The organism is Microbulbifer maximicatervae (SeqCode), assembly GCF_052467695.1.
Map to the genome: position 1 here is coordinate 1,236,057 of NZ_CP174320.1, position 461,373 is coordinate 1,697,429.

At 50.0% G+C, this 461,373-nt stretch carries 423 protein-coding genes, 2 tRNA genes and 1 riboswitch (2 of these 426 running past the window's edge); of the genes, 222 read left to right on the forward strand and 203 right to left on the reverse strand.

Features of this window, described 5'->3' with window-relative positions; translation table 11 throughout:
• Both ACJJI8_RS05335 and ACJJI8_RS05340 read right to left on the reverse strand, forming a co-directional pair.
• Window positions 1-2,030 carry the 5' portion of an efflux RND transporter permease subunit gene (locus tag ACJJI8_RS05335; protein WP_444934473.1) on the reverse strand. The gene continues 1,102 nt to the left of window position 1, outside the view, so the window shows 2,030 of its 3,132 coding nt (coding positions 1-2,030); the start codon lies at window positions 2,028-2,030; its stop codon lies off the left edge, out of view.
• Window positions 2,030-3,280 carry an efflux RND transporter periplasmic adaptor subunit gene (locus ACJJI8_RS05340; RefSeq protein ID WP_444918566.1) on the reverse strand — a complete coding sequence of 417 codons (1,251 nt, stop codon included), beginning with the start codon at window positions 3,278-3,280 and terminating at the stop codon, window positions 2,030-2,032. The genes ACJJI8_RS05335 and ACJJI8_RS05340 overlap by 1 nt, the downstream gene beginning before the upstream one ends.
• A 294-nt stretch (window positions 3,281-3,574) precedes the next feature.
• Here ACJJI8_RS05340 and ACJJI8_RS05345 point away from each other — a divergent pair, with 294 nt between their 5' ends.
• Window positions 3,575-5,929, forward strand: a complete 2,355-nt coding sequence (locus ACJJI8_RS05345) for a Tex family protein (protein WP_444935143.1) — start codon at window positions 3,575-3,577, stop codon at window positions 5,927-5,929.
• 64 nt (window positions 5,930-5,993) lie between these two features.
• Here the strand turns inward: ACJJI8_RS05345 and ACJJI8_RS05350 are convergent, their stop codons facing one another.
• The gene (locus ACJJI8_RS05350; RefSeq protein ID WP_444911789.1) at window positions 5,994-6,659 is read right to left on the reverse strand and encodes a pseudouridine synthase; all 666 of its coding nucleotides are present in this window, start codon (window positions 6,657-6,659) and stop codon (window positions 5,994-5,996) included.
• Window positions 6,660-7,264: 605 nt separating this feature from the next.
• Here ACJJI8_RS05350 and ACJJI8_RS05355 point away from each other — a divergent pair.
• Complete coding sequence (locus ACJJI8_RS05355) at window positions 7,265-10,498, forward strand: TonB-dependent receptor domain-containing protein (RefSeq protein ID WP_413663781.1); 3,234 nt, start codon at window positions 7,265-7,267, stop codon at window positions 10,496-10,498.
• Between the two features lie 64 nt (window positions 10,499-10,562).
• A complete protein-coding gene (locus ACJJI8_RS05360; RefSeq protein WP_413663782.1) occupies window positions 10,563-12,524 on the forward strand; it encodes an alpha/beta hydrolase family protein in 1,962 nt (653 codons plus the stop codon).
• Window positions 12,525-13,062: 538 nt separating this feature from the next.
• On the opposite strand, the gene metF is transcribed toward ACJJI8_RS05360, so the two are convergent.
• From metF to ACJJI8_RS05380, 4 genes are all read right to left on the reverse strand, one after another.
• Window positions 13,063-13,902 (reverse strand): methylenetetrahydrofolate reductase [NAD(P)H], encoded by an 840-nt coding sequence (gene metF, locus ACJJI8_RS05365; protein ID WP_413663783.1) that lies wholly within the window; start codon window positions 13,900-13,902, stop codon window positions 13,063-13,065.
• Window positions 13,903-13,966: 64 nt separating this feature from the next.
• On the reverse strand, window positions 13,967-15,343 hold the full coding sequence (gene ahcY, locus ACJJI8_RS05370; protein WP_369974263.1) for an adenosylhomocysteinase: 1,377 nt from the start codon (window positions 15,341-15,343) through the stop codon (window positions 13,967-13,969).
• A gap of 107 nt (window positions 15,344-15,450) precedes the next feature.
• On the reverse strand, window positions 15,451-16,671 hold the full coding sequence (gene metK, locus ACJJI8_RS05375; RefSeq protein ID WP_282930687.1) for a methionine adenosyltransferase: 1,221 nt from the start codon (window positions 16,669-16,671) through the stop codon (window positions 15,451-15,453).
• A 72-nt stretch (window positions 16,672-16,743) separates the two neighbouring features.
• Window positions 16,744-17,700 carry a metalloregulator ArsR/SmtB family transcription factor gene (locus ACJJI8_RS05380; RefSeq protein WP_108734975.1) on the reverse strand — a complete coding sequence of 319 codons (957 nt, stop codon included), beginning with the start codon at window positions 17,698-17,700 and terminating at the stop codon, window positions 16,744-16,746.
• A 258-nt stretch (window positions 17,701-17,958) separates the two neighbouring features.
• Between ACJJI8_RS05380 and tkt the strand changes: the two genes are divergently transcribed.
• Together tkt and gap are read left to right on the forward strand one after the other, a co-directional pair.
• Complete coding sequence (gene tkt / locus ACJJI8_RS05385) at window positions 17,959-19,959, forward strand: transketolase (RefSeq protein ID WP_444934474.1); 2,001 nt, start codon at window positions 17,959-17,961, stop codon at window positions 19,957-19,959.
• 109 nt (window positions 19,960-20,068) lie between these two features.
• Window positions 20,069-21,073 carry a type I glyceraldehyde-3-phosphate dehydrogenase gene (gene gap, locus ACJJI8_RS05390; RefSeq protein WP_444934475.1) on the forward strand — a complete coding sequence of 335 codons (1,005 nt, stop codon included), beginning with the start codon at window positions 20,069-20,071 and terminating at the stop codon, window positions 21,071-21,073.
• 43 nt (window positions 21,074-21,116) lie between these two features.
• Here the strand turns inward: gap and ACJJI8_RS05395 are convergent, their stop codons facing one another.
• From ACJJI8_RS05395 to ACJJI8_RS05410, 4 genes are all read right to left on the reverse strand, one after another.
• Complete coding sequence (locus tag ACJJI8_RS05395; protein WP_444934476.1) at window positions 21,117-22,715, reverse strand: YncE family protein; 1,599 nt, start codon at window positions 22,713-22,715, stop codon at window positions 21,117-21,119.
• A 133-nt stretch (window positions 22,716-22,848) separates the two neighbouring features.
• Window positions 22,849-23,799: an IS5 family transposase gene (locus tag ACJJI8_RS05400; protein ID WP_444932661.1), complete on the reverse strand. Its 951-nt coding sequence runs from the start codon at window positions 23,797-23,799 to the stop codon at window positions 22,849-22,851.
• 55 nt (window positions 23,800-23,854) lie between these two features.
• Window positions 23,855-24,703 carry a hypothetical protein gene (locus tag ACJJI8_RS05405; RefSeq protein WP_444934477.1) on the reverse strand — a complete coding sequence of 283 codons (849 nt, stop codon included), beginning with the start codon at window positions 24,701-24,703 and terminating at the stop codon, window positions 23,855-23,857.
• Between the two features lie 1,116 nt (window positions 24,704-25,819).
• Window positions 25,820-26,962: an aminopeptidase gene (locus ACJJI8_RS05410; protein WP_444934478.1), complete on the reverse strand. Its 1,143-nt coding sequence runs from the start codon at window positions 26,960-26,962 to the stop codon at window positions 25,820-25,822.
• 71 nt (window positions 26,963-27,033) lie between these two features.
• Between ACJJI8_RS05410 and ACJJI8_RS05415 the strand changes: the two genes are divergently transcribed.
• Window positions 27,034-27,267, forward strand: coding sequence for a hypothetical protein (locus ACJJI8_RS05415; protein ID WP_413663788.1), 234 nt, complete (start codon window positions 27,034-27,036; stop codon window positions 27,265-27,267).
• A gap of 110 nt (window positions 27,268-27,377) precedes the next feature.
• Window positions 27,378-27,551, forward strand: a complete 174-nt coding sequence (locus tag ACJJI8_RS05420; protein ID WP_282930681.1) for a DUF3149 domain-containing protein — start codon at window positions 27,378-27,380, stop codon at window positions 27,549-27,551.
• A gap of 311 nt (window positions 27,552-27,862) precedes the next feature.
• Here ACJJI8_RS05420 and tatC read toward each other — a convergent pair whose 3' ends face one another.
• The 8 genes from tatC to ubiE form a co-directional block, all read right to left on the reverse strand.
• Window positions 27,863-28,612, reverse strand: a complete 750-nt coding sequence (gene tatC, locus ACJJI8_RS05425) for a twin-arginine translocase subunit TatC (RefSeq protein WP_413663789.1) — start codon at window positions 28,610-28,612, stop codon at window positions 27,863-27,865.
• Complete coding sequence (gene tatB, locus ACJJI8_RS05430; RefSeq protein WP_282930679.1) at window positions 28,609-29,202, reverse strand: Sec-independent protein translocase protein TatB; 594 nt, start codon at window positions 29,200-29,202, stop codon at window positions 28,609-28,611. Before tatB ends, tatC begins: the two co-directional genes overlap by 4 nt.
• 29 nt (window positions 29,203-29,231) lie before the next feature.
• Window positions 29,232-29,495, reverse strand: a complete 264-nt coding sequence (gene tatA, locus ACJJI8_RS05435) for a Sec-independent protein translocase subunit TatA (protein ID WP_444892350.1) — start codon at window positions 29,493-29,495, stop codon at window positions 29,232-29,234.
• 88 nt (window positions 29,496-29,583) lie between these two features.
• Window positions 29,584-29,916 carry a phosphoribosyl-ATP diphosphatase gene (locus ACJJI8_RS05440; protein ID WP_282930677.1) on the reverse strand — a complete coding sequence of 111 codons (333 nt, stop codon included), beginning with the start codon at window positions 29,914-29,916 and terminating at the stop codon, window positions 29,584-29,586.
• Between the two features lie 7 nt (window positions 29,917-29,923).
• Window positions 29,924-30,316, reverse strand: coding sequence for a phosphoribosyl-AMP cyclohydrolase (hisI, locus tag ACJJI8_RS05445; RefSeq protein WP_282934621.1), 393 nt, complete (start codon window positions 30,314-30,316; stop codon window positions 29,924-29,926).
• Window positions 30,317-30,367: 51 nt separating this feature from the next.
• Window positions 30,368-31,978, reverse strand: a complete 1,611-nt coding sequence (ubiB, locus tag ACJJI8_RS05450; protein WP_444934479.1) for a ubiquinone biosynthesis regulatory protein kinase UbiB — start codon at window positions 31,976-31,978, stop codon at window positions 30,368-30,370.
• A gap of 2 nt (window positions 31,979-31,980) precedes the next feature.
• Window positions 31,981-32,610 (reverse strand): ubiquinone biosynthesis accessory factor UbiJ, encoded by a 630-nt coding sequence (locus tag ACJJI8_RS05455; protein WP_413663791.1) that lies wholly within the window; start codon window positions 32,608-32,610, stop codon window positions 31,981-31,983.
• A gap of 55 nt (window positions 32,611-32,665) precedes the next feature.
• The gene (ubiE, locus tag ACJJI8_RS05460; RefSeq protein ID WP_108734987.1) at window positions 32,666-33,415 is read right to left on the reverse strand and encodes a bifunctional demethylmenaquinone methyltransferase/2-methoxy-6-polyprenyl-1,4-benzoquinol methylase UbiE; all 750 of its coding nucleotides are present in this window, start codon (window positions 33,413-33,415) and stop codon (window positions 32,666-32,668) included.
• A 123-nt stretch (window positions 33,416-33,538) separates the two neighbouring features.
• Here ubiE and ACJJI8_RS05465 point away from each other — a divergent pair, with 123 nt between their 5' ends.
• Entirely contained in the window at window positions 33,539-34,351 is an 813-nt protein-coding gene (locus ACJJI8_RS05465; RefSeq protein ID WP_444934480.1) for a CHAD domain-containing protein, read from the forward strand.
• A gap of 55 nt (window positions 34,352-34,406) precedes the next feature.
• On the opposite strand, the gene ACJJI8_RS05470 is transcribed toward ACJJI8_RS05465, so the two are convergent.
• The 7 genes from ACJJI8_RS05470 to ACJJI8_RS05500 form a co-directional block, all read right to left on the reverse strand.
• Window positions 34,407-35,969, reverse strand: coding sequence for an alkaline phosphatase (locus ACJJI8_RS05470; protein ID WP_444934481.1), 1,563 nt, complete (start codon window positions 35,967-35,969; stop codon window positions 34,407-34,409).
• Window positions 35,970-35,985: 16 nt separating this feature from the next.
• Entirely contained in the window at window positions 35,986-37,521 is a 1,536-nt protein-coding gene (locus ACJJI8_RS05475) for an alkaline phosphatase (protein ID WP_444934482.1), read from the reverse strand.
• A 265-nt stretch (window positions 37,522-37,786) separates the two neighbouring features.
• Entirely contained in the window at window positions 37,787-38,161 is a 375-nt protein-coding gene (locus tag ACJJI8_RS05480; RefSeq protein WP_444934483.1) for a gamma-butyrobetaine hydroxylase family protein, read from the reverse strand.
• A 4-nt stretch (window positions 38,162-38,165) separates the two neighbouring features.
• The gene (hslU, locus tag ACJJI8_RS05485) at window positions 38,166-39,482 is read right to left on the reverse strand and encodes an ATP-dependent protease ATPase subunit HslU (protein ID WP_444934484.1); all 1,317 of its coding nucleotides are present in this window, start codon (window positions 39,480-39,482) and stop codon (window positions 38,166-38,168) included.
• A 73-nt stretch (window positions 39,483-39,555) separates the two neighbouring features.
• Window positions 39,556-40,095, reverse strand: coding sequence for an ATP-dependent protease subunit HslV (gene hslV, locus ACJJI8_RS05490; RefSeq protein ID WP_108734993.1), 540 nt, complete (start codon window positions 40,093-40,095; stop codon window positions 39,556-39,558).
• Window positions 40,096-40,260: 165 nt separating this feature from the next.
• Window positions 40,261-40,839, reverse strand: coding sequence for an SPOR domain-containing protein (locus ACJJI8_RS05495; protein WP_413663797.1), 579 nt, complete (start codon window positions 40,837-40,839; stop codon window positions 40,261-40,263).
• Window positions 40,840-40,921: 82 nt separating this feature from the next.
• A complete protein-coding gene (locus tag ACJJI8_RS05500; RefSeq protein ID WP_444934485.1) occupies window positions 40,922-43,135 on the reverse strand; it encodes a primosomal protein N' in 2,214 nt (737 codons plus the stop codon).
• Between the two features lie 353 nt (window positions 43,136-43,488).
• Here ACJJI8_RS05500 and rpmE point away from each other — a divergent pair, with 353 nt between their 5' ends.
• From rpmE to rsd, 9 genes are all read left to right on the forward strand, one after another.
• Window positions 43,489-43,701: a 50S ribosomal protein L31 gene (rpmE, locus tag ACJJI8_RS05505; protein WP_108734996.1), complete on the forward strand. Its 213-nt coding sequence runs from the start codon at window positions 43,489-43,491 to the stop codon at window positions 43,699-43,701.
• Window positions 43,702-44,083: 382 nt separating this feature from the next.
• A complete protein-coding gene (locus tag ACJJI8_RS05510) occupies window positions 44,084-45,337 on the forward strand; it encodes a malic enzyme-like NAD(P)-binding protein (RefSeq protein WP_108734997.1) in 1,254 nt (417 codons plus the stop codon).
• Between the two features lie 130 nt (window positions 45,338-45,467).
• Complete coding sequence (locus ACJJI8_RS05515) at window positions 45,468-45,899, forward strand: hypothetical protein (protein WP_444895679.1); 432 nt, start codon at window positions 45,468-45,470, stop codon at window positions 45,897-45,899.
• 40 nt (window positions 45,900-45,939) lie between these two features.
• Window positions 45,940-47,568: a glutamate--cysteine ligase gene (gene gshA / locus ACJJI8_RS05520; RefSeq protein ID WP_444934486.1), complete on the forward strand. Its 1,629-nt coding sequence runs from the start codon at window positions 45,940-45,942 to the stop codon at window positions 47,566-47,568.
• 34 nt (window positions 47,569-47,602) lie between these two features.
• Complete coding sequence (locus ACJJI8_RS05525; protein ID WP_413663801.1) at window positions 47,603-48,205, forward strand: acyl carrier protein phosphodiesterase; 603 nt, start codon at window positions 47,603-47,605, stop codon at window positions 48,203-48,205.
• On the forward strand, window positions 48,202-48,693 hold the full coding sequence (locus ACJJI8_RS05530; RefSeq protein ID WP_282930663.1) for a disulfide bond formation protein B: 492 nt from the start codon (window positions 48,202-48,204) through the stop codon (window positions 48,691-48,693). Before ACJJI8_RS05525 ends, ACJJI8_RS05530 begins: the two co-directional genes overlap by 4 nt.
• Window positions 48,694-48,729: 36 nt before the next feature.
• Entirely contained in the window at window positions 48,730-49,116 is a 387-nt protein-coding gene (locus ACJJI8_RS05535) for a CidA/LrgA family protein (RefSeq protein ID WP_444934487.1), read from the forward strand.
• Window positions 49,113-49,799, forward strand: a complete 687-nt coding sequence (locus tag ACJJI8_RS05540; protein ID WP_444934488.1) for an LrgB family protein — start codon at window positions 49,113-49,115, stop codon at window positions 49,797-49,799. The genes ACJJI8_RS05535 and ACJJI8_RS05540 overlap by 4 nt, the downstream gene beginning before the upstream one ends.
• 169 nt (window positions 49,800-49,968) lie before the next feature.
• Window positions 49,969-50,436, forward strand: a complete 468-nt coding sequence (gene rsd / locus ACJJI8_RS05545) for a sigma D regulator (RefSeq protein ID WP_413663804.1) — start codon at window positions 49,969-49,971, stop codon at window positions 50,434-50,436.
• Window positions 50,437-50,570: 134 nt separating this feature from the next.
• Here the strand turns inward: rsd and bamJ are convergent, their stop codons facing one another.
• Entirely contained in the window at window positions 50,571-51,359 is a 789-nt protein-coding gene (gene bamJ, locus ACJJI8_RS05550) for an FKBP-type peptidyl-prolyl cis-trans isomerase (RefSeq protein WP_444906864.1), read from the reverse strand.
• Window positions 51,360-51,816: 457 nt separating this feature from the next.
• Here bamJ and ACJJI8_RS05555 point away from each other — a divergent pair, with 457 nt between their 5' ends.
• On the forward strand, window positions 51,817-52,722 hold the full coding sequence (locus tag ACJJI8_RS05555; protein ID WP_444934489.1) for a histidine kinase: 906 nt from the start codon (window positions 51,817-51,819) through the stop codon (window positions 52,720-52,722).
• Window positions 52,723-52,837: 115 nt separating this feature from the next.
• On the opposite strand, the gene ACJJI8_RS05560 is transcribed toward ACJJI8_RS05555, so the two are convergent.
• Window positions 52,838-53,332 carry a TIGR02444 family protein gene (locus tag ACJJI8_RS05560; RefSeq protein ID WP_413663807.1) on the reverse strand — a complete coding sequence of 165 codons (495 nt, stop codon included), beginning with the start codon at window positions 53,330-53,332 and terminating at the stop codon, window positions 52,838-52,840.
• A gap of 108 nt (window positions 53,333-53,440) precedes the next feature.
• Between ACJJI8_RS05560 and ACJJI8_RS05565 the strand changes: the two genes are divergently transcribed.
• On the forward strand, window positions 53,441-55,360 hold the full coding sequence (locus ACJJI8_RS05565) for an ATP-binding cassette domain-containing protein (protein WP_444911803.1): 1,920 nt from the start codon (window positions 53,441-53,443) through the stop codon (window positions 55,358-55,360).
• Between the two features lie 86 nt (window positions 55,361-55,446).
• On the opposite strand, the gene ACJJI8_RS05570 is transcribed toward ACJJI8_RS05565, so the two are convergent.
• The gene (locus ACJJI8_RS05570) at window positions 55,447-56,385 is read right to left on the reverse strand and encodes an outer membrane beta-barrel protein (protein ID WP_282930654.1); all 939 of its coding nucleotides are present in this window, start codon (window positions 56,383-56,385) and stop codon (window positions 55,447-55,449) included.
• 203 nt (window positions 56,386-56,588) lie between these two features.
• Between ACJJI8_RS05570 and ACJJI8_RS05575 the strand changes: the two genes are divergently transcribed.
• On the forward strand, window positions 56,589-57,599 hold the full coding sequence (locus ACJJI8_RS05575; protein ID WP_444934490.1) for a hypothetical protein: 1,011 nt from the start codon (window positions 56,589-56,591) through the stop codon (window positions 57,597-57,599).
• A 73-nt stretch (window positions 57,600-57,672) separates the two neighbouring features.
• Here ACJJI8_RS05575 and trmB read toward each other — a convergent pair whose 3' ends face one another.
• From trmB to ftsY, 6 genes are all read right to left on the reverse strand, one after another.
• Complete coding sequence (gene trmB, locus ACJJI8_RS05580; RefSeq protein WP_444906859.1) at window positions 57,673-58,458, reverse strand: tRNA (guanosine(46)-N7)-methyltransferase TrmB; 786 nt, start codon at window positions 58,456-58,458, stop codon at window positions 57,673-57,675.
• Between the two features lie 84 nt (window positions 58,459-58,542).
• A complete protein-coding gene (locus tag ACJJI8_RS05585) occupies window positions 58,543-58,920 on the reverse strand; it encodes a DUF423 domain-containing protein (RefSeq protein ID WP_444934491.1) in 378 nt (125 codons plus the stop codon).
• Between the two features lie 108 nt (window positions 58,921-59,028).
• Window positions 59,029-59,883 (reverse strand): RNA polymerase sigma factor RpoH, encoded by an 855-nt coding sequence (rpoH, locus tag ACJJI8_RS05590; protein ID WP_282930650.1) that lies wholly within the window; start codon window positions 59,881-59,883, stop codon window positions 59,029-59,031.
• A 222-nt stretch (window positions 59,884-60,105) separates the two neighbouring features.
• Window positions 60,106-61,122 (reverse strand): permease-like cell division protein FtsX, encoded by a 1,017-nt coding sequence (ftsX, locus tag ACJJI8_RS05595; RefSeq protein ID WP_444934492.1) that lies wholly within the window; start codon window positions 61,120-61,122, stop codon window positions 60,106-60,108.
• The gene (gene ftsE, locus ACJJI8_RS05600; protein WP_282930649.1) at window positions 61,103-61,789 is read right to left on the reverse strand and encodes a cell division ATP-binding protein FtsE; all 687 of its coding nucleotides are present in this window, start codon (window positions 61,787-61,789) and stop codon (window positions 61,103-61,105) included. Before ftsE ends, ftsX begins: the two co-directional genes overlap by 20 nt.
• Before the next feature lie 38 nt (window positions 61,790-61,827).
• Window positions 61,828-63,051, reverse strand: coding sequence for a signal recognition particle-docking protein FtsY (ftsY, locus tag ACJJI8_RS05605; RefSeq protein WP_444935144.1), 1,224 nt, complete (start codon window positions 63,049-63,051; stop codon window positions 61,828-61,830).
• A gap of 232 nt (window positions 63,052-63,283) precedes the next feature.
• Here ftsY and rsmD point away from each other — a divergent pair, with 232 nt between their 5' ends.
• The 4 genes from rsmD (at window position 63,284) to ACJJI8_RS05625 (ending at window position 68,001) form a co-directional block, all read left to right on the forward strand.
• Complete coding sequence (gene rsmD, locus ACJJI8_RS05610; RefSeq protein ID WP_444934493.1) at window positions 63,284-63,874, forward strand: 16S rRNA (guanine(966)-N(2))-methyltransferase RsmD; 591 nt, start codon at window positions 63,284-63,286, stop codon at window positions 63,872-63,874.
• Between the two features lie 86 nt (window positions 63,875-63,960).
• Complete coding sequence (gene coaD, locus ACJJI8_RS05615; RefSeq protein ID WP_282930647.1) at window positions 63,961-64,437, forward strand: pantetheine-phosphate adenylyltransferase; 477 nt, start codon at window positions 63,961-63,963, stop codon at window positions 64,435-64,437.
• A 62-nt stretch (window positions 64,438-64,499) separates the two neighbouring features.
• A complete protein-coding gene (ggt, locus tag ACJJI8_RS05620; RefSeq protein WP_444934494.1) occupies window positions 64,500-66,224 on the forward strand; it encodes a gamma-glutamyltransferase in 1,725 nt (574 codons plus the stop codon).
• A 139-nt stretch (window positions 66,225-66,363) separates the two neighbouring features.
• Window positions 66,364-68,001 (forward strand): NAD-dependent malic enzyme, encoded by a 1,638-nt coding sequence (locus tag ACJJI8_RS05625; protein ID WP_444934495.1) that lies wholly within the window; start codon window positions 66,364-66,366, stop codon window positions 67,999-68,001.
• A gap of 49 nt (window positions 68,002-68,050) precedes the next feature.
• On the opposite strand, the gene ACJJI8_RS05630 is transcribed toward ACJJI8_RS05625, so the two are convergent.
• The 7 genes from ACJJI8_RS05630 to radC form a co-directional block, all read right to left on the reverse strand.
• A complete protein-coding gene (locus ACJJI8_RS05630) occupies window positions 68,051-69,652 on the reverse strand; it encodes an amidohydrolase family protein (RefSeq protein WP_444934496.1) in 1,602 nt (533 codons plus the stop codon).
• A gap of 84 nt (window positions 69,653-69,736) precedes the next feature.
• Window positions 69,737-70,285, reverse strand: a complete 549-nt coding sequence (locus ACJJI8_RS05635) for a disulfide bond formation protein B (RefSeq protein WP_444906853.1) — start codon at window positions 70,283-70,285, stop codon at window positions 69,737-69,739.
• 11 nt (window positions 70,286-70,296) lie between these two features.
• The gene (locus ACJJI8_RS05640; RefSeq protein WP_282934619.1) at window positions 70,297-70,449 is read right to left on the reverse strand and encodes a DUF5993 family protein; all 153 of its coding nucleotides are present in this window, start codon (window positions 70,447-70,449) and stop codon (window positions 70,297-70,299) included.
• 71 nt (window positions 70,450-70,520) lie between these two features.
• Entirely contained in the window at window positions 70,521-71,336 is an 816-nt protein-coding gene (gene mutM, locus ACJJI8_RS05645) for a bifunctional DNA-formamidopyrimidine glycosylase/DNA-(apurinic or apyrimidinic site) lyase (protein ID WP_444934497.1), read from the reverse strand.
• A gap of 97 nt (window positions 71,337-71,433) precedes the next feature.
• Entirely contained in the window at window positions 71,434-71,589 is a 156-nt protein-coding gene (rpmG, locus tag ACJJI8_RS05650; RefSeq protein ID WP_020413983.1) for a 50S ribosomal protein L33, read from the reverse strand.
• Between the two features lie 36 nt (window positions 71,590-71,625).
• Complete coding sequence (rpmB, locus tag ACJJI8_RS05655) at window positions 71,626-71,862, reverse strand: 50S ribosomal protein L28 (RefSeq protein WP_020413982.1); 237 nt, start codon at window positions 71,860-71,862, stop codon at window positions 71,626-71,628.
• A 215-nt stretch (window positions 71,863-72,077) separates the two neighbouring features.
• Window positions 72,078-72,752, reverse strand: coding sequence for a RadC family protein (gene radC / locus ACJJI8_RS05660; RefSeq protein ID WP_444892377.1), 675 nt, complete (start codon window positions 72,750-72,752; stop codon window positions 72,078-72,080).
• Window positions 72,753-72,900: 148 nt separating this feature from the next.
• Between radC and coaBC the strand changes: the two genes are divergently transcribed.
• From coaBC to slmA, 4 genes are all read left to right on the forward strand, one after another.
• Window positions 72,901-74,106 carry a bifunctional phosphopantothenoylcysteine decarboxylase/phosphopantothenate--cysteine ligase CoaBC gene (gene coaBC, locus ACJJI8_RS05665; RefSeq protein ID WP_444935145.1) on the forward strand — a complete coding sequence of 402 codons (1,206 nt, stop codon included), beginning with the start codon at window positions 72,901-72,903 and terminating at the stop codon, window positions 74,104-74,106.
• Between the two features lie 65 nt (window positions 74,107-74,171).
• On the forward strand, window positions 74,172-76,535 hold the full coding sequence (locus ACJJI8_RS05670) for a phosphomannomutase/phosphoglucomutase (RefSeq protein ID WP_444915166.1): 2,364 nt from the start codon (window positions 74,172-74,174) through the stop codon (window positions 76,533-76,535).
• Window positions 76,536-76,681: 146 nt separating this feature from the next.
• Window positions 76,682-77,599 carry an acetylglutamate kinase gene (gene argB, locus ACJJI8_RS05675; protein ID WP_444915165.1) on the forward strand — a complete coding sequence of 306 codons (918 nt, stop codon included), beginning with the start codon at window positions 76,682-76,684 and terminating at the stop codon, window positions 77,597-77,599.
• A 111-nt stretch (window positions 77,600-77,710) separates the two neighbouring features.
• Window positions 77,711-78,319, forward strand: coding sequence for a nucleoid occlusion factor SlmA (gene slmA / locus ACJJI8_RS05680; protein WP_108735025.1), 609 nt, complete (start codon window positions 77,711-77,713; stop codon window positions 78,317-78,319).
• A 64-nt stretch (window positions 78,320-78,383) separates the two neighbouring features.
• On the opposite strand, the gene ACJJI8_RS05685 is transcribed toward slmA, so the two are convergent.
• Window positions 78,384-78,980, reverse strand: coding sequence for a hypothetical protein (locus ACJJI8_RS05685; protein ID WP_444915164.1), 597 nt, complete (start codon window positions 78,978-78,980; stop codon window positions 78,384-78,386).
• Window positions 78,981-79,027: 47 nt separating this feature from the next.
• On the reverse strand, window positions 79,028-79,681 hold the full coding sequence (gene pyrE, locus ACJJI8_RS05690; protein ID WP_413663822.1) for an orotate phosphoribosyltransferase: 654 nt from the start codon (window positions 79,679-79,681) through the stop codon (window positions 79,028-79,030).
• Window positions 79,682-79,795: 114 nt separating this feature from the next.
• Here pyrE and ACJJI8_RS05695 point away from each other — a divergent pair, with 114 nt between their 5' ends.
• Complete coding sequence (locus tag ACJJI8_RS05695) at window positions 79,796-80,563, forward strand: exodeoxyribonuclease III (RefSeq protein WP_413663823.1); 768 nt, start codon at window positions 79,796-79,798, stop codon at window positions 80,561-80,563.
• Between the two features lie 66 nt (window positions 80,564-80,629).
• On the opposite strand, the gene rph is transcribed toward ACJJI8_RS05695, so the two are convergent.
• Window positions 80,630-81,349 (reverse strand): ribonuclease PH, encoded by a 720-nt coding sequence (gene rph / locus ACJJI8_RS05700; RefSeq protein WP_444934498.1) that lies wholly within the window; start codon window positions 81,347-81,349, stop codon window positions 80,630-80,632.
• A gap of 109 nt (window positions 81,350-81,458) precedes the next feature.
• Between rph and ACJJI8_RS05705 the strand changes: the two genes are divergently transcribed.
• The 8 genes from ACJJI8_RS05705 to ACJJI8_RS05740 all read left to right on the forward strand — a co-directional run bounded on the left by ACJJI8_RS05705 (window position 81,459) and on the right by ACJJI8_RS05740 (window position 90,754).
• Entirely contained in the window at window positions 81,459-82,346 is an 888-nt protein-coding gene (locus ACJJI8_RS05705) for a YicC/YloC family endoribonuclease (RefSeq protein ID WP_444915163.1), read from the forward strand.
• An 88-nt stretch (window positions 82,347-82,434) separates the two neighbouring features.
• The gene (locus ACJJI8_RS05710) at window positions 82,435-82,992 is read left to right on the forward strand and encodes a rhomboid family intramembrane serine protease (RefSeq protein WP_444934499.1); all 558 of its coding nucleotides are present in this window, start codon (window positions 82,435-82,437) and stop codon (window positions 82,990-82,992) included.
• A 529-nt stretch (window positions 82,993-83,521) separates the two neighbouring features.
• The gene (locus tag ACJJI8_RS05715; RefSeq protein WP_444934500.1) at window positions 83,522-85,261 is read left to right on the forward strand and encodes a S8 family peptidase; all 1,740 of its coding nucleotides are present in this window, start codon (window positions 83,522-83,524) and stop codon (window positions 85,259-85,261) included.
• A gap of 334 nt (window positions 85,262-85,595) precedes the next feature.
• The gene (locus ACJJI8_RS05720; protein ID WP_444934501.1) at window positions 85,596-86,840 is read left to right on the forward strand and encodes a sterol desaturase family protein; all 1,245 of its coding nucleotides are present in this window, start codon (window positions 85,596-85,598) and stop codon (window positions 86,838-86,840) included.
• Between the two features lie 223 nt (window positions 86,841-87,063).
• Window positions 87,064-87,684, forward strand: a complete 621-nt coding sequence (gmk, locus tag ACJJI8_RS05725) for a guanylate kinase (protein WP_444906844.1) — start codon at window positions 87,064-87,066, stop codon at window positions 87,682-87,684.
• Between the two features lie 98 nt (window positions 87,685-87,782).
• Entirely contained in the window at window positions 87,783-88,046 is a 264-nt protein-coding gene (rpoZ, locus tag ACJJI8_RS05730) for a DNA-directed RNA polymerase subunit omega (protein WP_413663830.1), read from the forward strand.
• 51 nt (window positions 88,047-88,097) lie between these two features.
• Window positions 88,098-90,215, forward strand: coding sequence for a bifunctional GTP diphosphokinase/guanosine-3',5'-bis pyrophosphate 3'-pyrophosphohydrolase (spoT, locus tag ACJJI8_RS05735; RefSeq protein WP_282930627.1), 2,118 nt, complete (start codon window positions 88,098-88,100; stop codon window positions 90,213-90,215).
• A 155-nt stretch (window positions 90,216-90,370) separates the two neighbouring features.
• Window positions 90,371-90,754: a Rid family detoxifying hydrolase gene (locus ACJJI8_RS05740; protein ID WP_282930626.1), complete on the forward strand. Its 384-nt coding sequence runs from the start codon at window positions 90,371-90,373 to the stop codon at window positions 90,752-90,754.
• Between the two features lie 47 nt (window positions 90,755-90,801).
• On the opposite strand, the gene ACJJI8_RS05745 is transcribed toward ACJJI8_RS05740, so the two are convergent.
• Together ACJJI8_RS05745 and ACJJI8_RS05750 are read right to left on the reverse strand one after the other, a co-directional pair.
• On the reverse strand, window positions 90,802-91,686 hold the full coding sequence (locus ACJJI8_RS05745; protein WP_282930625.1) for a sugar nucleotide-binding protein: 885 nt from the start codon (window positions 91,684-91,686) through the stop codon (window positions 90,802-90,804).
• Window positions 91,687-91,828: 142 nt separating this feature from the next.
• A complete protein-coding gene (locus tag ACJJI8_RS05750; RefSeq protein WP_108735039.1) occupies window positions 91,829-92,089 on the reverse strand; it encodes a GlsB/YeaQ/YmgE family stress response membrane protein in 261 nt (86 codons plus the stop codon).
• 189 nt (window positions 92,090-92,278) lie between these two features.
• Here ACJJI8_RS05750 and ACJJI8_RS05755 point away from each other — a divergent pair, with 189 nt between their 5' ends.
• Window positions 92,279-93,202, forward strand: coding sequence for a hydrogen peroxide-inducible genes activator (locus ACJJI8_RS05755; protein ID WP_444934502.1), 924 nt, complete (start codon window positions 92,279-92,281; stop codon window positions 93,200-93,202).
• Window positions 93,181-95,286, forward strand: a complete 2,106-nt coding sequence (recG, locus tag ACJJI8_RS05760; RefSeq protein WP_444934503.1) for an ATP-dependent DNA helicase RecG — start codon at window positions 93,181-93,183, stop codon at window positions 95,284-95,286. The genes ACJJI8_RS05755 and recG overlap by 22 nt, the downstream gene beginning before the upstream one ends.
• 10 nt (window positions 95,287-95,296) lie before the next feature.
• Here the strand turns inward: recG and ACJJI8_RS05765 are convergent, their stop codons facing one another.
• Window positions 95,297-96,613, reverse strand: a complete 1,317-nt coding sequence (locus ACJJI8_RS05765; RefSeq protein WP_444935146.1) for a dicarboxylate/amino acid:cation symporter — start codon at window positions 96,611-96,613, stop codon at window positions 95,297-95,299.
• Window positions 96,614-96,687: 74 nt separating this feature from the next.
• Between ACJJI8_RS05765 and ACJJI8_RS05770 the strand changes: the two genes are divergently transcribed.
• The 4 genes from ACJJI8_RS05770 to phoR all read left to right on the forward strand — a co-directional run bounded on the left by ACJJI8_RS05770 (window position 96,688) and on the right by phoR (window position 100,522).
• On the forward strand, window positions 96,688-97,365 hold the full coding sequence (locus tag ACJJI8_RS05770; protein ID WP_444934504.1) for a chorismate--pyruvate lyase family protein: 678 nt from the start codon (window positions 96,688-96,690) through the stop codon (window positions 97,363-97,365).
• A complete protein-coding gene (gene ubiA / locus ACJJI8_RS05775) occupies window positions 97,362-98,243 on the forward strand; it encodes a 4-hydroxybenzoate octaprenyltransferase (RefSeq protein ID WP_444934505.1) in 882 nt (293 codons plus the stop codon). Before ACJJI8_RS05770 ends, ubiA begins: the two co-directional genes overlap by 4 nt.
• Before the next feature lie 110 nt (window positions 98,244-98,353).
• Window positions 98,354-99,058 carry a phosphate regulon transcriptional regulator PhoB gene (gene phoB, locus ACJJI8_RS05780; RefSeq protein ID WP_108735044.1) on the forward strand — a complete coding sequence of 235 codons (705 nt, stop codon included), beginning with the start codon at window positions 98,354-98,356 and terminating at the stop codon, window positions 99,056-99,058.
• Between the two features lie 84 nt (window positions 99,059-99,142).
• The gene (gene phoR, locus ACJJI8_RS05785; RefSeq protein ID WP_444934506.1) at window positions 99,143-100,522 is read left to right on the forward strand and encodes a phosphate regulon sensor histidine kinase PhoR; all 1,380 of its coding nucleotides are present in this window, start codon (window positions 99,143-99,145) and stop codon (window positions 100,520-100,522) included.
• 12 nt (window positions 100,523-100,534) lie between these two features.
• On the opposite strand, the gene ACJJI8_RS05790 is transcribed toward phoR, so the two are convergent.
• From ACJJI8_RS05790 to ACJJI8_RS05805, 4 genes are all read right to left on the reverse strand, one after another.
• On the reverse strand, window positions 100,535-100,894 hold the full coding sequence (locus tag ACJJI8_RS05790; protein ID WP_282930619.1) for a hypothetical protein: 360 nt from the start codon (window positions 100,892-100,894) through the stop codon (window positions 100,535-100,537).
• Window positions 100,895-100,896: 2 nt separating this feature from the next.
• Entirely contained in the window at window positions 100,897-101,508 is a 612-nt protein-coding gene (locus ACJJI8_RS05795; protein WP_413663836.1) for a DUF938 domain-containing protein, read from the reverse strand.
• Entirely contained in the window at window positions 101,505-102,281 is a 777-nt protein-coding gene (gene yaaA / locus ACJJI8_RS05800; RefSeq protein ID WP_444934507.1) for a peroxide stress protein YaaA, read from the reverse strand. Before yaaA ends, ACJJI8_RS05795 begins: the two co-directional genes overlap by 4 nt.
• Window positions 102,282-102,360: 79 nt before the next feature.
• The gene (locus ACJJI8_RS05805; protein WP_444934508.1) at window positions 102,361-102,840 is read right to left on the reverse strand and encodes a DUF4265 domain-containing protein; all 480 of its coding nucleotides are present in this window, start codon (window positions 102,838-102,840) and stop codon (window positions 102,361-102,363) included.
• A gap of 72 nt (window positions 102,841-102,912) precedes the next feature.
• Here ACJJI8_RS05805 and ACJJI8_RS05810 point away from each other — a divergent pair, with 72 nt between their 5' ends.
• On the forward strand, window positions 102,913-104,199 hold the full coding sequence (locus ACJJI8_RS05810) for a M48 family metalloprotease (protein WP_444934509.1): 1,287 nt from the start codon (window positions 102,913-102,915) through the stop codon (window positions 104,197-104,199).
• Between the two features lie 78 nt (window positions 104,200-104,277).
• On the opposite strand, the gene ACJJI8_RS05815 is transcribed toward ACJJI8_RS05810, so the two are convergent.
• From ACJJI8_RS05815 to ACJJI8_RS05845, 7 genes are all read right to left on the reverse strand, one after another.
• On the reverse strand, window positions 104,278-105,129 hold the full coding sequence (locus tag ACJJI8_RS05815) for a putative porin (protein ID WP_444934510.1): 852 nt from the start codon (window positions 105,127-105,129) through the stop codon (window positions 104,278-104,280).
• A gap of 290 nt (window positions 105,130-105,419) precedes the next feature.
• Window positions 105,420-105,734 carry an antibiotic biosynthesis monooxygenase family protein gene (locus ACJJI8_RS05820; RefSeq protein WP_444934511.1) on the reverse strand — a complete coding sequence of 105 codons (315 nt, stop codon included), beginning with the start codon at window positions 105,732-105,734 and terminating at the stop codon, window positions 105,420-105,422.
• Window positions 105,735-105,820: 86 nt separating this feature from the next.
• On the reverse strand, window positions 105,821-106,522 hold the full coding sequence (gene phoU / locus ACJJI8_RS05825) for a phosphate signaling complex protein PhoU (protein WP_282930610.1): 702 nt from the start codon (window positions 106,520-106,522) through the stop codon (window positions 105,821-105,823).
• A 23-nt stretch (window positions 106,523-106,545) separates the two neighbouring features.
• The gene (pstB, locus tag ACJJI8_RS05830; RefSeq protein WP_282934617.1) at window positions 106,546-107,355 is read right to left on the reverse strand and encodes a phosphate ABC transporter ATP-binding protein PstB; all 810 of its coding nucleotides are present in this window, start codon (window positions 107,353-107,355) and stop codon (window positions 106,546-106,548) included.
• Between the two features lie 102 nt (window positions 107,356-107,457).
• Window positions 107,458-108,744, reverse strand: a complete 1,287-nt coding sequence (gene pstA, locus ACJJI8_RS05835) for a phosphate ABC transporter permease PstA (protein WP_444934512.1) — start codon at window positions 108,742-108,744, stop codon at window positions 107,458-107,460.
• Window positions 108,737-110,116, reverse strand: coding sequence for a phosphate ABC transporter permease subunit PstC (gene pstC, locus ACJJI8_RS05840; RefSeq protein WP_444892394.1), 1,380 nt, complete (start codon window positions 110,114-110,116; stop codon window positions 108,737-108,739). The genes pstA and pstC overlap by 8 nt, the downstream gene beginning before the upstream one ends.
• Before the next feature lie 161 nt (window positions 110,117-110,277).
• Window positions 110,278-111,330: a PstS family phosphate ABC transporter substrate-binding protein gene (locus ACJJI8_RS05845; RefSeq protein WP_282930607.1), complete on the reverse strand. Its 1,053-nt coding sequence runs from the start codon at window positions 111,328-111,330 to the stop codon at window positions 110,278-110,280.
• Window positions 111,331-111,514: 184 nt separating this feature from the next.
• Between ACJJI8_RS05845 and ACJJI8_RS05850 the strand changes: the two genes are divergently transcribed.
• The 3 genes from ACJJI8_RS05850 to ACJJI8_RS05860 all read left to right on the forward strand — a co-directional run bounded on the left by ACJJI8_RS05850 (window position 111,515) and on the right by ACJJI8_RS05860 (window position 114,022).
• Window positions 111,515-112,087 carry a TRAP transporter small permease subunit gene (locus ACJJI8_RS05850; RefSeq protein ID WP_444934513.1) on the forward strand — a complete coding sequence of 191 codons (573 nt, stop codon included), beginning with the start codon at window positions 111,515-111,517 and terminating at the stop codon, window positions 112,085-112,087.
• A complete protein-coding gene (locus ACJJI8_RS05855) occupies window positions 112,084-113,448 on the forward strand; it encodes a TRAP transporter large permease (RefSeq protein WP_444934514.1) in 1,365 nt (454 codons plus the stop codon). The genes ACJJI8_RS05850 and ACJJI8_RS05855 overlap by 4 nt, the downstream gene beginning before the upstream one ends.
• 184 nt (window positions 113,449-113,632) lie before the next feature.
• A complete protein-coding gene (locus ACJJI8_RS05860) occupies window positions 113,633-114,022 on the forward strand; it encodes an acyl-CoA thioesterase (RefSeq protein WP_108735392.1) in 390 nt (129 codons plus the stop codon).
• A gap of 69 nt (window positions 114,023-114,091) precedes the next feature.
• Here the strand turns inward: ACJJI8_RS05860 and ACJJI8_RS05865 are convergent, their stop codons facing one another.
• Together ACJJI8_RS05865 and uvrD are read right to left on the reverse strand one after the other, a co-directional pair.
• The gene (locus tag ACJJI8_RS05865) at window positions 114,092-115,225 is read right to left on the reverse strand and encodes a TRAP transporter substrate-binding protein (RefSeq protein WP_444934515.1); all 1,134 of its coding nucleotides are present in this window, start codon (window positions 115,223-115,225) and stop codon (window positions 114,092-114,094) included.
• A 232-nt stretch (window positions 115,226-115,457) separates the two neighbouring features.
• Window positions 115,458-117,662 (reverse strand): DNA helicase II, encoded by a 2,205-nt coding sequence (gene uvrD, locus ACJJI8_RS05870; RefSeq protein WP_444915143.1) that lies wholly within the window; start codon window positions 117,660-117,662, stop codon window positions 115,458-115,460.
• 144 nt (window positions 117,663-117,806) lie between these two features.
• On the opposite strand from uvrD, the gene hexR reads away from it, so the two are divergent.
• Both hexR and ACJJI8_RS05880 read left to right on the forward strand, forming a co-directional pair.
• A complete protein-coding gene (gene hexR / locus ACJJI8_RS05875; protein ID WP_282930602.1) occupies window positions 117,807-118,661 on the forward strand; it encodes a transcriptional regulator HexR in 855 nt (284 codons plus the stop codon).
• Window positions 118,662-118,778: 117 nt separating this feature from the next.
• A complete protein-coding gene (locus ACJJI8_RS05880) occupies window positions 118,779-120,038 on the forward strand; it encodes a multidrug effflux MFS transporter (RefSeq protein WP_444915142.1) in 1,260 nt (419 codons plus the stop codon).
• A 10-nt stretch (window positions 120,039-120,048) separates the two neighbouring features.
• Here the strand turns inward: ACJJI8_RS05880 and gstA are convergent, their stop codons facing one another.
• Together gstA and ACJJI8_RS05890 are read right to left on the reverse strand one after the other, a co-directional pair.
• The gene (gene gstA / locus ACJJI8_RS05885; RefSeq protein ID WP_444934516.1) at window positions 120,049-120,654 is read right to left on the reverse strand and encodes a glutathione transferase GstA; all 606 of its coding nucleotides are present in this window, start codon (window positions 120,652-120,654) and stop codon (window positions 120,049-120,051) included.
• Window positions 120,655-120,768: 114 nt separating this feature from the next.
• On the reverse strand, window positions 120,769-121,164 hold the full coding sequence (locus ACJJI8_RS05890) for a DoxX family protein (protein ID WP_413663848.1): 396 nt from the start codon (window positions 121,162-121,164) through the stop codon (window positions 120,769-120,771).
• Window positions 121,165-121,683: 519 nt separating this feature from the next.
• Here ACJJI8_RS05890 and ACJJI8_RS05895 point away from each other — a divergent pair.
• Together ACJJI8_RS05895 and ACJJI8_RS05900 are read left to right on the forward strand one after the other, a co-directional pair.
• On the forward strand, window positions 121,684-122,985 hold the full coding sequence (locus tag ACJJI8_RS05895; protein WP_282930598.1) for a cation:proton antiporter: 1,302 nt from the start codon (window positions 121,684-121,686) through the stop codon (window positions 122,983-122,985).
• Window positions 122,986-122,998: 13 nt separating this feature from the next.
• The gene (locus ACJJI8_RS05900; RefSeq protein ID WP_444934517.1) at window positions 122,999-124,855 is read left to right on the forward strand and encodes a monovalent cation:proton antiporter-2 (CPA2) family protein; all 1,857 of its coding nucleotides are present in this window, start codon (window positions 122,999-123,001) and stop codon (window positions 124,853-124,855) included.
• Between the two features lie 14 nt (window positions 124,856-124,869).
• Here ACJJI8_RS05900 and ACJJI8_RS05905 read toward each other — a convergent pair whose 3' ends face one another.
• The 11 genes from ACJJI8_RS05905 to glmU all read right to left on the reverse strand — a co-directional run bounded on the left by ACJJI8_RS05905 (window position 124,870) and on the right by glmU (window position 138,015).
• On the reverse strand, window positions 124,870-125,220 hold the full coding sequence (locus ACJJI8_RS05905; protein WP_444934518.1) for an AraC family ligand binding domain-containing protein: 351 nt from the start codon (window positions 125,218-125,220) through the stop codon (window positions 124,870-124,872).
• A gap of 44 nt (window positions 125,221-125,264) precedes the next feature.
• Window positions 125,265-126,884 (reverse strand): Na+/H+ antiporter, encoded by a 1,620-nt coding sequence (locus tag ACJJI8_RS05910; protein WP_413663851.1) that lies wholly within the window; start codon window positions 126,882-126,884, stop codon window positions 125,265-125,267.
• A 365-nt stretch (window positions 126,885-127,249) separates the two neighbouring features.
• Window positions 127,250-128,065: a class II aldolase/adducin family protein gene (locus ACJJI8_RS05915; protein WP_444915139.1), complete on the reverse strand. Its 816-nt coding sequence runs from the start codon at window positions 128,063-128,065 to the stop codon at window positions 127,250-127,252.
• 310 nt (window positions 128,066-128,375) lie between these two features.
• Window positions 128,376-129,392 carry a zinc-binding alcohol dehydrogenase family protein gene (locus ACJJI8_RS05920; RefSeq protein WP_444934519.1) on the reverse strand — a complete coding sequence of 339 codons (1,017 nt, stop codon included), beginning with the start codon at window positions 129,390-129,392 and terminating at the stop codon, window positions 128,376-128,378.
• A 156-nt stretch (window positions 129,393-129,548) separates the two neighbouring features.
• Complete coding sequence (locus ACJJI8_RS05925; RefSeq protein ID WP_444934520.1) at window positions 129,549-130,427, reverse strand: alpha/beta fold hydrolase; 879 nt, start codon at window positions 130,425-130,427, stop codon at window positions 129,549-129,551.
• Between the two features lie 24 nt (window positions 130,428-130,451).
• Entirely contained in the window at window positions 130,452-132,281 is a 1,830-nt protein-coding gene (gene glmS, locus ACJJI8_RS05930) for a glutamine--fructose-6-phosphate transaminase (isomerizing) (protein ID WP_444934521.1), read from the reverse strand.
• Window positions 132,282-132,283: 2 nt separating this feature from the next.
• The gene (locus ACJJI8_RS05935; RefSeq protein ID WP_444906820.1) at window positions 132,284-133,108 is read right to left on the reverse strand and encodes a DeoR/GlpR family DNA-binding transcription regulator; all 825 of its coding nucleotides are present in this window, start codon (window positions 133,106-133,108) and stop codon (window positions 132,284-132,286) included.
• Between the two features lie 119 nt (window positions 133,109-133,227).
• Window positions 133,228-134,445 carry a dihydrolipoamide acetyltransferase family protein gene (locus ACJJI8_RS05940; RefSeq protein WP_444934522.1) on the reverse strand — a complete coding sequence of 406 codons (1,218 nt, stop codon included), beginning with the start codon at window positions 134,443-134,445 and terminating at the stop codon, window positions 133,228-133,230.
• On the reverse strand, window positions 134,442-135,437 hold the full coding sequence (locus ACJJI8_RS05945; RefSeq protein ID WP_444906818.1) for an alpha-ketoacid dehydrogenase subunit beta: 996 nt from the start codon (window positions 135,435-135,437) through the stop codon (window positions 134,442-134,444). The genes ACJJI8_RS05940 and ACJJI8_RS05945 overlap by 4 nt, the downstream gene beginning before the upstream one ends.
• The gene (gene pdhA / locus ACJJI8_RS05950; RefSeq protein WP_444906817.1) at window positions 135,437-136,528 is read right to left on the reverse strand and encodes a pyruvate dehydrogenase (acetyl-transferring) E1 component subunit alpha; all 1,092 of its coding nucleotides are present in this window, start codon (window positions 136,526-136,528) and stop codon (window positions 135,437-135,439) included. Before pdhA ends, ACJJI8_RS05945 begins: the two co-directional genes overlap by 1 nt.
• A gap of 125 nt (window positions 136,529-136,653) precedes the next feature.
• Window positions 136,654-138,015, reverse strand: coding sequence for a bifunctional UDP-N-acetylglucosamine diphosphorylase/glucosamine-1-phosphate N-acetyltransferase GlmU (gene glmU, locus ACJJI8_RS05955; protein WP_413663859.1), 1,362 nt, complete (start codon window positions 138,013-138,015; stop codon window positions 136,654-136,656).
• 226 nt (window positions 138,016-138,241) lie between these two features.
• Between glmU and ACJJI8_RS05960 the strand changes: the two genes are divergently transcribed.
• Window positions 138,242-141,595, forward strand: a complete 3,354-nt coding sequence (locus ACJJI8_RS05960; RefSeq protein WP_444934523.1) for an amidohydrolase family protein — start codon at window positions 138,242-138,244, stop codon at window positions 141,593-141,595.
• Between the two features lie 70 nt (window positions 141,596-141,665).
• Here ACJJI8_RS05960 and ACJJI8_RS05965 read toward each other — a convergent pair whose 3' ends face one another.
• Genes ACJJI8_RS05965 through ACJJI8_RS05985 form a run of 5 tightly spaced genes read right to left on the reverse strand, consistent with a single transcriptional unit; the run spans window position 141,666 to window position 150,360 of the window.
• Window positions 141,666-142,904: a glycosyltransferase family 2 protein gene (locus ACJJI8_RS05965; protein ID WP_444934524.1), complete on the reverse strand. Its 1,239-nt coding sequence runs from the start codon at window positions 142,902-142,904 to the stop codon at window positions 141,666-141,668.
• Window positions 142,901-145,003 carry a glycosyltransferase gene (locus ACJJI8_RS05970; protein WP_444934525.1) on the reverse strand — a complete coding sequence of 701 codons (2,103 nt, stop codon included), beginning with the start codon at window positions 145,001-145,003 and terminating at the stop codon, window positions 142,901-142,903. Before ACJJI8_RS05970 ends, ACJJI8_RS05965 begins: the two co-directional genes overlap by 4 nt.
• A gap of 13 nt (window positions 145,004-145,016) precedes the next feature.
• Window positions 145,017-148,148: a glycosyltransferase family 4 protein gene (locus ACJJI8_RS05975; protein ID WP_444915129.1), complete on the reverse strand. Its 3,132-nt coding sequence runs from the start codon at window positions 148,146-148,148 to the stop codon at window positions 145,017-145,019.
• Entirely contained in the window at window positions 148,138-149,115 is a 978-nt protein-coding gene (locus tag ACJJI8_RS05980; RefSeq protein WP_444906812.1) for an NAD-dependent epimerase/dehydratase family protein, read from the reverse strand. The genes ACJJI8_RS05975 and ACJJI8_RS05980 overlap by 11 nt, the downstream gene beginning before the upstream one ends.
• Window positions 149,116-149,130: 15 nt before the next feature.
• Complete coding sequence (locus ACJJI8_RS05985; RefSeq protein ID WP_444906811.1) at window positions 149,131-150,360, reverse strand: NAD-dependent epimerase/dehydratase family protein; 1,230 nt, start codon at window positions 150,358-150,360, stop codon at window positions 149,131-149,133.
• A gap of 409 nt (window positions 150,361-150,769) precedes the next feature.
• On the opposite strand from ACJJI8_RS05985, the gene ACJJI8_RS05990 reads away from it, so the two are divergent.
• From ACJJI8_RS05990 to ACJJI8_RS06000, 3 genes are all read left to right on the forward strand, one after another.
• On the forward strand, window positions 150,770-152,116 hold the full coding sequence (locus ACJJI8_RS05990) for a methyltransferase (RefSeq protein WP_413663866.1): 1,347 nt from the start codon (window positions 150,770-150,772) through the stop codon (window positions 152,114-152,116).
• A 23-nt stretch (window positions 152,117-152,139) separates the two neighbouring features.
• Window positions 152,140-153,138, forward strand: coding sequence for a hypothetical protein (locus tag ACJJI8_RS05995; RefSeq protein WP_413663867.1), 999 nt, complete (start codon window positions 152,140-152,142; stop codon window positions 153,136-153,138).
• A gap of 180 nt (window positions 153,139-153,318) precedes the next feature.
• Window positions 153,319-154,353, forward strand: coding sequence for an IS481 family transposase (locus ACJJI8_RS06000; RefSeq protein ID WP_444932638.1), 1,035 nt, complete (start codon window positions 153,319-153,321; stop codon window positions 154,351-154,353).
• A gap of 72 nt (window positions 154,354-154,425) precedes the next feature.
• On the opposite strand, the gene ACJJI8_RS06005 is transcribed toward ACJJI8_RS06000, so the two are convergent.
• Together ACJJI8_RS06005 and ACJJI8_RS06010 are read right to left on the reverse strand one after the other, a co-directional pair.
• Complete coding sequence (locus ACJJI8_RS06005) at window positions 154,426-155,064, reverse strand: glutathione S-transferase family protein (protein ID WP_444934526.1); 639 nt, start codon at window positions 155,062-155,064, stop codon at window positions 154,426-154,428.
• 115 nt (window positions 155,065-155,179) lie between these two features.
• On the reverse strand, window positions 155,180-155,608 hold the full coding sequence (locus ACJJI8_RS06010; RefSeq protein WP_444934527.1) for a VOC family protein: 429 nt from the start codon (window positions 155,606-155,608) through the stop codon (window positions 155,180-155,182).
• A 239-nt stretch (window positions 155,609-155,847) separates the two neighbouring features.
• On the opposite strand from ACJJI8_RS06010, the gene guaD reads away from it, so the two are divergent.
• Window positions 155,848-157,242, forward strand: coding sequence for a guanine deaminase (gene guaD / locus ACJJI8_RS06015; protein ID WP_444934528.1), 1,395 nt, complete (start codon window positions 155,848-155,850; stop codon window positions 157,240-157,242).
• A gap of 1 nt (window position 157,243) precedes the next feature.
• On the opposite strand, the gene ACJJI8_RS06020 is transcribed toward guaD, so the two are convergent.
• From ACJJI8_RS06020 to rpmH, 19 genes are all read right to left on the reverse strand, one after another.
• A complete protein-coding gene (locus ACJJI8_RS06020) occupies window positions 157,244-158,230 on the reverse strand; it encodes a hypothetical protein (protein WP_444934529.1) in 987 nt (328 codons plus the stop codon).
• A 180-nt stretch (window positions 158,231-158,410) separates the two neighbouring features.
• Entirely contained in the window at window positions 158,411-158,830 is a 420-nt protein-coding gene (locus ACJJI8_RS06025; protein ID WP_108735087.1) for a F0F1 ATP synthase subunit epsilon, read from the reverse strand.
• Between the two features lie 18 nt (window positions 158,831-158,848).
• Window positions 158,849-160,252 carry a F0F1 ATP synthase subunit beta gene (gene atpD, locus ACJJI8_RS06030; protein WP_282930574.1) on the reverse strand — a complete coding sequence of 468 codons (1,404 nt, stop codon included), beginning with the start codon at window positions 160,250-160,252 and terminating at the stop codon, window positions 158,849-158,851.
• A gap of 53 nt (window positions 160,253-160,305) precedes the next feature.
• The gene (gene atpG / locus ACJJI8_RS06035; RefSeq protein ID WP_282930573.1) at window positions 160,306-161,166 is read right to left on the reverse strand and encodes a F0F1 ATP synthase subunit gamma; all 861 of its coding nucleotides are present in this window, start codon (window positions 161,164-161,166) and stop codon (window positions 160,306-160,308) included.
• Window positions 161,167-161,243: 77 nt separating this feature from the next.
• Entirely contained in the window at window positions 161,244-162,788 is a 1,545-nt protein-coding gene (gene atpA, locus ACJJI8_RS06040) for a F0F1 ATP synthase subunit alpha (RefSeq protein WP_108735090.1), read from the reverse strand.
• A gap of 48 nt (window positions 162,789-162,836) precedes the next feature.
• The gene (locus ACJJI8_RS06045; RefSeq protein ID WP_108735091.1) at window positions 162,837-163,373 is read right to left on the reverse strand and encodes a F0F1 ATP synthase subunit delta; all 537 of its coding nucleotides are present in this window, start codon (window positions 163,371-163,373) and stop codon (window positions 162,837-162,839) included.
• Window positions 163,374-163,385: 12 nt separating this feature from the next.
• Window positions 163,386-163,856, reverse strand: a complete 471-nt coding sequence (locus ACJJI8_RS06050; protein WP_282930571.1) for a F0F1 ATP synthase subunit B — start codon at window positions 163,854-163,856, stop codon at window positions 163,386-163,388.
• A gap of 52 nt (window positions 163,857-163,908) precedes the next feature.
• Entirely contained in the window at window positions 163,909-164,154 is a 246-nt protein-coding gene (gene atpE / locus ACJJI8_RS06055) for a F0F1 ATP synthase subunit C (RefSeq protein ID WP_020413895.1), read from the reverse strand.
• A gap of 59 nt (window positions 164,155-164,213) precedes the next feature.
• Window positions 164,214-165,140 carry a F0F1 ATP synthase subunit A gene (gene atpB, locus ACJJI8_RS06060; RefSeq protein WP_282930570.1) on the reverse strand — a complete coding sequence of 309 codons (927 nt, stop codon included), beginning with the start codon at window positions 165,138-165,140 and terminating at the stop codon, window positions 164,214-164,216.
• 49 nt (window positions 165,141-165,189) lie between these two features.
• A complete protein-coding gene (locus tag ACJJI8_RS06065; RefSeq protein ID WP_282930569.1) occupies window positions 165,190-165,552 on the reverse strand; it encodes an ATP synthase subunit I in 363 nt (120 codons plus the stop codon).
• 202 nt (window positions 165,553-165,754) lie between these two features.
• The gene (locus ACJJI8_RS06070) at window positions 165,755-166,657 is read right to left on the reverse strand and encodes a ParB/RepB/Spo0J family partition protein (protein WP_282930568.1); all 903 of its coding nucleotides are present in this window, start codon (window positions 166,655-166,657) and stop codon (window positions 165,755-165,757) included.
• Between the two features lie 12 nt (window positions 166,658-166,669).
• Entirely contained in the window at window positions 166,670-167,479 is an 810-nt protein-coding gene (locus ACJJI8_RS06075; protein WP_020413891.1) for a ParA family protein, read from the reverse strand.
• Window positions 167,480-167,605: 126 nt separating this feature from the next.
• Window positions 167,606-168,235 carry a 16S rRNA (guanine(527)-N(7))-methyltransferase RsmG gene (rsmG, locus tag ACJJI8_RS06080; protein ID WP_444915122.1) on the reverse strand — a complete coding sequence of 210 codons (630 nt, stop codon included), beginning with the start codon at window positions 168,233-168,235 and terminating at the stop codon, window positions 167,606-167,608.
• 85 nt (window positions 168,236-168,320) lie between these two features.
• The gene (gene mnmG, locus ACJJI8_RS06085) at window positions 168,321-170,210 is read right to left on the reverse strand and encodes a tRNA uridine-5-carboxymethylaminomethyl(34) synthesis enzyme MnmG (protein WP_444934530.1); all 1,890 of its coding nucleotides are present in this window, start codon (window positions 170,208-170,210) and stop codon (window positions 168,321-168,323) included.
• An 865-nt stretch (window positions 170,211-171,075) separates the two neighbouring features.
• Window positions 171,076-172,452 carry a tRNA uridine-5-carboxymethylaminomethyl(34) synthesis GTPase MnmE gene (gene mnmE / locus ACJJI8_RS06090; RefSeq protein WP_444934531.1) on the reverse strand — a complete coding sequence of 459 codons (1,377 nt, stop codon included), beginning with the start codon at window positions 172,450-172,452 and terminating at the stop codon, window positions 171,076-171,078.
• Window positions 172,453-172,531: 79 nt separating this feature from the next.
• Complete coding sequence (gene yidC, locus ACJJI8_RS06095; protein WP_444892426.1) at window positions 172,532-174,202, reverse strand: membrane protein insertase YidC; 1,671 nt, start codon at window positions 174,200-174,202, stop codon at window positions 172,532-172,534.
• 8 nt (window positions 174,203-174,210) lie between these two features.
• Window positions 174,211-174,444 (reverse strand): membrane protein insertion efficiency factor YidD, encoded by a 234-nt coding sequence (yidD, locus tag ACJJI8_RS06100; RefSeq protein WP_108735100.1) that lies wholly within the window; start codon window positions 174,442-174,444, stop codon window positions 174,211-174,213.
• The gene (rnpA, locus tag ACJJI8_RS06105) at window positions 174,441-174,827 is read right to left on the reverse strand and encodes a ribonuclease P protein component (protein ID WP_413663877.1); all 387 of its coding nucleotides are present in this window, start codon (window positions 174,825-174,827) and stop codon (window positions 174,441-174,443) included. Before rnpA ends, yidD begins: the two co-directional genes overlap by 4 nt.
• A 29-nt stretch (window positions 174,828-174,856) precedes the next feature.
• Window positions 174,857-174,991 (reverse strand): 50S ribosomal protein L34, encoded by a 135-nt coding sequence (rpmH, locus tag ACJJI8_RS06110; RefSeq protein WP_020413885.1) that lies wholly within the window; start codon window positions 174,989-174,991, stop codon window positions 174,857-174,859.
• A 511-nt stretch (window positions 174,992-175,502) separates the two neighbouring features.
• Here rpmH and dnaA point away from each other — a divergent pair.
• From dnaA to ACJJI8_RS06145, 7 genes are all read left to right on the forward strand, one after another.
• Window positions 175,503-177,134 carry a chromosomal replication initiator protein DnaA gene (gene dnaA, locus ACJJI8_RS06115; RefSeq protein WP_444915117.1) on the forward strand — a complete coding sequence of 544 codons (1,632 nt, stop codon included), beginning with the start codon at window positions 175,503-175,505 and terminating at the stop codon, window positions 177,132-177,134.
• Between the two features lie 33 nt (window positions 177,135-177,167).
• Window positions 177,168-178,274: a DNA polymerase III subunit beta gene (gene dnaN, locus ACJJI8_RS06120; RefSeq protein ID WP_108731194.1), complete on the forward strand. Its 1,107-nt coding sequence runs from the start codon at window positions 177,168-177,170 to the stop codon at window positions 178,272-178,274.
• A gap of 117 nt (window positions 178,275-178,391) precedes the next feature.
• Entirely contained in the window at window positions 178,392-179,498 is a 1,107-nt protein-coding gene (gene recF, locus ACJJI8_RS06125) for a DNA replication/repair protein RecF (protein ID WP_444934532.1), read from the forward strand.
• 18 nt (window positions 179,499-179,516) lie between these two features.
• On the forward strand, window positions 179,517-181,937 hold the full coding sequence (gene gyrB / locus ACJJI8_RS06130; protein WP_444934533.1) for a DNA topoisomerase (ATP-hydrolyzing) subunit B: 2,421 nt from the start codon (window positions 179,517-179,519) through the stop codon (window positions 181,935-181,937).
• Between the two features lie 235 nt (window positions 181,938-182,172).
• Window positions 182,173-184,386, forward strand: coding sequence for an ATP-binding protein (locus ACJJI8_RS06135; RefSeq protein WP_444934534.1), 2,214 nt, complete (start codon window positions 182,173-182,175; stop codon window positions 184,384-184,386).
• Window positions 184,386-185,501 carry a response regulator gene (locus ACJJI8_RS06140; protein WP_444934535.1) on the forward strand — a complete coding sequence of 372 codons (1,116 nt, stop codon included), beginning with the start codon at window positions 184,386-184,388 and terminating at the stop codon, window positions 185,499-185,501. The genes ACJJI8_RS06135 and ACJJI8_RS06140 overlap by 1 nt, the downstream gene beginning before the upstream one ends.
• Window positions 185,502-185,506: 5 nt before the next feature.
• Complete coding sequence (locus tag ACJJI8_RS06145) at window positions 185,507-185,911, forward strand: very short patch repair endonuclease (protein WP_444934536.1); 405 nt, start codon at window positions 185,507-185,509, stop codon at window positions 185,909-185,911.
• Here the strand turns inward: ACJJI8_RS06145 and ACJJI8_RS06150 are convergent.
• The 3 genes from ACJJI8_RS06150 to ACJJI8_RS06160 form a co-directional block, all read right to left on the reverse strand.
• Window positions 185,905-187,080, reverse strand: coding sequence for a restriction endonuclease (locus ACJJI8_RS06150; RefSeq protein WP_444934537.1), 1,176 nt, complete (start codon window positions 187,078-187,080; stop codon window positions 185,905-185,907). The two genes, ACJJI8_RS06145 and ACJJI8_RS06150, sit on opposite strands and share 7 nt — an antisense overlap.
• Window positions 187,077-188,057, reverse strand: coding sequence for a DNA cytosine methyltransferase (locus ACJJI8_RS06155; protein WP_444934538.1), 981 nt, complete (start codon window positions 188,055-188,057; stop codon window positions 187,077-187,079). The genes ACJJI8_RS06150 and ACJJI8_RS06155 overlap by 4 nt, the downstream gene beginning before the upstream one ends.
• 116 nt (window positions 188,058-188,173) lie before the next feature.
• Window positions 188,174-189,088 (reverse strand): LysR family transcriptional regulator, encoded by a 915-nt coding sequence (locus ACJJI8_RS06160; protein ID WP_444934539.1) that lies wholly within the window; start codon window positions 189,086-189,088, stop codon window positions 188,174-188,176.
• Window positions 189,089-189,185: 97 nt separating this feature from the next.
• Here ACJJI8_RS06160 and ACJJI8_RS06165 point away from each other — a divergent pair, with 97 nt between their 5' ends.
• Window positions 189,186-189,692, forward strand: coding sequence for an SRPBCC family protein (locus tag ACJJI8_RS06165; protein ID WP_444934540.1), 507 nt, complete (start codon window positions 189,186-189,188; stop codon window positions 189,690-189,692).
• 223 nt (window positions 189,693-189,915) lie between these two features.
• On the opposite strand, the gene ACJJI8_RS06170 is transcribed toward ACJJI8_RS06165, so the two are convergent.
• Together ACJJI8_RS06170 and ACJJI8_RS06175 are read right to left on the reverse strand one after the other, a co-directional pair.
• Window positions 189,916-190,596 (reverse strand): phosphoadenosine phosphosulfate reductase domain-containing protein, encoded by a 681-nt coding sequence (locus ACJJI8_RS06170; protein WP_282930558.1) that lies wholly within the window; start codon window positions 190,594-190,596, stop codon window positions 189,916-189,918.
• Window positions 190,597-190,735: 139 nt separating this feature from the next.
• Window positions 190,736-191,182, reverse strand: a complete 447-nt coding sequence (locus ACJJI8_RS06175) for a GNAT family N-acetyltransferase (protein WP_444934541.1) — start codon at window positions 191,180-191,182, stop codon at window positions 190,736-190,738.
• A gap of 230 nt (window positions 191,183-191,412) precedes the next feature.
• Here ACJJI8_RS06175 and ACJJI8_RS06180 point away from each other — a divergent pair, with 230 nt between their 5' ends.
• On the forward strand, window positions 191,413-193,593 hold the full coding sequence (locus ACJJI8_RS06180; RefSeq protein ID WP_444934542.1) for a TonB-dependent receptor family protein: 2,181 nt from the start codon (window positions 191,413-191,415) through the stop codon (window positions 193,591-193,593).
• Window positions 193,594-193,664: 71 nt separating this feature from the next.
• On the opposite strand, the gene ACJJI8_RS06185 is transcribed toward ACJJI8_RS06180, so the two are convergent.
• Window positions 193,665-194,852 (reverse strand): class I SAM-dependent rRNA methyltransferase, encoded by a 1,188-nt coding sequence (locus ACJJI8_RS06185; RefSeq protein WP_444934543.1) that lies wholly within the window; start codon window positions 194,850-194,852, stop codon window positions 193,665-193,667.
• Between the two features lie 273 nt (window positions 194,853-195,125).
• Here ACJJI8_RS06185 and ACJJI8_RS06190 point away from each other — a divergent pair, with 273 nt between their 5' ends.
• Complete coding sequence (locus ACJJI8_RS06190) at window positions 195,126-196,121, forward strand: GlxA family transcriptional regulator (protein ID WP_444926325.1); 996 nt, start codon at window positions 195,126-195,128, stop codon at window positions 196,119-196,121.
• A 369-nt stretch (window positions 196,122-196,490) separates the two neighbouring features.
• On the opposite strand, the gene ACJJI8_RS06195 is transcribed toward ACJJI8_RS06190, so the two are convergent.
• The 4 genes from ACJJI8_RS06195 to glyQ form a co-directional block, all read right to left on the reverse strand.
• On the reverse strand, window positions 196,491-199,472 hold the full coding sequence (locus tag ACJJI8_RS06195; protein ID WP_444934544.1) for a S8 family serine peptidase: 2,982 nt from the start codon (window positions 199,470-199,472) through the stop codon (window positions 196,491-196,493).
• A gap of 302 nt (window positions 199,473-199,774) precedes the next feature.
• Window positions 199,775-200,326, reverse strand: a complete 552-nt coding sequence (gmhB, locus tag ACJJI8_RS06200; RefSeq protein ID WP_444934545.1) for a D-glycero-beta-D-manno-heptose 1,7-bisphosphate 7-phosphatase — start codon at window positions 200,324-200,326, stop codon at window positions 199,775-199,777.
• Between the two features lie 56 nt (window positions 200,327-200,382).
• Window positions 200,383-202,464, reverse strand: a complete 2,082-nt coding sequence (gene glyS, locus ACJJI8_RS06205; RefSeq protein ID WP_444934546.1) for a glycine--tRNA ligase subunit beta — start codon at window positions 202,462-202,464, stop codon at window positions 200,383-200,385.
• The gene (gene glyQ / locus ACJJI8_RS06210) at window positions 202,464-203,420 is read right to left on the reverse strand and encodes a glycine--tRNA ligase subunit alpha (protein ID WP_282930551.1); all 957 of its coding nucleotides are present in this window, start codon (window positions 203,418-203,420) and stop codon (window positions 202,464-202,466) included. Before glyQ ends, glyS begins: the two co-directional genes overlap by 1 nt.
• A gap of 159 nt (window positions 203,421-203,579) precedes the next feature.
• Between glyQ and ACJJI8_RS06215 the strand changes: the two genes are divergently transcribed.
• Window positions 203,580-204,467: a lysophospholipid acyltransferase family protein gene (locus tag ACJJI8_RS06215; RefSeq protein ID WP_444934547.1), complete on the forward strand. Its 888-nt coding sequence runs from the start codon at window positions 203,580-203,582 to the stop codon at window positions 204,465-204,467.
• A gap of 33 nt (window positions 204,468-204,500) precedes the next feature.
• On the opposite strand, the gene ACJJI8_RS06220 is transcribed toward ACJJI8_RS06215, so the two are convergent.
• The 9 genes from ACJJI8_RS06220 to def all read right to left on the reverse strand — a co-directional run bounded on the left by ACJJI8_RS06220 (window position 204,501) and on the right by def (window position 214,573).
• Window positions 204,501-205,688, reverse strand: coding sequence for an ABC transporter permease (locus ACJJI8_RS06220; RefSeq protein WP_444895587.1), 1,188 nt, complete (start codon window positions 205,686-205,688; stop codon window positions 204,501-204,503).
• A gap of 63 nt (window positions 205,689-205,751) precedes the next feature.
• A complete protein-coding gene (locus ACJJI8_RS06225) occupies window positions 205,752-206,912 on the reverse strand; it encodes an ABC transporter permease (RefSeq protein ID WP_444915105.1) in 1,161 nt (386 codons plus the stop codon).
• Window positions 206,909-207,604 carry an ABC transporter ATP-binding protein gene (locus ACJJI8_RS06230; protein ID WP_282930547.1) on the reverse strand — a complete coding sequence of 232 codons (696 nt, stop codon included), beginning with the start codon at window positions 207,602-207,604 and terminating at the stop codon, window positions 206,909-206,911. The genes ACJJI8_RS06225 and ACJJI8_RS06230 overlap by 4 nt, the downstream gene beginning before the upstream one ends.
• A 46-nt stretch (window positions 207,605-207,650) precedes the next feature.
• Window positions 207,651-208,682, reverse strand: coding sequence for an efflux RND transporter periplasmic adaptor subunit (locus ACJJI8_RS06235; RefSeq protein WP_108731210.1), 1,032 nt, complete (start codon window positions 208,680-208,682; stop codon window positions 207,651-207,653).
• Between the two features lie 97 nt (window positions 208,683-208,779).
• Window positions 208,780-210,231, reverse strand: coding sequence for a TrkH family potassium uptake protein (locus tag ACJJI8_RS06240; protein WP_444892443.1), 1,452 nt, complete (start codon window positions 210,229-210,231; stop codon window positions 208,780-208,782).
• Between the two features lie 86 nt (window positions 210,232-210,317).
• The gene (trkA, locus tag ACJJI8_RS06245) at window positions 210,318-211,703 is read right to left on the reverse strand and encodes a Trk system potassium transporter TrkA (protein WP_282930545.1); all 1,386 of its coding nucleotides are present in this window, start codon (window positions 211,701-211,703) and stop codon (window positions 210,318-210,320) included.
• 30 nt (window positions 211,704-211,733) lie between these two features.
• Window positions 211,734-213,041 (reverse strand): 16S rRNA (cytosine(967)-C(5))-methyltransferase RsmB, encoded by a 1,308-nt coding sequence (rsmB, locus tag ACJJI8_RS06250; protein ID WP_413663893.1) that lies wholly within the window; start codon window positions 213,039-213,041, stop codon window positions 211,734-211,736.
• A 2-nt stretch (window positions 213,042-213,043) separates the two neighbouring features.
• Entirely contained in the window at window positions 213,044-213,991 is a 948-nt protein-coding gene (gene fmt, locus ACJJI8_RS06255) for a methionyl-tRNA formyltransferase (protein WP_413663894.1), read from the reverse strand.
• A gap of 75 nt (window positions 213,992-214,066) precedes the next feature.
• On the reverse strand, window positions 214,067-214,573 hold the full coding sequence (gene def, locus ACJJI8_RS06260) for a peptide deformylase (RefSeq protein ID WP_282930542.1): 507 nt from the start codon (window positions 214,571-214,573) through the stop codon (window positions 214,067-214,069).
• 183 nt (window positions 214,574-214,756) lie between these two features.
• Between def and ACJJI8_RS06265 the strand changes: the two genes are divergently transcribed.
• The 8 genes from ACJJI8_RS06265 (at window position 214,757) to ACJJI8_RS06300 (ending at window position 222,162) form a co-directional block, all read left to right on the forward strand.
• The gene (locus ACJJI8_RS06265) at window positions 214,757-215,839 is read left to right on the forward strand and encodes a LysM peptidoglycan-binding domain-containing protein (protein ID WP_444934548.1); all 1,083 of its coding nucleotides are present in this window, start codon (window positions 214,757-214,759) and stop codon (window positions 215,837-215,839) included.
• 78 nt (window positions 215,840-215,917) lie between these two features.
• On the forward strand, window positions 215,918-217,084 hold the full coding sequence (dprA, locus tag ACJJI8_RS06270; RefSeq protein WP_444934549.1) for a DNA-processing protein DprA: 1,167 nt from the start codon (window positions 215,918-215,920) through the stop codon (window positions 217,082-217,084).
• A 126-nt stretch (window positions 217,085-217,210) separates the two neighbouring features.
• On the forward strand, window positions 217,211-218,644 hold the full coding sequence (locus tag ACJJI8_RS06275) for a catalase (protein ID WP_444934550.1): 1,434 nt from the start codon (window positions 217,211-217,213) through the stop codon (window positions 218,642-218,644).
• 291 nt (window positions 218,645-218,935) lie between these two features.
• Window positions 218,936-219,502, forward strand: a complete 567-nt coding sequence (locus tag ACJJI8_RS06280) for an L-threonylcarbamoyladenylate synthase (RefSeq protein ID WP_444934551.1) — start codon at window positions 218,936-218,938, stop codon at window positions 219,500-219,502.
• Between the two features lie 27 nt (window positions 219,503-219,529).
• Window positions 219,530-220,435, forward strand: a complete 906-nt coding sequence (gene hemF, locus ACJJI8_RS06285; protein ID WP_444934552.1) for an oxygen-dependent coproporphyrinogen oxidase — start codon at window positions 219,530-219,532, stop codon at window positions 220,433-220,435.
• A 30-nt stretch (window positions 220,436-220,465) separates the two neighbouring features.
• Window positions 220,466-220,915: a DUF6841 family protein gene (locus ACJJI8_RS06290; protein ID WP_413663901.1), complete on the forward strand. Its 450-nt coding sequence runs from the start codon at window positions 220,466-220,468 to the stop codon at window positions 220,913-220,915.
• A complete protein-coding gene (gene aroE / locus ACJJI8_RS06295) occupies window positions 220,912-221,745 on the forward strand; it encodes a shikimate dehydrogenase (protein ID WP_444934553.1) in 834 nt (277 codons plus the stop codon). Before ACJJI8_RS06290 ends, aroE begins: the two co-directional genes overlap by 4 nt.
• Window positions 221,746-221,760: 15 nt before the next feature.
• Window positions 221,761-222,162, forward strand: coding sequence for a hypothetical protein (locus ACJJI8_RS06300; protein ID WP_282930533.1), 402 nt, complete (start codon window positions 221,761-221,763; stop codon window positions 222,160-222,162).
• 32 nt (window positions 222,163-222,194) lie between these two features.
• Here ACJJI8_RS06300 and ACJJI8_RS06305 read toward each other — a convergent pair whose 3' ends face one another.
• The 3 genes from ACJJI8_RS06305 to ACJJI8_RS06315 all read right to left on the reverse strand — a co-directional run bounded on the left by ACJJI8_RS06305 (window position 222,195) and on the right by ACJJI8_RS06315 (window position 224,287).
• Window positions 222,195-222,713, reverse strand: coding sequence for a carboxymuconolactone decarboxylase family protein (locus ACJJI8_RS06305; protein ID WP_444915096.1), 519 nt, complete (start codon window positions 222,711-222,713; stop codon window positions 222,195-222,197).
• Between the two features lie 85 nt (window positions 222,714-222,798).
• Window positions 222,799-223,713: a LysR family transcriptional regulator gene (locus ACJJI8_RS06310; protein ID WP_444915095.1), complete on the reverse strand. Its 915-nt coding sequence runs from the start codon at window positions 223,711-223,713 to the stop codon at window positions 222,799-222,801.
• A 19-nt stretch (window positions 223,714-223,732) separates the two neighbouring features.
• Window positions 223,733-224,287 carry a gamma carbonic anhydrase family protein gene (locus tag ACJJI8_RS06315; RefSeq protein WP_444892455.1) on the reverse strand — a complete coding sequence of 185 codons (555 nt, stop codon included), beginning with the start codon at window positions 224,285-224,287 and terminating at the stop codon, window positions 223,733-223,735.
• Between the two features lie 65 nt (window positions 224,288-224,352).
• On the opposite strand from ACJJI8_RS06315, the gene ACJJI8_RS06320 reads away from it, so the two are divergent.
• Genes ACJJI8_RS06320 through ACJJI8_RS06330 form a run of 3 tightly spaced genes read left to right on the forward strand, consistent with a single transcriptional unit; the run spans window position 224,353 to window position 227,542 of the window.
• Entirely contained in the window at window positions 224,353-226,401 is a 2,049-nt protein-coding gene (locus ACJJI8_RS06320; protein ID WP_444934554.1) for a M3 family metallopeptidase, read from the forward strand.
• A 35-nt stretch (window positions 226,402-226,436) separates the two neighbouring features.
• Entirely contained in the window at window positions 226,437-226,715 is a 279-nt protein-coding gene (locus ACJJI8_RS06325) for a YheV family putative zinc ribbon protein (RefSeq protein ID WP_282930528.1), read from the forward strand.
• Complete coding sequence (locus ACJJI8_RS06330; RefSeq protein ID WP_444934555.1) at window positions 226,712-227,542, forward strand: hypothetical protein; 831 nt, start codon at window positions 226,712-226,714, stop codon at window positions 227,540-227,542. Before ACJJI8_RS06325 ends, ACJJI8_RS06330 begins: the two co-directional genes overlap by 4 nt.
• Window positions 227,543-227,753: 211 nt before the next feature.
• On the opposite strand, the gene ACJJI8_RS06335 is transcribed toward ACJJI8_RS06330, so the two are convergent.
• The gene (locus tag ACJJI8_RS06335) at window positions 227,754-229,040 is read right to left on the reverse strand and encodes an MATE family efflux transporter (RefSeq protein WP_444934556.1); all 1,287 of its coding nucleotides are present in this window, start codon (window positions 229,038-229,040) and stop codon (window positions 227,754-227,756) included.
• A gap of 952 nt (window positions 229,041-229,992) precedes the next feature.
• Here ACJJI8_RS06335 and coxB point away from each other — a divergent pair.
• Genes coxB through ACJJI8_RS06355 form a run of 4 tightly spaced genes read left to right on the forward strand, consistent with a single transcriptional unit; the run spans window position 229,993 to window position 234,181 of the window.
• The gene (gene coxB, locus ACJJI8_RS06340) at window positions 229,993-231,138 is read left to right on the forward strand and encodes a cytochrome c oxidase subunit II (RefSeq protein ID WP_413663910.1); all 1,146 of its coding nucleotides are present in this window, start codon (window positions 229,993-229,995) and stop codon (window positions 231,136-231,138) included.
• A gap of 20 nt (window positions 231,139-231,158) precedes the next feature.
• The gene (gene ctaD, locus ACJJI8_RS06345) at window positions 231,159-232,709 is read left to right on the forward strand and encodes a cytochrome c oxidase subunit I (RefSeq protein ID WP_282930524.1); all 1,551 of its coding nucleotides are present in this window, start codon (window positions 231,159-231,161) and stop codon (window positions 232,707-232,709) included.
• 3 nt (window positions 232,710-232,712) lie between these two features.
• Window positions 232,713-233,285, forward strand: a complete 573-nt coding sequence (locus ACJJI8_RS06350) for a cytochrome c oxidase assembly protein (protein WP_444934557.1) — start codon at window positions 232,713-232,715, stop codon at window positions 233,283-233,285.
• A gap of 5 nt (window positions 233,286-233,290) precedes the next feature.
• Window positions 233,291-234,181, forward strand: a complete 891-nt coding sequence (locus tag ACJJI8_RS06355) for a cytochrome c oxidase subunit 3 (protein WP_282930522.1) — start codon at window positions 233,291-233,293, stop codon at window positions 234,179-234,181.
• 45 nt (window positions 234,182-234,226) lie between these two features.
• Here ACJJI8_RS06355 and ACJJI8_RS06360 read toward each other — a convergent pair whose 3' ends face one another.
• On the reverse strand, window positions 234,227-234,451 hold the full coding sequence (locus ACJJI8_RS06360) for a DUF2909 domain-containing protein (RefSeq protein WP_413663912.1): 225 nt from the start codon (window positions 234,449-234,451) through the stop codon (window positions 234,227-234,229).
• Between the two features lie 32 nt (window positions 234,452-234,483).
• Between ACJJI8_RS06360 and ACJJI8_RS06365 the strand changes: the two genes are divergently transcribed.
• The 9 genes from ACJJI8_RS06365 (at window position 234,484) to ACJJI8_RS06405 (ending at window position 241,538) form a co-directional block, all read left to right on the forward strand.
• On the forward strand, window positions 234,484-235,260 hold the full coding sequence (locus ACJJI8_RS06365; RefSeq protein WP_444934558.1) for an SURF1 family protein: 777 nt from the start codon (window positions 234,484-234,486) through the stop codon (window positions 235,258-235,260).
• Complete coding sequence (locus tag ACJJI8_RS06370) at window positions 235,247-235,885, forward strand: redox-active disulfide-containing membrane protein (RefSeq protein ID WP_444934559.1); 639 nt, start codon at window positions 235,247-235,249, stop codon at window positions 235,883-235,885. The genes ACJJI8_RS06365 and ACJJI8_RS06370 overlap by 14 nt, the downstream gene beginning before the upstream one ends.
• Window positions 235,886-235,910: 25 nt before the next feature.
• Entirely contained in the window at window positions 235,911-237,002 is a 1,092-nt protein-coding gene (locus tag ACJJI8_RS06375) for a COX15/CtaA family protein (protein WP_444934560.1), read from the forward strand.
• Window positions 237,003-237,039: 37 nt separating this feature from the next.
• The gene (gene cyoE, locus ACJJI8_RS06380; protein WP_444934561.1) at window positions 237,040-237,933 is read left to right on the forward strand and encodes a heme o synthase; all 894 of its coding nucleotides are present in this window, start codon (window positions 237,040-237,042) and stop codon (window positions 237,931-237,933) included.
• Between the two features lie 7 nt (window positions 237,934-237,940).
• Window positions 237,941-238,609, forward strand: a complete 669-nt coding sequence (locus ACJJI8_RS06385) for an SCO family protein (protein ID WP_444934562.1) — start codon at window positions 237,941-237,943, stop codon at window positions 238,607-238,609.
• Between the two features lie 56 nt (window positions 238,610-238,665).
• Window positions 238,666-239,457 carry a CPBP family intramembrane glutamic endopeptidase gene (locus ACJJI8_RS06390; RefSeq protein WP_444934563.1) on the forward strand — a complete coding sequence of 264 codons (792 nt, stop codon included), beginning with the start codon at window positions 238,666-238,668 and terminating at the stop codon, window positions 239,455-239,457.
• Between the two features lie 197 nt (window positions 239,458-239,654).
• Window positions 239,655-240,851: a dipeptidase gene (locus ACJJI8_RS06395; protein WP_444915088.1), complete on the forward strand. Its 1,197-nt coding sequence runs from the start codon at window positions 239,655-239,657 to the stop codon at window positions 240,849-240,851.
• A gap of 85 nt (window positions 240,852-240,936) precedes the next feature.
• A complete protein-coding gene (locus ACJJI8_RS06400; RefSeq protein WP_444915087.1) occupies window positions 240,937-241,173 on the forward strand; it encodes a hypothetical protein in 237 nt (78 codons plus the stop codon).
• Window positions 241,174-241,367: 194 nt separating this feature from the next.
• The gene (locus tag ACJJI8_RS06405) at window positions 241,368-241,538 is read left to right on the forward strand and encodes a hypothetical protein (RefSeq protein WP_444915086.1); all 171 of its coding nucleotides are present in this window, start codon (window positions 241,368-241,370) and stop codon (window positions 241,536-241,538) included.
• An 86-nt stretch (window positions 241,539-241,624) separates the two neighbouring features.
• Here the strand turns inward: ACJJI8_RS06405 and ACJJI8_RS06410 are convergent, their stop codons facing one another.
• The 3 genes from ACJJI8_RS06410 to znuC form a co-directional block, all read right to left on the reverse strand.
• Window positions 241,625-244,264, reverse strand: a complete 2,640-nt coding sequence (locus tag ACJJI8_RS06410) for a TonB-dependent receptor (protein WP_444915085.1) — start codon at window positions 244,262-244,264, stop codon at window positions 241,625-241,627.
• Between the two features lie 203 nt (window positions 244,265-244,467).
• The gene (locus ACJJI8_RS06415; protein WP_444934564.1) at window positions 244,468-245,268 is read right to left on the reverse strand and encodes an iron chelate uptake ABC transporter family permease subunit; all 801 of its coding nucleotides are present in this window, start codon (window positions 245,266-245,268) and stop codon (window positions 244,468-244,470) included.
• The gene (gene znuC / locus ACJJI8_RS06420; RefSeq protein WP_413665908.1) at window positions 245,269-246,060 is read right to left on the reverse strand and encodes a zinc ABC transporter ATP-binding protein ZnuC; all 792 of its coding nucleotides are present in this window, start codon (window positions 246,058-246,060) and stop codon (window positions 245,269-245,271) included.
• Window positions 246,061-246,181: 121 nt separating this feature from the next.
• Between znuC and ACJJI8_RS06425 the strand changes: the two genes are divergently transcribed.
• Complete coding sequence (locus tag ACJJI8_RS06425; RefSeq protein ID WP_444934565.1) at window positions 246,182-247,084, forward strand: metal ABC transporter substrate-binding protein; 903 nt, start codon at window positions 246,182-246,184, stop codon at window positions 247,082-247,084.
• Between the two features lie 55 nt (window positions 247,085-247,139).
• Here the strand turns inward: ACJJI8_RS06425 and ACJJI8_RS06430 are convergent, their stop codons facing one another.
• Complete coding sequence (locus ACJJI8_RS06430; RefSeq protein ID WP_444911862.1) at window positions 247,140-247,433, reverse strand: hypothetical protein; 294 nt, start codon at window positions 247,431-247,433, stop codon at window positions 247,140-247,142.
• Window positions 247,434-247,767: 334 nt separating this feature from the next.
• Between ACJJI8_RS06430 and polA the strand changes: the two genes are divergently transcribed.
• From polA to ACJJI8_RS06450, 4 genes are all read left to right on the forward strand, one after another.
• Window positions 247,768-250,506 carry a DNA polymerase I gene (polA, locus tag ACJJI8_RS06435; protein ID WP_444934566.1) on the forward strand — a complete coding sequence of 913 codons (2,739 nt, stop codon included), beginning with the start codon at window positions 247,768-247,770 and terminating at the stop codon, window positions 250,504-250,506.
• Between the two features lie 410 nt (window positions 250,507-250,916).
• On the forward strand, window positions 250,917-251,885 hold the full coding sequence (locus ACJJI8_RS06440; RefSeq protein ID WP_413663927.1) for a ribose-phosphate diphosphokinase: 969 nt from the start codon (window positions 250,917-250,919) through the stop codon (window positions 251,883-251,885).
• A gap of 734 nt (window positions 251,886-252,619) precedes the next feature.
• Window positions 252,620-253,078 (forward strand): hypothetical protein, encoded by a 459-nt coding sequence (locus ACJJI8_RS06445; RefSeq protein WP_413663928.1) that lies wholly within the window; start codon window positions 252,620-252,622, stop codon window positions 253,076-253,078.
• A 13-nt stretch (window positions 253,079-253,091) separates the two neighbouring features.
• Window positions 253,092-253,304 (forward strand): hypothetical protein, encoded by a 213-nt coding sequence (locus ACJJI8_RS06450; RefSeq protein WP_444895557.1) that lies wholly within the window; start codon window positions 253,092-253,094, stop codon window positions 253,302-253,304.
• A gap of 75 nt (window positions 253,305-253,379) precedes the next feature.
• Here the strand turns inward: ACJJI8_RS06450 and yihA are convergent, their stop codons facing one another.
• Window positions 253,380-254,039, reverse strand: coding sequence for a ribosome biogenesis GTP-binding protein YihA/YsxC (gene yihA / locus ACJJI8_RS06455; protein ID WP_444895556.1), 660 nt, complete (start codon window positions 254,037-254,039; stop codon window positions 253,380-253,382).
• A gap of 124 nt (window positions 254,040-254,163) precedes the next feature.
• Between yihA and ACJJI8_RS06460 the strand changes: the two genes are divergently transcribed.
• The 9 genes from ACJJI8_RS06460 (at window position 254,164) to ACJJI8_RS06500 (ending at window position 262,381) form a co-directional block, all read left to right on the forward strand.
• Window positions 254,164-254,838: a c-type cytochrome gene (locus tag ACJJI8_RS06460; protein ID WP_444934567.1), complete on the forward strand. Its 675-nt coding sequence runs from the start codon at window positions 254,164-254,166 to the stop codon at window positions 254,836-254,838.
• 229 nt (window positions 254,839-255,067) lie between these two features.
• Window positions 255,068-255,754 carry a thiol:disulfide interchange protein DsbA/DsbL gene (locus ACJJI8_RS06465; RefSeq protein WP_413663932.1) on the forward strand — a complete coding sequence of 229 codons (687 nt, stop codon included), beginning with the start codon at window positions 255,068-255,070 and terminating at the stop codon, window positions 255,752-255,754.
• Between the two features lie 125 nt (window positions 255,755-255,879).
• Complete coding sequence (locus ACJJI8_RS06470; protein WP_444934568.1) at window positions 255,880-257,076, forward strand: hypothetical protein; 1,197 nt, start codon at window positions 255,880-255,882, stop codon at window positions 257,074-257,076.
• A 44-nt stretch (window positions 257,077-257,120) separates the two neighbouring features.
• Entirely contained in the window at window positions 257,121-257,585 is a 465-nt protein-coding gene (locus tag ACJJI8_RS06475; protein ID WP_444934569.1) for an ecotin family protein, read from the forward strand.
• A 265-nt stretch (window positions 257,586-257,850) separates the two neighbouring features.
• A complete protein-coding gene (locus tag ACJJI8_RS06480) occupies window positions 257,851-258,330 on the forward strand; it encodes a hypothetical protein (protein WP_444934570.1) in 480 nt (159 codons plus the stop codon).
• Between the two features lie 45 nt (window positions 258,331-258,375).
• Window positions 258,376-259,050 (forward strand): hypothetical protein, encoded by a 675-nt coding sequence (locus tag ACJJI8_RS06485; protein WP_444934571.1) that lies wholly within the window; start codon window positions 258,376-258,378, stop codon window positions 259,048-259,050.
• Window positions 259,051-259,410: 360 nt separating this feature from the next.
• A complete protein-coding gene (locus ACJJI8_RS06490) occupies window positions 259,411-259,821 on the forward strand; it encodes an ACT domain-containing protein (RefSeq protein ID WP_444911866.1) in 411 nt (136 codons plus the stop codon).
• Between the two features lie 14 nt (window positions 259,822-259,835).
• On the forward strand, window positions 259,836-260,579 hold the full coding sequence (locus ACJJI8_RS06495) for a hypothetical protein (RefSeq protein ID WP_444906748.1): 744 nt from the start codon (window positions 259,836-259,838) through the stop codon (window positions 260,577-260,579).
• 176 nt (window positions 260,580-260,755) lie between these two features.
• Window positions 260,756-262,381, forward strand: coding sequence for a M28 family metallopeptidase (locus ACJJI8_RS06500; protein ID WP_444934572.1), 1,626 nt, complete (start codon window positions 260,756-260,758; stop codon window positions 262,379-262,381).
• Window positions 262,382-262,407: 26 nt separating this feature from the next.
• Here ACJJI8_RS06500 and ACJJI8_RS06505 read toward each other — a convergent pair whose 3' ends face one another.
• On the reverse strand, window positions 262,408-263,127 hold the full coding sequence (locus ACJJI8_RS06505; protein ID WP_444934573.1) for a 4'-phosphopantetheinyl transferase family protein: 720 nt from the start codon (window positions 263,125-263,127) through the stop codon (window positions 262,408-262,410).
• A gap of 356 nt (window positions 263,128-263,483) precedes the next feature.
• Between ACJJI8_RS06505 and ACJJI8_RS06510 the strand changes: the two genes are divergently transcribed.
• The 21 genes from ACJJI8_RS06510 (at window position 263,484) to ACJJI8_RS06610 (ending at window position 282,019) form a co-directional block, all read left to right on the forward strand.
• The gene (locus ACJJI8_RS06510) at window positions 263,484-264,209 is read left to right on the forward strand and encodes a beta-ketoacyl synthase chain length factor (RefSeq protein ID WP_444934574.1); all 726 of its coding nucleotides are present in this window, start codon (window positions 263,484-263,486) and stop codon (window positions 264,207-264,209) included.
• The gene (locus ACJJI8_RS06515; protein ID WP_444934575.1) at window positions 264,199-264,984 is read left to right on the forward strand and encodes a lysophospholipid acyltransferase family protein; all 786 of its coding nucleotides are present in this window, start codon (window positions 264,199-264,201) and stop codon (window positions 264,982-264,984) included. Before ACJJI8_RS06510 ends, ACJJI8_RS06515 begins: the two co-directional genes overlap by 11 nt.
• Window positions 264,981-265,238, forward strand: coding sequence for an ApeE family acyl carrier protein (locus tag ACJJI8_RS06520; protein WP_444934576.1), 258 nt, complete (start codon window positions 264,981-264,983; stop codon window positions 265,236-265,238). Before ACJJI8_RS06515 ends, ACJJI8_RS06520 begins: the two co-directional genes overlap by 4 nt.
• An 11-nt stretch (window positions 265,239-265,249) precedes the next feature.
• Entirely contained in the window at window positions 265,250-265,504 is a 255-nt protein-coding gene (locus tag ACJJI8_RS06525; RefSeq protein ID WP_202862844.1) for an acyl carrier protein, read from the forward strand.
• A 47-nt stretch (window positions 265,505-265,551) separates the two neighbouring features.
• Entirely contained in the window at window positions 265,552-266,052 is a 501-nt protein-coding gene (locus ACJJI8_RS06530) for a COG4648 family protein (protein ID WP_444934577.1), read from the forward strand.
• A gap of 9 nt (window positions 266,053-266,061) precedes the next feature.
• Complete coding sequence (locus ACJJI8_RS06535; RefSeq protein WP_444934578.1) at window positions 266,062-267,768, forward strand: ApeI family dehydratase; 1,707 nt, start codon at window positions 266,062-266,064, stop codon at window positions 267,766-267,768.
• Window positions 267,761-268,501 carry a glycosyltransferase family 2 protein gene (locus ACJJI8_RS06540; protein WP_282930482.1) on the forward strand — a complete coding sequence of 247 codons (741 nt, stop codon included), beginning with the start codon at window positions 267,761-267,763 and terminating at the stop codon, window positions 268,499-268,501. Before ACJJI8_RS06535 ends, ACJJI8_RS06540 begins: the two co-directional genes overlap by 8 nt.
• A complete protein-coding gene (locus tag ACJJI8_RS06545) occupies window positions 268,498-269,421 on the forward strand; it encodes a lysophospholipid acyltransferase family protein (RefSeq protein WP_282930481.1) in 924 nt (307 codons plus the stop codon). The genes ACJJI8_RS06540 and ACJJI8_RS06545 overlap by 4 nt, the downstream gene beginning before the upstream one ends.
• Complete coding sequence (locus ACJJI8_RS06550; protein WP_444934579.1) at window positions 269,418-270,977, forward strand: HAL/PAL/TAL family ammonia-lyase; 1,560 nt, start codon at window positions 269,418-269,420, stop codon at window positions 270,975-270,977. Before ACJJI8_RS06545 ends, ACJJI8_RS06550 begins: the two co-directional genes overlap by 4 nt.
• Window positions 270,967-271,401: an acyl-CoA thioesterase gene (locus ACJJI8_RS06555; RefSeq protein ID WP_444934580.1), complete on the forward strand. Its 435-nt coding sequence runs from the start codon at window positions 270,967-270,969 to the stop codon at window positions 271,399-271,401. Before ACJJI8_RS06550 ends, ACJJI8_RS06555 begins: the two co-directional genes overlap by 11 nt.
• Window positions 271,401-272,018, forward strand: a complete 618-nt coding sequence (locus ACJJI8_RS06560; protein ID WP_444906737.1) for a LolA family protein — start codon at window positions 271,401-271,403, stop codon at window positions 272,016-272,018. The genes ACJJI8_RS06555 and ACJJI8_RS06560 overlap by 1 nt, the downstream gene beginning before the upstream one ends.
• Window positions 272,019-272,022: 4 nt before the next feature.
• Window positions 272,023-274,287, forward strand: coding sequence for an MMPL family transporter (locus ACJJI8_RS06565; protein WP_444934581.1), 2,265 nt, complete (start codon window positions 272,023-272,025; stop codon window positions 274,285-274,287).
• A 3-nt stretch (window positions 274,288-274,290) separates the two neighbouring features.
• Window positions 274,291-275,520: an NAD(P)/FAD-dependent oxidoreductase gene (locus tag ACJJI8_RS06570; protein ID WP_444934582.1), complete on the forward strand. Its 1,230-nt coding sequence runs from the start codon at window positions 274,291-274,293 to the stop codon at window positions 275,518-275,520.
• Window positions 275,521-275,555: 35 nt separating this feature from the next.
• Complete coding sequence (locus ACJJI8_RS06575; protein WP_444934583.1) at window positions 275,556-276,056, forward strand: ApeN family LolB-like membrane protein; 501 nt, start codon at window positions 275,556-275,558, stop codon at window positions 276,054-276,056.
• Between the two features lie 2 nt (window positions 276,057-276,058).
• Complete coding sequence (locus tag ACJJI8_RS06580; RefSeq protein ID WP_444934584.1) at window positions 276,059-277,219, forward strand: beta-ketoacyl-ACP synthase; 1,161 nt, start codon at window positions 276,059-276,061, stop codon at window positions 277,217-277,219.
• 5 nt (window positions 277,220-277,224) lie between these two features.
• The gene (locus tag ACJJI8_RS06585) at window positions 277,225-277,671 is read left to right on the forward strand and encodes a hotdog family protein (RefSeq protein ID WP_413663951.1); all 447 of its coding nucleotides are present in this window, start codon (window positions 277,225-277,227) and stop codon (window positions 277,669-277,671) included.
• A complete protein-coding gene (gene fabG, locus ACJJI8_RS06590) occupies window positions 277,672-278,400 on the forward strand; it encodes a 3-oxoacyl-ACP reductase FabG (protein ID WP_282930472.1) in 729 nt (242 codons plus the stop codon).
• Complete coding sequence (locus tag ACJJI8_RS06595) at window positions 278,400-279,626, forward strand: beta-ketoacyl-ACP synthase (protein ID WP_444906732.1); 1,227 nt, start codon at window positions 278,400-278,402, stop codon at window positions 279,624-279,626. The genes fabG and ACJJI8_RS06595 overlap by 1 nt, the downstream gene beginning before the upstream one ends.
• Window positions 279,627-279,662: 36 nt before the next feature.
• On the forward strand, window positions 279,663-280,196 hold the full coding sequence (locus ACJJI8_RS06600; protein ID WP_444934585.1) for an acyloxyacyl hydrolase: 534 nt from the start codon (window positions 279,663-279,665) through the stop codon (window positions 280,194-280,196).
• Between the two features lie 209 nt (window positions 280,197-280,405).
• On the forward strand, window positions 280,406-281,038 hold the full coding sequence (locus ACJJI8_RS06605) for a sulfotransferase family protein (RefSeq protein WP_444934586.1): 633 nt from the start codon (window positions 280,406-280,408) through the stop codon (window positions 281,036-281,038).
• A gap of 465 nt (window positions 281,039-281,503) precedes the next feature.
• The gene (locus ACJJI8_RS06610; protein ID WP_444934587.1) at window positions 281,504-282,019 is read left to right on the forward strand and encodes a hypothetical protein; all 516 of its coding nucleotides are present in this window, start codon (window positions 281,504-281,506) and stop codon (window positions 282,017-282,019) included.
• A gap of 367 nt (window positions 282,020-282,386) precedes the next feature.
• On the opposite strand, the gene ACJJI8_RS06615 is transcribed toward ACJJI8_RS06610, so the two are convergent.
• Entirely contained in the window at window positions 282,387-283,268 is an 882-nt protein-coding gene (locus tag ACJJI8_RS06615; protein WP_444934588.1) for a LysR family transcriptional regulator, read from the reverse strand.
• A 124-nt stretch (window positions 283,269-283,392) separates the two neighbouring features.
• Here ACJJI8_RS06615 and ACJJI8_RS06620 point away from each other — a divergent pair, with 124 nt between their 5' ends.
• Both ACJJI8_RS06620 and ACJJI8_RS06625 read left to right on the forward strand, forming a co-directional pair.
• Window positions 283,393-284,169 carry a ferredoxin--NADP reductase gene (locus tag ACJJI8_RS06620; protein ID WP_413663957.1) on the forward strand — a complete coding sequence of 259 codons (777 nt, stop codon included), beginning with the start codon at window positions 283,393-283,395 and terminating at the stop codon, window positions 284,167-284,169.
• Between the two features lie 139 nt (window positions 284,170-284,308).
• Window positions 284,309-284,872, forward strand: a complete 564-nt coding sequence (locus ACJJI8_RS06625) for a lipocalin family protein (RefSeq protein WP_444906728.1) — start codon at window positions 284,309-284,311, stop codon at window positions 284,870-284,872.
• Here ACJJI8_RS06625 and ACJJI8_RS06630 read toward each other — a convergent pair.
• From ACJJI8_RS06630 to ACJJI8_RS06675, 10 genes are all read right to left on the reverse strand, one after another.
• Window positions 284,861-286,552, reverse strand: a complete 1,692-nt coding sequence (locus ACJJI8_RS06630) for a hypothetical protein (protein WP_444934589.1) — start codon at window positions 286,550-286,552, stop codon at window positions 284,861-284,863. The two genes, ACJJI8_RS06625 and ACJJI8_RS06630, sit on opposite strands and share 12 nt — an antisense overlap.
• Entirely contained in the window at window positions 286,549-288,777 is a 2,229-nt protein-coding gene (locus ACJJI8_RS06635; RefSeq protein WP_444934590.1) for a hypothetical protein, read from the reverse strand. Before ACJJI8_RS06635 ends, ACJJI8_RS06630 begins: the two co-directional genes overlap by 4 nt.
• Entirely contained in the window at window positions 288,770-289,990 is a 1,221-nt protein-coding gene (locus tag ACJJI8_RS06640; RefSeq protein WP_444934591.1) for a BatA domain-containing protein, read from the reverse strand. The genes ACJJI8_RS06635 and ACJJI8_RS06640 overlap by 8 nt, the downstream gene beginning before the upstream one ends.
• Before the next feature lies 1 nt (window position 289,991).
• On the reverse strand, window positions 289,992-290,894 hold the full coding sequence (locus tag ACJJI8_RS06645) for a DUF58 domain-containing protein (RefSeq protein WP_282930461.1): 903 nt from the start codon (window positions 290,892-290,894) through the stop codon (window positions 289,992-289,994).
• 5 nt (window positions 290,895-290,899) lie between these two features.
• Window positions 290,900-291,898 (reverse strand): AAA family ATPase, encoded by a 999-nt coding sequence (locus tag ACJJI8_RS06650; protein WP_444934592.1) that lies wholly within the window; start codon window positions 291,896-291,898, stop codon window positions 290,900-290,902.
• A gap of 2 nt (window positions 291,899-291,900) precedes the next feature.
• The gene (locus ACJJI8_RS06655) at window positions 291,901-292,626 is read right to left on the reverse strand and encodes a DUF4159 domain-containing protein (RefSeq protein ID WP_444934593.1); all 726 of its coding nucleotides are present in this window, start codon (window positions 292,624-292,626) and stop codon (window positions 291,901-291,903) included.
• Between the two features lie 214 nt (window positions 292,627-292,840).
• Window positions 292,841-294,472 (reverse strand): TldD/PmbA family protein, encoded by a 1,632-nt coding sequence (locus tag ACJJI8_RS06660; protein WP_444934594.1) that lies wholly within the window; start codon window positions 294,470-294,472, stop codon window positions 292,841-292,843.
• Window positions 294,473-294,499: 27 nt separating this feature from the next.
• Window positions 294,500-295,831 carry a TldD/PmbA family protein gene (locus ACJJI8_RS06665; RefSeq protein WP_444895545.1) on the reverse strand — a complete coding sequence of 444 codons (1,332 nt, stop codon included), beginning with the start codon at window positions 295,829-295,831 and terminating at the stop codon, window positions 294,500-294,502.
• 35 nt (window positions 295,832-295,866) lie between these two features.
• The gene (locus tag ACJJI8_RS06670) at window positions 295,867-297,498 is read right to left on the reverse strand and encodes a TldD/PmbA family protein (RefSeq protein WP_444892495.1); all 1,632 of its coding nucleotides are present in this window, start codon (window positions 297,496-297,498) and stop codon (window positions 295,867-295,869) included.
• Between the two features lie 196 nt (window positions 297,499-297,694).
• Window positions 297,695-299,107, reverse strand: a complete 1,413-nt coding sequence (locus ACJJI8_RS06675) for a nicotinate phosphoribosyltransferase (RefSeq protein WP_444915068.1) — start codon at window positions 299,105-299,107, stop codon at window positions 297,695-297,697.
• A gap of 735 nt (window positions 299,108-299,842) precedes the next feature.
• On the opposite strand from ACJJI8_RS06675, the gene ACJJI8_RS06680 reads away from it, so the two are divergent.
• The 7 genes from ACJJI8_RS06680 (at window position 299,843) to ACJJI8_RS06710 (ending at window position 305,771) form a co-directional block, all read left to right on the forward strand.
• Complete coding sequence (locus ACJJI8_RS06680; RefSeq protein WP_444915067.1) at window positions 299,843-300,505, forward strand: PspA/IM30 family protein; 663 nt, start codon at window positions 299,843-299,845, stop codon at window positions 300,503-300,505.
• Window positions 300,505-301,158, forward strand: coding sequence for a YqiJ family protein (locus ACJJI8_RS06685; protein WP_444934595.1), 654 nt, complete (start codon window positions 300,505-300,507; stop codon window positions 301,156-301,158). The genes ACJJI8_RS06680 and ACJJI8_RS06685 overlap by 1 nt, the downstream gene beginning before the upstream one ends.
• Window positions 301,159-302,868 (forward strand): flotillin family protein, encoded by a 1,710-nt coding sequence (locus ACJJI8_RS06690; RefSeq protein WP_444934596.1) that lies wholly within the window; start codon window positions 301,159-301,161, stop codon window positions 302,866-302,868.
• Window positions 302,869-302,989: 121 nt separating this feature from the next.
• Complete coding sequence (locus tag ACJJI8_RS06695) at window positions 302,990-303,553, forward strand: TFIIB-type zinc ribbon-containing protein (protein WP_444934597.1); 564 nt, start codon at window positions 302,990-302,992, stop codon at window positions 303,551-303,553.
• 310 nt (window positions 303,554-303,863) lie between these two features.
• Complete coding sequence (locus tag ACJJI8_RS06700) at window positions 303,864-304,232, forward strand: hypothetical protein (RefSeq protein WP_444906718.1); 369 nt, start codon at window positions 303,864-303,866, stop codon at window positions 304,230-304,232.
• Window positions 304,233-304,473: 241 nt separating this feature from the next.
• Complete coding sequence (locus tag ACJJI8_RS06705; protein ID WP_444906717.1) at window positions 304,474-305,445, forward strand: DnaJ C-terminal domain-containing protein; 972 nt, start codon at window positions 304,474-304,476, stop codon at window positions 305,443-305,445.
• 5 nt (window positions 305,446-305,450) lie between these two features.
• Window positions 305,451-305,771 (forward strand): chaperone modulator CbpM, encoded by a 321-nt coding sequence (locus tag ACJJI8_RS06710; RefSeq protein WP_413665909.1) that lies wholly within the window; start codon window positions 305,451-305,453, stop codon window positions 305,769-305,771.
• A gap of 6 nt (window positions 305,772-305,777) precedes the next feature.
• Here the strand turns inward: ACJJI8_RS06710 and ACJJI8_RS06715 are convergent, their stop codons facing one another.
• On the reverse strand, window positions 305,778-306,764 hold the full coding sequence (locus ACJJI8_RS06715) for a glycerophosphodiester phosphodiesterase family protein (protein WP_444934598.1): 987 nt from the start codon (window positions 306,762-306,764) through the stop codon (window positions 305,778-305,780).
• A gap of 138 nt (window positions 306,765-306,902) precedes the next feature.
• A complete protein-coding gene (locus ACJJI8_RS06720; protein ID WP_444934599.1) occupies window positions 306,903-307,883 on the reverse strand; it encodes a calcium/sodium antiporter in 981 nt (326 codons plus the stop codon).
• A gap of 348 nt (window positions 307,884-308,231) precedes the next feature.
• Between ACJJI8_RS06720 and ACJJI8_RS06725 the strand changes: the two genes are divergently transcribed.
• The 10 genes from ACJJI8_RS06725 (at window position 308,232) to ACJJI8_RS06770 (ending at window position 319,910) form a co-directional block, all read left to right on the forward strand.
• On the forward strand, window positions 308,232-308,483 hold the full coding sequence (locus ACJJI8_RS06725) for a hypothetical protein (RefSeq protein ID WP_413663971.1): 252 nt from the start codon (window positions 308,232-308,234) through the stop codon (window positions 308,481-308,483).
• Between the two features lie 274 nt (window positions 308,484-308,757).
• Window positions 308,758-309,837 carry a 4-hydroxyphenylpyruvate dioxygenase gene (gene hppD, locus ACJJI8_RS06730; RefSeq protein WP_444906715.1) on the forward strand — a complete coding sequence of 360 codons (1,080 nt, stop codon included), beginning with the start codon at window positions 308,758-308,760 and terminating at the stop codon, window positions 309,835-309,837.
• A gap of 14 nt (window positions 309,838-309,851) precedes the next feature.
• Window positions 309,852-310,412: a VOC family protein gene (locus ACJJI8_RS06735; RefSeq protein WP_444934600.1), complete on the forward strand. Its 561-nt coding sequence runs from the start codon at window positions 309,852-309,854 to the stop codon at window positions 310,410-310,412.
• Window positions 310,409-311,416, forward strand: a complete 1,008-nt coding sequence (locus ACJJI8_RS06740) for a fumarylacetoacetate hydrolase family protein (RefSeq protein WP_444911876.1) — start codon at window positions 310,409-310,411, stop codon at window positions 311,414-311,416. Before ACJJI8_RS06735 ends, ACJJI8_RS06740 begins: the two co-directional genes overlap by 4 nt.
• 641 nt (window positions 311,417-312,057) lie before the next feature.
• Entirely contained in the window at window positions 312,058-312,795 is a 738-nt protein-coding gene (locus ACJJI8_RS06745) for a YopT-type cysteine protease domain-containing protein (RefSeq protein WP_444906712.1), read from the forward strand.
• A 617-nt stretch (window positions 312,796-313,412) separates the two neighbouring features.
• The gene (locus tag ACJJI8_RS06750; RefSeq protein ID WP_413663975.1) at window positions 313,413-314,150 is read left to right on the forward strand and encodes a YopT-type cysteine protease domain-containing protein; all 738 of its coding nucleotides are present in this window, start codon (window positions 313,413-313,415) and stop codon (window positions 314,148-314,150) included.
• 205 nt (window positions 314,151-314,355) lie between these two features.
• Window positions 314,356-316,140, forward strand: a complete 1,785-nt coding sequence (locus tag ACJJI8_RS06755; protein ID WP_444934601.1) for a DUF885 domain-containing protein — start codon at window positions 314,356-314,358, stop codon at window positions 316,138-316,140.
• 251 nt (window positions 316,141-316,391) lie between these two features.
• On the forward strand, window positions 316,392-317,435 hold the full coding sequence (locus ACJJI8_RS06760; RefSeq protein ID WP_444934602.1) for a DUF5700 domain-containing putative Zn-dependent protease: 1,044 nt from the start codon (window positions 316,392-316,394) through the stop codon (window positions 317,433-317,435).
• A gap of 268 nt (window positions 317,436-317,703) precedes the next feature.
• On the forward strand, window positions 317,704-318,687 hold the full coding sequence (locus ACJJI8_RS06765; protein ID WP_444934603.1) for a glycosyltransferase family A protein: 984 nt from the start codon (window positions 317,704-317,706) through the stop codon (window positions 318,685-318,687).
• Window positions 318,684-319,910 carry a glycosyltransferase family 2 protein gene (locus ACJJI8_RS06770; protein ID WP_444934604.1) on the forward strand — a complete coding sequence of 409 codons (1,227 nt, stop codon included), beginning with the start codon at window positions 318,684-318,686 and terminating at the stop codon, window positions 319,908-319,910. The genes ACJJI8_RS06765 and ACJJI8_RS06770 overlap by 4 nt, the downstream gene beginning before the upstream one ends.
• An 84-nt stretch (window positions 319,911-319,994) precedes the next feature.
• Here ACJJI8_RS06770 and ACJJI8_RS06775 read toward each other — a convergent pair whose 3' ends face one another.
• The 3 genes from ACJJI8_RS06775 to rtcR all read right to left on the reverse strand — a co-directional run bounded on the left by ACJJI8_RS06775 (window position 319,995) and on the right by rtcR (window position 324,015).
• Window positions 319,995-320,777: a TSUP family transporter gene (locus ACJJI8_RS06775; RefSeq protein ID WP_444934605.1), complete on the reverse strand. Its 783-nt coding sequence runs from the start codon at window positions 320,775-320,777 to the stop codon at window positions 319,995-319,997.
• An 88-nt stretch (window positions 320,778-320,865) separates the two neighbouring features.
• Window positions 320,866-322,356, reverse strand: coding sequence for a C13 family peptidase (locus ACJJI8_RS06780; protein WP_444934606.1), 1,491 nt, complete (start codon window positions 322,354-322,356; stop codon window positions 320,866-320,868).
• Window positions 322,357-322,416: 60 nt separating this feature from the next.
• A complete protein-coding gene (gene rtcR, locus ACJJI8_RS06785) occupies window positions 322,417-324,015 on the reverse strand; it encodes an RNA repair transcriptional activator RtcR (RefSeq protein ID WP_444934607.1) in 1,599 nt (532 codons plus the stop codon).
• Window positions 324,016-324,234: 219 nt separating this feature from the next.
• Here rtcR and ACJJI8_RS06790 point away from each other — a divergent pair, with 219 nt between their 5' ends.
• From ACJJI8_RS06790 to rtcA, 5 genes are all read left to right on the forward strand, one after another.
• Window positions 324,235-325,464: an RtcB family protein gene (locus ACJJI8_RS06790; RefSeq protein WP_444934608.1), complete on the forward strand. Its 1,230-nt coding sequence runs from the start codon at window positions 324,235-324,237 to the stop codon at window positions 325,462-325,464.
• Window positions 325,465-325,510: 46 nt separating this feature from the next.
• A complete protein-coding gene (locus ACJJI8_RS06795; RefSeq protein WP_444915049.1) occupies window positions 325,511-325,639 on the forward strand; it encodes a hypothetical protein in 129 nt (42 codons plus the stop codon).
• Between the two features lie 14 nt (window positions 325,640-325,653).
• Window positions 325,654-325,725: transfer RNA gene (locus tag ACJJI8_RS06800), tRNA-Ser, on the forward strand.
• A 369-nt stretch (window positions 325,726-326,094) separates the two neighbouring features.
• Complete coding sequence (locus ACJJI8_RS06805; protein WP_444934609.1) at window positions 326,095-327,255, forward strand: slipin family protein; 1,161 nt, start codon at window positions 326,095-326,097, stop codon at window positions 327,253-327,255.
• Window positions 327,256-327,301: 46 nt separating this feature from the next.
• Window positions 327,302-328,321, forward strand: coding sequence for an RNA 3'-terminal phosphate cyclase (rtcA, locus tag ACJJI8_RS06810; RefSeq protein WP_444934610.1), 1,020 nt, complete (start codon window positions 327,302-327,304; stop codon window positions 328,319-328,321).
• 201 nt (window positions 328,322-328,522) lie between these two features.
• Here the strand turns inward: rtcA and ACJJI8_RS06815 are convergent, their stop codons facing one another.
• The gene (locus tag ACJJI8_RS06815; protein ID WP_444892517.1) at window positions 328,523-328,966 is read right to left on the reverse strand and encodes an SRPBCC family protein; all 444 of its coding nucleotides are present in this window, start codon (window positions 328,964-328,966) and stop codon (window positions 328,523-328,525) included.
• A gap of 378 nt (window positions 328,967-329,344) precedes the next feature.
• On the opposite strand from ACJJI8_RS06815, the gene ACJJI8_RS06820 reads away from it, so the two are divergent.
• Window positions 329,345-330,544, forward strand: a complete 1,200-nt coding sequence (locus ACJJI8_RS06820; RefSeq protein WP_444934611.1) for an alginate export family protein — start codon at window positions 329,345-329,347, stop codon at window positions 330,542-330,544.
• A 121-nt stretch (window positions 330,545-330,665) separates the two neighbouring features.
• Here ACJJI8_RS06820 and ACJJI8_RS06825 read toward each other — a convergent pair whose 3' ends face one another.
• Both ACJJI8_RS06825 and ACJJI8_RS06830 read right to left on the reverse strand, forming a co-directional pair.
• Complete coding sequence (locus tag ACJJI8_RS06825) at window positions 330,666-331,343, reverse strand: CHRD domain-containing protein (protein ID WP_413663990.1); 678 nt, start codon at window positions 331,341-331,343, stop codon at window positions 330,666-330,668.
• A gap of 481 nt (window positions 331,344-331,824) precedes the next feature.
• The gene (locus tag ACJJI8_RS06830; RefSeq protein ID WP_444934612.1) at window positions 331,825-333,675 is read right to left on the reverse strand and encodes a histidine kinase; all 1,851 of its coding nucleotides are present in this window, start codon (window positions 333,673-333,675) and stop codon (window positions 331,825-331,827) included.
• Window positions 333,676-333,995: 320 nt separating this feature from the next.
• On the opposite strand from ACJJI8_RS06830, the gene ACJJI8_RS06835 reads away from it, so the two are divergent.
• The 7 genes from ACJJI8_RS06835 (at window position 333,996) to ACJJI8_RS06865 (ending at window position 343,881) form a co-directional block, all read left to right on the forward strand.
• A complete protein-coding gene (locus ACJJI8_RS06835) occupies window positions 333,996-337,766 on the forward strand; it encodes a nitrate reductase subunit alpha (RefSeq protein ID WP_444934613.1) in 3,771 nt (1,256 codons plus the stop codon).
• A gap of 2 nt (window positions 337,767-337,768) precedes the next feature.
• Window positions 337,769-339,316 carry a nitrate reductase subunit beta gene (narH, locus tag ACJJI8_RS06840; protein ID WP_444918740.1) on the forward strand — a complete coding sequence of 516 codons (1,548 nt, stop codon included), beginning with the start codon at window positions 337,769-337,771 and terminating at the stop codon, window positions 339,314-339,316.
• A 19-nt stretch (window positions 339,317-339,335) separates the two neighbouring features.
• Window positions 339,336-340,058 carry a nitrate reductase molybdenum cofactor assembly chaperone gene (gene narJ, locus ACJJI8_RS06845; protein ID WP_444934614.1) on the forward strand — a complete coding sequence of 241 codons (723 nt, stop codon included), beginning with the start codon at window positions 339,336-339,338 and terminating at the stop codon, window positions 340,056-340,058.
• A 4-nt stretch (window positions 340,059-340,062) separates the two neighbouring features.
• Entirely contained in the window at window positions 340,063-340,752 is a 690-nt protein-coding gene (gene narI, locus ACJJI8_RS06850; RefSeq protein WP_282930422.1) for a respiratory nitrate reductase subunit gamma, read from the forward strand.
• A 54-nt stretch (window positions 340,753-340,806) separates the two neighbouring features.
• Window positions 340,807-341,631 (forward strand): peptidylprolyl isomerase, encoded by an 825-nt coding sequence (locus ACJJI8_RS06855; RefSeq protein ID WP_444934615.1) that lies wholly within the window; start codon window positions 340,807-340,809, stop codon window positions 341,629-341,631.
• A gap of 1 nt (window position 341,632) precedes the next feature.
• Complete coding sequence (can, locus tag ACJJI8_RS06860) at window positions 341,633-342,280, forward strand: carbonate dehydratase (RefSeq protein WP_282930420.1); 648 nt, start codon at window positions 341,633-341,635, stop codon at window positions 342,278-342,280.
• A gap of 1,136 nt (window positions 342,281-343,416) precedes the next feature.
• Entirely contained in the window at window positions 343,417-343,881 is a 465-nt protein-coding gene (locus ACJJI8_RS06865; RefSeq protein WP_444906692.1) for a PraA/PraB family alkane oxidation protein activator, read from the forward strand.
• Between the two features lie 522 nt (window positions 343,882-344,403).
• Here ACJJI8_RS06865 and ACJJI8_RS06870 read toward each other — a convergent pair.
• A complete protein-coding gene (locus ACJJI8_RS06870) occupies window positions 344,404-347,451 on the reverse strand; it encodes a TonB-dependent receptor (RefSeq protein WP_444934616.1) in 3,048 nt (1,015 codons plus the stop codon).
• A 911-nt stretch (window positions 347,452-348,362) separates the two neighbouring features.
• Here ACJJI8_RS06870 and ACJJI8_RS06875 point away from each other — a divergent pair.
• Window positions 348,363-348,836: a hypothetical protein gene (locus ACJJI8_RS06875; RefSeq protein WP_413663997.1), complete on the forward strand. Its 474-nt coding sequence runs from the start codon at window positions 348,363-348,365 to the stop codon at window positions 348,834-348,836.
• A gap of 145 nt (window positions 348,837-348,981) precedes the next feature.
• Here ACJJI8_RS06875 and ACJJI8_RS06880 read toward each other — a convergent pair whose 3' ends face one another.
• From ACJJI8_RS06880 to ACJJI8_RS06930, 11 genes are all read right to left on the reverse strand, one after another.
• Window positions 348,982-349,125 carry a helix-turn-helix domain-containing protein gene (locus tag ACJJI8_RS06880; RefSeq protein WP_444915039.1) on the reverse strand — a complete coding sequence of 48 codons (144 nt, stop codon included), beginning with the start codon at window positions 349,123-349,125 and terminating at the stop codon, window positions 348,982-348,984.
• A 114-nt stretch (window positions 349,126-349,239) separates the two neighbouring features.
• The gene (locus tag ACJJI8_RS06885; protein WP_444934617.1) at window positions 349,240-349,710 is read right to left on the reverse strand and encodes a hypothetical protein; all 471 of its coding nucleotides are present in this window, start codon (window positions 349,708-349,710) and stop codon (window positions 349,240-349,242) included.
• 566 nt (window positions 349,711-350,276) lie between these two features.
• The gene (locus ACJJI8_RS06890; RefSeq protein ID WP_444934618.1) at window positions 350,277-350,606 is read right to left on the reverse strand and encodes a TonB family protein; all 330 of its coding nucleotides are present in this window, start codon (window positions 350,604-350,606) and stop codon (window positions 350,277-350,279) included.
• A gap of 95 nt (window positions 350,607-350,701) precedes the next feature.
• On the reverse strand, window positions 350,702-351,064 hold the full coding sequence (locus ACJJI8_RS06895) for a hypothetical protein (protein WP_444934619.1): 363 nt from the start codon (window positions 351,062-351,064) through the stop codon (window positions 350,702-350,704).
• Window positions 351,065-351,671: 607 nt separating this feature from the next.
• Window positions 351,672-351,968, reverse strand: a complete 297-nt coding sequence (locus ACJJI8_RS06900; protein WP_444915035.1) for a hypothetical protein — start codon at window positions 351,966-351,968, stop codon at window positions 351,672-351,674.
• Between the two features lie 345 nt (window positions 351,969-352,313).
• Entirely contained in the window at window positions 352,314-352,832 is a 519-nt protein-coding gene (locus ACJJI8_RS06905; protein ID WP_444934620.1) for an HD domain-containing protein, read from the reverse strand.
• Between the two features lie 248 nt (window positions 352,833-353,080).
• A complete protein-coding gene (locus ACJJI8_RS06910; protein WP_444906690.1) occupies window positions 353,081-353,497 on the reverse strand; it encodes a hypothetical protein in 417 nt (138 codons plus the stop codon).
• Between the two features lie 8 nt (window positions 353,498-353,505).
• The gene (locus tag ACJJI8_RS06915; RefSeq protein WP_444915032.1) at window positions 353,506-354,198 is read right to left on the reverse strand and encodes a hypothetical protein; all 693 of its coding nucleotides are present in this window, start codon (window positions 354,196-354,198) and stop codon (window positions 353,506-353,508) included.
• Between the two features lie 526 nt (window positions 354,199-354,724).
• On the reverse strand, window positions 354,725-355,264 hold the full coding sequence (locus ACJJI8_RS06920) for an SF0329 family protein (protein WP_444934621.1): 540 nt from the start codon (window positions 355,262-355,264) through the stop codon (window positions 354,725-354,727).
• Between the two features lie 443 nt (window positions 355,265-355,707).
• On the reverse strand, window positions 355,708-356,232 hold the full coding sequence (locus ACJJI8_RS06925) for a hypothetical protein (protein WP_444934622.1): 525 nt from the start codon (window positions 356,230-356,232) through the stop codon (window positions 355,708-355,710).
• Window positions 356,233-356,478: 246 nt separating this feature from the next.
• The gene (locus ACJJI8_RS06930) at window positions 356,479-357,033 is read right to left on the reverse strand and encodes a hypothetical protein (RefSeq protein WP_444934623.1); all 555 of its coding nucleotides are present in this window, start codon (window positions 357,031-357,033) and stop codon (window positions 356,479-356,481) included.
• A 238-nt stretch (window positions 357,034-357,271) separates the two neighbouring features.
• On the opposite strand from ACJJI8_RS06930, the gene ACJJI8_RS06935 reads away from it, so the two are divergent.
• Window positions 357,272-357,988, forward strand: coding sequence for an AHH domain-containing protein (locus tag ACJJI8_RS06935; protein WP_444934624.1), 717 nt, complete (start codon window positions 357,272-357,274; stop codon window positions 357,986-357,988).
• On the forward strand, window positions 357,985-358,560 hold the full coding sequence (locus tag ACJJI8_RS06940) for a hypothetical protein (protein ID WP_444934625.1): 576 nt from the start codon (window positions 357,985-357,987) through the stop codon (window positions 358,558-358,560). Before ACJJI8_RS06935 ends, ACJJI8_RS06940 begins: the two co-directional genes overlap by 4 nt.
• 216 nt (window positions 358,561-358,776) lie before the next feature.
• Here the strand turns inward: ACJJI8_RS06940 and ACJJI8_RS06945 are convergent, their stop codons facing one another.
• The 5 genes from ACJJI8_RS06945 to ACJJI8_RS06965 all read right to left on the reverse strand — a co-directional run bounded on the left by ACJJI8_RS06945 (window position 358,777) and on the right by ACJJI8_RS06965 (window position 361,954).
• Window positions 358,777-359,235, reverse strand: coding sequence for a hypothetical protein (locus tag ACJJI8_RS06945; protein WP_444934626.1), 459 nt, complete (start codon window positions 359,233-359,235; stop codon window positions 358,777-358,779).
• A gap of 102 nt (window positions 359,236-359,337) precedes the next feature.
• Window positions 359,338-360,204 carry a hypothetical protein gene (locus ACJJI8_RS06950; protein ID WP_444934627.1) on the reverse strand — a complete coding sequence of 289 codons (867 nt, stop codon included), beginning with the start codon at window positions 360,202-360,204 and terminating at the stop codon, window positions 359,338-359,340.
• A 901-nt stretch (window positions 360,205-361,105) separates the two neighbouring features.
• The gene (locus ACJJI8_RS06955; RefSeq protein ID WP_172975288.1) at window positions 361,106-361,246 is read right to left on the reverse strand and encodes a hypothetical protein; all 141 of its coding nucleotides are present in this window, start codon (window positions 361,244-361,246) and stop codon (window positions 361,106-361,108) included.
• The gene (locus tag ACJJI8_RS06960) at window positions 361,236-361,418 is read right to left on the reverse strand and encodes a hypothetical protein (RefSeq protein ID WP_444934628.1); all 183 of its coding nucleotides are present in this window, start codon (window positions 361,416-361,418) and stop codon (window positions 361,236-361,238) included. Before ACJJI8_RS06960 ends, ACJJI8_RS06955 begins: the two co-directional genes overlap by 11 nt.
• On the reverse strand, window positions 361,415-361,954 hold the full coding sequence (locus ACJJI8_RS06965) for a hypothetical protein (protein WP_444934629.1): 540 nt from the start codon (window positions 361,952-361,954) through the stop codon (window positions 361,415-361,417). The genes ACJJI8_RS06960 and ACJJI8_RS06965 overlap by 4 nt, the downstream gene beginning before the upstream one ends.
• Window positions 361,955-363,403: 1,449 nt before the next feature.
• Between ACJJI8_RS06965 and csrA the strand changes: the two genes are divergently transcribed.
• Window positions 363,404-363,586, forward strand: a complete 183-nt coding sequence (csrA, locus tag ACJJI8_RS06970) for a carbon storage regulator CsrA (protein WP_444934630.1) — start codon at window positions 363,404-363,406, stop codon at window positions 363,584-363,586.
• Between the two features lie 67 nt (window positions 363,587-363,653).
• On the opposite strand, the gene ACJJI8_RS06975 is transcribed toward csrA, so the two are convergent.
• From ACJJI8_RS06975 to ACJJI8_RS07000, 6 genes are all read right to left on the reverse strand, one after another.
• Window positions 363,654-364,613, reverse strand: coding sequence for a hypothetical protein (locus ACJJI8_RS06975; protein WP_444934631.1), 960 nt, complete (start codon window positions 364,611-364,613; stop codon window positions 363,654-363,656).
• Window positions 364,613-365,014, reverse strand: coding sequence for a hypothetical protein (locus ACJJI8_RS06980; protein ID WP_444934632.1), 402 nt, complete (start codon window positions 365,012-365,014; stop codon window positions 364,613-364,615). The genes ACJJI8_RS06975 and ACJJI8_RS06980 overlap by 1 nt, the downstream gene beginning before the upstream one ends.
• A 129-nt stretch (window positions 365,015-365,143) precedes the next feature.
• Window positions 365,144-365,587, reverse strand: a complete 444-nt coding sequence (locus tag ACJJI8_RS06985) for a DGQHR domain-containing protein (protein WP_444934633.1) — start codon at window positions 365,585-365,587, stop codon at window positions 365,144-365,146.
• 98 nt (window positions 365,588-365,685) lie between these two features.
• Window positions 365,686-366,726, reverse strand: a complete 1,041-nt coding sequence (locus ACJJI8_RS06990; protein ID WP_444934634.1) for a DUF3800 domain-containing protein — start codon at window positions 366,724-366,726, stop codon at window positions 365,686-365,688.
• Window positions 366,727-367,017: 291 nt separating this feature from the next.
• A complete protein-coding gene (locus tag ACJJI8_RS06995; protein WP_444934635.1) occupies window positions 367,018-368,790 on the reverse strand; it encodes a bifunctional protein-serine/threonine kinase/phosphatase in 1,773 nt (590 codons plus the stop codon).
• 101 nt (window positions 368,791-368,891) lie between these two features.
• Entirely contained in the window at window positions 368,892-370,367 is a 1,476-nt protein-coding gene (locus tag ACJJI8_RS07000; RefSeq protein ID WP_282930389.1) for a NarK family nitrate/nitrite MFS transporter, read from the reverse strand.
• Between the two features lie 402 nt (window positions 370,368-370,769).
• Here ACJJI8_RS07000 and ACJJI8_RS07005 point away from each other — a divergent pair, with 402 nt between their 5' ends.
• The 12 genes from ACJJI8_RS07005 to ACJJI8_RS07060 all read left to right on the forward strand — a co-directional run bounded on the left by ACJJI8_RS07005 (window position 370,770) and on the right by ACJJI8_RS07060 (window position 381,053).
• A complete protein-coding gene (locus ACJJI8_RS07005; RefSeq protein ID WP_444934636.1) occupies window positions 370,770-372,080 on the forward strand; it encodes an MFS transporter in 1,311 nt (436 codons plus the stop codon).
• Window positions 372,081-372,223: 143 nt separating this feature from the next.
• Window positions 372,224-373,432: an alginate export family protein gene (locus tag ACJJI8_RS07010; RefSeq protein WP_444926415.1), complete on the forward strand. Its 1,209-nt coding sequence runs from the start codon at window positions 372,224-372,226 to the stop codon at window positions 373,430-373,432.
• A 196-nt stretch (window positions 373,433-373,628) separates the two neighbouring features.
• Window positions 373,629-373,779, forward strand: a riboswitch (molybdenum cofactor riboswitch).
• Entirely contained in the window at window positions 373,768-374,745 is a 978-nt protein-coding gene (gene moaA / locus ACJJI8_RS07015) for a GTP 3',8-cyclase MoaA (RefSeq protein ID WP_444934637.1), read from the forward strand. (Overlaps the previous riboswitch by 12 nt.)
• Window positions 374,746-374,749: 4 nt before the next feature.
• Window positions 374,750-375,349, forward strand: coding sequence for a molybdenum cofactor guanylyltransferase (gene mobA, locus ACJJI8_RS07020; protein ID WP_444934638.1), 600 nt, complete (start codon window positions 374,750-374,752; stop codon window positions 375,347-375,349).
• A gap of 2 nt (window positions 375,350-375,351) precedes the next feature.
• Window positions 375,352-375,894, forward strand: a complete 543-nt coding sequence (moaB, locus tag ACJJI8_RS07025) for a molybdenum cofactor biosynthesis protein B (RefSeq protein WP_108731355.1) — start codon at window positions 375,352-375,354, stop codon at window positions 375,892-375,894.
• A gap of 3 nt (window positions 375,895-375,897) precedes the next feature.
• Window positions 375,898-376,389 (forward strand): cyclic pyranopterin monophosphate synthase MoaC, encoded by a 492-nt coding sequence (moaC, locus tag ACJJI8_RS07030; RefSeq protein WP_444911912.1) that lies wholly within the window; start codon window positions 375,898-375,900, stop codon window positions 376,387-376,389.
• A gap of 21 nt (window positions 376,390-376,410) precedes the next feature.
• Window positions 376,411-376,656, forward strand: a complete 246-nt coding sequence (gene moaD, locus ACJJI8_RS07035) for a molybdopterin converting factor subunit 1 (protein ID WP_282930382.1) — start codon at window positions 376,411-376,413, stop codon at window positions 376,654-376,656.
• Between the two features lie 10 nt (window positions 376,657-376,666).
• Entirely contained in the window at window positions 376,667-377,146 is a 480-nt protein-coding gene (moaE, locus tag ACJJI8_RS07040; RefSeq protein WP_444935147.1) for a molybdopterin synthase catalytic subunit MoaE, read from the forward strand.
• Entirely contained in the window at window positions 377,131-377,913 is a 783-nt protein-coding gene (gene modA, locus ACJJI8_RS07045) for a molybdate ABC transporter substrate-binding protein (RefSeq protein ID WP_444934639.1), read from the forward strand. The genes moaE and modA overlap by 16 nt, the downstream gene beginning before the upstream one ends.
• Complete coding sequence (gene modB, locus ACJJI8_RS07050; RefSeq protein ID WP_444892546.1) at window positions 377,910-378,632, forward strand: molybdate ABC transporter permease subunit; 723 nt, start codon at window positions 377,910-377,912, stop codon at window positions 378,630-378,632. Before modA ends, modB begins: the two co-directional genes overlap by 4 nt.
• Window positions 378,632-379,750, forward strand: a complete 1,119-nt coding sequence (locus tag ACJJI8_RS07055) for an ATP-binding cassette domain-containing protein (protein ID WP_444934640.1) — start codon at window positions 378,632-378,634, stop codon at window positions 379,748-379,750. Before modB ends, ACJJI8_RS07055 begins: the two co-directional genes overlap by 1 nt.
• 100 nt (window positions 379,751-379,850) lie before the next feature.
• On the forward strand, window positions 379,851-381,053 hold the full coding sequence (locus ACJJI8_RS07060) for a hypothetical protein (RefSeq protein WP_444934641.1): 1,203 nt from the start codon (window positions 379,851-379,853) through the stop codon (window positions 381,051-381,053).
• A gap of 54 nt (window positions 381,054-381,107) precedes the next feature.
• Here the strand turns inward: ACJJI8_RS07060 and ACJJI8_RS07065 are convergent, their stop codons facing one another.
• Window positions 381,108-382,721: an MFS transporter gene (locus tag ACJJI8_RS07065; RefSeq protein ID WP_444934642.1), complete on the reverse strand. Its 1,614-nt coding sequence runs from the start codon at window positions 382,719-382,721 to the stop codon at window positions 381,108-381,110.
• A gap of 198 nt (window positions 382,722-382,919) precedes the next feature.
• Here ACJJI8_RS07065 and narL point away from each other — a divergent pair, with 198 nt between their 5' ends.
• Together narL and moeA are read left to right on the forward strand one after the other, a co-directional pair.
• Window positions 382,920-383,585, forward strand: coding sequence for a two-component system response regulator NarL (narL, locus tag ACJJI8_RS07070; protein WP_108731363.1), 666 nt, complete (start codon window positions 382,920-382,922; stop codon window positions 383,583-383,585).
• A 41-nt stretch (window positions 383,586-383,626) separates the two neighbouring features.
• Complete coding sequence (gene moeA, locus ACJJI8_RS07075) at window positions 383,627-384,868, forward strand: molybdopterin molybdotransferase MoeA (RefSeq protein WP_444934643.1); 1,242 nt, start codon at window positions 383,627-383,629, stop codon at window positions 384,866-384,868.
• A 57-nt stretch (window positions 384,869-384,925) separates the two neighbouring features.
• On the opposite strand, the gene ACJJI8_RS07080 is transcribed toward moeA, so the two are convergent.
• The 3 genes from ACJJI8_RS07080 to ACJJI8_RS07090 all read right to left on the reverse strand — a co-directional run bounded on the left by ACJJI8_RS07080 (window position 384,926) and on the right by ACJJI8_RS07090 (window position 386,685).
• Entirely contained in the window at window positions 384,926-385,588 is a 663-nt protein-coding gene (locus ACJJI8_RS07080; protein WP_444934644.1) for a hypothetical protein, read from the reverse strand.
• Complete coding sequence (locus ACJJI8_RS07085) at window positions 385,581-385,925, reverse strand: hypothetical protein (RefSeq protein ID WP_444934645.1); 345 nt, start codon at window positions 385,923-385,925, stop codon at window positions 385,581-385,583. Before ACJJI8_RS07085 ends, ACJJI8_RS07080 begins: the two co-directional genes overlap by 8 nt.
• A gap of 683 nt (window positions 385,926-386,608) precedes the next feature.
• Window positions 386,609-386,685: transfer RNA gene (locus ACJJI8_RS07090), tRNA-Arg, on the reverse strand.
• Between the two features lie 191 nt (window positions 386,686-386,876).
• Here ACJJI8_RS07090 and ACJJI8_RS07095 point away from each other — a divergent pair.
• On the forward strand, window positions 386,877-387,299 hold the full coding sequence (locus tag ACJJI8_RS07095) for a c-type cytochrome (RefSeq protein ID WP_444935148.1): 423 nt from the start codon (window positions 386,877-386,879) through the stop codon (window positions 387,297-387,299).
• Between the two features lie 102 nt (window positions 387,300-387,401).
• Here ACJJI8_RS07095 and rep read toward each other — a convergent pair whose 3' ends face one another.
• Entirely contained in the window at window positions 387,402-389,435 is a 2,034-nt protein-coding gene (rep, locus tag ACJJI8_RS07100) for a DNA helicase Rep (protein ID WP_444934646.1), read from the reverse strand.
• A 153-nt stretch (window positions 389,436-389,588) separates the two neighbouring features.
• Here rep and ACJJI8_RS07105 point away from each other — a divergent pair, with 153 nt between their 5' ends.
• From ACJJI8_RS07105 to ACJJI8_RS07135, 7 genes are all read left to right on the forward strand, one after another.
• A complete protein-coding gene (locus tag ACJJI8_RS07105) occupies window positions 389,589-389,807 on the forward strand; it encodes a DUF3565 domain-containing protein (RefSeq protein WP_444934647.1) in 219 nt (72 codons plus the stop codon).
• Window positions 389,808-389,809: 2 nt separating this feature from the next.
• Window positions 389,810-390,262, forward strand: coding sequence for a YaiI/YqxD family protein (locus ACJJI8_RS07110; RefSeq protein ID WP_282951922.1), 453 nt, complete (start codon window positions 389,810-389,812; stop codon window positions 390,260-390,262).
• Window positions 390,263-390,279: 17 nt separating this feature from the next.
• Complete coding sequence (locus ACJJI8_RS07115; RefSeq protein WP_444934648.1) at window positions 390,280-390,783, forward strand: GNAT family N-acetyltransferase; 504 nt, start codon at window positions 390,280-390,282, stop codon at window positions 390,781-390,783.
• Window positions 390,784-390,795: 12 nt separating this feature from the next.
• Window positions 390,796-391,353 carry a GNAT family N-acetyltransferase gene (locus ACJJI8_RS07120; protein WP_444934649.1) on the forward strand — a complete coding sequence of 186 codons (558 nt, stop codon included), beginning with the start codon at window positions 390,796-390,798 and terminating at the stop codon, window positions 391,351-391,353.
• Between the two features lie 145 nt (window positions 391,354-391,498).
• Entirely contained in the window at window positions 391,499-392,449 is a 951-nt protein-coding gene (locus ACJJI8_RS07125; protein ID WP_444934650.1) for an alpha/beta hydrolase family protein, read from the forward strand.
• Window positions 392,450-392,458: 9 nt separating this feature from the next.
• Window positions 392,459-393,331, forward strand: coding sequence for a subclass B3 metallo-beta-lactamase (gene bla / locus ACJJI8_RS07130; RefSeq protein ID WP_444934651.1), 873 nt, complete (start codon window positions 392,459-392,461; stop codon window positions 393,329-393,331).
• Between the two features lie 213 nt (window positions 393,332-393,544).
• Window positions 393,545-394,579: an IS481 family transposase gene (locus tag ACJJI8_RS07135; protein ID WP_444932638.1), complete on the forward strand. Its 1,035-nt coding sequence runs from the start codon at window positions 393,545-393,547 to the stop codon at window positions 394,577-394,579.
• 40 nt (window positions 394,580-394,619) lie between these two features.
• On the opposite strand, the gene ACJJI8_RS07140 is transcribed toward ACJJI8_RS07135, so the two are convergent.
• From ACJJI8_RS07140 to ACJJI8_RS07150, 3 genes are read right to left on the reverse strand one after another with little or no spacing between them, the layout of a single operon-like run.
• Window positions 394,620-394,769 carry a hypothetical protein gene (locus ACJJI8_RS07140; protein ID WP_444934652.1) on the reverse strand — a complete coding sequence of 50 codons (150 nt, stop codon included), beginning with the start codon at window positions 394,767-394,769 and terminating at the stop codon, window positions 394,620-394,622.
• Window positions 394,766-395,209: a MarR family winged helix-turn-helix transcriptional regulator gene (locus ACJJI8_RS07145; protein ID WP_444934653.1), complete on the reverse strand. Its 444-nt coding sequence runs from the start codon at window positions 395,207-395,209 to the stop codon at window positions 394,766-394,768. Before ACJJI8_RS07145 ends, ACJJI8_RS07140 begins: the two co-directional genes overlap by 4 nt.
• A 7-nt stretch (window positions 395,210-395,216) precedes the next feature.
• Window positions 395,217-395,504: a putative quinol monooxygenase gene (locus tag ACJJI8_RS07150; RefSeq protein WP_444906658.1), complete on the reverse strand. Its 288-nt coding sequence runs from the start codon at window positions 395,502-395,504 to the stop codon at window positions 395,217-395,219.
• 311 nt (window positions 395,505-395,815) lie between these two features.
• On the opposite strand from ACJJI8_RS07150, the gene ACJJI8_RS07155 reads away from it, so the two are divergent.
• Complete coding sequence (locus ACJJI8_RS07155; RefSeq protein WP_444934654.1) at window positions 395,816-396,517, forward strand: YopT-type cysteine protease domain-containing protein; 702 nt, start codon at window positions 395,816-395,818, stop codon at window positions 396,515-396,517.
• An 85-nt stretch (window positions 396,518-396,602) separates the two neighbouring features.
• Here the strand turns inward: ACJJI8_RS07155 and ACJJI8_RS07160 are convergent, their stop codons facing one another.
• Both ACJJI8_RS07160 and ACJJI8_RS07165 read right to left on the reverse strand, forming a co-directional pair.
• Window positions 396,603-398,093, reverse strand: a complete 1,491-nt coding sequence (locus ACJJI8_RS07160; protein ID WP_444934655.1) for a YifB family Mg chelatase-like AAA ATPase — start codon at window positions 398,091-398,093, stop codon at window positions 396,603-396,605.
• 29 nt (window positions 398,094-398,122) lie between these two features.
• On the reverse strand, window positions 398,123-398,365 hold the full coding sequence (locus ACJJI8_RS07165) for an accessory factor UbiK family protein (RefSeq protein ID WP_108735120.1): 243 nt from the start codon (window positions 398,363-398,365) through the stop codon (window positions 398,123-398,125).
• Between the two features lie 426 nt (window positions 398,366-398,791).
• Here ACJJI8_RS07165 and ACJJI8_RS07170 point away from each other — a divergent pair, with 426 nt between their 5' ends.
• The 5 genes from ACJJI8_RS07170 (at window position 398,792) to ACJJI8_RS07190 (ending at window position 402,256) form a co-directional block, all read left to right on the forward strand.
• Window positions 398,792-399,517, forward strand: coding sequence for a TorF family putative porin (locus ACJJI8_RS07170; RefSeq protein ID WP_444934656.1), 726 nt, complete (start codon window positions 398,792-398,794; stop codon window positions 399,515-399,517).
• Window positions 399,518-399,569: 52 nt separating this feature from the next.
• Complete coding sequence (locus ACJJI8_RS07175) at window positions 399,570-399,908, forward strand: P-II family nitrogen regulator (protein ID WP_282930336.1); 339 nt, start codon at window positions 399,570-399,572, stop codon at window positions 399,906-399,908.
• A 54-nt stretch (window positions 399,909-399,962) separates the two neighbouring features.
• Window positions 399,963-401,222 (forward strand): ammonium transporter AmtB, encoded by a 1,260-nt coding sequence (gene amtB, locus ACJJI8_RS07180; RefSeq protein WP_282930335.1) that lies wholly within the window; start codon window positions 399,963-399,965, stop codon window positions 401,220-401,222.
• An 87-nt stretch (window positions 401,223-401,309) separates the two neighbouring features.
• Window positions 401,310-401,648: a P-II family nitrogen regulator gene (locus ACJJI8_RS07185; protein WP_108731383.1), complete on the forward strand. Its 339-nt coding sequence runs from the start codon at window positions 401,310-401,312 to the stop codon at window positions 401,646-401,648.
• 383 nt (window positions 401,649-402,031) lie between these two features.
• Window positions 402,032-402,256, forward strand: coding sequence for a hypothetical protein (locus tag ACJJI8_RS07190; RefSeq protein ID WP_108731384.1), 225 nt, complete (start codon window positions 402,032-402,034; stop codon window positions 402,254-402,256).
• Between the two features lie 74 nt (window positions 402,257-402,330).
• On the opposite strand, the gene ACJJI8_RS07195 is transcribed toward ACJJI8_RS07190, so the two are convergent.
• The 4 genes from ACJJI8_RS07195 to lptM all read right to left on the reverse strand — a co-directional run bounded on the left by ACJJI8_RS07195 (window position 402,331) and on the right by lptM (window position 405,731).
• Window positions 402,331-403,068 carry a DUF484 family protein gene (locus ACJJI8_RS07195; protein WP_444934657.1) on the reverse strand — a complete coding sequence of 246 codons (738 nt, stop codon included), beginning with the start codon at window positions 403,066-403,068 and terminating at the stop codon, window positions 402,331-402,333.
• 123 nt (window positions 403,069-403,191) lie between these two features.
• Window positions 403,192-404,022, reverse strand: a complete 831-nt coding sequence (dapF, locus tag ACJJI8_RS07200; RefSeq protein ID WP_444934658.1) for a diaminopimelate epimerase — start codon at window positions 404,020-404,022, stop codon at window positions 403,192-403,194.
• A 93-nt stretch (window positions 404,023-404,115) separates the two neighbouring features.
• A complete protein-coding gene (gene lysA, locus ACJJI8_RS07205) occupies window positions 404,116-405,369 on the reverse strand; it encodes a diaminopimelate decarboxylase (RefSeq protein ID WP_444934659.1) in 1,254 nt (417 codons plus the stop codon).
• A gap of 11 nt (window positions 405,370-405,380) precedes the next feature.
• On the reverse strand, window positions 405,381-405,731 hold the full coding sequence (gene lptM / locus ACJJI8_RS07210) for an LPS translocon maturation chaperone LptM (protein ID WP_282930330.1): 351 nt from the start codon (window positions 405,729-405,731) through the stop codon (window positions 405,381-405,383).
• Window positions 405,732-405,838: 107 nt separating this feature from the next.
• Between lptM and cyaY the strand changes: the two genes are divergently transcribed.
• Entirely contained in the window at window positions 405,839-406,165 is a 327-nt protein-coding gene (cyaY, locus tag ACJJI8_RS07215; protein WP_444906653.1) for an iron donor protein CyaY, read from the forward strand.
• Window positions 406,166-406,172: 7 nt separating this feature from the next.
• Here the strand turns inward: cyaY and argH are convergent, their stop codons facing one another.
• Window positions 406,173-407,597 (reverse strand): argininosuccinate lyase, encoded by a 1,425-nt coding sequence (gene argH / locus ACJJI8_RS07220; protein ID WP_444906652.1) that lies wholly within the window; start codon window positions 407,595-407,597, stop codon window positions 406,173-406,175.
• A gap of 89 nt (window positions 407,598-407,686) precedes the next feature.
• Between argH and ACJJI8_RS07225 the strand changes: the two genes are divergently transcribed.
• Window positions 407,687-408,844: a sensor histidine kinase gene (locus ACJJI8_RS07225; protein ID WP_444934660.1), complete on the forward strand. Its 1,158-nt coding sequence runs from the start codon at window positions 407,687-407,689 to the stop codon at window positions 408,842-408,844.
• Complete coding sequence (locus ACJJI8_RS07230) at window positions 408,841-409,587, forward strand: LytR/AlgR family response regulator transcription factor (protein WP_444911924.1); 747 nt, start codon at window positions 408,841-408,843, stop codon at window positions 409,585-409,587. The genes ACJJI8_RS07225 and ACJJI8_RS07230 overlap by 4 nt, the downstream gene beginning before the upstream one ends.
• Before the next feature lie 3 nt (window positions 409,588-409,590).
• Here the strand turns inward: ACJJI8_RS07230 and ACJJI8_RS07235 are convergent, their stop codons facing one another.
• The 4 genes from ACJJI8_RS07235 to ACJJI8_RS07250 form a co-directional block, all read right to left on the reverse strand.
• Window positions 409,591-410,199: a LysE family translocator gene (locus tag ACJJI8_RS07235; RefSeq protein ID WP_444934661.1), complete on the reverse strand. Its 609-nt coding sequence runs from the start codon at window positions 410,197-410,199 to the stop codon at window positions 409,591-409,593.
• 11 nt (window positions 410,200-410,210) lie between these two features.
• On the reverse strand, window positions 410,211-410,960 hold the full coding sequence (locus ACJJI8_RS07240) for an SDR family oxidoreductase (RefSeq protein ID WP_444934662.1): 750 nt from the start codon (window positions 410,958-410,960) through the stop codon (window positions 410,211-410,213).
• A 236-nt stretch (window positions 410,961-411,196) separates the two neighbouring features.
• The gene (locus tag ACJJI8_RS07245) at window positions 411,197-412,348 is read right to left on the reverse strand and encodes a PilT/PilU family type 4a pilus ATPase (protein ID WP_108731394.1); all 1,152 of its coding nucleotides are present in this window, start codon (window positions 412,346-412,348) and stop codon (window positions 411,197-411,199) included.
• Between the two features lie 60 nt (window positions 412,349-412,408).
• The gene (locus tag ACJJI8_RS07250) at window positions 412,409-413,443 is read right to left on the reverse strand and encodes a type IV pilus twitching motility protein PilT (RefSeq protein ID WP_108731395.1); all 1,035 of its coding nucleotides are present in this window, start codon (window positions 413,441-413,443) and stop codon (window positions 412,409-412,411) included.
• A gap of 69 nt (window positions 413,444-413,512) precedes the next feature.
• Between ACJJI8_RS07250 and ACJJI8_RS07255 the strand changes: the two genes are divergently transcribed.
• Window positions 413,513-414,217: a YggS family pyridoxal phosphate-dependent enzyme gene (locus tag ACJJI8_RS07255; RefSeq protein ID WP_444906648.1), complete on the forward strand. Its 705-nt coding sequence runs from the start codon at window positions 413,513-413,515 to the stop codon at window positions 414,215-414,217.
• 38 nt (window positions 414,218-414,255) lie between these two features.
• On the forward strand, window positions 414,256-414,543 hold the full coding sequence (locus ACJJI8_RS07260; RefSeq protein WP_444906647.1) for a hypothetical protein: 288 nt from the start codon (window positions 414,256-414,258) through the stop codon (window positions 414,541-414,543).
• A 167-nt stretch (window positions 414,544-414,710) separates the two neighbouring features.
• Here ACJJI8_RS07260 and ACJJI8_RS07265 read toward each other — a convergent pair whose 3' ends face one another.
• Both ACJJI8_RS07265 and ACJJI8_RS07270 read right to left on the reverse strand, forming a co-directional pair.
• Window positions 414,711-415,661: an IS5 family transposase gene (locus ACJJI8_RS07265; RefSeq protein ID WP_444932661.1), complete on the reverse strand. Its 951-nt coding sequence runs from the start codon at window positions 415,659-415,661 to the stop codon at window positions 414,711-414,713.
• Window positions 415,662-415,789: 128 nt separating this feature from the next.
• Window positions 415,790-417,805 carry an alpha/beta hydrolase family protein gene (locus ACJJI8_RS07270; RefSeq protein WP_444934663.1) on the reverse strand — a complete coding sequence of 672 codons (2,016 nt, stop codon included), beginning with the start codon at window positions 417,803-417,805 and terminating at the stop codon, window positions 415,790-415,792.
• A 126-nt stretch (window positions 417,806-417,931) separates the two neighbouring features.
• Here ACJJI8_RS07270 and proC point away from each other — a divergent pair, with 126 nt between their 5' ends.
• From proC to ACJJI8_RS07340, 14 genes are all read left to right on the forward strand, one after another.
• Window positions 417,932-418,765, forward strand: a complete 834-nt coding sequence (gene proC / locus ACJJI8_RS07275; protein ID WP_444934664.1) for a pyrroline-5-carboxylate reductase — start codon at window positions 417,932-417,934, stop codon at window positions 418,763-418,765.
• Window positions 418,766-418,832: 67 nt separating this feature from the next.
• Window positions 418,833-419,441, forward strand: coding sequence for a YggT family protein (locus ACJJI8_RS07280; RefSeq protein ID WP_413664057.1), 609 nt, complete (start codon window positions 418,833-418,835; stop codon window positions 419,439-419,441).
• A 232-nt stretch (window positions 419,442-419,673) separates the two neighbouring features.
• Window positions 419,674-421,641, forward strand: a complete 1,968-nt coding sequence (locus ACJJI8_RS07285; RefSeq protein WP_444934665.1) for a dynamin family protein — start codon at window positions 419,674-419,676, stop codon at window positions 421,639-421,641.
• Window positions 421,642-421,778: 137 nt separating this feature from the next.
• Entirely contained in the window at window positions 421,779-422,963 is a 1,185-nt protein-coding gene (gene metX / locus ACJJI8_RS07290; protein ID WP_444935149.1) for a homoserine O-succinyltransferase MetX, read from the forward strand.
• Complete coding sequence (gene metW, locus ACJJI8_RS07295) at window positions 422,963-423,553, forward strand: methionine biosynthesis protein MetW (protein WP_282930320.1); 591 nt, start codon at window positions 422,963-422,965, stop codon at window positions 423,551-423,553. Before metX ends, metW begins: the two co-directional genes overlap by 1 nt.
• Before the next feature lie 140 nt (window positions 423,554-423,693).
• The gene (locus tag ACJJI8_RS07300) at window positions 423,694-424,143 is read left to right on the forward strand and encodes a DUF4426 domain-containing protein (RefSeq protein WP_413664060.1); all 450 of its coding nucleotides are present in this window, start codon (window positions 423,694-423,696) and stop codon (window positions 424,141-424,143) included.
• Window positions 424,144-424,235: 92 nt separating this feature from the next.
• Window positions 424,236-424,853 (forward strand): RdgB/HAM1 family non-canonical purine NTP pyrophosphatase, encoded by a 618-nt coding sequence (gene rdgB, locus ACJJI8_RS07305; protein ID WP_444934666.1) that lies wholly within the window; start codon window positions 424,236-424,238, stop codon window positions 424,851-424,853.
• On the forward strand, window positions 424,846-426,060 hold the full coding sequence (hemW, locus tag ACJJI8_RS07310) for a radical SAM family heme chaperone HemW (RefSeq protein ID WP_444934667.1): 1,215 nt from the start codon (window positions 424,846-424,848) through the stop codon (window positions 426,058-426,060). The genes rdgB and hemW overlap by 8 nt, the downstream gene beginning before the upstream one ends.
• A gap of 147 nt (window positions 426,061-426,207) precedes the next feature.
• Window positions 426,208-426,537: a thioredoxin TrxA gene (gene trxA, locus ACJJI8_RS07315; protein ID WP_282930316.1), complete on the forward strand. Its 330-nt coding sequence runs from the start codon at window positions 426,208-426,210 to the stop codon at window positions 426,535-426,537.
• 365 nt (window positions 426,538-426,902) lie between these two features.
• Window positions 426,903-428,162 carry a transcription termination factor Rho gene (gene rho, locus ACJJI8_RS07320; RefSeq protein ID WP_108731406.1) on the forward strand — a complete coding sequence of 420 codons (1,260 nt, stop codon included), beginning with the start codon at window positions 426,903-426,905 and terminating at the stop codon, window positions 428,160-428,162.
• A 275-nt stretch (window positions 428,163-428,437) separates the two neighbouring features.
• Window positions 428,438-428,707 carry an RNA-binding regulator gene (gene rbp, locus ACJJI8_RS07325; RefSeq protein WP_020413665.1) on the forward strand — a complete coding sequence of 90 codons (270 nt, stop codon included), beginning with the start codon at window positions 428,438-428,440 and terminating at the stop codon, window positions 428,705-428,707.
• 156 nt (window positions 428,708-428,863) lie between these two features.
• Complete coding sequence (gene ubiD / locus ACJJI8_RS07330) at window positions 428,864-430,330, forward strand: 4-hydroxy-3-polyprenylbenzoate decarboxylase (RefSeq protein WP_444934668.1); 1,467 nt, start codon at window positions 428,864-428,866, stop codon at window positions 430,328-430,330.
• A gap of 584 nt (window positions 430,331-430,914) precedes the next feature.
• Window positions 430,915-431,418, forward strand: a complete 504-nt coding sequence (locus ACJJI8_RS07335) for a hypothetical protein (protein ID WP_444934669.1) — start codon at window positions 430,915-430,917, stop codon at window positions 431,416-431,418.
• A gap of 307 nt (window positions 431,419-431,725) precedes the next feature.
• Window positions 431,726-432,055, forward strand: coding sequence for a hypothetical protein (locus ACJJI8_RS07340; protein ID WP_413664065.1), 330 nt, complete (start codon window positions 431,726-431,728; stop codon window positions 432,053-432,055).
• A 197-nt stretch (window positions 432,056-432,252) separates the two neighbouring features.
• Here ACJJI8_RS07340 and ACJJI8_RS07345 read toward each other — a convergent pair whose 3' ends face one another.
• The 9 genes from ACJJI8_RS07345 to gshB form a co-directional block, all read right to left on the reverse strand.
• Window positions 432,253-433,281 carry an alpha/beta fold hydrolase gene (locus ACJJI8_RS07345; protein WP_444934670.1) on the reverse strand — a complete coding sequence of 343 codons (1,029 nt, stop codon included), beginning with the start codon at window positions 433,279-433,281 and terminating at the stop codon, window positions 432,253-432,255.
• Between the two features lie 88 nt (window positions 433,282-433,369).
• Window positions 433,370-434,620 (reverse strand): heme biosynthesis HemY N-terminal domain-containing protein, encoded by a 1,251-nt coding sequence (locus tag ACJJI8_RS07350; RefSeq protein ID WP_282930312.1) that lies wholly within the window; start codon window positions 434,618-434,620, stop codon window positions 433,370-433,372.
• Window positions 434,617-435,945, reverse strand: a complete 1,329-nt coding sequence (locus ACJJI8_RS07355; RefSeq protein ID WP_444934671.1) for a uroporphyrinogen-III C-methyltransferase — start codon at window positions 435,943-435,945, stop codon at window positions 434,617-434,619. The genes ACJJI8_RS07350 and ACJJI8_RS07355 overlap by 4 nt, the downstream gene beginning before the upstream one ends.
• A gap of 120 nt (window positions 435,946-436,065) precedes the next feature.
• Complete coding sequence (locus tag ACJJI8_RS07360; protein WP_444934672.1) at window positions 436,066-436,848, reverse strand: uroporphyrinogen-III synthase; 783 nt, start codon at window positions 436,846-436,848, stop codon at window positions 436,066-436,068.
• Window position 436,849: 1 nt separating this feature from the next.
• Window positions 436,850-437,767 (reverse strand): hydroxymethylbilane synthase, encoded by a 918-nt coding sequence (hemC, locus tag ACJJI8_RS07365; protein ID WP_444906634.1) that lies wholly within the window; start codon window positions 437,765-437,767, stop codon window positions 436,850-436,852.
• A 77-nt stretch (window positions 437,768-437,844) separates the two neighbouring features.
• On the reverse strand, window positions 437,845-438,267 hold the full coding sequence (gene ruvX, locus ACJJI8_RS07370) for a Holliday junction resolvase RuvX (protein WP_413664071.1): 423 nt from the start codon (window positions 438,265-438,267) through the stop codon (window positions 437,845-437,847).
• A 20-nt stretch (window positions 438,268-438,287) separates the two neighbouring features.
• Entirely contained in the window at window positions 438,288-438,872 is a 585-nt protein-coding gene (locus ACJJI8_RS07375; protein ID WP_282930307.1) for a YqgE/AlgH family protein, read from the reverse strand.
• Window positions 438,873-438,906: 34 nt separating this feature from the next.
• Entirely contained in the window at window positions 438,907-439,818 is a 912-nt protein-coding gene (locus ACJJI8_RS07380) for an energy transducer TonB (RefSeq protein ID WP_444914979.1), read from the reverse strand.
• 92 nt (window positions 439,819-439,910) lie between these two features.
• On the reverse strand, window positions 439,911-440,867 hold the full coding sequence (gene gshB / locus ACJJI8_RS07385) for a glutathione synthase (protein ID WP_444935150.1): 957 nt from the start codon (window positions 440,865-440,867) through the stop codon (window positions 439,911-439,913).
• A gap of 350 nt (window positions 440,868-441,217) precedes the next feature.
• Between gshB and pilG the strand changes: the two genes are divergently transcribed.
• The 6 genes from pilG to ACJJI8_RS07415 all read left to right on the forward strand — a co-directional run bounded on the left by pilG (window position 441,218) and on the right by ACJJI8_RS07415 (window position 451,990).
• Window positions 441,218-441,613 (forward strand): twitching motility response regulator PilG, encoded by a 396-nt coding sequence (pilG, locus tag ACJJI8_RS07390; protein ID WP_020413651.1) that lies wholly within the window; start codon window positions 441,218-441,220, stop codon window positions 441,611-441,613.
• A 235-nt stretch (window positions 441,614-441,848) separates the two neighbouring features.
• On the forward strand, window positions 441,849-442,211 hold the full coding sequence (pilH, locus tag ACJJI8_RS07395) for a twitching motility response regulator PilH (protein ID WP_108731421.1): 363 nt from the start codon (window positions 441,849-441,851) through the stop codon (window positions 442,209-442,211).
• 16 nt (window positions 442,212-442,227) lie between these two features.
• A complete protein-coding gene (locus ACJJI8_RS07400) occupies window positions 442,228-442,767 on the forward strand; it encodes a chemotaxis protein CheW (RefSeq protein WP_444892581.1) in 540 nt (179 codons plus the stop codon).
• A 160-nt stretch (window positions 442,768-442,927) separates the two neighbouring features.
• Window positions 442,928-445,069, forward strand: coding sequence for a methyl-accepting chemotaxis protein (locus tag ACJJI8_RS07405; protein ID WP_444934673.1), 2,142 nt, complete (start codon window positions 442,928-442,930; stop codon window positions 445,067-445,069).
• Between the two features lie 163 nt (window positions 445,070-445,232).
• Entirely contained in the window at window positions 445,233-451,475 is a 6,243-nt protein-coding gene (locus ACJJI8_RS07410; RefSeq protein ID WP_444935151.1) for a hybrid sensor histidine kinase/response regulator, read from the forward strand.
• 35 nt (window positions 451,476-451,510) lie between these two features.
• Window positions 451,511-451,990, forward strand: a complete 480-nt coding sequence (locus ACJJI8_RS07415; protein ID WP_282930302.1) for a chemotaxis protein CheW — start codon at window positions 451,511-451,513, stop codon at window positions 451,988-451,990.
• A gap of 63 nt (window positions 451,991-452,053) precedes the next feature.
• Here the strand turns inward: ACJJI8_RS07415 and ACJJI8_RS07420 are convergent, their stop codons facing one another.
• A complete protein-coding gene (locus ACJJI8_RS07420; protein ID WP_444934674.1) occupies window positions 452,054-454,714 on the reverse strand; it encodes a penicillin-binding protein 1A in 2,661 nt (886 codons plus the stop codon).
• Window positions 454,715-454,862: 148 nt separating this feature from the next.
• Between ACJJI8_RS07420 and ACJJI8_RS07425 the strand changes: the two genes are divergently transcribed.
• The 7 genes from ACJJI8_RS07425 to aroB form a co-directional block, all read left to right on the forward strand.
• Entirely contained in the window at window positions 454,863-455,939 is a 1,077-nt protein-coding gene (locus tag ACJJI8_RS07425) for a pilus assembly protein PilM (RefSeq protein ID WP_444934675.1), read from the forward strand.
• A 1-nt stretch (window position 455,940) separates the two neighbouring features.
• A complete protein-coding gene (locus tag ACJJI8_RS07430) occupies window positions 455,941-456,513 on the forward strand; it encodes a PilN domain-containing protein (RefSeq protein ID WP_444934676.1) in 573 nt (190 codons plus the stop codon).
• 15 nt (window positions 456,514-456,528) lie between these two features.
• On the forward strand, window positions 456,529-457,149 hold the full coding sequence (locus tag ACJJI8_RS07435) for a type IV pilus inner membrane component PilO (protein ID WP_444934677.1): 621 nt from the start codon (window positions 456,529-456,531) through the stop codon (window positions 457,147-457,149).
• Entirely contained in the window at window positions 457,146-457,676 is a 531-nt protein-coding gene (locus tag ACJJI8_RS07440) for a pilus assembly protein PilP (protein WP_444934678.1), read from the forward strand. The genes ACJJI8_RS07435 and ACJJI8_RS07440 overlap by 4 nt, the downstream gene beginning before the upstream one ends.
• Entirely contained in the window at window positions 457,676-459,841 is a 2,166-nt protein-coding gene (locus ACJJI8_RS07445; RefSeq protein ID WP_444934679.1) for a type IV pilus secretin PilQ, read from the forward strand. The genes ACJJI8_RS07440 and ACJJI8_RS07445 overlap by 1 nt, the downstream gene beginning before the upstream one ends.
• Entirely contained in the window at window positions 459,841-460,362 is a 522-nt protein-coding gene (aroK, locus tag ACJJI8_RS07450) for a shikimate kinase AroK (protein WP_282934602.1), read from the forward strand. Before ACJJI8_RS07445 ends, aroK begins: the two co-directional genes overlap by 1 nt.
• A gap of 67 nt (window positions 460,363-460,429) precedes the next feature.
• On the forward strand, window positions 460,430-461,373 hold the 5' portion of the coding sequence (gene aroB, locus ACJJI8_RS07455; protein ID WP_444934680.1) for a 3-dehydroquinate synthase. The gene runs 142 nt beyond the window's last position; only the first 944 of its 1,086 coding nucleotides appear in the window; it begins with the start codon at window positions 460,430-460,432; its stop codon lies off the right edge, out of view.

Below are 461,373 nucleotides of genomic sequence, written 5' to 3' on the forward strand. Positions count from 1 at the left end.
CTCAGGTTCAGGCTCATACCATTACTGCTATTGTTGATGCTCGCATCAATATTCATGTCCTCGACGCTAGCCGGCAACTCGCCAATCAATTCGCGCCAGCGCAACGCTAAAGACTCGGAGGTGACATCGCGCATCTCTCCATCGGTAAGCTGCAAGGTTACATAAATATTGCCACGCCAATTGAAAACCAGGGAGTTTTGCAAGAAAGACTCACCCTTGTTCTGCTCCAGCATTCCCTCATCGGTTTCCAACTTATCAGCGGCAGTGAGTACCTGCTCCATTACCCGTTCAGCTTCACTGAAGGGTTCACCTGAGGCCATAGAAATTCGCAATTGCAATAAATCGGAGGGGACCTGGGGTGAGAATGAAGAGCCCACATAACCACTCTGGAAAACAGCGATCGACAAACCCAGTGCCAACATAAAGCTCATCACTGTGGTGCGGCTATTGCTAAGGGACTTTTCCAGCAAAGGTAGGTAGTACTTATCTCCGGCCGTCTTCATCGCACCGGCAAAACTTCTACGTACGTTTTGTAATTTAATTCCCAAAGTCGATTTGGCAGGTTTCTCTGGCTTCATGCCCACCAAGTGAGCCGGCAGGATCAACAGGGATTCCACCAGGGAGAAGACCAGACACAACAGTACCACCACCGGCAGGGCCAGCATCATCTGTGCGGTAATGCCGGGTAGAAACAGCATAGGGATAAAGAACACCATGGTGGAGGTCACGGCGAAAATTACCGGGGAAGCTACCTGCTTCACCCCTTGCTCAGCTGCAGCTAAGCCAGATTCACCTCTATCGTGGGCAGCATGCACTGCCTCCCCCACAATGATGGCATCGTCCACCACAATCCCGAGTATTAACAGGAAGGCGAACAGTGACAGCATATTTAGGCTGACGCCGGTCACCGGCAACAGCCAGAAAGCACCCAGGAAAGCGACAACAATGCCCACGGTTACCCACATGGCCAGTGCCGGGCGCAGGAACAGCATCAGCATGATAAACACCATGGCAAAACCGCTCAGGGCATTGGTAGTCAGCAGATTCATGCGGCCTTCAAATGCCTTGGAGAAGTCGAACCAGACATCCAGTTCCATGCCCGGTGGCAATTGCTCGCGAGTCTCCTCCAAGAACGCTTTGATTCGCTCAGCGGTTTTCACCACATCCAGGGGCTCGCCCTGAATAATGCGAAGGTTCATGGCTGGATTGCCATTAAAGCGGATGACGTTGTTGTATTCCTCAAAGCCATCACGCACTGTCGCTACATCGCGCAGCAACAATACAGAGCCATCGGCACGGCTAACTACGGGGATACGCTCGAAGTCTTCAGCGGTATAGGCCTGGCCACGAGTTTGCACCTGAATATCACCGCGGTCCGAGCGCACCATGCCGGCAGGCAAATCCAGGGAGGAGCGGCGCACTGCGTCGGCAACCTGGTTAAAGCTCAGGTTGTAACGGCGTAAATCCAGCTCGGAAACTTCAATGGATAACTCGTCTGGTCGATCACCCCAAACATCAACTCTGCGTACACCGGAAATCAGGTTGAGCTTATCACGCAAATCCAGGGTGGTTTCCTTGAGCTGACGCTCAGAAACTGGCCCACCAATGGCGATCATCATTAACTCGGCGTTGGCTTCAATCAAGCGAATAACGGGACGCTCAATACCGTCGGGAAAGGTGTTGATACTATCCACCTGAACCTTAATATCGTTGAGCAATCGCAGCTCGTCGTAGCCATCCATCGCCTGGATTTCAATAGAGGCACTACCCCGTCGGGAAGCAGAATTTACCTCCTTAATACCCTTTACTTCAGAGATAGCCTCCTCAACCCGAACGGTTACCTGCTGCTCCACCTCTGCCGGACCGGCGCCGGGGTAAGAGATGTTAACCTCTACAATTCCCAGCTGCAGCGTGGGAAACACCTCCCGGTCGATACTCATAAGGCCAAAAATTCCGCCGATGATTATCATAATCATCAGCAGGTTTGCGGCTTTGCTATTGCGCGCAAACCACGGGATGATTCCGCTCATTACTTGCCTCCCTGGGAAGCATTGCTAACACCACCGGCATCACCAGCAGCGGATACTGTAGAGGGATCTGCTGAATCCTCAGGAAGACTCCCCAGGCCCGCTGGCCGCTCATTGAGGGGGTTAGCGGTAAGTACCATACCCTCACGGGAGTAGCCCAAGCTTGAAACAATCACTCGGTCACCCATAGCAATATCCCCGCGGAGCCAGATTCTGTCACCGATGGTTTGCAACAGCTCAACAGTTTTGTAGATCAGCTGACTTTCGTCATTCAGAACCAACAGGTGATCTCCTTCATGTAGTGCCTGACGGGGCAGCTCCACAACATCATCAAAGGTTCTACCGGCAATATCTGCCTCAACAAACAGGCCATTCATCAGCGGTACATCCCCTTCATAGGGTTTCTGTACCTGGGCAACAGCAAAAATAAAGCGGCTGTTGGGATCGATACTCGCTTCGGTTCGCACCAATTGCGCACGCCACTCGTGTTCACGTCCAGCCACAACAGCTTTCAGACGCACAGCGGGGCCATTCTCAATAGTTTTACCCAGGGGAAGATCGAGCAACGCCAGTTGCTGGTCGGTCAGAGGGAGGCGGACTTCAGCGATACCGGTGCTGTGAATTTTTGCCAGAGGGGTGCCGGGGGTAATGTACTGTCCCAGGTCGACAAAAGTCTCAACTACACGACCTGCAAAGGGTGCTTTGAGTGATGTGCGCTCCAAATCCAGCTTGGCCTGGTCGCGGTCAGCTCTCGCGGCTTCCACTGCAGCCTGGGCAGCTTCGAGATGGGGTTTGCGCAGGAACAGGGCATTGGCCGCTTCAGATCCCAGGTCACGCCACTCGCGCTTAGCTTGCTTGGCATGGCCCTGCTCCTGAGCCAGGGTGGACTTGGCATTTGCCAGTTGCGATTCCGCGCGAGTGACCTGGTAGCGATAGTCTGCTTGCTCAAGCTGTAATAAACGGGCGTCTTTATTGAAGAAGCCACCGGGAACAAATGCCTCATCCACGCTTTCGATCACACCGCCGACTCGCGCGATCACATCGATTTCATGGCGGGCATGAACGGTTCCCTGGCTGGGTACCAATAGTGTCTGGCGACGGGGTTCTATATAGAGAACATCGGCCATTGGCGGTACCACCACCTCTGGCGGTTTTTCCTCCGGCTTCGGTTTCAATACAACCACCGCAGCAATAACAGCCACCCCGACTAACAATACAATGAATAACAGCTTGTTTTTACTCGAGACTTTCACAGGTACCCTCTACCCCGTTCCCTGACCTGAATTGGTCAAATTTTAGTTAGTACGCATTCTACTGGAGTTCGACGCACATAAGAGGCAATTTGGATGCAGACTGCCGCACAAGTTTGTGTCCTGCCGCAAACCTTCCTCGCTGCGCTCGGGTAACGCATAATGCCGACCCCAAATTACTCCTGTAAGGGCCCTCTCGTTTACCCGCCAAATACCACGGAAACTGAAAGGCTACTTACTGGTCCAACATCGCCCTTAACGGTACGAAATTTCCCGGAAAACGGATGTAAACATCAAATGCTGGATATCAACGTTCGCATCGCCGAAGAACTCAATGTCAGACCACAACAGGTTACCGCCGCAGTATCCCTGCTCGATGAAGGAGCCACAGTCCCATTTATTGCGCGCTACCGGAAAGAAGTGACAGGGGCCCTGGACGACACCCAGCTGCGCACCTTGGAAGACCGACTGCGCTATCTGCGCGAACTGGAAGAGCGCCGCGCTGCCATCCTGAAAAGCATCGATGAGCAGGGCAAGCTGACCCCGGAGTTGTCACAACAAATCAACAGTGCCGACACCAAGAATCGCCTCGAAGACCTCTACCTCCCCTACAAACCCAAGCGCCGCACCAAAGGGCAAATCGCCATTGAGGCTGGTCTGGAACCGCTGGCCGATGCACTGATCAACAACCCCTCCCTCGACCCCGCAGCCGAAGCAGAGCAATACCTCAACACCGACAACGAAGACGCCTCCCTTCACGTCAAAGACATCAAAGCCGCTCTGGATGGAGCCAAATTTATCCTGATGGAACGCTTTGCCGAAGACGCCGAGCTGCTGGGCAAGCTGCGTGAATTCCTCAAGCGCGACGGACAGGTGAAATCCAAACTGCTCGAAGGCAAAGAAGAGGAAGGGGCCAAGTTCCGCGACTATTTTGAATACGCCGAAGATTGGTCCAAGGTGCCCTCCCACCGCGCCCTGGCTATTTTCCGCGGCCGCAACGAGGGCGTGCTCGCCATCAGTGTGGGCCTCGCTGAAGAAGAAGGGGCCTCCCCAACCGCCAGCCATCCCTGCGAAGCCATGATTGCTCGCCATGTGGATATCACCGACGAGGGACGACCTGCAGACAAATGGCTCGGCGAAGTGGTGCGCTGGACCTGGCGAATCAAGCTGCTGACCGCACTGGAAACTGATCTGATGGGTGAGCTGCGTGAGAAAGCAGAGGAGGAGGCCATCAAGGTATTCTCCCGCAACTTGAAAGACCTGCTGCTGGCAGCTCCGGCCGGGCAAAAGGCCACTATCGGCCTCGACCCGGGCCTACGCACCGGAGTCAAAGTCGCCGTGGTCGATGCCACAGGCAAGATACTCGATCACACCGCCATCTTCCCCAACCCACCACAGAATCGTCACCAGGAGTCTGCAGCGGTTATTGCCGCCCTGTGTAATAAATACAATGTGGGCCTGATCGCCATTGGCAACGGCACCGCCAGCCGCGAAACCGACAAATTCGTCGGGGAAACCATTAAACAATACAAGCTGACAGCTCAAAAAGTTGTGGTTAACGAAGCCGGTGCTTCCGTTTACTCCGCCTCTGAATTTGCTGCGCGGGAATTCCCGGATCTTGACGTTACTATCCGTGGAGCCATCTCCATCGCCCGCCGCCTGCAGGACCCGCTGGCAGAATTGGTGAAAATCGAACCCAAATCCATTGGTGTTGGCCAGTATCAGCACGACGTTTCCCAGACTCAACTGGCCCGCTCACTGGACGCCGTAGTTGAGGACTGTGTAAACGGTGTCGGCGCTGAGCTAAACTCCGCCTCTGCACCGCTGCTGGCTCGGGTTTCCGGCCTGACTGCATCTATTGCCAACAATATTGTCAGCTACCGCGACCAGAACGGCGCTTTCAAAAATCGTAAACAACTGATGGAAGTTCCGCGTTTAGGGCCCAAGGCATTTGAACAGGCCGCCGGCTTCCTGCGTATTAATAACGGAGAAAATCCGCTGGATAAATCCGGTGTGCACCCCGAGTCCTATATCGTGGTTAAACGCATTGCCGAGAAAAATAGCCGTGAAATTAACAGCCTCATCGGCGACTCCGGCTTCCTGCGCCGACTGAACCCGGCAGACTATACCGACGAGAAATTTGGTGTACCTACCGTTACCGATATTATCGCCGAACTGGAAAAACCCGGTCGCGACCCACGCCCGGAATTCCGCACGGCCAAATTTGAAGAGGGCGTAGAGGAAATAAAAGATCTGCGTCCGGCAATGGTACTCGAGGGGACAGTCACCAACGTCACCAACTTCGGTGCCTTTGTGGATATCGGTGTTCACCAGGATGGATTGGTACATATCTCTGCACTCTCAGAGAAGTTCGTTAAAGACCCTCACGAAGTCGTAAAAGCCGGTGATATTGTCAAAGTTAAAGTGATGGAAGTGGACGTTGCCCGCAAGCGTATCGGCCTTTCCATGCGTTTATCTGATGAGCCCGGTGAGCAGGGTAGTGGCGGTATCAAAAAGGGTGACCAACGCGAAAACCGCCAAGCCCAGCGCTACAATAAGCAACAGGGCAACCGCTCCCAGAAAGGGGGCCAAGGTAATGGCCGTGGCAGCATGGGTGATATTTTGATGGCGGCGATGAAGAATAAAAAATAACCGATAACAAGGGTGGCCAAATGGCCGCCCTTGTTATATCCCTCTGACAGCCCCTCTTGCCATATTATTCAATTAAAAACTCTCCGGGCAACTCGCTAGTAAAATGCAAAGCTTCTCCACTTACAGGATGAGAAAATTTCAGCTCGCTAGCATGTAACAGTAGCCTCGAAGCCCCCTTCAACGCACCAGGGTGGGCATAAAAAGGGTCCCCCAATATTGGATGTCCTATTGCCTGCATATGCACCCGGAGTTGGTGAGAGCGTCCAGTAACTGGCATAAGTCGAATCAAACTACTGTTTTCAGAGCTGGAGACTTTCTCCCAGCGGGTTAGAGATGGCTTGCCCTCGGCAAAATCTACTTTTTGCCTTGGCCTATTTGGCCAGTCACAAATAAGGGGTAAATTCACTTCACCATTTGCATTTTCCGGTACACCCCATACTCGCGCATAGTAGGTTTTCTCAACCTTACGATTTTGAAATAAAGTACTCAGCGCCTTATGTACCTCAACACTGCGCGCCATTACGATTAGTCCTGAAGTATCCATATCCAGTCTATGAACAGTGAGTGCATCTGGATATTGTGCTTGCGCTCGGCTGGCCAAACTGTCTTGGTGATCAGCACTCCTTCCCGGAACACTAAGAAGTCCACTGGGTTTTTCTAAGATGAGTAGTGCTTCATCCTTATACAGCACTGAAATAAACGGGTCTGCTGGAGGATTATAATCCCGCATTATTCGTACCTAATACCCTCAATAAATTAAGTTCATAGCCAGTTAAAAGAGTCTTTCTTCTGCTTAGAGAATTGGAAGACTTAATATGCAATACAGTTACTTTCAGAAAGTAGATGTTATATTCAAATATAATAAAGAATTATACCCAAGCCAATTACTCCCCGTTTTTAACTGGATACTCTTTAATCTCAAGAGATGCTTCTCTATGCAAAAGTCTGACGAAAGAGAATCTACAATAGTCACAAATGTCAGAAAAGAATCAATATCCTATTTTGTCCTAGTACTGCTGCCAAAAACAGATCAATTAACAGTCAACTTGGCACAAAAAAACTGCCGGGTAGATCAAAAAGAACGTTCTTTCCGTTAAAAAAACACTATGAAGGTCAAAAAAACAGGAAATACATCCTATTCGGACCGGCAAATTAGTGATAAATATTTCACCGAAAGGTAAAGTAAATGATGCTTAGTTTGTTTTGTTTAATTTATATTAAACTACTCGAGACTATCGAATCTAACAGTTAATATCTATCCTCCACTAATAATAAGTGGCAAAAAAGTCACAACATTATATTTAAAATATTAGGCACGTTTCTTTGGAGGGTTAAGTGGAACACAAGTTTAAAAAGAGCTTTTTAAGTCTAGCAATCGCTGGTACTTTTTCTTTAACAGCATTTCCAAGTTTTGCTCAAGAGGGGGAAGATAAGTTAACTCAAGAAGATGTTTCTGCAAAAGAAGTTGAAATTGCAGAGTCCAGTTCTCAGAATGAAGTTGAAGAGGTTATGGTTACTGGATCACGTATCTCTCGTGATACCTTTTCCAGTGTGTCCCCCCTTCAGATTATTGATACAGAAGGGACTAGAGCAGCGGGCTTAATTGATGCTTCGTCTATCTTGCAAAACAGTCAGGCCGCTTCAGGCCAGCAAATTGACTTAACTTTTTCTGGGTATGTACTTGATAACGGGCCAGGTTCATCAACTGTAAGCCTTAGAGGCCTTGGTTCTGGACGTACCCTTGTCTTGCTCAATGGTAGACGCTTAGCCCCTTCAGGTGTAGGTGGTGCTCCTAGTGCTCCAGACTTAAATCTGATCCCCTCTTCCTTAGTTCAGCAATATGACATGTTGCTTGATGGCGCCTCCTCTGTTTATGGCTCAGATGCGGTTGCCGGTGTAACAAATGTCATCCTGAAGAAAGATTTTGATGGCTTTGATTTCGAGTTTTTCTCGACTAATCCTACCCAGGACAGCGGCGAAGAAAACACTTTCAGCCTTAGCTGGGGTAAAAATTACGATCGCGGTTTTATAGGCTTCGGTGCTGAATATTTCGAAAGCGATGCTGTTACTTATGCTGATCGTGAATGGACATCAGGTTGTGAACAGAATATTGAAGTAGGTCGTGACGGAAACATCTATAAAAGTGATGCTTATTACAGCACTAATTATGGAATGGACTGGCAAGGCGGCTGTAATGTCGGGCTTCTCGCCGGTCGTGTAAGTGTACCGGGTGCAGGCAGCATCTACTATACACCAGGCCAAAGCAATGGAGGTTGGAGTAACTTCTCTGAGTCTAACCTTTATGCAGTAGGGGCTGATGGCAATGGGGATGGCGTTACTGACGTTTCCTTCCTGGACTATAGCTTGAACGGTCGCGAAAACTTTGCACATCTCTACCCAGAACAAGATCGTGCAAGCTTCATGGCCTTCGGTGAGTACACTTTCGATGGAGAAATGAACCTTACTCCATTTTTTGAAACCCTATACTCTCAAAGAAATACCTTTGTTAATACTGGAGCCTCCCAACTATTCCCTGATGTTCCAGCTGAGAATCCCTACAACATCTGTAATCCTGATGGGGTAAATGGAGTTGACTGCGGCCTAGCTTATGATGCCCTACTTACTAACCCAAATATCGTAGACGACTTTGCTGCATACTACGGTGGCTCACCAAGTGACTTTGGTCTTTTAAATGGTGCACTCGGTGCTCAGTCAACAACGCCTATCGTTGCGGTGCGTGGAGACAGAAATAAAACTGAAGTAAGCCTGGAAAGCCTTCGTTTTGTGACCGGTCTTCGTGGAGACCTGCCAATGCTTAATATTGGCACTATGTCAGACTGGTCGTTTGAAACTTATGCTTCATTTAGTAAGTCCGATGGTAGATCCACGACTTGGGGGATACGTGAAGACCGTTTGATGCATTCATTGAACACAACTGTAGAAGATCCAAATAATCCTGGAAACTATATTTGTGGTGATGGCACTGATGGCTGCGTACCCGTTAACCTCTATGCAGGTTCACTATACGACGGGGTTATTGGGGATTTTGCTACCCAAGAAGAAAGAGATTACGTATTTGGAGAGCGGAAGTTCCGTACCGAGTACTATCAGACTATTTTATCCGCCTTTGCATCAGGTAATATTTTAAGCCTTCCAGCTGGCGATATGGCTTTGGTTCTCGGACTTGAGTTCCGTAATGACCGTATTAAGTCAATTCCGAACGATGTAGCAGCTGAGGGTTTATTCTTTGGCTATACATCTGATAAGGGTGCTACCGGTCACAAAGATACTCGTGAAGCTTACGCAGAGTTAGAAATTCCTTTGCTAGCGGGTAAATTCATGGCTGAAGAGCTTACAGCTAATTTGTCTGCTCGTTTCACCGATGATGAGTACTATGGCGGCGACTGGACAGAATCTGTTAAGTTAGGGTATCGCCCTGTTAACTCCTTGCTCTTACGGGGTACTTTTGGTACTTCATACCGCGCTCCAAACTTACGCGAGAACTTCCTCAAAGGACAAACAGGGTTTAATGACGTTACAGACCCCTGTGTTATTCCAGAGGCAGCAATTGATAACGTAACTGGTAACGGCTATAACGCTGACTTGGATACACGCGCACCAGAAGTTCTGGCAAATTGTATTGCTAATGGTGTGGACCCCACGGCACTAGACAATAACGGCCTTGCCACCTATTCATCTGAAATTATTTCAGGTGGCTCACTGGAGCTAGAAGCCGAAACTTCTGAGTCTTATACGCTTGGATTCTCTTGGGAGCAGCCTTTCTTTGATGCCTTTGGTCTAACTATTGGCATGACTTATTATGATATTGAAATTGAGAACGCAATTGTTGAGCCATCTCATCAATATCTTGTAAACGACTGTTATACAAGTGCAGTTCAAAGCTCATTCTGTGGTCTGATAGAGCGCAATGACGAAGGCTTTATAACTTCTATTGATGCTGGCTTTATTAATCGCGATATAGAGGTGTCCAGAGGCATCGACTATAACATCCGCTATGAGCAACCAGTAACAATCTTTGGCGCTCCTATCGAGCTATCTGCCAGCATTAATGTTAACCGCATGCTGGAAAGATCATTTACCTACATCAATGATCAAGGCATTGAGGACTTTGAAGACTACTCCGGTGGATTTGGTTATGCTAAGTGGACTGGCAGCAGTCAGCTACAAGCAGAATATGATGATTTCCGCTTCACCTGGAGCTCACGCTATATCAGCTCTGTAGAGCAAAACGCATTATATTTGGATGAGTTTAGTGATATCTATGATACCAATGAAACAGGTTATAGCTCTGATACCTGTATTGGTGAAGCGAATGGTGGTACTGACTGTCGTGATGTTGGTTATGCTGATGATTACATAGTTCATAATGCATCACTATATTATTACGCAGACACCTGGACAGCAGGCATTGGTGTTAACAACATATTTAATGAAGCACCTCCTGAAGTAGATGGCGACGAAATTCTATCCATCAACAATTCACCAATTGGTTATGGCTATGATTTACAGGGCCGCACCATATTTATGAATATGCAAATGAATTTCTAATTTGCTTTAGTTTTTTAGGCCCGCTATGCGGGCCTTTTTTATTTGTATTTCGAGTAAACACCAGATGAATAAACTTAATTACAATATTTGTATATATTTCTCACTACTAACAACACTCTTATTTTCATCGGTCTCTCAGGCCAACTCCCCCTACCCTCTAGAGTATTGGGCACTTCGAGATGTAATAAGAAATGTAGAAATATCTCCTGACGGAAAGCACCTGGCATTAATTAAAATACCAACTAAGGACGGATCTCCAATAATTGAAATCTATGATACAAATTCAATGGAGAAAACGCCCTATAGAGTCAATTCTGACCCAATGGAAATCACACGATTCTATTGGGCCTCAAATGACGTAATAATCATGAACCTCCGACAACAAGTCAGAAAAAAAATCGATGGATTTAACCAGGGGGTCTATGAAGGAATTATTGCATCTCTGGATATTAAAAAGAAAAAATTGAAAAAATATGATCACATGGGGGCAAGAGTAGAGCATCTACTACCAGAAAAGAAAAATAAAATTATATATTCATTTTTTCCGGGCGGGGATAACAATAAGATAAAAGAGGCATTTAGACCACAAACATATTATGAATTAGATCTAAAAACTGGAAGTAAAAAACTTATTTTGCGCGGAAAGCTTGCTCTAGGGGCGGTAGAATTTGATGGGAAGGGAAACCCCTGGCTAGCTAGGGGCTTTGATATTTCCGAGGGTGAATATGTTTGGTATGAAAGAGTAACAAATAAAAAAGAATGGCAAGAAATTTATAGGCTTAGTGAAGACAGTTTTGAGACATTTGAAGTAAATGGCTTCGACGAAAAAAATCCAGAAATTTTTTTCGTAAGAGCAAATAACGGAAAAGATAAAGTAGGCCTTTGGGAATTCAATATTGCCAAAAAGAAATTTTCTGAAGCAATATACTTAAGAAACGATGTAGATATCGCTGGAGTTACTTACCATAGTAATAAATGGACAAATCCAGATACTATAGCGGGTGTATATTACTATAAAGATGGGGTGAAAACTGAATATTTAGACCCCATCAGTTCTGCAATGGCCAACCAAATACAAGGAGTTATACCTAATTCAGAATTCACAAGAATAACTAGCAGAGATCGATCCGGAAACTCTCTGATTATTACAAACACTGGTTCTCATGATCCCGGTTCATTCTATTTATTACATAAAGGAAAACTGAGAAAAATTGGTAGCCGCCAACCTCTACTCGAAGCAGACCAGCTTTCAGAAGTACGTTATATTGAGTATAAATCCCGTGATGGTAAAAATATACCTGCATACCTGACCATACCAAATGGAGAACCTCCTTTCCCTGCTGTCGTAATGCCACATGGAGGACCTTTTGTATCCGAAGTGGTAATTTATGACGAGTGGGCGCAAATGTTGGCTAACAACGGCTACTTAGTGCTCCAACCACAATACCGAGGCTCAATGGGGTATGGAATGGAGCACTACAAATCTGCATTTAAGGATGGCGGTCAGGGTGGCCACAAAATGCAGGATGACAAAGATGATGGGATGCTCTATTTAGTCGATGAAGGACTTGCAGACCCTAAACGAATGGCAATTTTTGGTTGGTCATATGGTGGTTATGCAGCTCTTATTGCTGCGAGTAGAGAGGATCAAATATACCAGTGTGCCATTGCTGGAGCAGCAGTTTCAGACCCTCAAATGCAAGTGAATTACTATCGCTATCGTATGCGAGGAGCTCAGAAAGAGGAACAGCTCACCATGTGGGGAGATAGTATATCCCCGATAGAACACGCTGCCGATGTAAATATTCCCTTGCTAATTATTCATGGAAGTGTAGATCAGCGCGTACCATTGATTCATGCAGAGAAGTATAGAAAGGCCCTAGATAAGCACGAAAAAGATTATAAGTACCTTGTACTAGAAGGTGCCGATCATTTCTCAAATACACTTTTCTTTAACCATCAAAAAGATCTTTTTGAGTCAATGATTAGCTACTTAAATGAGGATTGTAATTTAGCAAAAAAATAAATTCGTAGATACGAGGCCACTCATTATCTAGTGGCCTCCTCTTTTTTAGATATACGAAACCGATCTCATTACAATTGATGATAAAGCCTAGTCTCAAATAATTAAATTCTTTTAAGTCGAAAAGATAAAATCCATCATTGCACAATAGCTGGAGCAGCTGTTCCAGCCACCTTAATGCAAATGAACTAATATCGCTATCGTATACGTACGAAATGTGGGTAGACTGCATTTCGCTACTGGAACATGCAAAATATGTAAACATCCCACTTCTACTAATCCATTTCTGTGTAGACCAGTACGCGCCACCAATTCACGCGAAAAATACCGCAAGGCGCTAGAAAAATATATAGTAAAGACTCAAAATATATTGAACTAGATGGTGCAGATCGCTTTCAGATACTTTTTTCTTCGAGCATCAAAATAAACTGTTTGAGTCAATGATCTCTTACTTTAAGGATAAATAAGGCCCTCAAGACCTCTAGTATTTTGATAGTTTTTTAGATTTTTGCCCGAATTTTATCGGGCCTAAATCTATATTTTATTCTAAAGAAATGCTCAACGCCCTTAAAATTTCAGCGCTCATACCAGCCTGATTCATGGTATAGAAGTGCAGGCCTGGCGCTCCTCCCTCTAACAAAGTTTCGCAGAGATCAGTCACTACTTCCAATCCAAGCTTTCGAATATCATCAGAATTACGATAGCTTTCCATACGTTTAACCAACCATCTTGGGATTTCTGCACCACAATTGCGAGAGAAACGCACAAGGTTAGCAAAATTAGCTATAGGCATAATACCGGGGTAAATAGGCGCGTCTATGCCAGCCTTCTCACACTGATCAATGAAATAAAAATAAGAATCTGGATTATAGAAATACTGGGTAAGAGCACTATTGGCCCCCGCCTCGAACTTGCCTTTAAGATAACGTATATCATCATCATAGCTATTCGACTCAGGGTGTATCTCAGGGTATGCAGCTACTTCAAGATGAAATTGATCACCAGTATGTCGGCGAATAAAAGCGACTAATTCATTCGCATAAACCAGTTGCGCCACCGCCCCCATGCCCGATGGCATATCACCACGCAGTGCAACTATTCGATTAATTCCCGCCTCTTCATATTCATTTAACAAACCCAGTATGGTCTCTTCATTGTCACCACCAAACGATAAATGAGGGGCAATGGAAATACCATCACGTCGCATATTGGTCACAATACTCGACGTTGTATCTCTCGTGGTGCCACCAGCACCATAGGTAACAGAAAAAAATTCAGGATTAAATGCCTGGAGCGCTTCGCGAGTTTTGTATAGCTTCTCGCGACCCTCTGGCGTTTTTGGAGGGAAAAATTCGAAACTTATGCGAATGGAGTCTTTCATTATATTTCTCCAACCCCGCACAATTCAGGTGCCGGCGATACCGGCACCTTTTAGTTAGGGGTGATTAGTACTTATAACTTTCAGGTTTGAACGGACCTTCAACTGAAACACCGATATAGTTAGCTTGTTGCTCGGTCATACGGGTAATAACACCACTAAAACCCTCAACCATATAGCGTGCAACTTCTTCATCCAGGTGCTTAGGCAGCACTTTTACATACAGCGCTGAAGTTTTTTGATCTGCCGGTAAGTCAGCAAACTTTTCTTTGAACAAATGGATCTGGGCGAGAACCTGGTTGGCAAAAGAGCCATCCATGATGCGACTCGGATGGCCAGTAGCGTTGCCGAGGTTTACCAGGCGGCCTTCAGACAGCAGCAGCAAGTGATCATTGGTTTCGCTATTGCGAACCACCTTATGTACCTGCGGCTTAACTTCCTGCCACTCCCAGTTTTCACGCATAAAGGCGGTGTCGATTTCATTATCGAAGTGACCAATATTACAAACCACCGCGCCACTCTTCAGGGCGGAAAGCATGTGGGCATCGCAAACGTTTACGTTGCCAGTTGTAGTAACGATCAGGTCTGTATTGGCCAGCAGCTGTTTGTTAATACCCTCAGCGGTACCAGTATTAACGCCGTCGATGTAGGGGGAAACCAGCTCGAAGCCGTCCATACAAGCCTGCATCGCACAGATCGGGTCCACTTCAGAAACTCGTACGATCATGCCTTCCTGGCGCAGGGATGCTGCGGAACCTTTACCTACGTCGCCGTAACCAATAACCAGCGCTCGCTTACCAGAGAGCAAGTGGTCAGTGGCGCGCTTGATGGCGTCGTTGAGACTGTGGCGACAGCCATATTTGTTGTCGTTCTTGCTCTTGGTCACAGCGTCATTGACGTTGATCGCAGGAATCTTCAGGGTGCCTTCGCGCAGCATATCCTGCAGGCGGTGTACGCCAGTGGTGGTCTCTTCACTCACACCGTGGCAAGCATCGAGAAGTTGCGGGTATTCGCGGTGCAGCAATTCGGTGAGGTCGCCACCGTCATCCAAAATAATATTGGGTTGCCAGCCGGCAACATCGGCACCAATAGTGCGCTCAAGGCACCACTCGTATTCTTCTTCAGTTTCACCTTTCCAGGCAAATACGGGGATTCCGCGCGCAGCAATGGCAGCAGCGGCGTGGTCCTGGGTGGAGAAAATATTACAGGAGGACCAGCGAACTTCAGCCCCCAGTGCGACCAGAGTTTCAATCAGCACTGCAGTCTGGATTGTCATGTGGATACAGCCCATGATACGGGCACCCGCCAGCGGCTGCTCTGCGCGGTATTTCTCACGCAGGGTCATCAGTGCCGGCATTTCACCTTCTGCAATTTCAATTTCACGGCGCCCCCACTCGGCCAGGGAAATGTCTGCGATTTTGTAATCTTTAAATTCAGTGCTCATTTGATTCATCGTTTTTGAGTCCAAAAATTATCTGCTTGCCGAGTGGTACCCAGCATATTTTGTGTGCCCGCGCTTTTGGCGCAGGCATGAATATTTATTTCTGAAACTTAGAGGCCGGCTTGGGAGCGAAGCGCATCCGCCTTGTCGGTTTTTTCCCATGGGAAAGCAGTAAAGCTCTCACTGCGTTCCTGGCCATTGCTGTCGATCCAGTTGTAAGTGTGGGTAAACGGATCGCGACCAAAGTGACCATAAGCTGCGGTCAACTGATACATCGGGTGCAACAGGTCGAGGGATTTGGAGATGGCGTAAGGACGCAGGTCAAAGTTTTCACGCACCAGCTCTACCAGCTTATCCTCTGGTACCAAACCGGTTCCAAAAGTATTAATTGCTACGGAAGTCGGCTCGGCGACACCGATGGCGTAGGAAACCTGAATCTCACAGCGCTTGGCCAAGCCTGCAGCGACAATGTTCTTAGCCACATAGCGACCTGCGTAAGCGGCAGAGCGGTCAACCTTAGAGGGGTCCTTACCGGAAAACGCACCGCCGCCATGGCGAGCGGAGCCACCGTAAGTATCGACGATAATCTTGCGCCCGGTGAGACCGCAGTCCCCAACTGGCCCGCCAATAACAAAGTTGCCCGTCGGGTTGATATGGAACTTGGTGTCTTTATGCAGCCATTCCAGCGGCAAGGTGTTGTGAACAATCAACTCCATCACTGCATCGCGCAGATCTTTTTGGCTGACATCCGGGTTGTGCTGAGTTGAAAGAACAACCGCATCGATCGCACAGGGGCGACCCTGTTCGTCGTAACGGAAGGTCAGCTGGCTTTTTGCATCGGGACGCAACCAGGGAAGCAGACCGGATTTACGCACTTCAGCCTGACGCTCAACCAGACGGTGGGAATAGTAGATCGGTGCAGGCATAAAGGTGGGGGTTTCGTTGGTCGCATAACCAAACATTAACCCCTGGTCCCCAGCACCCTGGTCTTCCGGCTTAGCGCGGTCTACACCCTGTGCGATATCCACAGATTGTTTACCGATCACATTGATAACACCACAGGTCTCACCGTCATAACCCACGTCAGAAGAGGTGTAGCCGATATCGGTGATAACTTTACGCACCAGCTCTTCCAGGTCTACCCAGGCAGAGGTGGAAATCTCGCCGGCAATAACTGCAATACCGGTTTTCACCAGGGTTTCACAGGCTACCCGCGCCTGCTTGTCACGGGCCAGTAGAGCATCCAATACAGCATCGGAAATCTGGTCGGCAATTTTATCCGGGTGCCCCTCAGATACGGATTCTGAGGTAAACAGTCTGTATTCACTCATTTTGAGGTCTCCATTGTCCCGCCGCAGCGGTTGAATATCTTTTAACTTCAGGCTGTGCCTGACAAACCCCCGTCAGGGCTTAATAAACTCTCTTATCTGGATCTGAAAGCCATTGCGCAGGGCGCTGTAAATACTGCGCCCATCTTGCAAGCCGGCAGTCGCGGCCCAGTCACTCAACTGCTCTGGAGCAAAACCCAGCCATAAATCTCCGCAGGCCTCTCTGGCCCAGTCCTGGCTGTGTTCCTGCAATTCTGCAATTAAAAGCTGCCCGCCCTTTTTTAGGGCGCCGTGCAAATCATGAAAAATTTGTGCCGGGTCAGGAGTGTGGTGGAGCACCATGTTCACCACGATGGTGTCGGCACTGGCCGGCCGTGCCGCAGCAGCGCGAGTATCGCTACAGACAAACTCGATATTTTTAATACCCTGTTCATCGGCAAAAGATTGGGCCCGCTCCAACATTGCAGAAGACAGATCCAGTGCTGTCACTGTCGCGAAACGCTGAGCCAACTCCTGTAGAAATTCACCTTCTCCAGGCCCAACTTCCAAGGCATGACGACCAGGTTTGAGCAGCTGAGCCACCTGTGGTCCGTATACGTCATAGCTGGCAATCAATTCCTGCTGCTCGCGAAAGCGGTTGCCGTAATCGGCAAAGAAACGTCGCGATGCTTCCGCTCTCTCTTCAGAAATCCGGGATACCGCCTGCACCCGCACATCGGCCAGAGGCAAATGATCCAGGTTTGTAAATAGCTGTGCCAGCAGTGGAGTAGCTGCAGTGCGCCGGTAGAAAAGGTTATTACCTTCGCGGTGCTTGTTTACCAGACCTGCCTGGGCGAGCACTTTCAAGTGATGACTCAGGGCCGGTTGGCGCAAATCAAAGATTCGGCACAGCTCTAAAACACTGTAAGAATCCTGGCTAAGCAGGCGCAATATTTCGAGCCGCAGGGGATCTCCGGCGGCTTTCAGGGTCAAGGCCAGCTGAGGAATTGCCTCGGCTGGACTCAGTTCGGGTGCTGGCTCATTTTCAGACATGGGGCGAAGTCTAGCAGGGGAGCACACCTATATCAAAATGTTTTGATATAGCTTTATTAAATATTTTTGATATAGATGTTAATGGCGCCGCCTAATGCATAGAATTAGAAGTTTGTTGCTGCACTCAACAACAAATCCCCCACCAAAGCTTTGCGCGGGGCCGCCCTTTACGGGAAAATACGCCACCATTTTGTTGTTGCGGGAATCTGCCGGCAGAGCAGCGCCGCACCCTAGCTAAGAAACCAGAGAGCTCTTCTTATGTCTTCTACTCCCTCTCGCGCTGAAAAGGCCAACGCCATTCGCGCCCTGTCCATGGACGCGGTCCAGAAAGCCAAAAGCGGCCACCCCGGTGCGCCCATGGGTATGGCGGATATCGCCGAGGTGCTGTGGAATGACTACTTAAAGCACAACCCGGCCAACCCCAGCTGGGCCGATCGCGACCGCTTTGTACTGTCCAATGGTCACGGCTCCATGCTGCTTTATTCCCTGCTGCACCTGTCCGGCTATGATCTGCCGATTGAAGAGCTGCAGAATTTCCGCCAACTGCATTCCAAAACTCCGGGCCACCCCGAATACGGTTATGCCCCTGGTGTAGAAACCACCACCGGCCCACTGGGCCAAGGCATCACCAACGCTGTTGGTATGGCAATGGCAGAAAAGATAATGGGTGCCCAGTTCAATCGCCCCGGCTACGAACTGGTAGACCATCACACCTATGTATTCCTGGGCGATGGCTGCCTGATGGAAGGTATCTCCCACGAAGCCTGCTCCCTGGCCGGCACTCTGGGCCTGGGCAAGCTGGTCGCCTTCTATGACGACAACGGCATCTCCATTGATGGTGAAGTGGAAGGCTGGTTCACCGACGACACGCCCAAGCGCTTTGAATCCTACGGCTGGCACGTAATCCCCAATGTGGATGGCCACGATTCCGCCGCTATCAAAGCCGCTATTGAAGAAGCTCGCTCTGTTACTGATAAGCCCACCATTATTTGCTGCAAAACCGTGATCGGCTTCGGCTCCCCGAACAAACAGGGGCGCGAAGAGTGTCACGGTGCACCGCTGGGTGACGAAGAGATCGCCCTGGTTCGCGAAACCCTCGGTTGGGCCCACGGCCCATTTGAAATCCCCGAAGATATCTACACTGGCTGGGATGCCAAAGCCAAAGGTGAAGCCCAGGAAGACGAGTGGAAAGATATCCTGGCCGATTACCGCGAAGAATTCCCGGAGCTGGCAGCCGAATTTGAGCGCCGCATGAGCGGTGAACTGCCCGCAGATTTCCTCAGCAAAGCAGATGAGTACATCAAAGCCTGCCAGGAAAATGCAGAGAAGATCGCCTCTCGTAAAGCCAGCCAAAACGCTTTGAATGCCTACGGCCCGCTGCTGCCCGAATTCCTCGGCGGCTCCGCCGACCTGGCTGGCTCCAACCTCACTATCTGGTCAGGCTCCAAAGGCGTCAGCGCCGAGGATGCCTCCGGCAACTACATCTATTACGGTGTGCGCGAATTCGGCATGAGCGCCATTATGAATGGTATCGCTCTGCACGGTGGTTTCGTGCCCTACGGCGCTACCTTCCTGATGTTTATGGAATACGCCCGCAATGCTGTGCGCATGGCCGCACTGATGAAGCAGCGTGTGGTCTTTGTCTACACCCACGACTCTATTGGCCTGGGAGAAGACGGCCCGACTCACCAGCCGGTAGAACAGCTCAGCGCCTTGCGCGCCACTCCGAACCTGCACACTTGGCGTCCCTGTGACGCCACTGAATCCGCAGTGAGCTGGAAGATGGCTATCGCGCGCAAAGAAGGCCCTAGCACTATGGTCTTTAGCCGTCAGGGCCTGGCTCCTCAAGACCGCGACAGCGTACAGCTGGCTCAGATTGAGCGTGGTGGATATGTACTGTCCGACTGCGAAGGTGCTCCTGAAGCCATTATTATTGCCACTGGCTCCGAGGTAGAGCTGGCGATGGCGGCCCAGGAAAAACTGGTTGGCAAGAAAGTTCGCGTTGTTTCCATGCCCTGTGCCGAGTTGTTTATGGAGCAGGAAGAGGCTTATCGTGAGTCCGTACTGCCTTCTTCTGTACGTGCACGAGTAGCGGTAGAAGCGAGCCACAAAGACTACTGGTATAAGTTTGTCGGTTTCGATGGCGCTATTATCGGTATGGAAACCTTTGGCGAATCTGCCCCTGCCGGCGACTTGATGCGCTACTTTGGTTTCACTGTGGACAATGTGGCTGAAGCGGTAGAAAAACTGCTGAAGTAATACTGTTCTCTCCACTGAATATCATTTAGGTATCAACCCCCTGCGGCACTGGCTCAGCGCCGCGCGGGGACGCTGAGCTGACATTTTTTCTCCTGCCTGAAGTTGTGCTATGACCACTAGAATTGCCATCAATGGCTACGGCCGTATCGGCCGCTCCGTTTTACGCGCACTCTATGAGTCTGGCGCCCGCGATAGCTTACAAATAGTCGCCATCAATGAACTGGCTGACTGCGACACCATTGCACACCTGACAAAGTACGACTCTGTCCACGGCCGCTTCTCAGGCGAAGTTTCCGTGCATAAAGATGTCCTTGTGGTTAACGGAGATTCTATTGCCGTAACTCATTACGAGCAGTTAGAAGATCTGGATTGGCGACGGGATCAGGTAGATATCGTACTGGAATGCACCGGCAGCTTTAAGCAGCGACAAGGCGCGGAGTTGCACCTTACCGCAGGAGCCAAGAAAGTATTGTTTTCCCAACCCGCCAGCCGGGATGTCGATGCCACGATTGTTTACGGGGTGAACGACCATATTTTGACGGGCAAGGAACGGGTAATTTCGGCAGCCTCCTGCACGACTAATTGCAGTGTGCCAGTTATCGCCGCCCTGGATAAAGCCTTCGGCATTGAGGCCGGGGTCATTACCACTATTCACTCTGCGATGAACGATCAACCGGTAAGTGATGCCTATCACCATACTGATTTGAGAAAAACGCGTTCAGCGATAACCTCTGTTATCCCAGTTGATACGGCTTTGGCACGCGGTATTGAGAGAATACTACCCAATCTGGCAGGTAAATTTGAAGCCCAGGCCCTACGCGTTCCCACAGTCAATGTTTCTGCTATCGATTTATCAGTCTCACTACAAAGAGAAGTAAGTCGGGAAGATATTAATGCTTTATTAAAATCAGCTTCTGAGTCTGAGTTTAATGGTGTACTTGGCTTCACCCAAGAACCCCTCGCATCCTGTGACTTTAATCACGACCCCCGTTCGGGGATTATTGATGCAGGCCAAACTCGTGTAGCGGGGAATCGCTTAGCCAAGATTCTGATTTGGTTTGATAATGAATGGGGATTTGCCAATCGGATGTTGGATGTAGCGAAAATCTTATGAAAGTAATAGAGGGGTTACCCCCCTATTACTTCATTTTTAAAGCCTATTTAGAAATAGTTACTTCATCAGAATCTTCAGTTAAATCAAAGCTATGTTGAATAATTTTATATTTAGATGAACCTATAAGCTGATTTTCAGAGGTAAAACCAATATCAAAAACTGAGGAGATTTGAGATGCAGAGCACTCAGATGTTATCGGGTCAAGCTTTAGTAGCCTGCGAGCAACAACATATATACTGGCGTCAAATTCATTGAAAATAACCTGATCTAAACCCTCATAAGGATTCAGATAATCATCTCCATAAATCGAATTACATTTTTCAGAAAGAATTTTCCTATCACCCGAATCAATATTAACCTCGAAGACAACCCCCAAAGTATCATCTGACACATAAGCAGTGTTTTTTGATTTATCTATATCAATTCCAAGTATAGCTTCAAAACCCTCCCCTTCGCCTTTAACTTCACTCTTGGATATTAGTGAGCGCGTTCCGCTATTCAGATCTATCGCTATTATTGCATCGGGATAATTAACCGCGAATAATCGATTACCATCATTATCCAAGGCCGCACTTTTTAGTTCATAGATCAGAGGGCCAGTGGCTATAGAATTATCGGTTAAAACTTTAAACTCTTCGTCTTCAATATGCTTTTTTAAAATTTTATCGTTAAATATGAGATAGATAAAATTTGATTCTCGATCAAAAAAAACATCTTCTATTTTTAAATAACCATAATCATCTTCATCAGGATAAAGTTCCGCTAAAACCTCTCTATCAGAAGTATTAAGATTAACCTTATACAACCTCGCAGGATTACCAGAGTCAGTGCCAAATAGTGTATTACTCTCTACATCAAGATCAATCTCAGAAACAAAACCCAAAGGAGGTCCTGAACCTAGACCATTGGTAATAAGAGTTGACATTAACCCACTATCAATATCTATTTCTTTTATAGTATCAAAAGCTCTCCCAACAAGACTATTATTTCTTGCATTAAACTGTAGCCCCCATAGTGAGTGAACTAGAAATTTTTCATTAACAGCTTGCAAAGCTATACTTAAAACCTCATGTCCATCCACAAGAGAAATGGCTTTAAGATATTTATCTACTAAATAGTAAACCAAATTATTTTCTTCTGCATAAGTGAAGCTTAGAAATCCATCTTCTTCTAAATTAAAATATTTGAGATAACTATCGCCATCAAAAGACAGCAGCCCCATACTTAAATCTCTATTATTTCGAAAATAATAGTTATTTAATATAAGTAACCCATGAGGAGTATACCTAATAGATACAGGGGCAATATTCAGACCATCAATAAGAGCATTATTTACAACGACCTCAATTGCCGAGGAATTTGGTGCTAACTTGACGAGCTTATGTTCAATTTCTTCCCGTGAATTAAGATCATTAGGGATAGCCTGATAAGCAAAATAAATAGAATCTTCAGAAGAAGAATAAGTAAAATTATTTCGACCATTATAATTTAAATACCAGTTATCCGTATCGTACCCCAGAAGATAGTTTTTCACTACATCTATATTACCACTTCCCATATCAATAGAGTAAATGGTGGCAATATATTGATGGCTATCGTCATTTTCTATGATAGATACGGCATTTAAGGACCCTCTGATCAACGAAGCATTTTTCTAGAATTAAGCTACACTGCTTGAAAAATTCACTTTATTACGCTCAAACGCGTAATTTTCGCGTAATAGTCCCCTAATTTTTCATCTGAAATCCTCAATAGGCGGATTTCAGGCGCCCCCCCTAGGTAGCCAAGTATTTTCTCCCTATTAATAAGTTGGTAAAGCCTGCCAGTAAGCACAGCCTCTCAGTATTTTTTACCAGTCCCCGATAGCGGACCTTGTCATAACCAAATACCTGTTTGATGTAGCGGAAGGGGTGCTCGACCTTCGCTCTTATCTGCGCCTTGATCTTTTCCGCTTTACGGAGTGCATCACGCCCTGGAAGAGTTTTTAGCTTGCTCGGCTTCATTGCTATATACCAATCCGCCTCCCGCTCTTTCAACTCTTCACGTTTCTCCGCACCAATGTACCCAGAGTCTCCCCAGATTCTTTTCTCCTCCCCGTGGAGAACTCGCTCTGTGGTTGTGACATCATGCGAATTCGCTGCTGTTGTATCTATGCTATGTATTACTCCGAGCACATCATCAACCCCGATATGCATTTTCATCCCAAAATGCCATTGATTGCCTTTCTTTGTTTGATGCATTTCCGGATCACGTTCTTTCTTTTCATTCTTAGTTGAAGTTGGCGCAGAGATAATAGTGGCATCTACAATCGTGCCTTCACGCAGTACCATGCCATTCTCAGCAAGATGTTTGTTGATTTCATCAAAAAGAGCTGCACCTAGCTGATTGAGCTCCAGTAAGTGGCGAAAGTTAAGAATCGTTGTTTCATCGGGAATTGGGCTACTCAAAGTCAATCCAGCAAAACTACGCATGGATTCAATTTCATACAGTGCATCTTCCATAGCGGGATCACTGAGATTGTAAAATAGCTGCATGCAATGAATACGAAGCATGACACTCAATGGATATGGCTGTCGGCCACGTTTGCCTTGTGGGTAACAAGGAGTGATCTGAGCTTCTAGTCGCTGCCATGGGATGAGGATTTCCATTTGAGAAAGAAACTTCTCTCGCCGAGTTATACGGCGCTTTAGCTTATATTCTGCTTCGGCAAAGGTGACTTGGTGCATGATTCATCGTAGTCTTGATGGGTAGGTGAATATTACCAAATTGACTCAGAATTATTCAGAGGTTCCTTAAATTCCCACTATTTGGATTATAGAAAAAAGCATCAAATTCTTCTTGAATTTCAAGTGGTATAACCTTTCTCTCCCTAGAACTTATATTATAAATGACTAAATTAAATTTATCATATCCATACTCTCTAACGATATATGCAAGTTCGTTACCTTCTGAATTAATCACAAAATAATTAGGAATTTGAGAATCATCAAATGTAATTTGAGACTTATCGGCATATTGGTCAAAATTACCTAAAGAATCCAGGCTAGAAACTGTTATTTCTGTATCAGTTTCTTTACTGACCTGCACCCAAGCAGACCATTTGTAACTATTTAAAATCTCATCTGAAGAATTTTCACTAGTATATTTTTTTAAATCCGCTTCTACACCATTAACAACTATTGAAGTAACTTCATGTTTATCCGTTATAACTCCGCTAGTAAAAACCCAGTTATTTGCCGTTTTAGACTTATTCCACGGAAATATGATTTTGGCTATTGGAGGAGAGTGGTCCCCTGTATCTTTAATTTCTACACTGATTGTACAGTTTTCAAAAATTGATTCTATTTCATATTTAAGCTCCTCAAGATCACCATCACAACCGCTTATATCACTGATAATATGTCCTGGCTCAACAGAAATATTAAAAGTAGCCCGGCTTCCCTTTTGAAGAGTAATTGTTTCTGGTTCTATAGTGCCATTGCCGTCTATAATAGTAGATATAGTAAAATCTTGTATAACTGGCACATCCTCTTTGCTGGTTTTATCCCCACTTCCACCACCGCTGCAAGCAGCTAGAGCCCATATAAAAATAAAAGCAAAAAATAATTTTTGAAAATACTGCAAACTCATATGAATCAATTGAATTCCGTTTAAAAATACTAATGTTTTCCAATTTTAGGCTTAGACTCCCAAAAAATGATCACACTATAGTGCTAAATGAGCTGACTGAGCCTAAAAGAACAATATCAGATAAAAGACCTCAATGGGCATAACTATTACGCTCCATCTATCGCACTACGGTTTGATCCGCGAAATAAGATATCTCTCGCGAACTTATTATTTGCAACCCTTATGGTACCTTGAGTACCCTAGACACTACAAAGGTGATAAAGAGCTTCTTGATACATCAAGCTTAAATTTCCCAAGAAAAAATATATTAACCACCTGCTGAAGAGCTGTAAATCTCACATAAAACACTGGTCAATTGCTACTTAAGCAGAGTACAAACTCGATTTTCTTTTCAATGATTTACCATTAAATCGACAGATTTGACTGGAACCTTCAATTACTTTGAAAAAGCAAACATATAGTAAGCGGGCAGCTTCATAGATGGGAATAAAATTTTCCCAGAGCTCATTGATATTTACCGGAGACCGGCGATTGCTGATAAATATAGAGGTGGATCAATGAAATAGCGACACTATTTTTGGTTAAAATGGCTGTCTGGTTACATCAGTTAAGTAAAAATCCAAATTATTTCTCACTCATAGATTTTCAAACAAGAACAAGAACAAGAACAAGAACAAGAACAAGAACAAGAACAAGAACAAGAACAAGAAAAGTTAATTTGCATATTTTCAATTAACACAATATTAATCTTTTGAGGCGCCTCTTTTTAAAAGAAAGTGGAAACTTTCATGCCACCAAAAAATACTGACATATATTAGTAGGCATGATATACAATAAAAAGCTTTTAAAGTATAGAAAGTGCACTATAGAGATTTAGAAATAAACACTCAATTCCGTTTCTGCATACAGGTTTTGCTGACTTATTAACGAGAATAAATATCTACTGGCCTAACACCAGTGCATCTCTAACCCGAAGACCAAATACTTAAATTAGTAAAAATAAATAAAAGTGTCTATAGACGCTTAAATAGCGTAAAAATTATCGACTTTAATAGTATGAGACTACAGGATGACTTTTCACTCATACAGAAAATAATTTATTTATAACGAATAATTTCAAATTTGAGCGTCATTATGTATACAGGCCTCAGCATCAAAAACAACTACTTTGTTTTGTTCATTACTTGCCTGCCTATATTCAGCAGCCAACTGCAACAGGCTCTGCTCTCTATCTTCCTTGTCAAGCTCACCCAATCTTTCAGCCGCATTATAAAAATCTTCCCAACCATTACTATCAATATAAAGCTGACGAAAAGCTGGAACTAAAGATTCATATTCTGCAGCCAAAGCCAAAGTAGCATTATTGGTTTTCTCTATATAAGCCTGGTAGCGCGCGGGATAAGACCACTCTGCTGCCATACGCCAATAGCAACGCCTCAATCGACTCAGAATTTCCTCCTTTTCTTGGCGCTTTTCCTCGTCCGGCAAGTTGGATTGGTAGACTGGCTGAAGCTCTTTACGCGTCGCTGTCATTAACTGTCGTACCGCCAGTGCCTGAGCCTTAGTCTCCTCAGCAGAACTCGAGAGACCCTGGCTACGAAGCCAATCAGGTAAAGCAATTTCGGACACTGCTGTAGCAAAGCTCTCATTAAAGCGGGTATCACCCGGCACATAAACTCTTCTGTGGGCCAACTCATGAAATAAGAGCCCCGCTAGCCTCTCCGGTGTCCAATTCACAAAGCTTGATAACACAGGATCGTTAAACCAACCCAGGGTGCTATAGGCCGGAACGGCTCCCAGATAGACATCATAACCCTGGTTGCGCAGGCTATTTGCTTTGGCAATAGCCGCTGATTTGCGGAAGTAGCCCCTATAGCTAGCGCAACCGGCTATGGGGTAACACCATCGTTTGGGGCTCAGGGAAAACTCTGGTGCGGCCAAGACATTCCATATAGGGTACTCATCATCGAGCTGAACATAGGAGCTATAGGCTTGCCCCACTGGTAGTTTTAACTCCTGTGCTGCATAGGCACGGATCTCCTGAACGAGCTGTAATTGCTTCTGGAGTTGATCACTGGCATTGCCGTCTTGAACCAGCTCTTCAATCGGCTGCCGGGCAGAGAGTATCCGCAATTGACCGCTTGCAGCCTGGAAGTAATAGCCCGCAGTCTCGCACCCGTAGAGCCCTAACAATACTAATACGAGCAGCCAAACTCTGGGGCGCGCTAAAAACCTAAGATCAGAAATACTGATATACACTCTTTTTCCTATTAGTATTTTTCTTAGAGAAACCCACCAGTCAAACGATTCCATGTGCAAAAGGTTATTCCATGTCACCAGTGGCAGCCGTCTTAACAGTATTTGCGCTGGTTTTAGGTGCTGTTGCCTGGTTGCGACTGCTATTTATTGGTTTTAGTCGCGACCCCTTGTCGGGGCTGATAGCACTATTTATGCCACCTTTGGCGCTTTTGCTGCTTCTGCCTGACAGGCGAGAAAATAGTGATCTTTATTCTTTATGTGGCGCGTCCTTACTCTGCCTGCTAGCAGCCCTGACCCTGCGTTGACCAACCCGTCGTTCTTACAATAAGTCGATCCAGCTTGATTTAGGTCAAGAGATTTCCATTACAGCTCCCTAGACTGCATAGGTGAAGCATTAGCCTATTTGGAGAGAAAAATGGATGCTTTAATTGACCTGTTTACCAGCTTTTCTGGCCTTCTCAGCTTGGCCGTTATTGCCTTTATATTCCTGATGGCAGCGTTTTTCGTTCGCTTGGTTCGCAACAATGTTGAAAAAGCTGTTGCCGAGCAGGAACGCATCGCAGCACAAGCAACCGGTTCCAATAAATAGCTAGGCTTCCATCGTTGTTGTAAGCAACCAAGCACAAGCTAGTTTAGCGTTTATCTCTCGACCTGGTATCTAATAGCGGGCTTTCTACAGCCGGTAGGGTGGTCAACCTCCCTGCAGCTGGGAAATAACCGTGTCATCAAGCTTCTTGTCATGGAAGAGATGGAGTTGATGCTACTGAGAAGAGAGTGCGGCGTTGTACCCGTATAGCTAGCGCTCTCAGGTGAGTAACCCTATCGAGAGCGCAACTGCAATACCTCAAGCGCTGCCTGTGAAGCTAACCGCTGAAAACCCAGTGGTGACTTTTTTATATCTCAGGTAGCAGGCTTATCTTTGGGTGAAGACTTCATCCAACGCCCAAATAAAATGCCAATCTCAAACAATAGCCACATGGGGAAGGCCAATAAGGATTGGGAAATTATATCCGGCGGTGTCAGTAGCATCCCAATTAAAAAGCATCCCACAATCACATAAGGGCGCTTACTTGCCAGGGTCTTGGCATCCACTACCCCACTCCAGATCAGTAGGACTGTCGCAATAGGAATTTCAAAAGCAAAACCAAAAGCAAAAAAAAGCTTCAGCACCAGATCCAGATAACTGCGCATATCTGGCATTACCTTAATATCTTCTGGAGCAGTTCCAACAAAGAAATCAAAAAGAAGGGGAAAGACCACAAAATACGCAAATGCAATGCCGATATAAAAAAGTGCGACGCTACTAATTAATAATGGAATAGCAATACGTTTTTCATTTTTATACAGTCCCGGGGCAATAAATGACCAAACTTGGTAAAGCACAAAAGGGATTGCAATAAAAAAAGAAACTATAAAGGTCGTTTTGAACGGAGTAAGGAACGTGGAAGTCACCTCTGTAGCGATCATTCCAACATCACCCGCCAAACGCTCCTGTAGTGGGTGGGCAATAAAATTATAAATTTCAGACGCAAACGGCATCAAGCAGACAAATAAGACCAATACGACTAAGAGGATTCGCAGTAGGCGATCACGCAGTTCGATCAGGTGGTCGATAAAAGGCTGATGTTTATCTTGGGACTGATCGCTCATGACTGGCTATCTTTTTCCTGTTGCGATGTTTTCTTCTCGCCTTGTTTTTCTTCTTCATCTTCATCGATGTTTTCAGGATGGTCCGGGTTTAAATCCGGGTCCCCAAAATCATGCCAATGCTCCGGGTATTCCGGATCCTGTAACTCCTCGGCAGTTTCATCCTGTTCTGGCAAATAATCCTCCTGCTCTGCACGAGGATGAGCAGGTTCTTCTATCGCCTTTTCAGGCTTTGGTGCCTCAGGATGATTTACTCCAGCTGCCTGTTTTTCTACTGGTGTCCCTGCAACTTGTGGTTTTTCAGGCTGATTAAGCGCGTCGTGAACTTCCTTATTGGCTTCGCTAAAGGTTTGCTCCATCTCACGACGACTCTCCTCAATCTCACGCATAATGCGCTCGTTGTGAAGTTCACGCCGTATATCATCGGCTCCAACCTCTCGCTCCAATTCTTCGCGAGCACTATGTAAGGTCCGCTTCAAACCGGACCACCAGCGGGAAGTGGTACGCACCGCATCGGGCAGTCGCTCAGGGCCAACCACCAACAGGGCCACGGCAGCAACTACCAATAGTTCTAAAAAGCCGATATCAAACACAGAGTGACACTCGCCTTAGTCGTTGCCGATTATTTGTCCTGAGACTGTTTATCTTTATTTTTGACAGTACTGTCTTGGCCTGGCTTCTCTTCCTCATCGTGCTTGAGACGCTCGACATCTTTGTCTTCATCAGCATCCTTGGATTTGTCTTCATCCTTAACCGCTTTGCGGAAACCCTTAATTGCGCCACCCAGATCGCCTCCGAGGTTTTTCAAACGCTTGGTTCCGAACAGTAGTAAGACTATGACCAGGACAATCAACAACTGCCAGATACTAATTCCACCGAATCCCATAATTGTCTCCATTACATTCAATAGGATGGCTTGAGTTTCTTACCGGGCACTCCCGCCATCAGGGGTGGTGCCACAAGTGATTCAAATTTTACTTAGTTCGCGCAGCTTTCTCTTCCAGGCCAGAAAGACCAAATCGGCGCCCAAGCTCTCGAACCACGTCCTGAGAATCAGCGCCCAAGTGAGATAGCATGACCAGCGAGTGAAACCATAGGTCCGCTGTCTCGGCAACCAGGTCTCGATTATCGCCACTACTCTGTGCGTCTTTTGCTGCAAGAATAGCTTCAGTGGCTTCTTCACCGACTTTTTCCAAAATCTTGTTCAGGCCTTTGCTATGTAGACTGGCCACATAGGATTCAGAAGCATCACTGCTATTTTTACGGCTTTCCAACACCGCATCGAGCTGTTGCAGCACATCTTTCATAATTGTTTCACTTATAAATGGACTTCGGGTCCTGAATCACCGGCTGATTCACCTGCCACTCTTCATCTTGAAGGAGGTGATAGAAACAACTACTGCGTCCGGTATGACAGGCGATTCCACCTTCCTGCTCGACCAACATTAATACGGTGTCCCCGTCACAATCCAGGCGCAATTCACGCACCTTCTGCAGAAAGCCGGAGGTTTCTCCTTTGCGCCACAGGCCCTTGCGGGATCGGGACCAATAGACGGCGTAACCCTCACTGGCAGTGAGCGCCAGCGATTCCCGGTTCATCCAGGCCATCATCAACACCCGCCCGGTTTTGAAATCCTGGGCAATCGCAGGAACCAGGCCATCACTGTTCCAGCTGACTTTATCGAGAAAACCGGCCTTTGCTTGAATTTGAGTCAATGTCTAACAATCCTTAGAAGTTCCAGTGTAGGCCGAAGCGCCCTAGGGCCACAGCAGTAGCACTAGTGCAGCAACGCCCAGTACCCAACCAGTCGGCGGCAACTGAGCCAGCCATTCCGGTTTACTGACGGCGATGGCGCCAACGCCCAACACAACTCCGGCGACCCGCCGAATATATTGGCGCAAGCCTCGGCGTTGCGAGCCCGCCAACTGCTCGCCAATTACCTCTAACTGGGGCGCCAGTTCCCGCGACTGCTCCAGAGCTGAGTACACCAGCTGTGGCATCTGCGGGAATTTCTCAAGCCACTCCGGACCGTAGCGCTTTATCTCACCCACAATTGTTTTGGGGTGGATTCGATCGCGCATCCAGCGCTCTAAAAATGGATGAGCAGTCTTCCACAGATCCAGCTGCGGATAAAGCTGTCGACCCAAACCTTCGATATTCAACAGGGTCTTTTGTAACAGTACCAGCTGCGGCTGTACCGCCATATCGAATCGGCGCGCAGTCTGGAACAGACTGATCAACACCCGAGCGAAGGAAATCTCTCCCAGGGGTTTTTCAAAAATGGGCTCACAGACCGAGCGAATAGCGGACTCAAAGGCATTGATCGGCGTGTCGGAGCGAACCCAACCACTTTGCACGTGCAGCTCCGCCACCATACGGTAATCGCGGCGGAACATCGCCAGGAGATTGCGCGCCAAATAGTACTGGTCTTCCCGTGTCAGGCTACCGACGATTGCGGTATCAATCGCAATATATTGCGGGCGTTGCGGGTGCTCCCTGGAAACGAAAATGTTGCCCGGGTGCATATCCGCATGGAAGAAGTTGTACTCGAAGACCTGCTTAAAGAAGATCTCAACACCGCGCTCAGCCAGCCGCTGCATATTGGTGTCCTGGGCGCGAAGCTGGGCCAGGTCGGTGACCGGGATACCGTCGATACGCTCCAACACCAGGACATTTTCGCGGGTGTAATCCCAGTGCACTTCGGGGATATACAACAGTGGGGAGTTGGTAAAGTTGCGGCGGAGCTGGGTGCCGTTGGCCGCTTCACGAGTTAGGTCCAATTCACCTTCAATCGTGTGCCGATAGTCCTCAACCACCTCCACCGGGCGCATGCGGCGCCCTTCGGGCACAAAGCGTTCAATTCCACGGGCGATCACCCCCAGGAGTTTCAAATCTTCCTGGATTACCTCATCAATGCCCGGGCGCAGTACTTTGACGACTACCGATTCGCCGCTCTTTAATTCAGCCGCATGCACCTGTGCAACTGAAGCCGCTGCCAGTGGCTGCTGATCAAATTTGGCGAAGACCTCATCCACCTTGGCACCAAGGGCTTCTTCGATCAGAGCCGTGCACTGGTCACTGGGGAAGGGCGGCACCTTGTCCTGTAAATAATCTAATTGCTCGACAATATCTGGCGGTAGCAGGTCGGGACGAGTGGAGAGAAGTTGGCCGAATTTAACGAAAATGGGGCCCAGCTCTTCCAAGGCTCGGCGCAGCCTTTCGCCCCGTGGCATCTTGGGCTGCGGCAGCAACTTCACCGGAAGTAGCAATCCCCGCAACCACAGTGGGCGCTCCTCGGCTGGCAATAATTGATCGAGACGATAGCGCAGAAAAACCCGCGCAATTGTGAGACTTCGGCGAACAGGCAAAACTACTCGGCCTCCCTGCGGGAAAACTTTTCTTCCAGCAAGCGTACGCGCGCCTCGAGCCGTTCAGCAGCTAGAGAGGCCTCGGCCAGGTCTTCGACAAATGCTTCGAACTGGGCCTGGGGCGGGGTCAGCTGCCACTCCTCACTGATAGCCTCCGCCGCCACTTCAGGCGCCCGATTCAGGTTGCCTCCCAACCAGCGGGCAGCATCGCGCAGGACATTGCCAATTGAGTGGGCGGGAATATCGCCAACCACTTGTGCCAGCGGCGCTTCCCAATCGATATCCAAGTCACTCAAGATCCATTGCAGTTCTGCCAGCAGGGCACTGGAGCCGCTCACTGACACCCCCAATCCGGCAGGAGTTGCATCCGGGTCTTTGATCAGGCGTACAAAAGACAGCGCTGAGCCGCTCAATTGGGTGGTAACTTCCCCCTCCCAGTGCTGGCGCACCCGCACCTGGTCACCCTCGATACACAGGCAAAACTGTAGCTGCGGGGCGGTTAAATCCAGCGCCATGGTCTTTCCATCCAGTGCGGAAAGGCGCTCGCGTGTCGCCGGGTCATACTGGAGGGCAGCATTAATTGTGGTTTCCAGCGCGGCATCAAAGCCCGCGCGAAAAGTGGGGTCGCTCATGGCGGTTTACGGCCTCGTGCCTGCGCTCAGAGAAAAAATAGGCTTATGCAGTTTTTCAGGGCTTGATGCCCCGGTGCAAAGCGACAATTCCGCCGGTCATGTTGTGGAATTCACAATCGACAAAACCGGCATCCGCCATCATCCCCTTGAGGGTTTCCTGATCTGGATGCATACGGATACTCTCCGCCAGGTAGCGATAGCTGTCCGCATCATTGGCAACCAGTTTGCCCATAAATGGCAACAGGCGGAAAGAGTACTGATCGTAGACTTTCTCCAACAGCTTCGACTGGGGCTTGGAAAACTCCAGCACTAACAATCGGCCACCGGGTTTCAACACGCGCAACATAGAGCGCAGTGCCAGGTCCTTATCCGTGACATTGCGCAGGCCGAAAGCGATCGTGATGCAATCAAAGGTATTGTCCGGGAAGGGCAGGTACTGGGCATCCGCCTGCACCGGCACCACGTTGCCGGCGATTCCCCGGTCGAGCAGGCGATCGCGACCCACTCGCAACATCGATTCATTGATGTCCGCCAATACTACCTGGCCGCTGGCACCCACAATACGGGAGAAGCGCGCGGTGAGGTCACCGGTACCCCCGGCGATATCGAGAATACTTTGGCCCCGTCGGGCCCCGGATAATTCGATGGTGAAGCGCTTCCAGAGGCGGTGAACACCTCCAGACATCAAGTCGTTCATTACATCGTAACGGGCTGCTACAGAGTGGAACACTTCTGCCACACGACCGGCCTTTTCTTCCACCGGCACTTCCTGGTAGCCGAAGTGGGTGGTCTTGCGATCCTTCATGCTATGCCTGCTGAGCGAAAACTTTAAAAGGCCATTGTACATTGCCGGGGCCAGTGGGGCACCGCTTGAAATCAAGCAGAGCAGAAACCACTAAAATTTAGTGGGATCACCCGGGACTGTTCTATGAGCTACCAATTCCAATGTGACTCTCCTTTTCCCGAGCAAATCAAATCTATCGCCCAGGCAGAAGTAACGGCGGCAAACGGATACTTGCGCCACAACGGAGGGGAAACTGCCGTCCACGAACTACGCAAACGCTGCAAGAAAATTCGCGCGCTACTGCGCCTGGTCCGCCCACAAATCATTAGCACTTTTCAGCGTGAAAATACCCACTACAGAAAATTGGCAAACACTCTGGCCCACACCCGCGACCTCACAGCACTGCGCATCGCTTTACTGGGATTGGCACCACCACATCACTTTCACCGGTTACACCATCTCCTCGACGAACTGATCCAGGCAGAGCAAAACCACTCAGCAGTTCAAGAGGCATTGAAACTCCTCGATAGAGGTCAAATGAGAATTCCATCGTGGCCGCTTGAACAGCTCGGCTGGCATGATGCGGAAGCCGGTTACCTGCGCGGCTACCGAAAAGCCGCAAGCGCATGGCGTAAAGTACGCAGGCACAAAAATGCAAACCGCCTGCATCTATTGCGTAAAAGAGCCAAGGATCACTGGTACCAGAGCCGCTTATTGAGGAAGCGTTATCCGCTCACTGTGGGCGAGCGCTGCAAGTCACTAAAGGAGTTGGGAGAAGTTCTGGGTGACTGGCGTGATCTCCATTTGCTGGCACGGCTGGTAATCACTCAGGGAGACAAGCTGCAAAGTGAGTTTGGCACGGTGCTAAAAATTATCCGGCACCGACAAAGCCTACTAATGAAAAAGACCGAAGCACTCTGTGAGGCGCTCTTCTCCAAGCCTCAATTCAAGATCTGACCGGGGAAAGTGATGGTGTGGATGAACATGCCATCCACACCGACAGCTGATGGAATTACTGTTCCAATAATCCGCCAGCGCGCGCCATTACGTGAAACAGGAAGTTTTGTTCGTTGGTGCCGCTCACCAGGTGCGCACCCGGTCCGCGCGCCCAAACACCCACATCCTCACCGGCGTGGGATTCACTGCTCATGGGAACCAGGGCATCCTGCTGGTAATCCAGGGCAGCAGTATCTGTGCTCACCAGGCTCGGACGCGCTCCGCTATCACCGGCACTGTAGCCCGGGCCATTGGCATAGCTCAGAGTCGTGTAGGGCAGGCCATCTTCCGCCAGGGCATGAGAGGTTTCCGCTTCGCCATGGCCGTCATTGCCAATCACTTTACCGAGAATCGGGTTACCGCGAGTGGGGTAGCCGGCGATAGTCATCACGTGGCTGTGGTCCGCAGTAACAACAATCAGGGTGTCTTCTGCATTGGTATTATCCATGGCGTACTGAATCGCTTCGGCAAATTCTACCGCATCGGTCAGCGCACGATAGGCGTTGCCGGCGTGATGACCGTGGTCGATACGACCGGATTCCACCATCAGGAAGTAGCCGTCCTCATTTTTCTGCAGCATCTCGAGACCTTTAGCGGTCATCTCTGACAGGGAGGGCTCACCGGCTTTGTCGTCCTCGCGAACAGCCTCGAATTCCATATGTGAGGAATTAAACAGGCCGAACAACTTGTCAGTTGCGGAGGCGTCTACGGCTTCAAAAGCAGTGGTGTCTTCAACGTAGGCAATATTATTTACACCGTCGTCGTAACGGGCCTTCCACTCATCCACCAGGTTGCGCCCATCTTCACGGCGCCCTGCTTCACCTTCGATATCGGTAATATCGCTGGGCAGGAAGTTGCGACGGCCACCGCCCATCACCACATCGATACCATCACCGGCTTCAAACTCTATCAGTTGAGCGGCGATATCGGTGCAGCCATCCGGGGCTGCTTCCTCCCAGCCGCGCTCAGGCACCTTGGCATAAGTAGCCGCCGGGGTAGCGTGGGTGATACGCGCGGTGCTAATAATACCGGTGCTCTTGCCCAGGTCTTCAGCCAGCTCAATTGCCGTCGTCAGCGGGTACTCGAGGCTGGCAGCACAATCGCCGCGCGCAACATTTTCAGCAACACTCAATACACCCGCCTTGGTTTTTACACCAGTTACCAGTGCAGTCATGGTGCCGGCAGAATCCGGGGTTTGCTGGTTGGTGTTGTAGGTTTTGACCAGACCGGCAAACGGCATCTTCTCAAAGCTCAGCTGGTGTTCCTCACCATCGAGGCCCTGCTGCTGACCTGCCAGGATACGGGCGGCGGTCACTGTGGAGATCCCCATACCATCGCCAACGAACAGGATAATGTTCTTGGCGGCACCGGGGGTGTTGTTGATTTCTACAGAGCTCGCTTCTTCGATCGCCTGCTGGGCTTCCTGGAACCAGCTACTGTTGCTCTGAGCAGAGGAAACACCGACATGCTCCTCTTCGGGTAATTCCACTACGTCGTCAGAGTTTGAGTTATCGTCGCTACAGGCGGTGGCCAGTAGGGCGACAGAGAAAGCCAGTACTGTTTTCTTAAAATGTCTCATGGTGAATTACCCCCAGTTATTCTTCTGTCAGCGACAGGTCGGTCGCAGCAGTCATCACGTGGAAGACTGCACTCTGCTCCAGGCTACCTTGTACCCGCTCGGCGCCGGCGCCGATAGCGTGCAAGCTGATATCCTCGCCCGCATGGCTCTCAGACTCCAGGTGCACCATTGCTTCCTGGTGGAAGCCCGGCGCTTCGGTATCCACGCCGGAGAGATCCTTGCGTCCGGTATCGGCGGCGATATCGTAGCGCTCATCCGCGTCGGTATTTTCACCTAAATCGGCATAACCCAAGCCATTGGCATAGCTCAGGGTGGTGTAAGGTTTACCGTCCGCAGCAAGATCTTCTTCCGCTTCTGCGGCACCGCTGCTGTCATTCTCAACCACTTTACCTAATATCGGGTTACCGCGAGTCGGATAGCCGGCGATAGTCATCACATGGCTGTGGTCGGCGGTCACCAGGATCAAGGTGTCTTCAAGATCCACTTTATCCAAAGCAACCTGTACCGCATCCGCAAAGGCGATGGCATCGTGCAAGGCGTTATAGGCATTACCGGCATGGTGGCCGTGGTCGATACGCCCGGACTCTACCATCAGGAAGTAGCCATCGCTGTCTTTTTCCAACAGCTCGATGGCGGTATCAGTCATCTCGGCAATGCTCGGCTCATCGCTGTCCTTAGCGATGCGGTCCGCATCGTAACTCATGTGGCTGCTGGTGAAGAGCCCCAATAACTTATCGGTGGAGGCAATATCGACGCCTTCCAGCTCGGAGCCACTCTCCACGTACACAGCAGTCTGCTCGCCGTCATAGCGCTCCAGCCATTCACTAGTCAGGTCGCGGCCGTCTTCACGTCTACCGTCGTTGTCGGTGGTAACAAAGTTGCGGCGGCCACCACCGAGCATGACATCGATACCGTCGCCGGCAGACATCTCAACCATCTGCGAGGCGATATCGGAACAATCACCCTCGGCGGAATACTCCCAGTTGCGCTCCGGGCTGCGCGAGTAAGTGGCTGCAGGCGTGGCGTGGGTCAGACGCGCGGTGGAAACAATGCCGGTGGCCTTGCCACGGCTCTCCACCATTTCCAGGAAGGTATTTAATTCCTTACCCTCAGTGCTGGCGCAATTAGCTCGCAGTGCATCGCCATCGATATTAATTACACCGGCGCGGGTTTTTACACCGGTCATCATGGCGGTCATGGTACCGGCAGAGTCCGGGGTCTGCTGATTGGTGTTGTAGGTTTTGATCAGTGCGGTATACGGAAACTCTTCAAAAGAGAGTGCATTTTCTTCGCCGCTCTCACCGACTAGCTGGCCTTCAAGAATACGGGCAGCGGTTAAAGTGGAAATGCCCATTCCATCGCCGACGAACAGAATTACATTCTTCGCAGTTTTTGCCTCGCGGGAAAGCGAAGCGCGCTCTTCCAATCGGTCAACACTTTCCGTGTACCAAGCACTATTGGTTTGGTAGTCGGGCAGGGTTGCCGCTGAAACAGCGGAAGCGAGAGGAATCAGACAAAAGGCGCTCAGTGCGCGGACAATTGTTTTTGCCATGGGGGCCTCCGAAACTCGTTAATTTGGCGAGCATTAGAGTTCCAAAATGTGACAAAAGAATTACGCGCCGGTTACGTTGTTAATATCTTTGCTCTGAAAATCAATGAATATCAAAGAATTACCTAGGGGCGACAATATTTGGCGCAGCCGAACCAAAAATTAATTATTCCGGTAATAAATTATTGAGAAGAGTGGGGAGATATTAAAAGAGAAAAGGGTGAAACCGCCCCCTGGGGAGCGGCTGTCATGACCGATCAATTTGCCACTAGCCGATAAACTTCACCACACTCTCATCCGGGTCGCGGCCCTGGCCGGCATCGCGCAGGCGCTGAAGGTAAGCCTCCCAGTTAGACGAATAGTTTTCAGCTAGTTCGTGCAAATACTCCCAGGTAAAAATACCGGTGTCGTGGCCATCGTCGAAATCGATTTTTAGCGCATAGCGGCCAGCCGCCTCCACCGTATCGATACCCACATGCATTTTGCCACTGACCAGCACCGGCTCGCTGGCACCGTGGCCACGCACCTCAGCGCTGGGGGAGTAGACGCGCAGGTACTCTGCCGGCAAGGTAAATTCAGCATCGCCAAATACCAGGTGCAGGCTTTTCTCTACGCGATTTAATCGGATTTTTTGCGGTTTCATTGGTTTACAAAATAAAACGCGACAGGTCTTCGTTCTGGCTCAGCTCGCCCAGATGGCTGTCCACATAGGCGGCATCAATGTTCAGCGAAGTATTGCCATCGCCCGCATCAAAGGAAATTTCCTCCAGCAAGCGCTCTAATACCGTGTGCAGACGGCGTGCACCGATATTCTCGGTGCGCTCATTCACCTCGAAAGCCACTTCCGCGATGCGGCGAATACCGTCTTCACTAAATTGCAGTTCCAGCCCCTCAGTGGCCAGCAATGCTTTTTGCTGCTCAGTGAGGGAAGCGGACGGCTCGGTGAGGATACGCTCGAAATCTGCGGAGCTCAGCGAATTCAATTCCACACGAATGGGCAGGCGACCCTGCAACTCGGGAATCAGGTCCGAGGGCTTGGACAGGTGGAAGGCACCGGAGGCAATAAACAGGATGTGATCGGTTTTGATCATGCCGTACTTGGTGTTAACCGTGCTGCCTTCAATCAGTGGCAGCAGGTCGCGCTGTACCCCTTCGCGGGAAACATCGGCACCGCCGCTCTCCTGGCGCTTGGCGACTTTATCGATTTCATCAATAAATACGATGCCATTCTGCTCAGCAGCGCAGATCGCACGGGTCTTAACATCTTCGTCGTTGACCAGCTTGGCCGCTTCCTCGTCGGTGAGCTGCTTGAGGGCCTGCTTGACCGGCAGCTTGCTCTTGCGAGTCTTGCCCTGGGACATATTGGAGAACATGCCCTGGAGCTGGTTGGTCATCTCCTCCATACCGGGAGGGGCCATAATTTCTACGCCCATGGGCGCAGCGGCCAGATCCACCTCAACCTCTTTGTCATCGAGATCACCTTCGCGCAACTTCTTGCGGAATAGCTGGCGAGTGCTGGAATCCTTATCGGTGGGCTCGGTGGAGCGCGCCGGCGGCAGCAGGGCATCGAGGATGCGCTCTTCTGCGGCGTCCATAGCGCGCTGCTCAACACCAGCCATGGCCTGCTCGCGTTCCTGCTTCACTGCCATCTCAACAAGATCGCGGACAATCGACTCTACATCCCGACCGACATAGCCCACTTCGGTAAATTTAGTCGCCTCTACCTTGATAAAGGGCGCGTTCGCCAGTTTAGCCAGGCGGCGGGCAATTTCCGTCTTGCCCACGCCGGTAGGGCCGATCATCAAAATATTTTTCGGCGTGATCTCGGCGCGCAAGTCTTCACTAACCTGCATACGGCGCCAGCGGTTGCGCAGCGCAATGGCTACCGCACGCTTGGCCTCCTGCTGGCCGACAATATGGCGGTCGAGTTCGTGGACAATTTCTCTGGGTGTCATCTGGGACATACAAATTCCTGCAAAAATTCTTGCGGGGGCCTAAACAGCCCGCCAGCCGGTCACTCTAGGGTGTACCCGGTAATCAATAAGCCAGTTCTTCGATGGTGTGGTTCTGGTTGGTGTAAACACAGATATCACCGGCGATCTTCAGTCCCTGCTCCACAATAGAGCGGGCATCCATATCGGTATTGTCCAGCAGCGCGCGGGCCGCTGACTGGGCGAAGGGGCCACCGGAACCGATAGCAATCAGGTCGTCTTCCGGCTGAATCACGTCGCCATTACCGGTCACAATCAAACTGGCAGTGGAATCGGCAACCGCCAGCAGGGCCTCCAAGCGGCGCAGGGCGCGGTCGGTACGCCAATCTTTGGCCAACTCCACAGCGGCGCGGGTCAGTTGGCCACCGTGGGCCTCAAGCTTGGCTTCAAAACGTTCGAACAGGGTGAAAGCGTCTGCAGTACCACCGGCAAAACCGGCAATAACCTTATCTTTGTACAGGCGACGCACCTTGCGCGCATTGCCTTTCATAACGGTGTTGCCCATGGACACCTGGCCGTCGCCGCCAATCACAACTTTGCCGTTGCGGCGACAGGATAAAATAGTAGTTCCGCGATACTGTTCCAATGGAGACCTCTCGGATTGCGCGTGTACTCTGGCAGCGGGCATCGAAGTGCCCGCGCCGGGGAATTGTCTTCAGACTAGGTAAGTGAGGACGGTACGCGCCGATTTCAATAAGAGAGGTCACAATTACTGAGTGGGGCAACACACCTTAATAAACGGAATTGATGGTCACTGGGTCGCCGGGCGTTTTAGCACCAGCGGCATCAGGCGATGCTCAGCCAATGTTTGGCGCGCTTTGGCCATCCGGGAGCGGTTGCTGTAAGGGCCCACCAATACCCGGTGCCAGGTACCCCGGCTATCGGTGGCCGATTCCACTTTGACATCCAGGTTGGCCAGGGTCAGCTCAACGCGCAAGCGCTCCGCTTCAGAGGCATCGCGAAACGATGCCGCCTGCAGGATATATACCTGTGCTGGGGTGCTGCGATCGGGTTCCGATGAGCTACTGTTCTGGGAACTGTTGGTGGAGTCACTGCGGCGCGCCGGTTGTGCCACTTTGGGCGGGGGTACCGTGACTTCGTTTTCTTTTAATTTTGTATAAAAATCAAAACGCGGTTGAGGCGATGTTTCCTCTCGCTGCTGCACCGCCTTTGGCTTAATGCTGCTTATTCCCCGGCTGTCCTTGTCCATGCCCTGAAGAAACAGTACGGCCACCGCAAAGCCACCGACAAAATTCCCCAGGACAAACCAAACCCATGCGGGTTTGCCTGCGGCTTTTTTACTGCGGCGATTACTGGTGCGACGGCTCATCGAAAATTTCTTCCCTGCAAGGTTTTAGCGGTTTGTGAATTGTACCGCCAATTTAGTGCCAGGCGCGTAACCCAGCGCATATTCACGATAATTCCTGCGCATCCATATCCACGGCCCAGCGCAGGCGGCGATTTTTATTGCCCTCCGCCCAGGCACACACTCGCGCCAGCAACGGCTGTAGGTGGGCTCGGTTTTGTGCGGTGACCTGAATATAAAATCGGAAGCGCCCGGATTTGCGTTCCAGTAGTGCCGGCACCGGCCCCAGATATTGGATCTGTGGCGATGGGGGTGCCAGGGACTGCATAAAGAGTCGCGCATTTTGTAGAAACTCTTCGGCCCAACCGGGCTCTTCACACTCCGCTCTCACCAGCGCCATAGCACTCGCGGGGGGCAACTGTGCAACCGAGCGATCCCTCAGCAACTGGCGCGCAAAAGCGCCATAGCCTTTTTCCAGCAGCAATTGTAAAAGCGGGTGCTCGGGAAAGCGGCTCTGAACCAATACCCGCCCACTGAGACTGCCGCGCCCCGCACGGCCCGCCACCTGTTCCAATAACTGGCCGGTACGCTCTGGCGCGCGGAAATCTGCACTGAACAAGCCGCCATCGGCATCCTGAATCACCACCAAAGTGACCTTGGGCAAATGGTGCCCCTTGGCCAGCATTTGGGTTCCTAACAACAGGCAGGGCTCCCCCTCTCGCGCCGGTGCTAATAATTTATCCAGCGCCTGCTTGCTCGCCGTGGTATCCCGGTCCACACGTATCACCGGGTAGTCGGCAAAGCGACGGGCCAACAGTTCCTCGCTGCGTTCCGTGCCGGCACCCAGGGCCGAGATCGAACGGCTGTGACATTGTGGACAGCTATCAACCAGCGGGCGGCGGTAATCGCAGTGATGGCAGCGCAACTGGCGTTGCCGCCGGTGCATAGTCAGCTTGCTCGAGCAGTGTGGGCAATCCGCCAGCCAGCCGCAATCATCACAAGTCAATGCGGGGGCAAAGCCGCGCCGGTTGATAAACACCAGAGCCTGCTCACCTCGCTCGAGGGTATCACCGATATGGCGCAGCACCTGGGGAGAAAATCCCTCTTCCAGAGGCTCTCGCAGTGTCGGCACTACGTGAATTTGCGGTGGCTTGGCATCACCGGCGCGATAGCGCATACGCAGGTGTTGATAGCGCCCATTCAGAGCGTTGTGCAAGGTTTCCAGAGAGGGCGTGGCCGAACCCAAAACCACCGGCACATTATTATTGCGGCCCAAAACCACGGCCAAGTCCCGGGCCGAATAGCGCACACCGTCCTGCTGTTTAAAAGAGGCATCGTGCTCTTCATCGACAATCACAACGCCGAGCCTGGGCAGGGGAGTCATAATGGCTGAACGGGTGCCGATCACAATATCTGCCTGCCCACCTGCGGCCGCCAACCAGGATTGAGCGCGCTCGCCGTCGGCCAAGCCAGAGTGCAGCGCTGCGATACTGTGCTTGGGAAATCGTGCGGCAATACGCCTCAGCGTTTGCGGCGTAAGCCCAATCTCCGGCACCAGTAACAATGCCTGGCGGCCACTATCCAGGACCCGCTGCATCAGGCGCAGATAAACTTCGGTCTTGCCGCTGCCGGTGGTGCCCTCCAGTAGTGAGGCAGAGAAGCCGCTGCAATCGATACTGTCGAGCACCTGTTGCTGTTCGCTGTTCAGCTCCGGAGCCGGTGTACTCTCTGCTGCGGGTAGCGGCGCTGGTACGGTAGGGCCTGGGATCCACTCCACCAGGCCGCGATCCTGCAGGGCGCGGATCACCGGGGTATTGTGGCCGAGGGTCTTAAGGTGGGTTCGGCTCTGCTTGCCATCACTCAACAGCAACTGGAACAGAGCCTGCTGCTTGGGGGCGCGCGCCAGCGCAGTTTCCGGCAAGCCCTTTCCCTCGGTAGTGAGCTGGAGCCACTGCTCCGCCCAGTGATCTGCCGGCTTACCTTTGCGCAGCGCCACAGGCAACGCTGCGGCGTAGACCTCGCCGAGGGGCGCCTGGTAATAGTCGGCAATCCAGGCCAGCAGCTTGCGGCTGCCATCGCCAAACAAAACCTCCGAATCCACCAGTTCCAGCGCTGGCTTCAAACTGCTGTGCGGCGACTCCTGCACTATATCCAACAGTACTGCCACTAACTTGCGCCCGGCAAAGGGCACCCAGAGGCGCTGGCCGGGCCGCAGTGACTCCGGCGACAGTCCCTCTGGCGGCAAATAGTCAAACAAGCGCCTCAGGGGCACGGGCACTGCCAGCCTTAAAATGACTCTTTGTTGGACTGACTCCTGCACCTGGCCCCCACTCACTCAAACAAAAGGCGCTAGTGTAATAGCAGATGTAGCAAGTTGCAGGGCTTCGTCGGGGATAATGACTGTTAAGGAGCCTCTGAATAACTCCGTAATGCCGAATTGGCGACTTAGGCGTCACAGAGGAATTAGTGAGGTCAATTGTTATCAAAGCTATTGTGCAATGCTAACAAGTGGCCATCCTTAGTTATTTCGCCACCCAATTGTGCTTGAACCGCGACATTAATCTGATAGTATGCGCCGACTTTTTAAACAGCCTGGAACCATACTGGTTCCTGCACCAATGACGATGCCGTGCTCGGCAAAAGATCGAGTGGCGGTTTCGAAAAGAGGCAATCATGAAAGCAGATATCCATCCTAACTACACCGACATCTCCGCTACCTGTTCCTGCGGCAATGTTGTAAAAACCCGCTCCACTCTGGGCAAAGACCTGCAAATCGACGTTTGCTCCCAGTGCCACCCTTTCTACACTGGCAAGCAGAAGCAGGCTACCACTGGTGGTCGTGTTGACCGTTTCAAGAAGCGTTTCGGCAGCCGTATCGGCAAATAATCCGGGCTCTTCGCTCGAATGGACTCGCCACTTGCGGCAGGATCCATTCCAAAAAGGCACCTCGCACTGCGATGGTGCCTTTTTTGTATCTATTCATTCCCCATCATATCCAGCAGCCGTAAGCGTCTGTGTACAAAATCAAAATCGACTTGAATCGCTTAACCTTACCGCTATTGGCGACCATTTTATCCTTATAAATCAAAATATTGCGGCTATTTATCCCGAAAATTGTCGATAGGCACGATAAAAATAGAAGTCCGTACCACATATTGCAGATTTTCACGCTTGTAGCGCCAAGCTTCCCTCGGTTATTCTCTGGCCCCCGCAGTAACCGGGATAACACTTAAGTGTTGCCCACAGTATTCGAGAGAAAAGCCCCCAAATGACGGATTCATTGCGCCAGGCAGCGCTCGATTACCACGCGCTCCCCAGTCCCGGCAAACTTTCAGTAGAACTGACGACCCCTGCCGAAACCCAGGAAGACCTGTCCCTGGCTTACAGTCCCGGCGTCGCCGAACCGGTGCGAGAAATCGCCAAGGACCCAGAAGCAGCCTATCGATACACCGGCAAAGGTAATCTGGTAGCAGTCATTTCCAATGGCAGTGCCATTCTCGGTCTCGGCAATCTGGGCCCGCTGGCCTCAAAACCCGTGATGGAAGGCAAGTCTCTGCTGTTTAAACGCTTTGCCGATATCAACTCAGTAGATATCGAAGTTGATGCCAGCAGCCCGGAACAATTTATTCAGACCGTGGCCTCGATCGCCAACACCTTCGGCGGTATCAACCTCGAAGATATTAAGGCGCCCGAATGCTTCCATATTGAAGAGACCCTGATCGAACGCTGCCCGGTACCGGTTTTTCACGACGATCAGCACGGCACCGCCATTGTGACCGTTGCCGGTATGCTCAATGCTCTGGAGATTCAGGGTAAGAAAATCAGTGAAGTGCATATGGTCTGCCTGGGCGCAGGTGCCGCTGCGACCGCCTGCTGCAAACTGCTGCTGGCTGCCGGAGCGCGCAAAGAGCAGATCACCATGCTCGACAGCCGTGGGGTTATCCACTCAGGTCGAACGGATATCAACGCCTATAAGGGTGAGTGGGCGCGGGATACCGATATGCGCACCCTCGACGATGCCATCGCCGGTGCGGATGTATTCCTCGGGGTATCCGGCCCGGACCTGCTCTCCGCCGAGCAGCTACAGCGCATGGCCCCAAAACCGGTGGTCTTCGCCTGCTCTAACCCCAACCCGGAGATTAAACCCGAGCTGGCTCACAGTGTGCGCGACGACCTGATTATGGCCACAGGCCGCTCCGACTACCCGAACCAGGTTAACAACGTCCTCTGCTTCCCGTTTATTTTCCGGGGTGCCCTGGATGTCCGCGCTGCGCGAATCAATGAAGAGATGAAACTGGCAGCGATCGAGGCGATCCGCAAAATTGCCCACCTGCCGGTGCCAGATTCAGTGCGCGAAGGTTATGGCGGTATCGAACTCAGCTTCGGACCCAACTATATCCTGCCCAAGCCAACCGACCCACGTTTACTGCCTGAGGTGGCTTCGGCTGTAGCTCGAGCCGCCGTAGACAGTGGCTGTGCGCGCCTGCCCTACCCGGACAACTATCCCCTGGAAACCCTGTAAAGATCACAGATTTCCTCACTTAACCCGTTAGAGCAGGCATTTACCGCTTTCGCTCTAACGGAGTTCTTGAGCCATAAAGCCCCCGTCGCTAAACTGCCTTTCTGTCACAGCATCAAAGTTGCCCAACATAATGAGTCATGTGTACGTGCTGACCAATCAGCACCAGCAGTTCCTGAGTAAAAGCGGCGAATGGACCGATGGCCGCGAGCCGAACAAACTGTTTCGCAGCGAGCATAAAGACGTCGCTATCAACCAGATGTTCGAGGCCAATACTCGCAATGTGAGCCTACGCATTGAATTGCTGCTGTGCGAACTCAGCATTAAGGGGCACCCCCAGATCCCCGAGGAAGCTCTGGCACCGGTATCCAGTGATGAGAGTCAGGGTGACCCTGAAATCACCCCCTCAATACCTGAGGAACTGCCAGAGCAGGCCAACCCGGAGATAGAACCCCAGCCTGCGCCTGAAGTCGCACCGGAAGAAGCGCCTGAGGTTGCCCCGGAACCAGCGCCCGCTGAAACGCCCGCACAGCCTGACGAAAACAAATCTGAATCCGCCGCCTGAGCGCCAGAACATTCAGCACCGGCACAGAGAGTCGCCCGAGATGGCAGCGATAAAGAAGCGTTCCGGTAGTACCAAGGAGATTCGAGTGCCCATTTCCCACCTGGCCGCGCTATCGCAAGCCAAACCAGCCCAACTGCTCAAAGGCATCCTCCGCGGTGTCGAGAAAGAGAGCCTGCGTGTCGCTCCCGATGGCGCCCTTGCGCAAACGCCGCATACCACAGCACTGGGCTCCGCACTTACCCATGAGAGTATTACTACCGACTTCTCTGAGGCCCTACTGGAATTTATTACGCCGCCAGTAGCGACCCCAGAGGAAGCGTTACAGGTCTTGGACCGTATCCACCGCTACACCTACAACCAGATCGGTGACGAGCGCCTGTGGGTTAACAGCATGCCCTGTGCGATTGGCGAAGATAAAGATATTCCCGTTGCCCGCTACGGCAGCTCTCACAGCGGCACAATGAAAACTATTTACCGGCTGGGCCTGGGGTTGCGCTACGGCCGCGCCATGCAGACTATCGCCGGTATCCACTACAACTTTTCGCTTCCTGAAGAGTTCTGGCTGTGGCTGCATGAAATCGAAGGCAGCAGTGAGGATTTAAAAAGTTTTAAAACCCGTCGCTACTTCGATCTAATTCGTAATTTCCGCCGCAATTACTGGTTGCTGATTTACCTGTTTGGCGCCGCACCTGCGGTATGCGCTTCTTTTGTCGATGGCCGCGAGCACAGTCTTGAGCCCTTCAATGGGGATGACCACACTCTGCACGTGCCCCACGCTACGTCCCTGCGTATGGGCGACCTGGGCTACAACAGCAACGTGCAGCAGTCACTGGTGGTTTGCTACAATGACCTGCGCAGCTATTTATCGACGCTCTGTTCAGCGATCAGCAGTTCCTACGGCCCCTACCAGGAAATGGGGGTTAAAAATGAAGGCGGCGACTACCAGCAATTGTCCACAGGCATACTGCAAATCGAGAATGAGTTTTACTCACCGATCCGTCCCAAAAACCCCGCCAAACGCGGCGAAACAGCGCTGTCTGCCCTGGATAATCGCGGTGTTGAATATGTTGAGGTGCGCTGTCTCGACCTGAACCCCTTCGCCCCCTTGGGAATTGACGCCCAGCAGATGCGTTTCCTCGATAGCTTCCTGCTGCACTGCCTGCTCACTGACAGCCCCAAAACCAGTGATGCCGATTACCGCAGTACCCAGGAGAACCAACAACGTATCGTCTACCGGGGTCACGAACCGGAACTAACACTGCTGGATAACGGTGGCGAGCGTAAACTGAGCGACTGGGCCACCCAATTATTGGAAGAGGTCGACTCAGTGGCAGAACTGCTGGATAACGCCTGGGGCGGCTCGCAATACCGCGGCTCAGTGGGCGTGCAGAAGGCCAAGGTGAAAGGGGATATCCTCACACCGGCACAGCAGATACTGGCAGAGATGCGCGAACAAAACATTACCTTTTCCCAGTGGGCTATGGATAAAGCCGAACAGCACCGCCTCTACTTCCTGGAGCGCCCTCTGGACAGCGACTATCTGCAAGACTTCTTACAACAGGCAGAAACCTCACTGCTCAAGCAAAAAGAAATTGAAGCGCAGGATAGCGGTACTTTTGAAACATTCCTGAGCCGTTACTATGCCCAATACAACTGCTGCCAGGACTAGCGGCTGATACAGTGCCGCAGCCTGAGCGAGGCTTATGAACTATCTGGCACACCTGTTACTGTCCGGGCCCAATCCGCGCTGGCGACTGGGCGGGCTCCTGGGGGACTTTGTTAAAGGTCCCCTGGATGACAGTTGGCCAACGGATATTGAGCATGGTATTCGCCTGCACCGTCGCATCGATGCCATCACCGATGCTCACCCGGCCTACCGAGATGCCCTGTCACAACTGGACCCGCGCTGGCGTCGCTATGCCGGTATCGCACTGGATATATGGTTTGATCACCTGTTGGCAGAAAACTGGCAGCAGTGGCACTCTGAGGCGCTGGATGAGTTTTGCCGGCGCTGTTGGAGAGACTTTCATTTCGACAGCCGGTATATTCCGCCACGCGCAATGGCATTTATTGAGCGCGCCGAGCAAATTAAACTGCTGCAAAGTTACCGCGAGGAGCGGGTAATCGAGCTGACCCTGGAGCGGGTTGGACAGCGGTTGCGCCGCCCGGTAGCACTGCAGGAGCTACTGCCTGAACTTATCGCCGGGCGGAACAAACTGGAAAGCAATTTCAATAAACTATTAACCGACTTGAATCTCGAAGCGAACCGCTTTCGACAGCACTATTCAGGACCCGAATTACCATGACCTTACCCAACCCGCGTATCACTTTTCTTCTGGTCTTCCTAATGGTGGCCTTTTTACTCGGCTCCGCCTTTTATCTCGAGTACGTGCAGGGGCTGGAGCCTTGCAAATTGTGTATTACCCAGCGGGTAATGCTATTGGGTGTTGGCGTAGTTTCGTTGATCGCATTCCTGCACAACCCTGCCACCATTGGCCGTCGTGTCTACGGCCTGCTGGTATCCCTATGGGCAATGGGTGGTCTCTACTTTGCCGGTCGCCAGCTTTGGCTGCAAAGCCTGCCGGAAGACCAAGTGCCGGCCTGTGGTCCAAGCGTCAGCTATATGATTGAAGTTTTCCCGATGGCCGATGTGCTCAAGGCGCTGCTGAGCGGCGATGGCAATTGTGCTGAAGTACAGTGGACCATGATGGGCCTGAGTATCCCCGGTTGGGCCGCTATCGGTTTTGCCGGTCTGATCCTGTTCGGTGGCTGGCAAGCATTCCGCAGAGCTTAACAATCTCCGGCGGCTTTAACGGCCGCCATCTCCTACATGTCAAAATCCACGCTGCACAACATACTCCACTGGCTGGGTGGAGCTGCCATTCTGGTTGCCTGTACCTGGCTGGGCAATTTCACCAGCTCAAGCCTGTCACTACCCATTCCGGGATCTGTCATAGGGATGCTGATGCTACTGGTGATTCTCGTGTTCAATGGTGGTGCTCCCACAGGCCTTGCCAAAGTCAGCTCACAACTGCTTTATCTACTGCCGCTGTTATTGCTACCGGCGGCTGTCGGGGTATTTTTTTTCCAGGGCCTGACTCTATCCGACTGGCTAGCCTTAATCGCCGCTATTGTGATTGGCACACTGGTCAGTATCGCTATTTGCGCACAGCTACTAAAGAAATTGCTGATTCGCTCTGGGGGTAATCGGGAGTGAATGAATTTCTGGCGAGCCCAATCTTTGTATTGCCCTTGAATGTCATCGCTTTTCTTGTCGGCGTTACCCTTTACCGGCGCTACAAGACTGTTCTGCTGCACCCTATCATCAGCGCTAGCATTTTGACCGCAATAACATTGAGTGTTCTCCATATCCCCTATGAGAGTTACCAGGGCTCCAGTGCATTACTGTACAGCTTGCTAGGGCCAGCAGTTGTTGCCCTGGCTGTCCCTCTCAAACAAAATCTAGTGATTATCCGCAAAGCCGGCTGGCCGCTACTTGTCACTATTTTTGTGGGTGCGATTTTGGCCCCAGTTATAGCGGTATTAATCGCCTTGGTATTTGGCGCGGGCAAGTCAGTACTACTGGCGTTGAGCGGCAAATCTATTACCACACCCATCGCATTGGCCCTGGCGGAAACAATCCACGCTTCTCTCAGCCTCACTGCAGCTATTGTGGTCTTGACCGGGGTGGTCGGTGCTATCGCTGGCCCAGCTCTAATGAGTAGGCTCAATATTCACGATGAGCGCATTGTCGGTATCGTACTCGGCATCAATGCCCACGCGGTGGGGACCGCACGAGCATTAGAAATCAGCGCCCTGTGCGGCGCCTGTGCAGCGTTGGCGATGGGTACCTGCGGTGCGCTCACAGCGCTGATTTTGCCGCTCATTATCAGTGGATAAAACACCCTAGATTTGCTCCACCGAAGATCGCCGCAGGCATCGTTGTATTCTGGCGTAGATCACACTCTGCACCTTGCCGTCGGCGGGGGAATCTCCTATCTTCTTAGGGCCTTCGGGATCAGCAATAAAGCTGGCTATCACGGCAACAGTAACCAAAGGATTCTTGGAGATGCTGGAAAATTGTAAATCTGCGCGCGAGCGCTGGGGTGGTGTCAGTGAAATCATTGACCGCTGGCTACAGTCCCGACAAATCCTGCTGGTAAGTTACTACCATCTGTCTGAGAAGAAAGAGTTTAACGATGGGGATTCGGAGACCGAGAACGGTGTTCGTCATCTTTGCCAGTTGCTGGTGGACTACGTCTCTGCGGGACACTTTGAGGTATACGAACAGCTCATACTGGAAGGCCAGGCTTTTGATGATAAACAGGGGCTGCAACAAGCGCGGGAACTCTATCGGGATATTGATGTGACCACTGATGTCGCTGTCGATTTCAATGATAAGTACCAGGAAACCGACGATCTATCCAGCCTGAACCCAGATTTGTCACAGCTGGGGGAAGCACTGGAAACCCGCTTTAGTTCCGAGGATCGAATGATCGCACTTTTGCACACAGCCCATAAAAACCAGCTGGTCTAAAAAACTGAATTCATCTCTGTAAAGGCGATGGGACGCCGGCGCCTTTAATCGAATATTTTTGCTGTTGATTTTTCAAGGTAAAAAATAAAGGCGCCCATTGGGCGCCTTTATTGAATCCAAAGTAGTAAATTTAATTACTCGCTTTTGGGCTCTTCTTTTTTCTCTTCTTTTTTCTCGGCGCCATCTTCCTTGCCAACATTGGCTTTGTGCAGCTCCACTTCAAAAATCAGCGTTGCGTTAGGGCCGATCTTACCGCCTGCACCACCCGGGCCATATGCCAGCTCGGAGGGGATGTAAAGCTCCCACTTGGAACCCTCTTTCATCAGTTGCAACGCTTCGGTCCAACCCTTGATAACACCATTAACCGGGAACTGGACCGGCTCACCACGGGCGTAAGAGCTATCAAACTCTTCACCATTAATCAGGGTACCCTTGTAGTCCACTTCAACAGTGCTGTTCTCACTGGGCTGGCCGCCGGAACCCTCAGTAATCACTTTGTACTGCAGGCCGGAATCAGTGGTAACAACACCATCTTTCTTGGCATTCTCTTCGAGGAAGGCTTTTCCTTCCTGCAGGTTTTTATCAGCAGTCTCTTTGAATTCTTTCTCTTGCTGAGCCAGCATTTCCTGCTGCTTCTTCTGCATTTGCTCTTGGAAGGCAGCGATAGTTTGCTGCTTTTCTTCTTCAGTCAAACGGGATTCATGGCCGCTGGAGACATCCTTAAGAGCCATCATCACCACTTGGGGATCTAATTTCACATCCTGAGCTTCAAGGCGCTTCGCCATATCTTCGGCAATGATGTAGCTGACCTTCTTCTCCTGGGTGTCCAGGGCAACTTCTTTTTCCTGCTTAGATCCCTGTTCGTTACAGCCGGTCAGCGCCAGGCCAAGGGCAATTGCTGCAGCCAAAGGGTATTTATTCATGGGTGTTGTCTCTTTGTCCGTATTGCGTTGAATGATTCGCGCTTGACCCTGGGTCAATGCCTGCGGCGGCTTATCAAGTAATCCTGACTCGGCCCTTAGCCTCCAGGCGCACCTTTTCCGCCAGTCCGCTCAAGTCTAACCTAAGGCGACTGCAAGTGCATACCGATGACGCGCACACTGTGCAGGACACCACATTCCACCTTAAGGTTCCAGGGACCAGCGAGAAAAAAATACATTTACAGCACTATTTTCGCTGCTTACGGCATACATTTTTTTTAAAAACAGCGCTATTATCGACCAGTCGCCGGTTATTGTTCCGGACTGTTTGAGGTGCTTTTCAGTTTCAGAACAATTTACAGTGTTCAGATCCCCGATTTAAATATGTCTATTACATATAGATCTGATCCGTACACTGTCCGGATGTTCCAATTGATAATAAACGTCAGGACATTTACTCATGGCTGCCAAACAAAGAGCTGTCAATTCAGTCGCAGAACTGGAAGCACAAATTTCCAAGCTAACCGTCAAGCTGGACAAAGCCCGCAACAAGAAAGTTACCGATGCCGGCAAAAGTGTTTTAAAAGCCGGAAAAGCACTGACTTCCGCAAAAGAAAAATTAGCTAAAGCGAAAACCAAACTAGTAGACGCTAGAACTGCAGCCAAGACACGAAAGACAGCTGCCACTCAAAAGCGTGTAGAAACCGCCAAGGCCAATGTAGAAAAGCATAACGAAGTACTCCAGCAAGCAAAGGCATCACACGCCGAAGCAAAGGGTACTGAGTCCCAGGCAAAAGCCGAGCTGAAAGCTGCCGAAGCTGTACGTAAGGCCGGTGTAAAAGCAGAAAAACTGCTAAACAAATCCAAGCCAAAAGCCCGTAAAGCTACCACCTCAAAAAAAGTAGCCGCTCCTAAAGCAACCGCAGCAAAGAGCCGCACTAAAGCAAGCACTACCAGCACCACCAAAACAGCAAAAAAAACAGTGGCAAAAAAAGCCACAGAAAAGAAAACTAGTGCCAAGAAAGCCTCCACTACTGCGAAAAAAGCACCAGCCAAGAAAGCTTCTACTACCGAGAAAAAAACTCCAGCGAAGAAAGCTCCAGCTAAAACTACTGCTGCCAAAAAACCAGCGGCGAGCAAACCATCTACGGAAGCCAAGCCTGCAACAGTCAAGCCAAGCGCAGAAACTCCGAAGGTGAAGGCTGCCAGCAAGCCAGAAACCGTAGAGAAGCCCAAAGACGATTCAAAAACCATGGCTCCAGCTGAACAGCAGAAACCGATGGATACTCCGCGCCCAGCAGCAACGATTACTCCTAGCACCCCGGCAAACAGCCTGTTTTCTTCGGAGCAACCCAGCGGCGAGTAGTCTCGGGACTCCTCGCAGCCAAATACGCTGCTGCTTAATTGAGCTCTGTACTTTTCACGACTGTATTACCGGCGACCCCAGAAAAGTACAGTGCCCAGAGGGGTGTAACAGTGGCTTAACCCGCTGCCCCCCTGTGAGCCAAGTAGCTTTCGATCAGGCCCGCCCAGCGGGCCTGATCTTTTTGCTGCAAACCATATTGCTGGGATGCTAGCTCCAGTGCAGAACGATCCCCCGGCCAGTCCTCAGCATAAATTTTCCACAGCGCAGCCAACTGTAACTGCTCCAGCTTCAATTCATAGCGTTTACACAGTGCGTAGGCCCGCTGGGTATGGGGGCGCAAACTCCCCAACCAACGACGCAGGTGTCGCACACTGCGAATCATTCGCCTGCGCGGCGCAACGCCTCGATCTGCGACTCTCCATCCCTCTTCACTGATTTCCTTGCCACAAACGGCTGTATAGCTCGCCCACAGCAGAAGACACACGTCAGCGCCATTTCTGTCTTGGCAGTCGAGTAGGAACTTCTCAACATCCTGGTAGGCATAAAAGTCCAAGCTGAACTGCCAGAGGGGGTTTTCCTTGGGGGAAGATGGAGGTGAAGTATTTGTCACGTTAAAATCCCGACCCTTTGCTGATCGGCATAGTGCCCCAGTCTCTGTGGAGTCCGGGCCTGTTCAATAGCCTAGCATTCATCGGCCTATTCATATGAGGTTTTTCCAGTGATCAATTTACAAGGGGTTTCTCTGCACCGAGGTGAGCGCGACTTGCTTGACAGCGCAGATTGCAGAATCTTCCCCGGCCACAAAGTGGGAATTATCGGCGCCAACGGCTGTGGCAAGTCAACTCTGTTCAAACTGCTGCTTGGACAACTGGAAACCGATGCAGGGCAGGTAGACCTCCCCAGCACCTGGCGTATCTCCCATATGGCTCAAGAGGTAGTAGCTAGTGAGCAGTCAGCACTGGATTACGTTTTAGACGGCGATAGCGAGTTGCGACTATTGCAAAAGCAACTGGCAGAGGCCGAAACAAGCGACGATACCGACGGTCACAAACTGGCAGAACTGCACGAACGCATGGCCAGTATTGATGGCTACAGTGGCCCGGCGCGCGCCGCGCAACTCCTCGACGGGCTCGGCTTTTCCCACGAAGAGCAACAGCGCCCCGTTCGCAGCTTCTCAGGTGGCTGGCGTATTCGCCTCAATTTGGGCCGCGCCCTGATGTGCCCCGCAGATCTTATGCTGTTGGACGAGCCCACCAACCACTTGGATCTGGATGCCACCCTTTGGCTGGAACAGTGGCTGCAACGCTTCCCCGGTACCTTGCTGATTATTTCCCACGACCGCGACTTTCTCGATGCAGTGGTCGACGGCATTGTCAGTTTTGAACAGCAAAAACTGGTCTTGTACAGCGGCAATTACAGTGCCTTCGAGCGCGCTCGCGCTGAGCGCCTGGCCCAGCAGCAAATACAGTTTGAAAAACAGCAGGCCGAACGCGCACATATGGAAGACTTTGTGCGGCGCTTTCGCGCCAAGGCGAGCAAGGCCAAGCAGGCACAAAGCCGCCTGAAAGCCCTGGACCGGATGGCTCTGATTGCCCCGGCCCATGTGGATTCCCCTTTTCATTTCACCTTGCCATCTTCCGAGAAAACCTCTAATCCGTTAATCGACCTGCGCGAGGCGGATATCGGCTATGCCGAAAAAATAGTGGTGAAGAACGTTCAGCTGGGCATTCAACCGGGACGCCGTATCGGCCTGCTCGGCCCCAATGGTGCGGGCAAGTCTTCTCTAATCAAAACCCTGGCTGGCACACTCGCCCCCCTCAGCGGCGAGCGCCAATGTGGCGAACACTTGGCCATCGGCTACTTCGCCCAGCATCAGCTGGAAGCACTGGATAGCAACGGTTCCCCATTGCTGCACCTGCAAAGGCTGAGCCCCGATGCCTCGGAGCAATCGCTGCGGGATTTTCTCGGCGGCTACGGTTTTATCGGCGATCGGGTTTTCGAAACGGTAGGGGGCTTTTCCGGCGGTGAAAAAGCCCGTTTAGCCCTGGCACTACTGGCCTGGCAAAAACCTAACCTGTTGCTTCTCGATGAACCGACAAACCACCTTGATTTGGAAATGCGCCACGCCCTGACCCTGGCGCTGGCGGAGTTTCCCGGTGCCGTCATATTGGTTTCCCACGATCGTCATCTACTGGCCAATACTGCCGACGAATTTATTCTGGTGGCCAATGGCCGCGCCGAACCCTATAGCGGCGACCTTGATGACTACAAACAGTGGCTGCTCGGCTTTAACCGGGAAAAGAAACGCAAAGAGGAGAGCCCCTCCACTGTTACTGGCACAGAGGAAAAAGCCCCTGAGGATAAGAAGGCCCAAAGGCGCGCCGCCGCCGCTCTACGCGAACAACTGAAGCCCCTGACCAACAAACTCAAGAATATTGAGCGACAGATGGCTACGGCAGAAAAGGCATTGGCCGCAGTACAGGAAAAACTTGCCGATGAAGCGCTATATAGCGGCGGCCAGCAGGAAGAAATAGCTCGACTTAATAAAGAGCAGTCGGAGCAGCAGGAATTAATGGAAGAACTGGAAATGGAATGGCTGGAAATTTCTGAGAAGCTCGAAGAAATTCGCAGCGAGTAATTTTATAGAAAATCATTTTAAACAATATCTTCAGCGGGCTTCAGAACTTTTCTGCCGCCCGCTGAAGAAATCGATTTTAGTTGCCCTTAACGAATACAACCGTATTCATCCACTGCAATACCAATCGGTGTATTTGGGCATTGATCGATATAGCTGGGTACACCATCAAAATCTGTATCCAGCGGGCAGCCATCTAATTGCACATCGATTCCCACTGGGGTCTGCGGACATTGATCAGTGGCATCAATAACACCATCGGCATCTTCGTCATACCAAAAATCCGGATATTCAAGCCATTGATAGCCGACCGCCAAGCTGGCAAAACCATCGACACCACCTTCTTCGACCCCCTGGAAAAGCCGTATATCTGCGCGGGCCTGCCAACGGGGCCCCAGGTGATATTTAATTCCCATTCCCACATTCACCATATTTTGCCGGTCATGCCAGTCACAATGGTAAGGCGGGTAGGGATAATGGTGGCCGTCTGGCCGATCCTCAGGGACATAGAATTTCTTACGACAATCCCAAGGATAGGGATAGTATGGGTCGTAGGGATGATCCGGATCATAGACATACTTTGGGTCATCTGGATGCCAGTGTTTTTTACGGTAACGCCGGTCGTAATTAATACGCATTTCACCCAGGCCAAACGCGACATAGGGCTGCCAACAAAAATTACCGCAGAACTGCCCTCCAAATTGATATAGGAGATCTATGCGGTAGTTATACACATCTACTTTCTCGGGCGTATCCGCAACACTCACGACGAAATAGTCGACAACCCCTTCCATCGCCCAATGATTTGTCATGTTAAAGCCAAAACCGGCACCGACACCTGAGGTATCTCGCATTTCAAAACCGCGAAATGGCGTGCCTTGTAGGCGGTCACCATCAAACCAATGCTTACCCCCATTAACATAGAGGTTTAAAGTTCCAACAAAATCAGCACGGACTTCAGAAACTGTAAAGAGTAAGATAAACGGCAGGCTATAGAGAAATGAAAGCAGAGGGTCACGCCTTCTCATTAGAAACACCAAGATTCCTTCCTTGATCAACCCCCCAAATTATTATTAACATCAATATCTATTAATAAAAATAATTCGGTTTTGTTTTCGCGATGCTTCCTGAATCCGGTTCTTATTGGAAATAAAATTCGATAATCACAGCACCACTAGAAGCATAGACGGCTAGTGGCGAAAAACAGTAATAAAGACAGGAGAGTTAACCCTTGCTGGCACCCAATATCGATAACTATGTTAGGAACTTGGTTCACCCACAAAACATACAAACCACCTGCTATGTCCCCAAAAGTATCCGTGAGTACGCACAGGATTTCCAAAATAATTCCAATAGCAACAGTAAGTGGTATCACAAGCGCAGTAGTGATGGACTAACCCGGATCGACCAATTAGTAAGCCAGGCAGTACAAATTCAAACAAATGATTATGGAAGGATTACCCGTGTCGCCAAAGTACTAGTAGAAACCCTATATACCTGGCTTGCTGGATTTGATCCCTCTACACCCACCAAGCTACTCGATAGCGATGGAATAACACGCCGTAAAGATGCCGTTTTAGCTTTACTCGGTGGAGCTTACTGCTGGTATCGACAGGCCAGTGAAGCTTTCAGCTCTGAGAGGAGAGCAATATCCAACATCGAGGCCCACTTGGACGTCCCTTTCTCACTATTTAATTACCGATTTAGCCGCAGTGGTTTTAACCTGCACACAGTGACAACACTGTTATACCGTGGCGATACCCGCCCACCACAGAAGCTGTGGCAAGCCGGGGGATTCTTTCCCTGGATGAATCAAAATGGCCGCTTTGATCCGCACCTGGGTACCGGAGCATCTAACCAAGTCATCTCAACCACTACCAATGCAAATATTGTTGCGCGCTTTGCCTGGCACAACAAAACTTATTGCCCAAAAAGGTATTATTTTGTGCATGGAACAAATGAGGGTGACTTAGCCACTACCGGTTTTATCTATGAGCTCGATAAAAGAAACCACCAATGCGTAGAGGTTTCCACTGTCACCCAGGGACGTGAAGTTGCCTTTATGGCTATTCCCAACCAATTTATTCGCCGCTTTCGCATGCGTTATTTTGCGGGCACCCAAAATAATATTGAACTGTCGGACTGGATGCCCTATGACAGTAACACCATCCGCAACCTGAATGTTGTCGAAGACAAGCGCCGATGGGAAGCGGCCAAGAAAAACTGGAATGAGTTTTTCTAACAATAGAGGTGGGCTGTTGCATACCACTGGTGCCATGTTAGCACCGGTGGCAAACATCGATCGTCAGTGCGAATTATTCGCCTTTGGACTCTTCAACAGTTGACGCATCTAGGTCAGTGGTAGTTAGCGGCAGCGCTTCACCAGGTAACCTGCGGTATACCAGATCCCAAACACCGTGCCCCAGCCTCTGCCCTCGACGCTCAAACTTGGTCTCTGGGCGCCATTCTGGCCGGGCAACATAATCACCCTCACCGGCGGTATTTTCTAGCAGGTTTTCACCCTGCAATACTTCCAGCATATGCTCGGCATAATTCTCCCAATCTGTCGCCATATGCATAAGGCCGCCGGTTTTTAACTTGCTGCAAATCAGGCGAACAAATTCCGGCTGCACTATCCGGCGCTTGTGGTGCTTCTTCTTGTGCCAGGGGTCAGGGAAGTACAGCTGGAAACGATCCAGACTCCCATCGGCAATACAATCGTTTAGGACATCGACCGCATCGGCCATGTAAACACGCAGGTTTTTGATACCTGCCTTGCCGGCATTATTGATCAACCGGCCAACCCCCGGCGGGTGTACTTCAATACCAATAAAATCCTTATCTGGCTCGGCTTCAGCCATGGCCAACAGGGAATCCCCCATACCGAAACCGATCTCTAACGCCAGTGGCGCCTCGCGGCCAAAGACCTGTTGGCGATCCAGAGGTCCATCAAATAGGGAGAGTCCATACTGCCCCCAATAATTGTCAAAGGCATTGCGCTGCCCCTCTGTCATTCGCCCCGCGCGAATCACATAGCTGCGGATAGATTTCTTCTTAAATTCTGTGCGGTAGGGAAAATCTTCCGCAGATTCGTCTTGCATTATTCGCGACCTCTTATGCGAAACGGTTTATATCTTGATGTTTTGTTCGGGCTCGGTATCTGAGTGTAAGCCCAGTAAAAGTGGCTACTTAGAGAAATTAAATGCGGCAAAAAACAGGGCTACCCAACCGGCAATCATCATCAGCCCACCGAGAGGAGTGATTGGACCTAACCATCGGGGGCCTCCCAGTGCCAAGACATAGAGACTGCCGGAGAAGAAGATAATACCGAAAGTAAAAAGAGCACCGCTCAGGGTCAGCGATAATCGGTTTCCCCAGTTTTGCATTAGCAGTACCACACCAAACAGCGCCAGGGCATGGATCATCTGGTACTGGACTCCGGTTTTATAGGCCTCTAACAGGTTCTCTGCCACTTTACCGCGCAGGCCGTGAGCCCCAAACGCCCCCAGAGCCACACCACTAGCGCCAAAGAATGCACACAGCAGCAGATAGAGTTTGGCCATTACCTTCCCTTTTTGTTTTACCCAGTGGTGACAGGTATGCCTGTAACAGGCGGGACAAAAAAAACCGCGCTACTGCGCGGTTTTTTACCCGTGTACCAGAATGCCGATTTAGGCTTCCATAGCAGCACGCACTTTCTTCATGGCATTTTTTTCCAGCTGGCGAATTCGCTCAGCGGAAACACCATACTTATCAGCCAACTCATGCAATGTGGATTTCTCCTCACTGAGCCAGCGGGCCTGAATAATATCGCGGCTGCGATCATCCAGTTGTGCCATGGCACTGGCGAGGCTGGTCAAGTTGGTTTCCTGCCAGTTATCCCGCTCAAGCTGGGCGGCCGGATCAAAACTGCGGTCTTCCAGGTAGTGAGCCGGTGCCTGCCAGGCGGTATCGTCATCGTCATCGACACCCGCATCAAAAGCCGCATCGTGTGCAGCCAGGCGGCCTTCCATTTCATGGACCTGGGTAACATCCACATTCAGGTCTTTGGCGACGGCTTTAGCTTCTGCATTGGTCAACCAGGCGAGTTTTTTCTTCTGACCGCGCAGGTTGAAGAATAATTTGCGCTGCGCCTTGGTGGTGGCAATTTTGACAATACGCCAGTTGCGCAGGATAAATTCGTGGATTTCAGCTTTAATCCAATGTACCGCAAAGGATACCAGGCGCACTCCCTTTTCGGGATTGAAGCGTTTGACGGCCTTCATCAAACCGACATTACCTTCCTGAATCAGGTCGGCTTCATTGAGCCCGTAGCCGGAATAAGATTTGGCGATATGCACTACAAAGCGCAGGTGTGACATGACCAGCTGGCGTGCAGCATCGAGATTTTCGCGGTAATAGAGGTCTTCTGCCAGGTGCTTTTCCTGTTCAGCGGTCAGTACGTCAAAACCACTGACGGTCTGGATATAAGCTCCCAGGTTGGCGCCCGGAGACAGCGTATGCACTGGCTGTAGGCTGGTTCCCATTCAGGTCTCTCCTGTCATTATTAGTCGGCCGATCTTACCGGCCGCTGCCGGCGGATACTGTATCCGGCGACAAGCTGGACTCAGTGTAGCACTTGCACGGGCAGATAAGAAAGCCCGCCAACAACTACCGTATTCTGTTGTATTTCGCGGAATTAGAGGGGCTTTTTACGCCTCAGGTTCCCTTTGCCAGAACACTTTACCCTTCTTGATCAGACTGAACGGTCAGCGGGGTTCTATCTTGCGAGTGTGTCGCGCTACCGCAAGCCAAGCCCCTAATAGGCCCAGAGAGGAGGCCCCCAAAGTTAATTGAAAGAAGTAACTGGCGCCCGGCCCTCTCAGTTCGAAGCTACTGCCATAACTTGATGACAGACTCTCAACTGGACCAGACAACATAGCCACACCACCTGCAAGCAACAGCCACGCCAACAGCCCGCCAAATAGTCCATAACAAATGCCACTGTAAAGGAACGGCCGTCGCACAAACGCATTAGTGCCGCCAACGAGCTTTACTACCAGGATCTCCTCCCGACGACTTTCGATATGCAGTCGTATGGTATTGATCACCACCAATACCACTCCCAGTGCCAATAACAGGGCTAGACCTGCGGAGAGACGCTGCCCCAGTTCGGTGATCTGGGCGAGGCGCTGGACCCAGGCGAGATCCAAGACCACTGAATCCGTCAGTGCCTGGGCTCTCAGGTTCTCCACCAAAGCCTGAAGTTTATCGCCGTCCTTCGCATCCCTTGGCCGCAGCAACAGCACTGCCGGCAGGGGGTTGGCATCCAGGCCAACCAATACATCCCCAAGCCCCGAGGCCTGTTCAAACTCTGCCAGTGCATCTTCCGGGGAGACATAAGTTACCTCCGCGATAGCGGGGTCACTGCGCAATTTGTCGGCCAGGGAATTAACCGCAGCCTGTCTCGCATCTTTGTGTAGAAAAACAGAAATTTGTGGCTGCCCATCCCAACCGGCCACCGCGCGCTGGAAATTCAACAATCCCAATTGCAATGCCGCCGGCAGGGCCAGGGCAATAGCAATCACCAGCGCCGTCATTGCACTGGCCATGGGTGCGCTAAAAAATCGACTGACAGAGTCGGCAGCCATCTCACGGTGGTGCCCCAACCAGCTATTCCATCGATCGCCCAGCCCTGTTTGCGCAATAACAGCACCGGTGCTGCGCACACGCTTGTCTGCGACAGGGTTGGCCTGCCGTTGCGCTTTAGCTTGGGTGTACTTCACGGCTCGGAACTCCGTCGTAAATCAATTGGCCAGCCTGTAGGGTCAATACCCGTCGGCGCATCCGTGCAATCAGCTCCAAGTCGTGGCTCGCCACCAGCACAGTAACTCCCACTGCGTTAAAGTCCGCGAATAACTGCATGATTTCCTGCGAGAGAGTTGGGTCCAGGTTGCCGGTGGGCTCATCGGCAACCAGTATCGCGGGCTTGTTGACGACTGCGCGGGCAATCCCAACTCGCTGCTGCTCACCACCAGATAACATAATGGGATTTTGCTTTTCCTTGTGCAGCAAGCCGACCTTATCCAGAGCTGCGCGAACCCGACGCCCTACCTCGCGCTTATTGCAACCAGCAACAGACAGGGGCAGGGCAATATTGTCAAAAACGCTGCGGTCGAATAGCAGCTGGTGATTCTGGAAGACAATACCCAGGTTGCGGCGGTAGTAGGGGATCTGGCCATTGCGCAGGCGGTTGAGATTCTGTCCGGCGACAAGAATACTGCCCTTAGTAGGGCGCTCAATCGCGGTCAGGAGTCTCAGTAAAGTACTTTTACCCGCACCGGAGTGACCGGTGAGAAACACCATATCGCCACGGGGGATTTCCAGGCTGACTCGCACCAGGGCATCCTGCCCCGATGCGTAACGCTTGTTCACATTATCGAAAGTGATCACGGCTTCTGTGTTGTTCTTGTTATTTCCTAGGCGAACTATCAGGCCTTATCGCGGCCAAACAGGGCGGATACGAACTCGCGAGCGCGGAATGGCTGTAGATCTTCCGCCTGCTCACCCACACCGATAAAACGCACCGGGATGCCGAAACGACGAGCCAGGGCAAAGATAACGCCGCCTTTGGCAGTACCATCCAACTTGGTCAGCACCAGGCCAGTAACGCCGGCCGCCTCACGGAACTGAGAGGCCTGGTTAATCGCATTTTGGCCAGTGCCAGCATCCAGTACCAACAGCACCTCGTGGGGCGCGCTGGGGTCCAGCTTGCCCATCACCCGGCGCACCTTGGACAACTCCTCCATCAAGTTGGATTTGGTGTGCAGGCGCCCGGCGGTATCGGCAATTACCACATCGACGCCGCGCGCCTGGGCAGACTGAACCGCATCGAAAATAACTGACGCACTATCGGCACCGGTATGCTGCGCTACAACCGGTACATCGTGGCGCTGCCCCCAAACCTGTAGCTGCTCAACTGCTGCGGCACGGAATGTATCACCGGCAGCCAACATCACCGACTTACCTTCACCGAGAAAGCGGTGGGCCAGCTTGCCGATTGTTGTGGTTTTACCCACACCGTTTACGCCCACTACCAGAATGACGTAAGGCTTCTTGCTAATATCGATTTCCAGGGGAGCATCAACACTATCGAGTAAGTCAGCCAGCTCCTGCTGCAGTGCCTTGTAAAGTGCATCGCCATCGGCCAATTCCCGACGGGATACCCGTTCGGTCAGGCGCTCGACGATCTCGCTGGTGGCCTCAACTCCCACATCTGCCATCAACAGCTGTGTCTCAAGTTCTTCCAGCAGATCTTCATCGATTTCCTTGGCCCCTAGGAACAGGTTTCCCATCCCCTCGACAAACTGGTTGCTGGTGCGGCTGAGGCCGCGACGAATACGCGCAAAGAAGCCCTCTTTCTTTTTGGCTTCCGGTTTCGGCTGCTCTTTAGCTCTGGGTTTTGGAGCTGGCTCGGGTTGAATCGGGGCTGGCTTCTCGGCCTCTTCTTTTATTACAGGCTCTGCTGCAACCACCTGGGGGGCTTCGACAACGGCCTCCGGCTCGCCCGCCGCATCAGCATGCTGCGCCCAGCCGGCACTTTCCTCTTGGGGGACAGAAGCTGGGGCAGTGGGTTTATCGATAGGGGCCTTTGCCTCCTCCAGTGCGGAGGTTTCTCCCTGGGCAGACGACTTTTCCTCTATGTCTGAGGGCATTTTGTCCAGCGCCGAGGGCTCTTTATCTAGCGCTGAAGGCTCTGGGCTCTGCGCCGATGATTCCTCTTCAGACGCAGCAGTGACCTCCGCCTGGGATTGCTGGGGCTCACTTTGTTCGGGCTTGCGCTTCTTCTTTTTGCGCAGGAAGTCAAAAATCATTCGTATGTCCGGATGTACCGCTTGCAGAAAGACGCTAATCTTAGCATCGCTAAGCCCCCAGTAGAGAGTTACCTTGGCCAGAAGTTCATCCCGAAAGCAAAGCCCGCAAAACCTTTCACAGTTACGCATCATTGGCGGACAGTGGCGCGGGCGAAAATTACAGTTTGCCCCAGTGGAGGGCTTGAGACCTACCGGCGACCGACTGCGGGAGGTTCTGTTTAACTGGCTGCAGTTCTACCTGCCCGACGCCCGCTGCCTGGACCTCTTTGCCGGTTCAGGTGCCCTGGGTCTGGAGGCGCTATCCCGAGGCGCCGGCTCGGTAGATTTTGTCGAGCTGAATACTCACGCTGCGCGAACCCTGGCGGAACAGTTAAAACAGTTAAACGCCCGGGAAGCCAAAGTCCATAACTGTAGTGCAGAAGAGTTCCTCGGAAGTAATGGAAGTAAATACGACCTCGTATTTATCGATCCCCCTTTTGCCGACAATCTTTGGCAGGCAACTCTAGGCGCCCTGTCCGGCCATCTTTCGCAGGATGCATTAATCTATGTGGAAACACCGCGAGACACAGTGGTCGCATCAGTACCTGGCTGGGAACAGGAAAAAGAAAAACGTGCGGGACAGGTGTGTATGCGCTTGTTTCGCCGTGCTGGCCCGGCAGGTTAGGAAAGAATAAAAAGATTCGGTTTTGACCTTAGCCGTAAATTGTTTACCATTCGCATCCCATTCGGCCCGCATTTAAGCCCTGGCGTATGAAAAAAGTCGTCTATCCCGGAACCTTCGATCCCATCACCAATGGTCACTTGGACTTGGTGGAGCGCGCATGCCGCTTGTTTGACCACGTTATCGTGGCTGTGGCTGCCAGCAACCGCAAAAACCCCCTGTTCACCTTAGAGGAGCGGGTAGAACTTTCACAAAAAGTTCTCGGCCACCTGCCCAATGTCGAAGTCATTGGATTCGATATCCTGCTCGCCGACCTGGTGCGCCAGGTAGATGCTTATGGCGTACTGCGCGGTCTGCGCGCGGTGTCCGACTTTGAATACGAGTTCCAGCTGGCCAATATGAACCGCCAGTTAGCGCCCAATATGGAAAGCCTGTTTCTGACACCGGCAGAACATTTGTCCTACATTTCATCCTCTTTAGTGCGTGAAATTGCCTCCCTGGGCGGCGATGTCACCAAGTTTGTTCCGGCTGCTGTACAGAGCGCGCTGGAAGAGAAATTTCGTTAAGCCGGAATCTGGCTATTTCTGATACACTCGAGCGGATTTATCCAAAATCCGCGGAGTGTTACGTGCGCAACTTTCTCGCCGCCTTTGCACTGGTTCTGAGTCCCGCTTTCGCTTTTGCCGATGAACCTCAACCAGAGCTTGATACCGGTCGCACAGCCGTTAAGTCCTCAACGGCCAACTTCTATATGGCAGTCACTGCCAACCCCCACGCCAGCCGGGCTGCCGAGCAGATTCTCGCCCGGGGCGGCAGCGCTGTGGATGCCGCCATTGCCGCTCAGATGGTATTGGGATTGGTAGAACCACAATCCTCCGGGATTGGTGGCGGAGCATTTATGCTCAGCTATGACGCTGCGGCAAAGAAGCTCAAGTACTACGACGGGCGCGAGACAGCCCCCTCTCAGGTAGACGAAAATTACTTTATCCGCGACAACAAGCCGCGTTCATTTTTTGAGTCTGTAATCGGCGGCTACTCGGTCGGCGTTCCCGGTGTTGTGCGAATGCTGGAAATGGCTCACGAGCGCGATGGCAAGTTACCCTGGGAGCAGTTATTTCAGCCGGCCATACACCTGGCCAAATCCGGCTTTCAGATATCACCGCGCCTTCACCAGCTGTTACTGCGCATGCCGAAGGTGGCTGCTCGACCGGAAATTGCCAGCTACTTCTTCAACAGTAACGGCAAGCCCCTTCCGGTGGGTCACAACTTGAAGAATCCAGCTTACGCGGAAACCCTGGAGGCCATTGCCCAGGGCGGTGCGGATGCCTTCTATCACGGCGACATTGCCAAGGCTATCGTCAAAGCTGTGCGCTATGACAGTGCCAACCCAGGGCTCCTGAGCCTCGAAGATATGGTTAGCTACCGGGCCAAGGAGCGCCAGCCCCTGTGTTCGGAGTTTCTCGAATATCGTGTGTGCGGTGCGGATGCCCCGTCGTCCGGAGGTACCACAGTAGGCGGCATTCTGGGCATGCTGCAACAATTTCCACTGGAGCGCTTCGAGCCTGGCAGTGATCTGCTCACCCACTTATTTATCGAAGCTTCGGAACTGGCATTTGCCGATCGCAACACCTACTCCGGTGATTCCGACTTTGTCCAAGTACCCAGTAAATCACTGGTGTCCAGGGATTATTTAGCTCGCCGCGCGCAGTTAATCGACCCGGACTCCGCCACAGCTGCGACTCCGGGTACCCCAGCCGAACTCGGGGTGAAGCGGGTGATGGCCCAGTCGCCAGAGTTGCCCAACACCAGTCATTTAGTGATTGTCGACCGCTACGGTAATGGTGTCAGTATGACGACCAGTATTGAAACCGGCTTCGGGTCGCGCCTGATGGTGAAGGGCTTCCTGCTCAACAACCAGCTCACCGATTTTTCCTTCACTCCAAAAAACAGTAGTGGGGAGCGGGTGGCCAACCGCATTCAAGCGCGCAAGAGACCACGCTCTTCCATGTCCCCCACCATCGTTTTCAACAAAGATGGCAGCATGCGCCTTCTGGTGGGTTCCCCCGGCGGTTCACGAATTATTGACTACACCGCGCGCACCATTCTCTACCATCTGGGCTTGAATATGCCGATTGCCGAAGCGATTTCTGCGGGAAATATCGGCGCTATTGGTAAGAGAGTCGAATTGGAGCCCGGCTTTTTCAGCCCCGATACTATCGAGAAACTCGAAGCCCGTGGACACGAGGTTGTCGAAAGGGGCCTCAACAGTGGTATCCATGCCATCGCTTTGCAAAATAACAAGCTGTACGGTGGAGCCGACCCCCGCCGCGAGGGCAGCGCAGTGGGCCGCTAAATGGCCCACCCTCGTGGTGATTAGCCTGCCCACTCACGCTCCCAAGCAAAAACCATTGATCCCCCGCCAACCCTGCCATTAACCGAGTCCACCTTAGTCCATACTTCTTTTTGCTTAATCGAGTAAGAGAGCTTGGCAAGTGAAAAAACCAAAAACCGAGTTGGGGGGACTCAGACTCCTACACAACCCGATAACCAACAAAGGCACAGCCTTTACTGCAGCAGAACGACAAAAATTTGGTCTCACAGGCTTAATTCCAGATGCGGTTGAAACCATAGAAACCCAAGTAGAACGGGTAATGATGCAGTTGAGTCACAAGCATTCAGACATTGATCGCTTTGTTTACCTCACTGGGCTATTGGACACCAATGAAACGCTTTTCTACCGCGTGGTTATGTCCGACCCAGAGCGCTTTTTACCTATTATTTATGACCCTACCATCGGTGAAGCTTGCGTTAAATTTAGCCATATCATACGCCGGGTTAGGGGCGTTTACCTTTGCACTAACCACCGGGGCAAAGTCGCCGAATACCTGCACCATTGGCCGGATCAGGAAATCCGTTTTATCTGCGTAACTAACGGTGGACGAATTCTAGGACTGGGCGATATCGGAGCCAATGGCATGGCCATTCCCATTGGAAAATTACAGCTATATACCGTGGCGGCAGCTATACCACCAGAACATTTACTGCCGCTCTTTTTAGATGCGGGGACGAATAACGAGGCTATTCTCAGTGACCCCTTATATATCGGCTTACGAGAAAAACGTCCCACCAGTGAAGTCCTATATCCCTTTGTCGATGAGTTTGTTGCTGCTGTTCAGGAGCAATATCCCAACTGTTGTTTGCACTTCGAGGACTGGACTGGCAGTGATGCTGTACACCTGCTGAAACGCTACCGGGACAAAGCTTGCTGTTATAACGATGATATTCAGGGAACCGCCGGAATAGTTCTCGCAGGCATGCTCAATGCACTGAAAATCAAAGGTAGTACGCTAAAAAATGAGCGAATATTTTTTGCCGGAGCAGGGTCGGCAGGCATAGGTATAGCTGACTTACTCGTCAGTAAAATGATCGAGGATGGGCTAAATGAAAAAGATGCCCGAGCTAGAATTATTATGTTTGACCAAAATGGCCTATTGGTTAAAGGTCGGACAGATTTATATGATTTTCAGCAACCCTATGCGCATGATTTACCCCCTACCAATGACCTGTTTACCGCTGTAAATACACATAAGCCAACTACTCTTATCGGCGTCAGTACTGTTGGGCAGCTATTTACGCGGCAAGTAGTAGAGACTATGGCAAAATTTAATCAAAAACCAATAATTTTTGCCTTATCCAATCCAACCGAGCACGCTGAATGTACAGCGGAGCAAGCTTATCAGTGGTCTCAAGGCACAGCTATTTACGCTGCTGGAGTTCAGTTTCCAAATTACAACTTTAATGGGAAAAATTATTTACCTGGACAGGCAAATAATTTCTACATCTTCCCTGCAGTTGCTCTTGCAATCTATGCGACCAAAGCAAAAAGAATCCCAGATGAGCTATTTATAGAGGCGGCTATTGGTGTTGCAGAACAGGTCGCAAACGAACTTCTTGATCAAGGCTGCTTATTTCCACCACAAGCGGACATACTTAAAGTGTCATTGCACACTGCTGTCAGGGTAAGTGAAAAAATATTCAAGCTTGGTCTGGCCGAAATACAAGAGCCCAAGAATCTATATAAATTCATTGAAGAGTTAAGCTATAAAGCAGAATATAGGACATTCACATAAGCTTCATATTTTACTCTAAAGTGCAACCACCAATTTATTAATGGATTTTTTAGTATACCTGCCTACCTTTATAGTAGGTATTTAACACTCTAACTTTATCAATTTCGGCTGATTTTATTTTCAATAAATTTCCATCCAGAACGATAAAATCAGCCCACTTTCCCACCTCTAAGCTTCCTACTTCATTCTCCAGATGAATAGCATAAGCCCCCCTAATTGTGAGCAACCTTATCATAAGGTCAACTGGAACCTTATGCTTAGCTCCTGTGTGTATAATGGAAATCGGATCTCGTATCACATTTAGGCTATTCATCTGCCCTTCTAGCTTCCCATCACCTGCAAAAAATAAAATTTTATCCCCCATATAAGAACCTGTGCCTTCTGTTAATTTATCGACATTAAAGGTTGGCAACTTACCCTCATAAACAATTGCTGCCGCATTATTTTTCTCCAACAAATCAACCAGTAAGAATTCTGGAATATTTGATACGATATTACGGACCCCTTGATACTCCGCATTAATTAACTTTTCAACTTGGCCCCTTAATATGCCACTTTCATAACTCCCTTCAGGAAGGCTAAAATGCACCTGAAACTTATATAAATTTGCCTGATGAAAAAGATCGACAAGCCATGCAGAAGTATCTTTTACACTTTCTCCCAGCTCGTCTTGAATTAGATAATTATAATTTGAAATAGAGTCTGGAATTACGAAACTAATAGCAATCACTTTAAAATCATCTGAAGAAATTTTATCCGCATAATTCCTAAGGGATATAAATCGATCAGAAGGCATGTTCATAGGAACCGTTAAAAACGCTCTAATACGAACATCACGATTTTCCAAAGAATTTGATTTTTTAAATTTTTCAGCTTTATTTTCACTTTCAAAAAAAGGAATATGAAATGAATGTAAAGTCGTGACCCCCATGGAAAGGGCTACATCCTTTAGCTCACTGAGATTATGAAACTCTTTGCTCACCTTGTCTTCAGGAATTAGACTACTAAAAACACTTACTGCTCCCCTACCTTGAAATAGGCCAATAGGAATTCCATCATCACTTCTTTTAATAAAATTCTCAGTCGAACTATTGGTGCTCATATCTATTCCAGCCGCCGCTATAGCTTCAGAATTAGTCCACACATATGAGTGATCCGCTGAGAACATAATAATTGGTACTAGATCATTAATCTGATCAAGCATTGCTTTATGGGGCTCGTCGTCACCAAATACTTCCATTTTCCAGCCACGGCCGACGACAATTTGGGCCTCAGGATTATTGAGAATGTAATCTTGAATCTTATTTTGATAGGCTTCAACTGATTGAAACAGAGACAAATCCAGACCGCTATAATCGGTATTGTTTGAAATTGACTGGATGAAACCGGGAAGTACTAACCTTCCTTTCAAATCATTAACCTGAGTGTGAACTCCGACATACCTATTCACTCCATTTTCATTCCCCAAATAGACTATGCGCCCATCGCGAATTGCCATTGCCGAGGCAATACTACGGGCCGGGTCGACGGTATAGATATACGCATTCCTTAAAACGTGCTGGGCGGGTTCAACACTGGCGGCCGGCAAGGGGGATTCAGCTCGTTCATAAGCAATTAACAATAGTGAAATGAGCAGGCAGGCCAGACGCATAGGGACTCCTCACAGTTTTCCGTAATTCCCCGGGACTCGGGTCTTATCAGGAAAAGTGTAGAAAGCTCGGACACATTTGTGTGCCTAACCTCGAGACCACAACCAGTGATACCCAAATGACCCACTGGTGCAGGGACCCAGACCGCACTCGAGGAGAACCGCGACTAAATTGGCCAACACGACAGTGAAGAAAGAGATGGCAATGCACTTTTCAATCAAAGTTAACTCTCTAGTGGCAAAACTTCGTCGCTTAAAGCCAAACATTAATGCAACGCCACAGTAGATCAGTAAGACAAAGAAAATCAGTGCAGACCAAGTGTATAAATGCAAGCCCAAGACTGGGCTGCCAAACCCTGGATCGCCAGGGGTGATATGCAGCAATACCTGCCTTACAGCAGCAGCCAGACCGGCTAGACACGAAAGAATAACAACGCCGTAATGCTCTGCACGAATACTAAAGCGCAGGTTCAACATCAATCCCATGCCAATCATGGCAAAGGCAACACGTTGTAAGAGACAGAGAGGGCAGGGGTGTTGGTGGGATGCCAACTCCATGATCAAGGCAATCCATAGGATTATGCTTACCGCTAACAGCGCCAAGCTATCCAGCCTTCTGACCATAAACACCATCATGGGCACGGCCCCTAGAAAGACAGCGACAGTGCTCGCGTCATATGATATCCACACCACATAATGAAGATCAGCAAGGTCAACAACCACCAGCCCATTGCAGAGCGGCGACGACCATTCCAAACGGCCCAAATCGACAGGGTGACCGTAAGAAAAGGCAATATCATGACCACTAAGCAGCTCCTTATCGACAATACGATGATATTAGTATTGTCTAAAGCTGCCAGAAGGATGCGATTTAACGTTGGCAGCTAGAGCAGAAAAAGGTATTTCTCTGGCCCAAAACCATATCTTTGACTGCTCGGCCACAAGAGGGACAGGACTCACCCGCACGGCCATAAACATTTAGCTGTTGGGCGAAATAGCCAGGTTTTCCATCACCGCCAATAAAGTCCCGCAAGGTAGTCCCACCTTGGGCGATTGCCTGACTGAGAACCTGCTTTATGGACTCAGCCAAGCGCTGGTGTCGGGCTTTGGAAATAGAACCGGCCTGTCGATCTGGGCGAATGCCCGCCAGAAAAAGAGATTCACTGGCGTAAATATTACCCACCCCCACAACGATACGGCCATCCATGATGAAGGTTTTGACCGATTGCTTACGTTTGCGCGAGGTTTCAAACAGATACTCACCACTAAATTCTTCCGAGAGAGGCTCTGGGCCCAGATGGCTGAGTAAGTCGTGGGCCAGTGGGTCCGCCACTGTCCACAGTAGGGCACCAAAGCGGCGCGGGTCGCGGTAACGCAGTGTGAGACCACTATCCAGGCGCCAGTCGATATGATCATGCTTTTCCGGTGCCTGTGCAGCCTCGACCATACGCAGGCTGCCAGACATTCCCAGGTGCCAAATAGCGCAGCCCTTGTCAGTATGTACCAGTAGGTATTTAGCCCGACGCTCCAGTTTCAGTATCCGGGCATTGCGGACACGGCGCTCAAAGTCTGCTTCCACGGGCCAGCGCAACTGATGCTGGCGCACTTTTGCGGAGCGAATTTTATGCCCCTCCAGGTGAGGTTGCAGGCCTCTGAGAGTGGTTTCTACTTCTGGGAGCTCTGGCATCGTCTGGAGTTACCCTGTGTAAACTGGCTGCTCAATTTCCAATACGCACAAAAAAGCCCGGTTAAAACCGGGCTTTCTGTACAGTAGCGGTAGGCAATTACTTAATTTTGCCTTCCTTGTACATTACATGCTTGCGTACAACGGGATCGTACTTTTTGATCTCCATTTTCTCAGGCATGTTGCGCTTGTTTTTGGTAGTGGTGTAGAAGTGGCCAGTACCGGCGCTGGAATTCAGACGAATCTTCTCACGCATTGCTCTATCTCCAATCTATTAGCTGGGCTACAGCCGTTACACTTTTTCGCCGCGGGCGCGCAGCTCAGTCAGGACAGCGTCGATACCTTTCTTATCGATAACGCGCATGCCTTTCGCGGAAACACGCAGCTTCACAAAACGCTTCTCGGATTCAACCCAGAAACGGTGGCTGTGCAGGTTCGGCACGAAGCGACGCTTGGTGCGGTTCTTAGCGTGGGATACATTGTTTCCGGTGACCGGACGCTTACCGGTTACCTGACATACCTTGGACATCTGTTGGCCTCTTCAAAACGCTTGTGCCCGCATGGCGCCAATCCTGAAGAGGAAAAGGTAGTGCGGGAACATAAAAATCGGGATTCTAATCCGGTTCCTGGATGGCGGCGGAACCTGTGCAGAATCTGGCCCGGCCGCAAAGAGCGGCGTTTTATACCAAAAGAGCCCGTAGGGAGCAAGTTTTGTACAACATTTCAACGCCGGGAACGACACCTTTACATCAATCCCTGCTCTGCAAAGGATAGCGCCTTGCCCTCACCGACGATCAAATGGTCCAGAACCTTGATATCCACCAGCTCTAGTGCCTGGGTCAACCGCTCGGTAATCCAGATATCTGCCTGGCTGGGCTCACTGACACCAGAAGGGTGGTTGTGCGCCAAAATAACCGCCGCAGCCCCCTTCAACAGCGCTTGCTGTACTACTTCGCGCGGGTAGACATTCGCTGCATTCAGAGTCCCCTCGAACAGCTCCTCAAAAGCGATCACCCGGTGTTGATTATCCAGGTAGAGGCAGCAGAACACTTCCCTGCGCCGGTGCCTGAGCTGGATTGCCAGGTAATCCCTGACCGCCCCGGGACTGCACAGTGCGCTGCCGTGCTGTATCGTCTCCGCCAAGTGCCGCTTGGCCATTTCCAGCGCCGCTTGCAACTGAGCAAACTTGGCGTCGCCGAGCCCTCGCGCGCGGCAAAAGTCATCTCGCTCGGCCTCTAATAGAGGGCGCAAGCCACCAAAGTCATTGAGAAGTCCCCTGGCCAGATCCACTGCTGAGAGGCCGGGTAGCCCCACACGCAGAAAAATTGCCAACAACTCTGCATCCGACAGGGCTTCAGCCCCTCTCTCCAACAGCTTTTCCCGAGGCCTCTCACCTGCCGGCCAGTCCTTTATTTTCATTTGTAGCCCAGTTAGTCAGTGTCTTATCTATCGCACATCTACTGAACACCTTTTCCATGCTGCCCCTGTGAGGCGCTACTGCAGTCTTATAAGAAACGACACAGAAATGCTAATCTTACCGGCTCGCACCAAATCGGAAACAGCATTTATGTCCTCTCTGGCCGACAAACGCATACTTTTAGGTATCAGCGGTGGAATTGCCGCCTATAAGAGTGCCGACCTGGTTCGCCGGCTCAAAGAGCGCGGTGCCGATGTCCGAGTGGTAATGAGCGCCGGAGCACAGGAGTTTGTACAGCCACTGACCTTCCAGGCGCTATCCGGTAACCCGGTGCATACAGACTTGCTGGATCCCTCAGCAGAAGCCGCCATGGGTCATATCGAACTGGCGAAATGGGCTGACCTTATCCTGATTGCTCCAGCCAGTGCCCAGGTAATGGCAAAGTTGGCTGCCGGTATGGCTGATGACCTCCTAACCACCCTTTGTTTGGCCAGCGAAGCGCCCCTGGCCCTAGCACCAGCCATGAACCAGGCCATGTGGCGCCACGCAGCTACCTCAGCCAATGCTCAGACCCTAAAGGAGCGCGGAGTCATATTCTGGGGCCCGGGCGCGGGTAGCCAGGCCTGTGGCGACGTGGGCCCCGGCCGTATGTTGGAACCAGAAAACCTGGCGGAACACTCTGGGTCCCTATTTCACACAAGCCACTCACTGCAGGGCCGCAAAGTAGTAATCACTGCCGGCCCTACCAGAGAAGCCATTGACCCAGTGAGATTCCTCAGCAACCACAGCTCTGGAAAAATGGGCTTCGCCCTAGCTGCGGCGGCGCAGAGTGCCGGTGCCGAAGTGACGTTGATTGCCGGCCCCGTAAATTTGGATACGCCGCCAAAGGTCAATCGTATCGATGTTATCAGCGCCCAGGATATGTATGAGGCCGCCAAAAGTGTCGCCGATCACTGCGATATCTTTATCAGTGCAGCAGCCGTTGCTGATTTCCGCCCGGCCCAAGTCGCTGAGCAGAAAATCAAAAAGAAAGACGGGCAAGATGATGATGCAATTGCCCTCATCAAAAATCCCGATATTGTTGCAGCCATAGCCACGCGTACTGAGCTACGACCTTTCACTATCGGGTTCGCCGCAGAGACAGAACAGGTTCTCGCCCACGCCCAGAGCAAGCTGCAGCGGAAAAACCTCGATATGATCATTGCCAACGATGTGAGCCAACCGGACTCCGGATTTAACAGCGATCACAACGCTGTCACTGTGATAGATGCGGATGGTCAGAGCCGACTAGCTCCCGCATTAAAGACCGACCTAGCCCGACAGCTCATTGAACTCATCGCCTCCAAGGCTCAGTGACAACATTTACGCTCAAATCAGGGATATCTGTGGGCTCCAACAACAAAAAGAAACCAGGCGGTACCATGCAGAAAGGGTTATTTTTACCGTTATTATTAGTAGTTGTCGCTTGGCTGGGCGGTGCCTATCTGTTAATCCAGCATCTTGTAATACCCCACAATCATTCGCAGATTGAGCTAGCCGCCAAGCAAAAAACTGCCGAACTAGCTGAAGTCGTGCAGTCTTACGTCACAGACTATTCGAAGCGCCTGCAGGCCCTTGAATCAAGGAAGCTCCCTGCAGAATCTACCAAACTACCTGAGCAGGTATCCCTCCAGGCCTTTTCTTCCGAACAGGTTCGAGTGGGCTCAGGGCAAAATCCCTCCCTGAACTTTGCCTTGGTCGATCTGTTAAAGCGCAGCCAGGAAGCACCTGAGCAACCGATGGAAGTACTGCGTACAGGTGTGGAAAATAGCTGGCAACTGCATAGTGTTATCACCCTGGAAAATGAACAACTACTGGCTACCCAACCCTTTTCCGTGCTGGAAAACATTTTAAAAAGTCTGGGCGGTAGTCATGGACAAGTTCAGTTAATGCAGAAGTTTCCCGATGCCCACCGACAAACTCTGTGGCGCGCAGGCACAGGAAAAGGCCACAACACTGTGGAGCAACTTGAGGACAGCTATTTAAGCCTCCACTTCAGCCCCTCCAAAACCTTTGTCGAACAGCACAGTCTGCCCACATCCTGGATTTATATCGGAGCCGGCATTGGAATATTAGCGAGTCTACTCGCCCTACTGAAATTCCTACCTCGCGATTCGAGAGCCCCATGGGAAAGAAGTAAGGATACTAGTGGCAGCGAGTTTAATAAGGCGCACCCACAAGCCTCTGATGGAGGAACTACACAGGCTCCCAATACAGATTTTCTGCCGCAGAGCTTGGCCTCAGCACCCAGTATCTCGGACTCCGATTCGGAGAACTCAGAAAGCGAAGAAAAAGAAAATAGTTCAAAGGACTTGCCAGAAAGTGACGATGACAAGTCCGAGCTGCCTCTTACCTCTGAGTATCCCCAGCATGTTTTCCGCGCCTACGATATCCGTGGAATCGCCGGGCAGGAAATCAATGAACCTTTTGCCTATCAGCTAGGCAGAGCGCTCGGCACCCTGGCACAGCACGCTGGAGAACATCTCTTACTAGTTGGCCGAGATGGACGCAATAGCAGTGAAACACTTAGCCAGTGCCTGATTGAGGGAATTCTAGATAGTGGCTGCAACTCTATTAATCTCGGCCTGATTCCATCACCACTTCTCTATTACGCTTGTGCGAAAGGAAAAAATACCAGTAGTGGGGTCATTGTTACCGCAAGCCACAACCCTGCGGAATACAACGGCTTTAAGATCGTACTGAAAGGTCGCGCCCTGGCGGAAGACAAACTGCAGGGGCTCTACCAGTTGATGAAAAAAGGCCCATTCAAAAGTGGGGAAGGCGCCAATCGGGAGCAAGAAATCACCGATAAATATATCGATGAAGTTTTCAATAATGTCGCCCTCGCCGGGCAACCGCACTTGGTTATCGATGCTGGCAATGGCGCCACCTCTAACCTGGCTCCCCGCCTCTTTGAGCAGCTCGGCTGTGCGGTAACACCGATCTATTGTGAGGTGGATGGCAACTTCCCCAATCACGCACCGGACCCCTCCAGACCAGAAAACCTCGAAGCCTTGACTGAAAAGGTTCTGGCTACAGGAGCAGATCTGGGCGTGGCCCTGGATGGTGATGGTGATCGTGTTACCCTGATTTCAAGCAGCGGCCGTATCGCTTGGGCAGACCAACTGGTTATGTTGCTGGCAAGGGATATCCTCGCGCGCAATCCGGGAGAAAATATTGTCTTCGACGTTAAGAGCAGTCGCAGTTTATCCCAGCTAATCAGCCAGTATGGGGGCCGCCCCATTATGTGGAAGACCGGACACTCTCCGATGAAAGCCAAGATGTTGGAGACCAAAGCCATTTTGGGCGGCGAGCTTTCCGGACATATCTTTATTAAGGACCGCTGGTTTGGTTTCGACGATGGTATCTACGCTGCTGCGCGGGTACTAGAAATTATGGCACTGCGAGAACAAAGTCTTGATGAGCTTCTCGACACCTTGCCGAAAATGCACAGCACCCCTGAGATCCTGCTACCAGTAGAGGAAACTGAGAAGTTTTCACTGATAGACCAGCTGCGCGATAAGGGGAATTTTGGCAATGCCGATATCAATACTATCGACGGCTTGCGTATAGAGTTTCCCGATGGCTGGGGGCTTGTACGTGCCTCCAATACCACTAGCGCACTAACCCTGCGCTTTGAGGCTGAAAATGAACAGGCCCTGGAGCGCATCCGTACAGAGGTGATGGGACAGCTCAGAAAGATTGCTCCCGCAATTACTGTACCAGACTGGCAGCTGCTCGATTAAGATTAAACGGCGGAATAGACTGCGCCGCCATCGGGCCACTGCCTCTATTGCTTAGAAAACAACCCACCACATTTGCTTTAAATCGTTGGCGACTCAAGTCAGGACCCCAAACCTAATTGCCTGTCGCCCTGTGTAAGGAACTGCCCATGTCCCTAGATCTAAACTCTGCGCTGAAAAGTGCCCAGGTCCTCAATGAAGCACTGCCCTATATCCAGCGCTTTACGGGCAAAACTATTGTGGTCAAGTTCGGTGGCAACGCCATGGTGGATGAGCAACTACAAAACAGTTTCGCTCGAGACATTATCCTGATGAAGCTGGTAGGTATGAACCCAGTGGTGGTGCACGGCGGCGGACCTCAAATCGGGCAGCTGCTAAATAAGCTCAGTATTGAGTCCCGCTTCGTAGACGGAATGAGAGTCACCGATAGCGAAACCATGGATGTTGTGGAGATGGTGTTAGGGGGCACCGTCAACAAACAGATCGTCAATTTGATTAACAAAAATGGGGGCCGCGCGGTAGGTATCACCGGTAAAGACGGATTACTGGTTAAAGCGCGAAAGTTGACCCGAAAAAATGAGAGCGCGGGACTACATGCCTCTGAAATCATTGATATTGGCCAGGTTGGGGAAGTCGAGAAAGTTAATATTGATGTGATCAATATGCTGGTCCACAGTGACTTTATCCCGGTTATTGCGCCCATCGGAGTCGACGGCAATGGGGTTTCATACAATATTAATGCCGATCTCGTCGCTGGAAAAATCGCTGAGGAATTGAAAGCAGAAAAGCTGATGTTACTTACCAACGTCGCCGGTCTGCAGGATAAGGAGGGGGAGGTTCTCACCGGACTGACTACCAATGAAGTAGAGGGCTTAATTCAGGATGGCACCATCTATGGCGGCATGCTGCCAAAAATCACCTGCGCTCTGGACGCTGTTCAGGATGGGGTAAATTCCGCTCACATCATCGACGGCCGTGTGCCCCACGCCATATTGCTCGAAATATTTACAGATCGAGGCGTGGGTACCCTGATTACCAACATCGAAGCGCAAACTGTGGACCACTAGGCCCTTGGCAATTGAAGACAGCCCGGCGAATCGGTAGGATTCCGCCGCCGTCAAAATAAGACGACAAGAGCAAAACTAAATTCCGCCCCCCAAGCGGACCAAAGGCAGTCAATGAGCAGCGAAAAAATCAATCGGCGTCAACAAATCCTGGAAGCTCTAGCACATATGCTGGAAGTCAGTCCCGGCGCACGTATTACAACAGCAGCACTGGCCAAGGAAGTTGGTTTCTCTGAAGCCGCGCTATATCGTCACTTCCCCAGTAAATCCAAGATGTTTGAAGGGCTGATCGAATTTATTGAGGAGACCATTTTCAGCCGTATCGCAATGATCCTGCAGGAGGAGCCCTCGGCTCTCAATCGCTGCCAGAAAATTCTGCAGCTTCTTCTGGCGTTCTGTGAACGCAATCCAGGAATCACTCGCCTGCTTACAGGCGACGCGCTTACCGGTGAAACTGAGAGGCTGCATGGACGAATCCTGCAGTTGTTTGATCGACTGGAAACCCAAATTAGACAGATCTTGCGCGAAGCCGAATTGCGCGAACACCTGCGCCCGACTCTTCCTCTCGGTGGTGCTGCCAACCTGCTTTTGGCGAGCGCGGAGGGGCGCATCGTCCAATACGTGCGCAGCGGTTTTAAGCGTAAGCCTACAGAGTACTGGGCAGAACAGTGGCCCGTATTAACGGCTGGTTTCTTCCGTGAGACAGTGGCTGCAGCCAGATAACCATTTCCTCATGAGGGCTGTTTAGCGGCAGCCCTCCGAAATTATTCAGGCATTGAGAAATTAGCTAGCTCTCAGCATTAAGTTCGGTATAGCGGGCTACCGCCTTATCGAAATCAACCCCTATGGTATCCGCTTCAGCCGCACGCCGGCTGAGGCGCTCCTCAAGCACTTCCATTTCTTTTTGTAGATCAGCAATTCTCTGCAACAATTCGGGAGCCACCTCACGGCCGCCCCGCTGCGTGCGCGCAGCAGAGGCTTCTTCCTGGGCAATTTGCCGGCGTAGACTGCTGATATTTGACCGCATGATAGCCATATCCTGCTCTACGACAGCCAACTTGCGCGACCGAGCACTCTCAATATCCGCAATACTGTTATAGCGCTTGAGCAACTTACGATCCGCTTCCCGCTGGGCCTCTAGCTGAAGTTCGGCTTGGTACTCTTCGGGACTGAGCTGCGGTGCAACTACTTCAACTACACGACCGGTAAGAGTGAGAATCTCATATCCATTTGGAACAAATTCCGGTGGAATAGCATCGTTGATCACCAGGACTCCCTGGTGATCAGTGTATCGATACAAAACCCGGCTATTGTTGCCATAAGCCTCTACAGCCAGCATCAAAAGGGTGCTGACCAATAGAGGTACTAAAGGGGCGACTCGCATCGCTCTTCTCTCTAAATTAACCGGCCCACGGCTAGGAGGGACAAAATTTATTGACCCGCGACACCGTAGCGCTGCCGGTAGTCCACAATTTTCTGCAGAGTATCGCTGTCATTCGACTCCTGCTCGAGAAAGCTAATCACATCGTCTAACTGCACGATGCCGACCACAGGAATATTGTACTGTCTCTCAACTTGCTGAATAGCGGAGAATTCACAATCTTCGCTAGCCTTTTCCTGGCGGTTGAGACCAATCACAACTCCCGCCGCCTCTGCGCCATGAGATTCGATAATTTGCATCACTTCGCGCACGGCTGTGCCCGCAGTAATAACATCATCGATAATCAAAACCTTGCCATTAAGCGGCGCACCCACTAAGGTTCCGCCTTCACCGTGATCCTTGGCTTCTTTTCGGTTGTAACAGAAAGGCTTATCGATCCCCTTTTGGGCTAGAGCCACAGCAGTCACCGCACCCAGCGGGATACCTTTGTAGGCCGGCCCAAAAATGACATCGAACTCCACTCCCGAAGCGATTATCGCCTCGGCATAGGCCTGTCCCAGCGCTGCCAGTGCAGCACCGGTGTGGAAACGGCCGGCATTGAAAAAGTAGGGGCTTTGACGGCCCGACTTCAATGTGAAGTCGCCGAAACACAAAACCTGATGATCCAGGGCAAGTTGGATAAAATCGCGCTGATATTGCTGCATGGAAAATTGTTAACTATTGGCTAAGGTGAAGGGAGACCTCCCCGTAGCATTCCCGGGGGTAGGCATGCATATAATGTTTCTAATGATACACAGTCCGCTGGTAAGGGGCTAATAATGCGAATAGTAAGCTTGTCGGTAGACGGCGTTCATCAGGCCGCCCAACGCGGTCTCTACGATTGGTTGGCGGAGCAGGACGCAGATATTATCTGCCTTCAGGACCTGCGCTCTCTCGAGCCTGAATTGGACCACCCAATATTTCACCCCGACGGTTATTACAGTTACTTTTTCGACTCGGGAACTCCCCACGAAAACGGTGTGGCTATCTACACCCGAAGCCAGCCCAAAGCCATCATATTCGGCATGGGCTTCGCCAATGGTGAGGATATGTACGGCCGCTATCTACAGGCGGATTTCGAGCGACTGAGTGTTGGCTCCCTGCTCGCGCCAGTCGCCTCAGATGAGACGTCGTTAGAGAAAAAAGTCCAATTCTTTGAGGACATGCAGGCGCACTTGCTAAAAATAAGCCGCAAACGCCGCGACTTTATTTTCTGTGGTAACTGGGGCATGGCTCACCGTCGTGCAGACGTACAGAATTGGCAAGATCACCAGGATTCTCCCGGCTTTATGCGTCACGAACAGCGCTGGCTGGACCAGCTGTTTAATGATGTTGGCTATGTCGATGCTTTTCGCCGTGTAGTAAAAGATACCGACGAATTTAGCTGGTGGCCCAGCGGTACTGTCGGAGAAGGAGATGGCTGGCGTACTGATATGCAGATCGTTTCTCACGGTCTGAAAAATCGCATTGAGTACGGTGCAATCAATAAGAATGTGAAATTCTCCAGCCACTTGCCGGTAATCATGGACTACGAAATCGAAGTCTGAATCGCATGGAGTTCCGGCCCCTTCCCTATTGGGAGAGGGCCGGATACAAACCAAGGGGCGGCTGCTTTACTCGTCCAGCGCCCGCTTTTGCAAAGCGATCAATTCATCAATACCCGCCTTGCCCAACCCCAGCATCTGAGCGAACTGCTTTTCGGTAAATGGCTCACCCTCTGCAGTGCCTTGAACCTCGATCATGCCGCCATCTTCGGCCATCACCAAATTCATATCGGTATCCGCTGAACTGTCTTCCGGGTAATCCAGGTCCAGTAACGGCTCCCCCTCATAAATTCCCACTGATACCGCCGCTACCATATTCTTGAGCGGATCATCGGCTATGATTTTCTCTCGCTGCATATGACGCAGGGCATCAACCAATGCCACACAGGCACCAGTTATTGCTGCAGTTCGGGTACCACCATCGGCCTGGATAACATCGCAATCGACGGTGATTTGATTCTCACCCAGCTTCTCCAGGTCTACCGCCGCTCGCAGTGAGCGCCCGATCAAGCGCTGAATTTCCACGGTGCGCCCACTCTGCTTGCCCTTGGCCGCTTCCCTGAGCATACGAGAGCCTGTGGAGCGTGGCAGCATGCCGTACTCTGCAGTAATCCAACCGCTGCCCTGGCCGCGTAAAAACCTTGGGACTTCACTGGATAGAGAGGCATTACACAAAACCTTGGTATCACCAAACTCCACCAACACAGACCCCTCCGCATGACGGGTATAGTTGCGGGTAATTTTTACCGGGCGCAATTGCGCAGGGGCGCGGCCACTGGGACGCTGCATAGTCCACCTCAAATATTGAATGAAAGCCCCGCATTATATACCCCAGCATGGCGATCCAAACGCTGTGTTATTATGCCGGGCCGATTAATACGCCTGTAGGGGATCAGCTATGGCCAGTCAACGGGAACAGAACAAAGTGCGCAGCATGACAGCCTTTGGACGCGCCGAGGCCAATTACGCAAACGGCACCGCTATCTGGGAACTGCGCTCGGTCAACCATCGCTACCTGGAACCACATTTCCGTTTGCCCGAAGCGGCTCGCTCCCTGGAAACACAACTGCGCGATACGCTACGCAAAACACTGTCCCGCGGCAAAATTGAACTGACCCTGAGTCTGAAGACCAATAGCGCCGAAGACACTGGGCTGGAAATCAATCAACCCCTCGCCCAGGCACTGATTCAAGCGGCAAAACAGGTAGCGGGTGGCGAGGATGTTCAACCACTCAATCCCTTGCAAATTCTCCAATGGCCCGGTGTTATCAGTGAACCGGAGGCGGATACCGATCAACAGTCGGCAACGATATTGGAGGCTTTTCGCGAGGCACTGGGACAGCTGCGCGCAAACCGTGAACGAGAAGGCGCTGAGCTAGCCAAATTTATTGAGGCCCGACTCAAGGGAATCGAAGAGCAGGTGGCCAAGGTTCGAGAACTGCTTCCCCAAATTCTTGAGGCACAGCGAGACAAGCTGCGCAGCCGCCTGGAAGAGTTGCAAGTGGAGCTGGACAAGGACCGGCTCGAGCAGGAGATCGTCCTGTTGGCCCAGAAGGCTGATGTGGATGAAGAGCTCGATCGCCTCAGTGCGCACACTTCTGAAACACGTCGGGTTTTAGCCGGCGGTGGATCAATCGGCCGGCGGCTGGATTTCCTGATGCAGGAGTTTAATCGCGAAGCCAACACCCTCTCCTCAAAGTCTGTGGTTACCGACACAACCCAGGCTGCGGTAGAGCTCAAAGTATTGATCGAGCAGATGCGCGAGCAAGTACAAAACATCGAGTAACCCTCTGGGGCATTCTCACCGAGACTGCGGATGCCCCTCTACCACCAGACAGAGGGATTTGTGATAGCTCACCCTTTAAGGAATATTTATGCGACAAAACCTGAAGTGGGTCGGCGCTATTTTTATAGTGCTTGCTGCAATTGAGATTATTAATATTCTGAGCGGCCGATCGCTTAATTACTTTGGTATTGTTCCCCTCTCAATCAACCACCTCCCCCATATCTTTTCTGCACCATTACTGCATGGAAATAGCTGGCACTTCTTCTCGAATATATTCACTCTATGCATCTTCAGCTTCTTAGTGCTGCAGTACGGGGTAAAAACTTACCTGAAAGTGACCCTGTTCGTTGTGATCACCACCGGACTGGCCGTTTGGCTTTTTGGTGGCAGGGGTAGTAATCACTTAGGAGCTAGCTCAGTAATCTACGGCTACTTTAGCTTTTTGCTTCTTGCGGGATTTATCAGCAGGAAATTTAGCCGTTTATTAATATCCATTGGGGTAGCCGTTCTTTATGGAGGGCTTATTTTCGGTGTCTTGCCACGGGGTGGTTTTATCTCCTGGGAGTCCCACCTATTTGGATTTATCTTTGGGTTGCTGGCTGCAAAGCTGTGGGCCAAAGTTCCCAGTTATAGCAAGGCCAGATAAACACAAGTCCTAACACCAACCTTTCAACCTCAAACCCCAGTAGTAGCCAGCAAAGGTTTTCATTACTGGGGTACCCTCAGGAAACAGGCCCCAAAGCCAAGCTACGTAAATGCTACGTACACGTCACTAAGAAGCGTTTAGCGATTCATCTTTTCTACGCACGATAATTCTTTTATCTGAAAATATTTGCTTATTATCCAATTTCCCCCCTGTGAACCCCTCCACATCTCTCCCGTAGATAAATTCTCACTATCAGATTTTTTTCCCAAAACTTATAAATTTGTCGCCAAAAGCCACACAAATTTAAAGGCTTAAGCTGAGGATAATAATTTCACGAACGTTATAAAGAAGTACCATTTTGAAACTTTGGTACCAATTTTGGTCAAACTGACTTACCGACTGTGAGAAAGACAGTTTCTAGGCCTATCCGTTAAGCAAATTTATTTTGTTAGTGCGGAGTTTTTCAGGAGTCTCCGGCCTATCGGAATACTGATAGCCGGATTTAAAATATCTCGGAGATATAACAATAATGAAATCATCATTGAAAAGTCTTTTGCAAAAGACGACTCTGGCGAGTGCGTTTTCGTTACTGTGTGCTACCCCTTTCGCTACTCACGCAGCGGACGCGGAAAAAACACTGCTAACCGACCGCATCATCGTAAAGTACAAGGAGAGCGCTAAAGTTGGGAGGGCGGCCACCATGGCCACAGAGACGGTCGAAAAAGCTTCCCGTCGCGCCGGCCACAAGATGCGCCACCTCCGCCGTATGGCCACTGGCGCCCAGGTAATGCGCCTGGAAGGCCGTAAAAGTAGAGCTGAAGTAAACGCGATCATCGATCGCCTGAAACAGGATCCGGATGTGGAATACGCAGAGCCGGACCTGATTATGAAAGCGATGGCCGAGCCCAATGACCCGAGCTATCTCAGCCAGTGGCATTACTACGAGTCCACCGGCGGATTGAACCTGCCCTCAGCTTGGGACGTTACCCAGGGCGATGGCGTAGTGGTTGCCGTACTCGATACCGGTTATCTCCCCCACGCCGATCTGGTAGACAATATCCTGCCAGGCTACGATATGATTTCTGACACTTTCGTCTCCGTAGATGGAGATGGACGTGATGACGATCCCACTGACCCAGGTGATTGGTATGAAGCCGGCACTTGCGACGATACCTCTGAGAGCGATAGCAGCTGGCACGGCACCCATGTAGCAGGCACTATCGCCGGGGTTACTAACAACAACATGGGTATCGCCGGTGTTGCCTACGATGCGAAGATCGTGCCCGTGCGCGTACTTGGACGCTGTGGTGGCTATACCTCGGATATTGCCGACGGAATCATCTGGGGTGCCGGCGGTTCTGTCAGCGGATTACCGAGCAACCAAAACCCGGCCCAAGTATTGAACCTGAGCCTCGGCGGTAGCGGTAGCTGCGACACTACCACGCAAAGTGCTATCGACACTGCGCGCAGCCTCGGCGCTACCGTGGTTGTCGCCGCTGGTAACAGTGGTGCCAACGCAAGCCAATACTCGCCCGCCAGCTGTGATGGGGTTATTACCGTTGCGGCAACTGACCGTACCGGCGGCCGCTCTTATTACTCCAACTATGGCAATGTAGTTGATGTCGCTGCACCCGGTGGCGCACAGAGCTTCGCAAACGATTCCGACGGTATCCTTTCCACCTACAACAACGGCTCTACCGATGCGGGCAGCGATAGCTACTATTACAGCCAGGGTACCAGTATGGCGGCCCCCCATGTCGCCGGCGCAGCTGCGCTGATTTATTCGGTTAACCCCGACGTTACTCCGGATGAAGTTGAGTCGATCCTCACCAGCACTGCTCGCAGCTTCCCCTCTTCTTGCAACAACTGCGGCTCCGGTATTGTGGACGCGGCAGCAGCTGTAGCTATGGCGAGCGGCGACGATAGTGGTAATGGCGACGACGACGATGACGACAGTGGCAGCAATGGTTCAGGTTGGACAGAAACTAACCTTTCTGGCAGCCAGGGCAGCTGGAATGACTTCACCATTGATGTTGAGTCTGGGACTTCCACCCTTACTATAGAGATGTCCGGTGGCTCCGGCGAAGTTGATCTCTACGTGCGCCACGGTAACTATCCTACCCTGCGTCGATATGACTGTCGTCCATACCTCTGGGGTAACGAGGAGAGCTGCACCATTAGCAACCCGGATTCCGGCACCTGGTACATCAGTGTCTATGGGTATGAATCCTACAGCGGTGTGACTTTGGAAGCGGAAGCTAGCGAGTAAATAGCGACCCGTTCAGAGTAAAAAAAGACCGGCATTTGCCGGTCTTTCTATTTATAAACTCCAAAGAAAATCCTTTCACGAAGAAAACCATGATTAAACATCGAAAGTCGCACCTAGCCGTGGTACCAATTCGACGTATCGCATGCTCTTGCCAATCTTTTGGTTAGTGCCAATCAGGCACCACTTTTGTAAACCTGAAAGTTAATTACGTCAAAATCCCTTCAGCGAATACTGACTGATTTCAGAATCCATACATCACTGGCATATGCGGCCCAGTAGCCGTGTGGCAGAGTTCAATAGATACGCTATCTAATAATAAAAATATGGGGTTTCTGTGGACCTGCTTACTTTCTCTATTCCATTTTTTCTGACCGCCATGCTTATGGAGTTCGCCCTAGATCGCTGGAAAGGCTGGGGGCTCTACAGGCTGAATGACACTATTGGCAATCTCAGCACGGGGATTCTCAATCGTATTATCGGGCTTACCTATAAAAGCTTATTCCTCGTTATCTATATCCCGCTGTTTACGTTGCTACAACCCTACTATCAATGGGTTGGTTTCAACTGGTCTATCGACAATGTCTGGCACCTGGCCCTGGCGGTTCTCGCATACGACTTCTGCTACTACTGGAAGCACCGTATCTGTCACGAGGTAAACATCTTTTGGGCAGAACACCTGGTGCACCACCAGAGTGAGGACTACAACCTGAGCACAGCATTGCGCCAGTCTTCGGGGGGGCTACAGCTGGATTGGATATTTTATCTACCGCTTCTATTGATTGGTTTGCCGGCAGAAATTGTTATTGTCGCCGGCGCAATTGATCTTATTTACCAGTTTTGGGTTCACACACAAAAAATACCCAAGATCCGCTGGTTGGAGTGGTTTGTCATTACCCCCTCGAATCACCGGGTACACCACGCCCAGAACGCTGTCTACGTAGATAAAAACTACGGCGGAATATTAATACTTTGGGATCGCTTATTTGGCACCTACCAGCAGGAACTCGAAACTGAGCCCTGTCTTTACGGTGTGCGTAAGCCCCTGAATACCTTTGATCCTTTAGCAGCCAATTTACAACACTTAAAGCGCATGGCAATTGATGCCTGGCATACGAAAAGCTGGTGGGACAAGTGCACTCTTTGGTTACGCCCCACAGGCTACAGACCCGCAGATGTAGAAAAATCCATGCCAGTAGCCTCTACCGATCTGACAAACTTTAAACGTTTCAACCCTGAAATTAGCCCTGGTTTGCGCAACTACGCATTCGCACAACACCTCTGTTACACCGCCACAACCTTATCTCTCCTCTGGTTCACCAGCGTATTGAGTTTCTGGCAACTTATGGGCTCGGTTATTGCCTTGATTATTTGCCTGGCAATTAATGGAAGGATACTGGATGGTCATCCTATTTCAGGGCGCCTCGAAACTTTGAGACTCGCAGCACTCATCTGCGCTATTCCGCTACTAAACAATACATATGTACCACTCTTCATATCCTACTTGCTCGCAAGCTCTTTGGTATGGTGGTGGTTGGCAACCCGGCGCAAAGAGGATAGAGTCACTTTCGTTAGCGATTAACAACAGGGAGATCCCCTTAATCACAGGTGGTTGGCGGTGATTGAGAAACTCCCGCGAGGCTATCCCGGCCGGGCCCAGGCGCGCAGGTGGTAACGCGCCCTGAATCTCCCAACAGATACCCCCACCCCGGTCGGGGGCTAGCCTTGTCCCTTCATGACACTCTTTCATCTCCAGACGCAAGCTTCGGTTATAATGGGCTCTTTGCTCGCGAACAGGATCAGTTGTGCAAACAGGAACCCTCTACACCGTCTCCGCTCCCTCCGGTGCAGGAAAAACCAGCTTGGTCAAAGCGCTGGTAGACAGCGACAGCCAGGTTACCGTATCGGTTTCCCATACCACTCGTGCCATGCGCCCAGGCGAAACTCACGGCGTTGACTATCACTTTGTCGAGCGAGAAGAATTTTTGGCAATGTTGGAGCGCGATGCTTTTTTTGAGCACGCCCAAGTTTATGGCGATAATTATTACGGCACCGCCAAAGCTGAGATCGAAGAGACTCTTGCCAGTGGTCGCGATGTAATCCTGGAAATCGATTGGCAGGGGGCCGAACAGGTTCGTCGCCTGCGCCCTGATGCAGTGGGTATTTTTATTTTGCCTCCGTCCCAGGAAGCCCTGCGTGAGCGCCTCACCGGACGCGGTCAGGACGATCAAGCGGTCATTGATCGCCGTATGGACCAGGCCATCGACGAAATGACCCATTATGTCGCCGCAGATTACCTGGTAATCAACGATAACTTCGAGCAAGCGTTAACAGAGCTGCGTGCCATTATCGTTGCCCAGCGACAGCGCTTAGAGCTGCAGCAACTGCGCCACGGCGATCTACTTCAGGCACTGTTGCGCCACTGAACCAATTGATCGAATTGCATACATTTCCCGGTCCGGTAAAATAGCCGGTCCCCTGTACAGAATTTGCCTTCGGGCACAGCAAATGGAAACGAAAGTTTATGGCACGTATTACCGTTGAAGATTGCCTTGAGCATGTGGACAACCGCTTCGAGCTCGTTATCGTCGGCAGCAAACGCGCCCGTCAGATCGCTACAGGCGGCAGGGATCCATTGGTTCCCGAAGAAAACGATAAGCCCACGGTAATTGCCCTGCGCGAAATCGAAGAGGGCCTGGTGGATGCCGCCATCCTCGACGAGCCGGAACGCGAAGAGGCACCTGCTCCTATCGTTGCCCCCAACTACCTAACAGATCAGCAAGTCTGATCAGGTCTCTTACTGGGTACTTTTTGTGTTTTACGAGAGGCGCGCGCGGCATTGCACACCATAGATAGTTTGGCCCACCGCCTCTCCTCATACCTTCCTCCCGACCAGATCCAAATCGTCCGCCGCGCCTATTTTTACGCGGAGCAGGCTCACGATGGTCAGCAGCGCCGTTCCGGCGAGCCCTATGTCACCCACCCGCTGGCAGTTGCCACTATTCTCGCGGGCATGCATATGGATCACGAGAGCTTGGCGGCAGCCATGTTGCACGATGTGATCGAGGATACGGGTATCCCCAAGGCAGCTTTGGCCGAGCAGTTTGGTGGAGAGGTTGCCGACCTGGTCGATGGGGTCTCCAAACTAACCCAGTTCGAGACCGACAGCCCTGCAGAAAAGCAGGCGGAAAACTTCCAGAAGATGGCGCTAGCCATGGCCCGCGATATCCGCGTGATTCTGGTCAAACTGGCCGACCGCCTGCACAATATGCGCACTCTTGGTGCACTGAAACCGCAGAAGCGTGCCCGTATTGCCCGCGAGACGCTGGAGATCTACGCACCCATCGCCCACCGACTGGGTATGAACGACGTTCGTATCGAGTTCGAGGATCGCGCTTTTTTTGCCATCTACCCACTACGTGCCAGCCGCTTGCGCGCCGCCCTGGTCGCCGCCCGCGGCAATCGCAAAGAGCTGCTGGAACAGATTCAGAATGCTATAGAACTGCGCTTGCAGCGGGAGGGCATCAGCTCTCTGGTGATTGGTCGGGAAAAGCACCTATTTAGCATCTACCAAAAGATGCGCGCCAAGAAGAAGTCCTTCAAGGAGATAATGGATGTCTACGCTTTCCGCATCATTGTGGACAGTGTGGATACCTGTTACCGGGTTCTCGGTGTTATGCACAGCCTGTACAAACCGGTAATCTCCGAGTTTAAAGATTACGTCGCTATCCCCAAATCCAATGGCTACCAGTCACTGCACACAGTGCTGCTGGGTATGCACGGGGTGCCCATTGAAGTTCAGGTCCGCACCAAGGAAATGGATGAAATGGCCAACAGTGGCATTGCCGCCCACTGGCTGTACAAAGCCTCCGGCGATGAGGTGATCAATACCGGTGGCACCAGCCAGGTGCGCGCACGGCGCTGGGTCCAGGGACTGCTGGAGATGCAGCAGCGCGCCGGCGACTCGTTAGAGTTTATTGAAAACGTAAAAATTGACCTGTTCCCGGATGAAGTTTACGTCTTTACCCCTAAAGGGCAGATCGTTGACCTCCCCGCAGGAGCCACTGCCGTGGACTTCGCCTATTCCGTACACACGGATATCGGCAACTCCTGTGTTGCCGTGCGTATCAATCAGCGCCTGGCCCCTTTGTCCCAACCTCTGGAAAGCGGGCAAAAAGTCGAGATTCTCACGCGCAAAACTGCACAGCCAAACCCTAACTGGCTCAATTTTGTAGTAACCGCCAAAGCGCGCAGTGCTATCCGTCACTTCCTCAAGCACCAGCGTCACCACGATTCCATTACCCTGGGCCGGCGCCTGCTGGAAAAAGCACTCAGTAAGTTCGACACGAGCCTAGACGCGCTATCGCCAGAGCAATTAGAAGCGGGCCTCAAAGAGGCGAAATGCGCAACTTTGGACAAGCTGCTGGAAGAGATAGGTATGGGCAGTAAAGTGGCCTTCTCTGCCGCTAAATTACTCGCGCCCGTCACCAGTGAAGAGACTGAAGCCAGCAATATCTCTTCTCCCTTAACGATCGATGCCCAAGAGGGCATGATGATCAGCTTCGCTCGCTGTTGCCGTCCTATTCCCGGGGATGCCATTATCGGCCATATCAGCTCGGGCAAAGGCGTAGTAGTACACCGCGACACCTGCCGCAATACCGGTGATTTTCGCGAGCACCCAGAAAACATCATGCTGGTGAACTGGTCACCGGATGTGACAGGAGAGTTCCTCGGTGATGTGCGGGTAGAAGTCGAGTCAGAGAGAGGGATTATTGCCCGACTGGCTACTCGTATTACGGAAGAGGGCGCCAGTATCGAGCAGATCAATGTGGATGAGAAGGATGCTCACAACAGCGTGATCTCCCTGACCCTGGAAGTCAGTGGCCGTGTACATTTGGCTCGGGTTATGAAGCGCCTGCGCAACCTCCCTTCTGTCATACGCATCGCCCGCCCTTGAGGAACACAAGGGAATCCCATTGGGAACTGCCATTAGGCTTCAAAGCGCGATATATTTAACCGACTTCTGAAAGCCCCGCAAATAAGTAAGGGATTAATCGGAAGTTCCGTATAGGTCTTCCTTTTCAACAATATTGATAAGTAATGGAGTACCCCATGCCCAATCGAGCCGTTATTAAAACCGACCGGGCACCCGCCGCAGCTGGTACCTATTCCCAGGCAGTAAAAGTGGATAATACTGTTTACCTGTCGGGACAAATCGCTCTGGACCCAGAGACACAACAGATGATTAGCGGAGGTTTTAGCGATGAAGTCCACCAGGTCTTTCGCAACCTCAGCGCAGTCTGTGAGGCCTCTGACGGATCGCTTCAGCATATTGTGAAACTCAATCTCTACATTACCGACAGCAGCAACTTTGCCGCTGTAAATGAGATAATGGCAGAGTTTTTCGAAGAGCCTTATCCCGCCAGGGCAACCGTCGTCGTCAAGGAGTTGCCGCGGGGAGCCCTTTTTGAAGCCGAAGCGATTATGGTGACCTGAAGCAAGAAGTTCTCGCCGATGCTGTGGCAATAATTGAGGAGGGCAGCTCAGCCCTCCGACTCCAACAGAGCGCTATAGCCCACCTTGTAATCTGGATATTTCAATTCGTAACCACTGGACAGCATCAACTGATTGCTGAGCTTTTTCGAGCGGCGCTCGCTCGTTTGCACAATCTCGCGCAGGTGGGCACTGGTATATCCCATCGCTTTTACCAACCACTGTTGCAGCTCGTACATCGGCACAGGCTGGCTATCGGCGCCTATATAAAGGGGCTCCGGGACCCACCCCTGTTTGTGCCTTTCAATAAGGTGCAATAAAAAACCAATACAATCATCGACATGGATGCGATTGCTATATTGCGGTGGCTGGGGAGGAGCGCAGCGACCAGCGCGAACCTGCGACAACAAGCGATCTCGACCAGGCCCATAAATTCCCGCAAAGCGCACAATGCAACTGTTGGGAATTGCGTTGCGAATGATCTCTTCAGCTGCCAGCAAACTATCTCCCTGAAAACCACTGGGCAGGGGTAAGGTTTGCTCATCGATAAAGTCGTCACCGCTTTGGCCATAAACACGAGTAGATGAAACCCAAATAACCAAGCGCGGTGGGGATGGAAGGTGCGGAACAACTTCAGCGACTGCCTTTGCCGTTTCCACATAGGCGCGGTGATAGCCGGTTGGTGTGTGCTCAGTGGGGGTAAATGTCGCGAGAATGACATCCGCCCCCGTAGACAACAAGCGTTCAATATCTTCTTTCTTAGTGGCATCCCCCCGGCGCCAATTCACCACATCTGCCCGGCGCTTACTCGCCAGAGCTACCAGGGGATTGCGCCGCATTCCATAAACCGCGTATTGCTTTCGGTCTATATGCAGTGCCAGTCTCGCCCCGAGGTCACCACACCCAAGGATCCAAAGCTTTTCTTGTTGTGTCATATAGTTCCCGGTGAACAATCTTTGCTGTCCACCTTATTCCCTTGATTCAGTGCTATTCAGTCCTAAGGTGCTGGGGTCATTTGGGCAAATATCAAATTCGGAATGCTTATAGTTCGCCGCCGAGGCTCTCCCCAAAGGCGGACTAGTTGCCACGCCTTTTGAACATGCGATAGATCGCAAGAAAAATTATCGCACCAATCGTAGCCGTTATTATGTCGCCAATTCCGAAACCAGTCACTGGGCCACCGAACCCAATCAAGGCACCCAGCCAGCCTCCAATAAAGGCACCGACAATGCCGATGACCATAGTGACTATCCAACCACCAGGATCTCTCCCGGGCATAATCCACTTTGCCAAAGCGCCGGCAATCAACCCGAGAATGACCCAGGACAGAACTCCCATGACGTATCTCCGTTCGGTGTGCCCCTTACAGATATAGCAAAATTTTGCGCCTCAATCCCACCTGAATTCCCAAAACTAGTAAATTTTCCCAATATTCGCTCTCAGCTTACAGATTGAGACAGGGTATTGGCCAGCGGCGATTATTTATGAATAATTACTATTACTAATGGCCATCTAATTGCCTCGACCATGACTCTCAATGAACTGCGCTATATCGTAACTCTCGCCCAGGAACAGCATTTTGGCCGTGCCGCCGAGCGCTGTTACGTCAGCCAACCGACACTCTCTATCGCGGTAAAGAAACTGGAGAAAGAGCTCGGTGTCGCTCTGTTTGAGCGCTCAAAAACTCGAGTGCAGGCAACCCCATTGGGCGAGAGAATTGTCGCCCAGGCCCAGCTGGTTCTGGAACAATCAGCAGCCATCAAAGACATCGCCAGCGCCGGCAAGGACCAGCTGGCGAGCCCCCTGTCAGTTGGCGCCATCTTTACTATTGGGCCCTACCTGTTCCCACACTTTATTCCCCAACTACAGCATTTGGCACCAGAAATGCCACTCTATGTTGAAGAGGGATATACCGCCACGCTGAGACAGAGGCTGCGCAAGGGTGAACTGGATGCCATCATTATTGCTCTCCCCTTTACCGAGCCCGACGTTGTCACCCAACCCCTGTACGACGAGCCATTTGTTGTATTGATGCCCGCAGGCCATCCACTTACAAAGCAGGAGGTTATCTCCCCGGATCAACTCACTGAAGACAATGTGCTTCTGCTGGGTGAGGGTCACTGCTTCCGCGATCAGGTACTGGAAGCTTGTCCGCACCTGCAGCTAACCATGGAAAAAGAAGCGGGCGGCGGCAGCATACGCACAGCCGCAGATGGCAGCTCACTGGAAACACTCCGCCATATGGTGGCCTCAGGGCTTGGAATTACCGTATTGCCACTCTCAGCCGCCACCGCATCACAGTATGCCAGTGGCCTGCTGGAGACCCGCCCCTTTACCGCACCGGGCCCACGCCGCACTGTAGCACTGGCCTGGCGGGCAAGCTTCCCCCGACACCGCGCAATCGACATACTGCGAGAGGCCATCAGCCAGTGTCACCTGACCGTGGAATAGATAACAACCTGGCCGAGCTGCCCGTTACCACCCTCAAAGGCGTGGGGGATAAATTTGCTCAGGTGTTGGCCAAACTCCATATCAACTCCCTACAGGATTTGGTTTTCCACTTGCCCCTACGCTACCAGGACCGCACCCGGGTGGTACCTATTGCCGGCCTCACCGCCGGTATGGATGTGGTAATCGAAGGGGAGGTCAGTGCCGCCGATGTCGTATTCGGCCGCCGCCGCAGCCTGGTGGTCAGATTACAGGATGGCAGCGGCACCTTAACCCTGCGCTTTTTTCATTTTTCTGCCGCACAGAAAAGCCGCTTTGCCCGAGGAACCCGAATACGCTGCTTTGGGGAGGCCCGTCGCGGAGCCAACGGCCTGGAGCTCTACCACCCGGAAACGGAAATCGTCGGTATCGAAAACGCGGAGACCGCAGATACCCTTACGCCGGTTTACCCACTAACAGAGGGTGTGAGCCAGGCCCGTATGCGAGGATTGGTGGAGCAGGCACTGGTTCTACTGAAAAACGGCGCTGTTACCGAGTTCTTGCCGGCAGAGCTATTACCCAAATCTCTGCGCTACCCCCTCAGGGACGCCTTGCTGTATTTGCACGCCCCTCCGGCTGGCACCCAGCTAGATCAACTGGCAGCAGGTACTCACCCCGCCCAGCAGCGTCTGGCCCTAGAAGAGTTACTGGCACACCATCTGAGTCTGCTGGAGTTGAGGCGCAATAGCGCTAGGGTAGCGGCACCACCTCTGTCCGTTAACCGATCCCTGGAGCGAGACTTTTTGTCGCGTCTGCCATTTTCCCTCACCGGAGCACAGCAGAGAGTTTGCGAGGAAATCGCTGAGGATCTGGCTCAGCAAACCCCGATGATGCGCTTATTGCAGGGAGATGTGGGCGCGGGAAAGACCCTGGTCGCCGCTATGGCTGCCCTCAAGGGTATCGGGGCCGGCGCCCAAGTAGCAGTCATGGCACCGACAGAAATCCTGGCAGAGCAGCACCGAATCAATTTTTGTAACTGGCTGGAACCTCTGGGTATTGAAGTTGCTCAGCTAACGGGCAGCTTAAAGGCTGCCGAGCGGCGTAAACAGCTAGGCAAAATAGCCAGTGGCGAGGCCCAGTTAGTGGTGGGCACCCACGCACTCTTCCAGGAGGAGGTGGCTTTCCACAACCTGGTGTTAGTGATTATCGACGAGCAACACCGCTTTGGTGTGCAACAGCGCCTGGAACTGCGTGAGAAAGGGGCGGCAAGTGGAGCTACCGGCAGGCTGCAACCCCACCAGCTGATTATGACCGCTACACCGATTCCCCGCACCCTCGCGATGTCCGCCTTCGCCGACCTGGATTGCTCGATCATCGATGAGCTGCCGCCGGGACGCCAACCCATCAACACCGTTGCCATTGCCAATGATCGGCGCGACCAGGTTATGGAACGGGTGCAAAGCGCTATCGCCGAGGGCCGCCAGGCCTACTGGGTCTGTACCCTTATCGAGGAATCGGAAAGTCTGCAGGCCCAGGCCGCAGAATCGACCGCCGAAGAGCTCGCCGAAATGCTCGAAGGCGTTCGCGTAGCCTTGGTACACGGCCGCCTGAAGCCAGAGCAAAAAGAGCGGGTGATGAGCGCCTTCAAGGCCGGGGAAGTGGATTTGCTGGTGGCCACCACGGTCATTGAAGTGGGCGTCGACGTGCCCAATGCCAGCCTGATGATTATCGAAAACCCCGAACGCCTGGGCCTGGCCCAATTGCACCAGTTGCGCGGCAGGGTCGGTCGCGGCTCCATCGCCAGCCACTGCGTGCTGCTGTACGGCACACCACTATCGCAGAATGGCCGCGCCCGCTTGCAAGCGCTGCGTCAACACAATGATGGTTTTGCTATTGCAGAGGAAGACCTGCGTCTGCGAGGTCCCGGGGAAATCCTCGGCACCCGCCAGACAGGGGAGATCCAGCACCGCATCGCAGACTTGCAGAGGGATGCTGAGCTGCTGCCGCAAGTGCAAAAAATTGCTATTTCCCCTCAATTGACAGAGGGCATGCGACAACAGTTGATTAAACGCTGGTTACAGAACAAGCCCCGATTTGCCGAGGCTTGAGGAGAGCGCCCTAGTGGGCGCCTACTGTGTTGTTGTCGTTAATGCTGACACTCTTGTAATTGGCATCGTAGTAAGTCTCTTCGTCCAGCGCACCTTCACTCTTCGCCACCACACTACTTACTACCGCATCACCGGTAATATTGACCGCCGTGCGCACCATATCCAGCAGGCGATCTACGCCGATCACAATGGCAATCCCCTCGAGCGGCAGACCCACCTGCTGCAATACCATACCCAACATAATCAGGCCGACGCCGGGCACTCCAGCAGTACCAATAGACGCCAGAGTTGCTGTCAGGATCACCGTCAGAAAGCCGGTCAGGCCGATCTCAATTCCAAAGAACTGGGCAATAAAGACCGTAGCCACACCCTGCATAATCGCGGTGCCATCCATATTGATAGTCGCGCCTAAGGGAACTGTGAATGCAGCAATTTTATTATCCACACCCAGGCGCTTCTCTACCGTCGACAAAGTCACCGGGATAGTGGCAGCAGAGGAAGCGGTACTGAAGGCGAAAACCATGGTCGACCACATTTTCTTCAGTAGCTCTAAGGGGTTGAGCCCACTCAGCAGCTTCAGAATTACCGAGTAAGTGCCCAATGCATGCAGAAGCAGGGCACAGAGCACGACCAGGAAATACTTTCCGAGTTGTATCAAACCCCCAAACCCAAGGTCGGCAAAGGTTTTCGCCAATAGCGCAAAAACGCCATAGGGGGCAAATACCATCAATACACCAACCATGCGCAGTACAACGGAATTGAGGTCATTAAAGAAAGCGGCGATACGCTGGCCCGGCTCCCCACAGCGGGAAATCGCATAGCCCATCAACAGGGCAAATACGATAATCTGCAGCATATTTCCCTCAGCCATAGCGGCTACAGGATTGGTCGGGAATATATTGACCAGCACCTCGGAAAGCGGTGGGGACTCCTTCGGCACAAATGTTGAAGCGGCTTCAGCTGCAGTCTCATTAACACCAACTCCGGGCTGGAAGATCAATGCCAGGCACAATGCCAGAGTAATGGCGATGGCCGTTGTCACCATATAGAGAAGGACGGTTTTACCCGCCAGCGGCCCAATTCGGCTGCCTTCCGACAGGGCACAGGCTCCGCTGATCAGAGAAACTAGCACCAAAGGCACCACCATCAACTTCAGCGACGCAATAAAGATACGGCCGATAACATCGAACAGGCCTTCAGTCAGATAGAGATTAATAGCACTGTTCACACCAGCACCAAACAGCTGGCTCATATTCAAGTAATTAAATAAACACCCCACGGCAATGCCCGCAAGCATTCCCACTAAGATTTTGGTAGTAAGCCCCATAACAAGCTTCTCTTTATGAATCGTTGTTTTCATTGCAGTGAGCACTATATCCATTGCCGTGCTAGGGAGCAAAAATGCAACAGGGAGAGACCTGTTGCCACCGGCCGGGATACAATGGGGCCTTTATCCAGACTGCGGAGTTATCGTTGCACCAATCACCATTTGTGCCCTCTGGCGATTGGCAGAGTTTGCCTCTTGAAACCCAGCTGCAACCACCCAAAAATCTGGTGCCCTGGCTGACCTATTCCGGATCACTCACCGCCGCTCTCAAGCAGCAAAGTGACGGGGACTTTTATGTTCGCGTGCTGTATCAGGGTTGGCAGACACCCCGCCCTGAAGAATGCCTTGTACTGGGATTGCACAATGGTAACCGGACCCTGATTCGGGAAGTTTTGCTCTACGGTTGCGGACAGCCCTGGGTGTATGCCCGCAGCGTTTTACCCGAGCGCAGCCTGCAAGGAAAATCTCGCAATCTGCGCAGCCTGGATACTCGCCCGCTGGGGGAGTTGCTGTTTAGTGAGCCGGGCATTCGCAGGGGGGAGATCGCCCTAAATTTGCTGCAGAAATCTCCTGGCTGCGCCGATCGTGAACTTGGGGAAAAGGATTCTGAAGTCTGGGGTCGCCGCTCGGTATTCTGGCTGCGGGACAAGCCTTTACTGGTGTCAGAGGCTTTTCTTCCCAACTTCACACCGACAAGTGACCCCATAGCGCAAGAAACTGCCAAAACTATCGCAACTGAGGATTCACTGTGATCAGCCAACAGATCGCACAACACTGGCCCACAGCGCTGCCCTACTGGCAATTGGCGAGGATGGACAAGCCCATAGGTTCACTCCTGTTACTCTGGCCCACTTGGTGCGCACTATGGCTAGCCGCTGGGGGATGGCCGGGCTTCCACTTGTTTATCGTATTTACACTTGGGGTGATCCTGATGCGAGCGGCTGGCTGCGCAGTCAATGACTTCGCCGATCGCAAAATTGACGCCCATGTAAAACGCACCGCAGAGCGCCCCCTGGCCACCGGCGCACTGACTCCCAAGTCTGCATTGGCGCTTTTCGCCGGGCTCAGCGCTGCCGCCTTCCTACTGGTACTCACCACCAACACACTCACGATTCTCCTCTCGTTTTTAGCTCTGGCTCTGGCATTCGGCTATCCCTTTGCAAAGCGCCACACACACCTACCCCAGATGGTCCTGGGCGCCGCCTTTAGTATGGGAATCCCCATGTCTTTCGCAGCGGTTACAGGAGAAGTACCAGCGGAGGCCTGGTTGCTCTATACCGCCAACCTGGTTTGGACCCTGTGCTATGACACTTTCTATGCGATGGTGGACCGCGATGACGATCTTCAGATCGGCGTTAAATCCACCGCCATTTTGTTTGGGGAAATGGACAAAGTCATCACCGGAACTTTACAACTTTTAGTTCTAATAGCCCTGCTGCTTATTGGGTCAAGGTTCTCACTCGGTATTTTTTACTACTTGGCGCTATTGCCGGTTTGCAGTTTATTCGTTTATCAGCAGTGGCTGATTCGGGACCGAGGTCGAGAGGGCTGTTTTCAGGCTTTTATCAACAATAATTGGGTAGGATTTGCCATTTTCGCCGGCATATCGCTGCATTTTCTGCTGAATTGAAAGATGAGTGGGCCCCAGAAGTGGAGCGTCATATATTTGTCATATAAATCCCGTTTAATCCTCGGCCATAACTGGGGAAACCCTGACAACAGAGCGGGTATGGCAGGCAAATGCACAGTAAAACGATCCTGATTGTCGATGACGAATCCGCAGTGCGCGATATGCTGCGGGTCGCACTGGAAATGGCGGATTACCGCTGCCTTGAGGCGGAAAACGCCCAGGAAGCTCACGCCCTGATTATCGACGAGAAGCCAGACTTAGTGCTGCTCGACTGGATGCTGCCGGATGTTTCCGGGGTAGAGCTAGCGAGGCGCCTCAAGCGCGATGAACTCACCACCTCGTTGCCGATCATCATGCTCACGGCAAAAGGTGAAGAAGACAATAAAATCAAAGGGTTAGAGACCGGGGCCGACGATTACATCACCAAGCCTTTCTCCCCCCGGGAGCTGGTTGCACGCTTAAAGGCCGTACTGCGCCGTGCGGGCCCGGCAACCCCGGAAGAGCCGCTCAGTGCCGGCGCACTGATATTGGACCCACTGAGTCACCGAGTCACTATCAAAGGGCAGCCGGTGGATATGGGGCCAACAGAATTTCGCCTGCTCACCTTCTTCCTCTCCCACCAGGAGCGCGCCTATACACGCACCCAACTCCTCGATCATGTATGGGGTGGGAATGTCTATGTGGAGGAGCGCACCGTGGATGTCCATATCCGCCGTCTGCGCAAAGCCCTGGCCATTGATGGCCACGACCGCTATATCCAGACAGTTCGCGGCACCGGGTATCGGTTTTCTGTGCAAACCGCAGAAAAAGTGTGACAATCCTCTCTGGATCGGTACCGATCCCTGCAGAATCAAACCTCCGCACTTAACGGGTGCGGGCCTGGTTCCATGAGGTATTGAATGCGGGCGGAAGAGGCTGTGCCACTGCCGCCATCTATCAGGCAACACGGCAACTCTATGTTGGATCGCAGTATTGGCGAGTTCTCGCGTTTCGTAATTATCGCCCTGGGGTGCACCATTCTCGGTGTCACCTCCGGCAGCTGGTCTCTCGCCCTGATTGCGGGATTGGCCAGCTACCTGATCTCAGTGCTGTGGCAACAGCAACGTTTCAACCGCTGGCTGGCAAACGGCAGACGCGGCCCAGCCCCAACCGCCTTTGGTATTTGGGGCGAAATCTACGACGACTTTTACCGTATGCAGCGGCGCCACCGCCGCGAGAAGCAGAAACTGCACGTGATGTTGCGCCGGGTACAAGACAGTACCAGCGCCCTGCGCGAAGGCATTGTAGCCCTGGAAGACGGCGATAACCTGGCTTGGTGGAACCCTGCAGCGGGTGAACTCCTTGGGTTGCAGGCCAGTGATTCCGGCCAGTCATTAGTCAACTTTGTCCGCGACCCTGGCTTTGTCAGCTATATGCACGGTGATAACAGCGGAGAACCCCTCACTCTGCCCGCACCTGGCAATGAAGCCCGCATGTTACAGCTGGAAGTCACCCGCTACGGTAAAGATGAGGCTTTGGTCATTGTTCGCGACATCACCCGTTTACACAATCTCGAGCAGATGCGCCGGGATTTTGTCGCCAATGTTTCCCATGAGCTGCGCACCCCCCTCACGGTAATTGCCGGCTACCTGGAAACACTACAAAGCAGTGATATGGCACCGCCTCCCTGGAGGAAACCCCTGGCTCAAATGGAGGAGCAGACTGGCCGCATGAGTACGCTGGTCAATGACCTGCTGCTATTGGCTCGCTTAGAGACCTCAGAGCGCAAAAGCGGGGATATGGCTGTAGCTGTGCCAGAATTGATTGAGAGGGTGGCCCAGGAAGCGCGCAGCTTCAGTGGCGATCGGGATCATCATATCGAAGTTGATTGCAAAGGGGATTGCTACCTCAATGGAGACCCCGGCGAATTACACAGTGCGTTTGCCAACTTAGCTTTAAATGCAGTGAAATACACTCCCGAAGAGGGCAGAATTCAATTGCGCTGGTGGCAGGATGACAAAGGCGGGCACTTTTCCGTAGAGGACAATGGTATCGGTATCGATTCGATCCATATTCCCCGCCTGACTGAGCGCTTCTATCGAGTTGATCCAGGCCGCTCACGGGACAGTGGCGGCACAGGTCTCGGGTTGGCGATCGTTAAGCATGTGTTGCTGCGACACAATGGAGAAATGAGTGTAGAAAGCACGCCCGGGCAGGGCAGTCTCTTCACGCTTCACTTTCCGCCAGCAAAGCTGGCTCAAAAGCCAGCATCCAGGTTGAGTTCTGAAGCCGCTAATTAAAGCGGCTTTCGATTACTCCAGTTCCTGCAGTTCTACTTCTTTACCGTCTTTGACATAGCTGGCCGTGCCCTCTTTACCCAGAGCGTTTGCTTCCCGGCGCAAAACCAAATGGTGCAACTGCAAATCCCCATCGCGCAGCAGTAGGTGCTCATTGCCCTCATCATCGGTAGGCAGGGCCTTAGCACCAATGAGGGCATCTCGCAGAGCGCGCAGCTTGGGCACATCGCGATAGCGATTCAAGTCATTCGACAAACGGGCTTTCATGCGCTCACTCTCATGCAGTGCCGCCGCTGTCTCACGGTACTTGGCAAAAAAGAATACGGCTCCAATGGCAAAAGCTACGATCACCGCTATTTCAAACCACTCAGGCATAGTTACTCCTTATTATCATTTTTGCGCCAAACAATTAATTGATTATTGGCCGGCAAGAAATTTAGTTCTGTGCGACTGAACCCCGCACTCTCTGCCAGCTGATCGAGCCATTCGAGATCGCGAATCCCCCGCTCGGGATCATGCTCCTTCAACTCGATATCAAAATCCGCATTAGTAGGGCCAATAAACTCTCCTGCAATTTTCACTGGACCGTAAACGATCAACAAACCTTCCGGCTCCAGAACATCGGCACTGTGCAGAAAGAACTTTTGTACCAGTTCAGCCGACATAATATGTAAGGTGTTTGCAGTGAAAATAGCATCAGCCGAAATCTCGGGCCAAAATTCGCCAACATCGAGCACTAGCGGCTGTGGCAGGTTGCTATTGGGGACCTCCGCCAGCCAGGACTTTACTACCTCCAGCTGTTGCGATCGCTCTGAAGTTTGCCATTCAAGATGCGGTAAATGCGGAGCAAAATATACTGCGTGCTGACCAGTACCACTGCCAACCTCAAGCACTTTGCGACTTAAAGCCAACAGGCGAGTCAGTTGTTGGAGAATCGGCTCGCGATTGCGCCCGCAGGAGGGCGCATTCGGCAATTCAGTACTACTCACTGCGGTTCATCCCGGGTAAATACCCAATCCCACTCAGTGGACATATTCAGGTTATAGACATAACCGGCCACATCAAACCCTTTCAGCTCTTCAGCCTTCTTTACCCTCTGGTCAATGGCCCAGCGACTCATCATGCCTCTGGCTTTTTTAGCGAAGAAGCTAATCATCTTATACTGACCATTTTTCAGGTCCTTAAAATGCGGGGTGATCACCTGAGCATCAAGCTGCTTGGTTTTGACTGATTTGAAATATTCATTGGATGCGAGGTTTACCAACTCGCGACTCTTCACGCCCTGCAACTGCGCATTCAATGCTTCGGTAATCTTATCTCCCCAAAATTCATAGAGATTCTTACCCTTGGCATTTTCAAATTTAGTGCCCATCTCGAGGCGATAGGGTTGCATCAAGTCCAACGGGCGCAGCAAACCATAAAGGCCAGAGAGCATACGTAAGTGCTTTTGCGCATAGGCAAAGTCCCGCTTACCCATAGTCTCCGCCTCCAATCCAGTATAAACATCACCTTTAAAGGCGAGCAGGGCGGGGCGGGCGTTGTTATCGGTAAACGGGCGCTTCCAAGTGTGGAAGCGATCGTAATTCAAGACTCCCAACTTATCTGAAATCTTCATCAAGCTGGAAACCTGCTGCGGGCTCAGTTCGCGCAACTCTTTGATCAGGGCTGCTGACTCTTTCAAAAAGTCCGGCTGGGTGGTTTCCAGTGAGGGAATATCACTTTCATAGTCCAGGGTTTTCGCCGGTGAAATAACTATTAACATCGGGTGCCTTCTCGCTTCTCTATCGCCTCAACCACACACTACCAAGCTATTGTGGCTGGCCCAAATATATCGCGGATGTTTACTCCGGCTTTAGAACGTCCTGCCACCAATTGAGTGGAGTCTGCCCGTCTTTAGGGTCATAAACATTGCCGTAATACCAAACGCTGTTAGCCCCATCGCAGGCACTGTTGAGGATCTCCTCAATCTTATCGAATCCACAACTGACATGAATGCTGTAGACCAATACGCGCGGTGCCTCAAGATCCAACTCACCCCCGAGCTTTTCCAGCTGTGGGGTCAACTTATCAGACATTTCCGTGCTATCGCCGCGACAAAAAATACGCACCGCCAAATTGCCCGAGCGCTTTACCAACTCAAATTGCTGGGTGTCTTTATCGACCTTAATGTAATCCCCACTGGCGATTCCCTTAATAAAGACAGGGGATCGCACCAGTTGGCAGCTATCATCCTCGCTCACACGAACCTGTAGCCGTTCCACAACGGGCTCACCTTCGGGGTTGTTGCCCGCAAATAACTCAATGACTTGAAGTGCCGTCATAAACCTCAGTTCCCGTACTGTGTACAATGAGTAACCATTCTAATGACTCAACATTATACAGGGAGGGAGGCAATGATCTCGCGTACCCAAGCGCTTACGGCATGTGTCGCGTTTTGGACAACCACGATTCTCGGAGGATGCGTTGTCAATCCAGTCACCGGTGAGAAACAGGTTTCGCTGATATCTCCGCAGCAGGAAGTTCAACTGGGGCAACAGCACTACGCTGCCAATCAACAGCAGCAAGGCGGCCAATACACCATTGACCCAGCCTTGCAAAACTACGTCAGCCAGGTTGGCCAAAAGCTGGCGCGGGTCTCAGACCGCCCCCAGCTACCTTACGAGTTTGTGGTTCTGAACAACTCGGTTCCCAACGCCTGGGCCCTGCCCGGCGGCAAAATTGCCATCAATCGAGGCCTGCTGGTGTTACTCGATGACGAAGCTGAGCTCGCTGCCGTACTGAGCCATGAGATAGTTCACGCTGCTGCGCGACATTCCGCAACTGCAATGTCCCAACAACAATTACTGGGCGCAGGCCTGGCAATCGTGGGGGCTGCCACCCAGGACTCTGGCTACTCTGACTTGATCTCCACCGGGACTCAACTGGGAGGCTCCGCCTATATTGCCCGCTACAGTCGCGGCAATGAGTTAGAGTCAGATCAGTACGGCATGAAATATATGGCCGCTGCAGGATATGACCCCCAGGGAGCCGTACGCCTGCAAAGAAAGTTTGTTGAACTGTCAGAGGGGCGGCAAACCAGTGGATTGGAAGCACTCTTTGCCAGCCATCCCCCTTCCCAGTCTCGTGTCAGCGCTAATATCAAGCACAGTCAATCTCTACCCAAAGGGGGAATCACCAACCGGGCCGCCTACCAAAAAGCCATAGCGCAATTAAAGCGCGATGCCGATGCTTACAAGAATTACGACGATGCGGTTGCCGCAACCAATAGTAAAAAGTTTGACTCTGCACTAAAGTTGGTGAGAAAAGCTCAAAAACAGCAACCCAAAGAAGCTGCCTTTTTTGCGCTAGAAGGCGATTTACTCAGCCAAAAGAAACAATATAAAAATGCCCGAAAGGCATACGACAGTGCCATTCAAAAGAATCCGGCGCTATTTTCGTATTGGCTAAAACGGGGAGTCACTAATATCCAATTAAAAAATTATAGCTCTGCAGAGGTCGACCTAACCAGATCACTACGCTATCTGGATACCGCTTACGCTCACTACTATCTCGGCCAGACCTATGAGAGGCAGGGAAATAAGCAAAGTGCTTACAAGCACTATCAAGAGGCGGCTGGAGCTGGAGGGGAGGTTGGCACCATGGCGCAAAATAGAATTAAAGTCATTAGTGGAAAAGGATAAAACAGGCAATTTAGTTTTTTTCTCGTCACATATACAAATTAAAAGGGCTATCTTTGATAGCCCTTTTAATCAGTAAAGTTACAGCTGAACAGTCAAACCCAGTTCAAACTTATCTACATCGATATCAGCACTACCACCAACGCCATAGGTATTCAATCCAAAGCTACGGATATTGAGTCCATCAGCAAACATAGTGCTGTAAGCAGCTTCAACAGCAACATTGCGACTAAAGAAGTGCGAGAACCCTACCTTCACATCTTCATTCTCATCAAACTTCGCACCAAAAGAAGTATTCTGAGAGAGGAAGTAATCTGCACCCACCTGCCAGTAGTCACTACCACCGTCATAATCGGCATAAGCAAATTCTGCTGTTAAATACTGATCACCAGCCAAGTTACCGAAGTACTTGGTAGAAAAAACACTCGCATCATCTCCAGCGATAAAATCAAACCCAATATAATCAGAGCCATTCAATTGGTGATTGTAACGAAGCTCAACAAAAGTCTCATCAACCCCATCAAAATCAGTGTGAGACAGCTCCACCAAGAAATTGGGAGTAAACAAATAACCTAAAGAAGCTGTATTAACACCCTCATCATCAACTTCAGTTAGGCTCGCACCTAAAACCAAACCAAAGCTAGTGAAGTACTCACCGGCAATAGCAAAGTTATCTAAATCTTGACTGGATACGTCGTAGTGAGTGTAAGCCGCAGATATATTGCTAGCTTTATTGATATATTCAAACTCTTTCAGAGGACCCAGGGCCTCTTTACCAGAAAAATAATAAGTTGTTTCAGCGGAAAACTGATTACCATCAGTACCATCAAAATCCAGGTTAGAGTAACCAACAGTAGTGATAGAATTGTATTCCTCTGCACCAGCAGTAGCGGCAACAAGCATCAGGGGAAGAGCAGCAAGCTTGAATCTCATTTGATAAATCCTTCGTTAACGTAGCGATCCAAATTGGGCTGCGGATTGTAGCAAAAGTTTTTTGGTGCGCAACAACAGCAAATTACACGATAAGCAATTAGAGCCAAATTTGCGGTAAAGCGAATATTTTTTTTCGACAAAAAAACGTATCAACAAGAAAAACAAATACTGTAATTGGCTGTAATGTACCAAATGAATAAATTCCAGCTAAAAACAATAAAATAAAAAGTTTTATTTTTTTATTCGAACACATATTTATTCAGGCTGTGTTCAGGTTCAGTTGATTAACATCAATCACTATTAATATTTACGACCCATTGCGGGTCATAAAACTCCCCTATTAGATTAATTTTTACAAAAGGGGACACGCTGGCAATGATTTCATCAATTTTTTTACTGTGCTCAGCTTGCATAGCATCCCGATCTTTTTTACATCGCCAGCTAGCAATGGCTATCAATACATTGGGGTCATCAATTTTTCGATGAAGTTCTGTGCCCATCGCTCCCGGGGAGCGCTGTATAATCTCGGAAGCGCGCAACCAAGCATCGGCATAATCCTCAGCTTTAAACCCATCTTGTAGATGAACTTCGAAGATAAATTTCATTCCCTGTATTACCTAACGACTAAGAAAGTAGATTCCAGCAAAAAAAAAGGCCGCACTAGGCGACCTTTTTAAATTAGCAAAGCCCTTTAGGACTTGCGCAGATTTTCCTGGTGTCCGTGCCGAATGTCAGCACCCTCCACCAAGTAAACAACCTGCTCACAAATATTCTTCGCATGGTCACCGATCCGCTCCAGTGAGCGCAGGGTCCACAACACATTAATGACCCGGGAAATACTGCGCGGGTCCTCCATCATGTATGTTACCAGTTCACGTACGGCCGTACGATAATCCATATCAACCTGCTGGTCCTCAGCAAGAGTTTGCAGAGCCGACTGCACATCGAAACGAGTATAGGCATCCAGGGCGTCATTGAGCATTTTGCGCACAGCATTGGCAATATGACGGATTTCGGTATACCCGCGCGGCGACGTACCTTCATCTGTCAGTGCTATGGCCATCTTGGCAATCTTGCTCGCCTCATCCCCAATGCGCTCCAGGTCGCGGGCAATTCGAATGACAGACAGCACCATACGGAGATCGGATGCCGCCGGTTGGCGCTTGGCTATAATTAGCGTGGCGTGCTCATCCAGGGCCATCTCACTCTTATCGATGACTTCTTCAATACGCAGTACTTCCTCGGCCAACTCACTGTCCGCATTGGCCAGGGCATCGACCGCATCGGCAACCTGGCGGGCGACCATGCCGCCCATTTCCAGCATCTCTGTCTTTAGGCTTTCCAGGTCTTCATTAAATTGGCGTGAGATATGTTGATCGAAATGCATTTCCATAGTTTTCCCTCCGAGCAGGAACCTTAGCCGAAGCGGCCGGTGATATAGGCTTCAGTGAGTTCGTGCTCGGGGTTGGTGAACACCGTTTCAGTATCGTTAACTTCCACCAAATGCCCCAAATGGAAGTAAGCCGTACGCTGACTCACCCGCGCAGCCTGCTGCATCGAGTGAGTAACGATTGCGATAGTGTAGTTCTGGCGCAGCTCATCGATCAGTTCTTCGATTCGCGCCGTCGCAATTGGGTCCAGGGCTGAGCAGGGCTCATCCATCAGGATCACTTCCGGGCTCACCGCAATAGCGCGGGCAATACACAAGCGCTGCTGCTGGCCACCGGACAGGCCCGTACCCGGCTTGTCCAAACGATCTTTAACCTCATTCCACAGACCAGCGCGGCGCAGGCTGTTTTCTACGATCTCATCCAGATCGGCGCGGCGGCTGGCAATGCCATGGATTTTTGGGCCGTAGGCAACATTCTCGTATATGGACTTGGGGAAAGGGTTTGGTTTCTGGAATACCATACCGACGCGGGCGCGCAGGGGTACAACATCTACTTTGGGGCCGTAGATGGGGTCACCATCCAGACTTAACTCGCCCTCAACACGACAACCTTCAATGGTGTCATTCATGCGGTTGAGGCAGCGCAAAAACGTCGACTTACCACAACCGGAGGGGCCGATCATGGCAACCACTTCATTTTTGCCAATATCGAGGCCGACCGAGTGGATCGCCTGGGTTTCACCATAGAAAACATTCACATTGCGCATACGCAACTTGGCGGTGTCACAGAAGGGTTGGCCAACTGTTTCTCTAACATCAGCCCGATCATTCATCATTTGCCTACCCGCAACATCGGATTGCGCCGCATCAGTTTGGCTGGCGGCATCCAGGGTCATGGTACTCATATAATATCCCGCTTTCTGATATTCCGCGCTCTGTTACCAGCGGCGCTCAAGTTTCTTGCGCAGCAATACCGCGCTGGTATTCATCACAATCAGCACACTCAGCAACACCATAATGGCTGCGGAGGTGCGCTCGACAAAGGCGCGCTCCGGGCTGTCTGCCCACAGGAAAATCTGCACAGGCAGCACGGTGGCCGGGTCGGTTACCCCAGCAGGTACGTCGACAATAAAAGCGACCATACCAATCATCAATAGGGGTGCCGTCTCACCGAGGGCCTGGGCCATACCGATAATCGCGCCGGTCAACATACCCGGCATCGCCAGGGGCAGCACATGGTGGAAAACCACCTGCATACGCGAAGCCCCCATACCCATTGCCGCCTCGCGAATTGAGGGTGGCACCGCCTTCAAAGCCGCGCGGCTGGAAATAATAATCGTGGGCAAGGTCATCAGTGTCAGTACCAAGCCCCCTACCAGGGGTGCCGAACGCGGCAACTCAAAGAAATTAATAAATATCGCCAGGCCCAAAAGACCGAAAACAATAGAAGGCACTGCCGCGAGGTTATTGATATTCACCTCAATCAAATCGGTCCAACGGTTTTTGGGCGCATACTCTTCCAAGTAAATCGCCGCCGCCACACCGATGGGAAATGACAGTGCCAGAGTTACCAACAGGGTAAACAGGGAGCCCATCAAGGCTGCGCGGATGCCCGCCTGCTCTGGTTCACGGGAGTCGCCATTGGTAAAGAAGATGGTATTGAACCGCTTCTGCAGTTCACCGCTGTCCAGCAGCTGTTCAATCCAACCGGCCTTCTGGTCCGAGGTACGACCACGGAATCCCTCTTTGGAGTCCTTCAGGCTTTTGACGAAAGTATCCACATCGTCATCGACTGACAGCCAGACTTTCTCGGATTTACCCAACAGTTCCGGATTCGCAGCTAAGCGATCGCGCAGGGTAAAAGGTGCTCCGGAGGAGACCAGGCTGTAGAGCTCGCGCTTGTCACTGCGACCAGTCACAGTGGGAAAGCGTTCGCGCAGGGACTGGCGAATAACACCGGTGAAGTTTGCCCAGGTCAGACTTTCATCATCGACCTTCTCGATGCCCAGAACCTGCTCGTCGTAGTGCACCTCCAGTTGGATAGCTGTCTGCACAAAGGCACCACTGCCTTTGCTGATAATGTCAGTGAACAAAATCAGTACGGCGAGTACACCAAAGGCAATACTGCCGATACCCAACCCACGAAACAGCTTTTCTTTGCGATGACGGCTGGCGAGGCTTTTTTCTATGCGCTCGCGAACCTGCGCCTGAGTAAGATCAGTCATACTGCTCCCGGTATTTTTTCACTACGTGCAAGGCAATAAAGTTCAGCACCAAAGTGGAGATAAACAACATCAGGCCCAAAGCAAAAGCGGCGAGGGTCTTGGGACTGTCAAATTCCTGGTCGCCAACCAACAGAGTCACAATCTGCACCGTCACAGTCGTGACCGATTCGAGCGGGTTTGCGGTGAGGTTCGCCGCGAGTCCGGCGGCCATCACCACAATCATGGTTTCACCAATTGCGCGGGAAACCGCCAACAATACACCGCCAACGATGCCGGGTAGTGCCGCAGGAATCACAACTTTGCGCACCGTCTCGGACTGGGTGGAACCCAAGCCCAGGGCACCATCGCGAAGGGACTGGGGCACCGCATTGATCACGTCATCGGACAGAGAGGAAACAAAGGGAATGATCATGATTCCCATCACCAGGCCAGCGGCCAGTGCGCTTTCACTGGAGGCCTGTAGGCCCATAGAGGTGGCCAACTCGCGAATAAATGGAGCAACGGTTAAGGCAGCAAAAAAGCCGTATACCACGGTGGGTACACCGGCGAGAATTTCGAGTACTGGCTTGGCCAGGGAACGCACGCGCTTACTGGCGTACTCCGCCAGATAAATAGCCGCCATCAATCCCACAGGTACCGCCACAAACATGGCGATCGCGGACACCATCAGGGTTCCGGTAAACAGCGGGACAGCACCAAAAGCACCGCTCGATCCCACCTGGTCTGCGCGCAGGGCCATCTGTGGGCTCCAGTGCAATCCAAACAGGAATTCACTCACCGGCACTGACTGGAAAAAACGCAGGGATTCAAACAATACCGATAACAAAATACCGACAGTGGTTAGAATCGCGGCGCTGGCACAGGCAATCAGCACCGTGCGCAGCACTTTTTCAACTTTTTCGCGAGCGCGCAGCTTGGGAGAAAAGCGCAGCAGTGCAAAAGCGGCAAGGCCGCTGGCCAACACCAAACTCAGGAAGGCCTGTAAATTATTGGAGCTGGAACGCAACTGACTGAGGTAGTCCGCAGCACTCTGCAATTGTGGCGACTTTTCACCTATCAGGTGGCCCGCCGCGAGATTCTGGATCTGCGCGTAGAGAAGGTTCTGCCCGGAGATACTCTCCGGCTTATCGGCAATACTATTCATGACCATCGCACGGATGATCGAATCGTCAAACACCAACCAGCCACAGAGTAATATCAGTGCTGGCAAACCACACCAAAGGGCGGTGAGTAATCCGTAGTAACTGGGCAGGGCGGCCAGATTGCGAACGCCGCCAAGACTGCGAGCAGCGTTCACTGCACGGCGAAAGCCAGTGCCGTAGGCCACTAATATCAGGAGCAGCAAAAGTGCGAACAGTGTGGGGGTTTGCATTGAATTACCGTACTAAAAATATCGTCGCTGGCATTATCCAGACTTTATCCCCGCGTTCCATCACAGGGGGGCGACAATTTGTGAGTCTTCTTATAAAGAACGGCCAAGCCCTTTCGAGCTTGGCCGTCAATTCCCTTTGACAGTACAACTCCAGAATTTTTTTACTTGGCTGCGAGATTACTCAGTGCGTTCAGCTTGCGCACATCGGTAGCAATCTTTTGACGCTTCTCGGTGGGCAGAGGAATCATGCCTTTGTCAGCCAGGTAGCCATCTTCACCCCAAGCGCGCTCATTGGTGAATTCAGCCAGGAATTGCTTAACACCGGGAACCACGTCAGCGTGCTGCTTCTTAACGTAGATAAACAGCGGACGGGAAACCGGGTAGCTCTGGTCAGCGATGGAGTCGAAAGTGGGGGCCTGATCTTCGATCAGGGAGCCCTGTACCTTGTCAGCATTCTGGTCGAGGAAACTAAAGCCGAAGATACCCAGGGCGTTCGGGTTGGCAACCAGCTTGTTCACGATCAGGTTGTCGTTCTCACCGGCCTCAACATAAGCGCCGTCTTCGCGAACGTTGTGACAGATCGCTTTATAAGCGCTCTTGTCTGTTTTCTTCATGGCTTTGATCCAGCCAAACTTCTTACAGCCACCTTCCATTGCCAGCTCGGCAAAAGCATCGCGGGTACCGGAAGTGGGAGGCGGACCCAAAACTTCGATTTTGGTGTTGGGCAGAGCTGGATTTACGTCCTTCCAGGTCTTGTAGGGGTTGGCTACCAGAGTTTCAGAACCGTCTGGGTTAGGAACTTCCTTAGCCAGGGCCAGAAAGATGTCCTTGCGGGTCAGCTTAAAGGGAGCCGCTTTCTTAGCATTCGCAAGAACAATGCCGTCGTAACCGATCTGTACTTCAACAACATCAACACCGTTGCTGTTACACATTTCCAATTCGGATTGCTTAATGCGACGGGAGGCACCGGTGATATCCGCAGTGCTTTCTCCAACACCCTGGCAGAACAACTTCATGCCACCACCAGTACCAGTGGACTCAACGACTGGAGTTTTAAACTGGGTTGCGCGGCTAAAACGCTCCGCCACAGTCGTAGTAAACGGGTAAACAGTAGAGGAACCTACAACACTAATGTAATCGCGCGCTGCCATAGCAACCTGTGAAGTTGCCAGGGTCAGGGCTGCCAGAGAAGTCGCCAGAATTTGCTTGTTCATTGTGTAACTCCGATGAGTGTTTTTTATTTCACGCGGCGATGCTAGGAACAACGGGTGACGATTCTATGAATAAAAGATTACAAAAAGGTTACAGCTGTATTTTTACCCTGCTGGCATGAGAGCGGGCAAAGGGTTAACCTTCGAGCAACATAAATAACAATAAGATGTAAAGAGAGAAGCCCCCATGCGTTTTCTGCTGTGCAGCGCGCAGGCACTCGAGCGCCTGACCAGTCATACCGGGCAACTGCTGTCCTGGTTCACCTGGGCCATGGTCCTGTTACAAAGCTGTGTTGTGGTGATGCGCCACGGCTTCAATACCGGTTCTATCGCCCTACAGGAATCTGTGATTTACCTGCACGGTGCCTCCTTTATGCTGGGGCTGGCCTATGCGTTACAGACCGATGCCCATGTGCGGGTGGATGTCTTCTACCGTAGGATGAGCGCCAGGGCCAAAGCCTGGATCAATGCAATTGGCTATCTGATATTTCTCTTACCGCTTTGCGTCTTTCTATTTATAAGCAGCTGGCACTTTGTACTGAATAGCTGGTCAGTTTTTGAAGACAGTGCGAACGCCGGCGGCCTGCCCGGGGTATTTTTACTGAAGAGCCTGATTCCTCTGTCTGCGGTCACCCTGGCTCTGGCGGGGCTGGCCCAGTTTATTCGCGCCCTGGTGCAATTGATGCTGCCCCAACAACAGTCCATTCCAATGTCGTCGTCAAAAGCAGTACTGAAGCAGGTAGAAGGGGCCGAGGTATGATTGAGCTAATCCCCTTTCTGATGTTTGCAGCCGTCTGCGCTCTACTTATGTTCGGCTACCCAGTAGCTTTTACCCTCGCGGGTACCGCCCTGCTATCAGCGGGCCTGGGTATTGTGTATGGCGTATTTGATGCTGAGTTGCTGCGCGCCTTCCCCGATCGCCTCTACGGCATTATGCAAAACGGCACTCTGGTTGCCGTTCCACTATTTGTGCTGATGGGGGTAATACTGGAGCGAGCCAAGATCGCCGAGGATTTATTGGTTAATCTGAGCAAAGCCTTTATGGGGGCTCCCTCGGGACTCGCCATTTCTGTGGTGGTAGTAGGCGCGCTGCTCGCCGCCAGTACTGGCATCGTCGGTGCAACTGTAGTCACCATGGGGCTGATGTCACTGCCCACCATGCTAAAAAACGGCTATTCGCCCAACCTGGCCACCGGCACTATCTGCGCCACCGGTACCCTCGGGCAAATTATCCCTCCCTCTATTGCCTTGGTTCTATTGGGAGACACCCTCTCCAATGCCTATCAACAGGCACAACTGTCTGCAGGCATTTTTAACCCCAAGCCAGTCAGCGTGGGGGATCTGTTTGTCGGGGCAATTATTCCCGGCTTACTGCTGGTGGCCGCCTATATCATTTATCTATTATTTATTGCCCGTCGCCCCAAACCCACGGAGAGCAGCGAGCCTCCAGAAGTGGATAAGGCCCAACTGCTTCGCAGTCTTTTGCCCCCGATTGCCTTAATGCTGATTGTGCTCGGATCAATCATTGTTGGCGCTGCCACCCCCACAGAAGCGGCCGCCGTCGGCGCACTGGGGGCGGCGTTACTGGCGTCCAGTCGCGGAGCATTGAGCTTTAGGCGCGCCGGGGAAATCGGCCGCAGTACACTTCAGGTCTCGGCTATGGTTTTCGCCATATTGATTGGCGCCTCATTGTTTTCTCTGGTATTTCGCGGTTACAACGGCGAAGAGCTGGTGACAGGATTTTTCCACAGCCTGCCCGGAGGGGTAATCGGCGCGACCCTGTTGGTGATGCTGGTAATCTTCCTGCTGGGCTTTATCCTCGACTTTATCGAAATCACCTTTGTAGTGGTACCAATTGTGGGCCCGGTACTGCTGGCAATGGGCGTCGATCCGGTGTGGCTCGGCATTATGATTGCCATCAATTTGCAAACCTCTTTCCTAACGCCTCCATTTGGGTTTGCTCTCTTTTACCTGCGCGGGGTGGCCCCCAGTTCTGTGGCCACATCGGCCATCTATCGCGGGGTAGCGCCTTTTATTGCCATCCAACTTTTACTGCTGTGCCTGCTAGCGATATGGCCGGGCCTGGCCACTTGGTTGCCGGGGATGGTTCAGCAACAGTGATCTGCGCATGTGGAGAGCCGTCCATAGACTGAGAGGCAGCACCAACGGCCAAAAACGCGCCTACGGTCGACTAAAGGCCGAAATTTATTCTGGTCAATTACTGGCCAAATTGTGCTAGAATGCGCCACCATTCCAGTAGTGGAAACCAATAACTCTAACAATCTGTGAGTACCCGATGTCCGCACTGTCAGCTCTCGATGAAGATCCGCAACCCACAGGCACGCTAACCCTGCAAACCCTGGCTATGCCCCGCGATACCAATCCGCAGGGGGATGTTTTTGCCGGTTGGCTGATGTCGCAGATGGACCTCGCTGGCGCCATTCTCGCGCAAACCATGGCGCGCGGCCGTGTCACAACCGTTGCAGTGGGCAGCATGGTTTTCCTGCGCCCAGTTCCGGTTGGCTCAACAGTCAGCTGCTATGCGGAGGCTATCGAAGAAGGGCGCTCCTCGATTCGTACCATGGTTGAGGTTTGGCTGACGCGGGTGGATTCTGGTGAGCAAGTCAAGGTCACCGAGGGCGAGTTTGTATTTGTCGCTATCGACGATGCCGGCCGTACCAGACCGCTGCCCTGATTGTAGGTTTCGAGTTCGCCGGCTGTAGAGCAACACAGCCGGCAATATCATCGGCCCAGTAGTTGGGCGCTAATCTTCCTTTAACTCTCTCGCCTGGTAGTAAGCCTCTTCACTGATCTCGTGGTAGGGCTTCACATCCCGTTCAAATTCTTTAAAAGCTTTGTAAACACGGGCAAACTCCGGGTCCCGCTGCGCCGTCTCCTGCATAATTTCGTTGTTGATCTTCTTCAGGTGAGACAGAACATCCTCCGGCAAGCGCTCCACTTTTACCCCGTGCTCTTCTACCAGCTCCTTGAGGGCCCGGTTATTGCGTGCCGTGTATTCGTCCAGCATATCCTGGTTAGCTTCACGGGCGGCGACTCGCACTATTTCCTGCAAATCAGCAGGCAGTTTTTCGAACGCCTTTTTATTAACGATAAATTCCAGGATAGAGCCCGGCTCATGCCACCCGGGGTAGTAGTAATACTCAGCGACCTGGTGGAAACCAAAAGCGAGATCGTTGTAGGGCCCCACCCATTCGGTAGCATCGATCACTCCAGTCTGGAGGGCGGTGTAGAGTTCTCCACCGGGAATGGTCACCGCAGTGCCGCCTGCGCGGTTTAAAACCTCACCACCCAGGCCGGGAATACGCATCTTTAGGCCCTTTAAATCCTTCACCGACTCAATCGGTTTGTTAAACCAGCCCGCCATCTGTACACCGGTGGAGCCCCCCGCAAGTGGGATCAGGTTAAAGGGCTCGTAGATCTCCTCCCAGAGTTCGAGACCACCGCCGTGGTGCAACCAACCATTCATTTCCTGGGCGTTCAATCCGAATGGCACTGCGGTAAAAAACTGGGCTGCGGGCACCTTGCCTTTCCAGTAATAGGCCGCGCCGTGTCCCATTTGCGCCGCGCCTTCCGAAACAGCACCAAATACGCCCAGGGCAGGTACCAACTCACCGGCACCGTACACTTTGATCCTGAGACGCCCGGCTGACATCGCCTCGACTTTCTTGGCAAAACGCTCCGGCGCACTGCCGAGGCCAGGGAAATTCTTGGGCCAGGTAGTAACTAATTTCCACTCGAACAGCTCTTTATTGCCCTCTGCAGAAAAGTGCTGGGCAGGGCCCATTGCTGCACGGGAAGCTACCAGGGCGGCGAAGGTAATGGCGAGCAGGGCTAAGAGCCCGAGAATGATAGCCGGGTACCAATTGAGTTTTTTCATTGCCACTAATTTATCGTTATTTTTGTATTGTACAAATTATCGGCAGACGCTTTGGTCGCCAACTTAGGTCTTCAGAAGAAGTCCGCTGTGATTTTACCTTGGTATTTTGAATGGATTCCCGCTATCGCTGGAATCCATTCACCACTATCTAACTTTCAATTCTGCATGCCTTTCGGTACCGACATGCTCCGGCACTCAGTATTTAATGCTTAGTGCCAGCTCAAGCCATCACTTAAAGCGGCTGCAACTTGGCCATTGAAAGTATCAACCTCTTGTCGCCAACATCGTCAAAATTAACCAGCACCCGCATTCGAGGACCCGTTCCCTCAAACTCAATGACAGTTCCTTCACCAAACTTGGCGTGGTCCACTCGCCCGCCCAGGACCAGCGGGGGCAAATCATCGAAGTCTGGCGCCGGGTCGGAAAACTGGCCTACCTTGCCGTAATCCGCCTGATAGAGCGGGCGGGAAATTTCGGTCTTCAGGCGCACTTCTTGCACCAAATTAGGTGGAATTTCGCCGATAAAGCGAGAAGGGCTGTTATAGGTTTCGCTGCCAAACAGACGCCGGTTTTCCGCGTAGGTAATGTATAGCTTGCGCATGGCGCGGGTGATACCCACGTAGCAGAGGCGTCTCTCCTCCTCCATGCGGCCGGGCTCCTGCGCCGACATCTTGTGGGGGAACAGGTTTTCCTCCACACCCGCCATAAATACCAGGGGAAACTCCAGACCTTTGGCGGAGTGCAGGGTCATCAGCTGGACGGCATCCTCAAACTCATCCGCCTGGCCTTCACCGGCATCGAGGGCAGCGCTGTCGAGGAACTGGTTAAGAAGCGGGATTTCCTCCTCATCTTCCTCTCCCTCGGGCAGGCCTGCACCGGTAAAGCCGCGACAGGCAGTGACCAGTTCCTGCAAGTTCTCCACTCGTGTTTGGCCTTTCTCGCCTTTCTCTTTGCCGTGAAACTCCAGCAAACCGCTGTTTTCGATCACATCCTCAGCAATAGCATCTAACTCTTTATCTTCTGCATTCGCTGCCAGCTGGTTAATCAGGTCCAGGAAGCTCTGCAGGGCATTGCCGGCGCGAGCAGCCAATACCCGCTGCTGCAACATCAGCTTGGCCGCCTGCCACAGGGAGCATCCCTGCTCCCGGGCATAAGAGCGAACCATCTCTACAGTGCGCGCGCCGATGCCACGAGTGGGCGTATTCACTACCCGTTCAAACGCAGTATCATCATCGCGGTTGGTAATCAGGCGTAGATAAGACAGGGCATTCTTGATTTCCAGGCGCTCGTAGAAGCGCTGGCCGCCATAGATACGGTAGGGAACCTGCTCGCGCAAAAGCCCCTCTTCAAGTACCCGGGATTGGGCGTTTGAGCGGTAGAGGATGGCGATGCTGTCGCGGCGGTTGCCATCGCGCACCCAGTCATTGATTCGCTCGACAATAAAGCGCGATTCATCCTGTTCGTTGTAGGCCGCGTAAACGGCGATGGACTCACCCTCTTCACCCTTGGTCCACAACTCCTTGCCCAAGCGACCACTGTTATTAGCGATCACCGCATTAGCCGCATTTAGAATGGTGGAGGTGGACCTGTAGTTCTGCTCCAGTCGCACCGTCTGCACTTCTCGTAAGTCTGTGGAAAAGTGCTGGATATTCTCGATCTTGGCACCGCGCCAACCGTAAATAGACTGGTCATCGTCACCCACGGCGGTGATATGGCACTGCTCACCGGCGAGTAAGCGCAACCAGGCATATTGAATCGTGTTGGTATCCTGGAACTCATCCACCAGGATATGGGGGAAGCGCCGGCGGTAGTGGGCCAGAATAGCGTCGTTATTTAGCCAGAGCTCGTGGGCGCGCAACAGCAGCTCGCCGAAATCCACCAATCCACCGCGCTGACAGGCCTCTTCATAGGCGAAGTAGATTCGCACCATGGTCTGCAACCAGGGATCGGCGCCGGCGTTGATATATTGCGGGCGCAGCCCTTCATCTTTCTGCGCGCCAATCCACCACTGAGTTTCCCGCGGTGACCACTTTTTATCATCCAGCCCAAGATCTGCCTGTACCCGCTTGATCAGGCGAAGCTGGTCATCGGAATCCAGGATCTGGAAGTTCTGCGGCAACTTGGCTTCTTGCCAGTGAGCCTTGAGCAGGCGGTGAGCCAGGCCGTGGAAGGTGCCCACCCACATGCCAAAGGTATTCACCCCCAGCAGCTCTTCGATACGGGCGCGCATCTCGCGGGCCGCCTTGTTGGTAAAGGTTACCGCCATAATGGAGTAGGGCGAGGCGCCCTCCACCTGCATCAGCCAGGCGATGCGGTGTACCAGCACCCGGGTCTTGCCCGAGCCGGCACCGGCCAGAACCAATTGATTGCCGGGCGCGGCAGCTACTGCTTCGCGCTGGGCGTCGTTGAGGGGGTCTAAAATCTGAGATACGTCCATGGGCGAAGATTGTACCAGAGCTGATGCACAAGACCTGTGTAAATAAACAGGATTTTGCCCTGCCTGACAATGTAATGTGATGTCGCTCGCCAGCAGAGGGCACAGCGGCTAAACTGCGCCATCTGGCATAGAGAAGGAAGTCCTGTGAAACCGGCGGAAGTAACGCAACGAATCAGTGAACAACTGTCATCCATGCGCAAATCAGAGCGCAAGGTGGCGGAGTATATTCTCGCCAACCCCGATGAAATCATTCATATGCGCATCGTCGACCTGGCTACTGAAGCCCAGGTGAGTGAACCTACCGTGGTGCGCTTTTGTCGCGCCGTGGGCTGCTCCGGATTCCAGGAGTTCAAGCTGAACCTGGCGCAGCAGCTGGCTTCCAGCCCCAGCTTCGGCCAGATTGCGGTTACGGAAACGGATACCATTGCCGAGTATAAGCGCAAGGTTTTCGACTCCACGGTGGATACCCTGCTGAAAGTCCGCGATAGAATTGACGACCGCGCCCTCGAGGCCGCTGTCACTGCGATGGCCGCTTCCAAGCGGGTGGAATTCTTCGGTTTTGGCGCCTCCGGTGCCGTCGCCGCCGATGCCCAGCACAAGTTCTTCCGCCTACAGTTGGCCACCGCTGCTCACTCAGACCACCACATCCAGAATATGTCGGCCATGTCCATGCAAGCGGGGGATGTAGTAGTAGCTATCTCCCAGAGCGGTCGCACCAAGGCGTTACTTCGCTCCATGAGCATGGCAAAAGAGCAGGGCGCTCTGGTGGTTGGTTTGGCACCCAGCGGCTCGCCGGTGGCACAACAAGCCAGCATCCCACTGGAAGTGGATGTGGAAGAGGATATTGAGATCTATACGCCGCTGTCCTCGCGTATCGCCCATCTGGTGGTAATCGATGTCCTCGCTATCGGTGTAGCCCAGCGCAAAGGTCCTCAGCTACAGGAGCACCTGTTGAAACTGAAACAGGGACTGTACACATTGCGGGAAGACAAGCACTAAACTCCCTGATATCCAAAGCGGGCAAGGGACAATGTGCCCGCCCGTTTCTACCAAAGCCATTTCCCGCCAATTGGGCTTTGCCGGGAAGATCCTTCCAGGCTGTACCTGAGCAACATAATGACATCCATCGCTTCTAACCCGGACGAGAAAGCCCCGCGCTGGCTAGTGGTGTGGCTGGCCGCACTCGTTTCTCTGACACCTTTTTCCATCGACAGCTACCTGCCGGCCATTCCGGCGATGGCGGCAGCCCTGGATACAGAAGTCGAGCGGATGCAGTACTCAGTGTCCAGTTTTCTGCTGGGCTTTGCCCTCGGACAACTGTTTGGCGGACCATTATCAGATCGCTGGGGACGGCGCCTTGTAGGAACTATCGGCCTCAGTATCTATATAGCCAGCTCCCTGTTAGTCCTGTTTACCGACCATGTAGACCAACTGATTATCCTGCGCTTCTGCCAGGCAGTTGGCGGCGGCTTTGCCACAGTAATCTGTGCTGCCATAGTGCGCGACCTACACAGTGGCCGTGAGGCGGCAAAAATTATTTCCCTGATTAGCACCATCATGCTGATTGCACCACTGATCGCCCCGGTGATCGGCTCCGCACTACTAGCCGTTGGCGGCTGGCAGAGTATATTCGTCTTTTTGTTACTGTACGCTCTGGCAATGCTCGTACTAGTACAGTTGCTTTTACCGGAGACCGTCTCCCGCTTTACCCGCGCACGCCGCCAGATGATGCCGCTAAAGTCTCTCGTGGGCAGCTACGGCCAGGTTTTGCGCAATCCCCGCGCTATTGGGTTCCTGATTGCACAGGCCTGTGTCAGCGGTTCGATGTTTATCTACATCACCACCGCGCCCTTTGTGTTTATGGATTACTTCGGTGTTAGCGCGAATCAGTTCCCACTGTTTTTTGGTATCTGCGTACTCGGGCTAATTTGCATGGTTCAGGTGAATATCCGCCTGCTGAACTTTTTTGAGCCGCGCAATATCCTGCTGGCGGGTATTGTGTTGCAGCTATTGGGTTGCGGCCTGCTGCTGCTGGGAACTATGACAGGAGTCAAAGAACTGACCCTGTGGATGATTCCCCTGGTACTGGTGATGAGCTGTATCGGTATTACCGGCCCCAATGCCGCCGCCTGTTATTTGGAGTTCTTCCCCAAAATCAGCGGTAGTGCCAACGCGCTATACGGCGCCGCTCTTTTTATTACCGGGGGGATACTGGGTGGACTGGCGAGCAGCCTGCACACCGGAACCCTGACACCTATTGCAGGATCTATGGCGGGCTGTGCTTTTGTGGCACTACTCTCTGCACTATTTATCGCGAAGGTTCGCCAACCGATCGAGTCCGATATCCCTGCGACCCGGCGCTTTACCCCGCGTTAACGACAGCTCTTTACACCGGCTCTAAACTTTCCTCCTGAAGCGCCCGCTGCACTGCGGGCCTTTCTTCCATTCTCTTTTGGAATGCTTGAAGCCGGGGCCACCGGGGCATATCAAACTGCTGATGTTTCAGCCAGCGAGAGAGAACATACAGGTAGGCATCGGCAACCGTGAAACCGTCTCCCATTAAGTAGTCTTTATCAAGCTGCCCTTCGATATAGTCAAACCAGCGGATAAGCCTAACCCGGGAATCCTCCTGTTCTTCTTCTGTACCATGCCAAAACAGTGGTTTGAATAGCTTGTGGACTTCAGCACTGAGGAAGTTGAGCCATTCGAGAAGCCGGTAATGGGCCAGGGTGCCCACTGGTGGCACCAGTTGCGCGTCGGGCTTTTGCTCCGCCAAAAACTGGACGATTGCCGGACCTTCTGTCAGTACTTCTCCGCCTTCCAGTTGCAGTGCCGGCACGTACCCTTTAGGACTAATCCTTGTAAAGTCGTCGCCGTTTTCCAGCTCGTGGGTTTTTAGATTGACCTTTTGCAGGCCCAGATTGATCCCTGCTTCACAAGCGACAATATGAGGCGATAGAGAGCAAACACCCGGTGCATAAAAAAGCTTCATGGTAATCCTGTTGAGTCATTACCTATATCCAGGCAGTATAGGCCCGGCTAATTTCTCCCCACTGAAGCTCGACTGAAACTGGCTTCAATTCCTCTCTACAACTGTTGCTGAAATCTACTTACCGCGTATCCAATGGTCCAGGCTAAAGCGACCGGCACCGGCACAGGTCAGAATCAGGAAACCACCGGCAATCGTGATATTTTTCATAAAGCTGGTCATTTCTGTTGCATCACCAGGGGACAGGTGTACCAGGAAGGCCGAAGCGAGACAGAACAGGAAAAGGACAAAAGCAGAAATCCGGGTGAATATCCCCAGTAACACCGCGAGTCCTCCCACCAACTCAATAACGATGACTAGGGGCAAAATGAAGCCGGGTATCCCCATGGAAACCATAAAGGCCTCTGTCATTTCGTAGCCGCCAATTTTATTCCAGCCGGCAAATATAAAGATCAGCGACATCAGTACCCGACCGATCAGCTTTGAGGTGTCGCACAACATCGAATGCTTCACTACTACTTCCTCAATTGCGCATTTATGGGTATGGACTATCAACCAGTGTAGACACTGTCGTGAAAATTCATGAGATAGTCGGTAGCTGCCTTTACTCAGGAGGGATAAAAACCACTAGATTGGCGTGATAATCATCCTTTTTATTTTCAATAGTCAGTAGAAATCTACTAATTGGCAGTTAGAAAGTAATGAAGTAATGTTTAAAAAGCTAAGGCGTTAATGAATTTTAGTGGGTAGGGGAAGTCGATCCGTTTGAGCGCAAAACTGAAAAATGCAGTTGTGTGGCGCCCTAGAGCCGCTACAATTGCGCGCCCATATAAAAGGGAGTTGGCCGCTTGTGCCCGCGCGACCCGCCCCGGTGTAATCCTGTTGCCCTAGATCCACTCCAAGGGAAATCGAGCAGCCTCTGCACGACTACAATAACGGCACACTCACCATCATATAAATTGCCGCCGGGGCGCTCCCCAAAATGGCATTAAACCATCCGAGAATATTTCAGCGCTGGAGTCCACACACGGCATGGAAGTTTATTACACCTTTTGTTTTCTTGCCGCCGTATCAGTTTTTCTGGGCTTCTTGAACCAATACGTATTGCGCGCCCAAACCACAATCGCTATTACCGCCGGTGCCCTGGCCCTATCACTATTGGTCACCGCCCTGGGCAAGTTGGGGGTGGTGGAGTTGCGCACCTGGGCAGATCAGCTTCTGCCGCTGCTCAACCTCGAGGATATTCTGCTCAAGGGAATGCTCGGGTTTCTGCTTTTTGCCGGCAGTTTGCATATCGATCTGTTGGAGCTGCGCAACCAGAAACTGGAGATCGGTCTTCTCGCCATTGTCGGTACCCTCATTTCCACCTTTGTGGTCGGGGCCCTTCTTTACTGGTTCCTGATGCTGATCAATATGCCGGTAGCTTTTGTTTACTGCCTGTTATTTGGTGCATTGATCTCTCCCACCGACCCTATCGCCGTACTGGCAATTATGAAAAACCTGAAGGCCCCTGAGCAGGTTTCCATTCAGGTGGAAGGTGAGTCCCTGTTTAACGATGGCTTCGGTATCGTGATCTTCGCGGTGATTTACGCACTCGCTTTCGAAGGCGGCCAACCCACGGTACCAGCAGTGGCTGAGCTATTCGCCATCGAGGCGCTAGGGGGCATATTATTGGGACTGATCATTGGTGGCGTTTTCCACTGGGCCATTTGTTGTACCAATGATCACAGCCTGGAATTGATGCTGACCATGGTTATCCCCACCGCCGGTTTTTCCCTGGCCAATGTACTCGGAGTCTCCGGCGCCCTGGCAATGGTGGTCAGTGGCATTATTATTGGCAACTTTACCCGCGAGCGCGGCTTTTCCCGGGTGAGCCAACACGAGCTGGATAATTTCTGGAGTATCACCGAGGACTTCCTCAACGGTTTGCTCTTCCTGCTGGTGGGCCTGTTCCTGATTACTATCGACCTGCGCCCCTCCGACTACCTGCTGATGGCAGTGGGCATTGTCATTGTTCTCACCGCCCGGGTTTTCGCTGTCGGCATACCCTTCCTGTATTTAAAAAGTCGCCGCAAGTACCACCCCTATACCAACCGGATTTTGATCTGGGGAGGGTTGAAAGGTGGTCTGGCATTGGCGCTGGCGATGTCGATTCCCGCCGGCAGTGCCTTCGTCCAGGGACAGGACCTTCGCTACCTGTGGGTGGTCATGACCTATGGCGTGGTGCTCTTTTCTATCGTCGTACAGGGCTCTACCATAGCGCCATTGATTCGTCGCAGCCGGGAGTTTTCTGAGCCCGAACGCGACGAGCCCCAGCAACCGACAGCCAAATAGCGATAACGATTAAATGGAACACTCCGGCTTCCTTATTGAGGCAGTAATTTTCATGGCTGCCGCAGTGATTGCGGTACCCATTGCCACCCGCCTGGGCCTGGGCTCAGTCCTCGGTTACTTACTCGCCGGTGTGGCCATAGGCCCAAGTGCCCTAGGCCTGGTCGGCGATGCCAGCGATGAGATGCACGTTGCCGAGTTTGGTGTTGCACTCATGCTGTTCCTGATCGGCTTAGAACTGCAGCCGAAGAAGTTGTGGAAAATGCGCGGTGCTATCCTCGGCACCGGTAGTGCCCAACTACTGTTTTCCGCTGCGGCCATCGCTGGATTGGTTCTCGCCTTTTCCGAGATGGATTGGCGCTCTTCGGTGGCTATCGGGCTGATCCTGGCACTGTCCTCAACTGCGATCGTATTGCAATCCCTCAGTGAAAAGGGCCTGCTGAAAAGCCAGGGCGGGCGCGCTGCATTTGCGGTACTTTTGTTCCAGGATATCGCGGTTATTCCCATCCTCGCGCTATTGCCACTGCTGGCAGGTACCGCTGCCAGCCCCCATGAAAGTGGCTTGAGTGGTTGGTATTACGCATCGGCAGTCATCGGCACCATGCTGGCTTTTATTTTCGCCGGGCGTTACCTCCTCGGTCCCTTACTGCGTCTAATGGCAGGCAGCCAAGTGCGCGAACTGTTTACCGTGAGCGCGCTACTTATCGTATTTGCCGCAGCTGCGGTAATGACCTGGCTGGACCTATCGCCGGCACTGGGTACTTTCCTCGCCGGGGTACTGCTGGCCGAGAGCGAGTTCCGCCATGAGCTGGAAGCGGATATACAGCCTTTTAAGGGCCTGCTGTTGGGTCTCTTCTTTATCGCCGTGGGTGCCAGCCTGAATTTCTCCCTGATCGCGGACAACCCGCTGGTGCTTATCGGATTAGCATTGGCGATGGTGCTGGTTAAATTTACCGTGCTGTTTGCCCTGGCGCGCACCTTGCGAATGTCAAAGGGCGAGGATTGGTTGTTCGCTCTGTCATTGGCGCAAGCCGGTGAATTCGGTTTTGTATTGGTAGCGTTCTCTACCCAGCTTCAGGTCCTGAGTGCGGACATCGGCAATCTGTTAGTAGCTCAAATTGCTCTGACCATGGCCCTGACACCAGTGCTGCTGCTGATCTACGAACAGTTTATCCAGCCTCGGTTTGTCACCGGCCCAGAGGTTCCCGCCAACATAGATACATCACCGCCTGTGGATTCGGGCTCACCGGTAATCATTATTGGCTACGGGCGCTTCGGGCAAATCGCCGGGCGACTTCTAAATGCCTGCGGTTTCAATACCACTTTACTCGAACGCAATGCAGAACAACTGGACCTGGTGCGCCGCTATGGTATCAAGGCTTACTACGGAGATGCCTCGCGAGAGGATCTGCTGCGCGCCGCCGGAGCCCAAAATGCAAAGCTGGTTATCCTGACCTTGAGCGACCAGGCCGCCTGTTTGGAAATTGTGGCCCAGCTGCAAAAACACTTCCCCAATGTGACCATCCTCGCCCGGGCCCGCAACCGTATGCACCAATATGCTTTGATGGAAGCCGGGGTCCGCTATATCTTCCGCGAGACCGTGGACTCGGCCCTGACCATCGGCGAAAAGGCGCTGGAACTATTGGGACTCAGTCCCATACAGGCGCGCCGCGCCGCCTTGAAGTTCAAGCAGCACGACCAGCGTATGCTGGAGGCACTTTTCCCCTACTGGCGCGATGAGTCCCAGCATATTGCGCAAAGCCGAATCTATCGCGAGCAGCTTTTGCAGGCGTTACAACAAGACCGCCGCGACAAGGACCTGCATCTGGATCACTACTGGGAAGAAGCCAAGCCCGAGATGGAAAAACAGTAAGCCGGTTATTCGCCCTAGGGGTTGTCATTAAGCACGACAATGGCAGCCCTGCCAGGACTCAGACTCTCGCTGATATGCCCCTTTCCGTGTAAATCATTGGCTAATAAGATATCTCCGGGAGCAAAGATATATTGTTCACCGGAGCTGGTTGTGAGCTTCACCCTGCCTTCAAGATAAAGAATAAACTGCGCCTGCGGGGCACAGTGCCAATCAAAACGCTGCCCTTCTCTAAACTCCCGGAACTGCACCTGCTTGGCGGGATAGGGGATTGAGTAATTACCCAGGGGCTCGCGCTGGGGACTGTCTATTTTTCTTTTCTGAAAACGGGACACCCCATTAACTGAACACAGCTCTACAAACTCCATATCAAGTTTTCACCAATTTAAGCGTATCTATTACAAGAGAAAATTTATTCTTTGTTAATTAAGCTCGCCTCTACCAGATCGACCTCCAAAACCAATTTGCGGTGGAGCTCATCATCAATCTTCCTGGAGACACGCAATTCCAACAGTTGTTCGCGCTCAGCAGAAAGTGCGGCAAGGTGGTAATGACGCTCAACCCTGGAACGCATCCAGATAATATCCTCGCTTTCATCTTCTCCTAGGGTTATGCGCCGCCGATAAATAGCCAAAAGGTGATCCACCGCCTCAAAAGCGAGATCGCGATCTTTTTCGCCTCGATCAATATCATGACGCATATTCATTAGCTGATTCACTGCTGCTGTGGCAGCAGATATTCGCGCACCTTTTTCATCACCGATAGCGGCAAAATTGGGGGCTTCGGGTAAACGGCGCAGTAGAACAGGCAATAAAAAACTTGCCAGCAATAAGGAAAGCAAAATAACGCCCATTGCAATAATCAGGGCTAAATCACGGCCGGGCAACGGCTTTCCATCTGTCATAGCGAGGGGAAGGGAAAAGGCTCCCGCCAATGTAATCGCCCCTCTTACCCCGGCGATGGTCAACACGCTAACCAATAAAAAATGGGTACCAAAAGATTCTACTTTCTGCCCAAAACGTGAGAGATATAGGGAGACCCATACCCACACAAATCTCAGGAGAAGTAGTACAACAAATATTGCCAGGACATAAAAAATTATTGTTAAGTCACCAGTGTGGCGCGCGCCGGAGAAATCCGCTCCGGTAATTCGAACCAATTGCTCTCCCAACAAAACAAAAATAATACCGTCAAGAACTGCTTGTACTGTTTTCCATACTGCACGACGGTCCATCCGTGTAGTCGACATTTCCGCACCGTGTAAGGTGGTATAGTGAGTCGCAATTCCAGCACTGGCAGCCGCCAAAATACCCGATACCTGTAAAGTATGGGCGGCGATATATGCCGCAAAGGGCACTAATAAGCTCACTAGAACTTGTACAGTAGTGTCCTCACCGCCAATTCTGACCAGCAGACGCAAAATATATCCACAGGCAAATGCCGCTCCAGCACCAATAACCACACCGCCGATAGCGACCCAGAAAAAACCAGCCAGTGCGTGGGGAAATGAAAAGGTCCCGGTGAGGGCAGCAATCACTGCAAAACGGAAAATATCCAATCCCGAGGCATCATTAAACAGGGACTCTCCGGCGAGGATATGCTCCAGCCGTGGTGGCATAGACGTTCCACCGTGGACCACCGATACCGCCACAGGATCGGTCGGTGCCAAAATTGCCGCTACTGCAAAAGCCACCGCCAGTGGCATGACAGGCACCAACCAGGAAATAAAATACCCCATACCCACAACGGTAAAAAGCACCAATCCAATAGCCAAGGTAACAATGGCACCGATATCTCGAAACAGAGCGCCTTTCGGTATTCGCCAACCGGCAATAAACAATAAGGGCGGAACAAACAGCAGGAAAAAAATTTCTGGCTCGAGGGGTATTTCTATTCCCAAAAAGCTACCCAGTATTGCTCCCGCAGCAATTTGCAATAGAGGCAGTGGAATAGGTAAAGGCAACAGGCGCGCAATAACCAGGGTAATGGCCACAACTAACAACAGCACCAGCGCAATAACCAGATAGTGCATTACTCGCTACAGTTCCCTGTGACGCCTTATTGAAATAGATCTCTATCGAGTAACTAGGGAGCCTCTGAATAACTCCGTAATGCCTCTGCGGGTCTTGAAGGCTGCAGATGTTAGGCGCAGCTCGCCGCGAATGGCCGTAGCCCTTTGCAAGAGCTGCAACGCAGCAGATGTGGCCTTCAAGGCCCGCCCTTCGGGGCTTGCAGAGGTATCATGGAGTTATTCAGAGGCTCCCTAGTGCTGTTCACTCAATATCAGGAAGTTTATGCGAGAATAGAAAACAGGGAATAAATTCTGAGAAAAAGTGCCGGCGCTTTGCAGCGCTCCAAAAAATTACTCTGCAAATTTGGCAGAGTTTTGGAGTTTCTTTACTCAAACATATCCGGCTGTTCTTTTGCAATTACATTGTAAAGAGGCTGAAAGCTAAATAATCCCGCCAGTTCAGTTCCCACAACCGCCCGGGTTCGTATTGCCACCTCTGGATCGATCAAAATAGGCTGCCCAGCTGCTTGCGCCAGTAACTGAGCCTGGCAGCTTTTTTCCATAGTGATATACCACCAGGCAGCTTCATCGACGGATTTACCCACCGTCAGTAAGCCGTGATTCTGCAATATCAGTGCTTTGTGGTTACCCAAGGCTTTAGCAAGGGCCGCACCTTCTCCCATTTCCAATACCACGCCGGAAAAAGTATCCAACAAACCGTGGTCCTGATAAAAGGCACAAGCATCCTGGGTAATGGGATCCAGAAGGCGCCCGAGAGTAGACCAACTTTTCCCATAAAGGGAATGAGCGTGCGCAGCGGCTATCACATCCGGGCGGGTTTTATGGATGTGAGAATGAATAGTAAAGGCTGCGCCATTAAGGTAACCATCCCCCTCAACCACCTCTCCTTGATGATTGACCAGCAACAGTTGTGACATCGTCATCTGTTTAAAGGAAACCCCCATGGGGTTGACCCAAAAATGATCGTCATATTCCGGGTCACGGACAGTGATATGACCGGCTACGCCTTCATCAAAACCAAATTTTCCAAACAGCCGAAAAGCCGCCGTCAGCTTTCTCTTGCGCTCTTCACGAACTTGTTCTGGCGGCTGGGTTGGCTCGCCAAGCAACATATTGATGTCGCCATTCATAACAGCAGCATCAATACCGGTTTTTGTTTTATTTTTTTCTGTCGTAGCCACCTAGCGGCCCTCTCATCTTTGAAAAATGCCGAGGCATGGTTATAGCATGACTTTTATTTTCTATGCGAGGATTAATAACTTAATAAAATGGTGACTGCATAATGCGGAAAAATATAAAAGTGACTTTGATGTCTTTTCTATCAGTTTATTTTCGCCCTGTAGAAATATAAGCAAAAATTTACTGCCAAATAATGAAAAATAAGTATCTTGCACTTAGTTTCTTTTATCGAATAATTAGGACTGCTTACTCAAAGTAAATTCCCACCCAGATGTCATACATATGACCCTGAGTAGGAGAGAGTTTACTCTATCAAAAACCTTCCAGGACTATCTTTCCTTTTGCAGCCTGGGATTCGATAAGCTGATGCGCTTTTAAAAGATTATTTGCGTTTATTTTCCCAAAATTCTGCCCCATAGTGGTTTTAATTAATCCCTGGTCAATTAATTCCGCAAGTTCATTCAACAGAACATGCTGGGCAACCATATCCTCGGTAGAAAACAGCGCGCGAGTAAACATAAACTCCCAGTGAAGAGACACACTCTTCTGCTTCAGTGCCATAACATCCAAGGAGGCGGGGTCGTCAATCAAACCAAACTTCCCTTGAGGTCTGATACTTTTGATAATTTCCGCCAAGTGCTCTTCGGTATTAGTGAGGCTAACGACATAGTCGACGCCATCGATGCCTTCGCGGCTTAACTGTTCGCTAAGAGACTGCCGATGATTGATCACATGGTGGCTTCCAAGCTCTTCAAGCCAGCTTTTGGTTTCGGGGCGGGAAGCAGTACCTATCACAGTCAAATTGGTCAGACGACGGGCCAACTGGATCATAATCGAACCCACGCCACCAGCGGCACCAATGATCAGCAGTGACTTGTTGTTTGCCCCTTTACCCACCGCAACTTGCAGGCGGTCGAATAGCATTTCCCAAGCGGTAATCGCAGTGAGAGGCAGCGCCGCTGCCTCGGCACAGCCAACCGTCTTGGGGGCAGTACCAACGATTCTCTCATCCACCAGCTGGTACTGGGCATTGCTGCCGGAACGGGAGATATCGCCCGCATACCAAACCCGATCGCCAACCTTAAAGAGTCCCGCTTCCGGGCCTACCGCTTTCACTATGCCCACAGCATCCCAGCCAAGTACTTTCCACTGACCGCTATCCGGGCTGGCCCGCTGCCTCACTTTAGTATCTACCGGGTTAACTGAAACGGCCTGTACTTCTACCAGCAGATCCCGGCCGGAGACTTGCGGTATGGGGAGGGTTATATCCTGTAGCGCTTCTTTATCACTGCTTGGCAGAGACTGTTGATAACCGACGGCCTTCATCATCAGTTTTATCCTTTTCCAATGGGGTAACGGGTGTGAAGGTATCTTAAAAAGGAATATCCACAGGAGAAACTGCCTTCTCGCAGAAGCTGTTTCAATTATTTTTTTAAATTCCAGTAACTATGGATAACTCTATCCACAGTTATCCACAAAGCTGAACTAGGGCACGGGGAAATGGCTATCTGTGGAAAACTTGAGAAGGAATTTACTCACCAGGGCATTAAATCTGTGTGGCGCTTCCAGAAACGGGAAATGGCTTCCTCCTTCCGCCACATCAAAGATCTCAAGCCTGGAACCCACAATTTGCTGGTGAATCCACTGCTGGCACTCTATTGGGTGTGGACTGGCACGACCGAAAGCCACTAGCGTCGGCTTATCAATCCTGGGGATAAAATCCCGCCAGTCCTTTGTTACGTTATCCACAAAAAGCTTTGCAGCCCAGCGACGGGGACACTGCAGGTTAACCGCAACCAGCTCATCCCGTTGGGTTTTCCCCATTAAAGGCGTGACCATAGACATAAGAATTTGGCGGGTGGCCTCAGCACCTTTTTTTCCAACCAAGTTATCCACAAACTGGAAGAGGCTCTCCGGGGTCAGTATGCCTCCAGCGGCCAATCGCTCCGCTTCACTCCAGGCGGGATCTGCCAGTAGACAGGGGGGTTCATCGATTAGCACTAGTGCACTGACCCTATCCCCACCAAACATTTCCAGGTAGCTCCATATCACCGAGCAGCCGGCGGAGTGGCCGAGTAAATGAAGGGGTTCCTGTTGCAGACTTGAGATCAGCTCTTGCAAGTCCTTGGCGAGGCGGGAAATTCGATAGCCATGATTGGGCTTGTCAGACTGACCATGACCACGCATATCCAGCGCGATCACACGAAACTGATCGCTGAGCCCTGCGAGCTGATGTTTATACAACACCGCCCCCTGGGACCAGCCGTGTAGCATCAATAATATGGGGCCGCTGCCGACCTCTAGATAGCGCAGGGTGACGCTATCAGAGGTAGTAAATTCACACAGCTTTACTCGCTTGTGCATAAACCTTTTGCGGCAGGTGAACGGTTATTCAACCGTGACTGATTTAGCCAGGTTTCTGGGTTGATCCACATCCGTACCTTTTAGCAACGCCACATGGTAACTCAATAGCTGCAGCGGCACGGTGTAGAGAATCGGCGCCAGACTCTCTGGGGAATCTGGAACTTCCACCACGGTAACACCTTCTTCACTGGTAAATCCGGCCTTGGGGCTGGCGAAAACAAACAGTTGCCCACCCCGCGCACGCACTTCCTGTAAATTGGATTTGAGTTTTTCCAGCAGCTCATCATTGGGGGCAACGACAACCACGGGCATATCGCCGTCCACCAGTGCCAGGGGGCCGTGCTTCAATTCACCGGCGGGATAGGCCTCTGCGTGGATATAGGAAATTTCCTTCAGTTTTAGAGCGCCCTCCAGAGCAATGGGGAATTCGACACCACGCCCCAAGAAAAGCGCGTGGTTCTTCTCTGCAAAGGCCTTGCTGGTGTTTTTAACCACCTTATCCAGACCGGTAAAACTCTCCATTAGCTCAGGTAACTGGTGCAAGGCGCTGACCAGCTCAGCTTCACGCTCCGCCGACAGTCCATTGACCTTGGCGAGGGCGATACAGAACAGTTGTAATGCTACCAATTGGGTCGTAAAGGCTTTGGTCGAGGCCACACCAATCTCAGGGCCCGCCTCGGTCATTAGCGATAGCTCAGACTCTCGCACCAATGAGCTGTTGGGCACATTGCAGATGGTCATGGAGGCCAGGTAGCCCAGGTCCTTGCCCTGGCGCAGGGCGGCGAGGGTATCGGCCGTTTCTCCGGATTGGGAAATACTCACAAACAGGGTTCCCCGGCGCACCACTTTCTTACGGTAGCGCAGTTCACTGGCCACCTCCACCGAGCAGGGAATACCGGCCCAGTCCTCCAGCCAATAGCGGGCTACCATTCCCGCATGGTAACTGGTGCCACAGGCTACTATCTGTACCTGCTCCACCTTGGGCAAAATCTCCTGGGCGCGGGCACCGAGGGCCTGGGCCAACACTGAGCGCTCACCGATACGGCCCGCCAGAGTGGCTGAGACCACCTGGGGCTGCTCGAAAATCTCTTTCTGCATAAAGTGGCGGTAGCGCCCTTTATCGGTAGCTTCATGACCGCCGGTCAACTTGTGCACCGGGCGACTGACTTCCTCTCCCAACTTGTCTCGAACTGCGATGCCACCGCGACGCACTTCCGCCACATCGCCCTCTTCGAGGAATATAAAGCGATCAGTCACCTGGCGCAGGGCCATAGGATCAGAGGCAATAAAGTTCTCTTCAATACCCACTCCAAGGACCAGCGGACTACCAGAGCGGGCACAGGCCAAAACTTCCGGCTCTTCATGACTAACCACCGCGAGGGCGTAGGCACCTTCCAGTATATGCGTGGCTTCAGTCACAGAGTCGACCAGGCTGCGGCCCTCAGAACTTAATGAGTGAATAAGGTGAACCACAACTTCAGTATCGGTTTCAGACTCAAACTCATAACCTTTTCCCTGAAGCTCTGAACGCAATTCCTGATGGTTTTCGATAATGCCGTTGTGAACCAGAGCGATATGGCCTGACAGATGGGGATGGGCATTTTCATCGGAGGGAACACCGTGAGTAGCCCAACGGGTATGGGCAATGCCAATATGGCCCTCGGCGCTTTCCTCACTTAATTTGGCTTCCAAATCTGCGACCTTGCCCAGGCTTTTGCGCAATTGCAGCTGGCCATCTCCACTGCTTAAGCAGACTCCGGCTGAGTCGTAACCGCGATACTCCAAACGGCGCAGCCCTTCCAGAAGAATCCCCGTCACATTGCGCTGTGCCAGCGCACCTACGATTCCGCACATAATTATTTCCTCATTAACCCGGGAGTCTCGCCGCCCATTAACATTTCAGGCTGAGCGCCTCTGCTCCTGTCTTCAGCGGCACAAATGAGCTGGATACCCAGCTGCTCCAGTTTTTGGCCCACGGCGTCCGCCAGGCCATCATCAGTTACCAAGATATCGACCTGCTCCCAGGACAATTCCAGATTGGGAATCCGCTTCCCCACTTTACTGGACTCCGCCAGTACAACCACTTCCCGCGCAACTTCCGCCATTACGCGGGAGAGGCCAATTTGTTCATTAAATGTACAGGTGCCGCGTTGCAAATCGATTCCATCGGCACCAATAAAAGCGCGATCGAAGTCGTATCCTCTCAGTACCTGTTCTGCAACCTGCCCCTGGAAGGCCTCAAAGTGTGGGTCCCAGGTGCCTCCGGTCATCAACAGCGTCGGTTCGTTTTCAAGTTCGCGCAGTGCATTGGCCACATGCAGCGAGTTAGTCATCACCACTAGGCCGCGCTTGCTTTCAAGCTCAGGAATCATTGCCGCCGTGGTGCGACCGTAATCGATCACAATTCGGTGGTGATCCGGTATCAGCTCAGCAGCGGCTCGACCAATGGCCCGCTTACTCCCAGAGGGCCCTTCTTCATTGACCAACTCCCTCGGCACCGGGATAGCACCACCGTGGCGGCGCAGCAACAAGCCGTGATTTTCCATTGCCGTCAGATCCTTTCGAATCGTAACTTCCGAAGTTCCGAACTGCCGCGCCAATTGCTCGACAGTGGTCTCTCCTACTTCATTTAGCAAGTGGAGAATACCGTGGCGGCGCTGTTGGGTGTTGCGTTTGGACATAGGCAGATAAGTTTCATTTCGAAACTTAAAGATAGCAAAACGAAACTAAAGTTCCCACAACTTTTATCAATAACCATTACTCAACTGATTAAATACCGGTATAGGACTCACTCAGGCTGTTAGAGGGACAAAGTTTCCAACATTGTCTGAAGAAAGCGCGCCAACTCTCCACCGGTAACGGCCCGGTGATCGGCACTGATAGAGAGAGGGAGTAAGGGGCGAAGTGCCGGCCATCGATTGACCACCACAACTCCCTGGCACACCCTCCCGGCACCGACAATGGCAACAGTGGGCGGCATGACTACTGGGGTGGCATAGCGACCGGCTATGGAGCCGAAGTTGGAGAGAAGTATGCTTGCCCCCTGAAGGTCTCGCTGGGCGATTCCGGTCTCGCGGGCCTGGTGCTTAAAGTCCGCCACCTGCTGGAGCAGATCTTCATCAGTACGCTGGGCGACATCCCTGAGTACCGGCACATAGAGTCCTCGTGGAGAATCCACTGCTAAGCCAATATTGATACTGCCCTGCGGCGCCAGCTTCTCATCCTGATACAGGGCATTGAGGGTAGGTTCCGCCTCACAAGCTTCCTGTACTGCACGAATCAATCTCAGCAGCGCCGGAGCACTACCCCACCAGTTGGAAATATCCGCATCGTCACACAGCGTTATCTGCTTTACCTCATCTCGCGCTCGGCTCATGGACAAACCCATTGCGCGACGTGCAGGCGTCATGACTTCGGACTCAGAATCGAATTGGGGTGCAACGGCTGTAGTTTGTACGGCAGAAGCGCGGGCAGGTGATGGATGCTGCCCCTTCGCCACAGTTTTGGGCTTTGTTCCCGGCCCCACCGCAGTAAGTACCTGGGCTTCCGTTACCAGTGCACCCGCTGGTGATATTGACTGTAAATCTACCCCCAAACGCCTGGCCAGGGCCCGTACTCTCGGGGTGGCCAGGCGCTTTAAGCCCACCTCCGGCCCCCGCTCAGCCCCCAATACACCTTGCCCTTGCTCTATTTTTCCCACCACCGTACCGCTGTCGGCCCGAGGACTAGTCTCTTGTTCCGATTCTTCAGCTTGAGTGGGCGGGCTTTCATCTGCGACTTCTCCCTCGGCCATAAATCCCACCAGGGGATCGCCAACATTCACGGTCTCATCCACTGCCGCAAATAGCTTCTCAATAGTGCCGCCCCAAGGAGCCGGCACTTCCACCAAGGCCTTAGCGGTTTCCACTGTCACCAGAGTTTCATGGGCAGCTATGGTATCTCCCTCTCTGACATGCCACTCCCGCACTACCGCATCGGGCAGACCTTCACCGAGATCCGGAAGGGTAAAAGTCTTCATTGTGGCCCTCCGTTGGCGTAGTCCAGCACTTCCTGTACGGCCGACAAAATACGCGGCACTCCGGGTAGATACTCATCCTCCAGTTGATAGTAGGGCATCACTGTATCGAAACCGGTCACCCTCTGTACCGGTGCCTTTAAAAGATCGAAGGCATACTCATTAATCTGTGCGATCACCTCGGCACCCAGGCCACAGAACCTGGCCGCCTCGTGCACAACGACACAGCACCCGGTTTTCTCCAGGGAGTCTATTACCGTGTGGATATCCAGGGGTTTCAGGGTGGCCGGGTCGATAACCTCAGCCTCTACCCCTTCCTCTGCGAGCTGCTCTGCGGCTTGCAGGGTCTCTTTGAGGGAAGCGCCCCAAGCGATAAGCGTTATATCGCGGCCCTCCCGCAACACAAAGGCGCGATCCAGTGGCAGAGCCTCGCCAGTGTCGGGCACTTCCTGGCGAACGGCTCGGTAAATACGTTTGGGCTCCAGGAAAATGACCGGGTCCGGGTCTCTAATTGCCGCCAATAGTAAACCGTAAGCCCGTGCAGGAGAGGAGGGCACCACAAGGCGCAGACCTGGAATATGGGCGAACAGGGCCTCAGTGCTCTCGGAGTGATGCTCCGGTGCATGGATTCCACCTCCATAGGGGGCCCGATAGACAATCGGACAGGAGAGGCGGCCGCGAGTGCGATTGCGATAGCGCGAGGCGTGGCTGAGGATCTGATCGAGACCGGGATAGATAAAACCCATAAACTGGAATTCAGCCACCGGTCGCAGGCCCTGCACCGCCATACCGACAGCCATTCCGGCAATCATGGTCTCGGCCAGGGGGGTATCCATCACCCGGTCCCGGCCAAACCTGGCCTGTAACCCCTCGGTTGAGCGAAATACGCCACCGTTCAGACCAACATCTTCACCAAATAGAACCACCATCGGGTCTGCTTGCATCTCGTAAGCCAGAGCCTGGGTGACAGCCTCGACCAAAGTTATCTCAGCCATTAGCTATCTCCCTGCAACTGTTGATACTGCTCCAGAAAAGGCTCCGGCAACTTTGCATAGAGGTGGTCGAATATTGCTGTGGCGGCATCTCTGGGGGTTTCCCGGTAGATGTGGACCGCTCTCTCCAGCTTCTGTGTCAGCTCCCGTTGCATCTCTTCTTCCTGCGCATCATCCCAGGCACCGCAGTTTTCCAGGTAGGATCGCAGGCGCCGCAAAGGCTCTCGGGACCAGGCTTCACTGACATCTTTTTTGGGCTGGTAGCGACTGGCATCATCGGCGGTGGTGTGGTCACACAGGCGATAGCTGATCGCCTCGATCAGAGCTGGGCCAGCACCACTGCGCGCCCGCTCCACGGCATCACCCACCGCCTCACGAACGGCAATCACATCGTTGCCGTCTACCTGCAAGCCGGGTATGCCGGCGGCAATAGCCTTCTGTGCCAGAGTCTTACAGGCAGTTTGCTCATCTCGCGGTAGGGAAATGGCCCATTGATTGTTGTTGATAACGATCACTAGAGGCAGGTGCCAGTCCCCAGCCAGGTTTATCGCCTCGTAAAAGTCTCCCCGCGAAGTAGATCCATCGCCGCCGGTCGAAACAGCGACGCGCATGGGTTCACCGAAATGCTCATGTTTATATTTCAGAGCAAAGGCTACACCGGCACCGTGCAACATCTGGGTGGCTATAGGCACACTCAAGGGCAAATCTTCGCGGCTATGGCGAAAGTTCTGCCCCCGTTCATCGCCCCCCCAGATCGCGTAGATCTCTTCGATAGTGACGCCCCGCTCCAAAAGAGCACCGGTCTCCCGGTAATTGGGGCAATAGATATCCTCTTTGGCCATGGCGGCTGCGAGACCAACACCAATAGCTTCCTGGCCGAGGCTGGAGGGATAGGTACCAAGTTGACCGGTACGCTGCATTTTTACCGCGCGATCATCCACCATACGAGCCAACGTCATCTGGCGGTAGTAAGCAATCAGGGTATCCGGGGTGGCAAATTCCGGTAGGGCTTGGGTCGTCTGTCCCTGTTCATCCAAATATTGCAGCGAAGCAATATCAAAACTGGCAAGCAGCTGTAATCTGGGCTTGTGCATCGGGCCATTCCTTTTGTTCCCGAAGCGCAAGTTTAATGGATAGGGTGGCTATCAACAGGCGTGGAGAGGAAAGGCCCGCCGGAATTACAGTTTCCGAGGGGCAATCCAATTACGGTAAGGGTTATTTAGCTTTTCTTGGTCGGACGCTGCCAGCCGTTAATATTGCGCTGCTTGCTACGCGCTACCGCCAACTCTTTGCTCCCCACAGCCTGGGTAATGGTGGAGCCAGCACCCACTGTGGCTCCGGCGCCCACAGTTACTGGGGCTACCAGAGCTGTGTTAGAACCTATAAAGGCATTGTCGCCGATCTCGGTCAGGGACTTGTTCACACCGTCGTAATTACAGGTAATGGTGCCAGCACCGATATTGACCGCTTCGCCCACCAGGGCATCACCGACATAAGAGAGATGATTAACCTTACTGCCCTCACCAATTTTGGCTTTTTTGGTTTCGACAAAGTTACCCACCTTGGCACCAGTGGCCAGCTCTGTGCCCGGACGCAAACGTGCAAAGGGACCAATAGTGCAAGCCTCACCAATCTCAGCGCCTTCGATAATGGAATTGGCCTCTACCTTGGTGCCATCTGCCAGGCGACAGTTTTTTAGCAGGCAATTAGGTCCAATTTGTACCCCCTTACCCAGTGAAACTGTCCCTTCGAAAATGCAGTTAATATCGATAGAGACATCGGTATCGCACTCCAGGCTGCCGCGAACATCTATACGCATGGGGTCCAATAAAGTCACCCCCGCATTCATAAGACTGGTCGCATGGTTATGCTGCAAAGCGCGCTCCATCTGTGCCTGCTGCGCACGGCTATTTACTCCCGCCACTTCCAGCGGATCACTGGCAATTACTCCCGTTACAGGAATCCCCTCACTGACCGAACGACCGATAATATCGGTCAGGTAGTATTCACCTTGAGCATTGTCACAGGACAACTCCGGTAACCAGCGAGCCAACAGTGCTCCAGGAGTCGCCAAAATGCCGGTATTGACCTCACGGATAGCCAGGGTATCCGCATCGGCATCCTTTTCCTCAACGATCGACTGCACACAGCCGCTGTTATCCCTCACAATACGCCCGTAACCGGCGGGATTGGCCATTTCAACTGACAGCAGGGCAGGTCCGTGATCCGCTGCCGATAGCAGTGATTGCAAACTGCCGGCCCTGACCAGAGGCACATCACCATAGAGCACCAAAACGGTGGCTCCTTCGCGGAAATAGGGCACCGCCTGGGCCACGGCATGCCCGGTACCCAATTGCTGTTCCTGCTCCACAAACCTGACACCACGATCAGCAAAGCGGTCACGTATCAGGTCTGCGCCATGCCCGATTACCACGGTAATCTGTACCTCTCCCAACAACATGGCGGTATCAATTACCCGCTCAAGCATGGGAATACCGCCAATAGGATGCAGCACTTTAGGCAGGTCAGAGTGCATGCGGGTGCCTTTTCCAGCGGCCAAAATCACAACATCGATAGTCATAACGGGTCGATATTCCAATCGTCTACAAAATTTGAGTGCATTGTGGCCACTAGACCCGGTTTACTCAAGCGAACAACAGTTCGCCCCGGGGCCCTGGTATTCAACGCATTAAGATTGCTGCGCCGCTTTGATCCCGGTAATTTACCCCCTGTGAAATCAACCGGTTACTCAACCCAACAAAACAAATATAGCCGCCAAACACAGAATCGGGCGGAGGGATATTTCAATGAACACCACCAAGCAGAACAAGCCGCGCCACCATTTGTTGGCTCTGGCTGTCCTGGCACTGACCCTGCCGATGGGTGCTGCGGCAGAAGCCGAAAGCGCTCTCGAAGCTACCAAAGAAAAGGAAGTAGAAAAGGCGGAAGCCCAATCCTGGGATATCAACAAGCCACCCTACGAATTCAAACCGATCCAGTTGGACACCCGCGAGACCACCTGGAGCAACCTGGATATCAGCCCAGATGGCAAAACCATCCTGTTCGATATGCTCGGCGATATCTACACAGTGCCGGTAGCAGGCGGCGAGGCGGTAGCCCTGACCAATGAAATCGCCTGGAATATGCAGCCGCGCTTCAGCCCGGATGGCAAGACCATCGTGTTTATCAGCGACCGTGACGGCGCCGACAACATCTGGTTGATGGATCGCAATGGCGACAACCTTCGCCAGCTCACGACAGAAAAGGAAAACTTGCTGCACTCGCCCAACTGGAGCCCCGATGGCCAGTACCTGGTAGCGCGAAAAGGCTTTATGTCTGGCCGCAGTATCCCCGCCGGTGAAATCTGGATGTACCACTACGGTGGGGGTGAAGGTCGCCAACTGAAAGAGCGCATCGGTGGCGATATCGCCCAGAAAAATATTGCCGATCCAGCTTTCTCTCCAGATGGACGCTATGTCTATTACTCCATCGATACCACCCCCGGCACCGTGTGGAAGTACAACAAAAACTCCACCCAGGAAATTTTTGCCATCAACCGCTATGACCTCCAGGATGGTGAAGAGGAGACCTTTGTCTCCGGTCCCGGTGGCGCAGTGGCACCTGTACCATCCCCGGATGGCAGTAAACTGGCCTTTATTCGCCGCCAGGACAACCAGACCTCCCTGTTCCTGAAAGATTTGGACACAGGACTGGAAACTCCGGTTTACTCCGGCCTCGAACGCGACCTGCAGGAAATCTTTGGGCCCCATGGCAACTACGTTCAATACGACTGGATGCCCGATGGTGAGTCATTGGTCGTTTGGACTGGCGGTAAATTCCTGCGCATCTCCATCAACGGCGACAGCGTCGCACCGATTGCGGCCCATGTGAAAGTTGAGAAACAGGTAGCGGATGCGGTGCGCTTCCCGGTAGACGTAGCGCCGGAAACCTTCGATGTGAAGATGATTCGCTGGGCGCAGAAATCCCCCAACGGCAAGCAGGTCGCTTTCCAGGCATTGGGCAAGATTTATATTCAGGATGTCGCCAGTGGTGAGCGTCGTCGTCTGACCCGCCAGGACGACCACTTTGAGTTCTATCCCAGCTGGTCCCGCGATGGTCGCGAGATCACCTATGTCTCTTGGGACGACCAAAACCTGGGCCATGTGAGGGTAGTTTCCGCTCGCAACGGTCGCGGTAAAAACATCACCAAGCAGCCGGGCCTGTACGTTGAACCAAGCTTTTCTCCAAGTGGTGACTCTGTGGCCTACCGTCGCTTTACCGGCGGCTATCTGCTCAGCCCCGAGTACTCCCTGGAACCGGGCATTTACCTGGCAGACGCCGACGGCGACTGGCAACGCCGGGTCGTAAAGTCTGGCTATGAGCCTCATTTCGGCGCCAGCGAAGATCGTATCTACTTCTCCGAGTACCAAAACGCTGACGGCGGCAAGCGCGTGCTGAAGAGCACCAACCTGGAAGGCAAGGATGAGCGCGAGCACCTGCACGGCGCTGAGATTACTTCCTTCCGCCTGTCTCCGGACGGCAAGTGGGTTGCCTTCACCCAGGACTTCAAAGCCTTTGTCGCGCCCTTTATGCATACCGGCAAATCCGAGGTTATCGGCCCCGATAGCAAAGCAGTCAAAGTCACCCAGGTATCCAAGCGCGCCGGTGAAAACCTGCATTGGTCTGCCGATAGCGATACTTTGGGCTGGGCACACGGCCCCAAACTGTTCGAGCGTGAACTGAAGGATGCCTTCGAATTTGTCGCCGGCGCTCCGGAGGAACTGCCAGAGCCAGTTTCTGAAGGCATCGACCTGAGCTTTGAACAGTCCTTCGACAATCGCGCAGGTCTCGTTGCCCTCACCGGCGGCAAGGTTGTCACTATGCGCGATGCGGAAAACACCCGTGAAATTATCGACAATGGTGTGGTTCTGTTCCGGGGCAACCGCATTGTCGCCGTGGGACCCGCAGCGGAAGTGGAGATTCCCACGGAAGCGAAGCGTATCGATATCACCGGCAAAACCGTTTTACCGGGGCTTATTGACGCTCATGCCCACGGTGCTCAGGGTCGCGAAGAAATTATCCCGCAGCAGAACTGGAACCTGTTCTCCAGCCTGGCATTTGGAGTGACTACTATTCACGACCCCTCCAATGACAGCAGCGAGATCTTCTCCGCCGCTGAAATGCAAAAGGCCGGCCTGATTACTGGGCCGCGTATTTTCTCCACCGGCACCATCCTCTATGGCGCCAAAGGTCCAGGCTACAAAGCCAAGATCAACTCCCTGGAGGACGCTCAGTTCCACGTGAACCGCCTCAAGGAAATGGGCGCCATCTCGGTGAAGAGCTACAACCAGCCCCGCCGCGACCAGCGCCAGCAAGTGCTGCAGGCAGCCCGCGAAGCCGGCATTATGGTAGTGCCCGAGGGCGGCGGTAAGTACCAGCACAATATGAACATGATTGTGGACGGGCACACCGGTATCGAGCACTCACTGCCGATCGCCAATGTCTACGGCGATGTGGAGCAGCTGTGGAGCCAAACCCAAGTGGGTTATACACCGACCTTCGTCGTGGCCTACGGCGGTCTCTGGGGTGAGGAGTACTGGTATGACCGCACGGAGGTATGGAAGAACGAGCGCCTGACCCGCTTTACCCCCGATTTTATCGTTAACCCACGCTCTATCCGTCGCCCCACTGCGCCGGATGCCCACTACAACCACTTTAATGTGGCCCGTCAGGCCAAGCAGCTGCGCGACGAAGGTGTCACCGTACATATCGGCGCCCACGGCCAGCGCGAAGGGCTTGGAGCCCACTGGGAAATGTGGATGATGGAGCAGGGCGGCTTTACTCCCTGGGAAGCCTTCCGCGCCGGTACCATCGATGGTGCCCGCTACCTGGGTATGGACGGTGATATCGGCAGCATTGAGGCTGGTAAGCTGGCTGACCTGATCGTGGTTGACGGCAACCCCTTGGATAACCTGCGCCTGTCAGAGAACATTACCTACACGGTAATTAATGGCCGTGTGTTTGAGGCGGAAACCATGAACGAAGTAGGGGCTGGCGAACGCTTGGCATTCTTCCACGAACGCCTGCCTATCAGTGCTATGCCCGCTCCTACGGCGGAAGCGGTACAGGAGAAGATGGAACGACACCACTGGGTACACTAACCTCAGGCACAAACTGAGATGCAAACAAAAGGCCGGGGACAAACCTCCCCGGCCTTTTTTGTATAAAGCCCTACCTGGTCCGGCGACGTCCTCCCAGCTTATGCCAGAGAATGGCGCGATAGATTGCGACAGGCAGTCTAAAGATTCCCGTAACCAGCCACCAAAATGACTCATAGATGGCAATCGTCTGATCCACTAATGGATGATCCTGGTCGAGCCTTTCTGGATAGTGATCGTGTCGCAATATGCCCCGATGAAACAGAAATCTGCGTAAAGGCCGGCTCAGTCGCCAACTAAAAGACTTGGTTATACGGTTTAAGTTATCGGCGAGAAAGCTCTCCGAGGCTATCTTTTGCTGTGTGAGCAGTTCGAAATAGTGGCTTTTGGACTTATTTTCATTCTGCCAATCAGTATCAAAATCCATCTTTGTTAGCCAATCGCTTTCCCCGAATCCATCTATCTTGCGCAGATCCGATGTGTATTGCGGGATAGTTATCTGATTTTTAATGATGGCCTTGGAAATGCGATATACATCAGCATTCATCCGGTCAGGGTTCTGCAATTCCCGACTAAGCCTTTGCTGAAAGCCGGACCGGAATTTGAAATGGAGAAGATGAGCGCAATTTTTACTGAGAGGAACCGGCGTACATGAGTGGGTTGAACGTAAATATTGAAAACCCGTCCGCCAATAAACCAACGGAATTTTATAAGATTTAACAAAATAATCAGAAATGCCAGATATTTGCGCTCTGGCTTTGGAGCGAATTTCAAAAAAAGGAAAAGCTAATATGCTTTTTTTCTTAAAGTTTTTATAAGATACATAGTTAGGCGTTGATTCCATTAACTCAGAAAGATTTCTTATGTCATATGCATTCCCTTGAAGGTTGTCACTAAAGAAATCTATTAGTGGAGTATATAGAGCAAAAGCTAATTCACTCTGCATAAGTTGAGTCGTAACCTTCAGTGAAGCTTTACCTAAAATTTCAGGTAACCAGAGAAATTCATCAGCATCTACCACAAGAGTCCATTTTCCCTGACAGTAGTCCCGAGCAACTCTGTTAACCCAATCTACACCTGCGTTTGCCTGGGGGTAGCCACAATCAACTTCGTATAGCTGGACATCATTCTGCTTCAGTAGATAGCTTACCGAGTTATCGCTACTTCCCGTATCCACCAGGTGGAAACATGTCACACCTAAAGACCGGTAGTGGTCGAGAAAAGCCGGGAGAATATCCAATTCATCACGGAAGATACAAATAAGGGGGAAGCGTGTTTCACTAGCACTTTCAATGTACTTAACTACTTTCAAACTTTCACCCTAGCGAATTTACGCAGCTTTCGAATCGTTCGCTTTAAAAACCCTGGCTTATATTTTTCCCCTTTATTTTTTTTGGCATCTTTTTGCTGTTTTCTTAGTAGTAGAAGGCTTTTCTCTTCCGAGTCGAGCCCTTCAAGGTAAGGACTTATTTGCCTGAAATCCCCTTCTTCTTTAAGGTGATTTCTGGATTTCATAGAGTTGTCACCGGTGCGATAGTAATATAAAGGATCAGGATAATAGGATACATTTTCCTTTGCTAAAATTAGCTTGCTATAGAATTCAATATCATCCTTACCTGTTCTATATCTCTCTGTATAACCTCCGTGATCTCTAAACTTAGAAGCTTTTATCAGACACGTCGCATCACCGACTATATTTACTTTCGTTGCCCAAGCTCTAGCTGGCCCCATAAAACGAATTTGAGTTCCGAGCTTACCTTCTGGAGTATTAGGTGCCCCCTTGCCGCTGAATCGGATAGAGCTGCAAGTCAGGCAATCAATATCTGCAAAAGTTGCCGCGCTTACCAACTTATCTACCATTTCCGGCATCATGACATTGTCATCGTCAAAAAAAAGTAGATAATCTCCACTTGCATTTTGTGCTGCAGTATTTCTAGCAGCCCCTACATATCGGTTTTCCTGGTATACAAACTGCCATCCATTCTTCTGATAGTGACTTTCTATAATTTCCAGCGCGTGTAGCGCTTCTTGTGAATGGCTACCATCATCAACCACAATAACTTCTATGTTCTTATAAGTCTGATCTTTAATGCTTTTTAACGCTTGATAGAGAAAGTCTGGACGCTCAAAATGAGTTACGCATATAGAAACCAAGGGATCATGTCTATTGGAAGATCGGGCGTTTTTAATAATTGAATGCTCTTGGCCATGCCATTTATTCCATACATCTAACGACTTCTTAAGCCTCTGGTGTTTTATACCCGGCGCAGGCAGTTTCTTTGCATGTAATTCTAACTTTTTCGCTAAAGCAATATGATTTGGCTTAAAGAGGATTTTTTTTCCATTTTCGTCATCAAGTAACTCTCGAGTACCACCAGTATCAGCAGCAATAAATGGTACTTTAGTTGCAAGGCATTCGTAGACAGAAATCGGGGAATTCTCTAACAAAGCTGGGATCACAGCCAAACGTCCTTCTCCACTCAAATACTCTACAGCCTGTATAGCATTACAATCACTTATAAATGAGACTTCTGTACTCCAATGCTTCTGGTTTTCCTCTATGAATTTTCGCGCATCAAATCGATAAGAGTGTCCTCCCAAAAAAGTAATCGATGGTAATCTAACCCCTCTTTTAGCAAGAGTGTTTAATGCATTCACAAAAAGAATAATCCCCTTACGAGGTTCAAGACGCCCGAAAAACACCCATTCTTTTGTCTCTAAGTTACTATTTTTTATGGCTTCATTATCAGGTAATAGATCGTCCAAAAATACATTTGGCCAATAGTAACTGCGCTCAGGCAGGCGGTATTTATTATTTTTCATCCAGCAGACTAAATGCTGACTCCCACAGATCAGAGTATCTGCCATCTCAGCACTTCTACGCTCCATAAATACCCACCCCAATTGCCGTTCCTCTTTAAGGAATTGTTGATTACCTTCGGCAGACCAGAGTGTTGGGGAAGAACCTTTAACAGCAAAATGTATATCTTGGAATGCAATACCAAGACTCTTGGCAAGTAACGCTATATAACCCATTCCACGCCATTCTGAAACATGGACAATATCAAAGCGATCATTTCTCTTGAGCCACTCATAGGCTGCATAGGGCATTGCCATAGTGCGAGCCATTGTCGTTTTAGCTAGTGCCTGCGGTGCAACACCATGAAATTCAACATTAAGTTTTGCAAAAAAATTTTTTGTGATTTTCATTTTCACAGGATTTTTTGCTAGACCATTAACGAAACAGATGGTGACTTTGTGACCAGATCTCTGTAGAAAAACAGCCAAATGAAAGTAAGCCGTTCCAATGCCACCATTTTTTATTGGACCAAACATATCCTCCGTTAGGATGCATATACGTTTAGGTTTCTGAACAGCTTCAAGGCGTAAATCCTCGTGAAGCTCTTTCATTATTCAAGCCACCTTAGATCGCAACTAGCATTTGTTTAAGATAACGCAATCGACCATTTCGTAAGACAAGTCCATTTTCCTTAACACGTACGGTAATCTCTGAGTTTTCCTGCTTTATTTCAGGTGTTAATGAGAACCGGAATCCATACCAAGCTAGTTTCGGGTTTCGAGTACCGAAACGTTCCACATAGCGATTCGCCGTGGCTTCAGCTACAATGTTTCCGTTTACCTCTAAGACAATCACTAAATTTTTAGCTATATTGCTTCTATCCCATGCCCATCCCTCAAGAACCCGTGGATCGAGTGCAAAAAGCTCTCGTGGTGGAATTGACCCCTTAATAGGTGAGCCAGTATATCCCTTAAATATACGTTGCAAGGTAGTACCTGATTTTTGAATCACAGCCTGAAAACTAAACTTGGGTTTAAATTCAGTTTCATTGATTTTTCCCTGCTCATGGATAATTTTTGCAATATCATGTTCAGGCTCATCCTTACCTTCTACTGTATAATCCTTGTCTACAAACTCTCCTACCTCTGCGTGATCTTGCCCATATAAAGTGGTATCTTCGGTATCTATCCCTTGAATGTTTTCAGGTGTGTTATTTTCTGTTTTAGAGAAGAAACTCCAGGTATATTTTTGGTTAAATATCTCCTCAACAGCTACCTCATTAAGTATTGGACTTCCAGAGATAGCTGCAAATACATTTTTAGATAGTTTTATAACCCGTATAAAACGGGTGTAAGTCATTTCTTGATCTTCTAACAGAAACTTAATATTAAATTTTTCACCTTCTTCCCATTTATCTGGAATTGGGAATCTATGTAAAGTAAGTTCATTATCTTGTAGCTCCAAAGAAATTGATTGGGGCTCGCCATTAACAATTAATTGCCTATTTCCCGGACCTTTGGCTACACAGAGCAAATGGGAATTTCTCTCGTCCAAACCAACAACTACCCTCGGATTACGATTTTTCATTTTACGAGGCCGGTCGGCATGTAAAAGCCACACAGGTTCCTCATCCAAACGATTCTTATCCCGATAAAGTGCTGGTCTTAATTTAGCTCCAATAGGCTGAGCTGAAGGAAGAAGGGCTAGTTTACGATAGGCAATATTATCATTTTCAATCAACGACATTGAGCGAAGGTAGACAGAGTTAGCGTTATTTCGAGATTCTTCCAATTCCTCTAAATAGTAATCACTACGAAGATGGCACTCAGGAATAACCATCAATTCAAACCCAAATTCTTTGTTCGCCCTTAAAATATATTCTTGTACCAAACCGTAGCGAATATCATAAGGGAGTATTGACCCCACCTTGCTTGATACCAGTTTTGGGATACAAATAATATTTGTGCCTATTGCATTTCCAAAGCTGATCTCAGAGACGATATCTCCACCTATCGGCATTACCACCTTGTTTTCAGGTAGAGATAAAAAGCTAGTGATTATGAATTCATGATTTATTTGAAGAGTTTTGCGTAACTCACCACAAAATTTTCCACCTAATCGAGAGGATGTACCATCACAGAGAATGCAAGCATCTAGAGTACTTTCAGAAAGACTTTTTGCCAGTGCAATCCCTGCTGGAAATCCAATGAAATCCACCAAACTACAATTGAGACCGGCTTCCAATAGAAAGTTAGAAGCTCTCTCAGCAATATTTTCAAGATAGGGATCAATTAATAAAAATTTGATGGAGTCGGGTCTATCAACTAAAAGTGCCTCAGAAAACTCCATAACACTCTCAGTATCCCGCAATAGAACAACCACTTCTAGGGTCGGTAGCTCCATCTCATTAGAAGCTGTTAAGGTGGGAGAGCCTGTAATCTTGGTGATCGCTTCAGCGCCACTATACTGCTTAAAAAGATCTGCTAAGTAGGCATGAAAACCATACCAAACTTGAAGGTTATAATTGTTATCAAAACTGGAATGCGCAATCTTATGCCCATTCTTCAGTACCTCTGCTAGCCTTTTCGCAAGCTCAAATGCGTAGGGTGCGATAAGACAACTTTCATGGTCTTCTTTTGCGATAAGCTCTGGAGTTCCCCCTACTCGCGTTGCAATAAAAGGAATATTATTCTCTAGTGTTTCATATACTGCCATGGTGGAGTTTTCAATCAGGGAGGGCATTACCGCTATCATATCCCTGGAACATAAAAACGAGAGAGCTTCCGGCTGGTTATAATCTGTGATGCAATTGACTTCAAAACTCCAAGTAGATGCTTTTCGCTCAATATAGTCCGCAACCTTCTCATTGTTTTGATTAGGTAAGGCTTCACCATATTTACCTAGGAAATTAACTCTGGTAGGACAAGTCCCCGTCCGCTCAAGTAAATCCAGAGCGGTACAAAAGAGCTCCAATCCCTTCCGCATTTCCAAACGACCAAAGAAGGTCAATTCGTTAGTGCGAACTACATCACCAGGCTGTCGATTAATGCGTTTATCATCAACGGGAACTTCAGAAAAATCGAGAATATTTGGCTGAACATAAGTTGATGTTGGCAGCTTATAGCCGACATAGCGCATAAAGCAAAGTAGATGTGCGCTACCACCAATTACCATATCGGCAAATTCAACACATTTCTGCTCAGCAAAACTCGCTGGTAACAGCTCCCTTTTTACCAATGGCTGCATTTGATAATGGCGATTCCAGAGGTGCGGGGACGATGTCTTTACAATAAATAATGTATCTTTAAACGCCAATCCCAACTTCTTAACCATCAACGCATAAATTAATCCACCTCGCCATTCGGAAGTGTGGATAACATCAAAACGTCTCTGTTCAATTAACCAGCGGTATGCCGCACTATATCGTCGCTGCCAACCCTGTGAGGGGCCAATTATTGTTTCATCCGTGTGCACCAAATAGTGCAGTGAAACACCAAAATTGGAATATTCCTCAACCCAATACTCAGGTGTTTCATTCTCAACTGTTTCACCTTTTAAGTAGAGCACATGTACTTCATGCCCATGTGCTGCCAGTCCTTTCGCTAGGTGATAGTAGGTTGAAGCAATCCCTCCATTTCTCACCGGACCTAGGATTTCTTCTGTGGCTATACAAACTCTGAGCTTCTGGTCCGACTCAAAACCTGCATAAGCATTTAAATCAGGGAATGATTCTACTGAAAATTTGTCAATCTGCATTCTGTAGGGCCCTCTGCGAGAGGCTAGGCTTCAGAACATCCTCCTTATTGACAAAGTAATCCCATGTAATTTGAATACCGTCCCTTAATGATACCTCCGGCCTAAAGCCCAAGTACTGTTTTGCTTTAGTAATATCCGTATAGTTATGGCGCACTTCACCTGCCCTGAAAGGGTGGTTAGCTATTTCAAGATCTTCATGGCAGCCCGAGACATCCCTTAGTAAACTAATTACTTCGTTAATTGACGTCGGCTGGCCGCTACCCAGCTGAAATACCCCATTTTCTCTCTTTTCCAGAGCCCTAATTATTCCCTGGCAGAGATCGCCTACAAAAATAAAGTCTCTAGTCTGATAGCCATCTCCGTAGACATCACAGACCTGTCCTTTCAGAATATTTTTAATAAAGGCTGTTATCACACTTCCTTTGTGAAAGGAAAGCGGACCATAAACATTAGAGAATCGTAAAGAAGTTATTGATAATCCATAACTTTGAGAATATGCAGAACAGTAGGCCTCTGCTGCAGCCTTAGACGCACCATAAGCCGATGCGGGATTCACTGGCATTAATTCGTGTACTGGTGGATCAGCTTCTCCAATGATCGCCCCACCTGTAGAAGCATTAATGAGATGTTTAACCTCATACCTTCGCATCGCTTCCAGAAGATTGACTGTCCCTTGTACATTTACTTCAAAGTTATAGACTGGATTATTTATTGAATTAATAACACGTGTATCTGCAGCTAAGTGTATAACAGCATCAGCATGCTTTACTGCCTCATCTACATCCCGCTGATTTCTAACATCTCCTCTGATAAATTGATGAGGTATTCCGGCTAATGCTGCAGTAGTGCCAGTGACCTCATTATCTAAAACTAAAATTTCGTCATATAAACTCAAAGCATTGAGATATTTGACTAAATTTGAACCTATAAATCCACATCCACCAGTAATAAGGATTCGCGTAGACATAGCTAAAGCTACTCACTAAGAAATGGTTTCTGTAACTTCACTAGTTTTTTCCCGATAGGAAATATCGGCTAGTTTATTACCTTGTGTCCAATAGGAAACGCAAGGTATTTTTGTATGATCAGCCCGATCTTGATATTGCATTGTTATATCTGTAATTTCTTGCAGAAGGCTATCTTTAATAAGAATCGGCTGCCATCCAAATGAACGAAGTAAATCATTTTTTACATTGAGATCATTTCTCTCTGCCTCCTTCCTAGGGTTTGGCAGATAACTTATTTCACAGTCTGTCAGTGATTGAACTAATTGTGCAAGATCGGAAAGTGTTTGCGTTTCCGCCATCTGATTGAGAATCAGTGGCCGTTCACCGAGTTCCGGTGGATGTAAAAGTGCCCGCTCAATACATTTGCAAGTATCAGAGATATGGATAAATGCACGAGTTTGACCACCTGTGCCATGAACAGTCAGTGGGAAACCGACAGTCGCTTGCATTAGAAATCTATTTAGGACTGTGCCGTAGTCCCCGTCATAATCAAAACGATTTATCAGACGCTCATCCAGACTAGAGAGTTCAGTCTGCGTTCCCCAAACAATCCCCTGGTGAAGATCGGTAATACGAAGCCTGTCATTTTTCGCATAATACTGAAACATCTGCGAATCCATCGTCTTGGTCATATGGTAAATGGAGCCGGGATTAGGCGGGTAAACGATGGAGTCTGAAATTTGACGATTATCAACTGTCTCTATTTTTACATCCAAGTAACCTTCAGGTATTGGTATGGGCTCCTCATGGCCGTAACCATACACTCCCATTGTACCGAGGTGAACCAAGTGAATATCAAGCTGCGTCTCTACAATCGCATTGAGAATATTATGAGTACCACAAATATTATTAGCGATCGTATAATTTTTAGTAGCGCTGCTTTTCATCGAATAGGGCGCAGCGCGCTGCTCACCAAAATGAACTATACTATCTGGCTTTTCCTCCTCTAGGAGATTTACAAGATCGTTAAATTTCTGGGAAACATCCAACTCGACAAAGCGAATAGCCTTTCCCGTTAATTCAAACCAGGTATCAATACGCTCTTTCAGTTCTCGAATCGGTGTCAATGATTCTACATTGAGCTCACTATCAATTTTTCTTCTAGAAAAATTGTCAATAATAATAATTTCATGACCTAAATTACTCAGATGTAATGAGGTTGGCCATCCACAAAAGCCATCGCCACCGACTATTATCAGTTTCAAAGAGCCACCTCCACAAGTTTTGCCAACCAGGCCGTTGGCAGATCAATTTATTCAGGATTGAGGTGTTATCGTCTGCTGCTTAATTGGATAACGTGAATCTTACAAAATCCAATTTATAACACAGGCTTTCCAGCTTTACCGATTATACGAGTTAGCATCCGCGCCAACTTTTATAGATTGCACCTTGAATAGTTTTCTCAGAGAAAATAAATTTATTATTTGACAGCTCCAACTTTCACATTTATGAATATTTTCATAGCTTAAGAAAATCAGTGCTAGCTGCGAGCATGTACTCAATAATAAGCAATCTTATTATATTTGATTTAAATCGAGCGCAACTGCACCTATTTGCAGCATGCAAGTCAATATCCACGCCAAAAAACCTGGTTACCATTACTTGGAAAATTAAATGTCTACTTTAGAAATCAATCAGCTGGATAACTTTGAACAAGGGAAGCAAGCTGCATTAGCTGGAGAAATAGACCTGGCGAGAGAGTTATTGCGTCCAATTGCCGATCTCAACCCTTTTCATCCGGCTACTTATTTTCTGTGCTATGCCGAATCAAAAAATGGTTCGATTCTAAATTGTGATAAGTATGCGCTGACCTTCATCTCAAGACATCCACACCATGTAGGCATGAGAATAATCTCCGCTATGCTAAATATAGCTAAAGGAGACATAGATCAAGCTGAAAAAGATATAAAAATAGCAATCAAGTGCAACCCAGAACATAAACGAGCTCTGAAAGTCTTTGACCAAGTCAAACTGATACGAATCGAAAATAACGCCAGGGAAGCGATTGAAATTTTAGACACTTCCCGTTCTCACCCTGCATTTTCAAAACTTTCCCGCTCAAAGGCAGCAAAACAACTGAAGAAAATAGAACCTTTAGAAGATTGGGACAATCATGAATTACAGGCTAAAATCGCATTTTTCCACAACTGCACTAATATACGCCACGCACTGAAGAATTTTGATTCGGATCTCATCACTAGTGCCGTTGAACTCGGCTACTGCTCATGGCCAAGAAAATTACATAAATATGTACAAGGGTGCAATGTTTTAGATGTCGGTTGTGGTTTTGGCGGCTATGCCATGGGCTACCTCTGTGCTGGAGCAAACAGTTATACCGGTGTAGACCCAGCAATGTCTTTAGACTCCAGGAGGGTTCGCAATAAAAGGATAAGAAAGTGGGTTAACGCTCCAATGTCCGGCCAGGACATCATGGATTTGATCCCGGATATTGATCTACGCCAGTGCTCTACCCGCGATCTCGTCGGTATAAAGACCTTTGATACGGTTTGCCTTCACAATGTCACTGAGCACCTATTGGAAATTGAGGGTGTATTCGAGGATATTGCGGGGCTGTTAACCAAAGGAGGGAAAATTATATTTCTGCATCACAACTTTTATGGCTGGAGTGGGCACCATATGCCTCCTCATAATCCATCAGTTTTGGATGAAGGGAATCCAGATCATCTTAAGTTTTGTGATTGGAACCATATTAATATTGTCCGCCATTTGCCACATGACCACTATTTACACACACATCTAAATCGCATTCGAATCGATGAATTACGCGCATTAACACGTAAGTATTTTAATATCGAAACCTGGGAACTACAGCCTTCCCATAGTAATGTTTTAGAGCGTTTAACTCCGGAAATAGAGACCAGGGTAAGAGAAGAAATTCCTGATATTACACTGGATGAAATGAAGACAAATGTTGTTTTTTGTGTAGCTTACGCTAAGTAATCAATTATTTCCGGAGCAAAATAATGTACGAAATTGATGATGCGGAAATTGCAAGGGGTTGTTATGTACACCCAGAAATTTCATTCTCTAAAACTGAAGTCCCCCAGAGCGTATTTGAGACACCAGGGATGGTTTCGATTGCGGAACGTAAATTACTCTATTCATTGGCGTCAAAAAATTTTCAGCAAAAAGGGTATATTGTTGATGCCGGAAGCTTTATGGGAGCATCTGTGGTTTCTCTCGCACATGGGTTGATGAGTAACTCAGATTTTTCAAACAACAGAAACTCAAATATATTGGATAGTAAACCTATTAGTAGTTATGAATTGGGTTTTCTACCTAAACCTGCAAATGGTTCGGATCGTGTTTGGGAGTGTGACTCACTAACCTATAAGTTTGGTGAATCTTTTGTTCCAATACTAGAAAATAGTATTTCTCCATTTCAATCATTGATTGAACTAAATATCGGTGATTTTAATGAGTTTTCCTGGCCTGATAATCCAATTGAAATTTGTTTTATTGATGTATGTAAAACTCAGGACCTAAATAAACATGTTTCAGCAGAGTTTATGCCAAAGCTTATTGAGGGCGAATCATTTTTCATTAATCAAGATTTTTTCTTTGATCGTTTACCATGGATTAAAGTAACCATGGGATATCTTGAAGATTATTTCGACTGGTATGGGCAAGTATTCTCAAGTTCAATCTATAAGTGTAAAAAACCAATTCCTAAGGAAGTAGCTGAATACGACCCATTCACCGAAGCTAGCCTAGAGGAATGCTTGAAGCTACACGATAATCATCCTAAAGAACATCTAACAGATGCTCACAAATTAAGAATGTGCTTATCTCGCTCATACCTTATTGCAATGAAAGGGGATAAAGATGAAGCACTAGATTATCTCAAAGTAGTTGAAAGTGATTATGAGCATATGATGGATGAAAATACTTCTATAGACAGAAATGATCGTTTTCGATTCAACAGAGCTGTTCGGCAAATAAAAAGCGGAATTTTTAGTTGAAAACTAGTATTTGGGATAAATTAGAAAGGTCAGAAGTATAATTTCTGACCTTTTAGTTCAAACAAAATATATTTAAATGTATTAGTTCAGAACAAATCTGACACATCCTCTTGAAAAAGAGGGGTTTACCGGTTTTGATGAAGGTGCCTAAACCTAAAAGCAAAACCAAGGATAAACCCCATGATCCATACTAATGATCGCATCATCAAACACAAGACCGGATTGCTAAATCTGGCAGAAGAACTCGGAAATATCTCCAAAGCATGTAAGATGCTGGGTGTATCGAGAGACACTTTCTATCGGTACAAGGAAGCCGTTTCAAGTGGTGGCGTGGACGCCCTTCTTGAGAAGAACCGGCGTGTACCCAACCACAAGAACCGTGTTGACACAGTCATTGAAGAGGCAGTGTTAACTTATGCCCTCCAAGAGCCTGCCCATGGGCAGGTTCGAGTTTCCAATGAACTGCGTAAACGCGGTGTATTTGTGTCCCCTAGTGGCGTTCGGAGTATCTGGTTACGGCATGACCTAGCTAACTTCAAATTGCGATTAAAGGCACTTGAGGCCAAGGTCGCTGAGGAGGGACTGATCCTCACGGAGTCACAGGTTCAGGCTTTGGAGAGAAAACGGCATGATGATGAAGCCTGTGGTGAAATTGATACTCAACACCCTGGTTATCTGGGCTCGCAGGATACCTTCTATGTAGGAACCTTTAAGGGCGTCGGACGTGTCTACCAACAAACCTATATCGATACCTATGCGAAGGTGGCTCATTGCAAGCTGTACACCACCAAAACGCCAATCACTGCGGCAGACCTCCTGAATGACCGTGTACTACCGTTTTATGCCTTACATGATCTACCGGTGCTGCGTATCCTAACTGATCGCGGTACAGAGTATTGTGGCAAATTGGAACAGCACGACTACCAGTTATATCTAAGTGTGAACGAAATAGAACACACCAAGACAAAAGCCAGACATCCACAAACTAACGGGATCTGTGAGCGCTTCCATAAAACTATTCTACAAGAGTTCTACCAACCTTCATTACGCCGCAAGATCTATGGATCAATAGAAGAGTTACAAAAGGATCTGGACGAGTGGCTCACATATTACAATAATGAGAGAACCCATCAGGGTAAGAAGTGTTGCGGTCGAACACCGTTAGCCACTCTTGAAGATGGAAAAAGCATCTGGAAGGAAAAGCTCGTAAACTGAATTTGACCTGACAGAGCACCTCCTGAAAAACCGGTAACTGTCAGATCAAGTCTGAACTACTACAATTTAAATTTAAGCGGGACTTATATTCATGTCTTTTCCCAAAGCTACATCAAGTTCATGAGCTCGCTGAAATGCTTTACGGTGAGATAAACGAGTTACATACTCCTGATACTCTTCACGTTTATCTATAGTTCCAAACTGTAACCCCCACCCCAGCTGTGCACCAATATATACATCTGCTGCTGTAAAACGTTCTCCAACAATATACGGGTTTGATTTAATCGCACTAGATAACGTATCTAGTGCCAATTTATAATTACCGTAACCCAACATTTGCTGTTTATCTTTAGCCACATCTTCATCAAAGATATATTTATTCACAATGGCGGACTCCAGAGGTCCAGCCGAATAAAACATCCAACGGTAATAATTGGCACGCTCTTCGTTATTTATCGGAGACAAACCTGAACCGGAAAACACATCTGCCAAGTAGACACATATTGCTGCTGCTTCAGTTATTATTTTGTTGTCGTGCACTAGTGTTGGAACTTTCCCCATGGGATTCAAAGCAAGATACTGTGGCGATTTCATGTCTTCGCCATATTCAAGTACTTTAGTTTGATAGGGTACCGATATCTCCTCTAGCATCCATCGAACAATACAGCCTCTCGATTGAGGGTTCGTATAAAAGATTATTTTATTTGCCATTTTAATATCTCGAATTTATATGGAGACATAAATTTTAGCTAGGCTAGTATCATTTATTCGAGAGATTTACATGTCAAGTTGTTTAGTAGAAGTACTATCTATTTGCTTGGACAATTCACTCGGCTAATTCCACAGTTATATTCTCTGGCCCCAAGATAAATGCTAATTTTTTATTTTGATATTCCAATATTCCACTTCTTGTGCTAATTCCTTGCTTCGATAAATACTCTAAAGCCTCATTCAAATTATCTACCTTTAAACACAAATGGTTATAACCGGGCCTTGCCAAGTCAATTAGTGATGGATTAGTTTTAACCACTGGATTTCGGTAGTGAAGTAGCTGTATCTCAAATTTCGGAGATGACTGCTTTAGTACCATCGTAAAGTGATCTGCTTCTACATTATCCACCTGGAGATACCGTGACGCTTTCTCGCCAGTTAGAAAATTTTTGAGTAGAAGCTCAAAACCCAGCAATTCAAAAAAACTGACACTTTCCTCTAATTTCGTAACAACTACTGTTACGTGATCTGGATGTTTAAACATGGATTGAGAGCCTTCAATCTAGATTTAAGTACAAGTTTAGATGGAATTTATTAAGTTTTTTCCAAATACAAAATATACAAATCAAATTTCTGTATTTTTAAGTAGGTTATTACTCAATATATAATTTAATTTGTTGTTTTGTATTCCAGCTCTTCTAGAGACACCCGAAATAAATTTGTCACATTATCTTTCAAATGCTAAATATATAGGTTTGCTTATTGTTTTAACGGAGTGAACTGGTGGTCGAAACTTTATCCTTAAGCAGCAATATAAAGTCCAATTTAGCTAAATTATTTCTATTACTCTCAGCCTCTAGCAACTTTGTTTATGCAGAGACAACTATATATCAAGGTGACATACTTCATTTTACTGCCGACCCGGCGAAGACTAGTAAAGCTTATGAATATATTGAAAATGGTGGATTAATTGTCAAAGATGGAATAATTGCCGGGATAATTTCTGAAGAAGAAATTTCGGTAAAAAAAAGAGGCGCAGAGATTGTAGATTATCGCGGCAAGTTAATACTTCCCGGCTTTATCGATTCTCATATTCACTATCCACAGACGGGAATGATTGCGGCTCATGGCGAGCAATTACTAGAGTGGCTTAAAGAATACACCTTTCCAACTGAAAGGAAATTTTCCGATAAAGAACATGCAAAGGAGGTTGCAGAGTTCTTTATTAGTCAGTTACTAAAGAATGGCACAACATCAGCACTTGTATTTGGTACCGTTCACCCAGAATCTGTAGATGCTCTCTTTGAAGTTGCTCAACGGGAGAACATGCGACTAATTGCAGGTAAGGTACTGATGGACCGCAATGCCCCAGAATACCTGCAAGATACACCCGAAAGTGCCTATTCCGATAGCAAGAAGCTGATTGAACATTGGCATAAAAAGGATCGATTGAGCTATGCCATCACTCCAAGATTTGCCCCTACAAGTACTCCTGAGCAGCTTAAGCAGGCAGCTAAGTTACTAGATGAATATCCCGATGTGTATATGCATACCCATGTTTCTGAAAATAAAGATGAAATTAATTTGGTAAAATCATTGTTCCCAGAAGCAAATAGTTATCTTGATGTTTATAACATATATGGATTAAATCGCGACCACTCAGTGTTTGCTCATGGTATTTACCTGGATGACCAAGAGATGGAAAGTTTGGCTTCAGTAGGTAGCGCTATAGCTTTTTGCCCAACGTCTAATCTGTTTCTAGGGAGTGGATTATTCCCGCTTAATAAAGCTGAAGAAATCAATGTTAGTGTGGGCCTGGGAACCGATGTGGGGGCCGGCACCAGTTTCTCGATGTTAGAGACTATGGATGAGGCCTATAAGGTAGTTCAGCTACAGAAGTCGATTGGAATTAACAACAATATAAAAACACTCTCTCCGCTAAAAGCTTTCTATCTTGCAACCTTAGGATCTGCAAAAGCATTGGATATCGATGACAAAGTTGGAAACTTTGAAGAAGGAAAAGAAGCAGATTTTATTGTCATTGATTTAGAATCAACCGATTTAATGAATTTTAGAATGAAGTCTGTAATGACACTTGAAGAAAAGCTATTTGCCCTTCAGGTTCTTGGTGATGACAGAGCTATATACAGCACTTATATAATGGGTGATAAAAAATAATTTATCTAGAGTTTGATATCGCAACACCTATTTTTTGATACTCTTTTCTTACTCGCTCTAAGTGATCAGCCCCAAGGTAGTAGTCGCCCTTTCCAATAAAGCTCTCCCAAACAAAAGGAAAAATTGCGACAACCTTGGGGTTTGCAATCGCAAAATTATAAGCCTGTCTTGCTCGATCAATTAACTTCTCTTCCTCTATTGTACCAAAACCTATATTTGACGTCTTAAACGCTCGTGGAATTAAGTAATACTTAACATCTATATGAGATGTTTTATTCATTAATTCTTTTACAATTTTATACTGGAAGTTAATACCAACATAATAGTCAACTCCAAATAAGTCATAGTTCTTCGGTATTATTTTTTTAAAATTTGATTTATTTACAGTCTTGTTAGTAAATGTAATAGCTCCTTTAACACTAGGAAAATCTTGTTTTATTAGCTCTGAAATTTCTTCTAAAAATAATTTAAGGTCTAGATCAGACATGCTTGATCTATAAAAAGGCTCATCCAAAGGATCAAATGCTAAAATTATATCCTCGTATGGTTCTAATTTTTTCTTGGCCCTTTGCCATCTTTCATAATAATCATCCATTCTTTTAAGCTTATTTGATCCATCAAAAAAGATCGGAGCTACTTGTACCCATAGCTTTAATCCGTGTCTCCTAGCTGCTTCCATAATATGTACGTCACTGTTATATACATCCACGAATGTAGAGAATTTTGCGACTTCAGGAATTTCATCTATTGTCCAGCCGGAATGGTAGAAACCAAATTCAACTAAGTGTTCAGGCACTACATTGCCTGGATCTAAGTATGCTACGGAAGCTATATTTCCATGAATTAGTAGCGGCTTATGTGGCTTTAGTTTTTCAGCTACCGTAGGCTTGTTGCTGGCTTTGATTAAAGTTGTAGCCACAGCATTGTACGTAGGTAAACAGAGAGCAAGAGTGAAAAGTAAATAAGCGACAGTTAACATCCATTTCATAGTTGAATACTTCTTCAATCCATAAACATACAACCATCGCTTGTAACTATAGTCGTTAGAAGATGTGAGCAGGGTAGGGGGTGGTAAGAGACTTTTGAAGTTTTCCAGAAAAATAAAAAAAGCAGCCGAAGCTGCTTTTTTGTCACCTGTAAACAGGCCTTACGAGTAGGTAAGAACTGTTTACTTACCGGCCGCCTTGCGAATTGCCTGCAGGGTACGCAGACGCGCTTCGGCTTCGGCCAGCTGGGCTGAGATGCGCGCGTAGTCGACTTCAGACGGCGCCTTGTGCAGGGCGTGTTCCGCTTCTTCGCGGGCCTTCTGCGCGGCGTCTTCATCGATCTCACGTTCGGCTACATCGGCGAGGATAGTCACCATATTAGGTTGTACCTCGGCGTAGCCACCGCTGACGAACAGTACTTCCTCTTCACCACCGGGCTTGATGATGCGCACCGGACCGGCTTTCAGAGCGGTGAGCAACTGAGCGTGACCGTAGGAGAGACCCAGCTCACCCTCGATACCACTCACAATCACCATCTCTACCAGTCCGGAGAAGAGAGACTGCTCGGCGCTGACAATGTCACAATGTACTGTCATGGCCATAGTATATGCCTCTCTCGATTAGCCCTTGGCTTTGTTGGCTTTTTCCACAGCTTCGTCGATGGTTCCCACCATGTAGAAGGCCTGTTCCGGCATGTGGTCATATTCACCGTTCAGGATGCCCTGGAAGCCACGGATGGTTTCTTTCAGGGAAACGTATTTACCTGGTGCACCGGTGAAGATTTCCGCAACGTGGAACGGCTGGGACAGGAAGCGTTCGATCTTACGGGCGCGGGCTACGGTCTGCTTGTCTTCTTCAGACAGCTCGTCCATACCCAGGATCGCGATGATGTCCTTCAGCTCTTTGTAGCGCTGCAGTACAGACTGTACGCCGCGAGCCACTTCGTAGTGCTCCTGACCAATTACCTGTGGGTCCAGCTGACGAGAGGTGGAGTCCAGCGGGTCAACAGCCGGGTAGATACCTTTAGCGGCGATATCACGGCTCAGTACTACAGTGGAGTCCAAGTGCGCGAAGGTGGTCGCCGGAGATGGGTCAGTCAAGTCATCCGCCGGTACGTATACCGCCTGGATAGAGGTGATAGAGCCAGTCTTGGTGGAGGTAATACGCTCCTGCAGAACGCCCATCTCTTCCGCCAGGGTCGGCTGGTAACCTACCGCAGAAGGCATACGGCCCAGCAGTGCGGATACTTCGGTACCGGCCAGGGTGTAGCGGTAGATGTTGTCGACGAACAGCAGTACGTCTTTACCTTCATCACGGAATTTCTCCGCCATGGTCAGACCGGTCAGGGCTACACGCAGACGGTTGCCGGGCGGCTCGTTCATCTGGCCGTAAACCATCGCCACTTTGGAGTTGGCTTTGTTTTCCAGGTCAACAACGCCGGATTCAGCCATCTCGTAGTAGAAGTCGTTACCTTCACGGGTACGCTCACCAACACCTGCGAACACGGACAGACCGGAGTGCTCGGTAGCGATGTTGTTGATCAGTTCCATCATGTTTACGGTTTTACCTACACCGGCACCACCGAACAGACCAACCTTACCACCCTTGGCGAACGGGCAAACCAGGTCGATTACCTTGATGCCGGTTTCCAGCAGCTCGGTAGAGCTGGACTGCTCTTCGTAGGTCGGTGCAGCGCGGTGGATAGAGGAGCGCTCTTTCTCACCGATAGGGCCACACTCGTCAATCGGGTTGCCGAGCACGTCCATGATGCGACCGAGGGTTTCCAGGCCAACCGGTACAGAAACCGGAGCGCCGGTATTGCGCACGGACAGACCGCGGCTGACACCTTCGGATGAACCCATGGCAATAGCGCGTACCACGCCGTCACCCAACTGCTGCTGCACTTCCATGGTGAGGTTCTTGTCCTCAACCACCAGTGCGTCGTATACATTCGGAACTGAATCGCGTGGGAATTCCACGTCGATGACCGCTCCGATCACTTGCACAATTTGCCCGTTACTCATTTCCGGATCCTCAGCTTTAAATTCTTTCTAGGCTGACCATTACTGGCAGCGGATTAAACCGCCGCCGCACCGCCGACAATTTCGGACAGTTCCTGGGTAATGGCCGCCTGGCGCGCCTTGTTGTAGACAAGCTGCAACTGATCGATCAGCTCACCGGCGTTATCGGTGGCGCTCTTCATCGCGATCATACGCGCTGCCTGTTCACAGGCTTTGTTTTCAACTACTGCCTGGTATACCTGGGACTCGATGTAGCGAGCCAGCAATCCATCCAGCAATTCAACCGGATCCGGCTCGTAGAGGTAGTCCCACTCGTGCATGAGTTTTTCATCTTCGTCCTTCGGCAGCGGCAGCAATTGCTCAACCTGCGGCTTCTGGGACATGGTGTTGATAAACTCATTGGATACCAGGAACAGGCGATCGATATCGCCTTCTGCGTAACGGTCCAGCATTACCTTAACTGAGCCAATCAGCTGGTTGGCCTGGGGCGCATCGCCCAGATCGCGTACCGCTGCGACAACCTTGCTGCCGATGGCATTAAAGAAACTGGCCGCCTTGTTACCTACCGCGCAGACTTCGACGTCGACACCCTTTTCGGACCACGCCTGCATCTCGCGAATAGCGGCTTTGAACATATTGACGTTCAAGCCACCACAGAGTCCGCGGTCAGTGGATACCAGGATAAAACCGACCCGCTTGGCCTCGCGCTCTTGCAGGTAAATATGCTGGTACTCGGCCGAAGCGTTGGCGACGTGGCCGATCACTGCGCGTATGCGCTGGGCGTAGGGACGCCCCAGTGCCATGCGATCCTGAGCCCTGCGCATCTTACTGGCTGCAACCATTTCCATTGCGGCAGTAATTTTCTGCGTGCTCTTGATGCTGGCAATTTTTGTGCGTACTTCTTTTCCGCCTGCCATAGTGATTTACCTTGTTCGCTGGAAGTTAGATTCCGAAAGAGCGGACACGCCGCTCTCTCGCGCTCTCCAGGGAGTTCTTACCAGCTGCTAGTAGCGACGAACTTCTCGATAGCGGCTTTGAAAGCTGCGTCGATTTCGTCGTTGTAGTTACCAGTGCTGTTCACTTTCTCCATCAGCTCTGCGTGTTCGCTGTTCATGTAAGCGAGCAGGGCGGCTTCGAAATCGAGAACCTTGGCAACTTCTACTTCTTTCAGGTAACCCTTGTCGGCGGCGTAAACGGAAACAGCCATGTCCGCGATAGACAGCGGAGAGTACTGTTTCTGCTTCATCAGCTCGGTTACGCGCTCACCGTGATCCAGCTGGGCTTTGGTAGCTTCGTCCAGGTCAGAGGCAAACTGGGAGAATGCCGCCAGTTCGCGGTACTGAGCCAGAGCGGTACGGATACCACCGGACAGCTTCTTGATCACCTTGGTCTGCGCTGCACCACCTACACGGGATACAGAGATACCCGGGTTGATCGCTGGGCGGATACCGGAGTTGAACAGATCGGTCTCGAGGAAGATCTGGCCGTCGGTAATGGAAATCACGTTGGTCGGTACGAACGCAGATACGTCACCGGCCTGGGTTTCGATGATCGGCAGGGCGGTCAGAGAGCCGGTCTTGCCTTTCACTTCACCGTTGGTGAACTTCTCTACGTAGTCGGCGTTTACACGCGCGGCACGCTCCAGCAGACGGGAGTGCAAGTAGAAAACGTCACCGGGGTAGGCTTCACGTCCAGGCGGACGCTTCAGCAACAGGGAGATCTGACGGTAGGCCCAAGCCTGCTTGGTCAGGTCATCGTATACGATCAGGGCGTCTTCACCGCGGTCGCGGAAGTACTCACCCATGGTACAGCCGACGTAGGGAGCCAGGAACTGCATCGCTGCCGGATCGGCGGCGCCAGCGGCTACTACGATGGTGTGATCCATAGCGCCGTGCTCTTCGAGCTTGCGCACTACGTTGGCAATAGAGGACTGCTTCTGGCCCACGGCAACGTAGACACACTTAACGCCGGTGCCTTTCTGGTTGATGATGGCGTCGATCGCCACAGCAGTCTTACCGATCTGACGGTCACCGATGATCAGCTCACGCTGGCCACGGCCAATCGGGATCATGGTATCAACCGCTTTCAAACCGGTTTGTACAGGCTGGTCAACGGACTGACGGGCAATAACGCCAGGCGCTACTTTTTCTACCGCGTCGGTCAGCTTGTTGTTCAGCGGGCCTTTGCCGTCGATCGGGTTACCCAGCGCGTCTACAACGCGTCCAAGCAGTTCCGGGCCAACGGGGGTTTCCAGGATACGGCCGGTACAACGGCACTTCTGGCCTTCAGCCAGCGCCTTGTAGTCGCCCAGGATTACAGCACCAACGGAGTCGCGCTCCAGGTTCAGCGCCATACCGTAAACGCCGCCTTCGAACTCGATCATCTCACCGTACATCACATCGGCCAGGCCGTGGATGCGGATGATGCCGTCGGATACGGAAACAATGGTGCCCTCATTTTGGGCTTCAGTGCTCACATCGAGATTTTCGATGCGGCTCTTGATGATTTCACTGATCTCAGAGGGATTCAGTTGCTGCATGCTCTGTTCCTCAAGTCCCCGCCGGCTAACACCAACGGGGAGAGTAATTTAGGAGTTCATCGCCTCGGCGAGCTTGGCCAGACGGCCGCGTACGGTACCGTCGATGACTGTATCACCGGCGCGGATGATCGCGCCGCCCAGCAGGCTCTCGTCCACCGAGCTGTGCAGATGTATTTCGCGTTCAAACTTCGCGCTGAGCTTTTGGCCCAGTGCTTGCGCCTGTGCATCGCTCAAGGCGTGCGCGGAAACAACTTCCACCTCGAGGGTGGCTTCCGCTTGCGCTTTCAGCTCTTCGAACAGTTCGGAAATTTCCGGCAGCAGCTGCAGGCGGTTGTTTTCCGCCAGCAACCGGATGAAGTTCCTTCCGTGCTCGCCGAGTTCGTCTGAACAAATCGACAGGAATTTATCTGCGCGCTCTTCACTGGTGAGCTGGGGATTATCCAGCAGCTCACGCACTTTTTCGTTCTGGCTGACCGCTGCCGCAGTGCTCAGCGCAGTGCTCCAACCACCTAAGTGGGAGGCTTCCTGCGCATAAGAGAATGCAGCTTTAGCGTAGGGCCGGGCCAGTGTGCTGAGTTCCGCCATTGGGTTCCTCGCTTACAGCTCGGCTGCCAGTTTATCGATCAGGTCGTCGTGCGCCTTAGCGTCGATATTGACCGCGAGAATCTTCTCCGCACCCAGGACAGACAGGTCTGCCACACGGCTGCGCAGTTGCTCTTTAGCGCGATTCACTTCCTGGTCGATCTCAGCTTTGGCCGCAGTTTTCAGACGATCGCCTTCAGACTGAGCCGCTTGCTTGGCTTCATCGAGAATCTGGTTGGCGCGCTTGTTGGCACCATCAATGATCTCGTTAGCCTGATCTTTGGCTTCCTTCAACTGCTCGGCAGCTTTACGCTTGGCCAGTTCCAGGTCTTTCTGTGCGTGTTCGGCGTCAGCGAGACCATCTGCGATCTTCTGCTCACGCTCTTTCATCACGCCCAAAAGCGGCGGCCAAACAAACTTCCAGCAAAACCAGACGAAAAACAGGAAAGTAATCGACTGGCCGATTAGAGTCAGGTTGATATTCACTCCGACACCTCTTGCTCTTTAAATAGGGTTAAGGGCAATTGGAACGGCGTAATTAAACCAGACCAGGAGCTACGGCGAAGATCAGGTACATAGCGATACCAACACCGATCATCGGAACCGCGTCAAGCAGACCAGCCATCAGGAACATCTTGCCCTGCAGAGCCGGAGCCTGTTCAGGCTGACGAGCGGAACCTTCCAGCAGCTTGCCACCCAGAGTACCGAAACCGATTGCGGTGCCCAGGGCGCCCAGACCGATCAGCAGTGCACTTGCGATGTAAACCAGACCTAATGCTTCCATTGTGTTCTCCAAATCAAAGTTAAAGAGTTGTTGTAAAGGTCGAAAAAAGGGTTAAAAACTTATTGATCGTGCTCGTGCTCATCGTCACGATGGTGTGCCATCGCCATGTACACGGTGCTCAATACCATAAATACGAACGCCTGCAGCACGATTACCAGTACGTGGAAGATCGCCCAGCCCATGTGCAGGAGGCCTGCACCAATAAAGCCGAGAACGCCAACGCCAAAGACAATCGCGATCAGGATAAAGATCATTTCACCGGCGTAGAGGTTTCCGAACAGACGCAGGCCCAGGGAGATCGGCTTGGCGATCAGGGATACTGCTTCCAGCAGGAAGTTCACCGGGATCAGCAGGATGTCAAAGAACAACTTACCGGTATGGAAAGGGTGCAGAGTCAGCTCTTTAAGGAAGCCGATGGCACCTTTTTCGCGAATACTGAAGAAAATCATCAGCGCAAACACCGCCAGGGCCATACCCAGGGTGGCGTTCGGGTCGGTAGTCGGAACCACTTTAAAGAAGAGGTGATCGTTGCCGGAGATCTTGGCGGCAGCCATCGGCAGCCAGTCCACCGGTACCAGGTCCATCAGGTTCATCAGGAACACCCACACAAAGATGGTCAGAGCCATCGGGGCAACCATAGTGTTGCGGTGGGGGAAGGTTTCCTTAACCAGCTTGTCGATAAAGTCGGTAACCAGCTCCACAAAGCTCTGGAAGCCTGTGGGCTTGTCCACACTGGCCTTCTTGGCTGCGCGGGCAAACAGGAAGCAAAAAATCAGACCGAGGCCGATAGACCAGCCCAGAGTATCTACGTGCAGGGCCCAAAAGCCCATATCCGCAGCTTCCTGGGAGGAATGCGCCATAGTCCAAGTAGACTCATTCAGCACAGTACCGTCGGCGCGGGTATACCCGGCCGGCAGCTTGCCGTAAGTCATATTTTGCAGGTGGTGTTGGATATACCCCGTCGCGGTTTGAGCTTCGCCTGCCATAGTTCCTCAACAATCGTAAAAGTAAGAATTCTTTTTTCTTATCCACCGGCTAGCGGACCATGCGCGCTACCAAAATCCACTGCACGATTACACAGAGGACGTAGCTGATAAAAAGCGCCGCGGCATTCAGTGGCTTGACGGTGGCAAACACCGCTGCAAAACCTGCCATGGTCAATATAAATTTGCCGGTTTCCGCGCGGTAGAAATTGCCTACCACGCGATGGGCCGCGCGCGCACCGCTATCGCGAAAGGCGCGCCTGCCAAAATATGCTCCGGGCAGTGCACACAGGGCACCGCCGATAAATACGGAGAGCGCAGTCACCGGTTTACCGCTCAAGTGCAGTGCCGCACTGGCCACCGATATCAGCAGAAGCTGTACCGCGGCTATTCGTAATACCGGGGGTTTTGTCATAGACGGGATAAGCCGACTTTTTTTGCGCTGTCCGCCCAAAATTTGGGCGTGCGAATTATGCGGCAACAGCATCGCCGATTCAACCGGCAAATGTCGTCAACTTATTTGATTTTCAGGAGGTTTTGCACGGAATTACTCGCCGCAGTGAGTATTTGCCAACAGTTATTGCGCGCGCCACTAGGACGCGCATTTCCCTGTGGCCTCAGTCCTCGGCGTAACCCAGGTGGGCCAGGATTCCATCCAGCTCTTCCAGAGTGGTGTATTTGAGTACCAGGCGGCCATTGCCTTTATCGTTGTGATCGATAGATACGGGCACTCCGACTTTTTCTGCCAGGCGCTCAGTCAGGCGACGGATATTGGGGTCGGGCTTCGGTTTTTCCGGTGCGGGGGCAGCCGGCTGTTGTAAACGGCGCACCAGCGCCTCTGTCTGGCGCACGGTAAGGCTGCGCTCGACCACTTGGCGCGCAGCAGAGCGCTGGGTGGCACCGGATAGACCGAGCAGGGCTTTGGCGTGCCCCAACTCCAGATCGCCACGCTCCAGGAAAGTCCGTACCTCTTCACTGAGACTCAACAGTCGCAAAAGGTTGGTTACTGCGGTACGGGATTTGCCCACCGCATCGGCCACTTCCTGCTGGGTCAGCTTGAACTCATCCTGTAAACGCTTGAGGGCTACAGCTTCCTCTACCGGATTCAGGTCTTCACGCTGGATATTTTCAATCAGCGCCATAGCGATGGCAGCTTCATCGGAAACGCTGCGCACCAGTGCCGGCACTTTCTCCAGTCCCGCCAATTGGGCCGCGCGCCAGCGCCGTTCACCGGCGATGATTTCATAGCTCTGCTCACCGATACCGCGCACGACGATCGGCTGCATAATGCCCTGGGCGCGTATCGAGTCCGCCAGCTCCTGCAAGGATTCCTGTGGAAAATCCCGGCGTGGCTGGTAGCGGCCGCGCTGCAAAAACTCTATCGGCAACTCCTTCAGCTCACCGTCGACCACGGCGGTTTCGGTTTCAGCTTCACCGGTAGCCTCGGCGATCGCGGTGCTGTTTTTATTGCTGATCAGGTGGGATAAACCCCGGCCCAGTCCTTTGCGTTTGGCGGCCATAGTAATTACCCCTTATACGGCTTCCGCCACAGGGCGGCTTTTCTTATTGGAAGATTGATTGGCGGGATGGCGGCGATTGATTTCGCAAGCCAGTGCCAGATAGGCAATAGCCCCTTTCGAATGGCGGTCGTAATCCAGCGCCGGCTTGCCGAAGCTGGGAGCCTCTGCCAAACGGACATTGCGCGGGATACAGGTTCGATACAGACGATCGCCGAAAAACTCCTGCAACTGCGCCGACACTTCGCTGGTGAGGCTGTTGCGCGGATCGTACATGGTGCGCAAGATACCCTCGATTTTCAGGTCCGGATTGGCGGCCTGCTGGATCTGGGTGATGGTGTCTACCAGTGCTGACAACCCCTCCAGGGCATAGTATTCACACTGCATGGGAATCAATACGCCGTGAGCTGCACAGAGGGCGTTTACGGTCAGCATATTCAACGATGGCGGACAGTCGATAATCACGTAGTCGTAACGATTACTCACCGCAGCCAGGGCGCGGCGCAGGCGGGATTCGCGGCCCTCCAGATTCAGCAACTCCACCTCTGCCGCAGACAGGTCACCGTTGCCCGGGATCAAATCAAAACCGCTCTCTGTGGATACAATGGCCTGCTCAACGGGTAATTCAGCGGCCAGCACATCGTAACCGGACACCTCAAGGTCACTTTTATCCACACCGCTGCCCATGGTGGCATTGCCCTGGGGGTCCAGGTCGATCAGCAATACGCGCCGCTTGTTGGCAACCAAAGATGCGGCCAGGTTGACGCAGGTAGTGGTCTTGCCAACCCCGCCTTTCTGGTTGGCCACAGCAAATATCTTGCTCAAGATTCTTGTCCTTTGTTGTTTCCGGGTGCGTTTGCCCCGACGCCGGCTCGGCTTCGGGCGGCGGCTGTTGTGCCCCACGATAGGGGAGCAGGATTGGGCGGGCGACAAACCCGCCAAACTATCATCTTATTCTGTGCGACAGAGCTGAATCATATGTCGCTCACCGTCGCAGCCGGGCACCGACAACCGGTGCACCTGCTCGACCTTAATGCCTTTTGGCAGAGCGCTCAACTCATCCTCAGGCAGCTTGCCCTTCATGGCATAAAAACGACCCCAGGGTGCCAACATGTGCTCACTGCCATTGACCATATCTTCTATGGAGGCAAAGGCGCGGGACACCACACCGGCAAAAGGCTGTTCTGGCACAAAGGCTTCTACCCGCTCATTGACTACCGTGATATTGGGCAGGGGCAGGGTGCTGGCGACTTGGAACAGGAAGCGGGTCTTCTTGCCATTGCTGTCGAGCAGGGTGATGGCGCGCTCCGGATGCACAATTGCCAGGGGAATCCCTGGCAGGCCGCCACCGCTACCCACATCGATTAAAGAGCCTTCGCCACAGAGATTTACCACACTGAGGCTGTCGATAATATGGCGCTCCAGCATCTGCTCCGGGTCGCGTATGGCGGACAGGTTGTAGGCACTGTTCCAGCGGGCGAAAAGCGCCAGGTATTCCAGTAGCTGATCCTGCTGCCGGTCACTGAGTACCACCGACATCTGTGCCGCCGCCTCTAACAGGCGCGGACGAAACTGTTCCATTGAGTGAGAAATGGGTCTATCCCCCAGTAGTCCCGCGAAATTCAAACCCCGCAGGGCCTCGCGGGATACCCTGTGGAAAACCGATTTATACCGCTTTTTTGCGCTTCAGCAGCCCGCGCTTTTTCAACTGGATCAACAGCAGGGATATGGATGCGGGCGTCACGCCCGGTATTCGCGAGGCCCGCGCCAGGGTATCTGGGCGGGTCTCTCCCAGCTTTTGCTTAACCTCATTGGACAGACCAGAAATACCGCTGTAGTCGAAGTCCGCCGGGATCGGGGTATCTTCGTAGGCCTGCAAACGCTCAATTTCCTCGCGCTGGCGATCGATATAACCGGCGTACTTGGCCGAAATTTCCACCTGTTCGGCAACCTGCTCGTCGGTTACCGCCTCCCCTTTGAGGCCCGCCACATCCTGATAGCCCAGTTCCGGACGGCGCAACAGGTCCATCAGGCTATATTCCCGCGCCAATGGCTGCGGCAATTTGGTTTCTACAGAGGCGGCCTGGGGCGTCTTTGGGTGCACCCAGGTATCTTGTAGTCGCTGGGTCTCCCGAGCGATCTCCTCGCGCTTTTCACTGAACGCTGCCCAGCGGGTATCGTCGACCAGGCCCAATTCGCGACCTTTTTCGGTCAGGCGCAGGTCAGCATTGTCCTCACGGAGCAGCAAGCGATATTCCGCGCGGCTGGTAAACATGCGGTAGGGCTCTTTAGTGCCGCTGGTGATCAAATCATCCACAAGCACGCCCAGGTAGGCTTCATCCCGACGCGGGGCCCAGGCTTCGCGCTCCTGGGCCTGTAGGGCGGCATTGGCGCCAGCCAGGAGTCCCTGGGCAGCCGCTTCCTCGTAGCCGGTGGTGCCATTGATCTGGCCGGCAAAGTAGAGCCCCTGGATAAATTTGGTTTGCAGGGACGGCAAAAGGTCGCGCGGGTCGAAGAAATCGTACTCAATTGCATAGCCAGGGCGGGTGATATGCGCCTTTTCAAAGCCTTTGATGGAGTGCACCAGCTCAATCTGTACATCGAAGGGCAGGCTGGTGGAAATACCATTGGGGTACAGCTCGTTGGTGGTCAACCCTTCAGGCTCGATAAACACCTGGTGGCTATCTTTGTCCGCAAAGCGGTGCACCTTGTCTTCGATGGAGGGACAGTAGCGCGGGCCAATCCCTTCAATCACGCCGGAATACATGGGCGAGCGATCGAGCCCCCCCTGGATAATTTCATGGGTGCGGGCATTGGTGTGGGTAATCCAGCAGCAGACCTGGCGCGGGTGCTGATCGCGGCTGCCCAAATAGGACATCACCGGTGTGGGGCTATCCCCCCACTGTTCCTCCAGCTCGCTGAAATCTACCGAGCGGGCATCAATACGGGGAGGGGTGCCAGTTTTGAGGCGATCGACGCGGAAAGGCAGTTCGCGCAGACGATCTGCAAGGGCAATCGAGGGCGGGTCTCCAGCGCGGCCGCCGGCGTGGTTATCCAAGCCGATGTGTATACGCCCACCGAGGAAAGTCCCTGCGGTCAGTACCACTGTCTTGGCGCGAAAGCGCACCCCCGCATTGGTGACAACGCCCACAACCCGTTCACCTTCGACAATCAGGTCATCCGCCGCTTGTTGGAAGATCTCCAGGTTTTCCTGTGCTTCCAGGATTGAACGGATAGCGGCGCGATACAGGGCTCTATCGGCCTGGGCACGGGTTGCCCTTACTGCGGGGCCTTTGCGGGCATTGAGGACCCGGAACTGAATTCCGCCCAGGTCTGTTGCCGTTGCCATAGCGCCACCGAGGGCATCGACTTCCTTCACGAGATGACTCTTGCCGATACCGCCGATCGCCGGGTTGCAAGACATTTGTCCAAGGGTCTCGATATTGTGGGTCAGCAGCAGAGTGGAAGCTCCCATACGTGCCGCTGCCAGTGAGGCTTCGGTACCTGCGTGGCCTCCGCCGATCACGATCACATCATAGGTCTTAGGGAATTCCATAGTGGCTGCTACTGGTTACAACTGGGGGCGCACATTTTATAGGCAGTAGGTGTGAGTCAGCAATTGGCTACAAGCATATTCCTGCACTCTAGTTGGTAGACGCATGTAAAGCTGTAAAAACGGAGACTATTCAGTTCCATGCATATCGAGCTCTTTCTCTAAGGAAATCATTTTTTGGACTCTCTCAAGTTTATATAAATGAATAAATGTATTTCTTAGAGAGAGGTTTTTGATTTAGTTGTTTTTATTAGTGCCCGGCAAATCATGTATAAGCAAAAAAAAGTCTTATAAATCAACATGTTACATTAATGAAAACATGGGCAATAACCCCTTGGCTGAAGGGGGGGCAACCCCGGTAGACGATTGTGGAAAGCCGGGACAACTTTGCGCGCCTCGTGCTGGCGGGAAAGTTATCATCATAGCATTCGTTGCTTACGCAGGTGTTTATCCCCTTTTTTACTCACACCTGGCAATTTCAGGTTTTAGCTTGTGCGTAGATGGTGATAAGACTTGGGGGTTAATTGTGCGTAAGAGTGAATATTGTATAAGTCTGTGAGTTTTGTTGCTGTATCTATGTGATTTATAGGTGATTGGAGCAAGTGAAAAGATATCCACGGGAAATCCCCGTGGACATGTATAACTCGATCGGCGCCATATCTTATTTTGCAGAGTTGTTTGCCGGATTTTTTCGCGAATCTATTTAATAAGATCGGGAAAAATTGGGGATTTAATTTACCCGCCCTGAAAGTCGGGGTTAAGCCTGTGTAAAAGAAGTGAGAAATATGTTGGGAAGCTGGAAGGAGAAAAGCGGGGGAGGATAAAGTAGCCTCCCCCTTGGGATAACTTGGAAGTTGGGATGGGGTGTTTACTTACCGATACAAAAACTGCCGAAGATCTTGCCGAGTAATTCATCGGCACTGACGGTGCCAGTAATTTCTCCCAGAGCCTGCTGGGCTTGGCGTAAGTCTTCGGCGAGCAGTTCGCCTGCACCGCTAGTGTGAAGTTGCCGCTGGCCCTGATGTATAAAAGCTTGTGCCCGGCCCAGTGCGTCCAGGTGTCGGCGCCTGGCACTGAATGTTCCCTCTCCAGCGCCGCTGAAACCCATACTCTGTTTTAAATGTTCTTTTAACGCATCGAGCCCGGCACCTGTTTTTGCACTGATGGCAATCACTGGCACGCCTTCAGTGTGTGCCTGAAGGCCAGCGCTGTAGTCGGTGAGGTCGATCTTGTTCAGTACCAATGTCAGTTTGTTGAGATCTTTTAGCTGACTGGTAAATTCTGGCCAAACTTGTGTGGGGTCCAGGGAGTGGAGTTGCTCTGCATCCATGACTAGAAGTACCCTATCTGCGCCGTGGATTTCCTCCCAGGCGCGTTCGATACCAATTTGCTCGACTCTATCCGGGGCATCCCTTAATCCCGCAGTATCGGCAAACTGGAGGGGCATACCGTCGATATGAATATGTTCGCGCAGGATATCCCGAGTGGTACCGGCGATATCGGTGACAATAGCGGCGTCGTGTCCGGCCAGTGTGTTGAGCAGGCTGGATTTCCCTGCATTGGGGCGTCCTGCGATAGCAACTCGCATTCCCTCGCGCATTATCGCGCCCTGACGCGCCTGGGTTTCCACACCCACCATTTGTGCCAGTAGGGTTTCTATATCAGCTGCCACTTTGCCATCGGCGAGGAAGTCGATTTCCTCTTCGGGGAAATCAATGGCGGCCTCCACGTAGATACGCAAGTGGGTAAGGTTTTCCACCAGGTCTTCGATTTTCTCGGAAAACGCGCCCTGCAGTGAACGCATGGCATTACGCGCTGCCTGGGCACTGCCGGCGTCGATTAAATCGGCGATCGCTTCGGCCTGAGTTAAATCCATTTTGTCGTTGAGGAAAGCCCTCTCGGAAAATTCTCCGGGTCGGGCTTGTCGAGCGCCCAACTCGATAGTTGCTTGAAGTAACTGATCGAGAATCACTGGGCCGCCGTGTCCCTGGAGTTCCACCACATCTTCCCCGGTAAAGGAGTTGGGACCGGGGAAAAAGAGTGCCAATCCCTGATCGATTAACTGCTCTTTGTGGGTAAAGTTCCGGTAGTGGGCAGAGCGGGGCTGGAGGGATTTTTCCCCGCAGATTTGTTGGGCAATTTGCAGGGCTCTTGCGCCCGACAGTCGGATAACGCCGATGCCGCCGCGCCCGGGCGCGGTGGCAACAGCGGCAATAGTGTCGCGATTGAGGCTTTCTTGTGTCATCGGCTGAGTTTACTCGACAGAACGGAAAAGGGCCGCATTAGCGGCCCTTGTTTATTGTGTTGCTGCAGATCGGTACTGGTTAGTACTTACCGGCATCCACCTGTTTATTGATATACCAGGTTTGCGCAATGGTAATCAGGTTGTTGGCGATCCAGTACAGAACCAGACCCGCTGGGAACCACAGGAAGAATACAGTCATCATTACCGGCATCAGCTGCATGATGCGGGCTTGGGTTGGATCAGTCGGCGCCGGGTTCAGCTTTTGCATAAACCACATAGACAGGCCCATCAATACCGGCAGGATAAAGTAGGGGTCCTTCGCCGACAGATCGTGAATCCAGAAAATCCAGGGCGCGTGGCGCAGCTCAACGGTTTCGGTGAGCATCCAGTAGAGCGCGATAAATACCGGCATCTGCAACAGGATCGGCAGGCAGCCACCCATCGGATTGATCTTCTCGCGGCGGTAGAGCTTCATGGTCTCTTCCGCCAGCTTTTGCCGGTTATCCTTGTACTGTTCCTGCAGCTTTTTCATCTGCGGCGCAAACTTGCGCATACGCGCCATGGATTTGGTGCCAGCGGCGGACAGAGGCAGAAGCAGCGTCTTGATAAATACGGTGAGCAGGATGATCGCCCAGCCCCAGTTGCTGACAATATGCTCCTGGATAAAGTGCAGGACACCGAACAGCGGTTTTGCGATCCACCAGAGCCAGCCGTAGTCGACGGTCAGGTCGAGGCCGGGGGAGATTTCTTCCAAACGGTAAACATCTTTCGGGCCAGCGTAGAAAGAAGCGCTCAGCTCGCCTTGGGTGGCAGCGGGGATTTGCACTTGAGGTGCGGTAAAGCCCATGCGGAAGAGGCCGTTGGATAGCTCCTTCAATTCAAAGGTATTGCGCTCGTCCTGGGGGGGAATCCAGGCACTGATAAAGTAGTGCTGAACCATAGCTACCCAACCACCTTCGATGGTTTCGCGGGTGGGGCTTTCAGCAATCTCCTCGAAGTCCTGCTTGAAGTAGTTCTTTTCGTTGGTGCGGATGGCGGCGCCGAGGAAAGGCGACATGCCGAAACCGGTGTCGGTTGCGGGTTCACTGGCATCGCGCTTAATCTGACCAAACATGGCCGCGGACCAGGGCTTGTCACTGGTGTTATCCACCAGGTAGGCCACTTGGATCAGGTAGTCTCCACGCTTGAAGGTGAAGCGCTTGGTGATATTGGCGCCTTCCTGTTGCAGAGTCAGGTCTACTATCAGGGTATCGTCGCCCTCAACCATCGCATATTCGGTTTTTGCCACCTTGAAAACCGGGCGGCCAGCGGCGCTGTCGGTCCCGTTTTTACCGATAAGGCCACTTTGGGCAATATAGGTATGGTTGCGGGTCTGGTTCAACAGGATCAGGGGTTGGTCCGGGGTATCCAACTTCTCTTGTTGTTTGCGCAGCGCCACTTTGACGATATCGCCGCCACGAGGATTGATGAGCAGATCAAAAACGTCGGTGGTGACACTGATCAGCTTGCTCTCAGTACTGCTGCCCTCATCGGAAGCGGGCACCTGGGAGCGAAGTTGGGGAACATCACTGTCGCCGGTGCTCGCGGGTGTTTCGGCGGGTATTTGGCTGACAGTCTCGCCGCCAGTCTGCACGACGGTTTCGCGGTCGAGTTCAGGAGTGTGTTGCTCTTGAAATGCGTTCCACTGGAAGATAAGTGCCAGGAGAACCGCGAGAATTCCGCCGAGCAGCGTATAGCGTTGCCAATCCATCTTATTACCTAGAGCGTGTTCTTGTGTCTGGTGGGGGGAACCGGGTCCAATCCACCAGGGTGCCAGGGGTGGCATTTTATAAGGCGGCGCAGAGTTAAATAACCCCCTTTTATCGCTCCATGAGTTTCAATGGCCTCTTCAGAGTACCGGGAGCAGGTGGGGTAGAAGCGACATTGGTTGCCTACCCAGGGGCTGGCCAGGTAGCGGTATACATGGATCAGCTTGATCAGTATCCACTTCATGGTCGGGGTTGCGGCTGTCGAGCCCGCTTGGCCAGTTTACGCCAGAGTTTATTCAGTAGTTTCGCCAACTCGGCCTTATCCAGATCTGCGACCCCAGGGCGCGCGAGCACCACGGCATCCAGCGGCGGCAAATCGTATTGCTGCAGACGGAAGGTTTCCCGGGTTATACGCTTGATTTGGTTGCGGTCGGAGGCGTTGCGTACATGCTTTTTAGCAATAACGAGACCGAGACGCGGGTGTTCCAAGGAGTTTGGACGGGCGAGGATCAACAGATGAGGGTGTGCGGCGCGCACCTGGTTTTCATTGAATACCAAGCGATACTGCGCCGCATTGAGCAGGCGCAGCGTCTTGGCAAATCCGAAGCTGCTGCGCACCTGCTGCATAAAGAGATATCTCTAAAAGGGAAGAGATCTTATGCAGACAGTACTTTGCGGCCTTTAGCGCGACGGCGGGCCAGAATCTTACGGCCGTTTTTGGTTGCCATGCGAGCGCGGAAACCGTGAGTGCGCTTGCGCTTCAAGTTGCTTGGTTGAAATGTGCGTTTCATAGTCTTGCTACCTGAGACTTTGTGTTCAAAATTTCTCGGGACCTTTCCCGGCCGCGGCCTGGACTCCGGTCCGGCACAAAGCCGGTGCAGACGGAGCTACGCGCTGCGAAGGCCGCGGATTGTATAGAAAGCCAGCAGCGAAAGCAACGCGCTAATCAGGGAAATTCTTTTTATTGGTGCGCGAGTTTACTGTAATTTTTTACGCCAACTAAACAAGTCGTTGAGTCATCAGGGGTATCTCTGAATGCCCACTGATTGACCCCAAGATACCCACAGCCCCCTGTGGGTAACTTTCGAAGGGTTTCCACCTCAATTGTCTAATTGTTGTGCAAATCCTTGATTGTGTGGATCTTTTTGCGCAGTTTTTTCAACAGATGCAGTCTTTCTTGTGGATAACCTAAAGGTGGAAAGGTATACTGCGCCGATCTTATTTGACGGCCCCGGGTGATTCCTAATCCGGCCTTGCCGTCTCTCCTTGGTCTTACCATTTTGGGGTTTTTTGGGGGGTTTCTTGACTGAATCCGTATGGAAGCAGTGCGCGAGCTGTTTACAGGACGAGCTGCCGTCTCAGCAGTTCAATACCTGGATCAGGCCGTTGCGCGTCAATCCCGTTAGTGCGGAGGGCGAGTTGCGCCTGATCGCACCGAACCGCTTTGTGCTGGACTGGGTTGGCAATAAATTCCTGAACCGCATTCGCGAGTTGGTGCAACAGTTTGCACCAGGACGCCCTCTGCAAGTGGCGCTCGAGATTACCGCTCGCCGGCCGGCTCGCTTCCAGCGCGGCCATGTAACAAATAATGCCCCTCCGACTCCGGTACCGACACCCGCGCCATCGGCGCCAGCTCCGCCACCACCTCCGGTGCAGCCGGCAGTGGCACCGCCACCGGTATCAGTGCCACCTGTTGCCACTACGCCACCTCCGGTGACTTCACCGCTGGGATCTGGGTTTGGTGCCAGCAGGCCGGTGCCTCACCCCGCTATGGCTGAGGAGGTGACTGCCGAACAGATGACGACAGGCGAACTGGCCCTGACAGATTTGCGACCACCGGCTATGAATGGTATAGCTCGCTCCGTACCGGAGCAGCCGGCCAGGCAGGTTGAGGTGGAGGGGGCCATCAAGCACGGTAGCTCACTCAATCGCAACTTTACTTTCAAATCCTTTGTTGAAGGTAAGTCCAACCAGCTGGGCCTCGCTGCGGCACAACAGATTTCTGACAATCCGGGTGGCGCCTACAATCCCCTCTTTATATATGGGGGCGTGGGTCTGGGGAAAACTCACTTGATGCACGCGGTTGGCAACGCACTGTTGGAGCGCAACCCCAATGCTAAGGTGGTGTATTTGCACTCCGAGCGCTTTGTTGCAGATATGGTGAAAGCGCTACAGCTGAATGCCATCAGCGACTTTAAGCGCTACTACCGGTCTGTTGATGCCCTTCTGATTGATGATATCCAGTTCTTTGCCGGTAAGGAGCGCTCTCAGGAGGAGTTTTTCCATACCTTTAATGCCCTGCTGGAGGGTGGTCAACAGATTATCCTAACCTGTGACCGCTATCCGAAAGAGATCGACGGCTTGGAAGAGCGCTTGAAATCCCGCTTTGGCTGGGGATTAACGGTGGCTGTAGAGCCTCCGGAGCTCGAGACCCGGGTAGCTATTTTGATGAAGAAGGCTGAGCAGGTGGGTGTGGATTTACCTCACGACTCCGCTTTCTTTATTGCGCAGCGTATTCGCTCCAATGTGCGGGAGCTCGAGGGTGCACTGCGCCGCGTAATTGCCAATTCGCAATTTACCGGCCGCGCTATTGACGATGTCCTTGTGCGCGAAGCACTAAAAGACCTGTTGGCCCTACAGGATCGACTGGTCAGTGTGGATAATATCCAGCGGGTTGTCGCTGAATACTACAAAATCAAGGTGGCGGATTTGCTCTCCAAGCGGCGCAGTCGCTCGGTGGCCCGCCCCCGCCAAGTCGCTATGTCCCTGGCCAAGGAGCTGACCAATCACAGCTTGCCGGAGATTGGCGATGCCTTTGGTGGTCGCGACCACACAACAGTACTGCATGCCTGCCGCAAAATACGCGAGTTGCAGGAGTCCGACGCGGATATTCGCGAGGACGTTAAGTTGCTGACACGGTCGCTGACCACTTAATCGAATAACTGACAAAACAAGGCGAAACTACCGATGAAATTCAATGTGAGCCGGGACGCCCTTCTGAAGCCGTTACAACTGGTGGCCGGTGTTGTTGAGAAACGCCAAACACTGCCAGTCCTGGCCAATGTGTTGATGCAGTTACAGGGCCAGGAACTCTCCCTGACCGGTACTGACCTGGAAGTGGAAATTGTCGGCCGTCTCGGTGTAGACGGTGTAGAAATGGAAGGTGAGGTGACCGTTCCCGCACGCAAGCTGCTGGATATCTGTCGTTCTCTGCCCGATGGTGCTGAACTAAAGTTTGAGCGCGATGGTGAGCGCCTGATACTGCGCAGTGGCCGCAGCCGTTTTCAGCTGTCGACTCTGCCCGCAGCGGACTTCCCGAACCAGGAAGAGGCCAGTGCACAGACTCGTTTCGATATCTCCCAGCGCGAGATCCGCCGCCTGATAGAAGCCACCAGTTTTGCTATGGCTCAGCAGGATGTGCGCTATTACCTGAATGGTTTACTGCTAGAGTGTCGCCCGCAGCAGCTGCGCGCGGTTGCTACTGATGGCCACCGCTTGGCACTCTGCGATCGTGATGCTCCCGGCCTGGATGTCGCCACGCCTATCCAGGCTATTGTGCCGCGCAAAGGCGTACTCGAGCTGGGTCGTTTGCTTGAAGACAGCGATGCACAGGCACAGGTCGTGCTGGGTAACAACCATATTCGTGTGGTTAGTGGTCAGTTTACTTTCACCTCTAAATTGGTAGACGGCAAATTCCCTGACTACGAGCGCGTGTTGCCGCGAGGCGCGGGCAATGTGGTCTATGCGGATCGCCAGGGGTTGCGCCAGGCCTTCTCCCGAGCGGCGATTCTCTCCAACGAGAAATACCGTGGGGTGCGCCTTCAGGTTTCTGAGGGGCTGCTGCAAATTGTTGCCAACAACCCGGAGCAAGAAGAGGCGGAAGAGCAGATGATGGTGGATTACGTAGGTGAGCCAATGGAAATTGGCTTTAACGTTTCCTATCTGCTGGACGTCACTGGTGCTATTCACAGTGACCAGATCCGTATCAGTTTGGCGGATGCCAATAGCAGTGCTCTGCTGCAGCAACCTGAAGAAGGTGATGCGCTGTACGTGATTATGCCTATGCGCCTGTAAGGCAGCCCACCCATTGCTCTTTTCTGAATGGATTGAGGCTACCTCCCCGCTCGGTGGGGTAGCCGATAAACAAAGCGATGCCTGTGCATCGCGCTCTTCGCTCTGGGGGAGGTGTCTGTGGCGCTGACCCGTCTTCTCTTATCTAATTTTCGAAATATCTGCTCTGCCGATCTCAAACTGGGTCCTGGTGTTAATGTGTTTTGTGGTGCGAATGGCAGTGGCAAGACTTCACTGCTAGAGGCGGTACATATGCTGGCAACCGGTCGTTCCTTTCGCTCTCGTCAGCACAAATCGGTTATTCAGCATGATACTGGTGGGCTTACGGTTTTTGCCCAGCTCGATACAGGTCTTAACTTGGGGGTAGAGCGCCTCGCAGATGGCTCGGGCCGAATCAGGGTTAACCAGGCTCCAGCGGAATCCAGCTCACAGCTTGCTAGTTGCCTGCCACTTCAATTGATAAACAGTGAAAGTTTTTCCGCACTTGATGGTGGCCCCGGCGTTCGGCGCCGGTTGCTGGATTGGACAGTGTTCCACGTGGAACATTTATTTGCCCAGGAGTGGAAAAATTATCAAATCGCACTGCGGCAGCGAAATGCTCTCCTGCGTCGTGGTAAAATCGATGAGGCCAGCATCGGCGTATGGGAAGAGCAGTTGGCCCTTAGTGGCGAGCGTGTAAACGATCTGCGATTAGCTCAGTTTTCTCAATTGCAGACCGCTGTTTCGCAACTTCTCGATGAGTTACCACAGAGCCTATTGAGCCGTGTCGATATGAGTTACCGTCGCGGTTGGCGTAAAGAAGTTGACCTGCGTAGCGCTCTATCTGAATCACGGGAATCAGATGTTTCACAGGGGCATACGCGTATTGGTCCCCATAGGGCAGATATTCGTTTTACCGTAGCCGGTGAGTCGGCCCACAATATCCTATCTCGAGGCCAACAGAAGATGTTGGTGTGTGCAGTGCGCACGGCCATGGCGGAGGTAGTCTGTAGGCAGGGGGATATGCCAGTATTCCTGGTAGATGACTTGCCGGCAGAGTTGGATGACAGTAACCAACAGATTTTTGCGCATTGGGTTGGGCGTTGTGCCTGCCAGGTGCTTGTAACCGGAATTGAGGAGGGCACTACAAGCCGCCCCTGGCGGCAACTAGATGCCCCTTGGAATTGCCCGAAAGTGTTCCACGTGGAACATGGGAAGATCAGTGCCGAAGCTTCGGCCGCACAATAAGTTTAATGGAGCGAATAAATGTCAGAGCAGCAAAGCTATGACTCAAGCAGTATCAAGGTATTAAAAGGCCTGGATGCGGTGCGCAAGCGCCCCGGAATGTATATTGGTGATACCGACGATGGCACCGGTCTGCACCACATGGTATTCGAGGTGGTCGACAACTCCATCGATGAAGCGCTGGCCGGCCACTGTGATGAGATCCGTGTAACCATCCATCCGGATGAGTCCATTTCCGTATCGGACAATGGCCGTGGTATCCCGACAGAGATTCACCCGGAAGAGGGGGTTTCTGCAGCAGAAGTGATTATGACCGTCCTTCACGCGGGCGGTAAATTTGATGACAACACCTACAAGGTCTCCGGCGGTCTGCACGGGGTAGGGGTATCGGTGGTAAACGCTCTGTCCAAGGAGCTGAAGCTGACTATCCGTCGCGGTGGCAAGATTCACGAGCAGACCTACCACCACGGTGTGCCCCAGGCACCCCTGGAAGTCGTGGGTGACAGCGATACCACCGGCACCACGGTGCACTTCAAACCCTCAGAGAACACCTTCAGCAATATCGAATTCCATTTCGACGTGCTGGCCAAGCGCCTGCGCGAGCTGTCCTTCCTGAACTCTGGTGTGCGTATTGTCTTGAAGGACGAGCGCAGTGGTAAGGAAGAGGTCTATGAATACGAAGGTGGTTTGAGTGCCTTTGTGGAGTTCCTCAACCAGAACAAAACCCCGATTAACAAGGTTCTGCACTTCCAGAGCCAGCGTGAAGACGGCATTGCAGTAGAGGTGGCATTACAGTGGAACGATAGCTTCCAGGAAAGCATCTTCTGCTACACCAACAATATTCCCCAGCGCGACGGCGGCACCCACCTGGCGGGCTTCCGTGCAGCCCTGACCCGTGGCCTGAACAGCTATATCGAGCGGGAAGGCCTGGGCAAGAAAGACAAGGTGAACACCACTGGCGATGACGCCAGGGAAGGTCTCACCGCGATTATCTCTGTGAAGGTTCCGGACCCGAAATTCTCCTCCCAGACCAAGGACAAGCTGGTTTCATCCGAAGTGAAACCCGCAGTAGAGCAGGAGATGGGCCACCACTTCACAGACTACCTGATGGAGAACCCACAGGAAGCCAAATCTGTCGTCACCAAGATGATCGATGCGGCCAAAGCCCGTGAGGCGGCCCGCAAGGCCCGCGAAATGACTCGCCGCAAGGGAGCGCTGGATATTGCTGGCTTGCCCGGAAAATTGGCAGATTGCCAGCAAAAAGACCCGGCACTATCTGAAATTTACCTGGTGGAGGGTGACTCCGCCGGTGGTTCTGCCAAGCAGGGCCGCGATCGCCGCACCCAGGCGATCCTGCCGCTGAAGGGTAAGATCCTCAATGTGGAAAAAGCGCGCTTCGACAAGATGCTCTCAAGTGCCGAAGTGGGTACCCTGATTACCGCACTGGGCTGTGGCATCGGCAAGAGCGAGTTTAACCCGGACAAGCTGCGTTACCACAGTATCATCATCATGACCGATGCTGATGTAGATGGAGCCCATATCCGCACCCTGTTGCTCACCTTCTTCTTCCGTCAGATGCCTGAGCTGATCGAGCGGGGTCACATCTACATCGCCCAGCCGCCGCTGTACAAGATCTCCAAGGGCAAACAGGAACAGTACCTGAAGGATGAGGGCGCTCTAACCCAGTTCCTCACCAACGCCGCCCTGGAAGGCGCCACGCTGTTTGTGAACCCGGACGCCCCAGGGCTTTCTGGTGCCTCCCTGGAGAGCCTGGTAGGCGAATACCGCAGCGTACTGGCGACAATCGACCGCCTGTCGCGTCTGTACCCCGAGGAAGTGCTGCGCAGCATGATCTACCTGCCCAGCTTGTCTCAGGAAGACCTGCAGTCCCAGGAGAAAGTCGCAGCTTGGAGTGAGAAGCTCCAGGAGAAACTCGGTGACGAAGAAAGTGGTGGAACCCGTCGTCACGAAGTGACGGTTCAGGAGAACACCGAGCGCGGCCTATTCCTGCCCCATATCCATATCGTGGCTCACGGTGTTGGCAGTGACTACCTGATTAACCACGAGTTTTTCGATTCCGCTGAGTACACGTCTATCTGCGCTCTGGGTGAGAAGATGGTGGGTCTGTTGGAAGAGGGTGCCTTTATCCAGCGCGGCGAGAAGCAGCACCCTGTTGGCAGCTTCCCTGAAGTGATGGACTGGCTGATGGGCGAGAGCCGCAGAGGCTACGGTATCCAGCGCTATAAAGGTCTGGGAGAAATGAACCCGGAGCAGCTTTGGGAAACCACCATGGACCCGGAGAGCCGCCGTATGCTGCAGGTCACTGTGGAGGATGCTATCGCAGCAGACCAGATCTTTACCACCCTGATGGGTGATCAGGTAGAGCCACGCCGTGACTTTATCGAGACCAATGCCCTGGCGGTAGAAAACCTGGATGTTTAAGTCTTGCAGACGCTGTAGGGTTTCAGAAGCTTTGCCCCTGCGTCTCAACTTCATGCTCTCCAGTCTCAGAAAGATACTCTGCGGCGGGGGAGCCCCCCTCCAACTGAGTGACCAAATAAAAAGCCATATCCTGACTGAGTATCCATACTAGATAACGCCACGTAATATAGAAGCTACTGGGGTAATTTCGAGCTAACGCGTGCGAAATAGTGATAAAAAGTAGGCAACAGCACCTATGAGCCGTCCAACCTTTAAAATTCGCCCTGCAGCACGACTGATCAGAACCATTGGTCAGGATTTAATAAAAGATGTATATGCGGCCATCGTTGAACTAGTTAAGAATTCATACGATGCCGATTCTCCTGATGTCGTTGTTTCTTTTAACTACGAAGAAAAAAATAGTCGTTTGACGATTGGTGTAGAGGATCATGGTCATGGAATGAGCGAAGATATCGTTACCAATCAGTGGTTAGTACCTGCGACCGATGACAAGTTGGTAAGGAAAAATAGCTCTAGAGGGCGTGTTCTACAGGGAAGGAAGGGAATTGGCCGATTTGCTGCCGCAATTTTGGGACAGCGAATCCTGCTAGAAACTACACAAGATGGCGTCACTACATCGCTAATCTTAGATATGGAGCAGCTCGAGTCCACCCGGTACCTGGATGAGTTTGATATTCTTATCGATGTTATAAAAACAGGAAAGCCTAATGGTACAAGGCTAGAGATAGAGAGAGATGGTGTCTCTCCTCAGGAGGTCCTAGATATATGGACCCCAAAACAACTCCATAAACTACTCGTAGAGTTACGAGGCCTCACTGCACCAGCCGAAGTATATGAGATGGCGCATAGCCAAGGCTATGAAATACACCATGATAAATTCGAAATGGAGTTGCAGTTCGGTGAGTTTCCACTAGAAGACTACTCTCACCGTAACATTGAAGTTGAACCATTCCCTGTCCTTGACCTTTATGATTACAAAATCTCCGGTAAAGTTGATGCGTCCGGAAAGGCTGAACTTGCCTTCGAAAATCAAAATGTACCTGGATTACCGCCTGAAAAAATTCAGCTAAATATTCCTTTGGATACTAGTGCAGGCGAAGTGTACCCGGGTGAAATATTTTTAGATCTTCGAGTTTACGATCGCGATCCAGATAGTATTGAGCACATAATTAAAAGGGGATTGAAAAACCCCACTTCAGGAGAATACGTAGGGAAGCAAGAAGCTCGGAAAATTCTTGATGAATACTATGGTGTAGGCCTTTATCGAGAACAATTCAAGATAAGACCCTACGGTGAGCAATCCTTTGATTGGTTAGAGCTAGATAAAAAGAGGGTGCAAGATCCTTCTCATAAAATTGGCCACAATCAAGTCATCGGTTTTGTATATGTTCGGCCCGAAGAACAGTCTGGGTTACAAGAAAAAAGTGCGCGAGATGGGTTGGTCGAAAACGGCGCATACTATGGCCTAGTCACAGTTGTATCCTTGGCAGTAAATGAACTTGCTGCGAGAAGGAGTCGTTACCGGGAGAAAGCAAAAAAAGGTGGGCGTAGTAGAAGACTAGACGATGAAGTTAATACTCTATTTGATTTCGACGATACACGTAAACGGATTAGTAAAGGTTTAGATGAACTCGGCATTTCGCAAAAAGAGAGAGAACGGGTTGGTGCGGTTGTTGAAAAAGTCCTAGATGACGAAAAACACAAGAAGGCTGCGATAGCAAGAAAAATCAGGGACACAATCGCAATCTATCAAGGGCAGGCTACTCTTGGCAAAATCACTCATGTACTGCTTCATGAAGGTCGGAAACACATTAAGTATATCTCTGAGACTGTGCCGAGGATAGCAAAGTGGTCATCTCATATGCGAACTTTACCCAGTGAAGAGCTTGCCTCAAAAATAGAAGAGCGTGGAGATAAAGTTATATCTCATAGTAAAGGATTGAGATATTTATTTAACAAAATTGAGCCGCTGGCTCGTACTCGACGCTCACCAAATAAAAATTTGATAATAAAGACCGAGGTACAGAATGCTTTTGCAATTTTCGCCTCCGAGTTGGATTCAGCACGAATTTCTTTCGAAGTGAACACGGTAGATGACAAGCTTTATGTCACCGGAAATGAGATGGACTTTATTACAGTCATTTCCAACCTCATAGAAAACAGCATTTTCTGGCACAGTCATTCGAAATCAACAAACAAAAAAATATCTGTAAATGTGCTGACGGAAGATGACAAAGTTTTGATCGAATATTCAGATAATGGTCCAGGGTTCCAAGGTGGGAATCTGAGCTTAATGTTCGAACCAGGCTATAGTATGAAGCCCGGTGGAACAGGACTAGGACTGGCACTAGCTGGAGAAGCGATGAGTCGTCTTGGTGGATCGATAGAGGCCAAGCATGATGACCGTGGAGCAGCATTTGAAATCGAATTTAAAGGACCGCAGCAATAATGGAAAACAACTATAAGCTCTTGATTGTCGAAGATGACGACGATATGTTCGAAGGCTATCAAGAGACTGCAGAGGAGCTCTCTAACAAAGATAGTCAAATCGAAATCGAAAGAGCGGATACCGCAAAGAAAGCGATCGAAGCTTTATCATCAAGTAATTTCGATGGAGCTATTGTCGACTTAAACTTATTAAACGATCCAGATCAGCCGACAGGAAATTTAGTTCTTCATGAAATAGTTGATAACCAACGTTTTCCCGTATTTGTAGTTTCGGGGAATTTGAACAATCTTGACCCCGAAATTGTAGATCAAAAATCAAATGTACTCCGCTTCTATAGTCGCGACGAACCCAATGAAAAAATATTCAATACATTACTAAGCCTTATACAGACCGGCGTAACTAAGTTTCTTGGAGTCAGAGGGGAAATTGATCAATATTTGCATAAAATTTTCTGGAAACATCTAGCCCATGATTTAGATACAGAAAACCCGGAAAACTCGCTATCCGATCGAGCACTAGTTAGATATACCATAAATCATCTAGGAGAATATCTACATCTCCCTGAAGATAATGATCGACATTTTCATGAGGCGGAAGTCTATGTAAGACCGCCAATTAGACAACATATCGCTACAGGAGATATTGTTAAAGCAGAATGCGGAGCTACGTACATCGTACTGTCTCCCGCGTGTGATATTGCAGTAAGGAATGTAGTCGAAGGAAAACCTGAAATAAATGCAGGAAGAATTATTATTGCTCCACTTATTCAAGTAGAGCGCCAAAAATTTCTGGATCACGGTATTCTAAAACCTGATCAAGACACATCAGCTCATCGAGAAAAACTGTTGGAAACCCTTGTTAAAGGGCAGAGGGAGAAGTTCGCATTCCTTCCGGGGCATAATGATCTAAGTCCTTCGCTAATAGACTTTCAGAATATACTTACTTGGTCGTACGACGAATTTTCAAAGACCTCGAGAGTTGCCACGGTCTCAGGTTGGTTCTTGAAGGATATTCAATCACGCTTTTCAGCTTACGTGGGGCGTCAGGGTCAACCAGATCTCCATAAATCGAAAATTGTCAAAAATACTAAAAAGCTATTGTCTCCGGAGAGTTAACCGGAGTGGCTGATGTATTAAGCACGAAACAGCGACGACGTTGTATGTCGCGGATACGTGGAACAGATACAGGGCCAGAACTGCTACTTAGGAAAGCTATTTGGATAAAGGGTTATAGGTACCGGGTAAAAAGTACGCTACCAGGAAAGCCTGATATGTGTTTCATCGGTCAAAGACTAGCTATATTTGTTGACGGCTGTTTTTGGCACAAATGCCCAAAACATTTTGTAACGCCAAAAACTCGCACTGAGTTTTGGGTTGATAAAATCAATAAAAACTGTGAGAGGGATAAGAGGGTCACAAAAGAACTACAAGAGTCAGGGTGGCGGGTTCTCAGGATCTGGGAGCATGAGATAAAAGAGGATTTACCAGCCTGCGTGAAGCGTGTTGAAGCTCTCCTGAATCAGTAATTTTTCTCCAACCACCTCTGAACATCCAAAGGGTGGCCCAGTTTCTTAAGCAGAAGCTTGGCAATATCAATAGCACTCAAAATAACAACTGGATGTTCATCACTTTTAAGCTCCTTGTAGGCTTGGCTTGCAAGATAGGAAGTGGTTACTAACACCCCAAACTGACGATGGCGCAACCGGGAAATCAAACGTGAAATCTCTTTTACTCCAACGCCATTGTTGATTGCATAGCATTTCGCCTCCATTGCGAAATCAACATCAATTCCACTAGCTCCCCGACAGATACGGTACTTCCCCGTTGCGTCCTTACCCCCATCCCGCCAAGGTCTGGTTATCTCAATATTGTGAGCATTTGGCATCGCGATACCGACCAAATCAGCGGCAAGGGACTCAAACCCGGTTGGAGAATCCTTAAAGCGATTGTAGATGGATGAAATAACTGATTGTTCGTCGGTGGAAAGATTCGTTTGCTCTTTCGTAGACCGGATACCGACTGTTCTTTCTGCGACCAGCCGATCGTATTCACGCTTATTTATCCAGTCGAGCCATGGCTTCGGAGCATGAGGGGAAGTTAGGGCCAAGCCGTTTTGCGCATCCCGTATCCAGCTTCTCGAAACGACAGGCACATTTAGTATTGTGAACGTCGCCCGATAGTTCTGAAACCGGATACCTTCAGTTGATGTTCTCCAAATCGCAGTGAGATCCTCGTCAGAACTCATGCTCTTGGCACCCGGGACAGCCAACCCTAGAAACTTGGTATCGCGGTATGTACCTGTTTTCCCAAAGAGAAGGATTGGGGGGAATGCCGTGATGGGTGAGGGCTTGCCGTGGCAGTACTCAAAAATACTGCGAAAGATTTTGTTTCCGTCACGTTTCGTATCATGCAGATCGCCAGGCCCGCGCTTGTCACCATAGTAAGTGAACAAGCCGTTCTCAATATCCAGCTCATCCGGCCAGTCAAGATTCGAGAAATCAGTCTGAAGCACCAGCAACTTAAGAGTGTCGACTTCCGTTCTCGGGCTCCCGAGACACCGGAATCCCGCTCCGTTATCAACACTTAGCAGTGCTGGAAGCGGGTCATCAGAGTAGTTGCCCTTTCTCGACCCTCCGTAAACCGCATCAACGAAGAGATCCTGGCTGGAAAGCTCTGTACTGATAATTTCCGTCATGCAACGTTAAGCTCGAGCAGCGCAAGCTCATTAAGCTTCTTGAAGATAATTTCTGTAACAGGTGAACAGACTCCATTACCACAAAGTTTGACTTTATCGCGGCGATTACCCACAGGCAGTTTGTGTTTGCTATTGCCGCACATTGCTTTAAGCAGTTCCGGTGGTTGGAGCATTCTAAGCTGAGGCTCACCTTTCTCCCATGTGACCAAGCCGAAGCGGTCTAGTGTCGTTACCGTACGCAAAGGGTCTTCAAGCCTTTGCCAGCCACCGGCATAGTCGGAACCGTAATAGACAATAAGAAAGTCTTTGTTTCTTCCCAGTTCGGCAATAGCGCGTTCGGCCCGCTCGATAGTTGCCTTTGCTCTATTCGGGCTGTATAGAGGCTTGGATTTGTACTGCCCTGAACGGTCAATAATTGATGCAGCCGTTTTTCTACGGCGTCTATGAAGTTTGAAAAGATCCTCTTCGGTTATTCTTGTGCCCATCCTGTCACACACAAGAAACATACGCTTTCTGGCCTGCGGAGCTCCAAAGTCAGCAGCATTCAACTCCAGTGGGCTGACTTCATATTTTTGCCCACGGATGTCCCGGATGAGATTTTCCAGGCCATCCCACTTCTTCATCTGTGGTACGTTCTCCACGATTACCCAACGGGGCTTAAGGGCCCGCATCCACGGAATTATTCCCAGGGCAGTTTCTTTGCTCTGTTCACAGCCGGGGCGGGCACCACGGGCGATGGAATGGGACGTGCATTCAGGAGAGGTGAGCAGTACATCTGGCTGATACTTCTTGGCATATTTTCTCGGAACCACATTCTCAATACGCTCGGTAAGAACCTCCGCTTCGGGAAAGTTATGTTGATAGGTCTCTGTCGCGAGATCCCAGGCATCCACAGCAAGAAGAGGAGTTGCTTCTGCACTGACTGCACCACGCGCACCAAAGCCCCCGCCGCAAAAAAGATCTACAAAAGTAAGCATCAAAAAAATCCAATCTATTTACGCCAGGTTAAACAAGCCGGCAGCCGTAAACAAGAGAAGATTATAACCCGCCCCTTTAGATGAACCGTCTTTATGTAGATCTAGTGATCTTCGGATCAGTTCTTGGTATTAATATAACCCTGCTTTCCATCAAGCTTGTCTACAAGACGACTAAACAACTCCACGATAAACTCCCTAAAAACCTTAAAACGCATAACATTGCGGTGCTCTGGATTGGAGACTAGCCACAGTTCATGCAGGCGGGATGGAGCTGCCCCAGGGACCCGAATGACTCCTTCAGCACCATCTGCAAGAAAGCAGGGCAGCCTAGCCAGCCCCAGTCCACTCTTAACTGCCTCTAGCTGTATCAAGCCGTGATTAATCTGGTGCTGATAAGGCATCTGTGGATAGGGTGTGTCTTTGGCCCAATTCAATATGGCGTCATCGCCACTCCAGCCGAGCCAGTGACCATCGTCAGGTACAGATTCCTCGATATACCTTGGAGAACCGTAACAGCAACTGGGTAGGTCGGCGAGCTTGCGAGCAACAAGTCGATCCGAAACATTTACGCCGCCTTTGGGGAGAATACGAAGTGCTATGTCGGCTTGGTGACTTTCCAAATCGAGAACGTGGCTAGTAACCAGTAGCTGTACGTTGATCTCTGGATACGCACGTGAGAAGTCATTTAGGTAGGGGAAAATTAAGTGCGATGCGACTACATCCGGCATCGTGATGCGAACTTCCCCGGAGAGCTGGTTACTCCCTCCCTGTAAATGCTTTTGCGCGGCATTTAGATACTGCTCTGCCGATTGGGCATAGTCGAGCATCGCTTTGCCATCCTCCGTCAGCTGATAGCCTTTGGAGCTGCGATAAAACAGCTTGGCCTGAAGCTTTTCCTCCAGGGCATCAATACGGCGAGAAACTGTGGAATGGCTGACTTTAAAGTCGTCAGCAACGCTGCGAGCACTCTTACTCCTGGCTACCGCGATAAAGAACTGGATATCTCCCCAATCTATGGACTCTTTATGCAACACACTGTCCTATTTTGCTGTATTCCGTTGCATATAGTGTCCAGTTAATCTGTCTCCCGTCAATAGCACTCCCGTAGAGAAACCCAGGAGATCAGAGATGAAAGAAGCCCAAGTAAACCGAGAAATCGCAATCGACCGCCCAATTGATGAGGTTTGGAAGGTCCTTGCCGTTGATTTTGACACAGCCTCTGAGTGGATGACTTTAATCCCTCACTCCTTTGCTAAGGAAGGAAAACCTGTTGAAAATGCGAGTGTAGAAGGCCGGGTTTGTGTGCTGACAAATAAGGGACCGTCGGGTCTTGTCGCAGATGAAACTATTACAAGGTTTGATGAGAAAAACTATGAACTGGATGTCTCGGTTGAAACCAAAAATACGCCACCGGGATTCCCCGTTAAAAAGAGTTTATCCCAATTTAAATTAAGCCCCTCTGTTGGTGGAGGCACAACAGTGAATTTCACTGCAAATATGGAGTTAAATACTTTAGGAGGCGTGTTGAGTCCTGTGGTGAAGAAGATGACTGGCTCTCAATTTGAGCAAATGCTGAAGGACCTGAAAATTTACATGGAAAAAGGAGGTCATCTTGCAAAAGGGGCAGTCGCCTAGCCTATCGCATGATAAGTAATTTAAGGACTCTTCTGGATTTACGCGGAAGTAAATAGAAGAGTCTCCTTTTTGAAAAAAATACAGCGAGTCGAGACTCGCCTATTTGTAATAGATTGTATTATTCGGTAAATACGTAAAAAGCATTTACTTTATAAACGGCTGGGATAGAGGGCCTTGTTAAAGAGATAGGCGAAGTACGCTAGTCCTCGCCGAGTAGTCCATTCTATTTTTCCAACAGCAATCCGCACTCCCGGTGCTCCTCACCTTTAGTTGGATCAAAATAAATATCGTTATCGGGAAGATCATTCTCGTAAACATACTCTTCCACATCGATTTCCTTCAGGTGGAACATCGGTGCCACTCGAATAGTTCCGTGGTTGCCCTGGGTGAAAATATCCAGGTTTTTGCGGTGCGAGTTCTGGTCGTGGCGGATACCGTTTAGCCATACATCCGGCTGCAATTCCTGCATAGCGCGGTTAAACGGCTCCAATTTAACGGTCCTGGAGAAGAAGTCATGCTCAGGGGTATCCAGCTGCGGGATTCCCCCGTAAACGGCGTTGTAGTGGGCCGCGGACATCTTCGGTGAGTAGGTGCGCAGGTTCAAATCGAGAGATTTGACCACGTTTTCGATATGGCGATAGGTTTCCGGGGTGTTATAGCCGTGGTCCACCCAAATTACCGGGATATCCGGTTTAGCGCGGGTAACCAAGTGAAGAAAGGCTATTGCCAATGGGCGGAAATTAGTAAAAACCACCGGGTTCTGAGCGTGTTCCATGGTGAACTGCATAATTTCGCTTGGCTTGGCGCCAGCGAAACGAAGGTTCATGGACCCCAGATCCGCATCGTGATGAAAGGTGCGTTCTGGAATAGGCTGTAAAGTTTGGCTGGAAGCGTTGCGTCCCATAAAAATTCAGCGCTCAGGAAAATTATGATGGGAGGCATGCTACCCGGTTCAAGAGTCGCGTAGAAACAATAAAAAGAAGTGATTCAATAAGCTTCAGTTATAAGGGAAAGTCTATTCAATGGGCATAATGCTTCAAATTTTATCTTGCAGATGCCCTGGGGCACTGCATGGAGATTGAATGCTGGCCATACTCCACGTTATAGCTGCGCTCCACCTCTACAAAACCATGCTTTTGTAGAAAGTATCGAGTGCGAAGATTCTCACGAAGTACTTCAGCCTTTAGTGGGTAACGCCGGTCACGAATTGAAGAAATGAGGTTAGTGCCGATTCCACAACCGCTAAATAAAGGACTGACACAGAGGTGGGTGACGGTACCGTCACAAAGCAGCGTGATAAAGGCTTCCGCGACAGCATTGTTGCGATCGGTATAAACCAGGCATTGAGTGGCATCACGGCAGTCTTTACGAAATTGAGCTATACGGTCCACCCAAAACTGGCGGGGTATGGAGGGGTGGGAGTTCGCTGATGCATGTAGCCAAAGTTGCTCCAACCTGTCCAGCTCTTTGAGTTTTGCCTTTCTAATCATGGGCACACCCGAAGCGGATACGTGAGCCCAATGCTAGTCAGATCGAAGAGTAGATCCTAGAAAACATCTGCTTATAAGAAAACCTTAAAGTTGCAGGCACTCCAATGAAGTTCGTGGCGCTAAACAACAAAAATAAGAGTGTAAATAAAGTGTAATGGGAATGTTAAAATACAATCATTCGTATTTATAAAAACAATGACTCAAGGTTACTAATAATCCTTGGAGGGTTCATGAAGCACATTCCATTTACACCCCTGGCCTTTACGATAGCCACTACTATTGCTGCGCCGACCTTAGCCGAGCAACAGTTGGAGAGCATAACAGTAATCGGCGACTCCTCATCTATTTCCAAATTGCCTGGCTCTGCACACTTGGTTGATGCTGATGAGTTAGCCGAGTTCGAGTTTGTAGATATAAATCGCATGATGCGCTCAGTTCCTGGGGTCTACATTCTTGAAGAAGATGGCTACGGATTGCGTCCGAATATCGGGATTCGCGGTGCCCAAGGGGGACGCTCCGCCAAAATTTCCTTGATGGAAGATGGAGTGTTAGTGGCTCCGGCTCCTTACTCTGCACCAGAAGCTTATTATTTCCCTAGTGCGGGCCGTATGAATGCAATTGAGGTGTTGAAAGGCCCCGGATCTCTGCAATATGGCCCATTCACCGTGGGTGGTGCAGTCAATATGCTGAGCACACCTATCCCCACTGCCAGTGAAGGTATGGTGCAACTAGAGGCCGGAGAATTCGGTGAGAGCCGTATGCATGCTCATTATGGCGCCAGTACAGAAAATACTGGCTGGCTGTTGGAAACACAGCAGCAGTATGCAGATGGATTCAGAGAAATCGATAGTGCCGGCAGCGCAGATATTGCTAAAGAAGACTATCTGTTAAAGGGTCGTATCAGTTCCGATAGAGACGCAACTTATCGCCAGCAGTTGGATATCAAGCTTCAGTACTCCGAAGAGGAGTCTGGCATGAGTTATCTGGGCCTAACGGATGCCGACTTTAAGAAAGATCCGAACCGTCGATACGGTATCAGCGCCCTGGATGAAATGCAGAATCGCCACAGCACTATCCAGCTGAACCACAGTATCGAACTGAGTGACAGTTTTACCCTGCATACCCAGGCTTACTACAACAAGTTTAAACGCGACTGGTTTAAGGTCAGCGAGGGTGACTTGATAGATGCTGTTAATACCGGCGGCAGTGTTGATGGAGTTTTAGACCCTCAAGCGGTTTTGGATGGCACTGAAGATTACACCTTCGGTGTTAAGCACAACAATCGTGAGTACGAGGCTAAGGGCCTGCAGATAAGTGCCGATTGGCGCTTTAATACTGCTTCTGTTAGTCATGAGCTGTCCTTTGGAGTGCGCCAGCATCAAGACGAAGTGGATAGATTCCAGCCTGTGGAAAACTATGAGCAGGTTGATGGCAAATTGGTGTATCTGAGCACAGATATTCCCGATACCGCTGAAGAAAGCAGCAATAACCGTGTTGAAGAAGCGGATGCAACTTCGTTCTTTATCTACGACGATATCCAGCTGAACGATAAGCTGACTCTCACTGCTGTTCTTCGCTACGAGGATATAGAGACCGAGCAGCAGCGTTATAACGACGCCGAGCGTACCGAGAAGGGCAATTATCGCACCAATCAGGTGGATGAATGGCTGCCAGGTTTGGGACTTGTTTACCAGGCAAGCGAACAGTGGAGCCTGCTGGCAGGTGTGCACCGTGGCTTCGCCCCTCCCGGCGCAGGTGCAGCCGATGGCCAGGGGCCGGAGTTATCCACAAACTATGAATGGGGTGCTCGCTTCGATAACGGAAGCCTGAATGCTGAATTGATCGCCTTCTACAGTGACTATGAAAATGCTGTGCAAAACTGCTCGGTGGCGGTGAAATGTCCCAATGGTGCCGAGAGTGGTACCTATCAGTTGGGTGAAGCAGAAATCAAAGGGCTGGAAGCTACGCTTGGAAGTGAGTGGGTGCTCACAAACGGTTGGATACTACCGGTGCGGGCAACCTATACCTTTACTGATGCAGAAATCAGTGAAGATAGTGACGGTAATGACCTGCTTGCCGGCGACAACCTCGAATACCTCCCAGAAAATGTCTTTGCGATATCTGCGGGTCTGGATAGCGGCGCTGCTTGGCGTTTGAACCTGACTGCAGCCTATCAGGACGAGATGTGTGTTAATACCCAATGCAACCGGGGAGACACCGACCAATTTGATTATACCGAGTCACTTTGGGTTGTAGATGCTGCTGCGCATTATGATTTCATGGCTGACCTGACCGGTTACCTGAAAGTGGATAATCTGTTGGATGAGCAGGTTATTATTAGCCGCAGCCCAGATGGCGCCCGTGCAAATCGGCCCCGCACTGCCACTTTAGGCATGAAGTATGTCTTTTGACCTGAAGTAGGCTCATCGACCTGAGAACAATGCCCCGGTCATTACCGGGGCATTGTGGGGTTCATGAGCACCTACTTATTGGTGTTTCCCCCTAGATGTACAAAATGAGCTTTTAGGTAGTTGGTTTCCGGAATTGCTGGATGCACAGGGTGATCGGCCCCTTGACCACCACTGGCCAGAATTGAGGCTGGGCGCCCCAAGCGGTGAGCGGCGCCACGGATACAGTCGAGAAGCTCATCGGATTGCAGATGCATAGAGCAGGAAGCGCTTACTAACAGCCCATCCTTCGCCAACAAACGCATTGCGAGTTCATTGATATGGCGATAGGCCGCCAAGCCGGCTTTATGATCTTTCCTCCGCTTAATAAAAGCGGGTGGGTCGAGCACAATCGCATCAAACCTCTCCCCCTCTGCAACCAACCCTTTGAGGACATCCAGTGCTTTACCCTGGATGGTTTTGAGCTTGTCGGCGAATCCATTGTGATCCGCATTGAGTAAACACCAGTCCAAGGCCTGTTGTGAGGCGTCTACGCACACTACTTCTGCGGCACCATTGGCCAGTGCCTGAATACCCCAACCGCCCGCGTAGGAAAACAGATCTAAGACTCTTTTGCCGTTGACCCAGCGATTCAAGAGCCTGCGGTTTTCCCGGTGATCGTAAAACCAACCGGTTTTCTGTCCCTGGTGTACCGGGGCCAAAAGTGGAACGCCGTTCTCCTCGAACGGGACCATCTCGGGTACATCTCCAAAGGCTACGGTGTGTACCAGCGGCATATCTTCAACTGCGCGCCCCTGATGATCATTGCGCAGCAGGATGCCTTTGGGGTTAACCATCTCCACCAACTTATCCACAATCGTTTGTTGGTAGCGCTCCATTCCCCAATTGCTGACCTGGACTACTAAATAATCCCCAAACCTATCCACTACCAAGCCCGGAAGCCAGTCAGAGTCACCGTATACCATCCGGTAGCTGGGGTGGGAAAAGTACCGTTGGCGCTGTTCAAATGCAGTTTGTATGCGCTCACAAACAGTATCTGTGGAAAAGTCAGAATTGCGACTGACTATTCGTCCACAAATAAGTTGGCTCGGATTTACAAAGGCTGTGCCGAGCAGCTTGCCCTGGCTATCGTGAACTTGGCACTGACTACCCGCATCAATTCCCTTTAATGGAGAGCGCTTAGTGTCCACCTCATTGCTGTAAATCCATAGGTGGCCACGCTTGAGTCGGCGCTCTGCGCCTCGATTCAGTATTAACTCCACCAAAAGGGGATCTCCGTTGATGTGTACAAATTAGGGGCCAATTGTGCGGACAGCTAAGTGAAGGTCAAGCCTGCAAGCTGATGTATGGCTCGTTCGGAGCTTTGAGAACTAATAGTCACCCGAGGGTTACTCATATCCGTCAAAGTTTATACGTCAGTACCGGAGAAAATGACTATCAATTTGGGGTAACAGGGTGTCTAAGCTGGCTATAACTGGCAGAATCTGGCGCCTGTAAGTCATTCTTATCCCCAGCCGTTGTGGAAAACTGCCGAGATGAATAAGCACCAACAAACACAAAATGGAGCTAGGAAAGTCGCCATGGTGGTCTGCCCGGGTGCTACCAGCCTGGATATCACAGGTCCCCTAGAGGTTTTTGCCTTGGCAAATGACCAGTTGCGCAAACAAGGGCGTTCCAACCAGGATTTCTATGATATTCAGTTGGTGGGACTTGAGTCTGGTCCGGTTACGACTTCGACAGGGGTTAAGGTTTTTATAGACCTCCCGTTTCATGAAGCCGAGGGGATTCACACCCTGTTGGTGAGCGGCATGCCACCGGACTCCTGTCAGCGCGCATGTGCCAATAGTTCTGTTCTGGAGTGGCTGGCTGAGCAGCAGAAAAAGGTTGCTCGTATTGGTTCAATCTGTAGTGGGGCCTTGATGCTCGCCAACGCAGGCATTCTCAATGGACGGCGTGCTACAACGCATTGGGCGGATGTTCCTGAGTTGCAGGGATTCTCCCAGGTAGAAGTGGATCCGGATGCCATCTTTGTCCGAGACGGTAATGTTTATACGTCGGCCGGAATTACTGCTGGAATTGATTTGGCTCTATCGATGATCGAGGAGGACCATGGGAGGGGCTTGGCACTCAACCTGGCTCGAATTCTTGTTCTCTACTTAAAGAGAGATGGGGGGCAGCAGCAATTTAGTGTGCGACTGGAAAATCAGATAAACAGCGATCGTTTTGCAACTTTGATTGAATGGATGTACCAGAATATTAAGAAACCTATAACGGTGGAGAGGCTGGCTCAGGAAGCGGCTATGAGCCCACGGAATTTTGCCCGAAGCTTTGTGCGAGAGCTTGGTGTAACGCCTGCTCGTTTTCTAGAGCAAATAAGAGTGGAACGAGCTTGCCAATTATTTTCCGAACAAAATCAGTCACAGGATAAAGTGGCAAAACTCTGTGGGTTTCAATCCCAAGAACAATTGAGAAGAGCCTTTAAAAAGCACAAGGGTATTTTGCCTAGTGAATATCGAAAGCGTTTTCACTAAAAATATAGTTACTAATTACTTGCAGACAATTGTTAATATTTAATTTGGGAGATTTATATTTAGCGCAGTAAAAAGTAATTGTTGTTTTAACTGTATATCAACTGAACTTACTCATTCTTTTTTACCGAAGCTTATTTTTTAACATAGGAAAAATTTTCCGGGTTGATGATACTACTGGAGTGTAGGATTTCTGCTGCTGTGAATATCAATCGAAAGACAAAAACTTTTTGGCACTTGGGTCGATTATCCCCAGACATAGCGAGCGCTTTTATTCATCAGCAGAATGCACTCAATTGCGAATAAAAAACCGGCCAAACTCCGGCCGGTTTTGACTTTCACTTCCTACCATCAATTATCAGCGTGTGAGGCCTATTGAGTATTAATCATGACCTGGGTTTCGGAAAAATCTTTTTCTCCGTCACCATGAGTCAAAATACCAAGATGGCGGGTATTGGGAGTAATGTTCATCCACTCCAAAGAAACTACCCCAGTTCCGCCAATCTGTGCTTGAGCCGGCGCATCCACTGCGGTATTTCCATTGTCCCCGTTCAGATTAAAATTGAATAAGCTGAAATTGGTGGGGCCGGCGGATGTCGCATAATCGACAACAACAGCTGCATATTGGCCGGGAGAGGGGTTAGCCAGGGAAACTGACTCTGCGGAAGTGGCGCTGCCGCTGGTACCGACTTCGGGATAGTTTGGCGCTGGGCCATAAACTTCCAGGTCCAGGTCGTCACTTCCGCTACCGTCGCCCACATCGGCATCATACATAGCGATATGCGCAAGCTCTGTTCCCTCAGGTATATCAAAGAAAATTACTTGAACATCGCCATCTTCAACAGTGGTTGTAGTGGCCTCACCCTCCGCCAGGCCAGTGACATTCACCTGGAAATCACCGTTGTAGCCGAAGCCCACATTAAGTTCGAGGTTGCCATCGGTGCCGCTGCCAGTTAATTGCTGTGGTGCAACTAGAGGAACAGGCCGAATAGCAATTGGGCTGCGCACACTGATCTGGGAGCCTACGGATTGCCAGGTGAGGTCACCAAAGACCCAAGTATTCATTTCGGCGGACTCTGTGGCGGTGAAGGTCACCTCAAACTCAGCACTCTCTCCCTCCCTGAGGCGTAGCACTTTCGGGTTGATATCTACATCGATACCGAGTGGCGCGTTGATGGATGCCCAATACCAACGCTGGCCGGGGGCGACGCTAGTAACCCGGCGTTTGATGGTCTGGCTGCCGAGGAGGTCGGCGACCCCCATAGAAGCGAGGTTCAGGTCGCTGGAATCGCTAGAGTATCCCAGGGACGTCAACGCATCACAGGTTGTGCTATCGACCATCTCGGGCTGGAGTTCAGCGCCACATAGGAAGGCGAGATAATCATTGAAGCCCGCATCGTAAACCAGCCCCGGTTTAAAGGCGTCACGGGGCACTATGGCACCGGCACCAATATCAAATGGTGTTGCATCCGCTGGTCCGTAAGACTTGCGCAGGTCATTGCGCGCACTCGTCATCAATGCGGACTTGGCCATTGCCGGGCTCCAGTGCGGGTTAGCCTGCTTTAGCAGCGCCATCACACCGGCCACATGGGGACTCGCCATAGAGGTGCCACTCAGAGCCCCAAACAGTTCTCCTCCACTCTGTACCGGAGAAATTCCCGCGATAATGCCAACCCCCGGGGCACTGATATCCGGCTTGATAATATCCGGAGCTCCACCGTTCCGGCCGCGAGATGAAAAGTTTGCGACGCGGTCTTCCCTGGGGATCAATTGAGACGGATCGATAACTCCAGAAACTTCGCTACTGGCTGCGAGAGTTTCACCCTCGTAGTACGAGATCATCATTCCGGGGATACGGGTATCAGGGGCAGACATGGTGATCGGGTTGATGCGATCGTCCGCGGTACCATCGTTGTAAACAACAATAGCCAAGGCGCCGGCATCAGCAGCATTATTATATTTATCGGTAAAGGAGCAACCCCCACGTCTTACCAGAGCAATACTGCCCTCCAAAGACTCGCTGTTAGTGACTTCGCTACAAGCTTCTAACGGCTCGCTGAGAACAACCTCAGCAGAGACTGCTCCAACCTCTTCAAGGCTCACTGTGCCGTTGCCTTCACGCCCTTCGTAAGTGCCGGAAATGGATTCTGGCGAGGATACTTGTAGGGCTAAACCGAAGCTTTGGTCATCCTCTGAGGCACCGACTGCGGTTATCCAGGGTACTCCTGAAGGAGTGCCCATGGTCTCGGGTCCGGGTCCGTTGTTACCGGCAGATGTGGCGACAAAAACGCCGGCATCGGCGGCAAATAAAAATGCGATGTCATCGGCACCACTAAAGGTGGTGCTGGCGCCACCTATCGAGAAGTTAATAACATCTACACCATCGGCCACGGCTTCATCAATAGCCGCCATGGAGTCGGCCGATGAGCAACCACTATCGTCGGGATCTGGAGCATCCCAGCAGACTTTATACACCGCGATGCGGGCTCGTGGCGCCATTCCGGTAAGGGTTTTTCCATCCGGGGTAATAACGCCATAGTTACCGGCGGCAGTGGTCGCGGTGTGGGTACCGTGCCCGTCTGCATCCCTGGCTGACAGGAATTCGTAATCTGCCAATTCGTTGTTGGTCAGGAAGGCATCGGAAAAAGACTTGGCTTTAATCAGCTTGTTATTACAGGTAAATGCGGCGTCGCCAGGGTTGTGGTCGCTGTTGCCGAATTCACAGCCGTTGCCTGTAAATGAATCGGGAATAGAGCCGTAGGGGACATTGGGTCCCAGGTTGCCCTGTAATGGGGTGGCGATATCGGCGACACTCTGGTGCTCTGGATGGATTCCCGAGTCGATAATGCCCACCACTATATCCTCACCAGTAATCCCCCAGAGCCATGGGCTGGGCATATCTGTGATGCCGAGGAAATCTGCGGTGGAGTCGGTATGGGGCTTTAGTAATTCATCCTCCCAAACACCTTTAACGTCGGCGCGACCGCGCAGAGCTGCCGCTTCCTTTTCGCTCATTACCGCCGCGAAGCCATTAAAAGCGGTGTCGTATTCATGAACAGTGCGTGCGCTGGGAATGGTGGATAGAACTTGTTCCCGCCGCGACCGAAGGAAATTGGAATAGTGTCGGTAGCTGCTGCTTTGGGGATCGAGTTTGCCACGGTTGGATGGTTTGGTGGCCGACAAACCGGGGATGGTACCGCTATAGGAAGACAGAGGCTCGCTGTCTAATTGAACAATATAAACTTTTTTTGGTTTTTCCGGATTGGGGGCAAACTTACTTGTGGCTGACTCAGCAAATAGGCTGTTGGAAAACAACATACCGGCTGTCAGGGCAGTAAGAATTTGTCTTTTCATTGGAGTATCCCTTTTATTGTTTTGTGCAGGCGGCAACAAAAGGCTTAAAAGAGCTCGTCGCTGGGGCATTACTCCTTTTCCCCGACAGGAATGTTCAGAGCGTCATTCAAGCCTCACCCATCCCTGGCTTGGCACGAATCGCTGATACAACAATGGGCTCGCCCTCCCGCTAGTTGCTTTTAAAGGAATGCGCCATACAGCTCAATAAGTTGGCGCCTGGGTGAACAACTGATCGCAAAAATAGTGCGCCAGGTTAAATATTGGACGCTCGAATCATCTAGCGAAAAGAGAGAGGGAGCGGTTTAGGGGGATAATAAAAACTGAGAAAAATGTGAAAGATCAACAAATACTGAAGTATTAGCCAGGCGGGGGTCGGGCTGCTCGATTAGGTGCTGTAACGTCTGATCACCTGCACCGGTTTTTACCAGAACGGGTTTACACCCCTTCTCCAACGCCAGATAAAGATCTGCCAGCTTGTCTCCGACCAAATAACAGTCGTGCAGGCTGGTATCAAATTCAGCCTCGATGGCATCCAGCAGACCCGCCAGGGGTTTGCGGCAGCGGCAATTATCTTCAGGGCCGTGGGGACAGTAGAAAATAGCGGCGATTTCGCCACCGGCATCCTCCACCTGAGTACGCATTTTAGCGTGCATTTCTTCCAGGTCATCCAGATCAAATTGGCCCAGCGCCAGGCCGCTCTGATTGGTGGCTATTACCAATTGATGGCCGGCCTGACTGAGCGCTGCCAGCGCTTCAATACTGCCGGGCAGGGGCTGCCATTCGTCGGCGGATTTGACGAATTTATCGGGATTTTCGTTGATCACCCCGTCGCGGCCGAGAATGATAATTGCCATATTCGTATCTCCCTGATTTGCGAGGCGGGGGTTTAACACCCCGCCTCTGCAAGTCATTACTTGGCAGGAACCAGTAGGGAAATATCGGCAACTTCGAGGAACAGTGCGCGCAGCTGGGCCAATAGGGCCAGGCGGTTGTTGCGCAGTTGCTCGTCGTCACTCATTACCATCACGTGGTCGAAGAAGCTGTCTACGGTTTCACGCAGGCCAGCCAGACCGGCGAGGCCCTCGGCGAAGAGCGCATCGCTATACAGAGGCTCGACTTCTGTGCGGGCAACCTGTACTGCGGCGAACAGAGCCTTTTCCGCCTCTTCCTGCAACAGAGCTTCATCGACACTGCTGGGTACAGCACTGTCTAACTTGGCGAGGATATTGGAAACGCGCTTGTTGGCGGCGGCCAAAGCACCGGACTCCGGCAGCTGGCTAAACGCGTTGACCGCGTGCACGCGGTTGTCGATATCCAGCGGGCGCGACAGCTTGCGCGCGGCAACGGACATAAATACTTCGGTGGCGATACCCTGGTCTTCGTAACGGGCGCGGAAGCGCTCCAGTACATACTGCAGAGTTTGCTCCACCACCTTGTCATATTCACCCAGGGCGGTGCGCGGGTAGTTGTCGCGGGCCAATTCCAGCAATTCGCGCAGGTCCAGGTCGAGGCGCTTCTCTACGAGAATGCGGATGATCCCCAGGCTGGCGCGGCGCAGGGCGAAGGGGTCGCGGGAGCCGCTGGGGGGTTGGCCTATGCCGAAGATGCCGACCAAAGTATCCAGGCGATCCGCCAGGGCGATTACAGTGCCGGTGTCGCTGGCGGGCAGCTCGTCGCCGGCAAACTTGGGCATATACTGCTCGTACATGGCCTTGGCCACATCCAACGGCTCGCCGTCATTTTCGGCGTAGTAGTAGCCGGCGATGCCCTGCATATCGGCAAACTCGAACACCATCTCGGTAACCAGGTCCGACTTGCACAGGCGGCCGGCGCGCTCGGCCCAGTCGCCGTTGCTTCCGGTTTTCTCAGCGATGGTGCGGGCCAGGGCGGCTACCCGTTCAGTCTTGTCGTAGACGCTACCCAGGTGCTGCTGGAACACGATTTGGCGCAGTTTCTCGCGGCGTGATTCCAGGCTGGTCTTTTTGTCGGTCTCAAAGAAGAAGGCAGCATCTGCCAGGCGCGGACGGATTACGCGCTCATTGCCGTGGATAACCTGGGCGGCATCCTGGCTCTCGATATTGGACACGGTGATAAAGAAAGGCAGCAATTGGCCATCTTCATCTACCACATGGAAATATTTCTGGTGCTCCTTCATGGAGGAGATCAGGGCTTCAGCGGGTACTTCCAGGAAGCGCTCTTCGAAGCGGCCGGTGAGGGCGACAGGCCATTCAACCAGTGCAGTCACTTCGTCGAGCAGATCGTCATCGATGACCGCTTCACCATTGACGTTGTTGGCTTCGGCGATCACCTGGGCGCGAATGGCTTCGCGGCGCTCGGCGAAGTCAGCCATTACGTAGCCGGGTTCGCGCAGAACCTGTGCATAGTCGTGGGCGGAGTGGATCTCCAGCTCGCGATTGCAGTGGAAGCGGTGGCCGCGGCTGGTGTTACCGGCTTTTAAGCCGAGTACTTCACCGTTGACTACCCTGTTGCCAAACAGCATGACGAGCCAGTGCACCGGGCGCACGAACTCCTCGCGGCGCGCACCCCAGCGCATTCGCTTGGGAATTGGAAGTTGCGCCAATGCCTTCTCGACAATGCCCGCTAACAGGGATTCGGTTTCAGCGCCTTTTTGCTCGCTGATAAAGGCCAGGCGCTCGCCTTTGTCGGTCTCTTTGCGTCCCAGCTCTTCAACAGTTACGCCGTTGCTGCGGGCGAACCCCTCAGCGGCTTTACTGGGCTTACCCTCTTTATCGAAAGCGGCTTTGACAGCCGGGCCCAGCTTTTCAATTTGTTTGTCTTGCTGCTTATCTGCCAAACCGAATACTGCTACGGCCAGGCGACGGGGGGCTGCGTAGGTTTTAACTTCGCCAAAAGACAACTCGGCGCCTTTGAGGCCCTGGGTAATACCATCGGCGAAAGCGCTCATTAATTTGTGTAACGCCTTGGGCGGCAGCTCTTCGGTGCCCAGCTCTACCAGAAAATCCTGAGCCATTACTGCTTCTCCTCTTGCTCGATGTCTTCCGCCAAAATATCTGCCCGCAGTGCTTCATCTGCCATGGGGAAGCCTAAGGCGCGGCGCGCATCGTAATAAGCCTGTGCCACGGCGCGGGCCAGGGTTCGTACGCGCAGGATATAGCGCTGGCGCTCAGTCACTGAGATGGCGTGGCGCGCATCCAGAAGGTTGAAGGCGTGGGATGCCTTCATAACTTGCTCGTAAGCGGGGAGCGGCAGGCCCAGCTCAATCAGGCGTGTGCTCTCGCGCTCGCAGTGATCAAAGGTCGCGAACAGGAACTCCACATCAGCGTGTTCAAAGTTGTAGTGGGACATTTCCACTTCGTTCTGATGGAAAACGTCGCCGTAGGTGACGGGGCTGCCATCCGGGTTGCGGGTCCACACTAAATCGTAGATAGACTCGACACCTTGCAGGTACATGGCGATACGCTCAAGACCGTAGGTGATCTCGCCGGTAACTGGGTAGCACTCGAGGCCGCCAACCTGCTGGAAGTAGGTGAACTGGGTAACTTCCATACCATTCAGCCAAACTTCCCAGCCGAGGCCCCAGGCGCCCAGGGTTGGGGATTCCCAGTTGTCCTCAACAAAGCGAATATCGTGGACAGCGGGATCTACGCCCATGGCGCGAAGGCTATCGAGGTACAATTCCTGGATATTGTCCGGGGATGGTTTCATTACTACCTGGTATTGGTAGTAGTGCTGAAGGCGATTGGGGTTCTCGCCGTAGCGGCCATCGGTAGGGCGGCGGCAGGGCTGTACATAGGCCGCATTCCAGTTTTCCGGGCCTATGGCGCGGAGGAAGGTCGCCGGATGAAAGGTGCCGGCGCCCACTTCCATATCCAGAGGCTGTAGAATGACGCACCCTTGGCGCGCCCAATAATCCTGCAGGGCAAAAATGAGTCCCTGAAAGGTACTGAGATCGTATTGCTTGGACACCGCTATCTCCGGATCAGTATCTGCTGTGGGCAAAGGGACGCAATTATAGCGGTAGCGGCTCCTGTGCTTAAAGCGCTATAGCCGCTTCGGAGGTGTCAATGTTCATTCTCGAACTAGATAGCCGTCTCAAAATGGCTTTTGTGGATAGGAAGTAATTCAGTGGATATTAAAGGGCGCCTTGCAGTAGGGGCACTGAAAATCATTGGCAAACTGCCGTTGTCTTGGTCGCGACGCCTCGGTTTACTCGTTGGCAAAATTGCTGTGTGGACGCGCTCCGAGGGGCTGCGTCTGAGCCGTATAAACCTGGAGTTGTGCTATCCGGCCATGGACCCAAAGCAGCGCGAACGGCTCGCCAGAGAGAGCGTTATCAGTACTGCAATGACCGGCTTTGAGATGGCGGCCCTATGGAACACCCCCTGGGCCAAAAGTAAGAATGCGATTGTGGGAGTGCGCAACCAGCACTTGCTCGACGGGAGTGAAGAAGGCAGGACCGGCACAATTGTACTGATGCCGCATACGGGCAATTGGGAAATTTTTGGCTTGCATGTAGGCACCCTGGCTCCCTGCACAGTGCTATACCAGCCTCCCAAAATTGAAGCTTTGGACCCGGTTATTCGCAATGGGCGGGAAGTGACCGGTGGCAAGATGGTTCCCACCAACGTACATGGGGTTCGCTCGCTACTTAAGGCTCTCAAAGTCGGTAATTTTGCCCTGATACTTCCCGATCAGGAGCCGGATATGGGCGGTGATTTTGCTCCTTTCTTTGGGCGCCCCGCATTGACGATGACCTTGGTTCACAATTTGATACAGCGCACTAATTGCCATGTGGTGTTTGGTTTCGGCAAGCGCGTTGAAGGTGGTTTTGAGCTGGTATTTGTTCCTGCGGAAAAGGCCATTTATAGCGATGAGCAGAAAGTTTCCCTGGCGGCGATGAATCGCGGTGTAGAGGCCTGTATTGCCCAGGCACCAGAGCAGTATCAGTGGGAATACAAGCGCTTCAGGAAACAGCCGGAAGGCAAGAGTAAAATTTACCGCAAGAAAAAGTAGGGGTTCTTCATAGAAGCCCCCACATAAAATTATTTAAGTCGCGTGCCGGAAAGCGACCACAACCGGCATGCGTGCCGCGCGCCAGGCTGGGAAGAAGCCGCTGATAAAACCGATCACCAGCGCCAATACGGCGCCCTGCACAAACAGGTCTGGGGACATCTCAAAACTGAACACCACCTGGGTAAAACTGCCTCCCAGAGTTGAGGTGTTGAGACCGTCGAAAAACAGGTATGCAGCCAGGGAACCCAAAAGTCCGCCGGCAACAGCTAAAACCATTGCCTCAGCAATAGTGCCGCAGAACGCGGAGAAGTTGCTGAATCCCAACGCGCGCAGCGTGGCGATTTCACGAGCCCGGTCCGCTACCGAGGTATACATGGTGTTGAGAGCTCCGGCCAGTGCGCCTAGCGCCATCACAGAGCTGATGATCCAGCCAAAAGTAGCGATATATTGCAGCTGTTTACCCTGGCTGGCGAAGTACTCCTGTTCGGTTTGCGCTTCCAGGTTTAGGCGGGGCTCGCGTTTGATGGTTTCCTGAATGGGCTTGAGATCGCCGTCATTCTCCAATTGCAAGCGGATTGACTGGTAGCTGTTACCCCGGTTGTAGTGACTTTGGATAATTTTGATATCTGCCCACAGCTCGCTCTCAAATATATTACCCCCTGTGGAAAAGACCCCAACAACTGTCCACAGGTTTTTGCCAAAGCGCACTTCTTTACCGATTTCGAAACCATTAAATTCACGCAATACCCCTTCACCAACAATCATTTCGTTAGTGCCGGGAGTAAACATACGCCCCTCCACCATACGCATGTTATTGCGCATGGCCATGCCGGTTTCATTGAGGCCGCGCAAGGGGATATTGGCTTCGGTGCCGGTGGATTTCTTCAGGCCATCGACAATAACGTAGAGCTCCGGTGATACCAGCGGGCCGTTCGTATCCCTGGCAACACCGGCCGATTCCGCAATCAGGTTGACCTGGTCCTGCAGGATTACAGAGTTGATTTCACTGGCAGACCCCTCTCGCATCAGGATTGCGATCTGGCTGGAGCCGGCCCCACTCATGGTCGCCTCAAATCCCTTGGCCATAGCGAGAAACGCCAGCAGGATTGCGACGACAACTGCCGAGGCAAATACCATGGCCAGTGACATCCACAGGCGCCGGCGCAGGCTGCCCAGATTCATCAGGGTTACCGAAACAATTTGTGCAATAAGAGAACCCATAATTTCTTCTCCTTTAAGGTTTCCCCAGTGAAAACCATTGTGTAGTTTCAGTGGGGCACCAGTTTATTGTTGTCGGTTAAATGCAGTTACTATGTTAAGTCGCAGAGCCTGAAAGGCTGGCATCAGCCCGGTAATCAGACCCAACAACAACATAAATAGAATGGCTTGCAGGGCGATATCCCCATCCAAAATCAAGTTGGGCAAAAAGCGGGCAAGGAAGGTTTTTACCCCTTCGACCAGCAGCCAGGCTGCGGCCAGGCCGGAAAGGCCGCCGACAAAGGCAATTAACAGGGACTCCGACAGCACCATTCGGAAAATACGAGTGCTGGAAAAACCCAAGGTTTTTAATACGGCGATCTCCCCGGTGCGCTCGCGAATAGCCAGTGCCATAGTGTTGCCAACCACTACCAATATGGTGAAAAAGGCAGTAAACACCACAGAAAAAATAATTAAGCCAATATTTCCGATTTGTTCAATAAAGGCTTTATTAAAGGCTTTCTCGGTACTGGTATCGGTTTCATTTTGCGAGTTGGCAAAATTGTCATCGATAGTTTTTGCGACGTTTTCATTGATGGCAGGGTCATCGGTTGTTAGTGCCATCCAGCCAATCCAGTCACCACCGAAAGTCTGTGTCTCCATAAAATATTTATAATGAAACAATAATTGGCGTGTATCGTACTGTTCCGTATCCCCTTTAAAAATCCCGGAAATCACAAATTCCCAGGTGTAGCCACCATCTTTATGCGAAAAAATATTGGAGGATAAAGGAATCCTATCGCCCACTTTCCAGCCGTAAATCTGCGCGAGTTTTTCCCCAACCAAGGCCCCTTGCCTATTGTTAAACCAAGCCTGCTTTTGTTCCTCGGGAATAACAATTTCTTCATAGACTTTTAAATAGGATTCTGGATCTACAGCCATTGAAACGACCTGCCGGCTGGGTTCCTGAAAATAACCGCCAAACCAGTTGAGATGAGTTACATGTTTCACTCCCTCGACGGCTGCAACCTTTTGCACATAGGCAATGGGTAGTGACTGGGTAAAGTTAATTCTATTGAATACCACCAGACGATTATCAGCGGATAATTCCACGCTGGAATTTAATGCGGACTTGAGGCTGGTAACCGAACCGAAAATCAAGAAGGCGATAAAAATAGCAAAGCAGGTAAGGAATAGCCGCAAGGGCTTCCTTGTCATATTTTTAAAAACCAAATAAAAATCACTCATGCCACTATTTCCCTCTGCACAAATTGTCCTTTATCCAGATGTAGGGTGCGCTTGGCGTATCTTGCAGCCGCGGGATCATGGGTAACCATCACGATGGTTTTGCCGTGGTCGCGGTTTAACAATTGCAGCATTTCCAGTATTTCATCTGCTGTGGCCCGATCCAGGTCACCAGTGGGCTCATCACACAGAATCAGTTTTGGATCGGAAACGATGGCGCGAGCGATGGCAACACGCTGTTGTTGCCCGCCGGACATTTCACTGGGCATATGTTTTGCCCGATCACTTAATCCTACCAGGGCCAGTGCGGTTTCCACATTGTGGCGGCGTTGAGATTTGGAGAGATTTGTCAGCAGTAGCGGCAGCTCTACATTGCGCTGGGCATTGAGCATCGGCATTAAATTGTAAAATTGGAAAATGAAACCAATATTTCTCGCTCGCCAGCGGGTTAGGGCGCCTTCATTGAGGGAGTCAATGCGCTCGCTGTCAAACCATATCTCTCCACCGCTGGGTTGATCGACGCCGCCCAACATATTTAACAGCGTTGTTTTACCGGAGCCCGAAGGCCCCATAATGGCAACGAAATCACCGCGATCAATTTCCATATTCAGGGATTCAAAAATGGAAATGGTCTCTTTGCCCTTGGTAAAACTTTTGCTGACATCCTTCAGCTGAAACAACACTTCCTCTGACATCTCAAATTCCCTCTTATAAATACTGTTGTGTTTTTATTGGTGTTTGCTAAGGAGCTGCGGCCTCGCCTGCGAGGAAGCCCACCTTAACGCCCATATCCGGCAGGATTCGGGCATCTTTGTCGTCGATAGCTATTCGCACTCGAACAGTTGCCTTGGCTCGATCGGCCGTTGGAATGATAGCGATAACGGTAGCTGGAATGTCCCAGTTCGGGTAGGCATCCAGGTTGGCGTTAACTTTCTGTCCCTTGGCAACCCGGCCGATAAAGGCTTCGTTCACATCCACTTCGATTTCGAGTGAATTCATATCCACGATGGTACAGATTCCAGTGCGGGTAAAACCTCCGCCGGCAGAGCTGGGGGCAACTATCTCGCCAGGTTGTGCATTTTTTGTCGTGACTACGCCGGCAAAAGGCGCGCGGATAATATGATCTGCCAGGCGTTCTCGCTGCCTCTCAGCTTCAAGAATGGCGACTTGAATATTGGCGCGGGCACTTTTTAAGTCTGCCCGTAACCCCTCTACCGAGGATTCACTTTGGGTGAGCTGCGCTTTGCTGGAATAATTTTTGTCTCGAAGTCCGGCAAAACGCCGATATTGGCGTTCAGCCTCTTTTAACTTCGCGTGAATACTCGCTTCCTTGGCTTGAAGCACTTGAATTTGTGCCTGGGCAAAATCCAGCGCGACCCGCGCTTTGGCATCATCCAAGCGGGCCAGAACCTGTCCCTCCTCGACCTGCATTCCCTCTTCGACATCCACACTACTGATCAGGCCCATTACTTCAGCAGAGACTGTAGCCATGCGCCTCGGTGTGATATAGCCGGAAGCATTAAGAATGGTCTCGTGAAATTTTTCCTCCCTGGGAATCAAGCTGAGAGTCTTGGCTTGAGGTTCGCTACTTTGGGGGAGCACTGGTGTACTGTCTTCTGCAAATAGAGAAGCGCCGGCAAGGCCTATAACTATGCCAGTAACTAGGCCGACAGATGCCGCCAATATAACTTTGCGCGATGGGGAACTGGGTTCGGGCGCTGTTTCCCGATCAATTTTGAGTTGACCGAGCAGCGCACTAGTATCTCTGCTCATACAGCCTGTTTTTATTAGTTACTTCCTGTAAACAGCAACTGTGGCAGAAATTAAAAAATATTGCCACGCGTTAGCGTGGCCATGACATTTTGTGTCGTTAGTGGCGCCAAAAAGCTGGGGTAAGTAGTACTAGCAGGGTAAATATTTCCAAGCGTCCCATCAGCATCGCCAGGATAAGAAACCATTTGGCGACTTCATTAACCGCGCCATAGTGGGCAGCGGCTTCGCCGAGGGCGGGGCCGATATTACTCAGGCAGGAGGCTACTGTCGTAACGGAGGTGACAAAGTCCTCACCGGTGGCGATGACGATAATGGCGAGGATAAAAAAGGATGAAACATAGACCGCAAAGAAGCCCCACACAGCGTCGGTAACTCGATCGGGGACAATTTTGCGGTTGATCTTGATAGGGATAACTGCATTGGGGTGTACCAGGCGATTCAGCTCGCGCATACCGGACTTCATAATCAGCATACCGCGCACCGCCTTAATGCCCCCCGAGGTTGAGCCGGCGCAGGCACCGAGAATACCTAACAGCAAGAGGACGTAGGGTAAGAATACTGGCCAGGCTGAGAAATTTTCCGAGGCGAAGCCGGCAGTGGTGCTGATCGAGACCACCTGGAAGAAACCGTGTAGCAGGCTGTTACCGGGGGAGAAGATATTCAATATCCACAGGTAACAGCTGATCAACAGGCCGGCACCGAGAATCAGCATAACGTAGAAGCGGAATTCTGAGTCGCGCCAATAGTGGCTGAGGGTCCTGTTGCGAAATGCGAAGAAATGCAGACCGAAGTTAATGGCAGCAGTAAACATAAACACGATACAAATAATCATGATCGCGCGGTTGTGGGCGTAGAACCCCATACTGGCATCGTGGGTGGAGAAGCCTCCATTGGCCACAGTGGAAAACGCATGGCCAACGGCGTCGAATACCGTCATGCCGGCCCACCAATAGCCGATGCCGCAGAGGATTGTAAGAATTACATAAATAACAATTAGTGCCCGCGCTGTCTCGGCAATACGCGGAGTCAATTTGGTATCTTTTACCGGGCCGGGAATTTCTGCCTTATACAGCTGCATACCACCGATACCCAGCATCGGCAGGATGGCCAGGGCGATAACAATTACGCCGATACCGCCAAACCACTGCAACTGCTGGCGGTAGTAGAGAATGGCAGGAGGCAGTGAGTCCAACCCGGTAATCACCGTGGCGCCGGTGGTTGTTAGCCCTGAGATGGATTCAAAAATAGAGTCGGTGATACTCAAGTCAGGCTGTGGGCTGATAATAAAGGGCAGGGCACCGAAGCTGCCCAGTACCAGCCAGAACAAAGATGTCACTACGAACCCGTCCCGGGTGCGCAGGTCTTCGCGCAAATCGTGCACTGGCAGCCACATGAACAGGCCGGTGATCAGAGTGATGATGAAAGCTGCGACAAATGCGCTGTGAGTACCATCTTCATACCAAAGGGATACGCCAATCGGCGGCAGCAGAGTCAGGCTGAACACCGTCAAGAGAATTCCAAAAACTCGCGCAATTACCGCAATTCGCATTGGCGCCTATCAGCCTATCGTTATTTGTTGCAATGTTATCTGGACGGCGGAGACCGTTATCGCCGGAAAACGAAAATATTATTTGCTCAGAAAAAGCCAAAACCAACTTGGAACAGTTGTTCAACATGGCGGGTCTGGCGGCGGTCGATAAGGAAGACAATCACGTGGTCATCGCTCTGCACAATGACATCATCGTGTGCCATCAAAACTTCGCTGCCATTTTCCGTTTCCCGTACTATGGCGCCAATCGAGGCGCCCTCGGGTAAGTCGATATCTTCGATCTTGCGCCCCACCACCTTGGAAGTGCGCTCGTCACCGTGGGCGATAACTTCAATGGCTTCAGCTGCACCTCGACGCAGGGAGTGGACGTTGACCATATCTCCTCGGCGCACATGGGTGAGCAGGCTGCCGATCGTATTTTGCTGCGGTGAGATGGCAATATCGATTTCACCGCCCTGTACCAGGTCCACATAAGCGCGGTTATTGATCAGCGTCATCACTTTGCGTGCGCCCAGACGCTTGGCCAATAGTGACGACATGATATTAGCCTCGTCGTCATTGGTCAGGGCAAGAAAAACATCGGTATCTTCGATGCTCTCTTCCAGCAGCAACTCCTGATCGGAGGCGCTGCCGTGCAGGATAATGGTGTGGGACAGCTCCTCGGATAAAAATACACAGCGCTCGTGGCTCTGCTCAATAATTTTTACCGAATAGCGATTCTCCAGCCGGGTGGCCAAGCGCAAACCAATATTGCCGCCGCCGGCGATCACCACTCGTTTATAACCGTGTTCCAATCGACGCAGTTCGCTCATTACCGCGCGAATATCTGCTCGCGCGGCAATAAAGAACACCTCATCGCCGGCTTCAATCACTGTATCACCCTGGGGAATAATTGGCCGGTTGCGGCGATAAATCGCAGCAACCCGGGTATCTACCTTGGGCATATGCTCGCGCAAATAGCGCAGTTGGTGCCCAACCAGAGGCCCGCCCTGAACGGCTAAAACAGTTACCAGCTGTACGCGACCACCGGCAAAATCCAATACCTGCAAGGCTCCGGGATGTTCCATCAGGCGGGAGATATACTCTGAAACCAGTTGCTCCGGACTGATCAGTACATCGATAGGGATGGCCTGGGTATCGAATAATTCCGGGTATTGCAAGTAGGAGGAGGCCCGTACCCGGGCGATTTTGGTGGGGACGCGAAACAGAGAGTGCGCAATCTGGCAGGCCGCCATATTGGTCTCATCGTTATTGGTGACTGCAACCAGGATATCCGCATCCTCAATCCCGGCTTCCATCAGAATATCCGGGTGAGAGGCGTGGCCCAGTACCACGCCGATATCGATGCGGTCGCGCAGTTCGCGCAGGGTTTTCTCGTCGCTGTCCACCAGGACAATATCATTGCGCTCGGAGGCCAGGGCCTCCGCTAGAGAGCCGCCCACCTGGCCGGCGCCGAGAATGACAATTTTCATATCGGATGAGACTCGCGACTAGCGACGTCGTTATTCAGCTTTGCTCAGCAGAGCGTAGTAGAAACCGTCACCGCCGCCGGTTTGGGGTAGAAGCTGCATACCGGCAACTTGTTTCTCGCCCCAGGGCTTATCGTTTAGCAGTTCAGGGGTATTGTCGCTCGCATCCTCTGTCTCCGCAATGAACGCTGCGACGACTTCGCTGTTTTCCGTCGGTAGGCTGGAACAGGTGGCGTAAAGCAACTGCCCACCCGGTTTAACCAGGGGCCACAGAGCGCGCAGGATCTTGCCCTGCAAAGCCACTAACTCGGCAATGTCTTCTTCCCGGCGCAATAGTTTGATATCCGGGTTGCGGCGAATTACCCCGGTTGCCGAACAGGGTGCGTCCAGTAGTATCTGGTCGTATTGCTGCCCGTCCCACCACTCATTCGGAGACGTGGCATCGGCACAAATAAGCTCGGCACTCTGCCCGTTGCGCTCGAGGTTTTCCTCGACCCGCACAAGGCGGTCCTCCTCAATATCCAACGCGCTCAGCTGAATGCTGGATTCCTGCTCCAATAAGTGGCAACTCTTGCCTCCAGGTGCCGCACACGCGTCCAACACCCGGGCATTTTCCTGCGGCTGTAACAGCAGCGCCGCTAATTGTGCGGACTCATCCTGAACACTGACCAAGCCCTCGGCAAAGCCCGGTAGCACTGTGACTGAAACCGGCTCAACCAGGGTGATACCGACCGGGGAAATAGTACAGGGCTCGGCGGAGAGGCCGGTTTCATCGAGCTGTTGTAAATAGTCCTCGCGCGAGATCTTGGCAGTATTTACCCGCAAGGTCATGGGTGGGTTGGCATTGTTGGCGCGGAAGATGTCTGACGCCTTCTCGGGCCAGGCGGCTTTAATCTGCTGCTGTAACCAGGCCGGGTGCATAGAGCTGAACTGTGGATTGCCGGACAGCTTGCGCTGAAGCTGCTCACTGTTGCGCAGGGCGTTGCGCAGCACCCCGTTGATCAGCCCGGTCGCTCTGTCCAGACCGAGGCTGCGCGCGGCATTGACGGTTGCAGATATGGCGGCGTGATCGGGTATGCGAGTGTACTCGAGTTGGTAAATGCCCAGCAGGATCAGTGCATTGATCTCAATATCCGAGACTTTTTTACGCAGTAACTTGGCGGCGATCAATTGCAGGCGCGGTGCCGTGCGGGCACTGCCGTAACAGAGCTCCCGCAACAGAGGGCGGTCGCGCTCCTCGACTTTGTCCTCGGCGGCAGGCAGAAGTCTTGCCAACGAGCCACGTTCTTCCAGCAGTGAGGCGATAACTCGGGCGGCCTCGGCGCGTACATCTCTGCTCATAATTATCCCAGTTTGGTACCCGGGGCGAACTGCTCCCGGTAGCCTTTCAAAATTTCTGCTGCGGGAAGCGCTTTTTTACCCGGTAGCTGTATTAATTGGAGGCGCAGGGCCTCCCGGCCGCAGGCCACTAAAATACCTTCGTCGTCACTGGAGAGAATGGTACCGGGCTGATCACTGTGGCAGCCCTGTTCGATGGCGGCGCTATAGATACGCAGGCGCTGCTCGCCCTTCTTGTCCCGATAAGTACTCCAGCACACTGGGAAGGGGTTAAAAGCGCGTATCAATCGATGCAGTTCAGCAGCGGGACGCTGCCAGTCGATCTGCGCCTCTTCCTTGGTAATTTTGTTGGCGTAGTTAGCCTGGGTATCGTCTTGTACCTGAGGGTTGGCACTGCCACTTTCCAGTAGAGCCAAGGCCTGGAGGAGGGATGGGCCGCCGAGTTCCGCCAGCTTGTCGTGCAAACTGCCACCGGTATCGGACTCAGTAATCGCGCAGCGGCTTTCCACCAAAACTGGGCCGGTATCCAGGCCCGCCTCCATTTGCATAATGGCGACACCGCTCTCGCTGTCACCCGCTTCCACCGCGCGTTGGATCGGTGCCGCACCGCGCCAGCGCGGCAACAAAGAGGCGTGCACATTGATACAGCCCAGACGCGGGGTATCCAGCACCACCTGCGGTAGTATCAGGCCGTAGGCCACCACCACCATAATATCCGCTCCAAGGGCAGTGAGCTCCGCCTGGGCCGTCTCGTCGCGCAGGCTCAGGGGTTGGTACACCGGGATATTGTGGGAGAGTGCCAGCTGTTTCACCGGGCTGGCGAGCAATTTCTTACCGCGCCCAGCCGGCCTGTCCGGTTGGGTGTAAACGGCAATGACATTGTGCTCGCTGTCGAGCAGCGCTTGCAGGTGCACGGCGGCAAAGTCCGGTGTGCCGGCAAAAATAATATTCACTGACTTGCTCTCAGGTAATGGGGGTGGGAGAGCTGCCGTAAGGCGGCAGCTCCAGGCTCCTGCGGCTGGCGCAGATCAGGCGCGGCGGCGCTGGGATTTTTCCAGCTTGGAGCGGATGCGGTTGCGCTTCAGTGGCGAGACATAATCCACGAACAGCTTGCCGTCCAAATGATCGACTTCATGTTGGATACAGACCGCCAACAATCCCTCGGCCTCAAGGGCAAAAGGTTCGCCATTGCGGTCCAGGGCTTTAACACGCACTTTGCGCGGGCGCTCCACCGTTTCGTAGAAACCGGGAACTGACAGGCAGCCCTCGTCGTACTGGTGGATCTCCGGGTCCAGCACTTCGATCTCGGGGTTGATAAACCCGAGTGGTTCATTGCCGTCTTCAGAGATATCCACCACTACAATGCGCTCCTGCACATTGACTTGGATGGCGGCGAGGCCGATGCCGGGCGCGGCGTACATGGTTTCAAACATGTCGTCGAGCAATTGGCGGTGGGCGTCGGTCACTTCAGCGACGGGTTTAGCGACCTCGCGCAGGCGCGGGTCGGGAAATTCCAGTATCTCGAGTTTAGCCATAACACCTGTGACAAACTTCTAGTATTCGTTGAACGTGCGCTGATAACATTATGATCGCGCTCAAAATTTACCGAGTGGACCCCTGTTTTTGCTGGCGCTATGCGCCCGGGTCCGGTCTCGCTCCCTTCACGGGAGTGGCCCGGCGCTGAGAATTATAGCGATAAAGAGCATAGGAATGCTTCCATGAAAAAAATTATCCTGGCCGCGATCTCGATGTTAGCGGTTGCCCTTGGTGTCGAAGCACAGGATCAGGTTCGCCTGAACCCCAGTCACCCCGACGCTTATGTGGTGCAAAAGGGCGATACGCTCTGGGATATTTCCAGTCAGTTTCTGGTGCAACCCTGGTACTGGCCGGAGATTTGGCAAGTGAACCCACAGGTGGAAAACCCCCACCTGATTTATCCAGGAGATAGCCTGCGCCTTGTTTACATCGATGGCCAGCCACAATTACAACTGCAGCGCGGCCCCCGGGCGTATCAACTGTCGCCGGGGGTTGATGGCAACCGCCTGTCGCCCTCGATCCGCCGCCAGGCAGTTGAGGATGCAATTCCTGCGATTCCGCTGGATGCGATTAATGCTTTCTTGTCCCGTACCCGTATTGTGGAGCCCGGTGCTTTTGAGGGGACTCCCTATGTGGTGTCTGGGTCAGACAATCATATCTTGATGGGCGCTGGGGATATTCTCTATGCTCGCGGTGATTTTGCTGCAGCTTTACCATCTTACGGGCTTTATCGCCCTGGCCCGGTTTATATCGACCCGGTATCAGGTGAAGTTCTCGGACGACAGGCACTTGGCATAGGTGCTTTAGATCTGTTACAGCTGGACCCAGATAGCAATCCGGATGACAACTCGAACTTTTCGATAGCGACAATGGGCGTGCGCAACACCTCTCGGGAGATTCGCCTTGAAGATCGCTTAATGCCGGTTGAGGAGCGCTCAATTGATGCGCTGTTCCACCCCAGTGCACCGACAGTCACGATTGATGGGTTGATTGTTGGGGTCGATGAAGGGGTAAGCCAGATTGCCAAGTTTGATGTGGTTATCCTTAATTCAGGTAATCGGGATGGCTTGCAAGCCGGCAATGTCCTGGCGATATACAAAGCGGGTTCAACGGTACGTGACCGTATTGCTGGTGACGTGGTGAAGCTTCCGGATACCCGCGCTGGTGAGTTGATGGTGTTCCGCACCTTTGAAAAAATGAGCCTAGCCTTGGTACTGGACGCTCGTCGCCCGCTGGCAGTGATGGATATGGTGCGCAATCCCTAAGCGATCCCAGAAAATCTCGCGGCAGGTGTTGCTGTTTGCCCTGCCGCACAACTTTCAAAACAGAAAATGGTAAGTTGCATGGATGCATTGACCGCTACTATGGCGTTGCTGCGTCTCGAGGGAATTGGCCCGGCTCGCTACTGGCAATTACTGGAGCACTTTGCCACTGCCGAAGAGGCTCTCCAGCAGTTTCCTCAACCTCTTCTGCAAAAATTATCACCGCGGGCCCAAATCCAGTGGCGGGAATTTTCCAGCCGATCTGCCGCCAGTGAGCTCGCTGATTGGGTTGAGCTTGAGCGAGCCCGCTGCGCAGACCTGGGCGTGCAGCTGATTTGTCACAGCGATCCCGACTATCCCGCCCTTTTATCGGAGACCTCGCGCCCCCCGCCTGTGCTTTATATCCGTGGTGAAAAAAGCGCTCTAAATCTACCGCAGGTAGCGATGGTGGGGGCCCGTCGGGCCACTGTGGCGGGTTTGGATAATGCCCGGGCCTTTGCCGCGGAATTGGCAGGTTCCGGATTTGCTATCACTTCCGGGCTGGCTCTGGGCGTGGATGCCGCAGCTCACCGGGGGGCGCTGCAGGGAGCGGGCTCCACGATCGCAGTTCTGGGTAGTGGAGTTGACCGCATTTATCCAAAACATAATCGCCCCCTGGCGGAGGATATTCTCTCTGCAGGCGGTGCTCTAATAAGCGAATTGCCTCTTGGCAGCAGTGCTGAGGCAAAGAATTTTCCTCGGCGGAACCGGATTATCAGTGGCCTTTCAATGGGGGTATTACTGGTAGAAGCAGCGATGCGCTCAGGTTCTCTGATTACGGCGCGTTTGGCGCTGGAGCAGAATCGTGAGGTTTTTGCGATTCCAGGTTCTATCCACAACCCAATGGCCAGGGGTTGCCACCACTTGATTAAGGAAGGTGCGACACTGGTCGAAACCAGTGCAGATGTAGCTAGCCAGCTGGGCGGTTTACTGACAGAGCCCACACCCACTGATCTTCCTCCCGCTAAACCACTGCCAGAGCTTCAGCAACAAGTCATCAGGGCGCTTGCCGGTGGGCCCCGAAGTATCGAACTTTTGTCGCGGGATACCGGAGTTGAGCCGGGTGATTTAATGGCTGTATTGATGGAATTGGAGTTAGAGGGCTTGATGGAGCAACTCACAGGGTCTTACCAGCTAACTCTGAAGGGCAGCCGTTACACGGATGGGGAAAAACTGGCTAAAACTTGTGAGGAGTTAGTGAGTCTCTAAAGGTCTTACTGGAAGTTACGAAGAGAATTAATCAGAAACTCCTTGTTGATGGTGTAGCCGCCGATCAATTCGCGCTGCTCTGGAGCAGCGTTAATACTCAGTGGATTCCAAAAGTGGAGTCTCATTATGGCGGATAAACCCAAACTCACCACTGATGCCGGCGCTCCGGTTCCCGATAATCAAAATAGCCTTACAGCGGGGCCAGATGGCCCGCTATTGATTCAAGATTATCAGCTTATCGAAAAACTGGCGCATCAAAATCGTGAGCGTATACCCGAGCGGGCGGTACATGCCAAAGGTTGGGGCGCCTATGGGGTTTTGAGGGTAACCGGTGATATTTCTAACTACACCTGTGCCCGGGTGCTGCAGCCTGGAGCAGAGACCCCACTGTTGGCTCGATTTTCAACTGTGGCCGGCGAGTTAGGTGCAGCTGATGCGGAACGGGATGTTCGTGGTTTTGCACTGAAGTTTTATACGGAGGAGGGCAATTGGGATTTGGTCGGCAACAATACGCCGGTCTTTTTTGTACGAGACCCCTACAAATTTCCGGACTTTATTCACACACAAAAACGGCATCCACGCACTCACTTGCGCTCCCCCACGGCCATGTGGGATTTCTGGTCGTTGAGCCCTGAAAGCCTTCACCAGGTGACCATACTATTCTCCGATCGTGGTTTGCCCATATCTCCATTGCATATGAACGGTTATGGCTCCCATACCTTCTCCCTGTGGAATCACAGTGGAGAACGCTTCTGGGTCAAATTTCATTTTAAGACTCAGCAGGGACATAGGTATTTCACCAATACGGAAGCTGAAGCTGTGATTGGACGCTCCCGGGAGAGTTACCAGGAGGCGATGTACAGCGCGATAGAAAATGGGGAATGTCCGAAGTGGATATTCCAAATTCAGGTCATGCCCGAGGCAGACCTTGGCAAAACAAGCTATAACCCCTTTGACCTCACCAAGGTTTGGCCCCACGGTGATTACCCACCTATCGAGGTGGGAACCATGGAGTTGAATCGCAACCCGCAAGACTATTTTGCAGAAATCGAGCAGGCAGCTTTCTCTCCATCCAATATCGTACCGGGTATCAGTTTCTCGCCGGATAAGATGCTGCAGGCGCGTATATTCTCTTATGCCGATGCACATCGTCACCGCTTGGGAACTCACTATGAGAGTCTTCCAGTGAATGCGCCGCGTTGTCCTGTCCATAATTATTATCGGGATGGTGAAATGAATAGTACGGGTATCCGCAGTGGCAATCCGGATGCCTTTTATGAGCCCAATAGTTTTTCTGGGCCAGAGGAGGACCCAAAAGCGAAAGAACCCCCGTTACCAATATCCGATGCTGCAGATAGATATGACCACCGCAAAGGCAATGACGATTACAGTCAGGTTCGAGCGCTCTTTGATTTGTTCGACGATGAACAAAAACAGCGCTTATATAACAATATTGCAGAAGCGATGGCGGGTGTACCGAATGAAATAATTAAGCGACAATTGGCTGAGTTCCACAAAGTACATCCCAGCTATGCCGTAGGGGTAAAAATGGCGCTTTGAAGAGCGGTCCGCAGGCCCTGTTTAGTATAAATTGCCACAGCCTTTGCTCAAATAGAAAGCTGGGCTGAGCAAGGCGGTTACATCTTGTGCGCAGTTGGGCAATCCGCTAGATTGCAGAGGTTTACCTCGCTCGGCAGTAAAGTAAGTCGAAAGAGAAGCCTTTTGGAGCGATCCTCGTGGATTTTGACTTCGATGTGCCTGTAGTGGAAGTTGCCTTTGGTGTCCGTTCCATATTCCCTTGCAGCAAGATTTGCAGCAGCGAAAAGATGAAGTAAAACCGGCATTAATAAGATGAAGTACTCACCGCTTTCCGTAAAACAGGCTGCCCGCGCTCTGGCAGCGGGTGGTGTTATTGCCCATCCCACTGAATCTGTATGGGGCTTAGCTTGCGACCCCAATAACCTGCTCGCTGTCAGACGCCTGCTACAACTCAAGCATCGCCCGCTTGAGAAGGGTTTGATCCTGATCTCTGGTGATAGAAAGCATTTTGACCCGCTCCTTAGAAACCTTAGTGATCAGCAGCAGGAACAGCTGGATTGCAGCTGGCCGGGACCGGTGACATGGCTCGTACCCCATCGGGGCTTAATTCCTGCTTGGGTCTGTGGAGTACATAAATCTGTGGCCCTGCGCTGCACCGATCACCCGTTTACAGCTGCGTTAACACGCGCCTTTGGCGGTGCTATCGTATCCACGTCAGCAAACCCGGCCGGGTCTCAGCCCGCCCGTAATAAATACCAGGTACTGCGCTATTTCGGCCGCGATCTCGACTTTGTCGGCGGCGGCTCGACCGGCGGCCGCAGCGCCCCCAGTGAAATTCGCGATCTGCAAAGCGGCCGTGTGCTGAGGGCGGGTGCCTAACCTCAAACAGAGACGTAGTTTTCGCCTATGAGTGATATCGATACCAAGGAAGTAAAGGCCTATCTACTCGGCCTACAAGACCGTATTTGCAATGCCCTGAGCGAAGAAGACGGCCAGTCATTTCGTGAGGACAACTGGGACAGGCCCGGTGGTGGCGGTGGTCGAACTCGAGTGCTGGAAGAGGGGAATCTGATCGAAAAAGGCGGAGTGAACTTTTCCCATGTTTATGGGGATGGACTCCCGCCTTCGGCCACGGCTAATCGCCCCGAACTGGCCGGTTGTTCTTTTGAAGCAATGGGCGTCTCCCTGGTCATTCACCCGCGCAACCCTTACGTACCCACTAGCCATGCAAACGTGCGTCTATTTGTGGCGAAAAAGCCAGGAGCTGAGCCCATCTGGTGGTTTGGTGGTGGCTATGATTTGACCCCATATTACGGCTATCACGAGGATGTTGTACATTGGCACCAAACGGCCAAGCAGGCCTGTGAGCCTTTTGGCAGCGAGGTATACCCTCGCTTTAAGCAGTGGTGTGACAAATATTTCTACTTGAAGCATCGGGATGAAGCTCGGGGAGTCGGCGGACTCTTTTTCGATGATTTTAACGAAGGTGGCTACGACAATGCTTTTGCGCTTATGCGCGCTGTTGGCGATAGTTACTTGGAGGCTTATCTACCCATTGTGCAGAAGCGCAAAGAGGCTGCTTACGGTGAGCGCGAGCGTGAATTCCAACTCTACCGCCGTGGGCGCTATGTGGAATTCAACCTGGTCTTTGATCGTGGCACTCTGTTCGGATTGCAAAGTGGTGGGCGTACAGAATCCATTCTGATGTCCTTGCCGTCACTGGTGAGCTGGAAGTATGACTGGCAACCAGAGCCGGGATCTGCGGAAGAGAAGCTATACACTGATTTTCTGCCACACAGAGACTGGGTATAGCCAAGCAATTTGTCACAATGGAGGTTTGTTGTGCACCCATCGCGATTGGAAGGAATCAACTCCCTGTTTCTCGATTACAGGCGGCATTTTGAAACGGGAGATGTTGAGCAGATTGCCGACTTTTATCGTTTCCCACTGCACTACTACCGGGAAGATGGCGTAAAGCTCACCGTAGAACGGGATGAGTTTATCCAGCAGGTGGTTAAGCTCCTCAATGCTTATCGACGCCTTGGTGTCTGTCAGATTCTCGGCACTGTTACCGAGGTGATAGAGCTGAATAATTACAGCACCCTTGCGAGCTTGCGCTGGACTTTGTTACACCCACAGGGGGAAGAAAAGGCGGTAGAGCTGTACAGCTCACAAACCCGCTATTTAGTCACCGAAGCTGCCGACGGCCTCAAAATTGACGGTTTAATAATTGTCGATGAAAGTGCCAAGATTCGTGAGGCAGCGAGAGAGCGCAAAAGGGCGGAATCATGAGTGACCGCTATGCGGTGGTGGGTAACCCTATAGAGCACTCCCTCTCACCGGAGATACACCGAGCCTTTGTCGCGCAAACAGGCGAGGATATCGATTACAGGAAACTGCTTGCCCCTTTGGATGGCTTTGTTGATTACGCGCGCACTTTTTTTGCTGAGGGTGGTTGTGGCCTCAATGTAACGGTGCCCTTCAAGCTGCAAGCATTTGAGATGGCGGATAACTTGACCGAGCGGGCTGCGTCAGTGGGAGCGGTGAATACCTTGGCACTGGCCGAAGGTGGAAAGATTCTCGGCGACAACACCGACGGGACCGGCCTGGTATTTGATATTTGTACCAACTTGGGCTGGAAAATCAAGGATCGGAAAGTTCTCTTGCTGGGATCCGGCGGAGCCGCCCGGGGAGCATTGCTGCCAATCCTTGCGGAAAAACCAGCACATTTACATATTGCCAACCGCACCGCAGAAAAAGCGGTACAGCTTGCGGCAGAATTTTCCCAGTTGGGCGAATTAAGTGGTGGCGGCCTGGAGGAATTGAGAGGCTGCTACGACCTGATTATCAATGCGAGTTCCGCAAGCCTTGGCGGTGTGCTGCCGCCGCTTCCTGAAGGCTGTGTCGCCAGTCATGGTAAAGCTTACGACATGATGTACGCCGCCGAGCCAACGCCTTTTTTACAATGGGCGCGTGGACAGGGCGCAGAGAGTGCTGATGGCCTTGGGATGTTGGTAGAGCAGGCCGCTGAGTCATTTTTACTGTGGCGTGGTGTACGTCCTGAAACAGCGCCGATCATGGCCAAGTTGCGCCGGGCCCTCAATCAGACAACCGATAATTAAAAGAGAGAAAGCGTTGTGCGTGATATTGTGCGAAACCTGTCGATTTGTTTTGCTGTGGGGTGTTTCGGTGGGCTCTGCTATGCCGTGGGGCTATGGGCCATGGGGCGGTATGGCTTCACCCAGTTTCTAGGGGTAGATTTGGCGCCATCCCTGAGCAATGCCTACCTGTACCAGCGCGTAGTTTGGGGTGGAGTTTTCGGGCTGCTGTTTTTGTTGCCTTTGCGCAACGCCTGGTTAATAAGGGGCTTCCTCTTATCCCTGGTGCCGGCAGGGTTGATGCTGTTGTATCTTCTGCCGCAGAGAGGTTATGACTACGGTGCTCTGGTACTGGGACAAATGACGCCCCTGGTTATCGTTCTAGCTTGTGCCATTGGCGGCATAGGTGCATCGGCACTGCTGCGGCTACAGGGTAAATAGTGAGGAGGCCTTGGTTGCCAAGGCCTGCCACATCACTGTTTAAATTCGATCTCAACCAGGCTGCAGCTTTGGGTATATCCCATAGCCCGCTTGATTGTGGGGAAGACCGACGCGGTAGCGACGCTGACCCCCAGCTCGATTCTCTGTCGGTTATCCAGTTGTGCACCTATCCGTTCATTGAGAACAGGATCGATCGTTTTGTAGCTGGCCACGGCTGTTGCAAAATCAAAAATGTCCTGCAAGTTCTCAGGCAGGCCGCTGCCGCCTTGGATACAAGCTTTCACCAAGTGGGGTTCAACACCAGCCTCTAGGGCCATACGCACATTCAGTTGCAGGCACATGCCGCAATCAGCTACTTGCATTGCCGCTATCTTACTCACCCAAAAAACATCAATAGGTAAAAACTCCCTGTGCATGGATAGGGGCTGAAAATTTCTAAATTTTTCAAAGCCTTCAGGAGAGCCCTGAAGAAACTCGCGCAAGTAGTCCATGTCATAGCGGTATTTTTGGGAGAAGGCCTCCATTTCCTGGAGGTATTGCTCTTTCGACATAGTTTGGCTCCTAATCAAGTCGGATTGAGTCACAGACCATCGGCCTACAACGCCAAGTCTTATGTAAAAGCCTGATAGGTAAAAATTAGTTTCTATCGGATATTTCGATAGGTGGGCTGTAAAAGTTACCGTAGAGTCGCCGGGCCTCTCGGGCAAACCATTGCGCAGCTAAGCCTTGTGGCGTCTGCTTGGACCAGAGCAGATCCACACCGAGGCTCCAGGTATTGAGAGAACCGGTTAAGTTGAGCTCAACCAACCTGCCGCTTTTTAAAAAGGGCCGGGCCAGTTCGTAGGGCGCATTGACCCACCCAACCCCCTTACATGCCAGATCCAGGGCCTGTAGCAGAGAATCACTCCGCCAAGTCTGTGCAGAGAGCTGCCAACGGTACCTTTGGGATTCTGGTGCTGTGGTGATCTGTCGGTGCTGGGCCGCTTCATTCAATGAGGATTGTTTTTTCTGGGCAAGGGGATGTTCCGGGCAGGCCAGGCTAAGTACCCGCTGTTGTCCCAGGTTACTGGTATCCAGCGAGCTGGGATAGGAATCCCTTGAGGTGACAAAGGCAAAATCGGCTTCACCCAGTGTCACCTGCTGGACTGCTTCCTCCCCAGTAACACTGCCGAGCTGAAGCTCAGTATGCGGAAAGCGCTCGCTGAAAGTTACCAGCATATCGTTGAGTCGATCTGGCATTACCAGCTCTTCAAATAATATATTGAGCTGGGGCTCCTCTCCCCGCTGGAAGGAAATTGCCGCTTGTTGGAAGCGCTGCAACTGCCCCAACGATTGACGTGCTAATGGTAGTAATGCCAAAGCGGCGGCGGTGGGTTGGGGATATTTCCCTTCGCGGTTAAATAGAGTCAGCCCCAGGTCGAGTTCAAGATTTTGAATCAAGCTGCTTACAGAAGACTGAGCCCGGCCCACTTCGCGAGCAACCGCCGAAAAAGATCCGACTTCACAGGAGCGCACAAAAATATGCAGCTGGTCCATATTCAGGTTAAGCATAGCGGGGAGCCGGCTGTCACTATGGTTGCTGCTTAAGGAGATACTGATCTTTCAGTTTCACGTAGTTTTCAGCGGAATACTTAAAGAAAGCCTTTTCCTTGTCAGACAGGGGGCGCGCCTTTTTGCAGGGGGCGCCTACGTAGAGATAACCACTCTCCAGGGTTTTACCGGGCGGAACCAGTGCTCCGGCTGCCAGTACGACATCGTCCTCAATAATGGCTCCGTCGAGAACAATAGATCCGATACCAATTAAGATCCGGTTGCCGATGGTACAACCGTGCAGGCAGGCTTTATGACCGATAGTGACATCTTCGCCAATGGTCAGCGGCCAACCGTCGGCGTTGAATGGTCCCGCATGGGTGATATGGAGAACAGCCCCATCCTGTACACTGGTTCGCGCGCCGATGCGGATCTTATGCATATCACCGCGCACAACGGCCATGGGCCATACGGAGCAATCATCCCCCAGGGTAACGTCACCAATGACTGCGGATTGCGGATCGATATATACGCTGTCGCCAAGTTCTGGAAACTTCTCGCCGTGGGAATCATCGTGGCTGCGCAGTGGGGACATAAATAAGCTCCTGTACAATGAATCCTCTATCATAGCTTTATCCTAATTCGAGCACAGAGTCTTATATGTCCAATCCACTGTTGAATATCCCGCTGCTGCCGCCTTTTGATAATCTCGAGCCCGAGCAGGTGGAACCCGCCATCGCCGAACTGATTAAAACGTGTGAGCAAACCCTTCAACAGGGATTGGAGACCCCCAGCTGGGATAATATGCTGGTGCCTCTGGAGCAGGCGGAAGACCAGCTAAATCGAGCCTTCTCCCCAGTCAGTCACCTGAATAGCGTTGTAAGTGGCCCCTGGCGGGCGCCCTATGAGGCCGCTTTAGCCAAAGTGACGGCTTACTGGACAAAGCAGGGGCAAAATCGTGAACTTTACGACCTGTACCTCCAATTAATGCAGTCGCCCGAGTTTGTAAACTGGCCACAGGCACGCAAGAAGTCCTTGGAGCTGGGAGTCAGAGACTTTGAACTTGGTGGTGTAGGCCTTGAAGGAGAGGCCCGTGAAAAGTTTGCCGTTAACAGTCAGCGTTTGGCGGAGTTATCCAGCCAATTTGCCAACAATGTCCTCGATGCAACCAATGCCTGGACCTGGCATACAAATGATGAAGCTCAGCTTCAGGGGCTTCCTCAAACTGCTCTTGCCGCTGCACGGAATGCAGCTGAGGCAAAAGGCCTGGATGGGTGGCTGATTACCTTAGAGGGGCCCAGCTTTCTCGCTGTTATGACCCACGCTGAAAATAGATCTCTGCGTCGGGATGTCCATTTGGCTTTTGTTAGTCGCGCATCCGAAGTTGGTCCCCAGGCAGGTGAATACGATAACTCCGAAGTGATGGAGGCAATTCTCGCATTGCGCGCTGAACAGGCCAGTTTACTGGGAATGAACAGCTATGCGGAGTTGTCATTGGCCAGCAAAATGGCTCCAAATACAGAGCGGGTTTTGGAATTTCTACAGGATCTGGCAGAACGAGCCAGGCCAGCTGCCCAACGAGAAATGGCTGAGCTGAAAGCGTTTGCTGCAGACCAACTCAGTATTGAAGAGTTGCAACCATGGGATGTGGCCTGGGCCGCAGAAAAGCTCAAACAGCAGCGATATGCCATCAGCCAAGAGGAAATGAGGCCCTATTTCCCTTACGCCAAAGTCGTTGACGGCCTCTTTACTGTGGTGGATAAATTATTCGGAATCACAGTTGAAGAAGATACCAACGTTGCTACTTGGCATGCCGATGTGCAGTTCTTTTGGCTGCTTAGAGATGGCGAAAAGATAGCTGGTTTCTATTTGGATGCGTTCGCGCGTGAGAAAAAGCGTGGCGGGGCCTGGATGGATACAGTAAGTAGTCGTCGCCACACGCTCAACGGACTCCAGTTGCCTATAGCTTATCTGGTGTGTAATTTCAGTCCGGCTGCAGGTGATATCCCCTCACTTTTAACCCACGCGGAAGTAACCACTTTATTCCATGAATTCGGCCATGGCCTCCACCATATGCTGACACAGATTGATGTGGCAGCAGTTTCTGGTATTAATGGTGTTGCTTGGGATGCGGTGGAAATGCCCAGCCAATTTCTGGAAAATTGGTGTTGGCAACCCCAGGCTATTTCCATAATTTCTGCACATTTCGAAACTGGAGAGGCCCTTCCCGAAGCTTTACTGAATAAAATGCTGGCAGCGAAAAATTTCCAGTCTGCCATGTTTACAGTACGCCAGTTGGAGTTTGCACTTTTTGATTTTCGCCTCCATGCCAGCGAAGAGGCATTGACCGCCGATAAAGTTCAGGTTTTACTGGATCAGGTACGAGCAGAGGTTGCTGTTGTACCTATCGCCGCAGAAAACCGCTTCCAAAATGCTTTTAGCCATATTTTTGCTGGTGGTTATGCCGCAGGATATTACAGCTATAAATGGGCAGAAGTGCTTTCGGCAGATGCTTTTTCTCTATTTGAGGAAGATGGTATCTTTAATAGAGAGACGGGAAATAAATTTCTGCACAGTATTTTGGAACAGGGTGGTAGCCGTGATGCGTTGGAGCTGTTTGTTCAATTCCGTGGACGAGAGCCACAAATTGATGCCCTATTGCGTCACTCTGGTATCGAGCAGCAAGAGCTGAATATCAGTCCTGTGTAACGGATAAGTCAATCATGAAATATTGAGTAGTAGTCATGATGAAGAAAGAAGATTCGGCTGAGTCTGGTAAGATCGTTAAAAAACGCTTTATTGCAGGGGCTGTGTGCCCCCGCTGTAGCGAAATGGATAAAATTATTAACTATCACAAGGATGGGAAAAATTATAGAGAATGTGTTGCCTGTGGGTTTAAGGATGAAATTCGATTGCAGTCAGCGCCAACAGAACTGTCTACTCGTGTTAACCAAGATACAGAGAAAGATATTCACGAGGAGCCAGTGAAACTTATCCAACCCACAAGTAGCCGTAAAAAGTGAAAAAAATATTTTTTATACTGGTGGTTTTTATTGCGGTTGCGATCATAGGTCTCTATGGCCTTGATCGCCATCGAAAAAATATAGAGCAGCAGAGAGAACAAGTTGCCTACCTATTGGCGAGCTGTGTGAATCAGGGGATACTTACGTTATTCCGTTTACAAGCTAATGACTGGAAAGCCCATCCAGATTTTTACATTGAGGAGGAAAATAGGTTGGGAGTGGCTGTAAAAGCTTTACCCGATCAAATCCTTAAAGGAGAATCTTTTGAAAAGTGGAGACATGCAATAAAGATTTGTGACAAGCTCACAAGGAATAGCAATTTGCAACATGTCACTATTTTTCGCCCCCTGGGCGATTTCTCCGAAAAGGAGATCTCCAATATATATACCTTGAAAGATCGCGGTGCTCTGCGGAAGCGGGAAAAGACTATTCACGCACTATATGAATCAGCAGAAGCTGCAGCTCGCTATATGAAAGACCTAAAGCGAGATATCAATACGCAATTAAAAGCCTTTCGTTTTTCAGATAAAGAGCGCGAATTAACTCTTCAAAAAATCAGTTCGCAGGTTTTAGATAATTACCAACAAGGTAATTTTTCCAAAAAGCAGGCAGATACCTATCTGGAAAGAGTATCCCTTTTTTACAAAACCATGGCTGAGAATCCAAAGTCCTATAGTGTCCGAAACGGCAGCCTATATTTTTATAGCCAAGAATTAAAGCAGAAGGTTGAAGACCTATATGGCGCTGTTATACAGGGAGAGGGAGCGTTTTATGGAAATTTTAAGCAAATTCTAGTGCAAAAACAGGTACAGTCTTCAAGCTATTAAAAATATGAGCGGGTTTTATTATTTGTTGCTTTTCCCGCTCATTATTTACCAACCTGAGATTATAGCTTTAAATGTGTTTGTAGCATCATAAGAGATTTACTATTTTGATAGTGAGTAATCCTGACTGAAATAGTTAATTTCTCAATCGCAAAACTTGTCATATTCTGTTATTTATACATTAAAAAATAACTCTAAATATCCTGCCAAAGTTTTACTGTAATTTACGTATCCAGGAATTGGTTACAGTGTAGTATTGAAAATATACTATGAGTCCTAAAGATCGTGCTCCGATCCACAAAAACAAGCTGAACCATATGCCTGTATTCCCCCAATCCCTTGTAAACCACCAGGCGGGAAAGAAAACCAATACTGAGGCTATAAACATAGTATTACGCATATCGCGACTTCTCCCAGCACCGATAAAAACACCATCGAGCTGATAGCTCCAAACCGCTAATAAAGGTAGTGCACAGAGCCACCAATATACTTGTTCCGCTTGGTGAATTACTGGTTTGATATCTGTAAATAAAGATAGAATGAAGGGTTTCCCTGAAACTAGAACCAGCGTAATCAGGACAGCGCTTCCCAGGGCCCACAAACCTGCACTGCGAACGGTATTTCTGAATAGAGCCGTTGATCTTTTTGCCATGGATTCCCCAACCAAGGCCTCGGTAGCATGAGCAAAACCATCCAGGGCATAGGAAGTCATCATTAATAACTGTATAAGAATAGCATTTGCAGCAAGTACATTATCACCTTGGGCTGCCCCTTGTGCAGTAAAAAAAGTGAGTGTTAGCAAGAGCAAACAGGTTCTTATAAATAAGTCTGTATTTATCTTTAAAAGATTGATCCATGGGGATGAATCGATCCAGGGGAGAAGTTTCTTCTGCCCAATTTCTTTGTGTATATAAGACCAGATATCAACATGAACCCTGGTAAGAAGATATAGACCCAGTAGAAATGCAAAAATATCAGCGAGTACGGTTGCCGCTGCTGCACCTTTTGCCCCTAGGCCCAGGCCAAGAATAAATAGGAAATCGAGGGCTATGTTCAGTAGATTGGCAGCGAAAAGTATATATAGAGGCGCACGGCTATCTTGTCGACCAATAAAAAAACCCAGAATGGCAAAGTTTGCCAGAGCCAGTGGGGCAGATAACAGACGTATTTGTAGGTAGGCCAGTGCGTGGGGTTGTGCTTCCTGACTGGCATTCATCCACTCAACGATATAGTAGATTAAAGGAGAGGCAACAATAAACAGAATGATTCCCAACCCCATGGCTAATACTAGTGCACGTACTAACCATTGAATCCCAAGATCTGTACTCCGAGCCACCAGTCCGGTAGTACCCATGCGCAGAAACCCAAATGCCCATAAAAGCATCGACATTACGCTAGCCCCGATAGCTACACCGGATAGGTACTCTGCAGATGGGAGGTGACCAAGAATTGCGGTATCTACTATCCCGAGTAAGGGCACTGAAATATTACTCAGTATCATTGGCCAAGCCAGATTCCAGACGCGAGACATGGGTTGGGATTCAAGTTTTGTAGAAGAAGGCATAAGTCATAACAACTAACGGATAGATTGGCTTCTAGCCGAAATCGGAAAAAGAAAAGCTGTGCAGGCGGATTCTACCAATGGTAACAGTACAGAGCTGATAAGATCCTTTTCCTAAATCGGTCTCCAAATACTGCTATTAGCAATTCATTTGGTAACGCTTACAAAATCGAAACGAAATATTTGGCGGAAAAATCATTTTGATTGAGTGTAGATAGTACAGGATTCTGTATTGATCTGCCTGATAATCCTCAAGCTTATTGAAACTAATCTGCCTTGGTTGTGTGAAGCAGTCAGAATTTAGTATTAGAGATTAAAAATCGTTGTCAACCTGTGTAAAAGCAATCAGGGGCACTTGAACCCGAGGATTTATACTTCTCTTGGCAGCATTATTAATGCTTGATTAGTTGTCATCTTTCACCAAATAAATTGCCATGTCTCTATTTGGAGCGACTTTTTTCTGCTTGTGAAAAAGTATCCTATCAAAGTGGTTAAATTTATTTGTTAATCACCGAATTTTTTCACAAAGCGACAACGTTATTCAAAAATGATCCCGATTGACTTTTTCGTGTCGATGTGTTCCTTTTGTACCTGCAGTAGTTGCGACAAATAAAGAAACTGGTTGTTGGTTGTACCTTTCCGGACGACGGCATCTGGAGTAAAAAATCTTTTACTAAGAATAACAAGTTGCACTGACGGCAGTAACGCGAGGTGGTCTCCTCGCCCAGTGTATGTAGTCTTGTGTTACTACAGTATGTCCACAAATTTTGTGTGGAATTAATCCTGTTAGGCAGTTGATACAGGTAAAATTCGCTTATCCGTGAAGGCCAGTGGCCAAAATAAAAATTACGGGTTTCCCTGAGAGACCCGCAACCACGGAGATCTGTAGGCGATGTTGAAAGGCTTTGATCGGCTGTTCGCCTTGCTGGCTACTTCGCTATCTGCACAAGCGGTGTTAGCGAATGAGCAGGACGTTGAGCGCTGGGGGGTTAATATGCCCCAGGGGGTGACAGAAGTCGCCCAGACCACCTACGAGTTACACATGCTGATCTTTTGGATTTGTGTGGCTATAGGGGCATTGGTGTTCAGCATCATGTTCTACAGCATGTGGCGTCACCGCAAAAGTAAGGGATACCAAGCGGCCCAATTTCATGAGAGCACGGTTGTGGAATTGGTGTGGACTATTATTCCCACCGTTATCCTGATTCTGATGGCGATACCGGCCACCAAAACGCTCTATGATATTTACGATACTGAGGAAGAAGATCTCAATATCGTAATCACCGGTTATCAGTGGAAGTGGAAATATGAATATCGGGGCACTGATGTTTCATTCTTTTCCAGCTTGTCCACTCCCAAAGCTCAAATTGATAACCTCCAGCCTAAGGGTGCTAACTACCTCCTAGAAGTCGATGAGCCCCTGGTTGTTCCTATCAAGAAAAAAATCCGCTTCCTGATTACTGCCAATGATGTGATACATGCGTGGTGGGTCCCAGATCTAGCCGTTAAAAAAGATGCTATCCCCGGTTTTATCAATGATGCCTGGACGCGTATTGAGGAGCCGGGAATATATCGCGGGCAGTGTGCTGAATTGTGCGGAAAAGACCATGGATTTATGCCTATTGTTGTGAAAGCAGTACCACAGGCTGAATACGATGCCTGGTTGAGTTCTCGTGCAGCAGAAGCCATAAAAATGCGTGAACTTACAGCGAAGACATTTACCTTCGAAGAGCTTTTTGCTCAGGGTGAAAAAGTCTATACACGCACATGTGCCGCCTGCCACCAGCCGAACGGGCAGGGAGTACCCGGAGTATTCCCGGCAATTGCTGGCTCAAAAATTGCTACCGGTCCCCTCAATGGCCACTTAGATATCGTTATCGATGGTTCTACGGTAAACCCCGCAATGCAGGCTTTTGGTGAGCAGCTATCAGAAGTGGATCTGGCTGCGGTAATTACTTACCAGCGAAACGCTTTCGGCAATGAGATGGGTGATACCGTCCAACCCGTAGATATCCTCAACTTTAAGAATAAGCAGTAAGCGCCCGGAGGAATTTAAGAATGGCACATGGTCCTCAGCCCGGTATAAAGCGTTGGCTCTATACGACCAACCACAAAGATATAGGCTCTATGTATTTGTGGTTTAGTTTTGCGATGTTCCTGCTCGGCGGATGTATGGCATTGGTTATACGCGCTGAATTATTCGAGCCCGGTTTGCAAATTGTACAGCCGGAATTTTTCAATCAAATGACCACTATGCATGGTCTGATCATGGTATTTGGTGCCGTAATGCCGGCTTTTGTGGGGTTGGCTAATTGGATGATACCAATGATGATTGGTGCGCCAGATATGGCACTGCCAAGAATGAATAACTGGAGTTTTTGGATTTTGCCCTTTGCTTTCGCAATGTTGGCATCGACCTTATTTATGGAAGGGGGAGCGCCTAATTTCGGTTGGACATTTTATGCACCACTTTCAACGGAATATGCGCCACCCAGCGTAACCTTCTTCATTTTTGCCATTCATATTATGGGTGCCTCGTCCATCATGGGTGCGATCAACATTATCGCTACCATTTTGAATATGCGTGCTCCTGGTATGACCTTGATGAAAATGCCGTTGTTTGTATGGACCTGGCTGATCACTGCTTACCTTTTGATTGCTGTAATGCCAGTGTTAGCCGGAGTAGTGACTATGATGTTGATGGACATTCATTTTGGCACAAGTTTCTTCAGTGCAGCCGGTGGCGGTGATCCGGTTTTATTCCAGCATGTGTTCTGGTTCTTCGGACACCCGGAAGTTTACATCATGATTTTGCCGGCCTTTGGCATTATCTCTGCAATTATCCCCACCTTCGCTCGTAAGCCTCTTTTTGGATACAGCTCCATGGTATATGCCACCGCAGCAATTGCATTCCTGAGCTTTATCGTATGGGCGCACCATATGTTTACTGTGGGAATGCCGATTGCTGGTGAGCTGTTCTTTATGTATGCCACAATGCTGATCGCTGTACCTACAGGAGTGAAAATCTTTAACTGGGTTTCCACTATGTTCCGGGGATCCATGACGTTTGAAACCCCGATGCTTTTTGCAATTGCATTCATCATTCTTTTCGCCATCGGTGGATTCTCCGGTCTGATGCTAGCGATTGCGCCTGCAGACTTCCAATATCACGATACGTACTTTGTGGTTGCCCATTTCCACTATGTGCTGGTTCCTGGTGCAATCTTCTCAATTACTGCTGGCGTTTACTATTGGTTGCCCAAATGGACTGGTCATATGTATAGCGAAGTCATGGGCAAGGTACATTTCTGGCTGGCATTTATTGGTCTCAATGTAACTTTCTTCCCAATGCACTTTGTTGGCCTGGCCGGCATGCCACGTCGGATACCTGATTACGCACTGCAATTTGCGGATTTCAATCAAATATCCAGTATCGGTGCCTTCCTGTTTGGCGCTGCACAAATAGTATTTTTGTTTAATGTGGTACGAACTGTAATGGGCGGGAAAAAAGCATCCGATCAGGTTTGGGATGATCCTGAGGGACTGGAATGGACGGTTGCTTCCCCTGCCCCATATCACACGTTTAGTACGCCACCGGTTGTACGTTGACCTATGAACGTTGGAGCAAATGCAAAGGTAACTATCAAGCTGCTGGCCGTGGCGACCAGCATGCTGGTATTTGCAATTTTCATTATGCCGCCTATCTACGATGTCTTCTGTGAAATCACAGGACTCAATGGTAAAACCGGTGGTCGTTATGAAGCTGTGCCAGCTGCGGTTGATAAAAATAGGCTGGTCACAGTGCAATTTGTGGCAAACAATAATGAAAATATGCCATGGGAATTTCGCCCGAGTGTGATGTCTTTGAAAGTACACCCTGGAGAAATTAAAGATACTGTTTTTATTGCAGAAAATAAGACATCTAGGGATATGGTTGGTCAGGCAATTCCCAGTATGGTTCCTTTCAAAGCTGCTGAGTACTTTCATAAAACAGAGTGTTTTTGCTTCAACCAGCAAGAATTAAAAGCGGGAGAGACTGCAGAATTACCACTACGTTTTATTGTGGATCCAGATCTTCCCGCAAGTGTTAATACTGTAACGCTTTCCTATACGTTGTTTGATGTAACGGAAAGGTTTGCCAATAAAACCGATAAGAATGATATCGACCCCGAGCGAGAGGGATAAAAATTATGGCTAGTGAAAGCAGTTATTACGTGCCCGAACAATCCAGGCTGCCAATTTTTGCAACGATAGGTCTATTCCTAATAGCGTTCGGCGCAGCAAATTGGATTAATGGAGGAAGCTCTTACATTTTTTTCACCGGTGCGTTAGCGATGGCCGCAGTTTTGTGGTTTTGGTTTGCTGCCGTAATCAAGGAGAATATGGCAGGGCTCAACAGCGAACAGTTAAAGAGATCATATGTTTGGGGGATGGGCTGGTTTATATTTTCTGAGGTGATGTTTTTTGCTGCATTCTTTGGAGCACTTTATTACATACGCAATTTCACAGTTCCCTGGCTAGGTGGTGAAGGTGATCGTGGAATTTCCAATATGCTTTGGGAGGGATTCGAAAGTAGCTGGCCCTTATATGTGACTCCTGACGCCGCAGCAAACGGAGAAACGGCGAAATTTATGGGGCCTAAAGATGTGATAGACCCATGGCACTTACCACTATGGAACACCATCATACTTCTCACCTCCAGTGTAACTGTACACTTCGCACATGTTTTCCTGAAAAAGAATCAAAGAAAAAATTTCAATATATTGCTGGCAATCACTGTGGCATTGGGTGGGGCGTTTATTTTTCTACAAGGTAAAGAATACTATGAAGCCTATCAACACTTGGGGTTAACACTTGAGTCAGGAATCTATGGTACAACATTCTTTATGCTGACCGGATTTCATGGTGCCCATGTCACACTCGGTACAATTATGTTGTTGATCATGTTGTTAAGGTCTGTGATAGCCAATCATTTTAGACCTGATGATCACTTTGGCTTTGAAGCGGCAAGTTGGTATTGGCATTTTGTCGATGTAGTTTGGGTCGGGCTGTTTATATTTGTATATGTTCTAGGTGCTTAATGTGGGCAAGGCTTTCTATCGTATTAATAGAAAGCCTTTATTTTCTTAATATTTATCAGCCCAAGGTGCCGTTTTTGCCAAAATGCCACTTTCAAAGCCGTACCAAATGGCAAGAAGTAAGAGTGACGCTAGGAGTATTCTAATACCTAATGCGTAGAGTGTGCGCTTGGATTGAGGTGTTCCCATATCTCTAAGCAGAAAAAAAAGTGCACTTGAAAGACTGGCAAGTACGGAAAGGAATAAGACAACAATAACAATCTTCAGCCACATTTTATTATTTTCCATTATTTATGTAGTTGCGCATGATAGTAGATATTCCATCAGCTTCTGCGAAAGATATCAGTTTACCACTGATTCGCAATTGGCCCATCACGATATTTTCTCTGGGTGCATTCATCCTTTTTATTTTTTTGGGATTGTGGCAGCTTGATAGGGCAAAGCAGAAAATCGAACTTATGCAAAGGGTAGAGAGTAGGCTCTCTCTTCAACCGCAGGAAATTTCAAATCTAAGTTCTTATCAAGAGTATGCGTCTGTAACTTTAGAGGGAGTTTTCCAGAAGGAAATATATTTTCTGGATAACCGGACCAGAAACGGTCGTGTGGGCTATGAAGTACTACAAGTATTTTCAACAGAAAATACTGATTGGCTTATCAATAGAGGTTGGATTCCCTCTGCTGGCGACCGAGATAGCTTACCTGAAGTAACAGCTTTACTTGATGTGAAATCACTTCAGGGCTACTTATACCCTATCGATACTGAATCCTACTCGAATGTTAGTATAGACCCGGTTTTTAAAAATAGAATTCAACAAATAAATTCAAATTTCATTGAGGCTATCGGTTTAGTCAACAATAGATGGTCGATCCGTTTGTTTGCGGATTCAGGTGCAGCTTTAATTACTGATTGGAATTTTTTCAATAGTGGCCCAGAAAAACACCAAGCGTATGCTTTCCAGTGGTTCACGATGGCAATAGCCGTCTGGCTTTTATGGGGTTATTCAGCCACAAATATTGTTTTTAGATTACGTCGTAGGTTGAGTAGAAGTTTGAAAAAGGAGTTTCAAAATGAAATCAAATAGTCAGCCAGTTTCATCTGAAAGAGATCTGAGTAAAAGGAAGCCAGGGAATAAGCTCATTCAAGGATTCTCAGTGCTAGCATCCGTCGTACTCCCAATTACGGCTGCCTATATCGTTTACTATACGGGCTTGGGCATGCCTAAAGAGACGATTAATCAAGGTGAATTATTACAGCCCCCATTTGATATCACTGAAATAAAAATCACCTTTCAAGGACAACAGCAGTCCCTGGCACAAGAGGGAGAATCAAAATGGCGCTATCTAATATTAAGTGACAGTGATTGTGGTAAAGATTGTGAAGATCTTTTGTATATAAGTAGGCAGGTTCATATTCGGCTGGGGGAAAAAGCTCATAGGGTTGAGAGGCTACTCGTGGTTGGTGATAGTTTGGATGAAAAACGACAAGAACAAATACAAATTGAGCATCCAAAACTAAAAATAGTTAATTTGGATGATGAAAACTTTAATCAATTGGTACAGAAAACTAATCATGACAGTGTGACTTCAACCAAGGCGTTGCTGGTTGATCAGGAGGGTTATGCAATGATGGCCTATGATCGGCATCATAGCGGAAACCAATTACTTAAAGATATTAAAAGATTATTGAAGTACTCCTACGAGCAATAAGATTAGTATTCGGAGATTTTCAGTAATGTCTAAACAAGAAACCCCTAAGAATTGGCGACATATCATTACCTGGGCGGCCTGTATACTAGCTGTCGTAGTTGTTGTTCTAGGTGCATTTACTAGACTGGTGGATGCCGGTTTGGGATGTCCAGACTGGCCTGGTTGTTATGGCCATTTCACCTGGCCGAACGATATAAAAGAAATTAAAACGGCCAATATGATTTTTCCGGACTCTCCGGTAGATGTTAGTAAAACTTGGCCGGAAATGGTCCATCGATACTTTGCGGGAACTTTACTTTTATTCGTTGTATTACTCACTTATCTTGCTTGGAGAGATCGACAAGCTCCAACCTTTAAGCAAACACATATTCTTTTAATTATTATTATACTGCAAGCTGCTTTTGGGATGTGGACGGTAACCTTGAAGCTTTGGCCGCAGGTAGTTACTGCTCATCTATTAGGTGGAATGGCAACATTATCTATGTTGTGGATTCTCTGTGAAAGGTTGGCTGATAAACCTAGACAATTACATGGGAGGTATTTACCAGGAATAAGGCGATTACGGCTACTTGCTCTGACTGCAGTTGCAATAGTAATTCTACAGATTGGACTCGGCGGTTGGACCAGCTCTAATTACGCAGCTTTAGCTTGTCCAGATTTTCCAACTTGTCATAACCAATGGTGGCCACAGGCAAACTTTGTGGAAGGCTTTAATATTTTTCAACAAATTGGCCCAAATTATTTAGGTGGTGCATTAGAGAATGATGCACGTACAGCCATACATCTTGCCCATCGTATTGGAGCACTGATTACAACAGCAATTGTACTTATTCTTTCAGTTTTAGCTTGGAGATATGGATTGAGAGGTTGGTCATTATGGCTTACCGGAGTACTACTTCTTCAAGTCAGCTTGGGAATAGCAAATGTTGTTATGTCTCTACCATTAGGGATTGCTGTGGCACACAATGCTGGTGCAGCTCTTCTACTTCTTAGTTTGCTAACTTTTTGTTATCGAATATACACAATGAATGCCGTCATTATAAGTAAACAAGAGGTAGTCGATGTGGAAGTAATAGAGCGGGGAGAAGGTTTAACTACCGTATCCAATCTTAATTAGATACTAAGCGTATATAAATATAAAAATAGGTGAGAATATGGCCATAAACTCCACGGGAATACATCAAATTCAATGGCGGGACTACTATGAGCTTACTAAGCCTCGAGTAGTTATGCTTATGCTGTTAACTTCTGTTATTGGAATGTTTTTAGCTGTTCCAGGAATGGTGCCGCTAGATATTTTAGTATTTGGTAATTTGGGAATTGCATTTTGTGCGGGTAGTGCTGCGGCAGTAAATCATTTAGTTGATCGTCATATTGATACAAAAATGGCTCGTACCAGTAATCGCCCGATTGCGAAAGGACGGGTTGAGCCAGTTAAAGCGGTTGCTTTTGCTCTTATCTTGGGTGTGACAGGAATGTTTATCTTGTTGATTTTTGTAAATGCCCTTACCGCTTGGCTAACCTTAATATCTCTTCTCGGATATGCGGTGATTTACACCATGTTCCTGAAACGCGCCACACCACAAAACATTGTTATTGGCGGGCTTGCAGGAGCCGCTCCGCCCCTACTGGGATGGACTGCGGTTACTGGGGAAGTGCATGGGCATGCATTGTTGTTAGTATTGATTATTTTTGCTTGGACTCCTCCACACTTTTGGGCCCTTGCCGTACATAGAAAAGAAGAGTATGCAAAAGCTGATGTTCCCATGTTGCCGGTTACACATGGAATACCCTATACAAACCTAAATATAGTTTTGTATACCTTTATTTTACTGGCCGTTAGCCTATTGCCCTTTGCCACCGCGATGTTTGGGTGGTTATATTTTCTGGGAGCTGTCGTACTTGGATTTGGTTTTGTTTATTGGAGCTTTGTAATGCTCATTGGAAAAACCCCCAATGCTGGTATGGAGACTTTCAAATATTCAATAATTTATTTAATGGCACTATTTTTTATCATGCTATTAGATCATTATTTAATTGAGGTGTGAGGGAAAAGTGGAAAATAAATATTCTGCCATCGATAAACAGAAACGTGGAATTAGAATTACGGTTATTGTTCTTTTAGTATTGATTCTTACTGTGCTTGCAGGATTTATACATAAGCTCGGACAGCCTCGTATTATTACTGATGAGGAACTTAGAATTAACGGCACTGTAAAACTGCAGAGACCAAGAATCATAGAAGATATACAATTATTGTCTGATGACAGTAGAGATTTCTATACCAAAGACTTTCAAGGTAAGTGGACTTTGGTATTTTTTGGGTTTACCCACTGTCCAGATATCTGTCCAACAACTCTATCTACACTTAATAATTTTTATAAAACTTTAGACGAAAGTACCAGAGCATCTACAGACGTAGTACTCGTATCGGTTGACCCAAGCAGGGACAAGCCGGAGCAGTTAGGGCAGTATGTCCGTTATTTTAATTCTGAATTCCGTGGTATTACCGGTGATTTTTTTAAGCTGAAGAAATTTGCCACTCAGCTAAATGTACCTTTTAATAAAGTTTCTCTTGCTGAGGGCGGTTATACTATCGATCATGGGTCTCAAGTTGTATTAATTAATCCTAGAGGGCATTATCACGCTTTTTTTAAGGCACCTTTAGATCCTGCAAAAATGAAGTTGACCTATCGTTCAATACGAGCGACCTTTAATGGATAGTGAAGGAATCGCATGAGCTATTGTTATCAAATAATATATTAATTCTGGGTCAATCGATGCAAAATGAAGTTGCTGCCTTAAGGAAAAGAGGAGATCAGACACCATCTGGTATGGTGAGTCCTTGGGCTGCACCTATCTTGCTATCACTTTGTATAATTCCTTTTGGCTGGAGTGGGCTTATAGCCCCTTTAATCTGGATTTTCCTGCGAGCAATAGAGTCTACTAGCAGTTGGCCGAGAGCGCTGTCTTTTCTTTCTGTAGCAGTTTTAATGCTGGTATCGGGGTTAAATTTGCTTCCCGGTAGTGAACATATCCAGGTATTGCCAGCCTATACAGATGCAAGTGGTAATCTTATCTATGCCAGCATAAACAGCGGTAAAGCAGTTATTGCTATTGCCTTATTGGCTTTTATGTTGCGCATGAAGCAGACCTTCCGTTTTACGGACTTACCCTATCTTTTATTGGCTATATTTACTCCCGTTGTATTGGGTCTACTCCTATATACGCCTTCGATAAAATTTACTGGCACTATCGCCGTTGCGGTAATGATAAACTTGGTAATTGTTTGCATTTCTGAAGAGGGGTTCTTCCGGTGGATATTACAACGGGGTACCGAAGAACTATTAGGGCGCTGGCGCTGGTTATCCGTACCAGTTGTAGCTACGGTGTTTGTGCTTCTACATGGAGGGTGGTCAACAGATATCTCCGCAGTTCTATTATTGATAGTCGCCTCAATCAGTTATGCATTGATTTGGACATTGCGGCAGAATTTTTGGATATGCGTAATGACGCATTGGGGGGTAAATCTTATGCATATGCTCTTGTTGCCTTACCCGTTACCCGGCTAGGCCATATATCATCTGCTTTGGATCATTGTTTTATTGTTACCCCTAAGATTCAGCCAATCTGCAGTTATAAGAAAGACAACGATTTAATCTTTGTAGATTAACAAATCAAAGTAATGTATTTAAGAAATGTGGTTCTAGATGAACACCATATACGGTAAATTTTCTAGATTTATTCATATAAATAGGGAGATTGTCATTTGAAAAATTATTTTTTAGTTGGGACATTATGTGCACTAACTTGCAACCCTGTATTTGCAGTTGAAGGTAAAAGTCTGGCTCAAGAGCTTGTTCAAGAGTATTTGATTGTTGATGGACATGTAGATGTTCCCTATCGTCTCGAACAAGCTGAAGAAGATGTTGGACTTAGCACGGATAAGGGAGACTTTGATTACCCACGAGCTAAAGCAGGTGGACTAAATGCCCCCTTTATGTCTATTTATGTCCCAGCAGAAAAGGAGGATGAGGGTATTGCCAAATCGTATGCAGATACTTTGATTGATAAAGTGGAAGCAATGGTCAAACAGCACCCGGATAAGTTTGCAATACCTAAGTCAATAAATGATCTACAAAAGCAAGTCGATGCCGGCTTAATTTCCTTACCTTTGGGTATAGAGAACGGGGCTCCTATTGAGGGGGATCTTGCCAATTTAAAGTATTTCTCTGATAGAGGGGTGAGGTACATTACCTTAGCCCACTCAAAGAGCAATCATATCTCTGATTCCTCGTATGATAAAAACAGGCCCTGGGAAGGCTTGAGTGCATTCGGAAAGCGCTTGGTACGAGAGATGAATCGGATGGGAGTAATGATCGATATTTCCCACGTATCAGATGCAGCTTTTTGGCAAGTTGTTGATTTATCTGCTGTTCCTATTATCGCTTCACACTCTTCGGCAAGGCATTTTACCCCGGGATTTGAACGAAATATGAATGATGAAATGATAAATGCGTTGGCTGACAATGGCGGCATTATCATGGTGAATTTTGGCTCTACTTTTATTAGTGGTGAATCACTGAATTCATATCGTGAAATAACTGATCAGGTTGAGAAATTTGCTAAAGAAAAGGGTTTACCCAAAGATAGTAAGGAAGTTGAGGAGTACTCCGATAAGCTTTCAGCTGAGAAGTTCATTTATGCAGATTTGGAAGATGTTCTTGATCATTTCGACCATATTCGTGATTTAGTGGGAGTGGATCATATAGGCATTGGATCGGATTTTGACGGTGTCGGAGATAGCTTGCCCGTCGGCTTAAAAGACGTCTCTCAATATCCTAATTTGGTTGAAGGCCTGCTAAAGCGTGGGTATAGCAAGCAGGACATTAAAAAAATTCTAGGCGGAAATTTAGTTAGAGTTTGGCAAGCTAATGAAGATTACGCCAAGCGCAATAAAGGATGAGACTCACACTCCTCTAACCAGCTGAGGCTGCACTATTCTGTTAATAATGTTCAAACGGGCAAAGCCCGTTTGTTTTGTATTATTAATGCAGAAATTACTTTTGGCCGGTTATTTTCGATCTAAGAAAGTACGATTGATAGTGGGTTGGACTGGATTGTCGATTGCCGGTGTATTCTTTCTGTGGGGAATTTTAGGCTTTCTTTCATTTATTCCCTCAATGTTAGATATTTTTGGCGTATTGTGGATGCGGATTCCAGCTGGTATTACAGTTTTTGGTTTGCTGATGGCGGCAATTGGATTCTGGGAATTTGATGAAGATTAGAGGATATGGTGTGTGCTCAAAGTATCAGATTTCTTTATCTTACTGGCAGTATTAATCTCTTTGATATTATCTGCAAGTTTGTGGTTTAGCGGTTATAAGGAGCAAGGCATTTTTACCGCACTTTGGGTTCCCTCTATTCTGACACTGGGTATCTATTTCAAAGTGACGGCTTTGCTAGCTCGCAGGAGATAGTTGTGCCAGAAATTTATCTTTTAGTCATTGGGGTGGCAGTCTCGCTTTTTGAGTTAATAGGAATTCTACTGGGCATTCGTGAGTTTCGAAAAGCAGGAAAAGAATTGACTAAACAGCGTATTTCTCTGGAGTCGGCAGCAATAAGAGTGCGGAAGAATGGCGTAGAAAAATGATTGTCGTCCTTAACTACTCTTAGTTAGGAAATACAAAGGGGAAGCCTGATACTTCCCCTTTGTAATTTTTATGGTTTACAAAAAACTTAGAAGCTATAAGTCATCTTGCCGTAGATAAAGCGACCACGGGGATCGTGTTGTGACTGTACATAACCATAGAGGTCTCCGTCGCCATCCCCGATAGCGAAGGGCGGTTCTTCATCGAAGACATTATCCGCACCCAGGCTCAACACCATATTCTCGAAGCCGGTATAACGGGCCTGCATATTCATGGTCAGGAAAGAGTCTACGGTGCGGGAGTTATTGCTGTCATAGTCGAGTGTCCCGTCGAAATCGATATCCGGAGTATCCTCGAACTCACCAATGTAGCTGAGCCCGGCACTAAATCCGAAGGTGTCAAAGGTCCAGTCAGCGGTAGCGTTCCAACGGTGTTGTGGATACTCGTATTCACCGGCCAGATCGCGGGTGATAAATGCGTCGCCGCTGGAATTCAGTTCAACACGCTCAAATTCTGCCAGGTAAGAGTAATCCAGGCGCAGGCCAAGCTCTCCGCCCACTAGCTCAAATCCGCTGTAGACAATACTTAGGTCAACGCCCGACACTTCCTGTTCACCAATATTGGTGAAGCTGCTGTCGATAGATTGCAGAGCGCCAAGAGTTTCACCATCAATCGGGGTATCGCGGCGGCACACGGTGCTGTCTTGATCCCAGCAATAGAGACTGTAGATATAGCCGAAGGGGACCTCGTCAATCTTACCTTCCTGGGTGATATTCCAATAATCCAGGGACAGTCGCAGGTCTTCTATGGGCTCGTAAACAGCGCCGATGTTAAAGGATTCTGACTCTTCCGCATCCAGATCCGGGTTGCCGGAGAAGACAATGGTGTAGTCGGTCTTTGCACAGTAGGCATCGTTAACTTCACAGCCATAGGTATCAGCGAAGAATAAGGATTCTTGTGACGGGCCTAAGCCGACCTGTGCCAGTGACGGCGCGCGGAAGCCGGTACCCCAAGAGGTTCGGAAGGATAGCTGGTCGGTTACTGTCCACAGCAGATTTGCCATTGGATTGGTGGTGCTGCCAAAGTCGCTGTAATCATCGTAACGGGCGGCCACAGTTAGATCGAACCTGGCAGGGAGGGGGATAGCAACTTCCACATAAGCTGAGGAGATATCCCGGCTGGCACTGGCGGATACGGATTCGGTACCGAAGATCAAACCGCGCTGGAACTGGTCATCAGGGATGTCGGAGGCTTTCTCCTCCCGATATTCCAAGCCTGCAGCCATGGCAATGGTGCCACTGGCGGTATCGACTAAATCTCCATTAACTGAGAAGTTATAGCTGGTCAGGTCAGACTTGCCTTGGCGGACCAGGCTGGTGGTGATGGCATCAATGACCGAGTCCGGATTTTGAACCCCGCCAAACGGATTGTAGTTACCGGCATTAATCTGCTCTTGTAACAGGTCCGTACGCACCCAGCCCTGGGAGCGGTCACCGGTCTGGGTTGTTTCACTGCGGGAGCGCTGCACAGAAGCCTCCCAGTCCCAGTCAGCGACAGAGCCGCGCAGGCCGAAGACACCGCGCAAGTTATCGGTTTCGATATCCCACTGGCGGGCGCCTGCATCCACGGTGCGATAGCGGTAAATATCCACATCTTCGCCGAATGGGTTATTGGGATGATCTGCCAGTACATAGAGACCCGCGTCGCCATCGAGGGGGGTGGGTGCACCCTGGGCTACGGAGGTATTGTGCTGAACAGCGACCTCGCTAAAGAACTCCACGCCTTCGGCCAACTGGGTATGGCCAAGCATTAATAGGCCAGTGCGTTCGGCTTCGGGTGTGATCAAAGTCCAGGGGCCGTAATCATAGACACAGACTTCACCGGTATCGCGCTCTTCGGGACAGTTGGGGTCGGAAACAAAGGTACCGCCCACATTGAAGCTACCGGGATAGCCCCTGGAGGAGCGGAAGTCCATACCGCCACGGCTGGATTGGTTAGCGGTATCCAAACCACTGCGTTCGGTGCTGGATAGGCGGCTGTTTTTATGGTGGTCAAAAATAACAGTCAGGTTTGAGTCATCCCCATTGATGCCCCAGACGGCGGACATGGATTGCTCGTCATAGCCATCGGCACCGCCGTAATCTACGGATACCTCAGTACCTTCAAAGTCTCTACGCAATACCAGATTGACTACACCAGCAACGGCATCGGAACCGTAAATTGCGGAGGCGCCATCCTTTAGGACTTCGACCCGCTCAATCGCCGCAAGGGGCACACTGTTGATATCCACAAAGTTGGTAGTAATGCTCTCGGCAAATGCGCTGATAGCCACCCGGCGACCATTTACCAATACTAGAGTGGCGTCGGCACCCATACCGCGCAGGCTCACAGCGGCAGCCCCGTTTGCGGTAGAGTCCTGGTTGTTACCCCGGGTTGAGAAGGTGCCATTACCTGCGGCGGGGTTTTTCTCAAAAAGTTGCTGCAGATTGGTGTAACCGGACTTTTCGATGGCATCGCGATCCATTACCTGGATCGGGGTAGCTGTTTCAAATTCAGCGTTTCGACTAATACGGGAACCCACAACTGCAACTTCTTCCATCGCCTGATCCTCGGCGGCAAAGAGTGTTTGTGGGCTAGTGGCAGCGGTTGCCGCCACTATGGCTGTAGTTAATACCTTGCGACGAAGAGAGAACTTTTCCATATCGTTGTGAGTCCATTTTTTTGTCATTATTGGTGACCGGCCTAATACGGCTGGTCGTCGGGCAACACTAGCAACGACGGAAAACTGACACAATTAGCTAGCGGCTAACCATCAGCTTATTGCGATAAACGGTGACGGGCATCTCACCAATAGGTAGATTTAAGCGACAATTTGCGACAAATAACGAAATAAAATAAGAAATTAGGATGAGATTAACCTGCGGGCTACCTTCAGCTGGTTCGCACTTGTGAAGTGAGAAAGAACAGTGCTGCGGCCAGAACAATGGACGGGCCCGCCGGTGTATTCCACAGGATAGAGGCAAGAAGACCGAGTACTACCGCTAAGCATCCCAGCAATGAGGCCAGCACCGCCATACGCTCTGGAGTGTGCGACAGTTTTCGCGCGGTAGCTGCGGGAATAATCAGCAGGGCGGTAATTAACAGAACCCCGACAACTTTCATTGCGATCGCAATCAGTATTGCCAGCATCAACATCAGAGCGATTCGCAATCGCTCGATAGGGACACCTTCCACTGAAGCCAATTCCTCGTGCAGGGTGAAAGCCAGTAACTGTTCCCACAGGAAATAAAGCAGTCCCAGGATTGTGGCGGCGGCAATGGCCATTAGTACCAGATCCTGGCCACTGACTGCGAGTAAATCTCCCAGCAACAGAGATAAGAGATCCACCTTAATCTTGAAGAAGCTGACGGTGACAATCCCCAGTGCCAGCATGGAGTGGGACAATATGCCCAGCAGCGTATCTACAGCGAGCTTTTGGCGCTGCTGTAAATACATCAGCAGCAGTGCCAGTACACAGCAAGTAATACCGACGGCCACCGTTGGCATAATTTGAAGTACAAAACCCAGCGTCACTCCGAGAAGGGCTGAGTGAGCCAGGGTGTCGCCGAAATAGGCCATGCGTCTCCACACGGCGAAGCAGCCCAAAGGACCGCTGACAACAGCGACCATAAGGCCGGCGGCGAGGGCGTACCAGAGAAATTGGCTATGCAGTAATTCGCCGAAATCGACCACTTATTTTTGCTCTTTGTTTTTTGTATTTGTGTGAGTGTGTTGATGATTGCAGCTGCTTGCGGGCGCAATATCTCCACTTAATTTATGTTGGTGGTTATGTTGATGGGTATAGGGGGCGACCTTGTCCCCAAATAATTCCAGATAGGCAGGGTGGCGACTTACTTGCTCCGGATGTCCGTGACAGCAGATATGCTGGTTCAAACAAAGGACCCGGTCGGTTGCAGCCATAACTAAATGAAGGTCGTGGGAAACCAGTAACACACCGCAGCCGAGCTCGTCGCGCAGAGTGGCAATTAACTGGTACAACTCACTTTGACCACCGATATCGACTCCCTGCGTGGGTTCATCCAGGACAAGCAGCTGAGGTTTGCGCGATGCGGCACGGGCGAGTAAGACCCGCTGCATTTCTCCACCGGATAGATTTGCCAGAGAGGCGCCTCTAAGCTGCCCTGCGCCCACCCTGTCCAATGCCGACTGCGCTTGCTCGGGCTTCATGGCCGGTTGGCCAAGCTGCAAGAAGCGTTCAACTGACATGGGCATTGAGCTATCGATATGAAGCCGTTGGGGCATATAGCCAATACGCAACCCAGTTTGTCGCCACACGCGGCCCTGGGTCGGCTGGCTGAGCCCCAGCAGAAGGCGAAGGAGAGTGGTTTTGCCGGCTCCATTAGGGCCTATTAAGGTGACAATCTCCCCCTGGGACAATTCGACTGTAATATCTTTAAGTAACTGCCTGCCGCCCACTTGAAGGGCGATATTGTCAGCTGTGATAAGCGGCTGGGGTGGATTCAGAATTCAATCTCCGCAGGGAAGTCTTTAAGATGTTTGCTTCCATACCTTCTTTACCGGATATGGACAACCAGGCTGGCAGCTTGGCGCTGGTTGTGATTATATCGCAATTTTTCGCCGCCTAATGTCTCTGATGTATCCCTTCAAACGTCTTTTTACAATCTCCACGGTGCTTCTATTCGGGCTCTTTCTCCCGGCTTGTAGCAAACCGGAATCCGACAGTGGTGGAGAGCTGGTCGTCAGCGTGCGCCCTTTAGCCCTGATCGCCCGGGAAATAACCGGTGAGGATATTCCTGTTCGGGTGCTGGTTGAGGGAGCAGATCCTCACCATTATGCCCCTACGGTTTCCGATCGGGCTGCACTTGAGCGCGCCTTACTATTGGTGTGGCTGGGACCGCAAATGGAGGGGGTATTGGCAAAACAGGCAGCGCTGTTACCAGCGGGCCGGCAAATGCAGCTGCTGGATATAGAGACCCTTGAATATGAGGGAGCCAGTGCTACCGACCCCCACCTCTGGTTGCGCCCCCGCAATGCGGCAATAGCTGCGGCACAGATCGCTGAGCGCCTGGCGCAATTACAGCCGCAGCAGGCTGAGCTGTTTATGGGGCGTGCACGGCAGTTTTCCAGTTCGATGGCCAACTTGCAGAAAGTACTCGATCGGGCCTTGTATGGATATCGCGAAGTTCCCATCGTTGTTACGCACGATGCCTATGGTCACTTTTTTGGTTCTGCAGGAGTGAAAACCCACGCCCTGGGCGACGGCAGTGGCGGGGGCTATGGTGCCAAGGCAATGCTGGATTTGTCACAGATTGGCGACGGCTGTCTATTTGGAGACATGCCGGCTAATGAACGAGATCAACAGTTGGCAGAAAATTTGGGGCTGCGTTACGCCGCTTTGGATCTGCTGGGAGATCAGTTGAGTGAAAATGCTGATTACAGGGAATTGATAGAGTCCCTCTTGTCTCAAGCCCGCACTTGCTTGAGTCAGGTTCCCGACCGCAACAAGGATAAATCAGAGGCTCCTTGAGCGTACCCAGTATCCCGCCTACCCAGGGAGGGGGCGGGATCTGGTAGGGTGGCTTCTAGGAACGATTGGTTATTTGCTGTAATTTCTCTACCCGGGCAGCATCTCTTTCCGCTTGTTTTTGCAGTTTCTCCAGCTGCTGTTTTTGTCTCTCCAGCAAATCATTTTCTCTCTCGCGGATAGCCTGCCTGAGTATTAACTCATGGCCTTCTACCTCAGTCTGCTGTGAGTGTATTTCATCAGTCGCCTCGGCTTCAGCGGTATGCTCTCCACTGCAATCCGAGCCGGCACTTGCCGAAATGGCAAAGATACTTGCGGCAAACAACAGGGTGGCACGCATCACTCCTCTCATCTTTCGAATCCTTCCTTCAACATCGGGTGGCACAGTTTTTTGGAAATAAAAGATCCCTGACTGCCTGGGGGCAGCCTGCGACAATTTGATTTCCGGGGAGTAGCGAACGCATAAGGTCGCTACCGGCAAGACTAGCCAAGCCTGGGGATTTGGTGAGATCGATGCGCCGATAGTTTTAATCGGCGGGGTAAGTCGAGTGGGCTTTTGTGCAGAGGTTGCCTACGGTGTCTGGCGGGAAAGAATCAGTAAGCGGAAAAACAGAGCGAAGGGCGTTATCCTATCGGCCTGCCGCGCGTCTTGAACGCCAAACTAAGCAAGCAAGAATTCATCGTCTATGAGTAAACAAAACACCTTAGCCGCCCCGTTGATTTTGGTGGATGGTTCCTCCTACCTTTATCGCGCTTTTCATGCGCTGCCGCCATTGACCACCAGCCAGGGTAAGCCTACTGGTGCGGTGCGCGGTGTGATTAGTATGCTGCGCCGCCACCTCAAGGAGCATCCAGGCAGTCCTGTAGTGGTTGTTTTTGATGCCAAGGGCAAGACTTTTCGCGATGAGATGTTTGCCGAATACAAATCCCACCGCCCTCCTATGCCAGATGACTTGCGTGAGCAGATTCAGCCCATTCACGACATCATCGACGCTATGGGATTGCCGCGCTTGGTGGTCGACGGTGTTGAAGCTGATGATGTGATCGGCACCCTGGCGCTGGAGGCCCAGAGTCAGGGGCAGCAAGTCATAATCTCCACCGGCGACAAAGACATGGCACAGCTGGTGCGTCCGGGCGTTACCTTGGTTAATACCATGTCCAATACCGAAATGGACAGCGAGGGCGTGACTAAGAAATTTGGTGTAGGTCCAGAACTGATTATCGATTTTCTCGCCCTGATGGGAGATAAATCAGACAATATCCCCGGAGTTCCTGGTGTGGGCGAGAAAACTGCTCTGGCACTGTTACAGAATCTGGGAGGCTTGGAGACCATTTATTCCGACCTGGATGCCATTGCACCGCTGGGGTTCCGTGGCTCCAAAACCCTCGGCAAAAAGATGGCGGAGCACCGCGAGGCGGCAGAACTCTCCTATAAGCTCGCTACTATCAAAACCGATGTGGAGATGCCTTATCACCCCCAGGAACTGCACAATTCAGAGCCCAATACAGAGGCACTGGTTGAGCTATTCACGCAGAATGAATTTCGCGGCTGGTTAGAAGAGCTAACCAGTGAAGAGGCTGAAGAAGCCATGGCGGAAGCCGTTGAGCGCGATTACGTCATCGTCACAGAAATGTCGGAGTTCGATGCCTGGCTGGAACAACTGAAGAGTTCAGACATCTTTGCCTTCGACACGGAAACCACCAGCCTCAATTATATGCAGGCAAAATTAGTGGGGGTGTCCTTCGCGGTGGAGCTCTATCGTGCAGCCTATGTTCCCCTGGCCCACGACTATATGGGTGCACCAGAGCAGCTGCCGTTTGATGAGGTGCTGGCCAAACTCAAACCCCTGCTGGAAGATCCACAGCACAAGAAGGTGGGGCAGAACCTGAAGTACGACAGTCATATCCTGGCCAACTACGATATTGAATTGCGCGGCATCGCACGGGATACCATGTTGGAGTCCTATGTTCTGGACAGCACTGGCAGCCGTCACGATATGGACAGTCTCGCACTCAAGTACCTGGGGGAGAACACGGTTCACTTCGAGGATATTGCCGGTAAAGGCGCCAAACAGCTGACGTTTAACCAGATCGAGCTGGACAAAGCGGGCCCCTATGCGGCTGAAGATGCAGATATCACCCTGCGTCTTCACAATGAGTTGAGTGCGCGTCTGGAGCGAGAGCCAACTCTGGTAAAGGTACTCGATGAAATTGAGATGCCCCTGCTACCAGTTTTGGCACGTATGGAGCGTAACGGTGCTTATATCGATGCCAAGATGTTGGCGGAGCAGAGTGCTGAACTTGAGCAGCGAATGCGAGAGCTGGAACAGCAGGCTTACGAAGTAGCCGGCGAAGAGTTCAATCTGGGCTCCACCAAGCAGCTGGGAGTGATCCTGTTTGAAAAGCTGCAGATTCCAGTGATCAAGAAGACCCCCAAAGGTGCGCCCTCTACCGCTGAAGCTGTATTGCAGGAATTGGCCCACAACCACGAGCTGCCCGCACTGATAATGCAGTATCGCGGCCTGGCCAAACTGAAGAATACCTACACCGATAAACTGCCAAAGATGATCGACCCGGGGAGCGGTCGTGTACATACTTCTTATCACCAGGCAGTAGCGGCTACCGGGCGCCTGTCCTCCAGTGACCCTAACTTACAGAACATTCCCATTCGTACAGAGGAGGGGCGCCGTATTCGTCGGGCCTTCACCGTTGACCCAAGAATCAATGGTGGCAGTGAGATCATCGCTGCGGACTACTCCCAAATTGAGCTGCGTATTATGGCTCACCTGTCTGGGGACAAAGGTTTGGTGGATGCATTTGCTCAAGGCGCAGATATTCACCGCGCGACGGCGGCAGAAGTCTTTGAAGTGGCTCAGGATGAGGTGACTGATGAGCAGCGCCGGCGGGCCAAAGCGATCAACTTTGGTTTGATTTACGGCATGTCGGCTTTTGGCCTGGCCAAGCAGTTGGATATCCCCCGGGCTGACGCCCAAACTTATATCGACCGTTACTTTGAGCGCTACCCGGGTGTATTGCGCTATATGGAGGATACCCGTGCACAGGCCGCAGAAAAGGGCTATGTGGAAACCCTGTTTGGACGCCGTCTCTATCTGCCGGAAATTAACTCACGCAATGGTATGCAGCGCCAAGCAGCAGAGCGGACCGCAATTAATGCGCCAATGCAGGGCACTGCCGCCGATATTATCAAGCGGGCCATGATCGCTGTGGATAACTGGCTCAGGGAGAAGAAGCTGGCGACCCGGATGATTATGCAAGTACACGATGAATTGGTTCTTGAAGTACCCAAGGATGAGGTCGAAATTGTGGCCGATGGCATTGTTGAATTGATGCAAGGCGCGGCAGAACTGCACGTTCCCCTGATTGTGGATCTGGGGCAGGGCCGAGATTGGGATCAGGCGCACTAATTTGACTGAAGAAACCATCTAAGAATTGAGGGTAGGGCGCGCTGCTCGGAATGATTTGGCGCGCTCTTGTTGGTACGGATGAATAAAATGCCAATTTTTGTGTTTTGTTAGGCGTTTTTACAATCTTTTTGAAATTCCGTGGAACTGTTCCGGCGACAGCCCCTCTAAAAAGGCAAGATCGTTGGAATGCGTCATCATCCCCCAAGGAAGTCAGATGTTTGCCCCGGTACTCCCCCAAGTCCGGGGCATTTTTTTGCCTGTCTTTCAGCTCTGATCCTCCCTATCTACGCAAGCCGCAACAACTGCAACACCCGCAGTACTCCAGATCCTAAATTCCACTGTCCATACTTCTATTAAAACGTGGGCAAGGCGCTTAGCGAGTGTGAGGCGCCAGGCAGGGTACTGAGCTTATGAGCCGCATTAAGTTATTCAGTCTCGATGTGGGAGCAGACTTCGCAGGACGTGTCGCCGCGAGTCTCGGTGAACCGGTATCTCGCCATGAAGAGCGTCAATTCGATGATGGCGAACACAAAGTTCGGCCACTGGATGACGTGGAAGGGGCGGATGTTTTTCTGGTCCAATCCCTGTACACCGATACCAGCAGCTGTGTTGACCAGAAACTTATGCGCTGCCTGTTTTTTATTGGGGCGCTTCGCGATGCCGGTGCCGCGAGAGTGACTGCGGTCATCCCCTACCTTTGCTATGCACGAAAAGAGCGGCGAACCAAATTGCGCGACCCCCTGCCGAGTCGCTATCTAGCCAGTTTTCTGGAAGCCGCCGGAGTGGATGTAGTCGTGACTATGGATGTTCACTCCCTGGCGGCCTTTGAGAACGCATTCCGCTGCCGCACCGTTCACCTGGTTTCCAACCCCCTGTTGATTGAAGTAGCGCGAATGCGCCTGTCCGGAGACCCGGGTCCCCTGGTTGTTTTGTCTCCAGATGAAGGAGGGATAAAGCGTGCGGAAAAATTCCGTTTGGCCCTTGGGGATCAGTTGGGGGTGCCGGTGGCTAGCGCATTTGTGGAGAAGTATCGCAGCGGTGCTCTGTTGAGTGGGGGAACTTTGATTGGGGAAGTTAAGGATGCCACGGTCATTATCGTCGATGACTTACTTGCTACTGGCCACACAGTTACACGGGCAGTGGACGCGGTGATAAAAGCGGGAGCGAGGCGGATTTTGGTGTTTTGTGTCCACGGACAATTTAGTCGCGATGCCCATACAGCAATGGCGCGCTTGCCGGTGGAATCAATTGTGGTGACTAATTCTCTTCCTCAGTCGCAGCTGCGAGGAAACTGTGAGTGGATAGATTGTGCGCCGTTGATTGCAGATTGTATTCGCCGCCTGCACAGCAATGGGCCAGTGGCTGAGTTAACAATTTGATAAAAATCGACCGCCTTTACTTAGAAGAACGTATGAGGCGCCAAAACACGTATTTTGTTTACACTTATTTACCAAAGGAGCGGGAACCATCGGGCTTAAGAGCCTATCCAAGTAATCAGTTCATTGTTGCTCCCTAACCCCAAAGCGTTTAGCTTTTTCTACCCCGGATGGTCCCCAACTCCGGGGTTTTTTTATGTCTTTCGTGAATTTCTGTAATTTCATTCATCGGGGTATCTGTCCTTTCCTTTTTGAATTAAGCGCTTAAATCGTTTTGTGAGCCGCTCAGCTACTTTAAGTTTTCGTATGCGGCGAGCAGGCCCTTAGATTGGCTCTCCCCAAAACTCCCGCAGAGGTTTTTCACAGTTACCCCTGGGTCCCACGACTAGATTGCCTGTTATCCACTTCCGGCATAATCGATTTTGGGGCATGGCATAGGTCTAACCCAAAGGCTCAAACATGCGCTTGGGAAGCATGAAAGTTCAGCCTACCATCGAAGCATGAAAAGAAATTTTGGGATGAAAAGAACCCTCAGGCGTACCCGTCCCCCTGGGTGCGTCTGACAAGTGCCCCACCCCAAGGGCACTGTCCCCTAGCCGGCAGCCCCCATCTGCCGGCTTTTTTTATTTCATTAAATGACTCCATCACAGAAGAAAACAAAAGTTGCTTGTGAATGCGCTTGCAAATGATAATGGTTCGCATTATCTTTAAGTTAAATCAAATATGGGGGGGTATCGGTGAATTTACGTTACTTGTGTGCCAACCATCGCCAATGGTTGACCGCTGACACGGATCGTGCAGAAAAGGCATGGCTCGATTGGATTGAGCGCGGCAAGCTTTTGCTTGAAGAGTGCAATTACGCCGAAGCAATACCTTATTTGGGATGCGCCTTCGATCTGGCCAGCTTTCTTCTGGAAAAGCAGTGGCCAACTTATGCCATTTCGGCAACGCGTTTTAGTGAAAGCGCTATCTGGTTAATGGCTGCCTACCGGGAGCTGGGTGATGAAAAACTTCGAAACTACATACTTGCCGGCGCCAGCTCAGTACTCGCCCGCGAGTTGGGCGATAGCCATAAGCAAAGGGTTGCGGCGGATTGCATCAGCTCACTCTACCCCGGAGAGACACAGCAGCAGGTACGCGAGTTCTCCACAGCCAGAATATCCGCCTGTATCAATGGCGGAAACAGAGTGCACTGAGGGGAATGAAAAGATGAATGCCGATGGCAATTCCCGTCTGTTGACGATTGCCATACACGAAGAAACCCTTGCCGCTCTTCTCGCGCAGAGGTACTTACATGCAGAGGAATTGCATTGTTTAACTCCGGGGGCACGCCGACGGCTGCACCGGGTACTGCTTCGCTCCCTGATCCCCGAACAGAAGCGCAAAGCAGCGGCAACTGGTGTGCCCGGAGTTCACTTTTAGGAATTTTCTCCGGTGTGAGAAAAATTGAAGTGCTTGTGTTGCTCGGGGGGCGCTGCCCCCGGGCTCCCAGCTCGTTCAATCGTCGGTGGGTGCGGCTTCCTCTGGGATTTCCAGCCACTCATTGAGCTTGCGCTCGAGTTTGTCCAGGCCTGTTTTTTTGGTCGATGAGAAGATCTGCAGAGTGACCCCGTGATTGAGTCCCTGCTCCTTGAGGGTCTTCTCTACGGCAAAGCGAGTGTTGTTGGCTGGACCGTTCTTCAACTTGTCGGCCTTGGTTAGCAGGATGTGCACTGGGAGCTCGGCCTCTACTGCCCAGGTGAGCATATGCAGATCGAACTCCTTGAGGGGTTGGCGAATGTCCATTAGTAACACGAGTCCACGCAGGCACTCTCGCTTCTCAAGGTAGGTGGCCAGATGGCGCTGCCACTCATCTTTCATACTGCGGGCGACCTTGGCAAAGCCATAGCCGGGCAGATCCACCAGGCGCTGCTGGTCGGAGAGGCGAAAGAAGTTGATCAACTGGGTGCGTCCCGGTGTTTTAGAGGTACGCGCCAACTTGTTGTTTTCCGTGAGCGCATTGATGGCACTGGACTTCCCCGCATTGGAGCGACCGGCAAAGGCCACCTCGGCACCAAAGTCCTCCGGACACTCAGTCAGGGTGGGGGCACTGGTGAGAAATTGTATGGAACGGTAGTTCAGTTTTGGTGGTTGGGCTTTAAATTCTGAATTTGACATCGTATAAGTCTGTTTATTCGGTACACTCGCTTGGCGCGCAAGTATATAATGCCGCCGTTTTCGCGTCGCAGGACTATCGGGGGCGGTGCGAAACGCCATCTCTCAGCGCGCAACGGGACGACGTATGAACAGCATTATCAAGAACACTGCTCTGGCACTCGGTTTAGTTTTCGGCTTGGGCGCCGTGCCCTTGGCGCTGGCTGCGGGCGACGCTGCTGCGGGCAAGGCAAAAGCCGCTCAATGTGCAGCCTGCCACGGTGCAGACGGTAACAGTATTGCTCCAGCTTTTCCAAAGATTGCCGGACTCGGCGAAAAATATCTGTATAAGCAGCTTAAAGATATTAAAGGTACACCTGACGGTAAAAAGGCCCGCGATGTGCCGCAAATGATCGGTCAGTTGGACAACTTCAACGATCAGGACCTGCAGGATATCGCCGCTTACTTTGCCTCGCAGCCAATGCAGCTGACCGGATCTGAGGCTATTTCCGTGATGCTAAACAACGGTGAGAACGTCGACGGCCTGATGCTTGGACGTAAAATCTACCGTGGTGGCAATATGGAGACTGGTGTTCCCGCATGTATGGGATGTCACTCACCTGCTGGAATGGGCAATGCACCGGCCGGTTACCCTCGTCTGGGCGGTCAGTATCCAGAGTACATCGAAGCCCAGCTGAAAGCATTCCGTGCGGGTACCCGCAACAATGACGGTGAAGTTCGCACTATGCGCACCGTGGCCAAGCAACTCTCCGATGCAGAGATCAAGGCGCTGGCCAACTATATCGCAGGCCTGACTGACTAATAGTCACAGGGTTTGAGTACACTGAGGCCGGTCTGCAACCGGCCTTTTTTGTGCCTGTCGCCTGAGCATAAAGCCGCTTTCCATAGACGTACTAGGCAGTTTTTGCAGTGTTTCCTTGCACGAGGGTCCGGGAACTTAAATAATCTGCGTTGTCTATTGTGTCCTCAGTGGCTCGACAGCCCGCCGCTAGATGGCGTTCGCACCACTAAATAAAAGTTGGAGAAGACTTATGAGAGCATTTCTCGCCCCGATCACGATGGTTTTTGCTGTAATGTTCAGCCTCGTTGCCTGCGCCCAGGAAAGTGGCGAGTTCAAAGCGGGCCAGCACTATGAAGTATTGCCGCAGGCTGTACCACAAAAGAGCAACGACAAGATCGAAGTGACTGAGATGTTCTGGTACGGCTGTGCCCACTGCTTCACTTTTGAGCCAACTCTGGAGCGCTGGAAAGAAAAGATGCCCAGCGATGTTGCGCTGCTGAAATTGCCAGCAATTTGGCAGCCAGTTATGGATGTACACGCTCGTCTTTACTACGTAGCAGATTCCATGGGTGTTCTGGAAAAGATGCATACCCCTATCTTTAACACCATCTACACTCAGCGCCAGATGCTGGCTGTCCGCGAAGGTCGCAACTGGGTGCCTGACTTAAAGGCTATTGAGGCTCTGTTTAACAAGCATGGTGAAGATGGTGCCAAAGCTGCGAAGCTGATGAATTCCTTCGCTATCAACAGCAAAGTTAAGCAAGGTATGGCCAATCAGCGCGCTTACAAAATGACTGGTACCCCGGAAGTTGTTGTTGCGGGTAAATACCGCATCAGTTCCTCTTTCCCGGGATATAAAGGTAAGAGCAATGGCCAGGAGCTGATGCTGCAAGTGGCGGATTACCTGATTGCCAAAGAGCGAGCGGATCGCGGCTAAGCTTTCCGATTGAAGAAACCCCGCCTCGAGCGGGGTTTTTTATTTCTACCCTAAGAAAGGTGCCCCCGCAATCTGTCGAGAGGCTCCTAACATCGATCAACTCTTGCCCGATCCGGAAGCCACTAATGGGATTCAAATGGATTTTACTGTTTACCCTCCTAGCTGGTTTAATCCCACCTGTTTCAGGCCAGGACACTTCAAGCAGCAATACTGTGGCCGCTCAGGCCAGCAATCTTCTCTCCTATATAGCGGTAGACTACGGCGATGCAGTAGAGAACGGACAGCGACTGGACACTCCTCTGTATGAACTACAGAAGCAACAGGTAGAAGAAGTACTGCGCCTGGTCACTCAACTCCCCGATCGGCCTGGTCGGCAGGGTTTGCAGAAAAGCCTCTCGGACTTGCGTAAGGCGATTGAGAATAAGGATTCCGGCGCAGAGGTGCGTCGTCGAGCCAATGCAATCGCCGATCGCCTTGCTGCTTTGTATCAGCTGCAGCGGTCACCCAGTTACTCTTTGCCCTCGCCGGGCTTTATGATGCCTATTTATCAGCAGCGGTGTGCCATCTGCCACGGTATTGACGGTGAGGGTAGTAATGAAGGCCCAGCCCTCAATGATCTTGAGAGAATGGCGGGGTTCAGTCTCTATGATCTTTATAACACCCTGGACCCAGAAACTGACTCTATTCACACAGTCGACATTGATGGAGATCTGACCGGCCTACAGCGCTGGGCATTAGCGGTGACTGTCGCTGCTTTTCCAGTGGCGAATCAGTTACCACCCTCTTCCGATTTGGCGACCCGTTACCCCGGCTTACTGGGACTCCCGGGAATGGCGACCACTAAACCGGCGGAACTTGAGCCAACTCTGCAACAAGCATTGATGTGGTGGCGCGGAAACCCCCACCTTGTACGCACTCTGATCCCCCCTCTTATCAGCGCAATTGGCTTACTGCAGCTGGCGGAGACGGACTATCGAGGAGGAGATATAACAGCGGCATACGGTAAGTTAATGCTGGCTTATCGTGATGGGTATAGGCCGTTACGACAGGAGCTGCTGATTCGTGACAAGGTACTGGTGGAGCAGCTTCAGGTCCAATGGCAGCAATTGAGGGGTGACTTGATTGGTGGTGCCAGTTCCACAGAAGTTATTGCCGCGTTTCAAAATCTGCGGGCGGATCTCAATCTGGCCCACTCCAAGTTGGAGCCACCTGCGATGGGGGAGGGGCGATACCTATGGACTGCCGCTCTGTTTGCTTTGGCAATCGGTTTGGGGGCGCTGCTCTGGTGGGGACTGCGAAGACAAAAGCGAACTAGACTTTAAAAAGTTTTGTCCGCCATTTCCCGGCGCAGTAGTGAGGCCATACCATGTCAAAATTAGTTGCCACTGCCTTCATGTTGTTACTGGCCCTGGATTGCCACGGTTCTGAGCCTCTGGATGCATTTCCAGAGGAGGTTGAAGGCAAGTTACGTCACGTTATCAAGCTGCCCAAGGTTGTCGATGAAAGTCGCTTCAGGGTTGAGTTGATACCGGGAAAAAGCCAAGTCGCGGAATGCAACTTGCAAAGCTTTAGCGCCCCATTGCGTAAGGACATACTCCCAGGCTGGGGTTACCCCTTTTATGTCCTGTCCGATTTGACCCCGACCACAGATACGCAAAAGGTCTGTGCCCAAGGCAGTGAATCCCGGCGATTTATCACCGTGCGCGGTGATGGCTTGATGCTGCCTTATAGCAGTAAGTTGCCAATGGTTATATATCTGCCACAGGGCGTGCAGTTAAAGTATCGGGTGTGGAGAGCAGACAAGAATTTTTCCGAAGCAAAATCCAGATAGTTGGACTACCGGTAAAAATGACTTGGCATTCTTTTTGTGAATTTGTCGTAAATTTGAATATTTTTAACGTTTAACCTGCCACCGTTGTAAATTGCGTCTAGCCTTACTTTTCGAGGGATGTGAAAAATAGCGCCGAAGCGTTTTTTCATGCCGATAAGTGAGGCTTTAGCCCCGTAATCGGAAAGGAAAATTGGCGACTTCCCCAGTCGTCTTTTGAATAACCCGCCCCCTGTAATGCACTGGGGCCGATACCGTAGGGCAGCGCATGAAGTTTTTGCGTCTTTTACCAAAGCGGCATTTTATCAAGCCGGTTGTTCCATTTATCACAGCAATTTTCCTAGCGATACCAATGTGGGCCTCGGCGGAGTCCGCCCAGCAAAAGTGGGCGGGAAATTGGCTGGTTGTGAGTGAAGGCGATGATCAATTAGTGTGGCAACTGCATGCCGATGGCTCCGGATATGCCTATGGATTTAATGCCAAAGGCCTATTGACCCATGGTTTTGCCATTAACTGGCAATTGGATGGTGACCGGGTGCGAGTTAAAACGGGAACCTCGGTGCGCTGTAAGGGCGGGGTTGTATCTGTCGCATTTCGAGATTGGAGCCGTGCCACCCTCCTCTTTGCAGTGATTGATGGCCGTCATTGGCTGCAGGCGGGCGGTGGACTTCTGAGCTTTCAGCGTCGGTTGGCTGATTGGCGAACCCCCAAGGCCGGTGCAAGTTGCCCGGATATTGTCAGTCGCTAGCAGCTTAATTCCGTGCGAACGATATTTAATCCGTGCGTGGAAAAGATGAGTAGTGGGTGGGAATGGATAAAATTCTATCTCTTCCTGCCACTGCTAATTTTTGTCGTAAGTGCAAATGCCAGTGAAGAGAAACGAAAAACAGTCAATGAAGGCTGGCATGCAAAATCACGCTACGATGCCAGTCAATGGGTTGGGGCCTGGCTGATTTCCCGCGATGGTGAAGCGCGGCATGTCTGGAGTCTCAAGCCCGATGGCACTGGGAGATCCTACGCTTTTTTAAGGCAAAATGGAGAGATGCAATTCGTATTTGGATACGATATTAATTGGTATTTTGATCCATTTACTCAAATGGCCAATATAAAGACCGGACGCAGAATTATTTGCAAGCGAGGGAAGATTTACCCCTATTTTCTCACTTTAAAATCCTACGAAAGTGACTATGCGGTAAGGGGAAAGTTTGCCTGGCAAACAACATGGACAGAAGTGAGTATTGGGCGAAATCGCCTGCATAAATCCTACGTAGTTTTTGTAGCCCCCCTATCCGCATGGCATGATCCAGATAGAGATTCACCCTGCCCCAAATTTCCCCGTGTGCGACTGGAAAAGGATATTGATGCGGTGCTGAAGAGCTGGGAGGTTGAACAGGATTCGTCGGAAGTGGATACAACTCCGGCACCCAATGAACCGGAATTTGATGGTGAAGAGCTGAGAAATCCGTAACTTCTCACAGTCATTGGGTCAACTTCTCTCAATAAGAATTAATCCCATCAATATATTTTTAACTTTCCACCAGCTAAAATCCGACTTCTCTAAGCTTCAGGAAAACTCTTAAAAAATATTTAGTTATTAAACTGCCAGCTCTATTCGGAAAATAATTCTAAAAAAATGCGTGATCTTATTTTTTCCAAATTAAAATATGCTGCCGGGTAATAGAGAGCCCACAAAAGGTAGTTTTAGAGTTGGACTATTTTCACCTGAAGACAGGTATTAATCAGAAAGATTGATCCAAAAGCAGTGCGACCGTGTAGAAACCGGTCGTATTAATCAGGTTGGAGAAAACTTCCAGACGGCAAAGAAAGCATGAAAGCTGATCTATCCGTAGTGAGAGCATTGAGAACTTTGTATCCCAAGCTGCACGATGAAATCTATGTGTTTTGTCAGGTTTCAGATAGTCGGTTTACAGATATTTTGTCAGAGAGTTTGTGTTTCTTCCGAGAAGGTGAGGGAATGAGTGTGATACTGCCTCAACGTTCGGCTCGGCAATTAGATATTGCCGCAAGCGCCCCCTTTCGCCAAATCACTTTGCAGATCCTGGCTGGTCTTGATGCGGTGCGGGTTATTCCTGTGGTCGCCCAGGAATTAATGGAGGCTGGAATAGATACCAGCGTGGTATCCACACTACACCGTGACCACATTTTTGTCCCTGATGAGCGCGCGGAATTTGCAGTAAAAATTCTGCGCGGTATTCGAAATCGAGTTCAATATAGCTGATATGTAGCCTGCCAGTGCGTATCAACTATCCCCCCACAGAGCCCCACGGCGAGATTCGCCAACTTTTGCCTAATTTTTTTTATGTTCCCGGAACTATCAAACTAGCGCCGGGGGTCACTATCAATCGCAATATGGGAATCGCTCGCTGGCAGGATCACCTTACCTTGATTAATCCCATCAGATTGCGTCCACAGCAGGAGGAAAAGTTAAAAGATCTTGGGCGTGTGAGTCACGCGATACGGCTCGGCTATCACCATGGACGTGATGATCTCTACTACAGAGACCACTTTGATCTTACCTTTTGGACACAGCGCGGCTCAGATTTTTATCCGCCAAAAGCAGATAAGGTGTTGCGACAGGAGGATGTTTGTCCAATACCGGGGGGGCGCTTTATTGTCTTTTCCCAAAGTCAGTTTCCAGAAGCCGTATTGTGGCTCCCGTTTAGTGGCGGACTACTGGTCAGTTGTGATGCCCTGCAGTACTGGCAGTCATGGAATGGATGTACCTGGTTTGGTAAAAACCTGCTGAGGTTTTCTGGTATCCGCCGAGGTATGCAGATTGCTCCCTCCTGGAGAGCAAGGGTGACACCAAGTGATAAAAATCCCAGGCTGTGGTTGAAGTATGACTTCGAACAAATCCTAAGGCAGCCATTTTTGCACTTTCTTGCGGCTCATGGAGATTTTTGTGCGGATAATGCCTACGAGAAAGTAGCTTATGCGGTTGGACAAGCGTTCCCCGGTTTGGGGAAGGCTGCATAGATGAGTTTAGCGAGTACAGTCAGGGCGCAGCTCACTGGGCCTCAGCTTAGATTGCCCTAAATCGTGGTAAGATGGGCAATTGCTCGACGGTCCACAAGCACCTGTAGTGGTGCGATTTCAAATGACCTGTCCGTATCAACAATCACGCTTTGTATTCCTGAGAAGTAGCACTCCCCATGAGAGTTAAAAGTCTATTGGGTGCCCTGGCTATGGCACTATTGGTGGCTTGTACCACCTCCAGCATTAACAGCACTGGCCCCATTGCAGATAGTGATTACATCCGTAGAGATATCAATTTCCTCGCATCAGCGGAACTAGAGGGTCGCGATACCGGTAGCGAGGGTTATCGCCAAGCGGCACAGTATGTGGCTGGCCAATTTAAAAAGATGGGGCTGATTCCAGCAGGGGAGCAAGGTTACTTCCAGGAAGTGCCTTTTCGCAGTGCCAGTTGGGATGGGAGTGATCCTGAATTTGTCTTAGAGGGCCAGAACGATGAAATCGCCATGCAATTTGGCGAGGACTTTCTAGCATCGCCCTCCGCACTGAGTGAGCGCTCGCAGATCAATGCCGAGTTGGTATTTGTCGGTTACGGTATTGAGGCTCCGGATTTTGGCATTAATGACTATCACGGCCTGGATGTACAGGGAAAGATTGTCGTTGTGTTAGCAGGCCGGCCGCAGAGCTTGCCCAGTGAAGTGGGGGCTTACCACTCCTCTCCTCGCACCAAACGCCAGGTTGCCGCAATACATGGCGCTGTGGGTTTTGTTCGCCTGTATACGCCTGAGCGGGAGAAACGCCGCCCATTTGACTACTATGCGAAGCACCGTTTTGACGACACTTTTGACTGGGTGAAAAAGACTGGTATGCCCGGTAGTGCAATCCCGGGGATGCACCCGGGAGTTATGTTGAGCATCACTGCAGGCGGCAAGCTGTTTGATGGCGCTGAGCGCAGTCTTGAAAGTATTTTTGCCGATATCGAGCAGGGAAAAACTCCAGAAGGCTTCCCCCTTAGTTACCGTGCAAAAATGAGCAGCAGCTCTAACCACAAGCGCGTAACCAGCCCGAATGTAGTGGCCGTTTTACCGGGAAGTGATCCACTCCTGAAAGATGAATATGTTGTTTTTTCCGCACACCTGGATCATGTTGGAAAGAAAGAGGACGGCGAGATTTACTACGGAGCCCAGGATAACGCTGCCGGTATCGCGGTGATGTTGGAAACCGCACGTCTTTTTGTTGAATCTGGGCAAAATCCTCGAAGATCACTGCTGTTCGTTGCTGTTACCGCAGAGGAAAAAGGTTTGCTGGGATCGGATTATTTTGCCGAGTACCCCACGGTGCCACTGGAATCGATCGTAGCCAATATCAACCTTGATATGCCCATGCTGCTCTATCCATTCCGCGATATTATTGCTTTCGGTGCTGAACATTCATCTTTGGGGCGAGTTGCGGAGGAGGCTGCAAACCGTTCCGGGCTTAAACTCAGTCCCGATCCTATGCCGGAGGAAGTTATCTTCGTGCGCAGTGACCACTACAATTTTGTCCGTCGCGGAGTGCCCTCAATCTACTTGATTACCGGAAGGGAGGCAAAAGACCCCAGTGTGGATGGTACTGCTGCACAGATGGCTTTCTTCCGCGAGCGCTACCACAAGCCAGGGGATGCTGCGGACGAGCAGATTAATTATGAGGCGGCTGAGCAATTTACCAAGGTAAATTACCTGATTGCCCGGCAAGTTGCCGATGCCGACAGTCAACCATATTGGTACGAAGGTGATTTCTTTGGGGATTTATTTTCCAGGGATTGAGCGGTTTGAACACCCTGGGAGCAAACCTAACTGAAACCATTGATTGGCTTCAGGATAGTACTATCGCTTGTTCTCCCGCAGTGGCTAGCTCTAAATGTGCCTATTGGGTTTACGACAGAGGTGGCTTGATTGTGTTTAACCGCAAGGCTTAGGTAGGCTCCAGGCCTCGGCTGTCCTGTCCACAATAGGTAATTCTTGTACGGATGGTTCAATTGCTGAGGTCGATTAATTATAGGAGCTGAGGCCAGCAGCTGCCCCAAATCGACACCAGAACATTTAGCTAATGCTTCTTTGGCGGTCCATTTAGTGAGGAAACAAGCAGCTACTTGCGATGTCGGGAGCGAGTTTAGTTCGGTTATCTCCGCCTTGTGGAAGTATTGCTTAGCCATGGCCAACCAATTCCTTTGGCGGGACTCATTTTCGCAATCAATACCTACTGGAGTTTCCGCTATTGCTACGGCAACAAAGTCATCGGAATGGCTTATGGAAATATGACAAAGGGGTTTTCCTCTAACCATAGCAATGGTCGGTGCTTCAGCCTCAACTGTAATTTCCCAAGGTGAATACTCGTATTGCTCCGCAATTAAAGTGCGCAGTAATATTCGCCCGGCCAGGAACTGGGCTCGGCGTTTAATACTGTGTATTTTCTCCAGCCGTGAGAGCTCAGTGCTTCCCAGCAGGTGAATGGAATCTCCCTGCCAGTTTCCTGACCAGCTATTGAAGGAAGAGCAGGTAAAGTAAGGCATTTGATAACCCCTAAGAATTTGTTCCCTTTGGAAGCGATGGAATCTGGTCGACTTAAAAAACCTTCACTTTAACGGCTGGGGGGCTGTGCAATACAAGTTTCCCATGGCAAATGTGTACCATAGTACGAGAGAATAAGTGGCCGGAAAAGCCCGTGTATTTCACTGTAATCTAAGGCCGCGCATCGACCTATAATTCAGCGCTTTTACTGGCGGCTATTGGTCATTTTGTGTACCATTCCCGCCCTGTCTCTGGTCGCGCAATACCTATTAGCCAACTAAAAATAATGGTGGGAAAGGCCAGCTTCAGCTTTTTGATTTTGGGGGATGGAGCTCTGCTCCAGAATTAATGTTTGGTTATGGAATTTGTTGTCAGTAATTGGCGAGCATGGTGCTCGGGAATATCAGATCAATCGGATTGGCAGGGTTGGCGTAGAGGAGAAAAGCAGCTTGGTGGAAATAGCCAGGCGGATGTGTCTTTTCTTCCTGCAATGCAGCGCCGTCGTTTGAGTCCGCTGGCTAAAGCCGTTTTTAATACCGCTTTTCCGCTATTAGAGCAGGAAGATATTCCTTTACTGCTTTGCTCAGTGCATGGCGAAGCAATGAGGACTTATTCCTTGTTACAAGGCGTTGCAGCAAGTGAAGACCTATCGCCAACTGCATTTGGACTTTCTGTACACAACGCAATTGCAGGACAGTTCTCTATTGCCTGTAAAACCAGGTCTCCAGCACTTGCGTTAGCTGGGGGGGATTTTCCTATGCAGTCGGGTTTTATAGAGGCTGCTGGACTACTCCAAGAGGGTGCTGAGGAATTGCTTTTAGTGTTCTGTGAAGAAACACTACCTGAGATGTACTATCCCAGCGCTGAGAGCTCAACATATATTTGCGCAACGGCTATGCGCTTGGCGAAACATAAATCTAGTGATACAGATATAAAACTATCGTTAACTGCCAGTGAATGTGCTGGAGCTGAGTCAGTATTTGCAGAGCCTGATTACCAGCTTCCGTTGATTAGATCTTTGATTGATCGCGAGGGGCGTATACCTGTTTCAGAGAGATGGGAGCTACAGATCAATGCCAGTTAACTTATTGCCGGCAAAGAAAAAAGACAAGTATTGGCTAAGGTTGGTCGCTACGGCGATAGCATTTAGCCTGTTCGGTATCGGTGGATTGATACTGCGGTTTGTTCTGTTCCCACCATTAAAGGTGATCTATCGGGACACAGAAGTTCGAAAATGCAAGGCTCGTTTGTGTATCCACAACGCTTTTCGATTGTTTATTGGCTTTATGCATATCACGGGAATCTACACCTATCAATTTCGTGATGAACAAAAGTTAGCTAAACCAGGCCAATTGATATTGGCAAATCATCCATCGCTTATTGATGTGGTATTTCTAATATCCCGAATACCGAATGCCAACTGTATTGTAAAAGCCAGTTTACTTAGAAACCCGTTTATGCGCGGCGCAGTAGTGACTGCAGGCTATATACCTAATGATGACCCGGAACAGATTATCGAACTGGCTTCGAAATCACTACAAAAAGGGGAATCAGTAGTTCTCTTTCCAGAGGGAACTCGCTCTGTACCAGGACAACCGTTTAGGTTTCAGCGTGGGGCAGCCTACATGGCGTTACGCTCCGGGGTGACCCCAACTCTGGTAACAATACGGTGTAATCCACCGATGCTGATGAAAAATATTCCTTGGTACAGTATTCCTCTGAGTCGACCACATTTTCAATTCGATGTGAATGAATCAGAGAGTTTTATTCAAGTAAAAGAAAAAGATGAAACACCACAAGTAGCCCGAGAGGTTACTCAAGAATTAAAAGCATTTTTTACCGAGGAGTGTGCTGCGTGAAAGAGTTAGTTGAAGAGCTTAAAGTTCTGATTATTGATGTATTAAATCTGGAAGATATTAATCCAGAAGAAATCGTAGCAGATGAGCCCCTTTTTGGAGAGGGCTTGGGGCTGGATTCTATTGATGCACTAGAGTTAGGTCTTGCTCTGCAAAAAAAATACAACATATCAATAGATGCAGAAAGCGAAGATACAAAATCGCATTTTGCTAATGTGAATAGCCTGGCAAATTTTGTCAGCAGCAGCCGCGCATAATAGAGGTATTTATGTTGAATAGCAGAGAAGAAATTTTACCAAAATTGACCGAAATTCTGGTTGAGATGTTTGAGGTCGATGAGGCAGATATAACAGAAGAAGCCCACCTCTCTGATGATCTTGATATAGATAGTATTGATGCTGTGGACCTAATTGTTCGCTTGAAAGAAGTAACAGGAAAGAAAATTGCACCTGAAGAGTTCAAAAGTGTAAGAACTGTTGGAGATGTAGTTGGTGCAATTGAAAAGGTAATGGCAGAGAAGTGAGTCGATTCGCGCAGCTAATATTGGTCATTATTCTGACACTGTACCCTATGGCAATTTACTTTGGCATAGAATACTTGTCTTTAAGTAGTATTCTGTTACTGCTGTTGATAGTTGCGGTTTTAAGGGTATTGTTTGGCGGCGCGAATAAGGCGATTGGCACCAAGTTAATGGCTGTGGCCTTGGCTTTTGTTGTTGGGGTTTCCTGGTTAAGGGGCGACTCAAACGGACTTCTTTGGTATCCAGTTCTTTGTAATCTGATTCTATTTTCACTGTTTTTTTACAGTTTGAGTCAACCGCAAACATTAGTAGAACGGCTTGCTCGCCTTACGACTCCAGATTTACCACCTGAAGGTGTCCTATATACACGAAAGGTTACCAAGGCATGGTGTCTATTCTTTTTAATTAATGGAAGCCTCGCACTGGCAACTGTTTTAAACGGCGATATGAAAGTCTGGACTCTTTACAATGGCCTTGTTTCATATGTGCTAATGGGAATTATGATGGGTGGTGAATGGCTACTGCGTCGTCGCATCCAAAATAAGGTGTGAGTTAAGCTCGTGGACAAAGTACAGTTTGAACAGGTGTTTGGTTACTCGAATGACCAAGCAGTAGTTAGCTATTCAAGTCGTGGGGAAATTTCATTCGCACAATTTAAGCGTGAATTGGCATTTGTTGAGCGAAAGCTAAAAAAATCCCTAAGCGAAGCTGGGATCAAAAAAGCTGCCATTTTCTGTGAAGATAGTTACGAGTTTAGTTTACTTTTTTTTGCCGCTATGTCTTGTTGTGAAGTCGTTGTTATTCCGGCAAATAACAAGCGATTTACCCAGCAAAAACTGGGTGAGCAAACTCTATTACTGGGCAGCTGGGAAGACAGCTCGGCATTTAGTATAAATATTCCGGATCAATATAGCGAAGAGCTTTTTGTTCCCAGTTATTTTGATGCTGGTATTCAATTATTCACATCAGGAACCAGTGGTGAACCACAAATCGTTGATAAAACCTTATATCAATTGCTCAACGAGGTTAAGGCCCATAATCTGAAGTGGTCATCCCGGGTGGTTAATACAGCTACTTTGGCAACAGTAAGCCACCAGCATATATATGGCTTACTGTTTAAATTACTGTGGCCGCTAGCCAGCGGGCGTCGATTTGTTAGTAAGACTTATGTGGATATTGTGGGATTACTCCAAGACGCCCAGAAATGGGGGCCTGCCGTGTGGGTTGCAAGCCCTGCACAATTAAGCCGCCGTATTTCTTCCTGGCCATGGGAGTTAGGAAAGTCCTTAGTGGATATCTTTTCTTCTGGGGGGCCTTTACTGGAAGTAGATGCAAAGGCGATTGATCAGTTGTGTGAAATCCAGCCCATAGAGGTCTATGGAAGCACTGAAACCGGGGGGATTGCCTGGCGTAATCAATTGCGTCAGAAAAGTTGGATTCCACTAAAAGGAGTGAACATTGCAAAAAATAGCGATGGGTTACTCAAAGTCTCTTCTCCGTGGTTACCCAAGGAGTTTATTTGTCAGGACAAAGTACAAATAAGTACAGACGGTATGTTCGAACTTAAGGGGCGGGCTGATCGCATTATTAAGATTGAAGAGAAAAGAATTTCTCTTACACAGGTTGAGTCCCTACTAGTTGGTAGCTCATATATTGTAAAAGCCAATGCACTTGTCCTGGAGCGTAAAAGAAAAGTAGTTGCCGCTGTTGCCACACTTACGGAATCCGGGAAAGAACTATTGCAAAAGAAAGGAAAGGCTTCTCTTGTTCGTAAACTTAGAGAAACCCTGGCCAAGGATCTTGATGGCGTGGCTGTGCCACGTTCTTGGCGTTTTGTTGATGAAATTCCCACTAACTTACAGGGAAAAATAACGAGAGACCTGCTAATGCAACTTTTTGATGAAATTCCGGCAGCAATGGTGCCACAGATTATTAGCAGCGAAATATTAGATAATACTCGTCAAGTTAATTTTACGGTTAATGACGATTTGCCTTGCTTGGATGGTCATTTTGAAGGCTCACCGGTAGTGCCGGGAGTGGTACAGCTGGATTGGGCTATGCATTTTGGCCGCCCACTTGTAAAAGCCGGCAGTACGTTTACCCAAATGGAAGTGATTAAATTTAAGCAGTTAATGATGCCCGGTGATGCTGTCACTTTATCTTTGGAGTTCAGCCAGGAAAAGAACAAATTAAATTATTCTTTTCGAAACACTCAAGATGGCAATATAGAATATAGCAGTGGTAGGTTGTGCTTCAGCCATGTCTAACTTTTGTTTTGTAATACCCGTTTATAATCATGAGGGGGCGATCGCACAGACGCTGGCATCTCTGGATGGCTTTAACCTGCCTTACATTCTGGTAGATGATGGCTGTGATAAACCCTGTAGAATTGAACTACAACGCTTAGAGCAGAGCTATGGTCCCCGGGTTCACTTGGTTGTTCGCCAGGCTAATGGTGGAAAAGGTGCTGCGGTAAAAAGTGGTCTGCGAGCTGCGAAAGAGCTTGGATATAGTCATGGAATTCAAGTCGATGCCGATGGTCAACACAGCCCCGCTGACATACCTCAATTCCTAGAGAAAAGCAGAAAGTGCCCTGATTCACTGATTTGTGGCTATCCGCAATACGATAAATCAGTACCTAAAGTTCGTTTGTGGGGACGCTATCTAACTCATGTATGGATCTGGATTAATACTCTTTCTCTGGAGATTAAGGATTCCATGTGTGGGCTGCGTTGTTATCCCTTATCTCGAACTGTAGATTTGTTAGATAACGAGTATACCGGTGATCGAATGGATTTTGATCCAGAGATCTTGGTACGGTGGTATTGGAGCAAAGGCGGTCTTTGCCAGGTACCTGTTAATGTGAGCTACCCAATAGATGGCGTTTCCCATTTCCGGGGATTTGAGGATAACTTCCTTATATCGGCAATGCACACCCGTCTATTTTTTGGCATGTTGGCCAGAACTCTGCGTATTTCGACAGTAGGGCGAAAAGCGTGAGTAATTTACACTGGTCAAAATACCGGGAACAAGGCTTTTTCCTGGGCATCAAGTTCTTATTCTGGTTGCATCACTGGTTGGGTCCGATTGCCTTTAAAGTTGCGGTATACCCGGTAGTTTTATGCTATTACCTAAAAAATCAGAGTGGCCGCAATTCGATCCGTGAGTACTTGGAATTATTCACCAAACGCTACCCATCTAGCGGTATAGAACCGAATTGGAAAACCGGATTTAGAATTTTTCTTAATTTTGCTAACAGCGCTAGAGAAAAGCTTGAAGCCTGGTTTGTGGGTATCCCGGATAGTCAGGTAAATTTCCCAAAAAGAGCGGGTCTTCATCAGTTGGCGGCTAGTGGCCAGGGTGGATTAATAATTGGCTCCCATCTCGGGAACCTGGAGGTTTGCAGAGCGCTTGGCAGCCTGACAAAGGTACGGGTAAATGTGCTAGTGCATACAAAGCATGCGGTGAAATTTAATCGCATGATGAAGATGCTCAATCCCCTGAGTCAAGTACGGCTTATCCAGGTGACAGAAGTAACTCCCGCTCTAGCGATGCGACTCTCCGAGGCTGTTGAAGCCGGGGAGCTGGTTGTTATTGTCGGTGATAGAACACCTATTAACTCTATGGGGCGCACCTGCGAGGCAGAATTCCTAGGGCGAAAAGCGCCTTTTCCCCAGGGGCCATATATTCTTGCTGCGCTGCTCAAATGCCCGGTGTACACGCTTTTCTGTCTGCGCAGTACTTCCGGATACGATATTTATATGGAAAAACTCTGCGATCGCGTTGTGATGAAACGCGGTGACAGAGAGGGGCATATTCGCTCTCTTGTCGAGGAGTTTGCACGACGGTTGGAACGCTATTGTCATATAGCACCTTTGCAATGGTATAACTTTTACCCGTTCTGGGATCAGCAAAAATGAATTCAGCAGTACTACAACGAACCCAAATAGTCTTTGATGGCACAGATCTATCTATTGATCAGGTAAACACCATTGCAGCTGGCCGTGGCGATATCTCTCTATCTGATGAAGAGGGCTTTGTCGCAAGGATAAATCGCGGTGCCGAGTTCCTGGATAGCCTTTGGCAGAAGGAAGGTGTGATCTACGGAGTAACCACTGGATATGGTGATTCCTGTACCGAAAGTATTCCAGCAGACCTGGTGGAAGAGTTACCTCATCGGTTATTTACCTTCCATGGTTGTGGAATGGGGGAAGTCTTTACTCTTGAGCAAAGTAGAGCGATTGTTGCTGCCCGGATTGCCAGCCTTGCAAAGGGCAGTTCAGGGGTCCGATATCGGCTGTTGCAGCAATTGGTTTTGTTACTTCAGAAAGACATTATTCCGGTAATTCCCCAAGAGGGTTCTGTGGGAGCCAGTGGCGACTTGACCCCACTGTCTTATGTTGCTGCGGTTTTGTGCGGGGAGCGCAAAGTTTGGTACCGAGGCCACCAGAGAGATACTGCTGAGGTATTCGATGAATTACAGATTGAGCCATTAAAGCTACATCCAAAAGAGGGTTTAGCAATAATGAATGGCACCGCCGCAATGACTGGCTTGGCGTGCTTAGCCTACAAACGGGCAGAGTATCTAGCACAGCTGAGTGCTCGTATTACCTCCATGATGAGCATTGCACTGGATGGCAATGCCTATCATTTCGATAGCGCGCTTTTTGCAGTGAAGCCTCACCCCGGTCAAAACCAGATTGCAAAGTGGATTCATGACGATCTCAATGTTGGTGCTGCTCCAAGACAAAATAGCCGATTGCAGGATCGCTATTCACTTCGGTGCGCTCCCCACGTAGTGGGTGTATTACAGGACTCTCTGCCCTGGCTCCAGCAGTTTATTCATAACGAACTAAACAGTGCCAATGATAACCCGATCATCGATGCTGAAAACGAGAGGGTGCTTCATGGTGGGCACTTCTATGGTGGGCATATAGCCTTCGCCATGGATAGCCTGAAGAATGCGGTAGCAAACCTCTCTGACTTACTGGATCGACAAATAGCCCAACTGGTAGACGTTAAGTTCAATAATGGACTCCCGGCAAACCTATCAGGTGTAACCGGGCCTCGAAGATCGATTAACCATGGCTTTAAGGCTGTTCAAATTGGTGTGAGTGCCTGGACTGCTGAAGCACTAAAGCAGACCATGCCCGCAAGCGTTTTTTCCAGATCAACGGAGTGTCATAACCAGGATAAGGTCAGTATGGGCACCATTGCTGCCAGGGACTGTATCAGGGTATTACAGTTAACGGAGCAAACAACCGCAGCGGCACTGATGGTTGCTTGGCAGGGCATTCAGCTTCGAGTTCGTAGTGGAGGAGTGGATTTGGAAAAATTATCTACCGCTCTTAATACCACAATCAGGCAGATAGGAGATGAATTTTCTTTTCTGGAGGAAGATAGAGAGCTTGAACAGCCATTGAGAAAATTCGTTTCGTTAATTCAGCAAAGACATTGGCGCTTATATGAAAACTAATAAACCTATGCGCCCTGAAAAATGGACAGCACAAGTTGAACTACAAATTCCTTTCCACGATGTGGATATGATGGAGATAGCTTGGCATGGGCATTATGCAAAGTACTTTGAAATAGCCCGATGTGCATTGTTTGATCAGTTGGAATATAACTACCAACAGATGAAGGAATCAGGTTTTGCCTGGCCGGTCATAGATTTGCGCGTACGATATGCCAAGCCTTTGCGATTTCAGCAGTGGATTGTTATTCGCGCTGAGGTTTCTGAATATGAAAATCGATTTAAGATCAATTATACGATAACAGATAGAGATACCGGTGTACGCTTAACAAAAGGACATACCGTACAGGTAGCTGTCGAAATAAGCAGTGCCGAAATGCTGTTTGCATCGCCTTCAATTTTGCTGGAAAAATTGGGGGTAAATTAGTGATGACTGCCAAGCGCTTGGTTTTATTTTTTATTTGTTTTCTATTTTCCACAGTAACTTCTGCTTTGACTTCGGAGCAGCAGGCAGTTTTGCGGGAGATAGAGAAAAATATTGTGTCATCTCCACAGATGCTTGGCACTTTTTCCCAGACAAAGAGGCTGCCCCAATTGCCCAGGCCTCTGGTTTCTTCAGGCATCCTGGCTATTTCTGAAGAGTTAGGATTAAGCTGGCGAATAGAGAATCCAATAGAATCCCATCGAATATTTAAGCTAGATGATGCTGATTCTGGGAATCGGGTCAATAGCAATATTGTAGGAAATCATGTGGCTGATCCTCTATTAAAGATTATCAGTGGTGATTTTAGCGAACTGGATCAGACTTTTACGGTGGGACCACAGATCGCAGAAGAGCAATGGAGAATTAACTTAATTCCCAAGCAAGAGGCTTTTAGAAAGGTTATTGAATCAATAGAAGTCGTGGGAGACAAAAAGATTCGGAAAATAGTACTAGCTGAAGCCAACATGGCAATTACTGAAATAGATATTTTGAATTTACATTCAGTTGAAGCTAATAACAGTCAACTACTGAGTGAATTCTCAGAAGATAACCAGAAATAATCTCATGTCACGTCGAGTTGTTATTTGGCTTTCCTTTGTTAGTGTAATTATTGGGATAACTGTATTACGCTATCAATCCAGCTGGCTACAAACAGATATTTTGTTATTAGCTGAAAATAACTCCGACTCGGTAAGTAGTGCTGGCATCCAGAAAAAAGTCAGTCAGCAATTACAGGGAAGTTTAATTTGGGTTTTAGTTTCTGAAGGAAAAGAATCACAACATCTGGCCAGGCATACCCAAGAGTTGGCGCAGAAACTAAAGGCCGCTAAATCTTTAGAGTCTGTTGAATATCGTTGGGCCGATTCTGAAAGCTATAAAGAGGAGTGGGAGCTGCTCTTTCCTCTGCGCCAACAGCTACTCAGCCCTGAAGATAGGGCGTTATTAGACGCTACGCCAGAGGAACTTATACAGCGTCAATTGAGTAAATTATACGGGCCTGACGGCGCTGGAATTGATTTGGAGAAAGATACTTTCTCAACTTTTCGCAATTACTTTACCGCTGATATTGAAGTTACTCCACAAGTCTTTGATGGAATTCCGGTACATACAGAAGGACATAAAGTTTTTACCCTGCTTTATACGCTGGCCGCACCAGTTGATTTGACTGGAGAGAGCGATATATCACTTCTTTCTTTACAGTCAGAATTAAAGCAATGGGCTCAAAAAAATGGTTATTCGCTGCTGGTAGCTGGAGCCCCCCTGCATACAGAGTATGCTGCTGCTATGGCACAGGATGAAATACGCCTGATTGGCTCCCTTTCGATCCTTGCTATTTGCTGTCTATGTATTGTTGTCTTTCGCTCATTAAAACCTCTACTAGCCTGTACATTCGCAATTCTATGTGGCGTGGCCAGTGGTATATCTGGTGTTATTATTATTTTGGGCCAAATTCATATACTGGCTTTTGTATTTGGTACAACGGTTTCTGGATTGGCGATTGACTACGCATTTCACTTTATTTGTAATAGATTGAGGCTGGGCAAGCCAAAAGATAAGGATATATTACCTGGGCTATTGCTGGGCTTGATATCAAGCTGCTTGGCATTTTTCTCTCTTGCATTAACACCTTTTCCGCTTTTACAACAAATAGGGGTTTTTGTCGGCTGTGGTTTAATAGGGGCTTGGTTGACTGTGATCCTGCTATTCCCACGCTGGATTAATATTAAGCATAGGCCTTTATCGTTTTCCAGTCAGTTTCCTAAACTCAATATTAGGTACTACCTGTTTCCATTGGTTGGGCTGTTGATGTTTGGATCTGCGGCGCTTCAGAAAATTCAATTTAATGATGACCTAAAACTGTTTTACCAGCCTCCAGAATTTCTTACACAAGATGAAATAGAGCTAAATTCTCTGATTAAATCCCGGCCAGACTCCCGTTATTTTTTGGTTTTTGGTGAAGATGAACAACAGGTATTAACACGAGAATGGGAACTTAGAAATCAACTAGGCTATTTAGTAGAAAAGGAAATTATTAGTGGTTTTCAGGGGGTAACTAACCGGATACCTCCAAAAGAGGTTCAAGAAGCTGACTGGAAGTTATTGTCGAAGTTTTACAGTGGGGATGCTGTCAGGTCTTTTTATCAGCAATTGGGTTATTCTGAACAAGATATTAACCAGCAGTTAAGTTCTAAAATACAGCCATTCAATACCTTTAATTTCTCTGAATGGTTGCCAGTTGCAGGTCGGCAATATAAAGGACTATGGTTGGGTTGTGAAAATAATCACTGTTATTCTGTGGTACGTATTTATGGCTTAAAAGAAGATTTGTCATCTTTAGAGTTACTGCCTGGAGTAACCTATGTTGATACTACCAGAAGTATCTCTAATGTTATGTCACAACAGCGTGATCTGTTGCTGCAATTACTGCCATTAATATTCATTGTTGTATTTCTGGTAACTGCAACTAAAACAGGAATAAAACAAGCCTTAAGTATAGTTGCACTTCCATCCAGCGCAGTACTAGGCACCCTGGCGATAGTGATTTTACAGGGATCAGCAATTAATTTATTTCATGTTGCGGCTTTATTACTTGTCTTTGGTATTGGTATAGATTACGCAATATTTAGCCATACAAGCAGGAAGGCTGAGCAGCATTATACCCTGCTGGCGATAGCTATGGCTGGGTTAACAACTTTTTTAGGGTTTGGTTTGTTAGCATTGTCTGGCACACCGGCGATAGCAAATTTTGGGTTAGTCCTGGCTGTGGGCACAGTATTAACTTTGTTGTTGGCATTTTTATTTTTTTGTACACGGGGTAAGGGATATTAGCCAATGAAAGAAATTAAGTCTGACGTTGTTATTATTGGTGCCGGTCCTGCCGGAGCTATCGCAGGTGCGTTATTGGCTAAAAAAGGTTGGCAAGTTTCGATAGTTGAGCGGGAAGAATTTCCTCGCTTTTCTATTGGTGAAAGCCTACTGGCTCAATGTATCGAGTATCTTGAAAAAGCAGATATGTTAGAAGCTGTGAAATCAGCGGGCTTTCAATATAAAAATGGTGCTGCTTTTGAGTGGGATGGTGCTCGTACATCATTTGATTTCCGGGAGAAGTTCTCCCCTGGGCATGGCACCACCTTCCAGGTACAGCGAGCTAAGTTTGATAAAATCCTGGCTGATGAAGCAGAGCGCCAGGGTGTTAAGGTCTATTATCGCCATTCTGTAGTGTCAGTTGATATTGCTGAGAATAACGCAAAGTTAATTGCCGAGAATGACGGCGAAAACCTGGTTTTCCAGGCGCGCTTTGTATTGGATGCCAGTGGCTTTGGCAGAGTTTTACCGCGATTACTTGATCTCGATCGTCCGTCAGAGTTTCCTGTTCGAGAATCCGTATTTACACATGTTGAAGACAATATTGATGATAGCCATTTTGACCGGGATAAAATCTTAATCACTGTGCATCCCAGTGAGCGGGATATTTGGTACTGGTTGATTCCCTTTGCAGATGGAAGAGCTTCTATTGGGGTTGTAGGTGAGAAAGAAAAGATTTCGACCTGGGGGCAGGATCCGGAACAGATATTGAAAGGGGCTATTGCCTCCGCCCCCGAGTTGGCAAAAACTCTGCGCAATGCCAAATTCGATACGGAAATACAACGTATTCGTGGATATTCCAGTGATGTGACCAAACTGGCTGGCCCTGGTTTTGCGCTTTTGGGGAATGCCGGAGAATTTCTAGACCCGGTGTTTTCATCCGGTGTTACCATTGCAATGAAATCCTCAGAGTTAGCAGTTGAGTGCCTGCATCGCCAGCTCTCAGGGGAAGCGGTTGATTGGAATGAAGGGTTTGTTGAACCCCTGAAGCATGGTGTGGAAGTTTTTAAAACCTATGTCAAAGCTTGGTATGACGGTCGTTTCCAGGATGTAATTTTTTATCAAACCGACCAAAAAGAAATAAAAGGCATGATTTGCTCAATCTTGGCTGGTTATGCATGGGATAAAAAAAATCCGTTTGTTGCCGCTGCTGAGCGTCGATTGAATACGCTGGTAGAAATATGTTCCGCCAAGTAATACTGTTTTTGAGCTTTCTTACTCTGGTGGGGTGTATGTCCACAGGGGGGAGGAAAGAAGAGCTGCAAAGTTGGCCTTTGGCCCCGTTATTGAGCGAGGGACCGCGCCAGCTCAATCAACATTTACGCATTGTCTATCAAGGCGATGAGTATGAATTGATGGCGGCTACTTTCCACACTATGGAGAGTTTAAAGCTATCTCTTCTCAGCCCTGAAGGGATAAGCCTGCTGGATGTTACATACGATGGTAATGAGGTCAGCACCCATTACCACATGAGTAGAGCAGAGAGAGTGCCACCAGAGAAATTGCTGGCAGATATCCAGTTTGTATACTGGCCAATTGCCCAGCTTCGTGAAGTATTGCCCGTAGGCTGGAATTTGGACGAGGCTATTGTCGAGGGAATTTACACGCGAAAACTCTCACGCAATGGTGAAGTGAATTCAGTGGCTCGCTATAGCAGTAAAGATATTTGGAAGGCCCAAATTGAGCTGGAGCACAAACTACTGGGTTATAGGTTAAGCATTAGGAATTTCTAAGTATGAAAAATTTCTATCTTAATCATATGGGGATCATCTGCACTCTGGGAAATACTGCTGAGGCAGTAGCTAATTCCTTGTTCGGTGATGAGAGTTCTCATATGCAGGTCGATGAAACCTATTTGCCACAATACCGGGGGAATCTGGGTATTGTGCAGGGGAAGCTGCCTGATTTACCGAGTTCGTTGCAAGATTACCACTGCCGCAATAACCAGCTGGCTATGGCTGTACTGACTCAAATTGAAAGTGCAGTCGCTGAACTAATAGAAAAACATGGTGCGGGCCGAATTGGCGTTGTGATGGGAACCTCAACCTCGGGAATAGACTCAGGTGAGGCCTACTTAAGTGGTGAGCAAGAGACCGGATATAATTATCGGCTTCAACAGCAAATGGCTGGTTTGAGTACCTTTGTTGCGAAGTACCTGGGAATCCAAGGCGTTCAGCTCACCGTCTCCACAGCTTGCTCGTCCAGTGCCAATGCTTTTGCCAGTGCCCGGCGCCTTATCTCAACCGGTACTTGTGATGCCGTTGTTGTTGGCGGTGTGGACTCCCTCTGTGGCATGACAGTCCGGGGTTTTCATAGCCTGGGGGCACTTAGTGCCGGCCAGACCAATCCTTTCAGCGTTAATCGGGATGGTATTAACCTCGGGGAAGCTGGAGCAATGTTTGTGCTGAGCAAAGAGCCTGGTCCTGTGGTTCTATCCGGTGTTGCTGCCACGTCAGATGCCCACCATATGTCGGCCCCAGACCCAGAAGGACGTGGTGCGGAAGCCTGTATGCGCGGGGCTCTGGAGAATGCTGGCTTGGATACCGCCGACATTGATTATCTGAATCTTCATGGTACGGGAACGCCACATAACGACTCTATGGAGGCTCTAGCCGTTGAAAGAGTGTTTGGAAGCCAGCTACCGTGTTCTTCCACAAAACCTCTCACCGGGCACACACTCGGTGCTGCAGGCGCTCTTGAAGCGGCTTTTTGTTGGCTTGCCTTACAATATGATCAATTTCCCCGCCATCAGTATGATGGCCACTATGATCCGGAGATCGTGCGACTGAACCTGTATCAAGGCCACGAGGCTCCTGGAAAATTGCGCTATGTAATGAGTAACTCTTTTGCCTTTGGTGGGAGTAATTGCTCGGTAATCTTGGGCAGTCAGAGGTAGAATAGATGCACAAATATACTGCTGAAGAACTGGTTCCACACAGTGGAAATATGTCACTTCTCGATGAAGTGATCTCTGTAGGCGAGGAGCAGCTACAGGCAAAGTTGCGAGTTCGTGATGATGGAATATTTTCCCGCAACGGTCGTGTTCCCGCTTACGTGGGTATTGAATATATGGCCCAATCCATCGCAGCTTTCTCCGGATATCATGCAAAAGAACAGGGAAAAGACGTTCGCCTGGGTTTTTTACTGGGTACTCGCAAGTTCCTGTCAAATATCGAGAGTTATCGCTGCGGGGAAGAATTAACAATTGATGTCCAGCGCATTCTCCAGGCTGAAAATGGCATGGCGACATTTGAGTGTGTGATAACCGGCTCATCTATCGAGCAGAGCGCGCGGCTTAATGTTTATCAGCCGGATAACGTAGAACAGTACTTGAAGGAAAGAAACTAAATGTCAGAGTGGGTTTTAGTTACCGGTTCCAGTCGTGGTATTGGCCGGGCGATTGCACTTCAGTTAGCTGAAGATGGCTACGATATTGTTTTACATTGCCGCAGCCGCCGTGATCAAGCAGAGGAAACAGCAGAAGAGATTGCTAAGTTAGGGCGAAAAAGCAGAATTTTGCAGTTTGATATTGCCGACCGGGAGCAAGCACGGGATGTCTTATTGGAAGATGTCGAGAGTAATGGCTGCTACTACGGCATTGTGTGCAATGCTGGTGTTACTGCTGACAATGCTTTCCCTGCGATGCCTGCAGAAGATTGGGATTCTGTTGTACACACCAATCTGGATGGTTTCTACAATGTTTTACACCCCTTAACCATGCCAATGGTCAGGCGCCGTGCGCCCGGCCGTATTGTCGTGATGACTTCTGTATCCGGCATTGCTGGAAATCGCGGCCAGGTAAATTACTCCGCATCCAAAGCGGGTTTGATCGGTGCGAGTAAGGCATTGGCGTTGGAGTTAGCCAAGCGAAAGATTACCGTGAATTGTGTTGCTCCGGGCCTCATTGACACCGATATGTTGGATGAAGACTTGCCCGTTGAAGAAATTTTAAAAATGGTGCCTGCCCGCAGAATGGGTAAACCAGAAGAAGTGGCGGCAACTGTAGCGTTCCTGATGCACGAACGTGCCGCTTACATCACCCGTCAAGTTATCTCAGTAAATGGTGGTCTCTGCTAATGAAGCGCGTGGTTGTTACAGGAATGGCCGGAATATCCCCTATCGGCCAGGGTTGGGACTCGGTTAGTCAGGCTTTACAGAGCGGTCTTTCAGGCATTTCCTACATGGAAGACTGGGATAAGTATGAGGGGCTTGAAACCCGACTGGGCGCGCCGGTAAAGGACTTCGAAAAACCGGCTCACTACAACCGTAAACGTGTGCGTAGCATGGGGCGCGTTTCATTAATGGCGGTTCGCGCCAGTGAGATTGCGCTTGAGGATGCGGGATTGTTGGATGACCCCATTCTCAAAAGTGGTGCTGTCGGAGTCTCCTATGGCTCGTCAGCAGGCACTCCGTCAGCAGTGGCTGATTTCGGCAATATGTTGATAAATCACCGCACCGACGGCCTCAATGCGACCAGTTATATAAAAATGATGTCCCATACGGCGGCGGTCAATATTGGGGTATTTTTCGGTTTGTGTGGACGGGTTTATACCACAAGTTCCGCTTGTACCTCTGGAAGCCAGGGGATTGGGTATGCCTATGAGGCAATTCGCAATGGTAGCCAAACCATTATGGTGGCCGGTGGTGCAGAGGAGTTGTGTGCAACTGAGGCTGCGGTCTTTGACACCTTATATGCGACTTCAACAAAGAACGACACCCCTGAATTGTCTCCTCGTCCCTTCGACCGCAACCGGGATGGATTAGTTATCGGCGAGGGCGCCGGTACACTTATCTTGGAAGAGTATGAGCACGCGATTGCCCGTGGAGCCAGGATTTATGCAGAGGTCGTGGGGTTTGGAACCAACTCTGATGGCAGCCACGTTACCCAACCTCAATCGGCAACTATGCAGGTGGCATTGCAGCAGGCAATAGCACAGGCTGGGGTAGAGACTAGCGAAATAGGTTATGTCAGTGCGCATGGCACAGCTACGGACCGAGGCGATATTGCGGAAAGTCACGCAACCCGTAATGCATTTGGGCGTGCAGTACCCATAAGCTCACTTAAGAGCTATACCGGTCATACATTGGGTGCCTGTGGCGCATTGGAGGCTTGGATAAGCATTCAGATGATGCGTAACGGTTGGTTCCATCCCACGATTAATTTGGCAGAGGTTGATTCTGATTGCGCAGAATTAGACTATATCCAGGGCAGTGGAAAGCACATCGATACTGAGTATGTGATGAGTAATAATTTTGCCTTTGGCGGAATCAATACATCTTTAATATTTAAAAGACGTATTTAATTTTTCTCTTAGAGAGCTTTAACCTAGGGATAGCATATGAAGTGGGTACTGGCTGTAGTTTCGACAATTCTTTTGGCTCAGCCAGTTACTGCTGATGAACTCTTAGTGAGTTTTGGCGGTGGCCCGCAACCTGATTCAAGTCAGAATAATAAAACCTACGGGATAGATTATTCCTTTAAAACATTTAAAAAGAGTTACCGTCAGCATATTGATATAGGTGTTAGCTATACTGAGCTAACTACTGATGCTGATGAAAATAAACGTATAAGAGCGTTTTCCATCTATCCTCAATTGAATCTATATCCCAGGCAAAGAAGTTGGGGGCAACCTTATTTCTTTGTTAGAGCGTTGGGTCCTAGCTATATTTCCAGCAACCAATTGGGAAACCGTCGTCAGGATAATAACTTTTCTTTCCAGGCACAGGTTGGATATGCTGCGCGAATTAACTGGAGAGGGAAAGAAGATCTGGTGCTAATGGTTTCCTGGAAACACTTCTCCAACGCCAACCTGTTCAGTGACAATGATGGAATAGATATTCCGCTTGTTGTTAACTTTGGCTTGAAGTTCTAGGGAAGCTCTGAATAACATCTGTGATATTTCAGGCTTACTTGTCAATAATTGTTTATCTGTAATCTACGTTTCTAGCCCATTGATGATAGGCAAGCCTATTTTAGGTAAAGTGAATAGGGCTAATATGAGAGTTTTATTCTTGGTTTTCCTTTGGATTATATAATCGCCAGCGTTAGTTATTTTATGTTTTCGTTTTATGTTTGAATTTTATGAGTGTTAAAATTATTGGTGCGGGATTTGGACGTACAGGAACTTTTTCACTAAAGCTGGCTTTAGAAACTCTGGGTTTTAGCTCATGTCTTCATATGAGTGATTTTGCAGCTTCTCAATCTCTTAGTCAGCACTGGCTAATGGAGATGAATAAGGAATTTCCTGACTGGAAATCTCTTTCAGATAAATATGAGGCAATGCTGGATTGGCCGGTTTGTCTTTTTGTAGAAGAGTTTACTTTAGCAAACCCATCAGCAAAAGTGATCATGACAGAGAGAGATTTTGATGGTTGGTATTCCAGTATGAGTAAAACGGTTTTTCCCGCTCTGTGCTGGGCTAATAACGTTGATTACGAAAGAGCATCATGTTTTATTAAACTTGTAAAAAAATATATAGTAGATAAAACATTTTCTAATGATTTTTCTAAAGATCACGCTCGTATTATATATTATTCCCATATGAATAATATTAAAGAGATTATTCCAGAGAGCAACATTCTGTTTTTAAATGTAAAAGACGGCTGGGAACCTCTTTGTGAATTTTTATCTTGTGAGAAGCCAAATTCTGAATTTCCGAAAGAAAATAAGGCTGCCAATTTCACAAGTCTGTTAAAAGGTCAGGATGAAAAATAAAATGGCTGCTGGGCATAACCTATCTAGAAGATCAGTAGGGCTATAATAAGCTCCTTGGAATTGCTAGATGGAGTTTATTGGTTACTTACGGATAGCGTATTTTAATATCAGTGAAGTAACTTCTTCTCTTAAAGAGCAGGACAAGTGGAGAAGGCCGAAGTTGCGATGTTTTCTTTGAAACAGTGGGAACGACGTGGTTATTGCAGATTAAGGAAACTGAGCATTGATAGTTTTTTAGCGTGGGGTGCGGGCAAATCAGCACATATCTCATGAAGGCTAGGTAAAAGTACTGTCCTTTACAAGGCATTACCAAATAGATACTTTAGGGGCTTTGGGCTGCCAGAATTGGCAGGTAGAAAAAATTGAACTGTCATAGTACGTGCCCCGTATGCTTGATGGTGTAGGAGGAGCACCGAGAGGTGCCACTCCATCTCGATAATGCTGATTACTAAAGGAGAAGTCACTTTGATTTCAAGAGCATTTACCCTCTTTCTAATATCATTCTCAATAATGGCATGTTCAAACAAGCAAACCACTCCGCAAGTATCAGAGTCAGAGATTTCGCCAACGAAAGTACATGATATTTACCTAATGCCAGTGATATTTAGTGATCCGAGCAACCTAGATAAAGTAAAGAATGAGTGTTCAATGCTAGAAATGCTTGAAAATTCAATAATCAATTTTGCCTCGGATCATCAGCTCAATTTTGAATATCTAGAAAGTGAAGCAAAGATAAGTACAGACGCGATAAGAGTAAAGGTTGAATTTACAGAAGTTATTCCTCATAGATGGACTTTTATGGCAGTTAGACCTAGCTCAACTGCTAGCTTTCGTATCTCTATCTATCAGAATGGAAAACTCTCAAGTGAAATCACAAAATCCATTGGCTCAGGCATGGCATTTGGAGCTTGTGACAGGCTTGAAAAGATATCTACGGCTACAGGTCGTTATGTAAATAAATGGGTTTCTAGGCAAATTTAGGGCTCGCAATCGAGCAGCTGAAGGTATCTAACCTACAGCCCCCAACGCCCTGCATGCGGATTCGCACAGGGCGTTTCACTCAGGATATGATCCTATCATCGCGAAGTGCATACAATCCTTCGGATCTTAAATGCGTATCAGATAATGCTTGGTTGATCCCCGGAGTTTTTAAACTACACTACAGTTCTTTGCTTGTAATGCCACTTACAACTGCGTCCTCTATCTTCATAACAGCTTTAATCATCTGCAACCAAAAATTGAATGCAGGGATTGAATATATATTCTTTACTCTAATAATAAAAAGTTAGACATTAGAGCATTGAGTTTGAGACTTTATAAAGCGAAATTGGTTACTGAAAGGGCTATATCAATCTTCATTCTTACACAGTTCTATCCACCGCTTAATCCCCGCACTTCTATACTTTTGTCTCTGCAAGGCAAAATAGAACTCCCGCTGAAAGTTTCTTTGTGGCACTGACAGCTCAATTAAAGAGCCCCGCTTTAAGGCGTCGGATAAAGACACCCGGGAAAGGCAGCTGATTCCCAATCCCGCTTCTACGGCTCGCTTGATCGCTTCTGTATGCTGCAATTCCAATAGGATATGTAGTTGTGGCAATAGCCCTGCCATGGCTCTTTCAAAAGTCTGTCGCGTTCCAGAGCCCGATTCCCGGGTGATCCAGGTTGCACTGATCAGGTCTTTATCGGCGAGGCGCTTGCGGCCTGCCAAAGGGTGGTTTGGTGCACAGAAAACAACCAGCTCATCATGGCGCCAGGGGATGATTTCCAGATCCGGGTGATTGATCTCTCCTTCAATTAATCCCAGGTCCAATTCAAAATTGAGCACCCTCTCGGCAATCGCTGCGGTATTGGCAACTTCCAGTTGTACTTGAGTACCGGGCTGCTCTTCCATATAACGAGCCATCACGCTGGCAGTCAGGTAGTTGCCAATGGTCAGGGTGGCTCCGATCTTCAGGCTTCCCAGTTCCCGGTGAGTGGCCAGTGTCTGCTCAAGTTCCTGGGCTCGCTCCAGGAGTTCTTCCGCCCTTGGCCACAATTGCCGTCCCAGTTCATTGAGACGCAATCGCTTACCGGTGCGCTCGAACAGGCGCAACTCAAACTGCTGTTCAAACTCTTTCAGCGCTGTGGAGGCTGCGGACTGGGACATACTCAGGCTCTCCGCAGCACGACTGACATTTTCGTGATGGGCACAGGCAAGGAACACCTCTAACTGGCGGAGCGTGTAGCGCAAAGGGATATCTCCAGTTGATCGTTAAAATAGATAAGGAATATCGAAATATCCCACTTTGCCAATAGATCTTCTAGGGCTAAAATTCAACTATCAAGAGACTCGTGGAATAACCGGTTTTAAGTTTATGTCCAAATTGAATATAGAGAAGGTGTTGGAAGTCCATCACTGGAACGACACACTGTTTAGCTTCAAGACCACCCGGGATTCGGGTTTTCGCTTTGAGAACGGACATTTCACGATGATCGGTTTGCAGCAGGACAATGGCCGTCCACTGCTGCGCGCCTACTCTATTGCTAGTGCCAACTACGAAGATGAGTTGGAATTCTTCAGTATCAAGGTTCCCGATGGCCCCCTGACCTCCCGCCTGCAGAAGATTAAGCCGGGCGATGAGATCTACGTGAGCCAAAAACCCACCGGTACTCTGGTGGCGGACCACCTGCTGCCGGGCAAACGCCTGTGGTTGCTGTCCACGGGTACTGGCTTGGCACCTTTCATGAGCATCATCAAAGATCCCACGGTCTACGAGCGTTTTGACCAGGTAATCCTTACTCACGGTGTTCGCTATGTTTCTGAGCTGGCTTACCAGGAGCAGATCGAGAACGAATTGCCGGAACACGAGTACTTTGGCGAGATGGTACGCGAGCAACTGCTTTACTACCCAACCGTGACCCGTGAGCCCTATCGGAATACTGGCCGCCTGACTGATCTCATGCTGTCCGGAAAGCTTTTCACCGATCTGGGTGTGCCCAAGCCGAGTGTTGAGGAAGATCGCTTTATGCTGTGCGGCAGCCCGGCAATGCTGAAGGATCTCACCAATATCCTCGATGACTGGGGATTCAAGGAGACCCGCGCAGGTGTACCTCACGAGTATGTGATTGAGCGCGCTTTCGTCGAAAAATAAGTTGGTCAGTCCAGCGATAAAAAAACCACCCTGGCGGTGGTTTTTTTATGGGTGAAATACAGATTCCCGAAACTATCCTGATCTTGTGAAACCCCTGCCTTCTATTCTGACTTGAGGGGAGCTTGCTGGGAGTGGCTAGATGAAGCTGTTTTCACTGGGTGTATTACTGATTTCCTTTTTCTGGCTGGGTGCCTGTACCCGGGTGCCGGAGGGGGTTGAGCCTGTCCAAAACTTCCAGCTTCAGCGATATTTAGGTCACTGGTATGAGATTGCTCGATTGGATCACTCATTCGAGCGCGGCCTGACCCAGGTAACTGCCGACTACAGTCTCAACCATGATGGTTCTGTCGCGGTGATTAATACCGGCTATTCAAAAGCGCGTGATGCCTGGCAAATGGCGGAGGGGAGGGCCGAGTTTGTCGGCCCGAAAAATGTGGGCCATTTGAAAGTCTCTTTTCTTGGCCCCTTTTACTCATCTTATATCGTGATTGCTCTATCGGATGACTACCAATACGCGATGGTATCTGGCTACGATAAATCCTATCTGTGGATATTGTCCCGCACCCCAACCATGCCCAAGGATGTGTTGGAGCAGTTTTTACAGAAGGCCAAAGCTTTGGGGTATCCCGTCGACCAGATGATATTTCCCAAGCAAGAGGCTAAGCCCGGAAATAAGCCCTCGGTGCAGCCCTCAGGGTCGTGATCTGTTCAAAAGCCTGCGTTCCCGCCACCAGCTTATACACACTAGTAACAGCAATATAAGGGCCGGCCATTGGCGCCCCAACAAAACCCTGTTTGCCTGATTATTTGCTTCTGGCCCCAAACGTGCGGCAGCCATTAGTTGGGTTTCCCTGGCATTCAGGGACTGCTGCCATAGAGGCCAGTCCTCTTTGGCAAAGATATAGAAGTCTAGTACCGACTCCCCTTCCAATTCAGTCCAAAGCTGGTGCCAACCTGAATTTTGGGGCCAGAAGCTGTAGCACTGACCCTGGGAACTTCTGCTTGCGGCGATTCCTTTGGTAGAGCGGGAGCTATCTTGAAACTCTGATAAGAATGGACTCTGATCAGAAAAAAGTGGGCTGCATAGGGTGATGCGTTCTTGTGTACGCGGTAACTCATTGGAGAGGATTACTGGCTGCTGACTACCCAAATGCTTGAGTTGGTAATCAATAATGGACTTCCACAGGCTGGCGAATTCAGTAGTAAAGCCACTGGTTAGCCAGCGATGGCTGTCACTAAATAGGATAAACCCCAGGTGTTGTGTCTCAGTCGAACGCCCCCAGAAATGTGGGGACTCTCCATTGCCCAGTAAAAAGTCGTAGGAGCCGGGCTGTGTGACTTTGAAGCCAAGATTACGCAGTGGGGGAATCTCTGGATTGTCCGCTTTTTGGTAGCCAAAGCCGGAATGTAAGTGGGTGGCTTCTTCCTTTTGTAGAGGCATGGATTGGGCAGCAGCGTACTGGAGAAACTCTTCAGAGCTATCGCTAGTGACTAACCACAACAGTGACTTTGTAGTGGCCAGCTCGTTGAGCTGACGCTTTTGCAGAGCAGAAAATTGTGGCCACAAACTGCTGTCGAGTATCACTAAATCGAAGGGACTTTCATTCGTGAATAAATCTGCAGACCCGGTAAGTGGAAGGCCGTTGAGAGTTTCTTTTCTACTAATTTCAGGTGCCAACTGGGTCATCACTTGTGCTGTTACACCGGATTGGCGCAGCCAGCGAGAGAGGGCTGCCGTCTCAAAAGAGGGGCGTGCCAGCCACAGTAATAATTTGGGTTGGAGCGGTTCTCGCACCAGGATGGGTAAGGGAACTGTATGGGTTTCGCCGGCTTCGCTTTCCGTCCGTACCCGGTATAGCTGGGGGCCCGCGAGTTTTGGAGTGGCAGTGAGTTGTGCCTGAATTGTTTCTCCCACTTTCAGCTCAAGACTGTCTTCAATATGGCCGTAGGGATTGAGCAGGCTAATTTTTACGTTTTCAGTCAGTGGCTGGTTGTTGTGAACCTTTAACTTTAAAGAATCACCAAAGGTAATTTGCCGCTGCCAGTCCAATTCCCAGCGGCCATCAGATTCCAGGATCTTCGATAACTCCAGACGCACCGGTGCCAGGTCCCGAAGTTTGTCGCGGCCGAGTGGCTCCCCATTGAGAGAGATATTTTCCACACCATTGAGATTTATTGGATGTGAGCTCGCCAGCTGTTTGCTGTTGATAGAGATATTGCGCTCGGTGGGAATGATCGCCGGCGGCTGCCAGAGCATCCAGGCACTCAGCCAAATCGCCAGTTGCAGGCCATAGTCGAACGGCTTGGTACCTCGGCGGCGCAACAGTACGAGTGATGTTAAACAGGCCAACAGGCACAGGCCGGGTATCAAGAAATCAATCACAATGATTTCTCCCCTTGCTGGTGTAGCCAACGGCTGAAATGGCCGTCGGCCTCAGTTTGCAAAGGCAGTGAAGGCGCAGACTCCGGTGCTGGCAGTAGCTGATAGAGCAGCTGATTCAGGGAGTTCGTGCAATCGATGCAATTCGGTTGCTGGTGGCGCTGCTGGTATAAACGCAGCTGTTTGGACAGTTCCAGGCCGAGATCTAATGATTGCTCTGCAGCTAGCTCATTTATCTGCACCAGCAGATCGGTATCGAGTTCGGCGCCAGAGTCTACTTGGGCCATTAGGGCGAGTACCTGTGCTCTTTGTTTTTGTTCAAAGGCACTGTCGACAGTTTCTGGCGCTACGTCTTCCCGTTCACCGCTAAGCCGGCGGCTTTCGTCTATGGGGGGCGCCTCGAACCCGACTCTTTGTAAGTAAATACGCGAAGCCTGCTGTACCTCCTTGATAAAGCGCAGAGCCCGGTGCTGGTGGGGCAGGGAGGCTTGGGGCTCTATAACCGACAGGTCGCGCCAGGAACTCCACATGGCATTCAGCGCGTTGCGCAGTAGCTCCTTGGTTTGGGGATCGAACAGGGTGGCATGCTCTGAGCTGTCATGCCGGTGTCCGGCAGAAGCAGCTATGCGCTCTGCCTGTTGGAAATGGGAGTCTCGCTGTGCAAAGGGAGTGGCATTTTCTTCGCCATGTGATTGGTGCTCACCTTGTTCTGTATGATCGTGGCTATGGCCGTGTTCGGATTCTTCTTTATCATCGTGCTTCTCGCTCTCTGCGCCAGAATGCTCCGCTTCCGAATCCTCTTCGCCGAGAAAGCGGCCGTAGCGCATGCGCAGCAAATTCTGTTCATAGGCTAAACCCTCAGAGCGTTTGCGAAACTCCTGTGGATGCAGCTGCTCTCGCTCTGCTAGTAGGGCCTCGGTGTCAATAATCAGCTGGCGTTGGCTGCGGAAGTACTCCGGTAATATCTTAATCGCCATCCCCTCGCTGTCACTCAGCCCGAAAATCTCTTCTTGCGGCCAGCGCAAGATAAAGTGTTGGCTCTTGGCAACGTTGGCGCTGGGCTCGCGGTTATCCCTGGCCTCCAAATACCAGTAAAGTTCATCTCCCGCTTCCATGGAAAACTGGTGGATGGGCAGGAGGAAATCGTAGCGAGCTGCTTTCTTATCTTCCGAGGAGTTTGTTAATAAAGCAGTGGGTTGCAAACTGGTGAGAGCAATACGCTCTTCGCGAAAGCGTAAATTTTCCCCGGTGCCGCTGGCGAGGGTGACCAATAAATCCGCAGAACTCACCTGGTAATCATCATTAATGATTACTTTCACGGGAATACTTTGAGCGCTGCCTTGAATCGTATCGACGCGCAAGCTGGGTGCCTCAAAGGTAAACTCCGGAGCATTGTCTTTTTGCACCCGAATATTATGAATTTCCGGCAATAGCATTTGGCTCTCCGCGAGTTGCACTGAGAGCTGGTAAAAGTCTGCTTTAGCGATTGTGCGTTGTAATTGCCATTTTTTACTGGGTAGATCACCTAGTGGAGAAAAGGCGAAGCGCTCAGTTTCGGCCAGCATTTCCAGCCCTTGCACCGGTTGATTCAATTCAAGTTGCCACTCGACCGCAGACTGCTCCGGCACGTCGACTTGTAGGGATTGGCTGTCGGCTGCGAGCCCAGTGTAGGCGGGCGGCTGGATATGGGTTGCCGCGCGGGTTATGGCGAGCTTTTCGGCAACGGGAATAGCCGTATTTTGTTGCGTGGTCTCAGTTTTATCCCCGGTGAAGTGAGAATCGCTCAGTACAAATAACAATAGTCCCAGGCAGGCACCAAAAGCATTTGTCAGGGTACTGCGGAGTTTTTTTGGACCGAAAAACGACCGGTCGCCACTTTCCAGCAGTTGTTGCAGCTCTGTTTCGATACGCGTGCGCTGTAATTGCTGCAATGGACTTAGGTTGGTTTTCTGTTGGCTAAGCAACTGGCTGCTGTCTTGCAGCTGTGGATATTGTCCATCCAATTGTCGACATAGGCTTTCAGGGCTTGGGCGCCAGCTGCGATCCAATAGAATTGCTACAACAATAATTCCGAGCCAGGCGAGCAATAGCCACTGTGGCCAGCCGAATACAAAAATGCCCAAGCCCGCCAGAAGGCTGAGGCCAGTGGCAAGCCAGAGATAGGGCCACAGGGCTGTCAGTTGCCAGCGCCTGCGCACAGCGTTAAGGGTGGACTGGTGCTTATGCATGGTCGGCCTCCCTATTACTATCGATTGCCATGATGGCTGGGGGACGAGATAGGGCAATTAGGCGTTCAAAAGCCAGAAGTAACAGTAGGGCGGCTATTAACCAGGGTTGCAGTTGTTCAATACGGCGGTTTTCTACCTCGCTGTCTTCTACAGGAAGGCCTGCCCCAGCTATGTCTGCCACTACTTTATTGGCAGACCAGTGGCCACGATTTTGGTGTTGCAGAGCCCAGTCTTGCCCAGACCAGTGCTGCCATAAACGTTCAGGTAAATCTGCGCGGCGATAAAAGGCCTCGCTGTACCAGTCACTTTCGTAGCGCAGCCAACTTCCCCGTCCCACTGAGGCCGCTTGAGCTGACTGGCTGTTATCCACAGCAACGAAGTTGAGATTATCGGCAGGGGGGATGCTGTTGTCGGTGATTAACAGGCTGCCATCTGAAACAAATTCCAGCACGGCTTGTGGCAGGGGAGCGGGGCCCGTGTAGATCAACCAATCTGCCTGCTCGGCATTGGGTGTCTCTTCTTGTTCCTGAATATGCACCGATAGTCTCGGCATATTGCTTTGCCAGTCTTCCAGCACTGGCGCCCACCAGCTGGGTGGTTTGCCCATTAAAGCGATACTCGGTAATACCGGGCTCGGAGCTATGGATGTTTTGTCGAGGCCGTGCCACTGCCAATGGGGACTGACTCTTAGTGCCTGGTGGGATGCTGGAACCCCGTTGTTTATCAACAGGATATGAGCCCTGCGCAAATCCGCCCGGCGTGATAGTACTGATAGAGTTTTCCACAGGTCCACATTTTGTGGTGGGGGTGAGGTTACGGAAGGTGTTTCTGGGGATAACCACAGTACTTTATAACCTTCCCCGACAAGCTGTGGCAGTGAATTGTGGATAAATGTATTCGCTTCGCCCGCCCCAATTCTGGGGTCTACCAGTATCACGCCCTCTTGGGGATAAATTTCCCGTTTAATCAGCGGCTGTGCCAATAAACCTGCCAGCAGTACGACGATTAGCAGGCGCAATAGCAGCAACCACTTGTTATCCACAATAGGGCGGCGCGCGCGACTCTGTGAATATCTTTGTACCCATTGCAGCGCAGCAAAGGAGATCTGCTGTGGATTACTTCGGCGCAGCAAATGAATGGCGATAGGGATAATCAGGGCTGTGAATAGCCATAGCCACTGTGGGGATTGAAATAAGTTATTTATCCACAACATCTCAGCACAACCTGCCGTGCAGCTGAATAAATTGCCGCAGTGACTTTTCCACAGGCTTCTCGATAAGGTCGGTCTGCAGTGAACACTCCTGTGCGGCAAAGCGTGCTTTTAACTCGCTCTGTGCTTGAGCAAAAGTATCCAGGTAAGACTGGCGTTGCCGCTCGGCGTCTACTTCTAAAGTTGCGGGCGTACCGGCGCTTACTTCTGGATTGAGCAGCTTTAGCTCTCCGACAAAAGGAAAAGTCTGCTCGGCTTCAACTAACAACTGCAGTGGCAGGCAGGGGCGGCCGGCGGCATGCAGGCGTGCGGCAAAATCGCCGATCTCATTGCCCTGTTGAAAAAAATCACTCAGTAACACCACCTGACAGGGGCGTTCAAAGTATTGCCACAGCGGCGCCAGTTGAGCGCGATCTGGCCAGTGGCCGCTGGCGTCGAGTTGTTGTAGCTGAAGAGCGATTTGACGCTGGTGGCTCTCGCCCTGGCCTTCGGGCACATAAACCGTTCTGCTACTGTTAAACGCCAATAGGGAAAAGCTGTCTCCCTGGGCGTTGAGCAGCCAGCACAGGCTGGCGATCCAGCACTTGGCGTAATGCAGTTTATTCAGGCTGGGTTCGATAAAACTTGCCTGGCCCAGGGAGGCGCTGCTATCGAGTACAAAGCACACGTGCATACGGCTCTCCTGCTCGGTCTCGCGCACATAGTAGCGATCGCTGCGGGCGAACAGTTTCCAGTCGATATGGCGGATGGAATCACCCGCTTGATAACCTCGGTATTGGTGAAATTCCAGGCCGGTGCCACGGCGCTGGCTGTGTTGCACACCGAGCATTACGCCCTCGGCGATATGCCGCGACAGCCATACCAGATCGCGACAACTGGCCAGGGTTTTGGGGGACAGGTATTCCACGCTGATCAGTCCCGGCCCGGTTCCGGCACCGCCGTCAGTAATTCATCAATCAGCTGTGGCATCTGCACGCCATCGGCCTGGGCCTGGAAGCTGAGCAGCACCCGGTGGCGCAGCACTGGCAGTAACAGGCTGCGGATATCCTCGCGGGTGATGGCGAGGCGTCGTTGCAAAAGGGCGCGGGCCTTGGCGGCGAGAATCAGAGCCTGCCCCGCGCGGGGACCGGCCCCCCACTTGATCCATTGTTGCAGGGTATCGCTGCCGCTGGTTTCTATACGGGTAGCGCGCACTAGTGCCGCCACGTAGCGGTATAAATCGTCGCTGACATGAATTTCCCGCACCAGTTGCTGCATTTCGCGCAATTGCTCCGCATCCAGGCTGGGGCTGGGTTTGACCCTGCTGGCACCGGTGGTGGAGCGCAGGATTTCAACTTCATCCCGCTCATCGGGATAGTCGATATGAATATTTAACAGGAAGCGGTCCAGCTGAGCTTCCGGCAGCGGATAGGTGCCGGCCTGCTCGATGGGGTTTTGTGTGGCCAGTACGAAATAAGGATCGGGCAATTTCAGTGTTTTACCGCCCACGGTTACCGAGCCTTCCTGCATGGACTCCAATAGGGCTGCCTGGGTTTTCGGCGGTGTGCGGTTAATTTCATCGGCGAGCAGGATATTGGTGAAAACCGGGCCCTGCTGGAATTTAAAAAAGCGCTTGCCGGTGCTGTGATCCTCTTCGAGGATCTCACTGCCGAGAATATCTCCGGGCATTAAATCCGGGGTGAACTGTACCCGCTTAAAATCCAGCGCACTGGCATCGGCGAGGGTTTTTACCAGCAGGGTCTTACCCAGCCCCGGCACCCCTTCGAGTAGGGCGTGGCCGCCGGCCAATAGGCAGATCAACATCTGCTCCACTACGGGTTTCTGGCCGACAATCACCCGCGCAATCTCCTGTTGCAGATTGTCGAGGCTGTGCAGTTGTTGTTCGATACTATTTTCCAGGGTGGTCAGCATAATCAGCTCGTCAGTGCGTAAATAACAATGTTCACCGCAAATTTTGTGTTATCGATGGCGAGCCAGCGTTTGTTGCGGTAGTCGTAGTCCCATTCGCAGCCGAAATCTTTGTTGCTGTAGAGCACGGCGATACGGCCGTTTACAACAATGGCTTTCAGGTAGTCGTGTACCAGATCATCACCCCAGCCATTTAATTCAAAGCTGGTTACTGGCAGTTCATCGAATTGAAAGAAACAGCGGTAGAGGCCGTGATCGTCTGGGAGCTTTTGCAGGCAGTCTTTGCCAAAAAGCTCGACCATTTGCGCTTCGAAGGATTTGGCAAAGAGACCGTCGATATCGTGGTTGCAGTCGTCGACAAATACAAAGCCACCGCGATTGACGTAATCGCGGAAATTCTTTGCCTCTTCCGTGGTGAACTGCACCAGCTTGTGTCCGGCCAGGTAGCAGAAAGGCGCCAGCAGCATTTTCTTATCGGCCAGCGGCACTATGTGCTCTTTGGGATCAACCCTGAGATTGGTGTATTCCACCAGTGAATTGAGCAGGTTGGAAGGCATGCGCTGATCCACATCCCAGTCACCGGACTCGTACATCAAGCGGGTGAAATAAAAATCGTAGTGCTCCTGCGCACTACCCGGTGCGGTATTTTGTGCGCCTGTGCCCAGCGGCAGCGCTGCGGCGCAGCTACCCAGGATCAGGCGCTGAAGAAAAGCCTTGCGGGTGAGGGACACGGGATAACTCTGTTACTGCGTTGGTTTTTATTGTTGAGAGCAAAGGAAAGAAGGTGCTCCGTTCGAGACACGCTGTAAATACATCCCTGTACGCTCGTAATCGGCATCCATGCCTCATACGGTCTCGAACGGAGCACCTTCTTTCCTTCTGCCCATTTATTTTCAATGCTGGGAGCTGACTGGTTTGCTGGCCAGTTCCCGCCTGGATTAATGGCTAGCCCAGCTTGCGCTTGGTGTTAATCACATTGATCCCGTCGAAGCGTGCAGTGGAACTACCGTGAGATACCGCACTGGTTTGCATCGGCTGTCCCTTACCGTCAAAGAAGGAACCACCCAAGCGGTAATCATCTTTGTCGCAGACTTGCGAACAGGCATTCCAGAATTCCTGGGTGTTGGACTGGTAAGCGACGTCCTCCACCATGCCGGTAATCTTGCCGTCTTCAATCTCGTAGAACAGCTGTCCACCGAACTGGAAGTTGTAGCGCTGCTGGTCGATGGAGAAGGAACCGGCACCCACAATATAAATGCCCTTTTCCACATCCTTGATCATATCGTCAACACTCAGCTCCTCCTTGCCAGGCAACAGTGAAACGTTGGACATGCGCTGGAATTGCACGCTGGACCAGCTGTCTGCGTAGCAGCAGCCGTGGGATTTCTTTTGCCCCAGCATATGTACCTGGTCGCGGGTGGCCTGGTAGTTCACCAGTATGCCGTCTTTTACCAGATCCCAGTTGCGGGTCTTCACGCCTTCATCGTCGTAGCCGACGGCGCCGAGAGAGCCGGGCTGTACCTTATCGGCAAACAGGTTGACCTTGTCGCTGCCGTATTGGAATTTGCCGCTGCGCCATTTATCGATAGTGGCGAAAGAGGTACCGGCAAAATTGGCCTCGTAGCCGAGCACGCGGTCCAGCTCCAGTGGGTGGCCGACGGATTCGTGGATGGTGAGCCAGAGGTGGCTTGGGTCCAGCACCAGGTCGTACTTGCCCGGTTTGACCGATTTAGCCGTGAGCTTTTCCTTGGCTTGTTGCGCCGCCAGGCGTGCGTCTTCGGCCATATCGTAGGAGTCGCGGTAGAGCACTGTCTGCGCTTGGATCTTGTCTTCGGCGCGGCCATCCAGGTATTCAAAGCCGCGTCCTACCGGCTGGCTGAGGCCCTGGCGGGTACGGAAGCCGCCAGTTTTCTTGTCCACTGCGGTGACCGAGAAGGGCGCCCACAAACGGTGGACATCCTGGTCGATATAGGAGCCGTCGGTAGAGGCAAAATACTTTTGTTCATTCACCAGGTACAACATGGAATTGATATAGCTGGCGCCGGCATCCATAGCGGACTTGTTCACGTCCATTAACAGGTCCACCTTGTCGGCCAGGGGGATCTGCATAGCGTTTTTCTGGATCGGTGTCTGCCAGCTCACCTCGCCGTGGCCTTTTACCGGAGCCAGCTGTACTGGCTCCTGCTGGTACTTGGAGTTGGCCTTGGCGGTAGCTACTGCCTGGCGGGTGGCGCGAGCGACGCCATCGGCTGTCAGGTCATTGGTGGCAGCAAAGCCCCAGGTGCCGTTGGCAATAACCCGAATCCCCATGCCGATAGATTCGGTGTTCACCACGTCCTGCACTTTCATCTCGCGGGTGATCACGTATTGGTTCAGGTAGCGACCAATACGCACATCGGCATAAGTGGCGCCGAGTTTAGTGGCGGTATTCAGGGCGACATCGGCAAATTCTTTTTTTACAGAGAGATCAATACCGCTTTGTGTCAGTTTGCTCTCGGCGACCAGATTGCCGGACAGCGGCAACATGGAAACACCCAGGCCGGCACCGCTGAGCTGGAGAAATTTTCTTCTTTCCATTTCGTTATCCTCGATGGGTGCTGGCTGTTATACGGCGTCGGAAAGGCTGCTGAAGGTGAAGTCGCGCACTTTCAACGCGGGAATCATGGCGGACATGCCCCACATACCCACTCGCTGGGGGACGCCCATATCTTCGATATTGTTGAGCATGATTACCGGGCTCTCGTTGAAGCGGAAGTTCTTCACCGGGTATTTGATCTTGCCGTTTTCGATATAGAAGGTGCCGTCGCGGGTGAGGCCGGTGAGCAGCATGGACTGTGGATCGACCATACGGATATACCAGGTGCGGGATACCAAAATACCGCGGCGGGTATTTTTGATCAGTTCTTCGGTGGTTTTATCGCCGCCGATCATAATCAGGTTGTTGGGTTCGGGGACCACTTCGCCTTTGCTTTGCTCGGCCCAGTAGCGGCTGCGCGCCAGGTTTTTCACTACGCCGTCTTTCACCCATTCGGTGCGTCCCAGCTGCATAAAGTCACCGTCGGTCCAGGGTTGAGCCGGCACATCGAGACTGGTGGGGTCGGAGTAGAAATTTACGCGCTTGTCGAACATCTTCTCGCCGGTCCGGTTGCCGCCGCCCTTTTTGCTCATAAAGCTGCGGCCTTCGTCGGCACTGCGCGCATCGAAGCCGCTCATCATGTAACCCACCAGGCCGGACACCGCATTGGGCTCAAGGATCACGGTGTACTTGCCCGGTTCCAGGGCACGGGCTTCCTGGGACAGGACCGCTTTGTCGATGGCGACAGAGGAGGTGCTGCCGGTATTCATTGCACCGAAATCGGTAACGTCACTTTCGGCCCAACCAGAACCCAGGCCATTCTCGGTGCGCATAGTTACAGTGAAATTGGCAGAGGTAGAAGCGTGGTAGCCGAACAAGCGTTTACTGGTGGCGACTGCAGCAAAAGAGCGCTGGTCTTCCAGGTAACCTGCGGCAACCACTTTCTTTTCCTTGGCTGCAATAATGGAATCTGCCGCAGCCTTGGCGCGCTGGTCTGGAGTGATATCTGCAGTGGACTTGGCGAAGCCGTCTACGCTGACATATTTCTGCGGTCCCAGCATCGGCATGGCTTCCGGGTTTTCCGGAGATAGCTTGGCCAACTCTTCGGCGCGACGCATCACTTTTTCCAGGGAGGCATCACTGAATTCATTGATAGTGGCCACACCGGATTTCTTGCCGAAACGGGCTTCTACGGCCAGCTCGATATCATTGACGATACCACTGGTGGAAACGCTGTTGCGCGCGTAGCGAATATTGCCGGTTTCGCTGCCGGCCAGCTGCGCGCTGGCTTCATCAGCGCGGCTGTATTTTAAAACCTTGTCGAGAATACGCTTCGCTTCACTTCTACTCAGAATGGCCATTGCCTTTTCTCCAATTACTTATTCTTGTGCGCCGCTCAGGAAATCTTGCGCTTGGTATTGATTACATTAATTTGGTCAAAACGAGTGGTGGAACAGCCGTGGGAGACTGCACTCACCTGGCTCGGCTGGCCCTTGCCATCGAAGAAGGTTCCGCCCAAGCGGTAATCGCTGCTGTCGCAAATCGCCGAGCAGGAATTCCAGAATTCCTGGGTATTGGACTGGTAGGCGACGTCCTCAACCTGGCCGACGATCTCGCCGTTTTTGATCTCGTAGAACAGCTGCCCGCCGAATTGGAAGTTGTAGCGCTGCTGATCGATGGAATAAGAGCCGCGTCCGACAATGTAAATGCCTTTTTCCACATCGCGGATCATGGATTTTGCCGAGTATTCTTTTTCGCTTGGCGCCAAAGAGACATTGGGCATGCGCTGGAACTGCACACTGGACCAGCTATCGCCATAGCTACAACCGTGGGATTCCTTTTGGTCGATCATATGCACCTGATCGCGGGTAGCCTGGTAGTTCACCAGGATGCCATCTTTTACCAAGTCCCAACGCTTGGTTTTTACCCCCTCGTCGTCATAGGCGACGGCACCGAGGGAGCCCGGTTGCACCTTGTCGGCAAACAGGGTGACCTTATCGCTGCCGTACTGGAATTTACCGCTGCGCCACTTATCCAGGGTGGCGAAGGAAGTTCCCGCATAGTTGGCCTCGTAACCCAGCACGCGGTCCAGCTCAAGAGGATGGCCCACAGATTCGTGGATGGTCAGGCACAGATGTGAGGGTTCCAGTACCAAATCGTACTTGCCCGGATCGATGGACTTGGCTGACAGCTTGGCTTGGGCTTGCTCGGCTGCGAGCACTGCATCCTCGGCCATATCATAGGAAGCTTTGTAGAGCGTGGTCTGACCGCGAATCTTGTCTTTGTCGTGACCGGCCAGGTATTCATAGCCTCTCCCCACTGGGTCACTGAGACCGTTGCGAGTCTTGAAAGCACCGCTCTGCTTATCAACAGCGGTCACCTGCATAGGTGCCCATAGGCGATGGACATCCTGGTCAATATAGGAGCCGTCGCTAGAAGCAAAGTACTTTTGCTCATTCACCAAATACAGGGAAGAGCGGATATAGCTGGCCCCAGCTTTGAGTGCCCCATTGTTAACATCCATCAGGAAATCGACTTTTTCACTGATGGGGACCTGCAGGGCATTTTGTTCGATAGGTGTCTGCCAGGAAACCTCGCCCACGCCTTTTACCGGTGCCAAACGCACGGGCTCGGTTTGGTACTTGGCATTGGCCTTAGCTACGGCAACTGCTTGGCGCGCGGCAAGGGCGACGCCATCCGCTGTAAGGTCGTTGGTGGCGGCGAAGCCCCAGGTACCATTGGCGATCACACGAATACCAGCGCCAAGGGATTCTGTGTTGACGATATTCTCCACGTTGGTTTCGCGGGTCATAACGTACTGGTTCAGATAGCGGCCGATACGCACATCGGTATAACTGGCCCCGGCTTTGCGCGCGGTATTCAGGACTACATCAGCCAGGTGTCTTTTATGGGAGCTGTGCATGCCCTCATTGAGCAGCTGCTCCGCGCTGACCTGAATGCCCTGTAGAGGCAACAAAATACCACTGGAGCCGACGCCGGCGATCTTGAGGAATTTTCTTCTTTCCATTGGCTACCTTTTCCCACGAGAGCACGAGCACTCTCTCGGGTACTTATTGTTATTACGACTGACGCTGGAGGCCTTGTGTGCACGGAGGTCAGACTTTGGATACGCACAACTAACAGGACCAACCTAAAGTTGTAAAGTACTCGCTCGGTAAAGTGAAGTTTCGTAGGGGTAAGACGTTGTGAGGGTGGAACGGGAATCAGAGGGCAGCATTTCTTCGAACTTTGTCGAAAGTAATGTCCTTAAGCAGAATACCGTTGCGGTAAACCGGCCTCAGCAGGTTAGCTTCTGATTTTAGATCGCTCTGTGCAATAGTTCGAAGTGCACCATCATCGCCGCGAATCAAGGCAAGGCGGCCACCCTTGGACCTTTTCTCGGGCCCGGTTCTCGGATTCTTAAAAATATCGTACCAACTGCCATTGATACAGATAGCGCTGGCCTTCATTGCAAACCCCATCATATCGCGGTCAACTTTTTGTAGTAATCCTCCACCCATACCAAAGGTCAGATTTTCTGTGCTTTGATTGTTTTCTTTCATTGCTTGGAGAATTTTCGGGATTACAAAGCGGGTGATACCATCTCCTTGTATAACTCGAATAAAGGGGGGTAGTAATCGATACCCTTTTTTATTCTTCTGCGAGCCAAATATTCGCATCAACCTTTCTATTGCTTCTATCACGACTTTCTCTGGGTTGCCGGAGTCAGGCCTTATTACTAATGTGCCGCCACTTTGAGTAACTTTATCCTTTAATTTTTTCCCCCAGATATTCTCTATAGCATTCCACAAATCGTAGCTATCGCTGACAACAGCCACAGTTTTTCCTTCCCCAGAAAATTGCTCAAGTATATTACGGTAAGCATCTTCCTCATGCTGCTGTCCCCAAGCGATAATTGTGCTGTGTTCAGCGGCGGGAATGGAAGCTCCAGGTACAGCGGCGTTGTAAAATCTTTTTGCGGCTAATATTCCGGATATCGTATCAGTCCCCTTAAAATTAACTAAGTGAGCCATGCCTCCCAGCATGGCTGTTTCGAGACTGCTGGCTCCCCGAGCCCCGAAATCATGTAAACGAAATTCCAGCGTATCCAGATTTTCCGCTGTTTCAAATAAATACTGTGAGATAATTTTCTTTATTTCGCGGCTCTGGGTAGCTACGGTTGATGGATACCAGATACTCCGTAAAAGTGCAGTTTCAATATAAGTGGTGAGCCAAAAGCAGGAGGGGCAGGTATTAACAACCTGAGCTAAAACATTGGTTACTGGAATAACTTGTCCTTCTTCTATCGCTGTAATTTCAAGGGGCATTAAACCATTGTGGTCGTTTAAAATATGATTCCATCCATCACGGTTAAATGGCAGTCCATGGGGTTTTAAAATATTTTCAGCTTCATTAATTTGATGAAAACTGATGGGGGTGCTTAGGTATTGCTTGATAAACGCCTGCAAGCCAAAGAATACCGTCGACGCAAATTCACCGCCACGACACTCTACATAACTACTAATATGTGATGTTCCTGGGGGGTACTGCAGATAATGACTAGTTTTATAGCTATCGACATTGAGAATAGGATTTCCCAAGCACTTAAAGGATGAATTAGAGCCGGGCGCGTTCATATTTTCAAAACCATAAGTTGGCGTTGATTTTATGTCACTATTTGCCTGCTGTTATAGCGTGTAATTGATTTTTGAATTGTATACCAACCACAATGTTCAGTTTTACAGCGCTAATAGCTGCTACTTAAGCAAAGCATAAAAGCAAGCGACCCACGTTTAAAAACTTGTCATCCACTCATTTTACCTCCTATTGATTGACCTACTCTATTGGTATGTGTACATTTATATGCATGTGAGGCAAAGGAACGTCATGCTCAATGAACTCCAGTAAATTTCGGCGTGTTTACCGGCGGATGACTATGCCTACCATGGTGTCGATCGATCACAGTAGCGCTGTCACACAAAGTAAAAAATGCGTAAATTGGTTGCTGTAGAGAGAGGTTCGGCAGAGCAAAAAAATCTGCCCGGTCATAACTTTCCTGTGTAGAAGCGTTCCTTCCATTAATGACTTATTGTTTGGGAAAAAGTCATCGCAGTTTACTAATTTGAATGATATTGGAATTGCTCGTAGAGAATACGGCATTGATATAATTTAGTATTGATTCCAATCCTATTGCGCTACTTATAAAAACTCTGCTGCAGACTCGTAATACTTTGCGGAAAAATTGTCTTGCCGTCATAGCAGGAAAGCATAAACAGTATCTTTGGTGAGAGATTGGACACTGTTTCGACATCATTTGAAGTTTGTAGCCAATAATAAGGTGGATTTTTCTATTTGGGAGCAGGAGATAAGTTATGAGTGAAGGGTTTATAAAGCGCATATCACGTTTAATCTCTGTGTCCGCCAATGCCGTCGTGGACTCGGTTGAAGCCGCTGCACCAGAGTCAGTGATGGAGCAGGCAATTCGGGAGGTGGATGATGCAATTGCAGATGTGCGAGATCAGCTAGGGAAGGTGGAGGCATCCAAGTATCTAAACAGTAGAGCGTTAAGCGATGAAAATGCTCGTCATAAGCGTTTAGCTGAACAAATTGATATTGCTATAAATGAAGGTCGTGATGATTTGGCTGAAGTCGCCATTGCCAAACAAATGGATATTGAGGCGCAACTTCCAATTTTAGAAAAAGCGATCAATGAAAATGAGATAGAAATAAAGGAACTAGGTTCCTATATTCTTGCCCTGCAAGGTAAGAAACGTGAAATGCGTGAGCAGTTACAAGATTTTATTGCAGTCAATAAAAAGGTAAGTAGTAGAGTTACTGCGGATGAATATGGCAGGGATAGAAAGCCAAAAGCCCAGGTAGAACAAGCTACCGATGCATTTAATCGAGCAGTAGGTAATACAGCTATATCGACATTTGACTCTGGGATAGATGCCAGCAAATTAGCAGAACTTGAGGAGTTCGCGCGAAATAATCGTGTGAAAGAACGTTTAGCCAAGATTAAATCGGGGGGCTGATGATATTTTTATTGCAAGACCAAAACCTGATCTTTATCGGTGCGCTGATTTTAATGTTTATGATAGCGCTTCTTGAAGGCATCATGACATTGATTGGTGTTGGTATTTCAGATTTACTGGATAATTTATTACCAAATTTTGATGTTGACGTGCCAGATACAGGGTTGTCTGGGGGGATGACTAAGCTGCTTGGGTGGTTGCGTTTCGGTGAAGTTCCTGCACTTATACTGCTAGTAACTTTTCTGGTTAGCTTTGGGGTGACGGGCCTAGTAGCCCAAATGCTCATAGAGTCTCTTGTTGGGTATTTATTGCCGAGCGGTTTACTTGCTGTGGCAGTCTTTTTTCTTGCGCTACCTCAGGTACGTTTTGTTGGCAACATTATGCGGCGCTTTGCTGTGGGTGATGAATCCGAGGCAGTTGAGAGAAATTCCTTTATAGGCCGTGTAGCGATTATTACGATCGGTAAAGCAGAAATCGGTTCACCAGCAGAAGCGCGTTTTAGTGATGAATACGGAACCACACACTATGTAATGGTGGAACCGGATGAAAGTGAAACATTTAATCAGGGGGATAAGGTGTTACTGGTTGAAGAGCTGGGAGCACATTTTCGAGTAACACGCCCCACCAGCATACATCTTATAGAGAATAACTAAATGGAGAAACTAGCAGTGATAGGAAATTTTTCGTTTTTATTATTTATTGGCGGTACCATATTAGTGGCCTTGATTGTTATCGGGGCTATATTTGCACGCCTGTATACCAGAGCCTCGAAAGAGCGCTCATTTGTACGGACCGGTATGGGCGGGCAAAAGGTTATTATGAATGGTGGCGCACCTGTATTTCCGGTTTTGCATGAAATCATTCCGGTAAACATGAACACTTTGCGTCTGGCGGTTTCCCGTAAAGAGCATCAAGCGCTGATTACCAAGGACCGCATGCGTGTTGATGTACTTGCTGAATTTTATCTGCGAGTAAAGCCGGATGTAGATGCGATAGCTAATGCTGCACAGACTTTGGGGCTGCGTACTTTAGACCCCGAAGCGTTAAAGGAAATGATCGAGGGTAAATTTGTTGATGCATTGCGCTCGGTAGCTGCAGAAATGGAAATGGCGGAGCTACACGAGCAGCGCAGCCAGTTTGTACAAAAAGTTCAGCAGGTAGTTTCCGAAGATCTATTAAAAAATGGATTGGAACTCGAGGCTGTATCTTTGACCGGTTTGGATCAAACCCATAAAGAATTCTTCAATCAGGATAATGTGTTTGATGCCGAGGGCCTCGCCAGCATGACCCGCTCTATTGAGGTGCGCCGTAAAGAGGTCAATGATGTAGAACAGGAAACCATGGTGCAGATCGAGAAGAAAAACCTCGAAGCTGAACGCCAGAAATTAGAAATTGAAAAAGAAAAACGTTACGCACGTCTGGAGCAACAGCGCGAGCTGGAAAATCGCGAAGCTGCCCAGAAGGCGGATATTGCCCGTGAACTAGCTGAGCAGGAGCGCGCCGCACGCAAGGCTGAAATTGAAGCCCAGCGCGAAGTGAGCCAATCTCAAATTGCTGCGGAACAGGCAACTAAGTTACTGGAAATCGAGAAAGAGCGTCGCTTGAAAGAGCAAGAGATTGAAGGTGAGCGTATTCTCGATGAGCAGCGTATTTCCAAAGAGAAATCAGTGGAAATTGCCAAGCAGGAACGTGCAATTGCTGTTGCAGAAAAGTCCAAAGAGCAATCTCTTGCGGACCAACAGGCCAACGTAGCTCGAGCTGAAGCAGTAAAAGCCGAAGAGCAAGTTCGCACGGCTCAGGATGTTGAAGTTGCAGAGCGTGATAAGCGCATTGAAATTATCGAAGCTCAAAAAGTAGCGGAGCGTCAGGCCACGGGTATTAAGGTAATGGCCGATGCAGAGAAAGCAGCTGCAGAGGATAAGGCTGAAGCATTGCGCTTGCAGGCTGCAGCTGAAGCTGAGGCTATTCGTATTAAAGTTGAAGCTGATCGTGAAAAATATGCGGTGGATGCTGAGGGGCAGCGCCTGATGAATGAAGCTTTCAATAGCCTTAATGAGGCCCAGATCGCACTTAAGAAGGTGCTCAGTCTGCACGAAAATCTTCCCAATATTATCCGTGAAAGCGTTAAGCCGATGGAAAGTATTGAGGGAATGAAAATTATCTCTGTTGAAGGCTTAAATGGTGTTGATGGTAGAGCAAGCAGCGGCATTTTAGATGGCGAGGCTGAATCCAAAGGACAAAGCTTGCCTGAGGCTCTGGTGGGTAGTGCTCTAAAACACCGAGCTATGGCGCCGCTGGTAGACTCGCTCTTAAAAGAAGCTGGAGTTGGCGACCTCAATAAGACTACTGAGATTGATAGTTAAAACAACGTACATTTTTTAAATTATATAGTACAAAATTAACTATTGTTTTTAGAAATAAATGATTCTTATAGCCCGGTTCTAAATAGGTAGATCCGGGTTATTTTTTATTAAGGTACAAAATATGAAGCGCTGTACCAGCTGTAAAGATGGTGTTCTTAAACCAGGATCTATCGAAGAGTTATTTCGTGGATATACTTGTTCTTCCTGTGAGGGTAACTGGATTCTTATTGAAGATTACTTAAGCTGGAAAATACAAAATCCTGAATACAAATTTCCAGAAGATATTAGTAATCTGAATGATGTGGTCGCCGAAGATACTAAACGAGCTATCTTGTGCCCGGTGTCTGGCTCCATAATGCAAAAGATAAAAATTATTGCTAGTAGTGAGCACCGTATTGATTACAGCACTGTTGTCGGTGGAGTTTGGTTAGATAAAGGCGAGTGGGATTTACTAAAAGCTGAAGGACTTGCTGGCTCACTTAACTTTTTAGTTACTCATGAATGGCAGAAAAAGATCAGGGAGAACAAGGCCCAAGAGACTTTTTCTGAAATGTATCGGAGTAAATTTGGCGATGACTTATATGATAAAGCTAAAGAAGTTCGCAAGTGGCTTAATTCAACCGAACAGAAAGCAGATGTTTTGGCCTATTTAAATGCGGAAGATCCTTACTCTGCTGAACGTTAACGCCTAATCAATATGTCCTGTTCCAGGGAGGCTGACTAACGTGGCTTCCCTGAAATATTAGCTCCATTGTACTCTCATGTAAAAACAGATTTATTTTCAATCGATCATATCCGGAAAAATTACAGATTTAATTTGGTTACATTGTTTTTTTGAATTAATGGAATTTAATTGTCTTGATTTGATAACTGGTTAGCTTATTTTTATGGCGTATTTTTGGAGTCGTATAGGAAGCGCAACTGTTCAATGATAACCTCAATTTCGTTGTTTACTTAAAAAAATAATAGAGACATTTAAATTTAAGGTTAGGTATATGGATATCAAAAAATTATTACTGGCAAGTTTACTATTAGTGGGTGCATCTATTTCGTTGCCTGCGCTATCTGCTAATCTTGTGTGTCAGCTCAATGTAAAGTCTGGAGGTCAAGTTTTTGGCAATGGCACCTCTAGCTGCACGGGGATAGACTTTAGTTTTGGAAATTCCACCTCTGGTAAATGGACTATTACGAATATAACCAAGTCTATTGATCGAATAAATTGGATAAAAGGTTGTAGTTCAGGCCTCTCATGCAGTGTGACAGTAAGAGCCTATTCAACAAATCAAGGCCAAGCATATATTCACTATGTTGATGGCAGTATTGAGTATGTGAGTGCTGATATGTGGTATGAAACAGGTCATTAACCTGTGGTATTTGGCGCCGAATTTAATTCGGCGTCAAATATAATATATGTATTGCGGTATGCCTGCTGGACTTAAAGTATAAATGCGCCATATTGAAGTTTAATAATTATCCTCAGTGTCTTCACCCTAATGCTGTTTGTTCCGCATCCTAATGACTCTTAAATTAGGTTGGCAGATTTACTCATCACTGACATATTCTTCTGCTAGTTAATTAAATTATGCATGGCAAAATGGACCATCTTTGGCTTTTATTAAAGCCATGGAATACAAGGACTATTACAAAATACTCGGCCTGGATCGGAGTGCGGATCAGGCACAGATTAAGCGTGCCTATCGAAAATTAGCACGTAAATATCATCCGGATGTCAGCAAAGAGGAGGGCGCCGAAGAACACTTTAAGGAAGTAAATGAGGCCTATGAAGTATTGAAGGACCCAGAGAAGCGAGCTGCTTACGATCAGCTCGGCAGTGGTTTTCAGTCTGGCCAGGATTTCCGACCACCCCCCAATTGGGACCAGGGTTTTGAGTTTCACGGTGGTGGATATACCGAAGCTGATCCTGAAGCTTTTAGTGACTTCTTTGAAAGCTTGTTTGGCCGCGGCGGGTTTCGTCAGGCTTATGGGCAAGGGCAGCGCCGCTCTTACAGTGCCCAGGGTGAAAATACCTATGCCCGCATCACAGTAGATCTCGAAGATAGTTATCGTGGCGGTACACGCCAAGTAACCTTAAAGCACTCGGTATTGGGTGCAGATGGGCGACCGCAACTGCGTGAGCGCACTCTTAATATAAAAATTCCCAAGGGGATCACTGAAGGGCAACAGATTCGCTTGGCTGGACAGGGTGAGCCTGGCATTGGAGAAGGTAAGCCTGGTGATCTCTACCTGGAAATTGCTTTCAACTCTCATCCCCTTTTCCATACAGAAGGTAAAACGGTTTACCTGGATTTGCCTTTGGCTCCCTGGGAGATAACGCTTGGAGCCAAGGTTCAGGTACCCACTCCCGATGGTCCCATTAAAGTGACCATTCCAGCAAACAGCACCAATGGTAAAAAACTGCGCCTCAAGGGCCGCGGTATCCCGGCAAAGCAGCCGGGGGATATGTATATAGTGATGCAAACTGTTACGCCGCCAGCCACTACTGATAATGAACGCGAGGCATACCGTCAGTTTGGCGACGCATTCAACTTCAATCCCCGCCAGTCCATGGGAGGATAATTGTGATGCCTAAAAAGGTTGAGCAGCTTAGCGGTGTTCTCCTGGATGAAGAGAGTGAGTTAACTTTGAGTGAACTGTGTCGGGCTTGTGGTGTACCGGCGGAGCGCATTATTGCCTTGGTTGAGGAGGGAATTATTGAGCCGCGTAGCAGGGAAGTGCAGTGGCGCTTTAGCGGAATTTGTGTGCGCCGTGTGCGCCGGGTTTACAGCCTGGAGCGAGATCTGGGGGTAAATCTTGCCGGCGCTGCATTAGCGATAGAGCTGCTGGAAGAAATAGAGCGTCTTCAGGCGCATCTGGCACGGCTGGAGAAAGGTCGAAAACGCTAAGGTTATCTATTGTCTTGATTTTAGATATGGGCCAATCAGCTCGATCTTCTCAATCCAAATAGCTCCGCTATATCCTTCGGGTAGAAAACTGAGCTCTTCCAGTGTGTAAATACCGGGCAAGCCCCGCTTGCCATTTTTATGGTCCACTGCCATCACCAAGCTATTGGCTTTGGCCACTCGTTCAGAGTAGCGATTGGGCCAGCCCCACAAAGCCCATCGCCAGGTATTGGGTGCAACAACAATACTGTTCCGGCAAGACTCGGGAAAGTAGCCACTCCAACCGAACAGTGCATATTGCAAAGCACATTGTTTGGCGCTTGTCTTGCTGAAGGCCAATGCATTTGGCCGCAACTGCCGTATCCTTTTAATTGGGCGATCGCCACCGTAGACCATGAGCCGGGAATTAATAGGCAATTGGTGTTGCCGAAGATAGTTATCCAATCGTTCTGCTTCTGTTAGATCATTACTCTTAATATTGATCAGAAACTGCTTGCCGGGAAAGTGCAGCAAGACCTCTTTTAAAGTGGGAAGTAAACCCACCCCCTGGCCACGAAAGGGAAATGTCTTGCCGCCATCAAAGGTATAGCCGTAACCAAGATCCAGCTTCTTTAAGTCCTTTATGGACTGTTCCCGGGTGACACCTGTTCCATCCGTGCGGCAGTCTAGGGTCCAGTCGTGAAATACTGCGAAGTCGCCATCAGTGGTGGGATGGACATCGATTTCGACAATGTCCGCGCCATGAGAAAAGGCAGCTTCCATAGAGGGAATTGTGTTTTCCAGATAGCGGTGTTCCGGGGTATAGATACGGACTGCGGTGCATTCGTCACGGGTCAAATTATCCCGGTTGTAAGTTTGGTAAACGCCGCGATGGGCAATCAGGATCGGTTCCCCTTGCTGGGCTGTCGCCAGCCAAGAGGCATTGAGTAGGTAAATTGCACCGAGTCCAAATAGGGCTGTTAGAGCTACGGTTTTGCCAATGGTGCTTCTCTTCATCTAGCTGCTCTGCACTTTTCCTTGGAAGGTGTTGCAGATATTAGTCAGTTTTTGGGAAGAGAAATGGGCGCAGAGGTGGCGAATTATGGTGAATTCAGGCAGTAACTATGGGGTGGTGCGGCACCACCCCGAATATTATCAGAGTGCAGCTTTGGTAATGGTTCCCACCAGGTAGCCGGTATATACGAGGTAAGCAATTAGCAGCGCGGAGCCTTCCCAGCGATTGATTCGGCCCTGGCCTTTGAAGCCGTAGGCAAAAATAAACAGGGCAATTGTGAGGCCGAGAACCATCGGCCAGTCCCGGGACAGCACCTCGTGGGGTACGTTGTTCATGGGAGCAATAGTGCCGGCAATGCCAACCACCGCCAGTAGATTGAACATATTGGAGCCGACAACGTTACCGATGGCGATATCGTGCTCACCTTTTCGTGCGGCCACTAAAGTTGCGGCCAGTTCCGGCAGTGAGGTTCCCAGGGCAACAATAGTCAGGCCTATCACCAGGTCACTGACCCCCAAAGATTCGGCAATGGTTACTGCTCCCCATACGAGAATTCGGGAACTGACAATCAATAGCACCAGTCCCGCTACCAACCAAAATATGGCAGTTCCGAGTGGCATAGGGTTGTCTTCCAGCTCAGTTTCTACTTCTCCCTCAAGCTGGTCACCTTTATTGCGCATGGCAGAAAAGATACTCCAGCCGATCAAGGCGAAGAAACCGAATAACAGAACAATGCCCTCCCAGCGCTCCAAGCGGTCATTCCACAGGAAGGCACCACTGAGCAGGGTGATTGCCAGCAGCAGTGGCAGCTCTTTACGCACAATCTTTGAGTGTACCGATAGTGGGATCAGCAGGGCACTGAAACCGAGAATCAAACCGGTATTGGCAATATTGGAACCGTAGGCATTACCCAGGGCGAGTCCGGGGTTGCCATTCAAGGCGGCAATGGCTGAGACCACCATCTCCGGAGCGGAAGTACCGAAGCCGACAATCACCATGCCTATTAACAGTGTGGGCATGCCGCAATGTTTAGCAGTGGCGGCAGCTCCATCCACAAAACGATCGGCACTCCAGACCAGCACAATAAAGCCAGCAATGATGGCAGCAGCGGCGAGAAGCATAGGGGGTCCTCAATAAATACATTCAGGCGGGGTTTTTACCCGACAAACGGGGGCCGATTGTACCGGCTCTGGCAAATACAAAAAGGTATTCAGTTATTTGGATGGGCTGTCAGGGGCAAATTAACGTAAATGTCCCGTCAGTCAGATGGTTTCGCTGCCAGTGTGGGCTACAGTCAATGCATGGCCCGGTAAATCTGCAGGGTAATAATGGGATGGCGCGCCTAATCGCAAAATCCCTGAGCTGGTGGAGATGTCGGGTAAATCTACGCGGGTCGCACAAAGCAATGCGCGGCAGATTCCGCGATATCCATGTCACCGGCCGCTAAGCCGGGTATTTAGGAGGCCTTTATGAGACTCAAAGCTTCAATTGGGATACTGGCCGCGGCGATGGTTTTGACCCTGTCTGCCTGCGAACAGCGCAAGAAAGATGAAGGGATGGACGGCAATAAAGGAATGGGCACCGCTGAAACCGGTTGCTGCCAGCATGCCGAAAATGCCTGTGCTGGAGATGTGAGCAAATCCCAGTGCGACCAGATGACCGGCAAGTTTCACAAGGATCATATGTGTCGTACCGATACCGGTAAATGCACGCGTAAGTAAGGTCGGCTGTGCACGGGTGTGGCGCAACCACTGTGTCGCACCCGGCTCCCGATTACTCTCCCGATCCTGTCCAAGGACCCGTTGCCAGCTGGTTATGCTCCCAGGCGCTAGCTTTGGAGACTGGTGACTAAAAACACTCTTCTAGTACTCATTTTTTAGCTGATCCAGAGTTCCTTGACATTAGTTACATCTGCAACTAACTTCGTTTGCGCTTTAAATCCACAATCCGCAGCCCCGCTTTGAAGTGCTGCGATGATAAGAAATGGAGGACCGCATGGCCGACTTATTTGAAAACCCGATGGGACTTAACGGCTTCGAATTCGTAGAGTTTACAGCGCCGGAAAAAGGCATCCTTGAAACCGTTTTTACCGCCATGGGCTTTGAGAAAATCGCCCGTCATCGCTCCAAGGCAGTGGAGTTGTGGCGCCAGGGTGATATCAACTTCATCACTAACTACGAGCCCAACAGCCACGCCTATTACTACGCCCAAGAGCACGGTCCCTCCGCTTGTGGCCTTGCCTTCCGCGTAAAAGATGCCAAGTTCGCCTACGAAGAGGCCCTGCGTAAAGGTGCACAGCCTGTTCATGTGAATACTGGCCCGATGGAACTGCACCTGCCGGCAATCAAAGGTATTGGCGGTGCGACCCTGTACATGATTGACCGCTACGAAGATGGTGAGTCCATCTACGATATCGACTTTATCTGGGAAGAGGGCGTAGAGCGCCGCCCCGAAGGTTGTGGTTTCCACACCCTGGATCATCTTACCCACAACGTGTATCGCGGCCGTATGGATTACTGGGCCAAGTATTACGAAGACCTGTTCAACTTCCGCGAGATTCGTTACTTCGATATCAAAGGCGAATACACCGGCCTGCTGTCCAAGGCGATGACTGCACCGGATGGCAAGATCCGTATTCCGCTGAACGAAGAAGCAGCTGGTGGCGGCGGCCAGATCGAAGAGTTCCTGATGAAGTACAACGGCGAAGGTATCCAGCATATCGCCTTTGCTTGTGATGACTTAATTGCCTGTTGGGATCGCTTGAAAGAGCGCGGCATGGAGTTTATGACCCCGCCGCCGGACACCTACTACGAAATGCTGGAAGAGCGCCTGCCTGGGCATGGTGAACCTACTGAAGAATTCCAGAGCCGTGGCATCCTGCTGGATGGCACCACTGAGGGCGGCCAACCACGCCTGCTGCTACAGATTTTCTCCGCTAATATGCTCGGCCCGGTATTCTTTGAGTTTATCCAGCGCAAGGAAGATGAAGGGTTTGGTGAGGGTAACTTTAAGGCCCTGTTCGAATCCATTGAGCGCGACCAGCTCAAGCGTGGCGTCATTAAAGAAAAGGAATAATAACGGAGGCTTCAATGGGCATTAAGCGCATTCACCACGTGGCGTATCGCTGTAGGGACGCCAAGGAGACCGTGGAATTCTACCGCGATCTTCTCGGCATGGACTTCCAGCTGGCCATTGCCGAAAACGAGGTACCCTCAACCGGTGAGCCGGACCCTTACATGCACGTCTTTATGGATGCGGGTATGGGGAATGTGCTTGCCTTCTTCGAAATCCCCAACTCCCCGGAGATGGGGCGCGATGAGAACACACCCAAATGGGTACAGCATATCGCTTTCGAAGTGGAGTCCATGGAAGAAATGCTTGAGACCAAAGCGCGACTGGAAGCGGCCGGGGTCGACGTACTCGGCCCTACCAATCACACTATCTTCCAGTCGATCTACTTCTTCGACCCCAACGGCCATCGTATCGAGCTGGCCGCCAATACCGCCAAGCCCGGTATGCACAAAGAGCTGAAGCGGGTTGCTGAGGATATGTTGGAAGAGTGGTCACGTACTAAAAAAGCCCCAAGGCACGCCGCCTGGATGCATGGGGAAGAAGAATTTGTGGAAAAAACTGAAGGGGAGGCACCGTGAAGTTAGCCAGCCTTAAATCCGGCCGCGACGGCCAATTGGTTGTTGTTAGCGACGATCTTACCCGTATGGTGCCAGCTGGCGATATTGCCCCCACCATGCAGAGTGCGTTGGACAATTGGGCATCAGTCAGCAGCGAGTTGGAGAAGCTACACGAGCGCCTGCAAAGTGGCGAGATTCAAGGGGAAGCCTTTGACCAAACTCTGTGTGCCTCGCCTTTACCGCGCGCATATCATTGGGCCGACGGTAGTGCTTACGTGAATCATGTTGAGCTGGTGCGCAAAGCCCGCGGTGCCGAGGTGCCGGAGAGCTTCTACAGCGATCCGCTCATGTATCAAGGTGGTTCCGATACCTTCCTGGATCCACGCGAGCCGGTAAAGATGCCGCAAAGCAATGGCTTTGGCATCGACTTCGAGGCAGAAATTGCCGTGATCACCGACGATGTTCCTATGGGGGTGTCCGCTGAGGATGCACTGTCCCATATCAAGTTGGTAATGTTGGTCAATGATGTATCCCTGCGCGGATTGATACCTGCGGAACTGGCCAAAGGATTTGGTTTCTACCAGTCCAAACCCTCTAGTGCTTTCTCCCCTGTTTGCGTAACCCCTGAACAATTGGGTGAAAACTGGAGCGAGGGTAAATTGCATCTGCCACTGGTTTCCCATTTGAATGGTGAGAAGTTTGGCGAGCCCAATGCCGGTGTGGATATGACCTTCCACTTCGGACAACTGGTCGCCCACGCGGCCAGAACTCGTCCACTTTGCGCAGGCACCATTATTGGCTCTGGAACGGTGTCCAATAAGTTGGATGGCGGCCCCGGTAAGCCTGTAGCAGAAGGCGGTGTTGGTTACAGCTGTATTGCCGAGATTCGCATGATTGAGACCATCCAGAATGGCTCTGCAAGCACGCCATTTATGGACTTTGGAAATACCATTTCCATCGAAATGCTCGATGATCAAGGGCAATCTATCTTTGGACGTATTGAGCAGACTGTAGAGCAGGTATAACACCGCTTAGCCAAACCTCGATCGGATTTTATCCCCTGGAGTTAACGGCCTAGGGACAGAATTTGGTCGAGGCATCTTACCTATCACTTTGCTGTTGAATCATTCCTGCCTAAATTTTTCACAACTAACTTATAGTGCTGTATTGAGTGGCTAAAAGTGTGCTGGCAAAGAGACCGGCACAGACGTTGTTGCTTAGTTTTTTATGCAATTTATTGCATAGCTTTTTACTCGCATACCTACTCTAGCAGTTTGCTGTTACAAGCCACTTTTTTAAACTGATGAGTTTTGTAAAAGTGTACTTTCTATAAATTGCTATGCGTCTTATTTGAGATTAAGAATGATAAATATTTATAAGTAATAATATCTTCTTATCTCTATTTTGTCTTCGCAGTTAGAAACGGCTAAATATTGTCTGTTGCCAGATTATTATCGGCTAATAGATTTCAACAAAGTAGGATTCAGGCAAGATTAACGCTGGATAAAAAAATAGTGCCAGAGTCGATTTAAAAAGCGCTTTTATACTCTGTTGGCCCTGGAACTTTTCTGGTTCAATGCCCGCCCAATTCACAGGCGCTACAAATTTTCAGTTTTTAAAAAAGGATTTGTGCAGCGTTTTTATCTCATAAAATGAGGGATCGAATATGCCTATTTGGGTCGATAAAACCGTTCTCGCTGTAACTGGAACACGCGTAAACCCCGTACAACAATCTGTAGCCAATCATCGGGGTCAACTGACATACAACTTCAGCCAGTGTAAGGATCCGGTAAAAGCACAAATCACTATTCACGAAGATACTTCCGGTGGTGTTTGTGAAGCGCTTTCCGCTTTTTGGATCAAGTATCACTCTGATGGAGGGAGCTTGTGGGATTGGTTAATGCCGGCGGGTGCACTGGATGAACAGCACTTATTTCACGTAATGACCCTGCAACAGGCGGGCACACAGAATAACCAGGACAGAACTACAGAAGCCTGGCTGAGCACACAAAATATCTTCCCTACCAGTCAAAATGTATTTGGTGGAGCTTTCCCGAATGGCCGGGGAGGAAATACTATCCGGGGTATTCACAATCCCCGTAGAGCGCAAGGCCAGAGTGGCGTTTTCTCTCCCAATGCTTTGGCCAGGGAGATTATTTTGGATCAGACGGGTGGTGCTGGATGCTATAAGAAGATAGGTCTTGATGGCACTTTCGCTGGTCATGCAATGGCTGCCTGGGTTGCGCAGGACATTACTTTCTTTGACCCCAACTTTGGTGAATTTTGGTTCGAATCCAGAAATTCATTTTTTAATTGGTTTACCCAATCATTTTGGCATAACTCTATGTATTCAGTAGGGCTAAGTGGTGGCTATGAAGTTCGCTCTTATGCTCGCCGCACATAAATTAGCAGCAGCTGTTTTATAGTGGTTAGCAATCCACTACCAATTTTTTCCTCTTAGCCCTTCCCCCATGGGCGCTCGGCAGCCGGGTTCACCCGGCTGCCTTTTTTAGTTATTACCACTTCTACCTATTTCACTTCTTATCATTGACTCATTTTCAAGTCGTAATTATCCGAAGGTAATAAGCTCTATCTCTGGAAAGATAAAATCAATTGTCGCCAACTACAAAAAAATATTTCCATTTAGATAGTATCCATGTCATAGGTCAATTTTTTTGCACCAAAAATAGTACCAGAGTCGAATTAAAGGACCTGTGTAATCTGACTGGCAAGTGTAGTTGGGTCTGTTCTAGCATGGAATTAATCGTAAATAGCCGTGATATTCTTACCCATAAAAAATAGTGCCAGAGTCAAATAAATACTTGCGCCTCAATCTATTACGAACTGCTATCTTTGGCCTGAGAAAAGAGTGCCAGAGTCGATTTTAAAAAAAAATGGACACCTATCTGCCCTGTAATTTTTCTGTTTCAATCTAATGCATATACCGGAAAGCACTTCTCAGAAGTAGTTAACTAATCGCTGAATAAGTGTTTCTACATTGTGAATACAGGGGAGATGGACATGCCGATTTGGTTTGATAAAACAGTACTTGCACTTACCGGGACAAGGGTTGGTCCTGTTCAGAGATCTGTGGCCCAGCACGGCGGCACACTTCAATATAATTTCAGTCAATGTTTGGATCCGGTGAAGGCACAGATCACCATACACCAGGATACTGCTGGCGGAGTCTGTGAATCCCTGAGTGCCCACTGGATCAAATTTCACGCAGAGGATGGAAGCCTTTGGAATTGGCTCTTCCCCAATAATACATTGAGTGAGCAGCATCTTTTCCATGTGATGACCTTGCACCAGATTGGTGGAAATGCACCAAACCAGGATCAGGTCTCAGAGACGTGGCTGCAATCTCACAATATTCTGCCTCTTCAGAATAATGGCGGTGTGGGTATCGCTGGGCCAAATGGTCAGCGCCAAATTCACGTGGTCACAGGCCCTCGTTTAGATCGTGGGCAAACTACTATGCGCAACTCTGCAGCGCTTGCCGATGAAATTATTAGGGAGCCGACGAGAAGCGCTGGCTCTTACAAGAAAATCGGTATTTCAGGTAAGGTGGGTGCCCACGCCATGGCAGCCTGGGTTGCGGAAGATGTGTTGTTTTTCGACCCAAATTTTGGAGAATTCTGGTTCCCAACCAAGAACGCATTCCGCAACTGGTTTGTGAACTCTTTCTGGAATACATCTATGTATGCCATTGGTCTGAGTGGGAGCTATGACGTGCGCTGTTATGCGCATGCCACCTAAGTTGCCAGCCAACTGATTGACCGCTTGGTGGAGGAAATTATACTCCTCCACCCTGCTTGTGGCGGTATGTCTATTCCGCTGAGTCACTATTATCCATCCTTCGTGTATAGTGCTGGTACAAGCTTGCCACGCCTACTCTGTAGGGTAACTAAAAGAGCAAGCTCTGTTGTTCTTTTTAGATACCAACAGCACTACGGAGCCAAGGGTGAAATTCAAGAAATCACTTACCTACTACCTCAAGTCCCTAACAGGACCGCTTATTGCCACTAGCCTATTGATGCCCTCAGCCTGGGCAGCAACTGCTACAGAAGAGCTTCAAAGTGTTCTTAACGATCACTGGCAATACACGCTGAGAGAAGACCCGATTACTGCCGGGCGAGTTGGCGTTTCCGATTACAATCGAGAACTGCCCGGGGTAACTGCAGAGGATCGTCAACGTCGGATAAAGGCTGAGCAGGCCTTTATCCGGCGCCTTGAGGCTATCGATCAAAGTAAGTTAAGTGCTTCAGACCGCGTCAATAGTGAGCTTCTCTCTTGGGTTCTTGCCAGCTCAGTTGAGGAAGAGGAACTGTTTCTCGACCGAATTCCCCTAAACACCTTCTCAAGTTTTTACGCAAGTGCGCTTGAGGCAAATAGTGGTTTGGCGATGAGGGATATCGCCGATTACGAGGACTATATTGCCCGTATCGGTGAATTTGGTCGCTACTTCGATGAGAACATTGCCAATATGCGCGAAGGTATTCGCTCTGGCTTTGTGTTGCCCAAAATCGTTGTAGAAGGTATAGCGCCAACGGTACGCGCTCAAGTATATAAAGATCCCAGTAAAAGCAGCTTGTATAAGCCTTTTGCTGAGATGCCGCAAACCATCGCGCCCGATGAGCAGAAGCGTCTGCGAGAGCAGGGTTTAGCTGTGATTAAGCAAGTAGCTATTCCCGCATTTGGACGGGTAGCGGATTTCCTTGAGGGCGACTACCTAAAGGCGGCCACAAAGACTTTGGGTGCTGAACAGATGCCTGGTGGTAGCGACTACTATCGCCACAACATTCGCTACTACGTGACCCTGGATCTGGACCCTGCGGAGATTCATCGCACGGGCCTTGCCGAAGTGAAGAGAATCCGCGCGGAAATGAAAGCTCTGATCAAGGAGTCAGGCTTTAAGGGCAGCTTTACAGAATTCACCCAATTCCTGCGCACAGACCCACAGTTTTACGCTAAAACGCCGGAACAGCTGCTCAAGGAAACGGCCTATATATCCAAGCGGATTGACTATGTATTGCCGGAGTTCTTTAATTTATTGCCGCGTACTCCCTATGGCGTGGTACCAGTTCCCAGTGAAATAGCTCCTAACTACACTACGGCCTCCTATAATCCAGCCGCCATTGGCGGTACTCGCGGTGGTGCCTACTGGTTGAATACTCACGGGCTGGACCAGCGTCCCTTGTATGAGCTACCTGCTCTTACCTTGCATGAAGCTGTACCGGGCCATCATTTACAAAATGCTCTCTCGCAAGAGCTTGAGAATGTACCGGACTTCCGTCGCAACCTTTATCTGAGTGCTTATGGAGAAGGTTGGGCCCTTTATTCAGAGCGACTGGGTAAAGAGATGGGACTGTACACCACTCCCTATGAGCACTTTGGGCGACTCAGCTATGAAATGTGGCGTGCCGCACGCCTTGTGATTGATACTGGAATTCATTCTCAGGGGTGGTCACGACAGCAGGCATTAAACTTTCTTTCCAATAATACATCCCTCTCTCCGGCTAATGTACGCGCAGAAGTAGATCGCTATATATCCTGGCCGGGGCAGGCGCTATCTTACAAGATGGGGGAAATTAAAATTCGACAGCTGCGAACTCTTGCGGAAAAAGAGCTTGGCGATAAGTTTGATTTGCGATCGTTTCACGATGCACTGCTAAGTAATGGTGCTTTGCCTCTTTCGATGCTGGAAGAGCAGATGCAGCGCTTTATTGAAGAACAGAAGTCTGCCTAAGCCTCCCCTGAATCCCATTCACAATCTGCGGGTGGGATTCAATCTTGTCAAGATGTCCTCTGTCGTAAGCAAAACTTTCTTTTAGATAGCTGAAAACACAAGCTCCTTTAGTGGCGTAAAATGCAATATTTTTGTCTCACATTTGGAGTGGAGGTTGTGTAGGCAATAAAGGTCTAATAATCACACAATAAGCATTCTTTTTAGATTAAATATCTGGTTATTCTTTTCTTTACATTTTTACGAGAGGTAAAATGAATATCTTTAAGTGCGTGATTTTTTTAGGCTTGTCACTGATAAGCCTTACGGCTTTTTCCTCAGCGAAAGTAACCGATAATATAACAATTGATTTTGAGAGTGCTGATAGATTAGTTGATATTTTATCTGGAGACAAAGTATCTGATGATCAATTAGATCAGCTAATGAGTTTGCAGGGGATACGAGCAACGATCCATCAAACCTCAAGATTTGACAGTAAAGCCAATACTGAGTCATTTCGGTCTAGTTTGATCGACGTTGTTGAAGGTAATCCAGTTAAAAATGATCCCTTTAGATTTCAACAGTTAAATGAACGATTGTCCGAAGTTGAAGATATACTCAAGATAATAAAGCGCAATCCTCAGCAATACTTAAATAGTGTAAAGAGGGGAATTGGTGATTATTCTCCTAAAGATATTTCCTTTGATGCCAATATTTTTATAGTAGTCGGGGGAACTTCTGACGGTTGGGCCCAAGATGATAACTTTTATATTGCCCTGCAGTATTTTAAAGGGGACTATGAAGGTTTACTGACGCTTTCAACACATGAGTTATATCACGTTGCTCAGTCCAATTTTTATGGTAAGGGAAAAAATCCAGACTCTAATTGTGAGAAAATATTAAATCAAACCCGCTTGGAGGGGATAGCCTCTATTGTGGGTTCTCCATTAAGTGTTACAGACGGAAAAGAGTACACAGAATGGTTTAAGAAAAAATTCAAGAGAAATTTACAGCGAATAGATAGTAACTTTGTTTTATTTGAAACAATGCTTTTTCGTGCATGCATTGACTCAAGTTTAGACTTTGACAAAATCTATCATTTGGGTTTTTCTGCAGTATGGGATAGCCCGCTGTATTTTGTAGGTTTCTATATCGGCAATAGAATCGAAGAGTTAAAGGGTAGAGACTATCTAATCTCACTTTTGCAGGAATCACCTTCAACTATCTTTAAAGCTTATATCAAGCTTTATAAAGATGAGAAAAATAAAGATTTAATAAAATTTGATAAACCGATTGAAGATATTATTCTTGCCATATAGCACCTAATTAAAACTCTAAGAGTTGGTTCTGGAAAAACTAGGCGCCTTGAGTAGGCGTCTAATTCTCTTGTTACATACCCTAGCCTTCCCGAAAGTATCTAGTTTAAGCAAATTATCGATTAATAAGTTTGAAAAAAGGTGTATAGCTGTCTACTTTAAGTGGTACAGCCTTTATCAGACTTGATTATATTCAAATTAATTTACTTATTGTATTTACATTTAATTCTGCTGCTTTGGGATAATTGAGAGAATTATAAAGAGAATTTGTATGCCTAACAGTAAAGTTGGGGTGGTGATACCAACATACAATGAAAAAGATAATATTGTTAATACGTTGAACTCTATTGTTCATAATAATACGACTGATGTAAAAATTTACTTATCTGACGATAATTCCTCAGATACCACGGTTGGGTTGGCCGCTGATTTTCTTCAGAAAAATAGAATCCCATATAAAATTATTTTAAACGATAGTAACAATGGGGCAGGCTATTGTAGGAATAGTGCTCTAGATCAAATAGCTGAACCGCTGACTTTATTTTTTGATGCCGATGATCTAATCCTCCCAAATATGTTGGATCGAGCTGTTTCAATTGCTACAAAAGTTAACAGTGATGTTTTGTTGATGGCCTATCAGTGTAGATTTCCGGGAGGCACTATTAATCTCGGTATGGCAGGTGATGATAATTTCATTTTCTACAGAGCGCTTAGAACCTTTGGTAACAGGACTTTTTCCACTTTTGATCATGATAGCATTCTATGTTTAACACCCTTCCCTTGGAATAGATTGATTAAAACCAGTTATGCAAAAAGGGTTTCCCTTAGATTTTCACAAACGCCTGTACATAATGATGTATTAGCACATTGGAATTTGCTCACAAATGCTAAAGATATTGCATTATTTGAATCCCCTTTCTGTAGTCATAATGTCGACTCCGTAGGAAATAGGTTGTCAAATATATCAGATGCACGGCGTATATCTGTATTACAGGTTTTTGATGAGATTGAAGACTTCTTTAATAAGAATATTAATCTTAGAGATAGGTTTTACCACTTGTATGTAAAAAGCAAGTTAGCATTATTTAACTGGTGTTGGCGTAATCTTGACGAAGAGTATAGGGGGAGCTTTCAATCTCAGTTTACAAGATCTTTTCTATCATTGAGTAATGCGGATTTGAGAATGCTCTTTGACAAAGATCCAGATACTGCTAATTCTATATTAGATTACCGAACTTCAGTGGTATGCGCATGATTTCGATTGTCATTATTTCAAAGTCTAGCGGTGTCTATCTCAATACTTGTCTGCAGAGTATTATTCGACAGCAATACAAGGATATAGAGATTCTTGTCCTTCACTCTTGCGAAAATGATGGACGAAACCGGATTAATAACTTTACAGGTTCAATGCCCAGAATTAGAAGTATTCATATTCCGAGCACTTCACAGATTGAAGACCAGCTAATTTTTGAATTTGGAGTAAAAAATACTTTTGGAGACTATGTTGGATTTATCGATGAGGGAGATTGTTGGTACCCTACATTGATCCCTAAATTACAGGATATAGTCAATAGTGAGAATCCAGATATAGTATTTTTTAGCCATAACAAACCCCTACAAAAATTCTCAGAATCCATTGGCGATAAATCCAGGTTTATTTTAAAAATAAATTCTATAAATGTTAGGAGGTTTTATCGCAGGGACTTTGTTTATGGAAATAAAATATCCGAATTTATTTTGGGTTCCTGCGTTAATGGTCACTCTCTACATTGGATAACAACCGTCAAGGCTAAATCAATATTAGTTTTACCAGAAATTGGGTCGTATAGTTTAGTCAACATGGATGAAAAGAAAAGTGATCTAATGGTTCATCAATTGGTGAATCAATACCACTTTGTATTTGACTACTTAACAAAAAATGCTAGTGATGCGGATTATAAGAATGATCTTCTGGGGTGTTGGTTGCTGTATTTGATAGAATTACGACCGCTTTATGGTGATAAAAAAGTAATTTCTCTATTAATTAAGTCAAAATTAGTCGAAAAATATACAGAAAGAGAATTTAATGAAGCTTTAGGCGCTCTGAAGTTAGACAGAGATAAGCAGAGTTTGGTGAGAGAGTGGTATTCTGACTGCAATAAGATGGATAAATATTTAAATCTATTTTATAGGTTGCTGCCATCAAAGCTATCTAGCTATATACGACATAATGGTTTTAGATACTCCATGAGCAGAGGGTTTCAAATTACTTATTATCGACTGCCTGACTGGGTAAAGTCACTGATAAAATTTACCTGGAAAAGAGCCAAGAGAAGAGTTTCCAATGATGAATTACTAGAGAGATTAGAATATCTAATAAAACAGAGCCGGTTTGAGCAGTATATGTCGATAATCAATGAAGATTTTGAGAGCAAGCTATCGAATCAAATCACCGAGATCAAGAAGGAGTTGATGGAGCTTAAAAAAGAAGTTCATTAAAGATCTTTTTAGATACTCCATAAAACAATCCAAAGTCTTAATATTTAATCTGATTTTTCTGAGTTCCAGCCACCTCCATACCTTTCAGAAGATATAATCTATCCATCCCATAGAGTGGATATATTTTATTAACATTCCACCACACATAAGAACTACCATTCCCCGTAAATAACCAGGATTAATTTTAAGTAGAAAATGAGATCCCAGCCAGGCACCTATAACTTGTCCAATCATCATTAAGATTCCCGCAGCCCATAAAACTTGACCGGCAAATAAGAATACGATTAAAGATGCGATATTAGTGGAAAAATTGAGAGGTTTTGCATTGGCCGTGGAGGTTAGTAAATCCTGTCCCCTACAGGCAACGCCTGATAAGGCAAAAAATGACCCAGTTCCGGGGCCAAACATACCATCATAGTAACCAATAAATGGGATTACGCCATATTGGTATTTCTTTCTTGAGACCTTGGGTTTAGTACTACTATGAGTAAGGGATGGAGAAACTATAAAATAAATAGCGATAAATAAAAGAACAGCAGGGATAATAAATGACAAAACATCAGTATTGATGAACTGTACTGCTATTGTGCCCATGGCTGCGCCAATAAAGGCAAATAGCATTAGATTTTTAATTCCATCCCAACTGATCTTGTTGTTTTTAAGCATCATGTAGGTAGCAGTTGCAGTACCAATACTGCCTTGTAATTTATTGGTGCCCAAGGCAGCTAGTGGCGGGACGCCACTAAGAATAAGGGCCGGTACAGTTATCAGGCCGCCCCCACCTGCTAGTGTATCAAGTAGGCCCGCAATAACGGCGACGAAAAACAATATAAACAATAACTCTACAGAGAGGCTAGCGAACTCCAAGAAGGTATCTCCTTTCGCCTGGTATTATGGTAGATAGTGATTAGTACCAAAAATAATTTTTTAGTCGGTTTGCACCGGAATTCCAAAATTAATAAATCGATTTTTTTCCATGCCACCACATTAGGAAATTCTCTCCCACTGAATATTGGGGCAGGGAGTGGCGGCTTCTTTTAATCCCCTGTTCCTGTTCCATCTCGGTTACTTTTAACTTGGCGGCTTCAAACCATGCCTCAGGATTATTCACTCCCTGATTGAGGGCTTCACCGTAAAGCGCGGAACTAAACCAGGTGCGATCGGAATCATCGCTACATCCAAAGGAGCTGCGATCCGCAGCGGCCGAAGTAAAGATGACCCGATTGGGGCTATGTAGGGCTTCTACCCATTGACCGGAAAAGCAGGCTGAAACAACGATCCACTGGTACTGGGCGTTAATATTGTCCAGCAATCGTTGCCCATCTTTCAGTGAGAAATCATTTAGGGGAATCTCCCCCTCGGCAATTTTGAAATCTCCATTTCGAGCACCATGGCTGACCAGGTGTATAAGAAGTAAATCTTCTTTGGGGTCCATTAACTGATCAATTGCATTAAGGCTTTCCTGGATACTGGTGCGGGTAGCCAGGGGGAAACCGTATCCGCCGCCGTTACTGAGGCGAAGCATACGTTGGTCAATGCTAAAGGCTTCATCGAGGCGCTCTGCCACCCAGTCCAGCTCCCTGGCAAATACTGGAGAGGTACCGTCACCACCTATCAGTAGGGTGTAAATATCGCGTACGCCGGGCCGCTGTGAGGGGAGGGCGGTTATGGCGCTCTGTAAGCGCTCACTCTCACTGTAGAGCCTGGCTTCTGCTTGGGCACCGGGAATATCTGTCTGTGCGCGCCAGGCGTCTTCGCTGGGATAATAGGTACCACCGGAGAAATAGGCAGACTCCTCGACAGTGTTTCCTTCAGCATCCGTACTTATTCGTACGCCTTCTCCTTCTGCTTCTCCATAGCGAAAAGTGGCACGGATAATCGTGCCATCAGGCTGGGTGAGTTCACCTTCGCCGGAATAGGAGCCGTACTCGAAGCTGCCGGTATAGCGATAGCCATCGCTATCTGAGTAGCTGCCCTGTATTAAGTATCCGTATTCAAAGGCGCCCTGATAAAGGCTGCCATCTTCCGCAGTGAGTTTGCCTTCGCCGTGGGGATCAAAATCTAAAAATTCACCATGATAGCTCCCATCTTCATCCCAATTTAAAGTACCGCTTTGCAGCTCCCCTTCACGGAATTCTCCCGCCCATTCAGTTTCATCGCAGTTATAGCGGCCTTTGCCATGGAATTCTCCATTTAGGAACTCCCCTTCGTAGCTACAGCCATCACTTCCAGTTAGCTCACCTTCACCTGTCATGCGACCTTCTCGAAAGTCGCCACGATAATGACTGCCATTGGGCCATTCGAGCTGACCCTGCCCATGAAACAGACCGTTAAGCATCTCGCCTTTGTAAACAGAGCCATCTGGCAAGGCGGTACCACCTGCGAACTGGGTTGGCTCACAGGCGCTGAGTAAGAAAATAAACGGAGTTAAATAGGTGTATCTCATTCCATGATCCAGCGTCCGGCTTTTGGAATCAGACTAACAAAAAAAGATGCCAAAGGGCCTCTATGTTTTATTCAACTGGTCGAATTTAAGACCGTATTTATCTAAAAGTTGGCGTACCCGGTGTGAGTCGTTGTTGGATTTTTTTGAGGTGCGGCTCACTTGAAATAATTTGCGTCCGGCCTCTGCCATCGAATTGGACTCTGCACAAACCTGAATTAGCCCAGCTAGTTTGATTTGCTCGTAGAAATCCATCTGCTCGATGCGGTCACGCCCCAACAGTGTTTCGATACGGGCAAGGGGTAGCGATGAATCTGTTAGTGGGTTTTGCCATTTAATTCGCAACCTATGGATTTCCTCTTCCACTACCTGAGTCGTGATACGCCCACCGTCGGCGAGGGTACCCATACGCAGGATACTGGCGTTAAGATCGCGAAAGTTCGCAGACCAGCTGGCCTCGCGGGAGCGCCCAAAGCTCAAGTACTTTTCCCGTGCTGCTTTATTAAAGCTGACAAGGTGTCCGGATTTCCTGGAGAAAGCCTCCAGCTCAAAATCTATATTGGGTTCCAGGTCTTCAATGCGCTCTCGTAGAGAAGGCAGTCGGTAGGTCCACAGATCGATACGGGCGAGCAGGTCCGCGCGAAATTTACCTTCTTGGCAGAGCTGTACCAGATCCCGGTTGGTACCGGCGATCAGCTGGAAGTGACTGCTTACTTCCTTATCAGAGCCGAAAGGCATAAAGCGTTTGTGCTCAATCGCACGCAATAACATGGCCTGCTCGTCCAGTCCCAACTCACCGATTTCATCGAGAAACAGCAGGCCCTTATCTGCTTCCATTAGCAAGCCTGGACGGTGGGTGGTGGCACCGGTATAGGCGCCTTTACGATGGCCGAATAGGGCGGACATGGCATTTTCGCCGCGCAGAGTGGCGCAGTTAACGGCTACCAGGCCACCCTCCAGCTTGCCCCGCTGCTTGCGTAGTTCAAAGACACGCTGGGCCAGCTGGGATTTACCTGCCCCTGTGGGACCGGTAATTAGTATGGGGGCGTCGGAGCGAATCGATACCTGCTCCAGCTGCTCGATCATCTGGTTAAAAGCGAGATTATTGGTCTCGATTCCCCCCTTCAGATAGGTGGTGCCCTCCTGGTGTTCCTTCTGAAAGCGCGAGGCAATCTGGTCGTATTTGGACAGGTCCAAATCGATGATTTGGTATTCGCCCGGCAAGCTACTGTTCTTTCGCGCTGGGGAAGTTTGCAGCAGACGCCCGGGGAAATACCCCGCCTCTGTTAACAGGTACAAGCAGATCTGAGCTACATGGGTACCGGTGGTGATATGCACCAGGTACTGCTCGTCATCCGGCTTGAAGCTATAGGCGCGGGCGAAATCCAGCAGATTGCTATATACGCTCTCGAAATCCCAAGGGTCATTGAAGTTCACCCGGTGGTGGACCACTTTGGTCTCTGGAGAGACCCGCGCAATATCTTCTGTGACCTGGTCAGCCAGGCTTCTCGAGTGGTTGTCGAAAAGGAGCTCCAGCCTATCGATCAATAGGTCATCGTGCTGGCACATGGAAATGTTTGGGCGCCACTTATCCCAGCGCTTGTCGCCTTTGCCGCGCCGGTCCTTGCTGGTACCGAGAATACTGATAGCGATTGTCTTCATACTATCTAAAATATAATTTAACTATCAAAAAAGATAGATATTCATGAATTACTTGTCTCAAGAAATCTACTAAAAACTCCTGAGATGAAAAATAAATCTTTAAAAAACAATAAGTTAAAAGAATTTTTCAGTTGTCTGCAAAAGTTGGCACCCAATTCGCTATATCAATAACTAAATGAAACACATGAATACCAAGCGCGGTTTCAAAAGGAGTGGAAGATGAAACCAATGCCATATGAAGTGATGCAGGCAGGTGGGGTACCGATTAAGTCCTGGACCCTGGGTGTGCCTTTTGAAGATGAGGCCAAAGCGCAGCTCAAAAATATCTCGCAGATGCCATTCGTCCATAAATGGGTTGCGGCGATGCCCGATGTACATCTTGGCAAAGGCGCCACCATTGGCAGTGTGGTCCCAACTCTGGGGGCAGTAATTCCCGCTGCCGTAGGGGTGGATATTGGTTGCGGCATGATGGCGGTTCGCACCAGTCTGACGGCGGGGCAACTGCCGGACAACCTGGCTGGAGTGCGCAGCGCCATCGAACGCGCCGTGCCCCACGGCCGCACTGGCCGGCACCGGGGGAGAGGGCGGGACAAGGGGGCCTGGGAGAATCCACCGGACGATGCACTTGCCGGTTGGGCGCCTCTAGCCGCCCAGTTTGAACTGCTCAAAGAGAGGCATCCGGTATTAAAAAATACTAATAATATTAATCACTTGGGAACACTTGGTACAGGCAATCACTTTATCGAGATGTGCCTGGATGAACAGGGTAGCGTGTGGTTGATGTTGCATAGTGGCTCTCGGGGAGTGGGAAATCGAATAGGCACTTACTTTATTGAGAAAGCCAAGCGGGATATGGAGCGCTGGCATATCCACTTACCGGACAGTGACCTGGCCTATTTCCCGGAAGGTACAGAGCACTTTGATGACTATGTGCAGGCGGTGGAGTGGGCGCAGGAGTTTGCCCGTATCAATCGCGAAGTAATGATGGTGCGAACTATTAGCGCGGTGAAGCAGGCCCTGGGGATGGATTTTGAGGCACGGATGGAAGCGGTGAATTGTCACCACAATTACGTTTCCCGTGAGCATCATTATGGCAAAGATGTGTTGGTGACCCGGAAAGGCGCTGTAAGAGCGCGTGCCGGTGAAATGGGTATTATTCCCGGTAGTATGGGGGCCAAGTCATTTATTGTGTGGGGGCTGGGTAACGAAGAAAGCTTCTGTAGCTGTAGCCATGGGGCCGGACGAGTGATGTCCCGTACCAAGGCCAAAAAGCTGGTCTCCCTGGAAGAGCATCGCGCGGCCACCGCCGATGTGGAATGCCGAAAAGACGAGGGTGTGATCGATGAAACCCCATCGGCCTACAAACCTATAGAAAAGGTTATGGCAGCACAGAAAGACCTGGTGGAAATCGTCTACACCCTCAAGCAAGTGGTTTGCGTCAAAGGCTGACGCGTTTTAGGCCAGGGATCGGCCGAACTAAGGCAATTGCTAAAGTATGAAGGCCGCCGGGCGAATTCGCCGGGTTGCCGCAACCGAGTTTGAGGCCTTTAGCCCGTCAGCGGAGCCGGTTCTGAATCCCGGCCCGGCACCACCGCCTATGGCGGCAGGTGTACCCACGGGATAGAAGTTCAAACGCCTACTTTGTAGCTCATTTGGTAGAGCAGTCGATAACTTATCGATTGGTAGCAGGTTCGATTCCTGCCAAAGTCCCATCGTTATCCAAACGACCTGGAAAGAGGCGAGAGCCTGGGGTTCGACTCCCCATTAAAAATCTACCCGGGGTCCGATAGCCTCTCGATACGGTAAATAGGATTTAGCGATTTACTGCGGAGGCATTCTGGCAACTGTGTCGTTAATCGTGGGTCTGCCCTGTGCGATCCAGCGGCAAGATTTATGATTGTGTCTCCTGGCCAAGGATTTTGGCTGCAGGCTCAGGGGGAGCCATGTGGGGGAAATCGTAAGTCCTCTGCCGCTGGGCCCCGCTCGGCACAAACGGTTTACCACCTTTCGCTGGACGGGCCCCACCCTTGCGGCCCAATGGGGTAGCGCAGTATAGAAATGGAATAAAAGATAAGAACCATGATATCTCTGTTCAAAATATGGAAGAACGTGGATGTTGCGGATAGCGAGCGAGTGCTGCTATTTCGCCGCAACCGTTTTGAAGGGGTGCTGCCACCTGGCAGCCATCGTATATCCCTATTGTCCGGTGATGTACGGGCAGAAACTTACGATATTACCGATGTGGTATTCGGTGAAATCAAAGCCAAATTTTTGTTAAACACCTATGGTGAGATCCTTGGTGACTACCTGCAATCCTATGAATTGTCAGACCATCAGGTGGGATTGTTTTACCGGGATAATCACTTGGTCGATATTTTGCCACCGGGTACTTTTCGTGCTGTGTGGAAGGGCGGTGAATCCGTGCGGGTGGAAATCCTGGACATCTCTGAGGAATACGCCATCGATAAAAAAGTCCTGGGCTTACTGGGGCGAGGTGTACGTGCTGGACAAATGCGCACCGCCCTTCAGGCGGTAAGCTACAACGAGATTCCCGATGAGCACGTGGGCCTGTTAATGGTCAACGGTAAGTTGGAAAAGGTGTTACAGCCCGGCTGTTATGGCTACTGGAAATACAACCGCTCTATCGAGGTCAAGGTACTGGACTTGCGGTTGAAAACCATCGAAGTCAGCGGCCAGGAAATCCTGACCAAGGATCGGGTCAGCCTGCGTATCAACTTGACTGGTGCTTACAAAATTGCCGATGCAAAAAAAGTAGCGCTAAAGCTCAGCGATAGTACAGGTTTTATTTATCGCGAATTGCAGCTGCACTTGCGCGAGGCAGTGGGTACTCAAACCCTGGATAGCCTTCTGGCTGATAAGGACAGGTTGAATATTGTGATTGCGACTGGCATCCGCGACAAGCTGGCGAAATATGGTATCGAGCTTACCAGTGTCGGGGTTAAGGATATTATTTTGCCCGGCGATATGAAGATGATCCTCAATCAGGTTGTAGAAGCGCAGAAGGAATCTGAGGCAAATCTGATTAAGCGCAGAGAAGAAACCCAAGCAATGAGATCTCTGCACAATACCGCCAAGCTGATGGATAACAACCCGGTATTGTTGCGCTTGAAAGAACTGGAAGCTTTGGAACGGGTCAGTACCCGCATCGATAAAATTTCCGTATATGGCGGTCTCGATGGGGTGATGAATGAGTTGGTGAAGTTACGTCCTACGGCTTAAAGGCGCCATTCACCAAAAAAAGATGTAAATTTTAAGGAATTAAACAGTGATTGAGATAGACGGCGCCCAGGGGGAGGGCGGCGGACAGATTTTGCGGACTTCCCTCACCTTGTCTGTTTGTTTAGGGGTACCGGTTCGAATTAAGAATATTCGAGCAGGTCGTAAAAAAACCGGTTTGTTGCGTCAGCACCTAGCCTGCTTGCGAGCAGCCAAAGCAATTAGCCATGCCGAAGTCAGCGGCGAACAATTGGGTGCTTCGGAAATTACTTTTGCACCGGGAAAAGTGCGTCCCGGTAAATACCACTTTCCTATTGGCTCGGCCGGAAGTACCAGTTTGGTGTTTCAAACCGTGTTGCTACCGCTGTTATTGTCCGATGGTGTCAGTGAGCTGTGTCTTGAAGGCGGCACTCACAATAAAAAGGCTCCTAGCTTTGATTTTATAGCCCAGGCATATTTGCCCCTATTGGCTCGTATGGGCGCTGGTGTGGAGGTGGCCCTGGATGATTATGGTTTCTATCCTGCCGGGGGTGGTTCATGGCGCACACGTATCCAGCCGCTATCGCAGTGGTCAAAACTGGAGCTGACAGAACGGGGTGAACTTCTGAATGCTGAAGCTGTGGCGACCTCGGCCCATATTCCTGCTCATGTGGCCCAGCGGGAGCTGGCGCAGGTACGAAAGAAGTGCGAATGGCGATCGGAGCGTCTGCATCAAAGGCAGGTGAAGTCCCAAGGGCCTGGCAATGTACTCTCCCTGCGTCTGAAGTCCCAGCAAGTGACTGAGGTGCTTGAGGCTATGGGGGAGCAGGGTGTTAGCGCTGAGCGCGTTGCCGATCGCGCAATTCGGCAGATGCAACGCTATATGCACGCCGACGTGCCAGTGGGCGAACATCTGGCCGACCAGCTTATACTCCCATTGGTGCTGGGGGCTGGTGGAAGCTTCACTACCCTGAAGCCGAGCCTCCACCTCTTGACCAATATCGAAGTCGTGCGTCAGATAACAGGAGTGACCATCGGTTTGAACCAAGTGGGAGAGGATCAGTGGCGAGTAGTGGTTGAGAACTGCTAAGAGAAAAGAAAGCCCGATGTTAGGTACAAGGGGCTGGGTTGCCCCAGCCCTGAGATATTGCCAAAGCCGTCGAAAAGTTGTTTAAAAACAATAGGTTAGAGTTTTAGTGTTCTCTGTAGATGCAGCGGTAAACCGGAAGGCGATTAAAAGCCCTGCTTTCACACCTTTTGTTCCCCGCATTTGCGGGGCACGTTTACCTCACTAATAGCTATTTGGTTTGCCAGTCCCATCTTTGAGGTAATCCTGAAGACTTCCTGGCAAATAGTAATCCCATCCGCTTTTGCACATCTTCCAGCATTTCATCTCTGGCGAGAGACCGATATGGGTAAAGGTGAGGCGGGTACCACCGGGTTCGCTAGCAAATTCAAAGCGAAGAGTACTGCCTTGCCACTCTTGGGGATCATCAACCTGCTCAGAAACCATATAAGACTCTACACACTCAAGTTCGATTAACTTCTGCGGCACCAAAGCTTTGGCGCGAAACACCCAGTAGGACTCGCCACCAAATCCGGTCTTGGCGGTATCACCCACTGCCAGGAAAGGGCCGCTAGTTGGCGTCCACCATTGGGACATCTTTTCAGCAACTGCCCGGTAAGCTTCTTCCTGAGTGACAGGGCTTAAGAAAGAGGTGGTGTAGTCAGGCATGATTGTCTTTCCCTTTTGTTTTCATTGCTGGAGCGAATTTGAATATAACTTTTAGCAGCTGGCATTACTTTCACAAGTTTTTAATCCCATTAATTTTTCTGGTAAATATGAAAGCTATTTCGTTTTTTGTTAGTAGCCGCCAGCTTTGTATTTTCAACTGCGCTTAATCAATATTCTTTCCCGTAAGAAATTTTTATTCATAAACCTCCGGTAAATCTTTCTAAAAGCGAGGCATCAATCTGATATACATCAATAAATCGCTGGGTACTCCGCCTGCATAATTCACTCGCACTGGGATAACTGCTGTGATCGGTAATAGTTTCGATCATATTTGTGCAGTTGCCTTCCACCCAAAATATTTTTGCAAAGGAACGGCGAATGAAACAACAGAAATTATCCACCGTAATCGCGGCCATCATCCTTGGCATTTCCGGCTCTCAGGGAATTGCAGCAGAGAATGAAAGCGCCACACTCACTGATGCCCTGACTTCAGGGCAGGCGGGGGTAAATCTTCGCTACCGGATAGAAAATGTTGATCAGGACAATATGGACGATGTTGCTATCGCCTCAACCTTGAGAACCCGCCTGAATTGGACCAGTGGCAGTTACCGTGGTTTTGATGCGTTTTTTGAAGTGGATAACATTAGTGAAATTGGCAACGACAATTACAATTCCACCGTGAATGGCAATACCGAGCACCCCGTGGTTGCCGACCCCCAGGGCACAGAGGTTAATCAAGCTTACTTAAAGTACAGTGGTTTTAACTCTATGGTGATTGCTGGTCGACAGCGAATTAACCTGGATGATCAGCGCTTTATCGGTGGCGTGGGTTGGCGCCAGAATGAACAGACGTATGACGGCCTGCGTTACCAATTTGGCGGGGAAGGGGAGTTACAGCTGGATTACAGCTATATCTACAACGTAAACCGTATTTTTGGTGAAGACAGTGACTTATCGGACCTGGATGGGGATATTCAACTGTTTCATGCCAGCTATCCATTGGTAGAAGCGCATAAGTTAACTGCCTTCTTCTACAACTTGGACCTGGATAACGCTGAGAGCTTCTCATCCCGTACTTTCGGTGCCGCTTACCGGGGAGATTTTGGCCTGTTTGAAACTCAGCTGAGTTATGCCCGCCAGGAGGATATCGGCAATAATCCCAGTAATTTTGCAGCCGACTATTACCTTGCTGAAGTTGCCGCTCCATTAGGGCCAGTAAAAGGCAAATTGGGTTATGAAGTTCTGGGTTCTGACGACGGTGTGGGTTTTAGCACACCACTGGCGACACTACACAAATTCCAAGGCTACACAGATAGGTTCATTGAAACTCCAGCAGATGGTGTTGAAGATTTATATCTCGGTGCCAGCCTGGCGCTTTCCGGGGGAGATTTGGGAATTACTTACCACAGTTTTGAGGCCAATGAAGGTTCAGCAGATTACGGGACTGAATGGAATATCAGTTATGGTCACGAGTTTAATGAATATTTCTCAGCGTTGGTAAAGTATGCCGCTTACGATGCAGATGAATACAGTGAGGATACCGATAAGCTCTGGTTGATGCTTACAGCAAAATTCTGATTTTTGTTAATTAACAATTTTTAGGTAGATATAAAAAAGCTGGGCTTGTACATAACGAAGCCCAGCTTTTCTTGTCTCAGCAGTAAACTCTGGCTTATAGATGCGTCAGTAAATTTGCAATCTACTTATCCATTGTTAGCAGGCCGGAAACCTCACCTTTGGGGTCCAGCTGGGTATGCAAGTTAACAAAGACCTTCCCATCCATTAGCGCCTTGCGATAGGGCTCCTCCACCATCCACTTACCCATGATATATCCACTGGTGCCTTCAGCACATTTTTTTGCCAGGCCGTGCTTGCCCTTGTCAGTTTTAGTCTCTGGCCAGTCGGGAACCATGCCCGGGTGATTGGGCATTCCGCAGATAGTTTGAATAATTGGGCCACTGGGTTTACCCGGCTTGCAAATAGGGGGCTCTTTGCCATCGCCTGCACATTGCATATGGAAGTGCGACATTGCCACCCCGCCCTTTGATAGATCGCTGTAACCCACCATAAAGTGCAGCATATGTGACTGTTTGTCGTAGGCGCCAATAAAGAAGCCATCGGCATCTTTGGGGGTTTGCGGATTCACCTTCTTGCCGAGCATATTCTCATTAGCGGTGGTTAAGTCAGATTTAAAGATGGTGAACATCTTGTCATTGCCCGCTTTGGACCAGGCTTTCTCACCACCAGCCCCATGCTTGGCAGCTGATGGATCTTTCTCTTTTTTGTTATGGCTATCGGAAATCGTGAATGCAGAATAAGCCAGCAGAAATACTGCCAACATTAAGAAAGTGGCTCTGGGCAATGAACTCAGTTTCATAAACCTCTCCTCTCTATTAAATCGATATAGTCATTGCTTGATGGAATGGTTGGGTGCCAGGCCATCGAGGGGGCTGATATTCACCAATGTCATCGGTGTGAATCACGGGATAGGCTAGCGATAAGTACTTGTAGCATATGGGCTCGCTATTGGCCCTTGGGGGTCAATTTAAGAGTCAGTATTTTTGACGATAGCTACTTGGGTGTCGGAGAAGCTTCAGGATGGGAGAGCGCTTGGATAGGTAATAAGGTCGTTGAAGATAGTTACTACTGGGGTGGAAGGAAAGAATACACCGCACTCGAGACACGCAGTGAATACATCCCTGCAAGCTCCTAATCGGCATCCATGCCTCATAGGGTCCCGAGCGCGGTGTATTCTCTCCTTCTCCCTTTTTAGTAATAAAGATACTGGCGGATTTCGAATGATAGGGGCGGCACTAATGTGTTCGTTCCGAGTGACCTTTCATAAAGGTAGAGAGTTATCACCCCACGTCTTTCCACACCAATTCCCGCTCGCGGGCGTAGAGGGGAATAAAGTTGAAGCGCACTTCGGTGCCCCCTTCGTCGCGGCGGCGGATATTCAGATTGCCATTCAGGTTGCTGGCGCGCTCTTGCATGATCGACATACCGAAGTGATTGCGTTTCTCCGGCGCGTTGCTGATACCGATGCCGTTGTCGAGGATGCGTACATTGAGGGAGTGGTTGTCGGCTTGGGTCAGGCTGATCTGCACCATATCGCCCTGGGAGTGGTACACAGCATTTTGCGAGGCCTCGCGCACCAGTTGTAACAGGTGAATTTCCTCGTGGGGAGTTAGTGGTACTTCGTCCAGATGGTAGTCCAGCAGGACGTTAATCTGCGGGTGCTGCTCCCGGTAAGCGAGGATAGATTGCTCCAGGATACTGCGCAGGCCGCCGGGACCTATTTGCAGTCGGAAGGTGGTGAGCAGTTCGCGCAGCTGGCGGTAAGAGGAATCCAGGCCCTCTTTCAGCTCGGTAATAATCTCCTCTACCTTGGACTTGTCCACCTGCTCACTGCGATTGGCGCGGTTGAGTCGGGTAACCTGAATTTTCAGATAGGACAGGGATTGGGCCAGGGAATCGTGTAGCTCCCGGGCGATGATCGCGCGCTCGTCCAGTAGGGCAACACGGCGCTCCTGAGCCTCTCGCTCATTAATGGCGATGGCCGCAGTGACACTGTCGGCAAAGGTAGCCAAGCGTTGCTGCTGTTCTTCATCAAGGCTCTCACCTCGGGGTAGGGTGCAGGTGAGTACACCGTAATTGCGTTTGTCCACTTCCAGTGGGAATCGGTACACGCGCTGTTGGTCTTCATCAGAGGGGCCGCAGGTGTTTACGCAGATATGGCATTCACTGCCTGTGCACTGGGCATTACCGAGTCCTTGAACCAAATGTTCATAGGGCGCTTCCCCCTCCGGTGTCATCAGACATAGGTCGAGGTTATTCAAGCTGGCGACATTGGCGAACTCTCCCAGCCACTGGCCCAATTCCGCTCCCGAGAGTGGGCCTTCGCTGATCCGCCGAGCCAAGCGGTACTGGAAGTCCAATGCCTCATGGCTCTTCTGTAACTGTGAGGTTTTCAACTCCACGCGATGGGCAAGATCCCGGTGAGTCGCATGAATTTCATCGCTCATATAATTGATGGTGCGTGCTAAAACCCCCAGCTCGTCCTCGCTGTTAATCTCCAGGCGGTTTTGGTTGAAGTCTCCCTGGGCGATGCTCAGGGAGCGATTGGTCAGCTGCTTTAGAGGCTGCTCCACAGAGCGGTGCAATATGCACAGGGAGAGATACACCAGGGTTACAATGGCAAATAGTGACCCCACCTGCACCAAACGCAGCAGGCTTATTTTTTCCTCGGCGATGGTCTGATAATCAAACACCAGTGTGTCCACATCACTGATAAAGGGCTCCAGACGGTTGGCTAACTGCAAGGAGTCCATAGAAGTGCGCCCGGCGGCAATGGACTCCAGCAGTGGGCGGATTTCGCCCTCCCAGCTTTCGATTACCTTGCGGTAATTGCGGGCTGCGGGCAGGTTATCGCTGGCGGTGAAGTCGGAAATGCTGAGTACCCGGGTCAGGCGTGCGGTCACCTCGTCTGCCAACTCAGCTGTGGTTTCGACATCCCCGGAGGGTGCGGTGGCCGCAAGTCGGTAGCTCATAGCCCGCAATGAGCCGGCGAGGTTAACGGCGGCGGCATCGTTTTCGGCGGCATCGGAGATAATATAGGACGCCACCATAGAGCTCAGTGCTACCAGCACAGTGAGCAGCATCAGGGTGCCGATGCGGTAGACGATGGACTGTCGAATTCGGTTCAGCATATCGGATTCACTTCGCCCTGGGGCGGTTGTGGATGGCTGATCTCTATTGTGCCGTCCATTGGCGCACAAAGTTGTGGGTACCACTAAAGATCGCCAGTTTTGCACATAATTTAACCTGGCGCCTGTTTTTTGCACAGAGGCCCTGTTATTGCTGGGGTAGGGCTCCACCATAGCGGCCCCCTGGCGTCGTTTCCCTACCCATTCGGGGGTAGTTCGTCGCTTTTCTACCCCTTTTTGGTCAGGTGATCCTGCCGTCCCTCCCTTTTATATTCCCGGTAAACCGATGCTTTAACCGCATGCCGATGCCCTGGGAGTACCGCATGAGCCATTTCCTGGACCGACTGAAATATCTGAAGAAACAAAAAGAGCCCTTTTCCGGAGGACACGGGGAAAAGACGAATGACGACCGCAGCTGGGAAGATGGCTACCGTCGTCGCTGGCAGTTCGACAAGATTGTGCGCTCCACCCACGGGGTGAACTGTACCGGCTCTTGCAGCTGGAAGATCTACGTCAAAGACGGCCTGGTCACATGGGAAACCCAGCAGACCGACTACCCGCGCACCCGCCCGGACCTGCCCAACCACGAGCCTCGTGGTTGCCCCCGTGGTGCCAGCTACTCCTGGTATATGTACTCGGCCAATCGCCTCAAGTACCCGAAGATCCGCAAACGTCTGGTAAAACTCTGGCGCGAAGCCAAGTTGAGACACAGCGATCCGGTGGAGGCCTGGGCCAGTATTGTCGAAGACCCGGCCAAGGCGCAGTCCTACAAAGAGCGCCGCGGTATGGGCGGCTTTGTGAGGATCAAGTGGGATGAAGTTAACGAGCTGATTGCCGCTTCCAACGTCTACACCACCAAGAAATACGGTCCCGACCGGGTGACCGGCTTCTCGCCGATTCCCGCTATGTCCATGGTGTCTTACGCCGCTGGTGCCCGTTATCTGTCTCTGATCGGCGGCAACTGCCTGAGTTTCTACGACTGGTACTGTGACCTGCCGCCCGCCTCACCGCAGGTCTGGGGTGAGCAAACCGACGTACCCGAGTCCGCCGACTGGTACAACTCCAACTACCTGATCGTATGGGGCTCCAATGTGCCTCAAACCCGTACCCCGGATGCGCATTTCCTCAGTGAAGTACGTTACAAGGGTGCCAAAACCTGTGTGGTCACCCCTGACTACTCAGAGTGCTCCAAGTTTGGCGACACCTGGCTGGCACCGCGCCAGGGTACCGATGCGGCTCTGGCGATGGCCTTTGGCCATGTGATCCTGAAAGAATTCCACGTCGACAAGCCCAGCGCCTACTTCACCGAGTATGTGCGCACCACTACCGATATGCCGATGTTGGTGACCCTGGAAGAGCGCGACGGCAAGCTGGTACAGGGCCGATTCCTGCGCGCCTCTGACTTGGCGGATAACCTCGGCCAGGATAACAACCCAGAATGGAAAACCATCGGTGTTAATCACGATGGCCAGCTGGTTTCCCCTCAGGGCTCCATGGGTTATCGCTGGGGAGAGCCCTCAGCGAAAGAAGGCCGTGGCAAGTGGAATATTGAGCAGCGCGATGGTCGCAGTGGCGAAGAGTTGGAGCTGAAGCTCAGCCTCAAAGACTGCGCCGATGAAATCGCACAGGTCGCCTTCCCCTATTTCGGCGGCCAGACCCACGAGCACAATTACTTCCAGCACACCGAACACGATGAAGTAATCGACTACAAGGTGCCGGTGAAGCTTGTTCAAAACAAAGATGGCGAGATTCTAAAAGTAGCCAGCGTTTACGACCTGACCCTGGCGAACTACGGTGTCGAGCACGGTCTCGACGACCCCAACTGTGCTCAGAGCTACGACGAAGACAAGCCCTACACACCCGCCTGGCAGGAAAAGGTGACCGGTTGTCGTCGTGAGAATGTCATCCAGGTTGCCCGTGAGTTTGCCAACACCGCCGACAAGACCCGTGGACGCTCCATGGTAATTCTGGGTGCCGGACTCAACCACTGGTACCACATGGATATGAACTACCGCGGGATCATCAATATGCTGATGATGTGCGGTTGTATCGGCCAGAGCGGCGGTGGTTGGGCCCACTATGTGGGGCAGGAAAAACTGCGCCCGCAAACCGGCTGGACCCCGCTTACCTTTGCCCTCGACTGGCAGCGACCACCGCGTCATATGAACGGCACCTCCTTCTTCTATAACCACGCCAGCCAATGGCGCTATGAGAAGCTGGAGATGGACGAGGTGGTTTCGCCGCTGGCCGACAAGAGCAAGTGGCAGGCGTCCATTATCGACTACAACAGCCGCGCCGAGCGTATGGGCTGGCTGCCCTCTGCGCCGCAGCTGGGTATGAACCCGCTGCAGCTCACCAAAGATGCCGCTGCCGCCGGTATGACTGCCAAAGACTATACGGTGCAGCAGCTCAAGCGCGGTGCGCTCAAATTCGCCAACCAGGACCCGGATAACCCGCAGAACTTCCCGCGCAATATGTTTATCTGGCGCTCCAACCTGCTCGGCTCCTCTGGTAAGGGCCACGAGTACATGCTGCGCCACCTGCTCGGTACCAAGCACGGTTTGCTGGGCAAAGACCTGGGTGAAGAAGGCGGCAAAAAACCAGAAGACGTGGCCTGGCACGATACGCCCAGTGAAGGCAAGTTGGACCTGTTGGTGACACTGGACTTCCGTATGTCCACCACCTGTCTCTACTCCGACATAGTGCTGCCGACGGCCACCTGGTATGAGAAGGACGACCTCAACACCTCGGACATGCACCCCTTTATTCACCCGCTCACCAAGGCGGTGGACCCGGCCTGGGAAGCGCGAAGTGACTGGGAAATTTTCAAAGGCATAGCGAAGGAATTCTCCAACCTGACCGATGGCCACCTGGGGGTGGAAAAGGATCTGGTGACTCTGCCGATCCACCATGATACCCCCGGAGAAATCGCCCAGCCGTTCGGTGTACAGGCTTGGTGGAAAGGCGAGTGCGACCTGATCCCCGGCGTAACTGCGCCGAGCATGATCGAGGTGGAACGCAACTACCCCGAGACCTACAACCGCTTTACCTCAATCGGCCCGCTGCTGGAGAAACTCGGCAACGGCGGTAAGGGCATCAACTGGAATACCGATGACGAGGTGGACTTCCTCAAGAAGCTCAACCGAACCTGGTCTGAGGATTCAAGCCGCGACGGCCGCGCTCGTATCGACAGCGCCGTGGATGCTGCCGAAATGATCCTGTCACTGGCTCCTGAAACCAATGGCCAGGTAGCTGTGAAGGCCTGGGAAGCCCTCGGTGAGATTACCGGTCGCGATCACACCCATTTGGCCAAACCCAAGGAAGACGAAAAAATTCGCTTCGCTGATATCGTGGCGCAGCCTCGCAAGATTATCTCCTCGCCCACCTGGTCTGGCCTGGAAGATGAGCATGTGAGCTACAACGCCGGCTACACCAATGTGCACGAGTTGATCCCCTGGCGCACCATCACCGGCCGCCAGCAGTTCTACCAGGATCACGAGTGGATGCGTGACTTCGGCGAGAACATGTGTGTGTACAAGCCGCCCATCAACCTGAAAACCGTGCAACCGGTGTTGAACCAGAAGCCCAACGGTAACAAGGAGATCCTGCTGAACTGGATCACCCCGCACCAAAAGTGGGGCATCCACAGCACCTACTCCGACAACCTGCTGATGCTCACCCTGTCTCGCGGTGGACCCATCGTGTGGATGAGTGAGTACGACGCCAAGTTGGCGGGCATTGAAGACAACGACTGGATCGAAATCTTCAACGTCAACGGCGCCATTGCTGCCCGCGCAGTGGTATCTCAACGGGTGCCTGACGGTATGGCCATGATGTATCACGCCCAGGAGCGCATCGTGAACACACCGGGATCGGAAACTACCGGCACCCGGGGCGGTATCCACAACTCCGTAACCCGCGCGGTGATGAAACCCACCCATATGATCGGTGGCTACGCCCAGCAGTCCTACGGCTTCAACTACTACGGCACTGTGGGCTGTAACCGGGATGAATTTGTGGTGGTCAGGAAAATGAACAAGGTCGATTGGCTCGATGGTGAAGACGTCAAAGAGCCGACGCGAGAGGAGGTGTAGCAATGAAAGTTAGAGCCCAGATAGGCATGGTGCTGAACCTCGATAAATGTATCGGCTGTCACACCTGCTCGGTGACCTGTAAAAATGTGTGGACCTCCCGCGAGGGAGTTGAATACGCCTGGTTCAATAACGTCGAAACCAAACCCGGTGTTGGCTACCCCAAAGAGTGGGAGAACCAGGACAAATGGAACGGCGGCTGGACCCGCAAGAAGAACGGTAAATTGCAGCCGAAGATCGGTGGCAAGCACCGCGTACTAGCCAACCTGTTCGGCAACCCGGATATGCCGGAGATCGACGACTACTACGAGCCGTTCGACTTCGACTACCAGAACCTGCATAAGGCACCGGAGCAGAAACACCAACCGGTAGCCCGCCCGCGCTCGCTGATCACTGGCGAGCGTATGGAAAAAATCGAATGGGGCCCCAACTGGGAAGAGATTCTCGGCACCGAATTCGAGAAACGTAAAAAGGATAAAAACTTCGAGCAGGTGCAGGCCGATATTTACGGTGAATTTGAAAACACCTTCATGATGTACCTGCCGCGCCTGTGCGAACACTGCCTCAACCCGGCCTGTGTTTCTGCGTGCCCCAGCGGTGCCATCTACAAGCGCGAAGAAGACGGCATCGTTCTGATCGATCAGGACAAATGTCGCGGCTGGCGCATGTGCGTATCCGCCTGCCCCTACAAGAAGATCTACTACAACTGGAAAACCGGTAAATCTGAGAAGTGTATCTTCTGTTACCCACGTATCGAGGCGGGTCAGCCAACCATCTGCTCCGAGACCTGTGTGGGCCGTATCCGCTACCTGGGCGTACTGCTCTATGACGCAGACCGCATCGAGGAAGCCGCTTCTGTAGAAGACGAAAAAGCGCTCTACCAGGCCCAGTGCGATATCTTCCTCGACCCCAGCGATCCCAAGGTCCAGGAAGCTGCCCGCGCCGAAGGTATCCCCGAAGCCTGGCTCGAAGCTGCGCAGAAATCTCCGGTGTACAAGATGGCCATCGACTGGCAGATCGCCCTGCCGCTGCACCCGGAATACCGCACCTTGCCCATGGTTTGGTACGTGCCACCCCTGTCTCCGATCCAGAACGCAGTACAGGCCGGCCAAGTGGAAACCGTCACCGTGGGTCGCGGCGCCGAGATCCCCGATCTCTCCACCCTGCGTATCCCGCTGCAATACCTGGCCAACCTGCTCACCGCCGGCGACGAGAAGCCAGTGGCCCGAGCCCTGGAACGCATGATTGTGATGCGCGCCTATATGCGCGGCATCCATGTGGACGGTATTCAGGAGCGCGAATTGCTGGAAGAGGCTGGCCTGACCGTAGCCCAGGTAGAAGAGATGTATCGATACATGGCACTGGCCAATTACGAGGATCGCTTCGTGGTGCCCTCAAGCCATAAGGCCTACGCCGAAAACGCCTACGACATGAAGTCCTCTTGTGGTTTCAGCTTCGGCAACGGCTGTAGCACCGGCAACGACAGCACCAATATTTTCGGTGGCAAGCAACAAGCGGTGCGCGAAGTAATACCCGCCAAAGTAGTCGACTAAGGTCGAGCGGAGAATACCGATGAAAGTACTAAACCTGATCGCCCGCCTGCTGGATTACCCGTCCGATGAGCTGGTGGCGCACCTGGATGAGCTGACCAGCTGGTTGGCTGAATCCGAGGATCTGGATGCTCCGTTGCGCGACAAGCTGCTGGCATTTATCTCCCATTACGAGCGTATGGATGCGCTTGATTGGCAGAGCGAATACGACGGTTTGTTCGAGCGCGGCCGCGCTGTATCCCTGCATATCTTCGAGCATATCCACGGCGAATCCCGTGACCGTGGCCAAGCCATGGTAGACCTGACCGCGCGCTATCGCAGCGCCGGCCTTGAGCTGAATGAGCGCGAACTGCCGGATTACCTGCCCACCTACTTAGAGTTCTGTACCACCCAGGGGGAAGCAGCCTACGGCTGGGTTCACGATATTACCCATGTGATAGCCCTGTTGAGCGCGCGCTTGTCCAAACGTGAGAGTCCCTACCACCTGTTGATGGATGCGCTCTTACAGATGGCAGGGGTATATGTCGATCTGACAGCACTCAAGGAAGAAGTCGCCAACGAAGAACGTGACGATACCCCCGAGGCGCTGGACAAGATCTGGGAGGAAGAGGCCGTTAGCTTTAGCGGCGCCAACAGTTGCGACCAGTCAATAACGCGGCCCAGCAATGCGCAGCTGCGCGACGGCCAGCCCCTTAACTGGGCCAACGCCGCGCAGAATTCTGCCCAGCCCGCACCACAGGAGTAACAAGATGAACTATCTGAATACGCTGCTCTTCGCCATCTACCCCTTTGTCGCCCTCACGGTATTTCTGGTGGGTAGCCTGATCCGCTACGACCGGGATCAGTACACCTGGCGTACCGGCTCCAGTCAGTTGTTGGAGCGCAAGCAATTACGCATCGGCAGTTACCTGTTCCATATCGGGGTGATCGCCATTCTCGCGGGCCACTTTGTCGGCCTACTCACACCCAAGGCAGTGTGGCACTTCCTTGGAATTGAAGCTTCCACCAAGCAGATGATGGCAATGGGGATCGGTGGTTTCTTCGGGGTGATCTGCTTTATCGGTCTCACCATTCTGGTGAAGCGCCGCCTCACCAACAAGCGCGTACGCGCAACCACTTCCAAAATGGACTTGGCCATACTGCTGATGCTCTACGCGCAATTGATCCTCGGCCTGATCAGTATTGTGGTATCTGCCGGCCATATGGACGGTGCTGAAATGCTCAAATTGATGGCTTGGGCTCAGTCCATTGTCACGCTGGATGGTGCCGGTGCAGCTGCTGCAATCAGCGGAGTGAACATCATTTACAAGCTGCATATTTTCCTCGGCATGACACTGTTCCTGCTGTTCCCCTTCAGCCGCTTGGTACACGTATGGAGTGTTCCGGTGCAGTACTTCCGCCGCAATTACCAGGTAGTCCGCGCCAAAGCTGCGCGCTAATCCCTGCAACTATTAAATGGCCCGCCATGAGCGGGCCCAGTGTGGAGTTGAGTCATGAATACATTACTGGCCACTGATGCTGCCGGCGGCGAATTTGAGATGGCCGAGGTAGTGGCCGTTAACGGAACTGAAATCCCCGCTGACCTGATCTACCAAGAGATGCAGTACCAGCCTGCAGATTCTCCGCGTCAGGCGATCTACTGCGCCGCACGCGCTCTGGTTATCGGCTGGCTGCTACGAGATCGAGCTGCAGGGCAGGGTCTCTGCGCTGCCGACGAAGACTTGCACAGTGAGGTTTTCGATCGCGCAGTCTCAGATCTATTAAAAGGCGAGCTACAGGTGAACCCGGCAACCGACGCCGAGTGCCGCGCTTACTTCGAAGCCCACCCATATAAGTTCCGCTCCGATCCCCTCGCAGAAGTACGCCATATCCTGATCCCGGCTGCACCGGATGACTCCGAGGCCTGCGCCAAGGCACGCATCGCAGCCGAGAATATGCTGGAACAGATTCGCGCCGACTCCAATCCACTGCAATCTTTCGCTCGTTTAGCCCAATCCCACTCAGCCTGCTCCTCCTCCGAAGCCGGTGGCAGCCTCGGCCAAGTAGGGCGCGGTGATACCGTTGCCTCCTTCGAACGCGCAGTGTTCGAGCAGGGCACCGGTTTGGTAGCGGAACCCGTGGAGACCCCCTACGGTGTGCACCTGATTTATGTGGAGCAATGCGAGCCGGGCCGCCCACTGGAATACGAATATGTCTGGGAGCGCATCGAGGAATACCTGACCGAAAAACGCCGCCGCCAGATGACCAGCGACTACCTGCAAAAAATGGTGAAAGCCGCGCAAATCTCTGGCCTGGATTTATCGGGGGAGGCCCACTGAGGTGGCAGAGATTCGCCAATTGTTCGCGCGCAATCGCGCCTGGGCGGAGGATAGGACGGCACAGGACCCGGAGTTTTTCCAACGCCTGAGCCGCCTGCAAGTACCCAAGTATTTATGGATCGGCTGCTCCGATTCCCGCGTGCCCGCCAACGAGATTGTGGGCATGGCACCGGGGGAGTTATTCGTACACCGTAATATCGCCAACGTGGTAGTACACACAGACTTTAATTGCCTCTCGGTACTGCAATACGCCGTGGAAGTACTCAAGGTGGAACACGTGGTGGTGTGTGGCCACTATGGTTGCGGTGGCGTACAGGCCGCCATGGGCCACAGCGAATGTGGCCTGGTGGATAATTGGCTACGCCACATCAAGGATGTCTACGCCCGCCACCGGCAAGAGCTGGAATCTCTCGATAAAGAATCCCGCTCAGCGCGCCTTTGTGAATTAAATGTGATGGCACAGGTACAAAACCTGGCCATGACCAAAATAGTCCAGCATGCCTGGGACCGAGGCCAACGCCTCAGCCTGCACGGCTGGATCTACGATATTCGCGACGGCCTGATTAGAGATCTGGGAATGCGGATGGATGATCGCGGCCAGGTGCCGGAGATTTACCATGTTTATGGTGAGGTGCAGGAGGAGGGGTGAGTTTATAACTGCTTTATCCCCTTCGAGACCATAAGTATAAATAGCGCAGTTGCGTTTAAATATTTTTAGAAATGCAGCGTTTGATTCCACTTCGCTTCTGCTAAAGCCGACGGCTATCAGCATCAGCTGGGGCGGAGCGATACCGCCGTATCTTTCCAAACTGCAAAGAGGTTAACCATAAATACCGTTATCCTCAATCACATGTTCGACCCATGCTTATCTCTATTTCTTCTAACTCCCAATATTGCACTGAGTGCAAGGCACAGCGACTAAATACCGAATATGATAAATAAATAGCGGTTTATTACTGACAGGGCCCTCAAATACCTGAATTACCCAAGCTGCGAAATAAAGCCAATGCACTCAAGATCGCGGGATACTGGCGTAATAAGAGCTAGAGATAGATTTTGGTGAGGAGATAATCAGTTGGCAAAAACGGAAGGCCAAACCCTAGAACGAGCTGAACAACTTTTAGAAGTACAAAACCAAATTGATCATTTGAACATCAATTTGGATATGTAATTTATACGCTAAAATCTCTCTTTCTTCTACTCTGCGCTTGCCGCTCCCCTTAGCACTCTGCTTTTCCTAAAAACGCTACTTTCTATGCCACTTTATCGCCTGAGGTCTATCTGATTTTCGAACATCGATAGGAGTTAAATAGATTTATCTTAAAATCTTCGAATACTGAAAGCTCAATATTTAAAAAGTATTCAAATTTAGTAACAAAAAATTAAGGATAAGCAGACAAAGATAAAAAATTTTACGCCCCCAGATAGTGGCTTACTTATTATAAATAAATATATTCACGAATAAATGAAAATCATTAAGTAATTTATAAATTCATAAAATTAATAAATACTCCCGATATTTATCCTCACGAAAAAAATATAACTAAAACTGGCATCAAATACCATGTTTATCAAAATTTGTATCCCTCCGAACTGACGAAGAAAAGCGTCTTATAGGAGTGGAGATAAGAGGACTTGGAAGTTGAATATTACTGCAGTTTAAGTGGGCCCAATTTTTTGCTTCTCCAGCGATGATTAATGTAGATGCATTACCCGTAAGGGATGAATACTCAGCGTATTCATGCTTCTACCTATTCTAATTACTAAAAATAGGAAATAATGAACATGAAAAAGATCCTTACCGCGCTCGCCCTGGCAATTGTTAGCACTGGTGCAGCCGCTGACACCTGGTCTCCCCAAGGTACCATTGGCCTGGCCAATGTTGGTGATATAAAAGTATCTAAGGGTATAAACCTTACTTGTGGTCTATCCGGTAGTTCTACTACAAATTCATCAGGTAACGCCTCTGTGGGCAGCTTGTCACTGAATACTGGTTTCCTTTGTGGAGCAGTTAGCTTTACCAATCTGCCCTATACATTGGTAGGTAATGCAGGGAATACCGTTACCCTAAAAGATGTAACTGTTGCAGCTATTACCGGCAATTGTTTTGGTGATATTACCGGTAGTTTTAACCAATCTACCGGAGAAATTACTTTTAATGCCGCGGTACTCCCAAGCGTTGGTATTGGTAGCGACTGCAAAATAACCGGTACTATCTCTACAAATCCCCAGGCATCTTTCGTGCCATAAGTAACCTTTAAAAGGCCAATATCTAAAGTAGAGTAGTCAGAAAGTACTGGTTGCTCTACTTTTTCCCCGTCTGTATATTCATAAAAAAACCAAGATATCTGTTTCTAAATATCAATCATTATCTGCAAAAAAATTCTTATCCTCTTTTTTAATATGCCTGCCATTAGTTGACCCGCTCGCTTTATTAACTCGGCATGTTAATAATGTACCAAATGTACAGCTATATAGTTTTTACCCAACTATTTGTTTATAGATTGTATAAACTTGCATTTTTGGCTCAAAGTTACTTTAGGCCTTAATAAGAAGACAATGCAGAGAGACTAGGCTATTCCCAAAATAAAGTACAATTGGGAGGTGTGTGGCTAGTCCTAGCAAACAATCATCAACCGCCCGCTACACGATTGATCGATGATTTATATGAGTGAAAAGAAGGTTAGAAATAGAGGTGTTTTCAGGCATAGCCAGTCTGAAAAACCAGTAAGACACTATAGAACTATTAGTGCCCTACTGGAAATATAAAAATTAGAAACGCTTATTTAGACTAAAGCCTATAATACGCGGATCCAGGGTGAATACATTGGTAGTAAGGCCGGAGTCATCACTATTGGTAAAGGCGCTTGTGATAGGCGTATCATCAAAGATATTTTTCACATATAACTGCATTTGCAATTCTGATTCCGGATGGGTTAGGGTCGCTGATGCATTGAAGTTACCCCAGGCTTTTAAGCGGTCATACTCGGTATTATAAACCCGCGCATAACTCTCAGACTGTCGATAGTAATCGGCACGTAAAGCTAATTCCCAATCTGAAAGGGGAATGACATGCTCCACTGCTAAGTTAAACGTTAACTTAGGAGCATTTGGTAGTTCATTGCCACTTAGATCAGCAGAAAAACCGCGCCCGCCATTGGGGGCATCAGTAAGTGGATTATATTCGCCCAGATCGTAACCGAAAAGAGCCAGCATTTGATCCCATCGGAAATTTGGATTTTCAATAGAATCAGAGTAAACGCCCCATTGCTGTGAGCCCGCACATAATGCCCAAAGGGGGACTACACCAAAAAATCCTTCCAAGGCAGTCATAGCAGCTTCTACATATTCTACCGGAGCAATACAGTTGGAGGGTACCTGTAAGCTAGGCCGCAGAACTGTCCAGTCTTCATTTCCCTGGGTGCGGTCCATAACATCTATAGATTCCTCCCCTTCTGCTATGCGGGTTCTCAAGTAACCCACATTCATATTCATCCTGGTGCTCTCAGTCATTTGCCATGCCAGCTCTAACTCCAGTCCCATACTTTCTGCATCAAAGTTTTCATTTAATGCGATACGATCAACAATCTGGGAAACCTGGTAATCGGTATAGTCGTAATAGAAAGCTGTTGCATTTAAGTTTAAACGGCCATCAAGCAAAACATTCTTGGTACCGAACTCAAGGGAATTTACAAATTCAGGTTCAAAAGTATTAGGTAAATCTTGGTATTGAACCCGCGCTGGATCAATCACCGCACGTGGTGGGTTAGAACCGCCTCCTTTATAACCGTGGGCAAAAGAAACGTAGAACATAGTATCATCGGTAAAGGGAGTATCTGCTCGCCAGTCTAGCACTGCCCGCCCGGTATACTCTTGCCAATCCTGAGAAAACTCCTCACCCTCAGGATATCCCATATTGGAATAACCACCTGAGCTGCGACCTGAATAAGTTTCACCATCTTCATAATAATTACCAAGTAATAACTGGCTAGGTACAGGATTTGTGGTCTTTTCATCATTGGTATAACGTAGACCAGTGGTAAGTTTTACATCGTCAGTAATTTGCCAATATGCCTCACCAAATACAGCCCAGGAACTAGTTTCTACCAAATTACGGCTAAGAAAATAATTATGACCCATTTCATCAACATTGTTTAACGAATTAGGGTCTACATATATACAGTCATCCCCAGATAAATCTGTGGCGGGGTCAATGCAATTTATCGGAATGATATTGCCATCTTCATCGTATCCCCGACTGTAAACATATTCAGAAATCATGGTGAACATGTTATTAAAAACAAAGTAATCATCCTGGGTTTCAAAATTCAGGTAGTTTGCACCAACGGAGAAATTCCAGGGGCCATCAAAAGCTGTTTGCAAACGGAACTCCTGACTCCACTGTTCATTATCAGAGCGGCTTATATCTACTGCCAAAATACCATCAGAGGCACCGAGTTGTGGGTCGGTATAAATTCCTCCAGGTGTAGGGCCTAATGCCCAACTATCACCAAGTTCTGCTGAGTCAGTAAAGACCGCGCCGGTTGTAAAACGATTATAGTCCTGAGATGAGTAGTAATCGTCCTTAGCATAGGTAGACTGAGAATAAAATGTCAGAGTATCAGATAAAGCCCATTCAAAATTCAGTTGTACTAAATCATTTTCTGCACGAAATATCGGGTCAAAACTAGTGGATATTTCACGTAAATCACGTGATTGATCAACCCCACTGTAGGGATTTGGGAGGTTTGTGAGACTACCATCTTGAAAAAGATTTGGGTGGATAAGCATTGTCGGTGCAACTATATAAGCAAGGCCAGCCCCATTGGGTGCACTAAAAGCATCACTACTATATAGCGAGCTAGGCAAACAGCCCTGACTTGTCATTGCTTGAGTAAACTGTGTTGTTTCCGTATCACCGACCATTGCATCACCGGGGTCAGTAGTACAAAGCTGCTTACCGGTGCGGGATCGCTTGTCATCTTCATCAAAGTGTTGCCAAATCAAATTAGCATTAAACTTATCACTGGGAGTCCATTCAAAAATGGCACGCGTGGAGTAGAGATCCCGGTCGTTAACATCATTCTTGGTATAAGTATTGTAATCAAAGCCATCCCGCTTGGTCATGGCTCCAGAAAAGCGGAAAGCCATGGTTTCACCCAATGGTATATTCAACATACCCTTGGTGCGCTTACTATTATAATTGCCCACTTCAACCTCAATCTCTGAGGCGAATTCATCTTCCGGCATGATTGGTAGCATATTAACCACACCAGCAGTGGCGTTACGACCATATAATGTGCCCTGAGGGCCACGCAGAACTTCTACCCGCTGTACATCAAAAAATTCCTGCTCAAACAGACGATTCCTGATTAAAGAAGCATTATTAAAACTTACTGCAACGGCAGGATCACTACTGGCAGAAATTGACTGAGTTCCCACTCCTCGAATAGAGAAATTGTATGAGCTAAAGTTTGTTTTGGAGAAGTTAACATTGGGAACGGCTCGCAGCAGTTCATTGCCCCCTTCAATCTTTAAAGCATCCATGTTATCCCCAGATAGCGCAGAGACTGCAATAGGCACATCCTGAATGCTTTCCTCAATTTTCTGTGCGGTAACCGTAACTTCTTCAATAGCCGAACCAGAATAGTTACTGGGCTTGTCCCCTTGCCCCTCCTGGGCAAATGCTGCCACAGATGCAGTATTTATTACCAAACAGGCAATCGCCACACTGTACCAGGGGGTTGAATAGTCGCTAGGGTTTGCGGCGGGGATTGCTTGAGCAATCAAATTTTTTTGTTTACGAAGGCGCATCATCATACTGAGTTTCTCTCTCTTATGCTCACTATTATTTTTTTTCAAGGCCAAAACTGCCTTCCTTGGGGCCCAACTAGATTGAAGACGTAAAAAAATGATATTAGGGGGGATAAAAAAGAGGTTAAAAGTTTAAAAATTTTACTTTTTTTAAGTAACGCACAAGAATTGGGCGCAACAGAAGTCTGAGCGTTGAAAAGCGTGCCTGAATGGTTGGTAGGCATCTATATCTTAATTAAATAGAAGTTCTTCCTATAAATAATTTCCCTCAGGATCTCATATTTATATTGTTGATCTAATGTAAGTTCCCTCAGAAGATTGACGAGGGACAGAATAATTGCACCTGTATAACCTATGAAGGAAAGATTTTCTAATAGATATCATCTGGTTAATATCTAGTTTGATTTAGCTTATTACTCGTTAAAGCAGAATATAAATTAAATGTGATGGTTGTTTAGAAAACCTGATCCTGACTAGATAGGTATGCCAGCAAAGAACCATGGCCTTGCCTAAAGTATGTAGAAAATATCAAAACAATCATAACACTCTAATATTTAAAAGTTTTTGAATTTAAATTCTGGCGTTTGTTTTTCCTCTGACAGATATTTTTCCAGGTAAGCTTATTCTATTAAAAGCATGTCATTCTATTTGGTGAATTTCGATACGTATTCTATAGAACAGGATGTACAACTCATCAAACAAATTTTTGTAAAAATTCTATATATTAAATTTATAGCATTTTTCAGGCATGTGATTTTTATGCTCTGATTTGGTGCATGTCTTCCGTTCTTGATCCATCAGTAGGGTGCTAATCCAGTCTTTTTAGGGGGAACCTATATAGATATGTCTTGGCTCCTAGAAGAGCAACTTGAATTCAAAATACTTTTATAAAATAGTCAACCAATAGAGGCGTAACAATGAAATTTATCACCACTCTAATTGCTGCAATAATTTATGTATTACAGGCTGTTATCCAAGATTATAAAACCAGAGAGCGGGAGTATTCCGTTCCACTTTCGACTATGCCAGATAATGTACAGGCACTTGCAGATGAAATGTTTGAAGAAGCAACTAAAGATAAACAGCTTTCTGTAGAGCAAGCTCAACAGATTGAAGCTGGTATTTGGAAGATGTTAGGTGAGGGCGCTGTGTTGCAGAGAAATCATGAGCTGAAAAAAACAAGAGAAAAAATATCTTACTTAGGGCAGCTCCTGTCTTGGTTTATGAAGGCAAAAGGGCTGACCTATGAACAGATTGAAGAAAAATATCGAAGTGAATTTACTGAGTCTGAAAAGGAGATGCATAGAGCCATTGTAGAATCTGCCTCTCGCTCCAATCAGGATCTGCTCGGCAAACTTTGGAAGTCTATTCGTAAAAAATTTTGGGGGTAGGCAAAGTTATAATCAGAAATTTGCCATGTAAATTTACTTAACTGACAATCTTATCAAGTCCCTAAAATATTAGGGGCTTTACCGGTCAAGCACTTTTAATCTGACTAAACTATGGCTCTTATAAAGAGCGACAATACCAGAGAAATTAGATTCTTATTCTATTTGGTAATTGCGAGCCAAAATGTTGACCTCTTTCGGTGCGCTGAACGGTACGCACACTGAGCCATGTAATCTGTGCTAATCGCTCCTGAGTCATGCCATGTTGCAACCTTAACTTTCGTATCAGCAATACATTGTACTTTTATCTCAAGTGCTCTGTAGAACCGTATGACATAAAAAATTCAGTGTACTTGAGGGCCATTAATGAAGTGTTGATGAATTTATCTATAACAATTAGATCTCTCTATCTATGGATAGAGGATACCGGCCTTTTATAAAAAAGACCGTAACCTAAACCGCTAGTGGTTCCAAAAAGGAGGCCTACTGTAAGTACATGCTTTAGGTAAATTAACCAACCCCAAAGCGTTGGATAGCCATTAATTGCTTTGATCACATCTATGCCCATTAAAGTATCTTCAACCTTACCAATGTAACTTCCATCAGGATACGGCCAAGCATTAACTCCAGGGTATAGTGAGCCAACAATTAGGCCTAGACAAATACATTTGAATAGATTTAACCCAAAGTATCTTTCTATGATTAATGCAAGTGGTACATAAATAATCATGTGTGCTAGTGATATAGAGATTGAAAAAATAAAAATAAATGCTGGGCCGGCTGAATTTATTTTAGAAAATCCTAACGTTCCGGCTATTAACAAAAGTACTATCGAAGGAATAAGAATTGCAGCAATTATTGATGGTATATGTCGCACAGGAATTAAATTTTAAATAAATTATAAACTACTATTGTGTGCTGAAGTTATGTCGTTTATTGGTGCACTATATCCATATAGCATTTTCGTGCCAATGGGTCGAATGATACCTATATGCGTTAGTGTGACTGTCTTCGCAAAGACCACAGAGAAGCAATTATTACTAATCCACAAAAACCCAAATATATTATTTTACCGCTTAAATCTTCAACATTAACACATTTCCAGTTTTCACACTGACGGACTATGAAAACATTTCTCTGATCAATCCAGAAAATTATACTTGCCGTTAGTGCGGAAAATAAAACTGGATAGGATCTTACTTTGGGGATAACTTCTACCAAGAAGGCCGCAAGCCAAAAAGCGAAGAGTGTGGCTAAGTATAGCTTTAAGTAGCTCTCACCAGAGAAAATCAAGCTGGCGATTGTACTGAAAAAAGTACATAGCCCGATAAAGAAGCGGAGTCCACTCAATCTAGATAGCCCGCCATCATCTTTGGCGAATTTGTAGCCGTATCTTTTCATAATTTATATAACTTACTTGTAAGTGACTTAATCATAAAATGGTCAGCCACTAAATACGAAGCTAATCTTAGTTTTATACTTACACCAGCTACCCGACCAGTCGAACTTCCAACTTCTTACAGCTATTAAAACAGATCTATCAAAAAAATTATCTGGCACTGATTCTACAATGTCGATCTCTTCTAACCCCCCATCCGGATTCAGGTGAGCGGTTAGAACTACCCAGCCATCTACAGGTTGTCGGCTCTCTCGGATTGGATAACTCGGGTCATATCCTTCAATTCGTTGAAGTTGTGGGGGGCAATTGGTAATCTCTTCAGAATAGCTAAATGTAGCGAAAAAAAGCAATATAAATAATGTGGCTATTCTCATAACGTATTGATTCCTTCTTGCCTTATCGGAATGAAACCGTCCTGCTTCAGTATGGCGAAAAGAGTGTACACAATCGGATACAGGAACTCGCTATGCTACCGAACTTCGAAAATATATGGTTTTTTAGGCTCGCCTTCAATTGGGACCCAAATTTCTTGCACGCCCTTAAAATCCAATACTAAATCTGCTTCTTCTAGAATCTTTTGAGCATATAGGGAATCGTCCCAGTAAACTCCACCGCATGCATAGTAATTGGGTGCTTCTTTTTCCGGTATATTTACGCTGAATTCGCCACTATTTGGCCTGCTAATTTCTAATTCATACTCTTTAAATACATTTGCAGAAATGAAATTTTTACCTTCAATATTCATGATCTTCGGTAACAAAATTTCTCTCGGCTCTTGAGAAGCACAGCCGCAAATGGTAAGAAAGATAAGAATCAGGAGTAGATATTTCAATTTTCTTCTTCTTTAGTTTAAGGCTGATGTTACTAATTGATTAATATCGCCACGTTCAGCTGCGGACAGTTTTGGACGCTTTATGCACGATAATGGGAGCGCAGCGACTGGGTAAAAATGCACAAAATTGGCCTTTGATATACAGCGCATTGTTATGCATTAGAGCCTGCTATATAGATAACTGCTGGGGTATATGTTGCCACTGTAAGAACCCAAAAAATCAAAAAATTGGTTTTACTAACCCTATTGGGAGTTTCTACGCGATAGCATGTATACGTGATATACCAGTAGGCCATAGGACAAATCATCATCAAGCCAATCAATGTAAACCCTACTGTATTAGAAACATTATCAGCTGACACAATAAAGTTAAAAGGAATGACTAAGAATATCAGCACCGACCACAAGAACGTATGAACAGATAGGCGGTACCAAATACTTAAAATGTATTCAAAACCACAATCTGGGCAGCGCGACTTAGAAAAACTAAAGGGGAATACTTCATCTACATTTTTCGACTTGCACTCAGGGCATTTTATTGCCATTCATTTCTTCCTACTTGATACATAACTAGCTGTTCAATAGTGCCAGTTTTTTGGAATTTCTATTAATCGCGTTCATTGAAGTCCCACCATGTCACTTTAGTGCCGGCGACAACAACAAACTTTATGTGTTGATTGTCTGATCTATAAAGAAAACTTGCTTGGCAACTGTTATCAGGATTATCCATTGGAATCAGATATTTTATTGGCCAACCTTTAGATTCAATATGTTTTACAACAAGGGACTTTTGAAACTCGTAATCTGTGCTGCAAGCTATGGGGGGTGAAAAGAGAAACGCCCCTCCAGCTGACAAAACTGTAAAGCAACTAACAAACGTTGATATTTTAAGCAGCTTTTTCATTGATACATATGACCTTTTACTTGCCTGCCCCTAGTAAGGAGCAACTCTCTTATAGCTTAGCGAAAAGGGCAAAGCAAGCAGGAATGTAAACTGTCAGATATCAGATCAGCATGCTACCTACGAACTAGCGTATTAAGCTGGATAGCAAACTAGAAAAGATATTGTGCTCCAAGAGCGGCTGAGTAGGATGAATCAGCGGGGTCATTTAGAAGTCCTTTTATCATAAATCGTGTAGAAGTATTTTTGCTGAGATTGTATTATCGATTTATAAACTGTAAGTAAATTAACAATATTTTTACCTTGATGATCTTATTCATCTCCCTGTGATATTCAAAATCATCTCTCCTACTTACTGTGATATAAATTTTGTATTTCTTCTATTTCTGACCAAATTTTGTCACAGAGGTTTGGCCGATAGGCTGATCGACGAAAGACTTCATATTCTCCTCGATACATATTAAGAAAAGCTTTATCACCTGATCGAAGACAAGCTCTCATGTTGGCTAGGCGGTCAGCGGCCTTTACTAGTAAAGCAAGCTCTTCTGATCCCGATACCTTGGCCATTTTTTGATATGTTGCAGATTTTCTTATTTTCCTGGTTTCTCCCGGCTCATCACTGAGTATGCACACACACCTGGATACCAGCTCGCCAAATATATCTTCAATCTCTTTAGCTGTTACATCGGTATCCTCAATTACATCGTGAAGATATGCTACCACTTCGGCCTCTTCACCATACTCGCTAGCGATTTTAGCTACTTCATCAAGGTGAACCGAGTATGGGAAGCTACCATACCGCTGGTCCCCATGTGCCTGAATAGCAAAACTACGCGCTTTATTTCTCATATTCACCTTATCGCTCAATGAAATATATCTCCTAAAACTGGTTACGTTAAAATCAAATTTACAGAAGATTCTGATGATTCTGTCTTATCTCTTGGATAATGTACCCAACCATTAGAAACTTGTGATGGTCTAGAAATAGAGCTGATCTTAAATCGGAGGAATATAGTCTGGCTATGACGAATAGAGTAGCTATCCAAATTCCATAGAAAGTAGTAATGCAAACGACAAATCTATGGGGCTCTGGGTTGCTACTCTAAATTATATAGCTATTTATTTTCATTGCTTAGGTCGATAACTTCTATTCTTACCCCTTTATCAACCATCTCGGATAAATGGAATTTGCCATTAGGTTGTTTCACTATGGATTTTTCAATATCACCAGATACAAATTCCCATAGCTCAGGGTTCAGTGCATTTGGCTTTGGTTTGTAAACTTCCGCAGTGAAACCACGTTTTGGCTCATTTTCACGTAAAATAACGATATCACCCTTGTAATCTGGAGCTGTTATTATCGTTAATGTAGTTGTTTCAATCTTATCGCCGAATCCTTTTTTGTTCCACTCTCGTAAAACAACATTAACTTGAGCTTTGTCCAGTTTAACATCATCCGTTTCCGTGCTAGCACAGGTGAAGGATGACAATGTCATTAAAAATAGTAGTAGGATTTTTATAGGTTTTAGCATAAATATAATTACTTACAGTTGGTGGAAGTAATAGTTAAAAGGTTGTGCGTGTCTGGTGGTACAACAATAATTCCTGAGAGCCAGGGAAACATTTTTAATTGTGTCTTAGTATATAATCCATCGCCAGCTTCTTTTTCCCAGTGTGATTCGTACACAAACTCTTTTGAATAAAGCCATACATGCCTACCGCCACTTGACATTCCCAGTCCAAATGGAATATTTGAAAATGTGTTGTAATCTGCGTCTTGTTTCTTGGTTAAATCCAAATAGGTGGTCACTTTATTTTTGCTCGGCTTATAGTTTATAACAGTATTGCTGATCGGCACACGACTGACACTATAGGTACAGTTTTTCTTTACCTGATTGTAGTAGCTCGCAATATGTTCACCAAGACCATCACTAGGGTGCTTAACGTCAGGATTGTAATATACGCCTTTCCAGTTATGAGTATTAATCAAGTATTTTGCTAACTCGGTACCTTTTTCTCCAAGTCCACCCACTCGCTTGCTGGAATTAAGCTTTCCAAGCTTCTCAAAACTATATTTAAGAACCCAAATTGCCATTGTTATACAATCGCTAGAAATATGATTTTTATATTTTGTGGGGTTACCTATTTTAAGCTGGCTACCAACATGATTGCTGTGATCATTCATAATAGAATTAATCTTGTCTACAGCATGCTGTGAAAATGTCTTTGTCATACCTAACTTCCCAGTTATTATTATTGTGAAATTTCCTTATCGAGAACGATTTGATTAGATGACAATAGCCAATTAGGTTCAAGGAAGTGAAAATAGAGATCCTGTACTGCTGAGTTTGTTATAGTGTATTTTTGGCTGATAATATCGCTCTAAAAACGGAGCTATTTCACATCTTCTATTTTTGATATTTATCAATCACAGACATAAATCATTAAGAATCAGAAAGTTAGTACGGTGTATAGTAGGTATGCACTTGGAAGCCTTTGGACCTTGATGCTACTAGCGCAAGAAATAACATAGCATTACACCGAGTATAAGAAATAAAAAAATGGGGTGTGATAGATAATCTTCGCCCAAAGTTTTATGTTAAATCAGAGCGCGTTATCTATATTTGGAGCTTCATTTCTAAAAAGTGGACTATCGTACCGGGTATGCCTGGTGTTAAGTGTTGGAGTAAACGGCCCTGCTATCTAAACCTTGTAATATTATCTTGATGGCTTGCTGGATACTTAGATAATTAAATAACCTATGGATGTTGTGTTGAAGAGGTTTGTTCTGTGATTGCCGGGGCTTTAATACCTTCAGACTCTAATCTTATGCTCAATAATTTCTTTGCTAATGGATGCAAAGTTGCTGCATCAATCTCTTTGAGTCTACGCTTGCCTAAACGCTTATCCAGTGTGGCTAGGGACTGAATCAATGGGTTCTCGGAGTTTAGAGCTTCATCAACTTTGAGGGTATGAACGAATTCCCAGCAAGCTTGATAGGCATCTTGTCGAGATAACTCTCCATACTCCACCTCACCATAGGATAGTTTCTGCTTTTCACTTACATGCTCAGGCACTTCGGAATCAGTAACCCAGCGATTATCTTTTCTATAGCAATTACCACTCGCTCTATTCCAAAAGGCCCTTGTACAGAAGTTTGCTATGACTTCTTTATCAAAAGTTAACCAGGCATGTCCACATGAACAGTTTCCATAACTGGTACTGTTGATAGAGATACGGCCATCCAGGGATGGAGAAAATTTTTCTTCAACTAGAGATTTAAGCTTGCTCCACTTCATTGAGGGGTATTCCTAATTACACATAATTCTATTAGTTCACTGTATTTATTTTTGCTGTAAACAATATTCAAAGTTAAAAATACTTATTATACAAAGTAGGGTATAGCCTTGGTAAATCGTCTTCACCCCGCGCCTCGCCAGTCGGATCACCAGCACCTTCACCTTCAGAAGTAAGGTGGCCATATGGGAACTCGTCTCCCGTGCCCCTCTCTTAAGCATCATTGGCCATGTGCATGAAGCCCTCGGCTTCGGAGCCTTATATTTTTGGATACCACTAACACTTAAATTAGTAACTATCCTTAGTCCTTCAGCTTATGAGGATCAAAGATTACATCAGATTTTCCGTATACCCCATTTTAGTTTTAAAATTACTTCCCGCATGATGAGGCGGATCAGACATTAAAAAGCTCTATGACAGTAGGGGGTAGAGGTTGATTTATTTTCTAATAAAACCTATGAAGTATTAAGTCAAAACCTTTTATTGAAAATTTTGCTCTTTCCATGTCCTCTGTATATTTGCCGAGGTTATTTCCATCAAGATCCCAGACATTTTCTTTAGCTAACCACGTATTTAATTCGTGGTCATGGCATCTGAACTGGCTTTGTGGGACTACCTTACCGTTTTTCATGGTCGGCCCAAAATTTCTACATTCTGTGCCCCACCTCCACCACTTTATATCTGGCATATTTACCATGCCTTCTCTGAGGGGAACACTAAATACTGTGATTTCGGATTCATAGTTTTTATAAATTATGTATCTATAGCCCCACTTCCCTCCCCCCTCATAATTTACATCCTGAGTAAGTAATTCACCCGGCTCTAGATCAGCTATATCAATACTAGAAGATTGCTCACCAGCATTTGCTGGAGGCTTAAGAGCACTGCCAAACATACCAAGTATGAATCCGACTCCAATTAAAGAGACGGCAAGAAGGCTGAACCAAAGTAATTTCTTACGCTTTTTCATTTGAAGCTCACAGAGTATTCAAACTAAGCATATCATATCACTTACTGGCAAATATCAAGAGTTTAAAAGCTGCCTGAATAGTGCGATATTGACTGTCATACTAGATAACAAGTACCAAATATAAGAGGTATTCATGTAGCTAAGCATTTACTGATCTATGGTTGTCCAGTAATGTTTCCATACTTGGAAGATATTTGTATAATCGAGCAATCTATGAGTGTACTAGATTGCTCTCAAATCTGTGTGCTAACTTACTTCTTGAAATTTCAGGCCTGTAAAAGAGTTCGCCTCATATGCAGTTTTAAATTCTTCAGTTACAAAACTAAAAGTCAGTTTATTTGTATAAGATTTAAATATACAGTGCCCCTCTAATTCTGAGTCAATGAACTTAACAGAATCTTGCCCCATGTGAACTCCTGAGTTCACCACTTCAACAGCATTAGTTGAGTCATCATACTCTTCTGGAATCACATATAGTGTATTAAACATGTAATATGTTTCATCACCAATTAGAAGTGGTAAGAACTCACCAGATGAATTTAGAATATCTTTTAGGGCTGAAAATGCTCTAGGGCTTAGAACTATATTTCCTAAAGCCCATATAGTAATGTCTGGTATAGATTCTTCTTTACCTGTGTAATTATCACTAGCGTAGAAGTGCGCTTTGGGAGCTACCCATTTATCTAGCCTCGGTTTTGCACGAAATCGCTGACTATAGGATGGCATTTTCTCTGCAAGATCTGAGACATCTAGTGTAAGTGAATAATAGTTTTCAAAATCATTATCAATTAAATAACTCATAACTAATGACTCCATTTTGAAAGTGTATTATCTATGCGGTACAAGCGTGCAAGAATCAGCCTGATTTTTCCCCGAATTCTATACATATCTGATACTTCTAGTTTCACTATATTCTAATAATGATATTTTTGATAATTGGGTCTCATATCGAGCTTACTAAGCTATTAAGTCCCTGGACTCACTTGTCGTGTCCATCGACAATTTAGCCATAGTTAAAACCACCTTACCGAGAAGACTGATGGAATACGACCACGGTAGACGTGTGACTCCCCATGTTTGGGAGCTCTCCCCACTAGACCTTTGCATTCAACAATATGAGAATCGTTGTAAGAACTATCACTATCGTAAGCTGAAAGTGGCGGGTGAAACCGAAGAGCAGCGGAAGGAGCGCTTGGCAGGTCTCAAGGTGGAAATGGAACAATTAAAGCATGAACGCCGAACCATCATGTCAATGGTTTCGGTTCAGAGTCAGCTTCAGCAGTACCGAGACGAGTTTCGGGGTATAGAGGACGATGAAGAGCGTATAGAAGCCTATGAGCAGGAGAGGCACCACCCTACTGAAGTTCTTGAAACAAACCTACGTCTAGTTGGTAGGGCTAAGCCTAGTAAAGAGTACACAGCTCACCATATTGTTGAAGGGAAAGGCAAGCTACCTGCTACCGCCGATGTCCGACTGACACTTTTCATGCACGATGTTAGGATAAATGATCCTGATAACGGTGTGTGGATGCCGCGCTCAAGCGAGCAGAACGGTCATTGGGCAATGCCTAAAGCAACTCCTCATAGTAAGATCCACACGCACAATTATGAACGTTGGGTTTACGGCCAAATCAATAGCCTTAATAGTGAATCTGAAATACGCGCTAAGTTGACCATTATTCGTACACACCTGAAAAATGGTACTAAACAGGAGAAGGTGACAGCGCCTTCTGATAAGAATTGGAATGGGCAATGACTTATAGGATCAGTTTTAACCACGAAGACTTTTTGAATCTCAATATTGACCTCAAGAAGCTAATGTTCACCGTGGGTAAACGTATGGGCGGTATGAAAGCCTTTAAGAATTATCCTTGGGACAATAAGTCTATCAAGGATATTTGGGAGGATCATGGAGGGGCTTTTATCCAGGTAGAAGGTTTAGATCAGAGCGTTAAACCTGATATCACTACTTGGAATGGGGCACACTTGGTGCTCTCATCCAAAGCCCATTCAGTGCTTTCTAAAGAGCTTACGCCGTATGGGGAGTTCCTGCCTATTACCTTGGATGGTGAGCCCTATGTAATCTTTAACTGCTTGAATGCGGTTTCCGCCGACAAGTCCGTAAGTGAGGCCGATATTCAAGATGATCTTTGGATGGGAATTAAAAATATCGGCTTCACCAATGAAGATGTTGCTTCAAATTTAATTTTCAAGACTCGATTTGACCGCTGTGCGAATCTCTATTGTGGAGACCGCTTCAAGACTCTTGTAGAAGAGGCTGAGCTGAAAGGGTTGAACTTCTCGGAGAATCTCGTAGCAGCATTCTAACTTGGGTTAAAACGACGTTGCCCTTTTATAGCAATATAACCTAGTGGGGCTAATAAGAAGCCCCACAATATCTTTGGTTACAGGGTGTCTCCTAAATGTGGGAAGTCTTATAATTAACGCTTTATCCAGAAAGTGTTTCTATTAGAATAGAAGAGTGCTAAATAAGTGTTAGTAAATACTAGTTTTTGGAGCTAAAAATTTGGCTTCATACTTTTATTAAGTTTTTGTGATTTCAATGTTAAACGAACCATTACCATAGTCCAGCCATTGCCCATTTCTAAACCTAATTGACCACTCAGGATACTTCTTATCTGTCATAAATGTCAGTAACCAAAGGTCTTTGCACAAGGATATTTCTAACTCGGGTATTCGGCCAAAGAGTTTAATCGTTTTTATCTTTCTCCCGACTAATAATGCTGGAAGCTGGTCAATTTCAGTCTGATCACTCCAACTCCCCAGTACTATTGATCGCTTGTCTTCTAGCCTCCATGACCATTCGATCATTATTGTTTGTTCACCGGAAGGGTTATTCTCTCGTTTCGGTGGTGTGAGTTCTCCCATTTCTAAAAAGATCGCACTTCCATGCCCTATCCAAGCATGAGATATCTTTGCTTCCTGAAGTTCTGCTAACCTTGCTTTTGCTTGCTGTTCAGATATCGGGATGATTTTCTTCATTTAATTACTTTTATGGTCGATTCGAGAGGATCATGCTTACCCTACAACCAATTCATTTGAAGCCTGTTGCAGAAAGGGAGATTGGGTAGTGAAGCGCCCCATTTATAAGTCTTGTATGCGCTTGGTTGAAACCTTTTTGTATGAATTGCATATTTCGTATACTAATTCAGGCTCAACAGGTGTGTTGGGGTGCCTTAACTTTTTCCAGTCACTTATACCAAACACTGGATTATCGTAGTAGCGTGTAGTAACTACCATTCCAGTATCTTTTTCACAGTTAATCCATAGCTCGTTTATTTGGCCATAAAATCCATTTTGGTCGGGATCATCAAAAGTTACTTTCAACCAGGTGGAAATTTGAGGCCAGTTAATGTTGCTGTGCTGAAAACTTATACTTGCTGTACTGCCTTGATCTGAGCTTTTTATACCTTCCCACTTAATTTCATCTGCTTTTGTCTCAAACAAGTTCAGAATCAATTCCAATATACTGTCTGATTCTAGAGAGTCGGTATAATAGTAATTATGAAATGATACTGTGTAGAATTTACTGCCCAGATGTATTCCTTTGCTATATAGCCTCATTTCATTCTTTACATCTATGCCATCAAGCTCGTAATAAGCATTGCCGTTTTTTTCATAACTCTGCTCTTTTTGAAAGTCAAAAAGATACCCCGGCCTTGAATATTTTCCAGACTTAAGATGCTTAATCTCCTCGTTGCCCCAGGCTATGCTGGATGCAGATTCTGAGGCGGTATAAACCGTGATATAGAGCGCATATTGACCTTCTGGAGATGTGGCGATGATCATACCCTCACTATCCTCATAGCTCCACTTGCCTGGCAGTGAGACGCTCCAGTATTCATGATCAAGGTGTGTTCTTGCTTCTAAACCACTTAATTTTTCTACCGGTATATTTGTAGTGCAGGCAGATACAAATATTAACGCTAATAACCCGAAGTACTTATACACTTTTACACCCTACCGAAGGTAAATCAGAATACACAAAATATATCGCATCATATCATTTGGTCCACTAATTCCAAAAATCGGAAACTTTTCTATCCAGAAAAAAACTATCTATCGATAGGATCGTTCGGGTTGGAAAAATTACTTATGAATAGAAAGGGACTTACGTACCGGATATTCAGGCCTGAAGCACTTAATAGAAAGGGTATCGCCATCAAAATATAGGCACAAAAATGATCTTATTGGATTTTATTCAGTTTGTTTTAGTGTCAAAGCTGCGTAAAATCGATAGATATTTATTGGTATTTTGGCCGGAATTGGGTGGCCTTTTGTAGGCCGATGACCAAAGACCAAAGGGATTCGAGAGAATCAAGACATCTAAGAGTTTTCTAAAGAACCATCTTCTCACAGGAGAACGGTAGCGTGACGTAAGAGACAGTAAAAGGCGCTGACTCAAAATGTAGTAACATCTGGGGCAGCTAATCAAGTTGTTAGGCAAAGTATCAAAATAACTGTAGGTGAAAATTAACAGCACTTTTAACCTCTGCAAAGGAACGTCCGGTGCGGCAACTGGCCATGTGCTTAATCCTTTGGCTGTACTGGATTTAAAGATGGACCCGAAGACTCAGCCTCTTCAATTTCTCGATTAACTAGAGCCAACAAGCGTCCCAAATACATAATATCATCTAAATTTCTGAAAATTCCTCTTCTTCACACTCTTCTTCAGTTGTTTGGTTTAGAGTGCCTTCATATGCCTGAATGGAAGCTCTAATATAGGTAAGGTCTTTGTAATTAAATGGCATTTTACACCTTTTGTTTCATGTACTTACAAGGTGTTGATGTACAAATCTATGTATGTCCAAGCTTATTACCTTGTGTCATACAGAGCTACTATATATAAGATTCATAGTTTCTGCTGGTTCTTTAATCTATTTGACTTTATGGCCGTTTCAACCTCTTTAGCTTCTTTTAATATTTTAGATTTGTTTTTCTCAACAAACTTTCTAATATCTTCCTTACTAATCTGATTGTCTTTAATCGTCATTTTTTCGATCTCTCATACGGTCAACTTCTGTTGGATTCGTTTGTTTTCCTGATGGTTCTTCTATTGTTGTGCCTTTTGATTTCTTTTTTACTTCTTCAGCATGTTTCTTCATTTTTGAACGAATCTCATTGATTCTGTCTTTCTCTTTTTGTGAAAACTTGTAGTCGCTCATAATTTTTTCATTCCGACTCTTTTCCCGTGATAGATCTCAGGTGCTGAAAATCCTTGGCTTTCGTAGTAATCAATTGCACCTTTAACTGGGTCTAATACCCAAACCTCGTCAGCATTAATTAAGTTGGCATAAACCGTAGCTCCAAAAGATAATATTGGAAAGACACCTTCTCCCAAGGGATTTGGTCTTACAGGTGTGGATTCTATAAGATTCATTCTTACCTTTGTGCCATGCTTGGATGCAAAGCCATAACAAAGTCCGCAAAGTTGATTCTCAAACCAAACTGACATTTCATATCTTTTTGGCTTCTTCTGATATGCATTAAATTCTGGCTCCCAGTCCCAACTGGCTCTCGAAGATCTTAGATTTGCTCCTCTCATCTCTTTCCAAGAGTCAGCCAGTCTTGCTGTCTTCAAACTAATGCCCTTTATTGATGACTGAGGCCATGACTCTTGTGTAATTGCCCAAACTTCTTGTCTGAGAGCTTGGTAGTATCCAATAACAGAGGGGTAATTGTGAAAAGTTAAATCTTCCATAGTATTCCCTGTACTTAAATCAAAATATTTCCACTATATTCGAAGAGCTATTTCCCTTAGTTGGTAAGATGCCACAAAGTTTGATCCAGTTCCTAGATTTACTCGGGCAGTTCATGGTGCCCAAGGTGGCTATCGTCCTAATTTGAATCATGGTGTATACAACACCATGCTCTGCTGAAAACATAAGTAGAGCCAAAGCTGGAGCTTATGTTTTCAGCAGGAGCATCTTGTTAAAGTGGATGACTACCTCTTCCACTGGTTCCTTCGAAACAGCTTCCAATTACGATTAGAAATATTACTAGGAAAGTAGTCGTCCCAAGCGTTTGGCAAACATTTTGGCCGACGACGGTTTCTAATCTTTATTGGGATCTCTAGTTCATTTTCCAACGAAGCATAGTATTGCTTCATCTCGTTCTTGGTTTTAGGGTGTCGAAAATACCCCATATGGATCTCCATTAGCTATGAATTGCTAATGGAAACCAAACCCTCTTTTTAACAGTAGATTTCTATAGTTCATGCTTTCCTGCCAAAGAGCTTTAATAGTGTGCTCAACTGAAGCTGCATCATATCACTTGTCGATCAATGCCAAAATGGCAAACAACTATACTCAGAGCGGATATATCAATCGGTAAGTTTGTCAGTACAGGCGAAAAATCACCAATGCATAGATAGGAACATGCGTATCTATTAACCAGGGTTTTAAGTACTTTATAAAAATGGCATGGCGACTAAAAGTGAACAACTCTCCATGTCTCACTGCAATACTTTCAAGCATTAGGCTATTTGGATCTTTTCACTCGACACAAGAATGACACACGGAGTGGTGGTTTTATGATTAATTGCTTTTATTTCTCATGTGAAAGCGAGTAAAGAGTAACCACCTAAACCATCACTCTTATGGATAACGCAAATTATCTAAGCTAAGGAGCATAAAAATATAGGCACAAAAATGATCTTATTGGATTTTATTCAGTTTGTTTTAGTGTCAAAGCTGCGTAAAATCGATTGATATTTATTGGTATTTTGGCCGGAATTGGGTGGTCTTTTGTAGGCCGATGACCAAAGTCCAAAGGGATTCGAGAGAATCAAGACATCTAAGAGTTTTCTAAAGAACTATCTTCTTAAAGGAGAACGGTAGCGTGACGTAAGAGACAGTAAAAGGCGCTGACCCAAGGTGCAGCAACACCAGGGGCCAGCTGACCAAATTGATAACATGACTATCAAAATGGCTATATGGATCATACGCTAGAAACCCGCTCGTCTTCAATAAAGTGGAGTACATTCAGCGGCTTGGAGCGACTCCCCAAGCTCTGGAAGCGTTGTGCCTGCCTTTTCTTCTTCTTTGCCTACCGTTCCCGCGCACCACCCCCTATTTCCTCAAAAAGTCAGTTTCTCAGCCTTCCATCAGAGAAGGTTTACCCATGGTCTGAGTATCAGTAGGAAATATCTATGTTGATCTTAAAGCGCCGGACAGGTGAAAACTTAAGAATTGGAGCCAATGTTTCAGTTACAGTCTTGGAAGTTAAGGGCAATCAGGTGAAGATAGGAATACGTGCTCCCAGATCTCTACCTGTTCATCGCGAAGAAATATATATGCGTGTGCAAAAGGAGCAGCCTAAAGAAAATTGTTGAATAACAGGTTACGACTGTGAAAATGCTGCGCTCAATGCGCAGCTAAAAATTAGTTTGAAATATTAGTTTATGCTGCTTGGATTGTGTTTAATAGCCTTAAAGAACCATTGGTGAAGACTGGATTTTTACTATTTACTTTTTCAGCACATGAAATTAGAAGCTCTCGCAATATAGAGTTGATTAAAACCACCAAATCAAAGAAGGTTTTAATATCCCCTCCATTTAACCCAGTATCCAAAGAGGATACTGGGTTTATCCAGTCTTTAGCTATTGCACTGATATAATTAGGAGCTGCTGGTTTCCTTCCGTAAGGAAACCAAACACCATGGGAGTGTTGATAATTAACAGAGTTTCTCATTACTGAAAGCCAGTTACCTTTATCACCACATCGGGATCGGGTAATACCACGTTTTACAGCTAAAAGAATATCTATAGCTTCGACTTTATGTTTCCCGAGTGCGGTAACGTTTGCTGAATTAGATATTAGACTTTCGATCAGACTTAAAAATTCACCCCATGTGTCCTTGTGAGAATCCTTATACTTATGGAACGTCACGCCTGAAAAGTTATCATCAATCTTTATGGCGTAAAAACCTTTATCTAAACGTAAAACGTCACCAGTTTTATTTACTGCACTTGCTGACTCAAATATTTTGTCAACATGTGCTTGATCCAGCTGTGAGCAAGAAATTCCATACATACGCATTATACTGTGTATGGCAAAAAATGTTGCGTAATATGCTCGAATAACTCCCCATGCCCCACTCTTATTTAGGGTCGCATCTAATTTGACTCCAGAAATGCTCTCAATTGCAGCCGCTGCCATCCGATTACAATCATTTGCGAGTGCAGCTTTCAAGTAATTTTTGTCCGCTGCTCTTATCGCATAATTATTACTCGTTAAATCAATATCTACATGATAGTTCTGATTTGCTATCCAGCCTTTCATATCGATTTGAGTCGCGCGATTAAAGTTAAAAATATCTAATCTGGTTTGCTGTACTAATACTTTGGAAATAACAGACATTAGAGCTGGAAGTCTTCCTTGAAACATTCTTCAAGTGCTTTTACTAATGGTTTATATGCCACACCTGAGACTTTAAGTTTACTTGCCTTGATGTTCGTCCCTATCTTTTCAAGGAAATGATAAAAGTTATCGGCATTGTAGATTGCTCCAAATCGATCTTTTACCTTGGCCGCCGCAATTGGAAAAAAACCACAGATAGCCTTAAAAAATGTAGTGTTGAACATTTGGTCATGTAAATCATGCTTCAACAAGATAGCCTCATCAAATGATAAGAAGTAGTTGTTTAATATATCAAATACTTCTGACTCACTCTTGCCACCAAATATTTTAACGAGAGGCTTTACTGCTGTGTTAAAAGTCGATCGTGTCAGCTTCCCTTTAGATTTAGTTGCAGGCGACAATTTTCCATATAGACAGCTACTAGTATCCTTCTGAAATATATCGAACAGCTCTCTAAGAAATTCTTCTTGATCATTTTCGTATTCGGCTAGCTTCTTTATATCGAGCAGTAGTTCAGGGGGGACTCCTTTTTACTTAGAGTTTATATCAATAAAAAGGCGAGTTTCATCACGTTTAGATAAACCTGAATAAATAATAACTGGTACTCTAAACGCTTTTTTCGCATGCATAAAACCATATACTCGATGCTGTCCGTCTATGATTAAAAATGCATTTTTTAGCCCCTTAAAGCTGATACTCTTTTTACTTGAGTTGTAGATTAGATCGGCATCCTCCTGTGCAGATAAAACAATAGAGCTTGGTATAGTACCTAAACCGCTATCAATATATGCAGCAATTTCTTTAGCCCTTTTTTCATCCAACTCTCGTTGAAACCCCTCTATAGGATCTTCTGAGCGGTCTACGACATAACAAGTTTCCGCCAATAGTTCACTCGGTAGCGTTAATGAGTAAAATTTGTGGTCACCTTGTCTTACAAGGCTAACGCTACCAAAACTGTGCTTTTTCTCTGACATCTTGATTGTCTCATATTCTTATTTAAATTATTGCTCATCTATTAGTATAACTAACAAAGATATCGAATAATTCGACTCTATTTTGAAAAATATGCTCTTTAATAGAAATTACGTGAAGCATAGTCGATTATTTCACTACCTTGACTTCCTTTTCTAAATCTAGTTTGCTCTGTAAAGTCAATGCTAGGTAATAAATGAATTAGTTGGTTTTCTTTGTACAGATCTAGAATGCGATTATTGTAATGATTTTTTTTCTTTCCTGTGATGCCTCTCGATGCATCAATTATACCTCCAACAAGAATGTCTGCGAGCTGAACTCCTGGTGAATTCTTTGAATCTACTTGAGACACTTTTTTGAGCTTTAGAGGAAATTTAAGAGTGGTTAATTCAGTTCCTTTAAAAGATACTTCGCTACTATGATTGATCATTTTATTTAATGTGAGATCATATTGTTCTAAATTCTTTGAGCGATCATGAATTATTTCGTAACTTTGATCAAGCACCGTCTCCAATCTGCTTATTAGTGAAAGTAAAACTATATACGCTCCATCTGTAGATGTGTTTTTACTCATGATTTCTTCGATACATGAAGGGTATTCAAGAGCTAAAGGACCAAATGCTTCTCGTAGCTCATGCCAAGGTGAAGATTTGACTTTTCGGATAAGTGCCGTCACTGAAGTTTTAGATTTTGACTTCATTGCATGCTGGAATAGATGTAATATATCGTTGAAATTAGTGCCTTCCAGCACAGTATCAGCTGCGTAATAAAGCAAAGAGGCTAGTGAATAGTTACCTCCATCTTCATAAAGGTTTATTCCTTGATCGTAATAAAATGGTTCAACTGCATAATTCAGAAAGTGTAATATAAGCAAATACTTCTTATCACATATATAAGTAATAGATTCGTAGTTCGTTAATAAATCTGATTGCAGAGCATACAGTGCATCCCAGTTTACTTTTCGTCTAGCAAGATCACGATACTTTAGTTCTTCTGACTTTATTTTAGGGAAATGTTTTTTAATGAGACCCTCTGCTTCAAAGTCGGAAATGTTTAGTGCTGAAGCCGCTTGAAATGGTTGATCTCGATTTAATAAGTCGGCTCCCGTATAGCCACTTTCATCAATAAAAACAGTATTCATTTTTAATATTGTATTGATTCGACTGATAGTAGTTTATTGTAAATTGGATGTACTATACCACTTATTTATATATTTCAAGAGGTTAAAAGTACTCTAGTGGCTTTACGTATTTGCTTTATGCTTCATTCTTATTAATAAGAAATTCTAAAATACTGTTCTACGCGAGAAATAGAATCAAATAACTACGGTTGATAATATCTGGCTAACGCTATTTTCAAAACCCGCGAACTATCCATATATGCTGGACCAGCCTTTTCGCCAACAACAACTATCGCACTAAAAGCTTTAATTTCAACCACTAGAAGAAAACAACGCCGCCACCGCCAATAAAGTAGCCACCCAAATCCCACAAAGAATCTTCCAAAACAAAGAGGCATCCCCTTTCTCAGTAGGATCTTCCTTTAGGTAATCCGGGTTGGGATTGGCGAGGTCGTGCATAAATTCCGTTAGGGTGGAGTAGCGCTGTTCCAGGTCGATACTACATCCGCGCTCCAGGGCGCGATCGAACCAGATGGGGACTACCGGATTAAACTGGCTGGCGGTGCGGTAGCGCAGGCGTTCGAAGTCGGCGTGGGAGCGGCAGTTTTCGATTTCCTCGCCGTAGGGCAGTTCGCCGGTAAACATTTCGTAGGCAATGGTGGCGAGGGCATAGATATCACCGCGAATACCGCTGTTATGCCCGAGGATATAGTGGGGGTCGGAGTAGCTGGCGGTGCCCAGCGCTTCCGGGTGCTCCAGGGGGCGAAAAATCTCGGCACTGCCGGCTACATAGACTGAGCCGAAATCGATAATTTTTACCCGCCCATCGCCGTCGATCATGATATTGGCCGGGCGCAAATCCTGGTGAATGGTTTCCTGATCGTGGAAGGCCTGTAGCCCGGTGGCAATTTCCTTAAGGATACGAAACGCTTCCGCCGGTTTGGGAAAGCGGTTATTGGTGATCCATTGCTCCAGGGTGCTGCCCTGCACATACTCCATCAGGTAATAGAGCGCGGTGCGCGGGCGGGTCTGCCGGTGCAGGCGCACTACCTGAGGGCTGCGAATACGCAGGCCTATCCACTCCTCCTGAATAAAGCGGTCAATATAGTGGATATCGTCCTCGTAATTTACCGAGGGGGTTTTCATTACCAGGATTTCCCCGGTGGCACTGTCGCGAACTAGGTACAACTGGCTGCGCTGGGAGGAGAACAGCTCCCGTTCCACCTGGTAACCATCCAATACCATGCCCGGTTCCAATTCCGGCGGGAAGGGCAGGCGGGTAAGCTGGCGGCTGTAGTCGTCCAGGGTGGTTTGTGGCAGTGCCTTTACCTTTACCACTAATGCGGAGAGGTTATCGTCACTGCCGTTTTCCTCGGCGAGGCGCACCAGGGTTTCCGCTGTTTCCTGTTCGCTCAGTTGGGTATCTGCCAGCAGCTCGCGCAGCAAATCCTGTTTGATAAAGTCGTGCACACCGTCGCTGGTAATCAGCAGCACATCGTCCTTAGCGAGGCTTAGCTGGCCGTAATCCACTTGCAGGCCGGTATCCATTCCCAGCGCGCGGGATAGCATCTGTTGGCGGTGGGCCAGGGTGATGTTGTGGTCCCGGGTGAGGCATTTAAGGTTGTCACCGCGTAGGTGATAGATACGGCTGTCGCCGATATGGAAGTAGTGGGCGGTGCGGGATTTAAAAATCAGGGCGGAGAAGGTGCACAGGAAGCCCTTTTCCTGTTGGGGAAAGTCGTGGCTCTTGCGGTATAGCTTGCTGTTAATGGAGGCGAGGATTTTCTGTCCCGCGTGGGCGACAGACCAGGTATCCGGCACTTTGTAATAGTCCCGCACAAACTGCTCGGTGGCGGTGTGGCTGGCCAGGGCGCCGGCTTCGGCGGAGCTGACGCCGTCTGCCAGCGCGGCAACTGCGCCCAGGTATTCCTGCAAGTGCGGGTTGTCTGGCCAGTGATAGATTGCCGCATCTTCGTTCTGCGGTTTGATGCCGGCACGGGTGCAGAGGCCGTGGCTCAATCGCGGTGTCTGGGCTTCGGGGTTTGCCTTGGTTTCTGTTTGCACCCCGGAATTGGTTTCGCTCACAGCTTTCTCCTATCTCTTTTCGTCCCCTCAGACCAACGGCGAAAAACAAAGAAGGGCCATTGGCCCTCCTTTGCGTTTGTTGCTGGATAACTGCTTTCCAATCACTCCACGCTGATCAGCTGCACTGTGCCATCTGGTAGCACTTCGGCGATATTGCCTTTGGGCTCCTCCAGGAACAGGCAGGCGAAGAAGATCACCGCTGCTGCGCCGCAGATAATCAGGAAGAACTGGCTGTAGCTGACATAAGACAGGGCGGTAAGGAAAGTAACCGCACCCACGTTGCCGTAGGCTCCGGCCATACCGGCGATCTGCCCGGTCATGCGACGCTTCACCAGGGGTACGACGGCGAATACGGCACCCTCACCGGCCTGCACGAAGAAAGAGCAGCACATGGTGGCAATTACCGCAGCGGGAATCCACCAGCCGCCGTTGATCTGGCTCAGTACAAAGTAACCCACTGCCAGGCCGCCGATCAGGAACATCAGGCTGCGGCGGCGCCCCAGTTTGTCAGAGAAGTATCCACCGGTTGGGCGAGCCACCAGGTTCATAAAGGCGAAGCCAGAGGCGAGCAAACCGGCCTTCACCGGGCTCAATCCTTCAAAGGTTTCCAGGAAGAACAGGGGCAGCATAGAAACCACGGCCAGCTCTGAGCCGAAGGTGACGAAGTAGGCCAGGTCGAGGATGGCTACCTGCTTGAAGTTGTATTTCTCCAGCTCGGGCACACCTTCGCGCAGGTGGTCTTTGTTTACATTCCAGATCATGCGGGTCTGGAAGGCAAACAGTGCTACCAGCAGTCCCCACATTGCGTAAGTGGCATTCTGGCTCAGCAGGGCTACGCCGCTGGGAGACAGTTTGTAAGCCAACGCTGCCAGTGCCAGGTACATGGGCACATTCATCAGCAGGTAGAAGTAGAAATCCCGCTTGCTGGTCACTTCCAGGCCGCCGCTCTTCTTCGGCTTGAAGTAAGTGGAACCTTTAGGAGTGTTGCGGGCAACGCGGTAGTAGATGATGCCGTACAGGCCGGCGATGATGCCGGTGAGGCCCAGGGCATAGCGCCAGCCATCTTCACCGCCGAACAGCAGGGCGATGGTGGGCAGGGTCATGGCACCGGCAGCAGAACCGAAATTCCCCCAGCCGCCGTAAACACCTTCTGCCAGGCCAACTTGTTTGGCTGGGAACCATTCACCCACCATGCGGATACCAATTACAAAGCCGGCACCCACAAATCCCAGCAGGAAGCGGAACAGGGCCAGGGATTCATAACTGTCTGCGGTGGCAAAGCCCAAACAGATTAAAGATGAGGTCATCAGCAGCCCGCTGTACACCAGGCGCGGCCCCAATTTATCCACCAGCATACCGATAATGATACGGGCGGGGATGGTGAGTGCCACATTGAGGATTAACAGGGCTTTTACTTGCTGGCTGGTGAGGTCGAACGCTTCCTTGATAAAGACCATCAGCGGAGCGTGGGAGAACCACACCACGAAAGTCAGGAAAAACGCAAACCAAGTAACGTGCAGCGTCTTTATTTTGGGATCGCCCCAATTAAATAAATTGAGGCCGCTGGATTGACTCATGACTATTTTCTCCGGCTTCTCAGAAATTTTTAGAGGTGGATAGGGTCATGACCGATAGTATTTGAGCAGCGCCAGAGGGAAAGCGCGCAAAAGGGGTAAGTGGAAGGGAAATCGATTTGTATATGGAAGGGAGTAACCCCTTGGGGTTAGTAGCTCGGAGTGGGTAGGGGCGGTTTTTAGTGCGTTTCTACCCCTGTGGGGGTAGTCGGCGGAAATTGATAATGATTAAAAAGGGTTTTTGGGAGTAATTGTCGCTAGCCGATTTTTTGTGCATCTTGCCAGTAGCTTGCCTCTATAGATTTCTTGCCCAGCTGTAATTCTGTGATCACTTTTCTTGGGCGGGGGCTCAATGCGGTGAATAACCGGGGTGGCAATTAATTTTCGACAGCCAATATTTTGGAGATGCCTGCCGTGCAATATACACAGCAACTCGCCGGGCGCGCGCTGATATTTGCCTCGGCCATGTTCGCCGCTAACTTTTCTGTTTGGACGCTCTACGCGGTATTGGGGGTAGAGATTCGCGGGCAGTTGGATCTGTCTGCAACTGAATACGGGGTTCTACTGGCTGCGCCGATTTTGAGCGGGGCGCTGCTGCGTTTTCCGGTGGGATTACTGGTGGAATATTTTTCTGCGAAAAAGCTGATTTTATTGCAGATGCTGCTGTTGCTGCCGGTGCTATTTTTGTTGCCCTTTATCGATAGCTACGGGGCCCATTTGCTGGCGGGGCTGTGGCTGGGTATTTCCGGGGTGTCTTTTGTTTTGGGGATTCGCTATATCAGCCCGTGGTTCGAAAGAGGGCGGCAGGGTACTGCGATGGGCATTTTTGGTGCAGGAAATGCCGGAGCTGCAATTACCCTGGCATTGGCTCCAGCCATTCAAAATTGGTTTGGGCGCGAGTGGATAGGGCCGGCTTATGGAGCCGGGATTATCCTGATGATGGTTTTATTCGAATTTTTTGCACCAGAGGAAACCCGCTATATGCGCAGCCGGGGAAAACCGGATCTGCGCAGCCATTTAAAGCCGCTAACGCAAATCCGGGTTTGGCGTTATGGGCTCTACTATTACTTTGTTTTTGGCAGTTTTCTCGCACTTTTATTGTGGTTGCCGAATTACTATCTGTCGGTGTACCAAGTCAGCACGCCGGTTGCAATGGCTCTCACCCTGTTGTTTGTGGCCCTTTCCAGTTCACTGCGTGCTTTGGGGGGCTGGTTTGCCGATCGCTACGGTGCGCGCACCGTCAATTGGAGTGTTTTCTGGACCTGCCTGGTCTGTCTTTTCTTCCTCAGTTACCCGCCCACCAGCATGACCATTCACGGGGTGGAACGGGATGTGCATTTAAATATTGAAGTGGGTATTGAATTGTTCACTTTACTGCTACTGGTTATTGGTATCGCTCAGGGATTCGGACGAGCTTCTGTATACAAAGCACTTCACGATAATTTCCCCGCACATATGGGAAGTGTTGGTGGCGCGGTGGCCACGATTGGTGCTTTGGGAGGTTTTACCCTGCCAGTCCTGTTTGGTATTGCACAGGATTTAGTGGGTATTCACAGTGCTGCCTTTATGCTGCTCTACGGTGTACTCGCGATTTGCATGCTGGTTATGTATTTAGCGATTCAAAGAGAAAATTATATGCAGCGTTTACAGTACGCACAGCAAAATAATTTCCTGCTTGAGGAAACCAGTGAAACCGAGGCTTTGCCGGATAGGTAGTGCCCACTACCAATAAGGGATTACGCCTGAGTAAAGGCTAGGGAGTAAAGATTAATTAAGCAGGAAAAAATCTATGGTTTCAGTCGAGTCTGAAAAATTGTAATTTGTCACTGTTCACTCCGTTGTTGCAAAGGAAAAGCGTCATGACCGTTTCCAAATTCCCAAAAATTCTCGGTGCCTTACTGTTGGGGGCATGCAGCACTGTTGCATTGCAGGCCGCTGCGCAGGAAAGTGAAAATGCCACTCTGGTGGATGCGTTGAAATCCGGTGAAGTCGGATTGAATCTGCGTTACCGCGTAGAGACTGTTGATCAGGATGATATTGATGATGAAGCAGTTGCATCCACTTTAAGAACTCGCCTCAACTGGCGCAGTGGCAGCTACCGTGGCTTTACCAGCTTCCTGGAAATGGATGATGTTACGGCAGTTGGCAATGACAGCTACAACTCCACCGTTAATGGTGAAGGCGAATACCCGGTAGTGGCTGATCCGGAAGGAACTGAAATTAACCAGGCCTACATTCGCTACAGCGGTGGAAATTCCATAATTACCGCCGGTCGCCAGCGCATTAACCTGGACGGGCAGCGATTTGTCGGCGGTGTTGGCTGGAGACAAAACGAGCAGACCTACGATGGTGTTCGTTATCAGTACGGCAGTGCCGATAGCTTCCAGTTGGATTATAGCTACGTCTACAACGTTAACCGTATTTTCGGTGAAGACAGTGCTGGTTCCGATATGGGCGGCGATATCCAACTGCTACACGCAATTTATCCAGTAGCTGAAAACCATAAAATCAGCGCTTTTGTTTACAATCTGGATCTGGAAGATTTCACCGATAATGCAAGTCGCACTTATGGGGTAGATTACAAAGGTAAATTTGGTCCGGTAAAAGCCAACCTGAGTTATGCGCACCAGTCAGATATTGGTGACAACCAGTATGACTATAGTGCTAATTATTACCTGGCAGAACTTGGCGCTGATCTGGGTCCTGTTGCGGCAAAACTCGGTTATGAAGTTTTGGGTTCCGACAATGACGTTGGTTTTAAAACCCCGCTGGCAACCTTGCACAAGTTCCAGGGTTTCACTGATAAATTCCTGGGAACCCCCGCTGACGGTGTCGAAGATCTGTATGTTGGCGGTTCTATGAAAGTGGCCGGTGGCAAGCTGGGCTTGACCTATCACAACTTTGAAGCGGCCGAGGGCTCCGTTAGTTACGGTGATGAGTGGAACCTGAGCTACGGGCACAAAATCACCGACGACATTTCTGCACTCGTTAAGTACGCAACTTATCGTGCTGATGAGTACAGCACTGACACCGACAAGCTTTGGATCATGGTAACCGCTAATTTCTAAGCGGCTGAAAGAACTCCTTAGCGAGGCCCCCGGCTTCGGCCGGGGTTTTCCCCGCACCTTGAACCTGTTTTTATAATTTATAAATTTTAATCGACTGAAGCTCCACGTTTTGATGTCTCCCCGAGGAGCATCAGTTCGAGCACCAAGGGAGTACCACCTTTGCCCCAAGCATAAATTAACCAGCTTGATACACTGACATCAGTTTAAACACCGAGTCCCGCTACCTAAACCGCGTCGTTTTTTATTGACGTTGCAAGGTGCCGGGACCGTGGCCGTACCGGCCACCAGGGTCTAGCGGGAAACTGCGCGGCCTCCCGAAATTGGAAAGGCGTTTAATGTTACAAGACAATTTTGGCCGTAGGTTTTACTACCTGCGCCTGTCCGTGACGGACATCTGCAACTACCGCTGCAACTACTGCCTGCCCGAGGGCATCGGTTGCGGACGTTCCCTGGAAGGGGAAAATCCTCTCTCAGTCGCTGAGGTGGGCACATTAGTGCGCGCTTTTGCTTCACTGGGTACGGAAAAGGTACGCCTTACTGGCGGAGAGCCCTCCCTGCGCAAAGACCTGGTGCCGCTGCTCGAAGCCGTGCGCGCTAGCGATAAGATTCGCCGCTTAGCCATTACCACCAACGGTTACCGCCTGCCCAGTCAGATAGACGACTGGCACCGCGCGGGCTTGGATCAGGTGAATGTTAGTATCGACAGCCTCGACCCGGCTCAATTCCACCATATCACCGGCCACAACCGCCTGGATAAAGCCTTAGCAGGCCTGGATCGCGCCCTGGCTTTGGGTATCGATACCAAGGTCAACGCAGTGCTGATGCGCCAGTACAACCTGGCCGAACTGGATAATTTCCTCGCCTGGGTTCGCGAGACTCCGGTGACCCTGCGCTTTATTGAATTGATGCGCACCGGCGATAACCGCGAGTTCTTCGCCAGCAACCACGTCTCCGGCGGCGATATAGAAAGCCTGCTGTTGCGGGAAGGCTGGGAGCAGGTGATCCGCACCCGCGATGCCGGTCCGGCGCGGGAGTACTTCCACCCGGATTACGCCGGCCGTATCGGCCTGATTACCCCTTACGGCAAAGACTTCTGTGCAAGCTGCAATCGCCTGCGGGTATCGGCCCAGGGCAAGCTGCACCTGTGCCTGTTTGCCGACCAGGGCTTTGATATGCGCGAAATCATCGCCGATGGCGATAGCGAGGCACTGGCAACTCATATCCGCGAGTTGATTGTAGATAAGACCGCAGGCCATCAGCTGCATGAAGGTTTTACCGGCGCTACCCGCAACCTGGCGATGCTGGGGGGCTAGGGTTATGGCCAGGGCTCTTGTTAGTAAATCGGCAATCGGCGTGGTGCTGGCCGGCGGCCGCTCCAGCCGGATGGGCCGTGACAAGGCCCTGCTGGCCCACCCCCAACGGGGCAATTTTTTGCAGCATGCCGAGGCATTGCTGAGTGAGCTTCCGCTGGAAAAAGTCGTGACCAGCGGCGCCCGCCCCGGAGCGATCGAAGACCTGGTGCCAGAACGGGGCCCACTGGGCGGCCTTTATTCGGTAGCCCTGACAACCGGTGCCGATGCGGCCCTGGTGATTCCGGTCGATATGCCCTTGCTCGGGCGGAAGCACCTCGCAGAGTTATTGGCGGAGGGGCAGGCAAGTGGCCGGCCCTGTTATTTTGAAAACTTCTTTTTTCCCCTGTGGCTGCCTCTGAACAGCGACTGCCTGGATTATTTGCGCCGTGCAGTCGAAGGCAGTGCGCGCAATTCTGTCGGCGCGCTGCTGCGTCACCTGGGGGCCAAATCCATACCCATAAAAAGTGCTGGCGATTGGCATCGCAATATCAATACGCCGGCAGATTATCTCGGCTTGAGTACGCCGGATAAAACTCCAGAAAACAGTTTTTTGAGAGACCACTGATTATGTCCGCACACGCTAGCAAAGAATTTGTACCGCTCAATATCGCGGTACTTACCGTATCCGATACCCGCAACGAGCAGACTGATACCTCTGGCCAGTATCTGGTGGAAGCCCTCAAAACTGCCGGCCATCAGCTCGCAGATAAGCGCATTACCCCGGACGATGTTTACCAGATGCGCGCGGTGGTCTCCGCCTGGATTGCCGATCCGAAAGTGCAGGTGGTATTGGTGACCGGCGGTACTGGTTTTACCGATCGCGACTCCACGCCGGAGGCCCTGAGCCCGTTGTTCGATAAAACTGTCGACGGCTTTGGCGAGCTGTTCCGCCATATTTCCCTGGGGGATATCGGCAGCTCCACCGTGCAGTCCCGCGCGCTCGCCGGCCTGGCTAATCGCACACTGATATGTTGTATGCCCGGTTCCACCGGAGCCTGTCGCACTGCTTGGGAAGGCATATTGCTGGAGCAGCTGGATGCCCGCCACAAGCCCTGTAACTTTATCCCCCATGTGCGCTTTGCCAGCGCGCCCTGTGAGAGCCGGGGGTAATTTGTGAGCCAGTTAACCCATTTAAACCAGCGCGGCGAAGCCAGCATGGTGGATGTTACCGAGAAGGACATCACTGACCGCAGTGCCCTGGCCGAGAGCAGCATCTGTATGAGTGCAGAGGCTTTTGCACTGCTGAGCCAAGGGGCGCACAAAAAAGGCGACGTGCTCTCTGTAGCTCGTATCGCCGGCATCCAGGCCGCGAAGAAAACCTCGGATTTAATTCCCCTGTGCCATCCACTGGCATTGACCAAAGTAGCGGTGGATTTCGAATTACAGCCGGAAAAGCATAATGTGCATATCACTGCTTTCTGCCGCTTGGCCGGGCGCACCGGAGTAGAGATGGAAGCGTTAACCGCAGCTTCGGTAGCGGCTCTGACCATTTACGATATGTGTAAAGCCGTGGACCCGGCGATGGAAATCGGCCCGACCCGCCTGCTGCAAAAAACCGGCGGTAAGCGCGGCCACTGGCGCGGCGATGCTGCGGACAAGGCGTAAAAATTTCAGAGGTGTAAAGCGATGGTAAAGGTTCTGTTTTTCGCGCGTCTGCGCCAGCAATTGGGCATGGGCGAGACTACCCTGAAGGACTTTTCCGGCAGTATCAGCGAGTTGCGCAAAACCCTATGTGAACAGCACCCGGATTGGAGCCCGCACCTGCAAAGAGACGATATCCGTATGGCCCTGAACCAGGAGCTGGCAGAAACCGGAGCCCAGGTGAAGGCCGGGGATGAAGTTGCATTTTTCCCGCCGGTTACCGGCGGCTAGTGGTGCCAATATGAAAGCCGTTGATCGTATTGAAGTCAGTGAAACGCCCCTCGACGTAGCGGATGAATATACTGCGCTGCAAGGCAACAGTGGTGATGGTGCCTGCGCCCTGTTTGTGGGTTCGGTGCGGGACTTCAATGCGGGCAGTGATGTCTGCGGCCTGGCCCTGGAACACTATCCGGGCATGACTGAAAAAAGCCTGCAACGGATTATCAATGATGCCCGCGATCGCTGGTCCCTGGGTCGTGTGACTATCGTCCACCGGGTTGGCCCCATGCAGATCAACGATGAAATTGTTTTTGTCGGTGTTACCAGCCCCCACCGCCAGGCTGCCTTTGCCGCCTGCCAATACATCATGGATCGCCTCAAAACTGAGGCGCCTTTCTGGAAGCGCGAAGCGGTTGCGGATGAGTCCGGTAAGCCTTCAGAGCGCTGGGTTGAAGCTCGGGCCAGCGATGCTGCGGAGATGGAAAAGTGGTCCGCCGGCTGAGCCTGTTGCTATCCGCTTTACTGGTGGCCATCGCGCTGCCGGTTAATGCGGAAAACTGCACCTTGCGGGTGGCGGTAGCGGCCAGCTTCCGCCCGGCACTGGAAGAGGTACTGCCGGAATTTGAGCGTCGCCATGCCTGTGTGGTGCAAATCAGCAGTGGCAGCTCCGGGGTGCTCTACCAACAAATAGCGCACCGCGCGCCCTTCGATTTATTTCTGTCTGCCGATCGCGAGCGACCTGAACTGTTGGAAAAGCAGGGCGGGGCACTGGGCAACAGTCGTCAGACTTACGCCCTGGGTTTACTGGCCCTCTGGCACCCAAAATCGGAATCGAATATCGAGCAGTTACTGCAAACCTGGCCCGATAAAATTGTATTAGCCGATCCGAAAGTAGCGCCGTTCGGCAGTGCCGCACGGCAAGCGCTGCAAAGCCTGGATTTGTGGAAGAAAAAACAAACTCAATTGGCCCGGGCCCACAATGCAGGCCAAGCCTATTTAATGCTGGATTCCGGCAATGCGCAGCTGGGCTTTGTCGCCGCCAGCCAGATGCAAGCAGCCGGCCGCGATAACTACTGGCTGCTGCCGCAGTATTTGTACAAACCCATTGAACAGCAGCTGCTGATTCCCACCCAGAGTCGCCGACCTAAAGAGGCACAGTCCCTCGCTGACTATTTGCGTTCAGCGGAAGTGCAGGTGCAACTACAGCACTTGGGTTACGGTGTTTTGCCAACTCAATATCGAAGTAGAGATGGAGGGAGTGGCTTATGAATATCGCCGCTGCCGACTGGCAGGCCCTGTGGCTAACGTTAAAATTGGCCGGCTTAACTACCTTGCTCCTGTTTATTATCGGCGTGCCCCTGGCCTGGAAATTGAGCCAATGGCAGAGCCGCTGGCGCCACGGTATCGAGGTATTAATTACCCTGCCGCTGGTACTGCCACCCACGGTGTTGGGTTTTTATTTACTGCTTTTATTTTCCCCTAACTATGCGCCCGGGCAGTGGTTGTCACAACTTTTTGATGGCCCCTTGGTGTTTTCCTTCACTGGCCTGGTGTTTGCGTCAGTGATTTATTCCCTGCCGTTTATGGTGCAGCCGCTGTTGGCCGCGTTTAATGCCAATGGCCAGCGCCTGACCCAGGCTGCCGCAGCACTGGGTATACCGCCCTGGGCGGCATTATTAAAAGTTCTTTTGCCGGCGAGTCGCGCCGCTATTGTGAGTGCCTGCGCTTTAACCTTTGCCCATACCCTGGGTGAGTTCGGGGTAGTGCTGATGATTGGTGGTTCTATTCCCGGTGAGACCCAGGTGGTTTCTATCGCTCTTTATCAACATGTGGAGGCGATGGAATACGGTGCGGCGCACCGGCTGGCTTTGATGTTGATGGGAATTACTACGGTACTGCTACTCGCTGCCCGTTGGCTGGGACATAGTTTGGCCCCGCGCGGATCAAACAACGAGCAGGCTAAACCGGTAATGGGGGTGCTGGGCTAATGGAAATCACCTTACCCCTATTCGGTACTACGTCTACCACTTCTGATTCCAACGGACTGAGTGTTGCAGGGCTGGTGACTCCGCTTAACGCTGCAACTCCCTGGCAGTTAGAGCTGCCAGCCTCTGGAATTTTTGGTCTTACCGGTCCCTCCGGCAGTGGCAAGAGCACATTACTGGCTGCTTTGGCTGGCCAACGCCATTGCCGTGGCAATATCACTTTTGCCAATACGGTTTGGCAGCGCGGACGCCGCGCCCTGGCTACCCACAAAAGAACGCTTTCTTTGGGCTTTCAGGATAGCCGCTTGTTTGCCGGCCAGTCGGTGGCAGATAACCTGGCACTGGCCCGCCGTTACAGCCGCAGGCCACTGCCCGAGGAAGAGTGTGGTCGGCTGCTAAAGGCTTTTGGTATTGAAGCGCTGCTACATCAGCCGGTGGAGTTACTCTCTGGTGGAGAGGCCCAGCGAGTGGCTGTATTGCGCCAGCTTTATAACAACGCGCCGCTGCAATTATTTGATGAGCCGCTTTCAGCGGTTGACCGCGCCCAGGTACTTCGGCGCCTATTGCCGACCCTGCGGGATTTCTGGGCCCGATATCCGGCGCTGGTAATCTGGACCAGTCACGACTTTGATGAAATCCAGCTGCTGGCCCAGCGCTGTTTGTGGATGGATTCTGCCAATTTGTCCGCACCACTTCCCTTACCTGAAATTGCCCAGCGTCTGGATAGCCACGGCGTAGGGGATAGTTGTCGCAGCCGGATTGAAGCGCGAGTGGAATCCCTAAACGATGGTCTGCTCACTTTGGATTTAGGTGGGATTTCCATCTTTGCAGATAGGGTGGCAGGCCATTATCGAAAAGGCGATACCGCTGCTTTTCTGTTGGAAGCCGGAGATATCAGCCTCAGTGTAGAGAAGCCGGGCCTGTCCAGTATCCTCAATTGCCTGCCGGTAACTTTAGTTGCCAAGCAGAACCTTATCGATGGCCGCATTCGTTTACAGTTAACCGCTGCTGATCAGGTGTTCTACGCAGATATTTCCCGTCTCTCCTGCGAGCGCCTAGAACTGCGTGAAGGCACTACCTACTTTGCCCAGTTTAAGGCTGGTAGTCTTGCCGGTTTGTAAGTAGTTCCAGGGCAATTTCTGAAAGTGCATTTCTTCGCCCCCTAAAACCCCAGCAATTTTTTTGCTAAGTTTGAACACCAGCTAACTGAGTGGTGCTCCTATGGGCGTTGTGTTGGGAGTTTCTCTCTTTAACGAGGGCGATAAGTTTTACCGGGAAAAAGCACAGGTCGAGGGCTTACCTGTAGCGAAAGCTGTGACCATTGAGGATCTACACCCAGTACTTACTCGTTGCATAGAAGAAGGCGGGCACAACTATCGAGTAAGCCGCCTAGAATCGGGTGAGCTGGAAATTGCCGAGCTACTTGAGGATTGTGAGCCCTACCGGATCGATGCTTTCCGCTATCAGCTTCGCCGAAAGGGCGACGCTATCGTTATCCACTCTACTTACAAAGACGATGCCTTGTACTTTCATCTGGCTTGCCGCGCAGCCAGTGGGCAGAGAGTTAAGATAGATTTCAACGGCGAGCACCCGTTTTATAACTATGACTCCATAGCGGAATACCAGGGTGGTGGTAACTATCATCTGGCCAATTTCTTCGACCTTCAATATTTGCCCGGTTATATCGAAGAGCACTGCCGGCGATTTATTCACTGCCCGGAGTATTGGTCTTTTACCTTCTTTATCCCGTATTTGGGCAAGGTAGAGCTGAATAACCACACTTCCGATCCAGAACAGCCTCTCTACCACCTCGATTTCTATTGCCCGGAGCGCAAGCTAAAAATCTTTCAGTCGGCGATTGAGAGAGAAGGCTCTTACTATTTTCGCGACGCTATCTCGGCAGAAAAGCTGGTGCAATTGCTTGAAGATATGGCGATAGAGCTGCTGCCAGAGCTGCAAGAAGCGGGTGTTATGTCCTGCTTGAGCTGCTTTGAAGCTAGCCATCAAGCCTACAGTGAAATTGAGAGCACCATTGAGACGGATGACAGTCTTGCCTCAGTTGCGGAGGATCTTGTTGGGTACCAACAGAGTATCTGCGGCAGACCTGTCCAATACGAAGTCACTGAAAATGCAGATGGGTCTATTACTGTGCAGGCCTACTATTTTCAGCCGCCCATAGGTTACAACTATACGATTAGTGCTGAGGATATCGCAGGGTGCCATATCTATTTGGATAAGCTGCACGATTTAGATTTTTATGAGCAGATGTGTATAGCTATTGCCAGGCATCTATGCCCGACGATGCCAACCGTTGAAGACTTGGATGAAGTGACGATCTACTATCGCAGGGACACCGATAGACAGCTGATTTCCAGCCTGCTTGAAGGTTCGGATATAACGCCGATATTGGTTCAGGTGAAATAAAAAAGGGGAGGTTAAACCTCCCCGCAACTGCGGTTTCCCGCCCGTGAGACCAAATTATGGATTGTAGAATTCGCCGTTCTTGCGCAGGTAGAACCAGTAGTTAACCACCAGGCAAACCGCGTAGAAGATAGCAATGCCTGCCAGAGCGTATTCCGGGGTGGTGGCTTTGATCTGCTCGCCGAAGACCTTGGGAATATAGAAGGCACCGTAGGCGGCAACTGCTGAGGTCCATCCCAATACCGGGCCTGCCTGCTCTTTCGGAAACACCATGGCGATGGTGCGGAAGGTAGAGCCATTGCCGATACCGGTAGCGGCGAACAGCACCAGGAACAGCAGGAAGAAGGGCAGGAAGAACTCTTCCGGAGTGGCTGAGCCGTAGGCGGCCTTCATGTAGTAAGCCACACCCAGGGCACTACCCACCATGATTGCTGCACAGATTTGGGTAACCAGGGCTCCGCCGATACGGTCGGAGATCCAACCACCTACCGGGCGAATCAGGGCGCCGATAAACGGACCCATCCAGGCGTACATCAGGGCGCTGGGGCCATTGTTGTTGATGGTATCGTGAGTCATAACCCCATCCACCATCACGTGGCTGTATCCGAAGATCACCTTGATGGCCAGGGGGAAGGCCGCTGCGAAACCGATAAAGCTGCCGAAGGTCATGGTGTAAATGACACTCATCACCCAGGTGTGCTTGTTGTTGAAGATACGGTACTGACGCTGCAAGCTGGTTTTGATCTCACCGGGCAGCAGCTTCAAGCCGAACACGGTAGCGGCGATTACCAGCACCAGAACGATTTCCTTGGGCACACCCCAGCCTGAACCGTTGGCCGCTTCGGGAAGCAACAGCCACAGACCTGTGATTGCGGTGAGGAGGCCGATTCCCAACATTATGGTCATCTTCAACATCGCTCCGATAGAGCTGCCCACATCCGGGGTGACTTCGTCGGTGCGCAGGTTGTTCATGCCGAACCAACCTACAAAGGCCAGTGGAATCAGGAACAGCAGCCATACAAAACCGGCATTTTGAATCCACGCTTCAGAACCGGCTGGTACTTTGCCAATCAGGGAGCCAGAGCTGCTAACCAGGGTCATGGGGTCGCCGCCAGCAGCGCCGAAGGCTCCGAAGGTCATAAACAGCGGTACCAGGATCTGCATGGTGGTAACACCGAAGTTACCCAGGCCCGCATTCAGGCCAAGCGCCAACCCTTGTTTTTCCTTGGGGAAAAAGAAGCTGATATTGGACATGGAAGAGGCGAAGTTACCACCGCCAATACCTGACAGCAGAGCCAGCAACTGGAATACCCACAATGGGGTCTCAGGATTTTGCAAGGCGATACCCGTGCCCAGGGCAGGGACCATCAATAGGGCCGTGGTAAAGACAATGGTGTTGCGCCCACCGAACAATCGAATAAAGAAACTACTGGGTATTCGAAGGGTGGCGCCGGTGAGGCCGGCAATTGCCATCAGGGTAAACAGATCGGCTTTGGCAATGGGGAAGCCAAGGTTGAGCATTTGAACGGTAATAATGCCCCAGTAGAGCCACACGGCGAAGCCGCACAGCAAACTGGGAATGGATATCCACAAATTCCGGTTTGCGATTTTCTTGCCCTTGGACTGCCAGAACTTGCTGTCCTCTGGGGCCCACTCGTAGATGTCAGACACGGCGGCCACTCCTCCTCGAAATGATTCGTCCGGCCACTATGGGCCGGTGCTTATCCCTGCTCAATTACCAACAGTAAGTAACCCCTTTGCCCCCGCGCGTAATAGCTACCCATTTGGGGGTAAGCGCAGGCACTGAGCCCTGTGTTAAAGTCACTGTTCAGAATTAGTACAACTTACAGCAATGAAGCAGGACACCCCATGACTTCTTCTGCCACGGTAATGATGGTTGATGACCATCCTCTGTTTCGTAAAGGTCTCAAGCAATTGTTTGCTATGGAGCCCAGCCTAGAGTTGGTAGCCGAGGCCAGTAGCGGGGAGGAAGCGCTGGAACTGGCCAAACAGCACGAGCCGGACCTTATTCTATTGGACCTGAATATGCGCGGTATGGACGGGCTGGATACCCTGCGGGCAATGCGTGCAGCCGATGTAGCCTCACGTATCGTGATACTCACGGTTTCCGATAACAACGCGGACGTAGTTTCCTGTATCCGTGCCGGTGCCGATGGTTACCTGCTCAAGGATATGGAGCCGGAAGATATTCTCGATCAGGTTATCCAGGCCACACACGGCAAGCTCGCTATCAGCCAGCGCCTTACCGAGATCCTCGCCTCCGCTCTGCGCAAACCGGACAATTCTGGTGCGGATACCCTGTCGACGCTTACCAGTCGCGAATACCAGATCTTGCAATTGATCGCCGATGGCCTCAGTAACAAGTTAATCGCCCGTGAATTGGATATCAGTGATGCCACTGTAAAGGTTCACGTTAAACACTTATTGAAAAAGTTGGGCATGCGCTCCCGGGTGGAAGCTGCTGTGTGGATGGTTAATCAGAAGCGACCGGAATCCCAAAACCGCAGCCACTAGTTTGTCCCAACCGCAAAGGAATGAAGTAAGAGATATTGTCCATGCCCACTATCGACTGCTGTAGCCAACCGGGCCTGATGCCCATCGAAAGCGCCCGCGAAAAACTTCTCGAGGCACTGAGCCCAACCAGTGGCACTGAGACTTTGCCCCTGGCACAAGCCGCCGGTCGAGTATTGGCTGAGGATGTTATCTCCACAGTAAACCTACCGCCCTGCGACAACTCCGCAATGGACGGTTACGCCCTGCGCTTTGAAGACCTGGCCAGTGGCTTGCCGCTGGAACTGATCGGCAAATCTTTTGCCGGTGCACCTTTTGACGGTGTGGTGAACCCCGGCACTTGCGTGCGCATTATGACGGGAGCCGCAGTACCGGCCGGTGCAGATACGGTAGTGATGCAGGAAAATGTCGATGCCCAGGGGGAGTCGATACGAATAAATTGTGAAGTTCGCGCTGGCGACCATGTTCGCCGCTGCGGTGAAGACGTGGCTGAAGGAGCTAGCCTGCTTAAGGCCGGAGAGCGCATCAGCGTTCCACATATTGCCCTGCTCGCCGCTGCCGGTGTGGGCACAGTGACTGTAGTGCGCAAACCGGTAATCGCACTTTTCTCCACCGGCGATGAATTGCGTCAGTCCGGCGACGCCCTGGGTAAGGGCGATATTTACGATAGCAACCGCATTGCTCTGTTATCAGCCCTGGACCAGCTGGACCTGGATATTTTGGATTTGGGTATATTGCCCGATAACAAACAGGCTATTACCAATGCCTTGCAGCGTGCTTCCGAAGAGGCCGATGCTATTATCACCTCCGGTGGAGTTTCCGTTGGCGAAGCGGATTACACCCGTGAAGTGTTGGAAGAGCTGGGAGAGATCGGCTTCTGGAAAGTGGCGATGAAGCCCGGCAAACCTTTTGCATTTGGTTTCCTACAGGGAACGCCCTTCTTCGGCCTACCCGGCAACCCAGTTTCCGCCCTGGTAACTTTCTACCAACTGGCCGTTCCCGCCCTGAGTGTGATGAAAGGCGATCAGTGGACTGGCCCGCAGACCTTACAGGCAAAACTGTTAAAACCGCTGAAGAAAAAGCCGGGCCGTACCGATTTCCAGCGGGGTGTATATCGCAGTGATGAAAACGGGATATTGGTAGTAGAACCGGTTGGTACCCAGGGGAGCCATATTCTTTCCGGTCTGGCTGCTGCTAACTGCTTTATCGTTTTGGCGCGAGAGAGTGGCAGTGTAGAGGCTGGGGAGCAGGTGGTGATTGAGCCTTTGAGGGTGCCGTTGGGGTAGGGGCTTCCAGTACTATTGGAAGCCACCAATAAGATTATTTGTACACGGTTGAGCTGCTTAAATATTTAGCTTAGCCAAGTGTAGATTAGTCTTTATTTCTCTTTGGGCTAAGCCATCATTACTACCGACCCAATATTTATGTGATATGGGGTCTGTAGAGACATTGGATGCCCCGCCTGCATTTAAAGCGTCATGTAGGGCTTGTTGACGTATTTTTGGGTTTTTGCTATTGCTAAACACCCAAAAATTTAGAGGCCCCGCACAGCCAAGGCTTCTAGCAGCAGCAATTATTGCACTGCAAGTATTTTGATATAGACCTTTATTCGCATTAACCAAAGCTTGGGGTGGCATATCTCGCTCAAACTCAGCATTTAAGTTTTTTACATAAATATTGCCAATAATATCTGCAGGGCTGACTCTAAAGTATTCGGACGCTATGGTTACTGCTGCGATAATATCAGCAACATTCGTTGCATCAATTTCAAATACCCACAGTTCACGATCAATGATAGCTGCTTTTCTCTCTGTACCTTTTACAAAAAGTTTAAAAGGTGATGCTCCTTTACAATAGTTTGCTTTCCATTCAGAGTATGAGCTTAAGCTGGTCCTTAAGACAAAATTTTTTTTGTCTCTACCATTGTTGAAAATAACATCTACATCGACCTTGTAGTCAAACATACCTTCAGCGAAGGTCATAGCACCTTTAGGGGTATTATTCATGCCTCCCTACCTCATCGCAGTCCATTGCCTCAGAAGAAATACCTATGTAGCGGATCTGCTCATCTTCCATTGAGCTGGACGCCGCAAGCATTACACGTTTGTCATCTTCACTAGTTTCACTAAAGTCCGCAGGATCATATTGTTTACAGCTTTTCAGCTCCAATATTTTCATTCCCTGCTTATCAAGGTACTGCTCAAACAAAGACATAGCGTTTTCTTCACTACTTGCTGGAACAAATCCTGTTCCAACCATGAATTCAGAGCCATCCTCATTCATGGGGGAAAACTCATCGAGCGATGCTTTATGCTCAATAAGCCATACAGATATTATTTCCATTGCGTAACCTCCTTGCGAAATCATGTAAGGTTATTCATTTATCAAAATTACTGAGATATCTATACCATTTAATCAAGAAAGTTTCCTTGCAGGAAGCGATTAATAAGATACATTAGATTACATGCTAGGCATGGTCCTCCTTAAGCAACTAAATCTTTGTCCATTAATGGTTTTGAAATTCAAAAAAGATGTTCAAATTAATTTTAAAATATCCATCCGGTGGATGACTCAATTGTATTTTTTTGTATTTGGCATTGATTTTTGTGCATTAACTCAATGTAACCACCTATTTGTATTACATAAAGCAAATAGGTGCAGAAAATTATTTCTCTTATGGCTATAAGGTCTTTAGGTCTATCGTGGGTTTAAAAAACTAAGGAAGGTTAGGGAGTCGGTGTATACACGGTTCGCTGTAAGTGAATAGTTTCGATAAGAGGATTACCCTTGCCCCTGGGGATTGCAGCTTCTGAGTCGAACCTGAGTTCGAGCGAAGCCTGGGAGTTAGTAATATGCAAAAAAATTCGCATAAGTGGGCAGATAGTGTGCTGGAGGATTAGCTTCGCCCTTTGGGCTCGCTGCTCTACGGCAGCTTTGCTGCCTCCGAGTCGAACCTGAGTTCGAACAAAACCCTGGGAGTTAGCCATATACAAAAAAAGCCCGCATAAGCGGGCTTTTTTTGTATATGGCCCGCCCGAGAGGATTCGAACCTCTGACCTTCGCCTCCGGAGGGCGACGCTCTATCCAGCTGAGCTACGGGCGGTTTAATTGGCTATCTGTGCCAATGGGAGGCGGATTATACAGAAGCTGGGGGGCGGGTTAAAGGACATTCTGTTGGCTTATATAGTCTTTGGCAGGTGGCGGCGCAGTGCTTATAATGCGCCGCGTAGGAGTTTGCGACGATATTTTGAACGTTTGTGGGCCAACTCACTTCGGTCCTTTTGGGGGAATATGATGAAGCGTATTTTGGGTATTGTGGCGGCATTGGCCGTCAGTGCGGCTACGGCAGTGGCCCAGCAGTCTGTTGATGAAGAAATCGCAGAGCGAATTGCTCCGGCAGGTGAAACCTGCATGAAAGGTGAAGAGTGTGCAGCGGCAGTAGCGGCAGCTCCTGAGGGTGCTAGCGGCGGCGCTGCTCGCAGTGGTCAGGATATCTACAACGCAAGCTGCCAGACTTGTCACGCGATGGGTGTTGCAGGTGCGCCTAAATTCGGTGATGCCGCAGCTTGGGCACCCCGCATTGCCAAGGGCATGGACACTCTCTACAACAATGCCATTAACGGTATCAATGCCATGCCGGCCAAAGGCCTGTGTATGGACTGTAGCGATGACGAGATCAAAGCTGCTGTGAATTACATGGTGGATAACAGTAAATAAGCTGTTCCCTATTGGAAAAAGGCCGCTCATTGAGCGGCCTTTTTTATTTTGGATATCTGCTTAGCTGGTACAGATATTTGAAAATATTTAATCAATAAGAGGTTAATCAAACATACTCAACAAAGACCCTAAAGTTTCCTCTCCCTTCGCCTGATTCTGCTCCGGCGTCGCTTTACCAAATCCTTCCAACAACACATCTTCTTCCGGCAATTCGTCAATAAAGCGGCTGGGTGTGGTGTCCTGGGTTTCGCCGAACTGTTTGCGCTTGCCTGCCAAAGTCATGGTGAGGGTGCGTTGGGCGCGGGTAATACCCACGTAGGTGAGACGGCGCTCCTCTTCGATGTTGTCGTCTTCAATACTGTTGCGGTGGGGAAGTAAGTTCTCTTCCATACCGATCATAAACACGTGGGGGAATTCCAGGCCTTTGGCGGCGTGCAGGGTCATAAGGCTGACCTTATCGGTGGCTTCCTCTTCTTCCTGGCGTTCCAGCATGTCCCGCAGGATCAGTTTGGAGATCGCCTGTTCCAGGCGAATATCCTGCTCCAGCTCATCGTCGGTGCCCTCCATAATCTTGTTAAGGCTTTCCAGCAGCCAGAACACATTCTCCATGCGCTTCTCGGCCACCTTCTCACTGCTGGCATTTTGCGAGAGCCAGCCGGCGTAGTCGATATCTTCCAGCATTTCACGCAAGGCGCCATTGGCGGTGGTATCGCGGCAGTTGCGCTGCACCCCTTCGAGCCATAGGGCAAAGCGATTTAGGCGTTCGTAGCCCTGCTCGTTGATATGCTCCTTAAAGCCCAGTTCCGAGCAGGCTTTGAACATGGAGACCTCGCGGCCCTTGGCGTAGTTGCCCAGGGCTTCCAGGCTGCTGGTACCTATTTGGCGACGCGGGGTATTGATAATGCGCAGGAATGCGTTGTCATCATCCGGATTCACCAACAGGCGCAGGTAGGCCATCACATCCTTGATTTCAGCGCGGGCGAAGAAGGAAGTACCGCCGGACATCTGGTAGGGAACCTGGTGTTCCTGCAGTTTCATTTCGATCAGGCGCGCTTGGTGATTGCCGCGATAGAGCACGGCAAAATCCATAAACTTGCAGCCGCGACGGCTCTTTTGCAGAAAAATCTCGTTGGCGACTCGCTCCGCTTCCTCGTTTTCATTGGCCACCTTGAGCACTCGGATCTCCTCACCCAGGCCGCGATCGGACCACAATGCTTTGTCGAATTCGTGAGGATTGTGGGCGATCAGGTGGTTGGCCACTTTGAGGATGCGGCTGGTGGAGCGGTAGTTCTGCTCCAGTTTGATCAGACGCAGACTGGGGAAGTCGGTCTTCAGCGCACTCATATTCTCCGGGCGCGCGCCGCGCCAGGCGTAGATAGACTGGTCATCGTCTCCCACCACTGTGAGGCCGCCGCGCTCGCCCACCAGCAGCTTCACCAGCAGGTACTGGGAGTTGTTGGTGTCCTGATATTCGTCCACCAGCAGGTAGCGAATTTTTTTGCGCCAGCGTTGTAGCAACTCCGGGTCTTTGTCGAACAACTGCACCGGCAGCAGGATCAGGTCGTCGAAGTCGACGGCATTGTAGGCCTTGAGGGCTTCACAGTAGCGATCGTAGGCAACTGCGATGGCCTGCTCACCGGGGCTCTGTGCCTGCTCCAAGGCGCGGCGCGGGGTGAGCATATCGTTCTTCCAATTGGAGATCTGGTTCTGTACCCGATCCAACAGGTCTGTATCCAGGTCGCCATCCCTGAGCATCAGCTCCTTGATCAGGGCGCGGGCGTCTTCCGCATCGAAGATGGAGAAACCGGGCTTAAAGCCGGCGGCGCGGTATTCTTTACGCAGGATATTCAGCCCAAGGTTGTGAAAGGTGGATACGGTGAGACCGTGACTTGCCTTGGAGCGCTTGCCATCCGGGCCCGCCAGCAGTTTGCTGACCCGCTCTTTCATCTCCCGTGCCGCCTTGTTGGTGAAGGTGAGGGCAGCGATATTGCGCGCGGCATAACCACACTGCTCGATCAGGTAGGCGATCTTGCGGGTGATTACGCTGGTCTTGCCAGAGCCGGCACCAGCCAGCACCAGGCAGGGGCCATCGACATACTTCACGGCTTCGGATTGGCGGGGATTGAGCTGGGTCATAGATGGGGCTGCATCTTCGCGTCGCGGAAAAGCGGGAGATTCTAGCAGTCTTGGCTCGAATCATCCCAGTACCAGTGCGAACCACCGGCCACACGTATACTTTGCCCTTGGGATTGGCTATAACTGCGCCTTATTTCCTGCTTGTGTAACCCCATGCAACAACCCATCGCCGGCTACCACCTGGATGAAGAGGATCACTGGGTGGCGGAGCTCGCCTGTGGCCATTTCCAACATGTACGCCACAATCCTCCCTGGACCAACCGGCCCTGGGTAATCACTGAACAAGGACGCGAGTCCATGGTGGGATTCCAGCTCAATTGCAAGAAATGTGATGAGGGCGCACCGCCCGATACGCTCGAAAAGGTTGTATAGCCATGACAAAACTTTGGGTCGATGCCGACGCTTGTCCGGTCGCCATCAAGGAAATCCTGTTTCGCGCTGCTGAGCGCACAGCCACAGAACTAACGCTGGTGGCCAACCAAGCGGTACGGGTGCCGCCGTCGCGTTATATCCGCTCCGTGCAAGTGACTGCCGGTTTTGATGTGGCGGATAACGAGATTGTACAGCGCTGTGAGGCGGGGGATCTGGTTATCACCAGCGATATTCCCCTGGCCGCAGAGGTGATCGACAAGGGTGCTGAAGCCCTTAACCCCCGTGGGGAGCGCTATACCAAAGCCAATATCCGCGCGCGTCTGAATATGCGGGACTTTATGGATACCCTGCGCTCCAGCGGCGTGCATACCGGCGGACCACCGGCCCTTAGCCAGGCCGACCGCAAAGCTTTTGCCGATCAGTTAGATAGATGGCTGGCAAAGAGTCGCAAGTAACTTTAAGGAGAATTGCCGTGGAGAACTTGAGACTGAAGCCAATGGAAGAGTGGCAATTCCCAACATTGATGTCCTGGCTACCTGATAGGGAGCAGTGCCAACAGTGGGGTGGTCCTGATTTCAGGTTTCCCTTCGAGGGGAGGTCCTTCTTGGAGGATTGTCGCTGGCCGGAGTTGCCCAGCTACGCGCTTCAGGATAGCAGCGGTGACGTGCTGGCTTTTGGGCAGTATTACCAACACCTGGGCCGCTGCCACCTAAGTCGCTTAATTGTCTCGCCTAATCATCGCGGAGCCGGATTAGGGCGTTCGCTGGTAGTACAGCTTGCGCAAACAGGAGCCAGAGCCCTGGATGCAATCGAGTGCTCTTTATTTGTCCTGCGTACTAATCTAGCGGCACGGACTCTCTACCAGAAATTGGGTTTTGAGGAAGCGGCTTATCCAGGGCAGCGAAAATGGCTGGATCAGTGCGATTTTATGGTCGCACCGTCTGTAGATCTTCAGCAGAAACAAAATATTGAATAGCGCGAATATTTCATGCCCGAATTAATACAACCCATGACCGAACGCTTACAGCTGCGCCAGTGGCGAGAGGACGATAAGCCTGTATTCGCCGAAATGAATGCCGACCCAAGGGTGATGGAGTTCTTCCCATCATTGCTGACGCGACAGCAGAGTGATGCCGGTGTGGATCGCAGTATTGCGCATATTGAGAAATACGGCTGGGGCTTTTGGGCCTTGGAGCTAAGAGACACCAACGAGCTTCTCGGATTTGTCGGTATGAAAAATGTGACCGAAGATTTGCCCTTCACTCCAGCGGTAGAGATTGGCTGGCGCTTGGCCTTTCCCCACTGGGGAAAAGGCTATGCCAGTGAAGCTGCACAAGCATCTTTGGATGTAGCTTTTAATACCCTGAATCTCAGCGAAGTCGTTTCCTTTACTGCACTACAAAACCTTCGTTCCCAGCGGGTGATGGAGCGGCTGGGTATGCGGCGGGATTCTCTCGTCTTTGAACATCCACTTGTCCCCAACGAAAGCCATCTGCAGCGGCACTGCCTTTATCGCTTAAGTGCTGATGATTGGAAAAAATCTTGATGTGATTAGCTTCAGTTAGCACGGGAACCATTACTTTTTCTTGGGTTCGGAGAGGGGGTGAATATGAGGTTCACCCCCTCTTCAACAATAACCAAGCAAATATAGCCCCACCATTAATTTCAGGTGAGGGCAGGGAGTTCTCGCTATGGGTTTTCTTAAATCGGCGTTTATAACGGCAACTGGTTTTCTGCTAGCGACTTTGCATATCGGCGTGTCCGCCGAACCTCTACTTAAAGTCAGTAAACGCCCTGATGGATCAACGCTTTACTGGTCTTTAGAGCAACCATCGGCTAACGGGAAATATGGCTTGTTTCTGATAGCCCAGGGGTCTGGCTGCTTACCTGCTGTTAAAAATACTACTATCCAACAGGCTAAAGAGTTAGCGGCAGGATATGCTGTTTTATTGGTAGAAAAATATGGTGTAACTCACTCTGACAGCCCGGAAGAGCAATTTAAAGATTGTTCAAAAGAGTATGTAGCTAACCATACAGTTGAGCAGCGTGCGGTAGATGTAGAGCAGATTGTCGGCGAACTGCGCGGGGCTGATTGGTGGAATTGCAAACTGGTTTTGTTCGGCGGTTCCGAGGGTGGTGATCTTGTTGCACGACTGGCGCCGAGGCTAAATCCCGATGCGGCAGTGGTCTTTTCAAGTGGATTGGGGCAGTCCTTTGCTCAAGTGCTAAAGAGTTTGGTTCCGCCCCACGTAGCTAAAGAGGTAGATGCCAAACTCGCCTATGCCCGAGCTAACCCAGAAAGCGCGGAAGTTTGGGGGGGAAACTCTATGCGTTGGTGGGCCGATGTCGTCGATCGGGTACCGGTCAACGATTTATTGAACAGCCATGCCCCCGTATTATTGATCCAGGGTACAGAAGATAAATCTGCCCCGGTCAGTTCCGGCCGAGCAGCGCGAGATGCCTATGCATCAGCCGGACGTTGTGAGCTGACTTATTGGGAGTACCCCGGTTACGATCACTATATGACGGATAAGGATGGCGTAAATCACCGGGGAGAAGTCTTTGAAAGAATTGCTGGATGGATCAAAAAGACTGCACTAAATGGAGCTCCCGGGTGTATCCCTGGTGCCGGTAAAAGTTGAGACTGATCAATGAATAAAAGAATCAAGTTAGCCGCAATAGTAATGGCAGCTTATTCCAGTTTTTCGGTAGCGGAAAACTATGCTGTCTTACCACAACTGGAAACCTACAAAGTACCAGAATCCTGGCGTCAGCCAGTAGCGCCTCTAAAGATTGCAGGTAACACGTGGCAAATAGGTACCGAGGGAATTACCTCACTGTTGTTAAAAGGCAAAGAGGGATCAATTCTAATTGACGGTGGCATGGAACAAACGGCTGAGCATTTATTGGAGAATATGCGCAGATTGGGAGTCGCCCCCTCGGATCTCAAGTTAATCTTGCACAGTCAGGCCCATGCAGACCATGTAGGTTCCTTAGCCGAGCTAAAACGCGTAACTGGTGCACAGGTAGTAACCAATGCCGAGTCAGCGGTGTTAATGGCTCGCGGTGGTGCCAATGATATTCATTTTGCCGACGAACTTTTATATCCGCCAATAAAGGCGGATCGTATCCTGCACGATGGCGAGCAAGTGGTTCTAGGGGATTTGCGTCTACGCGTACATTTTATCCCAGGCCATACACCAGGCAGTATGGCCTGGACCTGGGAAGACAAAGTTGATGGTAAAACTAAAGATATAGCTTATGTGGATAGCCTTACAGCGCCCGGTTACCAACTGATTGATAACCGCCGCTATCCCAATATCTTAGAGGACTTCCGCACAAGCTTTGCCCGTGTGCGGGATTTACCTTGTGATTTACTACTTACCCCTCATGCACCTGCCAGCGGTTGGGAGTTTAAAAACAAAGCTATACAGAAAAAATCAGTAAGCTGTCATCAATATGCAGAGAAAGCGAAAGCAAAATTAAGTGAAAAGCTGGAAGCTGAGAAAGATCCTGCTGACTAGATATTTGCGCTACAAAACATGGCTCGGCATATTAATGCCGGGCCAAAAATTGATGCACCTTTGGCACAAGATAGAAATACATTAGTGGGACCAGAATAACGGTCATTATTTGTATTAGTTCAGACCAAATCTGACACATCCTCTTGAAAAAGAGGGGTTTACCGGTTTTGATGAAGGTGCCTAAACCTAAAAGCAAAACCAAGGATAAACCCCATGATCCATACTAATGATCGCATCATCAAACACAAGACCGGATTGCTAAATCTGGCAGAAGAACTCGGAAATATCTCCAAAGCATGTAAGATGCTGGGTGTATCGAGAGACACTTTCTATCGGTACAAGGAAGCCGTTTCAAGTGGTGGCGTGGACGCCCTTCTTGAGAAGAACCGGCGTGTACCCAACCACAAGAACCGTGTTGACACAGTCATTGAAGAGGCAGTGTTAACTTATGCCCTCCAAGAGCCTGCCCATGGGCAGGTTCGAGTTTCCAATGAACTGCGTAAACGCGGTGTATTTGTGTCCCCTAGTGGCGTTCGGAGTATCTGGTTACGGCATGACCTAGCTAACTTCAAATTGCGATTAAAGGCACTTGAGGCCAAGGTCGCTGAGGAGGGACTGATCCTCACGGAGTCACAGGTTCAGGCTTTGGAGAGAAAACGGCATGATGATGAAGCCTGTGGTGAAATTGATACTCAACACCCTGGTTATCTGGGCTCGCAGGATACCTTCTATGTAGGAACCTTTAAGGGCGTCGGACGTGTCTACCAACAAACCTATATCGATACCTATGCGAAGGTGGCTCATTGCAAGCTGTACACCACCAAAACGCCAATCACTGCGGCAGACCTCCTGAATGACCGTGTACTACCGTTTTATGCCTTACATGATCTACCGGTGCTGCGTATCCTAACTGATCGCGGTACAGAGTATTGTGGCAAATTGGAACAGCACGACTACCAGTTATATCTAAGTGTGAACGAAATAGAACACACCAAGACAAAAGCCAGACATCCACAAACTAACGGGATCTGTGAGCGCTTCCATAAAACTATTCTACAAGAGTTCTACCAACCTTCATTACGCCGCAAGATCTATGGATCAATAGAAGAGTTACAAAAGGATCTGGACGAGTGGCTCACATATTACAATAATGAGAGAACCCATCAGGGTAAGAAGTGTTGCGGTCGAACACCGTTAGCCACTCTTGAAGATGGAAAAAGCATCTGGAAGGAAAAGCTCGTAAACTGAATTTGACCTGACAGAGCACCTCCTGAAAAACCGGTAACTGTCAGATCAAGTCTGAACTACTACACATTATTAGCGCTTTTAAACTAATTGCAATTTGCAATTCCAGTGCCCGCATCCCTAGAAGTAATAGAGTAACAATAGGGTAAACCAATGCCCAGATGCACAGGGCGTGCAGTATCGGTTTCTTCATTTGTTCAACTCCTCCATAAATTTAGAAATTGTCTTAAAATACCCGGGTAAGATTTTCTGTAAAAATTGTTTTCCACTCTTGGATAGTGCTACACATTTTGCCCTACCATCGCTGGAGTCTGTTTCCATAACGATGAGCTCATCTTCCACCATACTTTTGAGGGTTCGCGTCATTACCGGTCGAGAAACATCGATGCGCTCTGCGATTTCTGAAGCCAGCAAACTATCTCTTTGAGGCTCCCGGTCGATAACGATCATTACCAGGAAGCGCAGCTGGGAGGTTCCGTGTTCAGAAAAATACCCCTCCAGCTCCCGCAATAACAGACTCGCATCCCGCATCATGGTAAGGGCGCCCTGAACGGCAGCGGGATCTTTTACAGAAAATCGCTTGGAATATCCCTCAACCATCTGTTGTGAGGGAAGTTCTTTGAGAAAAAACATAAGGATATTAAGCTAACCTCTCCAGTTTATTGATCTCCACAGGCTCTTTTAGCCACTCTTTATAGGCTTCGAATATCGGGGTGATGTAGGGCATAGTGTAATGCTTATCGAGATCTTCCTGACTGCGCCACTCCTCGTATAAAAACAAGTTTTCCCCGTCCTCGTGTACTGCAAACTTCAGGCAGCCCTCTTCCTCCAATGTATTAGCCACTATGGACAGGATGGCCTGCTTGGCTTGTATGAAGAATTCAGCCTTGGGGGAAATCTTGGCAATAATGAATAGATGCTTGTTCATACATATAGTGCCTTTACATAGCGATGATTACCATGGTAACTATTTGGGTGATTATGTCAACTGATCGCCATGTCAATAATTGCAATGATTAATGGGAATGAATACAGGCCTATTTTAAGCGGGCTGGGTTTATAAAATACTGAAATCACTAGGGGGAGAAGTAGCAAGAAAAATCAAAAATACAGTAAAGCCTCACTGTAGGATGAAGGTTAATTGTTCATGTACATGCAATCGGACGAAAAGTTGTCGACAAATTGGGTTGTAACAATTTGTTGAATGATGATCGAAGCTTTTACTGGGTGAGGATAAATATGCCTTTATGGATGAATAGAACTGCAAGAGATACTCGCAGAATTATAGAAAGAGTTATCTTAGCAGCAAGAGCTCGGGGTTGTATTAGAGTTGTTGAGTTTTCACAATCCCCTGGAAGTAAAATTCACACTGTGCTCACTAAAAGGGGAGTTGGAGATGGTATATGTATAGCACTAGCACTTTATTGGCTTGAAGGGCAAATTAAAAACAGGGACTATCTAGGCCCTATGGTCGGGCAGAATAAGAGAGTTATTGCTGATGCTCTTTCACCGGCAATAGAATTATTTAATGCCACAAAAGCTGCGAATAGTCAGATGAAGGATGCCCATTTGTGGATGAATACTCACGGTTTCGTAGGAAATATGCCCCGAAAAGAATATGTCAATAGACTTAGAAATTGGGTTGGTGATTACTGCTGTCAGGGGCCAGATATAAATCAATTTCGAATAATTTCCACTCGAAGTTTTCATTCGCATACTATGGCCTTGGATCTTGAAAATTTGATATTTTTTGATCCAAATATTGGGACTTTCCAATTTAATTATCTGGCGCACCTGAGGAATTTTTTAAGCGATGTGATCTTTCCTTATGGGGTTGGGGGACGTGAACAAGGTGCACAATATTTGGGGCGTAAAGTGCTCCATGTTTTGGAAATGGGGTCTTATAGTCGGGATCCTAATTTAAATTACTTCATGAGCTGATATTGAGTATCCACCTCAGCTTACGAATAAAGGTATCGAGACCGGTATAGATTCCTCGGGATGTGTAAGTGTTCATATAGGCAAGTTATGCCGTAGCCGTTTGGCGCCTGTCCAGATTGCGGTACGCCAAAGCTTCAGCAATTTGAGTTGTGCTTATACGTTCAGAATTAGCAAGGTCTGCCAAGGTTCGGGCTACTTTAAGGACCCGATGGTAACTACGCGCGGATAGCCCCAGTTTTTCCACCGACTGTCGTAAGAGGTGCTTTTCCTTTTCCCCCAAGGCACAGTGCTTTTCCAGCTCTGCGCCTTTTAACAGGTTATTTGTCTTACCTTGCCGCTGTATTTGTTGCTGGCGTGCGGCACAAACTCTCTCTCTCACGGCATCGGAAGTTTCTCCGGGAGCTGAGTCCTGTAATTGTACCGCATTCATAGCGCCCACCTCTACCTGCATATCGATACGATCCAGCAGAGGGCCAGAGAGTTTGTTGCGATATCGATCTATCTGGTCTGGGGTACAGCGACAGCGGGGTTCGCCTAAATAGCCACAAGGGCAAGGGTTCATAGCCCCGACCAGCTGAAAGTGGGCGGGGTAGGTGACTTGGGCTCGGGCGCGGGAGATTCGCACTTCACCATTCTCCAGAGGTTCCCGCAGTATCTCCAGAGCGTGCCTGGGAAATTCGGGCATTTCATCGAGGAACAGGACTCCCCGGTGCGCGAGGGATATCTCACCGGGCCTTGGGGTGCTGCCACCACCGACCAGTGCTGTTGGTGAGGCGCTGTGGTGCGGGGCCCTGAAAGGGCGCAGGCTCTGGTGAGGTAGGCCTGCGCTGGAGTAAACGCTCGCTACTTCTAATGACTCTTCAGTTGTCAGCGGGGGCAATATACCTGGCAGGCGGCTGGCCAACATGGTTTTGCCGGTGCCGGGAGGGCCGTAAAAAAGCAGATTGTGGCCGCCGGCTGCTGCTACTTCGAGCGCGCGGCGGGCCTTTAGTTGGCCGCGCACATCGGCCAAGTCTGCGCACAGGTGCTCTTCGGCAATAGGCTCTGCAACAGCTTTGGGCATAGATTCACGCCCATGAAGTTCGGCGCAAACTTCCAGCAGGGAGTTGGCAATGCTGACTTCGCCGGTAGCCAGCGCGGCTTCCGCACCGTTTTCCATAGGCACAATGAGTTTACGGTCTTCATTGGTGCAGGCTACGGCTGCCGGTAAGCTACCACTTACTTCCCGCAAGGCGCCAGTGAGTGCTAGCTCGCCAATAAATTCATAACGTTCCAGCGTTTCGGTGGGAACCTGTCCCGAGGCGCTGAGAATACCGATGGCGATGGCCAGATCGTAGCGGCCACCTTCCTTGGGTAAGTCGGCGGGGGCGAGGTTGACGGTAATACGGCGCTGGGGGAAGTCGAAATGGCTGTTGATTAGGGCGCTGCGCACACGGTCGCGGCTCTCCCGCACCGCCGCTTCCGGTAAACCCACAATATGAAAAGCAGGGAGGCCATTTGCCAGGTGGGTTTCTACGGTAACCAGAGGTGCAGAGACCCCGAGCTGAGCTCGGGAGTAGGTGACTGAGAGGCTCACGATTTCATCCTTGAAGTGGCTCCCTGGGCTTAGTCCTTGGCGGCGCTGTCTCGCTGCGCCAGGGCCTGCTCCAGCATTTCGACCTTATCTTCGAGTCGTGCCAGCTTTTCCCGGGTCCGGCGCAGTATCTCCACCTGGGTGTCGAACTCTCGCTGGGAGACCAATGGCAATTTATCCAGTGATACCTCCAGAGCACTGCGCAGGTCACTGGTCACCACGGCGCCCTGTTGTTGTAGCTCTTTCAGCAGCTGTTGCAGTTTATCTGCTGCCACGGGCATTTCCTCGCTAAATAAGATGGATATGAATAGCACGGGATTGTAACCCAGTGCATTTTTTGGAAAAAGCAGCCTAACAGCGCACCGTTCTGAGCGCACCTTAATCTTTACCTCCCCACTTCAGTGCAAAGGAAGAAAGGTAGTTCCATGTTGGTGCAACACTTTGCCTCCGAGTTTCTATTCGTACGAATTTTACTAATTCAATTACTCCTAACTTATTGATTTTGCTTGCGGTTGCAGTGTTGGCATCAAGTCTGCAAACAATCTGTGCAGGTGTCCCATTAACGATCATTGGGAGTCTGGGAAAGTAGCAGTTCACGAGACGCAAGCGACCCTCTGTCACACCCGACAGTGAAGGACTGATTGCAGGCGGCGCCATAAAAGCACTCGAAAAAACAGCTTCAAAAGCCTTGGAGGATTAAAGTGGAAAATAAAATGTATAAGGTTGCCACTCTCGTCACCGGTGCCGTTCTCGCACTGGGCGCTGCAAATTTATCGATGGCTGCCGAGGGCGGTCCCAGCATTAGTGCCAATGTGGGTCTTGTTTCTGACTATAGATTTCGTGGTATTAGCCAGACTGATGGGGGCCCCGCATTACAGGGGGGTGTCGATGTCGATTTTGGAAACGGCATTTATATTGGCACCTGGGCATCCCAAGTGGATTTTGATTACGAGACTGATCAAACCGACTACGAACAGGATTTTTACGGCGGTTATAGTGCGGATATCAATGACAGCGTTAGCTTTGATGTTGGCTACATTTATTACGCCTATCACGGTGGAAGTGAAGATGAAGATTATCAGGAAATATACGGCAGCCTGAGTTTTTCAGATTTAACGTTGGGGTTTGCCTATTCCGATGATTATTGGGCGGATACCGGTGAATTTTATTACCCTTATGCGGAATATAGTTTCGCTCTTCCCTCAGATCTTTCTCTCGATCTACATCTGGGATTAAACCTCTTTGAAGAAGAAGGTTTTCTCGATGGATCTGATTCCTATATCGATTACTCCGTTTCCCTCAGTAAAGAATTTGGCGACTTGAGCCTGAGCGCTTCTTTCGTGGGCACCGATGTCAGCGATAAAGAGTGCTACGAGACCGACTGGTGCGAACCTACATTGCTCGCTGGCGCGACTTATACCTGGTAATACAAAAGGGCCTTCGTTAATGCGAGGGCTCATTTTTCTTTAGGGGAATACCATGAAATTAATCACTGCAATCATTAAACCCTTCAAGCTGGATGCTGTGAGAGATGCCCTGCGGGAGTCGGGGGTTAATGGTGTAACGGTCACTGAAGTGAAGGGCTTTGGTCGCCAAAAAGGGCATACGGAATTGTATCGCGGCGCAGAGTATGTGGTGGATTTTCTTCCGAAAACCATGCTGCAAATAGCGGTGGCAGATTCGCAACTGGATGCGGTTATCGAAGCAATTGGTTCCAGCGCGCAGAGTGGCAAGATCGGTGACGGAAAAATATTTGTCGCAGAGCTTGAGCAGGTCGTGCGCATACGTACCGGAGAAACCGGTAATGCAGCAATTTAATTAAAAACCGAAAACATAATTTTAATAAATATCCAGATTTGAACGGAGAGGAATATGGAGAACCAAATTTTTCAATTGCAGTATGCAATTGATACTTTTTACTTTCTGATGTGCGGCGCCTTGGTAATGTGGATGGCCGCTGGCTTTTCCATGCTGGAAGCCGGCTTGGTGCGCTCCAAAAACACCACGGAAATTCTCACCAAGAATGTGGCCCTGTTTGCGATTGCCTGCATTATGTATCTGCTGACTGGCTACGCCATTATGTACGATGGTGGCTGGGCTCTATCTGGTATTGAGGCGTTTAGTCTGGAAGGCGTCCTCAGCGATTCTGCAGAAAATGGTTTTGAGGGTGACTCCGTTTATTCCGGAGCTTCAGACTTTTTCTTCCAGGTGGTTTTCGTAGCTACCGCTATGTCCATTGTATCCGGTGCGGTTGCCGAGCGTATGAAGCTGTGGAGCTTCCTGGCCTTTGCAGTAGTTTTGACCGGTTTCATCTATCCACTGGAAGGTGCCTGGACTTGGGGTAGTAAAGAGGTTTTCGGCCTGTATAACCTGGGCGATCTCGGTTTCTCTGATTTTGCCGGTTCCGGTATCGTGCATATGGCGGGTGCAGCGGCTGCGCTTGCTGGTGTTCTGCTACTGGGCGCGCGCAAAGGCAAATACGGCCCCAATGGCCAAGTGTATGCCATTCCCGGTGCTAACTTGCCGTTGGCAACCCTGGGGACCTTTATCCTGTGGATGGGCTGGTTTGGCTTCAATGGCGGCTCCGTACTGAAGCTGGGCGATGCTGCCAGTGCGCACTCCGTCGCCATGGTCTTTGTGAATACCAATACCGCTGCTGCCGGTGGTGCTATTGCTGCACTGATCACCGCCCGTATCCTGTTCGGTAAAGCTGACCTGACCATGTTGCTCAATGGCGCCCTGGCCGGTCTGGTAGCAATTACTGCGGAGCCATCGACCCCGACTGCATTGCAGGCAACCCTCTTCGGTATGATCGCTGGTGTGTTGGTGGTCTTCTCTATCATCACCCTGGATAAGTTGAAAATCGATGATCCGGTGGGCGCTATCTCCGTACACGGCGTTGTCGGCTTGCTCGGTTTGCTATTGGTACCTGTGACTAACAATGATTCCAGTTTCAGCGGGCAATTGATTGGTGCACTGACCATCTTTGGCTGGGTATTCGTCAGTTCATTTGCAGTGTGGTACCTGCTCAAGCTCGTCACTGGTATCCGTGTGAGCGAAGATGAGGAGCAAGAGGGTGTTGACTTGACCGAATGCGGAATGGAAGCTTACCCGGAATTTATGAACAAGTAAGTTAACAGTGTCGGTGCTGCCCCATAGGCGGGGCAGTAGCCTGGGTAAGGTTCTCTCGACGAGGACGAATCAGGGGAAATACTCAAGATGAAATTGATTACGGCTGTAGTAAAGCCCTTCAAATTGGATGATGTACGCACTGCCCTGTCTGAAGTGGGCGTGCAAGGAATGACCGTCACCGAGGTAAAAGGTTTTGGGCGTCAAAAAGGCCATACAGAACTTTATCGTGGCGCCGAATATGTGGTGGACTTCCTACCGAAAGTAAAATTGGAACTCGCTGTTGATGATGAGATGGTGGACTCCGCTGTTGAGGCAATCACCAAGGCGGCGCAAACCGGCAAAATCGGTGACGGCAAAATCTTTATCACGGCTCTCGAAGAAGTCATTCGTATCCGTACCGGTGAAACCGGTAGCGAAGCTGTGTAACCTGTTTGATAACTCTTTCATAACGTAGCGATTGAGTATCATAAGCCCCGCAAGGGGCTTTATATGCACTTCTGATAAGTCCCGCTATCTTTCCTACGACCTTTGTTATCTATTTTGCTTGAAATACCTGCTACTGGGGCAGGCGCAAAAATCTGCATAACTAACTGAAATATTCCCATTTCATTTCCCAACAAAAAACTCTACAGCCTCCTCCTTGTGTTACTGGCACGGGGGTGGGGAACTGCCTATAAATTAATCGCCGCTATTGACGCGGTAGGGGATCGCCACTGAAAAGTGGTTGTCAGTTTTGTAGATGCCGCGGGAAAGGGGCGGCACAGAGGTACTCCCTCTGTAACAGGAGTAAAGGTTACAGGGTTTTAGCTATGAAAGATGGTTATGAAGATCAGGGTAAGAACTCTCGCAGCAAGGACTCCGAGGAATTTGCAGAAGAACGCAGTATCACCTCTCGCCAGCGCGCCAGAAGCCAGTTAAGTTCCGATGTAGAGGAGTTTCTCGCCGGTGGCGGCGCGATTAGTGAAGTTGATCCAGAAGTTACCGCCGACCCCCCGCGCAAACCGCAGCCAAAATACGGCAGCCGCCCTATCTAATCTCTCTGGTCGCTGTTGCTCCTCCAGCAGGAGGAGTGACAGTTGGCCAAACCCCTGTCAGCCTCTCAGAGCTTTTACCGATTGAGCAGTTTCGGTAGCAGGCGCTCCAGGACTTCGCCGATATAGGATAGGAATAAAGTGCCCAGGCTAGACCGGTAGTACTGGGGATCAGCAGAGCCTACCGCTAGGGTGCCAAGTTGATTGCCCAAAGGAACTACGGCAGCTGAAGCGATATATTGCGCTTTTTCCGCAAACAGGAATTCTTTTTCCCGTTGGCGCAAAACACCACAGATGGGACGGCCGTTACGAATTATTCCGCCAATTGCCGTCTCAGCATCGGAAAATGTGCTGGTCTGAACTTGTCCCAGGCTTTGGCGGGAAGCAGATATTGGCTCGAACAGAGTCAGGCTGGTGAACTCAACATTGAAGTCAGCGGCGAAACTGGCGTAGAGAGCTTCTGTGACTTCACCGATATTTTCAGCTTCCAGCAGCGCAAGGATAAGTCGGCGGCTATTGAAAAATAACTGGTCGTTGTCCCGGGCGTTGTGCAAGAGCTGGTCGAGGCGCTGGCGCATTTCGATATTGCGCTCACGCAGCAAATTCGTTTGGTGGGTCATCAGCGACACGGTTTTGCCATCTTCCCGCGGCAACTTGATGGTTTCCAGCAGTTCCATGCGCTCTTCAAAGAACTCTGGATTTTGAATCAGGTAGCGGGCTACCTGCCGTGCCAGCAGTTTATCGTCACGCTGGGTTTCCTTGTGAGTGTCGCCGGCAATCTCTTCGGGGGGCTGATTGGCGTCTGTGTGTTCCATTGTGTTTGCTTTTTCTGGCACGGGGATGGGGCATCGGACAACTGATGTGGCGAAGCGTTCTGCTCTCTGAGTTATCCCGTACCCGCTTGTGGCGGGTTTACTGCCAAATACCCGGACAATTGTTTAGAGAATAATCTGCCCGTGAAAAACTGTGGTTGCGGGCCCGGTCATAGTAACTGGCTGGCCGGGTCCGCTCCAGTGAATTGTCAGTGTGCCGCCTGGGAGCTGAATTTGGACTTTGTCATCCACCAGGTTTCGCAGGCGAGCGTATACCATGGCAGCACAGGCGCCGGTGCCACAGGCACGAGTTTCGCCAACGCCGCGCTCAAATACCCTGAGCCGGGCTTCGGTGCGTGTATCTACTTGCAGAAAGCCAGCGTTGACCTTTTGTGGGAACCGCGGGTGGCGTTCAATTAGGGGCCCGAGTCTTTCTACCGGTGCGGAAGCGATATCTTCCACCAGCAGAACTGCGTGAGGGTTGCCCATGGATACAGCACCAATGGTGAAGGTCTCGCCGTCCACTTCCAGGGGATAGGACTCTGCACGGCGATCGGCGGAAAAAGGTACTTTTTGGGGCTCGAGGATCGGTGCTCCCATATCGACACTAACCTGATCCCCGTCCAGCACTCTAAGGTGCAGTAAACCGGCGGCAGTTTCTACCTGGATATTTTTCTTACCGGTAAGGCGGCGTTCACGTACAAAGCGGGCAAAGCAGCGGGCGCCATTGCCGCAATTTTCCACTTCGCTGCCATCGGCGTTAAATATGCGATAGCGAAAATCCGCCTCGGGTGTGCGGGGCGGCTCCACCAGCAGTACCTGGTCGCAGCCCACGCCGAGGCAGCGGTCTGCCAGGCGACGAGTTTTTTCCGGGGTCAGTTTAATTTTTTGGCTGACGCCGTCGAGCATCACGAAATCGTTGCCGAGCCCATGCATCTTGCTGAATTTAACGCGCATTCCATTTCTCTGTTCGTACTGATTTTCCGCGGCGTTAGCTGCGGTTTGGGGCCCGGGCTGAAAAATGGACCCCACTGCGATGCAAGTAGCTGATCAGGCTTTTTTGGGGACAGTGGTCTCACCGCGAACCAAGTCAGCAAAAGTCTCCCGCTCACGCACCAGGTAAGTTTTGTCGCCATCCACAAGTACTTCAGCAGCGCGACAGCGGCTGTTGTAATTGGAACTCATGGTGAAACCGTAAGCACCGGTCGACAACATGGCTAACAGTTGCCCCTCTCGCAGAGATTGGGAGCGGTTTTTACCCAGGAAGTCACCCGTTTCGCATACCGGACCGACAATATCCCACAGGGTACTTTCACTCTCGTCCGGTGTCACTGGCACAATATCCTGCCATGCCTGGTAAAGGGCCGGACGCAGGTTGTCATTCATGGCGGCGTCGACGATAGCGAAGTTGTGCTCTTCTGTGCGCTTCAGGTATTCGACCCGGGTCAGCAGGGCGCCGCCGTTGGCGGCAATGGAGCGGCCGGGTTCGAGAATCAGGGATAAATTGCGCTTGTCGATACGCTTGTGGACCTCAGCCAGGTAATCCCCGACAGGGGGTGGTTCTTCACCCCGATAGCGCACACCGAGGCCTCCTCCCAAATCCAGGTGTTCCAGGGTAATTCCCAGCTCGGCGAGCTGATCGATAAGAACCAGCAGGCGATCGAGAGCATCCAGGAAGGGGGCGACTTCGGTGAGCTGGGAACCGATATGGCAGTCCACACCGGTAATTTTCAGATGCTCGGAATCCGCCGCGTGCTGATAAACCTCGATCGCCTTGTCTATGGCGATGCCAAATTTATTTTCTTTGAGACCGGTAGAAATATAGGGGTGGGTTTGGGCATCCACATCGGGATTGACCCTGATGGAAATTGGGGCGGTCTTGCCACACTCTGCGGCCACGCGCTCAAGGCGGTCAATTTCCGCTTCTGATTCAATATTGAAGCAGTGCACTCCAACCTCCAGAGCACGCCGCATTTCCTCTGAGGTTTTACCCACTCCGGAAAATACGATTCGCGATGGGTCGCCGCCGGCGAGCAGCACTCGCTCAAGTTCCCCGCCGGAAACAATATCAAAGCCCGCCCCCAGCTGTGCCAGCAGTGACAGAATGCCCAGGTTACTGTTGGCTTTCACTGCGTAGCAGATTAGGCCGGGACGATTGCCGAGGGCCTCGGCGTAATCCCGATACTGCCGTTCAAAGTGCGCGCGGCTGTAGACATAAGTGGGGGTGCCGAAATTCTCAGCTATTTGTTCCAGTGAAACCTGCTCAGCCCACAGGCTACCGTCGCGATAACTAAACTCTCTCATATGACCGGTTCTTACTCTTCTAAATCTTCCTCGACATTGGAGTCATCCGCTGTGCCCGATTCGTCGTCGACTTCGATAGTCGGGCCGGTCTCAATGGTGTCATCGATATCAAAGTCGGGCCCATAGCCGTCTTCAGATTCAATTTCATCAACGGTTTCCACCGCTTGCTCTGCTGCAGAGCCGGGCTCGCCGGGTTGTGCTGCACCACTGGTGGGTACTGTCTCCGGCGGGCCACCTGGAATATTGGAGGCGGGCATGGCGGGGTCCTGTGGAAGATAGAGAGGACCTTTTTGGCCACAGCCCAGTAACAGTGCGGTGGCACCGATGGTGATGGTTAATAGAGAGAGTCGTTTTTTGAGCATCGATAACATCCTGAGAGTCGGAGATTCGCAGCGGCAACCGGCAAAAGCCTGATAGTATAGCGGCCCACCTGATTCAACACATTACACGGTAACAGAAGTAACCAAAGATGAGCCAAGCGGAATATGATGCGGCTGTGGAGCAGACTCTAATCGGTATTGAGGATGCACTCGATCACTGCGATTGGGATATTGACTACGAACGCAGTGATGCGGTGCTGACCCTGACCCTGGAAGACAATGGCAGCCAGGTAATTCTCTCGCGCCAGTCCGCCAACCGGGAGTTGTGGGTCGCCGCCAAATCCGGTGGCTACCATCTTTCTTTTGAAAACCCCGGTTGGAAGTGCACCACGACCGGTGAGGACCTGCCGACTTTGCTCGACCGCGTATTGAGCGAGCAGCAAGGCGAACAGGTTTCCCTCGAATTATCCGCTTAAACAGCGCTTAAGCGCGCTGCGAAATCTCTTCCCGTGCGCGCTTACAGGCCGCGCGTACTTGGTTCGGTGCGGTACCGCCAATATGATCGCGAGCCGCAACCGAGCCCTCTAAAGTCAGCACCTCAAATACATCTTCGCCAATTTCTGTTGAGAATTGTTGTAGCTGGGCCAGGCTGAGTTCGGATAAGTCTTTATCCTGTTCAATAGCAAAGGATACGGACTGCCCGACAATTTCGTGAGCATCGCGGAAGGCCACCCCTTTGCGTACCAGATAATCGGCCAGATCCGTCGCGGTGGAGAAGCCCTTGGCCGCAGCTTCCAGCATATTTTCTTTTTTTGCCTTCAGTGCCGGTGCCATATCGGCAAACGCGCGCAGGCAATCCAGTGCGGTATCGGCGGCATCGAATAGCGGCTCTTTATCTTCCTGGTTGTCCTTGTTGTAGGCCAGCGGCTGGCTCTTCATCAGTGTGAGCAGCGCAATCAGGTGGCCGTTAACCCGGCCGGTTTTACCGCGTACCAGCTCCGGAACATCGGGGTTTTTTTTCTGCGGCATAATCGAGGAGCCGGTGCAGAAGCGATCGGGCAGGTCAATAAAGTCGAACTGGCTGGAAGTCCACAGCACCAGTTCTTCACTGGCCCGAGACAGATGGGTGAGCAGCAGCGCGGCGAAAGCACAGAACTCGATAGCGAAATCCCGGTCGCTGACTGAGTCGAGGGAGTTTTCTGTGGGGGCATCGAAGCCCAGCAGCTCCGCCGTGCGTGCGCGATTGATCGGATAGCTGGTGCCGGCCAGTGCTGCGGCCCCCAACGGTGAGCGGTTAACCCGTTTGCGGCAATCCATCAGGCGCTCGAAATCCCGGCTCAGCATGGCATTCCAGGCCAGTAAGTGGTGGCCAAAGGTCACCGGTTGCGCGCTCTGTAAGTGAGTAAAGCCGGGCATAATGGTATCGGCTTCGCGCTCCGCTAAATCGACCAAGCCATTTTGCAGGCGGGTTAGTTCGGCAGCTATTAGATCGATGCGCCCACGCAGCCACAGGCGGATGTCGGTTGCCACCTGATCGTTGCGCGAGCGGCCGGTATGCAGTTTCTTGCCAGTGGCACCAATGCGTTGGGTTAGGCGCGCTTCGATATTCATATGGACATCTTCGAGCTGCACAGACCAGGGAAATTCTCCCGCTTTTATCTCTTCGGCGATGCCCTTCAGACCGTCGGCTATCTTGTGATATTCATCAGCACTTAATACCCCCACTTCTGACAACATCTGCGCGTGGGCAAGTGATCCCTGGATGTCTTCCATGGCCATGCGCTGGTCAAAAGTCACCGAGGCGGTAAATCGCTCGACAAAGGCATCGGTGGCTTCACTAAAGCGGCCGCCCCAGAGTTTGGCGGCAGGATTGTTGGCGGACTCGGAGGGGGATTTTTCGTTACTCATGGTTTTCCTGGCTGCAGTGAGATGAAAGGCTGGGGAGCTTGGTGATATCTTGCGCTTGGAACTTTGGGACAATCAAGAATAATAACTGCATGTCATTCCCCTGGCCGTCGGGCATTATAACGCAGAAAATTCGAAAATATCGCACAGGAAATAAGGATTCTGCGCTACCTGGGCAGCTTCCGTTTCTGCCAGATCTCTGTAGTGTCACCTCTCTGGCGGTACTGGTGTTGATGGGGGAATTGCTGGCATTGGTCTTGGTCCTGGCCCTGGACGGTTTACCGGAGTTCAGTTGGCAGCGCTTGGGGCTGATCTCTCTGGTGATCCAATGGGTGATATTACCCTCGGCCGCGCTGCTGTGCCGGCTTCGGCCGAGCCTGGCGAAAATGCCCCACAAACTCGCTGGCGGCTTGAGTTTTATTGCAGTGCTGTCGGTGCTCACATTGGTGATGGCAGTGCAGCGCTCCCTGCGCGCGGTGCTGTTACAGACCAGCTTTGACAGCTGGGGGTTTGCGGGCGACTGCCTGCTTGGGGCTATTTGTGCGGGGGTGGTATTGCGCTACGCCTATCTTCAGCAGCAACTCTACAACCAGCAGCAGGCGGAGCTCGGTGCTCGAATTGAGGCACTTCAATCGCGGATTCGCCCCCATTTCCTCTTTAACAGTATGAACAGCCTGGCTAGTTTGATCGCTGTTGATCCTGATCGCGCGGAGCGGTTGGTAGAGGATTTATGTGCATTATTTCGTGCAAGCCTCGCCGATCCAAAGCTGGTGCCTTTAGCGCAAGAGATTACTCTAGCTCAACGCTATTTGGAGATTGAAGCCCTGCGTCTGGGGGAACGTTTGCGCCAGAGTTGGCAGCTAGACGAGGGCCTGGATAAGGTTCAGCTGCCCAGTATGTTGCTACAACCCCTATTGGAGAATGCGGTGTTGCACGGTGTGGCACAGTTGCGGGCAGGCGGAGAGATCAGTGTACAACTCTCGCAAGAGGGGGGCATGTTCAAAGTTGTTATTGAAAACCCATTGCCACAGGACAGTGCAGTTCCTGCGAAGACTGGTAATGGCATGGCGACAGAGAATATTCGCCAGCGTCTCACTGCATACTACGGCGATCGCTTCAAATTTACCGCCTGTCGGGAGGAGGGCCGGTACCGGGTCATACTACAGCTACCCTTATCTCCCCGGGAAGTGGACCGGCGGGAAATAGAGTCCAGCACAAATTCCAAGAAGACTATCGAGGTGATGGAGTGACCCAATTGCGCGTACTGATTGTTGATGATGAGCCTTTGGCTCGTGCCCGTCTGCACCGGCAGTTGGAGAGGATCGATAATTGTATTGCTGTGGGAGAAGCGGCAGATATTGAAGCCGGACTATCACAGATCCGCGAACTCGACCCGGACCTTGTGCTACTGGATATTGAAATGCCCGGTGGTAGCGGCCTGGAATTGGCTCAGCAGTTATCCAGCTTTGTGTGTCCGCCGGCAATAATATTCTGCACAGCTCACGATGAGTTTGCTTTGCCCGCTTTTGCCACCTCAGCGGTGGGGTATCTATTAAAACCTGTGAATGTCGAGCAGCTGCGCGAGGCGGTTTCCAAAGCGCAGCGTCTGAGTAAGCTGCAGCAGCAGTTGTTAACCAAGCAGGATCTGGAGGAGCCCAGTGGCCGCAGCCGCATTAAGGCGATAAGCCGCCTGGGGGTGGAGCTGTTGGATGTAGATTCTATCCGCTGTCTGGTTGCGGACAGCAAGTATGTTGTGGCCCATCACTCCGCTGGAGAGACCATTCTGGATGAGTCTCTAAAAGAGCTTGAGAGTGAGTTTGGACAGCGTTTCGTGCGTATTCACCGCAGCGCACTGGTGGCTGTGCAATATATTGTTGGGTTGCGCAGGGACGGTACAAATTACCGGGTAGAGCTGGATGGCGTAACAGCAGCGCCGCTGGTGAGCCGGCGCATGCTGCCTTCGGTAAAAGGATTGATCGCAGAGATGTGTTAGAGCTTAAATGCTTCCGCGGATAAAAACAGCGAGTACGGCTGCCACCATTAATACCGCAAAACATACCCTGATTATTTGCGCCTGCCTGGGTTTATGAAAAACCGGCCTCAGGCTTCCTCCTAAGCACAACCAGATAAAATCCACCGCAGCGGCTACCAGTAAACAGACCAACCCTGTGGCTAAATAGCTCAGGCCACTCTCTTCAATCGGTAGTAAGAATTGGGAGAATATGGCAAGGAAGGCGGCATAGGCCTTGGGGTTCAATAAGTTAAAAATAAACCCATCCAGCAGCGACGGAGGCTGAGCCGTCGCCGATGCGCCCTGCTCCAGTACCGGGGCCGTGGCAATTTTGATCGCGATATAGCCAATATATAAGGCACCGCAAAGCTGAACCGCCAAGCGCGCTTCTGGCCAGGCTGCCAGTAGTGCGGCGATGCCGGCGGTTGCCCCGACAATGGCGACACTCAGGCCAAGCAGGATGCCGATAAGGAAACCGCCGCTTTTTCTCACTCCAAATGTCGCTCCCGATGCGGCCAGGGCAAGTGGTGCTGGACCAGGGGAGCCGAGCAATAGAGCGGTTGCTGCAATTAGTGAAAAGAGTGCTTCTAACATATTTTTTGGTCCTACTTCCCGCCTGCAACGTCAATAAATGAACCGGTAGTAAAGGTGGATTCATCACCGAGTAGCCAAGCCACAGCTTTAGCCACTTCCTCTGCTCGTCCCCCACGCTTGAGTGGAATCGCAGACTTTACTCGCTCAATTCTGTCTGCTTCGCCACCATCAGCGTGCATTTCTGTATAAATAAAGCCAGGCCTAACACCATTTACGCGAATCCCTTCATCGGCAACTTCCTGGCTGAGCCCGATGGTCAGCGTATCGACAGCGCCCTTACTCGCTGCATAGTCGATGTACTCGTTAGGTGATCCCGAACGGCTGGCAGCAGAGGAAATATTCACGATGGTTCCTCCAGTGCCCCCATTTTTGATAGACATTCTTTTGATTGCTTCCCGGCAGCAGAGCAGGGTGCCGGTGATGTTGGTACTCAGGATTTCATTGATGCGCTCAGCGTCCATCGTTTCGACGCGCATTTGCGGTTTAATGATTGCCGCGTTGTTAACCAGGCAGCTAATTGGGCCTAGTTGCTCGTCGACCATATTGAATAGCTGAACAATATCTTTCTCCGAGGAGATATCGGCGCGAACGGCTATTGCTAAAACACCAAAAGATCGAAGCCCGGCGATCAGTTCTTCCGCTTGCTGCTTGCGCTGCCGGTAGCTAATGGCAATCTGATACCCCCTGTGGGCAAGTAATTTGGCTGTCGCGGCACCAATGCCCCGGTTGCCGCCAGTGATCAAGGCAACTTTTTTATTCATATTGATTGGTCACTCTTTAAACGGGATATTGCGCAGGAAAATAGAGACTTATTGAAAGGCTATTTTCTTCCAATAAAAATGCTGCAGAAAAGAGCCTGCGATATTATTCAATATCGGGCGGGATCAGCTTTTGCATTGCGGAAGTATCCGCAGCGGATTATACCGGGTGAAAACCGTTTACAGGCTGGGGACCTTTGATATGTCTGTAAACGGTTTTGATCTGGCTGGATCGGGGGCTAGTAGAGCTGAGGACCACCGTCTCCGTACTCTGAATCATTTTGTAGACTCAACTCGCCAGCGGCACTATTTAAGTACTCGGCATCGGATTCGGATTTGAGCTTAATCATCAGGCGCAAATCGTTGGCGGAGTCGGCGTGGGAGAGGGCATCCTCATAGGTAATTTCTCCCCCATCGTAGAGCTCGTAGAGTGCCTGGTCGAAGGTCTGCATTCCCTGCTCACCAGAGCGCTTCATCAACTCCTTGATCTTATCCACTTCGCCCTTGCGGATCAGGTCCGACATCAGCGGGGTATTGATCATGATTTCAAGGCAGGCACGGCGGCCATCGCCATCGGGGGTCGGTACCAGCTGCTGGGCCACCATCGCCTTCAGGTTGAGGGACAGGTCCATAAACAACTGTTTGTGGCGGTCTGCCGGGAAGAAGTGAATGATCCGATCTAGGGCCTGGTTAGCATTGTTGGCGTGGAGGGTGCACAGACACAAATGGCCGGTCTCGGCGAAAGCGATGGCGTGGTCCATGGTTTCGCGGGAGCGCACCTCACCGATCAGAATAACATCTGGCGCCTGACGCAGAGTGTTTTTCAGGGCTACATCGAAAGACTCGGTATCCAGGCCCACTTCGCGCTGGGTCACAATACAGCCGCGATGCTGGTGGATAAATTCGATCGGGTCCTCAATGGTGATGATATGGCCCTTGGTGTTCTCATTGCGGTGGCCGATCATGGAGGCGAGGGATGTGGACTTACCGGTACCGGTGGCGCCCACAAAAATGATCAGCCCGCGTTTGGTCATGGCCAGGTCTTTGAGTACGTCGGGTAGTCCGAGTCCATCGATAGTGGGGATTTTGGTTTCGATGCGACGCAGCACCATACCCACCAGATTGCGCTGAAAGAAGGCCGATACCCGGAAACGCCCCACGTTGCGCACTGCAATCGCGAAGTTCAATTCCTTTTGCTCGGCAAACTCGCGCCGCTGTTTCTCGTTCATGGTTCCCACCACCAGCTCGCGCGCTTTCTCTGGCGTGAGCGCGGTGCTGCTGCAGGGCACCACTCGGCCGTGCAGTTTTATGGAGGGCGGGACGCCCGCCGTGATAAATAAATCCGAAGCGCCCTTCTCTACAACCAGTTGTAGAAGTCTTTCAATATCCATGGTGTTTACCGCGTTTTATCTCGACTTTTCTTCCCCAGATTGGGGGCGGGTTTTGGCCGTTTAGAAGTTCTCCGGCATCTTGGCTTTTTCGCGAGCCACTTCGCGACTGATAATGCGGCGTGCCACCAGGTCTTCCAGACATTGGTCCATGGTCTGCATGCCGACGCTGGCTCCGGTCTGGATGGCCGAGTACATCTGCGCGATTTTGTCTTCGCGGATCAGGTTACGGATGGCTGGGGTACCACGCATAATTTCGTGGGCAGCAACCCGGCCACCGCCGTTTTTCTTCATTAGCGTCTGGGAGATAACGGCCTGAAGGGATTCTGACAGCATTGAACGCACCATGGCTTTCTCCTGCGCCGGGAATACATCCACCACACGGTCAATGGTTTTGGCGGCGGAAGTGGTGTGCAGGGTGCCGAATACCAAGTGACCGGTCTCTGCCGCAGTCAGCGCCAGGCGAATGGTCTCCAGGTCCCGCATCTCACCTACGAGAATGATATCCGGGTCTTCACGCAGTGCAGAGCGCAGTGCTTCGGCAAAGCCGTGGGTATCCCGGTGCACCTCACGCTGGTTCACCAGGCATTTTTTGGATTCGTGCACAAATTCGATCGGGTCCTCAATGGTGAGGATATGCTCATATTTGTTGTCGTTGATGTAGTCCATCATCGCCGCCAGGGTGGTGGACTTACCGGAACCCGTGGGCCCGGTCACCAGTACCAAGCCACGGGGAGTATCTGAGATCTGTTTAAACACCTGACCCATTCCCAGGTCTTCCATAGTGAGAACCTTGGAGGGAATGGTCCGGAATACGGCGCCGGCACCCCGGTTGTGGTTAAAGGCGTTTACACGAAAGCGGGCGACACCTGGGACTTCAAAAGAGAAGTCTGTTTCCAGTAGTTCTTCGTAATCCTTGCGCTGCTTATCATTCATGATCTCGTAAATCAGGCCGTGTACCTGCTTGTGCTCCATCGAGGGCAGGTTGATACGGCGCACGTCGCCGTCGACACGGATCATCGGCGGCAGGCCCGCCGAGAGGTGTAAGTCCGAGGCGTTTTGCTTGGCGCTAAAGGCGAGGAGTTCAGTGATATCCATACTGCTACCTTATGGTTCTTGTTTGGGCTCAGGTAAAATCGCCGCTCAAATCGGTAAGGGCATCAGTATATGCGCAAAGAGACAATCGTCGAAAACCTGAATGCAGTAGGTGAGCGGATTGTGACATGCTGCAACAACTGCGATCGCAACCCTGCAGAAATTACCCTGTTGGCGGTTTCCAAAACACGACCGGCGGAAGACCTGCGGATTGCTTTTGCAGCTGGCCAGCATCACTTTGGCGAAAATTATTTACAGGAAGCCCTGCAAAAACAGGATGCCCTGTCCGACCTGGATATTCACTGGCATTTTATTGGGCCGCTTCAATCGAACAAAAGCCGCGCTGTGGCAGAGCGATTCCAATGGATGCACACGGTGGATCGCTTAAAAATTGCCCAGCGGCTATCGGCACAGCGTCCCAGTAATATGGCACCACTCAATATCTGCTTGCAGGTGAATATCGATGGCGAGCAGAGCAAGTCTGGCATAGCTCCACAGGATTTGGTGGCTCTGGCGCGTGAAGTGATGACATTGCCGGGACTATGCCTGCGCGGTTTGATGGCGATCCCCGCTGCTCGTGACAATGTATTTGAGCAGGAAAAACCATTTATCCAGTTGGCAGGGTTGCTGCAAAGCCTTCGCGAAGAATTTCCTGAGCAGACTTTCGATACTCTATCCATGGGGATGTCTAAAGATATGGAGGCTGCTATTGCCTGCGGCGCGACTATTGTGCGTATCGGCACAGATATTTTTGGGACACGAAACTATTCTGCATGACAGAATTAGTACGCAAGTAGATTTTTTTGGGATATGGGATGACAAAATCTGGGACTGTAGATGTATTGCTGCTGCTTTTATCAGTGAGCGCAGTGCTATCTCTGTCTGTAACGAATAGTGTACTGGTGACTTGGGTAGCGCTTGAGTGGTTGGCTTTTATCTGCCTGATTGCATTTGTTTCTCCCAAAATCTCATTGGTGACCGGCTTTTTGAATTCGGCAGTTATTGGGATATTCGGAGATAAGAGCCGCTATTGGCTTTGGATACTGGCGATTGCTCTGAACTTGATTGCGATTGTGGAAACATTTCCTTTTTTGTTTAGTTAATCAGGGGCTCCTTACATAGGGACCCTCTGATCAACGAAGCATTTTTCTAGAATTAAGCTACACTGCTTGAAAAATTCACTTTATTACGCTCAAACGCGTAATTTTCGCGTAATAGTCCCCTAATTTTTCATCTGAAATCCTCAATAGGCGGATTTCAGGCGCCCCCCCTAGGTAGCCAAGTATTTTCTCCCTATTAATAAGTTGGTAAAGCCTGCCAGTAAGCACAGCCTCTCAGTATTTTTTACCAGTCCCCGATAGCGGACCTTGTCATAACCAAATACCTGTTTGATGTAGCGGAAGGGGTGCTCGACCTTCGCTCTTATCTGCGCCTTGATCTTTTCCGCTTTACGGAGTGCATCACGCCCTGGAAGAGTTTTTAGCTTGCTCGGCTTCATTGCTATATACCAATCCGCCTCCCGCTCTTTCAACTCTTCACGTTTCTCCGCACCAATGTACCCAGAGTCTCCCCAGATTCTTTTCTCCTCCCCGTGGAGAACTCGCTCTGTGGTTGTGACATCATGCGAATTCGCTGCTGTTGTATCTATGCTATGTATTACTCCGAGCACATCATCAACCCCGATATGCATTTTCATCCCAAAATGCCATTGATTGCCTTTCTTTGTTTGATGCATTTCCGGATCACGTTCTTTCTTTTCATTCTTAGTTGAAGTTGGCGCAGAGATAATAGTGGCATCTACAATCGTGCCTTCACGCAGTACCATGCCATTCTCAGCAAGATGTTTGTTGATTTCATCAAAAAGAGCTGCACCTAGCTGATTGAGCTCCAGTAAGTGGCGAAAGTTAAGAATCGTTGTTTCATCGGGAATTGGGCTACTCAAAGTCAATCCAGCAAAACTACGCATGGATTCAATTTCATACAGTGCATCTTCCATAGCGGGATCACTGAGATTGTAAAATAGCTGCATGCAATGAATACGAAGCATGACACTCAATGGATATGGCTGTCGGCCACGTTTGCCTTGTGGGTAACAAGGAGTGATCTGAGCTTCTAGTCGCTGCCATGGGATGAGGATTTCCATTTGAGAAAGAAACTTCTCTCGCCGAGTTATACGGCGCTTTAGCTTATATTCTGCTTCGGCAAAGGTGACTTGGTGCATGATTCATCGTAGTCTTGATGGGTAGGTGAATATTACCAAATTGACTCAGAATTATTCAGAGGTTCCATAGTTAAGTTCTAAAAAGAAAACGGCCCTAAAGGCCGTTTTCTTTTTCTGGGAACAAATAATTATTGTTCATTCAAACTGAGCTGCTTTTTTTGATCTTCACTCAGTAGGTGTTCGGCAAAGAAGAGAGCTGTTGCCTGGGTAAAGGCATCACTGTTCTCTTTCTTGCGATAGCCGTGCCCTTCATTGAGTGCGTTCATATACCAGACTTGATTGCCATTCTCACGAAGTGCAGCCACGATTTGCTCAGCCTCGGTGACAGGTACCCGAGGGTCATTTTGTCCCTGCACTACAAACATTGGCACCTGGATCTTGTCCACATTGTTGTTGGGGCTGATTTTTTCCAGGAAAGCGCGCATCTGCGGATCCCGCTCATCACCGTATTCGACTCGACGAAGGTCGCGACGATAGCTCTTGGTATTGGTGAGGAAGGTGACAAAGTTAGAGATGCCTACGATATCCACTGCTGCTTTTAAACGATCGGAGTAGTAAACACTACTGGCCAGCACCATGTAACCACCGTAGCTGCCGCCAAACACAGCAACGCGTTCCGGGTCCAGATCAGGCTGGGTAGCAATCCAATCCAGAAGAGCGCCGATATCCCTAACTGAGTCCTCTCGCTTGTAGCCGTTATCCATGGCTAGGTAGCTCTTACCATAACCAGCGGACCCGCGTACATTTGGAGCAATTACAGCAACGCCAAGTTTTTCTAGCCACAGCTGGTATGTGCTGGAAAACATGGGGCGGTACTGCCCTTCAGGGCCACCGTGGATTGAAATAACCACAGGTACGGGGCCTTTGGCATTGCGCGGCTTATAGACGAATGCGGGAATTTCACGCGGCTTTCCATCCACCTCGTCGAAAGTGGGATAGTGCACCAGTTCGGGTTCGACAAAGCTTTCGCTGTCGAGACCACCGACTTCACTAAATGTCCATCGGGTAAGGTCACCACTGGATAGCGGGCGGCGGCCAAGGTCCATTACAAAGGAATCGGAGGGAGTTTTAGGCGTGTTTAGGGTTAGGGCCAGCTTATCACCTTCGGGGTTAAATTCTATTCCGCCGATAAGACCGATCGGCAGCGAGTCGACCTTGCGGTAGCGGTCATTGCGTGGATCGTATAGATAGAGGGTGGACATACCATTTTCGTTGGCGACAAAAGCGCCGCGGCGACCGTCTTTACTGAGGATAAAGCTGCTGATATCCCAGGGGATATCGGAGGTAATTATCTTTTCATCGCCACTCTCCAGGTCTTTGCGGATCAGTTGGGTAAATTCGCGCCCTTTGTCAGAGATGATATAAACCGAGTGATTGTCATAACTGAAACCCGCTGGGAAATTGCGGGAATCAGCCTCTTCATCGCTCGTACCGGCGAGTAGTGAGACTTCTCCGCTGTCGAGATCCAGCAAATGGACATTGGATCGAGTGGAGGAGATATATTGCATGACCAAAATTTGGCTGCCGGATTGTGAGAAATCACTGGGCCCCCACCAACTGCCATCCTCAGACTTAAGGATCAAGCGGTCTTCTTTTTTGTCACCGTCGAAAGTGGTTAGCCATATATCATTGGCCCTGCCATCTCGGCGAGTACTCTGGTAAGCGATAGCTGAGCCCTGCTTATTCCAGAGAATACTGCCATTGCGAGACTCACCATCAGTAATCATCTCGCTAGTGCCGTTTTCTGTATCAAACAGGAAAATCTGGGCGTATTCATTGCCACCGGCATCCATGGTGAATGCCAGTTGGCGGTGCTCCGGGCGGGTAGACATACCGCCTATCGGCTCTTCGAAAAAAGTTAGTTGTCGGCGAGCGCCACCCGCATTCTCTACCTTGTGTAATTGAGAAACTTCGCCGAAGCGGGTACTGACATAGATACCGTTACCGTCAATGTCCCAGCCCCGGAAGCTAGCTGAGCGTACGTTTTGATAACGATTGAGCTCATTGATGATAGTTTGGGGAATGTTTGGCACATCTTCGAGTACCAATTGGCCGTTATTTAGCGTGCGAGTTTCTACTGCACCAGCTGCACTGGTCGCAGTGATCAGTGTCGCTATAAGCAGTGAACGCCATCCTTTTTGCATACTGTCCTCCGTTAGGAGCCACTTGGTATGGCTCTCTTGTTATTTGAATCTGGCGGCCACATATTAGCGGAATGCCCCGAACGGGGAAAAGCGACAAAATTTTTGCAACCGCCCAAGGTGATATGAGTGAGTACAGCGAACCCTAAGATGGTTTTTATTGGTGGCGCCGGCAATATGGCGGGGGCAGTGATTGGTGGTTTGGTGGCCTCCGGTTATCCGGCGGACCGGATCACTGCTACAGGCCGTGATAGGGATAAGCTCAATGCTTTTGCCGAGAGCCACGGGGTAGCTATTAGTGACGATAATGTTGCCGCTATTATCGATGCCGATGTAATTGTGCTGTCGGTGAAACCGCAGGTTATGCGAGAACTTTGTGAGGGGCTGAAACCCCATTTGGTGGATCGCTCGCCCTTGATTATCACTTTTGCTGCGGGAATTCCGCTCGCGGCTTATCACCGTTGGATGGGAATGCACCTCCCTATTGTCAGGGCTATGCCTAATACCCCGGCCCTGGTGCAAACCGGAGTTACCGGTCTTTATGCCGATAGCAAGGTTACGGATGAACAGAAGGAACTTGCCGAGCGCATCGTCGATGCGGTAGGTATCTCATATTGGGTTGAGGAAGAGCGCGGCATCGATCAGGTGATTGCGGTAGCGGGATCGGCACCGGCTTACTTTTTCCAGTTTATGGAGGCCATGATTGATGCGGCTTCCGCCGGTGGCCTTGCCCGTGCGGATGCGGAGCGCCTTGTGTTGCAAACTGCCCTGGGCGCCGCCAAACTGGCGGTCGCCAGCGATGTTGATGTCGCCCAGTTGAAGCGCAATGTGATGTCACCAGGTGGAACCACTGAGCGCGCTGTTCAACGGTTCGAGAAGGGTGGGTTGCCGCAGTTAGTGGCCGATGCCATGCGCGATTGCGAGGAGCGGGCGACGGAAATGGCAAAGGAATTGGATCGGTAACAGGTTCCGGTCCAGTTGGGTAGGTGCAGCGGTGGCTGCTGAGAATCTTTTTGTTTAGGGTTTATCCATGGTCAATACCTTCAGCGATATCGGCGTTTATGTCGTGGGCATACTGGGCATTTTGTTCCTTTTCGCCGTGTTATTGCGTTTCCTATTGCAGTTGGGCCGTGCGGATTTTTACAACCCCATATCTCAGGGAGTTGTGAAGGTTACCAACCCTTTGCTGCTGCCGCTGCGCAAAGTGGTGCCAGGACTTTTTGGCGTCGATATGGCCTCAGTAGTACTGGCGTTGATAGTCGGTTGGGCGATGATTATGGCTTGCGCCATGATTGCAGGTTACGGCCTGGTTAACCCCCTCAGTGCCCTGCTGTGGTCGTTGATCGGCTGTGTCTCCACTGTGATAGCGATGGTGTTTGTCGGCTTATTGGTCTCCATCGTTGCCAGTTGGATTGCGCCGAATAGCGGCCATCCAATTCTAATTTTACTGCACCAACTCCTGGAGCCATTTTGCGGACCTGTGCGACGCTTGATCCCGCCGTTGGGGGTGATTGATATCAGCCCGATATTTGTCTTTATCCTGCTCACTGTGATTAACAGGCTGCTTATTGGTTTTGCCCAAATGGCCAACATGCCGGCTTTCGTGTACAGCCTGTTTTGGCATATCCCCGGCTTTTAACCGGACTCTGATCACCCCAAAATATCCCCTGCATCTTTCAAGCCCCGCCCTCTGGGGCTTGTGCAGTTGTTCGAAGGTTTCTTAAATTGTGACCGGCTGAACATTTCTTCACCTGTGCGTACTAGATCGTATTTGGCGCGGTGTTAGACTCTTATACTATCGATTGACGGCCCTTTCTCTTGTCTTAGTAGGGGCCGGTAGTCCCGGGTCTCAATAACAAGAACACCGTGAAATGGAAGACGCACTTTTACGCCAGCATATTTCTGACTACGACCGTTGGAAAAAGAATCTCGATCGCCAGTTTGCCCACTTCAGCCAATGGCTTGAACAGCACTTCTCTAATTCTGCTGGTGCCTGCCAGGTTGTACAGCAGGCCCGCGCCCTACTTGCAGATGACCAGTTCACCCTGGTTTTAGTTGGGGAGTTTTCACGGGGGAAAACTGAACTGCTCAATGCCCTGTTGTCGCAAACTTACGGCCAGCGTCTACTGCCCTCAAGACCGGGGCGCACCACTATGTGCCCCACGGAAATTTTCAGTGATGGCGGTGAGCGCGCCAGTCTGCGGCTGCTTCCGATTGAGACCCTGGCGACGAATACCAGCCTGGAGAGCTTCCGCCGAATTCCGCAAAAATGGGTAACTCACGAGTTTGATGCCAATGATCCCGAGGCAACCCGAGAGACTTTATTGAAGGTTGCCTCGACCAAGTCAGTAATGCCGGAAGAGGCCGCCCGCTATGGCTTTGATCGGCGCCACTTGGATGGCAAGGGGAACCTAGTCGAGATCCCCGCCTGGCGTTTTGCTTTGATTTGTCTGCCGCACCCATTGTTGGATCAGGGGTTGCGTATTATTGATACCCCGGGACTGAACGCCCTAGGCAATGAGCCGGAGCTCACATTGAGTACACTGCCCGGGGCCCAGGCGGTTGCCTTTCTGCTGGCTGCCGATGCTGGGGTAAGTGGTACCGATATGAGCATGTGGGAAACTCACCTGGCGCCACTGCAAGAGCATCGCGGAACATCCGTGATGGCCCTGCTCAACAAGATGGATGTGCTTTGGGATGATCCGGAGGAGGATGCTGAGCTGCTGTTGCGACGCATGCGCGCTGAAGTGGCCGGCCTCTTGTCTCTGCCTCAGGAAAGTGTTGCCGGTGTCTCTGCAAAAATGGCTCTGTTGGGGCGCCAGCAGCGGGATGCTGATTTGGTACGAAGCAGCCGCTTCGGTGAGTTTGAAAGGATGCTGGTTCAGCGCCTGCTGGAGCACCGGCATAAAATGGCCGAGCACCGCTCACTGCATCAAGCTCTCACCCTGATGGCTGATACCCGCGATCTACTCAAGCGTCGTTTGAATAGTGGCCGGGCAGCGCTGGCTCACCTGCAGCGCAATAGTGGCAACACCTCAGAGCAATTGGCAGAGTTGGAACAGTTGCAGACGACCGTGCGCGAGCAGCATAAGATTTGTCATCAGGAATTGCTGACGCTCAAATCCAGCCAGAGAATGCTTACACGACAAAGCACTTCTTTGTTGGCGCCGATATCCAGACAGCAGTTGCAAGCGCTGATTGACGATACCCTGGCTACTCTCAATCGCCGTTGGACGCCCATGGGCATGGCCAGGGCTATCGATACTTTTATGGAAGGGGTAGACCATCAGATGTCTAACCTCGAGCGGGAAGTGGATCAGGCTAATCGCTTGCTCGACGCTGTATTTGAGCGCTCCAGCTTGAAGAAAGTAGATGATGCCGAGCAGTATTTTACTATCCGCAAATTTCGTTTCGCGTTGCGTGGACTGCATCGCCAGGCCGCTCAGCTGAGGCGATCCCCGCAGTTGTTATTGGCGCGCCGCAGCCGTCTCAGCGAGCGCTTTATTACCACGCTTGCCAGTGAAGTGGGTCGGCTGTACGACGATATGGGTAACAAAGCGGAAAATTGGTTAGAGCAGGCTCTTGAGCCTCTCAAACAGCATGCGCAGTATCAGAAACAATTACTCAATCGCCATTTGATTAAACTCACCGAGTTGAAACAGAAAACGCGCAGCCGCCGCACGGATCTTCGAACTCTCGAGGATGAGGTTCAGCGCAATGATAAGGCGCTGGTGGCGTTAGAGGATTTACTGCGGCACAACAGCACTGCACCACAGCCGGTTGCGCCGGCGCCGCGCGCGCACAATGTAACCCCCTTGAAGGCCTCCCATACCACCTGAATTGGGTGCTAATTGATATTGGTTCTGACTGGCATTTGTTATAAGTTGCAGTGATCTTATTCACTGACTGCTTCGGCAATTTGCCAGGCAGCACCTATCAACCTGACAGATACAGTGCCTTGTCAACGGAAAATCCTATCGCTTCTGCGGAAGCCCAAACCGCAACTACCGGTGACCCAGGCTCCGTGGGCCTTGTTGAGCCTAAAAGTCATTACTTTAGTGAACCGCTGGAGTTGGCCTGTGGCCGAGCGCTGAAAAATTACACTCTGGTTTATGAGACTTACGGTGAACTCAATAGGGAAAAGACTAACGCAGTTCTGATCTGTCATGCTCTGTCTGGGCATCATCACGCTGCGGGGCGACACAGTATCGATGATAAGCGTCCGGGGTGGTGGGACCACTATATCGGACCGGGTAAGCCGATAGATACTAATCATTTCTTTGTGGTGTCCGTTAATAATCTCGGAGGTTGCCACGGATCTACCGGCCCCGTATCCATCAACCCGGATACCGGCACTACCTGGGGGCCGGATTTTCCATCACTGCGTGTCCGCGACTGGGTCCACAGCCAAGCGCGTCTGGCGGATATGCTAGGTATTCGACAATGGGCGGCGGTTGTTGGCGGCAGTCTCGGTGGGATGCAGGCGATGCGCTGGTCACTGGAATACCCTGAGCGCCTGCGTAATTGTGTGGTGATTGCCTCTGCCATGAAGTTATCTGCACAGAATATCGCGTTTAATGAGACCGCACGCCAAGCGATAACATCCGATCCAGACTTTTGTGATGGGCACTACCTCCAACAGGATAAGTTACCCCGTAGAGGCCTGGCCGTTGCGCGTATGATCGGGCATATCACTTATCTGTCTGACGATGGGTTGGGGCGCAAGTTTGGTCGAGAATTGCGCAGTGGCAGCTTTCAGCAGGGGTCGGATGAAGAGGTGGAGTTTCAGATACAAAGTTATCTGCGCTACCAGGGGGCCAATTTTTCCACCACCTTCGATCCCAATACTTACATTCTGATGACTCGAGCGCTGGATTTCTTCGACTTAGCTCGGGAATACGGGGATGACCCGGTAGAGGCCTTCTCCCATGCCAAGTGCCGGTTTTTATTGGTGTCATTTACTTCTGATTGGCGCTTTGCGCCGGAGCGCTCGAGGGAAATCGCCGATGCCCTGATGCACGCGGATATTCCAGTCAGCTATGCCGAAGTAGAGTCAGCAATGGGACACGATGCCTTCCTGCTGCCCAATGGTCGTTATGAAGGTGTATTTCGTGCCTATATGCAGAGAGTTGCGGCAGAAATTGCTGAGGAGGTGTACTGATGCGGATAGATTTGGATGTGATCCAGGAATGGATCGCTCCCAACAGCCGGGTTCTCGACCTCGGCTGTGGCGATGGTGCACTGCTCGATCAGCTGGGGAGAAATAAAAATGTGAAAGGCTATGGCCTGGAGATTGATCCCGAGCAAATAGAGCGATGTGTGGCCCGTGGGGTCAATGTTGTCGAACAAAATCTGAATACAGGGCTGGGAAATTTTGCTGATGGCAGCTTTGATGCTGTGGTGATGACCCAGGCACTGCAAACCTTGAGTCAGCCTCATTTAGTGGTAGAGGAAATGCTCCGGGTTGGGCGGGATTGCATTATTACGTTTCCCAATTTTGGGCAGTGGAAGGCCCGCTGGCACCTCGCATTCTCCGGGCGCATGCCAGTATCGGACTTATTGCCATACGAATGGTATGACACTCCCAATATTCACTTTTGTACTTTTACAGACTTTGAGGTGTTATGCCGAGAAAACGGCTGGGCGATTCTGCATCGGCAAGTGGTTTCTGAGTCCATGGTTGGGCGAGCATTCAAAGACTTTTTACCAAATTTGTTTGGTGAGACAGCCATCTATCACCTAACTCGCTAAACTAAGATTTGCGCCAGCTCTTTTGTGGAGGACTTTGGCGCGATAAATAGATCGAGAGAGGCACTCCTGAGGGGGCCTGACTGGAATTGACCACCAAACCTGCCGGGAGAGGTGGCGCCTATAACAACTGGAGGTGGAGCGTGAAACGCATCCTTACCCTGGCTGCTTCTGTGGCCTTGCTATTTTTATCTGTCGGCGCTGCCGCGCAAGAAGCGCGTACGATTAAGAACTACGCTGATTTTGGCGACTATCGAGTAGTCTATTCAGTGTTCAATAGCGATTTTATCCAGCCGGATATCGCCCGTCAGTACCAGTTGGCTCGAGCAAAAGATCGGGCCTATGTAAATGTCTCTGTCGTCAAGAAAGAGGGCGGAACTCATGGCCTCAGCGCTGAGATGTCTGGTACAGCTACCAACCTGATCCAGCAGTCAAGACCACTTAAGTTCAAAGAAATTCGGGAAGGGGATGCTGTTTACTATCTCGCGCCCCTGCGTTTTGAGGATGAGGAAACCCTTACTTTTAACGTAGATATCAAGCTGCCCAATGGTAAAAGTGAGACGATCACTTTCCGTCGCAGACTGAACCGATAGATATCTGCCAAGGTTCCACTGGCTGAGAGCTGGTCGAAACCCCTTCTTTAAGATTCACCGCGGGCCGAGGCCCGCTTTTTGTTTGAAGCAATATGGTAAATAAAATTGTTCTTGCCAGCGGTAATGCCGGCAAACTTCGCGAGTTTTCACAGCTGTTCGCCTCATGGGATATACAGGTTCTTCCTCAGTCTGAATTTGGGGTAAGTGACGCTGATGAGACCGGATTGAGCTTTATTGAGAATGCTTTGATTAAGGCCCGCCACGCCAGCCGTATCAGTGGCCTGCCGGCATTAGCCGATGACTCCGGGCTGTCGGTAGATGCATTGAGTGGTGCGCCGGGAATTTACTCTGCACGCTACTCAGGTGCCGGGGCGACTGATGAAAAAAACAATGCGAAGTTATTGGAGGCCATGGTTGACGTTGAATCTAAGCATCGCACTGCCAGTTTCCACTGCGCGCTGGCTTTTGTGCGGCAATGGGATGACCCGGTGCCTTTGGTATCTAGTGCAAAGTGGAGCGGGACAATTTTGCGGGAGCCGGCGGGAGAGCAGGGTTTTGGTTATGACCCGCTGTTTTTTGTTGGATCTGAGGGAATGACCTCCGCTGAACTGCCGAGAGACTTGAAGAATCGACTGAGCCACAGGGCCCAGGCTATGTCTCAATTTGAGCTTTTATGGCAGCAAAATATGCAGGGTGCCGACCTTGCCTGATCAGATTGCTGAATTACAGCTGCCACCACTAAGCCTGTATATCCATATTCCCTGGTGTGTGCGCAAATGTCCCTACTGTGATTTCAACTCCCACCAGGCTGATAGAGACCGGGCTAATTCGGACTACGCCCTACCGGAATCCGAGTATGTGGCGCAGTTGCGCCAGGACCTGATCAGCCAATTACCTTGGGTGCAGGGGCGAAAATTGCAGTCCATCTTTTTTGGTGGCGGTACGCCGAGCCTGTTCTCCCCCCAAGCAATTGGGCAGGTCCTGGAGGCTGCTGAGCAGGTGGTGGGTTTTGCTGAGGGGATCGAGATAACCCTGGAGGCCAACCCCGGCACTTTTGAGCAAGCCAAGTTCACTGGCTATCGATCTGCTGGAGTTAATCGTCTTTCTATTGGAGTGCAAAGCTTCGATTCCAATCAGCTACAACAGTTGGGACGTATTCACAGCGGAGAAGAGGCCGAAGGTGCCCTGGCGATGGCGCGTCGCGCGGGCTTTGACAATATTAACCTCGACCTGATGCACGGATTGCCCAATCAGACCGAGGTGGAAGCCCTTGGCGATTTGCGCCGAGCAATTTCCTTGGCTCCAGAGCATATTTCCTGGTACCAATTAACGATTGAGCCAAATACCGCATTCTACAGTGCGCCACCAGTCACCCCCGGCTCCCAGCTGATAGCCAGTATGCAGGGCAGCGGACGCGAACTACTGGCGTCCGAGGGCTATCGTCGTTACGAGGTGTCGGCTTATAGCAAACCCGAACTGGAATCCCGCCATAATATTAATTATTGGTCATTCGGAGATTATCTGGGGATTGGTGCCGGTGCTCATGGCAAGGTAACCCTAGCTGAAACTGGGCAAATTCTGCGCAGTCGTCGCACACGCACTCCGAGGGACTACTTGTCTATCGCCAGGCAACATCCCGAGCTGCTGCATAGTGCCTTGTCTGAACCCCATACTGACAGGGTTGAGAATGAGGATTTGCCACTGGAGTTTCTTATGAATGCCCTTCGCCTGGCGGATGGTGTTCCCAGTGATACTTTCACCCGCTACACCGGATTGCCGATGTCCGAGCTGCAAAAACAATGGCCTACCCTGATGGCAATGGAGCTTGTAGAGTGTTTGGATAAGCGGATTGCTGCCACGGCTTTTGGCTTTGACTATATCGATGAGATTTTGCAGCGCTTCCTGGAGCAGGCGTAAGTCTGTGGCAGGAAAGACTTGAAATCCCATTTTGCGCCCCAATTTTGAGGGCAATGGTGCATCGCAGCTGTATAACCACCGCTGTGACCGTGAGAAGATGTGTTGGCGGTGCCCACGCATCGAGTAACTAAAGAACAGGAATGCAATATGAGCGAGCACTCAATCGTCAACGTATCTGACGCTGAATTCGAAGCAGAAGTTCTCAAAGCTGAAGGCCCGGTGTTGGTAGATTTTTGGGCACAGTGGTGCGGTCCGTGCAAGATGATCGCTCCAGTGCTGGAAGACCTGGCAGGCCACTACGGCGATAAGTTGAAGATCGTAAAAGTAGACGTTGATGCGAATAAAGAGAGCCCGGCCAAATACAATGTCCGCGGTATCCCCACGCTGCTGCTGTTCAAAGGCGGCAATGTCGAAGGTACTAAAGTCGGCGCACTGTCCCGCGCGCAGCTGACTGAGTTTATCGACGGTCAGCTATAAGACTGTCGTTTCCATCCTGCAAAGGGAGTAAATTTCTTTGCAGGATTGGAAACACCCGTTATACTGGCTGTAATTCTGAAATAGTTCAGCGGTCTTGAATTAAATGAGACGAGCTGACAAAACGCCCCTCCACAGGGTCCCTGACCATCCCCGGCGCGTATACTCCTCGAGTTGAACTTGTTCTGATAATGCTCCATAAATTGATTATGGAGAGCAAAAGTTTACTGAGTACTGTGGTCTTGGTAGGAAAAGGTACCTAGGTGTATCGGGTAAATAAACGAGCTAATCTCTAATATCAAACCCCTCCTCAAAATTTCAGGCGTGTCCGCGCCATATGACAACAGAAACATTAATAAGCAATTGGTATGAATCTCTCCGAATTAAAAACCAAACCCATTGAAGAGTTGATTGAAATAGCCAAAGGCATGGGCCTTGAAAACCTGGCCCGTTCGCGCAAGCAGGATATTATTTTCAATATCCTCAAGCGCCACGCCAAAAGCGGTGAAGATATTTATGGCGACGGCGTATTAGAAATCCTTCAAGATGGTTTTGGATTTTTGCGTTCTGCTGACTCCTCTTATCTTGCGGGACCGGATGATATATATGTATCTCCAAGTCAGATTCGCCGATTTAATTTACGTACGGGTGACTCAATTTCCGGAAAGATTCGCCCACCGAAAGAAGGTGAAAGATATTTTGCCTTATTAAAAGTTAACGAAATTAATTTTGACAAACCGGAAAACGCACGTAACAAAATTCTTTTCGAAAACCTCACTCCTCTATTCCCCAACGATCGCCTCACCCTCGAGTGCGGAAACGGCTCCTCCGAAGACCTGATTGGTCGTATTATTGATCTTGTAGCTCCAATCGGGAAAGGCCAGCGCGGCTTGATTGTTGCGCCGCCGAAGGCCGGTAAAACGATTATGTTGCAAAATATGGCACAGGCCATTACACGCAATAATCCAGAGTGCCATTTGATCGTACTGCTGATTGACGAGCGTCCTGAGGAAGTGACAGAAATGCAGCGCTCCGTGCGCGGTGAAGTTGTTGCCTCTACTTTTGATGAGCCGCCGGCACGTCACGTACAAGTTGCGGAAATGGTAATTGAAAAAGCCAAGCGCCTGGTTGAGCACAAGAAAGATGTGGTTATCTTGCTCGACTCTATCACCCGCCTGGCTCGCGCTTACAACACAACAGTTCCTAGCTCCGGTAAAGTATTAACCGGTGGTGTTGATGCTCACGCCTTAGAGCGCCCGAAGCGCTTCTTTGGGGCAGCGCGAAATATTGAAGAAGGCGGAAGTCTGTCTATTATTGCTACTGCACTTATCGATACCGGCTCGAAAATGGACGAAGTTATTTTCGAGGAATTTAAAGGTACCGGTAATATGGAATTGCAGCTGGATCGCAAAATTGCTGAAAAACGCGTATATCCGGCCATTAATGTGCGCAGATCCGGCACTCGCCGGGAAGAGCTGTTAATGCCTGAGGGCGAGCTGCAGCGAGTGTGGATTTTGCGTAAGCTGTTACACGATATGGAAGATGTTGCATCGACTGAATTCCTAGTGGATAAATTGAAAGATTTCAAGACAAATGACGAATTCTTCCTATCCATGAAACGGAAATAATTTTTGTATATAAAGTAGCGCCTAAAAAGGCGCTCTTTATTTATTAGGAGCAGAATAAGACGATTAATTGCGTCTATTACTGTTGAAAAGGCGAGCCAATAGGCATATAAAGTTCCACATTGTGGCGCTTGATATGGATTTTAGGCAACGCGCCTTACTGAATTGGCCCAGGGGTTTATTTCTCCGCAAAGGGCCAATCTCAAATGGTTAATCTGGTGGAGCTGGTTATCCATTTGTGACTGCACGACAGCCCACACACCTAGTGAGAACCTTTTGTGAATATCTATATTGGAAATCTGGCCTACGCGGTAACCTCTGACGACCTGCACGAAGCTTTTGGTGCATTCGGAGAGATCTCTCGGGCTACTGTTATCACCGACCGTGAGACTGGCCGCTCTAAAGGCTTCGGTTTCGTAGAAATGCCTAACGACGATGAAGCGCGCAAAGCTATCGAAGAGATGAACGACCAACCGCTGTCTGGCCGTAACATCCGCGTTAACGAAGCTAAGCCTCGCGAAGATCGTCCGCGTCGCCCCCGCTTCTAAGCTGTAAAAAGCTTATTATTTCCGCGGCTCGCAGCCTAGGCTTGCGAGCCGCGACTCCCTCCCGCCTCTCTCTTCATTCCAAATGGTGTGTTGTTACCCATCCTGCGCCTTCTGTTTTACACTGTGCTCTGGTTTATAGTCACGCCTTGTTAGCCCATGAAATATAAAGATCTACGCGACTTTATTAAGTTGCTGGAAAAGCGCGGCCTACTAAAACGAATCAAGCACCCTGTTGACCCTATTTTGGAAATGACAGAAATTTCCGATCGCGTATTGCGAGCTGAGGGGCCTGCATTGTTGTTTGAGAACCCGGTAGGCTTTGAGACCCCAGTTCTTGCCAATCTTTTCGGAACACCAGAGCGAGTCACCCTGGGGATGGGAAGAGAGAGTGTTGCCGAACTGCGTGAAGTGGGAGAACTGCTGGCTTTTCTCAAGGAGCCGCAGCCACCGGAAAATCTCCGCGATGCCTGGGAGAAGTTGCCGGTCTTTAAGCAGGTCCTGAATATGGGGCCAAAAGTCGTAAAGGGTGCAGCTTGCCAACAGGTAGTCCTTGAGAGGGATCAGGTTGATCTGCATCAGCTGCCAATCCAAACCTGCTGGCCGGGAGATGCCGCTCCGCTGGTCACTTGGCCCTTAGTAATTACCCGAGGGCCTGAGAAGAAACGGCAAAATCTGGGCATATACCGGATGCAATTAATCGGAAAGAACCGCCTAATTATGCGTTGGCTCAGTCATCGCGGGGGGGCGCTGGATTATCGGGACTGGTGCAAGAAGCATCCCGGTGAACCCTATCCGGTAGCTGTTGCCCTGGGTGCCGATCCCGCCACAATTCTGGGGGCCGTTACCCCAGTGCCGGATACTTTGTCTGAGTATGCCTTTGCCGGCCTGCTGCGGGGGGATAAGACAGAAGTGACCGATGCCTTACTCAGTGATCTTCAGGTGCCTGCCAGTGCCGAATATGTTCTGGAAGGATTTATCTATCCCAATGATATGGCTGATGAGGGTCCCTATGGGGACCACACCGGTTACTATAACGAAGTGGACAGCTTCCCTGTGTTTACGGTAGAGAAGATTACGCACCGTAAAAACCCCATTTACCACAGCACCTATACTGGGCGCCCACCGGATGAACCTGCGATTTTAGGCGAGGCTTTAAACGAGGTTTTTGTGCCAATCCTACAAAAGCAATTTCCTGAAATTGTCGATTTCTATTTGCCGCCGGAGGGATGTTCTTACCGTCTCGCCGTGGTCACCATGAAGAAGCAGTATGCGGGTCACGCCAAGCGGGTAATGATGGGTGTCTGGTCTTTCCTGCGTCAGTTTATGTACACCAAGTTTGTTATTGTCGCTGACGAAGACGTCAATGCCAGGGATTGGAAAGATGTAATCTGGGCGATGACCACGCGTATGGACCCGGCGCGGGATACGGTGATGGTAGAAAATACTCCGATTGATTATTTGGATTTTGCTTCGCCGGTCTCCGGTTTAGGCTCAAAAATAGGTTTCGATGCGACTAATAAATGGGAAGGTGAAACTAGTCGGGAGTGGGGTGTACCTATTGAGCGCGACCCGAATGTGGTTAAAAAGATTGATGAAATATGGTCTAAATTGGGCCTCGAATAAGCACGGCGACATATTCTCAGTACTCCCGTCCGAATAAGCGCCTCTGGTGGCGCTCAGTAGAGTGGCCGTTTAGCGGTCACTCTTTATTTTTTCTTCCTTCTTTGCATCTATAGCTTTTACTGCTGGCGTCGCAGTCAGGTACGGGCTCGACCGTGGCTCTGAATTAACTATAAGGAATGCTTTAATGAGGAGAATTTATTTGGTACGCCTGATAGAGATAGTTATTTTCGTATTTTGGTATTAGTACCAAGTGAGCAAGAATAAAATACTGGAAATAATAATATCGAAGAGTTTATGTCTGTAGTTATTTGGTATGCAGCCATACCTTGAATAGCCATTGCCAGAATAAAAGTGTGGGGGCTAATCCGAGCGTATTTGTCACCATTTATTTTTGAATTGGAAATTAAATATAGTTTATCTTCTTGATGAACAGAGATATGGATATTAAATCGGCCTATGCGATGAAGCGTATTGCTATTCGTCTCATAAAAATATAAAAAACAACTGTGGAATGACCACTCCTGAAATTTTTATTTTAAGGAGGGCTTTTCTTGTTGTGTATTTTTCTAAGGTTGGATGAGAATATGATAGGGAATTTATCAAAACTAGTAGTTCTATTTTTTGGGATAGCAATATTTCAGCCTGTGATTGCCAGCCAGGATAATGGTGCAGAGGCAATTTTTGAGAGGATCAAAGGGCTAGCCGGAGAGTGGCGAGAGGAAGGGGCGGAAAATGACGATTTTGTTATTAGTTTTTCCGATACAGCTGGGGGAAGCGTAGTACTGGAAAGTTGGCTCTATAACGGGCGCCAACATTCCCTGACGGCCTACCACTTGGATAACGACAATTTAATAGTGACGCACTATTGCCCCCAGGGTAATCAGCCCAGGTTAAGCTGGCAAAAAAATAGTGCTGAAGATACTTTGGCATTCTCTTTCAAGGATGTAACTAATTTTACTTTGGACAGTAAGAGTCGTCTGGATAGCCTCACTTTTACCTGGTTAGGTAACGGCAAGTTACAACGGGAAGAGACTTACTTGAAGAACGGGGAGCAGTTACCCTCATCCTTGACTCTGGTACGTAAATAAGCTGCCAAATCGTTATTAACTGATAGTTTAGATGTATTATTTCTCAAAGCTGGAGCGAAATTCGCGCCAGCTTTTTTATTTGTGAACTTTATTGTGGTTTTGGTTTATATAAGTATGATTCGCGACTGAATTTGCATGCTGCTGCCAGTTTATTGGCATGGGGTGACAGTGCAGGCTGTTCCCGGGTTGTATTTTTGCTTATGGCGACATGCTGCATTGAAAACAAGTGGATATCTAATTCCTGGGGTTGGGAAACGGTAGAAGTTGGAAGTGAGTAAATAACTAAAATTAAATGGAGAGGTAACAAATGGAATTAATTATTTTTGTAATTATTATGGTGGCAGTTCTTGTTCTGCCTCTGAAGTTGGCAGCTGCTATGTTGGGGGCGAAAAATACGGGTGTTTTTTATTGTCTTTTCGCTTTGCTGTTGGCCCTAATTATTCAAAGAATTGTTGGCGGCATGTTGCCGGGTGTGACGGATAGCGCTGGGATTTTAATGACAATTCCCCTGGCTGCTATTGCCTATATGCTGGTACTTGGTACGGGTTTTTTAAAGGCTATTCTAATCGCCCTTTTACAAGGGGTAATTACTTATTTTGCCATGCTACTCTTTGTGGGATTGCCCTGGGCTGTTTAAAAACGAAATAAATTCTCGCAGAAAATCTGCAAGCGGCGATTTATTGAATGTTAAATCGCCATTTGCACTATCATTGATTACTAATAGTTTCCTTGCGTGCAAGCTATAACTTTCTGCAAAATGGATGCTCTACACATCAGCTTCCGTACCAATGATATATTTCCTAGATTAGGTTTCTACTGGGCAGGCTGTAGGTCCTACTTTCCAATAGGAGCCGCAAGAAATTTACTTAAAACATCAATATAAGTTGGAAATGCTTCGAACTGGGGTAAATGTCCAACCCCCTCCATCTCAACTAATTCGGCTTTGGGGATTTCTGCTGCTGTACGCTTGCCTAATTGATCGTACCGGCCTAATTTTTCTTGTACAGCTTCAGGCGCACGGGCGCGGCCAATAGCTGTTCGATCTCGGGTACCTATAATCAGTAGGGTGGGCACCTTGATATTGGCAAACTCATAAAGTACCGGTTGAGTGAATACCATTTCGGAGGTTAGGGCATCCACGGTTGCCATATGAGCCGCATCGGGCCCCAGGGTCCAGCCAGCTTGAATATCCAGTAGCGGGTTATATTCTTCGCGCCACTGCTCAGAAAAGTAGGCTTTACTCATGTAGCGTTTGATAGATTCTGGAGTTTGCTTTTTCTCGCGAGCAATGGCTTGGTCCAAAGGTTCATAGGGAACCCATCGCTTCCAGTCTTCAAGGCCTATAGGGTTTACAAGTGCTAACTTTTTGACTCGCTCCGGGTACATCAGGGTAAACCGGGTAGCCAGCATACCTCCCATAGAGTGTCCAACTACCATAACCTCTCTTATTTTCAATTTATCCAATAAAACCTTGGTATTGTTGCTAAGCCCCTGAAAAGTATATTGGGTAAGCGGTTTACTGGATTTTCCGAAACCGATCTGGTCCGGTGCTATAACCCGGTACCCTAGCTGACTGAGTTGGGAGATAGTCTCCTTCCAGTAGGCCGCCGAAAAATTCTTTCCGTGCAACAGGAGTACCGTTCCTCTTGTATTTTTACCCTCTGCAGGCGGTACATCCATAAAGGCCATTGCCAATGGTTGCCCCTGTTGTTCGAAATGAAAGTGATGAACTGGATAGGGATATTCGTAATCAGATAAGGCTTTATCTTGAGGCGTTACTGAATATTCAGCAGATGCATGGCCGGTAAAAAACACACTGGCGGTAAGAAGTAAGGCAACTATGTAGCGCACAAATAGGGTCACAGCCGTGTCCTTATTGGTAAACGGGAGTTCACTATAGGCGCAATTGGGGGGTGGCTGAAAGGCCCGTCGGCCTTTCAGGGGAGATGACTCAGGCGTGAGCGCCTAGTAGGGGAGTGCCCTGGCTGGGCATAGGCAACTGGGGCAAGTCCTTGACTGCTTGAAGCAAGCCTTCCTCATAGAGTTTTGCTGCTTTGTCTTTTTCCCCAAGGGATTGAAATAGGCGAGCCAGTTCAGCGGAGGTAGCAGGATCTTGGCGCAACAACAGGCTTTTCTCGAAATACTGCTGCGCTTTGCCCCAAAGTTCATTGCGCATTGAGAGACGCCCGAGACAGGTTAGCAGTGCGGCACTCTCCCCATATTCTTTCAGCCAGCCTTCAGCTGCCGATATTTGTGCCGCAGGGTCGGCGCCCACCAGGCAGCCGTAGAGTTCGGCAAGCTTGGGGTCCCAAGCTCGATTGAGTAGCCAGCGCAAATGCTTCTCTGCCTCTGTGTCTTCACCAATCCGATGCAGTTGCTGTGCATAGAGACTGCGCAGGGCTTCGTTGCGTTGCCAGCGGCCACTCAGGCTTTGCCAGGTATCGTGTAATTTATCGATATCTTTGCGATTAGCTGCTTCGGTCAGCTGATGTTGATACACCTCGAGTTCAAGCTGGTGCAACTCAGCTTCGGGCATGTTCGCATGTTTCTCCAATTCGGGCAGTAATGCGCGAAGACGGCTCCAGTCACCCAGAAGGTAATAAGCCTGCTTGAGAAGTTGAAGTAAGGCGGGGTGTTTGGGCTCGAGCTGTTTGGCGCGCTCCAGGCTGGCGATACACTGCTCGTAATGTTTATCGAGGAGCTGCATACGAGCTTGGCTTAGGGCCACAGCCAGGCGGGTATCTTCACCACAGGCCTCCGCTTTGGCGAGTAACTCATTGGCCTCCTCACGAAAGCCCAGCTCAAAGGCGCTGCGCGCCGCCGCCAAATAATTGATCAGCGGGGCTTCAGATCGAGGGGCGCTCTTCAGCAGCTGACGGCGCGCCCGGGACCAGTTGCCCTCCATAAACTCCACCAAACCGCTGGTCAGGCGCCGGCGTGCTACACGCTGGCGACCAAATCTCAGCCGGTCGACACTACCTCGGAATCCGCGAAAGATGCTGCGAGCCAGCCAAATGGCAAAGAACAGGATAATTAGGGCTGCTGCCAGCGAGAAAATTGCGAACCATAGGTTCATCTCGTAGCCTTTATTCAGCTCACCGCCAATACCGATTACCAGGTAGCCGGGATAATTGTTAATAGCCTCCGGTAGAAAAGCGCCGAGCAGCAGTAGTACCAGAGCGGTGAAGAACAGTTTTTTCACTGGTTCTCCTCCTGTTGCGAGGCTGATGGTGTGGCGGTGCCGGATGTTTTGTGTAAGCGCTCAATATAATTGCGCAGGGCAAGTTGGGAGGCGCTGAGATCGGGCATTTCGACCTGAATGCGCTGTTTGCTAAGGTCCGTCAGTTGTTGGGCCAGTGCATCGCGCTGCGGACTGGCAGTGCCGTAACTGAGTAGTAGCGACCGCGCACTATCCAGAGCGTCCCTGTAAACCGTGGTATCGCCGCGAAGCAATGCCAGTTGGGCCTGCTCCATATAAAGGCGCAGAGTCTGGCGAAAGCGAGCTTCACTCTGAGGGGACAGCATTACCGGATTGATGTCTCCATCAATGGGGCGTACCGATTCGCGCATAAAGCGGGTGAAGTTGTGCCACTCCCGCTTCCACAGGGGGGCACTCTCCTCAATGCTGGGCTGCTCTTCACTGGGTTGTTCTGCCGAAGCCATATCGAATTGTGGTTGAATATTTGTGCGGATTAGCTGTTCTTCCAAGGCGCTGAGACGGAGGTATAAACCCTGGCGATCGATGTTTTGGACCAGCTTCAGTGAGGTGATATCGCGGGCAAGCTGTTGGCGTACTCCGTATAGATCCGGTAAGTCCACATCGCGCAATATCTCGTCCACGCGCTCGACCAGCCCCAGCGCAGCGCGACTATCGTCTTCGAGAAGCAGGCGTTGGTTGGCTAGACGCAACAGGTAATCTGCCTCAGCTAATTGCCAATCGTCGCGGCTTACATTTCCCAGCTGACCCAAACGGTTTCCCTGTGCGGTGACACTGCGCTGCATGGAAGCCAGCTGCTGCTGCAGTTGGGCGATAGTGCGATTTTGTCGCTCCAGTTGATTGCGTAAATTGGCATCGGCCTGCTCCAGCTGACTGAACTCCCCGGAATAATCGGGGGTTTGGGGTTCAGTTGGGGCTGGGGTAGCAGCAGGGGTTTCCGAAGTGGTATTGGAGGTCGGCGCTTGGGTGGTGTTTTCAGCGGCAGCCGGCACTTCCGTTGCAGGGGTAATAGTGGTGGTGCTCTCCGGGACTGCCGTTTTTCCAGGTAGATAGTCGAGGTAAGCGCCAAGGTGTTCGCGCAGCTGCGGAGAGTTGAACCAGGCCAGTGAGGCCACAGCAATCAAAATGAGGATGAACAGTAGCCACCACCACAGCCCATTGGATCCACTGGCCGCAGCACCGCCGCTGGCTTTACCCGTAGAGGCTTTTTCCTCTGAGGCTTTGGCGAAATTACTTTTGCTTTTTACAGGCTTTGTGTTTTCCGGGGGCTCATTGGTCGCGGCTATATTTTGATCTTTTTTATCGGTCATGGGTATGGCGGCGCAGGTGGAAAATGTCGTCAGATTATAACGAGTGGCGCGAGCCTTAATAGCGGGCTAAACGCCGTTTTAAGATTTTTAGCGCAAAGCGATCGAGAATTCGATAGCAAATCAGCCGAGGGCTTTCCGCAGTGTTTCCAGCATAGCGTTTTCGCCGGCATTTAGCGCACTATAGCAATGGGCAAAACCAAGCTCATTTGCCCGAGTGGTAACTCGTATACTCGGGCAGACAAGAGCGGTTTCAAAGAGTGTATTGCGGTTTATCTGGCGGATACAGGTAACCAGGTTGTCGAGTGTTTCACCGCTGTGCACACTGATAATATCGGGTTGGAATTTATACTCAGCCAGGGAGGTTGCAGCCTCTGGTGGCAGCACTCTCCGATAGAGTTCGCAATAAGTTACTCGCGCACCCCTATCACTCAAGGTGTCGCCGATAAGAGGGCGGCCACCGGAGCCGCGAAAAATAAGAACTCTTTTCCCGTCCAACTGCTGTAACCAGGGTAGGCGCAGCAACTCCTCGGAGTTCATCGTATTGCCACTTTGCTCGCAGGGTATACCGCGCTTCTCCAGGGCGCTTGCGGTTGCCGCGCCGATCGCCAGATAGCGAGGACCCTGGGGAAACTGTGGCCAATAATCTTCAAGCCAGTCTACGCCGTAGCGCACGGCGTTCTGGGAAACAAAGATCGCGACATCCGTTTGATCGAAATCGAGAATTGAGTTTTTTAAGGCCTGTATGGCAGCTTGATCCTCAATTGGCTCTATGCCGAGCATGGGGATGTTATCTACCTGGGCCCCCAGGCTGCGCAGTAGCGCACACCAGTTATCAGCCTGCTGCGTTGGCCGCGTACTGAGAATACGTTTGCCCTGCAGCAGGTCGGAGGTGAGATCGCTCATGTCAGATAGCGGCGAGGATTTTATCGGCACCATCGGCCAGTAACTGTTCCGCGAGCTCAGTACCCAGTCGCTCTCCCTCAGCGGCAGGGCCGCGACTGTCGGCATGTATCATGGTTTTGCCATCGGGACTGCCAACGAGTCCGCGCAACCACAGGGTGTCACCATCCAGCTCGGCGTAGCAGCCGATAGGCACTTGGCAGCCGCCGTTGAGGCGCTTAACCAGGGCGCGCTCCGCACTGAGTCGGGCTGCGGTTTCCGGACAGTGGAGCGGTTGGATCAAGGCTTCCAGTTCGCTATCGCGGCGCGACTCGATACCCACTGCGCCCTGTCCACCAGCGGGGAGCAGGATGTCTGTTGCCAGGAAGCTGCGGATGCGTTCCGGCATCTCAAGTCGCAGCAGTCCGGCCGCAGCGAGGATGATTGCGTCGTAATCGCCGGCATCCAGCTTGGTCAGTCGGGTATTCACATTGCCCCGTAAAAAGGTGACTTTGAGGTCCGGGCGACGGGCAAGTAATTGGCACTGTCGGCGCAAGCTGGAAGTGCCGACTACTGCGCCCTGGGGCAGGTCATCAAGGCTGTCATAAAGATTACTGACAAAGGCATCGCGGGGATCTTCACGCTCGCAAATAATCGGCAGGTGAAGTCCTTCGGGGAATTCCATGGGGACATCTTTCATCGAGTGAACTGCGATGTCCGCACGGCCTTCGAGCATCGCCACTTCCAGTTCTTTAACGAAAAGGCCTTTGCCACCCACTTTGGTTAGTGGGATGTCCAAAACCTGGTCACCCCGGCTGGTCAGGGGCAGTAACTCGATAAAAAGTTCGGGATGCGCCTGTTGCAGGCGGTCTTTGACATAGTTGGCCTGCCACAGAGCCAAAGCACTCTGTCGGGTGGCAATGCGAATACGATCTATAGACATGCGGCTCAATCACTTATTGGTTGAAGCGGCCATTCTAACAGAGTCGCAATGCAGTGAGGCTCTCTGTAGCCGAGGGGCTAGCCCCTGGTGCGCAGCCAGTCTTCGAGAATTATCCGTGCGGCTATTGAGTCCACTGGGTCTTGTGCGTAGTTGCCACGATGTCCGCGTTCGTTGGCCTCTTCCTTGGCGGCTCGAGTGCTTAAACGCTCGTCGATCAGCTCTACCGGTAGTCCATAGCGACCGTGCAGGCGCTGGCTGAATTTTCGCGCACGCACGCCAAATTCACTTTCGCTGCCATCCATATTGAGGGGGAGGCCAACCAGTAAAAGGTGGGGCTGCCACTCTTTGATCAGGCCTTCGACGGAGTCCCAATTGGGCTTGCCATCTTTGGCGGGTAGTGGGGCCAGTTCCCGTGCTCCACCGGTAAGGCTCTGGCCGTAAGCTACGCCAATAGAGCGGGTTCCAAAGTCAAAAGCTAGCGCTGTGACGGGTTTATTCATAGGGGTCAGTAATTTTTCTGTTAGGCGTGGCCAGCTTGGGAGCCGAGGCCGGAAAGATCGATGCCGTGGCGGGCGGCGGCGCTTTGCCAGCGTTTTTCGACCGGTGTGGCGAATAGGGTTTCGGGCTCTGCCGGCAGTGTCAGCCAGGCGTTTTCTGTCAGCTCCTGCTCCAACTGACCGGGCCCCCAGCCCGCGTAGCCGAGGGCGAGTAGTACATCGTCAGGGCCGCGCCCTGCGGCGAGGGATTCGAGGATGTCCTTGGAGGCAGTCAGGCTGATATCTGAATTGATTTCGGTGGTAGAGTCGAAGTGCATGCCGGTGCCGTGCAGTACAAATCCCTGCTCTGGTGACATGGGACCGCCCAGTAGAACTGGTTCGTCACCGCGCAAGCTGAGATCCTCCAGAGACAGCTGCTCGAATACCTCGTGCCAGTGCACTTTACTGGGCATATTGATCACTATGCCCATGGCACCGTCGCTATTGTGCTCAACAATCAGTGCGATAGCGTGTTTGAAGCGCGGGTCCTCCATACCGGGCATGGCCAGAAGGAACTGGCCGCGCAGGTTTCCGTGAGTCAGGTCGCTATCGATATTCGAATTAGGCATAGATCAGTAATAAACCGCCAGTTGAAGGCCCATTTTAGCCTCGGTTGGGCAGATCCCCCGCAGAAGTAGTAAGCCCCCCGGTTCTTTCGAATTGCCAGGTACGGATAATTTCCAGTCGATCAACCTCGTTCTTGATCTCTACTGGGAAGGGAGCGAAGGGAGCAGCCAGACGCACAATTTGTTGGGCCGCATCATCGAGAATGCGCTCCCCGGAGGATTGAAGAATAACAACCTTCTCGACGGCTCCGGTGGGAAGCAACCGCACCATCATGCGTAACTCGCCACTAATTTGTTTTTCCAAGGCCTCTTCGGGAAAGTTATCGCTGCCAACAGCTTCTATTTTCTGGCGCCATTCATGTAAATAAGCGGCATCGGCTGAGGCTCTGGTAGCTACAGATGTCAATCTGCGTACTCGGGGGCGCTCGGCAATAGTTTGGCGAATTTTATCGAGACGCGCCTCTAGGCTAGCTATTTTAGGGTTGCTCAATGGCAGGTCATTGGGTGCGTCGCCGCGCTTTTCCTCGGATAACTTATCTTCTGCCGAAAGTTCAGGAGCTTGAATCGGGCTCTCACCAACTGTGGTAATTAACAGGCGGCGCTGCTCTGCTGGCCGCGCAGATTGTTGTTGTGGCAAAGGCGTCACGCGATGAATTTGCGTATCGGCAAACTCGGCACGGCGTTTAGTGGATAACTCTTTCCGAGAGTCTGCGGTACCACTGGCTAATTGGTTGTGCTGTGCCAAGTAGTCAGCATCCTCTGGGGCCTGAGCGGAATTTTGCAAAGAAAGTGTGACTTCAAGTGTCGGTGGCGCCTGTGCACCTTTCGGAGCAGCAAAAGCCACTCCGAAAACAATTAGCGCATGTAACGCGGCGGCTAGAAATAATGAGAACACAAAGCGTTCACGCTGCATTGCATGAAACTGTGTCGCGTTGGCAGAGGAATTCATTATCTATTATCAACTACTACTTATTCGGGCGTGCGTTTCACACAGCCTTGTTCTCAGTGGTAAACCGCCCTGAGAGTTATCAAACGCCCAGTTTACCTTTTTTGTGCCAGCAGGTGTGTGATGCCGCTCATTAGTCGCGCGCCTATGTCCGTATTGTAAGCGGCATCAATTTCCCGTACACAAGTGGGACTGGTAACGTTAATTTCTGTTAGGTAGTCACCAATAACGTCCAGCCCGACAAATAACAGACCTTTTTCCTTCAGAGTGGGAGCGACTTGCTCAACGATCCAACGATCTCTATCGGTCAGGGGGCGTGCTTCGCCGCGCCCGCCGGCTGCAAGATTACCGCGAGTCTCGCCCGCTACGGGAATTCGCGCCAAGCAATAGGGAATCGCTTCACCATTAACGACCAGGATACGCTTGTCACCGTCTTTGATTTCAGGGATGTAGCGCTGCGCCATAATCTGCTGGCGACCGTGGTCGGTAAGCATTTCCAAAATTGCTCCAAGGTTGGCGCCATCTGGTTTGCAGTGGAAGATTCCTGCGCCACCCATGCCATCCAGAGGTTTATAAATGACATCTTGGTGAGTTCGGTGAAATTCCCGCAGCTTGGCCATGTCGCGACTAACTAGAACCGGTGGGCAACACTGGGGGAAACTTGTTGCAAAAATTTTCTCATTGCAGTCGCGTAGAGCCTGGGGCTTATTGACTACCGTCGAACCTTCGCTCTCTGCCGCTTCGAGAATATAAGTGGAATAAACATACTCATTATCAAAGGGAGGGTCGACGCGCATCAGGATTACATCCAGGTCGCCGAGTGGCATTTCTCTAGACTCTTCCAGAGAAAACCAACGATTCTCATCATCAAAAACCTGCATAGGGCAGCCGCGCCCAGTTGCGCGTCCATTCTCAAGGTAAAGATGGCTCTGCTCGAAATAAAACAGCTGGAAACCACAATCTTGTGCGGCTTGTAACAGTGCAAGCGTCGTATCTTTTTTAAAATTGATCTGGGCGATGGGGTCCATCACCACACCGAGGGAATAATTCATACGGGTTTCCAAATCGTTGGGTATTTCTATCCCAGTTATCACTGGTTTTGCTCCCAAATTTGTGGCCGCTACCAGCGTTGTTGGATAGATAAGGTAAGAGCAGCTTTGCGAAGGTGCAACCTTCTTAACGCAATACCTCCAATGAATGTATAAGTGGTGATAATTTGAACTGCGTCGCCTGCAGTGTGTCGACTCAGCTAGATTCGCCTGGGGTTCTGTGATAAAAGTTCGTCTCAGCGTGCGACCTTCGCCAGGCTAGGCGCCCGGACCCCGCAAGCGGTTTGAAAAAAGGGCGCAACTAAAGTTTTCGCGTGCCCGAAAATAAGTAAACAGGGGATTCAAAAAAGACTATGGAGCTTAACTGGGAAAGTCTGACTGTCATGGTGATCGACGACAGTAAGACAATTCGCCGCACTGCGGAGACGTTGCTGCAAAAGGCGGGCTGTACCGTGGTCACCGCGACAGACGGTTTTGATGCGTTAGCAAAAATCGCGGACTCCCGTCCGGATGTCATTTTTGTCGATATTATGATGCCGCGCCTGGATGGCTATCAAACATGTGCGTTAATAAAAAATAACAGCGAATTCCGCTCCACCCCTGTTGTAATGTTGTCGAGTAAGGACGGTTTGTTCGATAAGGCAAAAGGGCGTGTTGTTGGTTGCGATCAATATCTGACCAAACCTTTTAGTAAGAGCGAGCTGCTGGGTGCTATTTCCGCTCATGCCAAGCCGCACCATGCCGCATAAGTGGCCTACAGAAAAAGAAAATATAGATAACGGACTCCATTGTGGGCATTGTGCCCACAAGCTCGGTACTAAAATTTAATTAGAGTACAGATTTTCCGGTTGTTACAGACCGGTTGATTTTTGTACCCACACTATCGGTAGTCATAGTGCATCTCGGCACATGCTAGCGAGGATAATCACAACAAAAACCGCCGAGCGCAGTAGTTGTTGCCGAAAAGATGTCATGGGGGAAATGATGGCAAGAGTACTAATAGTTGATGACTCTCCTACAGAAACACATAAGCTGACAACCATTCTTGAAAAAAATGGCCACGCAGTAATCACCGCTCCCAACGGTGAAAGCGGAGTTGAAGTAGCCCGCGCCGAACGCCCCGACCTGATCCTGATGGATATTGTGATGCCGGGTCTCAACGGTTTCCAGGCCACCCGCCAATTGAGCAAAGACAGCAATACCGGTGAAATTCCGATCATTATGGTAACTACCAAAGATCAGGATACAGACCGTGTCTGGGGTATGCGCCAGGGAGCCAGGGCTTACCTGACCAAACCTGTCGATGAGAGCAAATTGCTGGATGCGATCGGGGAGGTGTTGGCCTAATAGCCAGCTGCGAAAAGTGCAGTCACAAACACCTTATTTAGCTCTGGTTGATATTGCACGGCGCGCCAAAGCGCAGGCCACTGGCCTGCCTGGCCGCCGGGAAATCAAACCCTACTGGACCGGTATCGGTTTCTCTCTTCTGGATAACCACTTTGTCGCCTCCATGGATGACGTTGTGGAATTGCTCGAAGTGCCACAGCACACCTTTATTCCGGGCGCTCAGCCTTGGGTAAAAGGCGTCTCTAATGTTCGTGGTCGCCTGCTTCCCCTTATTGATCTCGCAGCTTTTTATGGCGGCTACCTCTCAGGTCCGCGCCAGCAACGTCGTGTTTTGGTGCTCGAGAGGGATAAGACCTACGTGGGGCTTATCGTGGATAAATTGTTTGGGATGCAGCACTTGGCGTTTGAGTATGCCCGTGAGGCACCAACAGATTTGAGTGAACCATTTGCGCCAATGGTGCACGGCCAGTTTGTTTTACAGCAGCATCGTTGGCTCGTTCTCGATATGCGGGCACTGATCAAGGATGCGCGTTTTATGGATGCAGCTTTACGCTGACTAATCCAGTTCTTTCTTTCCGGTAGCCGAGGGTGGTCGACCGGATGGCCCGCAATTAGTGCAGGGATGTACAGCACTGACTGAGGGGTCTTGTCATTAAAGCGTTAAAACTAAAGTGGTATTAAACCGGCCTAATGCAATGGCCCGCTAGGAGTAAATTATGAAACCAGGCTCCCAGAGTTCCTTTTCCGCGCTGCGCAGTAACCCTGCCGCGCTGGTATTAGGTCTACTGGTACTCGCCACGCTGGCGGGGCTTATTGTCAGTATGTACTTAGTTCAGACTCGAGACGAGCAGGATAAACAGTACCTGCAGCAAGTCGCCGAGTTGCGGGCCCTTTCCTATCAGGTAGTTTCCTATGCACCGGCGGCAACCGCAGGTGATAGCGAGGCCTTTACTGAGCTGGAAAATGTTACAGAAGAAATGGCTAATGCCTGGAACCAGCTCCAGCGAATGGATGACAGCAGTCGCCGCGCTCTGGGTGCTCAGCTATCTGCTTACGATCAGGTTTGGCGCAGCTTGCGCGAGCAGGTCGACACGATTATCGGCAACCAGGAAACCATCGTATTTCTTAACGATATCGCTTCAACGCTGAGTGACTCGCTTCCCGAATTACAGGCGGAGCACAACAATATTGTAGAAATTCTGTTGGCTAACAACGCCCCGGCAAATCAGGTGGAACAGGCCCAGTTACAGGTTTGGCGTGCGGAGCGTATTGGTCGAAATATCGATAAAATGCTCCAAGGTGGTGATGATGCCGAAGCCGCCGCTGACCAGTTTAATACCGACGCCAGCCTTTTCGGTAAGGTGGTTGACGGTATGAAGAGCGGCGATGTGGTGATGGGGATTTCCCGTATTACCGATGAAGAGGCTCGCCACTCATTGGATGAAATTACTGAGCTGTTCGGCTTCGTAAGCACCTCCGTACGGGATATCTTCGAAGCAACTCCGGCCCTGTTTGCTACCCGCCAGGCCTCTGACGGCATTATCGCGTCATCTCCCCAGCTGATCGAAGCATTGAGTACGCTGAATGACCGAATCGTAAACCTTTCAGATGATCGCCAGCCCAACAACTTGACCATTGCTGCACTGGCTTTGGTCTTCGTTTTGTTGATCTTCGGTATGATGGCGATGGCCTTCTCCGGTACCCGCCGAAACCTGAAAAAAGAGGAAGATACCAACGAGCGTAACCAGCACGCGATTATGCAGCTGCTGGACGAGCTGGCCGACCTCGCCGACGGTGACTTGACCACCTCTGCAACGGTAACCGAAGCCTTTACTGGTGCGATTGCCGACTCCATTAACTTTACTATTGACCAGCTGCGTGTGCTGGTATCGCGGATTAATGGTGCTGCACAGGAAGTATCTGGCTTGTCTCAGGAAACTCAGCAGACTGCACTGCACCTCGCCGAGGCCTCTGAGCACCAGGCACAGGAAATTGCCGGAGCTTCTGCCGCGGTTAACGAAATGGCGGTCACCATTGACCAGGTATCTGCCAACGCCTCCGAATCTGCCCAGGTAGCCGAGCGCTCGGTACATATCGCAAGTAATGGCGCCAAGGTGGTACAGAACACCATTAAAGGCATGGATAACATCCGCGAGCAGATTCAGGATACCTCCAAGCGAATTAAGCGCCTGGGTGAATCCTCCCAGGAAATTGGCGATATCGTAAGTTTGATTAACGACATTGCCGACCAGACCAACATTCTTGCATTGAATGCCGCGATCCAGGCGAGCATGGCCGGTGATGCCGGTCGAGGCTTCGCGGTGGTAGCGGATGAGGTACAGCGACTTGCGGAGCGCTCTGCAGCTGCAACCAAGCAGATTGAAGGTCTGGTAAAAGCGATTCAGTCTGATACCAACGAGGCGGTAATCTCCATGGAACAAACCACCAGTGAGGTGGTACGTGGAGCTCGTCTGGCCCAGGATGCGGGTGTTGCACTGGAAGAAATTGAGAATGTATCCAACAACCTGGCATCGTTGATTCAGAACATTTCTAACGCTGCACGTCAGCAGGCTTCGTCTGCAGGCCACATTTCCAACACGATGAACGTGATTCAGGAAATTACCTCGCAGACCTCTGCGGGTACCCAGGCTACCGCCCAGTCCATTGGTAACCTGGCGCAGACCGCGAGTGCACTGCGCGAATCCGTTGCCGGCTTCAAACTTCCGCAAGAGGAAGGTGTTGAAAGCAACAGCGAGCTGTATGACGTGGAGTTGCCGGAAATGGATACAGATACTTTCGCTATTGAAGGTGAAGATACTCATTCATTGGAGTCCCGCGAAGACCGGGCCCTGGCCTAACCCACACAATAATACCCGGCCATTATGAAAGTTGGCCGGGTGCAAAAGGGGCGCACGGAATTGCTTCCGATAAATCCGCGGGTTTTTCTCGCTGAAAACTGTAGCGCTTGAGTACTGAATAAATTATTGGGGACTTGGCGTGAGTCACGACAACCCGAACTTTATGGCCTTGGATTGGCTGATCGGTGAAATTAACGAGACTCTGGCGCAAGCGCGCCAATTTCTTGAGACGTTCGCTGTAGAACCCGATGCGGGTGCCTCTCTTCTGCAAAACAGCTTGTCGCTGGTGCACCAGGTGCACGGTAGCTTGCATATGGCACAGCTCAGTGGTGCCGCGATGTTAGCAGAAGAGATGGAGCAACTTATCCAGGCCCTGGCCACTGGTGCGGTTGAAAATACCGACGAGACGCGCGAATTTTTGATGCGCGCATTGCTGGAGTTGCCCCTTTACCTCGAAAAGGTTTCTTTTCAGCGTCGTGACAATGCCGTTCTCTTACTTCCCCTGATGAATGACTTGCGCGCAGTGCGCCGCGAGCGATTGATCAGTGAAGGAGCACTTTTCTCGCCAGAATTGTCTTCATTGGCAACGGTGATTGGAAAGCGCCAGCCCCTCGTCGCCGATAGCGCCCGCTTAAATGACCTGGTCACCAAGTTGCGCAAGATGTATCACGTTGCGGCTGCGGGTCTGATCCGGGATGTAAACAGTGGCGAAAGCCTGGCTTACCTCACCAAGATTATTGAAAAAATGCAGCTGCTCTACAGTGGCAGCTGTCGCCAATCCCTGTGGGAAGTACTGTTCGGTATTTTGGAGGCGCTCGGCGAGCACCGTATTAATGTGCAGCCCGCACTGCGCCATCTATTGCGCAAGGTGGATATTGAATTCAGGTTGTTGCAGGGGCGTGGCGCAAAGGTATTGGATGCGCGCCTGGATCAGGACTTTCTGCGCAACCTACTTTTTTATGTCTACCTCGCCGGTCCGAATGGGCCGCACTGCGAGAAACTCTACCAGCGCTTCGCACTAGATAAGGCAGTTCCCGGTACACCTCGCCCGGATACTGAAGACGTATTGGCGATGGGGCCAGAAGCCTTAGGCAGTGCAATTGCTGCAGTGCGCGATGAACTGCAGTTGGTGCGTGAAGCATTGGAGCCCAGTACAACTGATACAGAACAACCCTCGCTGTCTGACACTGCCGCAGTGGCCAAGCGTCTCGCGGATACACTCGGTATTTTGGGATTGGAGGCGCAGCGGGTTCGCGCTCGCAGTGTCTACGAAGACCTTCGCGATGCTTCCCGTGGTACTGACGTTGAAGAGTACCTGATGCGTGCCGCCGGGGAATTGGTTCAGCTCGATTCAGCGCTTGCCGCCACCGTCGATCGCAATAAAAAAGTCGACGATGAGCAGCCCATTATGGGCGACGCCACTGACTCTGTATTACGCGAGGCCAGACTCGGTCTGGAAGCGGTAAAAGAAGCGGTCATGGAGTATGTGGCCAGCCACTGGGATATCAGTTACCTGAGCCGTGTGCCACAGCGTTTACAGGAAGTCTGTGGTGGCCTTGAAATGGTGGGTTACCAGCGAGCGGGTGAAATTATCTCCGCTTGCAATCGCTATATTGGCAACTCCCTGATTGAGGCTGGAGAACAGCCCGAATGGACAATGCTGGATACTCTGGCAGATGCCATTACCAGTGTTGAATACTACCTGGAGCGCCGTGCGGAAGGTCTGGCTGATGCAGAAATGCTTTTGGCACTGGCTGAAGATAGCGTAGAGGCATTGGGCGTTTCGCTGAAGATCGCCGATGAGAGTGAGGCCGACGCCAGTCTGGAAGCGTCTCCGATATCAGAACCCGAACTGCCAGATCTTATTGATTACGATTTAATCCCCGATGACGAAGCCACTGCGGTTTCTGACGAATCTCTGGACTCTCAAGCTGAAATAAATGCGGAAGAGTCATCTGCCATAACTTTGCAGCTGCCTGTCGATGAAGCAGATTCTGTTGTGGAGTCCGAGCTGGAAATCGATGGAGAGTCTGTTCCGGAGGAGTCTTGGTTCTCTGATGGGGCTCCTCAGGTTGAAGCTGCCCCGACACTTGAAGTTGAAACTGGGATAGAGGTTCCTGAAGCTGAGGAAGCGCCTGCTGAGATTGCTGACTTCATTGAAGCTGCACCGATGGTAGAGTCTGCTGAGGTTGAGCCGGTTGCTGCAGTTGCAGAGGTCGCGGATACGACGGAGGAACTCGGTGATGACACTGAGAGCCTGATTGACGATGAAATTATCGAGATCTTCCTGGAAGAAGCCGGGGAAGTTTTTGCGCATATCAGTTGCTACTTCCCGGAGTGGGCTGCCAATTTTGCCAATCAGGATGCCCTGGTAGAGTTTCGCCGGGGCTTCCATACCCTGAAGGGGTCGGGCCGTATGGTCGAGGCCCTGGATATTGGTGAACTGGCCTGGTCTGTGGAGAATATGCTCAACCGGGTTATCGATGGCAGTGTGAAACCCGGGCCTGCCCATGTATACCTGATTGAGCAGGTGTATCAGAAGTTCCCCTCAATGATTGAGGCGTTTAAACACGGACAGAGCGACCCCGATCAGCAGCTTACCCTGCAGTTACAAGCTTGGGCTGAGCAGCTGAGTGCGGGAGAGATGCCCGCTGATCTGGAAGCCCAAAGTGCAGGCGGTGTCGCGGCAGTTGACGTTGTTGAGGACACCGGAGAAGACCTGGCTCAACTCTGGGAAATTTTTGCCCAGGAGGCAGAGACGCACCTCAATGTCGTAGATGAGTATCTGCTGGATATGCAGGCTGCCGCGCCTTTGTATGGTGTTCCGAGCGATCCAATGCACCGGGCACTCCACACACTAAAAGGCTCTGCACATATGGCGGAAGTCAAAGTGGTTGCCGAAATTATGGCGCCACTGGAGCGCTTCGCTAAAGAGCTGCGTATTTATCAGGTGCCTATCGATGCAGATATTTTTGATCTGATCAATGATAGCGCCACCTATGTGCGTGAAGTGCTGGAACAGATTCGCTCTTCAGAGCCTCTCGCAATAGAGAAATCGGAACAGTTCCTTGCTCGCGTTGCTGAATTGCAGGAGCGCTCTGTAGGCCACTTGATTCGCGAGCGCGAGGCGAATGAACCTCGCGCGGTCGATCCCCAGCTTCTCGAAGTCTTGATGGCTGATGGCATGCGGGTGCTGCTTGATGCAGACCAAATGCTGACTGAGTGGCGTGCCGACCCGGCAGATAAAAGTCGTGTTGTATTGGTCGCTGATGAGCTCAATGTTCTGCAGGAGGCGGCCAGCCGAGCGCAGTTGCCGATCCTGGCTGAGCTCGCTGAGCTGTTGCTGAATGTTTATCGCAAAGTCCTTGCTGGTGACCTTGAGCAGGAGCCCGCACTATGGGCCTCTCTTGAGCAGGGACACAACGAGTTGCTCGATTTAATCGATGCAGTAGCAGCAGCACAAGACCTCCCTGAAGTCAGCGAAGCTGTGGAAGAGGCGCTTCGCTACCTGGCTCAGGGTGAGGAAACCAGTTCTTCAGCAGAAGATGACTACGACCTCGATGAACTGGGAATCGATAGCGAAGCACTGGCTATTGCCGAGCCTGAAGAGCAGGCGCCGGAGCCCACGGAAGTAACCGAGCTTCTGGTTTCAGAAGCATCCCCTGATGAGTGGATTGAGCCACCTGTATTACAGGTGTCGCACGATGGGGAATCTCTCGATGGCGAGGCTGAGGATTCGGAAATTCCTCATTTGCAGGCCATAGAAGTTGAGGCCGCCGTTGAGGACGTTTCTCAATTTGAAGAACCCTTCTCTGCACCAGAAGTTGAACCTGCTGGCGACCTGGCTATCGAGCAACCGGGTAGCGAGGTGTCATCACAGGATTCCGCTCAATCAGTCGATTTACAGAAGTTGTTGGCAGACATTGACCCGGATGTTGTCGATGTCTTTATGGAGGAGGCGGGAGATCTTACCGATGAGCTGGAGGAACTGATCCAGAGTTGGGAAGAGCAGCCGGAAGGCCGCGAGCAAGGTGAGGCCCTGAAGCGTGTATTGCACACCTTTAAAGGTGGTGCACGTATGGCTGGCCTAATGGGGTTGGGTGAAGTAGCTCACCGTTTTGAAACGGTGATCGAAGGCATGCGCGACAACGATCGGCCCTCCGCAGATTTCTTCGCCAATGCCCATGGTATCCACGATCGTCTCGCCGATGGAGTAGAGACAGTTCGCGCCTGGATGGCTGGTGAACAGCTTGATGCTTTTGTACAGCTGGTCAGCACCGATTGGGCGGATCAGAAGCCGGCTAACTCGGCAGCTGCAGAAGCAGTGATTGAATCTGAAGTTTCAGACGAACAACCTCAAGAAACTGTTCTCGTAGCGGATGCGGAACAAGGTGATGAAGTCATTGCGGCCGAGAGTACTCAGTCGGATGCTGATGTAGTTGCTACGCAGCTGCCCGAGATCGCTGTAGGTCAGGAAAGCGATAACGTTTTGCCGTTTATCCGCAAGGCCGGTAATGCAGAGCAGGAGGTAGCGGCACCGACCCGGAACCAGCCCCAGGAGATGGTGCGTGTCGCTGCTGAACTTCTGGAGGAGTTGGTAAACCTCGCCGGTGAGACTGCAATTTCCCGTGGTCGTCTTGAAGAGCAGATGAGTGAGTTCGGTCTCGCCCTAGACGAGATGGATGTGACGCTGGTGCGTCTCAACGAACAGCTGCGCCGCCTGGACCGCGAGACCGAGGCTCAGATCCTGTTCCGCCAGGAGCAGTTGGCAGAACAGGACGGCGACTTCGATCCGCTGGAAATGGACCGTTACTCGTCTATTCAGCAGTTATCCCGTTCCCTGCTGGAGTCCACATCTGACTTGATGGAGCTGCGCTCCACTCTGAATAACAAGGCGCGGGATACAGAGACCCTGTTGCTCCAGCAGTCCCGAGTAAATACCGAATTGCAGGAAGGTCTGATGCGCAGCCGCATGGTACCTTTCTCCCGTCTGGTACCGCGCCTGCGTCGCATCGTGCGCCAAGTAAGTGCTGAGCTGGGCAAGCAGGTCGAGTTGGGATTCTCCAACGTTGAAGGCGAGCTGGACCGGTCCATGTTGGAGCGTATGGTTGCGCCACTGGAGCATATGCTGCGCAACGCTGTGGACCACGGCATTGAAATGCCAGAGGAGCGTTTGGCTGCCGGCAAGTCTGAGCGTGGGCGTATCGATGTGGCGCTGAAAAGGGAGGGCAGTGAAGTTGTCCTCACCATCCGCGATGATGGTGCCGGTGTCAATTTGATCCGGGTGCGTGAAAAGGCGGTGGAAAATGGCCTGATGAGGCCGGATGCTGAGCTCTCGAATAATGAGATTCTTCAGTTCATTCTGCAGGCCGGTTTTACCACTGCAGAAAAAGTTACCCAGATCTCTGGCCGGGGTGTGGGTATGGACGTTGTATCCGCCGAGCTGAAGCAGATCGGTGGCAGCGTCCATATCAACTCAGAGGCAGGCGCAGGAACAGAATTTGTCGTTCGTCTTCCGTTCACAGTTTCGGTTAACCGCGCTTTGATGGTGCGAATTGGCGATGACCTGTTTGCATTGCCGCTGAATACCATCGAAGGTATTGTGCGCCTCAGCCCATTTGAGCTGGAGCACTACTATCGCTCAGATGATGCGCGTTTCGAATACGCCGGAGAACTCTACCAGGTTAGCTATTTCGGTACTCTGCTGAAGTCTGGTGCTCAACCCAAACTCAGTGTCGATGATATGCAACTGCCCGTTTTGTTGGTGCGTTCTGAAGGGCACGCTATGGCATTACAGGTGGATGCCATTAAGGGCAGCCGCGAGATTGTAGTGAAAAGCCTCGGCCCGCAGTTCTCCGGGGTTCAAGGGGTATCAGGTGCAACGGTAACTGGTGATGGTAGCGTCGTGGTGATTCTCGACGCACACGCCCTGCTGCGTCGCCAGGCCACTCAGTTGGCAAGGCCGGAAGTGCCGCAGCTTCAAATTCAGGAAGAGCCTGAAGTGCAGTCCGAGCAGGAGGCGCGCCAGCAGACCGTTATGGTTGTGGACGACTCGGTTACAGTGCGCAAGGTAACTACGCGCTTCCTGGAGCGAGAGGGCTATCTGGTTAGCACTGCAAAGGATGGTCAGGATGCGGTTATCCAGCTGCAGGATAAGATCCCGGATCTGATCTTGCTGGATATTGAGATGCCGCGTATGGATGGCTTCGAGGTTGCCCGCCATATTCGCTCCAGTAGCCGCCTGCGCGATATTCCTATCGTAATGATTACTTCGCGTACCGGTAATAAGCACCGCGATCACGCTATGTCCCTGGGAGTTAACCACTACCTGGGTAAGCCTTACCAGGAAGATGTACTGCTGGCGGCTATTCGTGAGTACGCGGATGCCGAAGCTGTCGGAAGCTGAGACGGCAAATATCAGGAATAATATAGAGATAGGCAATGAGTGAAGTTGAAGCGCTGCCGGTAGATGTCCCCCAGGAAGTGAGCAGCCTGTTATTGCCCCTTGAGCAGGGGCAGCTGCTGGTGCCGGTGGACAGCCTCTCAGAGGTTGTTGCAATGCAGACGCCGATGGCAGTTCAAGATGTACCCGAGTGGTATTTGGGAGATCTGATCTGGCGGGAACAGCGCCTGCCGGTGGTATCTTTTGAAGTGATGCGTGGTGGTGCCTTGGGAGCAGTTGCAGAAGAGGGGCGTATTGCGGTGCTGAGTACGGGAAATCCCGATGGTGAGCTGCCGTATTTTGCATTGCTCTTGCGCGGCACTCCGCGCCTGGTACGGGTTACCCCTGAGGAGTTGGCGCTGCGAGAGCAGCCGCTAAGCCCTGGAGAGTTAATGCATGTGGCGCTGTCTGGTGAGGAGGCGGTTATTCCCGACCTGCAGGGATTAGAGCGGGCCTGCCTGCGCTATCGCAGTGACTGACTTGTTTTGCAATGTATTACCAAAAAAGGGGCCAAAGGCCCCTTTTTTGGTTGGGCTGTTCGCTTAGAACAGCTCTTCCGGTAAAGAATCTTCCCGGCCATCCTGGCTGGGCATATCCATATCGTCATCGGTGTAGCGGTTGCGATATGGGTTATACACTTCGCGGCCCGGCACCCGGTTGGTTCTGAATATCTCAAACATGCCGCCGTAAGAGGTGCGTAAGCCATTTTGAGGGTTGATGCGTACCGTAACTATGCCATCTGGTTGAGCCAGGTGGCGCTCGGGAAGACCTTCGAGGGCACTGCTCATAAAATCGATCCAGATAGGCAGGGCGGCTGAGCCACCGTATTCATTTTTACCCAGTTCGCCATAGGAATCGAAGCCAACCCAGGCACTGGTTGCCAGGTAGGGGCTGTAACCCGAGAACCACGCATCCCGTGGACCATTGGTGGTTCCGGTCTTTCCGGCAATATCACCGCGCTTCATCGCCAGAGCGCGGCGCCCGGTACCCTTTTTGATAACATCCTTGAGCATCGAATCCATTATGTATGCCGTCTCTGCGGACATGGCTCGCGGAGCGCGAGGACGCGCTTGGCTCTTGCTCGGGTCGAGGGGGCCAACGGGCAGTACGTGTAGTTCTGCTGGCTCTTCACCTTGATCGACCCCTTGTCCTTCCAGCTGTAATTCCGCGAGATCGACGGGTTCAGCGGACAGAGTTTCAGAGCCTGTGCCTGGCTCGGGACAGTTATCGCATACAGTGAGAGGTAGTGCCTGATACAGGACTTCGCCATTAACATCCAGTACCCGGTCAACCAGGTAGGGCTCCACTCGGTAGCCACCATTGGCGAAGGCGGCATAGCCTCGCACCATCTCCAGGGGCGTGAGAGCGGAGCTACCCAGAGCAATGGTCAGGTTGCGGGCAAGCTTGCTGCGCTCAAACCCAAAGCCTTCGACAAAGCCTAGGGCGTAGTCCAGTCCTAGGGATTGCAGCAACCGGATTGAGACCATATTGCGGGACTTGTACAAAGCCATACGCAGGCGAGTTGGGCCGAGGAAGGTCCCTCCGTCATTCTCAGGCCGCCATACATCTTGCAGGTTGGTTTCCTCAAAGATAATCGGGGCATCATTGATAATGCTCGCCGCTGTATATCCGCGCTCGATCGCGGAGGCGTAAATAAAGGGCTTGAAACTGGAGCCGGGTTGCCGGGCTGCCTGAGTGGCCCGATTGAAGTGGCTCTGGCGGAAGTCATAACCACCGACAAGGGCGCGGATAGCCCCATCTTCCGGCTCAATAGAGACCAGAGCGCCCTGTGCTTCCGGGACCTGGGCTAGAACCCACTCTTCAGTCACCTGGGGTTCAGCAGGCTTGGTATCACCGCTCTCGGGATCCGCAAACGGATCGGCCTGAAGGGGCTCATCTACAGCGGTGGCGATCATCTCGCTACTGGAGTTGCTCTCTTTCTTTTCCTTAACGACCTTGCGCAGCCGAATAATATCTCCGGGAGCAAACATTTTTTCAGCGGACTGAAGGCGTGCGCCCCGGGCGCTCTCAGAAATATAGGGCCTGATAGAACTGAGTCCATTGCTCCAAGGCAATTCAATTACGCGCCGATCTCTCAGTTGAACCTGAAGTTTCTTGGGTTCTACCGCAGTGACAACGCCGGGCTCCAGACCGCCGAGAATCGGAATTTCGTTGAGTAAATCGATAAGTTGGTCGCTATCTTGTAGCAATTCCGGTGCAAGGCGCTGTTCTGGGCCGCGATAGCCGTGGCGCGCATCATAGGTTTCCAGACCGTGCTGAAGCGCATTGCGAGCCGACTCCTGCAGGCGACTGTCTACCGTTGTTATGACCTGGTAGCCGTCGGTATAAGCGTTGTCGCCAAAGAGGTCTACTGCCTCCTTCCGTGCCATCTCGGCGATATAGGGTGCATCCAGGTCGAGGTCGCGGCTGTGATAGCTGGCTGTTACTGGCGCAGTAATAGATTGGTTATATTGATCCTGATTGATATAGCCAAGGTCGAGCATCCGCATCAGGATCCAGTTGCGGCGTACCAGGGCTCGGGAGGGGTTCGCGAGAGGGTTGAAGGTTGATGGCGCTTTGGGGAGTCCCGCCATCATAGCCCACTGGGCCAGATTCAGATCCTTGATATCTTTGCCGTAATAGACCTGAGCTGCAGCCTGGAAACCGTAGGCGCGGTTTCCGAGGAAGATCTTATTGATGTATAGGGCGAGGATCTCGTCCTTGGTCAGCTCTTGCTCAATTTGCAGTGATAGCAAAATTTCATTGAACTTGCGCACAAAACGCTGTTCTCGGCTTAGAAAGAAGTTGCGCGCCACCTGCATTGTCAGTGTACTACCACCAGACTGGATAGAACCGGTCTTAATCAGCTGCGAGGCGGCCCGCATCAAACCTTTGATGGAAACACCATTGTGGGAGTAAAAGCTGGCATCCTCAGCGGCAAGTATCGCTTTGATAAAGGGTTCTGGCGTTTGCTCGATCGTGATAGGGTTGCGCCGCTTTTCACCGAACTCACCGATCAGTTTCATATCCCGTGAGTAGACCCTCAGAGGGGTCTGTAAGCGGATATCGCGGAGGCTCTCCACTGAGGGCAACCCCGGTTTGAGGTAGAGGTAGATACTGGCTAGGGCCATTGCTGTAGCGGCCACACCGGCAAGGCCGAGCCAAAGCAGTGCGAGCAGACGATTGCGGGCTTTTACGGTCATGAAACTGCTTCTGTTTACTTCATCAAAGTGATTAGGTGAATAATTATACGAATATTGTGCGCTATTACCTATGCAAATGCAGGTTGAAGCGTTAATTTAAAGTGCTATAACATCAAACCCTCATAACCCACGGAAAAGATAAGAAAAAATGGGAATTTTCCCTTTTCTGAACAAAGGCCCCAAGGCCATGTTGGGACTCGATATTAGCTCTACTGCAGTCAAGTTGCTGGAGCTAAGTCGCAACGGTGACAAATATCGTGTCGAAAGTTACGCCGTGGAACCTCTCCCACCCAATGCCGTAGTTGATAAGAATATCAACGATGTGGGGGCGACGGCCGAGGCTATCCGCAAAGTTGTACGACGCTCCAAAACCCGCCTGCGGGAAGCTGCCGTTGCCGTGTCTGGATCAGCGGTGATCACCAAGACGCTCGAAATGCCAGCGGACCTTAGTGATGAAGCCCTGGAAGCCCAAATAGCATTTGAGGCCGGTCAATATATTCCTTATCCGCTAGAGGAGGTTAGCCTGGACTTTGAGGTGCAGGGACCTTCCACAAAGGGGGAAGGGCAGGTGGAGGTTCTGCTAGCTGCATGTCGCACAGAGAATATTGAGCAGAGAATATCAGCGCTCGGAGAGGCAGATCTTGAGCCCAGTGTCGTTGATGTAGAAGCATATGCCGTAGAGAGAGCCTACACACTATTGGAAGATCAGCTGCCCCCGCAGGAGCAATTGGTCGTTGCCGTTATTGATATCGGGGCAACGATGAGTGCTCTGTCTGTTCTAGTGGATGGTAAGACCGTGTATACCCGTGAGCAGCTTTTTGGCGGGCGCCAGCTTACCGATGAGATTCAACGCCGCTATGGCCTCTCAGCTGAGGAAGCTGCTTTGGCGAAACGTCAGGGGGGCAGTGGTTTGCCGGATGACTACTTTGCCGAGGTGTTGGAGCCTTTCCGTGACGCTGTTGTACAGCAGGTAACTCGTTCTCTGCAATTCTTTTACTCCTCCACATCCTACAGCGATGTGGATTTTATCCTGCTCGGTGGTGGTGTTGCCGCAATGGAGGGAGTTGACGAATTGATCGGTGAAAAATTGGGCAGGCCGACTTTAGTTGCTAATCCATTTTTGCGAATGAGCGTCTCCTCAAAGATCAATCAGCAAGCTCTGGTGAGTGAGGCTCCATCATTGATGATCGCTACTGGTTTGGCTATGAGGGAGAAGGACTACTGAAATGGCAAAAATTAACCTTCTCCCCTGGCGTCAGGAATACCGAGCACAAAAGCAAAAAGAGTTCCAGCAGCTAGCGCTATTGGTATTTATTGCAGCTGCGGCAGCTATGTTTTCGTGGAAGAAAACCGCTGACCTGCAAGTTATCGAGCAAGGTGAGAGAAACCAAATTCTACAAGCCCGAATCAGTGAATTAAATGTTCAGGTGAGAGAAATAAAGGACCTGAAAAAGCGTCGTCAAGAGCTGATTGATCGGATGCGGGTCATTCAGGAATTACAAGGGAATCGACCTCTTGCCGTCCGTTATTTTGATGAAATAGTACAGGCAACTCCTGAGGGGCTATGGCTAAGTGAGATGAAAAGAGAAGGAGACCGGCTGGACTTATTTGGGGTAGCAGAGTCTAACAACCGAGTCTCCTCTTTTATGCGAAATTTAGACCACTCAGATTGGTATGAAGCCCCTCAATTAACGGGCGTAACCGCAACTCCGCAATACGGAGAACAGGCGAGTGAGTTCCAGCTTACGGTGAAAGTCAGTGGGCGCAAGCAAGAAGATGATAAAGATAGCGCAAAATAGTAAAGGATTTCAGTCATGTCACTGGCAGATACTGTAAGACAGCTTAATGATATCGATATTAATGATATCGATCTAACACGGATAGGCGTTTGGCCATTATCTGGACGAATCGCTGTACTTGTATTTAGTGCAGTAGTGGTCATTGGTGCTGGCTATTACTTCCTAATAAAAGATATTTATAACAAACTTGATATAGCTCAAAATCAAGAAAAAGAGCTGTTTGTTCAATTTGAGGCAAAGCAATTTGAAGCAGCGAATCTTGATGCTTATCGGGATCAGTTAGCTGAGATGGAGGAAACTTTTGGTACGTTATTGAAACAGTTGCCAAAAGATACTGAAGTCCCGGGGCTACTTGACGATATTGACGAGTATGGCCGAGGCAGTGGCCTAACAATCAATAAGGTTGACTTGGAACAAGAGCGCATTGGTGAATTTTATGTGGAACTCCCTATTCGAATAGAGGTTCAAGGAGGCTATCACGAGTTAGGATCTTTCATCAGTGGAATAGCGGGTATGCCTAGGATTGTAACCCTTCATGATTTCGAAATTGCCACTGAGCGCGGCGATGGGGGAGTGCTTAATATGATTATTAACGCAAAAACCTACCGATATAAGGATCAGAGTGAAGAGGAATGATTAAATATCTGCCTATACTGGGTGCCTTGTCTTTCCTTTCAGGTTGCAGTTTGAATAGTGATCACAGTGATTTGCGTGAAAGAATGGCTGAAATTGAACGTAAACCCAAAGGACAAATTGAGCCCATCCCGATTTTTACTCCTTACAGTCCTTATGTCTACACTGCTACTGCAAGGCGGAGTCCTTTTACTCGCCCAATATTGGAGTCTGAGCAGCGAATAGTTGGACGAAAATTAGATATTGCCCCAGATCTGACTCGCCAACGTGAATTACTAGAAGGGATTAATATTGATCTCTTGTCGATGGTCGGTAGCTTAGCCCGTGAAGGCCAAATTTGGGCACTGATTAATGATGGTGCAGGTGGAATTCATCGGATTACTGTGGGCAATTACCTGGGTAAAAATCATGGTCGCGTCGTTAATGCGACAAGTACTCAGCTTGATATTCTTGAAATTATACCGGATGGCACCGGCGGCTGGATTGAGAGGCCACGGGCACTGGCGTTGGAAGAGAGGGACAATGGATAATGAACAATAAATGGTTCGCCTTTTTTATGGCTCGGATCCAGTTGCTGCTACTTGGTTTATTACTTCTTTCTGTAAATTCCAATGCTCAAGTAAACCAACTAAATGATATACAGTTTGCTGAACTGCCTGGTGGGAGAGTTCAGCTACGTTTGACCTTTAATGATGCCCCCCCCGAGCCTACTGGTTACACGATAGAGCAGCCGGCACGAATTGTTTTGGATTTTGCTGGTGTCGAAAGTATTTTACCGCAAAAAAAATACTCATTAGGTATTGGTGCAGCTAGAAGTGCAGTAATCGTCACTAGTGAAGATCGTACCCGCCTTATCGTAAACCTTGACCAACTTCCCGTTTATTCCAGTGAGCGACAGGGTAATCAGTTGGTCATGGAAATTGGTGCAGAGTCTTCTGAAAGCTCGACTCCAGTGCCAAATACTGTTGAGCATGATAGTGGTTTAAACCTCGGTGGTGAAAAACAATTTCAAACCACAGGCAGTATTGCTGTGAGCAATGTAGATTTTCGTCGTGGTGACGAAGGTGAAGGAAAGGTTATTGTTAGCCTTACTGACCCAGCTGTTAATATCGATGTTGAGCGTACTAATGGTAAGATTTACTTGACATTCCTGGGCGCTGATTTGCCTGAAACATTGCGCCAGAGGTTGGACGTTACAGACTTTGCTACTCCAGTAAATAACATTACCGTTGATTATGATGGGCGTAACACTGTAATTGCTGTGGACCCCAGCGATATCGAATACGATTATTTAGCCTACCAGGCTGATACTGAGTATGTGTTGAGTGTTAAGCCTTTGTCCGCTCAAGAAATTCGTGAGAAAGAAAATGAATTTCAATTCAATGGGAAAAAGCTTTCTCTTAACTTCCAGGACATTGAAGTGCGCTCTGTTTTACAGGTGATCGCTGACTTTACTGATCTTAATTTAGTGGCAAGTGATACCGTACAAGGTCGAATAACATTGCGCCTTGATGGAGTTCCGTGGGATCAGGCTTTGGCCCTTATTTTAAAGGCGAAAGGGCTAGATAAGCGCCAGGAAGGCAGTGTAATTATGGTTGCGCCAGCAGCTGAAATTGCTGAAAGAGAGCGGCAAGAGCTTGAGACTCGCAAACAATTGGAAGAGCTGGCTCCTCTACGTACGGAATTCATTAGCGTTCGTTATGCGGATGCGGGTGAAATTTTCAACTTGTTCTCTGGGCAAGGCGGTGCAGAGGGAGTTACTGGAGGTAGCGGCGGGGCGGCTAATCAGCAGATGAGCATTCTTTCACCTCGCGGTAGCGCCATTGTTGATGAACGAACAAACACTATCATTCTCACTGATACAGAAGACAAAATCGCCCAGTTCCGTGAGTTGATAGAGGTGATTGATATTCCTATTCGACAAGTCATGATTGAGGCTCGCATTGTTACTGCTAATAGTGATTTTCAGCAGGAACTTGGCGTTGAGTGGGATTTTGCGGATGGTACTTCGATTGGTGATGATGCTCGAGGTTTAGGTGCCGGTAGCATTTCCCTTGAAGAGGATACCACTCTGGATGCCTTGGTCAGAGAGTTCGACCCTTTGTTAGTGGACCTCGGTGTTAGTAATCCTGCAGGTAGTATTGCTTATTCGATTATTAAAGAAGACTTCTATCTGAATCTTGAGCTGTCTGCACTTGAGGATGTAGGGGTAGCAGAAATTGTCTCACAGCCAAAAGTTGTTACTGGTGATAAACAGGAAGCTATTATTCAGTCGGGTATTGAGATCCCTTATCTAGAGGCAACTTCTTCTGGAGCGGCTTCAATTACTTTCCGAGAGGCTGTATTGGAGCTTAAGGTGACTCCGCAAATTACTCCAGATAACAATATTATTATGAGTTTGAACCTCGAACAAAATAGTGTGGGCGAGTATGTTACTGTCGGCGGTGGAGAGGTTCCTTCCATCAATGTAAATACTTTGGCAACCAAGGTTTTGGTTCGCAATGGTGAAACAATTGTCCTGGGCGGAGTATTTGAAAGTAGCGCTATTGAGGGTGAAACAAAAATTCCCCTACTGGGTGACATTCCATATATTGGCAACCTATTCAAAAAGACTATACGCACGGACGATAAACGTGAGATCCTGATGTTTATCACACCGCGTATTCTTGAAGATGAGGCTTTTTACTCTAAGTGATCACCCGCTCTATTTTCCTGGTCGGCCCCATGGGGGCCGGCAAGTCTACGATCGGCAGGTTGTTGGCAGCGCAATTGCAGCTGCCTTTTGCCGATACCGACAAAGTGCTGGAAGAGCGCACTGGTGCGGATATTCCCTGGATTTTTGATGTGGAAGGCGAAGCGGGGTTTCGCCGTCGTGAGAGTGAAATATTGGAAGAGCTCTGCCAGGGTGAGTGCCAGGTTATCGGTACCGGTGGCGGAATAGTTTTGCTCGAGGAGAATCGGCGGCAGCTACAAAAATATGGCCATGTAGTTTATTTGCAGGCCAATATCGATCAGCTCTTGGAGCGCACTTCTAAGAATACCAATCGCCCATTGCTTCGTGTACCCAACCCCCGTCAGCGTATTGCGGAAATTTTGCAGGAACGCGAGCCTCTGTATCGTGAGGTTGCAGATATTATTTGCGACACTAATGACCTCTCCCCCAAACAAGCATCCCTCCTGGTCGCAGAACACTTAGGCAGCCTGCTGTCCGATTAGTCCCAAGCGTCTGTGCTAAAGTGCGTCTCACTTCTGTTGAGATAAGCACTAGGGGATTGAGAGCAGTATGCAAAGCCTTAACGTAGAACTCGGCGAGCGTAGTTATCCGATAATTATTGGTTCAGGTTTGCTCGGTGACCCGCAATATATCCTCCCTTACATTAAAGGCCGGCAAGTTTGCATTGTTACCAATGAAACTATTGCTCCTCTTTATTTGGCGACATTATTGGAAGGGCTAAAAGGGCTCGATAAAGTGGATGTTGTCGAGCTTCCCGATGGGGAAGCTTTTAAATCACTCGACACAGTGAATCGAATTTTTGATGTGCTGCTGGAAAAGCGTCACAACCGCACTACGACACTAATCGCGTTGGGTGGTGGTGTCGTTGGAGATATGTGCGGTTTTGCTGCAGCCTGTTATCAGCGCGGGGTTAACTTTATCCAGGTGCCGACTACCCTGCTCTCTTTGGTTGACTCCTCTGTTGGGGGAAAGACCGGCGTTAACCATCCCCTTGGTAAAAATATGATTGGCGCCTTCCACCAGCCCCGCCTTGTCCTTGCGGATACCGATACCCTTGCCACATTGCCTGCACGTGAATTTTCCGCAGGCCTCGCCGAGGTCATTAAATACGGATTGATCTGTGACAGCCCATTCTTCGAATGGATCGAAGAGAATTTACAAAAGTTATTAACTCGGGAGCCCGATGCACTGGCTTACGCTATTGAGCGCTGCTGCGCCGACAAGGCGAATGTTGTTGCCAGTGATGAGCGCGAGAGTGGTCGTAGGGCGATACTGAATCTTGGCCATACCTTCGGCCACGCTATTGAGGCAGTGCAGGGGTATGGCAGTTGGTTACATGGTGAGGCCGTTGCCGCCGGCATGGTTATGGCGCTGGAGTTATCCAGGTTGCGCGGAGATATCAATGCAGAGCTGGTGGAGCGGTTGCGAGCGATGCTAGAGGCGGCTGATTTGCCGCAGCAGGCACCGCAGGGCATGACAACCGATGAATTCCT

Excerpts from the sequence above, each read along its gene's own strand:
- ACJJI8_RS06470 (WP_444934568.1), top strand. The coding sequence starts at position 255,880 with ATGGGATTCAAATGGATTTTACTGTTTACCCTCCTAGCTGGTTTAATC.
- amtB (WP_282930335.1), top strand. The coding sequence starts at position 399,963 with ATGGAGAACCAAATTTTTCAATTGCAGTATGCAATTGATACTTTTTAC.
- ACJJI8_RS05895 (WP_282930598.1), top strand. The coding sequence starts at position 121,684 with ATGGAAGTTTATTACACCTTTTGTTTTCTTGCCGCCGTATCAGTTTTT.
- ACJJI8_RS06745 (WP_444906712.1), top strand. The coding sequence starts at position 312,058 with ATGCCTATTTGGGTCGATAAAACCGTTCTCGCTGTAACTGGAACACGC.
- ACJJI8_RS05855 (WP_444934514.1), top strand. The coding sequence starts at position 112,084 with ATGATTGAGCTAATCCCCTTTCTGATGTTTGCAGCCGTCTGCGCTCTA.
- pilH (WP_108731421.1), top strand. The coding sequence starts at position 441,849 with ATGGCAAGAGTACTAATAGTTGATGACTCTCCTACAGAAACACATAAG.
- ACJJI8_RS06815 (WP_444892517.1), bottom strand. The coding sequence starts at position 328,966 with ATGCCTGACTACACCACCTCTTTCTTAAGCCCTGTCACTCAGGAAGAA.
- ACJJI8_RS05570 (WP_282930654.1), bottom strand. The coding sequence starts at position 56,385 with ATGAGAAGGCGTGACCCTCTGCTTTCATTTCTCTATAGCCTGCCGTTT.
- ACJJI8_RS07195 (WP_444934657.1), bottom strand. The coding sequence starts at position 403,068 with ATGGAACACACAGACGCCAATCAGCCCCCCGAAGAGATTGCCGGCGAC.
- ACJJI8_RS06805 (WP_444934609.1), top strand. The coding sequence starts at position 326,095 with ATGATATCTCTGTTCAAAATATGGAAGAACGTGGATGTTGCGGATAGC.
- ACJJI8_RS05380 (WP_108734975.1), bottom strand. The coding sequence starts at position 17,700 with ATGTCTGAAAATGAGCCAGCACCCGAACTGAGTCCAGCCGAGGCAATT.
- ACJJI8_RS05980 (WP_444906812.1), bottom strand. The coding sequence starts at position 149,115 with ATGTCTACGCGAATCCTTATTACTGGTGGATGTGGATTTATAGGTTCA.
- ACJJI8_RS05990 (WP_413663866.1), top strand. The coding sequence starts at position 150,770 with ATGTCTACTTTAGAAATCAATCAGCTGGATAACTTTGAACAAGGGAAG.
- ACJJI8_RS06320 (WP_444934554.1), top strand. The coding sequence starts at position 224,353 with ATGTCCAATCCACTGTTGAATATCCCGCTGCTGCCGCCTTTTGATAAT.
- metW (WP_282930320.1), top strand. The coding sequence starts at position 422,963 with ATGCGGATAGATTTGGATGTGATCCAGGAATGGATCGCTCCCAACAGC.
- ruvX (WP_413664071.1), bottom strand. The coding sequence starts at position 438,267 with ATGAATAAACCCGTCACAGCGCTAGCTTTTGACTTTGGAACCCGCTCT.
- atpA (WP_108735090.1), bottom strand. The coding sequence starts at position 162,788 with ATGCAGCAACTGAATCCCTCTGAGATCAGTGAAATCATCAAGAGCCGC.
- ACJJI8_RS06710 (WP_413665909.1), top strand. The coding sequence starts at position 305,451 with ATGCCTAAAAAGGTTGAGCAGCTTAGCGGTGTTCTCCTGGATGAAGAG.
- ACJJI8_RS07415 (WP_282930302.1), top strand. The coding sequence starts at position 451,511 with ATGAGTGAAGTTGAAGCGCTGCCGGTAGATGTCCCCCAGGAAGTGAGC.
- ACJJI8_RS07280 (WP_413664057.1), top strand. The coding sequence starts at position 418,833 with ATGGTCAATACCTTCAGCGATATCGGCGTTTATGTCGTGGGCATACTG.
- rsmB (WP_413663893.1), bottom strand. The coding sequence starts at position 213,041 with ATGAGCAGAGATGTACGCGCCGAGGCCGCCCGAGTTATCGCCTCACTG.
- ACJJI8_RS05790 (WP_282930619.1), bottom strand. The coding sequence starts at position 100,894 with ATGCCTGAGTGGTTTGAAATAGCGGTGATCGTAGCTTTTGCCATTGGA.
- phoB (WP_108735044.1), top strand. The coding sequence starts at position 98,354 with ATGCACAGTAAAACGATCCTGATTGTCGATGACGAATCCGCAGTGCGC.
- ACJJI8_RS07240 (WP_444934662.1), bottom strand. The coding sequence starts at position 410,960 with ATGAATAAAAAAGTTGCCTTGATCACTGGCGGCAACCGGGGCATTGGT.
- ACJJI8_RS06750 (WP_413663975.1), top strand. The coding sequence starts at position 313,413 with ATGCCGATTTGGTTTGATAAAACAGTACTTGCACTTACCGGGACAAGG.
- ACJJI8_RS06825 (WP_413663990.1), bottom strand. The coding sequence starts at position 331,343 with ATGAAACTGAGTTCATTGCCCAGAGCCACTTTCTTAATGTTGGCAGTA.
- ACJJI8_RS06370 (WP_444934559.1), top strand. The coding sequence starts at position 235,247 with ATGAAATCAAATAGTCAGCCAGTTTCATCTGAAAGAGATCTGAGTAAA.
- ACJJI8_RS06460 (WP_444934567.1), top strand. The coding sequence starts at position 254,164 with ATGAACAGCATTATCAAGAACACTGCTCTGGCACTCGGTTTAGTTTTC.
- rpmE (WP_108734996.1), top strand. The coding sequence starts at position 43,489 with ATGAAAGCAGATATCCATCCTAACTACACCGACATCTCCGCTACCTGT.
- pstB (WP_282934617.1), bottom strand. The coding sequence starts at position 107,355 with ATGATGAATGATCGGGCTGATGTTAGAGAAACAGTTGGCCAACCCTTC.
- atpG (WP_282930573.1), bottom strand. The coding sequence starts at position 161,166 with ATGGCAGGCGGAAAAGAAGTACGCACAAAAATTGCCAGCATCAAGAGC.
- ACJJI8_RS07435 (WP_444934677.1), top strand. The coding sequence starts at position 456,529 with ATGTCACTGGCAGATACTGTAAGACAGCTTAATGATATCGATATTAAT.
- ACJJI8_RS07335 (WP_444934669.1), top strand. The coding sequence starts at position 430,915 with ATGATAGGGAATTTATCAAAACTAGTAGTTCTATTTTTTGGGATAGCA.
- ACJJI8_RS05940 (WP_444934522.1), bottom strand. The coding sequence starts at position 134,445 with ATGAAGACTTTTACCCTTCCGGATCTCGGTGAAGGTCTGCCCGATGCG.
- ACJJI8_RS06720 (WP_444934599.1), bottom strand. The coding sequence starts at position 307,883 with ATGCTTCTCGCCGCTGCTGCCATCATTGCTGGCTTTATTGTGCTGGTC.
- narI (WP_282930422.1), top strand. The coding sequence starts at position 340,063 with ATGAACTATCTGAATACGCTGCTCTTCGCCATCTACCCCTTTGTCGCC.
- ACJJI8_RS05770 (WP_444934504.1), top strand. The coding sequence starts at position 96,688 with ATGCAACAGGGAGAGACCTGTTGCCACCGGCCGGGATACAATGGGGCC.
- ACJJI8_RS06510 (WP_444934574.1), top strand. The coding sequence starts at position 263,484 with ATGGAATTTGTTGTCAGTAATTGGCGAGCATGGTGCTCGGGAATATCA.
- ACJJI8_RS06195 (WP_444934544.1), bottom strand. The coding sequence starts at position 199,472 with ATGAAAAGACAAATTCTTACTGCCCTGACAGCCGGTATGTTGTTTTCC.
- ACJJI8_RS05845 (WP_282930607.1), bottom strand. The coding sequence starts at position 111,330 with ATGAACAAGCAAATTCTGGCGACTTCTCTGGCAGCCCTGACCCTGGCA.
- lptM (WP_282930330.1), bottom strand. The coding sequence starts at position 405,731 with ATGCTCAAAAAACGACTCTCTCTATTAACCATCACCATCGGTGCCACC.
- glmU (WP_413663859.1), bottom strand. The coding sequence starts at position 138,015 with ATGACTATCGATGTTGTGATTTTGGCCGCTGGAAAAGGCACCCGCATG.
- ACJJI8_RS06410 (WP_444915085.1), bottom strand. The coding sequence starts at position 244,264 with ATGACAAAAAAATGGACTCACAACGATATGGAAAAGTTCTCTCTTCGT.
- coaBC (WP_444935145.1), top strand. The coding sequence starts at position 72,901 with ATGTCCTCTCTGGCCGACAAACGCATACTTTTAGGTATCAGCGGTGGA.
- ACJJI8_RS06155 (WP_444934538.1), bottom strand. The coding sequence starts at position 188,057 with ATGCTTACTTTTGTAGATCTTTTTTGCGGCGGGGGCTTTGGTGCGCGT.
- ACJJI8_RS06605 (WP_444934586.1), top strand. The coding sequence starts at position 280,406 with ATGAGTGTTAAAATTATTGGTGCGGGATTTGGACGTACAGGAACTTTT.
- tatA (WP_444892350.1), bottom strand. The coding sequence starts at position 29,495 with ATGGGATTCGGTGGAATTAGTATCTGGCAGTTGTTGATTGTCCTGGTC.
- ACJJI8_RS07410 (WP_444935151.1), top strand. The coding sequence starts at position 445,233 with ATGGCCTTGGATTGGCTGATCGGTGAAATTAACGAGACTCTGGCGCAA.
- ACJJI8_RS06835 (WP_444934613.1), top strand. The coding sequence starts at position 333,996 with ATGAGCCATTTCCTGGACCGACTGAAATATCTGAAGAAACAAAAAGAG.
- ACJJI8_RS06565 (WP_444934581.1), top strand. The coding sequence starts at position 272,023 with ATGTCACGTCGAGTTGTTATTTGGCTTTCCTTTGTTAGTGTAATTATT.
- dapF (WP_444934658.1), bottom strand. The coding sequence starts at position 404,022 with ATGCGCGTTAAATTCAGCAAGATGCATGGGCTCGGCAACGATTTCGTG.
- ACJJI8_RS06585 (WP_413663951.1), top strand. The coding sequence starts at position 277,225 with ATGCACAAATATACTGCTGAAGAACTGGTTCCACACAGTGGAAATATG.
- ACJJI8_RS06190 (WP_444926325.1), top strand. The coding sequence starts at position 195,126 with ATGAATAAGCACCAACAAACACAAAATGGAGCTAGGAAAGTCGCCATG.
- ACJJI8_RS07255 (WP_444906648.1), top strand. The coding sequence starts at position 413,513 with ATGCGCAAAGAGACAATCGTCGAAAACCTGAATGCAGTAGGTGAGCGG.
- atpD (WP_282930574.1), bottom strand. The coding sequence starts at position 160,252 with ATGAGTAACGGGCAAATTGTGCAAGTGATCGGAGCGGTCATCGACGTG.
- ACJJI8_RS06925 (WP_444934622.1), bottom strand. The coding sequence starts at position 356,232 with ATGAAAAAGCGTAAGAAATTACTTTGGTTCAGCCTTCTTGCCGTCTCT.
- ACJJI8_RS06915 (WP_444915032.1), bottom strand. The coding sequence starts at position 354,198 with ATGACAAAGACATTTTCACAGCATGCTGTAGACAAGATTAATTCTATT.
- argB (WP_444915165.1), top strand. The coding sequence starts at position 76,682 with ATGTCCCTAGATCTAAACTCTGCGCTGAAAAGTGCCCAGGTCCTCAAT.
- ACJJI8_RS06025 (WP_108735087.1), bottom strand. The coding sequence starts at position 158,830 with ATGGCCATGACAGTACATTGTGACATTGTCAGCGCCGAGCAGTCTCTC.
- ACJJI8_RS06315 (WP_444892455.1), bottom strand. The coding sequence starts at position 224,287 with ATGTCCCCACTGCGCAGCCACGATGATTCCCACGGCGAGAAGTTTCCA.
- ACJJI8_RS05850 (WP_444934513.1), top strand. The coding sequence starts at position 111,515 with ATGCGTTTTCTGCTGTGCAGCGCGCAGGCACTCGAGCGCCTGACCAGT.
- ACJJI8_RS06360 (WP_413663912.1), bottom strand. The coding sequence starts at position 234,451 with ATGTGGCTGAAGATTGTTATTGTTGTCTTATTCCTTTCCGTACTTGCC.
- rdgB (WP_444934666.1), top strand. The coding sequence starts at position 424,236 with ATGGTAAATAAAATTGTTCTTGCCAGCGGTAATGCCGGCAAACTTCGC.
- ACJJI8_RS06065 (WP_282930569.1), bottom strand. The coding sequence starts at position 165,552 with ATGACAAAACCCCCGGTATTACGAATAGCCGCGGTACAGCTTCTGCTG.
- rnpA (WP_413663877.1), bottom strand. The coding sequence starts at position 174,827 with ATGCAGCAGGTGCGCAGCAGCTTCGGATTTGCCAAGACGCTGCGCCTG.
- ACJJI8_RS05670 (WP_444915166.1), top strand. The coding sequence starts at position 74,172 with ATGCAGAAAGGGTTATTTTTACCGTTATTATTAGTAGTTGTCGCTTGG.
- ACJJI8_RS05465 (WP_444934480.1), top strand. The coding sequence starts at position 33,539 with ATGAGCTACCAATTCCAATGTGACTCTCCTTTTCCCGAGCAAATCAAA.
- ACJJI8_RS06780 (WP_444934606.1), bottom strand. The coding sequence starts at position 322,356 with ATGAGATACACCTATTTAACTCCGTTTATTTTCTTACTCAGCGCCTGT.
- ACJJI8_RS06930 (WP_444934623.1), bottom strand. The coding sequence starts at position 357,033 with ATGAGTTATTTAATTGATAATGATTTTGAAAACTATTATTCACTTACA.
- rpoZ (WP_413663830.1), top strand. The coding sequence starts at position 87,783 with ATGGCACGTATTACCGTTGAAGATTGCCTTGAGCATGTGGACAACCGC.
- ACJJI8_RS05910 (WP_413663851.1), bottom strand. The coding sequence starts at position 126,884 with ATGCACTATCTGGTTATTGCGCTGGTGCTGTTGTTAGTTGTGGCCATT.
- ACJJI8_RS05510 (WP_108734997.1), top strand. The coding sequence starts at position 44,084 with ATGACGGATTCATTGCGCCAGGCAGCGCTCGATTACCACGCGCTCCCC.
- dnaN (WP_108731194.1), top strand. The coding sequence starts at position 177,168 with ATGAAATTCAATGTGAGCCGGGACGCCCTTCTGAAGCCGTTACAACTG.
- ACJJI8_RS05905 (WP_444934518.1), bottom strand. The coding sequence starts at position 125,220 with ATGGAGTTTGTAGAGCTGTGTTCAGTTAATGGGGTGTCCCGTTTTCAG.
- phoU (WP_282930610.1), bottom strand. The coding sequence starts at position 106,522 with ATGGAAATGCATTTCGATCAACATATCTCACGCCAATTTAATGAAGAC.
- ACJJI8_RS06140 (WP_444934535.1), top strand. The coding sequence starts at position 184,386 with ATGGAAAACAACTATAAGCTCTTGATTGTCGAAGATGACGACGATATG.
- ACJJI8_RS07440 (WP_444934678.1), top strand. The coding sequence starts at position 457,146 with ATGATTAAATATCTGCCTATACTGGGTGCCTTGTCTTTCCTTTCAGGT.
- ACJJI8_RS07105 (WP_444934647.1), top strand. The coding sequence starts at position 389,589 with ATGCAACAACCCATCGCCGGCTACCACCTGGATGAAGAGGATCACTGG.
- ACJJI8_RS06725 (WP_413663971.1), top strand. The coding sequence starts at position 308,232 with ATGAGACTCAAAGCTTCAATTGGGATACTGGCCGCGGCGATGGTTTTG.
- ACJJI8_RS06575 (WP_444934583.1), top strand. The coding sequence starts at position 275,556 with ATGTCCACAGGGGGGAGGAAAGAAGAGCTGCAAAGTTGGCCTTTGGCC.
- ACJJI8_RS06680 (WP_444915067.1), top strand. The coding sequence starts at position 299,843 with ATGAGTGAAGGGTTTATAAAGCGCATATCACGTTTAATCTCTGTGTCC.
- ACJJI8_RS06985 (WP_444934633.1), bottom strand. The coding sequence starts at position 365,587 with ATGTCAGAGAAAAAGCACAGTTTTGGTAGCGTTAGCCTTGTAAGACAA.
- ACJJI8_RS05995 (WP_413663867.1), top strand. The coding sequence starts at position 152,140 with ATGTACGAAATTGATGATGCGGAAATTGCAAGGGGTTGTTATGTACAC.
- ACJJI8_RS06600 (WP_444934585.1), top strand. The coding sequence starts at position 279,663 with ATGAAGTGGGTACTGGCTGTAGTTTCGACAATTCTTTTGGCTCAGCCA.
- ACJJI8_RS05685 (WP_444915164.1), bottom strand. The coding sequence starts at position 78,980 with ATGCGAGTCGCCCCTTTAGTACCTCTATTGGTCAGCACCCTTTTGATG.
- ACJJI8_RS06000 (WP_444932638.1), top strand. The coding sequence starts at position 153,319 with ATGATCCATACTAATGATCGCATCATCAAACACAAGACCGGATTGCTA.
- ACJJI8_RS07405 (WP_444934673.1), top strand. The coding sequence starts at position 442,928 with ATGAAACCAGGCTCCCAGAGTTCCTTTTCCGCGCTGCGCAGTAACCCT.
- hslU (WP_444934484.1), bottom strand. The coding sequence starts at position 39,482 with ATGTCCCAGATGACACCCAGAGAAATTGTCCACGAACTCGACCGCCAT.
- ACJJI8_RS06375 (WP_444934560.1), top strand. The coding sequence starts at position 235,911 with ATGTCTAAACAAGAAACCCCTAAGAATTGGCGACATATCATTACCTGG.
- ACJJI8_RS05880 (WP_444915142.1), top strand. The coding sequence starts at position 118,779 with ATGACATCCATCGCTTCTAACCCGGACGAGAAAGCCCCGCGCTGGCTA.
- ACJJI8_RS06650 (WP_444934592.1), bottom strand. The coding sequence starts at position 291,898 with ATGCTGACCACCCTGGAAAATAGTATCGAACAACAACTGCACAGCCTC.
- pstC (WP_444892394.1), bottom strand. The coding sequence starts at position 110,116 with ATGCAAACCCCCACACTGTTCGCACTTTTGCTGCTCCTGATATTAGTG.
- rpmG (WP_020413983.1), bottom strand. The coding sequence starts at position 71,589 with ATGCGTGAGAAGATTCGTCTGAATTCCAGCGCCGGTACTGGCCACTTC.
- ACJJI8_RS06580 (WP_444934584.1), top strand. The coding sequence starts at position 276,059 with ATGAAAAATTTCTATCTTAATCATATGGGGATCATCTGCACTCTGGGA.
- ACJJI8_RS07055 (WP_444934640.1), top strand. The coding sequence starts at position 378,632 with ATGGAAATCACCTTACCCCTATTCGGTACTACGTCTACCACTTCTGAT.
- narH (WP_444918740.1), top strand. The coding sequence starts at position 337,769 with ATGAAAGTTAGAGCCCAGATAGGCATGGTGCTGAACCTCGATAAATGT.
- mobA (WP_444934638.1), top strand. The coding sequence starts at position 374,750 with ATGGCCAGGGCTCTTGTTAGTAAATCGGCAATCGGCGTGGTGCTGGCC.
- ACJJI8_RS07150 (WP_444906658.1), bottom strand. The coding sequence starts at position 395,504 with ATGAACAAGCATCTATTCATTATTGCCAAGATTTCCCCCAAGGCTGAA.
- coaD (WP_282930647.1), top strand. The coding sequence starts at position 63,961 with ATGAAAAAAGTCGTCTATCCCGGAACCTTCGATCCCATCACCAATGGT.
- gshA (WP_444934486.1), top strand. The coding sequence starts at position 45,940 with ATGGCAGCGATAAAGAAGCGTTCCGGTAGTACCAAGGAGATTCGAGTG.
- ACJJI8_RS05525 (WP_413663801.1), top strand. The coding sequence starts at position 47,603 with ATGAACTATCTGGCACACCTGTTACTGTCCGGGCCCAATCCGCGCTGG.
- rsmG (WP_444915122.1), bottom strand. The coding sequence starts at position 168,235 with ATGGAACAGTTTCGTCCGCGCCTGTTAGAGGCGGCGGCACAGATGTCG.
- ACJJI8_RS05820 (WP_444934511.1), bottom strand. The coding sequence starts at position 105,734 with ATGAAATTTATCTTCGAAGTTCATCTACAAGATGGGTTTAAAGCTGAG.
- tatC (WP_413663789.1), bottom strand. The coding sequence starts at position 28,612 with ATGAGCGATCAGTCCCAAGATAAACATCAGCCTTTTATCGACCACCTG.
- ACJJI8_RS07380 (WP_444914979.1), bottom strand. The coding sequence starts at position 439,818 with ATGAATTCCTCTGCCAACGCGACACAGTTTCATGCAATGCAGCGTGAA.
- ACJJI8_RS06430 (WP_444911862.1), bottom strand. The coding sequence starts at position 247,433 with ATGAGAGGAGTGATGCGTGCCACCCTGTTGTTTGCCGCAAGTATCTTT.
- ACJJI8_RS07125 (WP_444934650.1), top strand. The coding sequence starts at position 391,499 with ATGGGTTTTCTTAAATCGGCGTTTATAACGGCAACTGGTTTTCTGCTA.
- ACJJI8_RS07005 (WP_444934636.1), top strand. The coding sequence starts at position 370,770 with ATGCCTGCCGTGCAATATACACAGCAACTCGCCGGGCGCGCGCTGATA.
- ACJJI8_RS05865 (WP_444934515.1), bottom strand. The coding sequence starts at position 115,225 with ATGAAAAAACTCAATTGGTACCCGGCTATCATTCTCGGGCTCTTAGCC.
- ACJJI8_RS05360 (WP_413663782.1), top strand. The coding sequence starts at position 10,563 with ATGAATAAACTTAATTACAATATTTGTATATATTTCTCACTACTAACA.
- yihA (WP_444895556.1), bottom strand. The coding sequence starts at position 254,039 with ATGTCAAATTCAGAATTTAAAGCCCAACCACCAAAACTGAACTACCGT.
- ACJJI8_RS06500 (WP_444934572.1), top strand. The coding sequence starts at position 260,756 with ATGAGAGTTAAAAGTCTATTGGGTGCCCTGGCTATGGCACTATTGGTG.
- ACJJI8_RS06830 (WP_444934612.1), bottom strand. The coding sequence starts at position 333,675 with ATGCTGAACCGAATTCGACAGTCCATCGTCTACCGCATCGGCACCCTG.
- bamJ (WP_444906864.1), bottom strand. The coding sequence starts at position 51,359 with ATGAATAAATACCCTTTGGCTGCAGCAATTGCCCTTGGCCTGGCGCTG.
- ACJJI8_RS06955 (WP_172975288.1), bottom strand. The coding sequence starts at position 361,246 with ATGACGATTAAAGACAATCAGATTAGTAAGGAAGATATTAGAAAGTTT.
- rep (WP_444934646.1), bottom strand. The coding sequence starts at position 389,435 with ATGACCCAGCTCAATCCCCGCCAATCCGAAGCCGTGAAGTATGTCGAT.
- ACJJI8_RS06960 (WP_444934628.1), bottom strand. The coding sequence starts at position 361,418 with ATGAGCGACTACAAGTTTTCACAAAAAGAGAAAGACAGAATCAATGAG.
- ACJJI8_RS05705 (WP_444915163.1), top strand. The coding sequence starts at position 81,459 with ATGGCCAGTCAACGGGAACAGAACAAAGTGCGCAGCATGACAGCCTTT.
- rsd (WP_413663804.1), top strand. The coding sequence starts at position 49,969 with ATGCTGGAAAATTGTAAATCTGCGCGCGAGCGCTGGGGTGGTGTCAGT.
- ACJJI8_RS06135 (WP_444934534.1), top strand. The coding sequence starts at position 182,173 with ATGAGCCGTCCAACCTTTAAAATTCGCCCTGCAGCACGACTGATCAGA.
- mnmG (WP_444934530.1), bottom strand. The coding sequence starts at position 170,210 with ATGGAATTCCCTAAGACCTATGATGTGATCGTGATCGGCGGAGGCCAC.
- ACJJI8_RS05475 (WP_444934482.1), bottom strand. The coding sequence starts at position 37,521 with ATGGCAAAAACAATTGTCCGCGCACTGAGCGCCTTTTGTCTGATTCCT.
- ACJJI8_RS07095 (WP_444935148.1), top strand. The coding sequence starts at position 386,877 with ATGAAGCGTATTTTGGGTATTGTGGCGGCATTGGCCGTCAGTGCGGCT.
- ACJJI8_RS06515 (WP_444934575.1), top strand. The coding sequence starts at position 264,199 with ATGCCAGTTAACTTATTGCCGGCAAAGAAAAAAGACAAGTATTGGCTA.
- rtcR (WP_444934607.1), bottom strand. The coding sequence starts at position 324,015 with ATGAAGACAATCGCTATCAGTATTCTCGGTACCAGCAAGGACCGGCGC.
- ACJJI8_RS06045 (WP_108735091.1), bottom strand. The coding sequence starts at position 163,373 with ATGGCGGAACTCAGCACACTGGCCCGGCCCTACGCTAAAGCTGCATTC.
- ACJJI8_RS07140 (WP_444934652.1), bottom strand. The coding sequence starts at position 394,769 with ATGAAGAAACCGATACTGCACGCCCTGTGCATCTGGGCATTGGTTTAC.
- yidD (WP_108735100.1), bottom strand. The coding sequence starts at position 174,444 with ATGAAGTGGATACTGATCAAGCTGATCCATGTATACCGCTACCTGGCC.
- ACJJI8_RS06820 (WP_444934611.1), top strand. The coding sequence starts at position 329,345 with ATGAAACAACAGAAATTATCCACCGTAATCGCGGCCATCATCCTTGGC.
- ACJJI8_RS05585 (WP_444934491.1), bottom strand. The coding sequence starts at position 58,920 with ATGGCCAAACTCTATCTGCTGCTGTGTGCATTCTTTGGCGCTAGTGGT.
- csrA (WP_444934630.1), top strand. The coding sequence starts at position 363,404 with ATGTTGATCTTAAAGCGCCGGACAGGTGAAAACTTAAGAATTGGAGCC.
- glmS (WP_444934521.1), bottom strand. The coding sequence starts at position 132,281 with ATGTGCGGAATCGTAGGTGCGCTGGCACAGCGCAATGTGACGGGGATT.
- ACJJI8_RS07430 (WP_444934676.1), top strand. The coding sequence starts at position 455,941 with ATGGCAAAAATTAACCTTCTCCCCTGGCGTCAGGAATACCGAGCACAA.
- ACJJI8_RS06685 (WP_444934595.1), top strand. The coding sequence starts at position 300,505 with ATGATATTTTTATTGCAAGACCAAAACCTGATCTTTATCGGTGCGCTG.
- narL (WP_108731363.1), top strand. The coding sequence starts at position 382,920 with ATGACTTCTTCTGCCACGGTAATGATGGTTGATGACCATCCTCTGTTT.
- ACJJI8_RS07425 (WP_444934675.1), top strand. The coding sequence starts at position 454,863 with ATGGGAATTTTCCCTTTTCTGAACAAAGGCCCCAAGGCCATGTTGGGA.
- modB (WP_444892546.1), top strand. The coding sequence starts at position 377,910 with ATGAATATCGCCGCTGCCGACTGGCAGGCCCTGTGGCTAACGTTAAAA.
- ACJJI8_RS06305 (WP_444915096.1), bottom strand. The coding sequence starts at position 222,713 with ATGTCGAAAGAGCAATACCTCCAGGAAATGGAGGCCTTCTCCCAAAAA.
- ACJJI8_RS05925 (WP_444934520.1), bottom strand. The coding sequence starts at position 130,427 with ATGCACAAGCGAGTAAAGCTGTGTGAATTTACTACCTCTGATAGCGTC.
- ACJJI8_RS05635 (WP_444906853.1), bottom strand. The coding sequence starts at position 70,285 with ATGATGGTGTTTATGGTCAGAAGGCTGGATAGCTTGGCGCTGTTAGCG.
- ACJJI8_RS07265 (WP_444932661.1), bottom strand. The coding sequence starts at position 415,661 with ATGCACCAAGTCACCTTTGCCGAAGCAGAATATAAGCTAAAGCGCCGT.
- ACJJI8_RS05920 (WP_444934519.1), bottom strand. The coding sequence starts at position 129,392 with ATGATGAAGGCCGTCGGTTATCAACAGTCTCTGCCAAGCAGTGATAAA.
- bla (WP_444934651.1), top strand. The coding sequence starts at position 392,459 with ATGAATAAAAGAATCAAGTTAGCCGCAATAGTAATGGCAGCTTATTCC.
- ACJJI8_RS06900 (WP_444915035.1), bottom strand. The coding sequence starts at position 351,968 with ATGAAAAAGCTGCTTAAAATATCAACGTTTGTTAGTTGCTTTACAGTT.
- ACJJI8_RS06935 (WP_444934624.1), top strand. The coding sequence starts at position 357,272 with ATGGAATACGACCACGGTAGACGTGTGACTCCCCATGTTTGGGAGCTC.
- ACJJI8_RS06940 (WP_444934625.1), top strand. The coding sequence starts at position 357,985 with ATGACTTATAGGATCAGTTTTAACCACGAAGACTTTTTGAATCTCAAT.
- ACJJI8_RS05470 (WP_444934481.1), bottom strand. The coding sequence starts at position 35,969 with ATGAGACATTTTAAGAAAACAGTACTGGCTTTCTCTGTCGCCCTACTG.
- ACJJI8_RS06280 (WP_444934551.1), top strand. The coding sequence starts at position 218,936 with ATGAAGTACTCACCGCTTTCCGTAAAACAGGCTGCCCGCGCTCTGGCA.
- ACJJI8_RS06945 (WP_444934626.1), bottom strand. The coding sequence starts at position 359,235 with ATGAAGAAAATCATCCCGATATCTGAACAGCAAGCAAAAGCAAGGTTA.
- ACJJI8_RS07340 (WP_413664065.1), top strand. The coding sequence starts at position 431,726 with ATGGAATTAATTATTTTTGTAATTATTATGGTGGCAGTTCTTGTTCTG.
- rpmB (WP_020413982.1), bottom strand. The coding sequence starts at position 71,862 with ATGTCCAAGGTATGTCAGGTAACCGGTAAGCGTCCGGTCACCGGAAAC.
- ACJJI8_RS07250 (WP_108731395.1), bottom strand. The coding sequence starts at position 413,443 with ATGGATATCACTGAACTCCTCGCCTTTAGCGCCAAGCAAAACGCCTCG.
- narJ (WP_444934614.1), top strand. The coding sequence starts at position 339,336 with ATGAAAGTACTAAACCTGATCGCCCGCCTGCTGGATTACCCGTCCGAT.
- rpmH (WP_020413885.1), bottom strand. The coding sequence starts at position 174,991 with ATGAAACGCACATTTCAACCAAGCAACTTGAAGCGCAAGCGCACTCAC.
- ACJJI8_RS06695 (WP_444934597.1), top strand. The coding sequence starts at position 302,990 with ATGAAGCGCTGTACCAGCTGTAAAGATGGTGTTCTTAAACCAGGATCT.
- ACJJI8_RS06070 (WP_282930568.1), bottom strand. The coding sequence starts at position 166,657 with ATGGCCGCCAAACGCAAAGGACTGGGCCGGGGTTTATCCCACCTGATC.
- ACJJI8_RS06390 (WP_444934563.1), top strand. The coding sequence starts at position 238,666 with ATGCAAAATGAAGTTGCTGCCTTAAGGAAAAGAGGAGATCAGACACCA.
- ACJJI8_RS06765 (WP_444934603.1), top strand. The coding sequence starts at position 317,704 with ATGCCTAACAGTAAAGTTGGGGTGGTGATACCAACATACAATGAAAAA.
- ACJJI8_RS05970 (WP_444934525.1), bottom strand. The coding sequence starts at position 145,003 with ATGAAAGAGCTTCACGAGGATTTACGCCTTGAAGCTGTTCAGAAACCT.
- argH (WP_444906652.1), bottom strand. The coding sequence starts at position 407,597 with ATGAGTAACGAAAAATCCCCCTCCGAGTCCGCCAACAATCCTGCCGCC.
- ACJJI8_RS05740 (WP_282930626.1), top strand. The coding sequence starts at position 90,371 with ATGCCCAATCGAGCCGTTATTAAAACCGACCGGGCACCCGCCGCAGCT.
- ACJJI8_RS07010 (WP_444926415.1), top strand. The coding sequence starts at position 372,224 with ATGACCGTTTCCAAATTCCCAAAAATTCTCGGTGCCTTACTGTTGGGG.
- ACJJI8_RS06505 (WP_444934573.1), bottom strand. The coding sequence starts at position 263,127 with ATGCCTTACTTTACCTGCTCTTCCTTCAATAGCTGGTCAGGAAACTGG.
- ACJJI8_RS05405 (WP_444934477.1), bottom strand. The coding sequence starts at position 24,703 with ATGAGTTTGCAGTATTTTCAAAAATTATTTTTTGCTTTTATTTTTATA.
- ACJJI8_RS05515 (WP_444895679.1), top strand. The coding sequence starts at position 45,468 with ATGAGTCATGTGTACGTGCTGACCAATCAGCACCAGCAGTTCCTGAGT.
- ACJJI8_RS07135 (WP_444932638.1), top strand. The coding sequence starts at position 393,545 with ATGATCCATACTAATGATCGCATCATCAAACACAAGACCGGATTGCTA.
- radC (WP_444892377.1), bottom strand. The coding sequence starts at position 72,752 with ATGAAAATAAAGGACTGGCCGGCAGGTGAGAGGCCTCGGGAAAAGCTG.
- ACJJI8_RS06715 (WP_444934598.1), bottom strand. The coding sequence starts at position 306,764 with ATGAAGAGAAGCACCATTGGCAAAACCGTAGCTCTAACAGCCCTATTT.
- coxB (WP_413663910.1), top strand. The coding sequence starts at position 229,993 with ATGTTGAAAGGCTTTGATCGGCTGTTCGCCTTGCTGGCTACTTCGCTA.
- ACJJI8_RS07110 (WP_282951922.1), top strand. The coding sequence starts at position 389,810 with ATGACAAAACTTTGGGTCGATGCCGACGCTTGTCCGGTCGCCATCAAG.
- ACJJI8_RS07145 (WP_444934653.1), bottom strand. The coding sequence starts at position 395,209 with ATGTTTTTTCTCAAAGAACTTCCCTCACAACAGATGGTTGAGGGATAT.
- ACJJI8_RS06400 (WP_444915087.1), top strand. The coding sequence starts at position 240,937 with ATGCAGAAATTACTTTTGGCCGGTTATTTTCGATCTAAGAAAGTACGA.
- dprA (WP_444934549.1), top strand. The coding sequence starts at position 215,918 with ATGGATGCATTGACCGCTACTATGGCGTTGCTGCGTCTCGAGGGAATT.
- ACJJI8_RS05440 (WP_282930677.1), bottom strand. The coding sequence starts at position 29,916 with ATGAAAGATGTGCTGCAACAGCTCGATGCGGTGTTGGAAAGCCGTAAA.
- ACJJI8_RS05755 (WP_444934502.1), top strand. The coding sequence starts at position 92,279 with ATGACTCTCAATGAACTGCGCTATATCGTAACTCTCGCCCAGGAACAG.
- moaE (WP_444935147.1), top strand. The coding sequence starts at position 376,667 with ATGAAAGCCGTTGATCGTATTGAAGTCAGTGAAACGCCCCTCGACGTA.
- gmhB (WP_444934545.1), bottom strand. The coding sequence starts at position 200,326 with ATGGCAATTATCATTCTCGGCCGCGACGGGGTGATCAACGAAAATCCC.
- ACJJI8_RS06700 (WP_444906718.1), top strand. The coding sequence starts at position 303,864 with ATGGATATCAAAAAATTATTACTGGCAAGTTTACTATTAGTGGGTGCA.
- ACJJI8_RS06355 (WP_282930522.1), top strand. The coding sequence starts at position 233,291 with ATGGCTAGTGAAAGCAGTTATTACGTGCCCGAACAATCCAGGCTGCCA.
- hemC (WP_444906634.1), bottom strand. The coding sequence starts at position 437,767 with ATGTCTATAGATCGTATTCGCATTGCCACCCGACAGAGTGCTTTGGCT.
- ACJJI8_RS06975 (WP_444934631.1), bottom strand. The coding sequence starts at position 364,613 with ATGTCTGTTATTTCCAAAGTATTAGTACAGCAAACCAGATTAGATATT.
- gstA (WP_444934516.1), bottom strand. The coding sequence starts at position 120,654 with ATGAAGCTTTTTTATGCACCGGGTGTTTGCTCTCTATCGCCTCATATT.
- metF (WP_413663783.1), bottom strand. The coding sequence starts at position 13,902 with ATGAAAGACTCCATTCGCATAAGTTTCGAATTTTTCCCTCCAAAAACG.
- fabG (WP_282930472.1), top strand. The coding sequence starts at position 277,672 with ATGTCAGAGTGGGTTTTAGTTACCGGTTCCAGTCGTGGTATTGGCCGG.
- ACJJI8_RS06175 (WP_444934541.1), bottom strand. The coding sequence starts at position 191,182 with ATGATTAGAAAGGCAAAACTCAAAGAGCTGGACAGGTTGGAGCAACTT.
- hemF (WP_444934552.1), top strand. The coding sequence starts at position 219,530 with ATGAGTGATATCGATACCAAGGAAGTAAAGGCCTATCTACTCGGCCTA.
- aroE (WP_444934553.1), top strand. The coding sequence starts at position 220,912 with ATGAGTGACCGCTATGCGGTGGTGGGTAACCCTATAGAGCACTCCCTC.
- ACJJI8_RS07185 (WP_108731383.1), top strand. The coding sequence starts at position 401,310 with ATGAAATTGATTACGGCTGTAGTAAAGCCCTTCAAATTGGATGATGTA.
- ACJJI8_RS06790 (WP_444934608.1), top strand. The coding sequence starts at position 324,235 with ATGAAACCAATGCCATATGAAGTGATGCAGGCAGGTGGGGTACCGATT.
- ACJJI8_RS05535 (WP_444934487.1), top strand. The coding sequence starts at position 48,730 with ATGTCAAAATCCACGCTGCACAACATACTCCACTGGCTGGGTGGAGCT.
- cyaY (WP_444906653.1), top strand. The coding sequence starts at position 405,839 with ATGAGCCAAGCGGAATATGATGCGGCTGTGGAGCAGACTCTAATCGGT.
- ACJJI8_RS05455 (WP_413663791.1), bottom strand. The coding sequence starts at position 32,610 with ATGAGCGACCCCACTTTTCGCGCGGGCTTTGATGCCGCGCTGGAAACC.
- ACJJI8_RS06855 (WP_444934615.1), top strand. The coding sequence starts at position 340,807 with ATGAATACATTACTGGCCACTGATGCTGCCGGCGGCGAATTTGAGATG.
- ACJJI8_RS06640 (WP_444934591.1), bottom strand. The coding sequence starts at position 289,990 with ATGTTGTGGATAAATAACTTATTTCAATCCCCACAGTGGCTATGGCTA.
- ACJJI8_RS06690 (WP_444934596.1), top strand. The coding sequence starts at position 301,159 with ATGGAGAAACTAGCAGTGATAGGAAATTTTTCGTTTTTATTATTTATT.
- ACJJI8_RS05960 (WP_444934523.1), top strand. The coding sequence starts at position 138,242 with ATGAACACCACCAAGCAGAACAAGCCGCGCCACCATTTGTTGGCTCTG.
- ACJJI8_RS06490 (WP_444911866.1), top strand. The coding sequence starts at position 259,411 with ATGAAAGCTGATCTATCCGTAGTGAGAGCATTGAGAACTTTGTATCCC.
- ACJJI8_RS07360 (WP_444934672.1), bottom strand. The coding sequence starts at position 436,848 with ATGAGCGATCTCACCTCCGACCTGCTGCAGGGCAAACGTATTCTCAGT.
- ahcY (WP_369974263.1), bottom strand. The coding sequence starts at position 15,343 with ATGAGCACTGAATTTAAAGATTACAAAATCGCAGACATTTCCCTGGCC.
- lysA (WP_444934659.1), bottom strand. The coding sequence starts at position 405,369 with ATGAGAGAGTTTAGTTATCGCGACGGTAGCCTGTGGGCTGAGCAGGTT.
- ACJJI8_RS07000 (WP_282930389.1), bottom strand. The coding sequence starts at position 370,367 with ATGAGTCAATCCAGCGGCCTCAATTTATTTAATTGGGGCGATCCCAAA.
- ACJJI8_RS05715 (WP_444934500.1), top strand. The coding sequence starts at position 83,522 with ATGAAATCATCATTGAAAAGTCTTTTGCAAAAGACGACTCTGGCGAGT.
- ACJJI8_RS07420 (WP_444934674.1), bottom strand. The coding sequence starts at position 454,714 with ATGACCGTAAAAGCCCGCAATCGTCTGCTCGCACTGCTTTGGCTCGGC.
- ACJJI8_RS05530 (WP_282930663.1), top strand. The coding sequence starts at position 48,202 with ATGACCTTACCCAACCCGCGTATCACTTTTCTTCTGGTCTTCCTAATG.
- hppD (WP_444906715.1), top strand. The coding sequence starts at position 308,758 with ATGGCCGACTTATTTGAAAACCCGATGGGACTTAACGGCTTCGAATTC.
- ACJJI8_RS06870 (WP_444934616.1), bottom strand. The coding sequence starts at position 347,451 with ATGATGATGCGCCTTCGTAAACAAAAAAATTTGATTGCTCAAGCAATC.
- ACJJI8_RS07245 (WP_108731394.1), bottom strand. The coding sequence starts at position 412,348 with ATGGATATTGAAAGACTTCTACAACTGGTTGTAGAGAAGGGCGCTTCG.
- ftsY (WP_444935144.1), bottom strand. The coding sequence starts at position 63,051 with ATGCCCTCAGACATAGAGGAAAAGTCGTCTGCCCAGGGAGAAACCTCC.
- ACJJI8_RS06665 (WP_444895545.1), bottom strand. The coding sequence starts at position 295,831 with ATGGCCATTCTGAGTAGAAGTGAAGCGAAGCGTATTCTCGACAAGGTT.
- ACJJI8_RS05555 (WP_444934489.1), top strand. The coding sequence starts at position 51,817 with ATGGCTGCCAAACAAAGAGCTGTCAATTCAGTCGCAGAACTGGAAGCA.
- uvrD (WP_444915143.1), bottom strand. The coding sequence starts at position 117,662 with ATGGACGTATCTCAGATTTTAGACCCCCTCAACGACGCCCAGCGCGAA.
- ACJJI8_RS07375 (WP_282930307.1), bottom strand. The coding sequence starts at position 438,872 with ATGCCTAATTCGAATATCGATAGCGACCTGACTCACGGAAACCTGCGC.
- ACJJI8_RS06625 (WP_444906728.1), top strand. The coding sequence starts at position 284,309 with ATGAAGCTGTTTTCACTGGGTGTATTACTGATTTCCTTTTTCTGGCTG.
- yidC (WP_444892426.1), bottom strand. The coding sequence starts at position 174,202 with ATGGATTGGCAACGCTATACGCTGCTCGGCGGAATTCTCGCGGTTCTC.
- ACJJI8_RS05345 (WP_444935143.1), top strand. The coding sequence starts at position 3,575 with ATGCTGGATATCAACGTTCGCATCGCCGAAGAACTCAATGTCAGACCA.
- ACJJI8_RS06920 (WP_444934621.1), bottom strand. The coding sequence starts at position 355,264 with ATGAAGTGGAGCAAGCTTAAATCTCTAGTTGAAGAAAAATTTTCTCCA.
- ACJJI8_RS06865 (WP_444906692.1), top strand. The coding sequence starts at position 343,417 with ATGAAAAAGATCCTTACCGCGCTCGCCCTGGCAATTGTTAGCACTGGT.
- ACJJI8_RS06660 (WP_444934594.1), bottom strand. The coding sequence starts at position 294,472 with ATGGAAAGAAGAAAATTTCTCCAGCTCAGCGGTGCCGGCCTGGGTGTT.
- moaD (WP_282930382.1), top strand. The coding sequence starts at position 376,411 with ATGGTAAAGGTTCTGTTTTTCGCGCGTCTGCGCCAGCAATTGGGCATG.
- ACJJI8_RS06275 (WP_444934550.1), top strand. The coding sequence starts at position 217,211 with ATGGCGGATAAACCCAAACTCACCACTGATGCCGGCGCTCCGGTTCCC.
- ACJJI8_RS06735 (WP_444934600.1), top strand. The coding sequence starts at position 309,852 with ATGGGCATTAAGCGCATTCACCACGTGGCGTATCGCTGTAGGGACGCC.
- ACJJI8_RS06475 (WP_444934569.1), top strand. The coding sequence starts at position 257,121 with ATGTCAAAATTAGTTGCCACTGCCTTCATGTTGTTACTGGCCCTGGAT.
- ACJJI8_RS06795 (WP_444915049.1), top strand. The coding sequence starts at position 325,511 with ATGAAGGCCGCCGGGCGAATTCGCCGGGTTGCCGCAACCGAGTTTGAG.
- ACJJI8_RS07175 (WP_282930336.1), top strand. The coding sequence starts at position 399,570 with ATGAAATTAATCACTGCAATCATTAAACCCTTCAAGCTGGATGCTGTG.
- ACJJI8_RS05420 (WP_282930681.1), top strand. The coding sequence starts at position 27,378 with ATGGATGCTTTAATTGACCTGTTTACCAGCTTTTCTGGCCTTCTCAGC.
- glyS (WP_444934546.1), bottom strand. The coding sequence starts at position 202,464 with ATGGCTCAGGATTTTCTGGTAGAGCTGGGCACCGAAGAGCTGCCGCCC.
- ACJJI8_RS05710 (WP_444934499.1), top strand. The coding sequence starts at position 82,435 with ATGCGACAAAACCTGAAGTGGGTCGGCGCTATTTTTATAGTGCTTGCT.
- ACJJI8_RS07260 (WP_444906647.1), top strand. The coding sequence starts at position 414,256 with ATGACAAAATCTGGGACTGTAGATGTATTGCTGCTGCTTTTATCAGTG.
- ACJJI8_RS06325 (WP_282930528.1), top strand. The coding sequence starts at position 226,437 with ATGATGAAGAAAGAAGATTCGGCTGAGTCTGGTAAGATCGTTAAAAAA.
- ACJJI8_RS05480 (WP_444934483.1), bottom strand. The coding sequence starts at position 38,161 with ATGAAACCGCAAAAAATCCGATTAAATCGCGTAGAGAAAAGCCTGCAC.
- ACJJI8_RS06465 (WP_413663932.1), top strand. The coding sequence starts at position 255,068 with ATGAGAGCATTTCTCGCCCCGATCACGATGGTTTTTGCTGTAATGTTC.
- moaB (WP_108731355.1), top strand. The coding sequence starts at position 375,352 with ATGTCCGCACACGCTAGCAAAGAATTTGTACCGCTCAATATCGCGGTA.
- ACJJI8_RS05415 (WP_413663788.1), top strand. The coding sequence starts at position 27,034 with ATGTCACCAGTGGCAGCCGTCTTAACAGTATTTGCGCTGGTTTTAGGT.
- ACJJI8_RS06240 (WP_444892443.1), bottom strand. The coding sequence starts at position 210,231 with ATGCGAATTGCGGTAATTGCGCGAGTTTTTGGAATTCTCTTGACGGTG.
- ACJJI8_RS06620 (WP_413663957.1), top strand. The coding sequence starts at position 283,393 with ATGTCCAAATTGAATATAGAGAAGGTGTTGGAAGTCCATCACTGGAAC.
- ACJJI8_RS06485 (WP_444934571.1), top strand. The coding sequence starts at position 258,376 with ATGAGTAGTGGGTGGGAATGGATAAAATTCTATCTCTTCCTGCCACTG.
- ACJJI8_RS06770 (WP_444934604.1), top strand. The coding sequence starts at position 318,684 with ATGATTTCGATTGTCATTATTTCAAAGTCTAGCGGTGTCTATCTCAAT.
- yaaA (WP_444934507.1), bottom strand. The coding sequence starts at position 102,281 with ATGTTAATAGTTATTTCACCGGCGAAAACCCTGGACTATGAAAGTGAT.
- ACJJI8_RS07270 (WP_444934663.1), bottom strand. The coding sequence starts at position 417,805 with ATGCAAAAAGGATGGCGTTCACTGCTTATAGCGACACTGATCACTGCG.
- ACJJI8_RS07155 (WP_444934654.1), top strand. The coding sequence starts at position 395,816 with ATGCCTTTATGGATGAATAGAACTGCAAGAGATACTCGCAGAATTATA.
- ACJJI8_RS05630 (WP_444934496.1), bottom strand. The coding sequence starts at position 69,652 with ATGCGTCTGGCCTGCCTGCTCATTTCACTATTGTTAATTGCTTATGAA.
- ACJJI8_RS07190 (WP_108731384.1), top strand. The coding sequence starts at position 402,032 with ATGAAAGATGGTTATGAAGATCAGGGTAAGAACTCTCGCAGCAAGGAC.
- ACJJI8_RS06875 (WP_413663997.1), top strand. The coding sequence starts at position 348,363 with ATGAAATTTATCACCACTCTAATTGCTGCAATAATTTATGTATTACAG.
- atpB (WP_282930570.1), bottom strand. The coding sequence starts at position 165,140 with ATGGCAGGCGAAGCTCAAACCGCGACGGGGTATATCCAACACCACCTG.
- ACJJI8_RS06230 (WP_282930547.1), bottom strand. The coding sequence starts at position 207,604 with ATGTCAGAGGAAGTGTTGTTTCAGCTGAAGGATGTCAGCAAAAGTTTT.
- gyrB (WP_444934533.1), top strand. The coding sequence starts at position 179,517 with ATGTCAGAGCAGCAAAGCTATGACTCAAGCAGTATCAAGGTATTAAAA.
- ACJJI8_RS06760 (WP_444934602.1), top strand. The coding sequence starts at position 316,392 with ATGAATATCTTTAAGTGCGTGATTTTTTTAGGCTTGTCACTGATAAGC.
- ACJJI8_RS05900 (WP_444934517.1), top strand. The coding sequence starts at position 122,999 with ATGGAACACTCCGGCTTCCTTATTGAGGCAGTAATTTTCATGGCTGCC.
- ACJJI8_RS05350 (WP_444911789.1), bottom strand. The coding sequence starts at position 6,659 with ATGCGGGATTATAATCCTCCAGCAGACCCGTTTATTTCAGTGCTGTAT.
- ACJJI8_RS06005 (WP_444934526.1), bottom strand. The coding sequence starts at position 155,064 with ATGGCAAATAAAATAATCTTTTATACGAACCCTCAATCGAGAGGCTGT.
- ACJJI8_RS06350 (WP_444934557.1), top strand. The coding sequence starts at position 232,713 with ATGAACGTTGGAGCAAATGCAAAGGTAACTATCAAGCTGCTGGCCGTG.
- ACJJI8_RS05765 (WP_444935146.1), bottom strand. The coding sequence starts at position 96,613 with ATGGGGCTTACTACCAAAATCTTAGTGGGAATGCTTGCGGGCATTGCC.
- atpE (WP_020413895.1), bottom strand. The coding sequence starts at position 164,154 with ATGGAAGCATTAGGTCTGGTTTACATCGCAAGTGCACTGCTGATCGGT.
- ctaD (WP_282930524.1), top strand. The coding sequence starts at position 231,159 with ATGGCACATGGTCCTCAGCCCGGTATAAAGCGTTGGCTCTATACGACC.
- ACJJI8_RS06365 (WP_444934558.1), top strand. The coding sequence starts at position 234,484 with ATGATAGTAGATATTCCATCAGCTTCTGCGAAAGATATCAGTTTACCA.
- trmB (WP_444906859.1), bottom strand. The coding sequence starts at position 58,458 with ATGCAAGACGAATCTGCGGAAGATTTTCCCTACCGCACAGAATTTAAG.
- ACJJI8_RS06525 (WP_202862844.1), top strand. The coding sequence starts at position 265,250 with ATGTTGAATAGCAGAGAAGAAATTTTACCAAAATTGACCGAAATTCTG.
- pstA (WP_444934512.1), bottom strand. The coding sequence starts at position 108,744 with ATGACTGATCTTACTCAGGCGCAGGTTCGCGAGCGCATAGAAAAAAGC.
- rho (WP_108731406.1), top strand. The coding sequence starts at position 426,903 with ATGAATCTCTCCGAATTAAAAACCAAACCCATTGAAGAGTTGATTGAA.
- ACJJI8_RS06635 (WP_444934590.1), bottom strand. The coding sequence starts at position 288,777 with ATGCATAAGCACCAGTCCACCCTTAACGCTGTGCGCAGGCGCTGGCAA.
- ACJJI8_RS06235 (WP_108731210.1), bottom strand. The coding sequence starts at position 208,682 with ATGAGCAGAGATACTAGTGCGCTGCTCGGTCAACTCAAAATTGATCGG.
- ACJJI8_RS05745 (WP_282930625.1), bottom strand. The coding sequence starts at position 91,686 with ATGACACAACAAGAAAAGCTTTGGATCCTTGGGTGTGGTGACCTCGGG.
- ACJJI8_RS06265 (WP_444934548.1), top strand. The coding sequence starts at position 214,757 with ATGAAAAAAATTATCCTGGCCGCGATCTCGATGTTAGCGGTTGCCCTT.
- ACJJI8_RS07225 (WP_444934660.1), top strand. The coding sequence starts at position 407,687 with ATGTCATTCCCCTGGCCGTCGGGCATTATAACGCAGAAAATTCGAAAA.
- ACJJI8_RS07060 (WP_444934641.1), top strand. The coding sequence starts at position 379,851 with ATGGGCGTTGTGTTGGGAGTTTCTCTCTTTAACGAGGGCGATAAGTTT.
- trkA (WP_282930545.1), bottom strand. The coding sequence starts at position 211,703 with ATGAAAATTGTCATTCTCGGCGCCGGCCAGGTGGGCGGCTCTCTAGCG.
- ACJJI8_RS07285 (WP_444934665.1), top strand. The coding sequence starts at position 419,674 with ATGGAAGACGCACTTTTACGCCAGCATATTTCTGACTACGACCGTTGG.
- ACJJI8_RS07120 (WP_444934649.1), top strand. The coding sequence starts at position 390,796 with ATGCCCGAATTAATACAACCCATGACCGAACGCTTACAGCTGCGCCAG.
- ACJJI8_RS06170 (WP_282930558.1), bottom strand. The coding sequence starts at position 190,596 with ATGGGACGCAACGCTTCCAGCCAAACTTTACAGCCTATTCCAGAACGC.
- polA (WP_444934566.1), top strand. The coding sequence starts at position 247,768 with ATGAGTAAACAAAACACCTTAGCCGCCCCGTTGATTTTGGTGGATGGT.
- ACJJI8_RS06550 (WP_444934579.1), top strand. The coding sequence starts at position 269,418 with ATGAATTCAGCAGTACTACAACGAACCCAAATAGTCTTTGATGGCACA.
- ACJJI8_RS06910 (WP_444906690.1), bottom strand. The coding sequence starts at position 353,497 with ATGCTAAAACCTATAAAAATCCTACTACTATTTTTAATGACATTGTCA.
- ACJJI8_RS06165 (WP_444934540.1), top strand. The coding sequence starts at position 189,186 with ATGAAAGAAGCCCAAGTAAACCGAGAAATCGCAATCGACCGCCCAATT.
- slmA (WP_108735025.1), top strand. The coding sequence starts at position 77,711 with ATGAGCAGCGAAAAAATCAATCGGCGTCAACAAATCCTGGAAGCTCTA.
- ACJJI8_RS05815 (WP_444934510.1), bottom strand. The coding sequence starts at position 105,129 with ATGAGATTCAAGCTTGCTGCTCTTCCCCTGATGCTTGTTGCCGCTACT.
- ACJJI8_RS07080 (WP_444934644.1), bottom strand. The coding sequence starts at position 385,588 with ATGAATAATACCCCTAAAGGTGCTATGACCTTCGCTGAAGGTATGTTT.
- ACJJI8_RS06335 (WP_444934556.1), bottom strand. The coding sequence starts at position 229,040 with ATGATACTGAGTAATATTTCAGTGCCCTTACTCGGGATAGTAGATACC.
- pyrE (WP_413663822.1), bottom strand. The coding sequence starts at position 79,681 with ATGCAGCAATATCAGCGCGATTTTATCCAACTTGCCCTGGATCATCAG.
- pdhA (WP_444906817.1), bottom strand. The coding sequence starts at position 136,528 with ATGCACAAGCCCAGATTACAGCTGCTTGCCAGTTTTGATATTGCTTCG.
- ACJJI8_RS07085 (WP_444934645.1), bottom strand. The coding sequence starts at position 385,925 with ATGGAAATAATATCTGTATGGCTTATTGAGCATAAAGCATCGCTCGAT.
- ACJJI8_RS06180 (WP_444934542.1), top strand. The coding sequence starts at position 191,413 with ATGAAGCACATTCCATTTACACCCCTGGCCTTTACGATAGCCACTACT.
- ACJJI8_RS06530 (WP_444934577.1), top strand. The coding sequence starts at position 265,552 with ATGGCAATTTACTTTGGCATAGAATACTTGTCTTTAAGTAGTATTCTG.
- ACJJI8_RS07355 (WP_444934671.1), bottom strand. The coding sequence starts at position 435,945 with ATGACCGATAAAAAAGATCAAAATATAGCCGCGACCAATGAGCCCCCG.
- ACJJI8_RS05945 (WP_444906818.1), bottom strand. The coding sequence starts at position 135,437 with ATGGCTGAGATAACTTTGGTCGAGGCTGTCACCCAGGCTCTGGCTTAC.
- ACJJI8_RS06020 (WP_444934529.1), bottom strand. The coding sequence starts at position 158,230 with ATGAAATGGATGTTAACTGTCGCTTATTTACTTTTCACTCTTGCTCTC.
- ACJJI8_RS06990 (WP_444934634.1), bottom strand. The coding sequence starts at position 366,726 with ATGAATACTGTTTTTATTGATGAAAGTGGCTATACGGGAGCCGACTTA.
- ACJJI8_RS05810 (WP_444934509.1), top strand. The coding sequence starts at position 102,913 with ATGATCTCGCGTACCCAAGCGCTTACGGCATGTGTCGCGTTTTGGACA.
- ACJJI8_RS06150 (WP_444934537.1), bottom strand. The coding sequence starts at position 187,080 with ATGACGGAAATTATCAGTACAGAGCTTTCCAGCCAGGATCTCTTCGTT.
- ubiD (WP_444934668.1), top strand. The coding sequence starts at position 428,864 with ATGAAATATAAAGATCTACGCGACTTTATTAAGTTGCTGGAAAAGCGC.
- ACJJI8_RS05750 (WP_108735039.1), bottom strand. The coding sequence starts at position 92,089 with ATGGGAGTTCTGTCCTGGGTCATTCTCGGGTTGATTGCCGGCGCTTTG.
- ACJJI8_RS06570 (WP_444934582.1), top strand. The coding sequence starts at position 274,291 with ATGAAAGAAATTAAGTCTGACGTTGTTATTATTGGTGCCGGTCCTGCC.
- ACJJI8_RS06595 (WP_444906732.1), top strand. The coding sequence starts at position 278,400 with ATGAAGCGCGTGGTTGTTACAGGAATGGCCGGAATATCCCCTATCGGC.
- ACJJI8_RS06890 (WP_444934618.1), bottom strand. The coding sequence starts at position 350,606 with ATGAGAATAGCCACATTATTTATATTGCTTTTTTTCGCTACATTTAGC.
- ACJJI8_RS07445 (WP_444934679.1), top strand. The coding sequence starts at position 457,676 with ATGAACAATAAATGGTTCGCCTTTTTTATGGCTCGGATCCAGTTGCTG.
- ubiE (WP_108734987.1), bottom strand. The coding sequence starts at position 33,415 with ATGAAGGATCGCAAGACCACCCACTTCGGCTACCAGGAAGTGCCGGTG.
- ACJJI8_RS05640 (WP_282934619.1), bottom strand. The coding sequence starts at position 70,449 with ATGATATTGCCTTTTCTTACGGTCACCCTGTCGATTTGGGCCGTTTGG.
- ACJJI8_RS06425 (WP_444934565.1), top strand. The coding sequence starts at position 246,182 with ATGTCTCTGATGTATCCCTTCAAACGTCTTTTTACAATCTCCACGGTG.
- ACJJI8_RS06310 (WP_444915095.1), bottom strand. The coding sequence starts at position 223,713 with ATGCTTAACCTGAATATGGACCAGCTGCATATTTTTGTGCGCTCCTGT.
- ACJJI8_RS06225 (WP_444915105.1), bottom strand. The coding sequence starts at position 206,912 with ATGAGTGATTTTTATTTGGTTTTTAAAAATATGACAAGGAAGCCCTTG.
- phoR (WP_444934506.1), top strand. The coding sequence starts at position 99,143 with ATGCGGGCGGAAGAGGCTGTGCCACTGCCGCCATCTATCAGGCAACAC.
- rph (WP_444934498.1), bottom strand. The coding sequence starts at position 81,349 with ATGCAGCGTCCCAGTGGCCGCGCCCCTGCGCAATTGCGCCCGGTAAAA.
- trxA (WP_282930316.1), top strand. The coding sequence starts at position 426,208 with ATGAGCGAGCACTCAATCGTCAACGTATCTGACGCTGAATTCGAAGCA.
- tkt (WP_444934474.1), top strand. The coding sequence starts at position 17,959 with ATGTCTTCTACTCCCTCTCGCGCTGAAAAGGCCAACGCCATTCGCGCC.
- ACJJI8_RS06010 (WP_444934527.1), bottom strand. The coding sequence starts at position 155,608 with ATGTTTAAACATCCAGATCACGTAACAGTAGTTGTTACGAAATTAGAG.
- gap (WP_444934475.1), top strand. The coding sequence starts at position 20,069 with ATGACCACTAGAATTGCCATCAATGGCTACGGCCGTATCGGCCGCTCC.
- ACJJI8_RS05975 (WP_444915129.1), bottom strand. The coding sequence starts at position 148,148 with ATGCAGATTGACAAATTTTCAGTAGAATCATTCCCTGATTTAAATGCT.
- ACJJI8_RS06965 (WP_444934629.1), bottom strand. The coding sequence starts at position 361,954 with ATGGAAGATTTAACTTTTCACAATTACCCCTCTGTTATTGGATACTAC.
- mutM (WP_444934497.1), bottom strand. The coding sequence starts at position 71,336 with ATGCCAGAGCTCCCAGAAGTAGAAACCACTCTCAGAGGCCTGCAACCT.
- ACJJI8_RS06670 (WP_444892495.1), bottom strand. The coding sequence starts at position 297,498 with ATGGAAAGAAGAAAATTCCTCAAGATCGCCGGCGTCGGCTCCAGTGGT.
- moeA (WP_444934643.1), top strand. The coding sequence starts at position 383,627 with ATGCCCACTATCGACTGCTGTAGCCAACCGGGCCTGATGCCCATCGAA.
- def (WP_282930542.1), bottom strand. The coding sequence starts at position 214,573 with ATGGCTAAACTCGAGATACTGGAATTTCCCGACCCGCGCCTGCGCGAG.
- ACJJI8_RS06480 (WP_444934570.1), top strand. The coding sequence starts at position 257,851 with ATGAAGTTTTTGCGTCTTTTACCAAAGCGGCATTTTATCAAGCCGGTT.
- moaA (WP_444934637.1), top strand. The coding sequence starts at position 373,768 with ATGTTACAAGACAATTTTGGCCGTAGGTTTTACTACCTGCGCCTGTCC.
- ACJJI8_RS05695 (WP_413663823.1), top strand. The coding sequence starts at position 79,796 with ATGCGAATAGTAAGCTTGTCGGTAGACGGCGTTCATCAGGCCGCCCAA.
- ACJJI8_RS06555 (WP_444934580.1), top strand. The coding sequence starts at position 270,967 with ATGAAAACTAATAAACCTATGCGCCCTGAAAAATGGACAGCACAAGTT.
- pilG (WP_020413651.1), top strand. The coding sequence starts at position 441,218 with ATGGAGCTTAACTGGGAAAGTCTGACTGTCATGGTGATCGACGACAGT.
- ACJJI8_RS05400 (WP_444932661.1), bottom strand. The coding sequence starts at position 23,799 with ATGCACCAAGTCACCTTTGCCGAAGCAGAATATAAGCTAAAGCGCCGT.
- metK (WP_282930687.1), bottom strand. The coding sequence starts at position 16,671 with ATGAGTGAATACAGACTGTTTACCTCAGAATCCGTATCTGAGGGGCAC.
- rpoH (WP_282930650.1), bottom strand. The coding sequence starts at position 59,883 with ATGGGAACCAGCCTACAGCCAGTGCATACGCTGTCTCCGGGCGCCAAC.
- ACJJI8_RS06220 (WP_444895587.1), bottom strand. The coding sequence starts at position 205,688 with ATGGGTTCTCTTATTGCACAAATTGTTTCGGTAACCCTGATGAATCTG.
- cyoE (WP_444934561.1), top strand. The coding sequence starts at position 237,040 with ATGGCCATAAACTCCACGGGAATACATCAAATTCAATGGCGGGACTAC.
- ACJJI8_RS06450 (WP_444895557.1), top strand. The coding sequence starts at position 253,092 with ATGAATGCCGATGGCAATTCCCGTCTGTTGACGATTGCCATACACGAA.
- mnmE (WP_444934531.1), bottom strand. The coding sequence starts at position 172,452 with ATGACACAAGAAAGCCTCAATCGCGACACTATTGCCGCTGTTGCCACC.
- ACJJI8_RS05935 (WP_444906820.1), bottom strand. The coding sequence starts at position 133,108 with ATGTCCAAACGCAACACCCAACAGCGCCGCCACGGTATTCTCCACTTG.
- ACJJI8_RS06440 (WP_413663927.1), top strand. The coding sequence starts at position 250,917 with ATGAGCCGCATTAAGTTATTCAGTCTCGATGTGGGAGCAGACTTCGCA.
- ACJJI8_RS05805 (WP_444934508.1), bottom strand. The coding sequence starts at position 102,840 with ATGACGGCACTTCAAGTCATTGAGTTATTTGCGGGCAACAACCCCGAA.
- ACJJI8_RS06540 (WP_282930482.1), top strand. The coding sequence starts at position 267,761 with ATGTCTAACTTTTGTTTTGTAATACCCGTTTATAATCATGAGGGGGCG.
- ACJJI8_RS06675 (WP_444915068.1), bottom strand. The coding sequence starts at position 299,107 with ATGAACGCGCCCGGCTCTAATTCATCCTTTAAGTGCTTGGGAAATCCT.
- ACJJI8_RS05495 (WP_413663797.1), bottom strand. The coding sequence starts at position 40,839 with ATGAGCCGTCGCACCAGTAATCGCCGCAGTAAAAAAGCCGCAGGCAAA.
- ACJJI8_RS07235 (WP_444934661.1), bottom strand. The coding sequence starts at position 410,199 with ATGTTAGAAGCACTCTTTTCACTAATTGCAGCAACCGCTCTATTGCTC.
- gshB (WP_444935150.1), bottom strand. The coding sequence starts at position 440,867 with ATGAATTATTCCCTCGGTGTGGTGATGGACCCCATCGCCCAGATCAAT.